Source organism: Laceyella sacchari (assembly GCF_004343255.1).
Taxonomy (GTDB): domain Bacteria; phylum Bacillota; class Bacilli; order Thermoactinomycetales; family Thermoactinomycetaceae; genus Laceyella; species Laceyella sacchari.
The window spans coordinates 172315-633687 of sequence record NZ_SMDD01000002.1; the positions used below are offsets into that span (position 1 = coordinate 172315).

Annotated in this window: 464 protein-coding genes, 4 tRNA genes, 1 rRNA gene, 1 other RNA gene, 3 pseudogenes, 1 CRISPR repeat array, 2 riboswitches and 1 other annotated feature (2 of these 477 cut by a window edge); of the genes and pseudogenes, 111 read left to right on the plus strand and 362 right to left on the minus strand. The window is 48.9% G+C overall.

What is annotated here, in order from left to right; genetic code table 11:
- Window positions 1-417, minus strand: the beginning of a protein-coding gene (locus tag EDC32_RS07920) for a glycoside hydrolase family 15 protein (RefSeq protein WP_132221252.1). The gene continues 1545 nt to the left of window position 1, outside the view; 417 of the gene's 1962 nt are visible here — the first part of the coding sequence; the start codon lies at window positions 415-417; its stop codon lies beyond the left edge, outside the window.
- A gap of 145 nt (window positions 418-562) precedes the next feature.
- Window positions 563-1603, minus strand: coding sequence for a LacI family DNA-binding transcriptional regulator (locus EDC32_RS07925; RefSeq protein WP_132221254.1), 1041 nt, complete (start codon window positions 1601-1603; stop codon window positions 563-565).
- A 461-nt stretch (window positions 1604-2064) separates the two neighbouring features.
- On the opposite strand from EDC32_RS07925, the gene EDC32_RS07930 reads away from it, so the two are divergent.
- The 4 genes from EDC32_RS07930 (at window position 2065) to EDC32_RS07945 (ending at window position 5573) form a co-directional block, all read left to right on the plus strand.
- The gene (locus tag EDC32_RS07930) at window positions 2065-3315 is read left to right on the plus strand and encodes an extracellular solute-binding protein (RefSeq protein WP_132221255.1); all 1251 of its coding nucleotides are present in this window, start codon (window positions 2065-2067) and stop codon (window positions 3313-3315) included.
- Between the two features lie 114 nt (window positions 3316-3429).
- A complete protein-coding gene (locus tag EDC32_RS07935; RefSeq protein WP_246026894.1) occupies window positions 3430-4350 on the plus strand; it encodes a carbohydrate ABC transporter permease in 921 nt (306 codons plus the stop codon).
- A gap of 1 nt (window position 4351) precedes the next feature.
- Window positions 4352-5179: a carbohydrate ABC transporter permease gene (locus EDC32_RS07940; RefSeq protein WP_132221257.1), complete on the plus strand. Its 828-nt coding sequence runs from the start codon at window positions 4352-4354 to the stop codon at window positions 5177-5179.
- A gap of 172 nt (window positions 5180-5351) precedes the next feature.
- A complete protein-coding gene (locus EDC32_RS07945; protein ID WP_022737127.1) occupies window positions 5352-5573 on the plus strand; it encodes a hypothetical protein in 222 nt (73 codons plus the stop codon).
- Window positions 5574-5640: 67 nt separating this feature from the next.
- Here EDC32_RS07945 and EDC32_RS07950 read toward each other — a convergent pair whose 3' ends face one another.
- From EDC32_RS07950 to EDC32_RS07965, 4 genes are all read right to left on the minus strand, one after another.
- On the minus strand, window positions 5641-6495 hold the full coding sequence (locus EDC32_RS07950) for an undecaprenyl-diphosphate phosphatase (RefSeq protein WP_425460166.1): 855 nt from the start codon (window positions 6493-6495) through the stop codon (window positions 5641-5643).
- Between the two features lie 317 nt (window positions 6496-6812).
- Window positions 6813-7733: an N-acetylmuramic acid 6-phosphate etherase gene (gene murQ / locus EDC32_RS07955; RefSeq protein ID WP_132221261.1), complete on the minus strand. Its 921-nt coding sequence runs from the start codon at window positions 7731-7733 to the stop codon at window positions 6813-6815.
- Window positions 7734-7776: 43 nt separating this feature from the next.
- Window positions 7777-9057 (minus strand): (Fe-S)-binding protein, encoded by a 1281-nt coding sequence (locus EDC32_RS07960; protein WP_132222012.1) that lies wholly within the window; start codon window positions 9055-9057, stop codon window positions 7777-7779.
- 47 nt (window positions 9058-9104) lie between these two features.
- Entirely contained in the window at window positions 9105-10541 is a 1437-nt protein-coding gene (locus tag EDC32_RS07965) for an FAD-linked oxidase C-terminal domain-containing protein (protein WP_054096224.1), read from the minus strand.
- Between the two features lie 309 nt (window positions 10542-10850).
- Here EDC32_RS07965 and EDC32_RS07970 point away from each other — a divergent pair, with 309 nt between their 5' ends.
- Window positions 10851-11471, plus strand: coding sequence for a LysE/ArgO family amino acid transporter (locus EDC32_RS07970; protein WP_132221263.1), 621 nt, complete (start codon window positions 10851-10853; stop codon window positions 11469-11471).
- Window positions 11472-11516: 45 nt separating this feature from the next.
- On the opposite strand, the gene EDC32_RS16640 is transcribed toward EDC32_RS07970, so the two are convergent.
- Both EDC32_RS16640 and EDC32_RS16645 read right to left on the minus strand, forming a co-directional pair.
- Window positions 11517-11753 carry an SH3 domain-containing protein gene (locus EDC32_RS16640; RefSeq protein ID WP_246026914.1) on the minus strand — a complete coding sequence of 79 codons (237 nt, stop codon included), beginning with the start codon at window positions 11751-11753 and terminating at the stop codon, window positions 11517-11519.
- 153 nt (window positions 11754-11906) lie between these two features.
- A pseudogene (locus tag EDC32_RS16645) lies at window positions 11907-12287 on the minus strand (M23 family metallopeptidase); the annotation flags it as partial.
- Window positions 12288-12631: 344 nt separating this feature from the next.
- Here EDC32_RS16645 and EDC32_RS07980 point away from each other — a divergent pair.
- A complete protein-coding gene (locus EDC32_RS07980; RefSeq protein ID WP_029071930.1) occupies window positions 12632-13057 on the plus strand; it encodes an RrF2 family transcriptional regulator in 426 nt (141 codons plus the stop codon).
- A gap of 171 nt (window positions 13058-13228) precedes the next feature.
- Window positions 13229-13546 carry a thioredoxin gene (gene trxA, locus EDC32_RS07985; RefSeq protein ID WP_132221267.1) on the plus strand — a complete coding sequence of 106 codons (318 nt, stop codon included), beginning with the start codon at window positions 13229-13231 and terminating at the stop codon, window positions 13544-13546.
- A 378-nt stretch (window positions 13547-13924) separates the two neighbouring features.
- Here trxA and EDC32_RS07990 read toward each other — a convergent pair whose 3' ends face one another.
- From EDC32_RS07990 to EDC32_RS08025, 8 genes are all read right to left on the minus strand, one after another.
- Complete coding sequence (locus EDC32_RS07990; protein ID WP_246026895.1) at window positions 13925-14692, minus strand: CAP domain-containing protein; 768 nt, start codon at window positions 14690-14692, stop codon at window positions 13925-13927.
- 243 nt (window positions 14693-14935) lie between these two features.
- A complete protein-coding gene (locus EDC32_RS07995; protein WP_022737137.1) occupies window positions 14936-15208 on the minus strand; it encodes a hypothetical protein in 273 nt (90 codons plus the stop codon).
- 91 nt (window positions 15209-15299) lie between these two features.
- A complete protein-coding gene (locus EDC32_RS08000) occupies window positions 15300-15932 on the minus strand; it encodes a response regulator transcription factor (protein ID WP_022737138.1) in 633 nt (210 codons plus the stop codon).
- Window positions 15929-16993: a HAMP domain-containing sensor histidine kinase gene (locus EDC32_RS08005; protein ID WP_132221271.1), complete on the minus strand. Its 1065-nt coding sequence runs from the start codon at window positions 16991-16993 to the stop codon at window positions 15929-15931. Before EDC32_RS08005 ends, EDC32_RS08000 begins: the two co-directional genes overlap by 4 nt.
- A complete protein-coding gene (gene liaF / locus EDC32_RS08010) occupies window positions 16990-17700 on the minus strand; it encodes a cell wall-active antibiotics response protein LiaF (protein ID WP_132221273.1) in 711 nt (236 codons plus the stop codon). The genes EDC32_RS08005 and liaF overlap by 4 nt, the downstream gene beginning before the upstream one ends.
- Before the next feature lie 183 nt (window positions 17701-17883).
- Window positions 17884-18171 (minus strand): hypothetical protein, encoded by a 288-nt coding sequence (locus EDC32_RS08015; protein WP_132221275.1) that lies wholly within the window; start codon window positions 18169-18171, stop codon window positions 17884-17886.
- 165 nt (window positions 18172-18336) lie between these two features.
- Window positions 18337-18978, minus strand: a complete 642-nt coding sequence (locus EDC32_RS08020) for a PspA/IM30 family protein (protein ID WP_132221277.1) — start codon at window positions 18976-18978, stop codon at window positions 18337-18339.
- Between the two features lie 33 nt (window positions 18979-19011).
- Window positions 19012-19389 carry a hypothetical protein gene (locus EDC32_RS08025; RefSeq protein WP_132221279.1) on the minus strand — a complete coding sequence of 126 codons (378 nt, stop codon included), beginning with the start codon at window positions 19387-19389 and terminating at the stop codon, window positions 19012-19014.
- A 285-nt stretch (window positions 19390-19674) separates the two neighbouring features.
- Between EDC32_RS08025 and EDC32_RS08030 the strand changes: the two genes are divergently transcribed.
- The 8 genes from EDC32_RS08030 (at window position 19675) to EDC32_RS08065 (ending at window position 29041) form a co-directional block, all read left to right on the plus strand.
- Entirely contained in the window at window positions 19675-20760 is a 1086-nt protein-coding gene (locus tag EDC32_RS08030; RefSeq protein ID WP_132221281.1) for a nitric oxide synthase oxygenase, read from the plus strand.
- Between the two features lie 492 nt (window positions 20761-21252).
- Window positions 21253-21948: an iron-containing redox enzyme family protein gene (locus tag EDC32_RS08035; RefSeq protein ID WP_022737145.1), complete on the plus strand. Its 696-nt coding sequence runs from the start codon at window positions 21253-21255 to the stop codon at window positions 21946-21948.
- Between the two features lie 78 nt (window positions 21949-22026).
- Window positions 22027-23262, plus strand: coding sequence for an ATP-grasp domain-containing protein (locus EDC32_RS08040; RefSeq protein ID WP_158283286.1), 1236 nt, complete (start codon window positions 22027-22029; stop codon window positions 23260-23262).
- Between the two features lie 9 nt (window positions 23263-23271).
- Window positions 23272-24486 (plus strand): ATP-grasp domain-containing protein, encoded by a 1215-nt coding sequence (locus EDC32_RS08045; protein WP_132221285.1) that lies wholly within the window; start codon window positions 23272-23274, stop codon window positions 24484-24486.
- Between the two features lie 22 nt (window positions 24487-24508).
- A complete protein-coding gene (locus EDC32_RS08050; protein ID WP_132221287.1) occupies window positions 24509-25762 on the plus strand; it encodes an MFS transporter in 1254 nt (417 codons plus the stop codon).
- Between the two features lie 668 nt (window positions 25763-26430).
- Window positions 26431-26985 (plus strand): DJ-1/PfpI family protein, encoded by a 555-nt coding sequence (locus EDC32_RS08055; protein ID WP_022737150.1) that lies wholly within the window; start codon window positions 26431-26433, stop codon window positions 26983-26985.
- A 341-nt stretch (window positions 26986-27326) separates the two neighbouring features.
- Entirely contained in the window at window positions 27327-28490 is a 1164-nt protein-coding gene (locus tag EDC32_RS08060; RefSeq protein ID WP_132221289.1) for a S8 family peptidase, read from the plus strand.
- A gap of 209 nt (window positions 28491-28699) precedes the next feature.
- Window positions 28700-29041: a hypothetical protein gene (locus tag EDC32_RS08065; RefSeq protein ID WP_132221291.1), complete on the plus strand. Its 342-nt coding sequence runs from the start codon at window positions 28700-28702 to the stop codon at window positions 29039-29041.
- Window positions 29042-29138: 97 nt separating this feature from the next.
- On the opposite strand, the gene EDC32_RS08070 is transcribed toward EDC32_RS08065, so the two are convergent.
- The 15 genes from EDC32_RS08070 to EDC32_RS08140 form a co-directional block, all read right to left on the minus strand.
- Window positions 29139-29771 (minus strand): DedA family protein, encoded by a 633-nt coding sequence (locus EDC32_RS08070; RefSeq protein ID WP_132221293.1) that lies wholly within the window; start codon window positions 29769-29771, stop codon window positions 29139-29141.
- An 889-nt stretch (window positions 29772-30660) separates the two neighbouring features.
- Entirely contained in the window at window positions 30661-31026 is a 366-nt protein-coding gene (locus EDC32_RS08075) for a beta/gamma crystallin-related protein (RefSeq protein WP_132221295.1), read from the minus strand.
- A 1109-nt stretch (window positions 31027-32135) separates the two neighbouring features.
- Window positions 32136-32591, minus strand: coding sequence for a hypothetical protein (locus EDC32_RS08080; RefSeq protein WP_132221297.1), 456 nt, complete (start codon window positions 32589-32591; stop codon window positions 32136-32138).
- 323 nt (window positions 32592-32914) lie between these two features.
- Window positions 32915-33607, minus strand: a complete 693-nt coding sequence (locus EDC32_RS08085; RefSeq protein WP_132221299.1) for a hypothetical protein — start codon at window positions 33605-33607, stop codon at window positions 32915-32917.
- Window positions 33595-35082: a hypothetical protein gene (locus EDC32_RS08090; RefSeq protein ID WP_132221301.1), complete on the minus strand. Its 1488-nt coding sequence runs from the start codon at window positions 35080-35082 to the stop codon at window positions 33595-33597. The genes EDC32_RS08085 and EDC32_RS08090 overlap by 13 nt, the downstream gene beginning before the upstream one ends.
- 391 nt (window positions 35083-35473) lie before the next feature.
- A complete protein-coding gene (locus tag EDC32_RS08095) occupies window positions 35474-35866 on the minus strand; it encodes a hypothetical protein (RefSeq protein WP_132221303.1) in 393 nt (130 codons plus the stop codon).
- 81 nt (window positions 35867-35947) lie between these two features.
- Window positions 35948-36382, minus strand: coding sequence for a hypothetical protein (locus tag EDC32_RS08100; protein ID WP_132221305.1), 435 nt, complete (start codon window positions 36380-36382; stop codon window positions 35948-35950).
- 67 nt (window positions 36383-36449) lie between these two features.
- Window positions 36450-36782: a hypothetical protein gene (locus EDC32_RS08105; protein WP_132221307.1), complete on the minus strand. Its 333-nt coding sequence runs from the start codon at window positions 36780-36782 to the stop codon at window positions 36450-36452.
- 73 nt (window positions 36783-36855) lie between these two features.
- On the minus strand, window positions 36856-37416 hold the full coding sequence (locus EDC32_RS08110) for a hypothetical protein (RefSeq protein ID WP_022737166.1): 561 nt from the start codon (window positions 37414-37416) through the stop codon (window positions 36856-36858).
- Window positions 37417-37426: 10 nt separating this feature from the next.
- Window positions 37427-38575, minus strand: a complete 1149-nt coding sequence (locus EDC32_RS08115; RefSeq protein ID WP_132221309.1) for an EndoU domain-containing protein — start codon at window positions 38573-38575, stop codon at window positions 37427-37429.
- Window positions 38576-39335: 760 nt separating this feature from the next.
- Window positions 39336-39896 carry an imm11 family protein gene (locus tag EDC32_RS08120; RefSeq protein ID WP_132221311.1) on the minus strand — a complete coding sequence of 187 codons (561 nt, stop codon included), beginning with the start codon at window positions 39894-39896 and terminating at the stop codon, window positions 39336-39338.
- A gap of 52 nt (window positions 39897-39948) precedes the next feature.
- Complete coding sequence (locus EDC32_RS08125; RefSeq protein ID WP_246026896.1) at window positions 39949-41058, minus strand: AHH domain-containing protein; 1110 nt, start codon at window positions 41056-41058, stop codon at window positions 39949-39951.
- Between the two features lie 192 nt (window positions 41059-41250).
- The gene (locus tag EDC32_RS08130) at window positions 41251-41505 is read right to left on the minus strand and encodes a hypothetical protein (protein WP_132221313.1); all 255 of its coding nucleotides are present in this window, start codon (window positions 41503-41505) and stop codon (window positions 41251-41253) included.
- Between the two features lie 256 nt (window positions 41506-41761).
- A complete protein-coding gene (locus EDC32_RS08135; RefSeq protein ID WP_246026897.1) occupies window positions 41762-42676 on the minus strand; it encodes an ABC transporter ATP-binding protein in 915 nt (304 codons plus the stop codon).
- A 4-nt stretch (window positions 42677-42680) separates the two neighbouring features.
- Window positions 42681-43379 (minus strand): ABC transporter permease, encoded by a 699-nt coding sequence (locus EDC32_RS08140; RefSeq protein ID WP_132221315.1) that lies wholly within the window; start codon window positions 43377-43379, stop codon window positions 42681-42683.
- A 605-nt stretch (window positions 43380-43984) separates the two neighbouring features.
- Here EDC32_RS08140 and EDC32_RS08145 point away from each other — a divergent pair.
- Entirely contained in the window at window positions 43985-44464 is a 480-nt protein-coding gene (locus EDC32_RS08145; RefSeq protein ID WP_132221317.1) for an HIT family protein, read from the plus strand.
- A gap of 255 nt (window positions 44465-44719) precedes the next feature.
- Here the strand turns inward: EDC32_RS08145 and EDC32_RS08150 are convergent, their stop codons facing one another.
- The 15 genes from EDC32_RS08150 to EDC32_RS08220 are packed head-to-tail and all read right to left on the minus strand — an operon-like array spanning window position 44720 to window position 56197.
- On the minus strand, window positions 44720-45499 hold the full coding sequence (locus EDC32_RS08150; protein ID WP_132221319.1) for an alpha/beta fold hydrolase: 780 nt from the start codon (window positions 45497-45499) through the stop codon (window positions 44720-44722).
- Between the two features lie 17 nt (window positions 45500-45516).
- Entirely contained in the window at window positions 45517-46830 is a 1314-nt protein-coding gene (locus EDC32_RS08155; protein ID WP_211341910.1) for a salicylate synthase, read from the minus strand.
- A gap of 2 nt (window positions 46831-46832) precedes the next feature.
- Window positions 46833-47297 (minus strand): SRPBCC family protein, encoded by a 465-nt coding sequence (locus EDC32_RS08160; protein WP_158283287.1) that lies wholly within the window; start codon window positions 47295-47297, stop codon window positions 46833-46835.
- Window positions 47298-47307: 10 nt separating this feature from the next.
- On the minus strand, window positions 47308-48135 hold the full coding sequence (locus EDC32_RS08165) for a cyclase family protein (protein WP_132221323.1): 828 nt from the start codon (window positions 48133-48135) through the stop codon (window positions 47308-47310).
- Window positions 48119-48436, minus strand: a complete 318-nt coding sequence (locus tag EDC32_RS08170) for a carboxymuconolactone decarboxylase family protein (protein ID WP_022737180.1) — start codon at window positions 48434-48436, stop codon at window positions 48119-48121. The genes EDC32_RS08165 and EDC32_RS08170 overlap by 17 nt, the downstream gene beginning before the upstream one ends.
- Window positions 48429-48818, minus strand: coding sequence for a cupin domain-containing protein (locus EDC32_RS08175; protein ID WP_132221325.1), 390 nt, complete (start codon window positions 48816-48818; stop codon window positions 48429-48431). Before EDC32_RS08175 ends, EDC32_RS08170 begins: the two co-directional genes overlap by 8 nt.
- Window positions 48815-50365, minus strand: a complete 1551-nt coding sequence (locus EDC32_RS08180) for a benzoate-CoA ligase family protein (protein WP_132221327.1) — start codon at window positions 50363-50365, stop codon at window positions 48815-48817. Before EDC32_RS08180 ends, EDC32_RS08175 begins: the two co-directional genes overlap by 4 nt.
- 37 nt (window positions 50366-50402) lie before the next feature.
- Window positions 50403-50774: a holo-ACP synthase gene (locus EDC32_RS08185; RefSeq protein WP_022737183.1), complete on the minus strand. Its 372-nt coding sequence runs from the start codon at window positions 50772-50774 to the stop codon at window positions 50403-50405.
- Between the two features lie 2 nt (window positions 50775-50776).
- A complete protein-coding gene (locus EDC32_RS08190) occupies window positions 50777-51400 on the minus strand; it encodes a class I SAM-dependent methyltransferase (protein ID WP_022737184.1) in 624 nt (207 codons plus the stop codon).
- Between the two features lie 3 nt (window positions 51401-51403).
- Entirely contained in the window at window positions 51404-51649 is a 246-nt protein-coding gene (locus EDC32_RS08195; RefSeq protein WP_022737185.1) for an acyl carrier protein, read from the minus strand.
- 10 nt (window positions 51650-51659) lie between these two features.
- Window positions 51660-52877 (minus strand): beta-ketoacyl-[acyl-carrier-protein] synthase family protein, encoded by a 1218-nt coding sequence (locus EDC32_RS08200; protein ID WP_158283288.1) that lies wholly within the window; start codon window positions 52875-52877, stop codon window positions 51660-51662.
- Complete coding sequence (locus EDC32_RS08205; RefSeq protein WP_132221331.1) at window positions 52870-54144, minus strand: beta-ketoacyl-[acyl-carrier-protein] synthase family protein; 1275 nt, start codon at window positions 54142-54144, stop codon at window positions 52870-52872. The genes EDC32_RS08200 and EDC32_RS08205 overlap by 8 nt, the downstream gene beginning before the upstream one ends.
- A 33-nt stretch (window positions 54145-54177) precedes the next feature.
- The gene (locus EDC32_RS08210) at window positions 54178-54804 is read right to left on the minus strand and encodes a ferritin-like domain-containing protein (RefSeq protein ID WP_022737188.1); all 627 of its coding nucleotides are present in this window, start codon (window positions 54802-54804) and stop codon (window positions 54178-54180) included.
- Between the two features lie 4 nt (window positions 54805-54808).
- A complete protein-coding gene (locus EDC32_RS08215; protein WP_132221333.1) occupies window positions 54809-55642 on the minus strand; it encodes a class I SAM-dependent methyltransferase in 834 nt (277 codons plus the stop codon).
- Between the two features lie 33 nt (window positions 55643-55675).
- The gene (locus EDC32_RS08220) at window positions 55676-56197 is read right to left on the minus strand and encodes a cupin domain-containing protein (protein ID WP_132221335.1); all 522 of its coding nucleotides are present in this window, start codon (window positions 56195-56197) and stop codon (window positions 55676-55678) included.
- A 223-nt stretch (window positions 56198-56420) separates the two neighbouring features.
- On the opposite strand from EDC32_RS08220, the gene EDC32_RS08225 reads away from it, so the two are divergent.
- Together EDC32_RS08225 and EDC32_RS08230 are read left to right on the plus strand one after the other, a co-directional pair.
- Window positions 56421-58025: an MDR family MFS transporter gene (locus tag EDC32_RS08225; RefSeq protein WP_132221337.1), complete on the plus strand. Its 1605-nt coding sequence runs from the start codon at window positions 56421-56423 to the stop codon at window positions 58023-58025.
- 184 nt (window positions 58026-58209) lie between these two features.
- A complete protein-coding gene (locus tag EDC32_RS08230; RefSeq protein WP_132221339.1) occupies window positions 58210-58617 on the plus strand; it encodes a YjdF family protein in 408 nt (135 codons plus the stop codon).
- A gap of 235 nt (window positions 58618-58852) precedes the next feature.
- Here EDC32_RS08230 and EDC32_RS08235 read toward each other — a convergent pair whose 3' ends face one another.
- The 5 genes from EDC32_RS08235 to EDC32_RS08250 form a co-directional block, all read right to left on the minus strand.
- Window positions 58853-59083: a hypothetical protein gene (locus tag EDC32_RS08235; protein ID WP_132221341.1), complete on the minus strand. Its 231-nt coding sequence runs from the start codon at window positions 59081-59083 to the stop codon at window positions 58853-58855.
- 1618 nt (window positions 59084-60701) lie between these two features.
- Complete coding sequence (locus EDC32_RS08240; protein ID WP_132221342.1) at window positions 60702-61073, minus strand: type II toxin-antitoxin system RelE family toxin; 372 nt, start codon at window positions 61071-61073, stop codon at window positions 60702-60704.
- Window positions 61073-61450 (minus strand): hypothetical protein, encoded by a 378-nt coding sequence (locus tag EDC32_RS08245; protein WP_132221344.1) that lies wholly within the window; start codon window positions 61448-61450, stop codon window positions 61073-61075. The genes EDC32_RS08240 and EDC32_RS08245 overlap by 1 nt, the downstream gene beginning before the upstream one ends.
- A 122-nt stretch (window positions 61451-61572) precedes the next feature.
- Window positions 61573-61698, minus strand: coding sequence for a hypothetical protein (locus EDC32_RS16730; protein WP_281275219.1), 126 nt, complete (start codon window positions 61696-61698; stop codon window positions 61573-61575).
- A gap of 394 nt (window positions 61699-62092) precedes the next feature.
- A complete protein-coding gene (locus EDC32_RS08250; protein ID WP_132221346.1) occupies window positions 62093-62485 on the minus strand; it encodes a hypothetical protein in 393 nt (130 codons plus the stop codon).
- Between the two features lie 178 nt (window positions 62486-62663).
- Between EDC32_RS08250 and EDC32_RS08255 the strand changes: the two genes are divergently transcribed.
- The 3 genes from EDC32_RS08255 (at window position 62664) to EDC32_RS08265 (ending at window position 65220) form a co-directional block, all read left to right on the plus strand.
- Window positions 62664-63311, plus strand: coding sequence for a hypothetical protein (locus EDC32_RS08255; protein ID WP_132221348.1), 648 nt, complete (start codon window positions 62664-62666; stop codon window positions 63309-63311).
- A gap of 938 nt (window positions 63312-64249) precedes the next feature.
- Complete coding sequence (locus EDC32_RS08260; protein ID WP_106343015.1) at window positions 64250-64843, plus strand: recombinase family protein; 594 nt, start codon at window positions 64250-64252, stop codon at window positions 64841-64843.
- Window positions 64843-65220: a GIY-YIG nuclease family protein gene (locus tag EDC32_RS08265; protein WP_106343014.1), complete on the plus strand. Its 378-nt coding sequence runs from the start codon at window positions 64843-64845 to the stop codon at window positions 65218-65220. Before EDC32_RS08260 ends, EDC32_RS08265 begins: the two co-directional genes overlap by 1 nt.
- Window positions 65221-66171: 951 nt before the next feature.
- Here the strand turns inward: EDC32_RS08265 and EDC32_RS08270 are convergent.
- The 12 genes from EDC32_RS08270 to EDC32_RS08320 form a co-directional block, all read right to left on the minus strand.
- On the minus strand, window positions 66172-66561 hold the full coding sequence (locus EDC32_RS08270) for an HNH endonuclease (RefSeq protein ID WP_106343013.1): 390 nt from the start codon (window positions 66559-66561) through the stop codon (window positions 66172-66174).
- A gap of 123 nt (window positions 66562-66684) precedes the next feature.
- Window positions 66685-67260 carry a hypothetical protein gene (locus EDC32_RS08275; RefSeq protein ID WP_132221350.1) on the minus strand — a complete coding sequence of 192 codons (576 nt, stop codon included), beginning with the start codon at window positions 67258-67260 and terminating at the stop codon, window positions 66685-66687.
- Window positions 67261-67276: 16 nt separating this feature from the next.
- On the minus strand, window positions 67277-68074 hold the full coding sequence (locus EDC32_RS08280) for a hypothetical protein (protein WP_132221352.1): 798 nt from the start codon (window positions 68072-68074) through the stop codon (window positions 67277-67279).
- A 26-nt stretch (window positions 68075-68100) separates the two neighbouring features.
- Window positions 68101-68460 carry a hypothetical protein gene (locus tag EDC32_RS08285; protein WP_132221354.1) on the minus strand — a complete coding sequence of 120 codons (360 nt, stop codon included), beginning with the start codon at window positions 68458-68460 and terminating at the stop codon, window positions 68101-68103.
- A complete protein-coding gene (locus EDC32_RS16355; RefSeq protein ID WP_158283289.1) occupies window positions 68457-68624 on the minus strand; it encodes a hypothetical protein in 168 nt (55 codons plus the stop codon). Before EDC32_RS16355 ends, EDC32_RS08285 begins: the two co-directional genes overlap by 4 nt.
- A 71-nt stretch (window positions 68625-68695) precedes the next feature.
- Window positions 68696-68896, minus strand: a complete 201-nt coding sequence (locus tag EDC32_RS08290; RefSeq protein WP_106343009.1) for a hypothetical protein — start codon at window positions 68894-68896, stop codon at window positions 68696-68698.
- Window positions 68893-69150 carry a helix-turn-helix domain-containing protein gene (locus tag EDC32_RS08295; RefSeq protein WP_132221356.1) on the minus strand — a complete coding sequence of 86 codons (258 nt, stop codon included), beginning with the start codon at window positions 69148-69150 and terminating at the stop codon, window positions 68893-68895. Before EDC32_RS08295 ends, EDC32_RS08290 begins: the two co-directional genes overlap by 4 nt.
- 15 nt (window positions 69151-69165) lie before the next feature.
- On the minus strand, window positions 69166-70065 hold the full coding sequence (locus tag EDC32_RS08300; RefSeq protein ID WP_132221358.1) for a hypothetical protein: 900 nt from the start codon (window positions 70063-70065) through the stop codon (window positions 69166-69168).
- Between the two features lie 1458 nt (window positions 70066-71523).
- Window positions 71524-72573, minus strand: coding sequence for a hypothetical protein (locus EDC32_RS08305; protein WP_132221360.1), 1050 nt, complete (start codon window positions 72571-72573; stop codon window positions 71524-71526).
- A 50-nt stretch (window positions 72574-72623) separates the two neighbouring features.
- Window positions 72624-73418, minus strand: a complete 795-nt coding sequence (locus EDC32_RS08310; RefSeq protein WP_132221362.1) for a helix-turn-helix domain-containing protein — start codon at window positions 73416-73418, stop codon at window positions 72624-72626.
- Between the two features lie 166 nt (window positions 73419-73584).
- Window positions 73585-74607: a tyrosine-type recombinase/integrase gene (locus EDC32_RS08315; protein ID WP_132221364.1), complete on the minus strand. Its 1023-nt coding sequence runs from the start codon at window positions 74605-74607 to the stop codon at window positions 73585-73587.
- A gap of 139 nt (window positions 74608-74746) precedes the next feature.
- Window positions 74747-74822, minus strand: a tRNA-Ala gene (locus EDC32_RS08320).
- A gap of 249 nt (window positions 74823-75071) precedes the next feature.
- Here EDC32_RS08320 and EDC32_RS08325 point away from each other — a divergent pair.
- On the plus strand, window positions 75072-75851 hold the full coding sequence (locus EDC32_RS08325) for a 2OG-Fe dioxygenase family protein (RefSeq protein ID WP_132221366.1): 780 nt from the start codon (window positions 75072-75074) through the stop codon (window positions 75849-75851).
- Between the two features lie 81 nt (window positions 75852-75932).
- Here EDC32_RS08325 and EDC32_RS08330 read toward each other — a convergent pair whose 3' ends face one another.
- From EDC32_RS08330 to EDC32_RS08345, 4 genes are all read right to left on the minus strand, one after another.
- Window positions 75933-77033 (minus strand): hypothetical protein, encoded by a 1101-nt coding sequence (locus tag EDC32_RS08330; protein WP_132221368.1) that lies wholly within the window; start codon window positions 77031-77033, stop codon window positions 75933-75935.
- Window positions 77034-77054: 21 nt separating this feature from the next.
- A complete protein-coding gene (locus EDC32_RS08335; protein WP_132221370.1) occupies window positions 77055-78335 on the minus strand; it encodes a hypothetical protein in 1281 nt (426 codons plus the stop codon).
- Window positions 78336-78567: 232 nt separating this feature from the next.
- Window positions 78568-79452, minus strand: coding sequence for a phosphate/phosphite/phosphonate ABC transporter substrate-binding protein (locus EDC32_RS08340; RefSeq protein ID WP_132221372.1), 885 nt, complete (start codon window positions 79450-79452; stop codon window positions 78568-78570).
- A gap of 430 nt (window positions 79453-79882) precedes the next feature.
- Complete coding sequence (locus EDC32_RS08345; protein WP_132221374.1) at window positions 79883-80761, minus strand: hypothetical protein; 879 nt, start codon at window positions 80759-80761, stop codon at window positions 79883-79885.
- Between the two features lie 588 nt (window positions 80762-81349).
- Here EDC32_RS08345 and EDC32_RS08350 point away from each other — a divergent pair.
- From EDC32_RS08350 to EDC32_RS08370, 5 genes are all read left to right on the plus strand, one after another.
- Window positions 81350-81955, plus strand: coding sequence for a hypothetical protein (locus EDC32_RS08350; RefSeq protein WP_132221376.1), 606 nt, complete (start codon window positions 81350-81352; stop codon window positions 81953-81955).
- Window positions 81956-82056: 101 nt separating this feature from the next.
- Complete coding sequence (locus EDC32_RS08355; protein ID WP_132221378.1) at window positions 82057-82668, plus strand: hypothetical protein; 612 nt, start codon at window positions 82057-82059, stop codon at window positions 82666-82668.
- 590 nt (window positions 82669-83258) lie between these two features.
- Window positions 83259-83507 (plus strand): hypothetical protein, encoded by a 249-nt coding sequence (locus tag EDC32_RS08360; protein ID WP_106342995.1) that lies wholly within the window; start codon window positions 83259-83261, stop codon window positions 83505-83507.
- A 163-nt stretch (window positions 83508-83670) separates the two neighbouring features.
- The gene (locus EDC32_RS08365) at window positions 83671-84279 is read left to right on the plus strand and encodes a hypothetical protein (RefSeq protein WP_106342994.1); all 609 of its coding nucleotides are present in this window, start codon (window positions 83671-83673) and stop codon (window positions 84277-84279) included.
- Window positions 84280-84690: 411 nt separating this feature from the next.
- Window positions 84691-85329, plus strand: coding sequence for a hypothetical protein (locus EDC32_RS08370; protein WP_132221380.1), 639 nt, complete (start codon window positions 84691-84693; stop codon window positions 85327-85329).
- A gap of 205 nt (window positions 85330-85534) precedes the next feature.
- On the opposite strand, the gene EDC32_RS08375 is transcribed toward EDC32_RS08370, so the two are convergent.
- The 4 genes from EDC32_RS08375 to glpT all read right to left on the minus strand — a co-directional run bounded on the left by EDC32_RS08375 (window position 85535) and on the right by glpT (window position 89160).
- Window positions 85535-86086, minus strand: a complete 552-nt coding sequence (locus EDC32_RS08375) for a hypothetical protein (RefSeq protein WP_022738003.1) — start codon at window positions 86084-86086, stop codon at window positions 85535-85537.
- A gap of 111 nt (window positions 86087-86197) precedes the next feature.
- Window positions 86198-86371: a hypothetical protein gene (locus EDC32_RS16360; protein ID WP_158283290.1), complete on the minus strand. Its 174-nt coding sequence runs from the start codon at window positions 86369-86371 to the stop codon at window positions 86198-86200.
- Window positions 86372-86850: 479 nt separating this feature from the next.
- On the minus strand, window positions 86851-87771 hold the full coding sequence (locus tag EDC32_RS08380; protein ID WP_132221382.1) for a glycerophosphodiester phosphodiesterase: 921 nt from the start codon (window positions 87769-87771) through the stop codon (window positions 86851-86853).
- Window positions 87772-87810: 39 nt separating this feature from the next.
- Window positions 87811-89160, minus strand: a complete 1350-nt coding sequence (glpT, locus tag EDC32_RS08385) for a glycerol-3-phosphate transporter (RefSeq protein WP_132221384.1) — start codon at window positions 89158-89160, stop codon at window positions 87811-87813.
- A gap of 374 nt (window positions 89161-89534) precedes the next feature.
- Here glpT and EDC32_RS08390 point away from each other — a divergent pair, with 374 nt between their 5' ends.
- Entirely contained in the window at window positions 89535-90065 is a 531-nt protein-coding gene (locus tag EDC32_RS08390) for a DinB family protein (RefSeq protein WP_246026898.1), read from the plus strand.
- A 146-nt stretch (window positions 90066-90211) separates the two neighbouring features.
- On the opposite strand, the gene EDC32_RS08395 is transcribed toward EDC32_RS08390, so the two are convergent.
- The 3 genes from EDC32_RS08395 to EDC32_RS08405 all read right to left on the minus strand — a co-directional run bounded on the left by EDC32_RS08395 (window position 90212) and on the right by EDC32_RS08405 (window position 91967).
- Complete coding sequence (locus EDC32_RS08395) at window positions 90212-90466, minus strand: hypothetical protein (RefSeq protein WP_211341911.1); 255 nt, start codon at window positions 90464-90466, stop codon at window positions 90212-90214.
- Window positions 90467-90656: 190 nt separating this feature from the next.
- Window positions 90657-91274 (minus strand): PH domain-containing protein, encoded by a 618-nt coding sequence (locus EDC32_RS08400; protein ID WP_132221388.1) that lies wholly within the window; start codon window positions 91272-91274, stop codon window positions 90657-90659.
- Window positions 91275-91460: 186 nt separating this feature from the next.
- Window positions 91461-91967, minus strand: a complete 507-nt coding sequence (locus EDC32_RS08405) for a TlpA family protein disulfide reductase (protein WP_158283291.1) — start codon at window positions 91965-91967, stop codon at window positions 91461-91463.
- 277 nt (window positions 91968-92244) lie between these two features.
- Here EDC32_RS08405 and EDC32_RS08410 point away from each other — a divergent pair, with 277 nt between their 5' ends.
- Window positions 92245-93549 carry a helix-turn-helix transcriptional regulator gene (locus EDC32_RS08410; protein WP_132221392.1) on the plus strand — a complete coding sequence of 435 codons (1305 nt, stop codon included), beginning with the start codon at window positions 92245-92247 and terminating at the stop codon, window positions 93547-93549.
- Window positions 93550-93602: 53 nt separating this feature from the next.
- Here the strand turns inward: EDC32_RS08410 and EDC32_RS16365 are convergent, their stop codons facing one another.
- On the minus strand, window positions 93603-93752 hold the full coding sequence (locus tag EDC32_RS16365; RefSeq protein WP_158283292.1) for a hypothetical protein: 150 nt from the start codon (window positions 93750-93752) through the stop codon (window positions 93603-93605).
- Between the two features lie 530 nt (window positions 93753-94282).
- Here EDC32_RS16365 and EDC32_RS08415 point away from each other — a divergent pair.
- Complete coding sequence (locus EDC32_RS08415) at window positions 94283-94963, plus strand: Crp/Fnr family transcriptional regulator (RefSeq protein WP_132221394.1); 681 nt, start codon at window positions 94283-94285, stop codon at window positions 94961-94963.
- 43 nt (window positions 94964-95006) lie between these two features.
- Here EDC32_RS08415 and EDC32_RS08420 read toward each other — a convergent pair whose 3' ends face one another.
- The 7 genes from EDC32_RS08420 to EDC32_RS08450 all read right to left on the minus strand — a co-directional run bounded on the left by EDC32_RS08420 (window position 95007) and on the right by EDC32_RS08450 (window position 104033).
- Window positions 95007-96704 carry a YndJ family protein gene (locus EDC32_RS08420; protein WP_158283293.1) on the minus strand — a complete coding sequence of 566 codons (1698 nt, stop codon included), beginning with the start codon at window positions 96702-96704 and terminating at the stop codon, window positions 95007-95009.
- 247 nt (window positions 96705-96951) lie between these two features.
- A complete protein-coding gene (locus tag EDC32_RS08425; RefSeq protein ID WP_132221398.1) occupies window positions 96952-97338 on the minus strand; it encodes a VOC family protein in 387 nt (128 codons plus the stop codon).
- Window positions 97339-97440: 102 nt separating this feature from the next.
- Window positions 97441-97932 carry a BslA/BslB family hydrophobin gene (locus tag EDC32_RS08430; RefSeq protein WP_132221400.1) on the minus strand — a complete coding sequence of 164 codons (492 nt, stop codon included), beginning with the start codon at window positions 97930-97932 and terminating at the stop codon, window positions 97441-97443.
- A gap of 213 nt (window positions 97933-98145) precedes the next feature.
- Window positions 98146-100287: a tetratricopeptide repeat protein gene (locus tag EDC32_RS08435; protein ID WP_132221402.1), complete on the minus strand. Its 2142-nt coding sequence runs from the start codon at window positions 100285-100287 to the stop codon at window positions 98146-98148.
- Between the two features lie 13 nt (window positions 100288-100300).
- On the minus strand, window positions 100301-102067 hold the full coding sequence (locus EDC32_RS08440) for an HSP90 family protein (RefSeq protein ID WP_132221404.1): 1767 nt from the start codon (window positions 102065-102067) through the stop codon (window positions 100301-100303).
- 148 nt (window positions 102068-102215) lie between these two features.
- Window positions 102216-103271, minus strand: coding sequence for a hypothetical protein (locus EDC32_RS08445; protein WP_132221406.1), 1056 nt, complete (start codon window positions 103269-103271; stop codon window positions 102216-102218).
- 324 nt (window positions 103272-103595) lie between these two features.
- On the minus strand, window positions 103596-104033 hold the full coding sequence (locus EDC32_RS08450; RefSeq protein ID WP_132221408.1) for a GNAT family N-acetyltransferase: 438 nt from the start codon (window positions 104031-104033) through the stop codon (window positions 103596-103598).
- A gap of 161 nt (window positions 104034-104194) precedes the next feature.
- On the opposite strand from EDC32_RS08450, the gene EDC32_RS08455 reads away from it, so the two are divergent.
- From EDC32_RS08455 to EDC32_RS08465, 3 genes are all read left to right on the plus strand, one after another.
- On the plus strand, window positions 104195-104443 hold the full coding sequence (locus tag EDC32_RS08455; protein ID WP_132221410.1) for a hypothetical protein: 249 nt from the start codon (window positions 104195-104197) through the stop codon (window positions 104441-104443).
- A gap of 253 nt (window positions 104444-104696) precedes the next feature.
- The gene (locus EDC32_RS08460) at window positions 104697-106229 is read left to right on the plus strand and encodes an MDR family MFS transporter (RefSeq protein WP_132221412.1); all 1533 of its coding nucleotides are present in this window, start codon (window positions 104697-104699) and stop codon (window positions 106227-106229) included.
- Window positions 106230-106312: 83 nt separating this feature from the next.
- Entirely contained in the window at window positions 106313-106510 is a 198-nt protein-coding gene (locus EDC32_RS08465) for a hypothetical protein (protein ID WP_132221414.1), read from the plus strand.
- A 47-nt stretch (window positions 106511-106557) separates the two neighbouring features.
- On the opposite strand, the gene EDC32_RS08470 is transcribed toward EDC32_RS08465, so the two are convergent.
- Window positions 106558-107907 carry an alanine/glycine:cation symporter family protein gene (locus EDC32_RS08470; protein WP_132221416.1) on the minus strand — a complete coding sequence of 450 codons (1350 nt, stop codon included), beginning with the start codon at window positions 107905-107907 and terminating at the stop codon, window positions 106558-106560.
- Between the two features lie 394 nt (window positions 107908-108301).
- Here EDC32_RS08470 and EDC32_RS08475 point away from each other — a divergent pair, with 394 nt between their 5' ends.
- From EDC32_RS08475 to EDC32_RS08480, 3 genes are all read left to right on the plus strand, one after another.
- On the plus strand, window positions 108302-109873 hold the full coding sequence (locus tag EDC32_RS08475; RefSeq protein WP_132221418.1) for an esterase/lipase family protein: 1572 nt from the start codon (window positions 108302-108304) through the stop codon (window positions 109871-109873).
- Window positions 109874-109952: 79 nt separating this feature from the next.
- Window positions 109953-110084: a hypothetical protein gene (locus tag EDC32_RS16735; RefSeq protein WP_281275220.1), complete on the plus strand. Its 132-nt coding sequence runs from the start codon at window positions 109953-109955 to the stop codon at window positions 110082-110084.
- Between the two features lie 252 nt (window positions 110085-110336).
- Window positions 110337-110771, plus strand: a complete 435-nt coding sequence (locus EDC32_RS08480) for a hypothetical protein (protein WP_132221420.1) — start codon at window positions 110337-110339, stop codon at window positions 110769-110771.
- Between the two features lie 57 nt (window positions 110772-110828).
- Here EDC32_RS08480 and EDC32_RS08485 read toward each other — a convergent pair whose 3' ends face one another.
- Complete coding sequence (locus EDC32_RS08485) at window positions 110829-111671, minus strand: LPXTG cell wall anchor domain-containing protein (RefSeq protein ID WP_246026899.1); 843 nt, start codon at window positions 111669-111671, stop codon at window positions 110829-110831.
- Window positions 111672-112543: 872 nt separating this feature from the next.
- Here EDC32_RS08485 and EDC32_RS08490 point away from each other — a divergent pair.
- Window positions 112544-113653 carry a DNA cytosine methyltransferase gene (locus tag EDC32_RS08490; protein WP_132221422.1) on the plus strand — a complete coding sequence of 370 codons (1110 nt, stop codon included), beginning with the start codon at window positions 112544-112546 and terminating at the stop codon, window positions 113651-113653.
- A gap of 12 nt (window positions 113654-113665) precedes the next feature.
- Here the strand turns inward: EDC32_RS08490 and EDC32_RS08495 are convergent, their stop codons facing one another.
- The 4 genes from EDC32_RS08495 to EDC32_RS08510 all read right to left on the minus strand — a co-directional run bounded on the left by EDC32_RS08495 (window position 113666) and on the right by EDC32_RS08510 (window position 117572).
- Window positions 113666-115291, minus strand: a complete 1626-nt coding sequence (locus EDC32_RS08495; RefSeq protein ID WP_132221424.1) for a restriction endonuclease — start codon at window positions 115289-115291, stop codon at window positions 113666-113668.
- A gap of 418 nt (window positions 115292-115709) precedes the next feature.
- The gene (locus tag EDC32_RS08500) at window positions 115710-116024 is read right to left on the minus strand and encodes a DMT family transporter (RefSeq protein ID WP_132221426.1); all 315 of its coding nucleotides are present in this window, start codon (window positions 116022-116024) and stop codon (window positions 115710-115712) included.
- 5 nt (window positions 116025-116029) lie between these two features.
- Window positions 116030-116398: a DMT family transporter gene (locus EDC32_RS08505; RefSeq protein ID WP_132221428.1), complete on the minus strand. Its 369-nt coding sequence runs from the start codon at window positions 116396-116398 to the stop codon at window positions 116030-116032.
- A 211-nt stretch (window positions 116399-116609) separates the two neighbouring features.
- On the minus strand, window positions 116610-117572 hold the full coding sequence (locus tag EDC32_RS08510; RefSeq protein ID WP_102993477.1) for a class I SAM-dependent methyltransferase: 963 nt from the start codon (window positions 117570-117572) through the stop codon (window positions 116610-116612).
- Between the two features lie 303 nt (window positions 117573-117875).
- Here EDC32_RS08510 and EDC32_RS08515 point away from each other — a divergent pair, with 303 nt between their 5' ends.
- Entirely contained in the window at window positions 117876-118442 is a 567-nt protein-coding gene (locus tag EDC32_RS08515) for an NAD(P)H-dependent oxidoreductase (RefSeq protein WP_132221430.1), read from the plus strand.
- A gap of 136 nt (window positions 118443-118578) precedes the next feature.
- Here the strand turns inward: EDC32_RS08515 and hutI are convergent, their stop codons facing one another.
- The 6 genes from hutI to EDC32_RS08545 all read right to left on the minus strand — a co-directional run bounded on the left by hutI (window position 118579) and on the right by EDC32_RS08545 (window position 126605).
- Complete coding sequence (gene hutI / locus EDC32_RS08520) at window positions 118579-119865, minus strand: imidazolonepropionase (protein ID WP_106342971.1); 1287 nt, start codon at window positions 119863-119865, stop codon at window positions 118579-118581.
- Between the two features lie 56 nt (window positions 119866-119921).
- Entirely contained in the window at window positions 119922-121586 is a 1665-nt protein-coding gene (gene hutU / locus EDC32_RS08525; RefSeq protein ID WP_022737966.1) for a urocanate hydratase, read from the minus strand.
- A gap of 90 nt (window positions 121587-121676) precedes the next feature.
- Window positions 121677-122651, minus strand: coding sequence for an agmatinase family protein (locus EDC32_RS08530; RefSeq protein ID WP_132221432.1), 975 nt, complete (start codon window positions 122649-122651; stop codon window positions 121677-121679).
- A gap of 36 nt (window positions 122652-122687) precedes the next feature.
- The gene (gene hutH / locus EDC32_RS08535) at window positions 122688-124214 is read right to left on the minus strand and encodes a histidine ammonia-lyase (protein WP_211341919.1); all 1527 of its coding nucleotides are present in this window, start codon (window positions 124212-124214) and stop codon (window positions 122688-122690) included.
- Between the two features lie 327 nt (window positions 124215-124541).
- Window positions 124542-125375 carry a phosphoenolpyruvate hydrolase family protein gene (locus EDC32_RS08540; protein WP_132221434.1) on the minus strand — a complete coding sequence of 278 codons (834 nt, stop codon included), beginning with the start codon at window positions 125373-125375 and terminating at the stop codon, window positions 124542-124544.
- A gap of 12 nt (window positions 125376-125387) precedes the next feature.
- Entirely contained in the window at window positions 125388-126605 is a 1218-nt protein-coding gene (locus tag EDC32_RS08545) for a Tm-1-like ATP-binding domain-containing protein (protein ID WP_132221436.1), read from the minus strand.
- Between the two features lie 289 nt (window positions 126606-126894).
- Here EDC32_RS08545 and EDC32_RS08550 point away from each other — a divergent pair, with 289 nt between their 5' ends.
- Window positions 126895-128382 (plus strand): DUF4153 domain-containing protein, encoded by a 1488-nt coding sequence (locus tag EDC32_RS08550; RefSeq protein WP_158283295.1) that lies wholly within the window; start codon window positions 126895-126897, stop codon window positions 128380-128382.
- A 97-nt stretch (window positions 128383-128479) separates the two neighbouring features.
- On the opposite strand, the gene EDC32_RS08555 is transcribed toward EDC32_RS08550, so the two are convergent.
- The 11 genes from EDC32_RS08555 to EDC32_RS08600 form a co-directional block, all read right to left on the minus strand.
- On the minus strand, window positions 128480-129160 hold the full coding sequence (locus EDC32_RS08555; RefSeq protein ID WP_246026916.1) for an EcsC family protein: 681 nt from the start codon (window positions 129158-129160) through the stop codon (window positions 128480-128482).
- A gap of 123 nt (window positions 129161-129283) precedes the next feature.
- The gene (locus tag EDC32_RS08560) at window positions 129284-129742 is read right to left on the minus strand and encodes a hypothetical protein (RefSeq protein WP_132221442.1); all 459 of its coding nucleotides are present in this window, start codon (window positions 129740-129742) and stop codon (window positions 129284-129286) included.
- A gap of 665 nt (window positions 129743-130407) precedes the next feature.
- The gene (locus tag EDC32_RS08565; protein WP_132221444.1) at window positions 130408-131019 is read right to left on the minus strand and encodes a pentapeptide repeat-containing protein; all 612 of its coding nucleotides are present in this window, start codon (window positions 131017-131019) and stop codon (window positions 130408-130410) included.
- Window positions 130983-131573 (minus strand): imm11 family protein, encoded by a 591-nt coding sequence (locus EDC32_RS08570; RefSeq protein ID WP_132221446.1) that lies wholly within the window; start codon window positions 131571-131573, stop codon window positions 130983-130985. Before EDC32_RS08570 ends, EDC32_RS08565 begins: the two co-directional genes overlap by 37 nt.
- A 165-nt stretch (window positions 131574-131738) precedes the next feature.
- Complete coding sequence (locus tag EDC32_RS08575; protein WP_132221448.1) at window positions 131739-131990, minus strand: DUF7660 family protein; 252 nt, start codon at window positions 131988-131990, stop codon at window positions 131739-131741.
- On the minus strand, window positions 131953-132465 hold the full coding sequence (locus tag EDC32_RS08580; RefSeq protein ID WP_132221450.1) for a hypothetical protein: 513 nt from the start codon (window positions 132463-132465) through the stop codon (window positions 131953-131955). Before EDC32_RS08580 ends, EDC32_RS08575 begins: the two co-directional genes overlap by 38 nt.
- A 16-nt stretch (window positions 132466-132481) precedes the next feature.
- The gene (locus EDC32_RS16850) at window positions 132482-132622 is read right to left on the minus strand and encodes an HNH endonuclease (RefSeq protein WP_132222024.1); all 141 of its coding nucleotides are present in this window, start codon (window positions 132620-132622) and stop codon (window positions 132482-132484) included.
- Window positions 132623-132785: 163 nt separating this feature from the next.
- On the minus strand, window positions 132786-133328 hold the full coding sequence (locus tag EDC32_RS08590; protein ID WP_132221452.1) for a class IV adenylate cyclase: 543 nt from the start codon (window positions 133326-133328) through the stop codon (window positions 132786-132788).
- A 17-nt stretch (window positions 133329-133345) separates the two neighbouring features.
- On the minus strand, window positions 133346-134401 hold the full coding sequence (locus EDC32_RS08595) for a radical SAM protein (RefSeq protein ID WP_211341912.1): 1056 nt from the start codon (window positions 134399-134401) through the stop codon (window positions 133346-133348).
- Between the two features lie 122 nt (window positions 134402-134523).
- Complete coding sequence (locus EDC32_RS16855) at window positions 134524-134808, minus strand: VVA0879 family protein (RefSeq protein ID WP_106341684.1); 285 nt, start codon at window positions 134806-134808, stop codon at window positions 134524-134526.
- A 732-nt stretch (window positions 134809-135540) separates the two neighbouring features.
- The gene (locus EDC32_RS08600; protein WP_158283296.1) at window positions 135541-135873 is read right to left on the minus strand and encodes a hypothetical protein; all 333 of its coding nucleotides are present in this window, start codon (window positions 135871-135873) and stop codon (window positions 135541-135543) included.
- Window positions 135874-136482: 609 nt separating this feature from the next.
- Here EDC32_RS08600 and EDC32_RS16860 point away from each other — a divergent pair.
- Together EDC32_RS16860 and EDC32_RS08610 are read left to right on the plus strand one after the other, a co-directional pair.
- Window positions 136483-136704 (plus strand): annotated as a pseudogene (locus tag EDC32_RS16860) (tetratricopeptide repeat protein); the annotation flags it as partial.
- 96 nt (window positions 136705-136800) lie between these two features.
- Complete coding sequence (locus EDC32_RS08610; protein ID WP_132221458.1) at window positions 136801-137526, plus strand: tetratricopeptide repeat protein; 726 nt, start codon at window positions 136801-136803, stop codon at window positions 137524-137526.
- Window positions 137527-138019: 493 nt separating this feature from the next.
- Here EDC32_RS08610 and EDC32_RS16865 read toward each other — a convergent pair whose 3' ends face one another.
- From EDC32_RS16865 to rpoN, 15 genes are all read right to left on the minus strand, one after another.
- Window positions 138020-138271, minus strand: a complete 252-nt coding sequence (locus EDC32_RS16865) for an N-acetylmuramoyl-L-alanine amidase (RefSeq protein WP_484140791.1) — start codon at window positions 138269-138271, stop codon at window positions 138020-138022.
- Window positions 138272-138734: 463 nt separating this feature from the next.
- Window positions 138735-138810: transfer RNA gene (locus EDC32_RS08620), tRNA-Thr, on the minus strand.
- A gap of 13 nt (window positions 138811-138823) precedes the next feature.
- Window positions 138824-139188: a transfer-messenger RNA gene (ssrA, locus tag EDC32_RS08625) on the minus strand.
- A 90-nt stretch (window positions 139189-139278) separates the two neighbouring features.
- Window positions 139279-139746: an SsrA-binding protein SmpB gene (gene smpB, locus EDC32_RS08630; RefSeq protein WP_022737568.1), complete on the minus strand. Its 468-nt coding sequence runs from the start codon at window positions 139744-139746 to the stop codon at window positions 139279-139281.
- A 141-nt stretch (window positions 139747-139887) separates the two neighbouring features.
- Window positions 139888-142224, minus strand: a complete 2337-nt coding sequence (rnr, locus tag EDC32_RS08635; protein ID WP_132222026.1) for a ribonuclease R — start codon at window positions 142222-142224, stop codon at window positions 139888-139890.
- A gap of 61 nt (window positions 142225-142285) precedes the next feature.
- Window positions 142286-143032 (minus strand): alpha/beta hydrolase, encoded by a 747-nt coding sequence (locus EDC32_RS08640; protein WP_132221462.1) that lies wholly within the window; start codon window positions 143030-143032, stop codon window positions 142286-142288.
- A 294-nt stretch (window positions 143033-143326) separates the two neighbouring features.
- Window positions 143327-143441 (minus strand): 5S ribosomal RNA (gene rrf, locus EDC32_RS08645).
- A 106-nt stretch (window positions 143442-143547) separates the two neighbouring features.
- Window positions 143548-143781 (minus strand): preprotein translocase subunit SecG, encoded by a 234-nt coding sequence (secG, locus tag EDC32_RS08650; RefSeq protein WP_022737565.1) that lies wholly within the window; start codon window positions 143779-143781, stop codon window positions 143548-143550.
- Between the two features lie 185 nt (window positions 143782-143966).
- Complete coding sequence (gene eno, locus EDC32_RS08655) at window positions 143967-145253, minus strand: phosphopyruvate hydratase (protein ID WP_132221464.1); 1287 nt, start codon at window positions 145251-145253, stop codon at window positions 143967-143969.
- Between the two features lie 42 nt (window positions 145254-145295).
- Window positions 145296-146837: a 2,3-bisphosphoglycerate-independent phosphoglycerate mutase gene (gene gpmI, locus EDC32_RS08660; RefSeq protein ID WP_132221466.1), complete on the minus strand. Its 1542-nt coding sequence runs from the start codon at window positions 146835-146837 to the stop codon at window positions 145296-145298.
- Between the two features lie 2 nt (window positions 146838-146839).
- On the minus strand, window positions 146840-147601 hold the full coding sequence (tpiA, locus tag EDC32_RS08665; RefSeq protein WP_132221468.1) for a triose-phosphate isomerase: 762 nt from the start codon (window positions 147599-147601) through the stop codon (window positions 146840-146842).
- Between the two features lie 16 nt (window positions 147602-147617).
- Entirely contained in the window at window positions 147618-148802 is a 1185-nt protein-coding gene (locus EDC32_RS08670; RefSeq protein WP_132221470.1) for a phosphoglycerate kinase, read from the minus strand.
- A 142-nt stretch (window positions 148803-148944) separates the two neighbouring features.
- Window positions 148945-149955, minus strand: coding sequence for a type I glyceraldehyde-3-phosphate dehydrogenase (gap, locus tag EDC32_RS08675; protein WP_132221472.1), 1011 nt, complete (start codon window positions 149953-149955; stop codon window positions 148945-148947).
- 55 nt (window positions 149956-150010) lie between these two features.
- Window positions 150011-151048 (minus strand): sugar-binding transcriptional regulator, encoded by a 1038-nt coding sequence (locus EDC32_RS08680; protein WP_132221474.1) that lies wholly within the window; start codon window positions 151046-151048, stop codon window positions 150011-150013.
- 147 nt (window positions 151049-151195) lie between these two features.
- Window positions 151196-152551 carry an RNA polymerase factor sigma-54 gene (rpoN, locus tag EDC32_RS08685; protein WP_158283297.1) on the minus strand — a complete coding sequence of 452 codons (1356 nt, stop codon included), beginning with the start codon at window positions 152549-152551 and terminating at the stop codon, window positions 151196-151198.
- A gap of 217 nt (window positions 152552-152768) precedes the next feature.
- Here rpoN and EDC32_RS08690 point away from each other — a divergent pair.
- The 5 genes from EDC32_RS08690 (at window position 152769) to clpP (ending at window position 156624) form a co-directional block, all read left to right on the plus strand.
- Window positions 152769-152843, plus strand: a tRNA-Arg gene (locus tag EDC32_RS08690).
- A gap of 402 nt (window positions 152844-153245) precedes the next feature.
- Entirely contained in the window at window positions 153246-154058 is an 813-nt protein-coding gene (locus tag EDC32_RS08695; RefSeq protein WP_132221478.1) for an ABC transporter substrate-binding protein, read from the plus strand.
- Between the two features lie 2 nt (window positions 154059-154060).
- The gene (locus tag EDC32_RS08700; protein ID WP_132222028.1) at window positions 154061-154720 is read left to right on the plus strand and encodes an amino acid ABC transporter permease; all 660 of its coding nucleotides are present in this window, start codon (window positions 154061-154063) and stop codon (window positions 154718-154720) included.
- Window positions 154717-155442 (plus strand): amino acid ABC transporter ATP-binding protein, encoded by a 726-nt coding sequence (locus EDC32_RS08705; protein WP_132221480.1) that lies wholly within the window; start codon window positions 154717-154719, stop codon window positions 155440-155442. Before EDC32_RS08700 ends, EDC32_RS08705 begins: the two co-directional genes overlap by 4 nt.
- Window positions 155443-156033: 591 nt before the next feature.
- Window positions 156034-156624, plus strand: a complete 591-nt coding sequence (clpP, locus tag EDC32_RS08710) for an ATP-dependent Clp endopeptidase proteolytic subunit ClpP (protein ID WP_102993510.1) — start codon at window positions 156034-156036, stop codon at window positions 156622-156624.
- Between the two features lie 239 nt (window positions 156625-156863).
- Here clpP and EDC32_RS08715 read toward each other — a convergent pair whose 3' ends face one another.
- From EDC32_RS08715 to EDC32_RS08805, 20 genes are all read right to left on the minus strand, one after another.
- Window positions 156864-157220 carry a hypothetical protein gene (locus tag EDC32_RS08715; RefSeq protein ID WP_132221482.1) on the minus strand — a complete coding sequence of 119 codons (357 nt, stop codon included), beginning with the start codon at window positions 157218-157220 and terminating at the stop codon, window positions 156864-156866.
- Window positions 157221-157297: 77 nt separating this feature from the next.
- Window positions 157298-157966: a hypothetical protein gene (locus EDC32_RS08720; protein ID WP_132221484.1), complete on the minus strand. Its 669-nt coding sequence runs from the start codon at window positions 157964-157966 to the stop codon at window positions 157298-157300.
- A gap of 337 nt (window positions 157967-158303) precedes the next feature.
- Window positions 158304-158561, minus strand: a complete 258-nt coding sequence (locus tag EDC32_RS08725; RefSeq protein WP_022737547.1) for an HPr family phosphocarrier protein — start codon at window positions 158559-158561, stop codon at window positions 158304-158306.
- A 22-nt stretch (window positions 158562-158583) separates the two neighbouring features.
- Entirely contained in the window at window positions 158584-159522 is a 939-nt protein-coding gene (gene whiA, locus EDC32_RS08730) for a DNA-binding protein WhiA (RefSeq protein WP_132221486.1), read from the minus strand.
- 14 nt (window positions 159523-159536) lie between these two features.
- The gene (locus EDC32_RS08735; RefSeq protein ID WP_132221488.1) at window positions 159537-160541 is read right to left on the minus strand and encodes a gluconeogenesis factor YvcK family protein; all 1005 of its coding nucleotides are present in this window, start codon (window positions 160539-160541) and stop codon (window positions 159537-159539) included.
- A gap of 2 nt (window positions 160542-160543) precedes the next feature.
- Window positions 160544-161425, minus strand: a complete 882-nt coding sequence (rapZ, locus tag EDC32_RS08740; protein ID WP_132221490.1) for an RNase adapter RapZ — start codon at window positions 161423-161425, stop codon at window positions 160544-160546.
- Between the two features lie 41 nt (window positions 161426-161466).
- Window positions 161467-162417, minus strand: coding sequence for an ROK family glucokinase (locus EDC32_RS08745; RefSeq protein WP_132221492.1), 951 nt, complete (start codon window positions 162415-162417; stop codon window positions 161467-161469).
- 280 nt (window positions 162418-162697) lie between these two features.
- Entirely contained in the window at window positions 162698-163021 is a 324-nt protein-coding gene (locus tag EDC32_RS08750) for a thioredoxin family protein (RefSeq protein WP_132221494.1), read from the minus strand.
- A 13-nt stretch (window positions 163022-163034) separates the two neighbouring features.
- Window positions 163035-164666 carry a tetratricopeptide repeat protein gene (locus EDC32_RS08755; protein WP_158283298.1) on the minus strand — a complete coding sequence of 544 codons (1632 nt, stop codon included), beginning with the start codon at window positions 164664-164666 and terminating at the stop codon, window positions 163035-163037.
- Between the two features lie 372 nt (window positions 164667-165038).
- A complete protein-coding gene (locus EDC32_RS08760; RefSeq protein ID WP_132221498.1) occupies window positions 165039-165623 on the minus strand; it encodes a hypothetical protein in 585 nt (194 codons plus the stop codon).
- Between the two features lie 56 nt (window positions 165624-165679).
- Window positions 165680-165856 carry a hypothetical protein gene (locus tag EDC32_RS16370; RefSeq protein WP_158283299.1) on the minus strand — a complete coding sequence of 59 codons (177 nt, stop codon included), beginning with the start codon at window positions 165854-165856 and terminating at the stop codon, window positions 165680-165682.
- On the minus strand, window positions 165837-166457 hold the full coding sequence (gene hisIE / locus EDC32_RS08765; protein ID WP_246026900.1) for a bifunctional phosphoribosyl-AMP cyclohydrolase/phosphoribosyl-ATP diphosphatase HisIE: 621 nt from the start codon (window positions 166455-166457) through the stop codon (window positions 165837-165839). Before hisIE ends, EDC32_RS16370 begins: the two co-directional genes overlap by 20 nt.
- A complete protein-coding gene (gene hisF / locus EDC32_RS08770; protein ID WP_132221500.1) occupies window positions 166451-167212 on the minus strand; it encodes an imidazole glycerol phosphate synthase subunit HisF in 762 nt (253 codons plus the stop codon). Before hisF ends, hisIE begins: the two co-directional genes overlap by 7 nt.
- A 7-nt stretch (window positions 167213-167219) precedes the next feature.
- Entirely contained in the window at window positions 167220-167954 is a 735-nt protein-coding gene (gene hisA, locus EDC32_RS08775; protein ID WP_054095763.1) for a 1-(5-phosphoribosyl)-5-[(5-phosphoribosylamino)methylideneamino]imidazole-4-carboxamide isomerase, read from the minus strand.
- Entirely contained in the window at window positions 167955-168572 is a 618-nt protein-coding gene (gene hisH, locus EDC32_RS08780) for an imidazole glycerol phosphate synthase subunit HisH (protein ID WP_211341913.1), read from the minus strand.
- Window positions 168572-169171 carry an imidazoleglycerol-phosphate dehydratase HisB gene (hisB, locus tag EDC32_RS08785; RefSeq protein ID WP_132221504.1) on the minus strand — a complete coding sequence of 200 codons (600 nt, stop codon included), beginning with the start codon at window positions 169169-169171 and terminating at the stop codon, window positions 168572-168574. The genes hisH and hisB overlap by 1 nt, the downstream gene beginning before the upstream one ends.
- A complete protein-coding gene (hisD, locus tag EDC32_RS08790) occupies window positions 169164-170453 on the minus strand; it encodes a histidinol dehydrogenase (RefSeq protein ID WP_132221506.1) in 1290 nt (429 codons plus the stop codon). Before hisD ends, hisB begins: the two co-directional genes overlap by 8 nt.
- Window positions 170450-171082, minus strand: coding sequence for an ATP phosphoribosyltransferase (gene hisG, locus EDC32_RS08795; RefSeq protein ID WP_132221508.1), 633 nt, complete (start codon window positions 171080-171082; stop codon window positions 170450-170452). Before hisG ends, hisD begins: the two co-directional genes overlap by 4 nt.
- The gene (hisZ, locus tag EDC32_RS08800) at window positions 171060-172256 is read right to left on the minus strand and encodes an ATP phosphoribosyltransferase regulatory subunit (protein ID WP_132221510.1); all 1197 of its coding nucleotides are present in this window, start codon (window positions 172254-172256) and stop codon (window positions 171060-171062) included. Before hisZ ends, hisG begins: the two co-directional genes overlap by 23 nt.
- 94 nt (window positions 172257-172350) lie before the next feature.
- Window positions 172351-172914 carry a non-canonical purine NTP pyrophosphatase gene (locus tag EDC32_RS08805; RefSeq protein WP_132221512.1) on the minus strand — a complete coding sequence of 188 codons (564 nt, stop codon included), beginning with the start codon at window positions 172912-172914 and terminating at the stop codon, window positions 172351-172353.
- A gap of 440 nt (window positions 172915-173354) precedes the next feature.
- Here EDC32_RS08805 and EDC32_RS08810 point away from each other — a divergent pair, with 440 nt between their 5' ends.
- Together EDC32_RS08810 and EDC32_RS08815 are read left to right on the plus strand one after the other, a co-directional pair.
- Window positions 173355-173699: an EthD family reductase gene (locus EDC32_RS08810; RefSeq protein ID WP_132221514.1), complete on the plus strand. Its 345-nt coding sequence runs from the start codon at window positions 173355-173357 to the stop codon at window positions 173697-173699.
- Window positions 173700-173817: 118 nt separating this feature from the next.
- Entirely contained in the window at window positions 173818-174903 is a 1086-nt protein-coding gene (locus tag EDC32_RS08815) for a quinone-dependent dihydroorotate dehydrogenase (protein WP_132222032.1), read from the plus strand.
- Between the two features lie 34 nt (window positions 174904-174937).
- Here EDC32_RS08815 and hfq read toward each other — a convergent pair whose 3' ends face one another.
- Entirely contained in the window at window positions 174938-175174 is a 237-nt protein-coding gene (hfq, locus tag EDC32_RS08820; RefSeq protein ID WP_211341914.1) for an RNA chaperone Hfq, read from the minus strand.
- A 150-nt stretch (window positions 175175-175324) separates the two neighbouring features.
- On the opposite strand from hfq, the gene EDC32_RS08825 reads away from it, so the two are divergent.
- Entirely contained in the window at window positions 175325-175654 is a 330-nt protein-coding gene (locus tag EDC32_RS08825; RefSeq protein WP_132221515.1) for a YolD-like family protein, read from the plus strand.
- 54 nt (window positions 175655-175708) lie between these two features.
- Here the strand turns inward: EDC32_RS08825 and EDC32_RS08830 are convergent, their stop codons facing one another.
- The 7 genes from EDC32_RS08830 to EDC32_RS08860 all read right to left on the minus strand — a co-directional run bounded on the left by EDC32_RS08830 (window position 175709) and on the right by EDC32_RS08860 (window position 185558).
- On the minus strand, window positions 175709-179218 hold the full coding sequence (locus EDC32_RS08830; protein ID WP_158283300.1) for an efflux RND transporter permease subunit: 3510 nt from the start codon (window positions 179216-179218) through the stop codon (window positions 175709-175711).
- 330 nt (window positions 179219-179548) lie between these two features.
- Entirely contained in the window at window positions 179549-180046 is a 498-nt protein-coding gene (locus tag EDC32_RS08835; RefSeq protein WP_132221519.1) for an acyltransferase, read from the minus strand.
- Between the two features lie 5 nt (window positions 180047-180051).
- On the minus strand, window positions 180052-180702 hold the full coding sequence (gene ppaX, locus EDC32_RS08840; protein ID WP_132221521.1) for a pyrophosphatase PpaX: 651 nt from the start codon (window positions 180700-180702) through the stop codon (window positions 180052-180054).
- A gap of 72 nt (window positions 180703-180774) precedes the next feature.
- Entirely contained in the window at window positions 180775-181785 is a 1011-nt protein-coding gene (gene lgt, locus EDC32_RS08845; protein WP_132221523.1) for a prolipoprotein diacylglyceryl transferase, read from the minus strand.
- A gap of 554 nt (window positions 181786-182339) precedes the next feature.
- A complete protein-coding gene (gene hprK, locus EDC32_RS08850; RefSeq protein WP_022737521.1) occupies window positions 182340-183275 on the minus strand; it encodes an HPr(Ser) kinase/phosphatase in 936 nt (311 codons plus the stop codon).
- 69 nt (window positions 183276-183344) lie between these two features.
- Entirely contained in the window at window positions 183345-184454 is a 1110-nt protein-coding gene (locus tag EDC32_RS08855; RefSeq protein WP_132221525.1) for an ABC transporter ATP-binding protein, read from the minus strand.
- 129 nt (window positions 184455-184583) lie between these two features.
- Window positions 184584-185558 (minus strand): PucR family transcriptional regulator, encoded by a 975-nt coding sequence (locus EDC32_RS08860; RefSeq protein WP_158283301.1) that lies wholly within the window; start codon window positions 185556-185558, stop codon window positions 184584-184586.
- A gap of 215 nt (window positions 185559-185773) precedes the next feature.
- Between EDC32_RS08860 and EDC32_RS08865 the strand changes: the two genes are divergently transcribed.
- Complete coding sequence (locus EDC32_RS08865) at window positions 185774-186403, plus strand: class D sortase (RefSeq protein ID WP_132221529.1); 630 nt, start codon at window positions 185774-185776, stop codon at window positions 186401-186403.
- 119 nt (window positions 186404-186522) lie between these two features.
- Here EDC32_RS08865 and EDC32_RS08870 read toward each other — a convergent pair whose 3' ends face one another.
- The 17 genes from EDC32_RS08870 to EDC32_RS08950 form a co-directional block, all read right to left on the minus strand.
- Window positions 186523-186858: a phage holin family protein gene (locus tag EDC32_RS08870; protein ID WP_132221531.1), complete on the minus strand. Its 336-nt coding sequence runs from the start codon at window positions 186856-186858 to the stop codon at window positions 186523-186525.
- Between the two features lie 281 nt (window positions 186859-187139).
- Entirely contained in the window at window positions 187140-187931 is a 792-nt protein-coding gene (locus tag EDC32_RS08875; protein WP_158283302.1) for a TIGR03943 family putative permease subunit, read from the minus strand.
- A 19-nt stretch (window positions 187932-187950) separates the two neighbouring features.
- Complete coding sequence (locus tag EDC32_RS08880; RefSeq protein WP_132221535.1) at window positions 187951-189021, minus strand: permease; 1071 nt, start codon at window positions 189019-189021, stop codon at window positions 187951-187953.
- Window positions 189022-189309: 288 nt separating this feature from the next.
- A complete protein-coding gene (locus EDC32_RS08885) occupies window positions 189310-189510 on the minus strand; it encodes an alpha/beta-type small acid-soluble spore protein (RefSeq protein ID WP_022737514.1) in 201 nt (66 codons plus the stop codon).
- A gap of 118 nt (window positions 189511-189628) precedes the next feature.
- Entirely contained in the window at window positions 189629-192508 is a 2880-nt protein-coding gene (gene uvrA / locus EDC32_RS08890; protein ID WP_132221537.1) for an excinuclease ABC subunit UvrA, read from the minus strand.
- A gap of 6 nt (window positions 192509-192514) precedes the next feature.
- On the minus strand, window positions 192515-194494 hold the full coding sequence (gene uvrB / locus EDC32_RS08895; RefSeq protein WP_132221539.1) for an excinuclease ABC subunit UvrB: 1980 nt from the start codon (window positions 194492-194494) through the stop codon (window positions 192515-192517).
- A 195-nt stretch (window positions 194495-194689) separates the two neighbouring features.
- Window positions 194690-195832, minus strand: a complete 1143-nt coding sequence (locus EDC32_RS08900; RefSeq protein ID WP_158283303.1) for a PDZ domain-containing protein — start codon at window positions 195830-195832, stop codon at window positions 194690-194692.
- 77 nt (window positions 195833-195909) lie between these two features.
- Complete coding sequence (locus tag EDC32_RS08905; protein ID WP_132221543.1) at window positions 195910-197373, minus strand: S41 family peptidase; 1464 nt, start codon at window positions 197371-197373, stop codon at window positions 195910-195912.
- Between the two features lie 101 nt (window positions 197374-197474).
- On the minus strand, window positions 197475-198560 hold the full coding sequence (locus EDC32_RS08910) for a peptidoglycan DD-metalloendopeptidase family protein (RefSeq protein WP_132221545.1): 1086 nt from the start codon (window positions 198558-198560) through the stop codon (window positions 197475-197477).
- A 222-nt stretch (window positions 198561-198782) separates the two neighbouring features.
- Window positions 198783-199865: a peptidoglycan DD-metalloendopeptidase family protein gene (locus EDC32_RS08915; protein ID WP_132221547.1), complete on the minus strand. Its 1083-nt coding sequence runs from the start codon at window positions 199863-199865 to the stop codon at window positions 198783-198785.
- Between the two features lie 151 nt (window positions 199866-200016).
- Window positions 200017-201075 carry a murein hydrolase activator EnvC family protein gene (locus EDC32_RS08920; protein ID WP_132221549.1) on the minus strand — a complete coding sequence of 353 codons (1059 nt, stop codon included), beginning with the start codon at window positions 201073-201075 and terminating at the stop codon, window positions 200017-200019.
- Between the two features lie 33 nt (window positions 201076-201108).
- A complete protein-coding gene (locus EDC32_RS08925; RefSeq protein ID WP_132221551.1) occupies window positions 201109-202260 on the minus strand; it encodes a murein hydrolase activator EnvC family protein in 1152 nt (383 codons plus the stop codon).
- 36 nt (window positions 202261-202296) lie between these two features.
- Window positions 202297-203196 (minus strand): permease-like cell division protein FtsX, encoded by a 900-nt coding sequence (gene ftsX, locus EDC32_RS08930; RefSeq protein ID WP_158283304.1) that lies wholly within the window; start codon window positions 203194-203196, stop codon window positions 202297-202299.
- Window positions 203186-203872, minus strand: coding sequence for a cell division ATP-binding protein FtsE (gene ftsE / locus EDC32_RS08935; protein WP_022737502.1), 687 nt, complete (start codon window positions 203870-203872; stop codon window positions 203186-203188). The genes ftsX and ftsE overlap by 11 nt, the downstream gene beginning before the upstream one ends.
- Window positions 203873-204115: 243 nt before the next feature.
- Window positions 204116-205546, minus strand: a complete 1431-nt coding sequence (argH, locus tag EDC32_RS08940) for an argininosuccinate lyase (RefSeq protein WP_132221555.1) — start codon at window positions 205544-205546, stop codon at window positions 204116-204118.
- On the minus strand, window positions 205482-206747 hold the full coding sequence (locus EDC32_RS08945; protein ID WP_132221557.1) for an argininosuccinate synthase: 1266 nt from the start codon (window positions 206745-206747) through the stop codon (window positions 205482-205484). The genes argH and EDC32_RS08945 overlap by 65 nt, the downstream gene beginning before the upstream one ends.
- A 15-nt stretch (window positions 206748-206762) precedes the next feature.
- Complete coding sequence (locus EDC32_RS08950; RefSeq protein WP_132221559.1) at window positions 206763-207098, minus strand: hypothetical protein; 336 nt, start codon at window positions 207096-207098, stop codon at window positions 206763-206765.
- Window positions 207099-207270: 172 nt separating this feature from the next.
- Here EDC32_RS08950 and corA point away from each other — a divergent pair, with 172 nt between their 5' ends.
- Window positions 207271-208230, plus strand: a complete 960-nt coding sequence (gene corA, locus EDC32_RS08955) for a magnesium/cobalt transporter CorA (RefSeq protein ID WP_132221561.1) — start codon at window positions 207271-207273, stop codon at window positions 208228-208230.
- A gap of 7 nt (window positions 208231-208237) precedes the next feature.
- A complete protein-coding gene (locus EDC32_RS08960; RefSeq protein WP_132221563.1) occupies window positions 208238-209116 on the plus strand; it encodes a polysaccharide deacetylase family protein in 879 nt (292 codons plus the stop codon).
- A 72-nt stretch (window positions 209117-209188) separates the two neighbouring features.
- On the opposite strand, the gene EDC32_RS08965 is transcribed toward EDC32_RS08960, so the two are convergent.
- From EDC32_RS08965 to EDC32_RS16375, 36 genes are all read right to left on the minus strand, one after another.
- Window positions 209189-209623, minus strand: a complete 435-nt coding sequence (locus EDC32_RS08965; protein WP_132221565.1) for a DUF350 domain-containing protein — start codon at window positions 209621-209623, stop codon at window positions 209189-209191.
- Window positions 209624-210886, minus strand: a complete 1263-nt coding sequence (locus tag EDC32_RS08970) for a glutathionylspermidine synthase family protein (RefSeq protein WP_132221567.1) — start codon at window positions 210884-210886, stop codon at window positions 209624-209626.
- A 1-nt stretch (window position 210887) separates the two neighbouring features.
- Entirely contained in the window at window positions 210888-211172 is a 285-nt protein-coding gene (locus EDC32_RS08975) for a hypothetical protein (RefSeq protein ID WP_132221569.1), read from the minus strand.
- An 8-nt stretch (window positions 211173-211180) separates the two neighbouring features.
- A complete protein-coding gene (locus tag EDC32_RS08980) occupies window positions 211181-211636 on the minus strand; it encodes a hypothetical protein (protein ID WP_132221571.1) in 456 nt (151 codons plus the stop codon).
- Window positions 211637-211757: 121 nt separating this feature from the next.
- Window positions 211758-212420 (minus strand): TerC family protein, encoded by a 663-nt coding sequence (locus tag EDC32_RS08985; RefSeq protein WP_132222036.1) that lies wholly within the window; start codon window positions 212418-212420, stop codon window positions 211758-211760.
- Window positions 212421-212914: 494 nt separating this feature from the next.
- Complete coding sequence (locus tag EDC32_RS08990) at window positions 212915-213121, minus strand: hypothetical protein (RefSeq protein ID WP_132221573.1); 207 nt, start codon at window positions 213119-213121, stop codon at window positions 212915-212917.
- A gap of 34 nt (window positions 213122-213155) precedes the next feature.
- On the minus strand, window positions 213156-213965 hold the full coding sequence (locus tag EDC32_RS08995) for an HK97 family phage prohead protease (protein ID WP_132221575.1): 810 nt from the start codon (window positions 213963-213965) through the stop codon (window positions 213156-213158).
- 43 nt (window positions 213966-214008) lie between these two features.
- Window positions 214009-215076 carry a phage major capsid protein gene (locus EDC32_RS09000; protein WP_132221577.1) on the minus strand — a complete coding sequence of 356 codons (1068 nt, stop codon included), beginning with the start codon at window positions 215074-215076 and terminating at the stop codon, window positions 214009-214011.
- 165 nt (window positions 215077-215241) lie between these two features.
- Window positions 215242-215943, minus strand: a complete 702-nt coding sequence (locus tag EDC32_RS09005) for a peptidoglycan recognition protein family protein (RefSeq protein WP_132221579.1) — start codon at window positions 215941-215943, stop codon at window positions 215242-215244.
- Between the two features lie 49 nt (window positions 215944-215992).
- The gene (locus tag EDC32_RS09010) at window positions 215993-216532 is read right to left on the minus strand and encodes a phage holin family protein (RefSeq protein WP_246026901.1); all 540 of its coding nucleotides are present in this window, start codon (window positions 216530-216532) and stop codon (window positions 215993-215995) included.
- Between the two features lie 24 nt (window positions 216533-216556).
- Window positions 216557-219067 carry a glycosyl hydrolase family 18 protein gene (locus EDC32_RS09015; RefSeq protein ID WP_132221581.1) on the minus strand — a complete coding sequence of 837 codons (2511 nt, stop codon included), beginning with the start codon at window positions 219065-219067 and terminating at the stop codon, window positions 216557-216559.
- On the minus strand, window positions 219064-219708 hold the full coding sequence (locus tag EDC32_RS09020) for a hypothetical protein (protein WP_132221583.1): 645 nt from the start codon (window positions 219706-219708) through the stop codon (window positions 219064-219066). Before EDC32_RS09020 ends, EDC32_RS09015 begins: the two co-directional genes overlap by 4 nt.
- Before the next feature lie 5 nt (window positions 219709-219713).
- Complete coding sequence (locus tag EDC32_RS09025; protein ID WP_132221585.1) at window positions 219714-219908, minus strand: hypothetical protein; 195 nt, start codon at window positions 219906-219908, stop codon at window positions 219714-219716.
- 55 nt (window positions 219909-219963) lie between these two features.
- Window positions 219964-221433, minus strand: coding sequence for a phage tail spike protein (locus EDC32_RS09030; RefSeq protein WP_132221587.1), 1470 nt, complete (start codon window positions 221431-221433; stop codon window positions 219964-219966).
- A gap of 36 nt (window positions 221434-221469) precedes the next feature.
- Window positions 221470-222510: a hypothetical protein gene (locus tag EDC32_RS09035; RefSeq protein WP_132221589.1), complete on the minus strand. Its 1041-nt coding sequence runs from the start codon at window positions 222508-222510 to the stop codon at window positions 221470-221472.
- 72 nt (window positions 222511-222582) lie between these two features.
- Window positions 222583-223347, minus strand: coding sequence for a distal tail protein Dit (locus EDC32_RS09040; RefSeq protein ID WP_132221591.1), 765 nt, complete (start codon window positions 223345-223347; stop codon window positions 222583-222585).
- Window positions 223344-225077: a phage tail family protein gene (locus EDC32_RS09045; RefSeq protein ID WP_132221593.1), complete on the minus strand. Its 1734-nt coding sequence runs from the start codon at window positions 225075-225077 to the stop codon at window positions 223344-223346. Before EDC32_RS09045 ends, EDC32_RS09040 begins: the two co-directional genes overlap by 4 nt.
- Before the next feature lie 20 nt (window positions 225078-225097).
- Window positions 225098-225340 carry a hypothetical protein gene (locus EDC32_RS09050; RefSeq protein WP_132221595.1) on the minus strand — a complete coding sequence of 81 codons (243 nt, stop codon included), beginning with the start codon at window positions 225338-225340 and terminating at the stop codon, window positions 225098-225100.
- Window positions 225341-225411: 71 nt separating this feature from the next.
- A complete protein-coding gene (locus EDC32_RS09055; protein ID WP_211341915.1) occupies window positions 225412-225813 on the minus strand; it encodes a GTA-gp10 family protein in 402 nt (133 codons plus the stop codon).
- A 117-nt stretch (window positions 225814-225930) separates the two neighbouring features.
- Window positions 225931-226323 (minus strand): phage tail tube protein, encoded by a 393-nt coding sequence (locus tag EDC32_RS09060; RefSeq protein WP_132221599.1) that lies wholly within the window; start codon window positions 226321-226323, stop codon window positions 225931-225933.
- Between the two features lie 52 nt (window positions 226324-226375).
- Window positions 226376-226861 carry a hypothetical protein gene (locus EDC32_RS09065; protein WP_158283306.1) on the minus strand — a complete coding sequence of 162 codons (486 nt, stop codon included), beginning with the start codon at window positions 226859-226861 and terminating at the stop codon, window positions 226376-226378.
- A 74-nt stretch (window positions 226862-226935) separates the two neighbouring features.
- A complete protein-coding gene (locus EDC32_RS09070) occupies window positions 226936-227538 on the minus strand; it encodes a hypothetical protein (RefSeq protein ID WP_132221603.1) in 603 nt (200 codons plus the stop codon).
- A 151-nt stretch (window positions 227539-227689) separates the two neighbouring features.
- Window positions 227690-228094 carry a hypothetical protein gene (locus EDC32_RS09075; RefSeq protein ID WP_132221605.1) on the minus strand — a complete coding sequence of 135 codons (405 nt, stop codon included), beginning with the start codon at window positions 228092-228094 and terminating at the stop codon, window positions 227690-227692.
- Between the two features lie 12 nt (window positions 228095-228106).
- Window positions 228107-228436, minus strand: coding sequence for a hypothetical protein (locus tag EDC32_RS09080; RefSeq protein WP_132221607.1), 330 nt, complete (start codon window positions 228434-228436; stop codon window positions 228107-228109).
- On the minus strand, window positions 228433-228900 hold the full coding sequence (locus tag EDC32_RS09085; RefSeq protein WP_158283307.1) for a head-tail connector protein: 468 nt from the start codon (window positions 228898-228900) through the stop codon (window positions 228433-228435). The genes EDC32_RS09080 and EDC32_RS09085 overlap by 4 nt, the downstream gene beginning before the upstream one ends.
- Before the next feature lie 2 nt (window positions 228901-228902).
- A complete protein-coding gene (locus EDC32_RS09090; protein ID WP_132221611.1) occupies window positions 228903-229271 on the minus strand; it encodes a hypothetical protein in 369 nt (122 codons plus the stop codon).
- 238 nt (window positions 229272-229509) lie between these two features.
- Window positions 229510-229989, minus strand: a complete 480-nt coding sequence (locus EDC32_RS09095; protein WP_132221613.1) for a hypothetical protein — start codon at window positions 229987-229989, stop codon at window positions 229510-229512.
- A gap of 112 nt (window positions 229990-230101) precedes the next feature.
- A complete protein-coding gene (locus EDC32_RS09100; RefSeq protein WP_132221615.1) occupies window positions 230102-230578 on the minus strand; it encodes a hypothetical protein in 477 nt (158 codons plus the stop codon).
- 58 nt (window positions 230579-230636) lie between these two features.
- Window positions 230637-231110 carry a hypothetical protein gene (locus EDC32_RS09105; protein ID WP_132221617.1) on the minus strand — a complete coding sequence of 158 codons (474 nt, stop codon included), beginning with the start codon at window positions 231108-231110 and terminating at the stop codon, window positions 230637-230639.
- A gap of 31 nt (window positions 231111-231141) precedes the next feature.
- A complete protein-coding gene (locus tag EDC32_RS16650) occupies window positions 231142-232914 on the minus strand; it encodes an HNH endonuclease (RefSeq protein ID WP_246026902.1) in 1773 nt (590 codons plus the stop codon).
- A gap of 13 nt (window positions 232915-232927) precedes the next feature.
- Window positions 232928-234229, minus strand: a complete 1302-nt coding sequence (locus EDC32_RS09115; protein WP_132221619.1) for a phage portal protein — start codon at window positions 234227-234229, stop codon at window positions 232928-232930.
- Between the two features lie 16 nt (window positions 234230-234245).
- Window positions 234246-235520: a terminase large subunit domain-containing protein gene (locus EDC32_RS09120; protein ID WP_132221621.1), complete on the minus strand. Its 1275-nt coding sequence runs from the start codon at window positions 235518-235520 to the stop codon at window positions 234246-234248.
- Between the two features lie 3 nt (window positions 235521-235523).
- Window positions 235524-235952: a hypothetical protein gene (locus EDC32_RS09125; protein WP_132221623.1), complete on the minus strand. Its 429-nt coding sequence runs from the start codon at window positions 235950-235952 to the stop codon at window positions 235524-235526.
- A 296-nt stretch (window positions 235953-236248) separates the two neighbouring features.
- Entirely contained in the window at window positions 236249-236701 is a 453-nt protein-coding gene (locus EDC32_RS09130) for an ArpU family phage packaging/lysis transcriptional regulator (RefSeq protein WP_132221625.1), read from the minus strand.
- A gap of 137 nt (window positions 236702-236838) precedes the next feature.
- Window positions 236839-237117 carry a helix-turn-helix domain-containing protein gene (locus EDC32_RS09135; RefSeq protein WP_132221627.1) on the minus strand — a complete coding sequence of 93 codons (279 nt, stop codon included), beginning with the start codon at window positions 237115-237117 and terminating at the stop codon, window positions 236839-236841.
- Window positions 237118-237194: 77 nt separating this feature from the next.
- The gene (locus EDC32_RS16375; protein ID WP_211341916.1) at window positions 237195-237350 is read right to left on the minus strand and encodes a hypothetical protein; all 156 of its coding nucleotides are present in this window, start codon (window positions 237348-237350) and stop codon (window positions 237195-237197) included.
- A 240-nt stretch (window positions 237351-237590) separates the two neighbouring features.
- On the opposite strand from EDC32_RS16375, the gene EDC32_RS09140 reads away from it, so the two are divergent.
- Window positions 237591-237950 (plus strand): helix-turn-helix domain-containing protein, encoded by a 360-nt coding sequence (locus tag EDC32_RS09140; protein ID WP_029071984.1) that lies wholly within the window; start codon window positions 237591-237593, stop codon window positions 237948-237950.
- A gap of 56 nt (window positions 237951-238006) precedes the next feature.
- Here the strand turns inward: EDC32_RS09140 and EDC32_RS09145 are convergent, their stop codons facing one another.
- Window positions 238007-238195 (minus strand): hypothetical protein, encoded by a 189-nt coding sequence (locus EDC32_RS09145; protein ID WP_132221629.1) that lies wholly within the window; start codon window positions 238193-238195, stop codon window positions 238007-238009.
- A 363-nt stretch (window positions 238196-238558) separates the two neighbouring features.
- On the opposite strand from EDC32_RS09145, the gene EDC32_RS09150 reads away from it, so the two are divergent.
- Entirely contained in the window at window positions 238559-238930 is a 372-nt protein-coding gene (locus EDC32_RS09150) for a helix-turn-helix domain-containing protein (protein WP_132221631.1), read from the plus strand.
- Between the two features lie 28 nt (window positions 238931-238958).
- Here the strand turns inward: EDC32_RS09150 and EDC32_RS09155 are convergent, their stop codons facing one another.
- The 27 genes from EDC32_RS09155 to EDC32_RS09285 form a co-directional block, all read right to left on the minus strand.
- Window positions 238959-239147, minus strand: coding sequence for a hypothetical protein (locus tag EDC32_RS09155; protein ID WP_132221633.1), 189 nt, complete (start codon window positions 239145-239147; stop codon window positions 238959-238961).
- A 396-nt stretch (window positions 239148-239543) separates the two neighbouring features.
- The gene (locus tag EDC32_RS09160) at window positions 239544-239750 is read right to left on the minus strand and encodes a hypothetical protein (RefSeq protein WP_132221635.1); all 207 of its coding nucleotides are present in this window, start codon (window positions 239748-239750) and stop codon (window positions 239544-239546) included.
- A gap of 390 nt (window positions 239751-240140) precedes the next feature.
- The gene (locus EDC32_RS09165) at window positions 240141-240734 is read right to left on the minus strand and encodes a hypothetical protein (RefSeq protein ID WP_132221637.1); all 594 of its coding nucleotides are present in this window, start codon (window positions 240732-240734) and stop codon (window positions 240141-240143) included.
- A 71-nt stretch (window positions 240735-240805) separates the two neighbouring features.
- Entirely contained in the window at window positions 240806-241396 is a 591-nt protein-coding gene (locus tag EDC32_RS09170; RefSeq protein WP_132221639.1) for a hypothetical protein, read from the minus strand.
- Window positions 241393-242391: a type IV pilus biogenesis protein PilM gene (pilM, locus tag EDC32_RS09175; RefSeq protein ID WP_132221641.1), complete on the minus strand. Its 999-nt coding sequence runs from the start codon at window positions 242389-242391 to the stop codon at window positions 241393-241395. Before pilM ends, EDC32_RS09170 begins: the two co-directional genes overlap by 4 nt.
- A 279-nt stretch (window positions 242392-242670) precedes the next feature.
- The gene (gene argF / locus EDC32_RS09180) at window positions 242671-243624 is read right to left on the minus strand and encodes an ornithine carbamoyltransferase (protein WP_132221643.1); all 954 of its coding nucleotides are present in this window, start codon (window positions 243622-243624) and stop codon (window positions 242671-242673) included.
- 110 nt (window positions 243625-243734) lie between these two features.
- Window positions 243735-244919: an acetylornithine transaminase gene (locus EDC32_RS09185; RefSeq protein WP_132221645.1), complete on the minus strand. Its 1185-nt coding sequence runs from the start codon at window positions 244917-244919 to the stop codon at window positions 243735-243737.
- The gene (argB, locus tag EDC32_RS09190) at window positions 244888-245685 is read right to left on the minus strand and encodes an acetylglutamate kinase (RefSeq protein ID WP_158283309.1); all 798 of its coding nucleotides are present in this window, start codon (window positions 245683-245685) and stop codon (window positions 244888-244890) included. Before argB ends, EDC32_RS09185 begins: the two co-directional genes overlap by 32 nt.
- Before the next feature lie 16 nt (window positions 245686-245701).
- The gene (argJ, locus tag EDC32_RS09195; RefSeq protein WP_132221649.1) at window positions 245702-246937 is read right to left on the minus strand and encodes a bifunctional glutamate N-acetyltransferase/amino-acid acetyltransferase ArgJ; all 1236 of its coding nucleotides are present in this window, start codon (window positions 246935-246937) and stop codon (window positions 245702-245704) included.
- 16 nt (window positions 246938-246953) lie between these two features.
- Window positions 246954-247985, minus strand: coding sequence for an N-acetyl-gamma-glutamyl-phosphate reductase (gene argC / locus EDC32_RS09200; RefSeq protein ID WP_132221651.1), 1032 nt, complete (start codon window positions 247983-247985; stop codon window positions 246954-246956).
- A 171-nt stretch (window positions 247986-248156) separates the two neighbouring features.
- A complete protein-coding gene (locus EDC32_RS09205) occupies window positions 248157-248501 on the minus strand; it encodes a c-type cytochrome (RefSeq protein ID WP_132221653.1) in 345 nt (114 codons plus the stop codon).
- Between the two features lie 16 nt (window positions 248502-248517).
- Complete coding sequence (locus tag EDC32_RS09210) at window positions 248518-249276, minus strand: hypothetical protein (RefSeq protein WP_132221655.1); 759 nt, start codon at window positions 249274-249276, stop codon at window positions 248518-248520.
- A 223-nt stretch (window positions 249277-249499) separates the two neighbouring features.
- Window positions 249500-250288 (minus strand): enoyl-CoA hydratase-related protein, encoded by a 789-nt coding sequence (locus EDC32_RS09215; RefSeq protein ID WP_132221657.1) that lies wholly within the window; start codon window positions 250286-250288, stop codon window positions 249500-249502.
- A gap of 142 nt (window positions 250289-250430) precedes the next feature.
- A protein-coding gene (gene prfB, locus EDC32_RS09220) for a peptide chain release factor 2 (protein ID WP_132221659.1) occupies window positions 250431-251544 on the minus strand; the annotation gives its coding sequence in 2 pieces (ribosomal slippage) (window positions 250431-251471 and window positions 251473-251544; 1113 coding nt in all).
- A 107-nt stretch (window positions 251545-251651) separates the two neighbouring features.
- On the minus strand, window positions 251652-254177 hold the full coding sequence (gene secA, locus EDC32_RS09225; RefSeq protein WP_132221661.1) for a preprotein translocase subunit SecA: 2526 nt from the start codon (window positions 254175-254177) through the stop codon (window positions 251652-251654).
- Between the two features lie 161 nt (window positions 254178-254338).
- Window positions 254339-255562 (minus strand): glycosyltransferase family 4 protein, encoded by a 1224-nt coding sequence (locus EDC32_RS09230; RefSeq protein ID WP_158283311.1) that lies wholly within the window; start codon window positions 255560-255562, stop codon window positions 254339-254341.
- A 457-nt stretch (window positions 255563-256019) separates the two neighbouring features.
- Window positions 256020-257090 carry a non-hydrolyzing UDP-N-acetylglucosamine 2-epimerase gene (gene wecB, locus EDC32_RS09235; protein ID WP_132221665.1) on the minus strand — a complete coding sequence of 357 codons (1071 nt, stop codon included), beginning with the start codon at window positions 257088-257090 and terminating at the stop codon, window positions 256020-256022.
- Window positions 257091-257325: 235 nt separating this feature from the next.
- Window positions 257326-257883 carry a ribosome hibernation-promoting factor, HPF/YfiA family gene (gene hpf, locus EDC32_RS09240; RefSeq protein ID WP_102993599.1) on the minus strand — a complete coding sequence of 186 codons (558 nt, stop codon included), beginning with the start codon at window positions 257881-257883 and terminating at the stop codon, window positions 257326-257328.
- A gap of 238 nt (window positions 257884-258121) precedes the next feature.
- On the minus strand, window positions 258122-258319 hold the full coding sequence (gene cspD, locus EDC32_RS09245; RefSeq protein WP_029071979.1) for a cold-shock protein CspD: 198 nt from the start codon (window positions 258317-258319) through the stop codon (window positions 258122-258124).
- Window positions 258320-258523: 204 nt separating this feature from the next.
- The gene (locus EDC32_RS09250) at window positions 258524-259246 is read right to left on the minus strand and encodes an amino acid ABC transporter ATP-binding protein (protein WP_132221667.1); all 723 of its coding nucleotides are present in this window, start codon (window positions 259244-259246) and stop codon (window positions 258524-258526) included.
- Between the two features lie 5 nt (window positions 259247-259251).
- The gene (locus EDC32_RS09255; protein ID WP_022737440.1) at window positions 259252-259938 is read right to left on the minus strand and encodes an amino acid ABC transporter permease; all 687 of its coding nucleotides are present in this window, start codon (window positions 259936-259938) and stop codon (window positions 259252-259254) included.
- A gap of 242 nt (window positions 259939-260180) precedes the next feature.
- On the minus strand, window positions 260181-260954 hold the full coding sequence (locus EDC32_RS09260; RefSeq protein WP_158283312.1) for a basic amino acid ABC transporter substrate-binding protein: 774 nt from the start codon (window positions 260952-260954) through the stop codon (window positions 260181-260183).
- A gap of 313 nt (window positions 260955-261267) precedes the next feature.
- Window positions 261268-261543 (minus strand): HU family DNA-binding protein, encoded by a 276-nt coding sequence (locus EDC32_RS09265; RefSeq protein WP_022737438.1) that lies wholly within the window; start codon window positions 261541-261543, stop codon window positions 261268-261270.
- An 84-nt stretch (window positions 261544-261627) separates the two neighbouring features.
- On the minus strand, window positions 261628-262356 hold the full coding sequence (locus EDC32_RS09270; RefSeq protein WP_132221671.1) for a ComFC family protein: 729 nt from the start codon (window positions 262354-262356) through the stop codon (window positions 261628-261630).
- Window positions 262353-264050, minus strand: a complete 1698-nt coding sequence (locus tag EDC32_RS09275; protein ID WP_158283313.1) for an ATP-dependent helicase ComFA — start codon at window positions 264048-264050, stop codon at window positions 262353-262355. Before EDC32_RS09275 ends, EDC32_RS09270 begins: the two co-directional genes overlap by 4 nt.
- A gap of 188 nt (window positions 264051-264238) precedes the next feature.
- On the minus strand, window positions 264239-264670 hold the full coding sequence (locus tag EDC32_RS09280; RefSeq protein WP_022737435.1) for a glycosyltransferase family protein: 432 nt from the start codon (window positions 264668-264670) through the stop codon (window positions 264239-264241).
- Between the two features lie 70 nt (window positions 264671-264740).
- A complete protein-coding gene (locus EDC32_RS09285) occupies window positions 264741-265484 on the minus strand; it encodes a response regulator transcription factor (RefSeq protein WP_022737434.1) in 744 nt (247 codons plus the stop codon).
- 469 nt (window positions 265485-265953) lie between these two features.
- Here EDC32_RS09285 and EDC32_RS09290 point away from each other — a divergent pair, with 469 nt between their 5' ends.
- A complete protein-coding gene (locus tag EDC32_RS09290) occupies window positions 265954-266835 on the plus strand; it encodes a metallophosphoesterase (RefSeq protein ID WP_132221675.1) in 882 nt (293 codons plus the stop codon).
- A gap of 54 nt (window positions 266836-266889) precedes the next feature.
- Here EDC32_RS09290 and metK read toward each other — a convergent pair whose 3' ends face one another.
- The gene (gene metK, locus EDC32_RS09295) at window positions 266890-268095 is read right to left on the minus strand and encodes a methionine adenosyltransferase (protein ID WP_132221677.1); all 1206 of its coding nucleotides are present in this window, start codon (window positions 268093-268095) and stop codon (window positions 266890-266892) included.
- A gap of 322 nt (window positions 268096-268417) precedes the next feature.
- On the minus strand, window positions 268418-270136 hold the full coding sequence (locus EDC32_RS09300; protein ID WP_158283314.1) for a S8 family peptidase: 1719 nt from the start codon (window positions 270134-270136) through the stop codon (window positions 268418-268420).
- Here EDC32_RS09300 and EDC32_RS09305 point away from each other — a divergent pair.
- The 4 genes from EDC32_RS09305 to EDC32_RS09320 all read left to right on the plus strand — a co-directional run bounded on the left by EDC32_RS09305 (window position 270084) and on the right by EDC32_RS09320 (window position 274350).
- Window positions 270084-271181 carry an LCP family protein gene (locus tag EDC32_RS09305; protein WP_132221681.1) on the plus strand — a complete coding sequence of 366 codons (1098 nt, stop codon included), beginning with the start codon at window positions 270084-270086 and terminating at the stop codon, window positions 271179-271181. The two genes, EDC32_RS09300 and EDC32_RS09305, sit on opposite strands and share 53 nt — an antisense overlap.
- A gap of 205 nt (window positions 271182-271386) precedes the next feature.
- Window positions 271387-272415: an LCP family protein gene (locus tag EDC32_RS09310; RefSeq protein WP_132221683.1), complete on the plus strand. Its 1029-nt coding sequence runs from the start codon at window positions 271387-271389 to the stop codon at window positions 272413-272415.
- Between the two features lie 170 nt (window positions 272416-272585).
- Entirely contained in the window at window positions 272586-273620 is a 1035-nt protein-coding gene (locus EDC32_RS09315) for an LCP family protein (RefSeq protein ID WP_132221685.1), read from the plus strand.
- A gap of 100 nt (window positions 273621-273720) precedes the next feature.
- Window positions 273721-274350, plus strand: coding sequence for a YigZ family protein (locus tag EDC32_RS09320; protein WP_035952298.1), 630 nt, complete (start codon window positions 273721-273723; stop codon window positions 274348-274350).
- A 91-nt stretch (window positions 274351-274441) separates the two neighbouring features.
- On the opposite strand, the gene EDC32_RS09325 is transcribed toward EDC32_RS09320, so the two are convergent.
- The 5 genes from EDC32_RS09325 to EDC32_RS09345 form a co-directional block, all read right to left on the minus strand.
- On the minus strand, window positions 274442-275233 hold the full coding sequence (locus EDC32_RS09325; RefSeq protein ID WP_132222042.1) for a MetQ/NlpA family ABC transporter substrate-binding protein: 792 nt from the start codon (window positions 275231-275233) through the stop codon (window positions 274442-274444).
- Window positions 275234-275360: 127 nt separating this feature from the next.
- Window positions 275361-276017 (minus strand): methionine ABC transporter permease, encoded by a 657-nt coding sequence (locus tag EDC32_RS09330; RefSeq protein ID WP_022737425.1) that lies wholly within the window; start codon window positions 276015-276017, stop codon window positions 275361-275363.
- Window positions 276011-276976, minus strand: coding sequence for a methionine ABC transporter ATP-binding protein (locus EDC32_RS09335; protein WP_132221687.1), 966 nt, complete (start codon window positions 276974-276976; stop codon window positions 276011-276013). Before EDC32_RS09335 ends, EDC32_RS09330 begins: the two co-directional genes overlap by 7 nt.
- Window positions 276977-277065: 89 nt before the next feature.
- Window positions 277066-277172, minus strand: a riboswitch (SAM riboswitch).
- Window positions 277173-277686: 514 nt separating this feature from the next.
- Window positions 277687-278331, minus strand: a complete 645-nt coding sequence (locus EDC32_RS09340) for a sugar transferase (RefSeq protein ID WP_022737422.1) — start codon at window positions 278329-278331, stop codon at window positions 277687-277689.
- Window positions 278332-278551: 220 nt separating this feature from the next.
- A complete protein-coding gene (locus EDC32_RS09345; protein WP_132221689.1) occupies window positions 278552-279490 on the minus strand; it encodes an NAD-dependent epimerase/dehydratase family protein in 939 nt (312 codons plus the stop codon).
- Window positions 279491-279760: 270 nt separating this feature from the next.
- Here EDC32_RS09345 and EDC32_RS09350 point away from each other — a divergent pair, with 270 nt between their 5' ends.
- A complete protein-coding gene (locus EDC32_RS09350) occupies window positions 279761-280669 on the plus strand; it encodes an LCP family glycopolymer transferase (protein ID WP_158283315.1) in 909 nt (302 codons plus the stop codon).
- A gap of 59 nt (window positions 280670-280728) precedes the next feature.
- Here EDC32_RS09350 and EDC32_RS09355 read toward each other — a convergent pair whose 3' ends face one another.
- The 8 genes from EDC32_RS09355 to EDC32_RS09390 all read right to left on the minus strand — a co-directional run bounded on the left by EDC32_RS09355 (window position 280729) and on the right by EDC32_RS09390 (window position 290665).
- The gene (locus tag EDC32_RS09355) at window positions 280729-281856 is read right to left on the minus strand and encodes a glycosyltransferase family 4 protein (protein ID WP_132221693.1); all 1128 of its coding nucleotides are present in this window, start codon (window positions 281854-281856) and stop codon (window positions 280729-280731) included.
- A gap of 237 nt (window positions 281857-282093) precedes the next feature.
- The gene (locus EDC32_RS09360; protein ID WP_132221695.1) at window positions 282094-283488 is read right to left on the minus strand and encodes an O-antigen ligase family protein; all 1395 of its coding nucleotides are present in this window, start codon (window positions 283486-283488) and stop codon (window positions 282094-282096) included.
- A gap of 6 nt (window positions 283489-283494) precedes the next feature.
- Window positions 283495-284961, minus strand: coding sequence for a lipopolysaccharide biosynthesis protein (locus tag EDC32_RS09365; RefSeq protein ID WP_022737417.1), 1467 nt, complete (start codon window positions 284959-284961; stop codon window positions 283495-283497).
- Window positions 284962-284984: 23 nt separating this feature from the next.
- A complete protein-coding gene (locus tag EDC32_RS09370; RefSeq protein WP_022737416.1) occupies window positions 284985-285731 on the minus strand; it encodes an acyltransferase in 747 nt (248 codons plus the stop codon).
- A 13-nt stretch (window positions 285732-285744) separates the two neighbouring features.
- Window positions 285745-287061 carry a nucleotide sugar dehydrogenase gene (locus EDC32_RS09375; RefSeq protein WP_132221697.1) on the minus strand — a complete coding sequence of 439 codons (1317 nt, stop codon included), beginning with the start codon at window positions 287059-287061 and terminating at the stop codon, window positions 285745-285747.
- A gap of 19 nt (window positions 287062-287080) precedes the next feature.
- Complete coding sequence (locus tag EDC32_RS09380) at window positions 287081-288190, minus strand: DegT/DnrJ/EryC1/StrS family aminotransferase (RefSeq protein ID WP_102993624.1); 1110 nt, start codon at window positions 288188-288190, stop codon at window positions 287081-287083.
- A 36-nt stretch (window positions 288191-288226) separates the two neighbouring features.
- Entirely contained in the window at window positions 288227-289255 is a 1029-nt protein-coding gene (locus EDC32_RS09385; protein WP_132221699.1) for a Gfo/Idh/MocA family protein, read from the minus strand.
- A 192-nt stretch (window positions 289256-289447) separates the two neighbouring features.
- Window positions 289448-290665, minus strand: coding sequence for a glycosyltransferase family 4 protein (locus EDC32_RS09390; RefSeq protein WP_158283316.1), 1218 nt, complete (start codon window positions 290663-290665; stop codon window positions 289448-289450).
- 113 nt (window positions 290666-290778) lie between these two features.
- On the opposite strand from EDC32_RS09390, the gene EDC32_RS16740 reads away from it, so the two are divergent.
- Entirely contained in the window at window positions 290779-290910 is a 132-nt protein-coding gene (locus EDC32_RS16740) for a hypothetical protein (protein WP_022737411.1), read from the plus strand.
- A gap of 55 nt (window positions 290911-290965) precedes the next feature.
- Here the strand turns inward: EDC32_RS16740 and fabZ are convergent, their stop codons facing one another.
- The 6 genes from fabZ to EDC32_RS09420 form a co-directional block, all read right to left on the minus strand.
- Window positions 290966-291391 (minus strand): 3-hydroxyacyl-ACP dehydratase FabZ, encoded by a 426-nt coding sequence (fabZ, locus tag EDC32_RS09395; protein WP_054095791.1) that lies wholly within the window; start codon window positions 291389-291391, stop codon window positions 290966-290968.
- A gap of 234 nt (window positions 291392-291625) precedes the next feature.
- A complete protein-coding gene (locus EDC32_RS09400; RefSeq protein WP_054095792.1) occupies window positions 291626-292960 on the minus strand; it encodes an NAD-dependent malic enzyme in 1335 nt (444 codons plus the stop codon).
- An 83-nt stretch (window positions 292961-293043) separates the two neighbouring features.
- Window positions 293044-293559: a CDP-alcohol phosphatidyltransferase family protein gene (locus EDC32_RS09405; RefSeq protein ID WP_022737409.1), complete on the minus strand. Its 516-nt coding sequence runs from the start codon at window positions 293557-293559 to the stop codon at window positions 293044-293046.
- A 63-nt stretch (window positions 293560-293622) separates the two neighbouring features.
- Window positions 293623-294441, minus strand: a complete 819-nt coding sequence (locus EDC32_RS09410) for a DNA-directed RNA polymerase subunit beta (protein WP_158283317.1) — start codon at window positions 294439-294441, stop codon at window positions 293623-293625.
- A gap of 259 nt (window positions 294442-294700) precedes the next feature.
- Window positions 294701-294985, minus strand: a complete 285-nt coding sequence (gene spoIIID / locus EDC32_RS09415) for a sporulation transcriptional regulator SpoIIID (RefSeq protein WP_022737407.1) — start codon at window positions 294983-294985, stop codon at window positions 294701-294703.
- A 216-nt stretch (window positions 294986-295201) separates the two neighbouring features.
- Complete coding sequence (locus EDC32_RS09420) at window positions 295202-295891, minus strand: M23 family metallopeptidase (protein WP_132221705.1); 690 nt, start codon at window positions 295889-295891, stop codon at window positions 295202-295204.
- Between the two features lie 150 nt (window positions 295892-296041).
- Between EDC32_RS09420 and splB the strand changes: the two genes are divergently transcribed.
- Entirely contained in the window at window positions 296042-297064 is a 1023-nt protein-coding gene (gene splB, locus EDC32_RS09425) for a spore photoproduct lyase (protein ID WP_132221707.1), read from the plus strand.
- A gap of 36 nt (window positions 297065-297100) precedes the next feature.
- Here splB and spoIID read toward each other — a convergent pair whose 3' ends face one another.
- The 36 genes and pseudogenes from spoIID to prfA form a co-directional block, all read right to left on the minus strand.
- Window positions 297101-298132: a stage II sporulation protein D gene (spoIID, locus tag EDC32_RS09430; protein ID WP_132221709.1), complete on the minus strand. Its 1032-nt coding sequence runs from the start codon at window positions 298130-298132 to the stop codon at window positions 297101-297103.
- 245 nt (window positions 298133-298377) lie between these two features.
- Window positions 298378-299679, minus strand: coding sequence for a UDP-N-acetylglucosamine 1-carboxyvinyltransferase (murA, locus tag EDC32_RS09435; RefSeq protein WP_132221711.1), 1302 nt, complete (start codon window positions 299677-299679; stop codon window positions 298378-298380).
- A 19-nt stretch (window positions 299680-299698) separates the two neighbouring features.
- A complete protein-coding gene (locus EDC32_RS09440) occupies window positions 299699-300430 on the minus strand; it encodes a YwmB family TATA-box binding protein (RefSeq protein ID WP_158283318.1) in 732 nt (243 codons plus the stop codon).
- A gap of 71 nt (window positions 300431-300501) precedes the next feature.
- Window positions 300502-300744, minus strand: a complete 243-nt coding sequence (locus EDC32_RS09445; protein ID WP_022737401.1) for a DUF1146 family protein — start codon at window positions 300742-300744, stop codon at window positions 300502-300504.
- Between the two features lie 150 nt (window positions 300745-300894).
- Window positions 300895-302412: an NADH-quinone oxidoreductase subunit N gene (locus EDC32_RS09450; RefSeq protein WP_246026904.1), complete on the minus strand. Its 1518-nt coding sequence runs from the start codon at window positions 302410-302412 to the stop codon at window positions 300895-300897.
- A gap of 4 nt (window positions 302413-302416) precedes the next feature.
- Window positions 302417-303958 carry a complex I subunit 4 family protein gene (locus EDC32_RS09455; protein WP_132221715.1) on the minus strand — a complete coding sequence of 514 codons (1542 nt, stop codon included), beginning with the start codon at window positions 303956-303958 and terminating at the stop codon, window positions 302417-302419.
- Window positions 303955-305805 (minus strand): NADH-quinone oxidoreductase subunit L, encoded by a 1851-nt coding sequence (nuoL, locus tag EDC32_RS09460; RefSeq protein ID WP_132221717.1) that lies wholly within the window; start codon window positions 305803-305805, stop codon window positions 303955-303957. Before nuoL ends, EDC32_RS09455 begins: the two co-directional genes overlap by 4 nt.
- A 77-nt stretch (window positions 305806-305882) precedes the next feature.
- Window positions 305883-306194, minus strand: a complete 312-nt coding sequence (gene nuoK / locus EDC32_RS09465) for an NADH-quinone oxidoreductase subunit NuoK (RefSeq protein WP_022737397.1) — start codon at window positions 306192-306194, stop codon at window positions 305883-305885.
- Window positions 306191-306700, minus strand: a complete 510-nt coding sequence (locus tag EDC32_RS09470) for an NADH-quinone oxidoreductase subunit J (RefSeq protein WP_132221719.1) — start codon at window positions 306698-306700, stop codon at window positions 306191-306193. The genes nuoK and EDC32_RS09470 overlap by 4 nt, the downstream gene beginning before the upstream one ends.
- Entirely contained in the window at window positions 306697-307149 is a 453-nt protein-coding gene (gene nuoI / locus EDC32_RS09475; RefSeq protein WP_132221721.1) for an NADH-quinone oxidoreductase subunit NuoI, read from the minus strand. Before nuoI ends, EDC32_RS09470 begins: the two co-directional genes overlap by 4 nt.
- 18 nt (window positions 307150-307167) lie before the next feature.
- Window positions 307168-308142, minus strand: a complete 975-nt coding sequence (gene nuoH / locus EDC32_RS09480) for an NADH-quinone oxidoreductase subunit NuoH (protein WP_102993639.1) — start codon at window positions 308140-308142, stop codon at window positions 307168-307170.
- The gene (locus EDC32_RS09485; RefSeq protein ID WP_132221723.1) at window positions 308142-309242 is read right to left on the minus strand and encodes an NADH-quinone oxidoreductase subunit D; all 1101 of its coding nucleotides are present in this window, start codon (window positions 309240-309242) and stop codon (window positions 308142-308144) included. The genes nuoH and EDC32_RS09485 overlap by 1 nt, the downstream gene beginning before the upstream one ends.
- 3 nt (window positions 309243-309245) lie before the next feature.
- Complete coding sequence (locus EDC32_RS09490; RefSeq protein WP_132221725.1) at window positions 309246-309962, minus strand: NADH-quinone oxidoreductase subunit C; 717 nt, start codon at window positions 309960-309962, stop codon at window positions 309246-309248.
- Window positions 309959-310477 (minus strand): NuoB/complex I 20 kDa subunit family protein, encoded by a 519-nt coding sequence (locus EDC32_RS09495; protein ID WP_022737391.1) that lies wholly within the window; start codon window positions 310475-310477, stop codon window positions 309959-309961. Before EDC32_RS09495 ends, EDC32_RS09490 begins: the two co-directional genes overlap by 4 nt.
- Window positions 310468-310842 carry an NADH-quinone oxidoreductase subunit A gene (locus EDC32_RS09500; protein WP_022737390.1) on the minus strand — a complete coding sequence of 125 codons (375 nt, stop codon included), beginning with the start codon at window positions 310840-310842 and terminating at the stop codon, window positions 310468-310470. The genes EDC32_RS09495 and EDC32_RS09500 overlap by 10 nt, the downstream gene beginning before the upstream one ends.
- Window positions 310843-311642: 800 nt before the next feature.
- Window positions 311643-311888, minus strand: a pseudogene (gene atpC / locus EDC32_RS09505) (ATP synthase F1 subunit epsilon); the annotation flags it as partial.
- A gap of 154 nt (window positions 311889-312042) precedes the next feature.
- The gene (atpD, locus tag EDC32_RS09510; RefSeq protein WP_022737388.1) at window positions 312043-313443 is read right to left on the minus strand and encodes a F0F1 ATP synthase subunit beta; all 1401 of its coding nucleotides are present in this window, start codon (window positions 313441-313443) and stop codon (window positions 312043-312045) included.
- An 87-nt stretch (window positions 313444-313530) separates the two neighbouring features.
- Window positions 313531-314403, minus strand: a complete 873-nt coding sequence (gene atpG, locus EDC32_RS09515; RefSeq protein ID WP_132221727.1) for an ATP synthase F1 subunit gamma — start codon at window positions 314401-314403, stop codon at window positions 313531-313533.
- 100 nt (window positions 314404-314503) lie between these two features.
- The gene (gene atpA / locus EDC32_RS09520; RefSeq protein ID WP_132221729.1) at window positions 314504-316018 is read right to left on the minus strand and encodes a F0F1 ATP synthase subunit alpha; all 1515 of its coding nucleotides are present in this window, start codon (window positions 316016-316018) and stop codon (window positions 314504-314506) included.
- Between the two features lie 33 nt (window positions 316019-316051).
- The gene (locus EDC32_RS09525; RefSeq protein ID WP_132221731.1) at window positions 316052-316597 is read right to left on the minus strand and encodes a F0F1 ATP synthase subunit delta; all 546 of its coding nucleotides are present in this window, start codon (window positions 316595-316597) and stop codon (window positions 316052-316054) included.
- Complete coding sequence (atpF, locus tag EDC32_RS09530) at window positions 316594-317082, minus strand: F0F1 ATP synthase subunit B (protein ID WP_246026905.1); 489 nt, start codon at window positions 317080-317082, stop codon at window positions 316594-316596. The genes EDC32_RS09525 and atpF overlap by 4 nt, the downstream gene beginning before the upstream one ends.
- 119 nt (window positions 317083-317201) lie before the next feature.
- On the minus strand, window positions 317202-317429 hold the full coding sequence (gene atpE, locus EDC32_RS09535) for a F0F1 ATP synthase subunit C (protein ID WP_022737383.1): 228 nt from the start codon (window positions 317427-317429) through the stop codon (window positions 317202-317204).
- A gap of 44 nt (window positions 317430-317473) precedes the next feature.
- Entirely contained in the window at window positions 317474-318253 is a 780-nt protein-coding gene (gene atpB / locus EDC32_RS09540; protein WP_132221733.1) for a F0F1 ATP synthase subunit A, read from the minus strand.
- Between the two features lie 10 nt (window positions 318254-318263).
- Window positions 318264-318659 carry an ATP synthase subunit I gene (locus EDC32_RS09545; RefSeq protein ID WP_132221735.1) on the minus strand — a complete coding sequence of 132 codons (396 nt, stop codon included), beginning with the start codon at window positions 318657-318659 and terminating at the stop codon, window positions 318264-318266.
- 7 nt (window positions 318660-318666) lie between these two features.
- Entirely contained in the window at window positions 318667-318882 is a 216-nt protein-coding gene (locus EDC32_RS09550; protein ID WP_022737380.1) for an AtpZ/AtpI family protein, read from the minus strand.
- A 443-nt stretch (window positions 318883-319325) separates the two neighbouring features.
- Window positions 319326-319955 carry a uracil phosphoribosyltransferase gene (upp, locus tag EDC32_RS09555; RefSeq protein WP_106341797.1) on the minus strand — a complete coding sequence of 210 codons (630 nt, stop codon included), beginning with the start codon at window positions 319953-319955 and terminating at the stop codon, window positions 319326-319328.
- 223 nt (window positions 319956-320178) lie between these two features.
- Window positions 320179-321420, minus strand: a complete 1242-nt coding sequence (locus tag EDC32_RS09560) for a serine hydroxymethyltransferase (RefSeq protein ID WP_132221737.1) — start codon at window positions 321418-321420, stop codon at window positions 320179-320181.
- Window positions 321421-321484: 64 nt separating this feature from the next.
- Window positions 321485-322045: a TIGR01440 family protein gene (locus EDC32_RS09565; RefSeq protein WP_132222048.1), complete on the minus strand. Its 561-nt coding sequence runs from the start codon at window positions 322043-322045 to the stop codon at window positions 321485-321487.
- 5 nt (window positions 322046-322050) lie between these two features.
- Window positions 322051-322500, minus strand: a complete 450-nt coding sequence (gene rpiB / locus EDC32_RS09570; protein WP_022737376.1) for a ribose 5-phosphate isomerase B — start codon at window positions 322498-322500, stop codon at window positions 322051-322053.
- A gap of 85 nt (window positions 322501-322585) precedes the next feature.
- On the minus strand, window positions 322586-323233 hold the full coding sequence (locus EDC32_RS09575; protein WP_132221739.1) for a low molecular weight protein arginine phosphatase: 648 nt from the start codon (window positions 323231-323233) through the stop codon (window positions 322586-322588).
- 201 nt (window positions 323234-323434) lie between these two features.
- On the minus strand, window positions 323435-323998 hold the full coding sequence (locus EDC32_RS09580) for a manganese efflux pump MntP (RefSeq protein WP_132221741.1): 564 nt from the start codon (window positions 323996-323998) through the stop codon (window positions 323435-323437).
- Between the two features lie 152 nt (window positions 323999-324150).
- The gene (locus EDC32_RS09585; protein WP_132222050.1) at window positions 324151-325209 is read right to left on the minus strand and encodes an L-threonylcarbamoyladenylate synthase; all 1059 of its coding nucleotides are present in this window, start codon (window positions 325207-325209) and stop codon (window positions 324151-324153) included.
- A 104-nt stretch (window positions 325210-325313) separates the two neighbouring features.
- Window positions 325314-325778 (minus strand): GNAT family N-acetyltransferase, encoded by a 465-nt coding sequence (locus tag EDC32_RS09590; protein WP_022737372.1) that lies wholly within the window; start codon window positions 325776-325778, stop codon window positions 325314-325316.
- Window positions 325779-325894: 116 nt separating this feature from the next.
- Complete coding sequence (gene spoIIR, locus EDC32_RS09595; protein WP_132221743.1) at window positions 325895-326527, minus strand: stage II sporulation protein R; 633 nt, start codon at window positions 326525-326527, stop codon at window positions 325895-325897.
- Window positions 326528-326601: 74 nt separating this feature from the next.
- The gene (gene prmC / locus EDC32_RS09600; RefSeq protein ID WP_132221745.1) at window positions 326602-327483 is read right to left on the minus strand and encodes a peptide chain release factor N(5)-glutamine methyltransferase; all 882 of its coding nucleotides are present in this window, start codon (window positions 327481-327483) and stop codon (window positions 326602-326604) included.
- A 26-nt stretch (window positions 327484-327509) separates the two neighbouring features.
- A complete protein-coding gene (gene prfA / locus EDC32_RS09605; protein ID WP_132221747.1) occupies window positions 327510-328580 on the minus strand; it encodes a peptide chain release factor 1 in 1071 nt (356 codons plus the stop codon).
- Between the two features lie 223 nt (window positions 328581-328803).
- Here prfA and EDC32_RS09610 point away from each other — a divergent pair, with 223 nt between their 5' ends.
- Window positions 328804-329856, plus strand: coding sequence for a CPBP family intramembrane glutamic endopeptidase (locus EDC32_RS09610; protein ID WP_132221749.1), 1053 nt, complete (start codon window positions 328804-328806; stop codon window positions 329854-329856).
- Between the two features lie 55 nt (window positions 329857-329911).
- Here the strand turns inward: EDC32_RS09610 and EDC32_RS09615 are convergent, their stop codons facing one another.
- The 10 genes from EDC32_RS09615 to EDC32_RS09660 form a co-directional block, all read right to left on the minus strand.
- Window positions 329912-330502 carry a thymidine kinase gene (locus EDC32_RS09615; RefSeq protein ID WP_281275224.1) on the minus strand — a complete coding sequence of 197 codons (591 nt, stop codon included), beginning with the start codon at window positions 330500-330502 and terminating at the stop codon, window positions 329912-329914.
- 184 nt (window positions 330503-330686) lie between these two features.
- Window positions 330687-330887, minus strand: coding sequence for a 50S ribosomal protein L31 (gene rpmE, locus EDC32_RS09620; RefSeq protein WP_029071962.1), 201 nt, complete (start codon window positions 330885-330887; stop codon window positions 330687-330689).
- A 160-nt stretch (window positions 330888-331047) separates the two neighbouring features.
- A complete protein-coding gene (locus EDC32_RS09625) occupies window positions 331048-332025 on the minus strand; it encodes a peptidoglycan DD-metalloendopeptidase family protein (RefSeq protein ID WP_132221751.1) in 978 nt (325 codons plus the stop codon).
- A gap of 97 nt (window positions 332026-332122) precedes the next feature.
- A complete protein-coding gene (rho, locus tag EDC32_RS09630) occupies window positions 332123-333394 on the minus strand; it encodes a transcription termination factor Rho (RefSeq protein WP_022737364.1) in 1272 nt (423 codons plus the stop codon).
- 64 nt (window positions 333395-333458) lie between these two features.
- Window positions 333459-334421, minus strand: a complete 963-nt coding sequence (glpX, locus tag EDC32_RS09635; protein ID WP_132222054.1) for a class II fructose-bisphosphatase — start codon at window positions 334419-334421, stop codon at window positions 333459-333461.
- Window positions 334422-335168: 747 nt separating this feature from the next.
- A complete protein-coding gene (gene fsa, locus EDC32_RS09640; RefSeq protein WP_132221753.1) occupies window positions 335169-335822 on the minus strand; it encodes a fructose-6-phosphate aldolase in 654 nt (217 codons plus the stop codon).
- Window positions 335823-335896: 74 nt separating this feature from the next.
- The gene (gene fba / locus EDC32_RS09645; RefSeq protein WP_022737361.1) at window positions 335897-336751 is read right to left on the minus strand and encodes a class II fructose-1,6-bisphosphate aldolase; all 855 of its coding nucleotides are present in this window, start codon (window positions 336749-336751) and stop codon (window positions 335897-335899) included.
- 80 nt (window positions 336752-336831) lie between these two features.
- Window positions 336832-337656 carry a 3-keto-5-aminohexanoate cleavage enzyme gene (gene kce, locus EDC32_RS09650; RefSeq protein WP_022737360.1) on the minus strand — a complete coding sequence of 275 codons (825 nt, stop codon included), beginning with the start codon at window positions 337654-337656 and terminating at the stop codon, window positions 336832-336834.
- A gap of 33 nt (window positions 337657-337689) precedes the next feature.
- Window positions 337690-338067: a 3-aminobutyryl-CoA ammonia lyase gene (gene kal, locus EDC32_RS09655; protein ID WP_022737359.1), complete on the minus strand. Its 378-nt coding sequence runs from the start codon at window positions 338065-338067 to the stop codon at window positions 337690-337692.
- A gap of 26 nt (window positions 338068-338093) precedes the next feature.
- Entirely contained in the window at window positions 338094-338459 is a 366-nt protein-coding gene (locus tag EDC32_RS09660) for a response regulator (RefSeq protein ID WP_132221755.1), read from the minus strand.
- Between the two features lie 360 nt (window positions 338460-338819).
- On the opposite strand from EDC32_RS09660, the gene EDC32_RS09665 reads away from it, so the two are divergent.
- The 4 genes from EDC32_RS09665 (at window position 338820) to EDC32_RS09680 (ending at window position 343055) form a co-directional block, all read left to right on the plus strand.
- Window positions 338820-339260 carry an SRPBCC family protein gene (locus tag EDC32_RS09665; RefSeq protein WP_132221757.1) on the plus strand — a complete coding sequence of 147 codons (441 nt, stop codon included), beginning with the start codon at window positions 338820-338822 and terminating at the stop codon, window positions 339258-339260.
- A gap of 356 nt (window positions 339261-339616) precedes the next feature.
- A complete protein-coding gene (locus EDC32_RS09670) occupies window positions 339617-340534 on the plus strand; it encodes a PIG-L deacetylase family protein (RefSeq protein WP_158283319.1) in 918 nt (305 codons plus the stop codon).
- Window positions 340535-340752: 218 nt separating this feature from the next.
- Entirely contained in the window at window positions 340753-341679 is a 927-nt protein-coding gene (locus EDC32_RS09675; protein ID WP_158283320.1) for a PIG-L deacetylase family protein, read from the plus strand.
- A 278-nt stretch (window positions 341680-341957) separates the two neighbouring features.
- Window positions 341958-343055 carry a hypothetical protein gene (locus EDC32_RS09680; protein WP_132221763.1) on the plus strand — a complete coding sequence of 366 codons (1098 nt, stop codon included), beginning with the start codon at window positions 341958-341960 and terminating at the stop codon, window positions 343053-343055.
- A 96-nt stretch (window positions 343056-343151) separates the two neighbouring features.
- Here the strand turns inward: EDC32_RS09680 and EDC32_RS09685 are convergent, their stop codons facing one another.
- Both EDC32_RS09685 and EDC32_RS09690 read right to left on the minus strand, forming a co-directional pair.
- Window positions 343152-343655, minus strand: a complete 504-nt coding sequence (locus EDC32_RS09685; protein ID WP_132221765.1) for a GNAT family N-acetyltransferase — start codon at window positions 343653-343655, stop codon at window positions 343152-343154.
- A gap of 96 nt (window positions 343656-343751) precedes the next feature.
- Window positions 343752-344069, minus strand: coding sequence for a cytochrome C oxidase subunit IV family protein (locus EDC32_RS09690; RefSeq protein ID WP_132221767.1), 318 nt, complete (start codon window positions 344067-344069; stop codon window positions 343752-343754).
- 214 nt (window positions 344070-344283) lie between these two features.
- Window positions 344284-344422: riboswitch (FMN riboswitch) on the plus strand.
- A 181-nt stretch (window positions 344423-344603) separates the two neighbouring features.
- Here EDC32_RS09690 and EDC32_RS09695 point away from each other — a divergent pair.
- Window positions 344604-345179: an ECF transporter S component gene (locus EDC32_RS09695; RefSeq protein ID WP_132221769.1), complete on the plus strand. Its 576-nt coding sequence runs from the start codon at window positions 344604-344606 to the stop codon at window positions 345177-345179.
- Between the two features lie 84 nt (window positions 345180-345263).
- Here the strand turns inward: EDC32_RS09695 and EDC32_RS09700 are convergent, their stop codons facing one another.
- The 10 genes from EDC32_RS09700 to EDC32_RS09745 form a co-directional block, all read right to left on the minus strand.
- Entirely contained in the window at window positions 345264-346883 is a 1620-nt protein-coding gene (locus EDC32_RS09700; RefSeq protein WP_022737349.1) for a CTP synthase, read from the minus strand.
- 264 nt (window positions 346884-347147) lie between these two features.
- Entirely contained in the window at window positions 347148-347624 is a 477-nt protein-coding gene (gene rpoE / locus EDC32_RS09705; RefSeq protein WP_246026906.1) for a DNA-directed RNA polymerase subunit delta, read from the minus strand.
- 233 nt (window positions 347625-347857) lie between these two features.
- The gene (icmF, locus tag EDC32_RS09710; protein WP_132221771.1) at window positions 347858-351112 is read right to left on the minus strand and encodes a fused isobutyryl-CoA mutase/GTPase IcmF; all 3255 of its coding nucleotides are present in this window, start codon (window positions 351110-351112) and stop codon (window positions 347858-347860) included.
- A complete protein-coding gene (locus EDC32_RS09715) occupies window positions 351087-351749 on the minus strand; it encodes a TetR/AcrR family transcriptional regulator (protein ID WP_022737346.1) in 663 nt (220 codons plus the stop codon). The genes icmF and EDC32_RS09715 overlap by 26 nt, the downstream gene beginning before the upstream one ends.
- Window positions 351712-352686 carry a methylmalonyl Co-A mutase-associated GTPase MeaB gene (meaB, locus tag EDC32_RS09720; protein WP_022737345.1) on the minus strand — a complete coding sequence of 325 codons (975 nt, stop codon included), beginning with the start codon at window positions 352684-352686 and terminating at the stop codon, window positions 351712-351714. Before meaB ends, EDC32_RS09715 begins: the two co-directional genes overlap by 38 nt.
- 15 nt (window positions 352687-352701) lie before the next feature.
- On the minus strand, window positions 352702-353841 hold the full coding sequence (locus EDC32_RS09725) for an acyl-CoA dehydrogenase (protein ID WP_022737344.1): 1140 nt from the start codon (window positions 353839-353841) through the stop codon (window positions 352702-352704).
- A gap of 168 nt (window positions 353842-354009) precedes the next feature.
- Complete coding sequence (locus EDC32_RS09730) at window positions 354010-355152, minus strand: acyl-CoA dehydrogenase (RefSeq protein WP_132221773.1); 1143 nt, start codon at window positions 355150-355152, stop codon at window positions 354010-354012.
- A 28-nt stretch (window positions 355153-355180) separates the two neighbouring features.
- Window positions 355181-356035, minus strand: coding sequence for a 3-hydroxybutyryl-CoA dehydrogenase (locus tag EDC32_RS09735; RefSeq protein ID WP_132221775.1), 855 nt, complete (start codon window positions 356033-356035; stop codon window positions 355181-355183).
- 16 nt (window positions 356036-356051) lie between these two features.
- On the minus strand, window positions 356052-357233 hold the full coding sequence (locus EDC32_RS09740; protein ID WP_132221777.1) for an acetyl-CoA C-acetyltransferase: 1182 nt from the start codon (window positions 357231-357233) through the stop codon (window positions 356052-356054).
- Between the two features lie 273 nt (window positions 357234-357506).
- Window positions 357507-359585: a (Fe-S)-binding protein gene (locus EDC32_RS09745; RefSeq protein ID WP_132221779.1), complete on the minus strand. Its 2079-nt coding sequence runs from the start codon at window positions 359583-359585 to the stop codon at window positions 357507-357509.
- 636 nt (window positions 359586-360221) lie between these two features.
- Here EDC32_RS09745 and EDC32_RS09750 point away from each other — a divergent pair.
- Genes EDC32_RS09750 through EDC32_RS09760 form a run of 3 tightly spaced genes read left to right on the plus strand, consistent with a single transcriptional unit; the run spans window position 360222 to window position 361678 of the window.
- Window positions 360222-361016 (plus strand): ParM/StbA family protein, encoded by a 795-nt coding sequence (locus tag EDC32_RS09750; protein ID WP_102993676.1) that lies wholly within the window; start codon window positions 360222-360224, stop codon window positions 361014-361016.
- A complete protein-coding gene (locus EDC32_RS09755; RefSeq protein WP_102993677.1) occupies window positions 361013-361297 on the plus strand; it encodes a hypothetical protein in 285 nt (94 codons plus the stop codon). The genes EDC32_RS09750 and EDC32_RS09755 overlap by 4 nt, the downstream gene beginning before the upstream one ends.
- Window positions 361298-361321: 24 nt before the next feature.
- Window positions 361322-361678, plus strand: coding sequence for a hypothetical protein (locus EDC32_RS09760; protein WP_132221781.1), 357 nt, complete (start codon window positions 361322-361324; stop codon window positions 361676-361678).
- 54 nt (window positions 361679-361732) lie between these two features.
- On the opposite strand, the gene kamE is transcribed toward EDC32_RS09760, so the two are convergent.
- The 12 genes from kamE to speE form a co-directional block, all read right to left on the minus strand.
- Window positions 361733-362497, minus strand: coding sequence for a lysine 5,6-aminomutase subunit beta (gene kamE / locus EDC32_RS09765; RefSeq protein ID WP_132221783.1), 765 nt, complete (start codon window positions 362495-362497; stop codon window positions 361733-361735).
- Window positions 362472-364076, minus strand: coding sequence for a lysine 5,6-aminomutase subunit alpha (gene kamD, locus EDC32_RS09770; RefSeq protein ID WP_132221785.1), 1605 nt, complete (start codon window positions 364074-364076; stop codon window positions 362472-362474). The genes kamE and kamD overlap by 26 nt, the downstream gene beginning before the upstream one ends.
- Entirely contained in the window at window positions 364045-365688 is a 1644-nt protein-coding gene (gene kamC / locus EDC32_RS09775) for a lysine 5,6-aminomutase reactivase ATPase KamC (RefSeq protein WP_158283321.1), read from the minus strand. The genes kamD and kamC overlap by 32 nt, the downstream gene beginning before the upstream one ends.
- On the minus strand, window positions 365672-366697 hold the full coding sequence (kamB, locus tag EDC32_RS09780; protein WP_132221789.1) for a lysine 5,6-aminomutase reactivase subunit KamB: 1026 nt from the start codon (window positions 366695-366697) through the stop codon (window positions 365672-365674). Before kamB ends, kamC begins: the two co-directional genes overlap by 17 nt.
- 21 nt (window positions 366698-366718) lie before the next feature.
- A complete protein-coding gene (gene kamA, locus EDC32_RS09785; RefSeq protein ID WP_132221791.1) occupies window positions 366719-367990 on the minus strand; it encodes a lysine 2,3-aminomutase in 1272 nt (423 codons plus the stop codon).
- Window positions 367991-368053: 63 nt separating this feature from the next.
- Complete coding sequence (kdd, locus tag EDC32_RS09790; RefSeq protein WP_132221793.1) at window positions 368054-369103, minus strand: L-erythro-3,5-diaminohexanoate dehydrogenase; 1050 nt, start codon at window positions 369101-369103, stop codon at window positions 368054-368056.
- Between the two features lie 309 nt (window positions 369104-369412).
- Complete coding sequence (locus tag EDC32_RS09795; protein WP_342774500.1) at window positions 369413-370819, minus strand: sigma-54 interaction domain-containing protein; 1407 nt, start codon at window positions 370817-370819, stop codon at window positions 369413-369415.
- A gap of 136 nt (window positions 370820-370955) precedes the next feature.
- Window positions 370956-372428: a protein kinase domain-containing protein gene (locus tag EDC32_RS09800; RefSeq protein WP_132221795.1), complete on the minus strand. Its 1473-nt coding sequence runs from the start codon at window positions 372426-372428 to the stop codon at window positions 370956-370958.
- Window positions 372429-372698: 270 nt separating this feature from the next.
- Complete coding sequence (gene argS / locus EDC32_RS09805) at window positions 372699-374369, minus strand: arginine--tRNA ligase (protein ID WP_132221797.1); 1671 nt, start codon at window positions 374367-374369, stop codon at window positions 372699-372701.
- 1 nt (window position 374370) lies between these two features.
- A complete protein-coding gene (locus EDC32_RS09810) occupies window positions 374371-374787 on the minus strand; it encodes a YwiB family protein (RefSeq protein WP_246026921.1) in 417 nt (138 codons plus the stop codon).
- 131 nt (window positions 374788-374918) lie between these two features.
- Window positions 374919-375791 (minus strand): agmatinase, encoded by an 873-nt coding sequence (speB, locus tag EDC32_RS09815; protein ID WP_132221801.1) that lies wholly within the window; start codon window positions 375789-375791, stop codon window positions 374919-374921.
- A gap of 3 nt (window positions 375792-375794) precedes the next feature.
- The gene (gene speE / locus EDC32_RS09820) at window positions 375795-376634 is read right to left on the minus strand and encodes a polyamine aminopropyltransferase (RefSeq protein ID WP_029071957.1); all 840 of its coding nucleotides are present in this window, start codon (window positions 376632-376634) and stop codon (window positions 375795-375797) included.
- Window positions 376635-376842: 208 nt separating this feature from the next.
- On the opposite strand from speE, the gene EDC32_RS09825 reads away from it, so the two are divergent.
- On the plus strand, window positions 376843-378879 hold the full coding sequence (locus EDC32_RS09825; RefSeq protein ID WP_132221803.1) for a transglycosylase domain-containing protein: 2037 nt from the start codon (window positions 376843-376845) through the stop codon (window positions 378877-378879).
- 128 nt (window positions 378880-379007) lie between these two features.
- Here the strand turns inward: EDC32_RS09825 and EDC32_RS09830 are convergent, their stop codons facing one another.
- The 3 genes from EDC32_RS09830 to EDC32_RS09840 form a co-directional block, all read right to left on the minus strand.
- A complete protein-coding gene (locus EDC32_RS09830; protein WP_054095810.1) occupies window positions 379008-379232 on the minus strand; it encodes a hypothetical protein in 225 nt (74 codons plus the stop codon).
- Window positions 379233-379428: 196 nt separating this feature from the next.
- Window positions 379429-379923 (minus strand): YwhD family protein, encoded by a 495-nt coding sequence (locus EDC32_RS09835; protein WP_132221805.1) that lies wholly within the window; start codon window positions 379921-379923, stop codon window positions 379429-379431.
- A 191-nt stretch (window positions 379924-380114) separates the two neighbouring features.
- Window positions 380115-382205 (minus strand): ATP-binding protein, encoded by a 2091-nt coding sequence (locus tag EDC32_RS09840; RefSeq protein WP_158283323.1) that lies wholly within the window; start codon window positions 382203-382205, stop codon window positions 380115-380117.
- 244 nt (window positions 382206-382449) lie between these two features.
- Here EDC32_RS09840 and EDC32_RS09845 point away from each other — a divergent pair, with 244 nt between their 5' ends.
- Window positions 382450-383832 (plus strand): PTS transporter subunit EIIC, encoded by a 1383-nt coding sequence (locus tag EDC32_RS09845; RefSeq protein ID WP_132221809.1) that lies wholly within the window; start codon window positions 382450-382452, stop codon window positions 383830-383832.
- Here EDC32_RS09845 and EDC32_RS09850 read toward each other — a convergent pair.
- The 3 genes from EDC32_RS09850 to EDC32_RS09860 all read right to left on the minus strand — a co-directional run bounded on the left by EDC32_RS09850 (window position 383793) and on the right by EDC32_RS09860 (window position 385726).
- Window positions 383793-383993 carry a hypothetical protein gene (locus tag EDC32_RS09850; RefSeq protein ID WP_132221811.1) on the minus strand — a complete coding sequence of 67 codons (201 nt, stop codon included), beginning with the start codon at window positions 383991-383993 and terminating at the stop codon, window positions 383793-383795. The two genes, EDC32_RS09845 and EDC32_RS09850, sit on opposite strands and share 40 nt — an antisense overlap.
- A gap of 168 nt (window positions 383994-384161) precedes the next feature.
- Window positions 384162-384752, minus strand: coding sequence for a hypothetical protein (locus EDC32_RS09855; protein ID WP_132221813.1), 591 nt, complete (start codon window positions 384750-384752; stop codon window positions 384162-384164).
- Window positions 384753-384964: 212 nt separating this feature from the next.
- Window positions 384965-385726, minus strand: coding sequence for a YheC/YheD family protein (locus EDC32_RS09860; protein WP_132221815.1), 762 nt, complete (start codon window positions 385724-385726; stop codon window positions 384965-384967).
- Window positions 385727-385915: 189 nt separating this feature from the next.
- Between EDC32_RS09860 and yycF the strand changes: the two genes are divergently transcribed.
- From yycF to EDC32_RS09885, 5 genes are read left to right on the plus strand one after another with little or no spacing between them, the layout of a single operon-like run.
- Window positions 385916-386632 (plus strand): response regulator YycF, encoded by a 717-nt coding sequence (yycF, locus tag EDC32_RS09865; RefSeq protein WP_132221817.1) that lies wholly within the window; start codon window positions 385916-385918, stop codon window positions 386630-386632.
- A 17-nt stretch (window positions 386633-386649) separates the two neighbouring features.
- Window positions 386650-388452 (plus strand): ATP-binding protein, encoded by a 1803-nt coding sequence (locus tag EDC32_RS09870; protein ID WP_132221819.1) that lies wholly within the window; start codon window positions 386650-386652, stop codon window positions 388450-388452.
- Between the two features lie 10 nt (window positions 388453-388462).
- Window positions 388463-389860, plus strand: a complete 1398-nt coding sequence (locus tag EDC32_RS09875; protein ID WP_132221821.1) for a YycH family regulatory protein — start codon at window positions 388463-388465, stop codon at window positions 389858-389860.
- A gap of 13 nt (window positions 389861-389873) precedes the next feature.
- Window positions 389874-390650 (plus strand): two-component system regulatory protein YycI, encoded by a 777-nt coding sequence (gene yycI / locus EDC32_RS09880; protein WP_132221823.1) that lies wholly within the window; start codon window positions 389874-389876, stop codon window positions 390648-390650.
- Window positions 390647-391444 (plus strand): MBL fold metallo-hydrolase, encoded by a 798-nt coding sequence (locus EDC32_RS09885; RefSeq protein WP_132221825.1) that lies wholly within the window; start codon window positions 390647-390649, stop codon window positions 391442-391444. The genes yycI and EDC32_RS09885 overlap by 4 nt, the downstream gene beginning before the upstream one ends.
- A gap of 29 nt (window positions 391445-391473) precedes the next feature.
- On the opposite strand, the gene EDC32_RS09890 is transcribed toward EDC32_RS09885, so the two are convergent.
- Window positions 391474-391695: a hypothetical protein gene (locus EDC32_RS09890; RefSeq protein WP_022737311.1), complete on the minus strand. Its 222-nt coding sequence runs from the start codon at window positions 391693-391695 to the stop codon at window positions 391474-391476.
- A 335-nt stretch (window positions 391696-392030) separates the two neighbouring features.
- Between EDC32_RS09890 and EDC32_RS09895 the strand changes: the two genes are divergently transcribed.
- From EDC32_RS09895 to rlmH, 3 genes are all read left to right on the plus strand, one after another.
- On the plus strand, window positions 392031-393212 hold the full coding sequence (locus EDC32_RS09895; protein WP_132221826.1) for a S1C family serine protease: 1182 nt from the start codon (window positions 392031-392033) through the stop codon (window positions 393210-393212).
- 119 nt (window positions 393213-393331) lie between these two features.
- Window positions 393332-393544, plus strand: a complete 213-nt coding sequence (locus EDC32_RS09900; protein WP_132221828.1) for a CxxH/CxxC protein — start codon at window positions 393332-393334, stop codon at window positions 393542-393544.
- The gene (gene rlmH, locus EDC32_RS09905; RefSeq protein WP_132221830.1) at window positions 393541-394020 is read left to right on the plus strand and encodes a 23S rRNA (pseudouridine(1915)-N(3))-methyltransferase RlmH; all 480 of its coding nucleotides are present in this window, start codon (window positions 393541-393543) and stop codon (window positions 394018-394020) included. Before EDC32_RS09900 ends, rlmH begins: the two co-directional genes overlap by 4 nt.
- A 197-nt stretch (window positions 394021-394217) precedes the next feature.
- Here rlmH and EDC32_RS09910 read toward each other — a convergent pair whose 3' ends face one another.
- The 12 genes from EDC32_RS09910 to EDC32_RS09960 all read right to left on the minus strand — a co-directional run bounded on the left by EDC32_RS09910 (window position 394218) and on the right by EDC32_RS09960 (window position 403777).
- The gene (locus EDC32_RS09910) at window positions 394218-395504 is read right to left on the minus strand and encodes an adenylosuccinate synthase (RefSeq protein ID WP_022737307.1); all 1287 of its coding nucleotides are present in this window, start codon (window positions 395502-395504) and stop codon (window positions 394218-394220) included.
- Window positions 395505-395624: 120 nt separating this feature from the next.
- On the minus strand, window positions 395625-396974 hold the full coding sequence (gene dnaB, locus EDC32_RS09915) for a replicative DNA helicase (protein ID WP_132221832.1): 1350 nt from the start codon (window positions 396972-396974) through the stop codon (window positions 395625-395627).
- Window positions 396975-397121: 147 nt separating this feature from the next.
- On the minus strand, window positions 397122-397568 hold the full coding sequence (rplI, locus tag EDC32_RS09920) for a 50S ribosomal protein L9 (RefSeq protein WP_022737305.1): 447 nt from the start codon (window positions 397566-397568) through the stop codon (window positions 397122-397124).
- Complete coding sequence (locus tag EDC32_RS09925; RefSeq protein WP_132221834.1) at window positions 397565-399529, minus strand: DHH family phosphoesterase; 1965 nt, start codon at window positions 399527-399529, stop codon at window positions 397565-397567. Before EDC32_RS09925 ends, rplI begins: the two co-directional genes overlap by 4 nt.
- A 131-nt stretch (window positions 399530-399660) precedes the next feature.
- Window positions 399661-400566: a DUF2232 domain-containing protein gene (locus EDC32_RS09930; protein WP_158283324.1), complete on the minus strand. Its 906-nt coding sequence runs from the start codon at window positions 400564-400566 to the stop codon at window positions 399661-399663.
- An 8-nt stretch (window positions 400567-400574) separates the two neighbouring features.
- Window positions 400575-400886 (minus strand): MazG-like family protein, encoded by a 312-nt coding sequence (locus tag EDC32_RS09935; protein WP_022737302.1) that lies wholly within the window; start codon window positions 400884-400886, stop codon window positions 400575-400577.
- 113 nt (window positions 400887-400999) lie between these two features.
- The gene (rpsR, locus tag EDC32_RS09940) at window positions 401000-401227 is read right to left on the minus strand and encodes a 30S ribosomal protein S18 (RefSeq protein ID WP_132221838.1); all 228 of its coding nucleotides are present in this window, start codon (window positions 401225-401227) and stop codon (window positions 401000-401002) included.
- Window positions 401228-401268: 41 nt separating this feature from the next.
- On the minus strand, window positions 401269-401745 hold the full coding sequence (gene ssb, locus EDC32_RS09945; protein ID WP_022737300.1) for a single-stranded DNA-binding protein: 477 nt from the start codon (window positions 401743-401745) through the stop codon (window positions 401269-401271).
- A 50-nt stretch (window positions 401746-401795) separates the two neighbouring features.
- A complete protein-coding gene (gene rpsF, locus EDC32_RS09950) occupies window positions 401796-402086 on the minus strand; it encodes a 30S ribosomal protein S6 (protein WP_132221840.1) in 291 nt (96 codons plus the stop codon).
- Between the two features lie 189 nt (window positions 402087-402275).
- Window positions 402276-403376 carry a redox-regulated ATPase YchF gene (gene ychF / locus EDC32_RS09955; protein ID WP_022737298.1) on the minus strand — a complete coding sequence of 367 codons (1101 nt, stop codon included), beginning with the start codon at window positions 403374-403376 and terminating at the stop codon, window positions 402276-402278.
- 29 nt (window positions 403377-403405) lie between these two features.
- Complete coding sequence (locus EDC32_RS16745) at window positions 403406-403528, minus strand: hypothetical protein (RefSeq protein ID WP_259436048.1); 123 nt, start codon at window positions 403526-403528, stop codon at window positions 403406-403408.
- Window positions 403529-403564: 36 nt separating this feature from the next.
- Window positions 403565-403777, minus strand: coding sequence for a DUF951 domain-containing protein (locus tag EDC32_RS09960; RefSeq protein WP_022737297.1), 213 nt, complete (start codon window positions 403775-403777; stop codon window positions 403565-403567).
- A gap of 272 nt (window positions 403778-404049) precedes the next feature.
- Between EDC32_RS09960 and yyaC the strand changes: the two genes are divergently transcribed.
- Window positions 404050-404640: a spore protease YyaC gene (gene yyaC, locus EDC32_RS09965; protein ID WP_132221842.1), complete on the plus strand. Its 591-nt coding sequence runs from the start codon at window positions 404050-404052 to the stop codon at window positions 404638-404640.
- Between the two features lie 68 nt (window positions 404641-404708).
- Here the strand turns inward: yyaC and EDC32_RS09970 are convergent, their stop codons facing one another.
- From EDC32_RS09970 to noc, 7 genes are all read right to left on the minus strand, one after another.
- On the minus strand, window positions 404709-405845 hold the full coding sequence (locus EDC32_RS09970; protein WP_132221844.1) for an aminotransferase class V-fold PLP-dependent enzyme: 1137 nt from the start codon (window positions 405843-405845) through the stop codon (window positions 404709-404711).
- Window positions 405846-405862: 17 nt separating this feature from the next.
- Complete coding sequence (locus EDC32_RS09975) at window positions 405863-406720, minus strand: ParB/RepB/Spo0J family partition protein (protein ID WP_132221846.1); 858 nt, start codon at window positions 406718-406720, stop codon at window positions 405863-405865.
- Window positions 406713-407471: a ParA family protein gene (locus EDC32_RS09980; protein ID WP_132221848.1), complete on the minus strand. Its 759-nt coding sequence runs from the start codon at window positions 407469-407471 to the stop codon at window positions 406713-406715. Before EDC32_RS09980 ends, EDC32_RS09975 begins: the two co-directional genes overlap by 8 nt.
- 15 nt (window positions 407472-407486) lie before the next feature.
- Entirely contained in the window at window positions 407487-408848 is a 1362-nt protein-coding gene (locus EDC32_RS09985; RefSeq protein WP_132221850.1) for a reverse transcriptase family protein, read from the minus strand.
- Between the two features lie 522 nt (window positions 408849-409370).
- Window positions 409371-409475, minus strand: a complete 105-nt coding sequence (locus tag EDC32_RS16655) for an AAA family ATPase (protein WP_246026907.1) — start codon at window positions 409473-409475, stop codon at window positions 409371-409373.
- 77 nt (window positions 409476-409552) lie between these two features.
- Window positions 409553-409732, minus strand: a complete 180-nt coding sequence (locus EDC32_RS09990) for a hypothetical protein (RefSeq protein ID WP_132221852.1) — start codon at window positions 409730-409732, stop codon at window positions 409553-409555.
- Window positions 409733-409963: 231 nt separating this feature from the next.
- Window positions 409964-410797, minus strand: a complete 834-nt coding sequence (noc, locus tag EDC32_RS09995; RefSeq protein ID WP_181352819.1) for a nucleoid occlusion protein — start codon at window positions 410795-410797, stop codon at window positions 409964-409966.
- A gap of 329 nt (window positions 410798-411126) precedes the next feature.
- Between noc and EDC32_RS10000 the strand changes: the two genes are divergently transcribed.
- Window positions 411127-412326, plus strand: a complete 1200-nt coding sequence (locus EDC32_RS10000; protein WP_132221854.1) for a ParM/StbA family protein — start codon at window positions 411127-411129, stop codon at window positions 412324-412326.
- Window positions 412327-412488: 162 nt separating this feature from the next.
- The gene (locus EDC32_RS10005) at window positions 412489-413955 is read left to right on the plus strand and encodes a hypothetical protein (protein WP_132221856.1); all 1467 of its coding nucleotides are present in this window, start codon (window positions 412489-412491) and stop codon (window positions 413953-413955) included.
- Between the two features lie 68 nt (window positions 413956-414023).
- Here EDC32_RS10005 and rsmG read toward each other — a convergent pair whose 3' ends face one another.
- The 9 genes from rsmG to EDC32_RS10050 form a co-directional block, all read right to left on the minus strand.
- Window positions 414024-414746 (minus strand): 16S rRNA (guanine(527)-N(7))-methyltransferase RsmG, encoded by a 723-nt coding sequence (rsmG, locus tag EDC32_RS10010; RefSeq protein ID WP_022737286.1) that lies wholly within the window; start codon window positions 414744-414746, stop codon window positions 414024-414026.
- 80 nt (window positions 414747-414826) lie between these two features.
- Window positions 414827-416722 (minus strand): tRNA uridine-5-carboxymethylaminomethyl(34) synthesis enzyme MnmG, encoded by a 1896-nt coding sequence (gene mnmG, locus EDC32_RS10015; protein WP_132221858.1) that lies wholly within the window; start codon window positions 416720-416722, stop codon window positions 414827-414829.
- A gap of 17 nt (window positions 416723-416739) precedes the next feature.
- On the minus strand, window positions 416740-418116 hold the full coding sequence (gene mnmE / locus EDC32_RS10020) for a tRNA uridine-5-carboxymethylaminomethyl(34) synthesis GTPase MnmE (RefSeq protein ID WP_132221860.1): 1377 nt from the start codon (window positions 418114-418116) through the stop codon (window positions 416740-416742).
- Between the two features lie 204 nt (window positions 418117-418320).
- Window positions 418321-418947, minus strand: a complete 627-nt coding sequence (gene jag, locus EDC32_RS10025; RefSeq protein WP_246026922.1) for an RNA-binding cell elongation regulator Jag/EloR — start codon at window positions 418945-418947, stop codon at window positions 418321-418323.
- Between the two features lie 5 nt (window positions 418948-418952).
- Entirely contained in the window at window positions 418953-419669 is a 717-nt protein-coding gene (locus EDC32_RS10030; protein WP_132222060.1) for a YidC/Oxa1 family membrane protein insertase, read from the minus strand.
- A 77-nt stretch (window positions 419670-419746) separates the two neighbouring features.
- On the minus strand, window positions 419747-419998 hold the full coding sequence (gene yidD / locus EDC32_RS10035; RefSeq protein ID WP_132221864.1) for a membrane protein insertion efficiency factor YidD: 252 nt from the start codon (window positions 419996-419998) through the stop codon (window positions 419747-419749).
- 13 nt (window positions 419999-420011) lie between these two features.
- Window positions 420012-420377, minus strand: coding sequence for a ribonuclease P protein component (rnpA, locus tag EDC32_RS10040; RefSeq protein WP_022737280.1), 366 nt, complete (start codon window positions 420375-420377; stop codon window positions 420012-420014).
- A gap of 119 nt (window positions 420378-420496) precedes the next feature.
- Window positions 420497-420631, minus strand: a complete 135-nt coding sequence (gene rpmH / locus EDC32_RS10045; RefSeq protein ID WP_083464932.1) for a 50S ribosomal protein L34 — start codon at window positions 420629-420631, stop codon at window positions 420497-420499.
- A 311-nt stretch (window positions 420632-420942) separates the two neighbouring features.
- On the minus strand, window positions 420943-421182 hold the full coding sequence (locus EDC32_RS10050) for a hypothetical protein (RefSeq protein ID WP_132221866.1): 240 nt from the start codon (window positions 421180-421182) through the stop codon (window positions 420943-420945).
- A gap of 48 nt (window positions 421183-421230) precedes the next feature.
- Between EDC32_RS10050 and dnaA the strand changes: the two genes are divergently transcribed.
- The 7 genes from dnaA to gyrA all read left to right on the plus strand — a co-directional run bounded on the left by dnaA (window position 421231) and on the right by gyrA (window position 430152).
- Window positions 421231-422580, plus strand: coding sequence for a chromosomal replication initiator protein DnaA (gene dnaA / locus EDC32_RS10055; RefSeq protein WP_029071952.1), 1350 nt, complete (start codon window positions 421231-421233; stop codon window positions 422578-422580).
- Window positions 422581-422929: 349 nt separating this feature from the next.
- Window positions 422930-424063 (plus strand): DNA polymerase III subunit beta, encoded by a 1134-nt coding sequence (gene dnaN / locus EDC32_RS10060; protein ID WP_132221868.1) that lies wholly within the window; start codon window positions 422930-422932, stop codon window positions 424061-424063.
- 23 nt (window positions 424064-424086) lie between these two features.
- Window positions 424087-424302 carry a S4 domain-containing protein YaaA gene (gene yaaA, locus EDC32_RS10065; protein ID WP_022737277.1) on the plus strand — a complete coding sequence of 72 codons (216 nt, stop codon included), beginning with the start codon at window positions 424087-424089 and terminating at the stop codon, window positions 424300-424302.
- A gap of 14 nt (window positions 424303-424316) precedes the next feature.
- On the plus strand, window positions 424317-425438 hold the full coding sequence (gene recF, locus EDC32_RS10070; RefSeq protein ID WP_022737276.1) for a DNA replication/repair protein RecF: 1122 nt from the start codon (window positions 424317-424319) through the stop codon (window positions 425436-425438).
- A 1-nt stretch (window position 425439) separates the two neighbouring features.
- Window positions 425440-425694, plus strand: coding sequence for an extracellular matrix regulator RemB (remB, locus tag EDC32_RS10075; RefSeq protein ID WP_022737275.1), 255 nt, complete (start codon window positions 425440-425442; stop codon window positions 425692-425694).
- A 50-nt stretch (window positions 425695-425744) separates the two neighbouring features.
- Entirely contained in the window at window positions 425745-427658 is a 1914-nt protein-coding gene (gene gyrB, locus EDC32_RS10080; protein WP_132221870.1) for a DNA topoisomerase (ATP-hydrolyzing) subunit B, read from the plus strand.
- A 31-nt stretch (window positions 427659-427689) separates the two neighbouring features.
- A complete protein-coding gene (gene gyrA, locus EDC32_RS10085) occupies window positions 427690-430152 on the plus strand; it encodes a DNA gyrase subunit A (protein ID WP_132221872.1) in 2463 nt (820 codons plus the stop codon).
- Window positions 430153-430167: 15 nt separating this feature from the next.
- Here the strand turns inward: gyrA and EDC32_RS10090 are convergent, their stop codons facing one another.
- A complete protein-coding gene (locus EDC32_RS10090; protein WP_158283325.1) occupies window positions 430168-431232 on the minus strand; it encodes a YaaC family protein in 1065 nt (354 codons plus the stop codon).
- 397 nt (window positions 431233-431629) lie between these two features.
- On the opposite strand from EDC32_RS10090, the gene guaB reads away from it, so the two are divergent.
- The 10 genes from guaB (at window position 431630) to EDC32_RS10140 (ending at window position 440370) form a co-directional block, all read left to right on the plus strand.
- Entirely contained in the window at window positions 431630-433087 is a 1458-nt protein-coding gene (gene guaB / locus EDC32_RS10095; protein ID WP_132221876.1) for an IMP dehydrogenase, read from the plus strand.
- A 286-nt stretch (window positions 433088-433373) separates the two neighbouring features.
- Window positions 433374-434615, plus strand: coding sequence for a D-alanyl-D-alanine carboxypeptidase family protein (locus tag EDC32_RS10100; RefSeq protein WP_132221878.1), 1242 nt, complete (start codon window positions 433374-433376; stop codon window positions 434613-434615).
- A gap of 96 nt (window positions 434616-434711) precedes the next feature.
- Window positions 434712-435602: a pyridoxal 5'-phosphate synthase lyase subunit PdxS gene (gene pdxS / locus EDC32_RS10105; RefSeq protein WP_022737269.1), complete on the plus strand. Its 891-nt coding sequence runs from the start codon at window positions 434712-434714 to the stop codon at window positions 435600-435602.
- Window positions 435603-435615: 13 nt separating this feature from the next.
- Window positions 435616-436206: a pyridoxal 5'-phosphate synthase glutaminase subunit PdxT gene (pdxT, locus tag EDC32_RS10110; protein ID WP_132221880.1), complete on the plus strand. Its 591-nt coding sequence runs from the start codon at window positions 435616-435618 to the stop codon at window positions 436204-436206.
- A 32-nt stretch (window positions 436207-436238) separates the two neighbouring features.
- Window positions 436239-436467, plus strand: a binding site (T-box leader).
- 46 nt (window positions 436468-436513) lie between these two features.
- Entirely contained in the window at window positions 436514-437794 is a 1281-nt protein-coding gene (gene serS / locus EDC32_RS10115; protein WP_132221882.1) for a serine--tRNA ligase, read from the plus strand.
- A 114-nt stretch (window positions 437795-437908) separates the two neighbouring features.
- Window positions 437909-437998: transfer RNA gene (locus EDC32_RS10120), tRNA-Ser, on the plus strand.
- Between the two features lie 313 nt (window positions 437999-438311).
- A complete protein-coding gene (locus EDC32_RS10125) occupies window positions 438312-438512 on the plus strand; it encodes a zinc ribbon domain-containing protein (RefSeq protein WP_132221884.1) in 201 nt (66 codons plus the stop codon).
- Window positions 438513-438690: 178 nt separating this feature from the next.
- Window positions 438691-439131 (plus strand): hypothetical protein, encoded by a 441-nt coding sequence (locus EDC32_RS10130; RefSeq protein WP_132221886.1) that lies wholly within the window; start codon window positions 438691-438693, stop codon window positions 439129-439131.
- A 242-nt stretch (window positions 439132-439373) separates the two neighbouring features.
- Window positions 439374-439886, plus strand: coding sequence for a hypothetical protein (locus EDC32_RS10135; RefSeq protein ID WP_132221888.1), 513 nt, complete (start codon window positions 439374-439376; stop codon window positions 439884-439886).
- A 61-nt stretch (window positions 439887-439947) separates the two neighbouring features.
- Window positions 439948-440370 carry a hypothetical protein gene (locus tag EDC32_RS10140; protein WP_132221890.1) on the plus strand — a complete coding sequence of 141 codons (423 nt, stop codon included), beginning with the start codon at window positions 439948-439950 and terminating at the stop codon, window positions 440368-440370.
- Between the two features lie 535 nt (window positions 440371-440905).
- Here EDC32_RS10140 and EDC32_RS10145 read toward each other — a convergent pair.
- Window positions 440906-441232, minus strand: coding sequence for a hypothetical protein (locus EDC32_RS10145; protein WP_132221892.1), 327 nt, complete (start codon window positions 441230-441232; stop codon window positions 440906-440908).
- A 250-nt stretch (window positions 441233-441482) separates the two neighbouring features.
- Here EDC32_RS10145 and cas12b point away from each other — a divergent pair, with 250 nt between their 5' ends.
- The 4 genes from cas12b (at window position 441483) to EDC32_RS10165 (ending at window position 449344) form a co-directional block, all read left to right on the plus strand.
- Window positions 441483-444755 carry a type V CRISPR-associated protein Cas12b gene (cas12b, locus tag EDC32_RS10150; protein ID WP_132221894.1) on the plus strand — a complete coding sequence of 1091 codons (3273 nt, stop codon included), beginning with the start codon at window positions 441483-441485 and terminating at the stop codon, window positions 444753-444755.
- Window positions 444756-444794: 39 nt separating this feature from the next.
- Window positions 444795-446441, plus strand: coding sequence for a CRISPR-associated endonuclease Cas4g/Cas1g (cas4g/cas1g, locus tag EDC32_RS10155; RefSeq protein ID WP_132221896.1), 1647 nt, complete (start codon window positions 444795-444797; stop codon window positions 446439-446441).
- Window positions 446442-446449: 8 nt separating this feature from the next.
- On the plus strand, window positions 446450-446743 hold the full coding sequence (gene cas2 / locus EDC32_RS10160) for a CRISPR-associated endonuclease Cas2 (RefSeq protein ID WP_132221898.1): 294 nt from the start codon (window positions 446450-446452) through the stop codon (window positions 446741-446743).
- Between the two features lie 378 nt (window positions 446744-447121).
- Window positions 447122-447808: a CRISPR direct-repeat array (repeat unit 36 nt; unit sequence CTTTAAGTGATTAGATGAATTAAATGTGATTAGCAC).
- A gap of 216 nt (window positions 447809-448024) precedes the next feature.
- Window positions 448025-449344, plus strand: coding sequence for a PepSY-associated TM helix domain-containing protein (locus EDC32_RS10165; protein ID WP_246026909.1), 1320 nt, complete (start codon window positions 448025-448027; stop codon window positions 449342-449344).
- Between the two features lie 108 nt (window positions 449345-449452).
- Here the strand turns inward: EDC32_RS10165 and EDC32_RS10170 are convergent, their stop codons facing one another.
- Window positions 449453-449677, minus strand: a complete 225-nt coding sequence (locus tag EDC32_RS10170; protein ID WP_132221902.1) for a hypothetical protein — start codon at window positions 449675-449677, stop codon at window positions 449453-449455.
- 373 nt (window positions 449678-450050) lie between these two features.
- Here EDC32_RS10170 and EDC32_RS10175 point away from each other — a divergent pair, with 373 nt between their 5' ends.
- From EDC32_RS10175 to EDC32_RS10185, 3 genes are all read left to right on the plus strand, one after another.
- Complete coding sequence (locus tag EDC32_RS10175; protein WP_132221904.1) at window positions 450051-452270, plus strand: immune inhibitor A domain-containing protein; 2220 nt, start codon at window positions 450051-450053, stop codon at window positions 452268-452270.
- A gap of 176 nt (window positions 452271-452446) precedes the next feature.
- Entirely contained in the window at window positions 452447-453130 is a 684-nt protein-coding gene (locus EDC32_RS10180) for a winged helix-turn-helix domain-containing protein (protein WP_132221906.1), read from the plus strand.
- A gap of 373 nt (window positions 453131-453503) precedes the next feature.
- Window positions 453504-454040 (plus strand): NAD(P)H-dependent oxidoreductase, encoded by a 537-nt coding sequence (locus EDC32_RS10185; protein WP_022738604.1) that lies wholly within the window; start codon window positions 453504-453506, stop codon window positions 454038-454040.
- Between the two features lie 98 nt (window positions 454041-454138).
- Here EDC32_RS10185 and EDC32_RS10190 read toward each other — a convergent pair whose 3' ends face one another.
- The 3 genes from EDC32_RS10190 to EDC32_RS10200 all read right to left on the minus strand — a co-directional run bounded on the left by EDC32_RS10190 (window position 454139) and on the right by EDC32_RS10200 (window position 456750).
- Window positions 454139-454552 (minus strand): phage holin family protein, encoded by a 414-nt coding sequence (locus EDC32_RS10190; RefSeq protein WP_132221908.1) that lies wholly within the window; start codon window positions 454550-454552, stop codon window positions 454139-454141.
- A gap of 85 nt (window positions 454553-454637) precedes the next feature.
- Window positions 454638-456095, minus strand: coding sequence for a sensor histidine kinase (locus EDC32_RS10195; protein ID WP_158283326.1), 1458 nt, complete (start codon window positions 456093-456095; stop codon window positions 454638-454640).
- Window positions 456088-456750 (minus strand): response regulator transcription factor, encoded by a 663-nt coding sequence (locus EDC32_RS10200; protein WP_022738600.1) that lies wholly within the window; start codon window positions 456748-456750, stop codon window positions 456088-456090. Before EDC32_RS10200 ends, EDC32_RS10195 begins: the two co-directional genes overlap by 8 nt.
- A gap of 172 nt (window positions 456751-456922) precedes the next feature.
- Here EDC32_RS10200 and asnB point away from each other — a divergent pair, with 172 nt between their 5' ends.
- Window positions 456923-458770: an asparagine synthase (glutamine-hydrolyzing) gene (gene asnB, locus EDC32_RS10205; protein ID WP_132221912.1), complete on the plus strand. Its 1848-nt coding sequence runs from the start codon at window positions 456923-456925 to the stop codon at window positions 458768-458770.
- A 35-nt stretch (window positions 458771-458805) separates the two neighbouring features.
- Here the strand turns inward: asnB and EDC32_RS10210 are convergent, their stop codons facing one another.
- Window positions 458806-459696 carry a sporulation protein gene (locus EDC32_RS10210; RefSeq protein ID WP_246026926.1) on the minus strand — a complete coding sequence of 297 codons (891 nt, stop codon included), beginning with the start codon at window positions 459694-459696 and terminating at the stop codon, window positions 458806-458808.
- Window positions 459697-460216: 520 nt separating this feature from the next.
- On the opposite strand from EDC32_RS10210, the gene EDC32_RS10215 reads away from it, so the two are divergent.
- Both EDC32_RS10215 and EDC32_RS10220 read left to right on the plus strand, forming a co-directional pair.
- On the plus strand, window positions 460217-460819 hold the full coding sequence (locus EDC32_RS10215; protein WP_132221916.1) for a TetR/AcrR family transcriptional regulator: 603 nt from the start codon (window positions 460217-460219) through the stop codon (window positions 460817-460819).
- 94 nt (window positions 460820-460913) lie between these two features.
- Window positions 460914-461373 carry the start of a YhgE/Pip domain-containing protein gene (locus tag EDC32_RS10220; RefSeq protein ID WP_158283327.1) on the plus strand. Its footprint extends 1565 nt past the window's final position, so 460 of the gene's 2025 nt are visible here — the first part of the coding sequence; it begins with the start codon at window positions 460914-460916; the stop codon falls past the right edge of the window.

The following is a 461373-nucleotide window of genomic DNA, read 5'->3' on the forward strand; positions in this document are numbered from 1 at the left end:
ATGCTCGGCGATCTGTAGAGAAGCGTACACGAAAAACGAAAGGGACAAGGGCTCTTTTCCTGTATTGGTCAACGTGACATGACGTACGAGCAAATCTTTATCCGGCACCGCGAAGTCGGTGGTCACCACCATCAAAGGAACATCTCGTCCTGTCGCCTGCGTGCGCAGGATGTTGGTTCCTGGCAAATAGGTTTGCTCATGACTCCACGCTTGTTCATTCTCCAGCCAGCTCGTCGCTGACTGCATTCCGTCCACCAATACCCCCATTTTCATGGTTTCCACATGTTGTGGCATATCCACATGCGGCCACCACAACCGATGCATTTCGCCGCGGGCGTCCAAAGCGGCCAACATGGAAGAATTACCGATCACAGCATCGTTGAGATAAGGTTTACGGGTGATGGGCGATCTGTTCATGGATGATGCTCCTTTCGATCCAATCGAGATGAGATTTTGGTTGCCGGCGGAGCGGCATGCGAGGATCATCTCTCCCCGATACGCCCCGCCATCCTTGCGGCGAATGAGGCACAACGTTGGCACCGACGGCTTGCATCGGCAAAAATCAAAGCGCATCGTCAGCGTGGGGTAAAAATCTGACCGATTGGCGGATCACCAACCGATGCGGCACGGTTACATTTGGTTCAGGCACTTTTTCCCCTTGCAATATCCGGATCAAGTGGCGCGCTGTCTGATAGCCCAGATGGTAGATACCGATATCTACTGTGGTCATCGGTGGATTGCTCAATTCCGACAACACGATGTTGTTAAAGCCGACAACAGACACATCCTCAGGAATCTGATAACCGGCTCCCACCAATTCACGAATCATGCCAAAGGCGACCACATCATCCGACACCACAAACGCAGTGGGTCGGTCAGGCGCGTTCATCACCATGGAGACAGCGTGAAATCCGTTTTTGGGCAAAATGTCTGATGCAATCACCCATTCGTCCCTAAGTGGCAATTTCGCCTGGGATAACGCTTTTTGATAACCAGCCAAGCGGTCGCCCGACACGACCAACTCCGGCGGGCCGCTGACAAACCCGATGCGACGGTGCCCCTGGTTGATCAAATGAAACGTCGCATCAAAAGCCGCGGCGATGTTATCATTGTTCACCGCCGGCACGTCAGGATGCTCAAGAGAGCGCCCCAACACCACAAACGGAAAGTCCAACGCGAGCAATTTTTCTATTACGGGGTCCGCTTTGCGGGGTTTGATCAGGATCATCCCATCCACCTGACGCCCCAACACCATGCGGGTAACCGTTTCCATTTCTTCTTTCGGATTATTGGCCGAAGACATCAACAAGTCATATTGTTTTTGATTCGCGCAAGCCAGCATGCCCCGCAACACTTCAGAGAAAAAGGGGTTGGCAAACAGCTCTTCGGCCGAACGCGGCAACACGAGCCCCAACGTTTTGGTGCTTTTGGAGACCAGCTTCTTCGCTGTCATGTTGGGATGGTAGCCGAGCGTTTCCATCGCTTGCCGCACTTTTTCGGCGGTGGCCTTGCTGATGCGCGGATGATTAGAAATGACGCGGGAAACAGTAGAAGGGGATACCCCCGCCAACCGCGCCACATCTTTAATGGTTACAGAAGGCATCGCTTTCTCTCCAAATTTGTGCAAACGTTTGTATATCCTATCCTAGCGGAAAGACCGAAAATTGTAAACCTCCCCTTTTTCAAAGCACAAAAACATTGTGATTCCGATTAAAATAACACATTTCTCACAAGATATCGTTAATATAACGAAGAAATATACAGAAAACAGACGATATTCAAAGATAATCTCTATATATCGCATTTCATGGCTGATTTTAGCTATATTTAATCGCGTGCAAACGCTTTCCAACTCCCTCTTTTTGGTGTAGGATTAGTCATACAGGAGAACCGCCTCAACACGTCTTTTTGCGAAAACGTTTGCACTAATGTTGAAATGTTGGGCAGCCATTATTATCGATCCTCTTTTACCCTTGTACCCTGCCTTCATCAAGCAAACGGCATGGGCTGAGTAACCTCCCGGACATTTCAACAGTACATCCACAGAAAGGGGCTAACAGGTACATGAAAAAATTTTTGCGCACCTTTGCTTCCGTCGCGCTCGCGGGTTCGTTACTGGTCGGTTGTAGCCCTTCTGCCACCGAACAGTCATCCGGACCGGTCACCATCACTTTCTGGAACACGATGAATACAGAAGAGACAGAAACATTGAAAGAAATTATCGCCAATTTTGAAAAAGAGCACAAAGACATTAAAGTCAAAATGGAAAACGTGCCATTCGCCGAAGGGCAGAACAAATTTAAAACCGCAGCCCAAGCGGGCAAAGGCCCTGACGTCCTTCGTTCTGAAATCGCTTGGACACCGGAATTCGCGGCATTGGGCCTGCTGGAACCCCTCGATAATTATTTCAAAGACCAAGACGACTTTTTGGATAATGCCCTCAAATACAGCAAGTGGAATGGAAAAACCTGGAGCGTACCCCAAGTGACCGATGCGCTCGGCCTGCTCTACAACAAAAAGCTGCTGGCTGAAAAAGGATTTAAGGAACCACCCAAAACCATGGACGAATTTTACCAAGTGGCTAAAGCCTTATCCGACCCGGCCAAAGACAAGTGGGGATTCTATTACCGCCAGTCGGACGCTTACTGGTTTCAACCCTTCATGTGGGCCTTTGGCGGTGGGTTAATCACGGAGAATAAGGAAATTCAAGTCAACAACGCCGGATCGGTCAAAGGATTGGAATTTTTGCTCAAACTGCGGGATGACAAAGTGATGCCCGACGAGTTTAGCGCGGCCAACGATTACAACAACCTGCAACAAGCGTTCAAAACCGGGCGCGCTGCAATGGTCTTCCAAGGTCCTTGGGCCACGTCAGATCTCTTGCAAGGTGAGCAATTCAAAGATCCAAACAACCTGGGCATCGCCCCGATCCCAGCCGGCCCGGAAGGCAAAACCGGATCTCCGGTCGGAGGGAACGGCTTCGTCATCTATGCCGGTTCCAAACACAAAGAAGCTTCCTACAAATTTATCGCTTACTTGACCAATGCGGAAAACCAAGCCAAGTTCGCCTCCAAAAACGGACTGATCCCGACCCGCAAATCAGCGTTTGAGCTGAAAGAAGTGAAGGAAAATCGCTTGGTCAACGACTGGCGCCCCGTCCTCGACAAAGCGACCAACCGCCCAGTCATCCCGGAAGGCGGCCAGATCTACACCACATTTAATCCGGAAATCCAAGCTGCCTTCAAAAAAGAAAAAACACCAAAACAAGCGTTGGATGCAGTGGCCGAATCTTGGAAAAAGTTGCTTAATAAATAATCTTCCGCCCGCATTCATTCCGCTGGCGGGCCCTAGGGAAGAGGAGCGGACAGCCCTCTTCCCTCTTCACACTCTTTGCGCAAAAGCGCCAATGATGGAAGGAGGCGGGCTAAAGTGAGTACCCGTAATAATGCGTGGATTGCATATGTCTTCTTAGCACCTGTGTTTATCGTCATGACCTTGCTCGTTTTTATTCCGCTGGCACAAGGCATCTCGTACAGCTTTACCAACATGAACCAATACAACATGGGCAACCAATTTCTGCCGCCAAGCTATGAATGGATCGGCTTAAAAAACTACAGCGACCTCTTCGGCACTATCTTCCAACCCAAATCCGTCTTCCGTGACGTTTTGGTACAAACAGCGATCTGGACTTTCGTCAACGTGTTTTTCCACTTCACCTTGGGCTTGTTCCTGGCTTTGCTGCTCAACCGCAAAATCAAAGGCAGGGGCATCTACCGGATGTTGCTCATGGTTCCTTGGGCAGTGCCTTCCTTTGTTGGCGCTTTCGCTTGGCAATGGATGTACAACGACAAATACGGCCTGTTTAATTTAGTATTGAAAAACCTGGGCCTCCCTGCCGTCCCCTGGTTAGGAGACAGCTTCTGGGCGATGTTTTCGGCCATTTTGGTCAATGTTTGGATCGGCATTCCGTTCATGATGGTCACCCTCTTGGGCGGCTTGCAGAGCATCCCGGAGTCGCTCTATGAGGCAGCACGCATCGATGGCGCCACCTGGTGGCAACAGCTGAAAAACATCACGTTGCCCCTGCTGAAACCCGTTGCCACTACAGCCACCACACTTGGGATCATCTGGACATTCAACATGTTTAACATCATTTATCTGATTACGGGCGGCGGTCCGGTTCACTCCACCGAAATCTTGGTGACCTACGCGTACCGAGAAGCGTTCCGCAATTGGAATTTGGGAGTCGCTTCAACTTACGGGGTTGTGATCCTGAGCGTGCTCATCGTCTTCACGCTCTTTTATCGACGAGTGTTAAAAGCCAATGCCAACGAGGGGGTGTATTACTGAGATGCGCCAATCAAACGGATGGGTACACCTGATTTTGATTATTTCCTGCTTTCTCGCCGTCTTTCCGGTTCTCTGGATCTTGGCGACCAGTTTCAAACCGGAAGCGGAGGTCTTTTCCAGCTCGATTCAATGGATTCCCGAAACCTTTACCTTGGACAACTACAAGACGGTCTTAACCCGTTCGGATGGCATCTTCCTAACCTGGTTTAAGAATAGCGTCCTGATCGCCCTGTTTACCACCTTGGTCGGCTTGGTCTTGTCGACGACGGCGGCTTACGCCATTTCGCGCTATAAATTCCGCGGGCGAAGCAGCGTGGAACTCAGCGTGTTGATTACGCAGATGTTCCCTGGCGCGCTACTGATCATCCCGCTCTATCTGATCATCAACAAATTGGGTTTGCTAAACAGTTACTTTGGTATTATCTTGGCTTACTCCACGGTTTCAGTGCCTTTTTGCATCATGAACTTGAAAAGCTTTTTCGACACCATCCCTTATGAGCTGGAAGAAGCAGCTCGAGTAGACGGGCTGTCCCACTTGGGTACCTTTGTGCGGATCGTCCTGCCGCTCTCCTTGCCCGGTCTGGCTGTGACGGCATTTTATTCCTTCATCACCGCCTGGAATGAATTTTTGATCGCCATCACCTTAATGAATGAAGAAACGATGTACACCTTGCCGATTGGCTTGCAACAGTTTGTCAATCAATTCAACACCGACTACCACCTGATGGCGGCCGCCGCAATCCTAATCACGTTGCCGGTCTTGTGCTTCTTCCTGTTTGCGCAACGCTACTTGATCTCCGGTATGACTGCCGGTGGCACCAAAGGATGATTTTCAGCCCAAGGCAAGACCTGCTAACGAAGAGTTGAATGGTAAATCCAGCCTTCCTAAAACCCCAACCATTGGGGTTCTTTTTTTCGTCCTTCCTTCTTCTCAGATATAGCCAAGCACCAACAAACGCCCCCAGAATAGAATAATCATAAATCCATGGGAGGTGCCTATCATGACTCAAAATCAGCCCTATGCACATGAATATGAAGAGCAGCATGCGCCTTATGCGTTTGAGGAGGATTTGATGACGCACAACGCTTGGCCGACACCCGATGCCCAGACGCAACAATTTTACCCGTTCTTCTTCCCCTTTCCGTTTCCGCGTCCCTTTCCGTTTTTCATCGCTCCTTTCTATCCATATCGGAGACCTTATCGAAGATATAGATATTGGTAAGATCGACCCCATACAAAAACCACCCCAAGCCTGGCAACCAGGCATCTGAGGTGGTTTTTCGGTATGGTCAAGATACGACCAAGAACAAGATCAACGCCAGCACGATGCGGTAAATAGCAAACGGCACCAGCTTGATTTTGTTAATCAGCTTCAGGAAGTAACGGATTGACAGAAGGGCAAAGATAAAGGCACTTGCAAAGCCGACGATGAAAAACGGCAATGCATCCATTGTGAAGTGCTCCCAGTTTTTGAGCAAGGATACGGTGCTAGCACCCAACATGATCGGTACAGCCATGATGAAGGTGAAGTCCGAGGCCGCACGGTGGCTCAAGCCCATCAACACCCCACCGGAAATGGTCGATCCAGAACGGGAAAAGCCCGGCCACAACACGGCAACGCATTGGAACAACCCGATCCCAATCGCATGCTTGTATGTAATCTGATCCACCGTCTCCACTTTGGGTCGAGCCGGACGGAACCAGTCTGCGGCAATCATCAAAATAGCGCCGCCGATCAAGGAGTAGATAACCAGATTAACAGTAAAGAATTCCTCAATTTTATCTTCAAACAACAGCCCCAAGATGCCAGCCGGCAACAGACCGACAATCACTTGGGTCAATTTGAGGCGGCTGCCTTCTCCATCCTTCTTCTTGCCCAGTCCCAGCAAGTCGATAAAGCGGTCTTTCATCACGACGACCACAGCCAGAACCGAACCCAACTGGATACAGACTTTGAATGTTACCGCCACGTCATGTCCAAATATCTCTTTCGATTTCAACCACAGATCATCGACAATAATCATGTGTCCCGTGGACGAAACCGGGGCAAACTCTGTCAATCCTTCAACAAGCCCCAAGATGATGGCTACAATAATGTCCCACAAGTTCAATTCCTCACCTTTCCTGACACGATGTGTGTGCATTATTCTGTTTCAATTTAAACCTATTCTGATTATAACAGTGTTGTACGAAGGAAGTTGGTTCAATTTATTGAACCTATAGAGACAAACTTACGATCTAAATCGAGTGGATGCAGCAGTCGCAGGAAGGCGCGAAAAACCCAAGAACGACAGGCACTTGACTTTACCGGAGGTTGTTGGTAACACACGCTACTCATCAACGGCTTGATTCTTATGTATGCTGATTATGCCGTATTAATGAACACATTCTGTCTCACCTTCCCCACAAAAAATGCGAACCTGTGAATCCATCGGCGTGTAAAGCCATTTTCGACGACGAATCATCGCGCCAGCGAAAGCGCCTGGCGCACATTGCCATTTGCTCGCTCCAGCAACCTGACTGCCCTTTCGTATGTAGTTTCCGCCTTGATCATGACAATCGCCGTTTTCACTTCATGACGTGCTTGCTCCAATGATTCTTCCGCCCGCTCACGGGAAACACCGGTCACGGTGCGAATGATTTCGATGGCCCGCTCCTTCAGTTTGCGGTTGCTGATGCTCACATCCACCATTAAGTTTTCGTATACTTTGCCCAGCTTTACCATGGTGGCGGTGGAAATCATATTGAGAACCATCTTCTGAGCCGTTCCCGCCTTCATCCGGGTGGAGCCGGTCAACACCTCCGGCCCCACAACCACTTCAATTGCCTGATCGGCCTCCTGACTGATACGAGCCCGCTCATTGCAGGAAAGAGCGACCGTACGAGCACCCATGCGGCGGGCATACTTCAGCGCGCCGATCACATACGGCGTACGTCCGCTGGCAGCAATCCCCACCACTGTATCCCGATGGGTGAGGCCGATTTCACGCAAATCCCGCTCGCCCCATTCCTCATTGTCTTCGGCCCCTTCCACCGCTTGGACAAAGGCTTTTTCACCGCCTGCCATCAATCCCAGCACCGTTTCAGGACTCGTGCTAAACGTAGGCGGGCATTCCACTGCATCCAAGACACCCAACCGCCCGCTGGTTCCGGCTCCCACATAGATCAGCCGCCCGCCCAGGCTCAACGACTTCACTGCATACTCCACAGCTACTTGGACATCGGGCAACACCTTTTGAACCGCCAACGCCACTTTTTGATCTTCTTCATTAATGATGCGCAAAATCTCCAACGTGTCGGCGGAATCCAACCGCATAGACTTTTCATTCCGCGACTCTGTCGTCAACGTGCTTAACCGCTCATTGATTTGCTTCAATCTCATCCACCCTCCCATGCGTAATCCGTTCCCATCTCATCCCACATCCTCACAAGGCGCGGTCTAACAGATCCATGAGATGTACCGCTTCCACCTTTCCGGTTAGCCCCGCCCGGATGATACCCTGCCTCATCTGTAACAAACACCCGGGATTGGAAGTTGCAATGAAGTGCGCATCCGTTTTCTTCACCGCTTCCATTTTTGCATCCAATATCTCCATCGATTGGGCAAAATGCGTGATGTTATAAATGCCCGCCGATCCGCAACACTGATCCGCCTGTTCCAACTCCACCACTTCCACTCCGGGAATGAGGTTAAGCAATTGGCGCGGTTGGCCACGCACCCCCTGACCATGGGCAAGGTGACAAGAATCTTGGTAAGTGACCCGCGCGCTAAGCTCTTTAGTGAAAGAAAGCGGTGGCAATGACGCCAACCATTCGCTGGCATCCCGCACCTTGTCCGCAAACGCTTTGGCACGCTTTTGCCAACCCGGATCATCCTCAAACCAATGAGGATACTCCTTGAGCGCCGCCCCGCAACCGCCGGCGCTGTTGACGATGAAGTCTACTTGGCTTTGTTCAAACGCTTCAATATTCCGCTTCGCCAACTCCACCGCCCACGCCTTCTCCCCAGCATGAGCATGGAGCGCCCCGCAACAAGTCTGGCCGCTGACAAACACCACCTCACACCCAGCCTTAGCCAACAAACGCGCTGTCGCTTGATTGGTCTCAAAAAACAAGACATCCATCACGCATCCGGTAAAATAACCAACGGTATACAAGCTCTCCCCTTCCGCCCGCATCCGTCGTTGGCGCTTACTGCGAATAAATGGTGAGGCCACCGGTTCCACCGCCTGTTGCATTTCCGCCAGTGCCCGTGGCAACACCCGGGCCAAACCGGTGCGCGTAGCCAGTTTTTGCAATCCCAGCGTTTGTACCGTCCACAACACCGTACCCAAGGCGTTCATCCGGTTTGGGTGGGGAAAAAGGTGTTCAAACACCAACCTCCGCAACAAGGAGGACTTGGCCGTCTTTTTGTTCTGATCTTCCACCACCTCACGCGCCGTTTCGAGCAAACTGCCATAAGAGACGCCCGCTGGACAAGCTGTCTCACAGGCGCGGCAACCCAGGCAAGCGTACATGTTTTTGGCAAACTCTGCATCAGTTGGCAATTGAGCTTGCGCTACCCCTTTCATTAAAGCAATCCGTCCGCGAGGGCTGTGCGATTCCAAACCCGTCTGCCGATACGTTGGGCAAGCGGGCAGGCAAAAGCCGCATTGCATGCAGTTCATGATTTCATCCAATTTGATTTTTCCCGTAGCTGCAGGCATCGCCTTATCCTGGCCGACTGCCGGATCACACGCTTTATCCGTTTGGTTCATTGTTTGATCACCACCCGACGGCGGTCACTGTTGGCAAACATTTTGCCCGGATTCATGATGTGATTGGGATCAAACGCTTCTTTGATCGCTTTCATCAAGGCGATGCCCCCTTCTCCCACTTGCAATGGCAGATAATCCCGTTTCGCCAGCCCAATCCCATGTTCGCCAGAGATCGTCCCGCCCAATCGCAGCGCAGCCAGGAAGATTTCCTCAAAGGCCTGTTCCACACGTGCCAGCTCTTCTTTGTTCCGTTCATCCGTCAGACAAGTGGGATGCAAGTTGCCATCCCCAGCATGGCCAAACGTGCAAATCTGCACATCATATTTTTCCGCGATCCGCTCAATCTCTGCAACCATCTCCGCCAAACGGGAACGGGGCACCGTGGCATCCTCCAGGATGGTGGTAGGCCGCAAACGGGACAATGCCGACAAAGCTGTGCGCCGGGCCGCCAGCAGGTTGGCACCCTCTTCAGGCGTCTGGGCCACCCGTACTTGCACCGCCCCTTCTTCCTTGGCGATTTCTGCGATCCGCTCTATATCTCGCTCTACCCATTCTTCCGGACCATCCTGCTCGATGAGCAACATCGCCTTCATTTCCGTCGGCAAACCCAGCTTCGCAAATTCATCCACTACCTGCATCGTGGCCTGATCGAGAAACTCCATCGTCGCCGGGATGATTTTGGCAGCGATCACCCGCTCGACCGTCCGCGCGGCGTCGCCTAGGCTGGCGTAATAAGCTGCCATGGTCCGTTTCGCTTCCGGCAATGGAAGCAATTTGAGCGTTAACTGTGTGATGACGGCCAAGGTACCCTCCGATCCGGCCAATAGGCGCGTCATATCATATCCGGCCACATCTTTGACGTTTTTACCGCCAGAGCGCAACACTTCGCCCGACGGCAAAACATATTCCAACCCCATCAGGTAGTCCTTGGTGACCCCATATTTTAATCCTCTCATCCCTCCCGCGCACTGAGCCACATTTCCACCCACCGTGGAGATGCGCATACTGCCCGGATCAGGCGGATAAAACAAGCCTTCCGCTTCCACCGCCTGGTGGAGATCAGCCGTCACCACACCCGGTTCCACCGTCACTGTCAGATTCTCGCGATCAATCTCCACGATCCGGTTAAACCGTTGCATATTCAGCACAATCCCTCCCGCCGTCGGAACCGTGCCCGCCGCCAAGTTGGTACCCGAACCGCGCGTCGTGACAGGGATCCGGTGTTCATTGGCGATCTTCAGGATGTTCGATACCTCTTCAGTGGTTTGCGGCATAATCACCGCGTCCGGCATCGCCTGGAAAATCGGTGTGGCATCATATGAGTAAACAAATCTTTCATTCAAGCTGTCCAAAAACCGCTCTTCACCAACGACCGCAACCAAGCGCCGCTTTACATCCGGAGCCAGCTTCCCTTCAAGTCTGTCCGCATTCATCCCAAACCCCTCCTCGCGCATAAAATGAGATGGATTGCTTCCTCACCCTAAGTTATTCCTCTGCCCCCGCGCAAACTCCTGGAACGAAGATGCGCCGGCGCCCGAAGCACTTGAGCCCCTGTTGGCCATGCCCCCTTGAAAACAAGCTGTCACACCCAAGTCAACCTAAAAAATTTTTATTTAACATGCCATTTCATATAAAATAAATATTATATCTATTCGGTCTATCTATCCCTTTGGTTTTAATAACACCCACCACAACGCCCGGAAACGAGCCCTGTCTAACTTAACCAAGTGGAGGTGCCAACGATGATGCAAGCTCTGATCCATGGCGCGCTTCTCGCCTTTGGCCTCATTTTACCCTTGGGCGCGCAAAATGTGTTCGTATTCAACCAAGGTGCTACCCAAACGCATTTTCGTCAGGCCTTACCCGTCATCTTGACGGCGTCGTTGTGCGATACCTTGCTCATCACCTTGGCGGTATTGGGTGTCTCCGTTCTCATCCTTACAGTCAGCTGGTTGCAAATCGTTTTATTCTCGATCGGCATCCTGTTCTTACTCTACATGGGTTGGTCCATCTGGCAGGCAGAAACAGGCCCGGCAGAGAGACATGCAGAGCAGATGTCGACCAAGCAACAGATTTCCTTTGCCGCTTCTGTATCCTTATTAAATCCCCATGCGATCTTGGACACGATCGGGGTGATCGGCACCAGTTCCATCCAATATCAAGGAATGGAAAAATGGGCTTTTAGCCTCGCCTGTATCTCCGTTTCCTGGCTGTGGTTTTTCGGATTGGGCCTGTGTGGAAGGTGGGTTGGCCAACTGGATGCGTCAGGCAGGGCGCTCGGCTTCATCAACAAGATTTCCGCCTTGATCATTTGGGGCGTAGCTGCCTATATGATCCTTCACCTCGCCAACTCAAATTGGTGACAAAGCAAAGCGCCAATCCGTGGATTGGCGCTTTAACTTCACCCTTTAACTACAAGTGGGAGCCACTTGCCCATCTGAACCGGTGTAAACATACGTATCGGAAACATAGCCCGTGCCAATGTAATCCCACAAGTTACTGGTGCCATATGTTCCCGTCACGGTCTCTCCCCGTTTTTGGCACTTGATCGTAACTTTTTGCCCATCAGCCACAGATCCAACAATGGCATAACTGGTTCCCGGGCCGGAACGCACATTGACCGAAGCGCCGCTGGTCGTGTTCACCGTGCCAGTGACTCCGCCAGAGCTACAACTGTTCTTGCTGGTGTAATTTTTGGTGCCAAAGTATAAGATTTGCGACCCGTTCCACACAATTTTTTGCGGGGACCCGTTCAGGCGCTGTTCATAGTGCAAGTGCGGCCCCGTTGATCCCCCCGTTGAACCGACCGTTCCGATTTTTTGTCCTTTTGACACCGATTGTCCAACACTGACGCTGAACGAGTTGAGATGCGCGTACAGGGTCGTCCATCCGCTTCCGTGATCAATCACCACGTACTTGCCGTAACTGGTCGATCCCAAATCGCGCACGGTGGTCACCTTGCCCGCGGCAGACGCGACAACCGGGTCGCCCAAGTCATTGGCCCGATTCAAATCAACCGAGTTCTGAGGATTATGATTGGTACGCGTCTGTCCTTCCCAAACTTGGCCACAAGGGAACGGCATTTGAAAAGCTGGAGCGGCGAGAGCGCTTTGCGGAAAAAATGTAACAACAACCGACAATAGCAGGGTCAACAATGAAAAACGCACGATGTGGTTCATCACAGCATCTCCTCCAAACGATGTTTGCCAAACCCACTTTCCCTGGTCGGGAAAGGATTTGTCATTCTTGCTGTTCGCGAAATGCCCTAAACAATTGTGTCCTTTTTCGCCACCATTTGCTCTCCTGTTACGAATAAACCGTCCCTACTTTTCTTTTGCCTCATCTCCTCCTTTGTTGGCACAAGATAAAGAGAAAACGCATATATAATTATTCAAAAGAAACATAATTTCCTCTATTGAAACACGAAAAAATCGAATTAAATTTGTGAATTTTTCTACCATCCTCATTTGACATAGCTAAATGTAACTGTTATGATTACATTTACCCGAGGAGGATGGCTGCATTGAACAGTGAATTTCACATCGCCGTACACAGTCTGGTCTTTTTGGCCTATCTGCCCTCGCGCATGGCATCCAGTGAATTGCTCGCTTCCAATATTTGCACCAATCCCGTGCGGATCAGGAAAGTGATGAACCTGTTAAAATCAGCTGGCTTGGTTGACGTGCAAAAAGGAACAGGCGGCGGATACATTTTGCGTGGCAATCCCCGCCAGATCACATTGGGATCGATCTACCGCCTGACATCCGCAGGCTCTCTGGTCTCTGACTGGCGCTCCGGCGACCCGACCATGGATTGCATCGTTGCCTCGCAAATCGGCCAAGTGATGAGTCACATTTTCGAAGGCGCAGAGGAGCAATTTGAACGCCATTTGGATCAGTACACCATCCAGGACCTACTCAACCAAATGCAAATGAATAAAAGAAAGTAGGGGGCGTGTCTAGGTAGCACATATTCCACTTTTCCATGTGATTACTTGGTTTGCCAGACACGCTCTGGACCCCTCATTTACTTTGCAATCATTTGTGGGTTTGCGGCTCTTTGTTTCGGGTAAAGTGTAACTGATATAGTTACAATTAAACTAAAAGGGAAGTGACACCTGATGTCCGTAATCAACATTAATGATGCTACGTTTGAACAAACTTTGAAAAGCGCCCCCTTGGTGCTCGTCGACTTCTGGGCTCCGTGGTGCGGCCCATGCAGAGCTTTGGCCCCGATCTTGGATGAATTGGCGGCCGAATTACAAGGCCAAGTCGTCATCGCCAAGCTGAATGTAGATGAAAATCCGCAAACAGCTGCCAACTTCGGCATTAGAAGCATTCCGGCCCTGAAACTGTTCAAAAATGGCACCGAAGTAGATTCACGTGTCGGTTTGCAACCGCTGAAAGAGCTGAAAAATCTGATTCTCCAACATCAATAACATCCCTTTCAAGACCGGCAACACCTCCCCGATCAGGCTGTTGCCGGTCTTTTCGCTATGTTGTAGCACCAGTATATAAAACCAATTCTTTTTTTATAGTAAAAATACCGATTCAAAATGGTATAATAACAGTAAATACCTAGGAATCTCATCACGCTTTCCCATTTCGCATCGCACTATCACCCATGCTAGTTTTCTTTGCCTATCACGTTGAAGGAGGGAGCGCGCATGGTCCGCCCACAATTGTCCAAATGTTCAAAATGCGGCAAAGACGAGTGCGAGTGCTGACTGGGTAACCTTCTAAAAAGCCAAACGACAGCCCAACAGGGGCTGTCGTTTGCTATTGTATCTATCGTATATCATGAACACCCACTTGGATTATTTAGCGATAAATTGCTGAGTCCAATAGCATCCGTAAGAACCGCCTTTGACATATCCGACACCAATATGCGTGTAATCCGGATTCAAGATGTTGGCGCGGTGTCCATCGGAATTCATCCAGCTCTCCATCACTTTCTCGGCGGTGGTTTGCCCGGCAGCGATATTTTCTCCCGCCATCCGGTATTTCACTCCAAACTGCTTCAACATATCAAACGGCGAACCGTAAGTGGGCGAATCATGGCTGAAGTAATTATTTTCTTTCATGTCTTCTGATTTTTTCCGAGCGACGCGAGATACGCTTTCGCTGATCTCCAATTTGTGCAATCCCCGTTGTTGCCGCTCTTTGTTAACCAGTGCAACAACTTCTTTTTCAATTTCCAACATCGCGGACTGGGATTTGTCAGGGATGGATTGGTTTGACTTGTCATCAGCTTGATTCGTTGTTCGATTATTTGTACTCTTCTCCCGGTCAGTACTTTCTTCTCTCTTTTCCTGTTTGGACGAAGATGGTGCGGATGGCTTGGCTTCTTCTTTTATCTCTGGTTTTGTTTGCTTCTCAACTGGTTCACTTGGTTTCTCCGCTTTTTCCGGGGAAGGCGGTTCCTCCATGGCCACTGTCACATCATTGGTTTCCGCTACCGGCTCAGCTTCTGGAACCGGCTTGGCAACGGACTTGGTCTCTGTCTCGGTTGACTTCGCTTCTGGCGCACAGCCTGTTAGCGCAACTAACACAGCTAAACCCAGAGCGGACATGGCTAGGCGCATCATTGACCTCCTAAAGCAAAATATTCTTATATGAATGAGTATAGCTCAAACAACAAAGTGACAACGATGTGAAATGTGCAATTTCATTGAAAGATGGAAAACCAAATCAAGGCGATTCCATGTTGACATCCATGCATCGCAAAAGAGCTACTCTGAACCTCGCCAACCTCTCCCACTCTCTTGTTAAAAAAACAGCACAGGTCCAATCTCGACTCTGTGCTGGCTGGGCTGTACCAAACGCCCTCATGATTGCTTCCGCTCTTCAATTTGACGCAACAACATCTGCGCCTTGAAATAATACAAATTTCGCCGCACTTGCCCCGCATCCGGGTTTTCCGAAGACTCCCCCACGTTTGGGTCAATTTGTTTCAATTGGTGACAAATCAAATTCAAGGCGATCTTTTGCCGTTGGAGGGTGAGCCACTTTGGCTTCTCCCCTTCTTGGTTTAACTTGGCTTCAATCCGCTCCAACTCCCGATTCACTTGCTGCAAAAAAAGGTCCTCACCGATAATCATCATGTGTCTCCCTTGCGATGTTTTTGTCCTATATATATTAACCTTTTATTGATGCAAAGTGAATGCGAAAAAAGACCGGATCTAATATCCCTTAGGGCACCAAGCGATTGCGGTGGGCGTAGATAGCCGCTTGGGTGCGGTCTTCCACTTCCAGCTTAGAAAAAATGTGGGTGACGTGGGTTTTCACCGTTTTCACGGTGATGTGGAGCAAATCGGCAATCTCTTGGTTCGTCTTCCCTTCTGCAATCAAGCGGAGCACCTCTATTTCCCGAGCAGTCAGGGACTCATGCGGTTTGCTTTCTTCCGCGCGCCGCATTTTGGACAGCATCTTGCCAGTCACTTTGGCCTCCAAGACCGGTTCCCCCTTCATCGCCGCCCTCACCGCCTCGGCGATTTCATGCGCCTTGGATGTTTTTAACAAATAACTAAAAGCACCAGCCTCAAGCACAGGATACAACTTGTCATCATCAATAAAGCTGGTCAGGACAATAATCTTCGGATTCTCCATCACGCGGCAGATCTCCTTGGTAGCCTCGATTCCATCCATCACATCCATGACCAGATCCATCAAAATAACATCTGGCTGGGTCTCTTGTGCCAACCGAACGGCCTCAAGGCCATTGGCTGCTTCCGCGACAATCGTGATGTCCGGCATGACCGACAAATAGGAAGCCAAACCCATCCGCACCATCTCATGGTCATCCACGATCATGACTCGAATCACGCTTTCTCCCCCTCTCCATCAACCACAATGGGCACTTTCACTTCGATTTGCGTCCCTTTGCCCGGCACGGAAATTACTTCAGCGATGCCCCCGATTTCACTGGCTCGCTCCTGAATAGACTGCAAACCATAAGAAGAGGCCTTCACTTTGGACATATCGAAGCCTACGCCGTTGTCAATCATCCGCAAATGGACATGGCGTCCCCGGAACACCAAACGCACAGTGACTGACGTCGCTTGTGCGTGGCGAAACACATTGGACAGCCCTTCTTGCACAATCCGAAACAAATGATCCTCTACTCCTTTGGGCAAACGAGGCAAATCCCCTACTTCCCAATGCAACGAAGCGGAATGCTTGGCGCCAAACTCCTCAAGCAATTCCGCCAAACCCTCTTTCAGCCCTTTACCCTCCAGCGTTACCGGGCGCAATTGCAACAACAGCGCGCGCATCTCATTTTGGGCGATCCCGGCCATTTTCTCAATCATCGCAATTTGCTTGCCTACTGAATTCTCCGCTTCAGGCAAGGTTTCTTTCATCGCCGAAGCCATCAATGAGATGGCAAACAGCTGTTGACTGACAGCGTCATGCAACTCCCGTGCCAGCCTTTGCCGCTCTTCGGAGATAACCGCTTGTTTCTGAGCTTCTACCCATTCTGCTTTCTCCGTAGATAATTTTTGCAATGAGGCGACTTGCTTTTCAATCCGTTCTGCCATCTGATTCAACCGGGTTCCCACCAAGCCGATTTCATCCTCTCCAAGATCGGGCAGGCGATAGGAGAAATTACCTCGCTCAAAGCGCAGAATGGCCTCAATCAAGCGGGACAATCTCCGTTTGATCGCATACCCGTAGAGAAAGCCGGCACAAGCACCCCCAAGCAGAACCAAAGCAAACGCCACCAACAAAACAGGCACTTTCGACAATTTGGTTGTCCACAGTGTCTCCCAACTTAAGCGATAGGCATTGAGAAACACGGTCAGCAACAAGAAAGCCAAAACGGCGCAAACCCAGATGGTATACTGTGTCATGCGCCAGTGAATGTTGGTCGGACGGTTTCCGTTCATAATTGCCTCACGCCCACGTCCCCTACCAACAGGGAAATGCTTATTTTCACTTTCCGCCTGGCTTGCTCATACCCTTTGGTCTCCAACATGATTTGGCGGTTAACGCCCCCTTGGTGGTGGCCTAGGATATCCAGATAACCGGCGCTAACGGTCGCGGCAACAGACACATCGAGGTCATCCGGGACATAAATGTCCACATCACCGATAAGTCCGCTGATCACAATCGCACTTTCCCCTTCGGGAATGATCGCTTTTGACAAATCCAATTTGATATCGTTAACCATAGCGGACCGATTGAGATCAACCAAGTCATAACGCAGATTCATCAAGTGCAGGGTCCCCGCCATTGCATTGGGGGAGCCGGATTTCTTTACGATCAAATCTGCTGGCGGCACATGGGCACCTCCATCTATTTCCGGCGTCTTCTCTTGGCTACGGCCAGTGAACAGGCGGTAGCCGAAAAAGACCAGCAGGATGGAGAAGGCAATCCATCCCCACTCCACTTCAGCAAGGTGACTGATAAATACAATCGCGGATAAAAGCAAAAAGCCATAACCCCATTTGCGGCGGTGATTGCGCAATAAAATAACCCCGATAATAAATAAAGCCAATGAACCAACAAAAGACCAATCAGTCAACCCCCATAAAATCAAGGCCCCAGCACCTAAGATAATCCATCCCGCCAACCTGTTTTGAAACAGGCGCACAATGCTCCCCCCTTCATTCCCACATGGCCGGGTGCTCAATACACACGGATCTTGCCGCTCAGATTCTCCTGCATAATGGCATGCCTCCCCTATTCGTTGGTCGTCCTTCCATCCAATTTATTTTCAGGGATCATATCCTTCTATTATGGACGAAGAGCCCCGGCATTGAAAACAGGGCAACGGTCAATCCCGGATCATGCGCCATCCCCAATACAAGCATGCCGCGCCAAAGCAAAAGCCGATTAAAAAGGGGACCCCGGGCAAAAACAGAAGAATACCGAAAAGAAAAGTAAACAGTCCCACCCGTTTTTCCTCCGTCGATTCCGCTCTTTTCATCAAGCTGACGCCAATAACGATCACGGCCCCAGCAAGCAAAGAGCCCGCTATGCCATCGGGGATGCCATTTATGAACGCCAGCGCCCCAAGAATCATAAAAAACAAGCCAGCCTGCTTTTTTTTGTCCCGCTTCATCTTTCCCCACCTTTATCAATTATGTTCCCATTGGCCTAAGACCTCTTCTCGGTACAACGACTCTAAAACCACCTCATGCCCGAGCCCTGACCAGGCAATCCAACAGCCAACGCACAAAAGACTCCGGATTCGGACGGAGTCTTTTGTGCGCATGCCCTCTTGTCCTTATGAACTCCCTTCAGCCGGATTCAGAGCGATCTGTGCGGCGGATGACGGTTCCGGAATCAGCTTCGCCTTCGTGGGATTCTCACCAGCTAGCTCCTGTGTCTTCATCTCCATTTCCGCAATGCGCTCTTCAATGCGCTGGAACTCTTTCAGTAAGGTGTCAGAAGTGGTGAAATGAAGCATGGCTTGAACGCGCTGATTCGCTTTAGCCATCTCAGCGCGGGCCACCAATTCATTTTTCTTGTCTTTCAGATCAAGATATTTTTTCTCCAGTTGGCTCACTCGATGCCGCAAGGCTTCTGTCTGCGTGGTAGATTTTTGCTCATATCCTTCGTATTCTTTCACTTTTTCTAGATAGTATTCTTCTTCCGCCAAGGCTCTGTTTGCCAACTCTTCTTCTCCCGCTTCTTTGGCGATTCTGGCTTGTTCTGCACGTTTTTCAGCCAGCTTGCTCGCATCACTTGCTTGCCGGCGGTATTTTTCAGTCAGCAACTGTTGTTTGGCAAGCATCGCTTTACCCGCGGAAATTTCCTTTTCAATGTTGCGCAGATGTCGTTTAAGCATTGCTTCTGGCTTGTCCGCATCATTGATGATTTCATGGTAAGTCGCCACCAAGTAATCCCAAATTCGTTGCCAAGACATAAGCCATTCCCCCTCATGATATTTGATTTCATACTATTGTTTGTTTTGTTTATCCATAAACGCACTCCAATCGGCATCAAAAGAAGTATCGTTTGTCGGCGTTCTTGGCGCGGTCACCTTCTCCAAAGAGATGGGTAGACCCCCGTTGAACACCTTCCATCCCAGATAAAAGAGCACTCCGCCAATCAATAAACCGACCACCGAGGGGAACCATCTGAATAACAATAGCGCAGCTGCCCCCATTACTAATACGGCTACTACCTTTTGCCCTTCAGTGGTTGCCCGTTTCCACCGTTTCAATCCGTATACCATGAGAGCACCCGTCAACAACAAGACGAGCAAGCCGCCAATGTCATCGAGGCAAATGGCGATCCCGATGAGTAACAACAACCCTCCAAACAATTTTTTCATCTGTTTCCCTCCCTTGCACCTGCTCGACTCCATCATACCGAAGCGTCCTTGTTCACAACACGACCCTGAGTGCTATTTTGGACTACGACTTGAGTCGGAGGGGCACTTGCGACCATAGCGCGATTCCCTCTCAATCCTTCTATGCACCATTTGCTTTGCCAAAACAAACCGGCTCTTTTTTATCACCAATAGAAACTGATATGATGGACATGCCATTTCATATCTCGATGAAGTAACCGATTGCTTAAACCTACATTGTTTATTCAGGAGGACGCTCATTTTCATATGAACAACGCGCTACATCATGCGGCAGAACAATTCATCCAGACTTGCCACCAGGAACTGGGCAAACCATCAACCGAAACACAGGCGAGACTGAAAGAAGTGAAACGGCACATTGACCAGTTCGGCTATTATGAGCACACAGACGAAGAACTGGTGCATGGCGCCAAGATGGCCTGGCGCAATGCCAATCGTTGCATCGGCCGCCTGTTCTGGAATCGCTTAAACGTGATCGACGCCCGTCATCTCCAAAAAGAGGCGGATGTGTTTCAAGCCTTGCTCAATCACATTGAAATAAGCACCAACGGTGGTGAAATCATCCCCACCATCACTATCTTCCAACCAGAGATGGCTCAAGTCGCCCCAGTGCGGATCTGGAACCATCAACTCATCCGCTATGCGGGATATGACACCCCCTCCGGCATCGTCGGGGACCCATCATCCCTGGCTTTCACTCGCGCTTGCCAATCCTTGGGTTGGCGCGGAGCTGGCACGCATTTCGACCCGTTGCCTCTCGTCGTCCAACTGAACGGGCAAACGCCGCGGTGGCTGCCGATACCGCAAGAACTCATCTTAGAAGTGCCGATCCTTCATCCGCACCATGACTTATTTGGCGGGTTGGAGGTCAAATGGTACGCCGTGCCAATCATCGCGGACATGCGTTTGGAAATCGGCGGGATCAACTACCCGGCAGCTCCGTTTAACGGCTGGTACATGGGCACAGAAATCGGAGCGCGAAATCTGGCAGATGAAACGCGTTACAACTTGCTTCCGCGCATCGCGGCCAACCTTGGTTTGGACACGCGTTCCAACGCCTCCTTATGGAAAGACCGGGCCTTGGTCGAGTTGAACATCGCCGTGTTGCACTCCTACAAACACCACGGGGTGACCATCGTAGATCACCACACAGCCGCCCAACAGTTTAAAACCTTTGAAAAAAACGAAGCAAAAGCTGAACGGGACTTGACCGGAGACTGGACTTGGCTGATCCCTCCCCTGTCGCCCGCGGCAACCCACATTTTCCACCAAACTTACGAAAACGCGATTGTGTCACCCAATTTTTTCTATCAACAGCCGCCTTATCACTAATAAGGCGGTTTAATCTTGTTATCTAAGAAAACCTTGAACCACACACGGGGCAGGTGTATGATCGAAAGTAAAATTTTAAATTTATATTCCAAAGCAGACGAACATGAGCACTTCCGTTCACAGTCCGTCATCTGCAAATGATCCGTTATTAAAAAACATAAAATCAATAAATAACAACAATAACTTCCCAACCATTCCAAAGCGTGTCTGATAAATAGACCAGCGGCTCCAAAACCTTATTTTCATTCGCTTCACACATTGCGAGGCACTCCTCAAGAAAAGGTTTCCTCCCCCCGCTTCTTCCTCACACATCTTGATTTGCCAGACACATCCTAGCAACACTCAATCAATTCATAATAAAAATAATGAATGTACATATAATTAAATTTTATATATAACTGATTCGACTAAATTTATTGAATATTTTATTGTCGGGTGATATATTGTACTTGTGAATTCAAATATCACGAAAAGAAGGGTGGATGCCAAACCATGGCCGTAACAACGGGTATTCCGACAAGAGAAGAAATGGAAAGCATTGCTAAGGAAGAAATGGAGAAGTTGTTTGAGACTGTTCCGATGACCAAAGAGTTTCACGCCGGACAAGCTATTGATCGGGAATATTACAAACGTCATCTGATGGAAACGATCATTCGGATCGGACTGAACAATGAAGTCGACTCCTATTGCTTGTACAAAATCGGCTACAGCGACAACAAACTAGCGCAACTCCTCTCCACTTACCTCGCGGAAGAATTCGGCCATGACAACCTGTTCCTATCCGACCTGGAGAAATTCGGCGTGACCAGGGAAGAAGTAAAAAACACTCCCCCGCTCTTTTCTACCCAATTGCTGATCGGCTACATGTACTATTCCATCGACAAAGACGGCCCCATGCCCACCATGGTGTGGAACTGGTTCGTCGAATGGTATTCCGACCAATATAACATGAACATCGCCAAAAAAGCCGCTGACGAATACGGCACAGAATATGTGAAGGGCTCCATGGCCCACCTGGGCGTGGATGAGCATGAAGATCACGTCGGGCTCATGTATCAAACCGTCGAGCGGGTGATGAAAACCCCAGAAGACGGCGAGAAAGCAAAAGATTATCTGCGTAAATTCATCCACCTCATCAGCATGTACTTCCAAGAGTTATATGACACAACGATTGGTCAAAACGCTTAAAGCAAACCCAAGGGAGAAAATGTTCTTCATTTTCTCCCTTCTATATAATCCCCACATATTGAAAGGATGAGAAAGGCAATGAACGTGGTAATATTAGAGCCTGTTTCTTCGGGATGGAAGCTGATTCCCAAAGCGAAAGAGTTGAACCACACCGTGATTGTTCTGACCTATGACCAAGGGGAACGGATCATTCCCGCCGAGTTTCTGCGGCTGGCCGACCGGATTGAGCGCGTTGACACAAACGACGACCAGGCAGTGATAGATCTAGCTCGGAAACTGGATAAAGAACTGGGTATCGATGCGGTTATACCCGGATTTGAGTATTATGTCCCCCTGAGTAACCGGATTAACCATTTGTTGGGCAACGCGGGATTAAAGCCTGAAGTGGTCAATCACGTGCGATACAAGGATTTGATGCGAACAGCCCTTGCCGATGCTGGAGTGCGTGTCCCTCGCTACCGCTTGGTGACTGACGCAGAGGAGCTCGAAGCAGCGGCGGCGTATGTCGGTTTCCCCCTGGTCGCCAAACCGGTTGACTGCTCGGGAAGCTTCAACGTGCGAAAAGCGAACAACCACTCGGAATTGGAAGAAGCTTACCGGCGCATCTCGGAAATGGCGGTTAACGATTTGGAACAGACAGCGCGGGGGGATGTGCTGCTTGAAGAATATTTGCAAGGGCCGGAATACAGTGTGGAAGGCTTGGTAGATGGGGAAATGATTCACTATTTCAGCATCACCGAAAAACTGCTGGGCCCGGAGCCTTACTTTGTGGAAGTGGGCCATATTGTCAGCGCCCCCTTGGACGCAGAAGCTGAAGAAACCATCCATCATTACGTAGGCCAAGTCATCAAAGCACTCGGCATCAACATGGGCCCATTCCATGCTGAAATCCGCCTGACATCAACAGGGCCCGTCTTGATCGAAATCGGGGTGCGCTTGGCTGGAGATTACATCTGCGATTTGATTTATCATGCCAAAGGAATCGACCTGTACAAGTTGATGATAGACAGTTACTTGGGCAGCCCTTTGTCATTGCCGGAGCAAACTTCCCAGCGGGTAGCGGGAGTCCGCTTCTTCGTTCGCGAAAATCTCAAACGCTATGACACGGTAGAAGGATTGGAGCAACTTCGCGCCCTTGACGGTCTCATTGACTGCAACCTCACCATCCCCACAGGTCAGGAGATTCCAGAAGCGAACAGTTTCATGGGCAGAATCGGATATTTTGCCGTGGTTGGTGACGACTATGATCGCCTGAAAGAAACTTTGTTGCAAGGCGACCGCCAAATCAAGTTTAAGCAGCTCACCAAAAAATAGGAGGAGCCGATGAAAGCGGAAAACATCGTGGTGATCAACCGTTGGGATGACGACTTCGCCGCATATGATCGCTTGATAGACCATCAGCAACACCGCATCTTCTACATTGTGAATAAAGCCGGTGCTGAGGGCATCCGCCATATTAAACAACATACAAAAACGTATATGGTGGACGATCTCGAAGATATAAACCAATTGATGGGTCCCATGCAGGCGATTAGCGATGAACATGGACAAATTGACCGGCTCTTAGCCCTGTCGGAGTTTGATTTGATCCAAGCGGCCGAATTGCGTTCACGCTTTCGTATCCCCGGTGTGGACAGGGAGCAAGTCAAACTGTTTCGCGACAAGGTGAGCATGAAGGAGCGGCTGCTCACCAAAGGGTTGTCCGTTCCCCGCTTCCTTGACTTGCGCGACAGTGAAGATGCCATCCGTTTCGCTGCGGAAGTGGGTTACCCGCTGATTCTCAAACCCCGGACGGGCGCCGCGAGCCAAGGGGTGTATAAGGTCGACACGGAAGCAGACCTCCACTGCCTTCTTCAAGCGATCGACATCACCGATTACGAGTGTGAGGAGTATGTGAACGGCCCCATCTATCATGTGGACGGTGTGATTCATCAACAACAGTTGCTATTCGTCCGACCCTCCCGCTATATCCACACCTGTCTGGATTTCAACCATGGCCAGCCGCTTGGGTCAGTCATGTTGCCTCCGGGCGAACAAAACGACACCATCACGCAGTTTACCAAACAAGTACTTCAAACCTTGGGTCTGGAGCGTGGCATTTTCCATTTGGAGATCATTATGCGGCACGATTCCGAGCCGGTCTTTCTGGAGATCGGGGCCAGAATTGGTGGAGGAGAAATTCCTTTTTTGATTAAAGACCTCTACGGGCTGGACTTGGTCAAAGAATGGGTGGATCTCGAGCTGGACCAGTTTAAGGGCTTGCATATCAAAAACTCGTCTTGGTACGGAGGCTTCCTCATGGTACCGGAACCGACCGAAACCCCTTGCGAAGTGGTAGAGCGAACAGATCTGATTCAAACCATCGGTACCTTGTACAAACAGATCCTGCCTGAACCCGGCCAGATCTTGGATGGGAACGGCGGCTATCTGAAGATCGGTGGCCGCTTCCGATACAAGTCCCTGGATCCCATGCAAATTGAGCGGGATATTGCCATGACCATCGAGAAATACAAATTGATTACCCGTTTATGCGACTAGAAAATGAGAAGGTGGTTCATGCATGTCTCGTCTAAAAGTGTTTAAAAACAGACATTTCAACTTCTTCTTTTTAGCCACGCTCGTCGGGCTACTCGGCGAAGGGATGTTTACTTTGGCCACACTCGTCATCATGACCAAAACAACTGGCTCAGTCATTGCAATCGGCTATATGCTCATCCTGCAATTAACGCCATCCCTGTTTCTCTCTCCCTTCGCTGGCGTATTAATCGACCGGATCAACAACGCCAACATCGCCATTTGGTGCAACCTACTCCGCTTCCTGTGCATCGGTGCCTTGCCATTGCTCACCTATCTGGGCGCATTCAACATGCCCCTGTTTTATCTGTCTGTCTTCTTAAATTATATCGCTTGGTATATTCTGGCTCCGACCACAGAAAGCATGTTGAAAAAAATACTGAAAGAAGATGAATACGTTTACGGCGTATCGCTCACCGAATCGGCTTGGCAAGTGGGGCTGCTGTCAGCGGCACTGTTCGCAGGACTGTTTATGAAAATGTGGGGCGTCGATGTGACGCTGATCATCACCGCGGCCACTTACCTGCTTGGCGTCGCTCTCTTCATGCCGTTGAAAGGAGTCTACGCCGACCGCCCACAAGCAGCTTCGCTTTCCTTGACGGCCTATTTCAACGACATGAAGGAAGGCTGGGATTATCTAGTCAACCACAAAAAAATGTTTTACTTCAGCTTGGCTTCCGCCATCTCCCTCCCATACTTGATGACCATGAATGTACTGATCTCTCCATTCAACTACAACCTTATCAACGGCAATGAACTCACGCTGGGAGTCATCGATTCAGCAGCGGGAATTGGCAGCTTGATTTCCGCCGCCATCTGTATCATCTTGGCCAACAGCAAACGCTTACCTGGTTTGTTGCTGGGGTCGATTCTGTTCACCGCATTGTCCACCTACCTGTTTGCCGCATCACCAAATACATTGTGGGCTTTTTTCTATTACTTGCTACTGGGCCTGTTTGTGGGAAATACGAAAGTCTTGTCCAAATCGCTCGTGTTCACTTATGTCCATCCTGATTATGTCGGACGTACTATGACAGCTATTTCCATGCTCAGCCTTTTGTTGGCGATCGTCAGTTGTTGGGCGGTGAGTTACATTGGGGAAATCGACTTGAAATTGGCTTACTACGCATTGGCTGGCACATTGGTGTTTCCCCTCATCTGCACGTGGTTGGGCAAAAGACGAGTGGAATCGGACAGCCTTGTTCACACACAACAAAGAAAGGCGGTATCCAATGATTAAGACGAGAGGCAACACGCTTGTTCTCTGTTGATCACAACCATGGCAAAGGAAGGTTAATAAGCATAGCAAACCTCAATAAGGCCGTCTTTTGGCGGCCTTCAGAGCCGGTGCTCCTTCTCCAGTCCGCATCCGCCCACCGGCAGACAAGGCTGATTATTCACCATGTGTCAGATGGACAGCATCTTTTCCTCCAAACAGCGGTCCTTCAAGCCCTGAAAAAGACAAGACATGGAGCCCACTTGTATTCCCCTTTCCGGCTCGCGCGTTCAACCTACATCGAGAGATAACATCTAGAGCGTGTCTAGCCATTTTTCAAATTGACGGATAGCGGCCCATTTATCAGACACGCACTCTAGAGGGCAGAGGATGTGAATCGATTGATTTACTCTTGTAAAAAGCATTTATTACAAGCGGTAAAACAGTATCTGGTCCCCCATGTCAATCAAATGAACAACATGACTCGCCCCTGTTTCATGTGCAAATCCAGGGCCGATTACACTGTTTATATCTTTTCCATCCACAAGAAGCACACAAAACGCGGACAGACGGAACCACTTTTCGGCCATGGGGCCAAACAGCTAAAAAAAGACGTTTCATCCTTGCGCCGAGAGTGAAAAAAATGAGGGGAAAATCATCTCCCACAACCAAATGCAAAAGGGGGACCAGCCATGTCCAAAAAAATATTGATTGTCGCCGGTGACGCTGTCGAAGCGTTGGAAGTTTACTATCCGTACTACCGGTGTCTGGAACAAGGCTATGAAACAGATATTGCCGCACCAACCAAGAAAACCATTCACACTGTGGTACACGATTTTGAAGCTTGGGAAACCTACACCGAGAAAAAGGGGTATGGTTTGGCGGCCACCCTCTCCTTCGCAGAGGTTGACCCCAACCAGTATGACGGACTCATCATTCCAGGCGGGCGAGCTCCCGAATACATCCGCCTCCATCCCGATTACGGTCGGATTTTGCGTCCGTTTTTTGAAAACAACAAACCGATCATGGTTGTTTGCCATGGGGGAATCTCCCTCGCTCCAGTTAAAGACCTGATCCAAGGTCGATCCATGACCGCTTATACCGCCTGCAAGCCCGATATCGAAGCTTTAGGCGCTACCTATGTAGAAAACCATGTACACGTGGACGGCAATCTCATCTCCGGCCATGCTTGGAACAACTTGCCCGATTTGATGCGTGAATTCATCCAACAGGTGGAAAAGCGCTGAACACACTATCGGATCAGCACCATATCAGACACCTGAGCAGCATCAACAACAAGGGAACCCATCGGTTCCCTTTTCTTATATATCCAGCAGATTTATTTTTGAATTCTAACCCAACTCGCCCGCATATCTTGTAAAAAACCTCACTCCAAAATGGAAATAATTGAAAAAATAAAGCAATACAAAGCAACATATAACATTTTAAATAATAAAATAAATTCCTTGTACATTAAATTATATGAAATAACTTCCACAAAACCACATAATTACCGACACACTTTTGTAACAAAATTTGATTATTTTCATTTTGTAGAATATTAATCCGATAACGAAAGGATGAGCCGATGTTTAAGCATCCATTTGCTGTGGTCACCGCTTTGGCCCTGAGCACCATGATGGTCATATCGCCCGCCATTCCCCAAGCTCATGCAGTCGCCCAAGACCAAAAGCCGCAAGAAATCATCGTTAAGTTCAAACCTGGCACGTCTTCAACCAAAGCCGCTTCCATTCATGCGACTGCCAAAGGTCAAGTAGCCTCCAAACATGCCAAATTGGGGTACCAAGTGATCAAACTGAACAAAGGGCAAAGTGTCCAAGAAGCCATCAATGCCTATAAAAAGAACCCCAACGTCGAATATGTTGAACCCAACGGCGAAGTGCATGCCACCTTCATCCCAAACGATCCCAAATACTCTCAACAATACGCTCCGCAAAAAGTGGGGGCGGAAGCTGCTTGGGATGTAACAAAGGGTTCTAACCAAGTAAAAGTGGCCATTGTTGACACCGGCGTGGATTACAATCATCCGGATCTGGCCGGCAAAGTGGAAAAAGGGAAAGACTTCATTGACAATGACAACGATCCCATGGACGAAAACAGCCACGGCACCCATTGCGCCGGGATCGCCGCTGCCAAAACCAACAATGGTGAAGGGATTGCCGGTATGGCTCCTGAAGTAACCATCTTGGCAGAGCGCGTCTTGGATGCCAACGGTTCCGGCACATGGGATTCAGTGGCCAATGGCATTACCCATGCCGCTGCCGCCGGCGCGCAAGTCATCAGCTTAAGCTTGGGTGGACCGCAAAGCTCCCAAACCCTAGAAAATGCGGTTAAGTACGCGGCCAGCAAAGGCGCCGTGATTGTGGCTGCGGCTGGTAATGAATCAACCAGCGCCCCCAGCTACCCTGGCCGGTATGATGAAGCGATCGCTGTTGCCGCCACAGACCAAAACGACAAAAAAGCTTCTTTCTCCAACTACGGTGACTGGGTTGACGTAGCAGCTCCAGGAGTCAATATTCTCTCCACCGTACCTGGTGGTGGTTATGCAGCGATGTCCGGCACCTCCATGGCTACCCCGTTGGTCGCCGGTGAAGCCGCATTGCTCGCATCCCAAGGCAAAAGCGCCAGTGAAATTCGTCAAGCCATCGAAGGAACCGCGGACAAAATTTCCGGTACGGGCACTTATTGGGCTCACGGCCGCATCAACGCCGCTAACGCTGTAAAACAATAAGTACGGAAACAGACATTCACAAGCTAGAGTTTGGTATCGCCTTCCTAACCAAACCACTTGAACGATAACGAAAAACAACTCCTCCAAACACGTGATCCAAGCAAAACAGCGGGTTTCCTTCTACCCGCTGTTTTGCATTTGCTTAGTCCAAACATTAGCAATTTATGCTATGATATCTTTTATACCTTTGATGAAGGAGGAACAAGTGCATGATCGTTTGGAAAGGATGGGGTATTTTAATCCTTCCTATTGTGGCATTGTGTGTAGCTCCATTACAATTCCTTACCGTCGAATGGCTGAATTTTCCTGAACAATCCTTGCCGGCAAACCTCGCCCTCATCGTGGGCTTTTTCCTATCCGCCATCATAATTTGGTTTTTGGGAAAACGATTGAACAGCAAAACGGCTGAACGGGTGTTTGTGGACAAGGAGTCAGGACAAGAATTCAAATTAGGTCCCCAACATTCGTTTTTCTACATCCGCATGGAATATTGGGCCTTCATTCTTCCCGTCATCGCGGTAATCATCTTTATCGCCAGACTGGTGGGCTAAAGTAACTTCTAAGCCGGAACGGATGGTTCCGGCATCCCCTCCAATTCCCGGCAACCTTTTTCATTGCCATGCCCCCTTCATTTGCTTGTACTGCCATTTACTCCGTCCGGTTGTCCACCTGTTTGGAAGGATTGAAACGGTTTCCCCATTTGACCAGCGCAAATACCGCCACGGCAATCCCCAAAACGATGAACAAGTATTTCAAATATTTTTCAACCAACAAAAAAACTTCCTCCCACTGTTCACCAAAAACGTATCCAATAGCAAAAAACGCCATCACCCACATCAGAGCTCCCGGATACGCATACAAAGCAAACGTACGGTACGGAATGCGGATAATCCCTACAAAATAACCGATAAACTGGCGAATCCCAGGCACAAAGTAACTGATAAGTAACAACTTATTCCCGTATTTACGATAAGATTGCCGCGTTTTCTCCAAGCTTTCCGGCTTTATAAACAGCCATTTCCCATAGCGCTCAACCAATGGCGCCCCCAGCTTATAACCAAGTGCATAAGTGGCGGTCATCCCCAAAACTGCCCCGGCATAGGCGGCTCCGATGGCCGGCAACCACGACAGCACCCCTTTGAAAGACAAAAAACCGGTGTAAGTCAATGTCGTATTGCCCGGAGGAATCGGCAAAGCAATCGCATCCAGAGGCAACCCGATCAACAGAACCCAGTAACCATAGTCTGCGAACAATTGTTCAATCAATTCCATAAACTTCATTTCAAGTAGCGCTCCTTAATGATGACTGACTGGCATCGTTTATTGTTTTCATTTATTTCGGAGTAAAGATTCCGCACATAGATCACAACCGACAATCTTCTTCCGGGTTCGCTGAATATGGGCAAACCTTTTTATCGCTTTTGGTGAAGTAGACTCCAACCAGGCCTATTTCTAACTGGAATCACTACAAAAGTCCCGTTCCCTCCTCATTAAATACATATAATAAATAAATTCATACTAAAAAACGCAAATGTTACATAAAAAATCAAAAAAACCTATTCTAGGGTGTGTCCGGCAACTCAAGTTGGTGGAAAAGAAGCGGCGGAAAAGCCTTTTCTCAAGGAGCGCCGATGCGCAAGTGAAGCGAATGAGAAAATGGTTTAGGAGCCGCTGGCCTTTTCACACCTTAGCACCCGAACTGATCCGGTTGTCCCGTTATTTTAAAACAGTCATTTATCCTGCCAAACCATAATACCCAAAAGTGGAGAATTAAACACTTTTCCTTTTTATGAATTTTTTCCCCCGATATTATGTTCTTCGAGCAAATTAACAGTTTTCAAGCAATGCGGTTATTTCCCATTCAGTTTAACATCAGCTTCATCCATTTCAACTTCCACTTAAAGACAATGAAATGAGACCAGAGAACTTATAAGTGAGCCCATGACAAAAGGTTCTTACTCTTATACACAAAAGAGCAAGAACCTTCTGTCAAATAAGGAGGAGGAACCTTATTCTGCTTAGAGCATGTCTGGTGAATTAAACAAGTGGGTAGAAACGGCGAACACCCCTTTTTCTCCACATGCACCTCATCATATGTGAGGTGGACGGGGAACCGTTTAGGGAACCACACTGCTATTTTCATCAGACACGCACCAGAAAACCACTTTTTTTAGTCAGCACGCAAAGAAGAGATCATATCATTGAAGCCCCAGCTGCCCAAGTCAGGACTGCTTTGGCAGAGTCTGAGTGAACGTCCGCCCCAATAAGCATGCTCAAACACTCTTACGCATCCACCGGAAACCTTGAGAGAAGAGGCTATATCATTAAACCCGCCAAGCCCGCTGTAACCTGCACTGTCAACGCACGCACTCCAAGTGCGACCACCATAATTAATATGCTCATACAATGTGACATTGACACAAGCCTTCGTATTGGCCTCATCAGTTGCCTCTGCAGCGCTCACGGTACTGAACCCAAGGGAAAACACCGTCACCACAGCCATGCAAACCGCTAACCATTTTCCGAATATTTTCATGATTGATTCCTCCTATCACACTTATGTTAATGGTCAAAAGAGGAAAACAAACCAAGTAAACCCTCCTCCTTAATCCAAATTTTATAAAATACAGAACATTATTTCAATGTGTTCTAAAACACATCGCTTAGTTGATCGACAAAATATTTAATCTTATAAAAATATTTCATTGCATTTATTAAATAATTAACCTACTCCTTTATCTACTCATCCCACTTCACTTATATCAGTAAACGGCAAATTCTTCTTATAAAAACACCCAACCATTGAACTGTCCCTTCGTATCGTTCAAGGATTGGGTTTGTTGCTCTATGATTCTGTCCGCTCCATACCTCTGTTGCATTTCACTTTTTGGCTTCAACAACTTCTTTTAGGGTGTGTCTGGCACATCAAGTTGGTGGGGAAGAAGCGGCAAAAAACAATTTTCTTGAGGAGCGCCAATTATCGAACTTGGATCAATTCTAAACAGTTTGGGGTAATTAAGGAAGGATTGGACAGATCAAATAGAAAGGTGATATAGAGTGTCTAACATAGCAAAAGCCTTACTCATCGTGGTCAGCATCATAGTGTTGATAGTGGGGAGCATTTTATTCGGCTTTGAGTATTTATGGGACAATTCATTCCAGCTCGAATAATAGTTACAGGCCACTTGATCTGGCCTGTTTTCTTCATTCAACATATCAATGATAGTTGGCGAGTAAGAACACCCAAAAACAATCTTTTCCTTTCTTTAGACAAAGGCACCTTTCTTCTCTAAACCTATCAAACTATCAATAATTAAGACAAGAAATCTAGGTGTTATGGATAACGTTTTTTTGTAAAAAAATAAGTAAGAAAAGCAACAGAGGATACAAGAAATACATCGTTAATAAATACTTTAAAATCTCCATTATTCGAAAAAAACTGAGCGTATAAGTAAACGGCATTAATAGAAAAGTAAATGTACAATGACTTCAATAAAACACCTCCTAATAAATACAATATTATTAATTATATGATAATAATAACCTAACCTAAAATAAAATAACCCTTAAAATTTGGTCAAGCGTGACCGCGCCGAATTACTAAAAACCCGGTCCTCTTTCGGATTCAACTAAAATCTACCGACCTCATTCTTCATTGAGCTTTTCTTTCATTCGTTTCATCTTCTTTTGAAAAAGATTATAAATATAATCACCTTTTCTACGGTCGACACTTGCTGTAACTTCTGTTAATGGACAAATTGGTGGAACTGATTCGTTTTCAATCACGATGACTGGTAGCTCATAAAACACATTATCTGGTTCATCTAAATAAAGCTTCCACTTTCCCTTCAACTTTTTACGATATACCTCCCCAACATATCGTGCCAATGAATCCAACATCGTCTTCTCACTATCTTTTAGTATATCTCCTACAGTAGCATAGTTTACCAATATCCAGCTTTCGAGTCGCAATAATGAGTCAGGACTGTAATTAAGTTGTAGCTCCTTCGGCAGCTTTTCAATTAATTCATCTAATCTATCTTCCATTTCCATTAGCCAATATTGAAATAAGTCTTTTTTTGCTTCATGATCACTTTTCATCTGCCATGATGCTTCCTTTCTCAATTTCGACTACAGATTTATCAAGTGGGCAAACCAGAGAGAACTCATTTTCAATCCCTCTCATTCCCTCTTAACCAGTCACTCATACTGCTAGAGAACGTGCCTTCTGTTGCCTTCATTGCTCCCAAGATCCCACGTATTTAATAGTTTTTTTCAATAAAATGCCCCCACCACTTATTGCCTTCCATTTAATAGAGCGTGCCTGATGAATAAACCAGCGACCGCAAAATACGGTCCCACTGACCAGCGGGCCCTCATTGAAGAAAATCCGCCAGTTTTATTCGCCAGACACGCCCCAGATTTCAGCCTATGATACGACCCTTCTCATCAATTGGAATTACCTCTCCGTCAATATCTCTAGCATTATCCAATCGATAGCCGTTAATGAGGCAAAATTCATTTGCATCATCTATAATCGGTTCAACTCCAAGAGCAGCTTCTATTTCATAAAGCGCTTTTTCCAGCCTCGGTGCATTCCATTTATAGATTTCTTGTTGAGGCTCCCCTGCCAACGTATTTGGTAACCAAGCCGTGCTATACGTTATTACATCAACTACTAATGCTTCAGTAAACCTCGCTTCTATACTTACCACATTCTTGAATCCCTGCTTCACACCGTCCTGATTTATAAGCTTTCCTTCACCAATAATCTGAATAAAACAAGGATATACGTAACCGGTGGCTCCTTGTTCCTTCTTCAACCAATCCAAAAAATACGTTGCTAACTCATTCTCATTGTAACTAGGATAGTCTATTAAAATGTCTCCCTTTTGAATCAGTTGCCACTTTACTTGTTCTCCTACTTTCTCATTAAACAACCAACGATTCGACAAAAGGATCTTTGAAGGAGATAATAATTCATACCGTTTCAATATTGAAATACATTTCTCACACATGTCTATAAGTGATCTCATCCGTCCAGGTTCAACAAAAGTTTCTATCTTCGTCCTATCCTCAAACCACCAATGAGCAATGGGTCTATCTAAAATAACCATGACTTAGTCACCCCATCCGAGAAAGTGATATTTAGTTTCATACCCAAACCTCGATGTTCCTTGGCTATTTTTTCCAAACCTTGAAGTCTATTCTGCGCTTGAAATTCATCCCACGTTCCATCTTTGACGCGAATCTCAATAATTTTGTTATTAGCTGGTGCATTTACTAGCTGCTTAGCTGCACTAGTAATGTTAGAATTAACTTTCTTATTTGATTGTACTGTTTTTAACTGATAAACATTATTTAACGACCCGTCGGGGAGCTCTTCTCCAACATCAATATCATAATGTGGTTCACCGTCTCGGGATTTTTTCTCAAAAAAGAGCTTGCCTTTACTATTTTTTTGCAATCTTTCACCCACCTGAAACGCTTGAAGAACAGAATCATGCATGTCAGGTCTTTTCAACTGCAACAATAGATCCCCATATCCTTCTACCTCCGTAAAATCACCCCTTTTTATATATTCCTCAATTTCTTTACCCACGTTGGACTTACTTAGCCGACTTTTAATTAAGCTAGCATCTTGGGAGTTTATTTTCAGTTTAGAAAGCTGGTCCTCAACCTTACTTCCACCATTCGAAGCAAACTTCTGCAACCAAGCACCAAACGGTGTATCTCCAACCGTTTTCGGAGTAGAAGTCGTCCCATCCTTAAAAACAGAAACGGCCGTTAACGGAATATCATTGATTTTGGATACAACAGCAGGACCAATGAGTTTTCCTCCGTATTGAGCAACCCCCAAACCAGCAAACCCAATCGCAACACTTAATAATCCGGCAAGTCCTGCTTTCTTCCAGTCCACCTTCCCATCACGCATATAATCGAAGGATGCACTGTCCGCCACTCCGGCCACACCACCTGATCCGACGAACGGAAGCCATTTGCCTAGCCACGGAGGAGCCATTGTTGCGATTCTCCCCCCAATCAACCGAAAGGCAAGCGCACCGGCCCCTAATCCAATCAAACCGGCGATTCCCCCAATTAACGCCTCTTGGGCTATGATAGAAACATCCTTATCAGCCATCCAAGCACCAAATCCGCTAACCGCCATTCCCATCACGATCGAAGTGCCTACAAGGGGGTTGGTACTTAGTAAAAACAGTCCCAGCCCCAGACACAGCAGCGCTAAAATCAATGACAACTGCTTTTGCAGCCATTTCAATAGTTGATCAATAAAACCGGTCGATTCTTGCACCGGGGCTTTAGGAATTTCCGCCTTCGGCACTTCAACCTTATTTTCCGGTATCTTCACTTTAGGTATCTCAATTGGATCACTCGGTATCTCTACTTTTGGTATCTCAATGGGGTCATTGCTCGGAATCGTTGGTAATTCAATGCCATCTGCAAGTAATATCTGCTCTGATTTTGAGGCCATCCATGGATGGGTCTGCGCAAATGTTAAATGGGGTATATATAAATTTATGACAAATAGTAGAAATAGAATAGTAGCTATCTTCCACTTGTCCTTAAACAACAATATTCCTCCTTCGCCCTAAACTACCTTCATTTCTGAAAGCGATGATTTGGTTCAACAACATGGCAAGAGCACCTCCACAGGCGATTACAATGATATATTCCCACATTGGTGACTCTTTACAACTTACTGATTCGTACCTTACCTCAAAACTTAGCTGCAATTTATTTCAAAGAAATAGGTAAGAAAACACATATTTAATCAAAAAGGGGTCCGTTCGCAACCAGATTAACTGTCCTAAAGTTGGTGCATCTTAATGGTTACTAACCATCCGTTTATGAAACTCCCTTATATAAAAATAATAAGGGCTTCAAATGTAAGAAGCCCCGATCAACTTAATTCATCCACTGAAGATCCAAGTTGTTCTCTTTAATCGTTGCACCAATTAAGCTTACTTTTTTTCAATCATATCACTAAAATACTCATCAATATCAAAATCGGGTGGATATTTCGGTCCCAATGTACGCATCCATTCTTCTACAAACACTTTTTGAATCTGTTTTTTGTTTTCTTTCTTCCCACGAATAATGACATAATCATAATCAGGAGTATGAAAATCTATATGGTACAACAAGAAAATGTTTTTATCCTCAGGATGAGAAATGACCAAATTCGTAAATCGATCTTCGGATTCCCAAGCTTCCTCAAACTTTTTTTCAACCTGATTTCGATCATATGGGATCTCTAGGACAGACAAAATACGATCCAATTGATTATCGAGCGCCGTAATTTCATAGATAGGCCAATTTTGTTCAAATTGGCAGTAGCCCGTTAGTTCACCCAAATTAATTACCTCATTTCAATCCCAACCAATTGGATAGCTTTTGATATCCGTAAGCATAACCATTTTACTCAACTACATGAGCTATTCCTTATCCCCCATCACTAGTAGCAAATTATAACGTTCAATAAATTTGGGAACCCAATCGCACTCTGGATGATGGAGTACATTCCTAAAAACAGGTGGTTGCTGCCCAGTAACATAATCAGATATGAAGCCGGAGTTCCACGCCTCTAAAAAAACTTCTTTAACCTTTTCTACATGCTCACTTCCAAAACGAAGAACAATACCATCAAACTCACCTTCAGCTAGTAATTGCACCAAAATAAACGTATTGGTGTCTTTGTTTATATCTTGAATAACATACACATCAGTCTTATCTCTGTTAAACCATTTCTCCTTAAAATCTTCTTCGTCATAGGGTAAACCCAATATGTTGGCCAGCTCTCTTAAAAAATCCGGATTTAAGTCAAGTGATGGCATAGAAAATTGAAATTGAACATGGTCATTGCTACCCACTTATTTCACTACTTTCACGAATAACTTTGAATTACTAACCCAGTATCCCTTCTTTTGGTGCGGTTTCTTAAGTATCCTCTTTTAAAATTCGATCTTCCGTATCCATCATTTCTTTCGCATCCATAATCAACTTAGTTAAATTCAAATTAGGATACTTCTTATCCAATCTTTCCAAGCATTTGATATACGCTACACTTTGCAATTTGTAAGCGACATCTTCAAATACTTCACTTATCCATTCTATTTCTTCTTCAGAGCAAGTTTCCAATAATTTAATTGTTTGAAGTTCATTCATACTTAATAATTCCGTTAATTTATCCCAATACATATAGGCACTCAGATCATTTGGATGCAACGTTGATCTTATTTTTATAATCTGTCTAACTTGCTTTTCAAGCATACTTATGACTCCTACAGCCGCTGTCCTACATCAGGAATAATAGTGCCTATTTTTCCGTTTGTCCTTATAACTACTAATCTCTTATCTGATTTATCTTTGCTGTTAATCTTTGAATTCGCCTAGAAAAGATCAGCTCTTGATTAATTTGCTCTAACTCCTTAATATATTGAAAACTTTTTTTTAGTATCTCTTCTTTTAAATCCTTATATGCTATTTTTTCATTTATAAATTCATATCCCTGGTATGGTAATGAAGTCGTAACCACAGCATCACGAATATCTAAGGTGTTTTTTGAATGAACAAAGATTGCTCCAGCATAGATATAATCACTTTTATCCAACTTTTTAAACTCAATAAAAACATCGGGGGTCTCTATATCTCTTACTGCGACATAATCATGCTTTTCAAGTAATTTTACTGCTTGAAGAAAATGGTCAAACCAGATCGTAATTAAATCGAAACCTTCTTCACCTGGGCGTAATTCATTTTCATGGTATGTTGTATTACAATAAAATTTGTCATTGAAGCGGATCATAAAAAAGCCCTCAATTTCTCCCCAACGATCAAAACTATCTCTATCAAGTGTTTTTAGTTCATCTATATCTTCTATAATTCTATACTTTACCTCTACCATGATACATCTCCTAACGTCCAAAATAACTAAGGTTTAGTTTATGCGACCCATACGCTGTTGCAAATTGTCCATCAGAATGAATGAAGATAGTAATTTGTTCACCATCTGAATTAAATATATATTCACCTGTAATCCCCTTCTGAATAGCTTCATTATACCCTTTCTCTACCTCTGAAATAATTTTTTCTGTGCTCCACTTCGGATTAAAAAATGAGTTTTTTTCCAATTTAGCCTTTAATACATCATCTGATAAGTATGGAACTTGTTTACTAAAATTGAATACAATATGCTTACTAAAATGTTTGATATCGCTTTTGCTTAAAGAAACATAACTAGTTTTCTTAGGCGTCCCCTTACTCCCACCATTCGAAGCAAACTTCTGCAACCAAGCACCAAACGGTGTATCTCCAACAGTTTTCGAATTAGGAACTTTTCCTACTCCGGGTGCTTCAAGAACTTCCAAAGTGGGAATGGGAAGTTTATTAATCTTAGCCACAATCGGGCCTGCATGTTTTTCTATCGTAGCCGTGGCTTTATTAATGAGTGGCTGCACAAGTGGATAAGCACCCGAAGCAAAACCGACCAATGTAGCTCCGGCCAGCCCTGAGAGAATAGCTCGTTTCCAATTCAGCTCTTTCCCTCTTAACCAGTCATCTACGCCACTGGTGATAGCCCCTTCTGTTGCCGCCATGGCACCCATTTTGCTAAAGAGTCCGCTGGCCATGCGTTGGACTAAAGCAGGAGCTTTACCAAGAATCTGCCTCCCACCACTGATAATAGGACCTAGAAAACGCGATCCTGTTATAGCGGCTCCAAGCCCTGGCGCAAACTTCGCCAAACCGGAAAAGAGCGCACTCGCTGCTCCACCACCAATGGCTCCAGCCGCTCCACCAATAGCCGCTCCCAACAGCACCGTCTTATCCACTTTACCGCCATTTAGTAACGCCCCGAAGCCAAGTGAAAGACCCCAGTTCGCCAACAGCATGAGCCCCAAAAGTTCCATCCCAGGAATAAGTAGAAGGCCCACTCCAGCAATAATCACCCCAGCTGAAGCAACCACTTCTTTATTTTCCTTCACCCATTGCCATGCACTGTCAAAAGCGTTGGTTGAGTTATTCCACAGTGACTGAGTGACTTCCCCCAGATCTTTGTTTTTCACGCTTTCCCATGCATCAGAAACACTTTTCTTCAACTTGCTTTTTAATGATTGATAGCCTGATGTTGGATCATTTACCCACTGTGGTCGTCCAAAAAGATCGTCTTTCCGTTACTTCTTGATTTAGTAACAGTGCTAAAGCAACTCCACATGCGATAACAACAACGTATTCCATCGTTGGCGATCCTTTGCGAATCTGAAGCACCTTCACTCATTCCGCTTATTCCTCCGATTTGAGTGGAGAAATGGAAAATCCTTCACTTGATCCGGTCATCGATGGTAAGTAATAACCTTGACCACATTTTGACCACATAAATCAACGGGGCCAACCACACCGTCCTAAAGCGCGTTTCCCCTTGGCGCTCTAGTGCTTTCTAGTGCATTATACTTCCCTTAAGTGTGTGATCAAAATGTGGTCAAACGGCCTTTTTCAGCTCATTTCCATTTTCCAGGAACAGAAAAAACCGCGAAATCTCGCGGTTTGTCTTTGGTGGAGCATAGCGAGCTCGAACCGCTGACCTCTACACTGCCAGTGTGTCTTCGCCCCAGAATCCTATTAAATTCTAATGTACTTGAGTTGAAACGTCCGCAGAAACTCGGGATTCTTCGCAGTTCCGTATCTACTCTAATTCACTCTAGTTACCATTAGTGTGTGGTCAAAATGTGGTCAAGCTGGAGATATCTCCCGATTACTGGAAAAAGGGCGCATATAAGCTTTATCTCGCCAATTTTTATTGAACATAGTTCGAACAAAGATTAGGGATTAATTTTCTGAATCCCAAACTTCATTAAACTGAAATCCAACCAACCCATTAGACTCAACAGCTTCTTTAAACTCATTAGAAACAAACACCATCGAGCGAATCCGGCCATCTAAGAAAATACGAAAAATGTGTTCACCTTTAACCTTTTCCTTAATAAACGCATACTTTTCAAATCCTACTCTAAGCCCAGAACTCAATTGTCTGATAACTGCACGATTGTAATCAATTGCATCAATTGCATTCATAACATGAATAGCAAAATAATTTTTTTCTGGATGGGCAAGTGGCAATACCTCTACTTTATCCTTCAAAAAATCTTGGGTTACATCAAGGGCTCTCTCACTGAAAACAGGTGTAGCTGAATGACCCCAAAACTGTGGACAATCGCTAGACTCCCCTTCTTCCAATGTATAAATTTTAACTTCTTCCCAGACATCTTCTAAAGGAGTAATGGAATTAAACCTTTCCTTAAAATATTTTTCATAATCTTGATCGAAATTCACTAGCTGTATTGTTTCAAAACGTTCATCCAAAGACGCCTTTAACTCCCATATTTTCACGTTCGTTCCTCCATTACTAATGTTAAAAACAGTATAACACTTTTTTTGAGCATCAATTCAATGACAACGATCCATTTAAAAGCTTAGCCCGTATGTCATTCAACTCATCTACAGCATCAGCAGTTGTCCCACCAGCATCTCTTACTTCTCTCAAACGATTAGTGACATATTCAATATATGCGCGAGAGTGATTTCCTCTATGCAATGACTCGCTCCCAACATACTTTCCTTGTGGATGCTTACTGTCAACGTAAGGCAAAAACACTCCATTCGCTGCAGAGTTTTCGTTTATGCCAAATTCCCTCATCAGCTGTTGAGCTTCTCGCGCTCTCGGATCATTCCAAGGGATAATATGATGCGCGGCATTAGGATATGGAGGAGTTTCGACACCTGCCTTCTTGAGCTCTTCTCGTAATATAACGGAAGCTTGTGTTCCTTCCTTATAATCCCCTGCTAACTGAGTACGGTTACTAACTAGGGTAGAATATCCCTGAGCCGAATTTACTTTTGCTCCAATGCTATTATTTGTTTTACTGCTTCCGCCGCCTCGATCCACTTGGGCATACAAACACTCAATAAAATTCCCGTTACCGAATTTAATCAGCGCAAAAAATCGTGGAGTCTGCTGATAACCAAAGCATTTGTCTACATTTTGCATAGTCGGCTTGATCTTAGCCACAACCGGGCCTGCCTGTTTTTCAATCGTAGCCGTAGCTTTATTAATGAGTGGTTGCACAAGTGGATAAGCACCCGAAGCAAAACCGACCAATGTAGCTCCGGCCAAACCTGAGAGAATAGCTCGTTTCCAATTCAGCTCTTTACCTCTTAACCAATCATCTACGCCACTGGTGATAGCCCCTTCTGTTGCCGCCATGGCACCCATTTTGCTAAAGAGTCCGCTGGCCATGCGTTGGACAAAAGCGGGAGCTTTACCAAGAATCTGCTTCCCACCACTGATAATAGGACCAAGAAAACGCGATCCTGTTATAGCGGCTCCAAGCCCTGGCGCAAACTTCGCCAAACCGGAAAAGAGCGCACTCGCTGCTCCACCACCAATGGCTCCAGCCGCTCCACCAATAGCCGCTCCCAACAGCACCGTTTTGTCTACTTTGCCATCATTAAGTAACGCCCCAAAGCCAAGTGAAAGACCCCAGTTCGCCAACAGCATGAGCCCCAACGGCTCCAATCCTGGAATGAGTAAGAGCCCGACTCCAGCAATGATCACCCCAGCTGAAGCAACTACTCTTTATTTTCCTTCACCCATTGCCATACGCTATCTAGAGCATTGGCAGTGTTATTCCATAAAGACTGGGCGCCTTCCCCCAACTCGATGTTTTTTATATTTTCCCAGTTTTCAGACAATCATTTTTTGAACATGATAACCAGATGCAAGATCGTTTATCCATTCTGGCCTTCTAAAAAAATCGTTTTTTCTTTCGTCAAGTGATTGTTCTTTAGAATCTTCATCCACTGAGACAACCATGCTTTGTCCTGTGATCACTTGCATGATCTTATCTTTCAGTGCTCCTTGCACCTCTGCAAAGGCCATCACTTGGTTTAACAATAAAGCCAACGCAACTCCACAGGCGATGACCACCACATATTCCATTGTTGGCGACCCTTTGCGACTTTAGTCCCCTGGCCATTCTACTTAAGAATTTTTTCAATAAGCGTTCACTTTCCAAATGATTTGATACAATCCTATTTTACGTCAATAGGAAATGAGAGGAAATATTTTAAACAAAACGCTTCATATATGCTGGTAGCTTTCCCTGAATATATTTTCTTAAAACAACAAAAACCGCGAGATGTCGCGGCTAGACTTTGGCAGAGTATAGTAGACTTCTAAATGAATGATCATCGATTTATTGTGTTGCTTTAGATTCCAAAAATATTTTTTCTAATGAAACTTCTTCAAATTGGACACGGTAAATAGAAATTCCTTCCCTTACAGCGATGGAAATGATTTCAGGAAAAACCTGATCTGAATCAATCTTTAAATGAAAACCAGACTCAGTTGATTTTGCAAAGATTCCTCGTTGTTTAAGACTTTGAATAAACGAATCTTTAGCGTTCGCTTCTTGTTTAGTAACCAAATATACATGAATAGAAGCTTGATTCTTTTCTCTCAATTCCCTTAAAGTCCCCATTTGAGTAATCGTTCCATTTTGCATGATTGCCACGCGATGGCATATCTTCTCAACTTCTTCTAGGTTATGTGATGTCATAAATATGGTTTTACCTTGTTGTGACAAAGAAAATATGAGTTCTCTAATTTCGATCGCTGACTCTGGATCAAGTGTTGAAGTCGGTTCATCAAGAAAAATGATTTCTGGATTACCAATTAGCGCTTGAGCGATTCCTAATTTTTTCTTCATTCCTAGCGAGTAAGAATGCACCTTTTTTTTCTCATGGCCTTGTAGCCCAACTCGTTCTAATAGTTGATACAAGTCTTGTTTCTTTAATTTTACTCTCTTTAACTCTCCAAAAAGTGTTAAATGATCCAAGGAAGAGTAAGCCGGATAAAAATTGGAGCTATCTGGTAGTACACCGACCTTTTGATAAATAACAGAGGGGTTCTCCAACACATCCTGTCCAAATAAAAAAACCTTTCCCGATGTTGGGCGAACAATCCCTGTAATCATATTTATTGTCGTACTTTTTCCAGCACCGTTTTTCCCCAGATAACCAAATATTTCGCCTTTTCCTACTTGGAAAGTAACATTGTTCACAACTGCCCTTTTTCCGTACATCTTAGTCAAATTTTCTACTTTAATCACCGTGTTATAAATCCTTTCTCGCAAAAATTATTGTTGCAACGAAAACCAGTAACAAGCTGATCAACAGCGGTAGAAGTATCCAATAACCTTTTAAAAGAAGATAGTAATATGGAGTAAGATACCGCAAAATCCCCCAAATCACCCCGTTTTTAGCAAGGGATAACACACCAACAACGGGATAGAGAATACTTGTAATAATCCCTACTAATAATGTATATGAAGGTCGGTAAATAATTGTAGACAACAATATCGTCCAACTGATCACAAAAGACACAAAGCAAACTAAACTCCCTAATAGATGAATGTCGATGGTTTTAGAAACAAAAGCAATTGGGATATACGACAGACATAAAATCGTGCTCCAAAAGAGAACGATACCCAAGTATTTCCCTAAGATAATGGAGGAACGACTAGACTTGGTCACCAAAAAACGAATTGTCTGGGTTTCGATCTCTTTATTCACGATGTCATGAGAAAGGAGACATACAAATAAGAACCCCAGCCCGATTACCAAAAATCTTAATCCTGCTGCATAAGGCGATCCCATTTCAATTTGAGACAATCCATCCGAAGACAGATGGTTAAGGTTTTCACCAACAACATCAGCAATAAAGTAAGAAAACCCAATAAACACAACTAATATAAAAACGGATTTAAGACCACGAAACAAAGCGAAAAATTCCTTTTTACATATCGCTAACATATAAAACGACATCTCCATTCAATTTTTCTTTTTTTTGTTATACCCAACTATTCCGTAAAATTATCTCAAAGCACATAAATGATTTAAAACCCTTCTAGGACTTGTTATCATAATATCTCTGACCTTAAATTCCTTTTTTCACCTCGATTTCCCCTAGAACGATATACCCAATCCCTATAAGTAGTGTAATAACGCTTGAGATTTGCAACTCACTCCCTAATAATTCAAGAAAATAAGGGAAATTCGAACCTACTTCTACTCTTGTGTTTAAAAATTGCAGCAGCAATGTAACGAGTGGCAAATAAGATTGAAGAGATCAAACAAAAGATGGCTCCGGTTAAAATCCTGTACACACAAAAAGCCTCCTACCAATCATTAATGAAAGAACTAAACTTCTTAACGAACTAAACATTACTAATACATTAGTTTCATCTCTTTTATAATACATACGAATCGTTACAAAAACTTTTCTAAAATATAAATTTATTTAATATGACTCTTACTCTTTGGTAAATAATCTGGATTTCATATAAATCTAAAATCTCATAAAGATCTTGCTCCAGGTCACCGTGCTAACTGATCTTTAAAACAGGGGTGAGTAATATTTGAACGACCGTAAGATTACTGTTCATTGTTTAAGCTGTGCCATTGTAGAAGGAACCGTACAGCCAAATGGTGGCACAATCTATGAAACAAAGTTTTTTCATGCTCATCAAGATGTTGCATACCCTGCTCGAGGTCTTGTAATTTTAGCTTCAAAAAGGCATGTGAAGTGTCTAGATGAACTTACCGAAGAGGAACTAAATGATTATATTCATACGCTTCATCTGATACGTAAAGCACAACGCAAAGTTTTAGGGATTGAACAAGTCTACTATTTCTATTTCTATAATGAAGATACTACACACCATTTCCATACATGGATGGTTCCCCGATATGATTGGATGGATCAGTTTGGGAGATCAATCGAATCAGTTCGGCCTGTACTTCTGCATGCAAGACAAAAAAGAAATGATCAAGATGAAATCAAAAAAATAATAGAAGCCATCCATGCGCTAAAAAACTATTTATCTACTTCAAATTAGAAATGAAGTGGTTATTCTATCACCCTTTCCTTACCTCTTTTCAGTCGTCTCCTCTCATCGATTTAACAATCTCTTCTATTCGGCTGCTATGCATTGCACAAGCATGATCGATTCATTTCCATTCCAGTTGGGCTTATCAAATTGCCAAATCATCAACAAATCAAATACCCCCACCGCTTCCACACACACGGCAGGGGCATATGCCAACCGTAAATTCCTTTTCCTCGGCTTTGCTGATTGTAACTGGTTTGAAAATCAACACTCAGGAACAGCATGATAAAACCGATGGATCTCGTGTGCGACTGACTGTGGCTGTTCCACTTGCACATAATGCCCCGCGTTGGGTATTCCCACGTGCTTGGCACAGTTTAAGCCTTTAGCCAAGTTGCGTGAATGGCGAGGTGAAATAATCACATCTTCATTCGCTGAAATAACCAAAGCCGGACAGGGAATCCTTGACAACTCTCCTTGTAGGTCAATTTGACTCACGCCGGAAAAATCCTGGCTCGCCGCATCCGTTCGTAAGCGCAAATATTCATTCAGTACAAGCGATTGCTTTTCTTCCGGTACCCCCGGAAAAAAACTCCCTTTCAATGATTCCAAATCCCACTCTCCTGACAATGCTTGCTTTACGAAGTCAGGATGTAATCTGATTTTGGCTGAGGTGCATAACAGGATTAATCGGTTTACGTTCGCGGGAAATTGCAAAGCAAACTGTAAACCGATCAGACCGCCAATGGAGTGCCCCACATACGTGACAGGTCGTTTCACCGACAAGGCATCTAAGAACCGATCAATAAATGCTGCCACGTCTGGAATGGTTTTGCATATTGTCCCACCCGTCAATCCATGTCCGGGCAAATCCAAGGCAATGATCGGCATGTCCATCTCCGGCTCCAAAAAAAGAGGATGCCAGTGGCGGACACTGCCTCCGCCACCATGAATGAAAAGGCACACATCCTCTGAATGATCGATTTCCTCGATGTTTCTTACTTCATAGTACGTGCGAATGCCGCCAACATCAATCCATGCCATTCTCACACGCCACTCCTTCACTCATGTTTCAGCACCAAAGTGGACAGCATGGTGTTCATTTTGTTAACCGTCTCCATGTATTCATTCTCAGGATTCGATTCTCCCATGATACCGGCACCCGCTTGAAACGAAATGACATCGCCGTATTGGAAAACAGAACGTATCGCAATCGCCAAATCCGCTCTATCGCTTGAATCAATCCACCCTACCGCTCCGGCATAGATGCCTCTCGGCTCCTCTTCCAACTGCGAAATCCATTCCAGCGCGGAAGCTTTGTCGATTCCCGACACGGTGATGCCGGGCAACAAGGCTTTTAACGCATCCCAGGATGTCCGATCCGCTTTGAGCGTCCCTCCAACCCGTGACGAAAGATGCTGAACACAACGGTATCGTTTCACTTGCATGAAATCCAGCACCCGAACCGTATCTGGCTCGCACACACTCCGAATCTCATCCTGCGCCAACCAGATAGACAATGCGTGTTCTTTCACCTCTTTTGCATCGGTGAATAACTCATCGTGCAATTGTCGATCCCGTTCAGGTGAGTCCCCGCGCGGACGTGTCCCAGCAAGTGGATTGGTCAGCACAAATCTCTCATGATCGACGGCCATGAGGATCTCAGGGCTAAAACCCACCACTTTTGTACCTCCCAGTTTAAGACAATACGAACGCACGCTGTTGTTGACGTTTGACCCCTCTGCATAAGTGAGAACGGGATCAAGTTGATCATGTACCTTGACTGAACGGGATAGGATCGCCTTATGAAGCTTTCGTTGCTGGATCTTGTCAATGAGACATTGGACTTTTTGTTGATAGTTTTCGCGGTCAGCATAGTCCAGTTTCAGCGGATACCGCTCATAGGTCGGCAAGTCAACCTCCGACTCCAATATTTTGATCAATTCATCCTGCTGGGTGACCGACTTTACATAAACCCCGCTTTGGGTGAAACGAAGCTCGAACTCCGGCACGATCATGCACAAGATTGGCTCCGCACTGGATTTGGAATAGTTATAGTAATATTTGCAAACATCAAACCCCACATAACCATATGCCGTCCACTGCTCCAAAGGAAGCGTGTGCAAAAACCTCTCTGCTTGTTTGAGCGGATCCTTCGCCGGTTCTTCTGTAGTGTCACCAGCATATTGAAAGCGAACCATGTCTTGTTGCACTTCGACTTTGGCCACCACATTGCCGACAAGCCGAACCTCACCATTTCCTTCATATAATAGATAATCAGTCACAAAATCACTTGTTGCCAGTTGGTGCAGGACTTTTAATGGTTCTTTCGCTCCTGCCACAAATGTCTCTTCATACATTGGGGTTTTCTTCAACCTTATCCCTCCACATTTCCCGGCCATGATTCTACTTTTTCTTTCACGGCGCTCATTTGGATCTTGGTATTTTGATTGAGGAAATGGGTCATTTTCTCTTCACTGATTGGACATCCTGGATCCACTTCAAATTCTTGCATCCATGTCATTTTCACTTGATTGGGGCTTAAGACCTCATAAGACCACCGAATATTCATATATTTAAACGGAAACTTAGGGTCCAATCTTTCCGCGATCGCTTGTTTATTCTCCTTGTCGATGATGCGCCGGGACACCCATGTGCGGGAAGGCCGCTCCCCTTCCGGATATGTTGTCAGTTGAAAAAGCACTTCGTTTCCGTTTTTCTCCAACACCTTTGCTTCCTTGTATTCCGTAAATAATTTCGTCCAAAGTTCAATATCGTTGGTCAAGTCAAACGTAGTATCAAAATCGCGTTCTACGATAATCGAGTTTTCAATGCGTGGCATTTTGCTCCTCCTATTCATTCACAATACCGACAGCTCTCACCCAACTCGCATCAAGCCCTTTCACACGCAATGGAAAGCATGCGACATGGAAGCCTGACGGAGGCAACTGATCCAAATTGGTCAACCGTTCGATTTGGATATACTCCCGTTCGCGCCCATAAAAGTGTGCCGGCCACAATACTTCTGGGTTTTTGGTACGCCAAAATTCCTCGAGCATCACGCCAAATGGCCGGTCAAAACCATAACTATCAATCCCCATCACTTTAACTCCCTGGTCGGCAAGCCATTGTGTAGCTTCGCGGCTCATCCCCGGGGCATGCGTAAAGTATTCCCGCTTTCCCCAGAGTCGGTCCGTGCCTGTCCACAATAAGACAATGTCATAAGGTTGAATCACATGATTCGCTTCTTTCAAAGCATGTTGTATGTCGGCAACCGTTATGAGCTCCCCAGGTCCCTTAAAGCGCAGATCCAAGCGGACTCCGGGTGCATAAAACCATTCCAGGGGAATTTCATCAATCGATTTTGCGGGCTTGCCTTCACACTTGGAACCATAGTGGATGGGCGCATCCACATGGGTGCCCATATGTGTCGGAATCGTAACCACATCCATCGTCAAAAATTCCTGATCTGGAAAATCGGAGGGCTTAATCTTGCGCGATCCTTTCATATAGCGAAAGAATTGCGCAATTCGTTTCGTTAGCGGCAATTTGTTATTCCATGCCGCTTGTCGACAAAAATGCCGAGCTCCCCGCTTATGATCGAGCCGCTTTACAGCCACTTTCATCGGTTCGGAAGGTGAATTTTCCACCAACACACTTAAATCAATCAGCTTGCTCACCATGACCCTCCCACTGCCGAATCGCTTCCAAGGCACGTTCCACCGCCAAGGTCACATTGGAGACCCCCACCGCCGGCATTGCCAACAAAATGGCCGCAATAATCTCTTCTTTGGTCGCTCCGTGTTGCAATGCCCGTTCGACATGTGTGTCAATCGCCCGTAACCCGCGGTTTGCCGTAAAAATGCCGATCAAAATCAATTCGTTGGTTTTTTCATCCATGGGAGAGTATTGCTTGATTTCCTTCGTCAGGTTAAAAAAACCATCCGCCACATTGGGTGCTTCCTGAATAATGTTACGCATGTCCGTTCCCTCCCATATTTCTATGACCCGCTTGTGCGGTTGGAGCCAGAGGAGCAGTGGCAAACACTACTTTGATTTGTTCGTCCCCCGTGTTCTCTATGGAATGAGGCACACCTTTCGGCACAATCAAAGCCTCTCCTGCAGAGAATTCAATCGATTCTACTCCCTCCAGGTAAAGAACCCCTTTCCCTTGCAACACATAAAAACATTCTTCCCCATAATCATGAACATGCTTTTTGACGGTGGTTCCCACAGGAACTGTTGCCGTCCCCATAATCAATTGCGTAGCGTCAACCGTTTTGGGTGACATCATGACCCTCACTTCGCCACCTTTGTCGACGAGTGGTTTCACTTCCATTTCCGCCACTTTATACTTTCTCAAATCGGCATCTCCTTTCCCCGTGTAGCAGTCAGCCTTTTTCTGTCTATTTTGCCTGTGGAGGTTCGCGGAAGTTTCTCAATCACATACACCCGTTGCGGAACCTTGTAAGCTGGCAGTTTTGAGCGCAAGACTTTTCGCAGTTCTTGCTCCAGATGAGTGTTTTTCCCGTCATTTGCTTTTGGGCACACATACGCCGCAACCATCACCATCCCCCGCTCATCTTGTTCCGGTATGACGGCGGCATCCAACAAATCAGCATACCGCAAAAGCGCATCCTCGATTTCGAAAGGGATGATCCATTGCCCATTCACTTTAAAGCAATCATCATTCCGACCGACAAAATAATAATATCCGTCCTCATCCTTATAATAACGGTCCCCCGTCCGCATGGACTCTCCACAGATCGCCTCTCGCGTCTCACGATGACGATTCCAGTAACCCTGCATTAAACTCTCTCCCGTCACTACAAGATCACCTACATGACCTGGTGGAAGCTCATTTCCTTCAGAATCCAGCAATTTGATCTCATAACCATCCACCGGTTTGCCTGTACTTCCAGGCCTACAGTCACCAGGAGTGTTGGAAAGGAAAATGTGCAACAACTCCGTCGTCCCGATCCCCTCGCAGATTTCTTTGCCATATCGTTCTTTCCACTTGCGCCAAATGGTTGGGGGCAATTGCTCCGCTGCCGAAATAAACAAGCGAACAGAATCATCATGCAGTGGCGCGATGTCGTCGACTGCCAGGATGCTGGCGTAGATAAACGGCAGGCCGAAAAATACTGTTGGCCGATAACGGTGAATGTCATCGATCACGTCAAACACGTTCTCCGCATCTGACAAAACAACGGAAGCCCCGACGTACAATGGAAAATACAACGAATTCCCCAAACCATAAGCAAATGGCATGTTGGCAACCGAATAAATAACATCCTGCTCTGTCAGATGAATGGTGTTTTTCGCATAAGTTTCCGCACAAACCACCATGTCGTGATGAAGGTGGATCACCCCTTTGGGACGCCCTGTGCTGCCGGAAGTATATAGCCAGAATGCAACATCATCCCGTGACGTATTTGCCGCTTCCGTCTCCTCAACATAGTGTGACAAACGGGACTCAAGCGGAATAACGTCATCCACCAAAAGCACTTCCTTCAAAAAAGGACTGTCTTTCCGGGACAAACCGTCATATAAGGATTTGGTGGTGATCAATAATTTCGCCCTGGCATCCGTCAGCATGTATTCAACATCACTTACCTTGCAGGAAACATTGATCGCCACCGGGACTGCCCCAATCCAAATTGCGCCCCAAAATGCGTAAACAAATGCCGGGCAGTCGGGCAAATAGATGCAAATGCGATTCTCCCAATCAATTTGCAAATCTTTCAGCAAGCTTGCCATTTTTCGCACATTGGCATAGAGTTCGGCATATGAGATCGTTTGGTCCTTATAATAAATTGCCGTTTTGTCGGCTAGGTTTGTTAGATTCTTCTCCAAAAAATACGACGCAACATTAAATTGCGGAGAAATCTGATCATAAATGCTCTTCATCGATATCCCCTTAGCATCCTGTTATGATAAGGGCATGTCAGCCCTCGGCGATCAGGTGAACAAGAACATGGTCGTCAAAGGAACTCCAGCATCCCATAATGTTTTTGATATTATTCTCATTAGCGATCTGAAGGGCTTCATTATGCAGACGAACAAAGACACGGCTCATTTCAATATGGATTTCAATGTCAGTCCATTCGATAGTGGCAAACCCTGTTCCCAATGCTTTTGCTGTTGCCTCTTTAGCGGAAAAGCAAACCGCATAGCTCAAACCTGATAAATCCGATTTGCACTGCTCCAGTTCATACGGTGTGAAAATCATCTGCAATACTTCGTCATCATATTCCTGGATCAGATGAGCTATGCGATCCACCCTTTCGATATCCACACCAATTCCTTTAACAGACATCTTTACTCAGATTTGAACCATAACGAGAACCAGCCCAATGGAAATTGGCGTTGTTCCGTGGAGAATGAGAGAACCCGCTCCAAATGTTCGAGATAAAAATGAGGAGCAAAGGTATCAATTAACTCTTTGCTGGAGATTCGTCGTGGCTGCGGGCCTCCGGGAATTTTGTCCGAAAACGAACGCAAGACGAATAATCCACCAGGCTTGAGAACACGCAATACTTCCTTCACATATTGCCCCCGTTCTTCATCGGTGAGATGGTGAAAACACCCTTGATCGCAAAATACATCAAACTCCCCATCTCCAACGGGAAGATTCAGCGCGTCGGCCACGTGAAAGTCCACATTCACGCCATAAACATCCGCCAACTTCCGTGCGGTTTCGATTGCCGATTCCGAAATGTCGACTGCTGTCACTTCCATGTCCCGTACAGCGAGAAAAACCGCTTCTGTACCGATGCCACAACCCACTTCAATCACTTTGGAATGCGGTTTGATCGTTTGATCCCATACCAGTTTGATCAATTCCGGCGAAGCTGTGCCGGCTGTCCACTCATGACGGCTGGGCAGCTTTTCACTGTATGCTTTCGTGAAATAGGAACGAACATCTGGAACAGTTGGACGCATCTTTTACGTCGCCTCCCCATTTTTTTTGTCCAATTCAGACTTGACCAGGTCGCAAATATCTTTGACTGTTTTATCTTCTCTGGCGGCAATTTTCACTTGCACACCAAATTGCTTCTTTAATTCAAGTGAAAGTTGCACCGTTTCTGTGGAATCCAAGGCCAAATCTTGACGCAAATAGGCATTCTCATGCACCTCTTCAGCCGGGATGCCTAAAGCAACGATCATCTCCTTAAACTTTTCATAAACCATATAAATCCCCCTATTGATCTTGATCAGTAAAGGATCGAATTATGATCGACACATTGACGCCTTCCCTTGCCCGTGATTGCACCAAGGCATGAGATACCTGACGCACCAACGGTTCCTGCACAATCTCTACGGAGTCACTGGTCAAAGGCTTCTTAAGGTTGATTGTGGGCGGCACCACACCCGTTTCCATCGCCAGCAATGCACAAGCTAGTTCCGTCGCTCCACTTGCCCCATATAAATGCCCATACATTGACTTGGGCACCGTTACCTGCGTTTGGTCAAACACTTCCTCTAAGCTTTCCAGCTCCACGCGGTCACTTGTGCGACACCCAGAACCTTCCGCAAACACGATATCGATATCGTCGGGAGTCAATTCTGCTTGACTTAAAGCCTTCCTTATTCCTTTTTGCATTGCCAGCCCCTGTTCCGGATTGTGATCGGTGGTCATCGAGGTAGCAATCACTTCTCCGTATATGCGTGCATTACGCGCCCGTGCGTGTTCCAACTCTTCAAGAATCAAAATGGTGCTTCCCTCTCCCAACACAATCCCGTTACTCTCCTGATCAAATGGCTGATAAGCATCTTCAGGTGTCTTGGCGGCTGCCAAATCGCCTGTTTCGTAATAACATGTCATGCCAAAAGGAGTAAGCGGCGCTTCCGTCCCTCCGGTAAGAACGAGATCGTTATATCCCATTTGAATGGAACGAACACCAAAATAAATGCCACACGCACCACTCGCGCGATCACAGACAAAGCTTTTGCTATACCCTTTGATTCCATGGCGTATCGTGATAAACCCTTGTGGCGCGGTGGGGAACCAAGCGGTCGCTTGCCAAGGATTCACATATGAAGCCCCTTGCTTGTACAATTCGTAAAAACCGCGTTCGCATATATCCCAACCTCCCGCGTTGTTCCCCAGGAAGACTCCCACCCGATACAAATCCTCCTGTTGCAAGTCCACATCCCCATCAGCAAGTGACAACTGCGCTGCTGCCAACGCGTAATGGGTAAAAAGGTCTGTCTTTACCTTAAACCTGCGTGGGATAAAATCGTCTGCTTGAAAATCAGTAATTTCACCGGCAACTTGCACCGGAAATTGGGATGCGTCAAAGCGAGTGATCTGTCTGAGCGCCGACTCTCCACGACTGACCTTGTTCCAAAATTCCTCTTTGCCAATCCCAGACGGATTGACAATCCCCATTCCAGTAATAACCACCCGCTTAAGCACGTTGGGTACCTCCATATTTTCGAAAAATCGCGGTCGAATGAATACCGCCAAAGCCGCTTGCGGTCACCATTGCCGTGTTAACGGGCAAACTTCTCGCTTCATTGGGTACATAATCCAAATCGCATTCCGGATCAGGAAACTCGTAATGGGCCGTTGGGTGCACCACCGAATGATTAATGGACATCAAAGCTGAGATCACACCCATCAAGCTGGCAGAAGACAACGAATGACCAATCATCGATTTGGTGGAACTGATTGGCACCTTATAAGCGTGTTCCCCCAAAACGCGCTTGAAGGCATTGGTCTCAAACACATCATTTTGTGGAGTTGAACTTCCATGCGCATTGATATAATCAATTTCTTCCGGCTTTACACCACCCATGTGCATTGCGGCGCTTATCACGTCACTCATCGACTGGCCATCCGCTTTCAAATCGGTCATATGAAAAGCGTTGCTCACGCTGTAATAGCTAACCACCTCGCCATAAATGCGGGCTCCTCTGGCAAGCGCGTGTTGCTCTTCTTCCAAAACCAGAAAAGCGGCCCCTTCACCAATGACAAATCCGGCGCGTTTGGCATCAAAAGGCCTTGAAGCCTTTTTGGCTTCACACTCGGCGACAGACAAAGAACCGATAATATCCAAGGTGGCGTATGTCAAATCAACCAAAGGTGCTTCAGACGCCCCTGCCAGCATGACCTTGGTCTCACCAGACCGGATCAACTCATAACTGAGCCCCAACGCATCCAAGCCCGCCGTGCAACCAGTGGACAAGGAAGTGCACGGGCCTTGAAGCGAATATTTTTTAGCCAACAGTGCAGCGGGATAGTTAAACATTCCGGAGTTATAAAATATCTCTCCCACCTGCTGGTATTCCAACATTTGTTCATCGTTGTCACTCAACCTTTTAAACATATCTGCTACCGTTTGTGTGCCGCCAATCGCTGAAGAGAAAATAATCCCTCTCTCATCAGCCTCTGCCACAGAAGGAGCGAGTGAGGCATCTTCCATCGCAAGCTGTCCAGCAGCTAAACCAAATTGCACAAACCGATCTTGAGCAGAAAAATCTATATCATCCCAATATTCGATGAATTTATCTTGGTCAAATTCCTGTAGCCGTGCCAATACTTTGCTGTTAATATCCATCGATTCCATCTCGGCGTCCCGGACGATATAGGATTCTCCCGCGACCAACTGCTCCCAAAATCGCTCTTTGCCAACCCCGTTTGGGGCTATGACTCCGATCCCTGTCACTACAACTCTATTCATAAATCATCCCCAAGTCTGTATAAATAAATTTGCCTAAATTTGGACGAACACTTCTCTCGCTTGGCGCATCAACTTCATTGCTTCACGCGTAGCCTTCAACGCGCGCTCTTGCAGCTCTGGCGTCGTGCAATATTTCTTTAACAAGGTACACCCAAACGAAACATGGAAGTGCTCATCTTTGGCCACTTTTTCCACTGTATTCCGGATGGACTCTGGAAAACGATCCAAAGCAAACTCCATAAAACCAAGAGCGGCACTTTCCGATGCGATGTTATGCGCTGCCAACCGTTCAACCAAATGATCCAACCCTGGATAATACTCTTCCATCAAATAGCGCCATTCTTTAGGCGGAGTGAATGCATCTGGATCAGTGTACTCCTGCAAATACTTGCGCAACCACACATAATGATTTGCTTCATCACGGATCTGATGCGCAAAATTGACGAACGCATCGGGTTCTTTCGTTGTCTTCAGCCAATCGGCAATAAAATACGTTGCCGCTTTTTCATAGTAGACCGCAAAATTCAACCAATGTTTGATCACAAATTCCGGCAACTCGGCCTGCTCATCTAAACCTTCAAGTCTGATCTGTCTCTTCTTCTCTTCCTGATCATCCATTACTTCCTTCAGGAGCTGATCCACGAACAAAGCACTGTCCATCTTGTCAATTCCTTTCTACTGTAGCTTTGAGAAAATACGTGTTATCGCGGCTCATGAGAATCTCACCAAAATATTTTTGTTCCAAATCTTCTCTCGGTATCAATTGAACGGCATGATAGCCCATTTCCTTAAGGCGAGTTCTCAATTCTTCCATATCAAAAAAGCCAATCCACGGTTCTCCGATCTTTTCCAAAAAGGCAAGATTTTTTTCAACACCCACACTGACGGGCTTGTCCCCTTCAAAAAATGACTTGATGTTGATCAAATCGGCATAAAAGGCAAACTGTTTAAAGTTCGCGGCAAACGCGTCCATCACTTGATAAACGGCTTCTTTGGCAAAATAATAAGTGGCTCCTTCCCAGACAACGGTCGTGGGCTCGTTAAAGTCCACCCCATTATCCCGCAAAGAATCCATCAATTCCTTGGGCGGCCGGTTCAAGTCAAACCCGACAAATTTGACATCGGAGACATCAATCTCCGCTTGCGTAAATACGTTTCGGCAGAATGCTTGTGAATAGGGATGATCGACACTAAAGAAATGTTTTCCTTTCCATTCCGGCAAAGACGTTGCCCGCAAATCAAAACCGGCGCTCAACACAATGAGTTGGGTATGATGCTTGGCTTGGTCGATCAAGGCATCACGAAAATACAGGCTCCGCAACACTACACTACGCGAGAACATGCCGCGGGACCCACGATCCAAAATCTCACAGTTTTTCTCAGCATCGGGCAACAACAAAGCTATTTTTTGTGAATATGGGTCCTTTAGCAAATCTGCATTTGCGGCTCTAACGGCACAAACGGCTTCCATGGTTAAACTTTTTGATTTTAGACTCACACCAACACCCGCCCGCAATAAATATATGAATATTTACAATTCGACAGGGACACGTTCCGGCACCGTTCCAGTTGTATAAAAGAAACGAATGGCTTTCATGCGCTTTTCTTCAGTCAGTTCAAACCATTGCCATACTCCTTCAGGCACTTGGATAAACTCCCCTGCCTCCACCGTGACTTTAAATTTTGTTCCGTCATGACCGAGATAACCAAACTTCGCACTTCCATCCACAAAATACCAAAACTCATTTTCAAAGTGAAAATGAATGGGAGCAAATTTACTTAGTATAAAATCTAAATGCTCAAATTCAGGATAAAAACAGACCACATCAGACCGATATCCTGTTAATGATGAAAATTTATCTATTTCCTCAGGAAAAAGATCAATTAGGCCAGAGCGTTGCTCATCCGTCAACGTCTGCAGCTTCGCTAATTCCTTTGCTTGGTCGGGCAGCTCAACTTTCCCAAACTGAATGCCAAACCTCTCCAAAAAAAGCGTTATCTTTTCATGATCTTGGGTCTCTACTTCTTCATTAAAAACAAAGAGATTAGCCATTTTTTCCCCTCCTTGTCAATTAATGATCTGAATAATTCAGATTATAATCAATATACATTTATTTTGACAATACTTTATTCAAATTTATTTTAAAAATTATGTTAAACCTGTTTTCGATAGGCAACCGCTAAAACGGACCTGAATTTTTATAAAAAAATTTAATCATCATTTAGTTTGAAATGGTATAATATAATAATATATTGTGCAGGAAGGAGTTGTTATAATGGAGTATCTAAGTCAGCGCAAAAAACTAATTGTAATGCTGGCGATTATGTCCGCTTTGTTTTTTGCCTCACTCAATCAAACTATCATCGGCACCGCTTTACCAACCATTGTGGCCCAATTAGGCGGAGCAGATTATTTTGACTGGGTGTTTACCATCAATATGTTGGCTTCTGCCATCACCGTCATAATCGTTGGTAAACTGTCGGACATTTATGGCCGGAGAAGTTTTTTGCTGTATGGCTTGGGGGTATTGATTCTTGGGTGCGTTTTGTGCGGCACCGCCAAAACCATGTTTCAATTGATCCTTTACAGGGGAGTACAAGGTATAGGTGAAGGCATGGTCATGTCAACAGTCTTCACTTCAGTTGGTGACTTGTTCGCACCGCGGGAACGGGGAAAATGGCAAGGTATGCTAGGCGCTACATTTGGTCTGACAAGCATATTGGGCCCCTCCATCGGCGGATTTATCGTCCACCATTGGAGCTGGCCATGGATTTTCTGGGTTTTCCTTCCCGTTGGGATCATTTCGCTTTTTCTGATTTTGTCCTTGTATCCCAAAACCGACTTTCATCAACGGGAAGCTGTTGACTATTGGGGCGCATTTGCCTTGATCGCCATGATGCTGCCTATGATGTTTGCGTTATCATTTGGCGGTAAAGCATATGCCTGGACCTCTCCGTTGATATTGTCATTACTGGGAATGACCATCCTTTCATTCTCTGTCTTTCTCATCATCGAGAGCAAAGTGGAAAATCCAATGGTTCCACTCAAGCTGTTCAAAAACAGCATTTTCACTTTGTCCAATATCGTCTCATTCGGGATTGGGATCGGGATGTTCGGCACGATTATGTACATTCCGTTCTTGGCCCAAGGTGTACTGGGAACCGATTCTTCCAAAACGGGCATGATCATGATGTCCTTGATCATCAGCATGATGGTCTTTAGCACCATCAGCGGCCAGATTGTGAGCAAGACAGGGAAGTACAAAGTACTGTCTATATTCGGGTTGGTAACGATGACCGGAGCATCTTATTTGCTCTATCTCAGTGATCCAAGCACAACACCGCTGACGCTGGTTTCCAAACTTGTCCTGTTTGGAATCGGATTGGGTATTTGCTTCCCGATCTTTAGTTTGACCGCACAAAATGCTTTGGAACATCGCTATCTGGGAGTAGCCACATCAACCAACCAGCTATTCCGCCAATTAGGGGGAACCGTGGGCGTTGCGATTATGGGTACCATCATGTCAACGCAACTTAACGAAAAATTGACCCATATCCCACTTTTAGATAAAATAACAAATAGCCACGTGCAATTAGATGGTTCCCATTACGAATCAAATTTGAAAGCCCTGTTGGATCCGCAGAAGCTAGGAGAAATCCGTGCGCACCTGCCATCCGCTCAAATGGCCCAATTCGATCATCTGGTGATGGAGCTTCGCCATACCATCGACGAAGCGATTGGTGGGATTTTCCTTTTTATCATGCTTTCACTTTTGGTTTGTGTCGTTTTATCCTTTTTTATCAAGGAAATCGAGTTGCGAACAGTCAACACACCTGAATCTGCTGAAAACACCGAAACTAATTCAACCTCTACTGCATGAGGTAACATATCAGTTGTTACGCTTCCAATCTATTAATTCTAATTCATAAAAGGAATGAAAAATCACATAACTGGTTGGTAGTCCAGTTACATTAGGAGTTGACTCCTAATGCAGTATCCTTGCCCCCTCGGGCTCGTCCATCATTCCTTTCACATTCACAATTTTTTTAGAGGGGGAACCTGAAATGAAGCTAACCGTTTATCATGACGGTCAATTTTGGGTTGGAGTTATTGAAGAAACCGTCGACAGCAAATTACGTGCAGGCCAAGTTATTTTTGGATCAGAGCCGAAAGACACTGAAATTCTCGATTTTGTCAACAAGAAATTGCTGTCGTACATCGAAAAACGCAGATTCCAAGTAGAAATAGAAAAGAAAGAGAAAAAAGTCAACCCCAAACGCCTCGCTCGCCAAGTGGCCAAAGAGATGCAACAAAAAGGGGTCTCCAACTATGCCCATGAGGCAATGCAATTGGAACTGCAAGAGCGCAAAAAAGAACGAAAAATAATAAGCAAAGAGGAGAAAGAAGCATTGGCTAGGAAAAAAAGAGAAATGAAAATTGCCAAGAGAAAAGCAAAACATAAAGGTCGATAGATTTTTAATCTGTCTGCCTTTATGTACGTCCCCCCAGTATTCTCAATATGCCTATTTATCCTCCAACTGTTGTTCTCCAAAACAACAAATGATCATCTGTGTTTTCCTCCATTTTCACCTTTACATACCACGAATGACCAGCTTCCCCATGCATTCACTCCCATTAAAACCCATCCCATATAGCTTGATTAAGCTCATATGTCCATGACAAAGAGTATCCCTACGCATTCAGTTCTCATTTGATCCCCTTTTTCAATTCCATTTCTCCCATAATGATGTAACTAACCCCAATTAGTAAAGCAATAAAACTTGCGATTTTCAACTCATCCCCTATAAAGTCAAGGAATATGGGAAAATTGGAACCCACTGAAACTTTAGTATTTAAAATGGCAGCGGCAATATAGCGAGTTGTAAATAAAATTGAGGATATCAGACAAAAAATCGCTCCTGTTAAAATCCTGTACATACGAAAACCTCCTAACGATGATTATTGATGAAACATCAAGTTAACCAAACCATTTTAATAATTGCTTCTTAGACAATATTAATTAGTTCCATCTATAATAAAATCTCATTTAAATATATATACGAATCGTTACAAAATTTTTTAGAATAATCAATTATCTCATCGAAGAATATGAACATACTTCTACTCATCTGTTTAAAATCGCAGAATTACTGTAACATATTTTCATCAATAGAAATTCATGGAAATATCTTCCCCATAAAGATACTCTTTGTTTTACTTCCACTCAGATCTGTCTACAATGATTGCAAAATGTTTTTGCTCATAATTATCCACTTAGAAAAGCTTAGATATAATGTAAAAAATGTTTGATTTCCCTAAAATATAATCCAATTGCATATACCATTCAATGATCCCAAATATTTACCTACTTAAGTGCAAGTCCACAAGATACAGTCAAATTTCAACGATAAATAACATTATTATTTTCGCAAAATTTTAGAAACGATTATATATTATATTGAGAATGCTGAAGAGCTCCAAGATGGCTTAGTAACAGATAAAGCCATTATTGATAAGTATATAAAACTGGCTCAGCCTGAGAAAAAGAAATTTGAAGAAAATTTCCCTAACAGTGTCAAAAACAATAATATTATAACGGCATACTTTAATAATAAACAAGGAAAAAGTTTTTTTGGAGTTCAATTTGATCCGAATACAATTAAAATCAAAAATACAATTTCATTGATATTCATATCAAAAGAAAATAATAAAGCTGAAGTGTTTACAACTTTAAACGGAGTAAAAACTTCTCACTACAATATGGAAAATAGCAAAGTAATCAGTGGATGGATTCTTAATAATGGGAAAAACTAGATACTGTTAAATTCTATAAGGATATAGAACAACAAAATTCTATTACAACTAGAGTTACACCTTGTATGAAGAAATGTATATTAAATGCCGGAGTTCGAGAAGCCGTACACGTCGCAATTGCAATTGCCTGTGGTACCGCATGCAAAGTCTGGGCAACTTGCCTTATTTGCCTAACATTTTATGCCGGGGTATATGGAGGCAAAGTTACGGCATGTGCCAAAAAGTGCCCAAAACCCAAAAGCACGATAGGATTATCTTGCACAGTAAATGGTTGAATATTAAACACCATAAATGAAGAGTGCAATAATTGAATTCGTGAGGTGAAAACATTTTGAGAAAACTTTTATTCAGGAATAAAAAGAAAGAATATCCATCTAGCAAACACCTATGGCGGGCTTATTAAGTTATGTTCTGGATACTATTCGTAATCATCTACACTAGGGCTAAATTTTTCGGTCAAAATCTCGGGGACTTATGGGATTTAGCGATTTACGCAGCCGTGATGTTATTAACAATTTCTTTTTTAAATACATATTCCCCAAAAAAATAACACTCTTTTGCTAAAAACAGATAGCCAGAATGTGGTCTAACGACCAATTTTGGCTTATTTAGTTTTCCATAGAATGACCTCTTCATTCCTTCATTTAAATAGATTTAAAATACTACAAGTTGAGAAGATCGTAGAAGCTCGTTCCGCACAGTGCCAAATCTACTCCGGGCCACTGTGCTTATTGATCTTCACCTATTCCATCTGTTGCTCAAAAGATTGCAATCGTCTTGCTGCCAAACGATAAACCTTTTCCTTATCCCTCGGACCAATCGCAATGATCTCCATGCGTATCATTTCGTCATTAACCACCGGACGATACACAATACGTAAAGCCATATTCTTAGGTTTTATTTTGGTATAGCCTTTAAGCTCATCTCTCAATGGTTCACCGATCCCCTGGGGTTTTATTAACGGCCCTCTCATTCCCCTTTTAATAATCAAAGCGATAATTTTTTCTTGTCGGTTTTTATCATAGCTGCTTAAATCATTGAGTGACTCTTTTGTAAAATGAACTTCGACTCGATATGGTTTTAATAATTCATTTATTTGTTGAGCTATCCTCATCAGTCTTCCTCTTCCACCTCATCAACCAACTTCATAATATAATTCAAATCCAGTTGGTTGTCTTGAATTACTTGAGCAAGAGGAATGTCGGCGATTGTCTCTTTTCTCTCTAAGGCAATTTCCTCAATAGCGTGATCCAACGCCCAATCAACAGCTTCTTTATATGCCAAAAGTTCCTCAAAATACTTCAGATCAGCAATAACCGCTTTTCCAGGCTTCTTTACATTTTGAATTACATACACATCTGTACTTTTCTCTTGGGAATAGGAATCAAGAATCTCGGTCAATTTTTTACTTCGGGTTAATTGAGTGACAGATAAAACTCGATCATTAAGGAACCTTAGAATATCTGTAGTTACACGTCTCTTGGCTGCCATAGCCAACCCCATCCTTTGCCATCACCTTTTCATGTTTTTATTATATGCACCATACATTATTATTATACCTTTTAAATGTGTTTTCGTAAACACATTTAACAACACAATATAACGTTTTTGAATTACATCACCACAGGCAAGATATCATTGTCTATCTGATGTAGCTCAATATTAGAACGGCTTACTGTGCTCAGCTCTTTTACCTCTTCATTGTTTAACTCAATTAAAAAGTAGCCAATTTTGGTCACATTTCATCTCCTTAAAACAGCAAAAAAACGCGAAATCTCGCGGTTTATTTTTTGGTGGGTGGAGCATAGCGGGCTCGAACCGCTGACCTCTACACTGCCAGTGTGTCTTCGCCCAATAATTCGAGTGAATTCTAATGTACTTGAGTTGAAAAGTCCGCAGAAACTCGGGATTCTTCGCAGTTCCGTATCTACTCTAGTTCACTCTAGTTACCATTAGTGTGTGGTCAAAATGTGGTCAAGCGGAGATCACGCCTAATTACTGGTAAAAATGAGCCCATTTCGGCTTCATCCCGCCATTTTTTATTGAACATTTCTTGAACTTACAGATGGTTTAATCGAAAAAGGCAAAGGGTTTTCCCTCTGCCTTGTCATCATTAACCAATAACCCTTCAGTCTATTCCCAATTTAATTGGTCAGTGAGTTTTCCTGTTTTATAGAAGTGTTCAAATGCCTTTATTACCGCTGGCAATCCAACAAGATGTTCCTCAAAAAAATCGCCCAATCTATCATCGATGATTAAAGAATGTATTTCATCAGGGTCTCCCTCGGGATTTAATAAGATTGTTGAATCAGCGTCTAAATCAAAAAATGACACATGGTAAAGCTTCTCTTCTTTCTCTTCAATATAATTTCCACCACCTGCTGTGAGTGAACCGATACCCTTAGTCTCTAAATACAAAAAAGAATACCCTGGTTCCCCCAAGCGATTTAATTCCTTGTACACATCTTCCCACGTTGGTTCTTCAACTATTTTTTTATCATTGCCAAATATCAACTTCTTGCTCATCTCAATCCGCCTCTTTCCACGTCGTTCTACGCATACCAGGTCTAGGTCTATAAACGATACCATTTGGATTATCGGGTGTAACAACTATCAATTCGTCTAAACCCACTTCTTCCATTAGGTTCTGAACTCCTTTAAACTGATCACCACAAGAATCACATAGAGGTCGATCAACAACCAAATGCTGCTATCATTACAGGAATTGTTGGCATGGTCCACGCTTATTGGAACTATTGGGGTACAAGCTTATTTCAATTTTCGATCTCAACGAATGACGATACGAGATGAGATATTTAGAAAAAGAGTTGAAGTATATCAGGAGTTATTAGTTCTACTAAATGAGATTACAAGTGAATTATTCAAGTTCTTTTTACATAAGCCGGTTCAACCAACCACAATGATACATATTCAACAGTTAAGAGATCAGTTATCAAAGGTTTATACAAGAAATCGTTTTTTCTTATCTGAACTGATAGAACAAAAAATCAATGACCTTTTGGCAATATTAGCTTGGCTCCGTTTAACAGATGAGTATGACTATTTTATTGAATTGATTATTGAAAAAGCAAAAGAAAGTTTCTCTTCTTTAAAACGGAACGAAATTAATAAATTGGTCATTATAAATAAAAAAAGAAGTTTCTTTTCTCTAAAACAGAACGAGAAATTTGAAGAATGTTATCCTTTATATCATCTGGATGGAAAAATTATTAATACAGTTAACTTTGTAGTTGCCATCTATCACTTATTAATACGCCCAATTACCACTCAAATATGGAAGGAAATAGGTATACGTTCGATAAAAAAGGAGTTAAGTCAACTAGATCGTTAAGTCTCTCGATCAGAACCTCTTGTAGACGGTTTTGCCGGAACACAGGTATGGTTGCAATCTTGTTTGCAACCATACGCTGTCTTAATCCTTTCTAAGTGTAATGCGCATCATTTGGTATGACTACGACCTTGACCACATTCATCATAGAGGCCAAATCACATTCATGAAGTGGCATTTTCTCTTGGTACTCTAATGCCTTCTATCGCATTCTACTTACCTTAAGTGAGTGGTCAAAATGTGGTCAAATGGCCTTTTTCAGCCCCATTCCATTTTCCGGGAACAGCAAAAAACCGCGAAATCTCGCGGCTTATCTTTGGTGGAGCATAGCGGGCTCGAACCGCTGACCTCTACACTGCCAGTGTCGGCGGCGGTAATCACCCGTTAACGCATCCGTTATGTTAACGCTCTAGACACGTTATTTACGCTTAGTTTCTACCTATTATAAGCGGTGAATGGGCGGGCTGTCAACGGTGAATGAAACGATAACACTAAACGGAAAAATAGACGGAACCCTGCCGTTAAGAGAACGGAAGCGTGGCGCGTAAGGGTCGAGGTTCCGAAAATTTGCCGCAAAATTTTTTACTGTAGGACATCGAAAAAAGAACGGGCGTTTTCTACGGTAGATTCCGTAACCGTCCGGGTTTCTGAGATTGTAGAGGAGTTTTGACGGTCAGGCCGCATATATCCACAGAGAGTAGCCCCGGGGTTTTTGGAACGATATCTAAAACCGATTCATTAACGACTGAACGGCGCGCAATACGCATTAATTATCGTTTAATTAACCGTTAATCATCGCTTGCATTAGCGCTTTCGATGGTGTCGACTATCAATAGTCTATCAATTGGGCGTACCCACTTGACAGTATGATTGACTATCGATAGTATAATACTTGACAGTCTATCAAATACACCTATCAAAAATGGAAGGGGAAACGGATTATGATTTACGGTTATGCGCGGGTATCTACGAAAGACCAAAGTTTAGACGTCCAAGTCGAACAACTGCGAGCATACGGCGTAGACGACGTGGTAATGGAGAAGGTGAGCGGCAGGAGCGTAGACCACCGGACAGGTTTTAAATCGCTACTGGGTAGGGTTAAAAAAGGGGATACCATCGTTGTCACGAAATTAGACCGCTTTGCTCGCTCGACGAAAGACGCGCTAGAGACTATCGAATACTTAAACGATAAGGGCGTAGGCTTAGTCATCCTTAACTTTGGCGGAATGAACGTAGACACGACGACGCCTACCGGAAAACTAATGATAACGATGTTTTCCGCTGTCGCTGAATTCGAGTTAGGCATTATTAAGGAACGACAACGCGAAGGCATCGCTAAAGCCAAAGAACGCGGCGTATACAAAGGACGGCCTAAACGCTATACCGCTAATCATGCCGGATTGGCACACGCTTTAGAGCTTTACCAGAACCGAGACACGAACGGGCTAACCGTTAAGAAGATAGCGGAGATAACGAATATTTCGGAGGCAACTATTTACCGTGAAGCTCGGAAGTTACGGAAGGGGTGCCTATAATGAATATTAATTTTGATAGGATTATACCTGTTGAAGACGTATTACATCCGGGTTTTGCTTATTGGTTAAGAAAACATGATTTAAGCCATTCAATCAGCGGCCTATATTTCTTTTACAATGACACGGGAAACCTACTTTATATAGGATGGTCAAGCGACCTTACAAAACGGGTTCGCACTCATTTGAAGGGTAACGCTAATACAAAACGCTTCATCGCAGAAGTCGCGGAAGTCCGCCTATTATTCGCTGATTCTTTTGACGCATTCCGCGAGCAGTACCCCGAATGTTGCGAAGGTGTAGATATCGAATATTACCTTATTGAAAAAATGAGTCCAAAATACAACGATGCACGACCGAGGCCAAAGGTGCACCCTTAAAATTACCATAAAATAGGCGGTGCAAACCCGTTGAAAATAGCGGCTTTTCGGCATCGCCTTTTTAATAACGCTTCTTATTTCGTCTGTACGCTATCGAATTTAGCGGGCAGGTACTCTAGGTATCCTCGCATATAAACAACGCTTAGAATATATAGCGCTGGACATCCGCTATTTACCAACCCCCTAGGATTTCCGGCCGTCCATCCGCCGGGTGCCCGAGGCTGGTATTTACGTCGTTTGTCGGTATCATCTGACGGTATCCTAACGGTGTTTATCGCTGTCTATATAGGTATCATGGCCGTATCTCATCCGCTAAACCCGAACGATTTTTAGCCAGGCATCCGTTGGTCAATGCCTTAAATCCGAACAATTAGACGGACTGCAACCGTAAACCCCTAGAATTCACGAAAACATAACGTTAGCTCACGAAAGATACCGAAATATAGCGTTTTCTAATAACTTACAGTTTACCGTACCGTTATTGCGTTTGCTTTAACGATAATAATTGACCCGTCGGTCAAATAATCGGTGTTATCTTAGTTTGCGATACAAACCGTTTATAGTCATCCCCTACCGATATCTTCCGCACTCTTCTGGTTCTCTTCCGGTCTGATAACGAATGATAACGGTAGAGAAGAGGAGGTATTAACGTCCCCGCCTGCTTTCTTCGTATAGGCGGCGAAACTCGTCGCGTAAGACTTCAAATGGCGGCAGGTGGCGCCAGTTTTCACCGTTTAAGATTCCGTATTAATAAGCGCTAACTTTGCTAATTGACGTAACCGGAACGCCCGCCGCCTCGAATTCGTCCCATTTAGCGGCATAGTCCGGGTCAGCATCTTTTAACTGGCTGAATACCCCGCTTAATTTGTTAAACAACGTACCCGAATTAGTCGCGAAGTGGCACTCCGTTGCGGTAGCGGTAACAAGCGCCTCCCCGGTTGGTTTGGCGCTTTAATCTTCGTCGCTATTAGAGCGGAAAATTCGCCCAAGCACCGGGCTTAGTTCCGCCGGACGTTTCGCCGCGTTATGGTTCGGGTTTACACAGTGCTTATTCCCGCAAGTACTAGTTAAGCGGTACCCGTCCGGTATCTGACCGTTATACAACTCGTAAATATATCTATGGACGTAGACAACCCGCCCACCGCGTCTTATTTGAGGTTTTGCAAGTTTCGGGTTATGCCCGCAAAAAATCCAATGACCGTCTTTATCTATCTCGACTTCTATAGGTTTAGCATTGAAATGCGGTGTACCCCGTTCCGGGATAACGATTCTATTTCCGGGTGAGGAACCCGTAATTGTATCGTGATAATTGATATTTGCGTGTTTGCGTTCTTCTCTCATGCGCCGCACCTCCGCTTAATAATCCCTTCGCTAACGTCCCAATAAATACCGCGCCGCCTACAATCAAAATTTCCATATTTCCCATCTCTCCTACGCCTTTATTCGCGTCTGTTTTATTAGAGTTTACTTACCGAAGAACTTAAAGAGTTTCGCCCATCCGCTGGAACCGTGTACCGAATTCCGGGGCGGTAACTTCATCGGAGGGTTACCCATCGGTTTATTCGTTGGTATTACGCTACGTCTAGCCCCGACGCCCCCACGCTCTACGACGCGCGAACCGCCTTCATTCATCCCTAGCGCCTTTTCTGCCGCTTGTCGTCCGATGTCATATAACGCCTTTTTAACGTTGCTAGACGGCATATAAGCGCGTGGGTTCAGGGTCACTGGGTCTACGTAAGCAGGGCGGGCGTCTAGCTTCAATTCACGCCACAACCGTTCAACCGCGTCTTTTAGTTCTTCTTCGCTGTCTCCCGTAATTCGTTCCGCCCAATATTCCCGTTGTTCATCAGGTATGTTATACTCGTTCATCAGGTCATTTTTTACCTTATCTAGCCATTTCGTTTTGAAGGGCGCGAGCCGTTCAAGCTCCGCCCGTAGTTTCTCAATCTCGACTTGCGCGTTCATGTGTTCTTTCCGCAGTGCGGTGTATTGTTCTATTTCGATAAATCCGCGCTCCGCGTTATCATTCCGGTCTGTCATCCGTTAGCACCTCCGTTTAGAAGTTAAAGCGGCTTGCGTCGTTGCGTTTTACGGCCATCTTATATAAGCGGTAGTTGGTAAGCGGGTCATTCTGTTTAATCGCCGCCAATTGACGAAGTTTTAAATCGTATTCATTTTGCTTATGCGCGGATTTCAACTCCGCATGAATTTTACCGAGCTTCTCTTTAATCCGTGTCTTGCTGTTCCCTGCGGCTCCTTCTGTCAAAGCGGCGGCAATCCGACCAAAGCGACGCAGAAGGGTTAACCGCTCGTTGTCGTCCATCGCGGATACCTTAATAGCGAGCAAATCCGCTAATCCTTCTTTGTCGTCCGTGTATTGCGCTTCTGCAATGAGGTTATCGGCGTAGGCGTTAACAGTTTCCGACGCTTTGAACGGTACGGAAAGCGATTCCCGCGCAAGCTCCCGCTGAAGTTTCGTAAGTTCTTCCGTGTATTTCTGTTTTAATGCGTTCATATCTTCTTCGAGAATCGCCTCAAGCTGTCGGAGTTGAAAGCGGCGCTCCGCCTCGTTGTCCGCGTAACGCTCGTGGTGTTTGATTTCGTCGTATTGCTTTTTGAATTGGTTCAAGCGGTTATCGATAGTAACGGAAATCGCTTCGAGTGCAGGGAAGGAAACGCTAGAGGCTTTGCCCTCTTTAATTAACGCTTCCGCGCGATGTTGTTCTACCGTATAGATATTTCCGCGTTCGTAACGTCTTCCGTCTTGTGCCGTCGTGCTTTCCGTTACGAAAACGGATTGCTCAACCATTTTCTCTCCGGTTTCTTGGTTAACGTGAATCGTTTGGCTTTTCATAAATATCTACCTCCGAAAATTTGTTATTAGAGTACTAGCCCCGTTTCCGGGTCGTTGTTGATTAACTCAGCGTCTTTAATGGTAACGCCGTATTCTTGCAGTCGTTGACGTGTGATTTTCGTTAGTGGGAAGTTGTTCCTACGCTGTGAAAAATCCTTATGAAGCGGAATAAAATTCGTCTTAAGGCTGATATACTTGCCGCCGTGTTCCGCTACAACCTTCGCCGCCTTGTCTAGCGTCGAGTGACAAATCCCCGATTTATGCATGTAGAGCGATTCAAAGGTTATAATGTCTATCTCATTACCTTCCGCGTCGGTAATAAGCGCAACAGCTTTCAGCCCTCCGTCACGGATAAGGCGTAAATCGATAATGTATTCTTTACTCATCGTTTATCGCTCCCTTTGTTTTCTTGTAAGCGCGCTTCCAGATACGCAATGTAATACTTCAAATCGGCTATCTTCTGTTTCTCGCGGGCTAGCCGCTTCTTCACGATTTCGTTTAACTCGGCTTGTGTAAATAGTCGTTGTTCCGGCTCCTTACCGTTTTCCATGCGTCATACCTCCCGTTTAATCGGTTTCGTTGTATTTAAAAAAGGCTCCCGGTGTTTAATCGGAAAGCCTTTTAACTCATGCTTTGTTCTAGATACTGCGCGACTAACGGAGAGTGTCCATATCTTTCCTTCTTATGCTCCGCTGTAATTACTTCGCGCTGTTCCTCTGCCGTTGGCATCATCCAATGAGAGATACCATATTCTTCAAATAGGCGCTTACGCTCTTCGCGTGATAGTTCCCAATACTCTTTAGGACTCGTCGGAATTCTCATTCTCCGTCCCCTTCCGTTACAGCGTCGTATACTAGTGATTGCATGGCTCGCAGTTGTAAGATTATTTCATCCGTGAGATTATACGTTTCACAAATCCGCGTAGACATGCGATACGGAACGCCGCGCGGGGCACCGTAATATTTATAGAAGTGCGCCCGACTGTACCCGGCCTTTTCCGCAAATTCTTGCTTACTAACTCCTAAAATTCCGATTAACGTATCTATGTCTTTTTTCGTCAATTTCACAGTAACCATCGATTTCAGCCTCCCTTATTTATTGCGCTTCTTGCGTCGAAGCTCTAAACGTTTTGCAAGGTCGAACAGCTTATACAGACCGTCATTTTTATCGATATTTCCGCGTAGAATAACGAGAGGGTTAATCGCCCACATTTCGCGGGAACCAGTGCGGGTCTGCATCAATACGAAGTCATCGCCTAGTTTCAGCCCGCGCAGGACGGAACCAATTTTCTTTTCATGGTAGTCAAGCGCTTCGGCTAATTCTTTCAGCGTCATTGGTTCCAGCTTGTCGCGGTCTTCTTCCTGCGGTTTTTTGCAAATTGTGTTAGTTTTTAAGTGGACATACGGAAGCAGTTTATAAATAATCGCTAATTGCTTTAATCCTTTGTTAGAAGCGCCGTGCGTCTCGAACAGTTCCCGCATGATATCGACAAATAGTCGAGTAAAAATCAGGTTTTGGCGAATAAGGTGGTCAGCGCTACCTTTCGTGAAGTGGTTTAAATCGATATGGTACGCCTCGCCGTCAAAAGTTAACACGCCGCTTTCTAGCGCTTCTTGTTTAAACCGATAAAACACCGCTCTAGAACAGCGAAGCAAATTCATCATATCGGCATCGGTCATTACGCCGCGTTTACCGTACATGATACGGGTATCATCGTGTTTTAAATATGTCGCTAGATACATCAATCTAACTAACGTCGGGGCGCTCACCTTTTCTTTTAATGCGCTGTGAAATGCCATAAATACGAACCCTCCTAACAGTTCGTTAAATTCGCCTTGTTCGTCGCGGCGTTTAGCGTATTTAACCTGATTCTCCGTATAGTTCGGTGATAATTTGACCATGTAAGTTACGTCTTCGCCTGTTTCAGGGTCGATAACGCGATAGTTTTGGATTTTTTGAAGCAGTTTTCGGTTAATATCTCTACGTTTCATCGCTTACACCTCGTTTGAGTTTTTTACGGGTCGCCGCCCGTTACTGCGAAATTAAAAATCATTTATGTCACCCCTCTTTAAAACGTTCACTATACAGTACTGGATAGTGCGCCGTTTCGCACAGCTTCGGGGTAACTTTTTTCATTAAAAAAGCGCCGAACCGGAATTAACGGAATCGGCGTGCAAAAATCTCAGTATCAAATATCGACTGTTAGACGCGGTAACTTTTTCGATACCATACACGCCCTTTCGTGCAGTGCCCGAACCTCAATAGTGGCGCGGGTTTCGGGAATCGTAAAAATGAAGGTAACTTTTTCGAGACTAAACGGGCTTTTTAAGGTAACTTTTTCGAGACACCCTAAAATCACGGAACCGCAACGGTGGCGCGGGATTCAGCGAATTTTGCCCGCTAGAATCTCTCTTAATCTTTAGGGGTAACTTTTTCCGCTCAGCCGGGTGGTTGGTTAGGCGGTTTTACTTACCGTTAATAAATATGTTTATTAGGAGTAGTTAAGCGAGCCGTAAGGCGAGCTTACCCCCGCTAGGGGGTTATATCTTCTAAGAAGATAACTATAAGGGCTTCGCCCTGCCATCCTTCGCTACGCTTCGGCTGGCTACTAACTTCTTATCTTTCCGGTATATCTTTGTTTAAAAGATACCGCTCAATAGATACCGATAGCCGCGCCTTCCGCTTTCATAACGCTATCTAACGCTATCTATCACTTTTAGCGGTATAGTATGTCGGTATAGCGCAAAAGAAAAAGCGCAGGCCACGCGGCCTACGCCTTCATAACGTATGAAATACCTTATTGACGCTTCCTAACGGTTCCCCGCTCGGTGTTGCGCTGGATAATGAAGCGTTACACGGATACAAGTAAGCGATAAACGAGTAAAAAACGATTAAGATTATTTGTGATACGGGTTAACCCCGCTCACCTCGAAAAAATACCTCTCTAATACGACAAAAAGCGTTTGAGCCGATTTTAAAACCCCTGCCTGATATTTGTCAAAAAGTGTTCACATTTAAACCGTCTATCTTGCGGAAAAATACTCTCTCATACCTACATACGCATTTTGGGTCAGAATGCAAGGGCGGAACCGAAAAAAGTTAAATTTTTTTCGTAGCCCCGCCCGTTTGCGTGCCGCTGTTAACCCCGCTTAAGTGCGCGGGTAACGAACATACGCGCCTTAGTACGTATAACCGCGCTTGTGAACTCTTCACCGTCACCCTTCCGAGGGTCGAATTTAGCGCAATACTTTCGTAGTTCCCGCTGTAGGTAGTTTTCTAGCGCCTCTGCGTCTAGCGCCGAATACTTCCGGCTCATCTCGCTGATGGCCGATTTAATAGCGTCCTGCGCGTTGCTGAATACTTGCGCTTGTTTCTCTGTTAACATTTAAATCACCCTTTCGGTAATGGAAATGTATTTATAGTAAGGCGTGGTGTGCGCCATTTACTCGTTATCCGGCTAATCCGAGTTCCTCTTCTAGTTGTTTCTTCGCGTTGCCTGCCTTCCACTCGGAACAGCCCGCCAGCTTCGCCAATCCGCGACGGGTCGGAACTTTTCCCGTTCTCTTGTATTCGTGTACCGCCCACTCATACGGCGTGGTAGGTTTGTCGGTTTGGTCGGTCTCCTCGGTTCCATCCGCTTGGGCGGTTTCGTCGTTTTGGGTGGTTTGGGTGGCACCCGTTGGCTGGTCGGTTGGTTGGTCGGTTACCTCCTCCGGTTGTTCAGGTTGGGTGGTTCCTCCTGGTTGATTGGTCGGTTGGTTGTTATTCGTTGGTCGGTTGGTTGCTTCCGCTTGGGTGGTTGGTAGCGGTTGGGCGGATTCTTCCGACTTGGCGACGTCTTGGGCGGTCTCATCCGCTTGATTGGTTTGGGCGGTATCCGCTACTTGGGCGGTTTCATCCGGTTGGTCGGCTTTGCCGTTGTCTTCTGGCTGGTCGGTTGGTTGGTCGATTCCATCCGTTTGGGCGGTTGGTTGTTCCGGTTGATTGTTCGGTTGGTCGGCCTGTTCCCGTTGGGTGGTTGGATGGTTTGGGCGGTCTGGTTGCTCCGGTTGGTTGTGGTGGTCTGGGCGGTCGGTTGGGTTTTTTGGCTGGTCGTTTTCCGCCTTCTTCTCCGGTTCCTGTTCCGCGTTCTCGTCCGCCTTCTTCGTGGCGTTAGTCATAATCGCTTCCATAATCAAAACGGCGGAGACTATAGAGCTTCCGAGCAACCACCCGTCAATTCCGTATTTATATGTGGCGGCGATATTAGCCCAGCCAACAAGCGCGACGCCTTGAATAAATCCCAGGTATGCGGGAGTTCCTGGCTTATACCCGCGTAGACGTGCCGCCGCTAGATTGATTCCCCCGACAATGAACATTGTTTCGCTCATAATGGTAGCAACCCACGCCTGTCTAGACGTGTACCCTACGCCAACGAATAAATCGTGAGTATGATGCAGACTCAACCAAGTAGCGCACCCCAGAACTAACAAGGCCGATAGAGCGTTTAACAGTTTCATATTATCTCCTCCATATCCACTGTTAAGCGTATTTGTTTTAGTCCGCCATATCAGGCGTAATATTCACATCCGGTCATAGTCTCTTCATAGAGAGCGTCTAAACAGTTGCGCAAAACTCCGTTATAATAGCCCGTCAAAGAGCGTACTTTTCCTTTCTTGAATGCCTTAAATGCTTCTCTTAACGCATACAATCCTATGTCGGTTAGCTCGTTAATGTCGTAACCAGAGCGTAACCATTTAATATTCATCAGAAACACGCCGTAAATTTTGTATAACAATTTTTTATCTCCTGTACGATTGAGTACTAGACTTTTGAATCGGTTGTACGGGTTTTTTCTAGAAAAACGTTTATTAAACTTCTCTATGATGCTTTTAGAAATTACTGCTTCGTCGTCATTTTCGACGGTCTTATCGCTTGTCTCGCTTGGCTGTTCCGGTTCTTCCCGTTGTGACAAATGCGCTGTGTCACTAGTAGAATATGGCAATAGAATATATAAATTCGAGCCGTAGCCGCCCGCTTTTTCTCGTAATACGTTCTTCTTCGCAATAATGCGCAATTCGATGAGTCGGTCAATCGCGCGGATAACCGTCCGGCGACTGATTCCGATACTTTCGGCTAAAGTGTCATGTTTAATGAACGCGGTACCGCAGAATTTGACCGCGTAGCGTGCTAGTAGCTTATAAACGGCGATAGCGTTTTTATTAAGTAGATGCGTTTTATGGTACAAGTGCTTGGCGACGGTTCCGTTTAAGTGTTCAACGTTTTTGAATAGCGAGTATTTCTTCGCGAGTTGCGCGTAGTTATTAGCGGTTTTATTAGCGGTTTTGTTTGCGGTTTTGCTCATGCTGTCGGCTCCCCTTTACCGAGAGCCCCGACTAACACACGATTATTAGTGTAGCGGTATTGAAGCATATCCCGCCCACTTGCTATAATAAAAACCTCTTTAATGTGTTTTGTGTCGTTGTGTGTCGTCGGGCTTATGCTCGGCGCTTTTTTTTATGTCTGAATGGCTAAACTCGGATATTTTGTATAGGCGAAAACTTGGCGTGTGTCTTCGATATGTCCGCGTCGGTCATCTGTACATATCGCCGAACCATTGAGATGGAAGAATGACCTAGAATCTTCTGCAATGACATTACGTCGCCGTTATTCAGAAGGTATTGCGTCGCAAAGCTATGACGTAGAACGTGCGGCGATACTTTCCGCGTAATCCCCGCTTCTTCCGCGTACCTCTTTAATCGCTTGCGGAATATCTCCCGTTCTAGCGGATTCCCGTAGACCGTGCAGAACAGATAAACGCAATCTATTTCCTTTACCTCGGCTATTAGCTCTTTTAGTAACCGCCCGGTCTTGAGGCTGAACGGTACGAACCGGAATTTACCGCTCTTAGCGTTCTCGGCTTTAACGGTAATGTTTTGTGTCTTAAAGTCGATATCATCAGCGGTAAGCGCGAGTGCCTCACTGATTCTCAACCCGGTGTCTAGTAGTAGAACGATTAGAACGTAATCCCGAAATCCAGCGAATCGCTTAGTATCAGGAATGCGTACCAGCCGCTTTATTTCATCCATCGTTAGCGCCTCTACCGCGTCCACGGGTTCTTTAACGAGCTTGACAGCATGGAAAGGGTTGTCATCGGTGTATTTTTCGGATTTTAGGAAGTTAAAGAAATCGCGCAAATGTTTCAAATGCGTGTTAACCGTGGAAGGCGATAAACCCGCCGTTTTATAGTCGTCATCGACAAATTGGTTATTTTCGTGTTTTACGTGGTTATACCGTAGATAGGAAATGAACTCCCGAACGGTCTGAACGCTTAACGCCCGCAAGGGTACATCTTGATGTCCGTTGTCTTCGACGAACTGTAAGAACTTGTTAACGGCTAGCCGCTTGTTAGTTAACGTGCCTTTCGCGGTGCCCTCCGCTTGTTTGGCGTAAATGTACATTTCGGATAGTTCCGGTAGGCTTGCTAACGTTTCATTAGAACGACTTAACGCCCGCTCTAGCTTCGCGCGGCCGCGTCTTCCGTTTTTCGGCAATAAAAAAACCCCCTTAACACGCGCAAATAACGTGTCAAGAGGGTTAATGTCGGCACAAAAAAGTGTACCGCTACCCTACCGAGTGAATGAACGTTAACACTCCGGTAAAATAACGGTACACCAACGCTTTTAAACCGTGTGGTGGAGCATAGCGGGCTCGAACCGCTGACCTCTACACTGCCAGTGTAGCGCTCTCCCAGCTGAGCTAATGCCCCGTGTTCAATTGACTACAATAGTTATTGTATCCAGATGGAACACCAATGTCAACAACAAAATATCCATTCCGGAAAAGTTATTTTCTTTTACTATTGAAATATATTATCCACCTGAGTCGAGTTACAATCCCACCTCGGTTTCTTCCTTTCATCACAGCAGGCCCCTCGATCATCCCAAGATTCAGACTTTGCAAAATTCCCCTCTGCATCTATGCGGCATGGTATGATGCTTACAGGAGGTTTGTCGACATGGAAAAGTTACTCACTCAATCTAAACCATTACAAGAAAACGGGTTCATTCGTTTCGACCTTAAACAATTGTGGTCATATCCGACACTGGGAGAAGAGTTGTCACAATTGCAACAGGCGTTCGCCGATCTGCCGCCTGATCCTTATGCACCGAATCACACACGTTTCCGCCGCTATTCTCGGGCTATTATCTTGCCGTGGGATGGCACTTTTTACTGGCTACCAAACCATGTCCGGGAAGATGGCGTGGAAGTCTGCGAATATTTTCAAGGGACCTTCAATGCCGAACATGTGGATACCTACCGGGCATTCGCGCCGCTGTCTGAAGCCACAAAGGCAAATCCCCTGTTACATAACATCATCCTCCATGATTATGAGCAAACGTTTTGGGATACGCGCGAATTGGTGATGCCCATTCATGTCGGTGTGCATTTGGTCAATTTTCTTGTGAAACCGGGCGAAGAAGCATTCGCATCCCCCAACCACATCCATCAGGACGGCGAGCCGTTCACATTTGCTCATCTGATCACATACCGCAATGTGAAGGGTGGCCTTAATGCCATTGCCCATCCTGACTGTACTGGCAAGCAGTTGGATGAGGTTCCGGAACATCTGATTCACACGCGATTCACGTTGACCGAACCCCTGGACTCTTACGGCGTTTGCGACAGGATGGTCAGCCACTATGTCAGCCCTGTCACTTGCGGCCCCAACGGCAACATCGCTGAGCGCGGCATGTTGCTGATCGATTATACGCCGACGGTGATTGCAATCACATAAGATAGCGTAATTGAATGGAGAAAAAAGTTCCATTAGCAAACGATAAAAAAGCCCACGGCAGGTTGTTCCGTGGGCTTTTTACTAATAGAGCAAATCTTCCAGATTGAATTCGTCTGATTTTTTCTTTTGCAATTCTTGCTTGTGCCACTTTGCATCGGCGACGGCCACTTTGTTTAATTGCATCGTATCATTATAGCTGAGCACCGCCACATGCTCTCCCAATTGGTAATAAGATTGCTTCACTTCTCTTTTGACCGGATTGCCAAACACCTTATTCACTCCGGCAATTTTCCAATGATTATCTTTTTGCTCCACTTCGATTCGTGTCAGTCTGTCTTCATGGAAAGTTAATCTGATCGCTCGATTCTTGTATTCATAACCGATGCGTTTGATTTTCTGCTCTTTATCTTGCTCTTCATACACCAAGTCCTTGCCGCAGGTGGTCAGCACCTGGTCATAAGAAGCACCCAAAGCGCCACAACCATATGCCGGCAAATCCCCAGCCTGCATGTATTGCTTCAGCTTTTGCGCTGCGGATTCCCCACCAGCCAAGGGCAGCTCTTTATCCGGGCTCGCTTTGTATTCCTTTTGCAACGCCGGAACGGATTTGTTCTCTCCCTTTGGTCTGATGTTGCTTCCTTCCAAGCGGATGGTGCGCAACAACCGCTTGTCTGGATCATACACGAAGGTCACTTTGTTCTTGCCCACAGGATAGGCATATTCGCTCACTTCATCATTAAGTCCATTGTGTTTTGTGTCATTGAACTCTTTTTTTACCTTATTGAAAGTCACCTGTGAGAAAGCAGGATCAGTCACTTCCATCTCCGTCAACACTTCATTGGTGAAGAAATACGTCACCGACCGACCTGCTTCCCCTTTGATCCGCACTTCATGTCTCAATTCAAACGGGGCAGTCGTCGATTGCGAACGCAATTGATACACATAGTTGGGGCACTCTTTCATCACTTCATCCAAGTGATCCCCCAGTGCGCCGCAATCGCCGTAGATCAATTCATTCTTCTGCGCCAATCGTTTTGTCTTCACCTCTACCGGCTCATTACCGGCAATCTGCATCACCCATTGGTTGGTTTGATCCTCGAACGCAATCAGAATTATACTCAAGATCCCCGGGATCAACAGCACGCCAAAGACCGCGGACAACCATTTCTTTTTTTTCGACATGATCATTTCCCTCCCTTGCCATTAACGATAGGTTTGTTTCTCTTTAAACTCCCTTTTGATATAGCCAAAATTCGGCTCAAACATATCAGCTCGGCGCAACCAGATGTCTTGGCACTTGTTTTCGCTGAAAGAGAACGTAATCTCTTTCCCATCTATCTTGTATGTAAGATAAAGGGATTTGCTATCTAAGAACGTACTTTCTTTCTCCTGCATCGGCTTACCAAACACTTGCTTCACTTGTTCTGGGGTGATAGCGAGCGAAGGTCTCTCCACCGTTTTAAAATTTTTCTCAGAATAAGAGAAAGTGTTCACAGAAATGGAAGCCAATACTCCACGATAAAACTTGGTCTTGATCTCTCTGTTTTTAAAGGCCCAATTCACATATTGAGTTTCTTCTCCCATGTCGTAACCCTTTGCAGATACGAGGGCGCCACACTTCTTGTATACCTCTGCCAAACTGCTTCCCAACGGGCCACAGTCGTAATTGATCATGTCCCCTTTGTCAAAGGCGGCCTTCAGCTTGAGCACCGCATCCATGCCGCCACTCGCTTCTTTGTGAGCAGGTGCCCGATGAACTCGGTTATAAGGATCATACTTCTTGACATAAGGGTATTGTTTGGGATCTTCTAACTCGATTTGTAACAACTTTTTGTTATCCTTGCGAACAGTAAATTTTAATTCTTGTCCGCCTTCCATGTTGTATGTGTATGTTTGCGTTTTTATTTTCTCTTTGCCCTCTGTTTTCTCAAATTCAAACGGCTTATTATTTGTTACGCCAAACGTGCGCTGGATATCGTCCAACGTCGTCGACTGAAACATGTTGTCAAGCACAGAGATCCGTTTCAATCTCTCATTATTAAAATCAAGTAAAATGATATGATGATCGCCTTTTTGATAGCCCAGAGTTTGAGTTATCGCATCAGAGAGGAGCGTTCTTCTACTCAATGCAGGTTCACCACAGTTGTCCACCACACCGCGCACGGTAGAGCCTAACACACCGCAATCGTAATGGATCAAGTTCCCATCTTTAACCAATCGTTTCAATTGATCCATCTCGGTTTCTTTCGCCTGTTCTATTCCCAACAGATCCCATACCCATTCTTTTGCTTTTCCCTCGTATGCCGTCAATACGATCGACATCACCGTAGGAATGAGAATCACCCCGAACAAAAACGAGAAAAAGCGCTTCAAACGCTTGCGCTTCGGCTTGTCCCGATTTACCGGCTTGTACTCCAGTGCATCTTCAACCTTCTCTTGCATCAAATCATCATTGATATCATCCGACACAAAGCGACGGCCCATCATACTCACTCCTTTTCCATGTTTCTCCTGACATTCCTTCATTTTAGCAGAAAACCAAACTAAAAACAGTTGCAAAAATTAAAATAAAAAATGAAAAGACACTCTTTCCTTATTGGATGAGTGCCTATGTTCCGGTCACGTCCCACCAGTAAACCATTTGGGGACGTTTCTATGGGATAAGCGCATAGAACAAGGCGACAAGACCATATTCCCGCTTGCCGCCTTACTAAAACTATCGATTTAACGTATAGCCTGCGTCAATCAAAAACATCGCATCACGTACGGACTGATACATCCCGCGATCCGCCTTAACATATTTGGCCAATCCCAAATCCTCCACCGCATCCGGTTCGCGGGCGTGAGCCGTAAGCAAGGCTTCGGTCAACTTCGCCCGCAACTGGGCATCCATCTCCGGGTGGGCAGCGATGGGTGAGCCAGGAATTAACTCTGATTTCCAAAGAATGGTCAAATCATCTGGGCTGATCTCTCCGCTTTTCAACATTTGCTCATAGGATTGATTGTCCAGCGCCCCTGCCACAGCCCGGCCGCTCTTCACCGCTTTCGCCACCGCGTCATGACTTCCCATGAACCGTGCTTCACTGAAGAATTGGTGCGACTGGATATGCAATAATTGAAAGTAGGCATTGGGCATCAAAAAGCCGGATGTGGATGTGCGATCCACGAATGCAAACGGCTTGTCCCGCAAGTCTGCGATCGAAGTGATGCCATTGCCCCGGCGGGTGACAATCAAGCTACGGTATCCACTTCCCGTTTTTGGATATGATTCCATCACCAAAGGAACGGCGCCGATTTCTTTCTCCGCTTTCACAAAAGAATAAGCACCAAACAGGGCGAAATCAATCTTCCGTTCCTTCATTGCCGCAATCACGTCGTCATAATTGTTCGGCATATACAATTCAATGTCAACGCTCAGCTCTTTCTCCAAATAAGCAATAAGGCTTTCATAACGCTCGCGCATCTCCGCAGAATCCCCCTTGGGTACTACGCCCATGCGCAAAGTGACATCACTCTTGGCACCCGCCAACGAGCTGCAACCTGCTAACACAATTAATAAAATCAAACCGGATAATAACCAGATAAGTCCTTGACGTTTCATACCTTCCGCCTCCCGCAGTTACAGGGGTCATCATATCCCTTGAACCAGTGTAAGGGAAGATCCCCAAAAACACACGAACAAAATCCCCCTTCTATTCCGTTTATTACCATTTTCGAGCACTTCAAAAAAGCCTCGGGACTTGACTGACCAGTCAAATCAAGCGATGGCGCAAATAAAGGATTTTTTTTGAAATGATATGGGTATATGCCTAGGAGACCGCCTAATGAATAAAAACAGCTGAAGAAGCCACGTTCAAAAACCTTTTCATCACTTCAAAGCCTGAAAAGGCTCATTGGGTACAAGGTTTACTACTGGTGGTCGTAGATTGTAAACTATACACCTCCTTCCCATTTATGATATAAGATTCTTCTCTCAATTTACCTTTTCTGCTTCTTTCTACATGTCCACTACACTTGTTACCAGATGTACATCAATCAAAAGAAGTTACTATCGGCTTTCCTTTTTGCTCGGCCACAGCGATCGTTCTGTCAGTGGACACATCATTATTGATTATCCATTTTTGTTGATCCTTATCATAATAAAGGTGAATCTCTCGCACTGGATCTCCATCGAAAGAATCGGAGGGATCGCGGAATGTTTGCATCATTTCGACAATGACAGAAAACTCTTCATTTCCGCTGTATGTAGCGTTCACTTTCCCATCCAAATAGATCTTGGTGCCTTTAATATCTATGCGTAACCCTGGGTCGGCGTTCTCGATTTTCAACCGCAGCTTGTCCATTTCATACGCTTCCCAGTCAACATTCTTCATCAGGGAAGGATCACGCCGATTAATGGCATCTTCTTTTTGCTTGGCATAGGTGTTTATCACTTGCACCAAGGTGTGGGCAACTTCCTTCGAGTTTACCCATTGTTCATGTTGTTGCGCACGTTTGTCTTCCTCTATAAAATAATCGCTTGCTACACCAAGGATGCTAAACACTTGCACACATCCTCCCACATTCAAAAACAAGAGAAAAACAAGGCCCCACTTAAACAATTTGTCATGTGTTTGATACTTGAAGACCATCCGCCCGATTAAGGTTCCCAATGCCCCACCGAGCAGAGACCATAAAAACAGACGCCCTCCGGAAGGTCGGAAATAGGCAAAAGTTCTCAACCGTTCTTCTTCTTCAATTGATTCTTGATTCCGCTCCCGCCCCACCAGGAGGAAACAGTACACATTAATAAAGATGACATATAATACAGGGATGACATAGAAAAACACAGTCGGTCCCATTCCATTGAAAAAGAAAAAAAACAATACCAGCGGAAAGATGATCGAAACAACACAGATGGCTAAAAACATAAATAGACATCCATGAAAACGTGATACACCTGGATCTCGTGACATCATGCTATCCTCCACTCCCACTGCATCTTTGTATCAAGATACATTTAACAACCGTTGTATTGCAAAGAAAATCTATGCATGCAATACTGATTGTTATAAAAACAAATATATTATAACTGATTTTGTCATTCTAACATGAATTTATTCGTATGCTTAGCCTTTTCTATCTCCACAATCTAATGAACAGCCCACCTTCATTAATTCCTCTCCATTCTTTTTCGCACAATAATTTACTTTTTTCCAAAAAACGATCACAATATATAAACACGTTGAACTTTATTCAAAATAATTATAAATTGTATATGTTATATAATTAACAATTTCAAATGCGTAGAGAACATATGACTTGAGTGCCTGGGGTACATTCAAGGATGACCTGGCAAAAACCACTGTGTCCTTTATTCGTGCTTTCAATAAAAATGTTCAGGTGTATTACGAAAAAGAGCTCATTCTCAAGTTTGCCTTGGTCGAAAAAAACGGGAACTAATATATATACTAATGAGACAATCGTCAATGAAACCTTACAGAAAGATGTGATGAAAAATGGTACGACGTGTCTGGCGGTATGACTATGGACTTGGAACGATTTATGCCGAGTTGGACAAAAGCAAAACCTCGATGATGGATCTAATTCAGAAAGCATTCGCTATTGCAGATGACTTCGGATATATCAGTCGAGTCGAAATCACCACTGAATCAATTGGCGAAGATGCATTTGTTGAACAATATAATGTACAAGGAACAGGAGCATTTAAACCAATCGATCAGTTACATATCACAACTAAAGCCCCAACTGAAGAATTCATTGCATTTATAGAAAAACATCCTGATGTTAGAAAGCTTAATTTCTCATTAAGTACAACCGGAGTAGATGATCATGGTCGCACTGTTCTTATAGGTGGAGCCGTAAATCTGACTATCTATCTTGAACCTGACGAAGAGTGGGGCATGAACATCTTTATCAATACAGATATTTTCATCCCCTTGTTTTGGATCAAAGATGCCCGCACAGAAGCAATGGCCGAAACTAACGCTCCTGTCCTGAAACGATTACTTGAAAATTGCTTAACCCGCTTCCCTGTCACCGAATGGGAGTGGTTAGACACCTTGTATTACACAGAAACATATCTTAATCAATCCGTTAAGTAAACTACTATCAACAGCGAGGCAAACATGTATCAACTAATAAGTTATACACTGCACATCGTGAAGATGATACAGCGACCCTATACAGAAAGGTGTGATGAAAATTGGCAATACGTATCTGGCGTTATAACTATGGTCTTGGAACAATCTATGCCGAGCTGGACAAAAGCAAAACCTCGATGATGGACATAATCAAGAATGCATTCGCCATAGCGGAAGATTTTGGATTTATCAGTCGAGTCGAAATAGCTACTGAATCAATCGGTGAAGATGCATTTGTTGAACAATATAATGTGCAAGGAACAGGAGCGTTTAAACCAATCGATCAGTTACATATCACTACCAAAGCCCCGACTGAAGAGTTTTTAACCTTTATAAAAAAACACCCTGATGTCAATGAACTTTGCTTCTCATTAAGCACAACAGGAATAAACGATAAGGGCCAGACTGTTCTAATAGGCGGAGCCGTGGATCTAATCATTTATCTCAACCCCGACGAAGAGTGGGGGATGAACATATTTATCAATACAGATATTTTCGTCCCTTTGTCTCGGGTAAAAGATTCTTGTACTGAAGCAATGGCAGAAACAAATGCCCCTGTCCTGAAACGATTGCTTGAAAACTGCTTAACACTCTTTCCTGTCACCGAGTGGGAGTGGCTTGACACCCTATATTATACGGAAACGTATCTTAACCTTTCCGTAAAGAACAAGTAACCTACTATCTAATAGCAAGACGAACATCTATTGACACCTAAGCTACCTGTTTATCGAGATGCTGCACAGACCAAACTTGATTGGGAAGCTCACAGAGTAGCCTCTTTTGAAGACAGAATGCAGGCGCTCAGACCTTATCTTACAGGCTACGCGGAAGAAAAATTCATTAACTTTAGAAATAATTCTTCTAGCAAAAAAATGAAGCAGCTTGGCTGGGAACGGTCGGTGAGATCGAGTTCCTAGAGCGTCAAGTTTTTGAAAATAAACAGATCGTTGAAGTATTAGAAGACGACCGTGATATACACATTTATCCAGATACCAAAATTTCAAACCCTGTTTTTCTAATTGAACAAGAAATATATGAAGTGAAAGGGATCAATAACATTTCAGGGAAAAAAGTGCAATCACTGGTCAATTGGAAAAAGCCAATACAAAAATAAAAAGCTCCGGCTATGATACGCCTACTTATACTGATGATCAACAGCCACAGGGCATCGCATCGCTGCAATTTATCGGGAAAGAGCTAAAGTTGTCGCTTCGACCTTTACCAAAGCAAACCGGAAGCCGAGCGCAACCGGATTGAGCAGGAAATGCAAGAGCAGAAGAAAAAGAAAACCGCTCCAGTAAAAGAAAGAACAACAGAAGACACTTCAGATGGATGGAATTCGCTGAGTGATGTTATTGATGAAATCACTGAGCTTGATTTGACTGCAATGGAATCTAAGCAAGAGAAAGAAGCGGAGTCCATCGAAGCGGCTTTGGCCGAAATTAAGCGCGAGTTGGATGATTTGGATAAGTCTGGATTATTTGCAGTGGACAACAACCAATCTGCAGGTTAATAACACCAAAGGCAGGAACAACCATGTCTGTTATGGTTTCCTGTCTCCGAGCGTAAAAAGCTCTTTAAGGAAACTTTTGTCGATTTCTACATCATCTGAAATATTCACAAAAACATATTTTAGATTATAATTGAATTATTAAATTAAAAAGGTGTGATGAAAATTGGCAATACGTGTATGGCGTTATAACTACGGACTTGGAACGATTTATGCCGAGTTGGACAAAAGCAAAACCTCGATAATGGATCTGATTCAAAAAGTATTCAGTGTAGCAGAAGACTTCGGATATATCAATCGAGTTGAAGTAACCACCGAATCAATCGGTGATGACGCTTTTGTTGAAACCTATAATTTACAAGGGGTAGAACCATTTGAACAACCAATTGAAAAGTTGAATATTACTACCAAAACACCGACAAAAGAACTCATTGCGTTTGTAGAAAAAAATCACGATGTCAGCAGGCTTTACTTCTCCTTATGCACCACCGGTATAAATGAATATGGAAACACCGTTCTTTTGGGACGTGCCGTACAACTAGTCCTCTTTCTTGAACCTGACGAGGAGTGGTGGATTAATATCCATATTAATACTGACATTTTCGTTCCATTCTTTTGGGAAAAAAATGACTGCACAGAAGCAATGGCACAAAAAAACGCCCCCATCCTGAAGCAATTGCTTGAGAATTGCTTAACCCGCTTCCCTGTCACCGAGTGGGAGTGGCTTGACCCTCTGCCTTATATGGAAGAATATCTCAAACTATCCGTTAAGTAATCTACTATCAACAGCGAGGCGAACATCTATTGACATCTAAGCTACCTGTTTATCGAGACGCTACACAGACCAAACTTGATTGGGAAGCCCACAGAACAGCCTCTTTTGAAAACAGAATGCAGGCGCTCAGACAATAATCTTGATTTGAAACAATTGGCGAAACCGACTTATTGGAGCAAAATGCTATTGAAAACAAACAGATGTTAAAATGTTAGAAGATAACCGTAACGAAAAATTTTGTCCTAGAGTCAATGTTTCAAACCCAGACATGGATTAGGTATTATTCTTGGCTAACAGTTATTAACTTGACAACATGTTAATCCAACTGATCAAGGTTAGCTTGCTTAAAAATCACATCGTTTTAAAATCATATGAATATAGTAAATATCAATGATATAGGAGCCGATCCAAATGGAAAGACTCTATCATCGGCATGATCCCTCTATAGCAGGAGCAATCTATGTTGAAATAGACAAACACAAAACAACAAACTTAGATCTCATTCATAAAATATTCTTGGCCGCTCAATCATTTGGATATGTAAGTTATATAGAAATGGTTACAGTTTCTGCTGGTGGCGATGCATTTAGAAAATCCTTCAATGTACAAGAGACACGAACTTTGGCCTCGCACAATCAAATGAAAGTAACCACATCACATCCAACCGAAGATCTGGTTTCCTTTATAGAGCAAAATGGCGATATCACCGAAATGCACATTGATTTGGGAACTACTTGTTATAATGACAATTTCGAATGGGAAGTATTTGGAGAAGCCATCACACTCTCATTCTATACCGAGGCTGACGGAGAAGATTGGGGGCTATATATCAAGGTAAACACAGATATCTTTGTACCATTCCGCTGGATCCGTGATAAACGAACAGAGGAAATGGCACGAATGAACGCACCCAAACTAAAACAACTCATCCAAGAAATTATCAGTCTTTTGCCCATAACCCAATGGGAATGGGAAGAGTATAAAGATTTTGTGATAGCGTATTTAGAAGGAAACATGTTTGCATCAGACAATAAAATATCTCACCTTTAAAACATGCCAAAATTAACAGGATGATTAGTTACGATAGCATTAACTGAAACCATAGCAAAAGAAAGTAATCAACCACAACTAATCCAATACTTAAAGAGTCAGCAAGGAAAAAATTAACATTGTGATGCCGACCAAAAAAAACCTTCTAACAAGCTTGTGAGAAGAGTTTTTTTGGATTATAAAACAAAATAGCCCCGTTTCGGGGTTATGTATGGGCAGGAACCAGATGTGTTTTAGCAAAGTCTTTGACGCTGTCAAAGTCGCCATAACGAATCTCTAGGGTCTTGTCCGTTTTTTTGTCAGTTAGATACAGTGGGTGTTTCACTGCTTCTTTGTGGGTGTATGTTTTCCAAAGCCAATTGATCTCATCTACGACAAATGCTTTGTGAGAAGAAAAGTAAAAGCCAGCCCAAACAACGCCTACGCCGTTCTCAACCTCGTCGATTGGATATTCACCGACCAACTCCTCAATTTCCCGCATGTGTGCATAGTACTGCACGGATCGTTCAGGAAATCCAAGGGCGATACCGAGATGATAATGGTATGCACCAGAGTAGGCTTGTACACCGTCCATTCTGTTTTTAAAGTCATTCATCAAGGTGTCATTTTGAAAGAACAGACAGCTGCGCGGCTCATGCGGTAGAACGTGTGTAATGTGTGGATACTCTTTTAATTGGCTGTAAGTTTGATGGGTGTTCAATTCTAACACAGCCGGTTTGTAGCCGTCTAAAAAGGCTTGGTACCAACGCTTTTTCATGGGGACTACTCTCCTTATTGGTATCAATAAAAAGCCAGTCCCAAATATGAGACTGGTTCAAGTATACGTCAAACATTAGACTGTCATCAACCTATTTTTTAAATAATCAGATTAATCAGGCTCGACGACAACTTCACAGCGGGAGCATTTCCACTCCCCGTTGCTCCATGACAGTTTGTCGTCTTTGCCACATGACCAGCAGGCACTAGGTTTTGGTGCCCTGAATTTTTTTGCAATACGGCCTTCGATACACATACCTTTTAGAACAAACCATTTTCCGCGCATCGTCATACCCCCCTCGGTTATTTAACCAGAATAGATAGTGTGGGTAGAGAACGTATGTTGCGGCTACAGTTTTATTATAGTACCTATAACCATAATATTAAATATTTTTAAAAAATTATATAAATAATCTTGATTTTTCTTGTGTAACTCGTATTCTTTGTCCAAGAAATTATCAGTCTTTTGCCCGTAACCCAATGGGAATGGGAAGAGTATAAAGATTTTGTGATAGCGTATTTAGAAGGAAACATGTTTGCATCAGATAGTAAAAAATCTCACCCTTAAAACATGCCGAAATTAATAGGATGATTAGTTACGATAGCATTAACTGAAACCATAGCAAAAGAAAGTAATCAACCACAACTAATCCAATACGTAAAGAGTCAGCAAGGAAAAAATTAACATTGTGATGCCGACCAAAAAAAACTCTTCTCACAAGCTTGTGAGAAGAGTTTTTTTCACCGTCCTGGATCTTCCGGCAGCTAGTTGCAATTCTTTTTTAAAAGGTCGGTCAAGCGGTCGGCGTAGTTGGTGAACATGCCGGTCGCGCCCCAATCGAGCATGCGCTTCATATCCGGTTTTTCGTTGACGGTGTAAGGGTGGAACAGCAAGCCACTCTTGCGCACCTTTTGGACGTACGCGCGGTCAATGCGGTCGAAGTTGGCACCAACCCCGATGGCGTAGGTTTTGATCTCATCCAGTTCACGTTTCGTGATGTGGCCTTGTTCGTTTTCATACCACAGCAGGGTAACCAAGGGGATCTCTGGGTTCAGAGCATGGATTTTTTTCAAGCTTTCTGGGCTGAAAGATTGGATGATCACCTTTCCACGCTTGGCGTGCTTGCCAATGAGCCGATGAGCTTCCAAGGTCTTCAGCAATTTTTCTTCCATGCCCGGGTAGATTTCCGGCGCTTTGGTTTCGATGTAGTAATTGGCACTGTGGCCAAAATGGTGAAGCACTTCATCAAGCGTCGGTACTTTTAATCCTTTGTAGTCCGGCTTCGCTTTATCCGGATATGCTTCGTTGAACCATGATCCGGCATCCAACCGCTTGATTTCAGCCAAGGTGTGATCTTTTACCAGTCCGGTGCCGTTCGTGGTCCGATCCAGCGTTTCATCGTGCATTGCGATGAGGTGGCCGTCTTTGGTCATCTGCAAATCGATTTCAATGTAGTCCGCTTTCATCTTTTTCGCCAGCTGATAAGCGACGATGGTATGTTCAGGCGCATGGCCGGAAGCCCCCCGATGGGCCACATTCAGGATCCGGTCGGGTGACAAAAGATCCTTGTGTCCTTTGCCCGCCAGAGCTGCATCTGGTGCGGCAAAAGCGCTGGTCACCCCGACTGCAAAGCTGAGTCCAAATGCGGCAATGGTCATGGCTACACGTTTCATTGACTTTTTCATTAGCTGTTCCCCCATTGATGTCAGTAGTCAAATGACGGTTTAAACCGTTTTTTGCTCAGATTTGCCTGTGTTCCATGTCAGAGCCAAGAAAAAGATGGCTAAGACACAAGAAGCAATCAACAGTGTAAACATTCCATCCCAACCAAAGCCGTCAACGACATAACCAACAATGGCGCTGGCGAAAGCGGTTCCGAAGAGATACCCGAAAAATCCGGTCAAGCCAGCCGCGGTTCCGGCAGCTTTTTTGGGCACCAAGTCCAATGCGTGCAAACCGATCATCATAACCGGACCATAAATCAAGAACCCGATCGCGACCAGGGCAATGTTATCCAACAAGGGATTGCCTGCCGGATTCAGCCAGTAGATCAATACGGCGATCAATACGCCAGCCATAAATATGACACTAGCCGGTGCGCGCCGCCCTTTGAACAGCTTGTCGCTCATCCATCCGCTCAACAGCATGCCTGGAATGCCAGCATATTCATACAGGAAGTACGCCCATCTGGAACCTTCTGGAGAAAAGCCCTTCGCTTCCGTGAGATAGGTGGGTGCCCAGTCGATGACACCATAGCGCACAAAATACACAAAAATATTGGCGAGGGCGATATACCACAAGAACTTGTTGTTCAATACATATTTGAACAGAATTTCCTTCATGGTCAAATCCTTGTCGTAATCTTCGTTTTCGCTTCCTTGCGGATAGTCGTTTTTGTATTCTTCAATCGGCGGCAAGCCTACCGACTGCGGCGTGTCGCGTACTGTCAGCAAGATGAACAGGGCGATCACCAGCGCAATCATCGCCGGGAAGAAGAACACGCTTTTCCAGGTGGCGAAGATCGCGATGCCCAGTGTCATCAATGGAGCCACCAGACCGCCCCCAATATTATGGGCGATGTTCCACAAAGACATTTTTGTGCCCCGTTCACTGATGGAAAACCAATGCACAACCGTTTTTCCGCTAGGGGGCCATCCCATGCCTTGCGCCCAGCCGTTTAAAAACATCAGCACAAACATCACTGTGATGCTGGATGTAATCGCGGGAATCAAACCGAACGCCATGTTGATAAGGGCTGATAAAATAAGGCCCGTCGCCAGGAAATACCTGGGGTTACTTCGGTCGGAAACGATCCCCATCAAAAATTTGCTGATACCATATGCGATGGAAATAGCTGACAGCACCAACCCCAACTCACCTTTGGAGAAGCCTTCCCGCACCAAATCGGGAATGGCCAAGGAAAAGTTTTTTCGCACCAAATAATAGCCAGCATAACCAATAAAAATGCCCAAAAACACTTGTAGCCGAAGCCTACGATAAGTCGAATCAATCTTGTCCGCTGGCAACCTCTCAATATGAGGGGCTGGCTTGAACAATGTCAAAAGCCAATTCATCGGCAATTCCCTCCTATAATAATTGTTGGGATGAAAAAAGAGACCACAAATACAACCCTTTTGCAACGTCGCAAAAAGTTGACATTAGTGGTCTCCTATCCTCATCACCATTATTAACTTGCCAATACAGAAACGATCTAAGCGCTTCCAACTTTCTTTTATGTTAAGTGATTTTATGTCAAGAATGCAACAATTTTTTTACCGTCGGCCAATCCAATGATTTCCGATGGCTTGGCCGCATGCATATGGATTGGTCAATTAAAACTAATTCATCAAGGTAGGCCAAGCGTTTCAGGTAATGGACACAATTGCTCATCGTGAAGCGGATTACGATTGTTATAATGAAGGCAACTAAGACCAAGGGAGACAATCAGATGGAAACGAAGGAAATTCTGGAGAAATATGAAGAACTAGCCGGCTACTACATGGACGAATTGGACAAATACTCATGGGAATTGTTTACCCTGAAGCCATCAGCAACAGAATGGTCACTCGGTGAGATGTACAATCACCTCATCGAAACGGGCTTTTTACAATTGGCATCACTCCAAGCCTGCGCCACGGCACCGGAAAACCGCAAATTAAAAAAAACGTGGGTAGGCAAATGGGTGTATATGACAGGTGCTATTCCCCCGATTAAAGCCAAAGTGCCACCATCGGCCGAACACACCTCCCAGCAGCCCCGCTCCCGAGAAGAACTTCGACAAAAGCTGGAGCAATTGTCAGCACAAATGAAAGCAATCGCCCCCACCATTGACTCCATCTCGCCTGATCGCAAGGTAAAACACCCGTATTTCGGCAATATCAACGCCCAAGAATGGTATCATCACATCGTGATGCATTTCGCCCACCATTTGCGGCAAAAGAAACGGCTGGACGAGTTTATCGCCGCTCACGAGGCGTAAGGCTCGCTATTTTTTGCGCCCAAGCAAAAAACTCCCATCCGAACCATAGATGGAAAAAAGGGAAATGCCACACAGCTAGAGTGCGTGGCACTTCCCGTCATATACCGGCGAAAGCGCGCCTTCCCATTGGTATGCCAATCAAACGGTCACCCCCGGTTTGTCACCAACGCCATCGTCAAACCGAAGACCGACAACATCAAAAAGACATACAGAACCTTTTGCGCGAGTGAAAAGTCAGACAGTTTGCGCGGAAACAAAGCGGCAAGCTTCGTCCAGACCACCATCGCGAATCCGACTCCCAAGAGATGCGCAAAAAACGCTTGTTTCAGCAGCAGAGCCAAGACAAAAGCCAGAAACAGGAGCCCCACTCCCCACATCCGACTCCTCGGATCATCCACCATCGTCCGCTCCCTTCACAGTTCATCCGCTCTTGCAAACGCTTTCGATTAGGAACTTTTATATTTATTTTCGCGCATCTAGTGCTTCATTTCAATCGTTATCTTATGTTCCTCGCCCCAAGTCGGCCCCTTTGTTCACCTAAAAAAAACCCGTGATCGAGCATTCGATGCACGGGCGGACAAGAATCCATTATCAGTTGTTGATGTAACGATCAAACACAAAACCGAAATCTGTCACCATGTAACGACTTCTTGTGCTGGCGAGCCAATCAAACGCGATTTGGTTCAATTCCTTAAATTGTTGGCTGAGCATGCCTTCTGTACTTCTGATTTGGCTCAGGGTGTTGGAGGCCATCTCGATGCTCTTTCTGGACAAGCCCAGCAATGCTTCGCTGTCCGCCTGCACCATGGAGATGCGAACGAGTGATTTGTACAAGTCTTTCAACTCATTAATATGTTTTTTATGTACATCGATCGAGTACTCCACGTTTTTGCCGAGCATAAACTTGATCTCCGCGTCCATATCCATCACGCCAGCAGTTTCCAAGGTAACATTGGAGATGCGATAGTTGCAGTAGTCGTACCGGTACAGTGTGCGTTTTTTGCTCGATGCGCTGGTTCCATCCAGGTGAATCAACGCTCTGTTGGTGAAGCAATACTCATCGGCCTTCGACTTGATGAGGAAGTAGATCCGCTCATTATCTTCATGCATCACATAATCGTCGGTATCTACCTTGTTATAATCTTCCGGCTTAATTACAATCCCCACATCGCTCAGGCCAAGTACATCAGATGCCACTTTTCCTAACATGTTACCATTCCCTTCCTTTGTGTCATGCGATTTTTTAAAAGCTATGAAATCATGACTTTGACACCTATTATACTATTATCTCATCTTCTTACGACATAGATTTATCCGTTATGAAACGAAACAAAACCTATTGAAAAAAGATAGTTATCCTTCTTTGCCACACCCGTTCATCTCTGTCTCTGGATTCTACTTGACCTGCGCACGCAACCATGCTTCTGTATCGGCCGGACGCACACCTTTAACAATCCGCTCGATTTTCCCGTCCCGATTAATAAAATAAGTGGTCGGAATCACTTGAATTTGATACTGGTTTGATACACGGTCTTGTGTATCCATTACCACAGGAAACCGAATCCCATAATCTTTGGCAAAGAATTGGGCTGATTTTACATCATCCCGTTTCGTCCAATTGACAAACACAAACTCCACTTGCGAACCGTACTTTCGATGCCACTCCACCAACAGCGGGGCCTCCTTATGGCAAGGATCGCACCACGTGGCGAAAAAACTGATAATCGCTGGTTTGCCTTTGGCATGGCTGTATACGTATTTTTGACCGTCAGTGGTCTCAAGCGTAAAAGCGGGTGCCGGGTCCCCTGGGCCGAGTTCTGATGAGCCTGGCAATCCCTTCTGCAAGATGGCGATGCCAACCAAAATCAAGAGTAAAGCCCCTATGAAAATTGATTTCTTCATTGTCTCCATTCTCCTATCGTGTCCAGCCTATCCATTTTCTAATATAGAAGAAATCTCATCCAAGAGAAAGATAACCATTCAGCGGTGGCGCCCCTCCCCTTGACGTACCCGCCCCTCATAGTAAATATCGTGTTTTAATCACGATCAATCATGTGGAAAAGATGATCATCATAAGTAGCGAATGCATTTCCATCATTCCACTTAATAATGTTTATTGGTACAATATTTTGGTATATTAAAATTAAAGAATTGACTAACAGAGTAGGTGGCCGTGGCCATGCATATCGGAGAAAAAATAAGACAGCTTCGCATGATGAAGAATATGCGACAGAGTGAATTGGTCGAGGGCATTTGTTCAGTTGCTTATCTCAGCCGCATCGAAAATGGCAAAACCAAACCATCCGCCCCATTTATCCGCGCCGTATGCCAGAAGCTCGGCATTGTTCCCGATGACATCTGCGACGATGATTCCAACAAAAAAAAGCAACGGATTGCCAACATCATCAACCAGTACAAAAAAACGCGCATTCTTAATGAAACGGATGAATACCTGCTGAAAATCGCTCTGTTTGAATCGCACCTGCTGGACACACGAATCAACATTTACACGATATTGATCCGGCACTATCTGACAGACAACCGCATCAGTGAAGCGCAACAAGTGTTTCAATTGTCCAAGAAATCGGTTCCCGACGAGGTTCCACCCGACTTGTCCATCGAATTTTTCTACTACTATCTCAACTGCGGCAACATCTTTTTCAGCACGCAAGATTACATCAAAGCGACTCATTATTACGAGCTGGCTGAGCGCTTGTCTAACCGTGTTGGAGAAAAAGATTTGGCGATCCTGTTTTATAATCTCAGCCTTGTTAAACAGCATCTGTCGCAGGACAAAACAATCTGCCTGCACTATTCGCAAAAAAGCTTAGATATACATAAAAAGCTGGGCAATGAAGTGGATCAGGCCAAAGTGCTGATTACCAAAGCAACGCAATACAACTTGAACCATCAATACAACCGAGCGATCAAGTGTTTGGATGAGGCGTTGGAAATCGTGTTAAAAACCGAAAACGTCAACTTCCTCGGCATGATTGAATACAATTACGGCCGCGCATACCAATCAAAAGGGGAAATTGACACCGCCATCAAACACTATGAGACATGCCTCCAGCTACGTAGTAAAATCGGCGCGGAACAACCGAAAGTGCACACATACCGGGAATTGATTCTCATCTACATGGAACGCAAAGATTTGGGGAAAGTGGACCAATATTTGAAAGAGGGCCTGCGAATCGCGGAAACCTATCAACAATGGTACCACTATGTCGAGTTTCACATGTTTAAAGCGCTATTGTACAAATCGCACTTTCAAGAACAGCTGTATGAAAAAGAAACACAGAGGCTGATTGATATGGCTGTCGAAAAGAACCAGCTAAACTTGGCAAAAAAAATGGCCCACGATTTGGGGCGACATTACTACGAGAAAAATGCTTACAAAAAGGCGGCCGATTTTTACGATATGGCTCTGCGATTTGAGGCCCTATTGCACGCACCCACCACCTTGGCAGACAGCGAAAGCTGATCCATTTCAGGTTCAGTTTTCGCTGTCACCATATGGGGTGCCATCTCTCTGCATCAATCTTCAGACGGCATACCGCCTGGAGGAGGTTGATCGCCTTTAGTGGTCACATCACCCGTCCCTGGTTTTTGCGGCTTTTTGTTTTTGAGGATTTCCTTGCTTTCCCTCTTTTTGCCGCCAACGGTCGGCATCGGCTGCTTTTCCATCGAAACCTCTCCTTTCTCATGGTACTTTGTCTGATGAATAGATGCGCGGCATCCCCCTTAGGTTTCAAAACCGTGCCCCTTTTCGGATCACTTGTCTACGGCGCTCGTCAAACAGAAAATTCCCTTTTTATATCGTTTTTTTGAAATAAGTGGGTTATAATGGCGAAAAAATCTGATCACTGCCTTCTTGCTACGCCGCTCAAGTGCATCTTCAAACCGCTTTTCTATTCATATAAAAATTAAATCATTTTCATCATCTGAAATCTAGTTAATCCGACTGGTTAAATGACAGGAATTCATAGCTGTTTTAAACGACAATTTAACCATCTCATTTAACCATTTTTGCCGATCTTTGCTCACTCAAACGATGCCACAACCTCAGAACAACGATATTTCATCAAAACAGCTTCGTTAAATTAAGGTTCATATGACGTAAATATATCCAGATTTAACTCATTGCACTAAACTTTGCGTCCTTTTTATAATAAAAACGCAATCTCCTCTCAGCTTTTTTTCGCGGAGGCATAGGCGTGGAGAAAACCATACAAACATTCTTGAGTCAATGCCCCAACGAACAGTGGATTGAACATCACCCCGTCCAAATGGAACCCGAAAAGGTGTATATAATCCAAGCCGGTTATGGCACCTTGTGGGAAACCAAAGAGGATGGCAACCATGTCTTGTTGGATGTCTTGCAGGAAGGAAGCATATTTGAGGTACCGTTCATCCCAGATCGGACCTGTGAGTTTCGCCCCCACAGCCCCGTCCAGGTCTCCATCTGTGATTGGCGGGAGGTTCTCCACTCTCCCATCGCCGCTTCCGTTATCGCTGAATTGCGAAAATATTGGACCCGCGTACAAACTTTGCAAATGATCAAACATAACAAATTTGTGGAGGATCGACTCATCCAATTTCTTTTCTTCCTTGCTCAGCCATTCCCATCCAAGACCACCGAGCATCAGCTTGCCCTGCCCTTTCCCATCACGCATGAAGAGCTGGCTGCCGCCATCCTCTCCACTCGCGCCACCATCACCCGCTGCCTGAGCCAATTGCGGCGCGAGTGCAAAATTGATTATTTCCAAAAGCAAGGAAAACGTTACATTCTGTTAACCAATCGCTTTATTCATTCACTCATGTCTACCCAGCCGGAAATTTGTTTGGCGAAACTTACCCCATCTACTGACATAAGTAAGGCAAAGCGCATCTCTTAACGCTTTGTCTATTTTTTTTAAAACAACCTCAGGACGGAGCAACCTAAGGATTCCCCTGGGTAGCCTCCTCACGGATCAACTGATAGTGGATGTGAAGAAACCGCCATTTCCATATCCACATCTCATGCTCAGCTTTCATCTTGCCTTCGTCATCCACCCAGACATGAAACCGTTCATGCAAAGGTAAAACCACCAAACCCCAGTGCGAGGCCCAGTAAAGCCCCTGATCACCCGGCTTCCCTCCTTGCATGCTCGTCAGAACCAACCCATCGCTTTTCCCTTTCGCCCCCGCACCATGCTCCAGCCGCAACACGCCGGTCAAGTTGCCACCGGGAAACGGCAAGGCAATGTTCATATATGTCTCCTCTGCCAAGGTATGAATGGAATAAACCGCTACAAATACCGTTCGGCCCGTTCCAGCATACGTGCGAATCCAAGCGCGGGGTGCCACCCTTCCGTCGCACGCTTCTTTCACTGCCGCCAGTCTACTGTTCATTTCCGTTACTTTTTCTCCAGCTGAAGGGAGATGACATTGCCCGATGCGGCCAGTTAATCGACTAAACCATGCGGAAAAAAGCCGGAATCCTTTTTGCCACTCTATTTTCGCCTCCAGTCGGTAGACCAAGGTATCCTCATAAAAAGATCGAATCGAAGGATGAACGGCATCCGGATCAAAATCAGGCCGGGCGAAAACAGCAAAATTATCTACCAACCCTCGCACGCAGCGCGTTTCATCATCCCATCCCAAGCGGGTCAAGATGTCGGCACCAATCCGACCCTTTGCCGCAAGCAAACTATGCGGAATCACGGACGGCAATCCGCGCGCTGGAGGCAAACTCGCACACCAAGCCCACGCTCCGGCCGTCACAAAGCCAAACGCGTTGGCAATCCCATGGAGGAGAACCATTTCCTCAATGGTGAAAAAAGAAAACTGCATCATCCGCCCCAAGCTATATATGACAGACAAAGCCATTGTTCCCCATATAGTTACGGAAGACAGTAGAAACAAGGCCCGAATCCATCCGAGCTGTTCCCGCTTCCATACCACGGGGAGAAGCAGTGCGGTATAAAGTAGCATGGCTCCGACAAACCAAACGACTGCGACAAACTCCAGTACGGTGGAGAAAGTGATGCCCATGGCCACCAATATCGGACCGGTGATCACTCCTATGGACATTAACCGGTACCGAAGAGGAAATTTGACGCGCCAGTCCACTGCGCGGCCTAATAAGCCGACAAAGATTGGCACCACAAAAGCGGAATAATGAAAATGGATGCCAGTCAAAGCTACAATCTCTTCACTGAAATGAAGGACAGGCATCCCAAAGCGACTTGCCGTCAACCATCCCCCACCGATCGCCAAGTAGAGCAAACCGCAATCTATCGCCAACTCTTCCCATGCATGGCGGTTTCGCTCAAGCAGGCGTTTGCAGCCGTACACCGCCACTACCACGGTGAAGACGAGCCACGGCACAGAGAGAATCCCGGCAAGATTACCCTTGGGCAAAAGAAATGAAGCCGCCCCCAGTCCTGCACACCACGGATAACTGCGCCAACACCATTGGTACACACGATCAATCTGTCCCAAACGGTTCTTCGTTTCGGTCAGGCAGAGCGTCAATGGCACGGTCACACCGATCGCCCACAGCAATAATTGCTCCACCAGATCATTTGTGAAAAATATCACAAACACAACCATAACCAAAGCCGGCAATACCCGTTTCATCGCTGGTTTACTCATGGTTTCACTCATTTCTTCTGCGAAGTCATCAGTTGTTTTGCTCCCTCTTCATTATACAATGAGCACAGCAAATGCCACTAGGGTGTATCCGGCTAATCAAGTTGGTATGGCAGAAACTTTTTCTCGAGGAGCACTGATGCACAAGTGAAGCGAATAAAAAATAGTTTTGCGCCGCTGGCCTATTCGTCAGACACACTCAAGCTTGATGACTAAAAAACACCATGCCGGAAAGCATGGTGTTCTGTCGTCACTTCTTCGGTTCAAAAAATTCGATCCACTCCCCATCAGGGCCGTGTACAAAGAAATAGCGACCAACAGGCAGGGTGGTAATCTCCTCGTCTTGAAAAGAGACATTTAGTTGCTTCAATCGTTTCCATTCCTCTTCGATATCATCCACAGTAAATGCAAGGTGGTGGACTTTGCCTTCCTCCGGCAACGCTTTCGAATATCCCTGAATCAGTTCCACCTGCGTCTCCTCTGCCCCCGGGAAACCGAGAAACGCCAATTCCAATCCCCCGGCAGGCACCGTCATGCGGCGGATCAATTCCATCCCCACCACCTGTTGATAAAAAGCCAGTGAAGCATCCATATCTTTTACCATCACGCCGACATGTTCAATTTTGCGAATGGCCACGCTTTCGCCTCCTCACTTGATCGAACCATCCGTTGTCATTCATTTTAAATGATCGGCGCAATAGAAAACACCCCCGACCGCATCAGACCGGGGATGATGCACTTAATTTCTCAACTCCAGCACCGCTTCGGCCGTATTGTAAATGCCGATGCCAATGCCCCAATACTCCGCTCTAAACTTATACTGTCCCGCCGGGGGCAACTTTTTCCCAACCAACCGCAACTCAAATGTGCGCATCGCCCCTATATCTACGCCAAACGGCAGAGCCACCGTTTGCCCCCCATTTTGAATATAGTCCGCCGTCAATGGTTGACCATTGATCAGATCTCCGGCAACTGCGGAAAACCCTTTAGGCAAATGAAACTTCGCCCGCCCATAAGCTAATACGACATCCGGCTTGTATGTGATCACCACATCGGACACCGCTTCCTGCTTGTTTATGCTTGACTCTAGCCTCACTGTCAATGCCTTTCCTTGAGCCGCTTGCCACTTGGACGGAACCTCCGCATCTGCTGGCGCCGGCGGATTCGTCCATCCCACCAACATCCACGACAAGCCCACGATCACCGACAGCCATACCATTCTCAAACGCATTGTACATCTCCCCTTTGTTCATATATGTATCAACTTGATTTATCAGACAAACTCCAAGCAGATATGAATGAGTCATCAGTACATTCACGCTGTTAATTCTCCATTTTTCCCGAATCCCCTTTTTATTCAAAAAATACTGAAATCAAGAATCGAAGACCAAATGAAAACGGCCGGCCTCCCTTATGGGTGACCAGCCTCCGGCAGATACGACATTTATGCTTTTCCCAATTCATCCAGCAAGGCTTGCGCTTTTTCATGACCAGTGAGAGCCGCTTTGCGTAACCATTCTATTGCCTCGCCCTCATGGGTGGCCAAATCGGGATAATCCAGCAGATAGCAACTTAGCAAAAACATGGCTTCCGGCAATTCGGTGGCAGCTGCCTTCCGCAACCAATCAAACCCTTCTTCCCAGCGAAATGCGACCCCATCTCCTTGCAACAGCCGCCCGGCCAGCTCTAACATGGCGCCTTCCTCGCCTACCATGGCTGCCCGGCGCAACAATACTTCACCCTCCAAACTGCTCTTGGCGAGGCCATCACCTTCAAGTAACCGGTAACCCAGTTCATGCATCGCAGGTCCATACTCGGTTTCCGAGGCCCGTTTCAACCACTGCTTCCCTTCTTCGGGGTGCGCGGTAAGCACATGGCCCGTGATCAAGCGGCTTCCCAACTGATGCATGGCAGGAGGATACCCTTCTTCCGCTGATCGGCGGAGCCAGTGTTCCCCTTCTTCCTGTCGGTGCGGAAATAGATTGCCTTCCAACAAAAGCGTACCCAACACCTGCATCGCCACTGCATGGCCCGCTTCGGCAGCGCGTTGGAGCCAGAACTCGCTTTGATCAAGCTCCTGCGGTCCTCCCAGGCCATCAAGCAAACACAGCCCATATTGGAACATGCCGCTCAGCGCACCTGCTTCCGCCGACTTGCGCAACCAGTCTCTTCCTTCTTCTGGATTCGCAGGCAAGCCTACACCGAACAACAACCGGTAGCCCAGTTGATTCATCGCCTGGGGATCTCCCGCCTGCGCAGTTTGCCGCAATAACGCAGCTCCCTCTTCAGCTACTTGTCGCTCAAACAATTGCTCCGCCAACACATGAGCCGCATCCAATCTGCCAGCCTCAGCCGCCCGGCGCAACCAAGCGATCCCTTCCTGTTGCTCTTCCGGGCCGCCTTCGAGCAAGGATAGTGCAAGTCGGAACATCGCTTCCGGATCATGGGCTTCCACGCCCCGCATCAGTGCCTCCCAAGCAGCTCGTGCCTTCGCTTCCCCCTCTTCCTGGCCCGCCTTTTGTTCCATCTGCCAAGCGCGCACCCGTCCGGCGAGCAATGTCACTTCCCGCAGTTCTTCCCTGATGCGGTCACTGTAGTGGGTGGTGCCGTTGCGTTCGTCAAATTGGCGTGCCAGCATCTGCGTTTGCTCCTGCAACCATGTTTCTGTCACATATTCGGGAATATGAAGTACTTGCTTTTCCCGATCATCCAAATAAGCGAACAGCACAGAAGCCGCCAAGAAATATTCAAACTTGGAATGGGGGTCTGCTGAAGCCAACGCTTCTGGCAATCCCTTCTCCAAACAAGAAATAGCCCGTGCGCGGTCGACAATCGTCAGATACTTTAAATGTTTTGCTTGCGAGGAGATATAACCTGGCTGGTCATGAATTAAGCGGTAGCCCCGTTCGTGGAACATGGCCGCTTCTTCCAGCCGACCTTCCTGTAACAAGGGGAGCAGAAAATTGGCAAAAGTGATATGTGGAACGGATTGTCTACAACTCAATTGTCCGGTCACAATCGGCCGTACCCGCTCATACGCTTCCGCAAACTGATCACGGCTCAACAAATAATCCAGTTGAAGATCAAGCTCACACGCCACACAGTCGGATATTGTGTCGCGAGGTACTGCCAGCCACCGTTCATACTCTCGTTCGGCCTCTTCCCAGTCTCCTCTTCTCCAGGCAAAAACAAATTTGGTCTGATGATAAAACCGCTCATTGTAACCCAGTGCTGTATACCTTTGCTTCAGATCTTCCAGCATCGATTCCATTTGCTCCAGACTGATCGTCGGAAACCGGTCCAGCTTTTCCACAATCCATTTATACTGCCACATGACAGCCAGGCTGTTATACGCCTCAGGCTGTTTATCATAGTGAGCCAAGCACCAACCAAACGTCGTAAATGCCTTGTCCGCTCTGCCAGCATACACCGTCGCCTTCGTCAGCTCCATGCGGGCTGAAAACCCAAGTTCCGTCTGTTGGTAGGTGTCGGCCAACCTTACCGCTTCTTCCAGCAGGGCGATTTTCGCTTCGCCGTCAGGCAAATCCTTTGCTCGCTTCATCAACGAGTCAAATTGTTCTTTCATCACTTGTTCCCTCCTAAGCGTCTAAGCCTCGTTCAATGAAACGAACCAACCCGCTATTCAGCAGGCTCATCTCTTGCGACTTCAAGGGATAATGGCCCATCAGCAACGCCTGCACATAAAGCGTTTCCACAATTAACTGGCACAGCTCAGGATCTTGCACTCGAATCACTTTTTGAATGATCTCATTTTCAAAGTTAAAACATAGTTGAGCATAATCTTGGCCGACCTGATTAGTCGTCACCCGCTCAATGATCGAAGCGAACAGTGGATTGGCCTCTTCTTGAGTTTGCTCGGCCATACGTAAAAACAACCCTTCTTCGCTTGTCGTGTACAACGCCGGCAGATCATGGGGATAGAACTTCTTAATCTCCGCTTTGCACCGGTAAGGCAACAACACCGCATTGGCCAATCGGATGAAAGAATAGGCTAGCTCTCGCTCTTCAATGGATAATTCGGTAAATCCTTGCGTAAATGCCGCAGAATCGATTCGTTCCACATGGGTGTCTGGAAACACGCGACTCAGCTTTTCAATTAACTCCAGATCGTACATGTATCCCCCGTTAATCACGCAACGCGATTGGGCTTTGGCCACTTTGCTGATCTGCCGAAACTCGTCCACGCCCGGCGTATAGCAGATCGTTGGCGTCAAGCGGCGGATCTCTCCCATCGTCATCGTGCCCAGTGACGTTTCAAAGGGGAGCCAGTCGATGAACAGCGCATACAATTCATCATCCTCCAACGCCAGCAGTTTCAGTGAGGAATAATGAACGCGAATAATCTCCCCAAGTAGCGGCGATTTCCGTTCTGCCAATTGCCGGAGATAACGATTGATGCAATCGCCCAGCTCTTTTTTCACCAGCTCCAAGAGGGCGTCATCATAAAACTCTTCACGCGAGGCCGTCGGCTTCAAATGATTCACATTCAGCACACAGGTAACAAAGAAGGACCAGTCCGGCAAAATCTTCTCCACCGTCTCCGACAATAGCATCTGTTTCACATAAACGCGGTGTTTTCGCTTAGCATTGACAGTGACCGAATGCGGCAGAATGTAAGCAATGCCTTGTGCATCACCGAGCGGTGAATGTAGAGGAATTGCATCGATAAAGTCGACATGCCACTTTTCTTTGCCATACACCAATGCATCGATGGAGCTCATCTCCCACGGAGCTTGATCGGCTGTGAGCCGTATCGCTTTCTCCCCGTAGAAGAAAATCGGGTACGGCAAAAACTCTCCATAATACTTGGCAAACTCTTGTACCCTCTCTGGTGCAAAATAACGCTCAAATCCCTCTTTGCTTTGAATATAAATGCGGGTGCCCGGGGACATCGTCTGCGCCAATTTGCGAATCTGATAGCTTCCGTCCGGGCGTCCCCGCCACTCGATCGTTTCTTCGCTTTTGATAGAACGCGTGATTACCACGATTTCCTCACTGACGATAAAACAGGACAGAAGCCCCACCCCAAACCGGCCGATGAAATCCGTCTCATACTCCGACCGCTTTGACGTCTGTCCAATCTGAGCCAAAAAACGGTGCACTTCCTCTTCTGTGAGGCCGACTCCATTGTCCTCCACATACAAGGTGGGCGCCATTCCCTCGGCGGTAAACACTTCCATACCCACTTTTCCATCATGATCCGGCTCAATCTGTTTGCGGGCGGTGATGGCATCCACTGCATTTTGCAACAGCTCGCGGACAAAAACCTGGGGTGTACTGTATAAGTGATTGGACAACAGATCAATCATGCCTTTAAGATTCACTTTAAAGTGGAAATCGCTCATCTTTTCTCACCTGACTAATATAAAGATTATTGCTCTTCACCATTTTATATAGAAAAAAACACGGTGAGTAGAAAAAAAACTGACTGGTCAATAAAAAGATCGTCACTGCCTGATATTCACCCAGCCACCCCTAAAAAAGAAAGAAAGGTTATAAATCAGAGATGCGGTAAATGATCTCTTCTAAATCAGTCGGAAGGGATTCCCTAGTGTAATTCGTCCACCAGTTGATAAAAAGTTGATCAGAAGGCGACGATTCATGCCCATAATGAAGAAAATAATTAAGGATATTCTGCCAAGCTTCAGCTGGACCTTTGCCCCCGTGGTAAAAGATGAGCGCTGCTGCGGCATCCCGTTGCCAATCCCGGGATGGATGAAAACTGAGCCAATCATGCACCAACTGTTCATGCTCCGGCGACCAGTGCCGCAAATGCCCAAATGCGTAAAGAGCGAGCGACTGCTGATATTCCCAAGGAGACCTTTCGATGATGTCCATCAAGGCCCGGTGCGCCAGCGGATGATCCTTCCCAACTTTCCCCAACAAGGTGATCACCTGATCTTGAACCGCCAATTCCTCATGGTTCAAATAAGGGAGATATAAAATCATCCCTTCCCGAAGCACCTGGCCGGCCTTGCCGTAAACAATCGCCTCATCATCAACGAAGCGAGTCAACAACACACCGATGATCTCTTTTTGCATATCCGGATAAGGATATTCTTCCGCCAGCAAGCGAAGCAGATAGCGGAGTGCATAGGGAAGTGCTTGACAGTAACCCCCTTGGTGGCGCACATGATCGACAAGGCGGCTCAATCCCCGTTCTCGGAGCCGTTCATCTTCCGCACACATCGCCTTCAAATGGATCGGCACATCCTCCGCCGTGCCAAACACATGATGCAATGTACCCCAATCCAGCTCATCCCATCCACTGAGCAGCGCTTCCGCTACCGGATTGCAAAAAAGAGGATGATCATGCAACACTTTAAGCGCTTTCTTGCGCACTTCCAGCAAATCGCCTGCATATTCGGCATCAATTCCCAACCAATACAAAATTAATGCGGTCGTCCGCCGCACCTCTGCGTCCGCATGGTCCAACCACTCGCCACACTTTAGAGACAATTCGTCAATCCACTCTCTCCGCCTCTCTTCGGAAACCTCAGCCTCCACTTCTGATGCAATCTGTTTTAATTCATGGAGCAATGCTGTCATAGGTATCTATGATTCTCCTTTACTTTAAGTCTGTCGTTCTCGCCTTAGGATTGCAATGCACTTTCCTATCGGCTTACAGCCAGAGACATTCATCCCAGCCCGTCAAATCATGACGTCGGGTGCATGATATATGAGATATTTCTTAGAATTTTACATAACACGCCCATCATTTCACATCACACTAACGCACGTCAATGGATTGCCGCCACTTTTCTGGGAATCCATCCCATCTAATTGTTTTCAAACAGCACAGACTCTTAAAACTCCAGAAAAAACGGTTCAGGCGCCTTTCCATCCTTGCACCTGAACCGCTTTTAAGACCGCTTATTTTCCTATATGCAAAACCATATGACATAAATCCACATAACTCTCTCCCACATTCAGTCCTTGCTCTTCCCTACCGAATTCCGCAAACCCCTTTGATCGGTACAAGGCGTGTGCGGTGGAATCCGCTGCCACTTTCAGTTGAATCTGTTCTACATCTGTCTCTGCCCTCACCCGGTCAATCACCTGCGACAGCAACTGCTTGGCTATCCCCTTTCCCCGGTGCGTCGGTTCCACATATACAGCCATGATACGGGACTTATGGCTGATCTTCAATCGTGCTTCCCGATACCATCCAATAACACCCACCAGGTTTCCTTTCTCATCCAAAGGCTTTCGGAACCTCTTGCAACGCCCGCAGTCGCACGTCGCGATATGCTTTGGTGTCTGTCTCTCGCAATAATCTTGATGACCACATTCCCATCCCCATTGACACATCCTTATATATATAAAGATTATTGTATCAATATTGACTGTAACGGATAGTTACTTTATATTAGATTAAAATCCTACTATTCTTATTGAATTTACCGAAAAAGATCCGTTATGCCACAACTGATCCTGTCCTGCGTTCATTTGGACAAAAGGGAGGGAGCCTGATGAGTTACATCAATTTGAAAGAACGGTATTTCTTGGCCCAAAAATTGATGAGATCGTTGAACCACGCCGGACAAGAGCGGTCATTGATCACATCCATCTTGAATAAATTTAGCAACCCTGACATCATTCTAACCACAGAGGAAGCCCACTATCTGCATGTGCAAATCAACGCCTATCTCGATGAAGCCATGGAGCGCCGGGATGATTATCACATAGAATTTCTTAACCATTTACGGGAAAAAATATAAAATGCGCCGGGAGTACGCCCCCGGCTTGGTCATACCTTTTTTCTTTTTTAAAGAGAAGAACTCAAAAACAAGTGACACTCATCAGGTCAATCCTTAACGAATATAATGGATACATAACCATCTATGGCAGGTGATGCCCCGACCTTCGCCGCTCTTGGCAAGCTACCATTGCAGCAATTTGACTTGCTGAATCCGCAAACCAACTATAAAATATACTCATCAATATATTATTGGTTAAAAAGGAGCTAAACAAATGGTTTCCAAAGAAAGTAATCTCCGTCTGGTCGTCGTCGGCTTACTGTTGGCGATTTTGATGTCGGCGATGGACAATACCATCGTCGCCACTGCCATGGGCACCATCGTGGCGGATCTCGGCGGGCTGGACAAATTCGTCTGGGTCACTTCCGCCTATATGGTCACAGTGATGGCCGGCATGCCGATCTTCGGCAAACTGTCCGATATGTACGGCCGCAAGCGATTCTTCATCTTGGGCTTGTCTCTGTTTTTGCTAGGATCGATCTTGTGTGGTACAGCGCAAAGCATCGTTCAGCTCAGCATCTACCGCGCAATCCAAGGAATTGGTGGCGGCGCATTGATGCCCATCGCTTTCACTATCGTATTTGACATCTTCCCGCCTGAAAAACGGGGGAAAATGACTGGACTCTTGGGCGCCGTTTTTGGTACTTCAAGCGTCTTCGGCCCGCTTTTGGGTGCATACATCACTGAATACATCAGTTGGCAGTGGATTTTTTACGTTAATGTACCGCTCGGTTTAATTTCTCTGTTTCTTATTCTCGCCTATTATAAGGAATCAACCGAACACAGAGAGCAGAAAATCGACTGGTGGGGCGCGATTACGCTGGTGGTGGCCGTCGTCAGCCTGATGTTCGCCCTGGAATTGGGAGGCAAGGAATTCGCATGGGATTCCACACAAATCATCGGGTTGTTCGCCTGCTTTGCGATCTTCTTCCTGTTGTTCATCTTTGCAGAAAGAAAAGCATCTGATCCAATTATCTCTTTTTGGATGTTTAAGCGCCGCTTGTTCGCCACATCGCAAGTAATCGCATTTTTGTACGGCGCCACGTTTGTGATCTTAACCGTGTTCATCCCGATTTTTGTGCAAGCCGTGTACGGCGGATCGGCCACCAACGCTGGCTTGATTCTGACTCCGATGATGTTGGGGTCAGTGTTTGGTAGCGGAGTCGCTGGGGTATTCCAAACCAAAATCCGCTTCCGCACCCTGATGATCCTATCAGTCATCGCCTATCTGGCGGGCATGTTCCTTTTGAGCACAATGACTCCTGACACAACGCGCTGGTTGTTGACTGCCTACATGATTCTGGTCGGCTTCGGCGTCGGTTTTTCGTTCTCTCTCCTGCCGACAGCCACCGTTCACAATATGGAGCCCCGCTTCCGCGGATCGGCCAACTCGACCAACTCGTTCTTCCGATCGCTGGGCATGACTCTGGGCATTACCATATTCGGGACCATCCAAAATAAAGTCTTTACCAATCAGTTAGCAGATGCTTTTAAAGGCATGCATGGCCCGGCCGCCTTCAATCCGGCCCAACTCAATGACGCGCGTTCCATTTTTGAATCGAGCGAGCGGGCGCAGATTCCGCCCATGGTCTTGGACAAAATCGTAGATGCGATGTCTTCCTCAATTACCTATACCTTTTTACTGGCTTTGATTCCCATCGCCATCTCAGCCATTGCCATCGCCTTGATGGGCAATAGCAAAGTGGAACCAACGGAACAACCTTCGGTCCAACCAAGCGAAGCCTAAAAATCGAAAAGGCGGGCACAAGTGTTTAAGTATGGTATGCTAAATAAGAGTAAACCTATCAATTATCAAAGGAGCTTATCGCAATGATGACTACAGCTGCGATCATCCTGTGCGGGTTGCTGTGCCTCATCGCCTTTTTCGTCACTTTTCGTTTGGGAGCGACCCAGTCCAATCAGAATAACGAAGCATATACCCAAAGCAGAAAGAAAAGCATTATCTTACTGTCAATGATCTATCTGGTCGCCACCATCATCGGCATCTTGTTCGTCTATCTCTTATGATGGGGTGGCATAGGCGAGTCCCAACAGAGGCTCGCCTTTTCCTTTTTTTATGCTTTGGAACGTGTCCGCTCTTCTTTCAATATCTCCCGGAAACGCTTGGTTTCTGCTACGACAATCCCCGATAGCCCCAATAAACCAATCAAGTTGGGAATGGCCATCAGCCCATTAAAAATATCGGCGATCGACCAAACCAACCCCAGATTCATGACCGCCCCAACCAACACCGATAAGGTGTAAACCACACGATACCCCTTGATCGATTTGGAGCCAAACAAATACTCAAAGCATTTTTCCCCATAGTAACACCAACCGAGCACAGTCGAATAAGCGAAGAAGATTAACCCGATCGTAACGATCCAACCGCCGGGACCTGGCAACAGCTGATTAAATGTCTCCGTCGTTAACGCCGCCCCCGTCAAATCGCCAGTATATAAACCGCCCATCACCAGCCCAATACCTGTAATCGAACAGACGACAATGGTATCGAGAAACGTCCCCGTCATCGACACCAGCGCTTGCCGCCCCGGGTGATCGGTGATAGCTGCTGCTGCGGCAATGGGAGCCGAACCCATCCCCGCTTCATTGGAGAACACCCCTCGGGCCACTCCGTAACGAATCACCGTCCCAATCGCGCCTCCTGCCATCGCTTGCCCCGTAAAAGCGTCGGTTATGATCAATGAGATTGCCGCCGGCAACTTCTCCAGGTTCAACAAGATAATGGCTAAGCCGCCAACCACATACATCACGGCCATCATCGGAACCATGTAACTGGAGACGCGCCCGATGCTTTTAATGCCGCCAATCGTCACTACCGCCGTCACCACTGTTAACACAATGCCTGTGATCCAAGGGTCAATCCCAAAGCTGGATTGGACGGATGCGGCGACGGAGTTGGATTGTACCGTGCTACCGATTCCAAAGGCGGCAATGGCGCCAAACAAAGCAAACAATACCGCCAGCCACTTCCAGCCCAAGCCCCGTTCGATATAGTACATTGGCCCACCGGCCATCTCTCCGCGTTCGTTGACGATCCGATATTTCACTGCCAAGATCGCTTCCGCATACTTGGTGGCCATACCCACGATCGCAGTGATCCACATCCAAAAGACTGCTCCCGGACCTCCGGCCACCACCGCCGTTGCCACCCCGGCTATGTTACCGGTACCGATGGTCGCCGCCAACGCAGTCATTAATGACTGGAAGTGGGAGATGTCTCCGGCCGAAGAACGATCCTGATTTTTTGAAAAGGCTAATTTCAACGCATAAGGGAGTTGAGAAAATTGCAAAAACGATAACCGAAAAGTCAATATAATGCCCGTTCCCACCAGCAACACCAACAACGGCGGGCCCCAAACGAAGGTGCTGATCTCCCCTAATATGTCCGTTATCTTCTGCATTTCTTACGCCTCCTTTTTCAATCGGCAGAGCATCTTCCATAACCTTTTTTATTAATAGTTATTAAGACATTTTATCAATTTACAAAAGAATAACACGATAAATAACAATTATCAATCATTTGTAACAATTAACCTTTTACAAAAAACATACCTTCCTCATAGTAGCACCGATTTTAGGCAATCCGGACACGCCAAGAGCTAAATAGTACTCTCCTATGTTCCACCCATCAACACTTATATGGGAATGCCAACTGTTGAAAGATCGCGCATCATCTATGGAATATCTATAGAATCATTCACCAAAACAAGAATAATATGAATATTAACAATAAATTATCTATCTGTTATAATACAGTTACATTCAATATCTTTCAAATAAGGAGGGATTGCGCACATGCGAAAAACTTGGGCTGTCGGCTGTCTCATCCTGTTACTTTTAGTCTCCATGATTGTCCCGCAAGCGACATCACACGGCGGTTCCATTTTTCCAATCGTAATCGGTATTCCCGGTGTTCCTGGAACCGTTTACATCGGTGACGCTCCATCCCAACCCGATCCCGCCAAACCAGTCATTGTGTTCGTTCAAGGCTTGTTTAACGCCTCCAGCATCTGGCACACTGGGAACGACATGTATCAGCGCGCACGGGAGGCTGATTTTGAAACCGCTTTCGTCGAGTTGCATGATGCTGGTGGTGATCCCCGTAGCAATTGGAACAACGGCAAGATGCTTGCCGAACAGTTACAGAAAATCGCCGACCATTTCCCAGGCAAAAAGTTGGTCATGGTCTGTTACAGCAAAGGAGGCATCGACACGCAAACCGCACTGGTTCACTATGGCAAACACCCTTTGGTGTCCAATGTGATCACCATCGGCTCACCCCATTATGGCAGTCCGCTAGCTGACTTGGCTTACAGCGATTGGGTCTGGTGGCTGTCATCCCTGCTCGGCACAAGAAACGAAGCCGTATACAGTCTGCAAACCGGCGTTATGGAATCTTTCCGCACCCAGACCGACAGTCGCCCGGAAATAAATGAAAACGCTTACCTCACCGTTGCTGGTAACAGCTGGGGCTCTTTCCTATCCCCGACTTGGTTTGGCGGACTTTACATGCTGGAAGACAGTGATGGCGTCGTGCCCTTGCGCAGCACCAAGCTCCCCTACGGCAACCATATAAAAACAGGAAATTGGGATCATCTCTCCATTTATCAAGGGAAAGAGACCTTTGATGTGATCCGTCCCTATCTAACCTCCACCCGGCAAACCGCTTCCGCCAATAACACGATAGAAAGCGCTTCCCCACTCCTTGCAGAAAACAATGTCTACCTCACCGGAGGAGAACAGGAAGGCACTTTGGAGGAATCTCTTGTAATTGAGCCTGGAACGGAAAGCGTCGCGCTCAACTGGATGAGCAATCACCCACTTAGCCGCATAGAACTCATCCGCCCTGACGGCCAAGTTCAACCAACTTTGTTCAATGTGACGCAAGACCAACAAACCCTCTTCAAAGGCGCTTGGCAACATATCGCTCAGCTGAATAAACCGATGGCAGGCACTTGGAAAGTCCGCACCTCCACCGACCGCAAAAGCGCCTACGCCTTGATCGCTACCTTCAACTCTCCGTTGTCAGCCCAACTCACTTTGCAACAAAAAAGCCTCCATACTCCGGAATATCTTGTCGCTGCAACCAATAAAGGGAAAAACCGCAACCTGATTAAGGAAATCAAAGCAGAAGCACAAATCCAATATATTCCCGATCCAAGCACAAACCCCAAACAAGAACGAATCATCCTCCGCAAACGCGGCCCCATCGATTCCCGCGCTATTCAGATTCCGGTGACATCATCTGGCACCTACAACCTGACTATCAATATCCGCGGAACCACTACAAGCGGTGCGCCCTTTGCCCGCACCATTGTCAAATCAATAGCAGTGGACAAGCAAGGCCGCATCTACGGCCGTCCGTAGCAGAATAATAAATGAAATTATAACTATCCCCTTCAATGTATGTATGGAAGGGGATAGTTATTTATATGGAGATGAGGGTGTGTCTGACAAAATTAAGTTGGTGGGAAAAAAGCGGCGGAAAAAACCTTTTCTCAAAGAGCGCCTCGCCACGCGTGAAGCGAATGAGAAAATGGTTTTGAAGCCGCTGGCATATTCATCAGGCACGCCCTAGCTCGTTTAACCCATCAATATAAAATATTCAACTTTAATTTAGTACCATAAAGGTTTTGTTTATCTTCGCTTTAGCGGGTATATTGCTGTATGCCTGCTTCGAATTATCTACTCTTCGGAAGAAGTTTGTTTAAAGAAATGGTACTTCCGCAGGGCGATTGCAGTTATCGCTATTCATCTGATTCTCTTTTTCACACTCACAACTGTCGTATCCGAGACACAAGCATGGCTGTATACCTGTCTGAGCTTCATAGTGGTGTTGGGGACGGTAGCAGGAATTTTTGTTTTCATTGTAAAAAAGCTGAACGGACTCCCGGCTTCTCCTAAAGATACAGAGTATGAGCAGCGATTCGCGCAACTCGGTGTACCTTTTACCGACATTCCCAAATATCAAGCAAATCGGGTATACAAATCAGAACAACTCGCCCTCTTTGAAGTGGTCATCCACACAAACGTGGACGAAATCCAGGCCAAACAAGTACTTGCTGATTGTCTGATGAAATTTCAACCCCTGCATGACAATCTCATTGTCAAAATCGCAGACAAGGCGGGAGCAACCCATGTAGGCGGCTATCTGTCCTATACTTGCAATCTGTCTCCAGTCGAATCATGGAACATACAGCTCCCCTCTTTGGAACAAAACGCACCCTTGTTGTTTTTCGACAACCGTATTTTTCATACTGAATAAAGTGTTTCACAACCATACAAAAAGGATGGGTAATCTCTCCCATCCTTTTGTCATTTATTATTCAGCCACGCGACGGTTGCGAATCATCAGCGCTGCGCCACCCGCCAACAGAGCGAGACCAGCTACTGCACCCACTGGGTAAGAAGTAGCGGTTTTCGGCAATTTGCCGCCTTTGATTTGCTTCACGCCCTCTTTACCTTGTTTTGGGTTTGGCTTGGTGTTTGGTTTGTCAGGATTTGGTTTAACCGTGCTGTCACCTTTGTTTCCATCTTCTTCAACAATCAAGGACTCAAAACCCAAGCCGAATTGGCAAGCTTTTCCGTCGATGGTTCCTTCAAAAGCAACAAAGATATCATTTTCGCCAGCATTCAGTTTTGTGATGTCCAAAACATATTCAAAGTTTACACTGTTACCTTTCACTTCAGCTTCAATCTGTGGAACGTCGGCGTCTGCCGAACCAGCTGCAATGTACCAGGTACCTTTAGCGGTTTTGCCATTCAGTTTTGCAATAATCTTTACTTTGTTGTTACCCAAGTCTTTGATATCAACAATCGTAATGTCATGGAAGTCAGCTTCATCCGGTTCTGCTTTGCACTCATCAGCCGGTTGTTTTGGCTCTTCCGGCTTTTGTGGTTGCCCCGGATTCGTTGCTGGCGGTGTGGCCGTGTCGTTGTTGTTGTCTTTACCTTCGTTACCTGTAGCTGGCTTGGTGTCTTCACCCGCTGGTTTTTCACCGGTTTGTTTATCATCAGTCGTGGCCGGTTTTTGTTCCGTTTCCGGTGCGGAAGTGGTCACGTCCGTAGCCGGTTTGGTTTCTGCATTCTCTTCTGCAAATGCGGCCAGTGGCATGCTGGCCAGTGCCAACGCAATAGCTGCTGATGCAATAGAAATCTTTTTCATATCTATTACTCTCCTTTAACAATTAAAAAATACAATATGTTTATGTTGTTGTATAAATTAATTCGCTACTTAATCGCGCATTTATGGTTCAAATTTTTTGGCTAATTTGTGTCAGAATAGAATGAAGTTATATAACAAAAATCGGTTTGATAAATAATATTTATCTGTCAAAGCGAAATACCAATGATCTCCTATTATCAGTATCATCATCAGAATTTCCCCGCCGATGGATATGTAACTTTTGGCTTTGATAAATGGAAATACACTAAATAGAGTTGGGGCAACTAATAAAAAAAGCCAACTCAAAAAAGTCGGCTTCCAAACTCGAAACATTGAAGAAACAATTAAAGTACAATGCATCAAATGTCGCTCTCTTTTCCACCCAAACCCCATCGTTAGTAACACGGCAACATTCGCTCATCACACACCAGATAATCGGCCAACAACGCGCGACTAACTGAATAAACCCTGCCATCTTGGGTCGGGTCCCCCATTCACCAACTGCCGGGCAAAAGAGGCAACATCCACTTCATCGTTCACGGAATAACCGGAAAACACTCGGTTCCATAAAACAGTCAGTCCATTTAAGGTGAAATGTTCATATGTGCGTATTTCCAAGACGGGTGGTTCCTTTTTGATTTAAAAATAAATCTCAAATATATCCACATTTTTAGAACACAAAAACTGATAAACTACAATTGTTGAGTATGGTATTAAAAGAAAATTTCTATCCAAAAAATGGTTTATATTTGACTGTAATTGATCGAAAAATGGATAGATCAAATGTTCGATTATTGATATAATTGTCACTACCAACTGATAACACCTTGTGCGGCTTGCATTAATTCTTTTCACTTTACGGGGGTAGCAATATGATTTTTAGAAAGGGCGAACTATTTAATGGGCCTGGTGGGTTTGCCTTAGGTTCGAGTTGGGCACTTGTTAAAGGGAAAAATGAAACATTTAGTGTTACTCATGAATGGTCTAACGATATATGTGAAGACGCATGTGAGACATATAAAAAAAACATATGCCCAGATCGGCCAGAAACCGTATTTACCAAAGATGTTCGTCTCTTAGATATTGAAAAATTACCTGAAATCGACGCATTTATTTTTGGATTCCCTTGCAATGATTTTAGCATTGTCGGCGAGAAAAAGGGGTTTAATGGTGATTATGGCCCTCTTTATTCTTATGGAATAAAAGTATTAAAACACTTTAAGCCAAAATGGTTTATCGCTGAAAATGTTGGTGGTCTTCAAAGCGCAAATGATGGTTTAGCATTCACTACTATTTTAAAAGAAATGGTTGAAGCTGGTTACAAAATCACTCCACATTTATATAACTTTGCAGACTATGGAGTTCCACAAACAAGACAGCGGATTATCATTGTCGGCTTTAGAAATGATCTTAATATTGACTTTAAAGTACCTAAACCTACCCATGGTCCTAATGGTAATCAACCATATAGAACTGCGTATGATGCTCTGATGAACCCACCCATTCAGAAAGATGCTCCAAACCACGAGTTCACAAAACACACAAATAAAGTGATACAGTTCTTAAAACACATACCTCCTGGAGAAAATGCTTGGTACGAAGGTATACCTGAACATCTAAGACTTAATGTCAAGGGTGCAAGAATGAGCCAGATTTATAGACGACTACATCCAGACCAACCAGCTTATACTGTTACCGGCAGTGGTGGAGGTGGCACTCATATGTATCATTGGGAGGAACCCAGAGCATTAACGAATAGGGAAAGAGCCCGACTGCAAACCTTTCCTGACTCTTTCGTTTTTTACGGAGGAAAAGAAAAAGTTAGACAACAAATTGGAATGGCAGTTCCACCAGAAGGGGCTAAAATAATTGTTGAAGCTGTTTTAAAAGCGTATGCAGGCATATGGTATCCTTCTGTTGAAGCTAAATGGGATATCGATGAAATTGTTTATCAAGATAAACTTAACTTAGTAACTACTTGATGTTTGGACCCCTTATAATGGGGTCCTTTTCAATTCAGCCAATAATTGCCCAAAAGTCAAATACCCAATATTATTTATGGATTTTAGAAATAATGATATGCGTTCCTCTTTAGGTATTTTCTCTTCAATACAATAGTCAAGAAATGCAAGCAAAACAGGTGCACTCATTATTATTCCCTTAATTTCACGATCAGGAATAAATCTTTTTGCCAAATTACAAATCTTTTCTAAATTTTTTACCCCACCGAAGTTTGAAGCTGTTACATACCCAAAGAAATTTACATTCCTACCTTCATACCCTTCATAGTTAGGAATATACTCAGCTCCCATATGAGATGCTAAATTAGCTGAAAGGGTAAACCTTTCTTTATAGTTTTTTGCATCTATAAGTCCACATTGATTATCTCCATATTTTAATATAATTTCTATTTCTGTTCCTGTATTATTAATAGGCTTTGGACGCATCTCTACATCAAATCCAATTGCTTTGAAAATATTACCTGTTTTATCCTCAAAAGCTAGATTATCCTTTTCATTTAAATATGATTCGACAAAATCAGCGCTTATTGTTTCGACAAGATTCTCCTTAATTTCAAAAGAAATTCTCTCAGCTTCATGAGGCGGGATATAATCACTTAATATATGTTTAATTTCTTCTACTGACAAAATTGATGGATTAGGAATTGTTGACATAATACTTTTTATCATATTCTGCAATTTCTTCTTATTAGTTGCAGGTTTAATTGTCCCTAAACGATTAGCTTTGTAGCTGTTCACATCAAGTCCGTTATTTTCAGCCATTCTTTGAAGAGATATTAGGTACCTTGTATTAAATGGATATCTCTCATCATATTTATTTATTTCTTCTGTAACTTTTTTACTATATGACGGATTAATCTTTAAATCTCCACCTCGAACGTATTCCGCTAAACCCGTATAATCACAAATCAGCATAAAGGTATGTGCCACATCAGAATGAGCCTTCTCAAAGTCTCTCGCTCCCTTATCTGATCTCTCTCTATGATCAAATTCTTCCGCAATTTGTTGTTTGATTTTTTTCTTTTCTAATTCATTTAATCCTCGATATTTTAAGATCTCGTTCGTAATCTTAGACAGTTCGTTATCCTGTTTTGCTGTTAAAACAAAATAAGTAATTTCTTCTTTTGTAAGATAAAAATCTAATTCTTTTTGATTCGCTAATTTGATAAGAAATCTGGCAGGCCTAATTTTAAAACCATCTTGATACTTAGGTTTAAATCCTGATTCTAAAAAATATGCATTTGGTATTTGCAATGTAAGAATTTGTTTCTTTGTGTTTTCGAATACCTTTTCCCCTCTAATTAAACTCAATCCCGATTTAGTAGGAACTAAATACCCATCTTCATTAATGTAGCAGTAAGCAAATGTCCTTAGCATAGCAGCCCATGTTCTACCACCAGACCCATCATTACTGATATTATCCCTCTTAATACCATAAGCTACCAATGCCCTTTCATAATTAGTATGTGCTTTTCTATTTCGCGCCCATTTAATTGTAAAATCACTAGTTGCTTCCTTCAAAGCTAGCAACGCATCTCGATGAAATTTGGGATCCCGTTCAGGTCTAGTAATAAACCATATTCTTCTTTGTTTATTCATTTTAACCATTTTATCACCTTTTTTAAGTAACATAGTCCCACAAACGCTTAATATAAAAACACCAGATTATTATATAAGAGTCACTATGACACAAATTTAAAAATCTCAAAATTTAAACCACATTAAACATATATACTTTATAACGATATTTTAACAACTGAATTTTATCATAAATTGACCATTAAATGTGATTCTATTAGATACTGGTGCACATTTAATTATATTCATATATCTTGCCCCAAAAAGAGAATATAAATATTGCTCAAAAAACAAAGAAAAGGATCAAGCTGGGTTAATTAATTTAAAACGAATTATAATTAATAACGCGAAAATTTCAACCATAACCCATGCCTAACATATATGGCTCTTACTCCTTTGATGTAAGAGCCATATTTTCTTTTATACTCCCCCCCCTACCCTATTGCACCAACTTCAACCCCATCACCGAAAACACAATTCCCAAGATGCAGGCCAGCCGGATCCAGCTCTTTGACTCTTTGAAAAACAACATCCCTACGACGGTAGAGCCTAATGTGCCGATGCCGGTCCAGACGGCGTAGGCAACGGAGAGAGGGATTTCTTTCATCGCCGTGGACAAGAGGCTGAAGCTGGCGATGAACCCACCGATAAGAATGACGTTGTTGAGTAAATTATCTTTTTCAGATACGCGTTTGAGACCGATGACACCGACGACTTCGAACAGTCCGGCAATAATGAGGTAAACCCAAGCCATGTCCCTCACTCCTTTCCTTTGGTATCGCTGGTTAGTTTGAGGCCGATGATGCTGGCGATCAGCACCAAGGTCAGCACGATTTGCAACCCGCTCATGGGCTGGCGCAAGTACAGGGCATCAACGATAATAAGTCCGACCGTACCAATCCCCGTAAAGGCGGCGTAAGTGGTTCCGATGGGAAGCGCTTTGAGGGCGCGGACCAGTAGCTCGAAACTGATGATCATCAAGACGATCAATATCCCGCTGATGCCTCCTGTTTTAAGCCCTGTGGCCCACGCGATTTCCAACAATCCTCCTAAAAGGACATACAACCAAGCCCGCTGTATGCTAATCGGCTTTTCGTTTTTCTTTTTGGCGGTATCTTCCGCACTCATCTCCTTCGTCTCCTTCCGTGATGTCACATGAAATCTTTCTTTAGTTCCAATCCATTCATACCCAAACCACCCGATCTTGCAAACATGGTTCGGTCAAAATATAAAAAAGCCTGTCCTCAATGGTATGTGAGAACCGACTTTTTCCGTTCTTATGGCAAATTTAACCCAACCTTCATTTACCGGTTAGGGGCTAGTAAGAGCATGACCGTTCCTACCGATTGCGCCGCACGGACACCGCATACCAGCGTGAACCATGCAACTCTTCCGTCTCCTCCTGTGCGAAGGGGAAAGGGTCCAGCGGACGGCGGATAACCGTGTAGTCATCACCGCTGTCGGTCAGGATATCTTCGACGAAGGGCAGACCCGGGGCGTAGATGAAGCTGCCTCCCACTTGGAGAGAACGCAGGATTTCCATGTATTTCTGCGCATAGCTGGCATAATCCCCGTCTTTCCTGATGTGATGATGCCAAAAGTGGTTGGAGAAGGCCATGTTAGAGATAATCGTACCCCATTTGTCTGGCACAAAGTGAAAATCAAGCCAGTTGGCGGCGTAAATAAACGGGTTCTCCTCCTGATCTAAGCGCTCCAATCCATAGGCGTCAATGCCTCGCTCCCTGAGGGCGCTAACCAGCAGCGCCTGGGCTCCACAACCGATGTCAAGCACCGGTTCCCGGAGGTTAGCTGGCTCAATCTGCAATAATTCTAATTGGAATGAAGCATCGTATTCAGCACAGGGAACCCGCCGCACCAGCACCTGGTCCCCCTCCAGCTGAAAGGCGTGAAGGCCGTTGGACTCCAACAACCATTGGCTCACCTTGAGCGCTTGCTGGTTGAACACTTGCGTCAACCGGGCAGAGCTGACCTTTCCCTGCTGGCAAAGATCGGCCAATTCCAGCAAAAATGAACGCATCATCCGTTCCAGCCGGCGGATATCGCGTTGGCGGAAGTTGAGATATTGATTGGTGGCGAGCAAGGACGCCATCGTGAAGCGGGCGAAGTCGGCGGCCTGCCGGCTCAGCTGTTCTCCGTCGGCACAGATCGCCGCCAATTCCACTTTATATCGCTCCTGTTCGGCGATGAAAGCGGGGACAAGTGTCGGCGGTGGAACCAAGAGGAGGCCTTTGTCACCATGCTTTGTAAACAAACCGTGCTGTTGCCATAACGATCTTAACATGAGCTAACGTCCCTTTCTCCTTGAACGCATACGCCTGCGCGGCAGTATGACACGGCTTCGAGCCAGTTGGCACAATTATACAGCCATAGCGCTTCCGATTCAATTTCCACCAGCGCCAGCACCCGGAAAGTGGACTCTTTTCTCCACCTTTTTCGCGAGTCGCGAGGAAGGATTGCCTAGGCGGATGATTCCCCTAAAAATATGATTAATATTAACATTTTATATCAAAAAACCATTGCGTTTTGTGATTATATAAGTATAGAAAGTATATTCCAACTCCAAAGAGATACACAGGGGGAAACCATGAAGATTTTAGTGTTAATCGCCCATCCCGACCTTCGTCACTCAAGAGTGAATCGCTATTGGGAACAGTACTTGCGGCAGCATCCGGATATCACTGTGCACAACTTATACGCCGCTTATCCTAACGGTATCATCGACCATGTTCGGGAAAGAGAAATGCTGTTTAATCATGATCGAATTGTATTCCAATTTCCTTTGTATTGGTTTAGCGCACCCGCCTTGTTGAAAAAATGGCAAGATGAAGTGTTGGCCTCACTATGGTCGGAAACGGAAGGCAAACAATTGTCCGGCAAAGACCTCATTTTGGCTATCTCCACTGGCGCGCCCCAATCGTCTTATGGGCCAGATGGGTTCAATCATTTCACATTGGAAGAATTGATGCGTCCATATCAAGCGATGGCTAACATGAATGGGTTGAATTTCCTGCCGATGTTCAGTTTTTATCATGCACTCCAAGCAACCGATACAGAAATCTTTCTCAGTGCGCAAGAATATGTGAAGCATATCACCAACCCTCATCTGAAACCGCTTCATCCCCGATCCACAGTCACCGCCTCAGCCGATTGACGGCCATCCCTCCCATAAGCCATTCGCGGAAGAATGCTATTGCTTCCCGCCCCTGCGGGAGTGATCAAAAAACGGGAAGGACCGGTAAACGCGTCCTTCCCGTAAGACTTATTGGCAAATTAAATGGCTCCCACCATCAGTCAGCCGTCAACCGGCCACCAGCGACAACCACCTTTCCGTTTTTGACTACCGTGTCTACATGGTTTACCCCAAAATGATAAGGCAGATAAGCCAAATTGTGGGCGTCATAAATCACCAAGTCGGCTTGCTTGCCCACTTCCAAGCTACCAACCGTATCCGCCCGGCCAATAGCATGGGCCGCGTTGATGGTCATCGCCGTCAACACTTCTTCTGGAGTCATTCCCAAGTTGAGGCAACCGAGCGTCATCACCAACTGCAAAGATTCGGTGGGGGAACTTCCCGGATTATAGTCGGTGGACAAGGCTACTGGCACACCCATGTCGATCATCGCCCGCGCCCGGGCATGGGAGGTCAAACGCAGATTAAATGAGGTGGCGGGCAGGCAGACGGCGATCACTCCCGCATCGCGCATCGCTTCCAAGCCTTCGTCCGTGGCCGCCAACAGATGTTCCGCCGAGATGCAACCCAGCTCGCCAGCCAGTTGCGCCCCGCCCATCGGTTCGATTTCATCTGCATGGATCTTGAGGCCAAACCCGTTCGCTTTAGCAGCCGACAATATACGGCGGGATTCCTCCACCGAAAAAACGCCATGCTCGCAAAACACATCGCAGAATTCTGCCAAGCCTTGCCGCTTCACTTCGGGTAACATTTCGTGAATAACGAGATCCACATACTCCGCCGAGCGTCCCTTATATTCCTCTGGCACAGCGTGCGCTCCCATAAACGTAGACACCACATCTACCGGGTGGGTCTCATCCAGCCGTTTGGCTACCCGCAATTGCTTGAGTTCATCCTCCAACCGCAATCCATAACCGCTTTTGACTTCAACCGTCGTCGCTCCATAAAGAAGCATCTGGTCTAAGCTTTTTTTAGCTTTTTCATATAAGGCTTCTTCTGATGCGGTGCGGGTGGCCCGAACCGTGCTCAAAATCCCGCCGCCCTGAGCTAAAATCTCGAGATAAGGTACCCCTTTTAACTTGAGTGACAATTCATGTTCCCGTGACCCACCATGCACCAAGTGAGTGTGGGGGTCGATCAGTCCTGGTGTGACCAACCGGCCTTGGACATCCAGCTCTTGTTTCACCGCCATGCCCGCAATTTGCGCACGAACCTCTTCTTCTTGGCCCACGGCAAAAATTTTCCCGTCCCGAATGGCAACCGCCCCGTGTTCTACAACGCCCACGTCATCCATATCACGTCCGGTGCGCGGCTCATCCTTCCCCCGCATGGTCACCAAAACGCCAATGTGATGCACCAGCAAATCGATTGCTTTGTTTTCCATCGGACCACTCCTTTTCCAAATGGCCGCGGACCCGAATCCAGGCCCGCTGTGTTCGGTTAAATCCCCAGCATGGGTACGCGGATTCCCCGCTCTTTGGCCGTTTTCACCGCCAATTCATATCCGGCATCCGCATGGCGGATCACACCCATGCCCGGATCGGTATTCAGCACGCGTGACAGACGTTCTTCCGCTTCTTTGGAACCATCAGCCACAACAACCATGCCCGCATGCAAAGAGTAACCCATGCCCACACCACCACCATGATGCACCGATACCCAGCTAGCGCCGGAAGCAGTGTTGACAAGCGCATTTAGGATCGCCCAGTCAGCCACGACATCGCTACCGTCTTTCATTCCTTCCGTCTCACGGTTGGGCGAGGCGACGGAACCGCAATCCAGATGGTCGCGGCCAATTACAATCGGTGCGGAAATCTCCCCTGTGCGCACCATTTCGTTGATAGCCAAACCCATCTTGACGCGTTCACCGTAGCCCAGCCAGCAGATTCGCGCCGGCAATCCCTGGAATGCCACTTTTTCTCTGGCCAACTTAATCCAGCGACACAGGTGTTCATTTTCCGGGAACAGCTTCAATACCAACTCATCTGTTTTATGAATGTCTTTCGGGTCACCGGAGAGCGCCGCCCAGCGGAATGGTCCTTTCCCTTCACAGAAGAGAGGACGGATGTAGGCGGGCACGAAGCCGGGGAAATTGAAAGCGTCTTTCACCCCTTCATCAAAGGCCACTTGCCGGATGTTATTGCCGTAATCGAAGACGACGGCCCCCATTTTTTGCAAGTCGAGCATGGCCTGGACATGAACGGCCATCGATTGTTTAGACAACTTCACATAGGTAGCCGGGTCGTCACGACGCAATGCTGCCGCGGCGTCAAGTGAGTAACCAGCCGGCACATAGCCATTTAGCGGATCATGAGCCGAGGTTTGATCGGTCACAAAGTCAGGCACCACTCCCCGTTGGACAAATGCAGGTAACACCTCCGCCGCATTCCCGACCAAGCCGATGGACAACGGCTTGCCTTCCTCCTTGGCCGCTTGCGCCAGCGTCAACGCTTCATCCAGATCGTGAACCATCACATCGCAATAGCGAGTATCAATACGGCGTTGAATGCGGGCCGGGTCCACCTCCACCCCGATTACTACTCCGCCATTCATGGTAACAGCCAATGGTTGTGCACCGCCCATACCACCGAGCCCGGCGGTCAGCGTCAAAGTGCCTTTCAGCGTCCCGCCGGCATGCTGACGCGCAGCTTCGGCGAATGTCTCATAGGTGCCTTGCAAAATGCCTTGCGTTCCGATGTAAATCCAGCTTCCAGCCGTCATTTGCCCGTACATCATCAACCCTTTTTTATCCATCTCATGAAACGTCTCCCAATTGGCATAAGCGGGGACGAGCACAGAGTTGGAAAGAAGAACGCGCGGCGCCAAAGGATGCGTTTTGAAAATGCCCACTGGTTTCCCCGATTGGATCAGCAACGTTTCATCCGCCTCTAGGTCGGTCAAGCATTCCACGATTTTATCAAAGCACTCCCAGTTTCGGGCCGCCTTGCCGATTCCGCCATAAACAACGAGGTCTTCGGGGCGTTCCGCTACTTCGGGGTCTAAGTTGTTCATCAACATTCGCAACACCGCTTCTTGTTGCCATCCTTTGGTATTCAGCTGCGTGCCGCGGGGAGCGCGGACGATTCTTTTTGTTTTTTTACTCATTTATCATCTCTCCCATCATTGGTTTTGAGTTGAATTGAACACATACCTGGTTGCTCGGAGACCGGCTCGTCATTCCCTTTTGCCGTCCATTTATCTGCCCATCCGTTTCGCATATCCTGCGAGGAAGGTTAATATCGTGTGCAATGTCATGCGCACAGTGGCCCGGCGCGCATCATGTACCGGATCGACGCAGACGATGTCAAACCCTTGCACTTTTGGATGTACACCCAACAGGTACACAGCCTCTAATAACTGCCACGAAGTCATGCCTGCCGCCACCATTGCGGGCACTCCCGGTGCATACGCCTGATCCAACACATCCATGTCCACCGTGACATAAATAGCTTCGGTGCCATTGCCAGCCACCGCTAATGCCTGCTCCACCAGCGGGACAATGCCTTCTTTGGCCACTTGGGAGGCCGTGAATTGGGTAATTCCTTTAGACAAGGCATACTCCCGGTAAGGCTTGGAGTTGGCGAAGCTGTGCAGCCCGATTTGGGCGATGTGGGTACCCTCGACTGTCCCCGACTCAATCAGCCCGCGGATCGGGGTTCCGTTGGACGGGCCACCGTCTTCCAGATTTCTTACATCCATATGGGAATCCAGTTGCACGATGCCTACTTTGCCCGAATATCGGGTCTTAAAGGCTTTGACCGACGGGCAGGTGATGGAATGGTCTCCGCCCGCGATAATGGGAAACATCCGCGGCATTGCCTGATAAATCTCCGTCAAGCCTTGCTCAATGTTGCTGTGACACCGCAGGAGATCGGTCACATGCATCTGGATATCTCCCAGATCATGTGCCCGTAGCACCTGCAAATCCACATCATGGTCGATGTCATAGGTTGTCATGGCGGGGAATAATTCCCGGAGCGCATTGGGTGTCATGGAAGCTCCCGACACACTGATCGACGTTTTGGACAGGGGCACCCCGATAAATCCCACTTCCACATCCGTTTGTCCGTCCCACGGCGTTAACCAGTGAGCCACTTTGGTTTCATGCCGGTCACGCCAGTTGGTGCGACGGACGAGCTCTGGCGGATTTAACAACGCGAATCGTTTCATCAGCATCACCTCTTTCATGGATTACACTCAAATCCTTTAAAACAGTGGGCCGGACACCGCTTCCACGGCTTGCAACCATTCGCCTTCCAGGAGGGCTGTCGCCACGCTTTCAATCTCTTGGCTGGTGGAACGGTCTGCCGCCACCGGTGGCACGATGGTGCGCAACCGGTCATACAAAGCCCGCGTGGCAGGAGCCAATCCTTCGGCACCCACAAAGTCGGCCGCTTCTGCGGCGCAGATCAACTCAATGGCCAACACTTTGGCCACATTATCCACCACCTGAGCGGCATGCCGGGCGGCGGTGGTTCCCATCGACACATGATCTTCTTGGTTAGCCGATGAAGGAATCGAGTCCACACTAGCCGGATGGGCAAGAACTTTGTTTTCCGACACGAGCGAAGCGCTTACATATTGCAAAATCATCAGTCCCGACTGGGTTCCCGGCTGATGGCTCAAAAATGCGGGTAACCCGCCAGACAAGGAAGGATTGACCAGGCGCTCTGTGCGACGCTCAGAAATATTGGCCAATTCGCTTAACCCGATTTTCAAGAAGTCCATTGCCAAAGCAATCGGCTGGCCATGAAAATTGCCGCCTGATATCACTTTGCCTTCTTCCACAAACAACAGGGGATTGTCGGTTGCAGCGTTGATTTCAATCGCGATTTTCTCCTTCACATACCCCAACGCTTGCCGTGTCGCCCCGTGCACCTGCGGCAAACAGCGTAGCGAATACGCATCTTGTACCCGCAATTCCCCTTGCCGGGTGACCAGCTTGCTCCCCCGCAACAAAGTCCGCAAATTTCTCGCCACACCGCTCTGCTCCGGATAAGGGCGCACCCGATGCACTTCATCCGCAAACGCATCGGGGATTCCCCTCAGGCATTCCACAGTCAGCGCGGCAATAACATCAGCCACTTTGGCCAACCTTTCCGCTTTGGCCAAAGCTAGCGCGCCAATCGAGGTCATCGCCTGGGTGCCGTTGATCAAGGCCAACCCTTCCTTGGCCTTCAGGGTAATCGGTTTCAAGCCCGCCTTGGCCAACGCTTCGGCGCCCGGCAAACGTTCGCCCTCATAAAACGCCTCCCCTTCTCCCATCAACACCAACGCCAAGTGTGACAAAGGTGCCAAGTCACCACTCGCTCCCAGCGATCCTTGCTCAGGAATCACCGGATGAACTCCCCGGTTAAGGCAATCGACCAACAATTGCAACGTTTCTAAACAAATGCCCGAGTGCCCTTTGGCCAGCGCGTTTGCTCGCAACATCATCAGCGCCCTGACCGTTGGTTCTGGCAGAGGCTTTCCCACCGCGCAGGCATGGCTGCGAATCAAATTGACCTGCAATGCCACCGCATCATCCGCAGAAATGCGCACATCGCTAAACTTGCCAAAGCCAGTGGTCACCCCATATACCACCTTGCCTGCACGGACCCATTCTTCTACCATCCGCCGGCAAGCGATTACCCGCTTGATTGCCTCATCACCCAAAACGACGGGAACCCGGTTGATTGCTACCGCGGCCACATCCTCCGCTGTAATCCGATTCCCATCCAGCTCTATTCCCATCAATTGCCCAACAGGTTTTGTTCGCTCGGCATACATCGCTGCCCCACCCTTTCCTCTTTCTTCGCTTTACCAAACTAAAAGGGACTGCGCAGAAGTTACTCACTTCCACACAGTCCCTTTTTCAAGAGGGGTATATGCGATTGTATTGTTGGCGTTTTGCTAACCTTCATCGCAACCACTCGCTTTATTGGTTTCAGATAATTTTATTACGTTATATTATTCTCACATAACAAACTTCTATTTGTCAACTATGTGAAAACGATCTCCTTCAACCACAAAAACAACAAAGGAATGACCCTGGCCGGATCATTCCTTTTGCCATGTTGCTCACACTTTCACCAAAGACTTAAAGCTTTCCACCTGAGCACGAATCCCAACCTCCACAGGCAACCGCTCCATGCTGGAAGCCCCGAAGAAGCCGTCAATTCCCTTCGTGAGCGAGAGGATTGTGCGCACATCTTCCGGCTCGGCGATGGGGCCGCCATGGCACAACACCAACACATGGGGATTAACTGCTTTAGCCGCGTCATGGATCCGTTGAATGCGCTCAGCAGACTGCTCCAAAGTCAATGCCGTTTCCGCACCAATGGAGCCTTTGGTGGTCAAACCCATATGGGCCACCAGCACATCAGCACCCGCTTCTGCCATGGCCACTGCTTCTCGCTCATTGAACACATACGGGCAGGTTAGCATGTCCAATTCATGAGCCAAGCGGATCATTTCCACTTCCAGATCGAAACCCATGCCGGTTTCCTCTAGGTTTTGGCGGAACGTGCCGTCGATCAAACCCACGGTGGGAAAATTTTGTACACCGTCAAATCCCATTTCTTTCAGTTCTTTTAAGAATACAGGCATCAGTCGGAATGGGTCCGTTCCACACACTCCTGCCAGCACAGGAGTATCTTTTACCACTGGCAAAACCTCGCTCGCCATCTCCACCACAATCCCATTGGCATCCCCATATGGCAACAGGCCGGCCAGTGAACCGCGGCCCGCCATCCGGTAACGGCCTGAGTTATAGATGATGATCAGATCCGCACCGCCTTGTTCCGCAAATTTCGCGGATATGCCCGTGCCCGCTCCACAACCGATAACCGGGGATCCTTGGCTTACCGTCTCACGCAACCGGCGGAGAGATTCATCTCTTGATATGAATGGCATGTTTCTCAGCTCCTATTCTTCTTCGTTTCTCAGCATTTCCAATAATTTATCCGTCACCGCTTTGGCGAATTGCGGATCATTGATGTTGCAATCCAGTTCGTAGACCGGGATATCCTTGCGGATGTGCTCCTTGATGGCGTCAAACAATGCCTGATTCGCTTCCGGCCACCAAAAGGGTTTGCCGGGCGCATCCAACTCGGACAAACCTTGCAAAGGCAAGAAAATAGCCAATTCCCCTTTGGACCGGTTGGCTTTTTCAGCCAATATCCGCCCCAAGATGGCGTTTTCTTCTGGTGTGGTTCGCATCAACGTGATATTGTCATTCCAACTGTACAGCAAGCGGTCGCGGTATTTCCCCGGAACAGTGGACATGCCCCAGAAGTTGACCATATCCAAGCATCCGGGAGCAATCACTTGGGGCAACGCCCATTTGCCCGCGGCATCCAAGCGGGAGGGGCCCGCCGACAGAACTCCACCAACCAATTCATCCGCCAGCTCCGTCGTCGTCACTTCCAACACTCCGGTGATATACCCTTGGTCAATCAATGACTCCATGGTTTTGCCACCGGTACCTGTCGCATGAAACACCAGCACTTCATAACCGTTCTCTTCCAGTTGCTTTGTGCACTGATTTACCAATACAGTCGTGTTACCAAACATCGACGCCGAGATAAGCGGCTTGGTTTTAATCTTCGGCACTTGCGTTTCCACCATGCCGACCACCGTTCCCACCGCATTGGAATAAATCTTGGCGCTGATACGGTTCAGCCCAGCTATATCCAAAATCGATGGGATCATGACGATGTCACTGATGCCCACATAAGGCTGTGTGTCCCCCGAAGCCACCGTGCTGACCATCACCTTGGGCACCCCTACGGGCAACACGCGCAAGCCTGACGTGCCGATCATGGTTCCGTTTGAACCACCCATGGATAACCCGCCATCGATCAATCCCTGATCAAACAACTCTTTTACCACACGGGCAATCCCTTTGGTCATGACCGTCATGGCCAAAGACTTATCTTTTACTTTTCTCAGCTCAGCCAAGGACATGCCACCGGCTTCCGCCACCCGCTCTGCGGGAACATCCGGTTCAAACAAAGGCTCCCCTAGCACCCCAGTGTTGATGGTAAGAGCGTAATGGCCGCGCTTCTCAATCTCCTGTTTCACAAATGCATAATCAGGCCCTTTGGTATCCAATGCACCAATCAGTGCAATCGTTTTACCCATAACAACCTCCTCGACAATCAAATGATTTTTTTGTCATGCTTATTTATGTATTAAATCAAAAGATATATTTCTGTAGAATTAGTCAAATCTCCTTCAAATAAAGAAAAACAATCCCTTCCCGCCAGTTCATTCCATCTTTTCTTGGAAACTCCTCATCGTGATCAATCACACCTTAGCACTTTCTTAATAATCAGGCTGACGGTTGCCAATATAAATAAAACTTTGCAAAAGAATTCAAATATGAAATGATATGTATAAAAAAAGAAAACACAGAGAAAGGGAGTTCATTATGGGGGTTTCAGACACAAATCAAGTCACTAAAGAAAGCAAGCTATTGTTATGGTGTTTCGCCCTTGGCCTGCTGTATGACTTCATGTTCTTTGACACCACCTTTGCCGGGATCGCTTACCCGATCTTCATCGTAGCGGTCTACGGCGTGTTCGCTTGGCTGTTCCATTCTCAAGGTCGTCTCAAACCGTCGTTTACCTTCCCATGGCTACTGGTCGCTTTGATTCTATTGCTGAGCCTTACCTTTGTCCTGTTTTCCAATCCGGCATTTCTGGTGTTGAACTTTTTCCTCGTTCCCCTGCTGTTTGTCGCCCATACAATGCTGGTGACCGGCACCCACAAACGCCCTTGGCACCACATCGGATTTCTGATAGAAATGGCCGAACGGGTCACCATCCACACCCTCAGCAACTTGTTAAAACCCTTTTCCTCAATGGTTCGATCTCGATTCATGCCAAGTAGTGTGGCCATCAAAGTCGGTTTGGGAATTGCTATCACTTGCCCCTTGTTATTGGTGGTCATTGTGCTACTCTCCTCTGCCGACAGCATCTTTCTGAAATACGTGATTGAAATACCCAAACAACTATTGGATATCGATTTCGGCGAAATTCCCGCTCACATCATTCTCACCACCTTCATCACCTTGATTTTGTTCGCTTATTTCTGGAGCCTGCTCCACCCTACCAAAGAAAATGAACCAACGGGGGCAAGCGAAGAAAAAAACCGGAAACCCAAAAAATTGGACAGTGTCATTTCCGTCACCATCCTTACTATGCTCAACCTGGTGTACGTCATTTTCACCGCAATCCAAATCACTTTCTTGTTTGGCGGGGCAGAATCTGCTTTGCCCGCGGGAGTAACCTATTCGGAGTACGCCCGCCAAGGATTCGGCGAGATGTTGATTGTCAGCTTCATCAATATCGGCGTGTTGCTGTTGTTGCTTCACTTTGCCTCACAACAGAAAAAAGGCTTATACCGGGCCGTCCAAGTTTTGCTCACCATTCTCACGGTATGTAGTCTGTTCATCCTGTTCTCCGCCTTCACCCGGTTAACCATGTATGAACAAGCCTACGGTTTCACTCTGTTGCGCTTGTTGCCCCAAGCCTTTATGATTTTGCTTTTATCCCTGTTTGCCGTCTCATTGGTGCGAGTCTGGAAAAGCAATGTCTCCCTGTACAAAAGCTACACCATCATCACCTTGGTGTGGCTGGTCACCCTCAACTACGCCAACCTGGATCTAATCATCGCCAAAAGCAACATTCAGCGGTACCAGCAAACAGGTGAGATTGATCTGGAATATATCGGCAGCCTCTCTTATGATGTAGCGCCGGAACTGGCCAAACTGCAACAAGACCCCAAGATTGGCGACAAGGCGGTAGCTGAGCTGAAGAAAATGAAGTCCCGCTTGAAATTTGAGACCAAGCCCGAGTGGCAAACATTTAGTTTTTCCCGGCATCGGGCCGAACAGATCGTCAAAAATATCCACTGACCATACACAAAAACGAGTCTGCTTCTACATGGCAGACTCGCTTTTCATTGATTGTGGCAAGGCGGTTGAATCTCTCGTAGAAGAGGCCGCTCCATGACTAGCGGGGCAAAGGCAAAATCCTCATCCGGTAAGCATTCATGGCTGCACGTCCCAACTCATCGAGAAACTGGTAATTGGCGGCGGCACCCACCACTGCGCCCAATCCCGGCACCAATTGCAACATCTTGGCCAGATCGATGTGATCACGATAGGTTTGTTGGAACTTCTGCCAATCCAGCTGGTTTAAGTAATCCGCATGGGACGGATAAGCTCGGATCGTCTCTTGCCAATTTTTCATCTTATGAAACGTCTCGATGCGTACCTCCCCACTTGAAAACGCCAGCTGGAAGATGTGCAGAATATACAGCCGCTCACGATAATCTTTCACATCAAACCCGTACAAGCTGGCTGCATCAAACAAAAACTTCATCTTGATCGAGAGTAACATCGGGAAATCGGCCAATCCCAATAACAAACCGCCCATTCCCGTCCCGGCTCCTTCCACCGTCGCTGTGTATTTGTACATCTTGATCTTTTCCAGTACTTGTTTTTCCTTTTCCTCTAAGGAATCGGCGGTGGCAGCTGATTTGGTCGTCCACTCCGAACCGACAAGCACCGTTCGCACCAGGTGCTTGATGCTTTCAGTTATTACATCATGCACCTTTTGCGGAATCTTCTCATTGATTTTATCCTGGATTGACTTGGCCGCCCATTGCAACACCGTTGGAGACTTCTGCATTTCTGCCTGCCAAGCAATGCATTCTTGGCGTGCACGTTGTTCGTAATCCAATCAGCTTCACCCTTCGTATGTAATCTGGTATGTGCGACAGTGATATATACCCGGTTGCCGAGAAGCTGATGCTCATTCCTTTTTGTTCCAAAGCCCATCCATGTGTTCCATTGCGTCAAATATCAAGGAATAAACAAATGCCAAAGCCAAAAGCCCATACAGAGAAAAAGTGATATCTTCAATTATCACATCTAATACATACATATGAAACAAAACAAGAAAGAAACCTGCAGCAGCACCCAAACCGTCTTTTACCTTTTCCCTTTCAGCGAATAGAAATTGTATTACCAATTCCAATACAAAGCCCACCGTCATCGATGGAATGAAATAAAACAACACCCCCACTCCAAACAAAATCAGACCGGTGGTCGATTGGACTTTAATGCCGAGTGTGACAACGTTTTTGAGCAAAGAGAGAATCCCCATATTGATCAGTACAGGAATACTCAGAATAACTAAGACTAAAACACCTAATAAAGCGAAAACAATCACATTGCCCCATAAGCCAAGCTTCTCTTTTTTTCCTTTCACAGAAATCCCCCATTACGCGATCAATGAAGAAAGACGGCAAAACCGCCGTCTTCTTGTTATTTCCTTTATTCATTCCCTCGCAAACGGGGGATGGACAAAACATTTTTTTACTTCTTTGGTTCTTTATTTATCTCTCCCGTGTAATCATATCTTAACAATAAACGCACTCCGAACTTATCAACGACCAGGATATTACTCCATAATCAATACCCAATTTTCACGCATTCATTAGGGACTATCGCTCCTAATTTCTGATCAATCTCTCGTAAAGTTGTTTGTTCAAATTCCCCTTCATCATTCAAAAAATGACCCTCGTACTGCAAATAACATATCTTACAAGCACACTCAATATCTCAATAAAACCTTCAAGACTAGATACTATTTCTCCAAAGTTACGGTGAAGTATATTTTCTTAACTAATTAAGCACAAGAACACATAAAAAAGAAAGTAGCCGCCTCTCGACGACTATAACTTATTCATTCTTCATATAGAGTACTAGCAACGTTATCAAAAGCAACTTTTAATTCTTCAACACTTTTATACCGATAGCCACGCTTTATCGCGCAAAATAAAACTCTTCTTATTAGATTAAATAAAAATGTTCAACTTCAAAACGCAATCTATTCCTATCTCTTTTAATAAATTCAGTAACTCCTCAAATATGTTACCCATCTTTGACTCTGTTGATGAACCATTGTCTGGCCTTTTCACCTTCTAGAAGTATCGGACATTCTGGTGTACCAATATTAATGCTTTTTATATTGGCCTCTTCTATCCCTTTAATTCCTGTTAATTTTGCTCCTTTTAGTAAAACTCCTTCAAAATATGATCCACTTACATCCACGTTTTGCAGTGTCGCTTCGCGGAAATCAGAATGATCAAAAAGACTATTAACTAAAACAGCATTCGTCAAATCCACTTTGATAAATATTGTTTCAATACAATCACTTTTAGCAAACCTTGCATTTTGGGCATTAGCATTAGTAAAGTCTACATAAGACACATCGGCTTTATAAAAATCGGCATTCTTCAAGTTGGTTGATCTGAATGTGGAAGAACACATTAGTGACGCGAACATATCTTTATTACTCAAATTCATACCATCAAATATACATGCAGTCATATAAGCTTGATCTAATGGATATTCTGTTAAGTCTATACCTCGAAAGTCTATTTCATCCACGCTTAACTTTTCACCTTTTTCTCCAATTGTTTCAATCCATATCCGATGTAACACCATTAGATCAACAATTTTTTCTTTATTAACCCTTCCCATTCTTTGCCCTTCTCCGAATCCCATACTTCTTTAAATTGAAATCCAACTAACCCATTAGACTCAACCATTTCCTTAAACTCGTCAGAAACAAACACCTTCCACTGCACTCGGTCATCCAAAAATATGCGAAAAATATGCTCATCTACTATTTTTTCTTGAATGAACTCATATTTTTCAAAGCCGACACGAAGCCCTGTATCCAACTGTCTAACAATCGCTTGATTATAATCAATCGCATTGATTGCGTTTATCACATGTATTCCAAAAAAACTCTTTTCACAATGATGAAGTGGTAACGCCTCTGCCTTACCTTTTAAAAAATCACTCAAAACATGAACAGCTTTTTCACTGAAAATTGGAATAGGGCCATCCCAAAAATGAGGACAATCACTTTCTTCACCTTCATCGATTGTACATATTTCTACAAAGCCCCATCTATCTGCGAGAGGAATAGTCTGGATCAGTAGATCATTCCATTTATAATCTCGATCAAAATCGGTGTAGCCTAATGTTTCAAAGGCTTTCAGCGAGCCTTCTAATTGCCATACTTTCATGAACATCCCACCATTATAGTTTCCAAACTACAATAGCCCTTCCATTAACAGCTTTTCTACTTTAAGAGCTTACTTAAGCTTGATCACTCGCTTAAGTCTAATACAAATGAGATGATTTATTTGAAGATTAGCTTGAAACTCACTACCTTCAAACCTAGTAATCAATTATTCATAACGACTTCCTGTATATAAAATAGTAGCAACAAAGTGCCAATCAACACTTTCTGCAAGATCTTCTGGATCAGTAAAAAGTCCATCTACATCCTCAACCCACGCAGCAATACCACGAAGGTAATCTTCAATATTCGTGTTTGCCCATTCATTAGCATTTTGTTTTAAATCTTGGATCAAATAGGAAATAAACTTTATAAAGTCCTCCCTATTCTCGATCCTTTCTAACAGATCTTGAATCTCCAAAATTACTCCTCCTACTTGATGGATCAATCCAACTTTCTTTAATCAAGTCATATGTTTCCCCTGAATTGGGATAAAACAGATAATAAGGTATCTTTGATGATTTCCCTCCTGTTTCATTAAAGCACTCTTGGAAAAAGGGAACCAAATAATCCTTTGTAAATGCGTCGATTTCTTCAACCACATCTAGCTCTTTCAATATTTCTTTACGGTTCAATTTAGATAAGGAACTAAATTCAAATCCACCCAAGTCTGAATCGTGCTCCACATAGGCATTCTCCATAAGTTGTTCTTCCCACCCCGCCATCGCTGATACATCAACACTAAAATCTCCTCTGTGTCCTCGCACTTCCAATACAACAAATCGGGTATCAGCATGATACGGATACTGTTGCAAAAGAAAACGAAAGTGCTCAATGGTTTCCTCTTTTGAATCATGTATTGATTCAATGACCAGTTGTTTCATCTTTTCATCCACCTGTTATCCCTCCTCCTTAACGAACATGCCCTCCCCAAGTGGGTCGTCCATCAGTATGTCTTAATAGCCCGTGAATTTTCGATTGAACCAATTGCATTTTACCTTTATTTTGACGATGATTCCATGTATATCTAACCGGGTATTCTCCACTTTCTATTCATCAGTGAGAGGGAAACTTTATTCCAAAATGAGGAACTTGATAGAAGCGTGGGAATGGATCTCAAGATTCATCTTGCTCGTGATGGAAAAAGCCATCCTCTTGCTTTTACTATCCCCCCTAGAGCTATATGCCGGTTGTATTCACCTCAAACTAACTTGATTCAATCCTGATCTTGAAAGCGAAGCTCCTTAATACTATTCAGATCGATTCCATATCGAGCATAGGTCTTGATAGTGTTTTCTCCCGTCAGTTGAACTTCATCGAAGCCAAGTAAGGATGCTACTTGTATCACATGATCACGAGAATCTCCTTCAATCTCTAGATACGGAGGAATCAGCGGCCATTGATCAATCTCAAGCCGAGCGCCATTGAGTGTAAAGCTGGTACGACGATTTTCCTGATAGCTCTTTGGTTGATAGCCCAATTGATTGAGTAGCTTATTTGTCAATTCAAAGTCATCCACAGTAATCTCCACCTCATGAGTCCCATCAATCCCATCATGAACAATTTTCTTAACTGTGAGTGTAATTTCTTTCCCTGAATCACGTAGCCGAATCCATTTGCTCTTATCTCCCGGTACAATATCGTAAACATAACGCCGCATGAACGCCTCGCCGACCTTCCGTCCTCCACAAGCATTGATTTTATCCACAATCTCATCTAAATTAACGTTAATAACTTTGGCTTCATACTCAATTGTCAAGGTTACTTCCTCCTTTTTCATAAACCCTTAATGAGAGCATCATATTCCGCTTCACGAAATTCTACGATTTCATTACACAGTTCACTGACAACAAAGTCTTCTACTGGCATACATAGATCCATACGTTGAATACAAACCCCAACCTGATACCTCCCGCTTTGATCCCGATAGAGCCTTACGCCATAATATCCTTCTTGACAGTCAGTGTCATTATTAAAGCGACATCCCACACAGGTTTTGGGCAAACGTATAGGTCGTATTTGTTTGAAGAAGATCATACGTCCAGATGGTAATCGATATGCTATCTTACTGCCTGATACCCCGGATGTAATATACTTCGCAACAGGCACTGCCTTTAGCTCGGTTAGAATTTGGTGAATTGCATCAATGGAGCATTTACCCTCATCTAGGGAGTTAAGTAGACGCACAGACAATTCAGGTGCATATTCCTCTAGAAGCCGTCGAACGCGTGGAGAGTGCTTATAATCAGGCACTACAATGTTTGCACTAACCTTTATCCCATGATTAATTGCAATCTGAACTGACTTTTGTAATGCTTTAATTTTACGTTCAGCAAGCTTCCGATTTTGGTACTTCTTATTCTGTACCTGCACAAGCTCTTCAGGAGTTGTGCCAAAGATGGAAAAGTTTACCCGATCAAGTCCTGCATCTGCGCAAGCCGAAAGGACACGTTCTCCATTTTCACCGTTAGAAGTCATACATACGCGATATCCGCTTTCCGTAGCCATTCTAATGATCTCTGGCAACAGGGGGTGAAGAGTTGGTTCTCCTCCGGTAAGGTGTAACTCTTCTACATTTAGAGTCTCACGAAGCAAAGATATTGTTTGAGCAAATTCTTTATCAGGCAACACTGTAACTGGTAGAAACCTTACCCCATTTGTAGTCGAATAGATCGACACCCGACCCGATGAACCTGCTTTTGTCCAATTGCCCACTTCACGGGTTAGATTATCAATCGTGACAGGTGTCCCCTCATTGTGGCAAAAGCTGCAAGTCATTCCACAAGCATCAATGATTTTAACACGCAGTGTACTAGTTTTATCCACATACACCGGAATGTAAGATTCTATTATGGGAATCCACCTCACTATATAATACAGATGGATGCACATTTATTCAATTCTAAATTATCGGTATAATGATGATGCACATCCACCCGTTTGTTTACATTCTTCTAAACAAAATGGAATACCTTACGTTCACTTCCATCTTGCAATACAATGATCCGTATCTTATCAAGCAAACACTCTCCATTATCCACTGAAAATTCACAACCCAAGTTATCCACGTACCGTCCCAAACAATCTTGATATGCTCTTGTTGCATCAAGTCCAAGAGTTACAAAGTCTTCGATAGACTGAAGGTGACCGCAATTGGGACATTCAAATGTTACCTTCTTCAAATTACGATACCTATCTAGCATCTCCCTGTACCATTCTTCATCAGTTTGTCTGATCATAAAACCACACCGCTTATCTTCAATGATTATTGATTACTTCGTCGACTCCGTGTTGGAATCTTAAATCGATGTAACCACATAAAAATTGTTGTTGAGCTTGTCTCATAAATTTGGACAATCTTTCTCATACTTAATTGCCTGTCCTGCCGCGCAGCCTTTTTGGCATTCCTAATAGAACAAATATTCTTTGAACAGTGGATACACTAACATAAAGCTCACTCGCAATTTGATTAAGCGTCATTCTATCTTTCCAGTGCCAATGATATAAGAGTTGATTTAAATCACCCTCTATTAAATGCCCTACAGCATGGTGAGTTTGCGCCCATTCAACTCGAGGTAATATCCTTCATTGCATTCACCCACACATTCCTTCGACAGAGAGAGATTGGATACTCGGCCTCTGTTCAAGTATCCAATCATGTGTTATACTGCTTTTCCGTTACCCCTTCACTTACCTAACCACTTTCTTTTAAACAGTCCCAACCGATCGTCCCAACATTTTACCCTCTTACTATCGTCTCTTGTGACCTGATATACCTATAAAAAGCGATCAACTTTTTTTCTGCCTTTTATTTTTTTGTTGTTCCTCTCAGAATATGATCACATGTAACCGGTTTGTTAATTCATCGTGCCAATAGCGGATCTCTACTGCCTCCATTAATTAGGAACTCCTTTCTGGCAATTCCATTTATGCTATAATGGAGATAATCTACTTACTTGTGTGGGCCATTTTTATATGGCTCTTTTTTTCTTGTCTGCAAAGATGTCGTATGATCTCCCTGTTATCAGCCAAATCCCATTCATCATATCAGCTTCGATAACATCAATAAGCGGAATCTGAATTTCCACTCCATCCTGGCAAAGCAATTGGGCAATTCGCATTCGCCGCCGTGGATTTGGACTCCGGTCAACGTAGCAAGTGACAGAAACCTTGTCTTCCGGCTGAAGATCTGCGATAAAATTTTCGTATTTTTTAACAACAAGATCTGAGCGACGATCCAAATCTAGCAGGAATGGTTGAACTTGATTTGCGTTGCCTTCAACTTGGAGTTTCAACACTTCCAATCACCTCTTCGGGGTTATTTTTGGTTGTATACGCAGTATAAAACAAGGTAAAAAATCATGCAAATCAATAAATTTTAACTATCTTAACCGTTTGCTTAGGTTAATTCTTCCCTTTAAATTCAGTTTAGACCAAACAATTCAGTTGAATTAAACCTAAACCAAGAATAGTTTTACCAAAAAAAGTCATCTTCTCCAGTGAGGCGAGTTGATAAATTCAGAAAAATAAATTATCATTTCGCTAATAGGAGGGTTGCTATGTGGTATCTAGATGATCGAAAGTAGCTTGGTAAAATCCTTCGAGAACGAAGAATTGAGCTTGGACTTAAACAAAAAGACTTAGTTGACGATCTTTTAACATCTGCGACAATTAGCAATATCGAGCTAGGAAAGAAAAAAGTAGGGATACAAAAAATTTCCTACTACTGCCAAAAGCTAAACTGGAAACTAGAAAAAATTCCACAATACATAGAAGAAACTAAAAAGAAAGAACTCGACTATATTTCCAAACTAAAGTTAAGCCTGAAGTCAATTGAAAATGACATTTTTTGTGTAAGCCCTGACTTTGCAATAAAAAGACTCAAGAAATTAGACCTTCCAAACGATCCATATATCCATGCAACCGTCGAATATTTAAAGGGAAAATGCTTTTATAAAAAAGGGAGATGGGATAAGTCTAAAGAACATTACAATGAGTGTATTCGCCTCTTTGATGAACATAAGGAGCTTTCCAAGTCTAATCTGAAATCAGCCTGCTTTTATGGACTAGCGAGAGTTTGCTATCGCAAAAACAATCTTGAGCAAGCGTTAAAACTTCTTCAAAAAGGACTAACTGCTTTTAAAGAAGAAGGAGAAAGAAATTACTACAAACATTACCTTCTCATAAGTGAAGCAATATATTTAAGTAAATTAGGCTTTACAAATGCCGCTATGAAAGCACTAGAAAGAATGTGGACTTACTTATCTGAGATGGACACTGAAACCCAATTAACTATGTATAGTCTTCAAGCGATTCTTCACAACGAACTTAAGAATCATGATGAAGCAATATTATGTATCAATAAAGCTATTGATATGGCTCAACGTTCTAAACACTTCGACCATTGTTTTGAGCTTTGGACGACACTCGGCGTTTCTTATAAGAACTTAGGCGATTTTGATTCAGCAAAAACCTGCTTCAACACAGCATACCGATTTAAAAATAAGCTTCGAGACAAGTATTTGCTACCAGCATATAACTACACAGAATTAGGGAAACTCTACAAACAGTTAAACAATATGGAACTTGCTGAAAAATACCTAACCTCTGCAGTTAAATTAAGTAAAAAAGTAAATAATGGACTTAAACAATTGGAGGCCCAAGTTGCTTTAGGTGAATGTTTTTTTCAGCAGAACAAAATAACTGAGGCTATTCAACAATTTGATGAAGCTGGTAAAATAGCCGAAAGGCATTTTACTAAAAAAGAAAAAGATATTATGCTAAAATTAGCACAGTGCTATGAGAAAAGGGACACAGTAAAATACAACAAATATCTTTCCCGTTTTTATGAGCTCAGTATAAAATCCCAGAATGGAGGTGAATTAACTATGCACCAAAGCTATTCCAATAATACACATGCTGAAAGGGAATTCCAGCCAGAGCCCCCCGATGACTAAATGCTATACACAATTATTTATGTAAAGAAGAACCCATCTAAAAATAAATGGGTTCTTCTTTTTTGGGAAAGTTGTTAAATCCGTTTGATGCTAACTTCTTTTCTGTTGTTTTTGACCGCCTTTTCAACTCTTCGCCACATAAGCCGTATCAAAAAACTCCTTCCCAACCACCATCACTCTGTACATCGGCTTCGGCTTGTTCACTTTTTCTTAGCAAAAACTATTCCCTTAACGATGGCCCATGCCAGCCCATCCAAGAATCGACGATCACGCAACATCTTGTTTTCCTTCAGATTGTCGATGAGTTCTCCGGCAAAACGGCACTCATTTTGGTATCACGGAGAACAGCGATCCGGGAACGAGCTGCCTGACTATCAACTTTTGCCGGGTTCCCATGTGGCCCAAAACCGTAGCCTTTGAGATAAAGCAGTACCTTGTTGATTGCTTTTTGGATTTGCTTGATCCGAGCCGGTGCATTTTGGGCCACAAAGGACTAAAAGCCACCGCCACCAGCATTGCAATGCAGAGACAGGAAAAAATTAGAATTTTTATTATTCGCATAAGCGATTCGTTTGCGGAGTCCTTCAGGCGGCCCCGGATATGAGGATGAGGTATTTTTGTTACGCGGGAATATAACTGCCACCCCTTTATAGTCATTGAACTTTTCTCCAACTAATTCTGCCATTTGCAACGCTACAAGCGGAGTTAATAACGCCCTCCCACAGTTGCCACTCTTCAGGGCCAATATTGACGTGCAGCGCGTCTAAAAATACCTTTACAAAAGCGAATAACAACCCATACCTTGGGGTCACGTAATTTAGGTAACATGCGGTTCATCCTGAACAACTCCTCACCTTATTTTTGAAGCATCAAAAAAAGCGCGGAAATCGCGCAACGGTTGGGCCATTCAGATACCCGTATCACAATGGAAATTTATAGCCATGTACTTACCAACATGCAACAGGAAGCTGTGGATTGGTTTGAAAGAATAAGGACAATAAAATTAGTAAGTTATACCCCCTGAAACTAAGGGGGGCTACTTCGTCCGTTTCATTTTCAAGTAACTAATGTTAATCTATATCCTCTGATTTCAACAAAGAATATAAGAGTTGCTCGGCTAGATTTTTATAATATGGCTGCGGTGCAACCCGCCATATTTCATGAGCAATTTTAAACACAAAAAAAGCCCGACTTCTCGGGCTTAGGTTTGGTGCTGATGACAGGATTCGAACCTGCGACCCCTTCATTACGAGTGAAGTGCTCTACCAGCTGAGCTACATCAGCATATTGTATTGGTTGGTGGAGGCGAGCGGAGTCGAACCGCTGTCCGAAGACATCGCCACGCCAGCTTCTCCGAGCGCAGTCACTGTACTGAGTTTTCGCCTCGATAACTGCCCAGTGACAGGCGTTTACCAGAGACTAGCCACTTGAGATTCGCTTTCTGACCAGTGGCCGATCAGGCAGCTAGCCCACTAAGGTATGAGACCCGACAGCTCCACATGGGCGATGGAGAAGCGGATCCTGGTCGCTTAATTAAGCAGCCAGAGCAAAGTTTTCGTTTTTGCCAGTTACATTTGGCATTTGCGTGTTTAACGAGAGTCGCAACCCCTCGGCTCGCTACTGACGCTCGAACTATCCCCGTCGAATCCCAAGAACGCCCCCGGAATTCAACTGTTTGTCGAGCGAATATGTCGATCACAGTTTTAGATTATAGCAGGGTTCCATGCATTATGCAAGAGGTTATTTCATTTTTTATCGCATGTTTTGTTCTTTCAAGCGCCGTTGAATCATCCGATCCGTTTCGCGCTTGGCTTCGGTCGCCCGCTTATCATAGAGCTTCTTCCCGCGCGCCAGTCCAAGCTGGATTTTGGCGAAGCCGTTTTTCAGATGCACGTCGAGCGGAACCAAGGTCAACCCTTTGATCTTGGTAATACCCAGCAATTTGTCAATCTCACGCTTGTGCATGAGCAGTTTGCGGGTGCGGGTAGGGTCGACGTTGAAGCGGTTGCCTTTGTCGAAGGGGCTGATATGCATGCCAACGATAAAAACTTCCCCTTTGTCGATCCGGGCATAACTGTCTTTGAGTTGCACTTTGCCTTGGCGGATCGATTTGATCTCCGTCCCGGTGAGAACGATGCCGGCTTCGAATTGTTCTTCGATATGGTAATCATGAAATGCCTTTTTATTTTTGGCAATGATTTTGGATGATTTGCTTCCCATCGTTTTCACCTCAGCCCTCAAAAGTCGTGCAACTTATATTTTATCAAGAAGATTGGGAAAGAGTCAATGCTTGAAGGCCACGGAAAAGCACAGCGAGAAAAGGAAAAAGCCCGCAAGCTTGGCTTTTTCCTTCACGTGTTGTCATTTCTTCTTGCTCTTGTTGCGATAGGTTTTCTTCTTTTTCTTTTTCCCTTTTTTCTTGCTGTCTCCGTTTTTCTTGGCAGCAGTATCTTCCCATTTTACTTCATAGAATTTGCCTTTTTTGCCTTTGGCGGAGCGAGCGGCGTCAGCATCTTTGTTGCGCTTAAATTTTTTCTTCTTTCCTTTGGCTGGACGTTCGAAACGCTCATCGGAGAAGTGCTCCAAGAGTTCGAAGTCCACTTTGCGTTCGTCGATGTTAACACCGCTGACCTTGATGCGCACGCGATCTCCGATCCGGAAGATGCGTCCGGTCCGTTCACCGATCAGGCAGTAATGGGATTCATCGTAACGGTAATAATCGTCTGTCAGGAAGCTGACGTGGATCAATCCTTCAATCGTGTTCTCCAACTCCACGAAGATCCCAAATGAGGTGACGCTGGAGATGATGCCTTCATACTCTTCCCCGATTTTATCCATCATGAACTCAGCCGCTTTGAGATCGTTGGTCTCCCGCTCGGCGTCGACAGCGACCCGCTCGCGGATGGAGGATTGTTGGGCTGCGTCGGTCAAATAGGCGTTTAATTCGTCAATTCGCTCGACGGTTAACGCCCCTTTCTCCACGATTTCGCGGATGACACGATGAATCAACAGGTCGGGATAACGGCGGATGGGCGATGTGAAGTGCGAATAGAAGGGCGCCGCCAGGCCAAAGTGCCCCACGTTTTCTGTCGCATACTTGGCTTGCTTCATCGAACGCAACAAAACGGTGCTGATCACATGCTCTTCCGGCTTTCCGGATATTTTTTCCAGCAAACTCTGCAAGGCATGTGGGCGGACTTGATCCGGCTTGCCTTTTACCGAGTAACCGAAGCTGGTAATGAACTCATAGAAATTCTTCAATTTCTCAGCATCGGGATTCTCGTGAATCCGATAAACAAACGGCACTTGCAGATTGAAATAATGTTCCGCCACTGTCTCATTGGCTTTGAGCATGAACTCTTCAATCAGTTGCTCGGCAATGGTGCGGGGCCGTTTCACCACATCCACCGGCTTACCTTTTTCATCGACAATGATTTTGGCTTCGGTGAAATTAAAGTCAATCGCTCCCCGACTTAGGCGCCGCTTGCGCAGAAGCATCGCCAAGTCAGCCATCAGGCGGAAATCATCGACAAGCGGCCGGTAACGCTCGATCAATTCCGGATCTTCGTCGACGACAATCTTCTTGACGTCGGAATAAGTCATCCGCTCGTTGGTTTTGATGACGCTGGGGTAGATTTCGTAGTCGACTACATCACCTGTGGGGTCAATTTCCATGTCACAGGTCATGGTCAGGCGATCCACTTGTGGGTTCAAACTACAGATGCCGTTGGAAAGGCGCTTGGGCAACATCGGAATCACCCGGTCAACGAGGTAGACACTGCATCCCCGCTCATATGCTTCCCGATCCAGTGCAGACCCTTCCCGGACATAGTAGCTGACATCGGCGATATGGACGCCTAAACGCACATTGCCATTGGGCAACCGCTCTACTGACACAGCATCGTCCAAGTCTTTGGCGTCTTCGCCGTCAATGGTCACCATGTTTCGCCCGCGCAGATCGCGCCGCCCCTTCAGGTCTTCTTCGCTGATCGTTTCCGGTATGGCCTCCGCTTCAGCGATCACTGCTTCCGGGAACGCTTCCGGCAATCCGTGCTTGCGGATGATGGACACAATGTCAACGCCAGGATCATTGCGGTGACCTAAAATCTCGATGATCTCCCCCTCGGCCGAATGACGTCCTGTGATATGGTGTAGTTTCACTACAACTTTCTGGCCATCACGGGCATCCATCTGAAATTCAGGAGCAATGAAGATATCGGCGGCAATGCGTTTGTCGTCCGGAATCACGAAGCCAAAGTGCGAGGACAACCGAGAAAACGTCCCGACGATTTTGTCCCTTTTCCGCTTCAGGACACGGACGATCTCTCCTTCCGGACGGCGACTCTCTGTCTTGCTCTTGTGAATTCGCGCCAAAACCAAATCGCCGTCCATCGCGCCGTTCATATCATTGAGATGGATGTAAATATCCTGTTTACCGGGTGTATCCGGGATGACAAAGCCAAATCCCTTGGAACTCCCCTGCAAGGTGCCGCGGATCAGGTTAAATCGCTCCGGCACACCGTACCGCTGCGTGCGCGTACGGACGATTTTTCCATCTGCCTCCATGGCCTCCAAGAGCTCGGCAAATGCCTCCCGCTCCTCTTCCGCCACCTGGAATTGGTCGATCAATTCAGCCAAGGTGAGCGGTTTGTACGCTTGTTCCAACATAAACTGCCGAATCTGTTGTTCAGTCAACATCACTTCATCCGCCCCTGGGGCCCACCAAGGACCCAAAGGCAGACTGCCACCTCACTTTCGTCTAGGACGATCGTTCCAAAATAAATTGCTCTATTTCTTTAAACAACTCATTGCGCTCGCGATCCACGGTGATGATGTGTGTGGATCTCTCATACCACGAAATCTCTTTATCCGTTGATGAGATATGCTCGTAGATATAATCGGCGCTTTTCTCCAAAATTAATTCGTCCTTGCCCGCCTGCACGATCAGCGCCGGCACCTTCACATCTGCCAACATGCTTTTGACATGGCGGATCAATCGCGTCAGTTCAGCCACGCATCTCACCGGCGTCCGGTCATATGGACACAGATGCGCCTCGATATGTGGGTCGCGATGACTGGACCGTTTTTTATAACGATAAAAAGGAGCCACCACCCGAGCCAAGAACGCACGCCGATCCCGAATATAGATAGGAGCGCACATCGGAATCACGCCGTCCACAGGCTTTTGCGCCGCCAACGCCAACGACAGGCAACCACCCATCGATAATCCCGCCACATATAATTTCTCAAGCGGCTCCGCCCGCATCCTGTCATACGCGTCTACAGCACTTTGCCACCAATCGCGCCAACCGGTCTGCTCCATCTCTTCCGGACTGGTGCCATGGCCGGCCAAAAGCGGGGCATGGACAGTGTAACCCCGGTCTTTAAAATATTGCCCCATCGGCCTCAATTCTGAGGGAGTTCCGGTAAACCCATGTATCAGTAGAATGCCCGTTTTTCCTCCTGGATAAAAAAAAGGTTCTGGAGATCTTTGTACAGTCTTCATTGACGTTCCCCACCGTTCGATTTGCATGAATGTTTCTAGATCATCTTAACGATAGCACACCGCCGCCAATTTGCAACACTACGTTTCCCGTTTATGGTTACGGGCACGCCCTCATTATAAAAATTACCCATTTTTCGCAGGGAATAACGGTTCATTCACATTTCACCCTCCCACTTGGCCCAAACACCAAGCTGTTGCCAAACAAAAAAAGCTTCAGGGCCTATCACAGCACCCTGAAGCTTTAGTCCAGTTATAAAAAATAAAAAAGCCACTCACACTGAGCGGCTTTCTGTGGCCTGGCAACGACCTACTCTCCCAGGGCTCATGCCCAAGTACCATCGGCGCTGGAGGGCTTAACTTCCGTGTTCGGTATGGGAACGGGTGGATCCCCTCCGCCATCATCACCAGACATCTTACATTGATTATAATATCAGGCATCTACGAAAAATGCAAGAGGTTTTTATAAAAATTTCTCCCAAAACAAACAGCCGACCAAAAACATCGGCTGTATTGCTTCATTTTATGAAATATCCAACCACCAGCGCCATCACCATGAACAGGAAAGCCAGCACAGCCGTCGCTTTGCCAAGGAAAGCATCAAGACCACGCGCTTTCGCTTTTCCCATCACATGTTCCGCCCCACCGGCAATGGTTCCGGACAATCCCGCGCTCTTACCCGATTGGAGCAATACAGCAATGATGAGAATCACGCTGATGACAGCAAGGACAATTTTTGCTGCGAGTTCCACAAGCGTCCCTCCTTGCTTCTATTCCACTGCATTGACTTTAACACATTTGTCGCTTGTTTTCAATGAAAAACAAACAGTACCCATCGATCAAATCGCCTCTTTTAAAATAAATAGAAGGTCCTCATCGCAATACACGATGAGAACCTTCTTTCTTATCTCAATCTGCCAAACGGCTTCTCTTCTTATTAGCCGCGCAGGTTGTAGAATGCGGTGCGGCCAGGATATTGAGCGGTGTGACCCAATTGGTCTTCAATGCGAAGCAATTGGTTGTATTTAGCCACCCGGTCAGTGCGGGATGGTGCACCGGTTTTGATTTGTCCAGCGCCGGTCGCCACAGCGATGTCGGCGATGGTGGTGTCTTCGGACTCACCCGAACGGTGGGAGATGACAGCGGTGTAACCAGCACGTTTTGCCATCTCGATAGCGTCAAACGTTTCGGTCAGGGTACCGATTTGGTTCACTTTAACCAGGATGGAGTTACCTACGCCTTTTTCGATCCCTTCAGCCAAGCGCTCGGTGTTGGTTACGAACAGGTCGTCACCGACAAGTTGCACTTTTTTGCCCAGGCGTTCGGTCAATTGCTTCCAGCCTTCCCAATCATCTTCAGCCAGACCGTCTTCGATGGAGATGATCGGATATTTGTTGGTCAGTTCTTCGTAGAAATCGATCATTTCAGCGGATGTGCGGGTGATGCCTTCGCCTGCGAAGTGGTAAGCCCCATCTTTGTAGATCTCAGTAGAAGCCACGTCGAGAGCGAGCATAACGTCAACGCCCGGTTTGTAACCCGCTTTTTCAATTGCTTCCACGATGGTGGACAGGGCTTCTTCATTGGACTTCAGGTTTGGCGCAAAACCACCTTCGTCACCTACGCCAGTGCTGTAACCTTTCGCTTTCAATACCGATTTGAGGTTGTGGAAGATTTCTGCGCCCATGCGGATCGCTTCACGCATGTTTTCAGCGCCAACGGGCATCACCATGAATTCTTGGATATCCACGTTGTTGTCGGCATGTGCGCCACCGTTAAGGATGTTCATCATCGGCACCGGCATCGCTTTGGCGTTAAATCCGCCCAAGTAGAGATAAAGCGGCATTCCCAAAGCATCAGCAGCTGCGTGCGCTACCGCCATGGAGACACCCAAAATCGCGTTGGCACCCAGGTTGCCTTTGTTCGGCGTGCCGTCAAGTTGAATGAGGGCATGGTCAATCGCTACTTGATCCAGTGCATCCATCCCTTCAATGTGAGGAGCGATCACATCATTCACGTTTTGCACGGCTTTGAGCACACCTTTGCCCAGATAACGCTCTTTGTCGCCGTCGCGCAATTCCACTGCTTCATACGCACCGGTGGAAGCGCCGGATGGCACAATGGCGCGGCCGATGGCACCAGATTCAAGTACCACTTCCACTTCTACAGTCGGATTCCCACGGGAATCCAGCACTTCGCGAGCATATACATCCATAATGGTCGTCATGGAACATTCCTTCTTTCCTCAAGATGTGATTGAATCGTTGTCTTACGAACGGCTGAGCAACGTGTTACCAGTCATTTCTTCAGGTTTTTCCAATCCCAGCAAGTCAAGCATGGTCGGCGCAATATCCGCCAGGATGCCGCCTTCTCTCAAAGTGACGCCTTGCTTGGTCACGATGAACGGTACCGGGAAGGTGGTGTGTGCCGTATGCGGACGACCGTTCTCATCGATGACCATGTCCGCGTTGCCGTGGTCAGCGGTAATCACGGCGACGCCACCTTTAGAGATCACCAGGTCAACAATGCGCCCCAAGCATTCATCCACTGCTTCCACCGCTTTAATGGTAGGCTCCAGCTTACCCGAATGGCCGACCATATCCGGGTTGGCAAAGTTGAGGATGATGGTGTCATACTTTTCAGCTTCGATTTCTTTGAGAAGCGCTTCCGTCACTTCGTAAGCGCTCATCTCCGGTTTGAGGTCATAGGTAGCAACTTTGGGGGAATTGATCAGGATGCGCTCTTCCCCTGGAAACTTCTCTTCCCGCCCGCCGTTGAAAAAGAAGGTGACGTGAGGATATTTTTCCGTTTCAGCGATGCGCAACTGCTTCAATCCTTGTTGCGACACGACTTCCCCGTAGGTGTTGTCCAAGTCGGTAGGCTTGTACGCCACATATCCGTCCACTGTCTCGCTAAATTTGGTCAGGCAGACATAATACAGATGCTGCGGCCGTTTCGGACCCCGGTCAAATCCGCGGAAATCATCGTTGGTAAAGGCCAGCGAAATCTGGATCGCCCGGTCGGGACGGAAGTTGTAAAAAATGACCGCATCATTGTCTTTGATCGTACCCACCGGCTGATTGTGCTCATCGACAATCACCGTCGGCATCACAAATTCATCATAGACCGACTGCTCATAAGAGGCTTGCACCGCCTCCACAGGATCGCGATATGTAGGCCCTTCGCCATAAACCATCGCCCGGTAGGACTTTTCTGTACGCTCCCAGCGCTTGTCACGGTCCATTGCATAATAACGGCCTTGGACAGTGGCGATTTGGCCAACGCCCACTTCATCCAGTTTGTCCTGCAGTTGTTTGATGTAGGTAACGGCACTGTCCGGTGCTACGTCACGCCCGTCCAAGAAGGCGTGGACGTAAACGCGCTCCACTTGTTCTTTCGCCGCTAAATCCAGCAAGGCGAACAAATGGCGGATATGGCTGTGCACGCCACCATCGGACAACAGTCCATAAAGGTGGAGGGCGGAGCCATGTTCTTTGACATGCTTTATCGCACCCAAGAAGGTTTCGTTCTGAAAGAACTCTCCATCTTCAATGGATTTGGTCACGCGGGTAAGGTCTTGATAAACCACCCGACCGGCCCCGATGTTAAGATGTCCCACTTCTGAATTCCCCATTTGCCCTTCCGGCAAACCCACTGCGTTACCGCTGGCGGTCAGCGTCGTGTGGGGATACGTATTCCAGTATCGGTCAAAGTTGGGCTTGTTTGCTTGGGCCACGGCATTGCCTTCCGTTTCCCCACGCAGGGCAAACCCGTCCAAGATGCACAACAGAACTGGTTTTGGTCTGCTCATCTTTATTCACCTGCACTTGCTGCTTGTACGAGCTGAATGAACGAATCCGCTTTGAGGGCGGCTCCGCCCACCAACGCGCCGTCGATGTTGGGCTCTGCCATGAAGGAGCGGATATTTTCCGGTTTTACACTGCCTCCGTATTGAATCCGCACTTCATTGGCCACCTGTTGATCATAAAGGTCAGCCACGGTTTTACGGATGAAAGCACACACTTCTTCAGCATCCGCCGCTGTTGATGCTTTGCCCGTACCAATGGCCCAGACGGGTTCATAAGCGATGATCGTTCGCTTCATCTCCGCCGAAGACAGCCCCGAAAAAGCCGCTTTCACCTGCGTTTGCACCACTTCTTTGGTTTGATCAGCTTCGCGCTCAGAAAGTGTCTCACCCACGCAAACGATCGGGGTCAATCCGCCATCCAGTGCTGCCCGTGTCTTTTTGTTTACTGTCTCATCCGTTTCCGCGAAATAGGCGCGCCGTTCAGAGTGACCAATAATCACATATTGGACGCCGGCCGCTTTCAACATCGGCACACTCACTTCACCAGTGTATGCCCCTTGTTCTTCCCAATGGACATTTTGCGCACCGATGCCGATATCTGTCCCTTGGGTCGCTTCGGCCAATGCCGGCAGAGCGAGATAGGGAGCACACAACACCGCTTCCACATCAGCAGGCAACGTGGTCCGTTTCACTTCTTCAACAAAGGAAAGGGCCTCCGCCGCCGTCTTGTGCATTTTCCAGTTACCCGCAATGACAGGAGTACGCATGCGGTTTCCTCCTCACTTATTTATCATCCAAAGCCGCTACACCCGGCAGCACTTTGCCCTCCAGGAATTCCAGCGAAGCCCCACCGCCAGTGGAGATATGATCCACCCGATCGGCCATGCCCGCTTGGGCAATTGCTGCCGCGGAATCCCCGCCGCCGATGATCGTGTACGCCGTAGATTCGGCCAACGCTTGAGCGACTGCATTCGTCCCTTTAGCAAACTGTTCAAATTCAAACACACCCATCGGTCCGTTCCAAATCACCAATTGGGACGCTTTCACCACATCAGCAAACAATTCCCTGGTTTTCGGCCCGATATCCACTGCTTCCAAATCCTCAGGGATTTGATCGATAGACACGGTTTTCACTATGGAAGGATTGGGACCAAACTCGTCGATGACGACGGCATCGATTGGCAAGTACAACCGAACACCTTTCTGTTCAGCTTGCGCAATGAACTGCTTTGCCAACTCCACTTTGTCCTCTTCCAACAGAGATTTGCCGATCCCTTGGCCTTGCGCATGGATAAAGGTGTAAGACAATCCGCCACCAATGATCAGATTGTCCACTTTGTCGAGCAAGTTTTCAATCACACCGATTTTGTCCTTCACTTTCGCCCCACCGATGATAGCGGTGAAAGGACGTTTCGGATTGGCAAGCGCCGTTCCGAGAGCTTCCAACTCTTTTTGCAACAGCAGACCGGCAACGGCCGGAAGATGCTCTGCGATACCTGCCGTGGATGCATGCGCGCGGTGAGCGGCACCAAATGCATCATTCACGTACAGGTCAGCCAGGTTGGCAAAGGCTTTTGCCAGCTCGGGATCGTTCTTCTCTTCACCCGGTTCAAAACGGACGTTTTCCAGCAACAGCACTTCGCCGTCAGCAAGCCCGGACACACGGGCTTCCACCTCGGCTCCAACCACTTCATCCACTTTGGCCACTGGTTTGCCCAATAGTTCTGACAAACGCGCCGCCACTGGCGTGAGCCGCATTTCTTCAACCACTTTCCCTTTGGGACGCCCCAAATGGCTAGCCAGGATGACTTTAGCCCCTTGCTCCACCAATGTCTGGATGGTGGGCAATGCGGCGCGAATCCGTGTATCGTCAGTGATTTGCCCATTCTCCATCGGCACATTGAAATCTACCCGACAAAACACACGTTTACCACGAACATCAACATCTTTGACCGACTTTTTATGCATGGCCCTTCCTCCTTATGTTCAACACAGGCGCTTCATCTAATCAACCCGCGCCTGTGAGCATGAGAAAGAGGAGAAAAGCTCTCCTCTTTTATACTCATGGTTACCCGAGAAATAGGATAACACATTTTACATTAGTATAACATTATAGGCCTTTGCTTGCGATATAGCTTGCAAGATCGACAACACGGTTGGAATAACCCCATTCGTTGTCATACCAAGAAACGACTTTCACCATATTGCCTTCCATTACCATGGTGGACAAGGCGTCGATAGTGGAGGAATGAGGATCCCCATTGTAGTCGATCGATACGAGCGGCTCTTCGGTGTAATTGAGGATGCCTTTCAACTCGCCTTCAGCCGCCTCTTTCAGAACAGCATTCACTTCTTCAACCGTTACTTCTTTTTCCAGCTCAGCAACCAAGTCAACAACAGACACGTTTTTGGTCGGCACACGCATTGCAAAACCGTTCAGCTTGCCTTTCAGCTCCGGCAACACCAGAGAAACCGCCTTAGCCGCACCGGTGGTGGTAGGGATGATGGACTCGCCAGCTGCACGTGCACGACGCAAGTCTTTGTGCGGCAAGTCAAGGATTTGTTGGTCGTTGGTGTAAGCGTGAACGGTTGTCATCAGACCACGCACAATACCAAACTTCTCATGCAACACTTTGGCGAACGGAGCCAAGCAGTTGGTGGTGCAAGAAGCGTTAGATACAACATGATGTTTGGAAGCATCGTATTGCTCGTGGTTTACACCCATCACAATGGTAATGTCCTCGTTGGAGGCCGGTGCGGAGATGATCACTTTTTTAGCTCCGCCGTTCATATGCTTCGCCGCATCTTCACGTTTGGTGAAACGGCCGGTCGATTCAACCACGATGTCTACACCATAATCAGCCCATTTGATTTGGCCTGGATCACGTTCAGCCAACACTTTTACTTCGCGACCATCTACGGTAAAGCCATCCTCCGTTGCAATCACAGTAGCGTCCAGCTTGCCGTGAACCGAGTCATATTTCAACAGATGGGCAAGAGTTTTGGAGTCAGTCAAGTCATTTACTGCTACGATCTCCAATTCGGGATGATTAAGCATTGCCCGAAACACATTGCGGCCGATACGGCCGAAACCATTGATGCCCACTTTCACTTTTGCCATGATTAAAATCCTCCTCTTAATCTCTTGTTGTATTATCACCGATTGAATGCGCCATTCATTCCTGATGGACAATCGCATTATTCAGGATAGCTCTCGCCGCCCCTTCATCTGTGATGAGCGTATCCTGGGAAACCAGCGAACAGACAGCCACGATCGCCTCCGCCTTGCTGGCGCCCCCGGCGACGGCAATTTTCTGTTCAACGCGCTCCAATCCTTCCAAATCCAATCCCAAAGTGCGAACGCGATGCACAATCTGGCCGTCCCGGTCAAAATAGTAGCCGAACGATTCCCCGACTGCCTTTCCTGCCTCCAGCTTGGCAAGAACCTCTGCCGAAGATTTCCGGCGGATGGCCATCGTTTTGGCGTCTCCAATCCCGTGTACTACCATGCGCGCTGATCGGAGCAGATCCAACACTTCCCTGATGTGGGGCTCCTTCTGCAAGGTTTGATAAGCTTCATCGCTGAGCTCATCGGGGATGTGCAACATGCGGTATGTTCCGCCAGTACGCTTGGCCATCAGCGAGGCGATGTAGTTGGCTTCCAATTCTACCGCCTCCCCCACACCACCGCGCGTCGGCACAAAGGTTGTTTGTTTGAACGCCGACGTCGGCATCATCATCTCAGCCACCGCCAGCATGGTGGTTCCACCTGATACGGCGACGATCTGCTCCGGCGCAGCCTGTTGTTTCAAGAATCGGGCGCCCGCTCTGCCCATTTCCTTTTTCACCCAATCAGAGGTATCCGCGTCCCCTGGCACAATCACCACATGTTTCACACCCAGAAACGCTTTTAACTCCGCTTCCAACTGGTTCAAACCAAACAACTCTTTCATCAGCGGCTCCATCTCGGACAAAAGATCGATGCCTTCTTGGGTCAACTGCATCCCGGCAGAACCGACCGCCACCAATCCCTGCGCCCGCAGAAAATCCACTTCCGCCCGCAACACTCGCTCAGTCGTTTGCAACTCAACCGTCAGGCTTCTCCGTCCTACTGGTTGCATCAACTGGATATGACGCAAGATGTCATATCTTTTCTGCATGGTTTGTAACAGATCAGGCAATAATTGCTTTTGTAAGTTTAAGATCTTTTCCATCGGATCCCCCATCGTAGGACACATTATGTCCCGCATAAGACAAAAGTGTCCCGATCCGTTCAAAAAAAATCCCCGTATCGGGATCACTTTCATTTTATCCTAAATAAAGTTTCTTTGACAAGTTCGTCAGCCCGTTTTATTGAAAATTCACAGAAAACGCTTACGTCCCGTTGAAGAGGCAATCCCCAGCTCTTCGCGATATTTGGCGATGGTTCTTCTGGAGATGCGGATTCCTTCCAATTTCAACAAATCGGCTATTTTCTGGTCGGACAGCGGTTGTTTCTTATCTTCCCCTTCTACCAAGATCTTAATCTTTTTCTGTACCGTTTTTTGCGACATGCCTTCACCTGAATGCGTAGAAAGGCCTGACGGGAAGAAGTAGCGAAAAGGATACAACCCCCGGGGAGTTTGAATGTATTTATGTTGGGTTGCCCGGCTGACCGTCGATTCATGTAACCCTACATCTTCAGCGATCTGCTTTAACGTCAGCGGCCGCAGATAATCCACCCCGTGATCCAAAAAGGCTTTCTGTTTTGACACGATCGCTTCTGCGACTCGAATGATGGTGTCCCGGCGCTGCTCAATCCCCTTGATCAACCACATGGCCGACTGCACCCAATTTTTCAGATATTGGGCCACATCTTCATCCAACCGTTCCCGTTGTTTGATCAACCGCTGATAGGCGGCGTTGATGGTCAAGCGGGGAGCCTCCCCTTCTTCAAGTAGTACCACATACTCGCCATCCACTTTCTCCACCACCACATCGGGAGCCACATACCGCGGAGGTTCCGATGCATATGCCGCCCCTGGGCGTGGATGGCAGGATTTGATTTCATCCACCGCCGCCTGAACGGTAGGTACATCCACCCCCAAAGCTTGGGCGATTTTGCGCCATTTGCCGTCCGCCACGTCTTCTAAATGGCTTCGTGCGATGCGAATTGCCAGCTCATTAGGCGTGTCACGGTGGCGCAATTGAATTTCGAGGCACTCTCCCAAATTTCTGGCCCCCACACCGATCGGGTCCATTTCCTGAATGATGGATAAACATTTCTCCGCCAATTTCTCACTTATCTGAAAGCGCTTACATATCTCTACTAGCTCCAGATCAAGATAGCCTCTTTCGTCCAAACTGTATATCATGTATTCGCAAATGCTCCGTTCTTGCTTGGGAAGACGCATCTCTCGCAACTGCATCATCAGCTCATCGGCAAGCGTTCCGGTTTGGGCCCGCGCATAATCCCTCGCATCTGTCCGTTCTTCTCGGCTGTAACCCTTACGTCTGGGCTCTGGATGCTCCGTCAGATGCTTCAGCCACTTCTCCAATTCGGCAAGTGCGGCATCCTCCAGTTCCAAAACCGGATTCTCTGCAAACTGTTCTTCCAAGTACGTTTGCAAATCCGCCGCGGAATATTGCAACAGCTGAATAACTTGGCGCAATTCCGGTGTCATCACCAATTTCATACGTTGCTCTTGCACCAAGCTAAAACCCATTTGTAAAGCCATTCTCCCCTCCCACCTCCGCTGCCGTGTAAGATCAGGGCAAGTGTGAACCTCCATGCCAGTTCATATTAATTTCATTTTATCATAATCCTAGTGCCAGCTTTGGATTCTTTTTTTTCCAACAACTTTTCCACTTGAGAATCGCATATTTTTCACTTTTTACTTGCACACGGATATTGAACATGCTATAATCTTTTTTGTCGGATTGCTATATTGACTTGCGCCTATAGCTCAGGGGATAGAGCACTGGTCTCCGGAACCAGGTGCCCAGGTTCGAATCCTGGTAGGCGCGCCATACTAAAGACCGTTCCTCTTGTGAGGGGCGGTTTTTTCGTTTTATCGCCATGTTTCCTTACATTTCATATCTCGTTCATGCTGATGAACATTAACTTTCCGTGGCTACATCAACCCAATGGCCGTAATTGGAAAACCAAGTGCGCTGATCGTCGGAATCCCAATAAAGTGCCCGGCACAGGCACTGACTGGACACATGAGCGTGTCAATGCCAATCGCGCAATCTCGTATTCACATCCCGTACAGAGCAACCATGCCGACTGGCGCCACAAAAAGGCACAGACGGCTTTTTCATTGCCCACGCAGAAATCTTCCGTTTCATCAGCGCTGACAAAGGGTAACTGTTTTCAAACCGGGAAACCTCGCTCCTGGTGGCTCAATCATCGAAACAAAGGAGGGTTTTATGTTTCGCAACTGCTTCATCTATTTTTTTCTGACGTGTTTCTGTTTTATTCCCATCGGCTGTTCCCCCGCCAAGCCCGCCGATCAATTAACACTGGAAAAGGGGACCTTCTCCTTTGCAATGAGTGGCTTGTACAAACCGTTCAGTTACAGAGACTTTCGGCAAAACGGAAAAATCAGCGGATTTGATGTGGAGATCGGCTATGCGTTGGCCAAAGAAATGGGTTTGAAACCACGCCCCGTCACCACGCCTTGGGAAACCATTATCGCCGGACTGGAAGCACGCAAATACGATGCGATTTTAGGCAGCATGGCGATCACAAAAAAGCGCGACCAAGCGGTGGACTTCACGGACCCTTACTACCGGTCGGGAGCGCAGGTCTTCGTTAAAAAAGGGAATCGCAGCATCACGTCAATCAAAGATCTGAAAAACAAGACCATCGGTGTAGTGAAAGCGAGCACCTTCAAAGATGTGGCGTTGACTCACTCCTCATCGATCGTGGAATATACCAGCGATATCACGGCTTTGCAAGACTTGCCGACGGGACGCATCGATGCCGTCATCACCGATCAAGCGGTGGGGCTGTACGCCATGAAGCAAATGAAATTCCCTATTCAAACGGTTGGAGAACCCCTGACGCTAGACAACATGGCCATAGCCGTGCACTCTGGAGACGAACGCTTGCGACAAAGGCTGAACCAAGCACTGGCTCAGATCATTGCCAATGGAACGTATGAAAAAATCAGCCACAAATATTTTAATCGGAATATTTTGTCATCTAACGCCGAAAAGGAGGCCATTTCTAAACCATGACTTTGTTGGAAATTTTCCAAACCACCTTCATCGGCTTCAACAAGGCCGCTTGGCAGACGGTATTGCTCACTTTTTGGTCATTGCTGGTCGGAACGGCGATCGGCCTTGTGTTCGCTTTTTGCAAAATATCAAGCAACAAGTTATTAAACGGCCTCGCCCAATTGTACATCACCGTCATTCGCGGCACTCCCCTGATCGTCCAGATTTTTGCCATCTACTTCGGGCTGGCCGAGTTTATTGTCTTGGACTCGTTTACCGCAGGGGTCTTCGCGTTGGCCATCCACGCTGGCGCCTACATCGCTGAGATTTTTCGCGGTGCCATCCAAGCGGTTGACAGCGGCCAAATGGAAGCGGCTCGCTCTCTCGGCATGAGTTACTCGCTGGCCATGCGCCGCATTATTTTGCCCCAAGCTTTCCGCCGATCCATTCCCCCTTTAGGCAATCAGTTTATCATCGGCTTGAAGGACTCCTCACTCGTTGCTTATATCGGCGGCACCGAACTTTGGTCAGCCGGTCTGGGAGCTGCTGCCGACAATTTCAAGCAATTTGAGACGTACTTTATTAACGGATTGTATTATTTGGCACTCATTCTTTTGTTTACTGGTCTGCTACGGCAACTGGAGCGGCGCCTTCAGGTGGAAGAAAAGGGGGCACAAGGATGATTTCCATCAAAAGATTAGACAAATGGTATCACTCCCTGCACGTCTTGCGTGATATCAACTTGCAGGTGGATGAAGGAGAAGTGGTCGTCTTAATCGGCGCCAGCGGATCGGGCAAAAGCACCCTGCTCCGATGTCTCAATCGGTTGGAGCGCGCCGATCGGGGGGAGATTCACATCCTGGGCCGGGAGATCAACCAGACAGACAAAGACTTGGATCAGCTTCGGCAACAAGTCGGTATGGTGTTTCAACATTTTCATTTGTTTCCGCATATGACGGTGATCGAAAATGTGATAGAAGCCCCCATCCACGTGAAGAAGATGAACCGGCGCGCTGCGGAGCGTTTGGCGACAGAAATCTTGCAGAAAGTGGGACTGGCTGATAAAATGCACAACTATCCCCATTCGCTGTCCGGTGGGCAAAAACAACGGGTGGCTATCGCCCGCGCCTTAGCTATGCAACCACGAATCATGCTGTTTGACGAGCCTACTTCCGCTTTGGACCCCGAATTGGTGGGGGAAGTGCTTGCCGTCATGAAAGAGCTAGCTCAAGACGGCATGACGATGGTTGTGGTCACGCATGAAATGGGCTTCGCTCGCGAAGTGGCCGATAAAGTGGTTTATATGGACGAAGGGCGCATCATTGAACAAGGCACACCAGAACAGATATTTGACGCGCCCCAAGAAGAACGAACCCGGCGCTTCGTAAGCCAGGTCTACAAATGAGAAAGCCTGTAAGCCATCTGCCGCACCAATGTATATGGGTTACAGACTTTTTCCTTTTACTCGCACCAAGGAGAAATAACGAGAAGAATACGCCACATCTCGGATGAGGCCGCTTTCACAAATCGTCCGCACAATCGAACAATGGTGTTCAAATATAATTTGTAATCAATGTGATAAAATATCTCAATGTATCCAACAAAAATCACATCATCAGGAGAGAATCATCAATGGCAAGTTGGATGAAAAAATTTGGTTTGGCCTGTGCGGCCTTATTATTACTGATCCCGATCGGCGTGTCAATGGAATGGTATTTTATCTCGTTATTTTTGCCTTAATCATCCAATGATCTCCATAAAAATACAATCAATGATTTATTATTGAAAGAGCGGATGCTTTCCTTACTTGGAGGTAATCCGCTTTTTTTATGCGTGTGTCACCCACTCCTCTGCCGTGGAGATGACGCCATGTAAAAATCGGCCCCCTCTCATTTGACCTTTTTTGACCAATAGAGTATGATAAGGTTACACACCAATTTGCGAAAGAAAGAAAGGGGGAAGGGGGCTGTTCTGCTAAAACAGTCACCCACAACAAATGAACCTAGTCCCTATTGTAGTAGAGCAATCCAATCGTGGTGAACGTTCATATGATATTTACTCCCGCTTGCTCAAAGACCGGATCATCCTCCTCGGTAGCCCTGTGACCGATGAAGTGGCTAACCTGATTGTGGCTCAATTGCTGTTTTTGGCTGCCGAAGACCCGGAAAAAGATATTTCCCTGTACATCAATTCGCCGGGTGGTTCGATTACAGCCGGGATGGCCATTTATGATACCATGCAGCTCATCCAACCTGACGTTTCCACCATCTGCGTCGGTATGGCGGCTTCCATGGGCGCTTTCTTGTTAGCCGCCGGTGCCAAAGGCAAGCGGTTCGCACTGCCCAACAGCGAAGTGATGATCCATCAACCGCTCGGTGGAGCAGAAGGACAGGCTTCGGATATTGAAATTCGCGCCAAACGCATCATCCGCATGCGTGACAACCTCAACCGTCAACTGGCCGAATTCACAGGCCAACCATTGGAGAAAATCGAGCGTGACACAGACCGTGACAACTTCATGAGTGCGCAAGAAGCGCTCGAATATGGATTGGTTGACAAAATCTTGACTTCTACCAACCAACGGTAAAAAGTGCCTGTGGGGATTCTCCTCCCCCAGGCTTTTTTTCGTTTATGATAAAGTGGACACTAAAAATGAAAGGGAGATGCCTGATGCAAAACCGTCACGACCGCGCTTTGTTCTGGGTATGCATGGTGATTGCCGCCATTATGGGCTTGTCCTTCCTCAGCAAGCTTTTCCACTGATTGATCCAATCAGCCTAAAAAAGCACCTGATTCCCGAGAGAGATCAGGTGTTGATTTTCTTTGTCACGGGGTTTGTAGCCAATTTTCCGGAGCAATGACTTTCACATGGACAGGGGTAACCGGTGAACCCATGTTCACCTTGTGGTAAACCCGATTTGCCAATATTCGGTACTGTTCCGGACGCCATCCCTTGTCCGGCAAAACCATCAAGATCACTTTGCGTCCATCGTACTCCATGCGTACATCGCGAACGCCCGGGACGTTCATCGCGATTTGCTTGAATTTGCTTTCCTGGAAACTGACGTAGCTGTATGAATGGCTATCTTTATCAAGTCCAGTGCGCTCCGTCGGCTTTTCAAACCGTTGGCATCCTGTCAGCACCAGCACAACCATGCACAAAAAGATCCAAGCTTTCCTCATGTGCTCACCTCCAGCCTTAGTGTTTGACTTGGTGAGCCGTTTATGCAAAAAAAGCCGCAGCTTTGCGCCGCGACTTTCTACACCCGGTTGATTGGACCATAATCCTCTGGCAGTAGCATTTGTTCCGTTAGTACGAGCACCCAGATGAAAATGAATACGAACACCGCCGACAGCGCCGGTTGGCCGAGCAAAACGGCCCCACTCCCTCCGATCATGACCAACAACAGTCCGATCAATAGCACGGGCCATCGCAATTTGCGCCATACCAAGATCCCCGAGATGAGAAGCGGTACCAGAACCAATGCGCTTGCGCATGGAATTTGGGGTTGCACCGGCGCATAACGCAACAAGCCGCGTTCAACCACCGGCTCCATGTCAACCCACAAGATCTCCATAAAGATGCCCATCACCGTCACCACAAAGGTATATAAGTGATACAGCACCTGTACGAGCAGACTCTCAGTCCACTCCAGCCGCAAACGGCGCACAATATCTAACGCAACAAACACCAATGTTGGTGTGAGCAAGACATGGAACAAGGAACGAACCAAACTCAGGCCTTCCAACATATCACCTTCGCCAATCCAATTGCCGAGCGCCAAGATGGCGTTATCGTAGATCATCGCCAGTGTGATAAACATCAGCCAGTAGGTTCCCCAATAGGCCGACTCGCGAATAAAACGAAAACTCCAAATAAAAAGTGCAATATAGGCAACCGTAAGAATCGGATACAGAAAAACGTCCATAATTTCCTCCAATGGAACGTACATTCTTAAATTGTACTTTTTTCCTCTTCTGTTACTTCCATCTTATAAAAAAAGGCTCCCCCGTGACCGCACCAATTGTGACATGATTGATACGGTTTGGGCATAGGCGCGTCTGTCTTTATCGGCCCAATCGGAAGAAAAGAGCCAATCATCGGCTCTGAAGGCGTTATAGGCAAAGCAAAGCGGCCCATTGCTTCGTTGCTATCCACTTTGTGGACGTCGCAACAGGCCATTTCATTCACAGGCCGTCCCCACCGGCATGTGCGGACGACCTTTCAAGCATGGATGGCGTTCCCTTTGGAAGGCACGCTCGTGTTCACTCTGACTTGCCGACCATTTCCGCCAGCACTTTTACCGCTTCTTCCTCATCGGAACCGTCCGCGATGATCGTGATTTCCGTACCCCGGGACACCGCCAAGCTCATGATCCCCATAATGCTCTTCGCATTCACTTTCTTCGTACCTTTCACCACGAATACATCGGAGGCAAATTTGTTCGCTTCTTGCACAAACAGCGCCGCAGGGCGGGCGTGTAATCCCGTTTCCAATTGCACTACTACTTTTTTCTCTACCATCATACATTCCTCCTATGGTTGCTCATTCCGCCTCGCGCAATTTGTGAGCCAGCTCATCCAACTTGCGCAAACGGTGGTTGATCGCTGATTTGCTCACTTTCCCACTCGGAAGAAGCTGCCCCAATTCAGCCAAGTTCACATCGGGATACTTCAACCTCGTCTCCGCCACTTCCTTCAAACGGTCGGGCAAATGATCCAGTCCCAGTACCTCTTCAATCAGGCGGATATTCTCAATCTGGCGCATGGCCGCTTGAATCGTTTTGTTTAGATTGGCGGTCTCACAATTGACTATGCGATTGACTGAGTTCCGCATATCCTTCCAAATCCTTGCGTCTTCAAAACGCAAGAGTGACGGGTAGGCTCCAATAATATTAAGGAATTCCCCAATCTTTTCCCCTTCTTTGATATAAACGACAAAACCTTTTTTTCGTTCAATGGTTTTGGCGTGCAACTGGAAATCATTCATCAACTGGCATAATGCTTCACTATGATCATAATACGTGGACACAATCTCCAGATGGTATGAGGCGCTGTCCGGATTGTTTACCGATCCCGCCGCCAAAAAAGCACCTCGCAAATACGCCCGCTTGCAACACGGTTCCGTGAACAGGTCCGGTGAAATCCCCGTCACCCGTTCCCACGATCCTTGTTTGAAAATGCAGAGATCAGACAATATCTCGTCTGTACGGGTCGATAAGCGAATCAGATACACATTGTTCTTTTTGAGGCGCACTTTTTTGCGGACGAGCACTTCGGGCTGCAACTGATACAATTTTTTGATCAAAGAGAAGACATATCTCGCTGTCGATGGGTTCTCAGTGATGAGGTCAAGCACCAACGCTTTCTGCTTGACGTGCACAGAACCATTCATTCTGATTAAGGCTGACAGCTCGGCACGCTTACAGCAATCATCTGATTCCAGTTGAGTCAATTCCTTTTTTATGGTGGAAGTAAACGACATACAGCATCCCTTCTTTATCCGCTTTGCCGCTGAGCCATGCGTTCGCGAATCAAACGAAGGATATGAGCACTGATTCGGTCTGCATCATGACGCAAAACAGACTGGTATAAAAGTAAATTATCGGCGACGGCATGGCAACCCAATTTGTTGATCCGTTCAATATCGGGTATTACCATGCGCTGTTTCTTTTTGGCGTACTGCCGTTGAATCTTAAGCGGCGGCACCTCGTTGTTGATGATGGCGACATCAAACAAGCGCTCGCCGACATGATCATAAATTGCCCGCAAATGATCGCTGGCCATAAAGCCATCCGTTTCCCCTGGTTGGGTCATGACATTGCACACATATACCTTGCACGCTTGGGAAGCGCGGATCGCTTCGCTCACATCCTTTACCAAGAGGTTGGGCAATATGCTGGTGTAAAGGCTTCCCGGCCCTGCGATGATGCCATCCGCCTCTTCGATCGCCCGCAACACGCCGTCCGAAGGTTTGGGGTCCTGCGGATTTAAAAATACCCGGCGTATGCGTTTGCCCGTTTTGGGAATTTGCGACTCGCCTTTAACAATCGTTCCATCCGTCATCTCTGCCATCAGGACAACATCCTGCTCGCTAGCTGGCAATACTTGTCCTCGCACAGCCAACACGCGACTCATCGCATTGACCGCTTTGGTGAAATCACCAGTGATCTCGGTCATCGCTGCCAACATCAAATTCCCTAATGCGTGCCCTTTTAATCCTTCTCCATTTTCAAACCGGTATTGCAACACACTTTCCAACAGAGGTTCCGTCTGGGCCAGGGCGACGAGCACATTCCGAATGTCGCCGGGAGGGGGCATATGCAAATCGTTGCGCAAACGCCCGGAACTCCCCCCATCATCAGCGACCGTCACCACGGCAGTGATATCGATGGGTAATTTCTTCAAACCTCGCAAGATGACAGAGAGGCCCGTTCCCCCTCCAATGCATACAACTTTGGGGCGGGTGAACGATTCCCCATTGAAATTCTGTTTGCTCGCCACGCTTATCCGCCTTTCTCGATGTCTCGATGGGCTACCCGGCAATGAACTTGCTCTTTAAATTTCCTGCAGAACGCTTCAGCCAATGCCACAGACCGGTGCTTCCCTCCCGTGCAACCGATCCCAACGACCAATTGTTGCTTGCCTTCGCGTTGGTACTGCGGAATCAAAAACTGAAACAAATCCTCCATTTTCTCCATGAATTGTTTAGTTTCAGCCCACTTCATGACGTATTCTGCTACAGCGGCGTCCTTGCCGGTTTGTGGACGCAATGCATCCACATAGTGGGGGTTGGGGAGAAAACGCACATCAAACACCAAATCGGCGTCGATCGGGATTCCATGCTTAAAACCGAACGACATAAAGGTGACCGCCATGTTGTTCGATTCCATGTGCAACAGGCGTCTCGCAATCTTTTCTTTTAATTCGGCCGGTTTGAGCCGGCTGGTGTCTATAATCTGATGCGCCCTGCCCTTCAGCTCTTCCAACAGCTTGCGCTCCTGGAGAATGCCTTCGAGTGGCGTGCCGTTGTGTGAGAGCGGATGGCGGCGCCTCGTCTCCTTATACCTGCGCACCAAAGTCTGGTCATCTGCATCCAAAAACAAAATCTGATGCTGAATGCCATGCCATTGTTCAAGTTGGTTCAACGCTTCAAACAAGGAGGAAAAGAATTCCCTCCCTCTTAAATCGATCACCAAGGCCACCCGGTTCAAATTCCCTTGGGACTGCTCCAACAACTCCGCAAACTTGGGTAATAAGACAGGCGGCAAATTGTCAACGCAGAAAAACCCATTATCCTCTAAACTTTGCATCGCGACGGATTTACCCGCCCCGGACATCCCGGTGATGACAATAAGCTTTCCTTCTTTGCTTTTATTCACAGCCATCACCTCTAATTCCATCTCAACTCGTTATCATCTATTATACCTTATTTTCGCTCGCGTGCTAAAAGTCCGGCGGCCCCAATGTAACCGGCCCGGTTCCCCAATTGAGCCAACACCACATCCACCCCTTGTCGGGCATTGGGTTGCGTCCGCTTAACATACGCTTCGCGAAGCGGCTGTAACAGCGCTTCTCCGGCATAGGATACCCCGCCTCCGATGATAAAGCGCGCCGGGTTTAACACCACGGACAAAGCTGACATCGCCTGCGCCAAAGCATCAATCGCTCGTTTTTTCACTTCCAGCGCCACCGTATCCCCGGCCGCCGCCGCCGCAAAAATTTCTTTGGTTCCGACTTTCTCCACATCCACCAACACGGTGCTCCGTCCGGCCGCGATCGCTTCCTTGGCCATACGCACCATTCCCGTGGCGGAAGAGAAGGTTTCCAAGCATCCCCGCATGCCACAATTGCACGGATGTCCTTCAGGATCGATGGTCATGTGCCCCACTTCCCCAGCAAAGCCGTATCTGCCATGCAACAATTGGCCATCCAGAATGAGGCCGCCACCTACTCCGGTGCCCAAGGTAATACACACCACATCATCCACGCCGGCACCAGCTCCACACCATGCTTCACCCAGAGCAGCCACATTGGCGTCATTGTCAATTTTAACCGGAATCTGCCAGGCTTCTTCGAGCAACCGGCGAATCGGCACTTCTTCATGCCAGCCGAGATTGGTCAGTTGCTTGACAACCCCCGCCTTCACATCCAAAAATCCAGGCAGGCCAACACCCACTCCCGCGACATCAGCCCAGCGGAGCCCCGCTTCCTTAGCCAATTCGCGCGCATGGGTAACCATCCGGCCGATGACACCGTCAACGCCCTCTTGCGCAAGCGTGGGTTTTTCCATTTCCAACACCGTGTGGCCCTGACTGTCCACCAGACCCATCTTCATACTTGTCCCACCGAGGTCAATGCCAATCCATCGTTTCCCCATTGCTGACACCTCAATTGTTGTTCGAAAATAACCTATTTTAACATTGATTGCGTAATATCTCAACAAAAATTGAATCCGTTTACACCTTTAACGATAAGAATAACACAAAAATCGGGGAGCCGCACCCGCGGACTTCTCGACACAAAAAAAGCCGCTGACATCGCCCAGGTCAACGGCTTCAACGCAGTAATCCCTTTATATTCAAGGGGGCTTTTTGCTCTTTTAGCTTAATACATGCATATGTGTTCTGTGTGTTTGTTTATTTAATGGTTGGTTAAAATTATTTTCCATCGATATAGTCTTGCAAGAACGCCTCGATTTGTTCTTTCGTTTTGGCAAAGCGGCTCGGCAACCGCCCCACTTCTTTGCCGCCCTCAAACACGATGAAAGTCGGAATGCCTTTCACGCCGTATTCTTCAGCAACCTCGCGCGCTTCATCCACATCGATTTCGGCAAAAGTCATGTGGTCGGCAAATTTCTGTGCCAATTCGGGCATGTCCGGCGCAACCCGCTTGCAATCCACGCACCAGTCTGCACTAAACTCAACCACTTTCTTGCCTTCTGTGATAAAGTCAGCAAAGCTTTCTTGGTTTAACTTTTGCATCCCTTGTTCCTCCTTAATCAAAGCAACGTTGCGCCAATGGACCCAGCAACTTTACGTAACGGGACACGGATGAAAGCGAGACTTGATACTTCTCAGCCACTTCTTTCTGCGTAATCCGAACGCCCAAGTGCTTAGACACCAAGTACTCCAGCGCAGCAGCCCAACCTTCGGCTTTTCGCAACTGCCGCCACTGTTCTTCATGCTCATCCCGCACCAGCATCCACAATCGTTCCACAGCTTGTTTCATTTCGGCAGATGCATCGGCCATGTGGGACAAGCAGCATGCCAAGATCTGCCGGCCCGCCTCTGCTCGTGGGGACTCGTCCCCTTTCAGCCGCAACAAAATCGTCTCTGCCAATTTCTTCAGCTCCGGCTCCAGGCCTTCTTGTCGTATGAACTGCTCCAACAATCGCGACACTTCTTCGTCAGCGATCCAACCAAGCAGATTCAGCACCTGACGCTTGGTTTCAAAGTCGCCACGACTCAAGGCCCAGAAAAAAGAAGAACGGATCAGCGGATTCCCTTTCCACTGTTCCAGCAACGCTTGATCAGAAGCTAAGTCTTGCAAGCGCAAGTACTGTTCCTCAAACGGCAGTTGATAATGATATTGGAGTTTGGGCAATGGCTCCTGATCAAGCAACTCTTGGGCATGGATAAGATGAAAAGCAGGCACATCCTCATCCGGGGCTATCTTAACCGCGCGGCGCCAGTAACTTAAAGCCCGCGTCGGGTTCCCGTTGTTCCAGGCAGCCACCGCGGCATAATGGTATAAGCTGACTGTCTGCACGTCATCATATTTCACCAAGCGCGCAAACAGCTCATAAGCCACGGCGTGTTCGCCCAAAATCCCCAGCGTGGTCGCCAGCTTGCAGGCGTGTTCTTGATTCAGGGGAATCAGCTTCTTCAACATGTCGATAATCAACGTACTGATTTCCGTCTCCCCCATATGGTGGGACAAGACTGCCAAATTGCACAGGGCGTGCAGATTGTTGGGGTCCATCTCCAGCACTTCGTTGATGGCCGCCAAGGCCTGCTCCATCTCCCCGATATAATAATACGCCAGAGCCAAGTTGTTGCGAGCTGCCAAGAAATCTGGATACTCCTCTAACATATCCTCCATCATTTGAATCGCCTGCAAAAAACGCCCCTGTTCGAGATGTTGGCGGGCTTCTTCATGTTGTTGCACATAAATCGGCTGATGGGGTGGCAACGGCTCCCGAGGTGGACGCCCCAATTCCTGCGCCAACATCACCAACATTTCTTCCGCCTCCTCCGCAAATTCCCCATCGGGGTCATGCTGGAGGTATTCGAGCAAATAATCTTCGGCCAACTCCAAATCTCCCATGTTGGCCGCATTATTCGCCATATAAAACAGGCATTCATGCAGGTCAGGCGCAACCGTGTTAAGGACATGCTCCAACACTTCATTCGACTCTTCAAAGCGGCCCAACTCTGACAAAATCCCCGCCAAATTGCAGTGGTTAATCGGATTTTCCGGTTCTTTCTCCATCGCCAGACGGAAATACTTGACTGCACGATCGTACCGATGGCGATCCAGCGAACGCACCGCCCGCTCAAAAAAGAATCCGGCATCCATATTCAAACGAACAACTTTTTTATTTAAGCCAACGTGTGTTTTTTTCATATTTTCCCTCCAACCAGCACTTCTGTCAAAGCTGGTGGTCTGACGCCTGCGCCAGAGCATCGCTATTTGGCGCAAAACGGGTGCGCCGGGACAATCTCTTGGGTTCAGGAACATTATAACCCAAGTCGACGGCAAATACGACGGAAACGTTCATCCTTCGCCAAAGAACCCCGTTTAATCGGTGTTTGGCGTTACCTTTTGAACCACTTTTCGCCCACTGTCTCGACGTGATAAACCCAAGCCCTTTTTAGCGTCGGAAAACATGTCAGCGGCTCCAAAACCATCCCTCTTTTGCCTCGTTTGCCTCTTAGCGCCCATCAGGAAAGGTTTTTTCGCCGCTTCGATCGGTCAGCTTGATACATCAAACATCCTTTACTCATCTTTTACCACTTTTACCACATTGTCAGCGTTTTCAGGCTTGTATCCTTTAATTCGGCCTACCTGCTCCCACACTCTCATCCCCACATACTCCCCATCATCAAACCATTGCCCCAACAGGTTCAAGGTATACGGTGTGTAGAGAGAATCGCGGAAAATGACGCGTAAGTAAAAGCCGCTTTTGTCATGTAGTCCATAATCTTTGAGCATCATTACCAAATCAGTCAATGATATTTTACAAATGAGGAAATTTCCCGGCGGCAAGGATTGCGGAATATCACTTTCCATAAATGTCTGCGGCAAAGGCACGCGAATGGAACCATGATCATTCTCAAAAATGATCAGACTGTGCACATTCATGACGTAGATGGAGATCGGCTTCTGATTGACCGCCCGCACCACAAGGTACTCCTTCTCTTCTTCAATCAAGGTCCAAACTAATTCCAATGAAGGCCTAATCGCATCACGCGCTTCTCTGGTTTGTTGCAAAGCCACCCATACAGCCGCCACGGTGGCTATCGCTCCAGCCCATTGCCCGATTGCTCCCCACATTTCCCAATTGAGATACCACGGTTCCATCCCTAGCCCCCCTCACATCCCATCAATAAATTATAAAAAAAACATTATTCATAAAATTATTTTATCACATCTTTCATCCCACTTGGTCTTTTTGTCACATCCTGTTCACATCTATCGCCTTTTTCTTGGCCGATTCTGCGGTTGATTTCATAAAAAAAGCCACTCCTTGCAAAGAGTGGCAATTCATTCATAAACGATCCGCGCCGCCAGGCCTCATTTTCCGTGCCGTTCACGCAATTCCGCCAGAACATCGCCAAACGGCAAATCTTTTTCTCGCAACAAAACAAGCAAATGATACAGTAAGTCGGCGGCTTCATATCGCAACTCTGCCTGCCCTTCATTCTTGGCGGCAATGATCACCTCCGCCGCCTCCTCACCCACTTTTTTCAGAATTTTATCGATCCCTTTATCAAACAAATAAGTCGTATAAGAGCCTTCCGGACGTTCCTGCTGTCGCTCGGCGATCACTGTTTCCAACTGGGTGAGAATCGATTCGGGCTCCGGCTTGTCCGCTTCTCCCTTGAAACAACTGACGCTTCCCGTGTGGCAGGCCGGCCCATTCGGTTCTACTTGAACCAACAGCGCATCTTGATCGCAATCGCTACTTACCGCGATCACTTTTTGCGTATGTCCGGATGTGGCGCCTTTATGCCACAGCACTTGCCGTGACCGGCTGAAAAACCATGTTTCTCCGGTCTCAAGCGTCTTCTCCAACGACTCCCTGCTCATGTAAGCCAAGGTGAGCACCTGCTTAGTGCGTCCATCCTGCACGATCGCCGGAATTAATCCGTCCGCGCCAAATTTCAACTCGCTCGGATCCACATTGACTAACACCGCACCTCCACCCCTTTCTCCACAAGCGCCTGTTTTACTTCACCGATTGTGAGTTCCCGGAAGTGGAAAACGGAAGCAGCCAATGCCGCAGCTGCATCGGTTTTGACAAACACTTCTACGAAATGAGCGGTTTCCCCCGCTCCGCCGGATGCGATTACGGGAACGTTGACCGCTTGGCAAATTTGATCCAACAGAGGCACGTCAAACCCGTTTTTATGTCCATCCCGATCCATGCTGGTGAGCAAGATTTCCCCTGCCCCGCGAGCAACCGCTTCTTGAGCCCAATCCACCGCGCGCATATCGGTCTTCTGTCTCCCGCCGTGGGTATATACCACCCAATCCCGCCACTCGTCATCATATTTGGCGTCGATTGCCACGACGATGCACTGGTTTCCAAAGCGGGCTGCCCCTTCAGTGATTAAATCTGGGTTTAAGACAGCAGACGTATTGATAGACACCTTGTCCGCGCCAGCTCGCAACAGGGCAGTCATCTCTTCCACGCTACTGATCCCGCCCCCAACGGTAAACGGGATCGTCAATTCCGCCGCCGCCCGTTCAACCACATGGAGCATCGTCTTGCGCCCTTCGACGGTGGCGGAGATATCAAGAAACACCAATTCATCAGCCTGTTCCCGATCATACTGCGCCGCCAACGCTACCGGATCCCCCGCATCTCGCAGATGATTGAAGGAAACCCCTTTGACCACACGGCCGTCTTTCACGTCCAAACATGGAATGATCCGTTTCGTCAGCATTTTCGCCTTAACCCCCTCGTGTCACGCGGAACGCCTCCGCCAATGGGATTGCCCCCGTATAAATCGCTTTGCCGACGATCGCTCCGGCAACCCCTTCCGCTTCGTACTCTCTCAATTCGTTCAGCTCCGCCAATGAACGAACGCCGCCGGAAGCAATGACCGCTTTGCCTGTGGCCCGAGCCAATTCTCGCACCGCAGTGAGATTGGTACCCGACAGCATGCCATCCCGTTCAATGTCTGTGAAGATGAACGTCTCCGCTCCATGCTCTGCCATCTCTTGCGCCAATTCAGCCGCTGTCACCGTCTGGGTTCGCAACCAACCATGGGTGGCGATCATGCCTCCGCGTGCGTCCAGCCCAACCGCAATCTTGGAACCCATACGCCGCAGAGAGGCTTTGACAAACGCCGGTTGCTCGATCGCCGCCGATCCGATCACAACCCGGGCGACCCCGGCAGCGAGCAATCGCTCCAAGCTGGCTTCATCCCGAATGCCGCCACCCACTTGCACTGGGATGGGGGATTGCTTTACCAACTCCTGAATGAGCGGAAAGTTGACCAATTCTCCGGTTCTGGCCGCATCGAGATCCACCACGTGCACCCATGTTGCCCCTGCATCGACAAAGCGCTTCAGCACATCCAGCGGATCATGCCCGTATACGGTTTCTTGCGCATAATCCCCTTGAATCAGGCGGACGCATTTCCCGCCCCGAATGTCGATGGCTGGATAGATGGTAAAAGCCATTTACACTTGCACCCCCTGATTGGCGATTCGGGCGAACCGATCCAACAACCCCAACCCGAGCTTGCCGCTTTTCTCCGGATGAAACTGCATACCGTAAATCTGGTTGCGGTTGATAATCGCCGTGACGGGTTGGTGATAATCGGTAGTGGCGATCACATCCTCCGGGTTGGCCGCCTTGACATGGAAAGAATGGACAAAATACACATGCCCTTCTTCCAATCCGCGGAACAGGGGATGGGGAAACTTAAACGACAGCCAGTTCCAGCCCATGTGAGGAATCCGATAATCACCGGTGAACTTAACCACGTGACCCGGCAACAAATTTAACCCTTGATGCAAACCATGCTCATCACTGCTTGTGAACAACAGTTGCATGCCCAGGCAAATCCCCAGCAATGGCTTGCCCCCCAACGCCGCTTTTTTGATGGCGGCAACTAAGCCGCGCGCCTCCAATTCGCGCATCGCATCGCCAAACGCGCCTACTCCGGGCAAAATCACGCCAGATGCGCGTTCGATTTCCTCCGTGTCGGAGGTGATGATGCAGGTATGCCCCAGCCGCTCCAATGCTTTGGACACACTATGCAAATTCCCCATCCCGTAATCAATGATGGCAATCATCATAAGACCCCTTTCGTCGATGGCACCCCTTGGACGCGCGGATCATAGCTGGACGCTTCATCCAAGGCCCGGCCAAACGCCTTAAAGCACGCCTCGATCATATGGTGCGTGTTCCGGCCGTAGTGAACGATCACATGTAACGTCATCCGCGCTTCCAGTGCCAACTTCCAAAAAAACTCATGCACCAATTCAGTGTCAAACTCCCCCACGCGCGCTTGTGGGAATTCCCCACGAAAAACAAAGTGCGGACGGTCGGACAAATCAATCACCACTTGTGCCAAGGCTTCGTCCATTGGCACATACACCGCACCATAGCGCTTGATTCCACACTTATCAGCGAGTGCTTTCCTGATGGCCCGCCCTAAGCAAATACCGATGTCCTCCACCGTGTGATGGGCGTCGATTTCCAAATCACCGCGCGCATTCACTTCCAAGTCCATTTGCCCATGTTTTGCGAGCAACGTCAACATGTGTTCTAAAAATGGAACCCCTGTATCCAATTTGACATGTCCCTGACCGTCCAAGTTGCATGTCAGGGCAATGTCCGTCTCAGCCGTTGTCCGGGTGACCGTCGCCGCCCGTGCTTGCCGTTCACTCATCTGCCTTTCGCCCCTCTCGTTCCAACCTCACTCGGATCGCCGCGGCATGGGCTCCCAATCCTTCCGCTTCAGCCAATGCCATTGCCTGCGGGCCGTCCCGCAGAAGCGCTTCTTTGCCATAACAGAGCAAACTGGATTTCTTGAGGAAGTGATCCACACCCAGCGGAGAGAAGAACCGAGCTGTTCCCGCCGTCGGCAACACATGATTGGGTCCAGCCACATAATCTCCGAGCGGTTCAGTGCTGTAAGGGCCGAGGAAAACCGCTCCGGCATGCCGAATCCGCCCCAATAGGCTCCATGGGTCAGCCACCATCAACTCCAGATGCTCCGGAGCCAGCTGGTTGCTTAGTTCGGCCGCTTCCTGCAAGTCGCTGACAACAGCGATCGCACCATACCTCTCCAGTGCCGTTTGCGCAATCCGGCCCCGTTCCAACTGCTTGCATTGACGCGCCACCTCGGTTTGCACGTTGGCAGCCAAATCATCAGAAGTGGTTATCAAAATGGCAGAGGAATCCTCCCCATGCTCCGCTTGCGACAGCAGATCGGCCGCCACAAACACAGGATCTGCCGTCTCATCGGCAATCACCACGATCTCACTTGGCCCGGCGACGCTGTCGATGTCTACTTCCCCAAAGACCAGTTGCTTAGCCAGTGCGACAAAGCGGTTACCCGGCCCCACGATCTTATCCACTTTTGGTACCGATGCTGTTCCGTAGGCCAAAGCGGCCACCGATTGAGCCCCGCCCACTTTTACGACCCGGTTTACACCGGCAACCGTGGCCGCGGCCAATGTAGCGGCCGGTATCGAGCCATCCGGTTGCGGCGGAGTCACCATGATGACTTCCTTCACCCCCGCAACCACAGCTGGAATCACATTCATCAGCACCGTGGAGGGGTAAACCGCCCGACCACCCGGAACATAGACACCTACGCGTTCCAATGGGTGAACCCGTTGCCCCAATATCGTGCCATCTGCTTCTTCCATGATCCACGAATCAGTCAGTTGTTTTTCATGAAAACGGCGAATGCGCTCGGCGGCGTGGCGAAGCGCGGTCTTCAGCTTCGGCTCCACCGCCTGTACAGCCTCGGCCAGCTCTGCTTCTTCCACATGAAGCGAATCCAACTTCACGCCGTCAAATTGTTTGGTGAACGCCACCAGTGCCTGATCCCCTTCTTCCTTAACGCGGGTAATGATCTTCCGCACCGTTGCAACCTCTTCATCGCTAAATTCCGCCCGTTTCCGCTTTCTTAAAAGCGCCTCGCGCCCCACTATTTCTATCATGCAGACACCTCCCCTGCCACAGCTTTGCCCAACCGCTCAGCCAACGTTTGAATCGCATCCCGCTTCAAACGGTAACTCACTTGATTGGCGATAAGCCGCGCCGTAACCTCCGTGATCCGTTCCAGCTCAACCAAGCCGTTCTCTCTCAACGTTTTGCCCGTCGACACGATATCGACGATCCGCTCTGCCAACCCCGTCAGCGGCGCTAATTCGACCGAACCATTAAGGAAGATCACCTCTACCTGTTGCCCCCGCTCTTTAAAATATCGTTCGGCAATGCGAGGATATTTCGTCGCCACTCGTGGGTAAAGCCCCGGCTCAGCACCCGGTTTGCCCGCTACTGACAATCGGCAGGGGCTGATGCGCAAATCGAGGAGCTCATACACTTCCCGGGCAGCTTCGAGCAAAACATCTTTTCCCACGATCCCCAAGTCGGCCACACCGTATTCCACATAAGTTGGCACATCCATCGGTTTGGCCAAGAAAAGGGTGAACCCTTGTTCAGGCAAAGCAAATACCAACTTGCGCGAAGATGTGAACCATTCGCTGGGAAACGCATAGCCCCCTTTTGCAAACAACGGAATCAACTCTTCCAACACCCGCCCTTTAGGCAGAGCAATCGTCAACACGTCGCACGCCCCCCTTCTCATCCAATAGCAGGACTTGCTCCGCTTTCCGCTGCATCCGCTCCTCGTCCCGTTTGCTTTGCCACACTTCGGCAATCACTCGTTTTCCTTCGTTGCGCAGTTTTTCCGCAAGGGCCATAGCCTGGCGCATCGCGGCGGGAGGATACAAAACACCCACGCACTTCGTTTCAGAAGCTTCCAACTTGCCGCTGGCCATCAACCGGTCCAACGTAATAGCGAATCCCGTCGCGGGCATCGGCTTGGAAAAACGCTCATACAATCTGTCATACCGTCCACCGCTAAACAACGGAAATGCCTGCCCGCTCCCCATGCCCTCAAAATAAACGCCGGAATAATACCCCAGGTTCCCGACCAAGCAAGGGTCAAACACCAAACACTCGCCAAAGCCGTAGGCTTCCAGACACGCGCGGCACGCTTCCAGATAAGCGACTGCTTGCAAAACGGTTTGGCTTCGGGTTCGCTTGGCCAGTTCCTTCATCCCTTCGGAACCTTTATCCACATGCAGAAGAAAAAGGATATCCTGCTTAGCCAGTTGCGGAAGTGGACTGTTGTTCACGATTTCCTGAAACCCGACCAAGTCCCGCTCCCCCAACTTTTCTTTCAATTGTTCCAATACCGACTCGTCAGATATCCGCTCTCGCAAGAAACCGTCCAGCAGGGCAGTGTGACCGAACGCCAATTGGAAATCCTCCACTTCGCATGCCCGCATACAGTCGAGGGCCAGCGCCATCACCTCGGCATCGGCTGCCGGCCCTTCCAAACCTACCAACTCCACGCCCGATTGAAACCATTCCGCTTGCCGTCCGGCTTCCACTTCTTGGGCTCGGAACACGCGGGCATGGTAACACAAGCGCAGGGGCAATGGCTCATCTTTAAGCAAGCTGGCCGCCATCCGCGCGATGGGAGCAGTCTGGTCAGGACACAACACCAATGCATGGCCTTCCCGATCCAAACACTTGAACATGCGCGATTCCGAAATCGCACTCGCGCGGCCAACCGTCTCAAAAAACTCCAGTGTCGGGGTACATACTTCCTCATAACCCCATGCGGAAAACCGGGCATGCACTCGTTCTTCAAACCGCCGCTTCCGCGCTGCCAGCTTCGGAGGCAAGTCCCGGAATCCCATGGGCTTTTCAAACTCTCGCGGTTTTTCCATCAGTCTCTCCTTCACGCTTCATCTTATTATCACGTTACCAAACTAAAGTGTTTTCGTTATTATAACATGAAGGTGAATGTCTGACCACTGTTATTTACGGTAATTTTTTCAACCACTCCGCCATCTTTTCCATCGCCTTGCGCCGGTAAGAATAACGGAGCCTCTCTTCCAATGGCACGTCATGTAATACGCGCGTATCCCCGTCAGGGATGAAGATACGATCAAACGGAATGGCCCGGTTGGGTATCATCTCATCATCAATCTGGTCACAGATCCGCCCGTGCGTCTTGGCCGTGAATATGGCCGTCTGTCCCTTGCAAGCGACGGCGACTGCCCCTTCAAACCAAGCATCCCGTACTTCTCCTTCCAAAAGCTTGCGGATTCCTTTATAACCGATACGATCAAACACGCGCTTGGTCAACACGCCTGGAAACGAATCGAACGCGGCGAAGAAGATGCCCGCATCATCTACCATCACCGTGTCATATCCCTGCTCCAACACCTGCTTCAACTTGTATTCCGCCACCTCCGCCATCGTCCCCACATCTGGTTCGTGCAGAACAATTGGCAGGCTTTCCACTTCGATCCCCATGGGCACCAAAACATCCATCGCTTCTTTTAATTTGGCTTCGTTCTGTGTTGCGAATAAAATTTTCAAGATCGTTCCCCCTAGCTGTTATCTCTTGAAGAGTCCTTGTAGAAATGATTTATTGATATTCTATCACGGATGATATTAAGCCATTAAATGGCAGGAAGCGAAGATGACCGTGGGTAAGAGTTGCAGATACGACGTCCACCACCATTTGCAAGAGGCACATAGTCAATCCGCCTTGATTTCTATATCAACGCTTTCACCCAAAATGACATGCGCCACCAGGGCTGTCAATCCCATAAACACTCGATTACACGTGGCCAAGCGGGATTGAAACCGGTTACTACTTTCAAAATTTAGACAACCTCTTGAAATCTATATGACAGTTTACACTTTTTACCCATAAATATATACTGGATGATAAAATAAAAATATTCATATATACACAGAACTTATCTGTTTATATTTTCCTTATACTTTTCCAATAACGAAAGAGGGATCCCATCATGTATAAAACCGTTGGTTTATACAAGCGAATGGATAATGAAGATGAATTTTATGACTATTACACCAATGTCGTCGTACCTCAGTTGCTCAACATTCCCGGTGTCCTGAAAGTGGAAGTGACTCGTCTTCACTCCACACGAGTCAGCGGCGACTCGAATTACTTCTTGATGGGTGAGACTTATTTTGCCAACTATGAGTCGTTCCAACGCACCCTGACCACTCCGGAAGGAAAAGCCGCACTCGCCACCGCGTTAAAGGAGTCATCAGAGTTTTTGACAGCGTACGTTGGGCAAGAAGAATCCTTCAAAACCAACATCTTTACCAAACCGCATTACATCAAATAAACCCAAGCCGGCTATGTGGATAGCCGGCTTTCTTTTTGGGGGAAAATTGCTATAATGGTGTGTTGGTTAGAGAAATCTCGTCCTATGCGCGGATATCGGAAAGGAAGTTATCAGTATGATTTACTCTGCACTTCGCCGAATGCTGTTCAAGATGGACCCGGAAACGGCCCATGAAATGACGATCAAAGGGTTGCAGTTGTTGCAAAGCACACCCCCCGTTCGCCATCTGTACCAGAAGAGCATGACCGTGGCTGATCCCCGCCTTCAAACTACTTGCCTTGGCACAACTTTCCCCAATCCAGTCGGACTCGCAGCCGGCTTTGACAAACACGCCACCGTTTACCCCGGCCTAGCGGCGCTCGGCTTCGGTTTTGTCGAGGTAGGCACCTTGACCCCCCGTCCCCAAAGCGGCAACCCCAAACCTCGCCTGTTTCGCCTTCCTGAAGACCAAGCTGTCATCAACCGCATGGGTTTCAACAACCATGGTGTAGAACAGGCTAAACGCACATTTGAAACATTGACGCGCCCTTCCATCCCCATCGGCATCAATCTGGGCAAAAACAAAGACACGCCCAATGAAGAAGCGGCCTCCGATTACCAGAAGGGACTGGAAGCCCTCTATCTCCATGGCGATTACTTTGTCATTAACATCAGTTCCCCCAACACCGTTGGTTTGCGTGATCTGCAACATGCTACCGCCTTAAAAGAACTTCTGTCCGCAGTGATCGGCAAACGGGAACAGCTTGCGGCTGAGCATGGAACAACTCGCCCGGTGTTATTAAAGATCGCTCCTGACTTGACCGAAGAGCAAGTGGAAGAAATCGTCAACGCCGCCCTCCAACTCGGCATTGACGGCATCATCGCGACTAACACCACATTGGCCCGGGATGGCCTCACTGCCAACCACCGCAATGAAACGGGCGGACTCAGCGGGAAGCCACTCACCTCCCGGTCCACTGCGTTTATTCACCATGTCTACCAGCTTACCCAAGGCAGAGTGCCAATCATTGGCGTAGGTGGCATTTTCACCGGCCAAGACGCTCTTGATAAGATCAAGGCCGGCGCCAACTTGGTACAAGTATACACAGGCATGATCTATCGTGGCCCTTCCATTGCCAAATGGATCAACCAAGAGCTATTGCGCTTGCTGGAACAAGAGGGATTCAACAGTGTGAAGGAAGCTGTCGGTTCGGCGCATCGGTAAAAAAGCGGAGCCCATATGGGACTCCGCTTTTTTCTTACCAATCCAGCTGCAAAGGCACTGCGGTCTGCACAGTGCTGACCATCTTTTTAAAGATCAAAAATTCGCTCCCATCCACTTCGATGGAAACCGTAAACTTATCAAACTTCCGAATCCGCCCTTGATACTGAAAGCCATTTACCAAAAACAGGGTTACCGGCAATTGTTTGTCCATCACTTCCTGCAAAAACAAGTCCTGCACATTGTTCATCGATTCACCCCATTTTTCAGTCACTGTTTTCTTCCCATTTCCCCTTTAATCGCGAAAAATCCTCCCCCTGTTGCACATGATTTCGCACCTCATGAACCATTTACTGAAATTCCTCTCTTGAAATACGAACATATATTCTTATATCATCAAAAACAAAGGACGGTGAGATCAACCATGCATGCGATTCATTTTCACCGGTGGTATGAACACCATCGGACCCAATCCGCCTTTACGCAACCGACTAAGCACATTGACGACACACTCCCCTCATACCAGCCACCCCCACTTACAAAGGAACAGCGCGAGTATATGGGTTTTCTGTTAGAAGAAGCATATGATTTGGAACGGCCTGTCCTGGTCACCTATAGCGGTCGTTTTTCTCCATTGCAGTTTTTTGGGCGGGTCGCCAAAATCCAGCCTTTTGAAGAATGGTTTATCATCGCCAATGGTGAATGGAAAAAACGGATCACCTTCTCCCAATTGATCAATGTCGATTGGCTGTGATACAACATCATCCCCTGACAACCGTTTGCCAGGGGATGATGTTTTTGTTTTGATTTATGCCTCCTTTTCCTTTTTGCCGCCAAACCGCGCTTGTAGCCCTGCGAACAGCTGATACACGATCGGCACGATAAACAGCGTCAACAGCGTCGACGATAGCAATCCGCCGATCACCACCACTGCCAGACCTTGCGACAACAATGTTCCTTCTCCATAACCCAATCCAAGTGGCAGGAGCGCGCACACGGTCGCCAAGGCAGTCATCAAGATAGGCCGGAGCCGGGTACCTGCTGCTTCCAGCAAAGCCTCTGTGATCTCCCAGCCTTCTTTGCGTTTCTGCATGACGCGGTCAATCAAGACGATGGCATTGGTCACTACGATACCAATCAGCATCAACGCCCCGATCATCGCCGACACGCTAATCGGCTGATCCGCCACATAAAGACCAACCAAACCGCCAATCACCGCAAACGGTAGGGAGAACAGAATGGTGAAAGGCGCCGTCGCCTCGCCAAATGCGATCAACATAACCAAGTAGACGGCGAAAATGGCGACAATCATCGCGACTCCCAACTGGGCGAAGCTTTTATTCATCTCTTCGGTGTCACCGCCCAATTTGATGGCAACGCCGGACGGCTTCTTCATTTTGGAGATGATGTCCATCACTTCTCGGGACACTGCTCCGGTATCTTTGACCGTCACATCCCCCGTGACAGAGGCATACAATTGGCCGTCTTCTTTTTGAATGCTCACCGGCCCCTTTTCTACCTTCAAGGTGGCGATTTCATCCAAACGGATCATATCTCCCGTCTGCGACAAAATTTCCACCTTTTTCAGTTGCTCAACCGAGGCGAGCCCTTCTTTTTCCAAGCCTAATTTCACTTCCTGCGCTTCGTTGCCTCGCTCGATCTCCATCACTTTGTCCGCCTGGAGCAAGCCGCGTACCGACATGGCCACTTGTTGGGCCACCAGTCCTTTTTTGGCCGCTTTGGCCTCATCTACTTGCAGAGTGACGATTTCTTTTTGAGCACTTAAGTTGTTGGACACATTGGTCAGCCCGTCAACGTTTTTCAGCTTTGCGGTCAATTCATCGGTCACCCGCTTGACGTCTGCCATGTTGTCACCGCGAACGCTGGCGTTAATCCCGCCGCCATGCACGCCCATGCTGCTCATCTCGGTTACGTTGATTTCAGCCTTATGCTCCTCTGCCAACGGCTTCACTTGGTTGCGTACATCAGCCAAGAACGGTTCCATGTTGGTGTTATCATCCAAGATCACAACCATCGTGCCCCGATTGGCACTGCCAATGCTGCCATCGGCGCCCAATTGGCCAGCCATGCTACCGACCGTCGTGGAGATGACTCCCACTTCTTTGTGCTTCCGCAACAATTGCTCGATCTGCTTGCTTAATTTGTCAGTTTGTTGCAACTCTGTGCCCGACGGTAACTCTACTGTTACACGCAATGCCTTATCCTTTTCCGCTGGCAAAAACGACGTTCCCACCAACGGAATTAAGAAGAGACTTGCCACCAGCAACACGGTTGACAGACTCATCACGATTGCTTTATGGTTTAGGGCCCACGCCAACGACTTCCGGTACCAGTGGGCCATCCGGCTTTCCGCCCGTTTGTGGCGCATCGGGGTACCGCGGAGCAGCATCAGCTTGGACAGCACGGGCACAACCGTAACTGCCACTACCAATGAGCACAACAATGAAAAAGCCACAGTCAACGCAAAGGGGTAAAACACTTCACCGACAATGCCGGTCACAAAGCCGAGCGGAATGAATACCGCCACAGTGGTCAAGGTGGACGACGTGATGGCCGAGCCCACTTCTTTGGTCGCTACCTGAATAATGTTCACACTGCGATCCGCATTGTGCATCAGGTGGCGGTGGATGTTCTCAATCACGACAATGCTGTCATCCACGACCCGCCCGATCGCAACCGCCATTCCACCCAATGTCATGATATTGAGCGTGATATCTGCCTGTTTCAACAAGATCAACGTCGCCAACACAGACACTGGGATGGAGACGATGGAAATCAGGGTCATGCGGAAATCACGCAAGAAGATCAAAATGATGACTGAAGCAAACAACGCACCCAAAAGCCCTTCGCGCACCATGGAATGAATGGAGGCTTTAACACTTTTGGACTGGTCATACAAGGTGATAACCTTCAGCTCAGGGTGTTCTTTGGTGAGTTGCCCCAACTTGGCGAAGATCTCGTCGGCCACTTCCACAATGTTGGCATCCTGATCTTTGATGATATCGATGTTGACAGAAGGCTTGCCATTGGTGCGGGTGATCAAGGTTTGCTCAGCAGCCGACTCGGTGATGGAGGCAATGTCTCCCAACTTCACCGTCTTGATCTCTGCTTCGGCGAGCTTCGGTTGCTTTGGCTTGCCAGCTGAGCGCGGGGTAGACGCCTGGCCTTTAGGCATCTTCATGCCCGGCACTTTCTTGCTGGACGGGCCCTTCACTTTGGAGAGTTGTTGCGAAAGCTGGGTAAGCCCGGTTTTCACCCCATTGATCGCACCATACAACTGGCCGACTTTTTTCATGTCTGGTTCTGGCTTGCTCATCTCATTGTTCAAGGCGATCTGCAAGCCGATCAGCTTGGCCACCAAATCAGCCTGGGTCGCTTGCGCCCGTGACAGGCCCGCAACCCCTTGCCCTAATCCATTTACCGCTTGGCCAATCCCGTTGACCGCATTGCCCAAGCCTCCGACAGCTTGGCCAAGTGCGCCCATCTGTTGGCCCATCGTCTGAAAACCTTGGCCGATTTGGTCAAACGCTTGTTGCATGCCTTCCATCTGGTTAGGCGGAACAGTCAGTTCATAATTTCGCAACTGATCCACACTCGTAATTTTCTGATCGATACGTACCGGCAATTCAATACCGTCTGTGCTTAAATCACCCAACGGCAACGACATGTTGGCACTTTGCAAAGCTTGTTGGACGGCTTGAGCGGAGAGGTTGTATTTCTTTAGTTGCTCCGGTTTCAAGCGGATGTATACCGCTTTGGGCCCTTCCCCTTTTACTTGCACTTCCCCCACCCCATTTACTCCATCCAGGGCGGGTTTCACTTTGTCATTGATCAACTGTTCCAATTGTGCAGCCGTCTTGTCCTTGCTGGAAACGGACAAGCTGACCACAGGGGTCGTGTTAAACCCGAAACGGTTGAACACGGTGTCTTGCACATCTTCGGGCAAGCGAACTTTGCTGATGAGACTTTTCATCTCTTGTTCCGCTTTGTCCAAATCTGCGTCAAAATCAAACTGAGCGACAATCACCGAGGTGCTGTCTGCGGTGATGGAATTCAGCTTTTGCAAGCCTTTCATCCCCCGAACCGCCTTCTCGATCGGATCGGTCACCTTTTTAGATATGTCTTCTGGCGAAGCGCCAGGATAAGGCGTAATCGCCACTACCACCGGAAAACTGATATCCGGCATGGATTCCATCTTCAATTGTGTCGCTGTATAAAGTCCTCCGCCAGATATAAGAAGGGTCAAAATCAAAACGGCGGCGACATTGCGAACAGAAAATCGTGTCAGCCAGTTCACTTGGATCCTCCTTTGCACCAAGGTATACATGATGAGCTAAACCCTGAACGTTGATGCGTTCAATGTTTGTTTCCGCTTTCGAAACCGGCCTTAAATCACCCCAATATTACCGAACAGTATATATTGAGTCAATTTCTGATTTGTGAATATTCCCCGGGAAATGGCCTATCCGTCACAATCTGGTCACACTTCCAACAGCACTTTTGTCCGCTCCCAAAAACCATTTGCTCCTAGTGTCTGCCATCTGAGGGCGGTTCACTCTTTTTCCATGCTAGAAACGCAAAAAAGGCATCTGATATTAACAATCAGATGCCTGTGGCGGATACCGTATCATTTGCCTTCAGTGACCCGCTCGCGTATGATCCGCGCCGGGTTTCCGGCTACGAGCGCATGAGGCGGCACATCTTTGGTAACCACCGATCCCGCTCCCACCATCGCGTGATCGCCGATTGTGACACCGGGCAAAATGGTGCTGTTGGCGCCAATCATCACATGGTCGCCAATAACCACGTCACCTAGTCGGTATTCGTGGATCAAGTATTCATGCGTCAGAATGGTTGTGTTATACCCGATGATGGTATTTTTACCGATACGAATTTTTTCAGGATACAGCACATCCATCGTGGCCATCAGCGCCACGGCCGTCTGCTCCCCGATCTCCATCCGCAAGCAGGTGCGATACAGCCACCGTTTCATCGATAAAAAGGGAACATAACGAGCAATCAAGATGATTAAGGTATTCCAAAACACTTTCCAAAAGGGAATCGTTTGATAGAGTTGCCATAATGCATTACTTCCTTGAACCGGGAAGCGCTCTGTTTTTCTCATCTCCATCATCCCCTGGCCGATTGGATCTGGACAATGTCAAGCAGTTGACGCATATCATCGATAAAATACGCAGGAGCCAGCCGTTTCAACTCATCGGCGTGCAAACTCCAAGCCACCCCTGCCGCAGCCACACCAGCTCTTTCAGCGGCCATGAGGTCATAGCGGCTGTCACCTACCATCAATGCCTGTTCGGCAGTGGCTTGCAGCTTGTCTAGTGCGAGAAGGATCATGTCCGGTTCCGGTTTGCCCCGTTTCACGTCATCCACGGTAACAACAACGGACATCAAGTGATCCAGCCCCATCCGTTTCAAGCCCATGTCCACAACCAGGCGACGCTTGTTGGACACGACAGCTAAAACGACTCCCGCTTCATGCAACTGAGTTAACACTTCGCACACATGGGGAAACGATGCCACCAGCTCATCGTGTTTGGCCACATTATAGGCATGGTACGTTTTGACCATCTCTTCGGCTTGAGAAGGGTCAAACCGACGCATTTGGTCAAGCAACGGCTCACCCATGCATGCCAGCACATCCTGCTCGGTATACTTTCCCGGGCAATGTGTTTCAAGCGTGTGCATAAATGAAGAAAGAATTAAGTTGTTGGTGTCAATCAGCGTTCCGTCCAAATCGAACAATATCACTCTGTATTTCACATTCTCACCTCATTTTTGGCATGAAAGAAGGAGATGGAAGACACCTCTTCCGATCTCCCAATGGTGCTGGCTTTATGCTTTTGCCTGGCCTTCTTTCTCCTCCGCTTGCGCATTGGTTTTCGTTTCCGCCTCTGATGCCGATGGTTCATTTTCGGCGGAAGCTTGTGCGCTGGATGTGGCTGGCGCCTCTAAGGTCGCTTCATCCCGATAAAAGACCGTGGCTCTTCCCGTGGCCCGGCGCCAAACGATGAGAAAAGCGCCTACCAAGACTAAGATTAAGCTCACCAGCTGGGCGATCCGCACGTTCCCTCCATTCATCACCCCCGGGTCAAACATGAGCGACATCGGAGACCATAACAGCTCCATCACCGACACTAACCAGTCAGGGCCGGTAAAGGTTAAGCTGTCGGTACGCAATCCTTCGATGAAAAAGCGCCCGAGCGAGTACCAGATCATATAGCTAAACAGCACTTCACCGCGGCGTGGGTTGAAATGCCTGATCAACAACAACAAGCCGAACCCGACCAGATTCCACATCGATTCATATAAGAACGTCGGATGATAGTAAGCCCCTTGAATGTTCATTTGCTCGATAATCCAATCCGGCAAATGCAAGCCTTCCAAAAAGGCCCGGCTCACCTCGCCACCGTGGGCCTCTTGGTTGATAAAGTTGCCCCATCGTCCGATCGCTTGGCCCAAAAGCACGCTAGGAATCACAATGTCGGCCAACTGCAAGAAATCGATGTTTTTTTTCTTCACAAATATGTATCCGACGAGAAAAGCGGCAATCAAGCCTCCGTGAATAGCCAGCCCGCCTTTCCAAACAGCCACGATGTCCTCAGGATGCATGGCATAGTATTCCCACTCAAACAAAACATAATATAGGCGGGCACCGACAATCGCTGAAGGCAGTATCCACAGCATCATATCAAGGATCGTGTCACTGTCCAGCCCGCGCCTCTCGCCTTCGCGAACAGCCAGGATCAAACCCAGCAACGCAGCTGTTCCCATGATGACACCGTACCAATGCACTTGAAATGGACCCAGCTTAAACGCAACCGGATCAATGACTGCTTGCCACATGGTTTGCACACTCCTTTCTTCCCTTCGCATCCACTATCCCTTGTATTTTATCGCAAACGATTCAGATAGGAAAAGGGATTAAGAGCAATCAGGAAAAACCCGCCTCTTCATCCCCGTAATTTGTTTTTTCATCCATATTTTAACATCTTATCCATAGACACAAAATGTCTGATTTATTAAAATAGGTTACACACGCCGCGGAGGTATTTATTTTGCATCCGACATATTTCTCTGATAATAAAATAAACGAACGCTACGATTGCTTAGAATGTAACAAGCTGGCAAGCGTAAGCGTCAAAAATGGGAAAGGGACATGCCTCACACCGGGATGCTTACAGGACACACCGATCCAGTTCGTCTATTTTCCACACTGGCCCAAGCCCAAAGCAAGCCGCCAAGGCCGCCCTTTTTTCCCATTTATGAACGACTTCGATCCATGATCAATGACTTGCTACGGAGCCGTCGCGAAAAGAGTCTTGTGGGGATGCCCATAACTTGCGGCGGCTTCGGATGCCAAGTTCCACCCTCCAAAGCCTAAGCTTGCCCCCTGTTCCTCAATCGATCTCGTCCCCTTCATCGATCACTTCTCCCAGCTTTTGCACAAACTGTTGTGCCGCGTGATAGCCCAGTCGCTTCAGTCGGAAATTCATCGCCGCCACTTCAATGATGACAGCCAAGTTCCGCCCTGGACGCACGGGGACGATCAACTTGGGAAGCTCCGTGTCGATAATGCGAACTTTCTCCTCATCCAAGCCCAGTCGGTCATACTGCCTTTTTTCTTGCCACGCTTCCAAATGAATCGTCAGCGATATCCGCTTTTTATCTCTGACCGCACCAGCCCCGAACAAAGTCATCACATTGATAATGCCCAAGCCGCGGATTTCCAGCAGATAGCGAATCAAATCAGGGGCGTGCCCCACCAAGCTGCCTTCCTCCGTTTGGGTAATTTCCACCGCGTCATCCGCCACCAAGCGGTGCCCGCGCTTCACCAGCTCCAAAGCGGTTTCGCTTTTCCCGATGCCGCTGGAGCCGGTGATTAACACGCCAATCCCGTAAATGTCAACCAACACCCCGTGCATGGTGGTGGTGGGAGCAAGCAACTTTTCCAGATAGTTGGTCAGCTTGCTCGCAAAACGGGTGGTCGCCATCTCGGTTCTGAGAATCGGAACTTTTTTCTCTTGGGCCGCTTGAACCAACTCCGAAGGCACGTCATAGTTCCGCGTCAAAATAAAACAGGGAATCTCCGGATGGCACAATCGGTCAAAGCGCTCTTGTCGTTCCGCTTTCGTCAACCCTTCAATGAAGGACAATTCCGTTTTCCCAAGCAGCTGCAAGCGCTCAACGGGGTGGAACGTGAAAAAGCCGGCCAATTCCAAGCCCGGGCGGTACAAGTCCGCGACCGTGACCCGGCGCCGGTCCAATTGATCCCAACCAGAGACCACTTCCAAGTCGAATTGTTGAACGATGCTTTTAATCGTCACTTTGCTCATCTGGCACTCTCCTACCGTCACATATGCGACAGAGCGACTGTCATCCAGCCGCTCTTGTCTTTATTACCACTACAGTACCGTTTTTTCTGTTTCTTTGTCAAAGATGTGTGCCTTGTTCATATCGAGCGCCAAAGTTACTTGCGCTTCCGGCACGTACTGGGTGCGGGCATTGACGCGGGCAGTCAGCCACTTGTCGCCCAAGCCGCTGACATACAGGTACATTTCCGCACCCATGTTTTCGGCTACTTCCACCTTGGCGGTGAAACGGCTATCCGGCGACGCCTCGATGAAGACCGGTTCGTCGTGAACGGCTTCCGGGCGAATGCCGAAAATCACCTCTTTGCCTACATACCCCTGTTCACGCAAACCATGAGCACGACCAGCCGGAATTTTCACTTTTGCGCCCTCTGTTTGGAAATAAAGCTCGCCGTCTTCTTCTTTGAGAACCCCTTCGACGAAATTCATGGCCGGTGACCCGATGAAACCGGCAACAAACATGTTCGCCGGGTTGTTGTAAATCTCGGTGGGCGTGTCCACTTGTTGGATCACTCCATCTTTCATCACTACGATGCGGTCGCCCATCGTCATCGCTTCGGTTTGGTCATGGGTGACGTAGATGATGGTGGTTTCAAGGCGCTGATGCAATTTGCTGATCTCTGTGCGCATTTGCACGCGCAACTTGGCGTCTAGGTTGGATAACGGCTCATCCATCAAAAACACTTGCGGTTCGCGGACTATCGCCCGCCCAAGTGCAACGCGTTGGCGCTGTCCACCGGAAAGTTGCTTGGGCTTGCGGTCAAGCAGATGCTCGATATCAAGAATCTTAGCCGCTTCCCGTACCCGCTTTTCAATCTCATCTTTTTTAAACTTGCGCAACTTCAATCCGAACGCCATGTTTTCATAAACGGTCATGTGTGGATACAACGCATAACTCTGGAACACCATGGCAATGTCACGGTCTTTCGGTGCCACATCGTTTACCAAGCGATCGCCGATGTACAATTCCCCTTCCGAAATCTCCTCCAGTCCCGCAATCATGCGCAGAGTCGTCGATTTTCCGCAACCCGACGGTCCCACCAACACCAAGAATTCCTTATCTTTAATTTCAAGATTAAAGTCTTTCACCACCAAATTGTTCCCATATCTTTTATACACATGGTTTAGACACACTTTCGCCATGGTTATACACCCTCCCGAAGCATGATCTAATGCATGTCCGCCTTGTTCTTCGGACATCTCTCAGCTTCATTCTATGACAGGTTGGGCGATGAATCATTGTGCAAAGGTCACAAAAAGCGCTGTATGGTTTCACCTTTCACCTTCCTGATGGTTCAAAAGCAACAGTACCACCTTGAGCAGCATCGCATCCGCAAACCGCCGCACATCGAGTCCCGTTTCCTGTTTCACCCGATCAAACCGGTACAAAAGGGTGTTGCGGTGCACATACAGATGGCGAGCCGTTTCACTGATATTTAGATTCAACCGCAAAAAGGCCTCAATCGTCTTGCGCATTTCCTCTTCGCGCAACAAAGCCAAGCCCGGCATCTCTGCCAAAAAGGTTTTGGCCGCCTGATCGTCCAATTGCGTTAACAGTCGTTCCAACCGCGGTTTCCATGTCACCCAGACGGCTTTTTCCATGCCGAATGAACGCACCGCTTCCCGCACCTGTGCCATGCGCTGCCACATGCCGGGAAGTTGTTCCCAAGAAATAATCGGCGGAGCAAGCACCATGCTCGCGGTTAACCCCAACTCATCGGCTAGCGCCTCCTGCAATCCAGATGCTGCTTCGAGCAACATCTCTTCTGCTTCCAAAGTGAACTTCTCCTTACCGATCCACTCCCGCAACGGGACGAACAGCAACCAGTCACACTCGTTGAGGCCCACCAACCACGGGGAACTCCCGGCAAAGTATGTATTCAACAGCACAGTCAGATCTTCTTTGGAAAAAAAAGGACGCCCTTGTTCAAATACCAACAGCGCCGGCATCCGCCCGCCGGGAAGGTGATGGTTAAGATGCGCCGGTACCGGTGCCGGCGGCCCACCATCCAACATGCCTTTGATCCATTCCTCCAACCCCAGGCGCTTCGCTGGTTTCATTTCTTCACTCAGCAACCACTCGATCAACGCTTGTTCCCGTTTGGTCAATGCCAAGTCAAAGGTAATCCACTCTCCTGAAGAAAGTTGGAATGCCGTCTCCCCCGGTGCAAGACGCGATGGCTCCACACGATTAGCTTGGACGCCAAGAATCCGTTCAATCCGCCTCACCCTTTCCCACGCATGCATCGCTGTCACTCCTTTGTCCGCCCTTTTGTCCGACAATGTTAGGATATCGTTTTTGGTGGAGATGGGAAAGCGGGGCAAAACGCCCATGCCATCACAACAACCGCACAGACACAAAACGTCCTTGTCCTACGAATAGATATAGTGAAGGAATCGCATGAACCAACGCGAACCCTTTTATACATCAGGTTCATGCACCGCACAAAGGAGTGATAAACATGGCCAAGAAAGCGGCTTGGCTCTTGATGATCGCTGGAGCGCTGATTTTAGGGTACAACGCTTTTCATTGGTGGAACGAGATCAGCATCGCCGTGGTCGATCCCGAGTTGGCCATGTCCATATCAGATGACTGGAACGAAACCGCCAGGGCGCCGGCCCTGCCGCAGGGCAAGAAAGATAACAGCGCACAAGTCGCCAATGGTGTCAAAGTGGGAGAGTTGGTTATCCCCAAAATGGGAGCCATCTTGCCCATCGTCCAGGGAACGGATGATCAATCCCTTAAAAAAGGGGTTGGTCTCTATGAAGGCTACGGCACAGTTAACCCCGGCGAGACGGGACATGTGGTTCTATCCGGACACCGTGATACAGTATTTCGCGGATTGGGGGACCTGAAGGCCGGGGATAAGCTGTATATCCGGTACAACGGAAACATCTTTACTTATCAGTTTCGCAAACACTGGATCACCCATGCTGACGACCGGACGGTGATCGTACCTATACCGCGGCCCGTGTTGACATTGACTACCTGTTACCCGTTTGATTACATCGGGGACGCCCCCGACCGTTACATCATTCGCGCAGAATTGATTGAAATTAAGCCTGACAAGGCAAACGCATCATCTGCATAAAAAGGAGTGCTTCCATTGGCAGAAGCACTCCTTTTTCGATGCCATATTCATTAAAATAATGAGTAGGCATCTGTCAGGGATGTGTCTGGTACATCTTGTCACGCAATGTCTAACACACCCTAATCGACAAACTTATCAGCCACCCAAGTCACCACAGCCACCAGCAAAGCGCCCAAGAACGCGGGCACAAAGCCGCTGACCTCTAAACCGTCCACCAACACCCCAGTCAACCAGAACATAATCGCATTGATCACCAAGGAAAACAAGCCCAATGTCAGCAGGTTGATCGGCAAGGTTAACAACATCACTAACGGGCGCACAATCAAGTTGATCAGCCCCAACACCAAGGCGGCCATGAATGCCGTTCCCCAACTATCCACCTCAATCCCGGGAATCCATTTCGCCGCGGCGACCACTGCGACTGCGCTGGCCAAAAAACGCACCAATAAACCCATTTGTCCCATCTCCCTGTCTTTTTTCAATTCATCGCTACATATATTACAGGTTCTGAATCAGATTTGTACACCTTAGCAATAGCATACCACCTCAGCAAGTTCTGAAACCTGTTTCTACATGGAATGAAACCGCTTGGCACTAAAACGTGCCCCAGGCGAAACTCATAGAGAAATGAGCCTGCTGTGTTCTTGTTTGAGACAGGGAGCAGGATGTGCAATCAGAACAAAAAAGCGGCGCCGGGTGGTAATTGCTTTCCCTTCGCCGCTCATCGACCTACGCTCTAATATGTAAAATAGATATACGGATCTTTCAGTGGTTTGACCTTCTCTACCGCCTCTAATTTAATTACCGGCATGTCAACGCCATCATATATTCCCACATCCAGCGAACCGGTTACTTCCACCCAATCGTTGTCTTTGAGAGTAGCGGTCTCTGTTCCCTCAGCCAAAAACCCGATCACAATCGCATCCGCCGTACAACAGGTAACTGAAAAGCGCCCTACTACCAACTGATCCTTTTTCATCGTTTCATCGCGGTAAACAAACCCTTTGAGCTTGATCTTCTTCCCTTTGAATTGTTGAGGATAAAAGTTTAGCGTATTGTAGTAATCGGCATACGTTTCCTGCGATAGATGGATCACGGGCTCTCGTTGCAACTGCGGAATAAATTTTTTGTAGGGGTCTTCCGGCACCGCCAAAGGATCGGCGTTGGTATCTGATGTAGCCGCTGGGGCGGATTTCTTTTGTTGCTGTTCATTCACGCTTTTAGCCGATATATAGCTCACCCCTTTTTTGCTCGCGATGGATGCATCCAACGCTTTTGGAGGGATCAAGAGATACATCGCCAGCGGCAACAACAACATCACGTACCCCCATGCGCTGATCCGATGCAACTCGCTCCCCTTCATGTTCCACAGCTGAACCAATCCCAGCAACACCAGAATCAAGACGCTGGCAACGATCAACCATGTAAACCGTGGATTGACAAACAACGACAGTTCACCGGATACGATGAGTTGCACCAGCAAAACAGCCAATCCCAAGCAAACCCCCACACGCAACCAAGCTTTCAACACCATTCCCCCCTTTATATCAGAACAAAATCCACAGTGTGAGCAGGGTAACCAACGTGGTGCAACCGACGAAGAAGAATACTACCGACCGTTTGAAACCACCCGCCATCATCAACACATTTTTTATGTCCACCATCGGTCCGAACACCAAAAAGCCCAACAGCGGCCCCTGACCCAGCACTGAACGGAAAGAAGCCGCCAAGAAAGCGTCTGCCGAAGAGCAGATCGACAAGCTGAACGCCAACGCCATCATCAGGAGTAAGGCCAAACCGTCGAATTGGGCCAACTGTTTGATCGCGGCTACACCGACAAAGGTTTGAAAGCCCGTAGCAATCAATGCGCCCAAACAAAAGTATTTGCCCATGTCAATAAATTCAAACACCGAGTGGGACAAGGCGTGCATCAGTCGGCTTTGCCCTTCATGCGAGTGATTAGCGCAATGAGACCCATGCTCGTGGTCATGGTCGTGGGCTCCGCCACAACAACCTTCCTGCGTCCGTTGTCCCCCCGTTTCCTCTTTCAACACAGGTCTGTTTTTGTAAAACAGGTAAAACATGATCCCCATGAAAATGGCGATACCAGCTCCCAAACCAATGCGTTTCCAAACCATCTCCCATGAATTGCCAAACGCCATATAAGTAGATACGATGGTGATCGGATTCACAATCGGCACGGCAAGCAAAAAGGTGAACGCGACATAGCTGGGAAGTCCCTTTTGTACCAATCGCCGAGCCACGGGCACGATACCGCACTCACAAATCGGCAAAAACAGGCCGAAACTGGCGGCCAATGGAATTGACAGCACCGGATGCTTGGGCAAAAAACGCCACAAAGTCTCCTGTTTCACATAAACGTGTACAAAACTGGACAACAAAGTGCCAAACAGGATGAATGGCAAGCCTTCAATAAACAGGCTGAGGAAAATGGCAGTGAAATTGTGCATCTCACTTGACAGCCCGCTGCTCCACTCGCGCGTGACCTCGGTGAATGGGGCAAGCAAGGGGACGCCCGTGGTCACAAAGAAGAAGATCAGCCCCAAGACTAGCACCCCTGTCAATTCAGGGTAATAATTTTTGAGAATCCGACCCATCTTCGTCCTCCTAAATATGTTTTATTCCTAATTAGAATAAGAAAAAAGTTGTTTATCATTAACTAATTACCAAATCCAATAGGGAATTCATCCCATAATCATGCATCTTACCAGCTTGTCTCTATTGAATAACTATAATCTAATCTATGCAACCAAATAGGAATGATTCCTATATTGGTCATATTGGCATTGTATGGCTTCATGGAGCCAACTGTCAATCCGACCGCTTCTTAAGATTTTGCGAACAATCATCAAAAGCTCTCTCACACAACAAAAAAACGCGGGGGATTATTCCCCCGCGTTTTTCTGCTTCAACATCTGCGAAGCCATAGCAACAAGACGTTTTGTCATTTCACCGCCTACAGAACCGTTCGCACGGGCGGTTGCGTCCGCACCCAGCTCAACACCAAACTCGTTCGCAATCTCCCGCTTCATCTGATCAAGTGAAGCGCTCGCGCCTGGAACCAACAGTTTGTTGTTTCTCGCCATGTCCCGTCACTCCCTTGTCTGTAGGATATGAAAGACGTCTTGCCTATTATCTAGCATGCTTCGTCCTCCATCGCTCTATGCCGGAAATAAGCGGAAACACATGATATCCGTGCTTGCGTCACGTCGTCGCCGGAGTTGGTTGCTCCTGTGCAGCCAACCGTTTGGCCATCCGCGCTTTGTCCCGTTCCATCACTGGCGCCAAAAATTGGCCTGTATAGGAGCCCTTCACTTGAATTACTTCCTCAGGAGTACCTTTGGCTACAATCGTTCCGCCGCCGGTGCCCCCTTCAGGCCCCAAGTCGATTAAGTAATCAGCTGTTTTGATCACATCTAAGTTGTGTTCAATGACGACCACCGTATCCCCGTTTGCGGTCAACCGGCCAAGCACTTTTAACAAACGCGCGATATCGTCAATGTGGAGGCCGGTCGTCGGCTCATCCAAAATGTATAATGTCCGCCCTGTGCTTCGTTTGTACAGCTCCGAAGCCAATTTCACGCGCTGCGCTTCCCCACCGGACAAGGTGGTTGCTGGTTGGCCCAACTTCATGTAACTAAGCCCGACATCGTACAGGGTTTGGATTTTCCGCTTGATGCGCGGGATGTTTTGGAAAAAGTCGAGCGCTTCTTCCACCGTCATCTCCAATACATCGGAAATGTTTTTGCCTTTGTACTTGATCTCCAGGGTATCGCGGTTGTAGCGTTTGCCTTTGCATTCTTCACAAGGCACATAAACATCAGGCAAGAAGTGCATCTCAATCTTGATGATGCCATCCCCGCGGCACGCTTCGCACCGCCCCCCCTTGACGTTAAAACTGAAGCGCCCCTTCTGGTAACCGCGCACTTTGGCTTCTTGAGTTGAAGCGAACACTTCACGGATATCATCAAACACGCCGGTGTAAGTAGCCGGGTTACTACGCGGCGTCCGGCCAATGGGCGACTGGTCGATGTTAATCACTTTGTCGATGTGCTCGATGCCTTCGATTTTGCGGTGTTTGCCTGGCACCGCTTTGGCTTTGTTCACCTCGCGCGCCACCGCCTTGAGCAAAATCTCATTGACCAGCGTACTCTTGCCGGAGCCGGACACCCCGGTCACACAAGTGAACACGCCCAGCGGAAACTTGACGTCGATGTTTTTCAGGTTGTTTTCTTTGGCCCCTTTGATGGTGATCCACTTGTCGCCCGGCTTGGTTCGTTGTTCCGGCACGGGAATAAAGTTGCGCCCACTCAGATACCGCCCGGTTAATGAGTTTTCATCAGCCATCACCTCAGCGGGCGTTCCGGCCGACACCACACGCCCGCCATGCGCTCCGGCACCTGGCCCGATGTCAATGATGTAGTCACAAGCCAGCATGGTATCTTCATCATGCTCCACCACGATCAGCGTGTTGCCAAGATCGCGCATTTTTTTTAGTGTTGCAATGAGACGGTTGTTATCGCGCTGATGCAAGCCGATGCTGGGCTCATCCAAGATATACAAGACACCCATCAAGCTGGAACCGATTTGCGTCGCCAGACGAATCCGTTGGGCTTCCCCGCCGGACAAGGTTCCCGCCGAGCGGCTCAATGAAAGGTAATCCAAGCCGACATTGACGAGGAATCCCAGCCGCTCCTTGATCTCTTTCAACACTTGGCGGGCGATCTGCATCTCTTTCTCCGACAATTCCAGTGTTGAAAAAAATTCATGGGCTTCCTTGATTGATAGATTGGTCACATAATCGATGTTTTTTCCGCCAACGGTCACACTGAGAATCTCTTTTTTGAGCCGCGCCCCTTTGCATGTCGGGCAAGGTTTGTTGCTCATGTAGTTTTCTAGGTGTTCGCGCATGAGCTCAGAGCTGGTCTCTCGGTAACGACGGTTGAGATGGGGGATGATCCCCTCAAACAACGCTTGCGATTCTCGAGTAAAGCCGTTTTCATTCGTGTACTTAAAAGGGAAACGCTCTTTCGATCCATGCAGGATAATTGCTTTGTCCTTTTTGTCCAACTCCGCAAACGGAATATTCATATCAATGCCGAAGTGGCGGCAAGCAGCTTCCAATAACTGTGGATAATAACTGCTCGTTCCCGAAGACCAAGGCTCGATCGCCCCTTCGGACAACGACAACTGTGGATTGGGGATGACCAGATCGGGATCGATCTCCATGCGCGACCCCAGCCCATCACATGTCGGGCAGGCGCCGAACGGGCTGTTAAAGGAAAACATCCGCGGTGACAGTTCATCAATGCTAAAACCGCATTCCGGGCAGGCGAGGTTTTGACTGAACAACAACTCTTCTCCGCCAATCACGTCTATCAGCACTTCGCCTCCGCTCAAGGAAAGGGCTGTTTCCAAGGAGTCGGTCAAACGCGCCTGCACTCCCTCCTTTACCACCACCCGATCGACAACTACTTCAATCGTATGCTTTTTATTCTTCTCCAACCGAATCTCTTCGGACAAATCGCGAATCTCCCCGTCGACTCGCACCCGCACATAACCTTGGCGGGCAACATCCTCCAATAACTTGACATGTTCTCCTTTACGCCCTTTTACCAGCGGTGCCATGATCTGAATCCGCGTCCGCTCTGGCAAGGCCATGATGCGGTCAGCCATCTGCGGCACCGTTTGCGAGGTAATACGGATGCCGTGCTCAGGACAGTGCGCATGGCCGACCCGAGCAAACAGCAGGCGCAGGTAATCGTAAATCTCGGTCACGGTACCCACGGTAGAACGCGGATTGCGGCTGGTCGTCTTTTGATCGATTGAAATGGCGGGGGATAAACCTTCAATCGCATCCACATCGGGTTTGTCCATCTGTCCTAAGAATTGTCGGGCATACGCGGACAACGACTCCACATACCGCCGTTGCCCTTCGGCGTAGATGGTGTCAAAAGCGAGCGACGATTTGCCCGATCCGCTCAGTCCCGTCACCACCACGAATTTGTCTCGCGGAATGGTGATATCTATGTTTTTCAAGTTGTGAACCCGCGCTCCGCGAATCACAATATTTTCTTGTGCCATAATCACTTAACCCTCCGCTTTAAGCTCCAAGATGAGGTCGCGCAATTCGGCCGCTCGTTCGAAATTGAGCTCCTTGGCAGCTTGCTTCATTTCTTTCTCCATCTGCTCGATCAGCTTCAGTCGCTCACCCTTGGACAATTTCTTCATTTCCTTGCCCACTTGGTATTCTGCTTGGTCTTCAGCCACTTTGGTCGCTTCAATGACATCATGCACCTTTTTCCGAATCGTCTGCGGCGTAATGCCGTGCTCCTCGTTGTACTTCATCTGAATCTCGCGCCGACGTTCGGTTTCCTCTATTGCTCGCCGCATGGAGTCTGTGATCTTATCAGCATACATGATCACTTCCCCTCTGGCATTTCGCGCCGCCCGGCCAATCGTCTGGATCAGGGAGCGTTCTGAGCGCAGGAACCCTTCTTTGTCGGCGTCCAAAATGGCAACCAATGAAACTTCTGGCAAGTCCAACCCTTCTCTTAACAGGTTGATCCCGATTAGCACATCAAATTCACCCAAACGCAAATCGCGCAGAATTTGCATCCGCTCAATCGTCTTGATGTCTGAATGTAAATAACGCACCTTGATCCCAATTTCTTTGAGATAATCGGTCAAGTCCTCTGCCATCTTCTTGGTCAAGGTAGTTACCAACACCCTCTCATCTCGGGCAATTCGCTTGTTAATCTCTCCGATCAGGTGGTCGATTTGCCCCTGAATCGGATGGATGTGAATCACAGGGTCAAGTAAACCGGTCGGACGGATGATCTGCTCGACCACTGTGGGGCATTTTTCCAGTTCATACGGCCCTGGAGTCGCCGAAACAAATACGATCTGGTTGATTTTCTCTTCAAACTCGGCAAACTTGAGCGGGCGGTTATCCTTCGCCGACGGCAATCGGAATCCGTGCTCCACCAACATGTTTTTGCGCGCTTGGTCCCCATTGTACATTCCGTTGATCTGTGGGATAGTCACATGTGATTCGTCTACGATAATCAAATAATCATCAGGAAAGAAATCCAACAAAGTGTAAGGGGCTTCCCCCGGTTGTTTACCCACTAGGTGTCGTGAATAGTTTTCAATTCCGGAACAAAAACCTACTTCACGTATCATTTCCATATCATAACGCGTTCGTTGCTCAAGACGCTGTGCTTCCAGCAGTTTGCCCGCATCCCGCAACTCTTTAAGCCGTTCTTCCAATTCAGCCTCAATCGAAGTGAGAGCCCGCTCCAATTGGGCTTGTCTCGTCACATAGTGGGAAGCCGGAAAAATGGCGACATGCTCCCGATCACCGAGGATTTCCCCCGTCAGCACGTCGATTTCGCGAATCCGTTCAATCTCGTCTCCAAAAAATTCGACCCGTACCGCCTGTTCACTGCGAGAGGCTGGGAAGATTTCAACTACATCGCCGCGCACGCGAAACGTGCCGCGCGTGAAATTAATGTCATTCCGCTCGTACTGGATATCGACCAGTTTACGCAATACTTCATTCCGCTCTTTTTCCATCCCCACCCGAAGCGACAACACCATTTCCTTGTATTCGGTCGGCGAACCCAAACCGTAGATACAAGAAACACTGGACACAATGATCACATCAGAACGCTCAAACAATGCACTCGTGGCCGAGTGGCGCAGCTTGTCGATCTCATCGTTGATGGAAGCATCCTTTTCAATATACGTATCAGTGGCCGGGATATAGGCCTCCGGTTGATAATAGTCATAATAACTTACAAAATACTCGACGGCGTTGTGGGGGAAAAACTCCTTTAACTCCCCGCACAATTGCGCCGCCAAGGTTTTATTATGTGCAATCACCAGCGTCGGTTTGTTCACTCGGTTAATGGTTTGTGCGATGGTGAATGTCTTTCCTGTTCCGGTGGCCCCCAACAATGTTTGGTACCGCTCACCCTGTTCAATCCCCTGCACCAGCTTTTGTATCGCTTGTGGCTGGTCACCTTGCGGTTGAAACTCCGAAACCAGTTGAAATCTCTTCTCCATCCTCGCATTCACCTCTTTTCTCACTTAAAGGGTATTATACCATAAACCATTTCGACCGGGGAACATCCGTTCCTTTCTCGCTTTATGTCACTTTTGTGTATCTCCAGCATTGCCTGAAACACATAAAATAAGAACCTCGCTCATCAGAGGTTCTTATGTGGATTGGCAAATCTGCCGGCCTTTTGTGATATCTGGTTATTGCGACGCTGTCGTCCCTGACCGCACCGCCGTCGTTTGCGGTATGCTCAGCCCAGCGCTGGATGAACCGATGATCCCCAGATGGCGCGGGTCATCCTCATACAGGGCTTTTTGCATAATATGCCGATCGTCTTGCTCGTCCAACACTTCCAGCTTGCAAAAAGCCGCTTTCTCTGTCACTTGCAAAAGTGCGGCCATGGTAGGGACACTTTTGCCGTTGACACGGTGTACCACGTCCCCCGGCTTGATACCCATCTGTTGGGCCGGGCTTCCCGGCATCACGGCAATAACCTTGATCCCGTTGCCATCTGAAACATAATACGGTCTAAGCCGCTTTACACGGAGGCGGTTGCATATGGCGATCCCTTCATGTCCTGCGATGGAAAAGGCCGCTGCCGCCCACACCCCCATCGGCCACACTTCCGCCAGAGTGATTAGCCCTGCCAAAATCAAGGTATAGCCCAACGTCATTGTTGAGGCCAACCGCTTTTCCCGCTCCAACGGCTTGTCATAATTAAGGCAACCAAATCCGAGCAACAGGGGAACAGGAGCCAACCCCAATACCAACGGAAACGGCCAAATCCTGTGAAATTGAAGGGCGGGCTTTCCTTTCACCAAGACGGGTCGGGCCCCTTGGCTGCCATCCAGCCGAATCAACAGCCATTCAGCCAGATGCGCCAGGCAGACGATCCAAAGCCAATCCAACACACGCACTTCCAACAAACTGCGCACGTAAGGTTGCCATGTCACAGGCAATTCCGCGACCGGTGCGAAGGTCACCCCGCATTGTAACAAAGCAACCAAGCCCGCCGAGTAGGCGATACACGCCCACCTGGCGCGCATGATGGCAAGTAGCGCGGTACAGGCCCAAATCCAGGCAAGATCGGTGGGACGGATCACCCATTGACCCCACAGCGAGCAGAGAGAAAACCCTGCGCCCAACAACAGCCCCATCACCCATGCCCTTAGCGCCAGGGGAAAAGGCGGCGTCAAGCGGGTCGCAAACCGTTTGCGCTCATACCGCGCCAGCCCCGCCGTATGCTTCACCAAAAAGATCAGCGCCAGCCAACTCCCCGGATGGATCACCAACTGCCCCCACGCACTTGTCCATTGCCAAACCGAAGACCAGACTGCATCCACAAGCATTCCTCCAAAATAAAAAGTAACCCCAAACCGGTAATATCTGGGGTTACTTCTACAATGACACTGCAAATCCTTTATTTCGCTTTTTTCTTTAACAATTCAACAGCCACTTGCAACTGGACATCGTTTTTTGGATCGCTCACAAAGTCGATGAAAGCGGCTTGCACCGCCTCGGCGGTAGTCTGGTCGAGTTTGCCTGTCTGCGGAAGCCCTTTGGTTTTCTGGAACGCCTTCAGCGACTGTTCGGTTCGTTCGTCAAAATACCCATCTTGGCGACCGGGGTTGTAGCCAAGCGCATCCAAGATGGTTTGCATGCTTTTGATTTCCGTAGAGTTTTGATCACGGCCAAGCGGCTTCTCCACATGGAATGGCGTAACATGCATGTAAGCGGGCAATGGGACCTTCACATCAGGCTTGATCCCTTTGGTGCCGCCTTGTTGATGCACCCAATTCCCCTTCGGTGTCAACCATTTGGCAATGGTCAGCTTAATGTTGCTGCCATCATGGAAATCTCTCGTCGTCTGGACGGTTCCTTTGCCGAACGTAGTTTCGCCCACCAACGGATATCCGCCCGCTTCTTGCAACGCAGCAGCCAGGATTTCGGAGGCGCTCGCACTTCCTTTGTCAATTAGAACCGTGATGGGATACGGCTTCGCTTCATCCAATTTGGACGTGTACTTCTCGCGTTTGCCGTTTTTGTCTTCCGTCATCATCACTGTTTTTTTGCCTGGAACCAACAGATCGCACATTTCCAGCACCACGGGCAACAAGCCACCGGGATTGCCTCGCACATCGATGACAAGCCCCTTCATGCCTTCCCCTTCCAGCCTCTTCAAGCCGCTAGCGAAATCCTTGGCTGTGTTCTCGGAAAACTGGGAGACGGTGATGCGTCCGATTTTGTCTGGCAGCATCGTCGCCTCAACGGTTTGCAGGGAAATCTCATCCCTGATAATGGTGATGTGAAGCACTTCCTTCACGCCCGGCCGGACAATTTCCAGCTTGGCCTTGCTTCCCTTGGGACCGCGAATTTTGCTCACGGCCGTATTCACATCCATACCCTCTAGGCTGATTCCGTTCACTTTCAGTACCTGGTCGTTCGGCCGGATGCCCGCTTTTTCAGCAGGAGATCCCTTAATTGGGGAAATAATGGTCAAACGGCCGTTTTTCATGGACACTTCGGCACCGATGCCAGTAAATGAAGACTGCAAGTCTTCTTTGAATTGACTCGATTGTTGGGGGGTCATATATGATGAGTAAGGGTCACCCAATGAACTGACCATCCCCTGAATCGCTCCATCGATCAGCTTCTGATCGTTGATCTCGTGGACATAATTCCCTTTAATTGTACTGTACGCCTGACGCAGCTTATCCACATGTTCTTCAAACGACGCATCTTGCGAAAAATTGCCGGAGAGTAGCGTTCCCGCTTCCCACTGGTCGATCAGGCCACCCTCGCCCACAATCAGGGCTGTGCCGAGACTGCTGAATATCACCGCGACAATTGCGATAATCGCTACGGTTCTTCCTTTAAATACCACGGATACACCACCTTTTGGCCACTCGCCCGAAGGAGAAACTTGTACACTCTCCAATCTATGATACACATTAACAAATTAGTCGTCCAATCGTGCTTTGCCCACTACCGTATAAAATTTAATGGGTTATAAGTCGGGGGGCGCTCACCATAGCCGATGCGAACCTCAAAGTGCAAGTGCGGCCCGCTGCCAAGCCCATAGTCCCCAATCGAAGAAATTTGATCCCCCCGATGCACTTCTTGGCCCGGCTCAACTTTCACTTGGCTCGGTCTACTGTGTGCATATTGTGTGAAGAATGGTTTGCCATTGTACTGGCCGTGATAGATGGTTATTAGCCAACCATAACCGGAAGACGGACGGCTGGACACCACCACTCCATCCGCTGCTGCATAAATAGGCTTGCCGAACCCGCCGCCAAAATCTACCCCGGCGTGGAAGCGGTAATAGTGGAGCACTGGATGCAGGCGCATGCCGTAATTGGATGTCTTGGGCCCTGGAGTCGGTTTGGAGAGCGGCCCGGTATATGGGAAGCGCAACTTCCCTTTCTTCCAATCGTCCAAGTTGATCTCAAGGATCGCGTCCTGATTGGCATCTTCCCAATCATGAATCGCCTTTAAATCCCCGTTGATCTTCTTGGTTGCTTCAGTCAACTGCTCTAATTTGCTTTTCATCTGATTTTGCTTGTCCTCAATTTGATTCACAAGCGCCAAGTACTCTTTGTTTGCTTCTTTCGCCACTTCATAGGCCTCTTTGTATTTCATCACTTTCGCAAAATCGGATTTCACCAAGATTCGCACCATTCCAAACCGATGCAAAAAGTCATTGAACGAGTCTGCAGACAAGAGAATCGACATGTACTTGTTCTCTCCCCGTTCATACATACGGCGGATCAATTTGTGGTACTCCCTTTTCTTCACTTCAAGATCTTGTTTGGCCTTCAGGTACGCCTTCTGTTGTGGCGCAAACTTTTTGGACAGCCGACTGATCTCTTCATTCAGGTCATTGATCTCTTTCTGCAGGCGTCGCATCTCATCTGTCATCTTGCTTTGATCTTGTAACAAGCGCCCCTTTTTCTCCCGTTGCTTCTGCACTTCCTCACGGGTTACTTCCGCATTTGCCGATTGAGGGGCTATGCACGCCGTCGCCAATAACGCGATCGAAAGCAAGGCGGCTATTCGCTTGGCATTCATACGCTGTCCTCCCTTGGTGTCAACCCATCTTTTCTAAGACGTGTCTGATGAATAGGCCAGCGGCTCCAAAAACCTTTTCTCATTCGCATCACTTATGCATCGGCGCTCCTCGAGAAAAGGTTTTTCGCCGCTTCTTCTCTACACAATTTGATTTGCCAGACACATCCTAAACGAAATGACCAACTCGCTAACTATCATCGTCATCCTTAAACACAGCTGGCATCAGTATTTGATGTAATTGTCGGGATTATAGGCCGGCGGGCGTTCACCTTGACCGATGCGCACTTCGAAGTGCAAGTGGGGACCCGTGGAACGGCCGTTGTTTCCAACAGAAGTGATCTGTTCCCCTCGATGCACTTCTTGTCCTAATTGTACTTTTACTTGTCCCGGAAAACTATGTGCATATTGTGTGAAGAAAGGTTTGCCATTGTACTGTCCGTGGTATATGGTAATCAGCCATCCATAACCAGAAGAAGGTCGGCTGGCCACAACCACCCCGTCGGCCGCCGCTCGCACCGGTGTGCCCAACGGTCCGGCAAAGTCGATCCCTTCATGCTTTTTGTACTTCCCTAGCACCGGGTGGAACCTTCCGCCAAAACCGGAAGTCTTTCTCGTGTTAGTCGGTCTGGAGAGCGGCCCGGTGTATGGGAAGCGCAACTTCCCGCTCTTCCAATCGTCTAAGTTGATCTGCAAAATCTCATCTTCGTTTGCTTCTTCCCAATCCTGGATCGCTGCCAAATTGCTGTCGATCTTTTTCATCAACTCCAAGAGTTTCTCGTTTTTGGCATTGATCTCATCTTGTTTCTTCTGGATCTCGCTGACCAGCTTATCATATACGCCTGTTTCCTTCTTCACCATTTTCAGGCGTTCCTGGTATCTCTCCACTGTTGCAAAATCCGCTTTGGCCATGATGCGCACGATCTCAAACCGGTGCAGAAAATCGTTAAAGGAACGGGCAGACAATAACATCGCCATGTATTGGTTTTCACCTTGTTGATACAGCCGAGTAATCAGCTTCTTATACTCATCCCACGCTTTGTCCCGCTGATCTTGTGCTTCTTTCAACCGTTTTTGTTGCGGAGCGAATTTAACATCCAGTTTTTTCTTCTCTTCCGTCATTTTGGCAATTTCTTGTTTATATTTATTGATTTCTTCGGTATATTTGCTTTTGCTTTCCAACAACTCTCCCTTTTTCTCGCGTTGCTGTTGCACTTGCTCTCGCGTAATCTCCGCTCCCGCTTGTAGCGGCATGGCGGTCGCAATGAGAGAAGTCGTGAGCGCCACTGCAACCAGCTTTTTCCTCATTTGTTTGTAGCCCCCTCAGTTATTGCTCTATTCATCATTTCCCCGTCAAGGTTTGGACAAATTTGCCCTGTAAACGGCAAGTCGATCTAACCATTCCTCGTGGGAATCATTAGATCGACCGCCAACCCTTTATCTTATCACTCTTCACCCGTCAATAATACTTCATCGGATTAACAGGTGTGCCGTTTTTGTGCGTTTCAAAATGCAAATGCGGTCCAGTGGAACGGCCATTGTTCCCAACTGAAGCGATCCGTTGCCCTTTCCGCACCCGTTCACCTACGCTAACGGTCACGGTGCTGGGATACATATGGGCATATAAGGTTTTCAATCCGTTGCCGTGATCGATCACCACATAATATCCATAGCCGCCGGGATCAGATTTGGTCAGCACCACTTCGCCATTGTCCGCCGCCAAAATCGGAGAGCCGATGCTGTTACCGATATCGATCCCCTCATGCATACGCCCGCTCCGATAACCGAAGGGCGAAGTAACAGTGCCACCCGGTTGCGGCCAAGCCAACTTGCCCGTGCCGTAGCTGGTGCCGGACGCCTTGGCCGCGCGAACAGCGCGGTTTTTGCGTTCTATCGCTTCTTTGGTCACTGCTTCGTCGTGTTTCAGCTGTTTCAGCTTAGATGCGTGCTGATTGTACACGGCGGTGTAATTGGCCAATTCCGCCTGGGCCTTCTTGAGATAAGGCTCTTTCTCTTTTTTCTTTTGCTCAATGGTCTGAATTTGCTTCTCTATGTCGCTCTGCACTTTTTTATAACCGTCCAACACGTTTTTTTCCCGTTTCAGCACGATACGCACCAACTCGAACCGGGCCAAGAAATCGTTAAAGCTGTCTGCGTTCAGCATGAATGCAAGGTAATGGGATTGACCCTGCTGGTACATCCGCGCAACAACCGTGTTGAACTTTTCCTGCTTTTGCTTCAATTCCTGCTGGCTCTTCTGAAGATCTGCTTTGTGTTTCGCTATCTGGTCGTCAATCGAACCGATTTCCTTTTCAATTTGGTCCACTTTCTCTTTGGCCGCACTTAATTCCGATTGGGCGGCATCCACTTTTTTCTCCGCTTGCTGCTTTTCTTGTTGAATCTGTTTCAGCTTGTTCGCGTCTGACGTGGTGCCTTCCGCCCAGACCCCGGAAGGCCAAATCGCTTGGAAAATCAAGGTGGCCACCGCCAGGGGACCGATCCCCAAAGATCGTATCATATCCCGATGCTCCCCTCCTTTGTCGCTCTCCCTTTAGCGGAAATACTTCATTGGATCGACAGGGTTGCTATGCTCATGCACTTCAAAATGCAAGTGCGGGCCGGTCGACCAGCCGTTGCTGCCCACAGCCGCAATTTCTTGCCCTTGCTTCACCTGATCGCCCACTCGCACTTTGACAGTGCTAGCGTACATGTGCGCATACAGCGTGGACAGTCCGTTGCCGTGGTAAATCACCACAATGTAGCCATATCCGTTGGAAGGGCGGGCCGCAATCACCTCACCAGGTGCCGCAGCCATGATCGGGGTGCCCATCGGAGCTCCGATGTCAATGCCCTCATGCATGCGGGTTGTTTGCCGAATCGGATGATAACGCGAGCCAAAAGGAGAAGTAAGCACTCCCCCGCGAACCGGCCACAACAGGCCATCTTTGGCGTGCGTGTTGGCCGATACGTATTGCCGCTGTTCGCGCTTTTTGGCCTGGCGTTCGGCATCGGCCACCAAACGGTTTAACTCGCGTTTGGCCGCTTGGTTTTTCTCTTCCAACTCTTGCAAGCTGGAATCGATCGATGCAATCAATTCCTTATGTTCATCCATTCGGGCCAGCAATTCATCATACGACCGTTTAACTTCTTGATTCTGCACTTCCAGCCGTTTATGCTCTCGATTCAAGGCGGCTTGGACTTGGCTCCGTCTGCGCCGCTCTTGATTGTACTTGTTCAGCAATTGGCGATCGGAGCGGTTGATCATCGTGATCATATCAATCCGCTCCAGGAAATCACCGAATGATGCGGACTTTAACAGCATCTCCAGATAAAACATGTTCCCCTGCAAATAGACGGTACGTAGGCGATTTTGGTAGGTTTGCCGCTTCTGACTCATCAATTGTTCAATCTCGTCTAGCTGTCGCTGGCCTTCTTTGATCCGTTCTTCGGTCTCAAACGATTGTTGCTCCAGCCGGTTCAGTTCTTTCTCTTTCGCGTCGATTTCAGCCAAAATCGCCTGTTCGTCTTGCTTGGCCAACTGCTTCTTTTTCTCTAATTTCTGGATCTCCTTGTCATTCTTCTTGATGTCTTGTCTACGCTGTTCAATGCTTGAGGAAGTGGGATTCGCCAAACCGATTCCCTGGGGCATTAAAGAAAAAACGAGTGCCACAAGCAAGGTTCCAACCAGGATTTTCCGTTTCACGTTTCTCCTCCTTACGCCCGGTCGTCCCACTGACGGTCAGACCCTCAAGAAACGACGAACAGAGATCAAGCTTCCCGTGGTTCCAATCGCCGCGCCCAGCGCAAAGATGCTCAATGCCACATATGTCCCCAGCGACAACAGCGGCATCATTTTCAAAACGGAAGAAGCTTCCCCTGCGCCCAAGGTGGTGTAAGCTACTTGGTACAAGGTCAACACGATCACGGTAGGCACAATCGCGCCAACGATCCCGATAAATGCCCCTTCAATAAAGAACGGCCAACGGATGAACCAGTTGCTGGCTCCCACCAAACGCTGAATCTCGATTTCACGCTTCCGGGCGATGATCGTCAGCTTAATTGTGTTTGAAATCAAAAATGCGGCCAACACCGCCAAACCCAAACCGAATACCAACACAATGTTACGGGTGAAACTGGACAGGCTGACCAGCTTGTCCGTCACTTGGTCACCGGAAGTGGTTTCTGCTACCCCCCGGAGCCCTTTCACCTTCTCTTCAATCTGTTTAATGGTGTCAGGATTTTGCGGTTCGATTTCAATAACGTCCGGCAATGGGTTGTCCTTGTCGAAGCCTTCAAACAGCTTCTCGGCATCATCGTCACCCCAGTCGGCCTTGAACCGTCTCAATCCCTCTTCTTTGGGCACAAGCTTCGCCGTTTTCACACCACTGATCCCTTGGACCTGTTTCAGCAGCTCTTCTTGTCCCTGATTGGTGATCGATTCTTCCAGAGAAGCGCGAACCACCAATTGTTTGTTCAACTCTGTCACCATGTAACGCACGTTAAAAGCGAAAATCAAGAAGATACCAAAGATGAACAACGTCACCGCCACGGCGCTGATCGCGGCAAAGCTCATCCAGGTATTCCGTTTCACGCCCCTGTAAGCTTCCCGCATGTGGCGAAATAAAGTCTCAATCTTCATAGCCGTACTCACCTCCCAACTCATCACGCACGATGACCCCTTGCTCGATAGCGATGACGCGTTGTCTCATCGTGTTCACGATCTCTTTATTGTGCGTCGCCATCACAATGGTTGTACCGCGTTGGTTAATCTCTTCGAGCAGGTACATAATATCCCAGGAGTTCTCCGGGTCCAAGTTACCCGTGGGCTCGTCCGCAATGATGAAGCTGGGGTTGTTGACGATCGCCCGGGCAATCGCCACCCGTTGTTGCTCACCGCCGGACAATTGCGACGGCAACGCGTGCATCCGGTCGGACAATCCTACCAGCTCCAGCACTTCTTCCACGCGCGGTTTGATTTTACGGCGTGGCATTTCAATTGCTTCCATCGCAAACGCGACATTCTCAAATGCCGTCATATGCGGCAACAACTTAAAGTCTTGGAAGACGACGCCGATTTTGCGGCGAACATGGGGAATCTTCCAGTCACGAACCCTTTTGACATTGACGCCGTTGATCAATACGACGCCGTGTGTCGGCTTCTCTTCCCTGTACATCAGTTTGATGAAGCTACTTTTTCCCGCGCCACTCGGCCCCACAATATAGACAAACTCGCCGTAGTCGATGCGCACATCGATGCCGCGGAGAGCTTCTACGCCATTGGGATAAACCTTCCACACATCATGCATTTCAATCACGAAACTCACCCCAGGAACACATATTTTTCTCTTATTATTAGTCTCTCAATCTATTAAACTCCTGCATTGCTTAATAGTATCAAAAAATGAGAATACATTCATTAGGCATCCAAAAAAACTAGAAATCGCCTTATTTCCCCAGATAAACTCTTACTTATTATAACATCATCTATTAGGCAAGCCAGGTTAATATTTTTCAAAATCAAATTTTATTCAAAAAGCCAAAAAACCCCAGAACCTGTGTCATGGGGTTTTTGATGCTGTAAATTCCCAAATGCTGTTAATCCATTGGTTGATATTGTCATGTTTTTCCTTCTTTTGGCTTAGGGTGGACAACACTTGTTCTTTCGCCGTGCCTCCGGCGCTCCGACGTGCTTCCACTACTTGCTCACATCCCAGCCGCTCATACACGTCCTCTCCGATCAGCGGCGAAAATGATTGGCACTCGGACAAGGTGCAGTCAGCAAGCCCTTTCCCTTCGCGAATACAATGCAAGACCATTCGGCCGACCACTTCATGCGCCTGCCGAAAGGGCAATCCCCGCTCCACCAGGTAATCGGCCAGATCCGTAGCATTGGCGAACCCTTGCTCAGCGCTTTGCCGCATCCGCCGGGCGTTAACTTTCATCGTTTCCAATATCGGTGCCATCAGTTTGAGGCAACCGGTCAAGGTAGTGATTGTGTCGAACACGCCTTCCTTGTCTTCCTGCAAATCTTTGTTGTAAGTGAGCGGCAAAGCTTTAAGCGTAGTCAACAGACCTATCAGGTGTCCAAACACCCGGCCGGACTTTCCGCGGATCAACTCCGGAATATCGGGATTCTTCTTTTGCGGCATCATGCTGCTGCCGGTGCAAAACGCGTCATCCAATTCCACAAAATTAAATTCCTCGCTACTCCACAAGATCAATTCTTCAGCAAGCCGCGACAAATGCACCATGATAATCGACGCAATCGAGAGAAATTCAAGCAAATAGTCACGGTCACTCACCGCATCCATGCTGTTATCATAAATGCCGTCAAAGCCCAGCCGCTCAGCAACCCATTCCCGGTCGATGGGGAACGTGGTGCCCGCGATGGCCCCTGCCCCTAAGGGACAGAGATTGACGCGCTTGTAACTGTCTATCAGTCGCTCCATATCCCGTTCAAACATGGAGGCGTAAGCGAGGAGATGGTGGCTGAACCGCACCGGTTGCGCCCGTTGCAAGTGTGTGTATCCCGGCAGGATGACGTCGATTTGCTGCGATGCCTGTTTGAGTAGCACGCCATGGAGCTCATGGATTAAGCGGACCAATTCCACTGTCTGCATGCGAATATACAGATGCATATCCAATGCCACTTGGTCATTGCGGCTCCGCCCCGTGTGCAACTTCCCGCCCACCGGTCCAATCTCGTCCGTCAGCATTTTTTCGATGTTCATATGAATATCTTCTTGCTCGATGGTGAATACGCAACGGCCTTCCCGCACCTTTGCCAAGATCTGCTTCAACCCCTGCTCGATCTGAGCCACTTCATCGGAGGACAAAATTCCGCATTTCCCCAACATCGCCACATGAGCCAAGCTTCCTTGGATGTCGACTTCCGCCAACACTTGATCGAAAGCGATGGAGGCGTTAAATTCCTCCACCCACCGATGCGTCGACTTGGCGAATCTTCCGCTCCACAGTTTGCTGCTCATGAGTGCCCTCCCCTCTATGCACGCTTGCATAAATATTCGTTGGTAAACCCCACAGCTTAATGAAACCCACGGCAGCTGTATGGTCAAACAGATCATCCTTGGAGTAAGTTGCCAGCTTCTCATCATACAGCGAGCTGGGGCTGGTGCGTCCGAGAACAGTTACCTGACCCTTGAACAGCGCAAGGCGCACTTTTCCGTTGACATGCTGTTGCGTCTCTTCGATGAACGCATCAAGCGCCTGCTTGAGCGGTGAAAACCACAGCCCGTCATATGTCAATTCAGACCACTTTTGCTCTACAATCGGCTTAAAGCGGGTGATATCCCGGGTGTGGGTGAGGAATTCCAACTCTTTGTGGGCGGTCAACAAAGTGATCGTAGCCGGGCATTCATATACTTCACGGGATTTGATTCCCACCAAGCGGTTTTCCACATGGTCGATCCGTCCCACCCCATGCGCGCCGGCCAATTGGTTCAACTTGGCAATCATCTCATGGAAAGGCATCGCCACGCCGTTCAGCTCCGTCGGCACCCCTTTTTCAAAGGTGAGTTCGATCACAGCAGGTTCATCCGGCGTGTCGGCGAGCGCCTTCGTCCACTCAAATGCCGCTTCTGGAGGCGCGTTCCACGGATCTTCCAACACTCCGCATTCACAGCTGCGTCCCCATAAGTTCTGGTCAACGCTAAATGGATTGTCTAAGTTGGCCGACACAGGAATGTTATGGCGCTCGGCGTACGCGATTTCCTCATCACGGGACATGCCCCACTCCCGCACGGGCGCGATCACCTGCAAGTTGGGATTCAACGCGGCAACGGCTACATCGAAGCGGACTTGGTCATTCCCTTTGCCGGTACAACCATGCGCAACAGCGACGGCGCCACGTGCTTCTGCCACTTCCACCAGCTTCTCCGCGATCAAGGGACGAGACAGCGCCGTTGCCAGCGGGTATTTCCCCTCGTACATCGCGTTAGCTTTTAAGGCCGGCTTCAAGAAACGCTCGGCAAATTCTTCCCGCACATCCAACACGATGGACTCAATGGCACCAACCTTGAGCGCCTTTTCCCGGACAAACGACAAATCCTTGCCTTCCCCTACATCGAGCGCCACCGTAATCACATCATATCCATACGTTTCCCCAAGCCATTTGATAGCTACCGATGTATCTAAACCGCCTGAATAGGCCAATACCACTTTTGGTTTCATTCGTGCCCTCTCCTTTTATAAAAATTCATTATCATGAATTATTATACATATCATGCGTAAAAAGTCCACCCATGCCTCCCGATGGTAAACATTGGCCGAGATGAAAAAACCGGCGCCATACAAGGTGGAGCCGCCAAAATAAAAAAATTTACAATGGATAAAGCGTGTATAATTAAACGCTTGTTTATGCAGAGGCGTGGTTGCAAACGATATTGACACGCCCTGGCCCACATCAACGCCAAAAGGGCCTTTCGCATCGGGATCATCCGCGCAGCTCCACAACTTCGGCCAGATGATAACGACCATGATAGCAACAATTTTTATGTCAATCTGACGAAACTTCCCGGTCATCCTTTCCGTTATGCACCGCTGAATATTATCATTAGCTATACGTTCTATTTCTTTGGTAAATCATATAACTCGTATCCAGCCTCATTTCATTGCAGAACACTGATAAACAAGGGTTATAATTTCACTCTTGCTTCTCGTTACAAACCATCCATACCCGACAGGGGGGACTCGCATGATCCGCACATTGGCATACACCCAAGAAGGCCGCATAATTGAAAACCTGCCGATCGAGGAAGTGCAGGCCCTTGATCCCGCTTGGTATTGGATCGACTTTCACGCCCCAACCATGCAGGAAGCCACTTACCTGGAAAAGTTGGGTTTTCACCCGTTGGCGATCAAAGATTGCCTCCATTATCTGCAACGCCCCAAGTTCGATTACTATGACACCTATACTTTTTATGTGTTGCAAGTCTTGAACAACAAAACGTGGAAGCCGGAAGAGATTGACCTTTTTGCCAGTCACCGCTACATCGTCACCTTCCACTACCAAGCGCATGAGGAAATCGACGAGGTCTGGGAACGGGTCAAAACCGACGCCGCGATCCAATCCAAAGGGACTCCCTTCATCATGGTGAAAATCATCGACAAAATCGTCGATTACTATTTTCCCATCGCCCAAGGGTTGGAAGACCAAATCACCGTATTGGAAGAGAAAACGCGCAGGCCGCACGCGAGGCTACACACCTTGATGAGAGAAGTGTTTAAAATTCGCGGCGAACTGTTGGCATTGCGCCACACCATCTGGCCCATGCGCGACCTTTTGTACCGCATCCTCAATTCAGAGCGCCTAAATCTTTCAATTGAAGAGCGTCGCCAGTACAAATCCATCCACGACCATCTGGAACGGCTTAGCCAGATGGTGGAATCAAGCCGGGATATGACAGCCGACATCCGCGACAATTATCTTTCGCTCAATTCCTACCGGATGAATTCCATAATGATGACCCTCACCGTCATCACGGTAATCTTCATGCCGCTGACGTTTATCGCTGGCATCTACGGCATGAACTTCGAGCATATGCCGGAATTGAAATGGCGTTACGGTTATTTCTTCGTACTGGGCCTGATGGGTTTTATCGGCGTCGCCATGTATAAGTGGTTCCGCAAGAAAGGCTGGTTTGAAAAGGAGTAGTCAGCCCATGCAATCGTCAATCAAATCACTGACCGCAATCATTTCTTTATGTCTGGCAACAACCGCGTGCTCCGGAACCCAGGTCACTACCGATCACTCCCAAGCACGCCCCACTACCCAATCGACTGCCGCTCCAACCGCAAAGCCATCGACCAACACAGCCGCATTGCCCTCAGTAGAGGAGATCAAACAGCGGGTGCAAACCAAATTTGAAGGCCAAAAGCCCCAAAAATGGGGAGAACACCTTCCCGGCGTCATCGATCGCCTACCCACCCAAGAAAAACTGATCGCCCTGACTTTCGACGCCTGTGGCGGACAGCACGGTAGCGGCTATGATGCATCGCTGATCCAATACTTGGAGCGCGAACAAATTCCGGCCACGCTCTTTATCAACAGCCGCTGGATTGAACGCAATAAACAGATTTTCTTGCGCTTGGCGCGGCAGCCGCTGTTTGAAATCGAAAACCACGGCACGGTTCACCGCCCCCTTTCCGTCAATGGGCGCGCCGTCTACGGCATCCGCGGCACGGCAAACGTGAACGAAGCGTTGGAAGAAGTGCTGGGCAATGACCGCAAAATCATGGAGTTGACCGGAAAGAAGCCAAAGTTTTTCCGTTCAGGTACCGCCTATTATGATGATGTTGCGGTCAAAATCATCCATGAAACGGGGGAACGCCCCGTCAACTTCGATATAATCGGCGATGCGGGTGCCACCTTCTCCGCTCGCCAAGTGAAACAAGCTTTGCTTACAGCTAAGCCCGGCTCCATCGTCATCCTCCATTTCAATCAGCCGCAAGGAGAGACCGCTGAAGGGTTGAAACAGGCGATCCCTCTGCTGCGAAAACAAGGATACCGCTTTGTAAAGCTGGAGGATGTGTTGAAATGAAAAAGGCATGGATCTTTTGATCCATGCCTTCGTTTGTTCACATTGGAGCCAGAACCAATACTCCCTCGCCCCTTAATAACTGATCAACGCGGCCATCACCAAACCCACTCCAACGCTTAAGCGCGATGCAAAAATGGCGACGGGCACATTCCCCTTGGGGATCTCTTTGACCACACTAAACGGGGCCAGTAAGTTAAACAAGTAAAACATGATAATTTGAAACACGATTCCCACAGAACCCCAGATCAATAAGTCGACCACACTCACCGAGTGGAATATCGCCGAAGCCACCACCAACATCAATCCGAGCATCTTGCCGCTCAAATCATGAGCTGCGGCAGCCGCGGCATTTTTTTTGGCGGGATCATCTGTGTTCGCGCCCTGCCGAATCAATTCCACTTCCTTGTAAGGTGTCGCCCATAAAAAGGCGATAAACCCCACAATGACCAGCGGAATCGTCACGGCCAAGTATAATGCAAAATTCTGGAACAATGCGATTTGACTCATCTATTTTCCCCTCTCTCCCAACAGACCGACTGGCAAATAATAGGAGCGGTCGCCGGTGATGTGCTTGTCCACCCGTGCAACAATCGCCGAGGCTTGACCACCGATCAAAAACGAGCTCCACAACAACTCCCCAGTAAACGGACCACGCCATGTCTCCACTTCCACTCGCTCCATCTCGGCCAATTCTTGATAAATCATCATCTGCTCCCAATACAACGTTTCCTTGTCATGGGCGATAATCGCGCCATTGCGGTCATACAGGGTAACGGCCCCGCCTTCCCGACCGAAAATCGGCTTCCGCACATATGCCCGTTTGCCATGAAACGGATTATCCATATAGGTGGGCAACATGTAGCGTTGAATGCACGCCCGTTCCTCCGCTGTGTAAAACAACTGTGAGTCGCTCAAGTTCCATATCAGCGCTTGCATGGCTTTGGTTTGCGACAGCAGCGCGTGGGGTGGATTGATTAACGCCAAGTGCTTGTCAGCGACCAATCGCAACAAATGTTTTCCTGTCGGATAACCTTGTTCATCCTCGTCATCGGCCAAAATCTCCAACGCATGTAGCCGATACAAGACATCCACCGGGGCAAGCCCGCTCCCATCCGGCGCATACAGGCGACTCCCCTTGACCGCCAGCTCCGACAGCGGGACAAATGCGGCCTCCAACCCGGATTCCCGAAGCAAATACTTGGTTGTCCCCGCGTCTTCCTCGTGCCAGTCCAACGCGCTGAACACCACCCGTTCGGTAGCGTATCCGCTCTGCCGGTACCGTTCCACAAGTTCTTGGAAAACCGGGCGGAAACGGCGGTGTTCGCCTCGGTTGGGATCAGTGGCGCCAAAGGCCTTACACACCAATCCGTTTACATAAAAAGCTTCCACTATACAGGTGGGAGTGTCACTGTTAAATTCGAGCATCTTCAATCCTTGCGGCGTATGAGCAAAGTCAAAACGACCGATGGCAGTGGGTACCGACGAATTGAGGGACAAGCGTACAGCTCCCCAAGCCGCTTCAGGGATACCCAGCTCCCTTAACAGGGCATCAGACCCTTCCTGAACAATGCGGGCCGTTTTCGCGAAAATCTGGCCTAAGCGCTCTGTGGCAAATGCCAGCTCTTGGCGAAACGCTTCGCTAATGGGATGGACAGTGGCCAACGCATATTCAGATTGATTATCTTTATCCCAATCCCATGTAAAAATTCCGGCTTCCCGAATCGGAGCATAAATTTCCGCCCGGCGCCGCCCATAATCGTCATGTCGCATCTTATCCGCTGGAGCCTCCCGATTTCCGGCCAATCCCTTTTTTGAAATCGACGTCGTTCTCGGTAACCAGGCGGCTATCCGGTTTGATGTAGGCGAAGCGCTTCCCTTTTTTTACCACATAATTATCTGGATCATAGTAGCTGCCATCATCATCGCAACGCCGATCCCAATTGTCGTCAAAACACAGCTCAATATCGTCATCTCCGCACCCCGCCAAGGGCACGGCAACCATCGCGGCGGTAAACAGCTTCACCAACCGTTGGCTTTTCCCTTGTTGCTCTCCCATTTTTCCCCTCACTCTTCCGTTGTTGGCTTGGCGTAAATCACATACACTTTTCGGTTTTCATCCACTTCCGTCGATGTCTTTTCCCATTCTTGATCGCCAATCATCAGATAATCACTCAATAAGTGCAATAACGCTTCTTGTGAATCATAGAAACGAAGCCGGCGAACCAAGGGATAATCATCCATCCCCTCGCGGAAATGGCGTACCTCCATACAAATCCCTTCCCAGTCCGGCATAAAGACGGGGCCGGATGGATTTTCATCCTCATCGGGGCTTTCAATTACATATACCACATACAGATCCCCTTCAATCGCGGTGGATGTTTTCTCGTAGACACGGGTTCCCTTGACCAAGTAGTCGCAAGCAAACCGCATCAACACTTCTCCATACAACAAGGACGAATAACCGAAAAGGCTGGGAAACCCCTGTTTTTCATCACACAGCCGATATTCCAATCTGACCATGGTGCTCCCCCAACTCTCCTCCCATTCTCACATCTGACTCGGTTCGCACACCAGCAATGGTCCTTCTATCAACGACAGGCACGCAACTTTGACGGACAGCTAAGAGCTAAGCTCGATCCTTTCAGCTTTGCGCACCCGCTTTGCTCTGTCTTTGTTTAAACCAGCGACCAAGCAAGAGCACCGCGGCAATCAGCAGAATGATGAATCCGTATTTAATAGAGGGTTCTTCAAAGTACGCCTTGATCAACTTCTCATCGACAATCATTTTGGCGGCGGTAAACGCCAAAACTCCCGAACCAATATATATGATCCATGGGTATTTGTCCATCAGCTTGAGGAAGACGGTGCTACCCCAGACCACAATCGGCACGCTGATGATAAGTCCTAGCACGACCAGTAAAAAGTCGCCATGAGCTGCGCCTGCAACTGCCAACACATTGTCCAAACCCATCACCGCATCGGCGATGATAATTGTGCGGATCGCCGCCCACATGCTATCAGCTGCTTTTACATCATGCTCTTTCTCCTCAATCAACAGCTTAAACGCAATCCAAGTCAAAATAATCCCGCCGATCAAAAGCAAGCCAGGTATTTTCAGCAACCAGACGACCGCCAGCGTCGCCAATATCCGGATCACAACCGCCCCGAGTGTTCCCCAGATAATCACCTGTTTTTGTTTGTCCTTGGGCAAATTGCGTGCGGCCAACCCGATCACAATCGCATTATCACCCGCCAACACCAAGTCAATGATCACAATCGATAGCAACGCTGTAAAAAATTCCATCATGTTTGATCATACACCCCCGAAAATAGTATCCTTCCACATTGGCAAAATACACAAAAAGACCTTTACTTTTCCAAACCCAAAATCACGCTTGGAAAAGTAAAGGTCTTGCCAACAACGGTTACGTTGCCAACAAAGCCGGGGCATATGCCCGTAATGACGACTTTGCTGTACCAGCTACTCCCCTTTATTCTAAACGAGAAAGTATTCCATTGGCGAACTACCCTTCTATCATAGTCAACAGCATATTCTCCGTCAATGGATAGAGCTGACAATGTTTCCAGAACCCATGATGAATTTCGTAAGTTTCACTTCTTTTTTCACATAATATCATACTTACGCCACAAAGTCGCCTCTTATGTAACGGCAAACGAAAAATAAGACGTATATGAGAAGAACGATGAGAAAATAAAAAAAGCTCCCGTAAACCGGGAGCGGTCATTCCGTTTGGCAAAAAGCCAGCGCAGATGCCTGAGTCGTGTTCCTTAAAAACCCTAAGCCATCGACGTTTTATTTTGTTTGAGCGTCCCCGGCTCTAGAGCCGTTTGATTGATCATGCATACACTCACACCCGCGCCAGTCACCTTGACCGCGCGGCTCCAGTTCAAAGCACGGTAAGCGATGTTCTTGGCGTAGGTGTTTACATCAAACCTTTCGCTCACTGGTTCTTCCAACTGGACAGTCAACACAATCTTATTCATGGTGATTCCTCCCTTTTTCTGCTGGGACGCCGCTTTATCCCCTTCTGAAAGCACAAGGTGAGTCCACTTTGACAGACACCCCTGTCCGTTTGGCATAGTGCTTGATCACACGCAGGCGCTGGTTCAACTCCCCCATCTCCCCCTCCAGCTCAAACGCGAAAGACGCGCGGTTTTGCTCTTTTATGCCAAACAGATAATGAAGGAACCGTCCGGTGTTGGCTCCTGTCACAAACACACGCATGCGCAACGTTTCACTGGCGGAGAATGAAGAGAGTTGCCGGCGCACGTTACCCGCTTCCGAAATCCGCAGGGATTTAAATGAAATGGGCGTTCCGTACTCCAAAGCGGAGTCCGCGTCGGTACCCCATGCGTTCCGAGCGCCCTTTTGCACTTGAAAGGCAGCATGCGGGTTGGCGGGGACACTGACGACGCTGATTTCCACCAAATCGATTTTTTCAATGAGATGGCGATGAGGAGCCAATTGCCGGCGGTGAAAATAACCGCCAATGGAAAACGATCTTAACGTGCCTAGCTCGATTTGTTTGCGAATCCCCTCAAGGTGGGGGTCGGGGGATCGGTTCACTTGGGCTACAACGTACAATCCGCGCTGATCCAGATGCGCTTCCAGCACTTGGCCTATCGGTTTTTTATGGTCGTGATAAGCCAGCAGGATCGGATTTTTCATGTACTGCTCTATGCTGTCGTCAAACGCTTTCGGATCGATCGTATCCCCATGGCGGTCTCGCTCATGAAAGGTACTGGCATACCCCTCCAGCAGAAGCGCGCCTTCTTCGGCGTCCTTGGCTTTACGGATGCGATGAATGACGGGAAATGGTCGACTCATGGGAACCTCCTTTCCAAAAGGAAGCGTGGGGCCGCATCCGGCTTCACGCTTTCTTCAACAGTGCCTTGACGACCCCATCGGCAAACCCACCGCTCTTGTGCGGATAGGCGATGGCAGTACGTACCGTCGCTTCAATCTTGTTTTTGTCACCCTCCAGCGGGAAGACCCGTATCGTTACATTTCGGCGCTGGGACAGCAAGACCGAAGCCCGGTTCGCCAAGATGATCGGATAAGTGGGGGTTGTTCCGTCGACAGCGTCCAACGTGGTGAGTGGCGCTACGCTCATACCGTAAAATTTGCCCAGCTCTCCGCTGATGATCGTGGCGCTTGGACCATACATGTCTTGCGTCTTCACTTCCCCGGCTTGAACCAGATTCCAATACAATTCAGGATGGAGATACATGACAATATTGGCCGGGTCCAAATTGTACGGGGCTCCCATCGCCGATAACAAACTCATCACAGTCTGCGCGGCGTTAGCCGGGGTCAAACTCCCTTCTGGCACGGCAGCAGTCTTGTCGGCAGCGTTGGCTAGCAAGCCATGGGTGGCATCATCCAGGAACAGCATTTTCTCTTCCGCCCGCATCAAATTGACCGCCAGTTGATTTTTCAGAAATGCCATCATTTCCGGGATGTTTTCCTCTTCAAATTCGGTTGTCGCTTCCGCCGTAATCATTAATTTGCGGTGGTTGAAAACAACCTTGCCGTAGTGGTCACTCACCGGCTGGGACGCCACCGTCTCCCCTTCCGATCCAATCAGCGAAGCGGTAAAATCACTGGCCACTACCGGTAGCTCAAACGGATCCTTGGGAGCATTAAAGATTTGGTGGTAATTGCGCACTTTGGACTGCTGACGGATTTTGTCTATGATTTGCGCGCCCAACGATTCCGGCTCCCACTGTGTCTCCGGCAAATCCCCAGCCGCTTTCGCCTCGATCATTTTCAGATCGGACAAGGAGATTTCCTCACTGTAGCTTTTGCAGTGGAGAATCGCGTCCAGCAATTGCTCATCGGCCGGGGATAAAGCAGCATACTTGCCCGAATCAATGTGGATCTGCGGGGTTCCTCCAGCGTAATAACTACGGGTGATTCCGAATGGATAAGTAGACATCTCGCTCACTCCTTAAATGATGTTGGTTGGCCTGCAATGCGCAGACCCTGCTTAAACAGATATAAACAACACGGTTAAATTTATATAAATATTCTCCTATACGTTTATTTTACGACGGATCAAACGCTCAGGGTAGAGACAATCCCTTCACACCCTTGGCCCCGCTTATGAGAACAGCGCTCCCCATGTTTGCGGACCGACGATGCCATCCACAGCCAGACCGCGGGATTTTTGGAAAGCCTGCACCGCACGTTTGGTCACCGGGCCGTAGATTCCATCTGCCGGCACACCCAATCTCACTTGAACTTGTTTGATATCATCCCCTCGCATCATCGGGCGAGTAACCTTCAACAAACGGCGCAGGCCACTTCCCGCTGCCGGCGACGCAGAACCCCCTTGTCTTACCCGGGCAATAAATGATGACCATTGCTTAAGAAGATTTGCCGGACAATTTTTTCCGGACCAGTGCTTATGAGGAACCACCCGGCTGATTGGAATCTTGTACTTATCCATGAGCATTTTGACAAGCTTGATGGCATTTTCTTGTGCACGGCCAAAATCCCCATCGGCGTTCACGCAGATTTCGATGCCGATGGATTTTCGGTTGCCGGGGCCATTCCTCCCGTCCCCGGCATGCCACGCCACCTCATTTTCGGGAATATGTTGGATGATCCGTTGGTCGTCAACGGTAAAATGCCATGACGCAGTTCGGGTATTCCCTCTTGCCAACAGGCGGGCATGGGCTTGTGCATCCGCCCCTTTGGCGGTATTAGCCGTTTCATGGATCGTGATGTACTCCGGTTTCATGGTGATGCGGGGGCGAATATGTTGATGGGCCACCGGAATCCATTGTTGTTGAATGTTCATCTTTTCAACCTCCATTTCACTTAGGGTTTGTGTTCGTCACCATGGATGCCTATTGTTTCTTGTCCGTTTTTTCTTGCAACACCTGAATCGCCTTTTCAATGGGACCAGGAAGTTGCAAGCCCATCCGGCCTGCGTTTTCGGTAATACTCAAGCATTCATTGGCTGCATAAAAAAAGACCGCCCCATCCCGGAGCAAGTCCTCAGTCCCCAGCAACACATCCAGCAGATGGCACATGGCGATCACCCAGATCATGCCAAACTTCCGCAAAATGCCTTTGCTGCCGATCTGACTCGAAAGCTTCTTCTCATAAAATCCGGCCAGCAGGCCCGTCACAAAGTCAATGCACACCAAAATGCCCAACACGATCAAACCCGTGGACCATCCTCCAAAAATATAAGAGGCTGCGGCACCCGTCATTGCGACCGTTGTTTTGATCGTCACACTCTCCTGCGCCATTTGTTTGAGCATCTCTTTCACATCGCACCACCTTTTCTTTCTATTTACTGCCCACAATCCACCCGACAGTGGGCACATGGCGGAAAATGATTGTTTCTCGTTGTCCATCAGCGATTGTTTCCCTTGCCGCATAGCCGGGACTTCGCCTCTTTGCCTTTAACCATCCACTTGATCCACCAGCATGTGCCAAAGTTGCGGGTCTTCTTGCCCCACAGACCATAACCCGATGCCACGGGCTTTGAACTCATATGCGGCGATATCCCCCTGCCGCAAAATGGTCTCAGCAAAGGGGAACACGGCGATGCTAAATCCATCGTCATCCCCCAAATAAATGCGGGATAGCCAGATCCCCTGGTCCCTCATCCGGACTTTCACTGGATAATCCCCTTCTGTCAAAGTAAACGGAGCCGAGTGAAGATAATCCCAGTCCTTGATAATCTGCTTGTCCATCCCGTCTGGCGGTTCCAGGCGGGTATCCAGCTCGTCGCCACTTTCCAAATAAAAAAAGCCCCATTTCTCATCCCATGTGATCCCTGACCGGGGAATGCGGCCCAATGTCTGCTCTGTACCATCGGGCAGGATGATATCCATCGCTTCTTGCGGATAATGCCAGTGGGAATCAGCCCCGACCAACAAATCACAAGACATCGCAACATCTGATTGCACCCCCCACGCGCCGGCTCCCACTTCCGTAGCCAAGGTATGGCGGATGACCGGGATATCATTGAGGAGGCAGATCACTTCCCGTCCACGTACTTTCATCCGCAATCGGTAATACGTGTTGAGGTCGAGGGGGCCACCTGGCCATTGGGTTGCCAGGAGCGTACCTCCCTGATGCAATTCATACCGGCCACCTTTGTAGTTCATATTGAGGCAAAACCAGAGATCTTTAAACAACACACCCGCCATTCCCTCTTTCTCCACGCGCAGATTGGCATCCACCGTGACATTGGTGAAGCGGGAGGTGTTGAGCGTGAATTTGCCGGAGCCGGACACCCAGGCATACTGGCGGGGGGCGGGATCATTTTTGTCTTTATTCACCTTCCACGCACCTGAATGAATGATGTACTTATCGGAAGGGAGCTGATCTTGCCAATCGCGAAAATCATCATAAAAGATGAGCGCCGGTTCCGGCGACCGCCTGACCGCCTCCAAGGTCAGCTTAAACTTGTTTTCATAAGGCCAGGCCGCCATCCCATTCCGGTCGCGGAATTTGCGGGGCATCAGCGTAAAGGTGGCTTCCCCCGCTTCACGGTTCTCCCGAAACTGCCGGCATACGCGAAAGCCGTAGAAGATGGTGCCATATTGACTTCCTGCGCCCAATACTTCAAACACATGCTCTCCCGGCATCAATGTCAACCGTGCCACCTTGGTCCAATGCACTTGGCGATGATAAGGATAATGTTGGGGCACCTCACCGATCACCTGAGGAATCCCGTCGATTGTCACCGCCAACTTCTGTTGATCAAACCACGGATACTCCACTTGCGCTACGACATCATAGACGCCCTCCTCAGGAACATGAAATGTCCATTTGGCGTAGCCTTCCGTTTCCCCAGCGGCGGGCTTACGCGGAGACACGTAGGCGTCGGTTCGGATCATCGCACCCCGCACCACATCCGCGTCGGCCACTGTCTGGTCAGACACTGCCCCATCAAAGGAAACGACTTGATCCTTGCCATAAGCGGTCAAAAAGGAGCGATCCCCAAACCAGCCCTTATTCAAGTTTGTCGTATCAGCGTCTTCACCAGCATCCACATAATCATAGATGTGCAAGAAGAGTTGGTGCACGGCATCCTGCTCATCAAAATACGAGAAAAACGGGATATAGGCTTGCGTTTCAGCCCCACCCCGGTATGAATCGGTATGCGAAAGCTCCCCGATCATCCACCGCAAAAAATCGGGAAATCCGCCCCCGAAACCGCGATAAGGCTGCGAAGCCGTTTTCGGGTATTTGCTGATCTCCCACCGGTAACCGTATGCCGCCACCCCCATGTAGACCTGCATCGGATCAAACGCGCTGACAGCATAACGGATTACGCTCCGCTGCCAATCCAACGGCGCAGTAGAGCCTGGCGCGGAGCCGGCCCATGCAAATCCATAAGTCATGATCTGCGCTGTGTCGCAACGGTCTTTTAACCGCCCGTAGTCACACCACTTCTCAGGCCCGATGGTTTCATGCGCTGCGACCATCGGCGGTAGATCGAGATGGAGAAACCGGTTGGCTGTACGGCTTTTTATTTCGGCAAACAAGCGGTCGTACAGCTGGTAGATGTTGTCCACTTGGTCATTGGGCAACCGCTCAAAGTCGGCATCCAGCCCATCCACCCACGCATATTGGTTTAGAATGCGGTGGACTTCCTGAATGAACCGATCCTGTGCCCCCTGCTGATTGGACACCACCGGATTGATTCTGGATGGAACCCCGTCGTTCTTAACCGTCAGCAACCAGCGGATGTGCGGCCATTTCTCATGAATTTGCCGGGCGCGTGCCATCGCCTCTTCCAGATCGCTGATCGCCCCGGTCAACGAGCCGTCCGCTTGTATGTCAAACCAAAACAGGCAGACCGCAGAAAATTTGTTGCCGAACCTCTCCACCACTTCCAGCTGTTCGCTCGTACGGACCCACGACAAAAACTCCCGATGGCGTGTTCGCAAAGAACTCACAAACGCTCACCTCCTCTTCCCTTCAGCCACATGTCCACCTCACATACCAACTGTCCCGCCCCGCGCTCCGCACCCCGTTCATCGTCTAGCTCTACTTGATAAATGCCAAACCCGGCGGGACAGGTGTGGAAATTGCCACTGTATTCATGTGTTATCTGCTCGTTGATTTCCACGCGGCGCTTGGTCGCGCTCAGCGTAACCTGATCGCCAGCGCTGAGCGGAGGCGATACGATCAGTTGCCGTTGCCCGTGTTGATGGGCAAAACGGATTCCTTCCCGCGGCGTATTCCGGGTCAGCACAAGGTGGAAATCCACGCCACCAGTCACCCGCTTGGCCAGGTCTTTCTCCCTGCCAACCTCTTCCCGATTGGGGACAGCAATCTTCCGTTTCCCGCGAATCACCCCGTTGTAATGCTTGCGGCGAATTACCGTGCCCGCTCCGTCCCGCTCTCTTTGCAAAAACTCTTTGTTGGCGGGAACATAGCCAGTTGCAGCCCGACCGATTTGCAGCATCAAATCGGTCAGCCAAGCCGTTCCTTCGCAATCATTCATCACAAAGCGATAATCGATTCGGGTCACCTTCCGGTTGGGCGTCACTTGAAAGGTGAAAAAATACCGGGTCCAAAACTCTTTTTTATCCATCCACATCACCCGTCAAATGACCATTGAATTTCTGAAGCATGCCCTGTCCATACGGTGGCGATGGAACCGCCTTGCAACATTACATCCGTGATTTGAATCCTGCCAGTCACATCAGAAACGACCAGCCGCAGGTCGATCTTCTTCACATTCTTGCCGCTGTCTGACGTAAAACTTTTTTGAAACGGTTGAAATGAAGACATGTTGATCACCACCTTCACCTGTCTAAGGGTTTGCGCCACCCGCATCTTGTCTCATTCAGGCCAATGGGAAAAACTTCGTCTCCGATTGCCCGTCATCATAATGAAGCACCACTTCGACGCCCACTTTGCCATTCGGCCCTTTTTTGAGATTCTCCGTCGCCGCCTGCATGCTCACGGTGTAGCTGTCCCGGTGGGAAGGTTCCACCGTTTGGGTCAGTGTCTTCTCCACACCGAGCTGCCCTTGGCACATGAACGATGCATTCCCCGAATAACCCCGTGTTGCATCAATTTCCCATCCGTTGTTCACCCAGTAGGCAAACCCGTCGTCAGCTCTGGAATTGAGCAGATAGTTAAACACCATCAGTTCCAGCATTTCAGTCCGCTCGACAGAATCTTCCGATTGCAGGAACCCCGCTTGCGCGACCCCTTTCAATAAGTCTGTTAAGGTGGGAGCCGCCGATTCCAATTCCAACACGGTGTTCCACGGGGCCAACACATCATACTGCCAACGGGCAATGTGCGTTTTTGCATCCATCCCCAACTCTTCATCATAGACGCGGACGATGTCCCCAATGCGGAAAGCTTCATGTTCCAGTCCAGACAACATGGACAGATCGCTGGCTTTAACCCGGTAAGACAGCCGCGGCTTGCTCAGCTTGTCCAAGATTTCCTGCGCTTTCTCCTTCAATTGATAAGGATTGGTGAAGCGGTCATCTTTAAATGTGCGCGTGCGAATCTGTCGGGAATATTGGAAGTTCTCCACATACTCTTTGCCGTCATTGGCGTCTTTGATGGTCAAGTTTCCTTTTCCGTATGGGTACAGCCTGGTGATCAGATCGGTCGTATCATAATCAGCCTCAATCTCATCCATGTTCTTACGGTAGATGATGGCAATACCAGGATCGCGGAATCCGCCCTCTTTCACATGATCTACCGTCATGGTCAGCGGGTTGAAGCGGATGGAGCCTCCCCATAAGTCGGCCACCTCCCGCAACGCAGTCAAACGGTTGGTCAGCCCTTCATCAACGGACATGCTGCGCACGGTGCCGATATCGCACCGGCCCACTCGCCATTCTGTGCCCGTAAGGATATCGCGAATCACTTGATAGGGCGTCGCATCCGGCCACTGGTTTATGGCCATCGGTTCGGTATACTGCAAGTCATACCAGATGGCCTCGGCGTAGACTTGCGTTTCCCTCTTGCCCGATCCCTTGCGGGAATGATGAACCCGGCGAATCACATACAGCCGTTGCCCCAGCTGAATGTAGTTTTCGTTCTCCAAATAAACACGCTTTGCATCCTCATACGGGATGGATAAATCAACCGTCTCTTCACCGTTGATTTCCTCCGTGATCACCAATTCGGTCAGATGATCCAGCACCGCCAGGCGCCTGCGCTGTTGATCCAATACAAGGATGGGCGTTTGCGCCAGCTTGTGGTACGGTTGCTCATCGGCCGCCAGAGGCTGGTTGTAGATCACTCCGTCCAGATTGTAACGCCCGTTTCCCAACCGGTTATATTTCACTTGTCCCACCCCTTTCAAAAGCACGCTACGCTGCCATCACGGCTTTCTTCTGATCCATGGCGACCCGTAAGCGTTGCGTTCCAGATATTGCGGGCCATCGCCTACCGCTGGGAATGTCTCTGGAAACGCACCATTGCCAAAGTCAAGCGCATAGCGGATGCCGCCCACGCCCGCCCCTAATCCATTGTTGTTATTGATGTTGTCGGAACCAAGCGGTGGAGCCGACGGCACAGGATTGATACCAGCCGGGCTCAAGCCGTGGAAAGAAAGAGCCGCATTGCAAAAACGACCGATCCAGTAACTCCCCGCTTGCAACGTGACCGGCCCCGTAGTGAACGCAGCCTCTTTCCAGCCGGTGGTCGAACAATCCACCGCACCGGTTTGTGCGATCAGCGTGCCCGGATACCCATTGTTATCCGTATAAACGGCAAACGAAGTTAATCCGCCCGACACGGCAGCTGACACTTGCCCTCCCATCATGTCGCAGATGATGGTTTCATGCGCTACAAACGGAAAGATGTCAATGCTGTTTGCCAGCACCGCCACCCCTGTCGCGTTGTTTTGCGGGGATATGCCATGGGAGCGGTATGTGCCTGGATAATGCTTCACCAGATAAGCGAGGAAACTGTTTCCTCCGCCACCTCCCCCATTCTGTTCTAACGCTTCCACTCTCGCTTCAAGCGCGGCATGCTGGCTATCCATCTGTTCCATCTTGGCGGACTGGTTGGTGATGTGAGTATAATCGGCCGTGATCACATCGCTTGCCTGTTGTTGAACATGGAAAACCACCGCACCATATTCCGCCTGCAACTCATATTCGGATGGGCTGACAATTTGGCCATTCCGCTTGATGACTGGCTCCGGATCATAAAGCCAATTGTTGTCGGGCCCCTCATAGATGCGGTACCTCAAACCCGGGTCCGGCATATCCGTGTACGGCAACAGCTGAACACCCGTTTTTGGGTCCGTCTTCATCCCCAAGACGTCTTCCATATTATTAACAGCATGTTGAATCCCATTGAGATGGGCAGAGAGAATTTCCACACTTCCCAGTTTTTTAAAGGGTGTTTTAGCCACTGACTCTCGCCTCCTTTATTCTGATACAAACACGGCGGAGCGGGATTCCCCCCGCCCGTCCCCATTTGCATGTTAATACCAACAACTACGGCACGTAATCTTCACCTGGGCAATCGTCGCCGCTCCCAGCGGACTCACCTGCAACTGATTCTCCTTGCCCGGGAGGGTTAAGGGGAAGGTTAGTGAGTCAAAGGCATTGAGCGCGCTTTGTTTGGTACCATCTGTTTTCAATAGGTAAGCCGTTTTCAGACGGGAATCGATCATCAATCGCTCACCAAAACCAAGCCGTCCTTTATATGTCATCATGCTGCCATTCAGTCCCACTTCAAATCCCACATCCAACCCGCTGCTTTCCCCAGTGATTTCGATCAGCGGCTGCGATGGCGCCGTCCCCTTGCGCTGAAACGACAACACCCCCGACTCGCTAGTAAACACATCATCTTCCACAGCATAAGCCAAGGGATCAGCAGCAAGGAATGTGAGCGTTGCCTGCCCTGTCAGAGCCATCTCCTCCAACTCCGTCTGATCGGTCAGCCGTGCGGTGTAGGCTTTGTCCGGTTCATCATCAAACGTAAGCATTCCCGTCCGGTCGCCGTTCCTTAGCCAATCGGCCACGGCCCGCACGCGATCCCGAATTTCCCGCAAGGATTGCCCCGTCAACAGCACCTCAACAGATATGTGGAGCGCGTCCACCTCATTCCCCATGTCATACACGCCCGCCTTACCGGGGACTTTCACCGTTTTCGCGGCGATTCCGGGAGATATGGGGCGCTTGACATCCAACACCCGCAATCCGTGCTGCTCACTATGAATGCCTGCAAACGTGAACCCCATCATACTCTCCCCCCAAATGATCTCGCTTGGCGCTGGTGAAGTCTCCACAACTCTTGGCTGATCAGGCGGATATCTTGGTCATTTCTGACATGCATCTGCTCCACATTGATCATAAACCCGTTGCCGCCGCCCACGCCCGACATCTTGCTGGTGATTCCCTCTGCCAGAGCGCTGAACGTTTTATTGGACAGGGGCAGAACCGCTTCACTGTACCGCCCTTCTCCGACCACGGCCATGGTAGGGCTGGTCACAATCCCCCCTTTGGCCAAACCTGGCAACGAGAGGGTTGGCAACTTGGCACCAGTCAAACTGTTGATCTTGGACACGACACTGTTAAACCCATTGATAAATGGGCGTACAATATCCAACGCTTTGTTGATCCACTTTTTAATGCTGCCAAAAATCCCTTCCCAGATGGACGACGCTTTGGACTTCAAGCTTTCCCATGCGCCAGTGATCGCGGACGTGACCCCGTTCCAGATCGAGCTGGCCGTGTTTTTCACGCCGTTCCAGATGTTAGACAGCCAACCTTTGACAGTGTTCCAAACGGACATCGTGATCGATTTGATCCGATCCCACACGGATGTGATCGTGGACACCAACCGATTCCATATTGGGGCGAAGAACCCGACAATCGCATTCCACACCGAGGACAGGAACGAGCTAATGGCGTTCCAAACAAGGATGACGCCTTCTTTCACTTTGTTCCAAATGGATGTAAATGTGTTCAGCACCCAATTGAGATAACCGGTGAACAGATTGACGATCGCTTGCCAGATTGTCGTAAAGAAAGCCACAATCCCATTCCACACCGATTTGACCGTGTCGTCGATCAATGCCCAGATCTCTTGGAAAAATACCACCAAGAGCCAGAACGGGAGCGTGAGTACCGTGAGGATGGTCGTGCCCCACTCCTGGAAAAACGAGATAATGCCATTCCAAATGGTCGTGGTAAACGCGACGATTTGATCCCAGTAAGTGACGATCAAGCCGACCAACCACCCGATCGGCCCGGTGATCACCGCCAAGATGGTCATTCCCCACTCTGAGAAAAACGTGGTGATGCCGTTCCAAATCGTTTTAATGGTTTCCACGATGCCGTTAAAAATGGTCGTCGCACCCGTCCACAGCCAATTCCAGGCTGCTTGTAACCAACCGGACACCGTGTCCCAGTTCTGCCAGATCAGATACGCCACCGCCGCTACCGCCGCCCCGGCAACCATCCAGGGCAACAAAGGAGCCATCGCGCTCCAAGCAGCGATGGCCATTGCTTTCAGTGTTGCTGTCAAGCCGATGAAGGAGGGTATCAATGCTCCCAAGATAGCCCCGGCAACCGCAACGATGGCCACCTTCGTCTCCTGAGAAAAGGTCTTCTCAAATCCTTCCACCATGCCAAACTTGGACATGTTTGCCACCAGACGCTCAATCGCCTCCGCAATGGTTTCCAAAGCGGGACCGATGGTTTTATCAATCGTGAATTGGCTTAACTCGCCAAATGCCTCACTCAGTTGCTCTCCTTGAGTGGAAGCGGAAATCATCGAGTCAACTACGCCCAAAGCACCCGATTTGATCGAGCTGAACAAGGTTTTTGACGTCTTTTTGGCTGCTTCCAGATTTAACATCATGTTGCGGGTGCTCTGTGTGACTTGTTGTGTTGCCATCGCCAATTGCTGTCCGAGCTGGCTGAAGTCGGCAGTCACTTGAATATACGCTTGTCCCAACTGCTGTGCCATCGAATGCCTCCTTTCTCAGTCTATTGTTCAGAAGAAGAACGCACCGGAATCACGTCCGGGCCGATCTTCTTCACGATCTCGTCAAACCGCCGTCGCCGTTCTTCTTCAGAAAGCACCGGTCCACTTCGCTTCGCCCTGGCAAGCGGTTTGTATAAATCAGTCGGTTTGATCCGCTTTTTGGAGTGCGGCTGTATCGTCGCAGCGGTCATTGCCGCCCAAAACTGGCGAAGCTGATCCTGCCGCCAAAAGTAGCCCTCATACAACTCGCGCAGTTCGGCCGGAGTAAGTCGCCAAAACTCATCATGCGACAGGCCGATGCAAATCGCATCCCGCCTTATTTGATGCCAGTCCCAGACATCGGCTCCGTCATCGGTGCTACTTTTTTTGGGCCGGACTTTTTTTGCGCTTCCAGCTCCCTGATCTGCTCCTCCGTCATCATCGATGTGGCGAACGCTTCACCAACAGCCATGAAAATTTCATTCATGTCCCCTTGTGACATCACTTCTCCCGCCTCGGTCAAGGACAGCCCATGATGCTTCAGCAACCCGGCCCAAGCCAGGGCCCGCATGAACTTGATGGAGATGCGAGACGTGTCCTGCATCTGTTCACTGATTTTGGGCACAGTCAATCCTGTCGCTTCTTCCAGTTCCGCCAAGGCGTTGAAATCAAAATGGACAGTGTAGGTTTGTCCGCCGGCGACAAATGAGCGTTGGCCTTTCACTTTGTTTGCCATCATCACATCATCCTTTTCATCGTAATCAGCCGGGCGAACCCGTTGTTTCCTTTAAAATGGATTGGCCCGGCCAGGTGTTATCTCCACATCCTACAACCGAATCACACAGCGTCCCGATCCTCAGCCCGCCGGCGTCCACTCGCCGTTCATCTTGAGTTCCACCGAGATGGTGGAGACGTCATCATCAGGAAATTCCGTAGACATAGATTCGATCAGACATTCCACATCTTCCACATTGACCCCGTTTTCCTGGCGGCGTACCATGATGGCCGTCCGGTTTTTAAAGGCATTTTTCAAGGCCAGATAACCGGCATCGTCCTTCACATATAACCCCTCCAGCGAGATGCTGCCTTCCTTTTTGCCGTACACATATTGTTGAGTTGTCATTCCTTTATGGCCCGCTTCAATCAGGTTTACCGACTCCTCGATGGACAGTCCGGTCTGTTCCCCCACCGCGATCCAGTTGGTTCCTTCTTTCACCATGAGCAATACTGTGCTTCCGTTGGTTGCCATCTTTCATTCCCCCCAGGTTTTGTCTTGTTGTAAATTCGCGCCCACGCATCGTTCAATCGGTAACCGAGCCAGAAACCTCGCTGTCCACGATGGTCGGCGGCTCCGTTGTGAATGGACCGTTTGCTTTCAACTCCACGGAAACGGTGGAGACATCATCGTCTGGATACTCGAAACTGATGCTCTCCACCACCACTTCTGCGTATTCAACGTCAGAAGTGGACGCTCCATCAAACACAGCCCGCTTGACATACGCTTTCTTCCTGTTTTTGTAGCTGTTTTTCAGCACGAGCAATCCCTTTTGGTCTTTATCGGTCGGCGTGAAAGCCAAGGCCTCGATGGAAAGAGTAGCTTCCCCTTTGCCGTACACATACTGCTGATTAACAACGGTCTTATGCCCCGCTTCAACCAAGTTGACGGATTGCTCTTGGGATAGCGAGGTCTGTTCACCAACCAAGATGTATTTATCGGTGAATAGACCTTCTCCATCATGGTCTTTGTCATATACGAAAATCAAAACAGAACTCCCATTCATACCCATATCAATGCCTCCCCAAAATAAAAAACGCATCCCGCAAGGAGAGCGTCTTCCGTATGTTGGCAATGCAGCCTGAACTACTTGAACTCTTGGATGGTGAACTGGAGCGTGACAACCATCACGTCGATTTTCTGCGTCAGCAACTTGGCTTGTTCACCAGGAATGTAAATCGGTCCGTTGCAGGTCACCATGACGGATTGCCACTTGGTATAGTTGAGCGGATCATCCGGATCAGGGATCACCAGCGGCTGGCGGTGAAAGAGTTCATACACCCTTTCTGCGATGGCTTCCACCTCTTTAAATGTGCCGTCTGGTGTGGCGTTGTCCAAATCCTGACGGTAAAAACAGCGGATATCTTTGGTAATCGTCCGCGCTTTTTTCGTTTTGCTGGACGCCGCGCTATCCGACGTGTCGGTGACATGACCGGTGGTTACGATAAACCCTCTTAAATCCCGGTATTCAGGATGACTTGACGTAATCTCCGAAAAATCCAGCTCATACGTGTAGATCGCCGGGCTCAGGTTGGAAACCCATTTGCCCTCAGACGGGTCCCAATACGTTCCCCCGGCTCCTACCCAAGAGAGCAAACCATCCTTGTTGGGAACGCCATTGGTGTAGGTACCCACCAATTTGGTGTCCTCTTTGAGCTTGTTGTAAACGGCATCCGTGATTACGCTCACTGTTATCACCCCCTTTCCCAGTAGGGCGTGTCTGGTGAATCAAGTTGGTAGGGAAGAAGCGGTCGAAAAACCTCTTCTCGAGGAGCACCGCACAAGTGAAGCAAATGAAAAAAAGACTTAGCAGCCGCTGGCCTATTCAGACATGCTCTCGTCAGATCTTTTTGCCGATCAAAATCTTAGCGATTTGCTTCCCCTCTTCACTGAGCGTCGGCCGCAGATAAGGGCGAGGCGCTTGTTTCACATGTCTCCCGGCGGAGTCCGTCCCCACAAACCCGAATTCCAGCCGAAGCGCGTACGGAGTGTCGGCTGACAAATACCCGTGCACGACTCCCTTTTTTACTTCCACGCCCGACTTGATCGACCGGATCAGTTGTCCTGTCACCTTTTTGGGGGATTCCCCCGCTTTCGAAGGGCTCGTTCCACTTGCGTTAGAACGGCTGAGCCTTTTTTTGCACTTGGCAGCGGCGTGGTCCATGGCCGCCTCCATCCGTTCCCGCAATTGGCTTTGTACCATCTCTTCATACGATTTGCTGTTGATGTCAACCCGGATCGGCATCTCACTCCCCCCCTATACCTGCCCCAAATAGGTGCATGTAAAGCGGTACTCCTCCCGCTTGGCATCCACATTGATCACGGCTTTAATCAAGTAATTGTGCTTGTCGTCAATTCGCAAAATATTGCCGGCCACCGGTTCAAATTGGGTTTGCGGGTCAGGACCAAATGTAAAATAACGGCTCCGAATCTCATAAATGGTATCCTGCCACCGCACATAGCCGTCCCCTTCCTCTTTCCAGTTCAGGGTACGGATTTCACACCAATAATGGCCCGGATGGCGCAGCTGGCTATCCGCAGTGAGGACCACCATCTTATGGCGGAGCTTTCCAGCATTCACACTCATCGCACTCCGCCCCGATTCTCATAAAGATACGCAACCAACTCCAAGCATTCATGCTTCAAATCCACAGGAATCATAGGGATATCCATGGATGGAGGCGGATTTTGGAAATCGGTCCAATACCCCGCTTTGTACGAAACGGAGATGTTGTCCACACCTGCGGGCCAAGCTCCATGCAAAATGCCGGTGTGCTTCTCCACCCGATAGGCACTGGGAGGCACCTCCGCCCCATACACCGTGACCGAAGAGATGGATACAACAGGATAGGCACGGAGAAACAACTTGCCATCCCCCGTGCCACTGTACGTTTCCACTGTTTCCCGGTACGTAAGGCCCCGACCGTGCTTCTGCTCCACTTCTGCCGTTGCCGCCGCGATCAAATGCTGGAGCACCTTATCTTCTAATTGGGACATCAAATCCAATTTCAAATATTCCTTCACTTCTTGCAAAGTGACAAGCGCTGGCACCTTCATGCACCTCCTTGCGAATCGGTTTCCATCAGCAGATAGACATCAAATTGAAAGTCAGCCGACACATTGGTTAAAGCCACTTTGATGAAGTTGGCCCCCAGCTGGTCTTTGCGCACAAAAATCTCTGATTGTGGGATCAGAGCCAAGTTCTCCGTCTGACCGCAAATGAATTGTTCATTGTAATAAACAATCGGAGTGTTCTGAGCCGGATCGACAGTGGATTGGGAAATGAACGCCGCATACCTCCCTCCTTCTTTGGGCCCGATCAACAACCGCAGCCGGCTCGCGTGACGCACATCGATCCAGTCGGTATAAACCGTCTCCCCCTGCTCAGCGGTCAGCGTAAATTTGGTCAGCGTCTCAGCCATGAAAGTCACCTCCAGCGGAAAAAGATAGGCGCAACCCTCCGCTTTTGCGGAGAACTGCGCCATATGGTGCCAAGCCATCCGCCCCGCCGCAACCATAAGCAGTATTAGCGGGGCGCAAGGCCATTTATCCTTGTACTAAGAATAACACGTTGACCGGGTTTCGGGTTCCCAACAATGCTTCACAATGGATTCGCAGGAGGGTCAGCGGAGATTCATCTCTGAACCGCTCAGCCAAGAGCTATGTGATGACATTTCCCGTTTGCAGATGGTAGTACCCTTTTTCTAAGGATTGATGAAACGTCATCAAGCAAGGGAAGGTGAACGATTGACCGCCCACCTCCCGCAACCGCACCCCCAACCAATACGCTAATAGCTGCAACAATGCGGCCATGTAGCCGTTGCCATCACCGCCTCCCATTTTCTCTGCCAAGTTGAGACCGAAGTCAACATTCACCGATGCCAACGGCCCATACACCGGGCGATTGCCTACAAAACAGAGCGGTACATCGCCCAAGTGCTTATCTTTAGGCCGGACATCAACTACGCATCCGAAATCGTGCGCTTTTCCATGGAAAAGGATTACTCTCGTTTCCACCGCATACCGATGGGTGAAAAGCCTTTTCAACACAGCATCTACCTTATCTTGTTGTGCGGCGAGTGCGGCACAGACAGCTGCATGCTCATTCGCGGACAAGAAACCGACCGCAAGTAGGCTCACACCGACTCCCCCTCTCCCTTAGCATCAACGCCCTGGCAAAAGAAAAAAACCAGCCCTGTCGAGCTGGCTGTCCGGCATCATGACTTTTCTCCTTGCGCGCGTCTTGAGGAAATCAAGCACGTTCCCTTGTACCCGTGGATAAATTATAGTAATACGGATCATCCCCTTCAAAATACATGCAGATGGGATACGGAAAGGCGTCATACCCTTCCACCTCTTTGATCAACTTGCTCAGCCATTTGACCAACAGCTTCTCTCCAACAAAAAGATATGCATCCAACAGCCCTTCGTCTAACAGCGCATCCATATCAAAGTCACCAATATAAACGGACCCTCCGGCCACGCCTTCCACACGGATGATGTTCTTTCCCCGATCTTCTTCAAACATGGGTGCCCGATCTAAAGGATCGGTGTAGGGATACGCCTCGAAGCCAATTCCGTACTTATCCGTCACCGCTTCCAACATGACCAATTGGGTTTCTTCTAAATAAGGAAAAGCGAAAATCCGTTTAATCATCTGAATAATCGCTTCCCGTTCCTTTTCAAATGTATCCAAGATCTTATATTGGTCTTCTGCCGGAACTTTCAAGTTAGTCTCTCCTTCATTGATTTAAACACGTGGCGAAGCAACTTCACGGCCTGTTTTGCTACACATACTTCCCAGCCTGCAAGTGATAAACATCGTCCGCTCCTTCAAAGCCGATAAAACAAGGAATGGGGAAAGATTCCCCGCCTAACTCCTTAAACCGTTCACTCAGCCATTTGGCACATAAATCTTCAGCCGCCACCAAAAAATCATCTAAATGTTCCCACAAAAAAACTTGCCTTTCTTGTTTGTCAGGAATCAATTCTTCCACATACTTTTCAAAGTCAAAACCAGCTGCACCAAAGTCTTCTTCGCCATGTAACGGGTGGGGTCGGAGAGATTCATCTGCCGGCCTCGCATCAAAGCCCAATCCAAACTCAAACGTTTCCCCAGAAAAATAAATGGATTGAACCCCTTCTGGAAAAGGATATGACAAGATCTTTTTAAGTATCTGGTCTACTTCTTCCTTATTCTCCTCAAATGCCTTGATGATGATTTGTTTTTCCATTTGCTTCAATTTTTTACTCGAATACATGCGTATCGCCTCCTTGGCTTTCTGTTTCCAACTACTCATTTTTGGCTCTTTTCTGCTGTCTTTTGTTGTCGCGTATCCCTCCCCATCTTTTTTCGCCGCCCACATGATCCACTTCTGAATGGACAATCGATTTGACCAACTGCATTTTACCTTCCTCTTGATGATGGTGCCAAGTGTAGCCCAATGGATCATTCGCTTTATTGACCCAAGCCTCATTTGCATCAAACAATATTTTTTTATACTTTTCGTTATTTTTTATTTTCTGATATAAATCATCGGATCCTTTTCCTCTAGCTATATCATCGATTTGTTGTTTTGTTATTCCCAACTGTTTGACAAGGTCCTCGTTCTTATTGAAAAAACTCTCTGTTTTCGCCCTTAATTTCTTATGATTTCCATATCTGATGACATCCAAAGCCGTTTGATTGATTTTATTTTTCAGCTTTGGATCTCTTTTCATTTCTAGCGCAAGTTCCATTCGCAGAAAATAGAATTGCTGTGTCTCTTCCAATTGCCAGTGCCTCATGGGCAGATATGTTTCATAATCTGACCATTTATCAAATTGAGGATAAATATAGTCTTCAAACTTGACTTTTTCAATTTTACCGTTCACTTTTATTTCTCTTTCTGTGTTTTTATAAACAAAACGCTGTCGACTTTTAGGTGTAAAATCAAATTCTGTCCCATCGAGAATAATTAACTTTTCTGTAATCCCGTTGGCATCAACAATCAATTCACCTGTTCTCGGGTGTAAATTGGGTATTTGCCCATGGCTAAACCTACTTAATGGGTTGCTACTCTGTTTTTTTACCTTTTCAATGACCTCATTCCCTCTTTTTACACCTGGTATGATAATGCAATCGCAATGAGGATGAAGTGGTGGCACCATGATGTCATCGTGTATGTTCATCTCTTTTTGCCCTACTTTAAGCACTTCTCCTTTTCTAGCAAACTTGACACCTGTCTTGATGTTAACTCCACTTAATTTTCCGCAAAAAGGACAATTTTCGCCGATCGTTTTCCATTGCTTGTAAAACAACCCACTCTGTTCGCTAGTGAACAGAACGACTAGATTTCTCACTCGAGTCATTTCATTTGAAACGATAGTTGATATACGATCACTATTATACCACTCAACCATTTTGTCCCTATACTTTCCTTCATCCACTTGTTCTTTTATCGATTCATTCGTTAGGATTACTATTCGCTTTAAATAATCTTTTAGCATTTCATCCGCCAAATAAACAAAACCTCTGCCATCCCATTCACCACTGTCAAATCTTACGAATCTCTCGTTATTTTTCTTGGGGTCATTACTTCTTAGCTTTTCTTTAAGTATTCTTTCTGTTTCTGAACCGATATTTTCCACACGACTTTTCAGATGGGATTTAAGGAGAGCGGACAGCTCATGCCTTTTATCATTTACCACTTTGTATATTTGCGCTTTGGCCTTTTCTATTTTCGTCGGTTTCCCCACCGCTTTCGCAATGGCTGTATTTAATTCCGTAAAGTATTTCTTTAGCGCCTGAGCCAACTTTTCACTCTCTTTCTGCAACTCTTCCTGGTCATTCTTCCGTACGGCTCGAATTTTTTCGATAAAATCATGAAACTCTGCTTCATCTTCTTTCTGTTCATCTGAAGCTGCTTTGGTGAACATGTGGCTAACCCATTTGGTCGCAAACAACTCAAACTTATATTTTGAACCAAAAAAAGGATCGGGCTGCAAGCCCAATCCCACACGCGCTTCATTCAAATTGATCTCATGATTGTTCCATGCTGCAATAATCGGATCCTTGACAGCCAACCCCTTCACCCCATTAAGATGTGGTTTTCTTTTCATTTACATAAGTGTCTGAGTCATATACAGAAACGGATTTCCCTTCCAACGACTTCCCTTCCAACTGAAACGTATACAAATCCCCCAACAGCTCATCCTGTTCCAGCCCAAGTTGCGTTCGCGCCTCGTCCAGTTTCATGATCCCGGCGGTGAAAGCTCCCTGAATCCGCTCGAACTTGGCATTCACATTCTCTTGCAAGGCTTGAATCTTGCTGAGGTCAAACCGGGCGACGACCCCTTCGTGGGCCAGCAATTGGGAAGTCAGCTTGCTCTCAATTCGTCTCAAGGCGGGAATGATGGTCTCATCCCACAAGTGACGACGCGCTTCGCTGTAATTGCTGTATTTGCCGCCGTATTTGATCCCCACCCAACTTGGCAACAACACCGGGTCAACCCCAAAGGCACCGCAGATGCGGGTTTCGGTCATGCTGCGCAACGCCTCAAACTCCATCTCCTGAAACGACAAACCGATCTGCTCATACTTAAGGCCCTGACCCAAAACCGCCGGCTTAAAGCGGTTCTTTCCGCGTGAGCCGCGAAACCAATCCATCCAACGCTCACGGGTGCGTTCCACTTCTTCTTCGCGCATCTTTTGATCGGTAGACAAGATGCCGTAGGGCACTGCCGCATTGTTGAAAAAGGTACGGGTGAAGTCCGTCGCCTGGTTGTCGATGTTTAATTCCCTCAGCACCCGCGCGAGGGGAGATAAGCCCTCCACTTCATTCAACGGGTCCGGAAATTTGAGATGGATGATTTGATGCGGCAAAAATTTAAACTGCTTGCCATTCAAGGAGTATTGGTAATAACGAATCTTGTTGTTCTCGTCAAAAGCTGGTACAACCATGTCCGGGCGTAACACATCCAGCTCCGTTACCGGGCCAAATTGGGCGTTTTTATCACGATGCAATAAAATATAAGCATTGCCTGAGGTGTTGAGGTAGGTGTGGACCAATTCCCACAGCTCATAGGTGGACAAATAGGAATTGGGACGATTGATCAGCTGTTTCAGCCAATGGTCCGGCATCTCGACATGGCCCATCTCTGATGGCTGGTACACTTTCAGCTCCGCTTCTGGCGCAGATGTGGCGATCATAATGATGCAGGCGGAAGCAATGCTGTTCTTGCGGTATCCTTCATCGGTCAATCGGCTCAAATCGTAATGTTGATTAGTGCGAACTTGTGTCCAAGTCGTCATATAGGACGGCACAGAAGACGCTTTTCCTTCGAGCCGATCCGCTTGTTTCTCCATAAACCGCTTGATGCGGGTTTCCAAGTCGTACATACGACTCACCTCCACATTAGATAAAAAGCTGTATAGGTTGATGTTCTTTGAGTCCCCAGCAGGCCAGTGCCAACGACATCACACAGTCGTCATGACCCCCAGGGGGATGGGAATAAGAGAGATGGCCAGTCGGGGTGAGGTGAAATTGGAATGTGGACAGCTCATGAAGCAAATCCGGCAATTCGGGGAAGGTGATCGCCCGTTCCGCGATTAAAAGCGTGAGGTGCTGAATCAGTTGCTTTTTGGATATCGAGGTAAAAACGAACCCTTCCACATCGATCCCCCGGTCATACACACTCTCGCAAATCGCATCCCCCACCCCCGTTGAATCCATCCACACTTTGGCGTGGTTATACCTCCGAACCAATGCTTCCAAGCGGTCAATCTGCGACTTCCAATCCACTTGGTTGAACCGTTCAAACGCAACCACATGCCTCCGGTTTACATCGATCACGGTGATAACGGAGTAATCGACGTGCTTGGCAATATCAAACCCGATCACATATTCACCTTGCTCCCGCGGCTCCTCCAGTTCCCCCTCAACACAATGGCGGATGCCCCGGAACACGCCGGCGGATTCCTCCAAGAATTCAGCGTCAAACTCTTGCCTTACCACATCGGCTGGCAAGCTCTTTTTCACTTCCTCCAGCTCCGATGCCGGCAGGTGCGGATTGCTAGCGCTGGGGAACCGAAATGATTCATAATCAGGGAAATCGCGGTCCAAGCCACGCATGTACAAATCAAAAAACCAATTCCGTCCTTTGGGAGTGGAGATAAACACCGCCTTGCCCTTCCGATCGGCCAGTGCCGGGCGCAAAGCTTCTTCCCACGCCTCCCGCTTAATCATGGCCGCCTCGTCGACCACCAAAAAAGAAACGCCCTCCCCCCGGAGAGCGTCAACATTCTCAGCCGACCGAAACTCCAAGATCGAGCCGTTTTCCAACTCAATCCGCATGCAGCTTTTTAAGTCGTGCACAACAAAGTCGCGTATAGCTTGGCTGATAATCCGATACGCGATCCAAGCCTGACGGTAGTAAGGGGCCACCCACCAACACAATGCGTGTTCGTTCTCCACGGCGAACTTCATTATCTCCATCGAGCAGGCCAGCGTTTTCCCCCACCGCCTGCCGCAAGTGGCAATGCGAAAACGGGCAGGGCTTTGATGCAACACTTGTTGTTTGGGATGGGCTTGGTAACCTGCAATTATCTCTTCGCACTCTGGTTCGTCTTGCACAAAGAGCTGGTATTCCTCATGCACATACCCGTCCGGGGCAAATAAATCCCTATGCATGCCTTACTCCTCCTCTGCCGCCGATGGGCTCAACTGCACCTTGATCTGTTTCTTCTTTGCTTGCACCTGTGTCTGCCGCTCCTGCATGAGAAGATCCAAATAATCCTGCCGGCCCCAGCGTTTGGGGAAACGCCGCTCCAGACGCCAGGCGGCAGCTTGCCATTTCCCGTCACGGGCCGCCTGTTCGATCAACGCCAAATCTCGCATTTCCGCTTCCGCCAGCGCTTGTTCCACAGCAAGGGCAAACTCCCGATATTGTCCGGATTTTTGTCGTGCCCCTCTGCGGAGCCAATTGTACAGCGTCTGTTTGGAAATGCCCGCGTAGGCGGCAGCCGTCTCAATATAATTCCCCCCGCGAATCATCATAACGATCTTCTCCTGCAACGCAGGGGTCAACTTCGTTGGCCGTCCGGCTTTTGATCGATCAGTCATTGTATACCACCTTCTTTCTATTCCTGCCCTTTCTACCCATCATACTTGCGAACAGCTTGCGCCGCCGCGCATGAAAAAAGCCCCGATCTACCTGATCGGAGCTTTCCATTTCATCTCTCTGTCGGTGGAGGCTGCTTAAGGGACACGATCCCTTGTATTAAAGATAGCACAAGCCTTCCCACCAAGGGTGCCAACGATGGTTCAAACATGATTCACTTTTTAGCGCATGGCGGCGTTGCTCACAAGCACACCCGTGCAACCTGCATGAAAAAAGGGAGGTTGCCCCTCCCTGTTTTTCACATGATGTTTAATGCGACTGCCAGCTTTTTCAACGCCGATTTTTTTAAGCGTTGATAAGTCGATTTGGAAAAACCAAGCTTGTCATAAATATAACTGTCAAAATGTCGCATCGGATTGAAGTATTTTTCCTCAATAATGGCCTTTTCCTCCATGTTCAAAACTTCCAGCGCCCGCTCCACTTGTCGAAGCTTCATTTGCTTCGCCGCCCGCAACAGCGCATACTTCTCGGTGGATGACTGGTATTCTGAATAACCTTTGCTTGTCCGATGTTCATAAGAAGAAGTCATGGAAGGTAAAAGGTTGGACAACCCTTCCTGCTCCAATTCCCGCTCATTCTCCAACGAAATCTTGAGCAAGGGATACTCGTACAACATTTTCTCTAAGCATTTCAACACCTTTTTCCACTCCATCTGTTCGGTATGGGCAGGCATATCAACCATTTTTCGCATAGAAACGCACCTCACCTCATTATTGTGCTCGCAGGCTGACTCCACGGTGATAAACAAAACAGCAAATCACGAATATATTTTCTCCCCACAGGAGAATAGATGAGCAAAAAAAGAGCGCTTGTTTGCTATGATCTCCCTTATGGTTCCAATATCTTTTTTATACACACGAACTCAGTGAAATGCGGATGATCGTTTACCTTCTTGATCAACTTTTTCTTAAGCAACACAGCCAGGTTCTTATTGACCGTTTCCCGGCTCACCCCCAGTTTCATAGCCACTTCCCGTTGGTTAAAATGACGCCTTCCCTCTTGCTCCTGCTCCAACGATTTGATCCAAATCAACAAACAAAGTTGAAAGCAATTAATATCCCATTCTTTGCATTGTTGCATGATGTGCGGCGAGATCATCACGTTCATTTCTTGCCCTCCTGTTAAATGAAGTGAAACTCGGCGGCAACTGCCCCATCTTTCCTGCTCTTCGGTATCCATCGCCGTTACCGCTCTTTCCACATAAACTGGTTTAGCTCTTCACTGAAAACCAAATCGACGGCCTGTCCATTTTCTTGGCCAATTCCGCAAAAGGCACACCTTTCACCGTGTTCACGGGCGTAACGCGTTAAACTGCTTTGATCCAAATAAAATGTCATCATTTATTCCTTCACTGCGCCAACATTCAATCACATGGATAATTATACAATAATTTTCTCCTGAAAGGAGATATGAAAGCCGTCTGATTTTTCACTTTGTTTATTATCAATTATTTTATCTCCTATTTGATTATACTAAATGAAGAATATATAATAGAATAAAAACAAACCGGAGAGAAGAGAAGCCACCGATGGTTTCTCACCCCATGTACATTCAAACTACCCTAGACGGAGGAGATCACAATGACCTTAGGCGAGCGCTTGCGCCTGCTCAGGGAATCAAGGAAATTGAGCCAGATCGAACTGGCCCAAGCTTTGGGCATTCCCAATCAATCCATATCCAATTATGAACGAGATTATCGCAAACCCCCCTTTGACCTCATCCAGAAATTCGCCGATTACTATGAGGTATCCATGGACTACCTGCTCGGGAGGGAAGAATACCTTTATGACTCGGGAAAAGTAAAAGATGTTAAAGCTTTTTTAGCTGATGGGATCTTCGTATACGATCACATCACCCTTGATGAAGAAGACATTGCCTTCCTGAAACAATCTTTTGAGTTCATCATCAAAAAAAAGCTAAAACAGTCAGAGGGGAAATAAAGCAAACCGAAACAACATATCCAGTGGGCCCGCCTATTGGTTGTGTTGTTTCCCCCTTATTCGGCCCTCTCCTCAGCCAACGCTTTGACGGTCGCGATGAATTCATCCGTTTTCCCTTTTGAACCCAACGCCTCAATCCGGCTGGACAACGTCTTCAAGTTCACATACTCGCCCACCAGCTCCTCATCATAACACACTGCCAAGTAAGACAATACGTCATATAATGTGCCTTGTGCTTTCCCCATGCCGCCATCCTCCCTTTTTCTATAAGTGGCGTTCTGCTTTTATACTAATCCGAACTTGTCCTGCCAAGGTGCCAAATATGTGCCAAATCAACCTCACCAGCTGGTTGCGACATCAAACTGCCTTTACCCAGCCTGTTCGCATCAGCCACACTATTTTGCACTAAATGCAAATATTTAATTTAAGTATATTTGCATTTAGTGCAAATGTAAATACAAAAACGAAAAAAACAACGACCTTTTTTTGCATAATAAGCAAAAATACCGATTTACATATACCAATTACGGCTAAGGGATGATACAATGAATTGTAGATAGTGCAAATATAAACTAGATAGTGCATGACATAATACCGGGGTGTTAAGCATGAGTATGTTAGGAGAACGATTGAGGGAATTAAGAAAAAAACACAAAAAAACACAAGGTGACATTGCTAATCACCTGGATGTAGACACTGCTACCATCTCGAGATGGGAACGGAACCAGTACGAGCCGGATACCAGCCAGCTCAAACAGCTGGCTGCTCACTTCTCCGTCTCCGTGGATTACCTGTTGGGTCACACTGACAGCCCCTCCCTAGACTTCCGTTCTCAGTCGCACATCGACCTACGCGAGGTGCGACAGGCCTTGGCCGAAAAACCCCTCACTTGGGGAGGGAAGGCGATTCCAGAAGCAGATCAAACCCAGATAAGGGAAATCCTCATCGCCATATTGGATCGATTAATCGGCAACAAATAGAAAAACCAAAACTTCTTCCACATTCTGTTCAGGTCAACCCGCGCATTCTCTGCTGAATGCGGGCCAATTCGTCGATTTCCTTTTGCGTTAAGAGTTTTGTCTCCAGCAATAACTCACACAGGCGCTCAACATCCACGCCCGGATCATCGTTTGGGACTCCGCTGTGGCAGTGGGTTGTTTTTGCATTGGCATTGCTGTCTTCAAGATGACCTACCATTTGTGATCACTCCCAAGCTGAATAAGCTAGCACATGCTACTAAACCCTGACAACACTTTGATTTCATCGCTGATTTATCGTGACAAGCTCATCTTTCCAACGTCATCTCTATCCGCAATCATTGATTGGGATCATCCGCGCCCAGGGGCCTTATGCATACATAGGCCCCTCTTCTTCTGCTCTCCTGTTTGGACAGAAGAGTTGGTTATTATTCATTATATACGAACATATGTTCACATTCAAATACTGTCTGCCCCACTTGTTGCACCATCTTATTCGCATCAAAAACAAAGCCCGCCTGCATTTCCAAGCCGACACTTGAACAATGCAGGCGGGCTGGTCATCCCGTCCACTCAAGTCGGCGCCGACCGACAATCCTCCACGATCCTGGTAAACTCAACCTGATCCGTCTTTCTCCTCCTCACGTTCGCGCCGCGCCAGCGCTGTCCCAAATCGGAGCACAGCAAACATCACCACAATCACCACCAGCCCGATGATCATCACATACCCGGGAAACGGCATCGGTTTGGGTAGTTGCATCCCCAGCCCATAAGCGAGTGCAGCCATCACCAGCCCTAGCGCGGTCCAACCCATCCATTTCATGTTGACGGCTCCCCTTTCCACTGTTCTCCCACATTCCTCCCCTGATTGCAAAAGACGTGGATTCTATCATACTTCTGAGAAAACATGCTAATTAAACTAGTTATCTATCCTATTCGTAAAATGGTTCGTTTTTTTGACAAGGGAAACCCGAATCGAACCATGCCAAGGAACAGGAAACACTGGTCCAATCAGTACCGTATTTTAAACAACCTCTCCCCATCGGCCGTTGCCTTGATCTAAACTAAATCAATTCTTGTCCAGCACCGATCCTTGTATTTACCCACATTCATTCTAAGTACTACCTTCTATCTTTTTCAGTGTTCCATCCGTAGCCCCCTTTTCCTTCCATATAGATAAAACCCCTCATCTTTCCTTTGATGAGGGGTTTCGCTATTTTAGATGTTGCTTTACTCTTTCATCCTGATATGAATACAGTGCCAGATAAACGACGCCTGACTCGGCTTTGGTGTCATCCGTCCATTGATAATTCCACCCAACGACAGTAGCAAGGCGTTCCCCTTGTTGCAGTTGGTGCAACAAGTTGGTGAAATGGTTCTGGGTGGCTTGAACCTCCAGCTTAATCCAGATTGGCCGCAGTTCTTCGGACGAAACGATACCTAATTGTTCGTTTACCACATCCGTATCAGGCGGAATCATCGCCGAGCCCTTCGCTTGGGCGGGAGACTTGAACAGCTCGCTGATATCATCGAGCAGCTCTATTTTTTTCCAGGATGCGCCCGCCGTATTGACGGCTTGTTCCAACTGGACCATATAATCCGGCTGGTTTTGCATGACGGGGACCTTTTTTTCCAATCCGGCCAACTCCGCCTGTGAAGGTTCAATCGGCAACTGGTAAGTGGAAGCGGTGTATTTTTCATACCGCTTCAAATTTCTCGTCAGACGTTCGCCTTCTTGTTTCAGTTGCTGGTACTCAAGATAGTCCGGTTGCAATTGATGGTAAGCCAGCCCGAGTAAGCCGACCAACCCCAGGCACCAGAGAAAGCTTAATGTTTTCCCCGACTTCCAGCGTTTTGGGGGGATGGGTTGCCGGATGGTCAGTCACCTCCTTGCGATGGCGGAACACTTTCTTTTTCCTTTTGCAGAGTGAAATGAAACCGCACAATGACATGATTTTTGTCCGCTTCTTTTTTCACTTTGGCCTCGGCACATTGATCGCCGACACAATCGATCCAGCCTTCGCTGAAATGTTCGTTCTCTTCCTTCGCCAGCTTGCTCACAAAGTCGGACGCTTCTTGTATGGAGGGAAACAAAGCCCAACCATCCAATCGATTGCCCAGCCCTTGCAACTGAAACAGCCGAGCACCCGCGGGCATCGTAGTCACAATGGCTTCCGCCGCTTCTTTCCAAGCTTGGCGTTTCTCCTCAGCACGTTCAATGGTGTCGCGATAGGTGAAAAATGCTTGGTACTTGTCGTAAAACTTCTGTTCTTTGCTTTCTTCCAGCATCGCTTCGTTGACAGCGCGCCGCTTTTCAATCACGACGTCTTCTAAGCGAGCCACCTTCTTCTCCAGCACCCGATCGAAGTATAAAACACCACCGATCCCAGCGCCCACGACCAACAAAATCAAAGCCAGCCACCAGAAAAAAAAGCGGCGGGACAGCGGTTGGGGTGGCAAAAAATTCATCGTCCCATCCCCTCCTTCTCGCCTACCATCAAGCCGAGCGGGACAGCAAGCGAGCTTCCCACAAAGCGTAACGCTTTCTCTTTCAGCGCTTCGGACATGACTAGCTCCGCCGCTGGGGCTTGGGTGACTTTGGCCAATTGGTTCTGCTCTAGCCATTGTTCCAATAAAAACATGTCCAATCCCTCGCCCGCCAGGACCCATTCCGCTTGCGGACACGCAAACATCCGCTGCTTCTTCTCATCCATCAGTCCGTACAGCTTGGCCAGCAATGCTTCCCCATACGCATTGATCTCTTCCTCACTCTCTAACAGAGGGTGAAGCGGGTTGGGGTGCGGCCGATCTTCTCCCTCCATATAATCCGCCACCGGCAGGGAAAACACTTGGGTGTCGATCAATTGATTGTCGCTGAAAAAGCTCGCTTCCACACCCAGTTTGGAAATTTGCAAAATCAGCGACTGCGGGGCGGTGAGTCCACGATAAGCATTGGTCCAGCGATAGAGGCAGAAAGGAGCGATGTCGATCTGCACCGGATCCAAGCCACAAAAACGGAAGCATCGTACCAATGCATCCCTGTACGAGCGGGACATCAGAGCCAACATGATCTCTTGGCGATCCCCATCCGCCCACACATGATCGATGAGCTGATAGTCAAACACCGGATCGGGAAACGGAAGCTCCAACAGAGGAATCAGTTGCTCTTTGATGTAGGTGCGGTATTGCCGTTTCCGCATTTCCGGCACCATCAACCTTTTGAAAATCACTTCCCGGCAATTGATGCCGATTCGGACACGCTCCGTGTGCAATCGCCGCCCCAGCAAGGCCTCCTGTATGGTTTGGATCAATTCTTCACGTTCCAGGAAGTACGGCTCTCTGGCCCAAATGCTAGGCAAAGGATGAACCACCATCTGTTGTAGTTCCATGGATTTTCTTCGTTTTTTCACTTCCACCAGTTTGAAAAAAGAGGCGGAGAGCTCTATTCCTATTTGATAAGACATCACGCTTAACTCCTTTGCTCTCAACCAGATGCTGGCTCATCATCACGATCTGTTCGATATCTTCATTATATTAAACCAGATCATGAAAAGAGTGACGAAATAGAAAACTATGCTTCGTTTCACCCTTCATTTCTTTCGATGAATTTTCCCCATTTTTGTCTTGATCAATCCTCTGGTTACCCACTCGCCACAAAGAAAAAAGCCGGCCAATTGGCCAGCGGGATTATACGTATATCAGCCTCAGGCTCCGTTTTTGAAGCGTCCGACCGGGACTTACGATCATGATAACAACAAACCGAGCAACAAGGCCTGTTGTGCGTGCAGGCGGTTTTCCGCTTGCTGGAATACCACCGATTGCGGACCGTCGATCACGTCGGCGCTTACTTCCAAGCCGCGATAAGCAGGCAAGCAGTGCATAAAAATCGCATCCGGTTTCGCGTGGCTCATCAGCTCCTGGTTGACCTGGTACCCAGCAAATGCCTGCGCCCGTTGCTCCTTCTCCTCTTCTTGCCCCATGCTCGCCCACACGTCCGTGTACACAGCATCGGCGTCTTTGACCGCTTGCACCGGATCATAACTGAAAGAGAAGGTAGAACCAGTGACGCGGGCGATGGCCTCCGCTTCTTGCCAGATCGCCGGACTGGGTTCATAGCCTTTTGGCGTGGATATGGACAGATGCATACCGGTCAGCGCCGCGATGTGCATCAACGAATGCAAGACATTGTTGCCATCTCCCACATAGCAACAAATACGGCCGGCCAACTCCCCTTTGCACTCAGCCAGGGTCATGATGTCCGCCAAAGCCTGGCAGGGATGCTCCCGCTCCGTTAACCCGTTGATCACTGGAACGTCCGCCGCTTCTGCCAATTGGGTAACCAAGTCGTGGCTATGGGTGCGGATCAAAATCGCATCCACATACCGCGACAGCACGCGGGCCGTATCCTCAATCGTCTCTCCCCGCCCCAATTGCAACTCATGTCGATGGAGATTCAGCGCGTGACCACCCAATTGGGCCATGCCCACTTCAAACGAAATGCGCGTCCGGGTCGACGGCTTATCAAAGATCATACCCAAATTTTTTCCTTGCAACGGGGCTTTCTTCACCCACTCCGCTTTGTCAGCCTTCAATTGCAGGGCATGCTGCAAAAACGCTTTCGCCTCCTCCGGCCCCCAATTGGCCAAACCGATAAAATCCTTGTCTGTCCATCCCGTCGCCAAAGGCGCTTCGATCATGTTTCCTCAGCCCTTTCGATTTCATTCTTCACCGGCCCATGTCCACAAACGCTCCCCAGAAGCGGCCATGGAAAAACGGTTTCAGCCGCCAACGGTGTATCCGGCATGCGCTAGTCGGCTGGAACCGGAGCCGTCCATTCCCATTCCTGCACTACTTCTTTAATCAATGAAACAGCACGCACAATCTGGCCGTGCGTTACCACCAAGGGCGGCAACAAGCGCAAGACATTCTCCCCGGCCACCAGCGTAACCAATCCTTGCTCCAACAGCGACTTCACCACCGGGCCGGCCGAAGTGTTCAGCTCGATGCCTAACATCAGCCCTTCGCCGCGGATTTCCTGTACGCTTGTCAGTCCACGCAACTCTTTCTCCAACAATTGTCTAAGCCATGTGCCTTTATCCCGTATTTCAGCCATCATGGATGGTTGTGACAACTCTTCCAACACCGTTCTAGCCACCGCCATCGCCAAACGACCGCCACCGAATGTCGTCCCATGCGATCCAGGCCCCAATACTTCTTTCCAAGTTGCTTTGGCCAGCATTGCCCCTACAGGAAAGCCGTTGCCCAATCCCTTGGCCAAAGTGACCACATCTGGCTCAATCCCGTACTTTTGATAGGCAAACCAATGCCCTGTGCGGCCCATGCCGGTTTGCACCTCATCAATCATCAACAAGATGTTTTTCTCCCGACACCAAGCCGCCAATGCTTGGACAAACTCTGGATCAGCCGGCCGAACGCCTCCTTCTCCTTGCACCAATTCCAAAAGCACCGCCGCCGTCGTCGCTCCTGTAGCTTGCTTGACCGCTTGAATGTCCCCGTACGGCAAAATGCGAAATCCCGCCGGCAATGGGGAAAAACCATCCTTCACTTTGTCTTGTCCGGTCGCCGTCAACGTCGCCAAAGTCCGTCCGTGGAAAGAACGCTGAAAGGTGATGATTTCCGGCTCCTGAATGATTTTCACCATCTTGGCCCAACGGCGGGCGAACTTAATCGCCGCTTCATTGGCTTCCGCCCCACTGTTGGCGAAAAAGACGGCACCCAACCCACTCATCTTGCACAAGAGGTTCGCCACTTCCTGTTGCAAGGGACTGGCAAACAAGTTGGATGTGTGCCAGATTCCTTGCGCCTGAGTGATGAGGGCTTGCTCGACTCGCGGGTGTCGGTGACCTAAGTTCACCACGCCAATCCCAGAGGCAAAGTCGAGATATTCCTTGCCGGACTCATCTACCAACACGGCGCCAGCTCCATCAACGAAGTGAATATCATGCTGGAGATACGTCGGAAACAATCCCATGGTCGATCACCTCTTGATTGACGATGCGGGTGCCCGCACCCTGTTTAAACCCATTGGCATGAGCGCCATTCACAATACGAACTTCGGGAATCCCTTGCGCCAGCGATTGCAAAGCCGACCTTGCTTTCGGAATCATGCCTCCCGTGATCGCTCCGTCCGCAATCCCCTGTTCTATGGCCGCAGGGTTGGCTTCCTGGAGCAATTGGCCGCTAATTTGGATACCATCAACGTCACTTAACAAAATCAGCTGGTCGGCACACATAGCAACCGCAATCGCTGCCGCAGCCTCATCCGCGTTGATGTTGTACACTTGACCTTCTCCATCCACTCCCAAAGAGGCGATGACCGGCATCCAACCTTGCTTAAGTACATGATCGAGCGCCTCCACATTCACATCGGTGACACGGCCGACATACCCCAACTCAGGGGCCGCGGGTTCCGCCTTCAACAACTCTAAATCCACCCCGCTTATGCCGATGGCCGCCACTTGATGGTTGATCAGTTGCGTCACCAATTGCTTGTTTACATGTCCGGACAAAGCCATCTGCACCAGCGACAACGTCTCTTCATCGGTCACGCGCCGCCCCTCGACGAACACAGGCTTTTTCCCTTGCTTTTCCATCAATCGCGATATCATCGGGCCGCCACCATGAACGATGACTACTTGTGTTCCTGCGCGCCATGCATCAAAACATTGGGCAAAAAACGCCGGATGAATCCGTTCCAGAACACTGCCTCCCACTTTCAGCACAATCAGCTGTTCCATCAGCCTCTCCTTCCCGTTACGTGCGGTAGCTGGCATTGATACGCACGTATTCATATGTCAAATCGCATCCCCACGCCGTCGCCGTGGCCTGGCCCCGATGCAGATTGACGCGGATGATTACTTTCTCCCGGTTCAGCTCCGCGCGCGCCTGCTCTTCATCAAATGGCAACGGCATGCCTCCCCCAATCACTTGTACATGTCCCAGGTAAACATCGATTGATTCCGGTCGCAAAGAAGGCTCGCCGTAACCAGCCGCGCACACGATTCGCCCCCAATTGGGGTCGGCGCCGAACACCGCCGTCTTCACCAGGCTGGAACCCACCACCGTTTTGGCGATGTTTTGCGCTTCCTGTTCGTTGATCGCCCCTTCAACCACCACTTCGATCAAGCGCGTCGCCCCTTCTCCGTCACGGGCGATCATCTTGGCTAACTCTTGGCAGACATACTGAAAAGCTTGTTGGAATTTAAACCAATCAGCATGGTGCATGTCGAGGGGGGCATGCCCGGCTTCTCCGCTTGCCATCACCAAAACCATATCGTTGGTGCTCGTATCCCCATCAACTGTGATCATGTTGAAGGTCTGATCAGTGGTCTTCCACAGCAAAGATTGGAGAATCTCCGGTTCAATCACCGCATCGGTAGTGATAAACGCCAACATGGTGGCCATATTGGGCTTAATCATGCCGGAGCCTTTGGCCACCCCTGCAATGGTCACCGGTTTGCCCTCAATCTCCACGCTCACTTCCACTTGCTTCGTACATGTGTCTGTCGTTAAGATCGCTTCCGCAAACGAAGTGTCTGGCGCTGTTAACTTCGGTACCAACGCTTCAATGCCCTGAATCACCTTGTTCATCGGCATCAATACCCCAATAACACCGGTCGAAGCTACTGCTACCATGCTCTGCGGACAGGCAAGCTCTTCGGCCAGCTTCGCCCGCATCGCATAGGCATCCATCATCCCTTGCCGTCCAGTGCAGGCATTGGCATTGCCGCTGTTGACGACCACACCACGCAATTTCCCGGATACTCCCAAACTATCCTGGGTTACTTGGATCGGCGCCGCCTGAAAGGCATTCACTGTATAAACAGCGGCAGCCGTCGCTTCCCGTTCACATACGATCGCTCCCAAATCGGGCCGCTTGCGCTTGATGCCCACATGCATCCCTGCTGCTTTAAACCCTTTGGGCGAAGTAATGCACGCATCCTTTTGCACTGTGAATGCAGGTGACAAAACCCCTGATTCTTTCCCCATCTTCACTCCCCCTTTTCTATGGAAACAGCGGCGACTGCATTAATCCGGCTGTGGCAGCCCAACCCATCCGCAGATTAGCGTTTTGAACCGCTTGCCCCGCTGCGCCTTTCATCAGATTGTCGATCACAGCCAAGACCGTGATCCACCCCGTCCGTTCATCCACATGGATTCCAATATCGCAAAAGTTGCTGCCTTGCACCGCTTTGGTTGACGGCCAGCCAGACTCCACGATACGAACAAATGGTGCGTCCTCATACACTTCCCTATACATGTGGAGCACCTCTGTTGTCGTATATTTATGCAACATAGGTGCATAGAGACTAACCAAGATCCCCCGGTTCATCGGCACCAAATGCGGAACAAACCGTACCCGCACGTCTGCGCCCGCAAGCCGTTCAGCCGCCTGCTCAATCTCAGGGATATGCTGGTGTCCGTCCACTTTGTATGGGCGTAGATTCTCATTCACTTCACTAAAAAGCAATGACTGATCCACCTTGCGCCCTGCGCCAGTCACACCTGACTTGGCATCGATCACCAAAGCCCGGTGGTCAATCATCCGATGCTGAAGCAGGGGAAGCAAACCCAGCAACGTCGCCGTCGGATAACAACCGGGATTGGCGATCAGATCAGCGGTACGAATCTCTTCTGCAAACCATTCCGGAAGTCCGTACACCGCTTCAGCAAGCCACTTGTCCGGTGCCGCTTTTCGGTTGTACCAAGCCTCATAACTTCGTCCGTCTTTCAGGCGGAAATCCCCCGACAGGTCAATAACCAACTTCCCTTTCTCTCGCAACTGAGGGCTTAATTCTCCACTCACACCGGGCGGTGTCGCCAAAAACACCAGCTCTGCCTCCTGGCCAATCTGTGCGATATCAAGCTCCTGAAAAGTGTAAGCGAGGTGTCGCAAATGTGGATAAGCCCGGGACAATGCATCCCCCGCCTGTGAAGTGGAAATCAGCATCGCCAGTTCCAAATGCGGATGCCCTTCGATCAGCCGAATCAATTCAGCCCCACCATACCCCGTCGAACCGATTACCGCTGTTTTCATCACTAGCCTCCCCATCACTTGTCACATACCATTGGATCGTTTTGCATCATTATACATCTATATTTATTTTTATTCAATGCATTGCATAAAAAAAGCGATAGATCACACAGACTTGTGCGTCTACCGCTCTTCACTGCCATGTTCTTTTTGGTCATCCCAATGGATGAAGCCTCACTTTTTCTCTGCCAGCCATGCCGCCAATTTCTCTTGATCCTGGCTGGAGATATGTCCTTGCGAAGGCATGTTGCCCTTGCCTTTTTGCATGATTTCCACAATCTGCTCTTTCTTCAGTTTGGCACCGATTTTCTCCAAGCTCGGTCCAAACCCGCCTTGGAGATTGCCTCCGTGGCAGGATGCACAGTTGTTTGCATAGATTTTGTCCGCTGTCAAGTTGGCTTGCGCCTCTTTGGACTGAGTCGACTCTTGTTTGGCGCCATTACCGCCGCAACCGGATACCACGAGGGCGATTGCGCTCACTCCCGCAAGAAGAATCATCCGCTGTTTGCTCGGCATCATATGTGATCACCTCTGCCTATTTTTTAAACCAGTTGCGCCCGCCTTTCGCTTGCGAGCGGGACAAGGTGGGCTTTTGCTCCTCTTTCTGTTCATCTTCCCCGACATACATCTGCGTGTCGATCAAGCTGGCTTTTGGAATCTGCGAAGTTTCCCGATTCTCGTCCGACGCTTTTAACAAACTGCGCTTGTACAAAAGCCGGCTCTTGGCCGCGTCGGTATTTTCTTCGGCGGCTGTCTCATTTTCAACAACCGGCATCTCGCGCGATGTTTTTCTGGTCCGTTTGCGCACGGCAAGCGTTTTGTCCCCTTCGCTATCCAGCGTTTTCTCCGCTTCTTGCGCTTGGGTTTGATCCACATCGTCAGCTTGTTTCTTGTCGCGCGATTTGAAGAGGTTGGAACGCGTGCGGCCAGAACGCTTAGACTCAGAAACAGTCTCTTTTTCACCCTGTGAATCGTTTACTTCCTTATTTAACTCTCCACTCTGTATATCATCACGATAAATAATTTCTTGATCCTCATATGGTAACGTCTTCTGCCCTTCTTTGGGTCTTTCTCGGTGAATTCGCTGTTTCTTGCGGCGTTCCCGCTCCAAGGTTGTCCGACGTACTTTTTCCACGCTGATTTTTATGTTATCGCTCGACATGCTTCCGTCCGGAAACATTTTTTCGAGCTCCTCCACTTCTTGCTTTCTTTTTTTCCCGACGATGACGCTCACGATGATGATCACTGCCACCACCAAGACGACGGCGCCCCCGCCAATCATAATCATATCCATCACTCAACCTCCTTTGTCCCCATGAAAGCTCCCATTAGGGCGTGTCTGATGAATAAGCCGGCAGCTCCAAAACCATTTTCTCTTTCGCTTCACGCATTGCTGGGCAAGCAAGCTACCTGAGAAAAGATTTTTCCACCGCTTCTTCCTCACCAATTTATTTACCGGTTACACCTTAATGAATGGAACGTAAAAGACCGGCGATGTAAGCCGGCCACGGCGAAGCTTATTTTCCTGTAAAACGGGGCTCCCGCTTGTTAAGGAACGCGTACATCCCCTCTTTGCGGTCGTCTGTGTCAAACGTCAACCCAAAATAAGAAGCTTCTAATCTGAGTCCGGACGGAAGATCGATGTCGACCCCATGATGAATGGCTTTTTTGATGTATTTGAGAGCGATGGGCGCTTTCTTCGCCAATGTTTCAGCCAAACGCTTCGCTTCCTCCAGCAGCGCCTCTGGTGGCACCACTTTTTGCACCAGTCCGCAACGAGCCGCTTCATCTGCAGTCAGCATGATCCCCGTCATACAGAGGTATTTCGCCATCTGCCTGCCGACTAAACGGCTGAGCCGTTGCGTCCCCCCATAACCGGGAATGACGCCCAGATTGATTTCTGGCTGGCCGAATTTGGCCTTTTCACTGGCCAACAGAATGTCCCCGCACATCGCCAATTCCATGCCACCGCCAAGGGCAAACCCGTTGATCGCCATGATAACTGGCTTATCCAGCTCTTCCAACCGGGCAAATACCCTTTGACCGAGGAGCGCCGTCCGCTCCGCCTCCTCACTGCTTTTGATCTGGTTCAATTCGGTAATGTCGGCACCCGCCACAAATGCCTTGTCTCCCGCACCGGTAATGATCAACACGCGCACCGCGTCATTGTGCTCCACCCAATCGATTGCGGCATCCAACTCCATCAACACTTCTCGGCTCAACGCATTCAACACTTTTGGGCGGGACAGGGTAAGCTGAGCCCATCCTTCCCCTTGATCACACACAATATGCTTCCAGTTGGTCACGTTGGTTCCCCTCCATCTCAAACGGTGATGTCTTAACCTTATGCCGTTGGGAGCTGATTGACACGGTAGCCCATGGCATGATACCGCGCCGTTTGCCTCACATCTTGACAACCCATTCTAGGCGTGTGCCGTTTTTTCCTTCTTACCCCTTTTTGTTCATCATCTGGCGCAGGTATGCTTCGATGAACGCATTGATTTCTCCATCCATCACTGCCTGCACATTGCCGACTTCCGTTTGCGTGCGGTGGTCTTTAACCAAGCTGTAAGGGTGGAAGACGTATGAACGGATCTGGTTCCCCCAGCCAATCTCCGTCTGTTCCCCTTTCAGTGCTTGCATCTCTTTCTGTTGCTCTTCCAACTTGCGCTCATAGAGACGGGCCTTCAGGATTTTCATCGCTTTTTCCCGGTTCTTGATTTGGGAGCGCTCGGATTGGCACGTCACGACAACCCCGGTGGGAATGTGCGTGATGCGGACCGCCGAATCAGTGGTGTTCACGTGCTGTCCACCCGCGCCACTGGAGCGATAAGTATCAATTTTCAACTCGTCAGGACGCACCTCGATCTCCACATCATTATCAATTTCAGGCATCACATTGCAGGACACGAAGGAAGTGTGTCTGCGGCCCGAAGCGTCAAATGGCGAGATGCGCACAAGCCGGTGCACCCCTTTTTCCGCCTTGAGGTAACCATAGGCGTTAACCCCTTTGATCAGAAGCGTCACGCTTTTGACACCCGCTTCCTCCCCAGGCAGGTAGTCCAACGTTTCCACTTTGTAACCGCTCCGTTCAGCCCAACGGGTGTACATGCGCAAAAGCATTTCCGCCCAGTCTTGCGATTCGGTCCCCCCTGCACCGGGATGGAGTTCCAGAATGGCCGAGTTGCGGTCGTACGGCTCGCTCAGCATCAGCGCCAGCTCAAACGCATCAATCTCTTTGGACAACGAGCGCACCGATTTGGCCAACTCCTCCTGCAAGCCGGCGTCTTCGCCTTCCTCGTTCATCAGTTCGAGCATCACCTGACACTCTTCTTGACTCTCTTCCAACCCGGTCATCACTTCAATCTGATCTTTGAGATGTTTCATCTCATCGATCACTTTTTGCGCCTCATCTTGATTGTCCCAGAAAGTAGGCGAAGCCATTTGCTCCTCCAGTTCACTCAAGCGCGCTTTTTTTTGATCGAGGTCAAAGAGACCCCCTGATGTCCGCCAAACGCTTGGCTGTAGTCGCTAGCTGTTGTTTAATTTCACTCATTTCCATTTTTCATGTCACCTCGACTGACTATTTATGCCTATTATATCGCCAAACCTCTCACTTTAAAAAGGCAGGGAGGGACTCCCTACCTTTCGTTGCCCGACAGTCACGACTTATCCATTTTTCAAGCAACAGTTTTTGTACTTTTTGCCGCTTCCGCAAGGGCATGGGTCATTGCGTCCCACTTTATCCGCCCGGCGAATCGGCTCCTTCTTCGGCGCATCCGCTTCCTGCTCGGAGCTGCCGGAAACGGCGGTCGGATTGACAGCGACTTCTTCGCGCTCCAACTCTTCTTCTTCTGCGATGACCGATTTCATCACATACTTGACGATCTCTTCTTGGATTTCTTGTATCATCGCCTCAAACATGGCGAAGCCTTCAAACTGGTAAGCGCGAAGCGGATTGTCTTGCCCGTACGCGCGCAAGTGGATCCCTTGACGCAATTGTTCCATCGCGTCGATGTGATCCATCCACTTCCGGTCAACAGCGCGCAGAATCACTACTTTGGAAAACTCCTGCAAGCGCTCGTTCCCCAGTTCCTCCTGGCGTTCTTGGTAGTATTTCTTCACTTCTTCAAAGATGTCGTCCACCATCTCCGACGGTTCTTTGCCTTCCAAATCTTCTTCTGTCAGGCGACCTTCGGGCAGTAGATTATTGTTGGCATACTCCACAATCGCCTCAAGATCCCATTCCTCTTCCAAGTCCTCGGAGGTGTGGACTTGCACGATGTTCTCAATCGCCGCTTTGGCCATGTTGAGCACGACATCCTTGAGGTCGTCGCTTTCCAACACTTCACGACGTTGCTTATAAATCACTTCCCGCTGTTGATTTAAAACATCGTCATACTGAAGCACCCAACGACGAGCATCAAAGTTGTTGGCCTCCACCTTGCGTTGCGCATTGGCCACCGCACGGGAGAACATTTTGCCTTCGATGGGCTGGTCTTCAGGCAGCCCCAACCGCTCCAGCATGTTTTCGAGGTTTTCTCCACCAAAGCGGCGCATCAGATCATCTGACAAGGAAAGGTAAAACTGGGAGGAACCCGGATCGCCTTGGCGTCCCGAACGACCACGCAACTGGTTGTCAATCCGCCGGCTCTCATGCCGCTCGGTTCCGATGATGTGCAAACCACCCAGCTCGGCTACACCTTCTCCCAGCACGATGTCCGTTCCGCGACCAGCCATGTTGGTGGCAATGGTCACCGCCCCACGCTGTCCGGCTTGCGCCACAATCTCCGCTTCTCGAGCGTGGTTTTTCGCATTTAACACCTCATGCGGGATGCCACGTCTCTTCAGCAACCGGGACAGACGCTCCGATTTTTCGATCGAGACAGTACCTACCAGCACAGGTTGCCCTTTGGCGTGGCGTTGGGCAATCTCTTCCACCACTGCGTTAAACTTGGCCTCTTCCGTTTTGTATAGCACATCCGACAAGTCTTCACGCAATTGCGGGCGGTTGGTCGGTATCTGATAAACATCCATGTTGTAAATTTTGCGGAACTCTTCTTCTTCCGTCTTTGCCGTACCGGTCATCCCAGACAACTTTTTGTACAGGCGGAAGTAATTTTGCAGGGTGACGGTGGCCAGCGTCATGCTTTCACGCTGCACTTGTAACCCTTCTTTTGCTTCAATCGCCTGGTGCAACCCATCGCTGTAGCGGCGGCCATACATCAAACGGCCTGTAAATTCATCCACGATCACGACGCCATCTTCATTCACTACATAATCTTCGTCGCGCTTCATGATGGCATGGGCTTTCAATGCTTGTTGAATGTGATGGTTTAACGTAACGTGCTTCATGTCGTACAAGTTGTCAACGCCGAGGAAGTTCTCCACTTTTTTCACGCCATCTTCCGTCAGCGATACCTGTTTGGTCTTGATATCAATCGTGTAATCATCGTTTTCTTTCAAGCGACGCACGATGTTGTCGGCGGTGTAATACAAGTCGGTCGCCTTGTTGGCTTGCCCACTGATAATGAGCGGCGTCCGCGCTTCGTCGATCAAGATGCTATCCACCTCGTCGATGATCGCGAAGTTCAACTCACGCTGGGTCAATTGTTCCTTGTACAACACCATGTTATCCCGCAGATAGTCAAAACCAAACTCATTGTTCGTACCGAAGGTGATATCTGCTTGATAAGCGGCCCGCTTTTCCTCCGGCGACATCATCGGCAGATTTAAGCCCACAGTCAACCCCAGGAATTCAAAAACCTGGCCCATCCACTCTTTGTCCCGTTTGGCCAGATAATCGTTGACAGTAACGATGTGGACACCCTTGCCTTCCAACGCGTTCAAATACGCAGGCAAAGTGGACACGAGGGTTTTCCCTTCCCCCGTTTTCATCTCGGCGATGTCCCCTTGGTGAAGCACCATCCCCCCCACGAGCTGCACGCGGAAATGGCGCATATTCAACACGCGTTTCGCCGCTTCCCGCACCACGGCAAACGCCTCTGGCAGAAGGTCGTCCAGCGTCTCCCCTTTTTCCAGTCGGGCCCGGAACTCATCCGTTTTTCCTCTTAATTCCGCATCGCTCAATGCTTGAAACTCTGCTTCCAGCGAGTCGATATGATCCGCGATGCTGAAAAATTTCTTCAATTGCCGTTCGTGTGGATCGAATAATTTCTTAAGGGTACCTAACACCTTATCATCTCCTACTTAGAGTTGGTTTTTTTATGATCTAACGCATTTTCGGCACCGACATTGTCAAAAGGCTACTCATTTCAGTTTATCAAATTTATGCACCTTTTTCACTTGCGCCGTGATAAAAAAGGAGGCGGACCGCTGTTGGGGCCGCCTTACCCCTATTTGCGATTGACCAACTCTTTCAGGATATTGTAGAAACGATGGGCCAATTTTTTGCGGTCCCCTTCGCGGTCAATGTACTCTCGTCCACGCCGCTTGATTTCTTCCCGCTCTTGGTCGCTGAATGAGCGCACGCGTTCAATCGCCTCAGCCAGCCCTTGTGGATTTTCTGCCCCTGCAAAAACCCCGACTTGGTTTTTCTCGACGATCTCACGTACTTCCCCGTCAACCGTGGAGATGATCGGCAAGCCGATAAACGTGTAATCAAATAATTTGTTGGGCCGAGCCCCACGGAACACCTCATTGTCAGCCAAGGAAATGATCCCACAATCAGCCGCATAGGTGTAGTCAAAAATCTCGGACTTGGGCACCGGATCGAGCAAATGAATGTTATCCAATCCTTCTTCTTGCTTGATCTGTTGCAATTTTTCCTTCTCAGGCCCGTCCCCGATTAAGACGATCGCCGTATCCGGCTTTAAGTGCCGCCCTGCTTTCACCACATACTCCAATGCGTTGGCCGGGCCGTGCGCTCCGGTGTAAATAGCTACAAATTGGTCCTCGGTCACGCCCATCTTACGCCGAAAAGCGGTTCGCTTCTCCGGATTTGGCTGCCAAGAACTAACCACAATCCCGTTGGGGATCAAGTCGATTTTGTTCGGGTCGATTCCCTTGTCAGCGATAAACGTGCGTTGATGCTCTGTCAAAACGATGATCTTGTCCGCGTTCCGATACAAGAACGATTCCATCCAAGTGAGCAACTTGACTACATGTTTGTTGTTTAAACCGCCCATCTTGATCAGGGAGTCTGGCCACAAGTCGCGCACTTCCAGCACAAACGGGCAACCTTTCAGCTTAGCCAGCATCCAGCCCGCAAAAGCCGTGAACAAATGGGGCGAAGAAGCGATCAATACATCCGGCTTTTTCTTCAACAAACCAGCTAAAAAGAAGACAACCGCAAAGCTTCCCATGTTGATGATGCGGCGAAAATCGTTCTGTTTGTGAGGAAAAGACCAAAGCCAATTCAACTTCAGCCCTTTCACCTTCTCGATTCCCTCTTTTTCAGCCTCGGTGATAAATGTGCGGCGCGGATGAACGAATTTGGACAAAAACAGGGTTACTTCTGCCTCTTCCTCTTGCGCCCATTCGCGCGCCAGTTCATAATGACGCGTAATTCCCGCAATATTCGGGGGAACGGCATAATGATTGGCTAACCAGATACGCAACTTCTTCACGTCTCCTTATATCCATTCCGATTTATGATCACTGTCATGTTTTCGTACAACCGATTTTCTCCATTATAGCTGAATCTATCTCAAGCCCCTCATCGAGGCGGTTGCTACAGCCAAAAAGCGTCCTGGCCTTTCCATCTGGGGCTTGTACGCTTGGCTCGAAAACATAAAAACCGTGTATATTGTAATATTATTGTCACTATGTTACAGCATCGTAATAGAAACTAGTGACACTGTAACATAAATGGTCTCGGTTTGGGTATCCCTTTTGAAAAATAGTCAAGTTTGACATTGGCGTGACAGGTATGAGGCATGCAGGGTTCCGTCGTGCCACTCATAAGCGTCTTCCCCGCTTCATGACATGATTTCCCGCTTGGAAATGGGCATACCTCAAGTAATTCAACAAAAAACCGGCCCCTTCCCTCTTGTGGAAAGAGCCGGTTCGCCTCGCTTATTTGCCCAAGTCTTTTTGCAGTTGATCCATGATCTTCTCTGCCGCGCGCCCATCGCCAAACACTTCATGCACTTGGGAGAAATCGACTTCAAATCCGTTGACTGCTTCCAAGATGCGGGTTTGATCTGCACCCACCAAGACATTGGTGCCCAGTTCGACTGTCTCGGTCCATTCTGTTTCGTCGCGCATGGTGATGCAAGGCACTTTGGCGAAGAACGCTTCTTTTTGCACCCCGCCGGAATCGGTCAAGATTTTCTTGGCGTTTACTTCCAATTGCAGCATATCCAGATAGCCGATTGGCTCAATCAGCTTCACATTTGGATTGGTGATTTCCAAGCCGAGCGGCGCCAGCTTGCCTTTGGTACGAGGATGGAGCGGCAATACCGCCGGCATCGGCAATTCGTTGATGGCACCGATGATTTGGCTGAGGCGGGCCGGATCATCAGTGTTTTCTGCACGATGCAAAGTGATCAGCACATAACTCCCAGCTTCCAGACCTAAGTCGGACAGGATCGTCGATTTTTCATCGGCCAGGCGGCTGTTGTAACGAACTGCATCCAGCATCACATCGCCGGTCAAGTGAACGCCTTTGGTGATGCCTTCCGTGCGCAGGTGGTTCACCGCCGTCTGCGTGGGGCAGAACAGCCATTCAGACACATGGTCTGTCAACACGCGGTTAATCTCTTCCGGCATCCGCCGGTTGAAACTGCGCAGGCCCGCCTCCACATGGGCGACGGGAATATGCAGTTTGCTTGCTGCAAGCGCGCCCGCCAAGGTGGAGTTGGTGTCGCCATATACCAACACGCAATCCGGCTTCTCTTTTACGATAACTTCTTCCACTTTGGCCAGCATCTCCCCCGTTTGGGCCCCGTGTGATTTGGACCCGACGTGGAGATGGTATTCCGGCACAGGAATGTGCAACTCTTCAAAGAAAACGTCTGACATCGATTTATCATAATGTTGCCCGGTATGTACCAGCACCTCTTGCGCGCGTTCGCGAATGACGCGCGATACGGGAGCCGCCTTGATGAATTGCGGTCTCGCCCCCACAACAGTCAACACTTTCATGTAATTGAAACCTCCTGCATCTCACCAGTCGGAATAGAGAGAATCTTTGTCTGTCCTTTGCTATCATAACACAGGTCGGGTACTTTTCTACAATCGCCACGCCCTCTTATCAAAATAAAAACAGCAACGAGCCCTCCAAAACGATGGGGTCACCACCGCATTGGCAGTTGATCCACTCCCTTGGTTCAAGCGCGCAAAGTAAAAACCCCCCGCCTTCATAGCGGGGGCTTTCTTATCACTCAGGTTCGATCAACCCGTATTTCCCATCTTTCCTTTTGTAAATCACATTCACTTGGTTGGATGCGGCGTTGGTGAACACGAAGAAGTTGTGTCCAAGCATGTCCATTTGAAGCATTGCTTCTTCCGCATCCATCGGCTTGAACTCGAAACGCTTTGTTCGCACGAGATCAAGTTCTTCCTCATCTTGCACCGCCACGGGAGCCGCTTCCATCTCCCGCGCATGCTCTTTGTAACCACTGCGGAAGCTTACATCCTGGCGTGCTTTGCGGTTAATCCGCGTTTTATACTTGCGGATCTGCCGCTCAAGCTTTTCAACCACTAAGTCGACGGATGCGTACATGTCCTCGCTGGATTCTTCAGCACGGACAATCACCCCAGGGAAGGGAATCGTCACTTCCACCCGATGCTGATCTTTGATCACAGCCAAAACGGCGTGGGCTTCAGTCTCGCCGACATCCTCAAAATACCTTTCGAGGCGGCTCAGCTTCCGCTCCACAAATTCATGCAACGCATCTGTTACTTCAAGGTTATGACCACGGATGACATATCTCATAGAGAAATCCTCCTTCCGCTTTGTACTACTTCTATTCCCCGAATTTGATAAAATCCCTCCTCTTTTTTTAAAAAAATACAGAAGAAAATTAAGGAAATCTTAAATAAACACACATAGAATTGTAATATTATTCAAAAATAGCAACTCGCGCTGGGCTTGAGCTTTCTTTTTTTCGGAAATTAAAAAGCCCCCCAGAGCAAGCTCTAGGGAGCGGGAAATTCGTTGTTTCCAAAGCGAATTACTTTTTCACAACGTTTGCAGCCTGTGGTCCACGGGAACCCTCTACGATTTCAAATTCAACTTCTTGACCTTCTTCCAGCGACTTGAAGCCTTCCATTTGAATAGCGGTGTAGTGTACGAATACGTCTTCGCCACCCTCACGCTCGATGAAGCCATAGCCTTTTTCCGCGTTAAACCACTTGACTTTGCCTTGCATAAAACACAATCCCTTCTCAAATCGTAGTCGTCGCATAAAGAACGCACTCTTATGCCACTTAACTATACCATTTGTCTAAAAATACTGTCAAGGTAGTACTTTAAGCCTACAAACGGGCGCCACCTTTTCTCAAATGAGCGCCGATAGTCAGATAAAGCAAATTGAAAATGACATGGGAACGTAGGCCCTTAGTCAGCATAGGCATCACAACACTTTACTCAAAAAGGTCTTCAAGCGTTCGTGTTTAGGCCGGGAGAAGATCTCGGACGGCGAACCTTCCTCAACAATTCGGCCATCATCCATAAAGATGACCCGGTCGCTCACTTCACGGGCGAATCCCATCTCATGGGTGACGACGACCATCGTCATCCCTTCCTCGGCCAATTGTTTCATCACGTCCAACACTTCTTTGACCATCTCCGGGTCCAAAGCAGAGGTCGGCTCGTCAAACAGCATCAACTTAGGTTCCATTGCCAACGCCCTGGCGATGGCAACCCGCTGCTTCTGCCCGCCCGACAACTCGCCGGGAAAAGCTTCGGCCTTGGACCGCAATCCCACTTTATCCAACAGCGCCAACGCTTTGGCCTCAGCTTGCTCTTTCGGCCATTTGCGCACATGAATCGGCGCCAACGTGATGTTGTCCAACACGTTTTTATGCGGAAACAATTCAAACTGCTGAAACACCATCCCCACTTCTGTGCGAACGCGGTTGATATCCGTCTTGGGGTCCGTCAGGTCAAACCCGCCGACCACGACACGACCTGAACTCACTCGCTCCAACAGATTAAGACAACGCAGAAAAGTGCTTTTGCCGGAACCGCTGGGCCCAATCACACAAACCACTTCTGATTCTCCGATTTGTACATGGATGTCTTTGAGCACATGATGATCGCCAAACCGCTTATTGAGATTTTCTACTTGGATCATTTGTCTCACCCTTTCCGTCCGTTTGGATCTAACCGTCTTTCCATATAGCCCACCAGACGGGATAACACCAGGGTCAGCACCAAGTACACCAAAGCCGCGGTAATGTAAGGGGGCCATCTTACAAACGTGTTCTTGGCCGTGGCGAACGCCGCATATGTGATGTCGTTGACGGCGATGACCGTGACCAGGGAGCTATCTTTGAGCAAAGCGATAAACTCATTGCCTAACGGCGGCAACATGCGTTTAAAAGCCTGGGGGAGAACAACCAGCTTCATCGCTTGCCGATAAGTCATCCCAAGCGAGCGCGCCGCTTCCATCTGTCCTTTGTCAATCGATTGAATGCCACCCCGGAAGATTTCGGCAATGTACGCCCCAGCATTTAGCGACAGTGCGATAAAACTGGAAGTCGCAGCGTCAGGCGCAGGGAGGCCGAGCAGATCTTGGAACAACGCCGGCAATACGGCAAAATGAATAGCCAAAATTTGGAGCAAAAGCGGTGTCCCCCGGAAGAGATCCACATAGGCGACCGCCGGCAGACGCAACCACGCTTTGTCCGATAATCTCATCAATCCCAATATAAGTCCGATGAACAAGCCCGCTGCGACCGCCACCACGGTTAGTTGAATGGTCATCCAAAGACCACGGATGAACAACTCCTGGTATTCTACGATGACAGACCAATTCCACTCCATAGTTATCCACAACCCCCTTCACTTGAACTCATCTCTTTTCAGTTATTAACAGACTTATCCACATTATCCACAACGTCCACAGGCAGTTTTCCACACAATTTGTAAACAAGTTATCCACAAAAACAAGGGTTGCGCATAGGAGCAACTGAAGTGACCGTCACACGGGTGCGAAAACGATGATTTGTCCCCGTTCTCCCTCCGCTCAATGCTTGTCCCCCGTAGTAAAATTGGCTTTGCGCCGTTTACTTGTGGTCACCAAAATATTTTTGATAGATTTTGTCATACTCGCCGTTCTCTTTTACTTTTTTCAAGCCTTCATTCAGCTTGTTCAGCATATCTTTGTTGCCCTTTTTCACGGCCATTCCGTATTGTTCAACCGGCAAGGAAGTATCCTCCACAATGTTGAATTTGCCTTCGCCCAATTTTTTATTGAACTCCACCACCACAGCACTATCGACTACCACAGCATCCAAGCGACCGATCTGCAAATCATTAATGGCCGAAGGCGTTTCGTCGTAAGCCTTGATTCCTTCATACGTCTTGCCAAACACTCCTTGGACAACTGCTTCTCCCGTAGTGGCTGCCTGCACCCCGATCTTCTTCCCTTTCAATTCATTCAGCGTCTTGATATTTGAATTTTTCGGCACCAGGATATATTGCTTGGCGTCAAAATAAGGCGTTGTAAAATCAACGGTTTGTTTGCGGTCATCAGTAATCGTAATCGCCGCCACACCGACATCCACTTTGTCCCGGCTGAGCCCTTCAAAAATAGCGTCAAATCCCATATGAGTGATTTGCACTTCCATTCCCACGGCTTTGCCAATGGCGTGAATCAGTTCAGCATCAAATCCGCTGATTTCCCCATTTCCCTCTTGAAATTCAAACGGAGGAAACTCGGCATTGGTACCAACCTGAATCACATTGTCTGCTTTCGTTTGCGACTGCCCCCCGCAACCGGTTAGCAAACCGGACAGAATCACTGCCAACGCCGCGAACAGCATCCCTTTTTTTCTCATCGCCATCTCTCCTTTTTTAATAATGAATATCTAATCATTGCAAAATATCGTGCCCCAACAAGTCGTTTGAATGGATTTATTATACATTTGAATGGTTATTTATGCAATAACAATACTTTTCCATTCATGTTCACACCTTCACAAAAACCCTTTTTGCATGACCATTTTCCTGTTTCTGTATATCTGCAACCCGTCTCTCACCCTCTCTTATAAGTATGCAAAACACCCATTCGCCCCAATTGCTTTGGCCCCTTCTCCCTACAAACAACAAACACCCCGGCCAAGTGTACTCTTGGCCAGGGTGTTGTTTTCATTACTGGTTTACCAGTTCTTTTAATTGCTTGCCTGGTTTAAAGGCTGGGACTTTGCTAGCTTCAATCGTAATTTCTTCTCCCGTTTGGGGATTGCGGCCTGTCCGCGCTGCCCGTTCACGCACTTCAAAATTACCGAAGCCGATCAGGGTCACCTTCTCACCTCCGCTCAGCGCTTCAGAAATCGTTTGAAAAACGCTGTCAATGATCAGGCCCGCCTCTTTCTTTGTTTTTCCCGTGCTTTCCGCTACACGTTCAATCAATTCCGTTTTGTTCATGTTCAACTCTCCTTTAATTTAGGTACTGTCTATGAAAATGCCTATCATAAGGTGTTGACGAGTTTGATCGTTTCTATACCTCTTTTATCTAGCAAACGTCACGGAACAGACTTTTTTCACGCCAGCCTGCCGCAACGGTTTCGCACACTCTCGCACGGTCGCCCCCGTCGTGTACACATCATCGACAATGAGAACAACCTGATTGGCCAATTGCCTCTTCCACGCTCCGTCCGCGAGGATCACACTTCCTCCCAGCGCTGACAAACGTTCTTCGCGCGTCCGCTTGCTCTGGTAAGCTGTATCCTTGTTTCGTACAAGCAAAGGGCACACGGGCAACCTCAATCTCCGTCCCACTTCATCCGCCAGCTTCTCCGCTTGATTAAATCCCCGCTGAATCAATCGCTCTTCATGAAGAGGCACAAACGTGACGAGTGAAATGTTTTCTCTGGCGTAATGCACCCGCGCCACTTCAGCCATCCACCGTCCCATCGGCGTCGCCAAGCCCTCTTTGCCGCGATATTTGAAGAGCCGCACCCACGCCGCCACTTGTTGGGTGTAGGCAACGGGGCTTCGATTCATCACCCTTTCCTCTTCAGCGATCCGAACGCAATCAAAACAGACGTCCGCCGATGGCGCTTTATCAAACCCGCGGCCGCACACTTGGCAGATTGGCTCCCTGATTGGCTGCAACGCTTCCAAGCAAACTGGACAAAAGCGCTTTTCCGGAGGCGCGAATAAACGAGCCTGCATCGGAGTGCCGCAAAACCAACAAGCGGATGAAGGCGGAAACAGAAACGACCACCACTCCTTCAATGTGAATACGCCTCTTTTTGGAGAAATCCTTCTTTTGCCGCCCAATGATTTAGCTGCTTGATCTCTTTCAGCGCCTTGATCTGAGCCTCGGTTCGTTCTTCCGCCACAAACCACACCTCACCCTCTTGATAGTCAGCCCGTCGCCCCACCCGGCCCGCAATTTGCACTAAACCTGCTCGGTCGAATACAGGATGGTCGGCGCCTAACACAAGTACATGCACGCGCGGTACAGTAACCCCACGCTCCAAAATGGTCGTGGTAACCAGCCATTTGCGGCTGCCATCCCTAAACCGTGCCACCTCTTCTTCCCGGTCGGGCTGCGCGGCGTAAACACCGGCGATCTCTTCCTGCGGCCAGCCCTGGCCGATCAACCACGTCACTACAACCTTCACATCCTGCACGCGGGGCACGAACAACATCGCTTGTCCAGATCGCGCCTCCACCTGTTTCAAAAATTGCTTCACAACAGGGATTGGCCGATACCGCCTCAGCTTGCGCCACAATCCCCACACCACCGCCAACCGGGGTTCGGGGAGGGGGAAGCCATGGTGACGTGCTGGCAAAACGACACATGGCAACCGCCCTTGTTTCGCTAAACTTTGCCATCCAGCCGGTGGCGTCGCCGTCAACAGCACTTGTTTGCCCGATGGGGCCAAGGCTCGGTGAAGCCCCTGTTCCAGCGCATGGTTGCCGTACAACGGAAACGCATCAACTTCATCGACGACCATCCATTCAAACGCCTGTGCAAATCGCCACATCTGATGCGCCGTGGCGACAACCACTTCCCCGGTGAGCCAAGCATCCGCCGAACCGCCATGCAACGCCAAGACACGAACCCGATTGAACGCTGGCCTGATGCGCGGTGCCAGTTCAAGCACCACGTCTTTTCTCGGGGTCACCCATGCCACTTTCTTTCCTGCCCGCAAAGCTTCTTCCAACAACGGGAACATCATCTCCGTCTTGCCTGCTCCCGTCACCGCCCAGACAAGAACCTGCCGCGCCGAGCCGCACAAGTGCCCTCTCAACTCTGTCACCGCCCGCCGTTGAGCTACAGTGAGCGAATGTCGGGTCGCACCAACCTGCACTTCAGGCAATGACGAAACGGCGCCTGAAGCCCGCCCCGGTGTCTTTGTAAACAGAAAAAAAGGCGTACAGGTTCGAGAACGGCCCATAATCAGGCACGTTTCACAGACGACACAATGTTCTTGGCAACTGGCGCAAGCTCGCACTACCAATGTGCCCCCACCTGCTCCACACCGTTCGCATCGCCAATGCCAAGCTGGCCGGGCGCTGTCAACTCCCGGCCTCATATCGCATTCCCCTTCCAATATCAGCCATTGCAACACGCGCAGCAATCTTTCTGAAGCATCTGTTTGCCCATGTTTGAACAACAACGCTTCAATCTCTTCCAACAGTAGCGCCCTGCCTGTCAAAAGCGGTATCCACTTCTGTCCGGTCTGTTTCACTTCATCCCAATCCCTGTCAGTAAGCGCCGGCAGTGGTGCCAGCCCCGTTTTCATATGGTGCGGCAGGCTTCGTTTGCGGATGAAGGCGGCGGCCAACCCAACCGAACGGGTTGCGCCTAACCAAGTGATCTGCCGGCCCCGCTCCCGCCAATGCCGCTCATCTACTTCAAGGGCTAGACTCATTCGCCACTCCTCGTCTCCTGCCACCTGATAAAGGGCAATCTTCATCAGAACCTCCTTCGATCGACATAATTTACCATTATTTTGCAATAAACGGACCATTTCCTTTTTTGCGCATTAAAAAACAGGCCGTATCGGCCTGTACGCAGGTGATCCGTATGACACGAAAATAATTCAACTCTCCCGTCTCTTGTCCTTTATACCAACCATCGCTCTGGCAAAGCTACTGTCATGCTTCACGCTAAATTGCGTTCCGATTCATTGTCCCCATTGGCTTCCATTTTGCGCAAATCAAGCACCACCAGTTTTTCCTTGCCCTGTTCCTGTGCCTGCAACCACTTTGAAATGGCCTCATCTGTCTGGTGCTCCTCATCTATGTGCAAAACTTCCAGATGAGGAAAACGATGTATCAACCGTTCGAGGATCGCCTTGGTATCATCTGTGGAGCCTGTGTCGATGCAAGTGATTTTGCCCGGTTTGCCTTTGGCATCCTTCCAACCATGATATGACCGGATCATCCATTCAACCGCTTGCTGGCTGTTTTCCGTGATGAGCACAAGATGGACAGCCTTGTTATGATAAGTGTTTCCATAAAAGTTGGGAATCGTTTTGACCAAAAAAATGACAGCGAAACAAAGGGCTGCACTCCATAGAACCCAATGTTCCATCACATCGCCCCTCCTCTTCTGATCATTCTATGCGAGAAAGGCAGGGTTTGTGTGCATACCTACGACTAGGCTAAATCAGTTGTACCCATCCATACTTCAAGGCAAGCAACACAGCTTGTGTGCGATCCTGGACGTTTAATTTATAAAGGATGTTGCTAACATGGTTTTTTACTGTTTTTTCACTGATATACAAATGTTCACTGATCGCTCGATTATTTTTTCCCTGTGACATCAACCTCAAAACTTCCATTTCCCTATATGTCAACACTTCTTGCCATGAGAGTGGAGGAAGCGAAGCGTAGTGATAATACATCGCCCCCTCCATCCGGCTAAGGCGACGCAGTTCATTCACTAACCGTCCCATCATGATCGGATGGATGTAAACGCCTCCATGAGCGATAACGCGAATCGCTTCTATCAAGGAAGCCATCTTTAGATCCTTCAATAGATATCCTGACGCCCCGGAGCGAATCGTTTCTAGCGCATACGGATCCGCGCGTTCAGACAAGATAAGGATTTTTGTGTGAGGAGCCATTTGACTCAGACGGTACGTCGTTTCCACCCCGTCAACACGGGGCAAATGCAAGTCCAACACCACGAGATGGGGTGCCGTGGTTCCACAGATCAAGGGGACATCGTAGCCATCCATGCATTCCCCAACCAACACCATGTCTTTCTCCTTTTCCACCGCTTGCTTCAATGCTTGGCGGTACTCCGCATCCGCGTCGGCAATAAATACGCGGATCGGCAATGACAGTTCTGTCTCGGGGCGATTCCCGTTGCCATGTCCAGTCTGTGGCTTCCTCTCTTGCAAAGGGCTCACTCCCTTCTCATAATATTCGCTCTTATTTAAATTTTATCACGAAAAGATGAAACTAGAAACTGCAAAGAAACCCGGATCAAACACAAACAAAGGAATTCGCGGATATAACCGCTAACCCTTGCTTTCAATAAACAAATGGAAATTCGACCTTTCTGCCAACCTCTTGTTGTTTTTACAAAAAAACAGCTGGAATGCTGGCAATTGCGACATGCATTTGACGTCAGAGCTACTAGGTGTCAGCACAGGCCTTTCACCGATTGCATTTTTCAGCGCCATGTTATACTTTTAGCCTAGATGTAATTATTCTGAAAAGGTGAGCAATCGTCAACCCTTACTGACAAAATTACCCGTCAAAACCTTTCCCTTATTTATTTATCTTCATGCACCCTCCGCCCCGAAAAATAATTTTCCATCCAGACTCAAAACTTGAAGCCTCTTATGCAGACAGGAGTGAATCCCCATGACCTCTCATCATGTACCTACCGTTTCTGCTGAACCGCGCATCCACCGACGAAAATTCCTCAAGCTGTCCCTTGCCCTTGGTGCGCTCTGTCTCGGCGCGCCGCTTTATGCTGGCATCATTGAAGTAAGCTGGCTGGAAACAACTCGCCTCACTCTTCGCTCGCCGCGCCTGCCCACTTCATTTGACGGGATGCGGATTGTACACATCAGCGATCTGCATTTTGGTCACCACTTCGATCTCTCCCAGTTGGACGTCATCATCGGGCGTGTAGAAGCACTTAAGCCAGATCTGCTCTGTTTCACTGGCGATCTGATCGACGATCAGCTTTTAATCACGGAAGCTAAGAGCATCTCCCGCCGATTTCAACAATGCAACCCGCCGCTCGGCAAGTTTGCTGTACTGGGAAACCATGATTACTTTGGAGACGTGGCGTTGGTCAAACAAGCCCTAAGCGATGGGGGCTTTCATGTGTTGATCAATCAAGTCTACCCACTGGTCAAAGGCACGGATACCCTCTACCTGTCCGGATTGGATGACCATATGGAAGGGCAACCCGACTTGGAAGCGGTGCTGGCCCAATTGCCAAATGACCCCCATGCCTTCCACCTCCTCTTGGCCCATGAGCCTGACTCAGCAGCAACCCATCGCACAGCTCCCATCGATTTGCAATTGTCCGGGCACAGCCATGGCGGGCAAATCCGTTTGCCTTTTTTGGGAGCACCGATCACTCCTCCTGGAGGCCGACGTTATCCGGCAGGTCTCTACCGGCTTAATGAGCGATTTACCTTGTACACCAACCGCGGAATCGGCACCACCATCCTCCCCTTGCGGTTCTTGTGCCGGCCGGAGATCACCGTCCTTGAATTAAAAAGGGGATAACAAAGCAAACGAAAAAGCCCAATGTCAAAATGACATTGGGCTTTTCAATTCGCCTTACAGCACAGCTGCAGCGTCAGCTTTCAACGCTTCCGCTTTATCCGTTTTCTCCCATGGCAGCTCCACATCAGTGCGGCCGAAATGACCGTAAGCAGCCGTTTGGCGATAGATCGGACGGCGCAAATCGAGTTGGCGAATAATTCCGGCTGGACGCAGATCAAAGTGCTTTTTCACCAGCTCCACCAATACCTCTTCGCTCAGTTTACCTGTGCCAAAGGTTTCAACGCGGATGGAAACAGGGCGGGCAACGCCGATCGCGTAAGCCAATTGCACTTCGCACTTATCAGCCAAACCGGCAGCCACGATGTTTTTGGCAACGTAACGCGCTGCATACGCGCCGGAACGGTCCACTTTGGTCGGGTCTTTTCCGGAGAAGGCCCCACCGCCGTGGCGAGCGTATCCACCATATGTGTCAACGATGATTTTGCGGCCGGTCAAACCAGCATCTCCTTGCGGCCCACCGATAACAAACCGACCGGTGGGGTTGATGAAGAATTTAGTCGCTTCGTCCATCATGTCCGCCGGCACGATTGGATTGATCACATGGGTTTGGATATCTTGTTTAATTTGATCCAAGCTGATGTCTTCCGCATGTTGTGTTGATACCACAACCGTGTCAATGCGCACGGGCTTGTCGTCTTCATACTCCACCGACACTTGGGTTTTTCCGTCCGGGCGCAGGTACGGCAGGGTGCCGTTCACACGGACTTCATGCAGGCGGCGAGCCAATTTATGTGCCAAAGAGATTGGCAATGGCATCAGTTCGTCTGTTTCATTGCAGGCGAAACCAAACATAAGACCTTGGTCGCCGGCGCCAATCGCTTCGATTTCGTCTTCGGTCATGGACCCTTCACGTTTTTCCAGCGCTTGGTCAACCCCTTGCGCAATGTCAGGGGATTGCTCGTCAATCGAGGTCAGCACCGCGCAAGTATCCGCGTCAAATCCGAATTTGGCACGGGTGTAACCGATATCGCGGATCGTTTGACGAACCAGCTTTGGAATGTCCACATAGCAAGATGTGGAGATTTCACCCGCTACCAACACCAAACCGGTGGTCACGGATGTTTCGCATGCCACGCGGGCATTTGGGTCTTTTTCTAGAATTGCATCCAGAATGGAGTCGGAGATTTGGTCACAGATTTTATCCGGATGACCTACGGTTACCGACTCAGAAGTAAATATGCTGCGTTTTTTCTCTGCCATTGGTTTTCCCCCTTCGCGCAATCAGTCGCAAATAAAAAACCCTTTCCATCGAGGAAAGGTGCTGTGTTCTCCTTTTGATAACATCCTCGAGACTTTGTGGAGCAAGTCTTCTGCCTTCATCTTCATCTGGTTATAAGGAGACGAGTTCTACATCATCAATAGAATAACCTAAAGACCCTGCAATTACAACTAAGATCTATGGGAAAACAACACTTTTATATGCATCACGTCGCCCCTTCCCGAGCAAGGTGTATACAGGCCATGTTCATGGTGCCGGGCAAGCGGCATCACGACCTGCGGTTGAGCGACCTATTAATCTTTTTTATTTTTGTGGCGTGTACCGGATCACCACATGGTAGGGACGATCCGCTATATTGCCATCGTAATCGCTAATGCAAATCCGGTATCTTCCCGGACCCACCCGAACCCGAATTTCTTCCTGCTCCCCTTCGTCTCCCTGGTCTTCTTGCACATCTATACGCCCCGCAAAAGGATGTTGCAACACGGGGTCGAACCGCGGAGTCAAAGGCCGCACTTCGAGTGTGAGTCGACCTGGCTCGGCGATCCGCAATTCCAACCAATCCCGGTCGTTATGCCGATCCATGGTACCCTCAATGATTTGAATTCCCGGTCTGACAGAAATTACCGCTGCTTGGTCGGCATCATCGTTGGGCTCCATCGCATCGGGGCCGAGGAGATCTTGGCTGGTCAAGCGATAATGCGCCTCCCTTTTATCCAGCCCTTCCACTCTGAGCTGCACATGGCCCACTTCCACCGGAAATCGCACGTTTCCTTGCCTTGAGATTCGCGTGCGGCAGAGCGTACGCCCCCGCTCATCATACGCTTCTAGCAACAACTCGGGAGCAGGCCCTTGCACAGACACTTGCAGTTCCAACCATCCTTTTTGATGGATTTGTTGCTCAAATAGGTCCGGATCGCCGCGCCGGCTCACTCCGTACACTTCTAAGCCACTCGCGATGGGCTTAGCTTCCTCCTTGCGGTCATTTGGCTCATAGGGATCTGGATGCAATGTCCCGCGAATCGCTTGAGCGGCATCTACCTGCCCGTAGCCCATCTGCTCATCCCAACGCCAAGCGGAAGAAGTAGGCCGGCGGGCGGTCTGCATCAAGTGCCGCCTCACCTCTGCCGGTGTGTATTCGGGATGCAATTGCCATACCAAGGCGGCGACAGCAGCCACTTGCGGAGCAGCAAATGAGGTTCCATTCTGCATGAGCGGATTTTCTTCAGGTGTCAAGCGAATATTTTCCCCCGGTGCGACCAAATCAATTCCCGGCCCCCAATTGGACGTGGGGTCGTGCCGGCCGTCCTGGGTAACGGCCCCTACCGCTAGCACGGTGGGATAAGCCGCTGGAAAGTACAACGGGTGATCAAATGCCAAGCGCCCCTGTTCATCATACTTGGCGTTGCCCACCGCCGCTACGATCAACACACCTTTCCGCTCCGCCTCGGCGACAGCCTCTGCCAACGCTGGGTGGTGACGCCAACTTCCTTGAGCCAACACGATAATTCGGGCCTTACGTGAGATCGCCTCTCGGATGCCGGCAATGGTGCGGCTCATTTGGCCATCATTGCCATCTTCCATCACTTTGACCGGCATGATCCGACCTTGCCCCATGGGCGTTCGCCATTGCCCCGCTCCCCACACGGAAGCGATGACTCCTGCCACTTTCGTTCCATGACCCATCCGGTCGTGAGGTGGTTCATCGGGAAAACGAAGATTAACTCCAGGTACCAAATAGGGTTGCAACAGGGGATGCTGCAAGTCGACTCCTGTGTCCACGACCGCTACCACCAGCGGGTCCGTCCCCAACGAATCACTTCGCCGCATGAACGCTTGCCATGCCTCCGGCGCTTTAATCTGCTCCAGAAACGGAAGCCGAAACGCATCGGGTTCTTGCGCTGGCAACGGCTCTGGCTGACCTGCCTGCTCCCGCGCCCGTTCTGATCCGTCAGATGAAACAGAGCCCATGACAAATACAATCGCAAAGATCGATCTCGCAAGCATTCGGACAAATGTCATCGCTCTCACCATTGACCGTGTCAAACAAAAACGGCGCAAAAAATGGACATTCCGTATCATTTCCATCGTCACTGTCCTCGTGTTAGGATTCGGGCTGTACTTTGGTTCGCAAATTTGGGGCGTATTCGCCAACGGTGGCAAAGATCTCAAAAAGTCCGACCTGCGCGAAAAAGAAGTCGAAATCAAAAACGAACCATTCACTGTGCTTTTGCTCGGAACCGACCAGCGGACGACACGTCCCAATGATTGGCGGGCTGATGTCATGATCGTGGCTGCCATCAATCCCAAAACCAAAACGGCTAAAGTCGTAAGCGTTCCACGCGACACCTATATCACCATCCCCAACTCCGGTGGTGTAAAAACGAAAATCAACGCGGCTGCATACTATGGTCGCCAATCCGGTGTGGGCGATGTGGAAAACGTTCGCAAAACCCTGGAAGAATTGCTTCATGTGCCAATCGACTACTACGCACGCATCAATTTCCAAGGGTTTGAAGACATTGTGGATGCATTAGGCGGCATTCAAGTGACTCCCAAGTTCAAATTCACCCAAGCGATGATCGGTGGAGGCTACGCCAAGTTCTATCCAGGAAACACTTACAACCTCAATGGAAAAAAAGCACTGGCTTACGTGCGGGAACGGCATGAAGACCCCCGGGGCGATCTGGGGCGCAATGAACGGCAACGGGAAGTCGTCGCCCAACTGATCGACAAACTGGCCAGTTTCGACGGGGTAACCAAGTTTAGCGAAGTGTCGAAAGCGGTTGGCAAAAACTTTGAATACAGCTTTGATATCACCGATTTCCCAGCTCTGGTGAAGATTTACCAAGGGATTCCGAAACAGAACATCGAAACCATACAAATAAAAGTATTTGACGATAAAGTCCCTGGTTCCGGCGCAGTGTTGCGCATTCCTGAAGAAGAGAAACAACGGATCAGACAACTACTGCAAACGCAATTGGAGTACAAGCCCAAAGAAGGGCAATTGAATAATGAGAACAGTGACGTTGACGGCACAACAGACAGCGGGAGCGATGGCAACTAGGGAGGCCATCACTCCCTTTTCTTTTCCATCCATATGCGGACAGCAACACAAATAGACGAAGCACGTTTACAAACTACAAAACAAAGGGAATGATAACGATACAAAGGCTTTTAATCCCGGCAGATTAGGCGCAATATTCCGCCTTCTTTTATCACATCCGAAAAACCCCCGGCTTCAGCAAATACCGCAAAGAGAGGTATGTGCCATGAACAAAGTGGATCAGCGCCGCGCCCTGCGCAAACGGCGCAAAAAATGGTTCAAATATTTGACCGTAACAGTCATCCTGTTGGTGTTGGGCTTCGGCATTTACTATGGATCCCTGCTGTGGGGCGCCTTGGCCGACAGCAGCAATCGCTTGGATACCTCAGCCTTGCGGGACCAAGAAGTAAAAATCAAAGAAGACCCGTTTACCGTCTTATTGATCGGCACCGATCAACGCACTACCCGGCCCAATGATTTTCGGACTGATGTGCTGATGCTGGCCGCGATCAATCCGAAGACACAATCGATCCTGTTGGTTAGCATTCCCCGGGACGTCTATATGACCATCCCCAATTCCAATGGTGTGAAAACACGCATCAACGCCGCCCCCTTCTACGGTAGGCAATCGGGGGTGGGTGTGGTCGAAAACACGCGGGAGGCTGTGCAAAATCTGCTTCACATTCCCGTCGATTATTATGCGATGATCAATTTTCAAGGGTTTGAAGACATTGTCGACTCCTTAGGTGGAATCGATGTCAACGTGAAGCAATCTTTCTCACAAGCGATGATCGGTGGAGGCAAAGCGGTCTTCCGGCCGGGAATGATGCACTTAAATGGCAAACAGGCCCTCGCCTATGTACGCAATCGCAAAGATGTCGCCGGAGGGGATTTTGCCCGCAATGAACGTCAGCAAGAAGTCATCGGCCTGTTGCTGGACAAATTGGTCAGTTTTGATGGCATCAGTCAATTTTCAAAGATCACATCCGCGCTCGGCAATAACTTCCAACATGGGTTTCGGTTGGACGATATCCCCGCCTTGATCAAAGTGTATCGTGAGATACCCAAACAAAACATCCGTAGCATCCACATCAAAGTGGTCGACATCAAAGTTGGTGGCGCGGATATGCTTGACATCCCACAGTCTGAAAAGAAGCGAATCCGCAAATTGCTCCAGCAACAATTGGAATATCAACCGAAAGCGGAATGGCTCGACCAAACCGATGATAACCTCGCATCTGATGCAACAAATTAATCACAAGAATGTCAAATTTCTTCAACGCCCTGTCCATTGCGCCTGTAAAGAATTTTACTATAATCGAGTTATAATCTTTCCCCGTATCTAAATTCTCAGTATGCATTTTTATATATAAAATCTAAATACTAAAGTTACCAAGACTAATTCATTCATGTAAGGAGCAGACAATGTCATTTGATAAACAAACAACACCTCCCCACAACAACCGCAAGCGCCTAATTCAGCGCATCGCCATCCTTCTTCTGCTTATTGTGGTCGGTGTCGGAATATATTTTGGCACCCAACTCTGGGGCGTCTTCGCCAAAACCGGAAAATCATTAAAAAAATCCACTTGGCGGACGGAAAAAGTGGTCCTCGAGGAAAAAGACCCCTTCACTGTGTTGTTGATCGGTACGGACCAGCGTAGCACCGACCCTAACAATTGGCGTTCCGATGTCTTGATCTTGGCCGCTGTCAACCCTAAAACCAATTCCATCAAATTAATTAGTATTCCCCGGGATTTCTATGTCAAGATCGCTAATACGAATGTAAGAACGAAAATTAACGCCGCCGCAGCTTACGGTCGGATGAAAGGGATCGGCGAAGTAGAAAATATCAGACAAACGATAGAAAACATTTTCCATGTTCCCATTGATTATTATGCTAAAGTAAACTTCAAAGGCTTTGAAGATCTTGTTGATGCTTTAGGCGGCGTTGATGTCAATGTGAAAAAGCCATTCAAACAACGTGCGATCGGCGGAAAAATGATTGTTTTTGAACCAGGACCGCGCCATTTGAACGGCCCTGAAGCCTTAGCCTATGTGCGCAACCGTAAATCATTTGCTGAAGGGGATTTTGCCCGTAATGAACGCCAACGGGAGGTTATCTCGCAACTAATTGACAAAATGACCAGCATCGACGGAGTTACCAAGTTCAACCAAGTTACCAAGGCCGTGGGTAATAACTTTGACCATAGCTTCCATTTCAAAGAGATCCCTTCTCTGATTAAAACATATCAGCAAATTCCCAAAGAAAGAATTGAAACCGTCACCTTTGAAGCCTATCCTAAAATGTATGCCCGCTCCGGTTCGGTCGTCATCATTCCCAAAACGGAAATTCAACGGCTTAGCCAAATTCTGCATCAACAATTGGAGTACAAGCCTGATGATGACATGATTAATAAGACCGAAGGGGAAGAGATCGAATCCCCTGCTAATCGTTGATAAAAAGAAAGCGATGGCCGGCCATCCCGGAACCATCGCTTTCTCTTTGGCCTCTATGCCCAATTCCCCTATAATAAGGTGGAAGGGTGTGAAACGAACGATGAAACCAGACAGCTATCTAACCATAGCCCCTTATGGGGAAACAGAAATTATCATCCAAAAATCTCGCTTCATTTGCCGTGCTAAACATGTGGCAACTGAAGCGGAAGCCGTCCAATTCGTACAGGAAATCTCCAAAAAGCATTGGGATGCGACCCATAATTGCTACGCTTATCACATCACCGAAACCACGCAGAAATCCTCCGATGACGGAGAGCCTGCCGGAACGGCGGGAAGGCCTATCCTTGAAGTGATCCACGCCAAGCAGTGTCTGTACACTGCCGTCGTCGTCACCCGCTATTTTGGTGGAATCAAGCTGGGCGCAGGCGGATTGGTGCGCGCTTACAGCCAAGGAGCCGCGGCGGCGATTGAAGCGGCTGGGCTCGTCAAACGGATGATGCATCAACAAGTGATAATCACATTTGATTATTCTTTCATGGGCAAAATGGAACATGAATTGCATCGAACCGGTTATCTATTGGAGACGCCGTCCTTTGCCGACAAAGTGAGTTGGGCCGTTTGGACACCACTGGGCGAAGAACAAAAACTGATTGAGCAAGTAACCAACTGGACCCACGGCCAGGCGGTGCTATCGCTCGGTGAAGCCGAATATAAAGATGTGCCCCTTTAAAGGCATCTAGATGGGAACATCATCGCGGCTTCCGCTACTGATTAAACAATGAAGAGCCACACCCTGTAAATGGGGTGTGGCTCTTGCAACTTTAAAACGCCGGCACGACAGACCCGTTATACTTTTTGAGGATAAAGTCTTTTACCTTTTGCGAAGTGAGTACCTTCACCAATTTTTGAACGCGTGGATCATTTTCATTGCCTTTTTTCACGGCCAATACGTTGACGTACGGAGAATCTTTTCCTTCAATAAACAGAGCATCTTTCAACGGATTCAGTTTTGCTTGCAAGGCATAATTGGTGTTGATCACTGCGAAATCGACTTGATCCAGCATACGTGGCAACGTCGCAGCTTCCAGCAGCTTAAATTGCAGGTTTTTTGGATTTTCTTTGATGTTTTTCAGCGTTTTGTCACCTTGACGGTTGTCCAGCTTAATCAAATTGTTTTGATCCAACAGCAGCAAAACACGTGTGATTTCACTGGTTGCGTTAGGCAGAGCGACTGTGGCTCCGTTTTTCAGTTCACTGATGTTTTTGATTTTGTTGGAATACGCCCCCATCGGCTCAATGTGAACCCCAGCCACTTTCACCAAGTGATACCCTTTTTCTTTGTTGGTGGCTTCCATCCAAGGAATGTGTTGAAAGAAATTGGCGTCGATCTGCCCTTCTTCCACACTTTTATTCGGCAACACATAATCTTGGAACGCTTGGATCTTCAACTCCACTCCCTGCTTTTCCAATTCCGGCTGAACAAACTTCAGAATTTCCTCATGTGGAATGGGCGACGCCCCCACCGTCAACACTGCTGATTCATCTTTCTTTCCGCAACCCACGCCAAACGCGGCCACCAATGCGACCAAACCTGCCGCAATCCATCTTTTCATTTTCATCATTGCCATCCTCCCATGCATCAACTTATTTAATAAAATCGATCGGATTAGACGGATTATGTCACGTCTATTTGCCCTGACACGGGGAATTCCCGCTTCAATTCCGGCTCTTACCCTCCATTCACCGTTTGTCCAACCGACGAACCAACCAATCCCCTACCATTTGAATGAGCTGTACCATCACAACCAACAGCAAGCCGCAAATATACAACATGCCATCATTGAACGATTGGAAACCGTACCTAAACGCAGCATCTCCCAAACCACCTCCGCCAACAATCCCTGCCATCGCCGAAAAGCTGATCAAGGATACGCAAGTGACGGTTAATCCGGAGACAATGGCCGGCATCGCTTCTGGCAACAGCACTTTCCAGATAATGTGCAAACGGGAAGTCCCCATCGCTTGCGCCGCTTCAATCACCCCACGGTCAATTTCCCTTAAAGCGGTCTCCACCATTCTGGCGTAAAACGGTGCCGCACCAGCGATCAAAGGCACAGTTGCTGCTGTGGGTCCGAGCGTGGTTCCCACCAAAAACTCCGCGACAGGAAATAAGAAAAGGACAAGGACAATAAACGGTACAGCGCGGAAGATATTCACAATCGTGCCCAATGTTCGTTGCACCCATACATTCTCCCAAAAATAACCGCGATCCGAGACGGTAAGCATCACACCCAGAGGAATTCCCAGAAGCGCGGTGAACAAAGTGGATATGCTCACCATATACAAGGTTTCCCCCAGCGCGACGGACACTTGATTCCAATCAATGCCGGTCAACATGCCCGTTCACCTCCATTCAACACTTGGCGCACGGCCAGCACTTGCTCCTCTGTCCCATCAACTCTGACGCGCAAGCGGTCATCCTGTTCTCCCGCAATGGCTCCGCTGACAACACTGAACCGAATTCCATGCTTTTTAGCCAATGTCACCAACTTATCTGCATCAGCAAGCGGCAATTCAACCACTTCCCCTGATGTGTCATCGTCTTGGATACTAGGCTGCAGCTCTTTGACAAACTGTTTGGTCAACGCCTGTTGTGGTTGGCTAAAGATGGAGGAGACCATGCCCGTTTCCACGACCCGGCCGTTTTCCATCACTGCCATCTTGTTGCAAATCTGCCGTACCACACTCATTTCATGCGTGATTAATACCAAGGTGATCCCCATCTCCCGATGAATCTCCTTGAGCAGTTGCAAAATGGATGCCGTGGTTTCTGGATCTAGCGCTGATGTCGCTTCATCGCACAAAAGGATATCCGGCTCATTGGCCAAAGCCCGTGCAATGCCGACCCGCTGTTTTTGTCCTCCGCTCAACTGGGAAGGGTAAGCGTCAGCACGTTCAGCTAGTCCTACCCGCTCCAAAAGCTGATCGACTCGCTTGCGAATCTGCTCTTTCGGCAACCCTGCCACTTCTAGCGGAAAAGCCACATTTTCGCGAACCGTTCGCGACCAAAGCAAATGAAAGTGCTGAAAGATCATGCCGATCTTCTGCCGTGCCTGGCGCAATTCTCTCTCTTTCAGACGGGAAATTTCTTTCCCATCCACGATGACTTCACCCTTTGTCGGCATCTCCAGCCCGTTGATCAGCCGCAACAGTGTCGATTTGCCCGCACCGCTATAACCTACGATGCCGAAGATGTCACCTCGGTTGATCGTCAACGTCACCCCGTCCAGCGCAGTCACGACCGAGCCCCCATCGCGCGCCGGATAGGTTTTGATGACTTCTTTAATCTGAATCATTGAGGTTTCACCACCTTTATTATGCAATAAAAAAATCCCTCTGCTCTGAAGATGGCAAGAAGGGATACGTCTATTATTGACACACCTTTCTCTCATCTGTCAGAACGAATCTGCAGGAATTGGCACCTTTCTGATGGTTGTCAGATGGTTGCCGAGGGTTCAACGGGCCTGGTCCCTACCCCTCTCTTGATAAGAGAATGTTGCTGTATTCAATTATTAACATATCAACTATTGAGTTATAAATTATCACAATAAAAGACATTATGTCAATCGTTATTTATGACTGGAAAATCTTAACCATCCACACGGGAGCGATATCCCCTTCCAATGTTACAGGAAACGTTTTCGGTTCACACATTTATCACATTTTTACCACGAGATTACATTTAGATAACAATACGGCTACTCCCCACTAAATCAGGGGCCGCTGGCGTATAATAAAGACAGATCCTCAAATTGAACTGCTGGAGGTGCCCAACATGGAATACACGGTTGTCGGAAAATCGTTTTGGTTTGGTGTGTTGAACGCGACATGTTTAAGTATCCCATTGTGGCTTCTCTTGTACTTCGGCCTAAAGTTGATTTTCTAAATGAGGCAACATCGTTGGCGCACCATTAACAAACTGATTACACCCTGGAAAACCAGGCTGATGGGTATATAAAAACGGGTGGCTTTTGCTTTGATTTAGCAAAAGCCACCCGTTTTCTCATTAGCGCGCCCCATTTCCGGAGATCACGATCCAAACGGTTTTGAGCAAAATGTGAAAATCCATCTTGAACGATTGATTTCTGATGTACTCCAAGTCCAGTTCCAACTTTTCAGCAGGGGTCGCCTCATATCCACCGTTCACCTGAGCCCAACCTGTCAATCCCGGTTTCACCATCAACCGTTTCTTAAATCCCGGAATCTCTTTGTCAAATTGCTCCGTGAACATCGGTCGCTCCGGACGCGGGCCGATCAAACTCATATCCCCGCGCAGGATGTTGATCAACTGCGGCAGTTCGTCAATCCGGGTTTTGCGGATGAACTGGCCTACACGAGTGACGCGCGGATCATTCTTGGCAGCCCACTGCGGACCGTTTTTCTCTGCATCCGTACGCATCGAGCGCAATTTGAAGATGTTAAACGTTTTGCCGTTTAAACCGACCCGCTCCTGTTTGTAGAAGATGGGACCTGGTGATTCCAATTTGATCGCGATTGCCGTCAAAATCAGCACCGGTAGAGTGAAGAGCAATAACCCAATGGAAAATACGATTTCAAACCCGCGCTTAAATGCCAAATAGAAAGAGGCGGGTGTTTTCATTTCTCCGGAGAATGCGCGCGAATTGCTCTCGTAGGCTACTTTTGAACTCATCCGCAAACCACTCCTGCTGTGTATAGTATCAAATCACAATTATTTTCGGCTATCGACTAACTTTACAAAAATGACAGTAACATTACAGCAATGTTTCAAACCGATTACTGTTACCAAGTATACTGTAATCTTTCCACGTTGACAATAGCCGAATTGTGAAAAATGAAATCTTCATGGCCCGTTCTTTCAAGCATGGGGTGTGCGGGTTCGTTATTAGTGTTTACTGTTCCTTGCCCATTTTACGATATTCCTCTTGGTAATATGCGTAAGTTTTGGCCAATCCTTCCCTGAGGCTCACTCGCGGCTCCCAATCGAGCACCCGACGCACTTTTTCATTATTAAAATAGCTGTGCTTGATGTCTCCCGCCCGATCCGGACCGTAGTTCACCTCATGCTTCACACCTGCGATTTCATCAAAGAGGCGAACCACTTCATTTAAAGACGTGCTAACCCCAGTTCCCACATTTAACACTTCGCCGTCCCCGCGCTCAATCGCACTGAGGTTGGCTCGAGCGATATCCTCGACATAAATGTAGTCACGGGTCTGCTCACCATCACCAAAGATGGTAAGCGGTTCACGGCCCAGCACCTTGTCGATGAAGATGGAGATCACGCCCCCCTCACCACGCGGATCTTGGCGCAAACCGTAAACATTGGCATAGCGCAAAACGGTGTAATTCAAGCCGTACAGATGATGGTACACCGACAGGTAATGCTCCACCGTATATTTGGAAACGCCATATCCGGACAAGGGGCCGATCGGATGGCGCTCATCCACAGGAAGGTAAGCAGGCGTGCCGTACACTGCGGCCGAAGAAGCGTAGACCACTTTCTTTACACCAGCCTTACGGCAACCCTCCAACAAATTGATGGAGCCTAAGATATTGATGTTGGCATCCAGAGACGGATTGTCCACAGAGGTATTCACATGGATTTGCGCCGCTTGGTGAATAACCACCTCAGGCCGCTCCTGCTCCATTACTGCATGCAAATCAGGACTGGTAATATCTACGTTGTAAAAGACGGCATCCGGGTTGACTTGACTCTCTTTTCCGGAAGAAAGATTGTCCACAATCACTACCTGATCTCCGCGCGCAATCAACTGATCGACAATATGGGAGCCAATAAACCCGGCCCCGCCGGTCACTAACACTTTCATTGGATGAACCCCTCTCTCATAGACGCGATGACTTGTTTTCTTTTTGAACCTACTGCGAATCCATTCTGCAAAGCAAAAGAGGCGGTGGCGGATTTGGTCGTCAAGCGCTTGCAAAAAGCTAAATCAAGCCAAGCGGATTCCTCTGATCTCCGCCATGAAGATGCCCCTTATGCCTATCTTATCAAGTTAAGCCGCAACATATTTGAACAAATGTATGAAACATCATATAATGATACCTATCCAAATGTTGGAAACGGAAGGGGCGTCCTTGTGATACGATGGTTGTTGCGCTTGCTTTGCACTTTACTGCTGGCAATCATGGGGGGCGTCGTGTACTTTGGTTACCACATCTGGTCGGCAGCGGAACGGGTGTATGAACCAACTTCCTTGTCCAAATCGGCGTTGCGTTCCCATGCGGTGGACATCGCCAAAGATCCTGTTGCCCTGTTGCTTGTGGGGGTGGATGAACGCCGGGGGGATCAAGGACGAGCCGATTCAATCATTGTGGCTACGATCAACCCTCATCAAAAAAACATCATGCTAACCCACATCCCCCGCGACACGCTGGTGGACATCCCTGGAAGGATCAAACGGGACAAAATCAACCACAGTTACGCCTACGGTGGCATTGACTTGACAAGGAAAACAGTGGAGCAGTTTCTCCATATACCGATAGATGGCTACGTCAAGGTAAACATGCAAGGGCTGAAAGACATCGTGAATAAATTGGGAGGCGTTGAAGTGAAAGTCCCCATGTCGTTTCGCTTTGGCGGACACCAGTTCAAGCAGGGAATCATGCGATTGAATGGGGATCAGTCCCTCGCCTTCGCCCGCATGCGCAAAAGTGACCCCCGTGGAGACTTTGGCAGGATGAAACGGCAACAGGAGCTGATTCGCGGCATCATCCATCAAAGCACTTCCCTCCATTCCCTCACTCAGTTGGCTGATGTCTTGGAACACCTCAGCACCAATGTCAAAACAGACATTACCCCGGTTCACATCCTGAAGTTGCAACGACTTTACGCCAATCTGCCCTCAGAGCAATTCCGCTCCTGCGAAATCAATGGGAAAAACACCAAAATTAACGGCGTGTACTATTTTCAAGTGAGCAAACAGGAACAACAGCGCATTCACCGCCAACTGGCAGAGCACATCGACTGGCAACCCGTCGGGCAGTAAAACGCGCGTAAGCAAGAAGGAACCCCCGTCTATGCGTAGACAGGGGTTCCTTGCTTCGTTCAACTTGATGTGACTGTTTGCGTACCCAGCAATCCGGCATACAGGGCCAATAGTTTCCGTTCTTCCACATGCCAGTTATACACTTCTTCATGTGCCTTGCGGCCATCTTCACTCATCTGCTTGCGCAATTGCTCGTCCTTCAAAATGGTTGTCACTTTCTCCGCCATCTCTTTCGGATTGAGTGCGTCAACGGTGAATCCGCAACCGCTTTTCTCTACAATCTCACGCCACATGGGAAAATCGGTCGCGATCAGCGGCAAGCCGGCAGCCATGTATTCAAACATTTTAATCGGCAGGGATTCCCGATAGTTCTCGATAGGATGCAGGCACACCAATCCCACTTTGCCCTTGCCCAACCACTGCTTCACATCCTCAAAGGGCACACGTCCGTGCAAGGTAACCCGCTTTTCTTTGAGCATTGCTTCGTCCTGATCTTCCGGCCGAATATGTTGCAGGGGACCAATAATGTGCAATTCCGCTTGCAATTCTGGTGGGATGTAATCCATCATCTCAATCATTTCACGATAACCGCGCAGATAAGAAACCCCGCCCACATACAAAATCTTGTTGCCCTCGTCCTCCGCCTTCTCCACGGCGGGCATCGGCAACGGATAATTTTTAATCACTTCCGTCCGTTTGGCACTTGCAAACTGGCGCGCAATGGACTCCGTCGCCGTCACCACCGCCGACAACTTGCGGGCCAACCCCTTTTCCACCTTGTGAACGAGCTTGGACAAAGGTCCGCGCACACCTGCGGGAATCCATGGCTTGGTATGGATTTGTTTTGGCAAGTCCTCATGTGAGTCATAAATGACGGGACACCCTGTCCGCCAGGCGATCAATACGCCCCATGGCAACAGCTCCGGATCATGGAAGTGAAAGATATCGGCCCCGCTCTTCAGCGCCCGCCGATAAAGCACCCAACCGTTCATAAGCCGCTTCCACTTCTTATTCACCCGCTTGACGCCGACAATCCGCACACCATGCTCCAGCCGCTCCTCAAAATCGGCCACGGCATGCAACTCCACATGATATCCCTCCTCCGCGAGGGACTTGGCTTGTTTATGATAAATACGCGAATCGTCGTATGGATGAACCGAACTGAATATCATTACTTTTGCCGCCACTAAAAGGTACTCCTTTCATTTACGCCAATATCCACGAATCAACCATCTCTTTTCTCTAAATTACATAGTACAAAAAAACGTTGCAAATGAATATGTTCTCAATGATCTTTTCCTCAGTTCGTCACTTTCGGTCAGACGGGATGTCAATAAAATGTAGTATTTATCAGGTCTTTCCCATTCATGCAAAAAAGGTGCCTCTCTGTGAAGAAAGGCACCTTTAACCGATTCCTGCCTGATCTAAACGGATTCTTTCGTTTCTGCTTTCTTCGCTTCCCCGAGCGCAATCACAGCCAGTCCTATCCCATAGGTGATCCACATCGGAGTAAAATGAATGGCTGAACTGGGCGCCATCCCACCGAAGAAATATCCGGTCAATGCGGCCATCGTGGAGTACGCGGCCCAGCGCAACATCGGGCTTAACGATGGCGAATGCTTGCGGTTGGCAAGCTTCCACAAGCGCCACAACATCCAAAAATAGAGGGACATATAGAGCACAAAGATCAACACGCCAAAGTTAACCAACACCTCGCCCCACCAGTTGTGCAGGTTGACTTTGTTCACCTTGACGCCGTATTTAGCCATCCACGGCTCCACATTGCCCGCTCCGATGCCCATGTAATGGCTTTGTTGCAAGAATTTAAAGCCGTTGATCAACAGCCATTTACGAACCCCCGCGCTTTCACCCGTCTCCATTTTTTCAATGCCCGTATCTCCATCTTCCACGTGCCAAGCGCTGTTCTTAATATCCTGCAAAAATCCAAGTGTGCTGGACAGCTTCGTTTTTGCCGCATTTCGTGCTTCTTCTGACAAGAAAATCGCGCTCAAGCCATTGGCCAAGATGACCGCCGCCACAATAGCGGCCACAGCTTTGGCGATATTTTTCTTAGTCAGCTTCTCCCTTTCAACTGCAAACGGCAGTCCAATAATCAACATCAAAGAAGCGAGCGGCAAAGCAAACGCGGTGTTACTGCGCGAACCCGTAGCGATCAATATATAGATCGTCAACACACCGGTAATATAGATAAACCATTTATGCTTTTTCTGCAGATCAAGCATAAACAAAGCTGTTGTCAAAAACGGCAAGCCCAGCGTGATGCAGGTAGCCAAGTCATTTTGATTGGTAAACACCGACGTAACCGATGCAGACGTTGTTTTAAAGAAAGCTGAGGGAGGCAAATGAATCAACGTAATTGACTCAAACACGGCATAAAAAATAATCGCCGCAAACACCCAAAACAACACCCGCTTCGCTTTCCACAGCTTTTCTTCCGATTGCAGGAAAAAAGGAAACGACAGCGTGAGCGGCAACATAAACGCCATGTAGAACAAATACTTTAGCGCTGCCCCCATGCTCATCACCCAAGACAGGGAGAGGAGCCCGTACACAAACCAAAAGGCGAAAAACGCCGCATAATAGCGGACGGGATACATATAAGATGTTTCCAAATTCTTCTGCGTCACCAGCCGCAAGATAATCCCGCCGGCGAGCAACACATATGCGATGCGGAAGAATGTTAAATTAAATCCTTCAGTCAAAGGAATCCCCAGCGTTGGTCCCAAGAGCGCAAAAGCGATCATCAAATAAAACAGGGTGTCTAATCGCTTTTGCCTCGGAATCAACATTTCACTCACTTCTTTTCACCCTTTCCCACCCAATTTCGGCAATAAACGGCCGATCTGTCGGAATGAACGAACCGAAAATAATCCCGTCGCAAAGACCGCGGCCACCGTGACGCCAAGCGCGATCAAATAATACGCCCACGCGTTCGGCAACTCATTGCTCTGCACCCAAGTCACACCAATCATGGCGGCCAAGAAAATCGTCAAATATATTAACATCGCGCGGAAACGGAAATCAACCGGATATTCTTTCTGGTTTTGTGTGTAGACATAGATGATCACAATCAGATATGCCACGACGGTCATGCTGACTGCTCCCCAAATCCGGAACAGGGGGATCAAAAGCAAACAGCCGACCACATAGACCACCGCCGCGATCATGAATCCCCGCGAGATGATTTTGGTCTTCTTCTTGATCAACAGCCCCACACCAAAAACAGTATGCAACACATTGAATAGTGTACCCAACGACAGCGCCCAAACATAGAGGTAACCACTGCCAAGTCCCGGTTTTCCGGTGGTGAACAATTGATATATCGGTTCCATGACAAAAGCGAGCAACATGACGGCCAATGTTCCCACTACCAAGAGCCCTCTGCCGACCAAACCATACAGCTGAGGCGCATCTTCTCTGTCTTTGATCGACATCGAAAAAGGACGCCAAGCCAATTGAAATGGCGATGTCACCAGTACAATGATGCTTGCGAGCCGCATCATGGCTTCATAGATCGCTGCATCATTTATCGAAGACATATGGTACAACATGGGTCTGGAAATGGAACTCATCGCCCAGAATGCCATCAATGTGGGCAAAAGTGGGGCACCGTATTTGATCAGATCAGATAAGTGCTTTCGGGAGAATTTTAATACTAGCTCTTTGCGGAATATAATGAGAAGCAACACGGCCACAGCCGTCTGCCCGACGAGCTGTCCGTAAAAAATCCCCATAACACCGTCCTTTTGGACGATCACAAAATAAAGACTCAGCAAATTGGAACCAATCACATAGGCCATGCTAAAAATATTGAACAACCATACGCGACCGGCATAGCGAGCGTAACCGAGCAAATGTTGAATGATGATTGCGCCAACCGTCGCCAAAAACGCCACGGCCAATAAATAGGTATAATCGCCACTATGATCATATACCACTTCAGCTAACGGTGCACCAAAAAAATAGGCAAAAGCCGTAAAAATCAAACACATGGTCACACTGAAAGCAATGGCGTTGAACAAATACGTTCTGCGCTCTTGCACCGACTTGGCGTCAAAATAGTAAAAGGCCATCGCCGTATCCGTCCCCAGCACACACAAATAGGTTAGAATCAGCGTAAATGTATTGGTTTGGCCCCAATCAGCAAACTGTCCGTTCGTCAAATATTTGATATAAAAGGGGACAAGCATGGCCGAAACCAGCTTGTTCCCCATCGTTGCAACAGCAAACGCGGCAGAGTCTGAGAAGAGTCGTTTAATGAGCTGTTTCATCGTCATACACCTTCTAACCGGTGTTACTCTTGATTTTCCAACAGTTCGCGATCCGGAACATCACGCAGCACGCGGGCAGGTACGCCAACGTACAGCTTTTTGGGTTCCGTGTCTTTGTTTACCAGCGCTCCGGCCGCGATGAAACTTTCTTCAGCGACGGTAACCCCCGGCAACAAGATCGAACCGCCGCCCACGCGCGCCCCGCGCTTGACCAACGGACCCCGGACAAACTTGAAGCGCTCTTTGGTGCGCCCCATGAAGTTGTCATTGGTAGTGGTCACAGTCGGTGCGATGAACACCCGCTCTTCCAGCGTGGTGTATGCCGTGATATATGCATTGGTTTGAATTTTGGTGAACGAACCGATCTCAACTTGATTCTCCACCGCCACGCCCCGGCCGATTACCACGCAATCACCGATGGTGCATTTCTCTCGCACCGATGCTTGGTCGCCAATCATCACTTCCCGACCAAACGTGCTACCGCGGTACAGCACCGTGTTAGCCCCGATCGTCGTCCCGTCCCCGATGGTCAGCGGCGCCAAGGAGGCATCCACTTTCACTGTGGATGATTTGGCTGGTCTCGGCCAACGTCCCAATACACAGTTATCTGAAATAAATACGTCCGATCCGATAACAGTTCCTGCATGAATGGTCACATTATTGCCAATCGTCACGTTATCGCCTAAAACTACGCCTTCTTCAATAACAGAAAAGTAGCCGATGGAGACGTTTGTCCCCATCCGCACAGATTCATGCACCACATTTTTCATGAAAAACCCGCCTTTATAGTTTTTCGTAATCCGCTTCGATTTTTTGTACACCTTTCATCGCATTACGAGTGTCGAAGATCACTTTGGCTTTGCTTGCGATCGCTTCGTAGTCAAATGCTGTGTGGTCGGTGGTGATCAGCACAATGTCTGCGGAAGTGAGCAGTTCATCAGTCAATGGCACCGTTTCGTACTCTTTGCCGTCCACACGGAAGTTTTTGATGTGCGGGTCGACCGTGACGAAATCAGCATTGTATTTTTCCAGGAGTTTTACAATTTCCATCACTGGCGATTCGCGGTAATCATCGATGTCTTTCTTGTAAGCGACGCCCAACACCGCTACTTTGGCTCCGTTCAATGCTTTGCCGTAACGGTTGAGGATTTTCATGATGCGGTCGACAACAAAATCGGGCATCTCGTTGTTAATCTCCCCAGCCACTTCAATCAAGCGGGTGTGATAGTTGTATTCACGCGCTTTCCAGGTGAGATAGAACGGGTCGATCGGAATGCAGTGCCCACCCAAACCAGGGCCCGGGTAAAACGCCATAAAACCGTAAGGCTTGGTTTTGGCAGCGTCGATCACTTCCCAGATGTCGATACCCATTTTGTTGCACAAGATAGCCATTTCGTTTGCCAATCCAATGTTGATGTTGCGGAACGTGTTTTCCAGGATTTTTTCCATTTCCGCCACTTTGGGGCTCGACACAACATGTACTTCGCCTTCCAGCACCGAGCGGTACAATGCAGCCGCCACATTGGTACACTCCGGCGTAACCCCACCCACCACTTTGGGGGTGTTTTTGGTGTTGAACACTTTGTTGCCTGGGTCAACGCGCTCTGGAGAGTACGCAAGGAAGAAATCTTGACCCACCTTCAGGCCTGTCTCTTCCAAGATTGGTTGCACAATTTCTTCCGTCGTGCCTGGATAGGTTGTGCTCTCCAGCACGACCAGCATGTTTGGATGCAGGTATTTGGCGATGCTCTTTGCGGAAGATTCCACATAAGAGACGTTGGGTTGTTGGTATTTATCCAGCGGAGTCGGCACGCAGATGGCTACCGCGTCCACATCCGCTATCAAGGAGTAATCGGTGGTCGCTTGGAGCTGACTGTTATTCACAATTTCTTTCAGCTCTTCGTCAACGACGTCACCAATGTAGTTGATCCCTTGATTCACTTGTTCTACGCGGTTCGGCAAAATGTCAAAGCCGATCACTTTGTAACCCGCTTTTGCTTTCTCAACGGCCAGCGGCAAGCCAACGTAACCCAGGCCCACTACACCGATGACTGCCGTTTTATCTTGGATTTTGGTAAGTAATGTTTTTCCGCTCACGATTCATTCCATCCTTTGCCCATTAGTTGTTTGCATAGTATTCCTTAATGGTATCAACGATCATATGAATGGTTTCTGTTTCCAACTCTGCGTACAACGGCAAAGCAAACGTGCGGTTGGACATGTATTCGGATACTGGCAGGCTGCCTTTCTCATATCCCAATGGCTTATACACATCTTGTTGATGAAGCGGTACCGGATAGTAAACGCCAGTGGAGATGCCTTTTTCTTTCAGATAAGCCATCAACTGATCACGGTCATCCGCTTGCACGATATACAGGTGGTAGATGTGCTTACGATCTTCAGCCGCATACGGGGTGACGAGCGGAGTATCTTTCAGCAACTCATTGTACAGGGCCGCGCGCTCACGTCGTCCGTTGTTCCAATCATCGAGGTGGCGCAGTTTGATCCGCAACATAGCTGCTTGCATCTCATCCAAACGGCTGTTGTAACCAATCATGCTGTGATAGTATTTGGGGTTGCTACCATGTACGCGCAAGATGCGGATTTTTTGGGCCAGTTCATCGTCATTGGTCACAACCATACCGCCATCTCCGTAGCCACCCAGGTTTTTGGTTGGGAAGAAGGAATAGGTAGCCGCATGGCCCAGCGTTCCGATTTTGCGTCCTTTGTATTCCGAACCCAAGGCTTGCGCTGAGTCCTCCAGCACGAACAAGTTGTGCGCTTCAGCCAGTGCCATAATCTCATCCATGTTGGCTGGCTGACCGAAGATGTGCACCGGAATGATCGCTTTTGTCTTGTCAGTAATTTTCGCTTCGATTTGTTTAACATCAATGTTGTATGTTTTCTCATCGATATCTACAAATACAGGGGTCGCACCCAGCTGGGAAACCACTTCCGCAGTGGCGAAGAAGGTGAATGGCGTCGTGATCACTTCATCACCAGCACCCACGCCCGCCGCGTCCAGCGCCAACAACAGAGCATCTGTTCCGTTAGCCACGCCGATGGCATGTTTCACTCCCACATAACGGGCCACTTCTTCTTCGAACGCCTTCACTTCCGGCCCCATGATGTACTGCCCGTTATCCAACACCTTGGCCACCGCTTGCAAAAGCTCTTCGCGAATCGGTGCCATTTGCGCTTTAAGGTCCAACAGAGGAATCTTTTTCATGATCATCATGCTCCTTGTTTCGTAAGTGTTGTGAGTTTAACCGCGTTTCTTCAGGTCGTCCATTTTCACCGGCTTGCCAGACTCGGCGGCCTCTTGGCACGCGATAACGAGGCTGAGCGCTTGCCGCCCGGCTTCCCCGTCCACAATCGGCGCGCGGTCTTCACGGATGGCATCGCACATGTCCTGAATGATGCATTGATGACCTGGGATGCCGAATGGATCTTGCTCCACACGTTGTTTGACTTGTTCCGCTTCTTCTTCATTCAGGTCCGCAAACGACCAATGCTTAATCCAGTTTGCCGTCGGTCCCCCGATGATGGCCGTTCCGCGTTCACCAAAGATCGCTAACGACTCTTCCAAGTTTTTGGGATAAATGGTAACAGCCGCTTCCAATACGCCCAACGCCCCGTTTTTAAAGCGGATCACGGACACGGATGTATCTTCAGCCTCAATGTCGCGAATTCGCGTTGCGGCGTAAGAGGAAACCTCATCTACTTCACCCATCATCCACAACAAGAGGTCCATATTGTGAATCGCTTGGTTCATCAGGACGCCGCCATCCATCGCTTTGGTGCCGCGCCATGGCGCTTGGTCATAGTATGCCTGGTTTCGGTTCCAACGCACTGTCGCGTTAGCGTGTCCGATTTTGCCAAAGGCTCCGCTGTCCAATTGCCGGCGGAGTTCCACCACAGCGGGGCGAAAACGGTTTGGATGCACCACAGCCATCTTGACTCCGTTTTTCTCGCAGGCTTCGATCATGGCGTCCGCATCTTCCAAAGTCAAAGCCATCGGCTTCTCGACGATGACATGCTTTTTGGCCTCCGCCACTTGCAAGGTCAGTTTGGCGTGAAGGCCGCTCGGCGTGCAAATCGCCACCACGTCGACATCCGATTTCAGCATGTCGGCGAGGTCGGTATAAGCGGTAACCCCTTCCCGGGCAAACTCTTTCAAACGCTCTTCATTGGTGTCGCAAATCGCTACCAATTGAGCGTCTTCCACCGCGTCAATCGCGGCAACGTGCTTCTTGGCGATATGGCCGCAGCCCACAATTCCAAAGCGTATCACAAATCTCCCTCATTTCTATTCAAGTTCATCTATCAAACATCTTATTACAATTAATGTTTTATTTAATTCACATAGGTATGTTACAGGAACATTACAAACCTATCACCAACTGTAACATAGTTGAAATTTTTTGGGTATCCCCGCATCTAAAAAGTCATAAAGTTTTACGTTCTCCCGCTTGGCAACGCAGTCTCAGGGATTGACGTCCCAGCTCTGTTTCTCTTCCAACACGCGCGCATACACCGCTTTGGTGTTCTCTGCGTTCTGTTCCCATGTTAATTTCCGTGACGCCTCTAATGCTTGTTTGCCCATGGTGTCTATGAACGATTCATCTTCAATGAGAATTTTGCGTAGCGCGCGAGTGATACTGTCCACATCTTGTGACTGGGCCAACAACCCTGTGCGCCCGTCTTGCAGGATTTCCCGAATGCCGCCGACATCGGTGGCAACCATCGCCCGCCCGCATCCCATCGTTTCCAATAAAATCGAAGGCAAGCCTTCACTCAAGCTGGTTAACGCCACCACATCCGCACTGTTGATCCACACCGGGATCTCCTCGTACGGCTTTCGACCTAAAAAGGTGACGCGTCCCTGCAATCCCAACTGCTCCACTTGTCGTTCCAATTCTGCGCGAAGTGGCCCTTCACCGATCAGATTCAAGCTCACTTCTTCACATTCAGCGGCAATTGTTCCAAACGCCTCCAACAGATAAGGAATCCCTTTCACCTGATACAGGTTGCCGACAAACAACACCTGCTTTCCAGACAACGGCAAACCCAATGTTTTTCGCGCAGCGCCTTTCTCCATCGGCTGGAATCGGCTAGGGTCAAATCCGTTGTAGATGGTAGCCACCTTCGCATCCGGAACCATCCGGATCACTTCTTGCCGCGCCCGTTCACTCACCGTGATGACAAAATCATTGCCACGGAGCGCCTGCTCGGTCCGCTCATACACACGCCGGCTCCGTTTGGGATAAAGCATCACGTCCGATCCGTGAACAGTGCTTACCACCGGCACGCCAAACGCTTGTTTCAGCAGACTTCCCGCATAACCATCGGGATAAATGGTGTGGCAATGGATCAACTCAAACGGAAACTCTTCATAAATGGATGGCAAAACCTTCCGCAACGCATTTACATATAGGTTGCCGTATTGAGAAAAGAAAAACCCACCCGGAAACATCCGTGTCGGGACATAGTAGACGGGAATGTCATCCAACTCCGTGCGCGCGGGCAATTGGCGGTAACCTCGCCATTTGCGATAAAGCGGAAAGTGCGGAATCGGCACAACTACACGCACATCCATTCCCGCCTGTTTCAACGCCTTTGTTTGATTGTGCACAAAAATGCCAGCCATTGGATTAACTTGATTTGGATACATGTGGGAAACCACCAGTACGCGGGTGCCCATCGTGATCACATCCTTTGCAGCGTGGGTAGGATTTTTTTCCTGCCAAACAACGCAGATAGATTGCACGAAAACGGTCGATAATAAGGACATCCATCATTCAGGAGAGATCTTTTATGAGAAGACAAAAAATGGCCAGTGACGCTTATAATTCCATGTTGGGCATTTTTAACGGGTTGCTGATCAGCTTGCCCGTATGGGGAGTGCTTTATTTTCTGTGGCGCATGTTGCACCTATGGAGTTGGTAGGTAACACGAGGCGGAAGGTCCCGCTCATGGGGACCTTCCGCCGCTATGTATTCGCTTATGAGATGGCGAACATCAATTCCCCTTCCGCCACTACTTTGTCTCCCACGCGCGCAATGCCTTTGCCTTTGCCCATGCTACCTCTTAAGCGGATCATTTCCACTTCAAGAGTGAGCGTGTCGCCCGGCTTCACTTGCTCGCGGAAACGGACTTTGTCAATGCCCGCGAAAAAGGCCAATTTCCCTTTGTTTTCTTCTAAGCCAAGCACGATGACCGCACCTACCTGCGCCAAGGCTTCGATGATCAACACACCCGGCATGACTGGGTAATCCGGGAAATGTCCTTGGAAAAAAGGTTCGTTCACTGTCACGTTTTTGATTCCCACCGCGCGCTTGCCCGGCTCCCACTCCACGATGCGATCCACCAATAAGAATGGGTAACGGTGGGGAATAATCTCTTGAATCTGTTTCACATCACATTTCATGGTTTGCTTCTCCCTTCACTATTCCGGTGACCATTTGTCCTCATTATAGCGAAACGTATGGTAAAAAACTATGTTGACATAAGAACGAAATCAGGACGGATTCATGACAATCCCTAGCCACTGCCAGATTGCGGTGTTTCCCGCTCATATATGTAAAACAGCCGCAACAGGGCTTGTCCCCCGCAACGGCTGCACATTCACAATGATTCCATGCACGATTGCCAAGAAAGATTATTACAGGACAGGTTCCATCTCCATCTCTCGTTCAGCCACTCGCTCCACGGCACGGGCTACTTCCACATGCACCTTGGGATCAAGCGGATGGGGAACCAATTCTCCGGATGCGGTGCAATCGGCGATCGCCTGCGCAGCGGCCACCAACATGGAGTGGGTAATTTCTTTCGCTCCGGCATTTAGCACTCCGCGGAAAATACCCGGGAAGCCCAACACGTTGTTGACGGAACGCCCATCTGCTGCAAAGGCGGCTCCCGCTTTAACCGCTTCTGCTGGTGTGATTTCCGGTTTCGGGTTGGACAGAGCCAGAATCACTTGCCCCTTGCGAACCATCTCCGGCTTGATCAAGCCTGGCACCCCTGTCGTGGCAATAATGATGTCACAATGCTCCATCAACTCCTCGATGGATTGAAGCGCTGTGCCACCGTAACGTCGCAACCGCTCTAGCGCCGCCTCTTGACGGTCAACACCGCACATCTCTTTGACACCGTAGGCCATAAACATCCGGCAAATCGCCAGCCCAGCTGCACCCAAGCCGATCTGTCCCACGACGGCATCTTTCAAGTCAACACCCGTTGAGCGGCAAGCAGAGATCACCGCAGCCAGTGTCACCACTGCCGTACCATGTTGGTCGTCATGCATGACAGGAATCGGCAACTCCTCTTTAAGCCGTTCTTCAATTTCAAAGCAATGCGGCGAGCCGATGTCTTCCAACAGAATCCCGCCGAATCCTTGATAAATTTTTTTAATGGTGTTCACCACTTCATCCGGATCGCTGGTATTTAACAGGATCGGAATCCCGCTGATGCCCGCAAATCGGTCAAACAAAGCCGCTTTTCCTTCCATGACCGGCATGCCGGCCAATGAACCGATATTCCCCAAGCCCAAGATCGCGGTTCCATCGGTGACGATGGCCACCGTGTTGCCGATGCTTGTATAATAACGGGCCTTATCCGGATCATCCTGAATCACCCGGCACACATCCGCCACTCCCGGCGTGTACACGCGACGCAAATCGGCGAGCGAACGAATATCCATCCGGCTTTTCATCTGGATTTTTCCGCCTTCATGGGCACGAAGTACGTCATCAGACACGGCATGGACGTAGATTCCGTTTTCCAATGATTGAATCGATTGAATCACTGCATCTAATTGCTCTTTGCTCTCACAATGAACGGTAATGTCCCGGACAGTGGACAAGGGGCCGACTTTAATGGTGGTAATGTCCCCGATATCCCCGCCAGCCATTCCGATAGCAGTTGCCACTTTCCCAAGATTCCCCGGTTTGGACGGGGTTTCCACAATAATGGTTCGTATGATGTTTCGTACTGTCATCTGCGCACCCCCTAAATGTTAATCATACAAAATCTCAATTAATAAAAAAAGAATCGGTCTATTTTTACCGATTCTTTCCGCACTCATTCGCGAGGTACCACCCGCAATTGGAACAGATAGATTAATGACGTGATATAGGACAAGATAATAACAGACCAGAGGAAGACATGCGCTTGGGTATAATCCAGCATGAGCATAAATAAAGCAAGATAAAACAGCACCGTCGTCAGTTTGCCGAAAAAATTCGCTGGCAATGTCTTTTTTCCTTGAAGGTGAAAGATCGCCGAGTAGACGATCATCGCCACATCCCGCAAGAATATGGCTGCGGCCTCACCCAGGCTGATTTTGCCTGAAATGAGCAAGGACAAAAAGACCGCCAGCATCATCAGCTTATCCGCAAGAGGGTCCAACATGATCCCCAGCTGGGTGATTTGTTGCGTCTTGCGTGCCAAGTAACCGTCCACCACATCCGTCAAACCTGCGAGAAGGATGATCCCAAGTGCCCAATACATGCGCCCAGCCATATCGGAGAAGTACACGGCCAAATACAGCGGTATCAAAAAAAACCGCGCCAAGGTTAATAAATTGGGCAAATTCAATTCTGGGTCCCTCCTCACGCCATCAGATAAATGCAAAATCCCCGCCCCACACTTGCAAACGGGTTACGTTTTAAAGATCAATTTGTAGATATGCTGCCACATATCCATATCAAAAACGTCGCCAGCCGGTTGTTTGCCGATCACCGCGTGACCTACAATCAACCCGATAATCAAGGCCGCCAGCAACGAAACAGGCAACCAAACGATTTTTACAACTTTCTTCCAAGCCGGACGCGCGTCGGCCTCATCCTGTCCCTTAACCTCTTCTGTATATTTCCCACGTTTCTCCTCTTTTGAAACATGTTCCGTCGATTTGGAAGCAGCCTCTTGGCCTGATTCATCGGCCTTGGCAATGTCTTCGGAGAAATCAACGGTATAGGCGGGTTGTTTATACTGAATCTCTGGCTCTTTATCGGCTTCGTCAACCGGAGTCAAGGAGTATTCTTTAAAATCGATGGGAGTCAGTGTGTCTTCTAGAGAAAGGTTGCGTTCAGCTTGATTGGGGGCCGGGGATTGGTCGGCCTGAACCGGTTCGTCCAATGCAGATTGACCTTCTTGCCCAGCGGCAACAGATTTTTGAGCAAGCGGAAGAACCGATGATTGTTTATTGTCCGGACTCTGATAGTCTTGTTCTCTGTCGACGGCACCGCTCTTATCCAAATTAAGATGGGTGTCTTGCACCAATTCATCTTCTTTGCTCCACTTCAGCATCCCCACTGGCAAGGTGTCTTTTTTGGCGCTTTTGGTGAGTTTTGGGCTTTCTTGCTCTTTGGGTTCTGGCTGCTGAGTTGCTTCGGTCAACGAGCTTTTTGCCTCTTCCTGCTGTGCGGGATGAACTTGATCCCGCTTGTTGTTGTCTTGGTTTTTATCTGCGTAACTCATCTGCATTCCTCTCCAAAGGCTTACTTCTCCAATTTGTTTGAAAAAAAAGCTCGTCCAATATAAAAGGCTTTAGTTATGTCTGTCACTATTCATAATTGAATATATCGTAACTATGAACATAAGTCTATACTTACACCGTATAGACGCGGGTCTGTTTCGTTTACAAAAAATAGCACCGGAAGAAGGGTGTAAACGGGGTGTGTATCACTTATACAAAGGATATTATGTCATGCTACCGGTGCCACAACCCGAATAAAATTTAAACTTTCATTGAAACTTCTTGGCATTCTGGTTGCGATCGCCGCTTGTACTTAATTTTTGTCGCTTCCCCTCCTCTTATGTGTCTGATCGACTTATGGTATTCCAGTATCTCTTTCACCTGGTTGGCCAATTCGGGATTGATCTCAGGCAAGCGCTCCGTTAAATCTTTATGGACTGTGCTTTTTGACACGCCGAACTCTTTGGCGATCGTCCTTACAGTGTTTCGTGTTTCCACAAAATAATTACCGATTTTAATGGTACGCTCCTTTATATAATCATGCACCCGCCCCGCGCCCCCTTTCGTCATGATTTGCTACATTATATTGGAAGGCACGTTCGGTTATTCTTTGCAAACAAGCCTGGACAAGAATAAACAAGCTTTTTTTTTGGATAAACTATGACAAGATCGCGAAGCCGCGCATAATCCTGTCATGGACAAATGGAATTGCCCACAACGAGTAAAAAGGCACTCTCCATCAAGAAGAGTGCCTGTCTCGGATTATTGTTTCGTTTGCGGCAAATATTGGGCCGGATTGACTGCCTGTTGGTCGCGTCCGCGAACCTCAAAGTGCAAGTGAACGCCAGCTTCTTTTTCAAACAAGTTGCGTCCGGCCTTGCCGATCACTTGGCCCTTTTTCACTATTTGCCCTTGTTTGACCCGAATGTCGTCCAAACTTTGGTAAACAGTGGAAATACCGCTTTCATGCTTAATTTCTATTTGATGACCCAACACGGGATGTTCTTCGACGCGGATGACTTTTCCTTCCAGCGCCGCTACTACTTCAAAGCTTTTTCCATCTTTGCGAGCGAAGTCGATTCCAGCATGGGGCCAGAAAGCATTGGCGTAATCAACCAAAGCTGCTTCCCGATCTTTGTTGGATTTGGCTTCATCATAAAAATCCATGGTTTTGACAGCGCCTGAATTTTTGGCCGTAGGCAACACCATATCATCATCGGTTGGGTTGGTCGGCATTTTTTCTTTTGGCAAGGAGGCGGGGATCGGCTTGTTCGTCTCCGTCACGCGGCTCCCATGCTCTTGGTACAGCCAAGCAATGGTTAGAATCAGTGCTGCCGTCACTAGATAAATTGCCGGGAAAAACCACTTCTTCGCAAAAAGTTTTTTCCACTTCAACCGTTTTTGGGCTTGTTCAAGAGATGTCACTGTTTTATTTGGTTCCTCAGGTCTCATGCTTGTATCACCTCAGGTACCATTCTCGACGGTTTATTTCCTTTTTATACCCAAGTTGGTAAATGTTTCGTCAATTTATAGGCGTCAAACGCGCATGCAAATCTTCGCGCACCGGACCCGCTTTAGACGAAAGAAGAAAGGAATGGTATCATGAAACCTTTCATGCCAGATCTCGTATACTTTGAACCCGACGCACTCAAATACCCGTTGGGCCAGGAATTGCACGAGAAGTTCAGCGCACTCGGCACCCCCGTCAAAATCACCCCGTCCCACAATCGCATCACCGACCTTCCCGGATCAACCGAGCTGGAAAAATACCGCATCGCCAAACGCACCTTGGTTGTTGGTATCCGCAAAACGCTGAAGTTTGAACCCTCCAAGCCGTCTGCGGAGTACGCAATCCCCCTGGCTACCGGATGCATGGGCCATTGCCATTATTGTTATCTGCAAACCACCCTTGGCAATCGCCCATATATCCGGGTCTACGTCAATTTGGACGAGATTTTCGCCCAAGCGCAAAAATACATCGACGAACGGGCACCGGAGATCACCCGCTTTGAAGCGGCCTGCACCTCAGATCCGGTGGGGATTGAGCATTTGACCGGATCGCTGAAAAAAGCCATTGAATTTATGGCTACCCAACCCATGGGCCGACTGCGCTTCGTTACCAAATTCGCTCACGTCGACTCCCTGTTAGATGCAGATCACCGCGGCCATACCCGGTTTCGCTTCAGCGTAAATGCCGACTATGTGATCAACCAAATGGAACCGGCCACCTCGCCGCTTTCCGACCGCATCGAAGCGGCTAAGAAAGTAGCTGCAGCCGGTTATCCACTCGGTTTTATTATCGCACCGATCATGATCTTCGACGGTTGGGAGGAACAATATGCCTCCCTGATCCGCCGGTTGGCAGAAGCCCTGCCTCCCGACCTGCCGGACTTAACTTTTGAATTGATTACCCACCGCTACACCGCGACCGCCAAACGCATCATCGAAGAGCGATATCCCAAAACAAAGCTGGCAATGAACGAGGAAGAACGCAAAAAGAAATGGGGACGATACGGACGAGTGAAATATGTGTATCCCGATGAACCCATGCGCGAAATAAAAGAAAAAATCCCCGCATGGTTGAAAACTTCTTTTCCGAACGCCGAAATCAGTTACATCACTTGATCGGCCAGAGCAGCAACCGCCTGTGCTTGGCGATGCTCAGTCCAAGCGCAGGCGGTTGATTTCCACCCCTTGGTAGTAATGCTTGATAATCTCATCCACCGACTTGCCCTGCGCGGCCATCAGGTTGGCGCCCCACTGGCTCATCCCTACGCCGTGCCCGTAACCTTTTGTGGTGATGATGACTTGACCATCCTTCATCTGCAATTGGAAGTCAGACGAAGGTAGGTTTAATGCTTCTCGCACTTCTCTGCCTTTAAACACTTCCCCGCCAATCCGTACCCGCTCAATCCTCGCACCTTGCGTCCGGCTGAGGACGGCAAACGACTGGTTGCTTGTGGTTTGCAATGCGGCAACAGCCAACCGTTTGCCGGTCGCTTGTTCCAGCTTGCTTAAAAACACATCCGGCTTCATGCTGACGCGGTTGATATACTTGGGTGACAATTGATCCCAGGAAGAGTCCACACTGCGCAAATAGGGGTACTTCTCCTTGAAATATTCTTCGGAGTTCTCCGTGCGGCCGTTGCTGGTGGAAAAAAAGGCCGCGTAGATCGGCTTGCCGCCGTAGGTGATAATCTGCCCCGCTGTGGCATGTACAGCTTCGGCCACTCTCCGTTTATTGTTGGGATAGTTGTAGCCCCATTTTTTGCGCAACACAGCGTCTGTCTCATACGCTTGGTGCTGTACCGTATCTGTCACATGGGCTCCGCTGGCTTTTTCACCCCATTCTTTGGCATCCAGCACTTGCCCTTTCATCAATCGGCCCACGATGTAGGTGCGTGCCGCCAATGCTTGGGCTTTTAAAGCTTCCGAATGGAATTGTGCCGGCATTTCGGCCGCCACCACCCCTTCAATATACGATTCCAAAGGTAGCTGAATCACTCGTTTTTCTTTGCTTAAATAAACACGAACCTGAAGCGAGTTTTGACTCGCCAGATCCGCCCCTTCCTTCCCCAGCTTGTCCCCCGCATCTGCTGTATCCGCTCCCACCCATGACACCAGCAGCGCGGGAATTCCCATGATCACGAGCAACAATCCTGCTATGCCGATGAGTATCCCTCTTGAACCCATAACCGTCATCCTTTCTCCCGTGATCTCTTGCCACGAGCCTGCAGCAATGAAAAATGCGTTTCTAGATCTCCCGCTCCAACAAGACTACGCTACCAATCTATGAAACAAAAACGGCTCTTTAGAACGAGATAACAGAAAACGATCGAAAAAGAAGCGGACACAAGCAACCATCCAGTAGAAACACCAGCTTCCACGGAAAACAAAACAAGCGGCATCCTTTGGGATGCCGCTTGTGCTGGCTTATCTTATGCAAATGTCTTTTGATGCACTGGACTTTCTTCCTCTTCCTCTACTTTCACGCGAGTGATATTTGCACCCAGCGCACGCAGTTTGCCTACAATATCGACATAGCCGCGGTCAACATGGTGCAACTCGGTCAATTCAGTCGTCCCTTCAGCCACCAAGCCAGCCAAGATCAGTGAAGCTCCCGCGCGCAAGTCGGTCGCTTTCACTTGGGCACCTGACAAGGGGTGACCCCCTTCAATGATCGCCGTGCGGCCGTCAATTTTGATCCGGGCATTCATCCGTTTAAATTCTTCCACGTGCATAAACCGGTTTTCAAACACCGTTTCCGTCAACAGGCTATTGCCGTCCGCAGTCAATAAGAGGGCCATCATCTGTGACTGAATGTCTGTTGGGAATCCGGGGTATGGCAACGTCTTCACATCCACCGGCTTCAATTTTCCTTCCGCGCGGACATGAATGCCATTCTCCCCATCCAGCACATGTACGCCCATTTCACGCAACTTGGCAATCAGTGGCACCAAGTGGTCGGAGATGGCTCCTTCCACAAACACTTCCCCGCGCGTAATCGCCGCCGCCACCATGTAGGTGCCCGCTTCAATCCGGTCAGGAATGACCGTGTATTCCGTTCCGCGCAAGAAGTCAACCCCATCAATGCGGATTTCGTCCGTTCCGGCGCCGCGCACCTTAGCGCCCATCGCATTGAGGAAGTTGGCCAAATCAACGATCTCCGGTTCACACGCTGCATTCTCAATCACTGTGCGACCTTCCGCCAAAGCGGCCGCCATCATGATGTTTTGCGTCGCTCCCACGCTCGGGAAATCAAGATAGATCGTCGCACCTCTCAACCGGTCGGTAACACGCCCTTCGATGTAGCCATGTCCCGTTTCAAACTGCACACCCATCGCCTCAAACCCTTTTAAATGCAGGTCGATCGGCCGGCTACCGATGGCACAACCGCCAGGCAGAGGAATGCGGGCATGCTTTTTCCGTGCCAACAAGGGCCCCATCACCAACACCGAAGCTCTCATTTTGCGCATCAATTCATAAGGCGCCTCCGTGGAGGCCACCTTCTCCGCGTTGATGGTGACTTGATCTTCTTTCAATTCGACTTTCACACCCAAGCACTTCATCATTTGGGTGATCGTTTTCACGTCCTCCAACATCGGGACGTCCAAAATGGTGATATCCCCACGTGAAGCCAGCAAAGATGCTGCGATCAGCGGAAGCACCGCGTTTTTCGCCCCATGCACCTTCACTCTACCTTTTAAGCGCGCTCCACCTTGAACAATGATCTTTTCCAAAACTCTTCCCCCCATTATTCTAGTATTCTATGGTTATGATGGGCGTTCCGATTGTCAGGACAACCGCGGGCCTTTCCGAATCCATCCGTGCGGCCACTTGCAGGTTCATCGAGCCGCGGCCCGTTTCAATACCCTCGGGCAACACGGGGGAGCGTGCGGAAAGGCTCACAGTGCGGTCTGTCCGCATCCCTTCCACTTCCCTCGCTCCCAACAGAGTCAGCACCTTTTGCGCATATTGCGCTAGCCCGGTCGTCACATGCAATGTTCTGCCTCGGATCGAAAAATGATAATCGGCAATAATTCCATATGATTGCAACAGTCTTGTACAACGTCTCTTCAGTGCTTGAAAGGATTGCGTCGGAACCCCTCGTCCCATCAATTGAAGTGACACGTATGGGGTAACATATTTATCTCCAAGTCTATCATGAATTACAATGAATTTGATTACTGTATTTCCATAGCGTTGATCGACAGCCGTGTATTTTACCCCATCTCGGCCGACGGTCTTGTGCACGTTCCCCGTACCTAGCCCATGCGATAAACGCTGTACCCAGTCTTCCAACTGCTGCGCTTGTATGGCTTGACGCAAGCGTCCCCCATGGTGCAGCATGAAAACTTCAGGTTGAACGTTCAGGGTGTGCAAAGCCGCTAGCAACCGCTGTTCTGGTTCGATCGGTTGCATCTGGGCCCCTTGCAACAACAGCGATAGCACAATGAGCAAGCCCCATTCGATACGGCGCAAATTTTTCATTTTCAACCTCTCCCACGAATTGGCATTATTTCCATTTTTCGCATTCGTGGCAAAGATTATACCTTCCGCTTCTATCGCAACAGGGTGCCCACCAACCGTGACCATCCGAGATAGTCGATCACAAACGATGCCAAACCGTGCCCCAGCACAATCGAAACCACTGAAAGCAACAGTCTGGCCTGCATCACCCGGTTGGGGCGAATGAGGACATCCCAACGGACTCCCGTCAGAATCCACCAGCAAAACACGATGCTACCGAGGGAGATGAGGATGTTCACCAATGATTCCATCGCCAGTTGCCCCACTCCATTCATTTTATGCACACCCCCAATCGCAGGTTCTGCACATGGTATCATGGTACAAAAAAACGTCCTGAATAGCAAAGAATTTTTTATTACAAGTCATCAACATTAAACCCCCCGCTCGCTTTTGGCAAACGGGGGGTTTCTTTTGCGGCCGCACCGTCACTGGGGTGCGCCGTTGGAGGCGATGGACAACACCGAAGTCCAATCCAATTCACCGATAAACGTCAAGAGCGGTTCGGGGAACAAACCCAAGCCGATCGTCCCACCCACTCCCAACAAGATTGCGATCGTAGCCAACCATGGCACCGGCACTTTTTGATCGGAGTAGGGAGGGCGAAAATACATTTGGCGTACAATACCAAAGTAATAGTAGTACGACACAATGGTCGTCAAGATCATCACCGCTGCCAACCATTCCTGATTGTTAAACAGCGTGCTGGTAATCAAATAAAACTTCCCGAAAAACCCAGCGGTCAACGGTAGCCCCGCCAAAGAAATCAGAAACAGGGTCATGGCTGCCGCCAACCACGGCGAACGGCGGGACAATCCTGCAAACGCGCTAATGCCTCCATGCCCCCGATCTTTGGTAACGAATTCGATCACTACAAATGCCCCAAAGGTCATAAACAGATACGCGACCAAATAGAACAGCATACTAGGGAACAGGTCAAAAGGCACCAAGCCAATCGTTGCAAACGGTACAACGAGGTAGCCAGCTTGGGCAATGCTGGAATAGGCCATTAACCGTTTGGCATTGGTCTGCCTCAAAGCAATCGTGTTACCCAAAATCATTGACAAAGCAGCAACGATCATCAACATCCACGAAACCACTTCCAGCCAGCTCGCGTCGGACATCAACGGGCTGTAAGCTACAAGGAGCACCCGGATGATAAAAGCGAATGCAGCGGTTTTGGACACGATGGCCAAAAAGGCGGCAATTGGCGTGGATGCCCCTTGGTACACATCGGGCGCCCACATATGAAATGGCGCAAAGGCAACCTTAAAACCAAATCCCACCATCATCAAGAAGAGGGACAAGTAAATAAACAAGTGCCCTGAACCGCCCATCCCTTCGGCGAAACGCTGGCTGATTTCAAACAGGTTCGTGCTACCTGCAAGGCCGTAGGCAAACGACATCCCATACAGGATGAACGCGCTGGAAACTCCCCCGAGCACCACGTATTTCCAAGCCGCTTCATTGGCTTCCCCCCGCTCTTTGCGGATGCCCACCAAGATGTAGGAGGAAAGGCTCAGGAGTTCCAATCCCACAAACAACGTGATCAAATCAGCGGAGGAAACCATCACCATTGCCCCAAGCAAGGCAGTAAGGAGCAAATAGTAGTATTCTCCTTCCCGCGACTTCCACTCTTCCTTCCCCGACGCCAGGGAAAACAGAAAGACCCCAGCGGTTCCAGCCAGCAAAATCGCTTTGAACATCAAGCTAAATGAATCAATGCGATAAGTATCAGCCAAAATCTGATATGGCTCATGCCCGAACGCCATCGCCACGAACACGCCAGCCAGCACGACCGCCGCTAAGCCGAACCAGCCAATCACTTTGCGCGAACGCGATTCCTTCAGCAACAAATCAATAATGGAAAGGAGGGCGGCGGCAGAGACAATCACCAACTCGGGCGCCATCACCCTCAGATCAAAATCGAGCAATATTTGTTCCACGCCTCTACCCTCCTATTCCCGCTAAAATAACTTCCAGTGTCTGTTCCATCGGATAGGCAAGCACAGCCGGATAAACTCCGATGACTACGATTAATAACACCAATGTAAACAGGGAGCCGACTTCCCATCCTTTGACGTCGGCCATGTCGCCAAAGCGCTCCTTGAGCGGACCAAAAGTGGTTTTTAAGCAAGCGCGCAACGTATACGCCGCCGCCAGCACCAATCCTAGTGCCCCCACTGCGGCCACAACAGGACGTTCTTGAAACAATCCCAAGAAAGCCATGAATTCACTGATGAATCCTGACAATCCCGGTAACCCCAACAAAGCCATCCCCCCGAACAAAAGCAAACCCGACAGGATCGGCATCGGCTTGGCAAGGCCTCCGAGTTCGTTAAGCTCCGTCGTTTTGGTCCGTTCATACAGGCTACCGACGATGAAAAAGAGCAAGGCCGAAATCAACCCATGGGACACCGATTGGAACACTGCCCCCTTCAAGCCGGCCTCATTCATCGCCGCCAAACCGAACAGAATGATGCCCATGTGGCTAACACTGGAATAAGCCAGCACCCGTTTCAGCTCCGTCTCCACAAAGGCCAAAACGGCTCCATACAGGATATTCACCAATCCCAATACGGCCAACACCGTTGCCACCTGATCCATCAATCCGGGAAAGAAGCCGACGCCAAAGCGAATCAGCCCGTAGGCGCCCATTTTCAATAATACGCCAGAATGGATCATCACCACTGGAGTAGGAGCCTCGACATGCACCCGCAACATCCAGGAGTGGAAAGGGAACATCGGAAGCTTGATTGCGAACGCCACGATCAGCGAAATAAAAATCAACCAAACCAAGCTTACCTGTTGCGGTTCCAACAGATGGAGCTGTTTAACCAGCTCGCCTGCCTGTTGCTGAATGGTTGCATAATCCAGTGAACCCGATACCAAGAGCAAACCGATCATGGCAAACAGCAGAAAGCCAGAGCCTAGCCCGTTGTAGAGCAAGAAGTGGTTAGCTGCTTTCTCCCGTCCCAGGAAGCCCCAGATACCGATCAAGAAAAATGCCGCAATCAACGTCACTTCAAAGAAGATAAAGAACAAGAAGAAGTTGGCGGACAGAAACACCCCGTTCATCCCGACAAGCAACAGCAACAACAACGTGTAATAAGCTTTGGTACGCTGTTTCACATACACGGAAGCAATGGCAGCCAATGTGGCAACCAGGCAGGTCAGTACCACCAGCGGCATCGACAGGCCATCTACTCCCATGCTGTAATTGAACACAAGCTTGGTCGCCGGAGCTTGCCGATTGATCAAGCCCAGCGGAATGTCAAACCACGGTATCGACTGTGCCCATTGTAGCCCTTGCTTCAATGGGTCAAACCGCCCAAACATCACCAACGCCAGCACCAATGACGGCAAGGTTCCCGCAATTCCCACAATGCGATGGGCGCGTGATTTGTCTTGTGGCAAGAAAAGCAAAACAACGAGGCCGATCAAGGGCGCGAAAGTGATGAGTGTCGGCAGTGCGTTTAACCATTGGGTCATTGGAACAACCTCCCCGCTGTCAAGCCGACGAATAATAGGACAAGTCCGATCACGCTAATCAAGGCATACGTTTGCGCCTGACCTGTCTGCAACCGGGAACCAAGGCCGCCGATCGCCGACATAAACCAGCCGCTCAAGTGGACAAGACCACCGATCACAAATCGATCCCAGCCGTTGAGCACCCAGCCGAACCCTTTGAGCGGCCAGACAACCAACACTTGGTAGAACTCATCCACATAATATTTGCGCAACACCAGCCGATGAAGCCATGGTACGGCTTTTGCCCACTTGGCGGCATCCCATTTGCGCACCCCGTACATCATCGTTGCCAAGCCTATTCCCAAGACAGACACCAAAATGGCCACCACCGGCAACCAGAGCGGGACTCCCGTCTTAGCCGATCCAGGCGCCAGCCAATGGTCAAACCAGTGTCCGGGCAGATTGGCCAAACCGCTTGCCGTCGCCATAACCGCCAGCACAGCGAGTGGCGCCATCATCACGGTAGGCACGGCTTTGGTCTGGGCCTGGCCGCGACTTTCACCCGCAAAAGCAAGGAAAAAGAGGCGGAACATGTAAAACGCAGTGAAGAACGCCGCCAGCAAGCCGATGGCAAACAAATCCATTCTTCCTGCCTGATAAACGGCCGCCAGAATTTCATCTTTGGAGAAAAATCCGGCAAACGGAGGAATCCCTGCAATCGACAGACAGCCGATCAAAAACCACACACCCAGCCAGCGATGGGTTTTCCACAATCCCCCCATCTGGCGGAGATCCTGTTGATGGCCAAACGCGGTGATGACCGCCCCAGCCGCCAAAAACAACAGTGCTTTAAAGAATGCATGTGTGGTCAAATGAAACACGCCTGCCGTATAACCCGCCGAGCCGAGCGCCAGCATCATGTAGCCCAACTGGCTCACCGTGGAGTAAGCCAACACGCGTTTGATATCGGTTTGCGCAATCCCGATGGTAGCGGCAAACAGTGCTGTAAATCCGCCAACATAAGCCACTACGTCCATGGCTAAGTCCGACGCCGCAAACAGAAAAAAGAGATTGGCTACCAAGTACACACCTGCAGCCACCATCGTCGCGGCGTGGATCAGCGCACTGACCGGTGTAGGGCCCTCCATCGCATCGGGCAACCAGGTATGGAGTGGGAATTGGCCCGATTTGCCCACAGCACCGACAAAAATCAAAATGGCGACCAATGACAGCCAGCCTGCGTTCAGTTGTCCGCTGCTCACCGCCTTCGCCAGCGCATCCACTTCAAAACTGCCCACACGCCAGAAAATCAGACAGATGGCGATAAACAAGCCGATGTCTCCGATCCGCGTAACAATGAACGCCTTTTTGGCAGCCTTTTTGGCCTCCGGTTTCATATACCAAAAGCCGACCAACAAGAATGAACAAACCCCGACCAATTCCCAGAAAACATAAATCTGCAACAGATTGGCCGACATCACTAAGCCAAGCATCGAACAAGTAAACAAGGACAAATAGGCGTAAAAGACATGAAACCGCGCATCAGCATGCATGTAACCGTAGGAGTAGATCTGAACCAATAAGCTGACACTGGTCACGATCAACAGCATCAATACTTGCAAAGGTCCCAACGTCACGGACAACTGCACCATCTGGTCTTCGATGGATAACCAAGGGAACTGCCATGCCAACGGCGGCCCTCCCATCGCGCTGTTCCATACCAGGGGCAGCGTCAACAGAAAGGAGAGCCCGGTCGCCACGATCCCCATTCCCGCTATGACGGGTTTCGACCATTTCTTGCCCATGAGCAGAAACAGAAAGGCGAGAAAAGGAAAGAGGGGAATCAGCAAAGCAACATTTGTGCCCATATTGAATCCTTCCTTCTTTTGTTCTGATAGAGAACGTATTTTGCATTCTTACCGTGCAAACGGCGTATTTCGGACAATCAGCCTTTCATCGAATTGTAACGGTCCGCTTCAGCCGTTTCGCGGTTGCGGTACAATGCGATAAGAATGGCGAGACCAACAGCGGCTTCCGCGGCCGCCACAGTGATGGTAAACAAGGTGAAAACTTGACCGGTTACTCCCGGGAACAATCCGTATTTGGAAAAAGCGACGAGATTGATGTTTGCCGCGTTGAGCATCAATTCGATCGAAAAGAGCACCAGCACGGCATTGCGCTTGGTAAGCACGCCATATAAGCCAATGACGAAGAGAATTGCTGCTAAAGCCAAGTAAGAAGTAAGTGTAAGCGTCATTTTTTCCCCTCCCTCTTGGCCAAGATTACGGCCCCCACCAAAGCCACCAGCAGCAGCACCGATGTCAATTCAAACGGGATGACGTATTGTTTAAACACACTTTCCCCCAATTGCCCCACGGTGGCCGCTACCTTTTGGGACGGGCTGAGCAGTGGAGATCGGTAAATAACCCAAATGAGCAAACCGAACAACGCCCCAGTCGCGCAAAAACTGATGATGCTGTGCCAGGAGCTAATGGATGGTTGCTCTTCCTCTTTATGCTTGGTCAGCATGATGCCGAACAGCATGAGAATCGAAACCGCACCCGTATATATGAGAATCTGGATAACCGCCAGAAACTCCGCTTCCAGCAACAAGTAGATCCCCGCAATACTGAAAAAAGTAAATGCCAGCGACAAAGCCATGTGAATGACGCGAGTAGCATTAATCATGAAAACGGCTCCGCAGATTGCCATGACTGACAGGATGAAAAACGCGATGAACTCGCCGGAAAACTGAAAACTCATTTTGCTTTTCCCCCTGCTTTCGGCATAAGATTGGTGCTGTTTTCCGAACGGATGTGGGTGTTGTTGTTGTGGAGCCAGTTTAAATCCTTAAACAACTCATCCCGGCTGTACACCGCCAATTCGAAGTTGTTTGTCATCACAATCGCTTCCGTCGGGCACACTTCTGTACACAAATCGCACAAGATGCAAATTTCAAAATTGATGTCGTAGGTATCGATGACTTTGCCCTTTTGTTCCGGATCTGGATGCTTCTTGCCCGTCAACGTGATGCAATCCGTCGGGCAGATGCGCGCACATTGGTTGCAGACAATGCATTTTTCAGGATCAAAATGCTGAATTCCGCGAAAGCGATCTGGCATGACCAGCGGCTCATCCGGATACTTGTAGGTGACTTTGGGTTTGGTCATATTTTTTAGGGTAATGCCCAACCCTTTAACCAGTCCTAACATCGCCAATCACCTTCCCGTTCAATAGAATTTCCCCAAAAAGGGGACTTCTTTTAACAGCGCCGTCACCAGGATGTTTAACAGTGCCAGCGGCAATAACACTTTCCAAGCAAATTGCATCAGCTGGTCGACACGAATCCGCGGAAACGTCCCTCTCAACCAGATGAGGAAGAATACGATAAACCCGAATTTCAAAACAAACCACACGATCGGTGGGATAAAAGTAAGGCCGAACGGTGCATTCCAGCCACCCAAATAAAGCACAGTGGTCAAAGAAGCCATCGCAAACATATACACATATTCCGTCAACATGAAGAAGGCGAAGCGGAATCCCGAATATTCCACATGATAACCGGCCACCAACTCCGACTCCGCTTCCGGGAGGTCAAACGGGGTTCGGTTCAATTCCGAGATGGACGCGATCAAAAAGACGACGAACCCGATCGCCTGCGGGAAGATGAACCAGACCTCTTTTTGCGCCTCCACAATCTCGTTCAGGTTGAGCGATCCCACCGTCATGATGATGCCCACCACCGACATCACCAGCGGAATCTCATAACTGATCATTTGCGCCGCAGAACGCATCCCGCCTAAAAGCGCGTATTTGTTATTTGAAGACCAACCGCCGACCAAGATCGCAATGATGGTCACGCTGGACAAGGCCAGATAATACAAAAGTCCCACCGCAAAATCGGCAAATTGGATAGTATCGGTAAAAGGAATCACCGCCAGGATGGCAAACGCCGGAATAAACGCCAGCGCGGGGGCGAGCTTAAACAGGGCCAAGTCCGCCTTTTTCGGTGTAACATCCTCTTTGAGAAGCAGTTTGAGCACGTCAGCGACGGTCTGCAACAGCCCCCACGGCCCCACACGATTTGGCCCGATGCGGCCTTGTATCCATCCAAGCACTTTCCGCTCAAAAAAGATTGCGTATGTAACAAACCCCAACACGATCAAGAGCAAGATCACCGGACCCAACACCAGCCACGGATTCATCAGCCGTCCACCTCCCCAAGCACGATGTCGATCCCGCCTAAGATGGCGACCAAGTTGGAGATGTTTTGGCCCTTTAACAACTCAGGCAAAATCTGCAAATTGTAAAACGAAGGGCGTCGGAACTTCAGGCGCCAAGGCTTATCCTTGCCTTTGCTGACAATATGGCAACCCAACTCTCCCCGCGGCGACTCAATCCCCACGTAAACCTCACCTTCCGGTACCCGAAGCACACGTGGTACCTTGCCCATAATCTTACCCTCAGCGGGAAATGCGTTCACCGCCTGTTGCAAGATATTGAGCGACTCCACCACCTCATTCATGCGGCACATGTACTTCTCATACAAGTCACCCGTTTTGCCCACAGGCACATTAAATGTAAACCGATCATAGATCGAATACGGCTGTTTTTTGCGAAGGTCCCAATCGACCCCCGTCACCCGCAAATTGGCTCCGGACAATCCGTAATCCAATGCCATCTTGCGGTCATAAACGCCGACTCCTTTGGTGCGCTGCTTGAAGATCTCATTGCCGGAAATCAACCCATGGTACTCCACCATCTGTTTTTGCATGTATTCAACAAAGCTTCCCACTTTGTCAATCCATCCAGGGGGAGCATCCCATTTCACACCGCCCACGCGCATGTAGTTGTAGGTGAGCCGCGCTCCGCACAATTCATTAAACAAATCCAAAATCTGTTCGCGGTCGCGGAATGCGTATAAAAACGGGCTTAGCGCTCCGATGTCCAACAGGTAGGTTCCCATCCAGACCAAATGGCTGGCAATGCGGTTCAGTTCCATCACAATCACGCGCAAAAACTCCGCTCGCTCAGGAACTTCCAACCCCATCAACCGTTCGGTCGCATGCACAATTGCATAGTTGTTGGTCATCGCCGACACATAATCGAGACGGTCAGTATACGGAATGATTTGCGTATAATTTAGATCCTCAGCCAACTTTTCCGTTCCACGGTGCAAATAACCGATCACCGGCTCCGCGTCCACAATCGATTCCCCATCGATTTTAACCACCAAGCGCAGCACTCCGTGCGTACTCGGGTGTTGCGGGCCGACGTTCAATAACATCTCTTCTGTTCGAAGCAAAGGTTACACCTCCTTATCCAGTGGTTCATAATCTTTGCGAAGTGGATGGCCAACCCAATCGTCCGGGAGCAAGATGCGCCGCAAATCGGAATGACCGGTGAAATGTATCCCCATCAAGTCATACGCCTCACGCTCATTCCAACCCGCCGCGGCCCACACATCAGAGACGGTCGGCAACACCGCTTCCTCCCTGTCCACCTTGACGCGAACAGCCACTTGATGTTGGTGTGCAAACGATACCAGCTGATAACACACTTCCAGATGCGTCTCATAATCCACACTGGAGAGATTGCGCATGTAATCAAACGCCAGCGACTTGTCTTCTTTCAAGAATCGGGCAACTTTGCTCCAATGTGCCCGGTCGATTACCAAAGTGGGGATATGCCCGCTGGGGCGGTTAATATATGCTTCCACCACCGCTTCCGGATGGCAACCTTCCTTGATTCGGGCGACAAATTGTTCCAACAGCGGTTGCATTGGAGAGGGCTCCTCCGGCTTCTTTTCTTCCGCTTTCTTGGCTGCCGGACGAGGTCTGGCGCCGGACGCCGGTCGGGCTCGCCCTGTCGGAGTTGCTTTGGCTTTTCCTTGGGCCTCTTCTCCGGTCTTCCCTCCAGCTGCGGGAGTCCCTTGATCCGCGTTGGCTTCGGTCCCCTTTGCTTCCGTCTCGTTCATGCCTTGGCCGGTTTCCGGTTTGTTGTTTTTATCCCCTTGTTCGCTCATTGACTGGTCACCCTCTTCCCATGCTTGGCCTCATAGCGAATTTTCTCCTGCAATTTGTGGATGCCGTAGATCAATGCCGCCGGATTGGGTGGGCAACCGGGGATGTATACGTCCACAGGCACGATCTGATCGACTCCCTTCACCACAGCGTAAGATTTGACGTAAGGTCCACCCGCCGTCGCGCAGGAACCCATGGCGATCACCCATTTGGGCTCAGGCATCTGGTCATAAAGCCGGCGCAACAAGGGGGCCATCTTTTTGGTGACAGTTCCCGCTACAATCATCACATCCGACTGACGGGGTGAAGCGCGGAAAAACACGCCAAAACGGTCTAGATCATAGTGCGAACCGCCTGTACCCATCATCTCGATCGCACAGCATGCAAGTCCAAATGTCAGCGGCCACATGGAGTTGGAGCGCGCCCAAGCCTTTACCTGCTCCAAGCTGGTGAACAAGACGTTTCTTTCCAACTCCTGTTGCTCAAACGGCGTCATCTGTTCAAAATTTACTCCCATTCCAACACCTTCTTTTTCCAAGCGTAAGCCAAACCCAGCACCAGGAAGAAAATGAAGATCAACATTTCCACAAGAATAAACAGTCCCACATCCGAGCGAAGGGCATCATAACTGACCGCCCACGGATACAGGAAAACAGCTTCCACATCAAATATCACAAACAGCAACGCAAACAAGTAGTACCGGACGTTAAACTGAACCCAGCTGTCACCCTTGGGATCCACACCGCTCTCATATGTGATCGCCTTATCAGGGGTGGGATTGTGCGGACGAAGCACGCGTCCCAGCGACAAGGCCACAATCGGCAACGCGATGCCGATCAAAAGGAAGATAGCGAGTTGCAGGTGGGTGGGATCAAGCGCCATATTTATCCCTCCTAGCAGAAAATGAAGGAGACGGATCTGTCATCCGTCTGTAAAAACGCTTACATCAATCAAATTCGGGCAGGGGATTCCTCCTAAAAAGCGCCCCGCGAACACTTCCCTCACTTCGAGGTTCCCCACGGGCCTGACAACCCCTCAGGGAAGCCTGCCACAGCATGTGATTCCCTTCTGCCACAGCGCAAAAAAAGGGGGGGCACCCACCCTGCTCCAAAAAAAGCAATCGCGCCTAACAAATCAAACAAACTTCACTCTGGACACCTTCTATCGCACGCTTGGAGAAGATGCCCGTGGGCGCAACACCTCATCCCATTCTCTTTACTTGCCCATCGGTACTCATTGGGAAATGATGTTTTCGCCGCCTCTCATGCGTCAATCGGACTTGTCAGACACGCCACAGTGTCAGGCGCATTCATATATAAAACTTAAAGAGATACATAAAAAATAGCCCGTTTCTATTGTTTGATTATACAACACTTTCCTAATTGTGAGAAGGTTGACGAAAACGACGAAAAATTGTCCCATTTTCTACATTGACGAAATGCCGTTCCTCGCTTGGGCCTGGTCACTCCTAACATAAGCAAATATTCCCTCATTTATGCCGAAAGAAAAGCAGAATGGACAGCAACGCCTTGCCTTGGCACCCTCTTTACATTCATCATTACCTCAACAACGTCCACGCTTCCCCCTATGTTTTCAGGGTAAAAAAAAGAGGACTTTAGCTTCACTAAAATCCCCTCCAATAGCACAGCGACTTTTATTAAGCGCTACGCCAATTATACGCCGGCCGACTTAGCTAAGATCGTCACTTTGTCAGGGCGCACTTCAATAAATCCGCCACTGACAGAAATGACCTCTTCCGAACCGTCTTTTTTAATGCGCACCGTATCCCCTTTGAGCGGGCTGACAAAGGGGGCGTGTTTTGGGAGAATCCCAACATCCCCATTCGCAGCACGGGTGATGACCATTTCTACTTGTTCTGAGTAGACGACCTTTTCAGGTGTCACAATGTCCAACTGAATTTTGCTCATGTGGGCGTCCTGCTACTCCCTCGGGTGTCATCTTGGCATCAGCCAAGCGACGCACCCCGTAGCAGTGATTCACCTCCCCATCTCGAGTTGAGGCTAGCTAAGAAAACTGCCTGGCAGAAACCCGATTCCTCTCCGCCAGGCAGAATGTTATGGTTTAACGGGTGTAACCCATCGATTTCGCTTTTTCGATCGCGTCGTCAATGGTTCCCACCATGTAGAACGCATCTTCTGGCAGATCGTCGTGTTTGCCTTCCAACAGCTCTTTGAAGCTGCGAACCGTTTCTTTCACAGGCACATACACACCTGGTTGGCCGGTGAATTGCTCAGCCACGTGGAAGTTTTGAGAAAGGAATTTCTCTACTTTCCGCGCACGGGCTACCAGTTGTTTGTCTTCATCAGACAACTCATCCATACCCAAGATCGCGATGATGTCTTGGAGTTCTTGGTAGCGTTGCAGGATTTGCTGTACGCCGCGAGCTACACGGTAATGCTCTTCCCCGACTACGTCTGGGGTCAGAATACGAGAAGTGGATGCCAATGGGTCTACCGCCGGATAGATCCCTTTTTGGGTCAGACGGCGCTCCAAGTTGGTGGTCGCATCCAAGTGAGCGAAGGTGGTCGCCGGAGCCGGATCGGTATAGTCGTCCGCCGGTACATAAATCGCTTGAACCGATGTGATCGAACCGGTTTTGGTTGATGTAATCCGCTCTTGCAATTGACCCATTTCCGTAGCCAAGGTCGGTTGGTAACCTACCGCGGAAGGCATGCGGCCCAACAGCGCAGACACCTCAGAACCTGCTTGTGTAAAGCGGAAAATGTTATCTACGAACAACAGCACGTCTTGCCCTTCGCTGTCACGGAAATGCTCAGCCATGGTCAAGCCAGTCAAAGCCACGCGCATCCGCGCACCCGGCGGCTCGTTCATCTGACCGAAGACCATCACCGTTTTGTTGATTACACCAGAATCTTTCATCTCATGGTACAGGTCGTTCCCTTCACGGGTACGCTCCCCTACCCCTGCGAATACAGACAAACCGCCGTGCTCTTGAGCAACGTTGTTGATCAATTCTTGGATAAGTACGGTTTTCCCTACACCCGCACCACCAAACAGACCAATCTTACCACCTTTTGCATATGGGCAAAGCAAGTCAACGACTTTAATACCCGTTTCCAACATTTCCGCTTGGGTGGATTGATCCTCAAAGCTCGGTGCCGGACGGTGAATAGGCAGGTATTCGTCTGAAACGACCGGACCCGCTTCGTCGATCGGTTCACCCAATACGTTGAATACACGTCCCAATCCCGGACGGCCTACCGGAACGCTGATCGGCTTACCTGTATCAACCGCTTCCATGCCGCGAACCAATCCGTCGGTGGAAGCCATCGCTACTGTACGAACAATATTGTCACCCAAGTGAATGGCAGCTTCTAACACCAGTTCACTTCCATCGTTACGTCTAACTTTAATCGCGTTATAAATCTCAGGCAATTGGCCGCTTTCAAATTGCACGTCCACAACCGGGCCCATTACCTGAAGCACACGTCCAGTGCTCATCTCGTTCCCTCCTTAAACTGCATTTACATCTATCAAAACGGGATGGCCAACCCGCTAATCGTTGTTTCGTTCAACTCATCGCTTCTTCTATTCCAGCGCAGCCGCCCCACCGACGATCTCCGCAATCTCTTGCGTAATTGCCGCTTGCCGTGCCCGGTTGAATTGCAACTTCAGCGATTCGATCATTTCCGTAGCATTGTCGGTCGCATTGCTCATCGCGTTCATCCGAGCAGCGTGTTCACTCGCTTTACCATCTAAAAGAGCGCTATAGATAAGTGCTTCTGCATAACTTGGAAGCAGAGTGGACAATACCTCTTCTTGGGATGGCTCATACTCGTAAATGGTTTTTCCAGTTTGGCTGGATCCCGCCAAGTCATCCCCAGCCAGCGGCAACAAGCGTTTTTCCGTCGGACGCTGAACCACTGGGTTAACAAACTCATTGTACAAGAGGTACAGCTCATCAAACTTCTCTTCTGCATAGAAACGAACGGCTTGCTCCGCAATTTCTTTCACATCGGCAAACGTTGGCGAATCGGGCAAGCCTGTCACTTCATTGATGACAGGGTAATTGCGTTTGCGTAGGAAATCGCGTCCTTTGCGCCCGATCACAAAGATCACGTACTCATCTTTGCTTTGGTGGCGCTTGTTCAGAGCAGACACCAGCATACGCAACAGGTTGGAGTTGTAGCCGCCAGCTTGGCCGCGATCCGAAGTGATGATCAGATAACCGGTTTTTTTGATCGGACGGGAAACGAGCATCGGGTGGTTGGCATTTGCCGTATTTTGAGCGATGTTGATGATCACATCGCGCAACTTCTCCGCATATGGTCGCGCCGCCTGCGCTTGCTCCTGTGCGCGGCGAAGTTTGGCCGCAGATACCAGTTTCAACGCTTTGGTCGTCTTTCTGATATCCTCTTTAGCTTTAATGCTCCGCTTAATGTCCCGCATCGATTGTCCCATGTGTTCACCGCCTTTCTGTTGCCGATCGTTCGTCGAGCCGCCGCTTTCTTACACGTGAGCGGCTCAACCGAGCGCCGGCAGTGAAAACTTGTCTTCCTGCTTAATTAGATGCCACAAAATTTTTTTTGAACGCAGCAATCGCTTCGAGCAGTTTCTTCTCGTTGTCTTCCTTCAGCTCTTTCTTATCAACGATGTCTTTCAGCACATCTTGATGGTTCGCATCAAGGAAAGCGTGGAACTCCGCTTCGAAACGGCGAACGTCTTCAACCGCGATCTCATCCAAATGGCCTTTGGTTACCAGGTAGAGAGAGACTACTTGTTTCTCAACGGACAGCGGTTCATGCTCACCTTGTTTCAAGATTTCTACAACGCGTTTCCCGCGCTCCAGCTTCGCCATGGTCGCTTTATCCAAGTCAGAACCGAATTGCGCAAACGCCGCCAACTCGTAGTATTGGGACAAGTCCAGCCGCAATGTACCGGACACTTTTTTCATCGCTTTGATTTGTGCAGATCCACCTACGCGGGATACGGAAGTACCTACGTTTACCGCCGGGCGCACACCGGAGTGGAACAGGTTGGACTCCAAGAAGATTTGTCCGTCGGTGATGGAGATCACGTTCGTTGGAATATAAGCGGAGATGTCACCCGCTTGGGTTTCAATGAACGGCAGGGCTGTCAACGATCCGCCACCGCGCTCATCGGAAAGTTTCGCTGCACGCTCCAAAAGGCGGGAGTGCAGGTAGAATACATCCCCGGGATACGCTTCACGGCCTGGCGGACGACGGAGCAACAAAGACAGCTCACGGTATGCAGCCGCTTGTTTGGACAAGTCATCGTATACGCAGAGTACATGTCCGCCGTTGTACATGAAGTATTCACCCATCGCACATCCGGCATACGGAGCCAAGAACAACAACGGAGCCGGGTCAGATGCGCCAGCCACAACGACGATGGTGTACTCAAGAGCACCAAAACGACGCAACTTCTCTACCACTTGCGCGACGGTAGAAGCCTTTTGGCCGATCGCCACGTAAACACAGACCATGTCCTTGCCTTTTTGGTTGATGATGGTATCAAGCGCCACCGAGGTTTTACCGGTTTGGCGGTCGCCGATGATCAGCTCGCGCTGACCGCGACCGATCGGAACCATGGAGTCAATCGCTTTGATCCCGGTTTGCAACGGCTCATGTACCGATTTACGGTCAATAACGCCAGGTGCTTCCGACTCGATCGGACGGAATTCAGTCGTTTCGATCGGACCTTTACCATCCAGTGGCTGTCCGAGCGGGTTTACAACGCGACCCAACAGTGCTTTACCTACTGGTACTTCCATCAGGCGACCCGTGCGTTTCACTTGGTCTCCTTCACGAATATCTTGATATGGGCCCAAGATAACGATACCTACGTGGTTTTCTTCCAAGTTCAGCGTCATACCCATCACACCATTGCTGAACTCAACCAGCTCACCAGCCATGGCATTTTGCAGGCCGTGCGCGCGGGCAATACCGTCCCCGACATTGATAACGGTGCCTACATCGGTCACTTCGACTTCGGCACGGTAATTTTTGATCTGCTCTTTAATAAGGGAGCTGATCTCTTCCGGTTTAATGCTCATAATGGTTCACCCCAATCTTTCCGTCTGTATGTTCTATCCGATTCTGCCCAGCTTCAACCCATCCTGAAAACGGGCCAACTTCGTCTTCAGGCTTCCGTCAAACAACCGGTCGCCCACTTGCACGATCACACCGCCCAGGATGTCGGAATCCACTTTTTCGGTAATTTTAATCTTCTTGCCAATAATCGGTTCAAACGCTTGAACGATCTCCGCCTTATTCTCCTCGGTGAGGGGGAACGCGGTCGTCACTTGCGCTTCAGCAATCCCTCTCGCTTCGTTGGCCAACTCATTAAACGCTTGCGCCAGGTCGAACACGATGTTCTCGCGGCGACGGTCAGCCAATACGTACAAGAGGTTCTTCGTGTATTGGTTCACATCCGCGAACAGTTTGTCAAACACTTCACGCTTCTGGGCGGAGGAAGTGGAAGGATGGCCTACCCACGCCACCAGCTCAGGGGAAGCGTTAAATGTTGCCGTCACTTTTTTTAAATCTCGCTCCACGCCATCCAAGCATTTCTGTTCTGCGGCGACCTCAAACAATGCTTTGGCGTATCGCTTCGCTACTACCGAGCTGGTCATTGCACTCTGCCTACCTGCTCGAGATAACGACCCACCAGCTCAGCTTGGGCTTTGCTATCCAGTTCTTTCTCGATCAACTTGGATGCGAGCTGAACGGACAGGGCACCCACTTCATCGCGCAAACTGGCAAGCGCTTTTTCTTTCTCGCGTTGAATTTCATTGGTCGCCTCTTTGATCATGCTCTCAGCGCGCTCTTGCGCTTTGGCGATGATCTCTTCCGCTTCACGCTCTTTTTGCGCTTTGGCGCGTTCGATGATCTCTTTCGCCTCTAGGCGGGCTTTTTCCAGCGCTTCGCGTTGCTCTTTGATGAGATCCTCCGCTTCTTTGCGGCTTTTCTCAGCAGCCTTGATCTGGCCGTCAATGTGCTCTTGACGTTGCCTCATGGTGTTCAGCATTGGACGAAGAGCGTATTTGGAAACGAGCAGCATTAAAATGATAAATGCGATAAGCTGGAATACCATCGTACCCCATTCAATACTTAACACTTGATTCACTCCCTTCAGACTTGCGGGAACTTGTGTATGCAAATTACGAATAAAAGGCTTAATCATAAGCAGACGGGGAATAGAAAAACATATTCCCCGTCATTGCATTGGTGAAGACATTAGCCGATGATGCCGAGTACAGCCATGATGCCGAAAGCAACTGCGATAATTGGCAACGCCTCTACCAAAGCGATCCCGATGAAGGTTTGGGTGAACAGCATACCACGAACTTCAGGTTGACGAGCAATCCCTTCCAGATAGCGTCCAAACACCCAAGCGTTACCAAATGCACCCGCGATAGCGGCAAAAGACAACATGATAGCACCAGCAATAATCGTCAAATCCATAATAAAATCCTCCTTAAAAATTAAATCAATTTTTGAATCGTTGATTAATGGTCGTCAGCCAACTTTTGTGACATGTATACAATGGCCAACACTGTAAATACGTACGCTTGCACCGTTCCGACAAAGACCGAGTACGCCAACCATACGATCAGCGGTGCTCCGGTCAAGAACCCGCCTTTGAGCAACACGATGATCAGAATCTCACCGGCAAAGATGTTCGCCCATAGACGCAAGCCGTGTGTGACGGGCTTAGCGACTTCATCGATGATGTGGAGCGGGAACATCCAAGAGAATGGTTGGAAATAATGGGATGCGTACTTCTTGGGTGACTTTCTGATCCCCAGGAAGTGAGCGACAATCGTGATTGCTAAAGCCATCGCGATCGGCACGTTGATGTCAGCAGTCGGTGATTTCCACCAAGCGTAGGCATTATGATGCTCCGCTTCCTTGCCCGCTTCACCATGATGCTCTCCCGCTGCTTCAATTCCCAGGAAAGGTATGGGTTCATGGTGTTCGGTCACCACGTTAAACATGAGTCCCATCTGATTCGCGATAAAAATGAACAAAAAGAGCGTGAAAGCAAAGCCATAAAAGCGTTCGCTTGTTTTGGCATCCATGTTGGAACGGACAATACCCTGGGTGAACTCAATGATCATTTCCACAAAGTTTTGCATACCCGTCGGAACCATTGCCAAGCGGCGAGTGGCCAACATGGCGATGAGGAATACCAGGATGCAACAAATCGTCGTGGTGATCATCACAGTCACGTCCAGCTTTACTTGCAAACCCATTAAGTCAAACACTAGCTTTGGTGTTTTTTCCATGTATCCAGCTTCACCCCTTTCCTGACGTGGTTCGGAGTTTTCGAACCTCCCAAAACTCCAATACAATGATGAGTATATAGCAGATTGGCAACCCCACGACAATCGTGCGGACATCAAAATGCATCGGATATTTGAAAGCGACGAGTATCGCAAGGGCAACCATGAGATAACGATTGATCATGCCTGTTCCTCTATGTCTGGTGGAACCAGTCGCTAAAGTCGTCTCTCCTGCCTGGCGCACTTTACGCGCCATATACAAGACGTTATACAGACTGACCAACAAGCCAAGGCCTGCTCCAGCGACCATTTTCTTATACGGAGTAAGTAACCATAGGACTAAGAGTAACGCGAGGAATCCGGCTGTGAGGATCACCACTCGTCGGCGAATGGTATGCAATGGATCCATGAGGAGTTCATTCCTTCACAAATGCTTTCAAAGTGAAAAAAGCAGTGATAAAACCGCTTCCAAGCCCGACCAACACACCTGCGAGGAGCAAAAATGGTTTGGTGCCCCACAAGGCATCCAATTTGTTCCCCACCCAAGCCCCGCCCACAGTCAACAACACGATCTCCGTGCCAATTGAACTGACCAACGCGGCAATGCGCCACAGATTCGTGTCATTTTTCATGAAAAACCCCCATATGTAGGAAGGATTTCAGAAAAGGGCAGACAGCTTCCGGTTGCTTGGAATTCGTTCGGAGAATCTTAGGAAAACTTCCCTTTCCCCTGCCTATAGTAACGAAGCCTCATCCTTTTTGTCAACGTTTTCTCAAAAACATATGTGACAAAAAAGTCGTTTTTTTGAAAAACGGCTTTCTGTTACTGCATTTTTATGGGTTTTGACGCCATCATAGAACAAGTCATTCACCATTTCACTATTGACATATGAACAGACGTTGTTCTCAACATCGCGTCATAAACAACGAGATCCGATTGCAGATTCCCATGCTAGAGCGATCCAACAGGTCAAATGGATAGATGCGGCTTCAACCCCCTTAAGGTCGCTCATGCGCGGGGGCACAGGCAAACGCATGTTGCGAGTTGACCGCGGGCCCCGGCGCCGCCTTGTTATTATTTGGTGCCGAACAGCCGATCTCCTGCATCACCCAATCCTGGGATGATATAACTTTTTTCGTCCAGCTTCTCATCAATGGCTGCCACATAAATGTCTACATCCGGATGATCTTTTTGCACTCTGTCCACACCTTCCGGCGCCGCGATCAGGCACATCAGCTTGATCTGTTTCGCGCCCATTTCCTTCAGGATGCGAATCCCGGCCGATGCCGATCCCCCCGTAGCCAGCATCGGGTCGATCACGATCAGTTCCCGTTCACCGATATCGGATGGCATTTTTGAATAGTACTGCACTGGCTCCAATGTCTCCGGATCGCGGTACAGGCCGAGATGCCCCACTTTGGCAGCTGGAATCAATTTCAAAATGCCGTCTACCATCCCCAATCCTGCACGCAGAATCGGCACTAGCCCCAGCTTTTTCCCTTCCAAGACTTTGCACTTCGCCTTGGCTACTGGTGTTTCCACTTCCACTTCTCTAAGCGGCATATCCCTTGTGATCTCATAAGCCATCAGTGCGGAAACTTCATCCACCAACTCGCGGAATTCTTTGGTTCCGGTGTGCTTGTCCCGAATAAATGTGAGCTTGTGCTGGATAAGTGGATGATCGAATACATAAACATTCCCCATGTTAGCGCCCTTCTTTCTGTCTTGAATGTCTTCGAATTTTGTTCCCATGATAGTTAACCATAAGGTTCCCCGCGAGACAACCTTTTCTTAGATTATTATTGCCACATGTTGGGTTAAATTTCCCACGGTGCAAAAAAAGCCCTGGAAGAGGGTGCGCTACGCCACCTGTCTACACACACGAAAACCCCGAGAGCACTTGGCTCCCAGGGCTGCTCCGCTTTTTTTATTTGTTCGGGTACAGAGGATATGCACCTGTCAATTTGGCTACACGTTGTTTTGCTTCTTCATGCTTCGCTTGGTCTTCGGGGTGTTTCAAGGTCAGCGCGATGATCGCGGCAATCTCTTCCATCGCTTCCACACCCATGCCACGGCTGGTGACCGCCGCCGTCCCGATGCGGATTCCGCTGGTGACAAACGGTTTTTCCGGATCGAATGGAATCGCGTTTTTATTGCAGGTGATGCCCACTTCATCCAAGAGGTGCTCCGCTTTTTTCCCGGTCAAGCCCAAGTTGCGGACATCGATGAGCACCAGGTGGTTGTCGGTACCGCCAGAAATGAGTTCCAGGCCATGCCCTCTGAGCGATTCAGCCAAGCGTTCAGCGTTGTCCACCACCGCTTGGGAATAAGACTTGAACTCATCGGACAACGCTTCGCCGAGGGCGACAGCTTTTGCGGCGATGATATGCATGAGTGGCCCGCCTTGGACACCGGGGAAGATCGATTTGTCGATCGCTTTGGCAAATTCTTCCTTACAAAGGATCATCCCGCCGCGCGGACCGCGCAATGTCTTATGGGTGGTGGTGGTCACAAAGTCAGCATACGGCACAGGGTTTGGGTGATGGCCCGTCGCCACGAGGCCGGCGATGTGAGCCATATCCACCATCAACCGCGCCCCCACTTCGTCAGCAATCTCTCTGAAGCGGGCAAAATCGATTTGACGCGGATAGGCACTTGCCCCGGCTACAATCAGCTTCGGTTTGTGCTCAAGTGCCATCTGGCGCACTTCTTCATAGTTGATTCGATGCGTCTCTTTATCAACGCCGTATGCAACAAATTTATACAGCTGGCCGGAGAAGTTGACCGGGCTGCCATGGGTCAAATGGCCGCCGTGCGCCAAGTTCATGCCCAATACGGTATCACCTGGTTCCAACACCGCAAAGTACACAGCCATATTGGCTTGCGCCCCTGAATGAGGCTGCACATTGGCATGATCGGCACCAAACAGTTGTTTCGCCCGTTCCCGCGCCAGATCTTCCACCACATCCACATGTTCGCAACCGCCGTAATAACGTTTGCCAGGATATCCTTCCGCATATTTATTGGTCAATACCGTTCCCATCGCTTCCATTACCGCTTCAGAAACGAAATTTTCAGAAGTGATGAGTTCGATTTTGTCCCGTTGGCGGCGCAACTCGTTGGTAATTGCCTCAGCCACTTGTGGGTCTTTCCGCTTTAACTGTTCCATTCAACCTGCCCCCTCGAATAAAAAACTTAACATTCCAATCCTCATTTTAACAGATCTTTCGGTTTTAAGGAGACACTTTTTCAATTTCCCGTACATAAACTGCCCGTGCGCCACCAATTAGCTTTGGACGGGTTTTGGCCATGGTCACATGCGCGCCGCCGATCGTTTTCCGCCCAGGGCGAACCGGCACAGCCACCGGCTTGAGATGCATGCCAATGAGCGTGTCACCGATGTCGATCCCAGCATCAGCTTGAATCGATTCCACCAACACCGCGTCAGCTAAATGCCGAAAAGCATAAGAAGCCATCGCGCCACCTGCGTGGCGGACAGGTACCGCCATCACTTCCTGCCAACCGAACCGCTCTGCCACTGCTCGCTCGACGACAAGTGCTCGGTTCAGGTGTTCGCAACATTGAAAAGCCAAATGAAAACCGACTTCTTGTTGCACCTCCCGCATGCCGGCAAACAAAGCCGCGGCTATCTCGTCACTCCCTTGCGAACCGATCCGATGCCCGGCCACTTCGCTCGTGCTCACTCCCAGGACCATCACATGCTTGTCCGTCAAACCGGCAGCCGCCACCAGCTCGCGCATGGCATCTTTCATTTCTGCCGACAGCCGTTCCATTCCGTTCACGACTGGAGAGCCCCTTCCAATTCGTGGATCTTTTGCACGCGGCGGGCATGCCGATCCCCTTGGAATTCAGAAGTTAGCCACACTCGCACAATCGAGCGGGCCAAATCGGGGCCAACAACGCGCTCCCCAAGGGCCAAAATGTTGGCGTTGTTGTGTTCGCGGCTCATGCGAGCGGAAAATTCATCACTCACCACTGCACAGCGAATGCCTTTGACTTTGTTAGCGGCAATGGACATGCCAATGCCGGTTCCGCAGATCAGGATACCCAAGTCATATTCACCGCTAGCCACCTTTTCCGCGACCGGACGTGCATAATCTGGATAATCGACAGAAGTCGCACAGTCACAGCCAACATCGCTGTAATGGATGCCCATTTCATCCAGCAAATCCTTGATTTCTTGCTTCAACCGAAGGCCGCCGTGGTCGGAGCCAAGTAGTATACGCATGTTTATTCCTCCTTTGGAAACATCCATCCCCAGTATAACGCAGTGCTTCCCCTGTTGGCGCTTTGAATTGGGCGTTCCTATCCGGTCATTCCCTCCATTTGGCCACGATCGCCTCGATCGCCGCCTCGATCTCCCCGGCGCATGCCCGGTATTCTTCTACCGATCCACCATAGGGGTCGGCGATGTCCTGCTGTAATGCCATCTGTTTCAATTCCCGCAATAACCGTTCTTCCTCAGCCAGCAGCGGGCCCACTTCTTTCATCCACGCTTCTTCTGCTTCTTTTGGCCAAGGCTCGTCCGCTTTGAGTGAAAACCTGCTTTGTACCGCCGCCCGATGGCTTTCCATCTCCGCATATAACCGATCCAACGCTTGATGTACCGAAACCTGCTCTGAACCACCGAAAGCGTATTCTTTTAACGTGAAAATTTTATCCACGCTCTCGGGGAAATCGTGGATGATAAACGATTTGTGCTGTGCGGTCATCGTCAAGATCACATCAGCCCACGCCACCAACTCCTTGCACAGCGGGGTTGATGCATGGCAATGAGCGATCCCCTTCTCTTCCAACACCTGGGTCGCCTGCTCCGACGCCGCAGCTCCGTCCAACGCCGATATCCCAGCCGATTTCACATCCACATCCAGCCGCTCCCGCTCAACCCACTTCCGCAACAGCGCTTCGGCCATCGGGCTTCGGCAAGTGTTTCCGGTACAGACAAACAACACCTTACGCACATTTATTCACCTCGCTTCCACCTGTTCTCGCACGCCCGGGGGCAATCGGACATCTCATTTCGGCCGTCGCGCCAGCGCATTTGCAACTTTGCGTCCCGCGTCTCTTTGCCGACGAGACTAGTGGATAAACTTATTTTAATTAAAAATAAACATCCTTATCATCTACTTTACTCAAAGGAATATTTTGGGGCAATAGGGGGCTTATATCATAAATTTGCATCCCAAGTAGATCAGCATCATTCCGCCAATCACCTCTCCATAGGTGCCAATCCATCCTCCCATGAATCTCCCCAGTACCAGCCCGGTCCCGGTCATGGCAAAGCTGAACAAACCAAACAACAACAAGGTCAACCATATATCCGCATCGAACAGCCCCAGACTGAGGCCAGCCGACAAAGAATCTAAACTTACGCTGAGCGAAAAAAGCAGGATACTTCCCCATGAGGAGATGCGAGAGCGCTCATCCTCTTCCTCGCCCCTGATCACATGCCACAGCATAGATAGGCCCAAAAAGCACAACATTCCGCCACCCACCATGACTGCGACATCTTTCATCACTTTGCCCAGCAACTGCCCAATCGCCATGCCGATGAGCGGCATCAACACATGAAAAAAACCGACGGATGCGCTCAACTTGGAAATGGTACCAACCGCGGGCCGTTTCATGCCCATGCCGACGCCAAATGAAAACGCATCTGTCCCCATCGCAAGGGCGATCATGGAGAGTGTGAACAGTTGCCCCCATTCCACAGTCGTCAGCGGCATATCCGCACCTCCCGTCCAAGTCCTCGTCTCATGGTATGCCCTCGTCCAAGAAAAAAGAACTGTCGAGATGACGGACTCAACGCACCTCCAACGACCGTGGCCTTTGCCCCTTAAGAATTGACAAAAAGCCAGACGGCTCAACCATCTGGCTTTTACTTGCACAAATCGAGTGTTTTCCCTGCCGCCGCTTTGGCCAAGCGGTTCATTACGGACCGGTATATCCCCTCCTCAGGGAAAGTCTCGGCGAAGATCACATCTACCTGCTGCTCATCAAACTCCCGCAATGCATGGTACAATCCGCGAGCCACGCTGAGCGGGTCCCGGCGCCATCCACAGCGAACAATCACATCCGCCGTAACAAGGTCGCTGTGTTCCTCGGTCACCAACAGCCCCACCCGGTACCCTTGATCCTGCTGACGGCTGATTTCACGTTGTAGCGCCTCTTTCACTTCAGCCCAAGGCTCCCGCACCAACCACACGTCCCCTTCCGGCGCATAATGGCGATATTTCATCCCTGGGGAGCGCGGAGACTCATCGTCACGAACCAAGCCGGGGTCCACCTCCACTGTGCCGACTGCCGCTTGCAACTGCTCCAACGTCACCCCGCCCGGGCGCAACAGGACAGGCACTTCCCCGGTCACATCGACAACCGTTGACTCCAAGCCGTACCCGGTCGCACCTCCGTCAAGAATCAGGGCTACTTTTCCCCGCAGGTCATCCCACACATGCAGAGCTTCCGTGGGGCTGGGGCGCCCTGAGCGGTTGGCACTGGGAGCCGCAACGGGAATTCCCGTTTCCAACAGCAACGCCTGAGCAAGTGGATGATCCGGCACCCGCACTGCAACAGTGGGCAAACCGGCAGTCACATTGGACGCCAAATTGCCTCTGTGTCGAAAAACCATCGTCAGCGGGCCGGGCCAAAACCGGCGGGCCAATTCAGCAGCGATGGGCGGAACGGATTCCACCCAGTCACCCACCTGCTCCACCGCTCCCAAGTGAATGATAAGCGGATTGTCTGAGGGGCGCCCTTTGGCTTTGTAAATGCCGGACACCGCATCCGCGGAGGTGGCGATCGCTCCCAATCCGTAAACCGTTTCTGTTGGAAAAGCGACCAATCCCCCTCGCTTGAGGATGTTGGCCGCCTCCTGAATCTCTACCCTACCGCGCAATTCCGCGATTCCCTTTCCCTCATCAACAACCACCCGGCTCAAGCGTGTCTCTATCCATTCCACAATCCATTCTCCTTTTCCTCATCCGCTGTCACATCTGTCCACCTATCTTAACACAATAGAGAAAAGAATTCAGACACCAGCCGTCATTGCTGATGGGAAGGGACGCAGCAGAACACCATTGCCGTTCCTTGGTTCCGTGACCGTTCCACATGTTCAGATTCCCGGATATCCACCGGCAATTCGTCAAATGCAATTTCCGAAAAACCCAATTGGGTGAAAAATTCCTGGGAAGCGCCCGCTAACAGGTACACATGCGACAAGCGCAGTTTGCTCGCATAGGACAGAAGGATTTGGATCATGTTCATGCCCACTTTGGTGTTCCACGGCGCCCGCTCCAACACAAACGAACGCAACAACCCATACTGTCCGTGGACCTCCATGCCTACCGCCCCGGCCAATTGCGGTGTCTCTCCCTCATCCGCGGGCATTTCCACCACAAAAAAATGATCGATATGCTCATCAATTCCTTTATCATTGAGTCCGGCTTCCCTCAACAATTTGCGCACTTGAAAGACGTCTCGCTCAATGGCCCGTCGTATCACGAACATACAACCTTGCCCCCTGTCTCGCTTGTCCTACAATATGACGGTATGACAGGGAGCAAACGCGTAGAACAAAAATCAGCAAGCAAAGCGCTCTATGCAGAGATATCTTCTTTCTACGCTTATTTTTTCAACAGTTTATCCAACAGGAAAAACCGCACTTGGATTTTCTCTTCTTTGGGTTGTGCTGGCTGGGTCGGTTCTAGCGAGGCGGACAACGACTCCGGGGGTGGCTCCACCGCGTCACCGTTGCTCATGTCGATAAAGCATAAAGGCGGAAACAGCACACACCACCAATTTTCCCCTTCTCCTCGCCCGATTGTTACGCGCAACGCTTCATAATTGCCAGCCGGATATATCTTTTCTCCATACAGCTTGGTCGGGAACGGCACGCGCCCAAAATCAACTTTAACCGGATAATCAAATCCATGTCGGGCGACAGTGTGTTCGGCCAATGCCTGAAAACGGGGCAGACGGGATCGAATCAACTGCCGAGCTTCTTCGATGTCGTCCGGTTGCTCAGCCCAAGTCTCAATCTCTTTTACCAGTTCATCCCGTACTTTGCGCTTCAACCACTGATCTTGCAACTGGTCGCTGTTAGCCAAAATGCGTAACCGTATCGCTTGTTCCGGAATCCCCTTTTCCGGATGATCCGGCGCCTTACGACCGGAGACCACTGCGGACGATTCCGCACGAACAAAAGAACACAAGATAAAACCGCTCAACAAAAATAAAAAAATAGTCCGTTTGCACATCTAAAATCCTCCCCCTTGTCCTTACCCAAAGTATGGACAGGGGGACAACCCGTTTATACATGTTTTTGTAATTTTCACCCTACTGTAGAACGCCACCCGACGACGATGCGATCTAGTCCAGCCAAATCTTGTTTTACCGTCACTTCTTGGCAGACACTGGCCAAAAGCTCTGCCACTGCGCGCCCCTGGTCAGCCCCGATCTCAAAGCAGATCAGCTTCGGACCCGCTTTCACCGAAGCGAGGGCGCTCACCATCCGACGATAGGGTGAGAGGCCATCTTCGCCACCGTCCAAGGCAAGGTACGGTTCAAAGTCGCGCACTTGCCGCTCCAGCTCATAAACCGTCTGAGACGGAATATACGGCGGATTAGAGACGAGAATATCGATATCGGATAGTCCTGCCCCCAGCGGCGCCAATAAGTCGCCCTGAAGCCAGCAGATTTGCTCTCTGACCCCATACCTTTTAGCATTCATCTGCGCCACTTCCAGCGCAGAGACAGATAAGTCGATCGCCGTCAATTGCCATTGCGGCTTCTCCAGCGCCAAGGTCACTGCGATCGCACCACTGCCCGTCCCCACATCAACCACGCGTAACTCATCCTCGGCAAAGCGCCGCTCGGCCTCATCAATCACCGCTTCAATCAGCAATTCGGTTTCCGGCCGGGGGATAAGTACAGCCGGACTAACCTGGAACACCCTTCCGTAAAACTCCTGGTCACCCACAATGTATTGCAACGGCTCCCCGGACGCCCGCCGCCTGAGCCATTCCTCCAGCTTTGTTGCCAAGTCCGTCGGAAACGGGTCAGACAAACGCATGAAGAATTGTGTTCGATCCAAGCCTACCAGGCGCCGAATCAGCAATTCCGCCTCAAAATTTGCATTTTCTTCTGCCCCGTTGTCCTGCAAAAAAGAAGAAGCCCGGCGATAGGCTTCTCTCAGCGTATATTCCCTATGCATCCCACCGACTCCTTTGGTTCACTCGCTCACTGCGCCTCTTTGCTGAGCAGTTTCGTCTGTTCATGCAAAATCAGGGAATCGATCACTTCCTGCAAGTCACCATCCAAAATCAAATCTAGCTTGTGCAGGGTCAAGCCGATGCGGTGATCCGTCACTCTGCTTTGCGGGTAGTTGTACGTGCGAATCCGCTCACTCCGGTCCCCGGTTCCAACCGCACTACGACGAGCGTCGGCCAGCTTGGCGTTCTCTTCCTGTTGCTTGAGGTCGTACAGCCGAGCCCGCAATACCCGCATCGCTTTTTCCTTGTTGCTGTTCTGCGATTTCTCATCTTGGCAGGATACGACGATGCCCGTCGGAATATGCGTGATCCGCACTGCCGATTGTGTGGTGTTCACGCTTTGGCCACCTGGGCCGCTCGAACAGAAGGTGTCAATCCGCAAATCTTTATCGTGGATTTCGATTTCCACCTCTTCCGCTTCCGGCAACACCGCCACCGTTGCCGTGGAGGTGTGAATCCGACCGCCTGATTCCGTTTCCGGCACGCGCTGCACACGGTGGGCGCCGCTTTCATACTTCAACCGGCTGTAAGCGCCACGTCCCTGGATCGAGAAGACCACTTCCTTAAATCCGCCCAATCCCGTCGCATTGGCTTCCAACAGCTCCACTTTCCAACCTTGGCGTTCGGCGTAACGGGTGTACATCCGGTACAAGTTTGCCGCAAACAACGCCGCCTCTTCTCCGCCGGCCGCACCACGGATCTCGACAATGACGTTTTTCTCGTCGTTGGGGTCCTTTGGCAACAGGAGGATCTTGATCCGTTCTTCCAACGCTTCTTTGCTCGCCGTCAATTCTTCGATCTCCGCCTTCACCAATTCGCGCATCTCATCATCCAGCTTTTCTTCCAACATCGCCTTTGCGTCGCGCAATTGTTCAACCACATTTTTATATTCCAGATACGCTTGATTTTTCTCTTCCAATCCCGATTGTTCCTTGGAATATTCCCGCAATTTCTTGCTATCGCTGATAACTTCGGGATCGCATAGCAAGCGGCTCAGTTCTTCATATCGCTGATGAATCGCCTCTAAACGATCTAACACAGTTCTCACTCCCACATATCATAAAATCGCCGACCCGTTGGAATTTGGATGCGCTTTCCCACCCAACGCCAACGCCAACGCCCATGCAAATCCGACTCTATAAACACGTTATTTGATTGTACCACATCCCGCACCTTTTTTGGAAGAAACCAAAGACACCGTTCCAATGATAATGTTATGATGATAGAAAATGACAGAAAAATTAAAGGGAGAACACTGATACATGTACGAAGCACTTTCTGCAATCATTGAAAACCTGACCGTGTTTGGCCCGATCATCATCTTGTTCTATTTGGTCAATCTCGCCGAGCGTTCGCGCACACCAGAGCATCCGCGCGAAGGAAAAGAGTTCGCCTTGGTTCTTTATATGTTGATGGCTCTCAGTTTTGCCATCGTTTTTTTGCTTGGCCTCATCGCCCACTTCCAAGGCGAGCAGCTGGCACATACCCTCCAAGGCATTTATTCTAAACGCCTCACCAATCACTTTGCTGGCCAGCACGCAGCCATCGGAATGAGCTTGTGGATTCCGTCCTTGATAGGCATGCTTGTCTTCATCCCGTCGTTGCGCCGGTTCTTGGCCGGAAAGCTCCTGCCGATCGACCCTGCTCATCGTGTACATACGATGGCGCTATCTTTCAGCATGGTGGTCTGGGTCCAACTCTTCGTCACCGTTGCCATTGGACTCGGCCTTATCAATGACGCCACCGCGCCAAATGTGGCCGCGTCCTATACGTTTGCCTCCATCTGGTCGCAAAACATATTATTCGCCTTACTCGCCTTTATCGGAACAGGGTGGTTGACCCGCCGCGATGGGAAAGAAGTGCTGGAGCGCCTTGGTATGCGCCCTCTCACATTGAAACAAGTCCTTGCCGGGATCGGCATTGGCGCTGCGCTCACCCTGTTTCCAGCCTTGATGACATGGGTGGAAACCCTACTTGGTCCGATCGTAGACCAAAATGCAAACGATCTGACCACCAAGTTGCTGGGTCCCTTGTTCGATTCCATCCCCGGTGTGCTCACACTCGGATTGGCGGCCGCTTTGGGTGAAGAACTCATCTTCCGCGGAGCACTTTTGCCCCGCTTTGGCATCGTCTACACCAGCGTATTGTTCGCTTTGGTACACACTAACTACGGGCTCAGCCTGTCCACCCTGATGATTTTCTTCGTGGCGCTGGTGTTGGCGTATGCTCGCCTACGCGTCAACACTACGTTGAGCATGGTCATCCATGCAACCTACAACATCACCCTCGGCCTGCTCTATATGCTGGCTGGATAAGGGCCAAACGGCAAAAAATCTCAACACGCGCATAGCTGTGTTGAGATTTTTTTATTCAGCGGACAACCAGTTCATGGCAATGGCGACAGCGCGCTTCATACTGCTCGGAAGCCCCCACTTGGATGACGGGATCATTTACGGCGGCGGGCCGGCCGTCAATCAAACGTTGGGTCCGGCTGGCCGGAGCCCCGCATTTCACACAGATCGCTTGCAACTTAGTCACATACTCGGCAACGGAAAGCAAGAGGGGGGTAGGGCCAAATGGCTTTCCGCGGAAGTCCTGATCCAGTCCCGCACAGATTACGCGTTTCCCTTGATCGGCCAAATCCTGGCAGACTTCTACAATCTCCGGTTCAAAAAATTGCACTTCGTCGATAGCCACCACATCTACTTCCGATGTGATCAGCGACATGAGTTCCGTTGCGTTGCTAACCGGATGGGCATCGGCAATCAAACCATTGTGTGAAGCAATCGCTTCAGTGTGATAGCGGTCATCGATGGCCGGCTTAAATGCCATCACCTGCAACTTGGCGATTTTGGCGCGTCGAATCCGGCGGATCAACTCTTCACTCTTCCCGGAAAACATCCCACCGCAGATAATCTCGATCCAGCCCTGGCGCTTGATGTAAAGCCGTTCGCTTTTCACTATCGTTCCTCCCGTCCGTATTCGTTACAAATTGTCATTTTAACCGATCTTGACGAAAACGGATAGTTACAAGTTTTCCCGCACAAAAAAATCCAGGATGTCCCTGGATCAACTTTCTACGCAACAAAAAAGGCAAGCTTCCAACGATCGGCTTGCCTGGCAGGTTTTAACGCCAACAATCTCATTATTTGAGGTTGTATTTCTTTTTGAAACGGTCTACGCGACCACCCGCGTTTACCATTTTTTGTTTACCGGTAAAGAAAGGATGGCACTCGGAGCAAACGTCCACTCTCAAGTTCTCAACGGTAGATCCGGTTTCAAATGTATTTCCACATGCACAGGTAACAGTCGTCAATTTGTATGCCGGATGAACTCCTGCTTTCATGCTTTTCACCTCTTTTCCTAGCCATTCCATCTGTGACTCACTCCCCGCAAAATGCAGAGAAGTTATTCGCACGATTTCTAGAAAATCACTGCAACATTATAGCATGGTTAACAGCAGGAAGCAAGGCGATGTCTGTCCACAAAAAATAAATGAATGCCAATTATCTCAATAGCCGCAATGGGTTAATCGCTTTATCTCCTTTGCGCACTTCAAAGTGCAAGTGATACCCGGTTGCCCTGCCGGTCATCCCCATAAAGCCCAAAACCTGCCCCGTCGCGACCTGCTCGCCTTTGCTAACTGTAATCCGGCTCAAGTGCGCATAGTACGTGACCCAGCCTCCGCCATGATCCACGACCACTAAATTCCCATATCCGTTCACATACCCCGCTTGGACAACCTGTCCACTAAGCGCTGCGTGAATCTCCGCCTTTTCTTTCGCCGGGCTCCAGATATCGATTCCTTTATGTTGCCGCCCATTACGCCAACCAAAATTACTGGTGACCTGACCGGCTACAGGCCAACGAAAGATAAACTCCCCACTCGATTGCCGCGTTGGTGTTGTCGCCAATCGCGCCGCATTTCCGCGTTTTTCCTTGACCTTCTTCGGCGGGAGGGCCATCCGCACCGGAACGGCGATCAATTGGCCAATATATGTCAGTTCGGTGTTGGCCAGTTCCGGGTTGAGATAACGGATCAGCTCCGGCACTGTCTTAAACTCTTTGGCCAACCGCGCGACGGAATCGCTCTGTTTAAGGCGAATCCATTTTTTGGTCAGCGGAATCGTCAGCTTTTGCCCTACACGCAATTGGTCGGGATCGGGTAACCGATTGACTTGGGCAATCTCTTGATAATCCAAGCCAAATAGCTGGCCGATCTCCATCAGGGTGTCTCCTTGCTTCACCTCGTAAACCAATGGCTTTGTCTCCACCCTGGCGGCCAGATTTCCTTCGGCCACAGCCATGACCGGATTGAGATATTGAAAGATCGCTTCCTCGGCTATCTGTTTCTGCTCAGGTTCCCCATCCGCTCCCTCCAGCATCTCCGCGGAGACAACCGGATGTCTGTCTGTACCGAACATCCATGAGGCCGATGTGGTAACAGCGAGGGAAGAAGCCAACAATGCGCGTTTGGAAGACATGTCAGCACCTCACAAAAAGATGAAAGTGTCGGGTATACATTCACCCGGTTTCATCTTATGTGAGGCACTCGCTCGATATGTCAGTAAAATGTACCGCTCATGATACGGGAGTGGTTTGGCGGGGGGATTTCAACTCAAGGGAGTCTAAGAATTCCTCATTGGTTTTGGCTTGTTTCAGCCGTTTGACAAGCGCCTCCGTGGAATCCGGCGCATCGTTAAGCGATTTCCTCAGCGCCCACAATTTTTCCAACTCCGTCTTGCTCAAGAGCAAATCTTCGCGGCGCGTGCCGGATCTACGAATGTCGATCGCAGGAAAGATGCGGCGTTCTGCCAACTTGCGATCCAAATGCAATTCCAGATTGCCTGTCCCTTTGAACTCTTCATAGATGACATCATCCATCCGGGAACCAGTCTCGACTAAAGCCGTCGCCAAAATTGTCAAACTTCCGCCTTCCTCCACATTGCGGGCAGCTCCAAAGAACCGCTTGGGACGATGGAGCGCAGCGGGATCAATCCCCCCGGACAATGTGCGCCCGCTCGGCGGGATAACCAAATTGTAAGCGCGGGCCAACCGTGTGACACTATCCAGCAAAATCACGACATCTTTTTTGTGCTCTACCAGCCGTTGCGCCCGTTCTAACACCAACTCAGCCACTTTGATATGGTTTTCGGGCAACTCATCAAACGTGGAGCTCACCACTTCCGCTTTGACGGAGCGTTGCATGTCAGTCACTTCTTCGGGCCGCTCATCAATCAGCAACACAAATAGCTCAATATCCGGATAATTCTCTGTAATGCTGTTAGCGATTTCTTTGAGCAACATCGTTTTCCCTGCTTTGGGCTGGGCTACGATCAAACCGCGTTGCCCCAATCCCACCGGGGCGATCAAGTCCATCATTCGCGTCGATATCCGCTCCGGCGTCGTCTCCAATACCAAGCGTTGCTCTGGATAAAGAGGCGTCAACGCCGCAAAGTGCAGTCGCTCGGCGGCGACATTCGGATCTTCGCCATTAACCGCCTCCACATGCAACAAACCAAAATAACGCTCATTTTCCTTCGGCGGACGCACTTTTCCCGATACCAAGTCGCCTGAGCGCAGGTCAAAGCGACGGATCTGGGAAGCGGAAATATAAATGTCTTCCGACGAGGGCAGGAAGTTGATCGGCCGCAAAAAACCGTACCCTTCCGGCAGGACATCGAGCACGCCTTCCATGAACATCAACCCGTCTTGCTCCGCCTTTGCTTTTAATATCGCGAAAATCAGTTCTTTCTTTTTCAGCTGTGAATAATAAGGAATTTGATATTCTTTTGCCAGTTTGTACAAGTCGACCAACCGGCGATTCTCCAATTCGCTCAAGGTGAGCTCCATGGGTACCATCACCACTCGATTCTAGTTTCATCCCTCCTCCGCCAAACAGAGAGGAAGAAGGGTATTATAAAACAAGGTTTGGTTTTTTCTCAAGTCGATGGGTACCTTCCATAAAACGCACGGTTCCTGTTTTGGCGCGCATTACAACGGAATGCGTTTTCGCCAAGTTCCCTTGATAACGGACACCTTTCAACAATTCGCCATCAGTCACCCCAGTCGCCGCAAAGATGGCATCGTCGCCTTTGACGAGATCGTCCATGCGCAACACTTTGTTTGGATCGGAAATGCCCATCTTCAGGCAACGCTGAACTTGTTCCTCGTTTTCCGGCATCAGGCGCCCGAGAATCTCCCCACCCAAGCACTTAAGAGCCACAGCTGCCAACACACCTTCCGGGGCTCCACCAGAGCCAAATAGAATGTCCACGCCCGTATCTGGGAAGCCCGTATGAATGGCCGCTGCCACATCTCCGTCTGGAATCAGCTTAATCCGTGCTCCGGCGTTCCGTATTTCCTCGATCAGTTTGGCATGGCGCGGACGATCCAGCACCACGGCAACCAAATCATCCATGTCTTTGCCCGCCGCGCGTGCCACCGCTTTCAAGTTGTCAACCACAGGTGCATCAAGATCAACCAAACCAACGGCTTTCGGCCCTACCGCGATTTTGTCCATGTACATGTCAGGCGCATGCAACAAACACCCACGATCAGCCACCGCAACGACGGAGAGAGCATTCCACAACCCTTTGGCTACAATGTTCGTTCCTTCAAGCGGATCTACAGCGACATCCAATTCCGGCATGTACCCCAAACCGAGACGCTCCCCGATATACAACATGGGCGCTTCATCCATCTCCCCTTCACCGATGACAACCGTGCCGCGCATCGGAATGGTGTCAAACACCTTGCGCATCGCTTCCGTGGCCGCCCCGTCAGCTTCATCTTTCTTCCCGAATCCCATCCACCGCGCTGAAGCGATCGCCGCTGCTTCTGTTACGCGAACCAATTCCATTGTCAAACTTCGTTCCATCATTGCCATGTGTAATCCCCTCGCATCTTCATTTAGTATGTCACATGTATAGGATTAGAGTATCACATTTTACCCGACAGGTCATACTCCATCCACAGCCTATCCGTGCATATGCAGGCTGGGTCGCGAGTTGGTTCGGTTGTCACAAACAAGGTTCCACCGTATGAAAACAATAAGTGGCAAAAGAAAGAAAAAAGACAGGATGAAGGATAATTTCTCCCTGTGACAATCAAACGCACGGCATGCAACCCACGTGGCAGATACACGCTGAAAAGGGAAAGTGGCAATGATTGACAGCGGCGCACCCGCGTCAACTTCGATTGAGAGGAGATAGTTCGCAGGAGAACGATGGAACAATTCAGAATGAAGGGCAGGTTGTATGGAGACAGACGGAAAACAAAACATTCTCTCCAGTAACCGGTAACGTTTTATTCTTTCAACAGTACCCCCAACTACTTTACTTTAGCAGAAAAAAGAAGAGAGATGTTGATGAACATTTGTTTCACTTGTGAATCTACAGTGTACACAAAACATCTTCGCCTTGCATGCGCGAAATCCTTTTCCAAGAAAAACATGTTTCTTTTTTCAATTCAACCCATCTTTAACCATGGTATGCCCAATCGCCCCCCTATCCAAACACCCCATGGAAGCCCCGGAGCGATTGGGCTGACTTTTAAGCGCGCCAAAGACGGCCGCTCTGGGCAAAAGTGGCCGCAAGCGGGAATCCCTTTCCCGCCTTCCGCATGCTCATTTGCCCTTCTTCATCGCGCTTTTCCAGTCGGCTTCAAACTTTTCAATCCCTTGATCCGTCAGGGGATGGCGAACGATCTGCTCCAGCACTTTGTAAGGCACTGTCGCAATATGGCTGCCAGCCAGAGCCGCCTGGGTCACATGCATAGGGTGACGAATGCTGGCCGCAATGATTTCGGTGTCGATGCGATGCGTATCAAAAATCGCGGATACTTGTTCAATCAACTGCATGCCGTCTTGGCTGATATCATCCAAGCGTCCCACAAACGGACTTACAAACGTAGCCCCGGCACGTGCTGCCATCAACGCTTGGTTGGCGGAAAAGATAAGCGTGACATTGGTTTTGATGCCTTTCTTAGAGAAATGGTGAACCGCCTTCAACCCTTCAATGGTCATGGGGATCTTGATGGTGATCTTTTCAGAAAGGCGAGCGAGTTTCTCCCCCTCCTCAATCATGCCCCGGGCCTCGCGGCTCATCACTTCGGCGCTCACCGGCCCATCCACAATGGTCAAGATTTCGGACAGCACTTCTTCAAATACACGGCCGGACTTGGCTACCAAGCTGGGATTGGTCGTCACCCCGGCCAATAATCCCCATTCGTTCACTTGGCGAATCTCATCTACGATGGCGGTATCCAAGAAAAACTTCATGTCTCCATCCCCTTCGTTAACAACTGAATGATTGGGCAAAAGCCCGGGCCAACTGTATCTGGCCCAGGGCGAAATTAAGCTTTGCCGGAGCTTCCAAACAGGCGCATTTTGCCTTTAACCACTTCTTTAATCGCTTCACGGGACGGTCCCAAGTATTTGCGCGGATCGATCATGTCCGGATTTTTGTCAAGCAGTTCCCGGATCACTTGCACTTGGGCTACTTGGTTTTCCGTGTTCACATTGATTTTGCCCACACCGAGGGAAACAGCCTTCTTGATCGATTCATCCGGTACACCCGAACCGCCGTGCAACACGATGGGCGCATCGATGTTTTTGGCCACTTTCTCGATGATGTCGTAACGGATTTTTGGCTCGCCTTTGTACATACCGTGAGCTGTACCAACAGCAATCGCCATCGCGTCTACGCGGGTTTCTTCCCAGAAGCGGATGGCTTGTTCCGGATTGGCCAGGGTCGCATCCTCTTCTGCCACATCCAGATCGTCTTCCACTCCTCCGATGGTACCCAATTCCCCTTCTACAGAAACACCGACGGCATGGGCGGCTTCGACCACTTTTTTGGTCAAACGGATATTTTCTTCAAATGGATAGTGTGATCCGTCAAACATTACGGAGGAGAAACCAGCCCGGATACACTTCATAACCATCTCAAAGCTGCTGCCGTGGTCAAGGTGCAATGCAATCGGCAGTCCGGATTCCTCAGCAGCCACTTTCGCCAAGGCGACAATGTTGTTCAACCCAACATAACGAATGGCGCCTTCACTTGCACCGAAAATAAGCGGAGAGCGCTCCTCTTTGGCAGCCTCAGTGATCGCCTGGAAATATTCCAGGTTGTTCACGTTAAACTGCCCCACCGCAAATCCTTCTTTTTTTGCTTGAGGTAAAAAATGATTCATTGATACAAGCGGCATGTGAAAGCCTCCTTCAAATAGATAAACTTATTGTGTCATTTCGACATTATAACACTACGAATTCGAATTGGGTAATCGCATCAATAAAAGTTATTGCGGGTGAGGTGTAAGATCTGCCGCGCTTCTTGCGGTGTGGCGACTGGTCTTCCCAATTCCGTTGCCAGCCGGACGACCCGTTCCACCAATTGGGTATTGGTGGCCAGCTCCCCTTTTCTGTAATAAATATTATCCTCCAAACCCACGCGGACATGCCCGCCCCACAGGATGCCAAGTGTTGCCATCGGCAATTGCGCGCGGCCCACTCCGGCTACGCTCCATGTCGCTCCTTCCGGCAACTGGCGCATCAAGTGCAGCAGGTTTTCCGGCGTCGCGGGGATGGCCCCAGGCACACCCATCACAAAATCGAAGTGGAGATGCCCTGTAAAAAAGCCGCGTTCTACCAAACGAAGCGCATTAGCCACCATGCCCACATCAAAAATTTCAAACTCGGGCCGGACGCCGTATCGCTCAAACTCCTCCGCAAACAATTGAAGTTGCTCCGGCGAATTCATAAATACCTCATTCCCAAAATTGACCGTGCCCGTGGTGAGCGTAGCCATCTCAGGCCGAAGCGACAATGGTTGCAACCTCTCTTTCGACGACATGCCCACTGCCCCACCAGTGGATACTTGGATAATGGCATCTGTATGCCGTTCGATTCCCTCTATCACTTCACGGTAAATCTCTTTATCTTGTGTTGGCCGTCCCTCCGCATCCCGCACATGCAGGTGAATGATCGAGGCGCCGGCCTGGCATGCTTCCACCGCCGCCTGCACAATCTCATCCGGTGTCACCGGCAAATGAGGCGTATCCTCTTTGGTCACTTCTGCTCCGACCAAAGCCGCTGTGATGACTAACTTTTTCATGATGTATCCCCCTCCCAACACAAAAAAACCAGCCTATCGTCCTTTTGGTACCACACACGTGCCGGAAGCACGGGCAACCAAAAGAGGCTGTTCAAGTACGCGTGCTGCGTACGGACGGGCAGGATCTGTTCCTGCTTCAATCACCTTGTACGCCTCAAATATCATTTTCCGACTGGTATTGCCGACTTTCTCCAAACGGCCAACCGCTTCAACAAAGTCGCCTGCATACAGCGGCGCCAGAAATTCAACCATATCGTAAGCCACAAACAACCCTTCATCCCCATCATGCCTGATTAATATCTCCGTGGCCGCATCGCCAAACAGCGACATGATTTTGGCACCATCCACCAAATTTCCGCCATAGTGCGCGTCCGCTTGGCTGAGGCGCAAGCGGATCTTCGATTCAATCATGCTGTCTCCCTCTCTCCGCATTGAATTCATGAAGCCAAATGACGGATTACTTCTGAACGCAATTCTTCAATGTCAAACGGTTTGGTGAAATGGGTCAGCGCTCCAAGACGGCTCGCCTCCGCCACCATATCCAACTCTCCATACGCCGTCATCATGATCACTTTAGCCTTGGCATCAAACTTGCGCAATCGGCGCAACAACTCCAATCCATCCATTCCTGGCATTTTCATGTCCAGCAGGATGAGGTCTGGCTTTTCCATCTGAATAATCTCCAATGCTTGCTTGCCGTTGGACGCTTGATAGAAGAGGATTTGATCTTTTGAAAACACTTCTTTCAACAGCAGGCGGATGCCATATTGGTCGTCGACCACCAACACTTTTTTATTATTCATGCGCGACGATCCCCTCCCTTCAGCTCGGCTTTTCTCTAACTGGATTTTATGCGGGCGTTTTTGCGGTGCTAACCCGTTTACTCATTTGCTTCACACGTGACAAGGCACTTACATGAAAAAGGTTTTTCCGCGATTTGTCAGACACGCCCTGGGTCTATTAGTTTATCTTAGTGAATATGTATGACTATTATTTTTTATCTGCAACGCTATTTCCTGCAAAGAAGCAAAAAAACATGAAAATCGGTTTCAATCATTTCGGTTTTCTATCAAATCTGGAACATGTTACTCTATTCATAGTTGGCAAGCGTGCTGACGACATCGCTCGCGCCGCACCCTTGGCACTGACAAAGGAGGAAAGCCATGCAATTTACCTATCAAATTCAATTTAACGCACCCATTGAAGAGGTTTTTCATTGGCTGGTGGACCCTCAAAAACAACAAGAGTGGAAAACCGAGCTACTGGAGACCAAATGGCTGGAGCTTTACAATCCGGAGAATCCGGTTGGCATTCGGTTCACCCAAACCGTGCGCCAAGGCAAAAACACCTTGGAGCTTGATGGGGAAGTGATTGAATATTATCGTCCGAACATATACGGGGTGAAAATAAATAAAGGTTCTCTCTCTGAAGAAATCATTTATCGACTGGAACCTCTGACATCCAAGCAATGCCGACTACACTTCAAGTGCACAGTCCAATCCCGGACAGCGGTGTCAAAACCAAAGGAATGGTTTGCCTTCCTGCCTTCCCGCTTTCATCATGTCAAACAGTTGCAACGTCTAAAGCAACAAATAGAACAATAAGTCAACCTCCTACATCCACCGCCGAACGCAGGCAACGGTCCCCAAGTACTGAACGGCGACACCCCTGCGCCTTCACCCATACCCGTTGCCGAAGTTCGGCTTTTGCATCCCCGCTGGCCCAAGCACCACGCCAACCAGCTTCCCCTATGTGACCTTCATCCGCCTCTTTTAAATCTTACGCGTGATTTATCATTTTTCATGACAATAAACCTCTTTATTGTCATTATCTTGTCATCACTAAACGACTCAGAATGTATTATGATTGAGTAGATATCATTTCCCAAAGACATTCCCTCTTTCCTATAAAAACCACCTGTTATCATCACATATAAAATTAGATATAAAGGACGATGGGCATGAAGTTGTGTAAACGCAAAAACATTTTACGACTTTCACTATTCGCTGCCTTCTCCATTCTTACCCTGTCCTTGTTGGGCTGTTCTTTGGTGTCCATCGTGTCCGCAGAAAACAAGCCACAAAAAATCTTGGACACCAGCACGCCAAAACCAAAACCAGTCGCTATCTATTTTGTACCACACGCAGATGACGAATTGCTCTCCATGGGAGCAGACATTGTCAACCACCAACGCATGGGTTATGACATCCAGATGGTATTGGCAAGCCCCGGTGAGCATAGTGGAGCCCGGTTCGTGGTCAACGGCTTCCGGGAAATGTGGGAAGGGAAAAAGAAGGTGAAGCATCCCGTCTTCTGCCATTGGCACAACACGTATCACAGTGCTGATGAACTAAGAGATCCAGATCATTATTTGGATACAAAAGAGTTTGGCGATGCGAGAATCCGCGAATTTTATGAAGTTGCCCGCCGCTTGGGCGTCCCTAAAGAAAACACCCACACCTATGAATTAGTCAACGGCAAATTTACCGAAGAAGGGCTTCGTGCCATTTACGATGAATTCATCGCCCGGTATCCGCATGCGATTTTCCGCACCATGAGTCCATACGATTATCACCCCGATCATGCCATGATGGGCAAAGTGCTTATGAAGTATGAAAAAGAAGGGAAAATCGATCCCACGGATACGGCTTATTTTCTATCCATTTATAAAACTCGGTTCACCAAGTACGGCAAGTTGCCTGTTGAGTTGATAAAGGTAGGACCGATGGGAAAAGAAGAAACAAAGCGTCTGCAACATGCTGCGGAAGTGTATAGCCTGTGGGAGCCGCTGAAAGGGTGGCTGGCGCTGGGTTACCATAGCGTTCCACAACAATTCGACTCTTACTTTAGAGATAAATCAATGATCATGCATTATTGATCTACGAGGGTCTCCTACAGAGGGGGACTCTTTTTTCTTGCACGCAAGAATCTGAGAACCGAAAGCGGGTGTATCACCGTCTTCACGGTCTTTTCACTGCTAAACGGACGAGCGTATTTACATTCGGGCCGCTATTCCCATTTTCCTTAAAATGGATTATGATGAAAAGTAACGAATCTTCAAAATTCGACATTGGTTAGCGAAAAAGGAAGATGGGCATGAAACGAGCTGCTGGAGTGAAACAAAAGAGCAGGGTTATCTTCTGGTTAACCCTCATTCTGATCAATCTCGCCATGGTTGGTTTCTTTTTGGGCAAAATCGTGGCCGCACAAAGCCACCCCATCCCTCGCTCCGCTCCCGTGAACCAGCCAAAACCGCGCCCGGTAGCCATTTATTTTGTGCCCCATGCCGATGACGAAATCTTGTCCATGTCACCAGATATCGTCAATCGGCAACGGATGGGTTACGAAGTTCACTTGGTGTTGATGAGCGGTGGCGAACACAGCGGAGCCCGCTTCGTAATCAACGGCTTCCGTGAAGTGGCAAAAAAAGGAAAAGTGGTTAAAATCCCCGTCTATTGCGTTTGGCACAACACGTATCACAGCGCTCTTGACGTCAATGACCCCGACGGCTACTACAGCCCAAAGGATCTAGCCCGCGACCGGGTGAGGGAGTTTTACGCAGCGGCGGAGCGACTGGGCATTCCCCGCGACCGCGTACATGTGCGCAGTCTGGTCAACGGACGCTTTACAGAACGCGCTGTGCGCCAAGTGTATGATTACTTTTTGTCCCGCTATCCCCACGCCATTTTCAGAACGATGAGCCGGTATGATTATCACCGTGACCATGCGTTTTTGGGACAAATCATGCGGAAATATGAATTGGAAGGGAAAATGAAGCCCACGGACACCGTTTATTTCCTGTCCATATACAAGTCCCGTTTCACCAAACGCCGCCCACCTGTGGAAACCGTACAACTTAAAGTGATCGACCCCCGAGATCGCAACAAAATCCTGGAAGCCGCCCGGATTTATCTGCGTTGGGAACCCAGCCACGGTTGGCATGCGTTGGGGCTACACAGCGTTCCTCACCAGTTTGAGTCATTCATGAAGAATATCCGCGTGGAAGCCCATTTTGACAGCTAGGCATACCCAGCGATCATGTACGGCGGCTTCTTCGTCAACAAATCACATTTATACTAGTCAAAGTGATTAGCCCGTCACACCCCAAATGGGAGCGGAAGCGGTTGGAAAACGGACGGCGTTTCCGTCGCTAGATCCTGGCAAGCAGACGCTTGCTTTTTTTATTGGCAATATCTAGCGCCCAATTCCCTCTTTTTATTCTATAAAAATGTGTTTCTACTCCTATCAAATATAGAACCAATCTCATAAATTATAGTATCACTATTGAAAGGAGTAGAAATATGGCTACTTTCTTTGAAGCTACCTCGCAAAAAAATAAGCTTTCTAAGTTAGTGTTAAGCCACAGTGAAGTGCACGGGATTGGTGTGGGATATGCCAACCCACGAAAACCGTCCCAAGGAGCTGGCACCATTGTTTATGTGGAGAGAAACATTTCTTCAAAGCGGCTAGCCACTTTGAAAGCTACCATGGAACGAACCGTGGGTACCGCATCCAACGTTCCGATCCGTTTCATCAAAAGTGGAGGATTCTACACAGACAAATTGGTTGCAGCCCAACCAATCTATCAAACCCGATTGCGTCCGGTCCCCGGGGGAGTCAGCGTGGGCACGGCCACTGCCGGCACCGGCACGGCGGGAGTGATTACCGTCAACTACCCCAATCCGTCGCGCCTGTATGTGCTGAGCAACGCCCATGTGCTCAATCCGACCAATGACACCTCTTTTCATGAAGTGATTCAGCCGGGCCGATCGGATGGCGGGCAACCAGGAACGGATCGCATCGGCAGAACATACCAATCGGTAATTATCAGTACGACGTCTGTCAATTACTTGGACGCTTCCATCGCCATAGCCGACCAAAACAGCCTGTTGGATCCCCGTTATCTGTTGGGCAACACAGGACAACGAATTGTGTTGTCAGGTCATTTCGTCAGCTACCCTGTGGGCTTGCGTCTCAGGAAGACTGGGCGTACATCGGGATACGGCACAGGAACTGTAGAGTCCATCAACGCCACAACGCGTATCCAATATCCGTTCGGGATCGGCACGTTTGAAAACCAAACCATCGTTCAAGGGGATGGCGTCGTGGGAGGCCCCGGTGATTCCGGGTCCGTCTGGATTGGGCGAGGTTTCAATGGTTCCGATTACGCCGCCGCTGTTCACTACTCGTCCACTTCCAACATGACCCGTTCGTTGTGCTTCCCCATTCAATACGCCATGCAGACGTTCGGGTTGAGAATTGCCATCCCAGCTACCTCTTCCGCCAGACCGGAAGCTGGCTCCCTCAAAGTTGCCCCGAGAAAAAGCTTTGCTTATACGCAACCCCTTACTCAGAGGGAATTGGAACAAATCAATGTGGTCAGAGCGAAAAGAAGATAACACCCGTCAGCCCGCCCACGGGGGAGTAATCGTGTGGGCGGGCTTTTTTGTTTGGATGCACAAAACAACCTTCACAAGGAGGAAGGTTGCCGGTGTTTAGTCCAATTGCTTCTCAAACGCCATGTGCGGATCGTCGCTCCCTCTAAGGTAAATGATCCCCTTTTGCTCATAATCATTTACCTTGTAGAGCCGCATCGCTTTTTCATTCTTGATCTGCGTGTCCAATCGTATGCTGGTGTACCCGTGCTCCTTGGCAAACCGTTCGATCTCCTCCATCAATATGCGGGATACTCCCTTTCCTTGGATGGCCGGGTTGACGCACAGTCGATGCACCACCAAAAAACGTCCAGATTGATCTGACCAAGAAACCTTTTCATAGGCATCCTCATATTCCTGATCCAATACGACGACAGCCGCCACCCGATCTTCATCGAGCAGGGTGTAAAGATTTCTCTTCTGAATGTCGTCCTTAACCAGTTCTTCGCTGGGATAATCATCCGCCCATTGGCTAATGCCTTGCTCATTCATCTTGCGTGTCGCATGCCGGTAAATCTCCAAGATCTCATCGAACTGATCCAAATGTGCATGTACTAACCGCATGTTGCATCTTGCCTCCCTCGCTTCAACCCGCAGAATCTATCTCTAGGGTTCCACCAGGGAGAAAGAACATACCAGACATGCTCCCCTCTCCGGGCATTACATCAACACCATGCCGACGGCGGACACGACCGCGATCACCAACCCTACCCCCATGAACACAATCACAATGCCATACCCTTTTTGATCTAGGTGCATGAATGTGAAGAGTTGTAGCACTACCTGAATTGAAGCCGAAATGATCAGCACCCAAAAAATGGCCGTTTTGGATTCAACCAGTCCTCCGCCGACTACGACGAAGGCAATCGCCGTGAACAAAATCATCCATATAAACGAGAGGACATAGCGCCATGCCGTTTCCGGCTTTTCCTTCGGTTTCACCGGCCGCTGGGTTTGCTGCTGCAATTGCGGTTCCATTCCAACCACCTCGCCTTTCCACCTTTTTATTTCATTATAATGAATTTTCTAACCATAAGCGATAGATATAGTCACCCATCGGGATACCCTGGTCTTTTCCCGCCATCCTCCCTAATCGCTTGATAGATGCAAACGTATTTAACAGAATCCCCTTCCCGATCGTGTTGGAGTCATTTATAATATAAAAATGAGGAATACAAGACAATAACATAGGGATATCCTTCGGGGCAGGGTGAAATTCCCGACCGGCGGTGATGGGAACGGCGTTTCCCTAAGCCCGTGACCCGCTTACAAGCGGTGGATTCGGTGTGATTCCGAAGCCGACAGTATAGTCTGGATGGGAGAAGGATGATGACGCGTACGAAAATCAAGGTACACGACCCAGGGTGGAGTCTGCCCTTTTACAAAAATGGGTTGTTTGCACCTTTCTTTCTGATACCCCGAAGATGGCCACACCATCTTTCGGGGTTTCTTAGCTTTTTCAGGCCTTCGTACCCGTTGTCATCAGAAGCACAAACGAGGGAGCGTGTTCTGATGCAACGATCGCAAGCACTGACAAAAATGATCTTTTTATCTTTGATGGCGGGCATCGCATTTATCTTGCAAAAACTTGAATTTCCGTTGCCCGGCTTTCCAACGTTTTTAAAAATTGATTTCAGCGAAGTTCCTGCCTTGATCGCAGGACTTCTCTATGGGCCGTTGGCCGGGGTGTTGGTGGAGTTCTTCAAGAACTTCCTACACTTCCTCTTCAGCGGCAGTGAAACCGGCATTATCCCTGTCGGTCAATTGTCTAATTTCCTCGCCGGCAGCGTCTTTGTCGCTGTCACTTCCATCATTGGTCGCAAAGTGGGAGAACTGAAAGGGCTCATATACGGTTTGGCCACCGCCACGGTGATCAGCGCAGTCGTCATGACTTCGGCCAATTGGTATGTCTTCTTCCCGCTATACAGCAAACTGATCCATTGGACAGTGACCGGTTCACAAAAATTCGCCTTAATCATGTATGGTATTGCCCCGTTTAACTTACTTAAAGGCGTACTTGTGACCGCGATTTTCATCCCGCTTTATTTGAAATTACAACCGCATCTGAAACGGCGCTTAAGTTTCTGAACAGCGCCTTTGACCATAGAAAAACCCAGTCAAACAGGGAACATCCCGCGTGACTGGGTTTTTGTTGCCGTTTGGCAGTTGAAATTAGGCATTCACATGTTCTTTCAGTTTCGCGTTTAGCGCAGCCGTCACAAACCCGCGGAAAAGCGGTTGCGGACGGTTAGGACGAGAGATGAACTCAGGATGGAATTGGGCTGCGACAAACCAAGGGTGATGAATGTACTCCACAATTTCCACCAACCGGCCGTCTGGCGAGGTGCCGGAGAAGCGGTAACCCACTTTTTCCATCTCCTCGCGATACTCGTTGTTAAACTCATACCGATGGCGATGGCGCTCGTACACCAGATCCGTACCATACGCTTGGTGAGCTACGCTACCTGGCATAAGCTTACACGGATAGAGGCCGAGTCGCATGGTGCCGCCTTTTTCTTCAATCTCTTTTTGCTCAGGGAGAATGTCGATAATCGGATAAGGGGTGGACGGATCAATTTCCGAACTATTGGCTCCCTCCAGCCCAAGCACATGACGGGCACCCTCGACGCAAGCCATCTGCATGCCTAGGCAAATGCCCAAGAACGGAATGTTGTTTTCGCGAGCGTAGCGAGTAGCAGCAATTTTCCCTTCGATGCCGCGGTCGCCGAATCCACCCGGCACCAGAATCCCGTTCACATCCCCCAACAGCTGAGCGGCATTCTCATCGGTCACTTCTTCAGCATTGATCCACTTGACCTCAATATCGGTGTCGCGCTCAAACCCGGCATGGCGCAATGCTTCCACCACGCTCATATATGCGTCGTGCAAAGCGACGTATTTACCAACGATGGCAATGCGGGTGGTATGCGCCAAATTTTTCACTTTATTGACCAGCTTGATCCAATCTGTCATATCTGCTTGGCCGCATTCCAAGCCAAGGTGGTCGACCACAATTTGGTCAAATCCTTGTTCTTGCGCCATCAAAGGCACTTCATACAATGTTTCCGCATCGCACATTTCAATCACGGCTTCACGGTCAATGTCGCAGAACAGAGCGATCTTCTGTTTGATTTCTTCAGCCAACGGATATTCGGTGCGGCAGACGATGACATTAGGCTGAATCCCGATGCTGCGCAATTCTTTGACCGAGTGTTGCGTCGGTTTGGTTTTCAATTCGCCGCTGGCTCTCATCAGCGGCACCAACGTGCAATGGATGTACATGACGTTTTCACGGCCCACATCACTTTTAATCTGGCGAATCGCTTCTAAGAACGGCAAGCTTTCGATGTCGCCAACGGTACCACCGATCTCAGTGATGACCACATCGGCACCTGTTTCGCGCGCCGCCCGGAAAACGCGATCCTTGATTTCGTTGGTGATGTGCGGAATCACTTGTACCGTCCCACCCAGATAATCACCGCGGCGCTCTTTGTTGATGACGGCAGAATAGATTTTCCCTGTCGTAACATTGCTGTTTTTACTCAGGTTGATATCAATAAAACGCTCATAGTGGCCGAGGTCGAGGTCGGTCTCCGCACCGTCGTCGGTCACAAACACTTCGCCGTGTTGGTATGGGCTCATCGTGCCCGGGTCGACGTTGATATATGGATCAAATTTTTGAATCGTCACTTTGAGCCCCCGGTTTTTCAACAATCTTCCCAATGCGGAAGCCGTGATACCTTTGCCAAGGGAGGATGCCACGCCTCCGGTCACAAAAATGTATTTTGCCATGTTTTATCTTCCTCCTGTATCTAAGGATGCCCCTATTCGCTGAAAGCATTTCAAAATCTCGCGTTCAGGCCCGCAACCATTTTTCTCAATCGCTTCACTTGTTTACGAGGCACTCACTGAAAAAAGGTTGGTTGCCTGTCGTAGCGGTTGAAAATACTGCACAAAATAGAAAAGAGCGCCCCCGAATGCAGGGGCGCTCTTCTCATTTCCGTTCATAATGAGCCCAAAAAATAATTTATCTCACGTACCTTTATTTGTCAAGGATTAAAGCTCGTCTTCCTCGTCGTCTTCCACGTCTTCGTCAGGCAATCCATCCTCATCACCGTCAAAAGACGTGTCTTTGTCGGCATAAGGCACATCGATATCATCCAATTCATCCAGGCCGGCATTTCCGTAATCCTCGTCATCTGCATCAAACAAATCTTCATCCAAATCTTCGTCTAAATAGTCGTCTTTTACGTTCATGGCCACAGCGGAATCGGTTGCCTGCTCTGTCGAATACCATTCCCTCAAGCCCCAAGTGCCTCTGCCCACACAAACGAAGCGTCCGTCAATGTTGATTTCCGTATACAATTGCGCGATATATTGTTCAACTTCCTCTTGGGTAAATTCCTTTTTCTTCGCAACTTCCGCCATGATGTCTCTATATTGCATCGCGTCGCCTCTTTGCTTGAGCAGGTCGTACGCTAGATCAACCATCGACGTTTCTTTGATCTTTTCTAAAGCGAGGTTGTCATTCAACCTGGACACATCCTTCCCTCAGGGCGAAGTCCACAAAATCCCTATGTTTCTCGTACAACTATTTTATCCAAAAAACGGTTGAAGTCAACCAATCTTCCTAAAAAACATCCCTACGCATGGAAAAAGCCCGGCATCCATCAAAGAATGCCGGGCGCAAACAAATAGGCTTGCGCGGCTCTCCATGTCGAGCCCTGAGCTCTTGCGCCCACAGGGCTGAAAGCAAAGGAATCGATCTACATGTTTCGCCGATATTGACCGCCCACCTCATACAAGGCGTGGGTAATTTGCCCAAGGCTCGCCACTTTCACCGTTTCCATCAATTCCGCGAACAAGTTGCCACCGCTTCGAGCCACTTCCTTCAACCGTTCCAGCGCTTCCGGCGCCTCATTGCGGTGCGCCTGTTGAAACGCCCTCAGCCGGTCGATTTGCGCTTGCTTCTCTTCCGGTGTAGCCCGGGTTAATTCGATCTCTACCGTTTCTGCCGGCGGATTGGGATTTTCAAAAGTGTTCACACCGATAATCGGCAATTCGCCCGAGTGCTTTTTCATTTCATAATACAACGATTCCTCTTGAATCTTGCCGCGCTGGTACTGCGTTTCCATCGCTCCAAGCACGCCGCCCCGATCGCTGATCCGCTCAAATTCCTTTAATACCGCTTCTTCCACCAGATCAGTCAATTCATCAATGATAAAGGAGCCTTGCAACGGATTTTCATTTTTAGCCAATCCCAATTCCCGGTTGATGATCAATTGGATCGCCATGGCTCTGCGCACCGATTCTTCGGTTGGCGTAGTAATCGCTTCGTCATAAGCGTTGGTGTGGAGCGAATTGCACTGGTCATATATAGCCATCAACGCTTGCAATGTGGTACGAATATCATTGAAATCGATCTCCTGGGCGTGCAGTGAACGGCCGGACGTTTGGATATGATACTTCAGCTTTTGGCTGCGCTCATTGCCCTTATAGAGATGCTTCATCACGATCGCCCACACCCGACGGGCAACACGGCCAATCACGGAATATTCGGCATCCAACCCGTTGCTGAAAAAGAAGGACAAGTTGGGGGCGAATTGGTCGATCTTCATCCCCCGGCTTAAATAATACTCCACATACGTGAAGGCATTGGCCAAGGTGAACGCCAACTGGGTAATGGGATTGGCGCCCGCTTCAGCGATATGGTAACCGCTGATACTGACCGAATAATAATTACGAATTCCATGCTCAATAAAATACTCCTGAATGTCCCCCATCATCTTCAAGGCAAACTCAGTCGAAAAAATGCAGGTGTTTTGCCCTTGGTCTTCTTTCAAAATATCGGCTTGCACCGTTCCCCGCACACTGCGTAGCGTCTCTGCTTTGATTTGCTCTCTTTCTTCCGCTGTCGGTTCCCGGCCTTCCCGTTCCCGGAATCGATCCACTTGTTGGGCAATGGCGGTGTTAAAATACATCGCCAAGATGATGGGCGCGGGCCCGTTGATCGTCATCGAAACACTGGTGTTGGGCGCGCACAAATCAAAGCCAGCATACAGCTTTTTCATATCTTCCAGCGTGCAAATGCTCACCCCGGATTCCCCGATTTTCCCGTAGATGTCGGGCCGTTCAGCAGGGTCCTCTCCATACAGGGTCACGCTGTCGAACGCGGTAGACAAGCGTTTGGCTGTATCATTTTTAGATAAGTAATGGAAGCGCTTGTTGGTGCGCTCAGGTGTTCCTTCTCCCGCAAATTGCCGCTTCGGGTCCTCATCGGCCCGCTTAAACGGAAACACACCCGCAGTGAAGGGGAAGTGACCTGGCAAGTTCTCTTTGCGGAACCACCGCAACAAGTCGCCCCAATCCTTTAGCTTAGGCAGGGCCACTTTGGGGATGCGCGAACCGGCCAATGTTTCCGTGAAGAGGGGCACCCGCATCTCCCGATCCCGCACTTTGGTGATAAACACGTCTTGCCGATACGCTTCTTGTACTTTTGGCCAATCCGCCAACGCCTTTTTGCTCTCTGGCGCCAACCGCTCTTCGATTTCCTTGATTTTGGCCGAAAGCCGCTTATTGAGATCATCATCGTCCGCAAGCAACGTTTTGGTTCCTTCCAGCTGGTACAATTGGGTGGCCAGCCGAGCCTGCTCCTCGGATTCCGCATGGTATTTGCGAACGGTGGCCGCAATCTCACGCAGATAGTGCGTCCGCTCCGGCGGAATGATGGCATGCCCCTTGGTCACATCATCCTCGTTGCGATCCCACGTCGTTTGCCATGCGAGCGAACATTTCTCATTGATTTTTTCAATCAGTGCCCGGTAAAACCGGTTTGTCCCCGGATCATGGAACCGGCTAGCCATGGTGCCATAGACAGGAATCGCTTCATCCGGCGCGTCAAACAGCCCGTGATTGCGACGGAATTGTTTTTTGACGTCGCGCAACGCGTCTTCCGAACCTTTGCGGTCAAACTTATTAATGGCGACCAGGTCAGCGTAATCCAACATCTCAATCTTCTCCAGCTGGGAGGGGGCACCGAATTCGGAGGTCATCACATACAAGGACACATCGCTGATCCCTACCACATCCGCGTTGCCTTGCCCAATTCCGCTGGTTTCAACGATGATCAAATCATATGCGGCCCGTTTCAACACAGTAATGGCATCCCGGATGCCGGCACTCAACTCCGAACGCGTTCTCCTTGTGGCCAAGCTCCGCATATAAACGCGCGGATGGTGAACCGCGTTCATGCGGATACGGTCACCCAGCAAGGCGCCTCCCGTCTTTTGCTTGGAGGGGTCCACCGAGAGTACCGCCACTTTTTTATCAGTGAAGTCCTCCACAAAGCGCCGTACCAATTCATCGGTCAAAGAGCTTTTCCCCGCTCCCCCTGTGCCGGTGATCCCCACCACAGGAATCACTTTGTCCACCGGTGGTTGGAGGCGCAATTCATCCAGCGCCTGGCGGAGATGATCGAGCCCTCCATCCGCCTCAGCCACTTCCTCCGCCGCTGTGATGAGACGCGCAATCGCTTGCGTGTTCCCTTCAGAAAGGGCATCCATTTCCCATGTGATCTCACCAACCGTCGGAAAGTCGGTTTCGCGCACCATGGTATTGATAATCCCCTGCAATCCCAACTGGCGGCCATCGTGCGGGGAAAAGATTCGCGAGACGCCATACGCCTCCAACTCTTTTATTTCCTGGGGAATAATGACGCCCCCGCCTCCCCCGAACACCTTGATGTGTCCTGCACCCCGCTGCCTTAACAAATCGACCATATATTTAAAAAACTCCATATGGCCTCCTTGGTAAGACGATACCGCGATGCCTTGGACATCCTCTTGGATTGCCGCTTCCACAATCTCATCTACGGAACGGTTGTGACCCAGATGGATTACTTCCACCCCTGATGCCTGCAACAGGCGACGAAACAAGTTGATGGAAGCGTCATGCCCGTCAAACAGACTGGCTGCCGTCACAAATCGCACCGCATGTTTAGGTCGAATCACTTCTGTTTCCATCCCGCTTCCCTCCATTGGTAAACTCACCCAGCAACAATGCCATCTGCCGATCCATGTACTCCTGCACGTCATAGTGCTTACCGAGCGACCAGTGGCGGAATGTCCACATCTGTCCCATCACCATGATGTTATGTGCCATCAATTTAATAGAAGATGGGTCGATGCCGATCGTTCCGTCCTGCATCCCTTTTTGCAAAATCCGTTCAAAAAGTCCTGTGATTTCCTCTTCTTTGCTCAATACATACTTCATCTTGTCGTTCGGCAAGGACTTGGTCTCTTGGTAGATCAACAGCACCAACGGACGCATTTCATCCATCACGCGAAACAGCTGTTTCAACCCTTTGCGCAGGGATTCCATCCCCGAATCAGACTCGGTCACCACTTCCAACAAACGCTTTTCCAAATCGGAGTGGATGTCTTCGCAAACGAGATATAGCACATCTTCTTTGCTTTGAATATATTCATACATCGTGCCGATCGACAGACCGCACTCCCGCGCGATTTCCCTCGTCGTGGTCTTGTGAAATCCCTTTTTCACAAACAGCCGAACCGCCCCTTCGATGATCTGCCGCCGCCGCTCCGCGATCAGGCGCTGATCCTTAATCATCGACGGGATCAGCTTGGAATTGCGTTTCAATTCGTAATTCCTCCTTTAGCCAACGGCGCGCCACCTCATGCGGGCTGATGCGTTGATCCAATGCGTCCTGGATATCCCGCCGGAAGCGGGGCGCCTGTTGTTTGGCCTTGAAACGTTCCCGCCAAGCGGAAAAAACCAAGTCGCTCACTTCTTTTTCAATACGCGCTCTCCGCTTCTGCACCAATAAGCCATGCGCCCGCAGATGGGCATAGTGTCGTTCCGCCGCTTCCCACCAATCCTCCAACCCTTTCTCCTCTGTCGCCAACGTTTCAATGATCGGCGGGTGCCATGGGGCGTCATGCTTGGATAAAGCCAACAAATCTTGTATCTCCTGCTTTAAGCGCGATACCCCGGGAAGATCAGCCTTGTTGATAACAAACAGATCGGCGATTTCCATGATTCCCGCTTTAAACACCTGCACCACATCGCCCGCCGTCGGGTTTAACACCAGTGTGACGGTATCAGCCAGATGCATAATGTCCCACTCCGCCTGACCTACACCCACAGTCTCGATCAAGATAACATCATACCCTGCCGCGTCCAGCACACGGACTGCCTCTGAGGTGGCTTGGGCCAAACCGCCCCATCCTCCCCGGCTTCCCATGCTGCGGATGAAAACTCCCTCATCCAACGCGTGTTCCGTCATCCGCACCCGGTCCCCCAAGATGGCCCCACCAGTGAAGGGGCTGGTCGGATCGACCGCCAACACCCCCACTGTTTTTCCCATGTGGCGCAACAGGCGGATCAAGGCGGCGATGAGAGTGCTTTTGCCAGCGCCCGGTGAACCGGTGACGCCGATCAATTGGGCATTGCCTGTATGGGGATACAATGCGTCCAACCACTTTTCTTTCTCGGGGTCCCCATTCTCCATCCGGCTAATCAGGCGGGCGATCTGCCGTTTGTTTCCCTCCTTGATCTGTGTCAGCCATGTCTCCATCGCCGTTCCTCCCGCTTATTTCAATAAATAATTGGCTATGACGACACGTTGGATTTCGTTGGTTCCTTCATAGATTTGCGTAATCTTGGCGTCGCGCATCATCCGCTCGACCGGATACTCCCTGGTGTACCCATATCCACCGAAGATTTGCACTGCTTCGGTGGTCACTTGCATCGCGATATCCCCCGCATACAATTTAGCCATGGCCGAAGCCTTGCCATAAGGAAGCCCCTCGGACTCGCACCAAGCCGCTTGATACGTCAGCAAACGCGCCGCTTCAATCTGCGTGGCCATATCCGCCAGCTTAAATTGGATGGCTTGCAGTTTGCTTAGCGGTTGCCCGAATTGCTTGCGCTCTTTGGCGTAATCACGAGCCGCGTCAAAGGCGCCTTGGGCGATACCAACCGCTTGAGCAGCGATGCCGTTGCGCCCACCGTCCAGCGTCATCATGGCGATTTTGAAACCTTGCCCCTCTTCTCCCAACCGCTGGCTGGCCGGGATGCGGCAATCTTCAAAAATGATTTCTGTGGTCGGTGACGACCGGATACCCAGCTTTTTCTCCTTTTTGCCGATGGAAAACCCAGGCGTACCCTTCTCTACGATGAAGGCAGTGATGCCCTTGTGCTTTTTGGACGGATCAGTCACTGCAAACACGACATAGATTTCTGCTTCTCCACCATTGGTGATAAAGATTTTGTTTCCGTTAAGGATATAGTCATCACCGTCGCGTACCGCTGTCGTTTTCATCCCGGCGGCATCAGAGCCGGAGCCAGGCTCGGTCAACCCGTACGCGCCCAATTTGCTTCCTTCAGCAAGCGGTTTCAAAAACCGTTCTTTTTGCTCGTCAGTGCCAAACTTGTAGATGGGCCAGCTTGCCAGGGAGATGTGCGCCGACAATGTCACACCGATCGATCCACACACGCGGGACAATTCTTCCACGGCAATCACATAGCTGAGATAGTCAGCCCCGGCACCACCCCACTGCTCTGGAAATGGAATTCCGGTCAAGCCCAACTCACCCATCTTGTCAAAAATAGACCGGTCAAACCGCTCTTCCTCATCCCGCTCCCCTGCACTTGGTGCCACTTCTTGCAAAGCGAATTCGCGCACCATTTTGCGCATCATTTCATGCTCTTCTGACAATCGAAACTGCATATTTTGCCCTCCTGATCTCTGTTATAAGGGCGCGTCCGCAAAAAAACTATGCGAAAGAAGCCACAACCTGTTTGGACACGCCCGGATGGTGGATGCTACATGTGATAGCGCTCCTAATTCCCTTCCTATTCGCTTCCATATCCATGAGCAAGGATTTCTACAATTCTATCAGGACGAAAGCACTTCATTGGCAATAACAAGCCGCTGAATCTCATTGGCTCCTTCATAGATTTGTGTCACCTTCGCGTCACGGAACAGCCGTTCCACTGGATATTCCCGCGTATATCCATATCCACCAAACACTTGCACCGCCTCTGTGGTCACGCGCATGGCCACATCTGAGGCGAACATTTTAGCCATCGACGCTTCTTTCTTGCAGTTGGACCCTTCTTCCCGCAACACAGCCGCGCGGTAAGTGAGCAAGCGAGCAGCCTCAATCTCAGTAGCCATGTCAGCCAGCTTAAACTGAATCGCTTGCAGGCGGCTGATCGTGTTGCCGAATTGTTTGCGCTCCTTGGCGTACTGAAGCGCGGCTTGATATGCCGCTGTCGCAATTCCCAGCGCTTGCGCAGCGATACCGATCCGGCCGCCAGCCAAATTGGACAATGCCACTTCATAGCCTTGCCCCTCTGCACCCAACCGCTGCGTAACCGGCACTTCCATCTCTTCAAAAATCAAGGAACTGGTATTGGACCCGCCCATCCCCATCTTCTTCTCTTTCTTCCCAATGGTGAGACCTGGGGTGTCCTTCTCCACGATAAATGCCGAAATGCCTTTGGTTCCTTTGTCAGGGTCGGTTACCGCAAACACCACATATACATCCGCTTCTCCCGCATTGGTGATGAACACCTTATTCCCTGACAGCACATACCGATCCCCGACGCGGCGGGCTTGTGTGCGAATGCGCGCGGCATCCGATCCGGCCTGTGGCTCAGTTAGCGCAAACGCCCCCAAGTATTCCCCCCGGGCCATCCGTGGGACATAGGTTTGCTTTTGTTCTTCTGTGCCGTATTTTAAAATCGGCATCGTTCCCACAGATGTGTGCACAGCCAATATGACGCCAACCGTAGCGCTAATCTTGGATATTTCCTCCAAAGCCAAAATGTAAGACAAAAAGTCAGCTCCCGCTCCACCATAAGCTTCAGGGATGGGGATGCCCATCAGCCCAACCTCTCCCATGCGCCGGATCACTTCCCGCGGAAACTGATCTCCTTCATCCATGGATTCCAAATAAGGAGTAATCTCTTTCTCTGCAAAGTCACGCACCATTCTGCGCATCATTTCTTGTTCTTCCGTTAACAGAAAGTGCATCCCTCTCCACTCCTCCTGTTGCCTCGCCTTAGCTGTATGAATAAAAGCCCCGACCGCTCTTACGGCCCAGCCAACCCGCCTTCACATATTTTCTGAGCAACGGGCAGGGGCGGTATTTGCTGTCGCCAAACCCTTCATAAAGCGTTTCCATGATGTACAAGCAGGTGTCCAAGCCGATGAAATCGGCCAACGTCAACGGCCCCATGGGATGATTCATGCCCAATTTCATCACTTCATCGATCGCTTCTGGCGTAGCCACGCCTTCATAGACGGCGAAAATCGCTTCATTGATCATGGGCATCAAGATACGGTTGGACACAAAGCCAGGATAATCATTCACTTCCACAGGCGTCTTGCCCATCCGTTCCGCTGCCGCCATTACCGCTTGGAATGTCTCCTCACTTGTAGCCAATCCGCGAATCACTTCTACCAGCTTCATCACCGGCACGGGGTTCATAAAGTGCATACCGATCACTTGCTCCGGGCGACGGGTGGCCGCGGCAATCTCTGTGATAGGCAGGGACGAGGTATTGCTGGCCAAAATCGTATGACTCGGACAGTACTCATCCAAGCGCGTGAAAATCTCGGCTTTCACCTCCATTTTTTCCACCACGGCCTCAATGACCAAGTCGGCATCCTTACCTGCCACAGCCAGATCCGTGGTGGGCGTGATCCGTCCCAAAATGGCTTCCCGCTCCTCCGCCGACAGTTTGCCCTTCTCCACACTGCGCGACAACAAGCTGCCGATCCGCTCCAAACCGGCTTGCACACGTTCTTCTGTCGTATCAAGCAAAACCACTTGATATCCGGCTTGCGCAGCCACTTGGGCGATACCGCCGCCCATCTGGCCAGCGCCGATCACACTTACACGTTGCAATTCCATCTCCACTCGCTCCTTTCTATCCATCCACTCTTACCAAAATGGCATCCCCTTGCGCAGCCCCACTGCAAATAGCCGCTACACCCAAGCCGCCACCGCGACGCTTTAATTCATGGATCAACGTCAATAGAATACGGGCTCCGCTCGCTCCCACCGGATGACCCAAAGCAACCGCGCCACCATTCACATTTACCTTCTCCTCGCTGACTCCCAACAACTTCATGTTGGCCAAAGCGACGGCCGCAAACGCCTCATTGATCTCGTACAAATCGATCTGATCCGCGGTCAAGCCGTGTTTTTTGAGCAATTTTTTCACAGCGTAAGCAGGGGTGATGGGGAAATCTTTGGCTTCCATGGCAACAGCGGCATGCCCCACGATTGTGGCCAGTGGTGGGACTCCGAGCTCAGCGGCCCGTTTGGATGAAGCGACGACAAGTGCGGCCGCCCCATCATTCACTCCCGGCGCGTTTCCGGCAGTGATGGTTCCGTTGGTGTCGTACACCGGCTTCAGTTTGGACAGTTTCTCCAAGCTGGTATCAGGCCTGATCGATTCATCCTGATCCACCACCACTTCTTGCCGTTTCGCCTTTACTGTCACCGGCACGATCTCTTCCGCAAACCATCCTGCTTCGACAGCAGCTTGCGCTTTTTGGTGGCTCCGCAGTGCCCAAGCGTCTTGTTCTTCGCGAGACACCTCTTGTTCCTTCGCCGTCCGACTTCCATGCACGATCATGTGCACACCGTGAAAAGCGCACCATAGCCCATCATGGATCATCAAATCCGTTAACTCCCCATGACCCATGCGCTCACCGAACCGCGCGCCCTTCAGCATGTATGGAGCTTGGCTCATGCTCTCCATCCCACCGGCGACGATCACATCTGCGTCCCCCGCCCGGATGATTTGGTCGCCGAGTGTGACACTACGCAAGCCGGAAGCACAGACTTTGTTGATCGTCTCCGTACCCACTTCCCAAGACAAACCCGCATGGCGCGCCGCTTGCCGGGAAGGGATCTGTCCTGCTCCCCCTTGCAAAACCATACCCATGATTACTTCTTCCACCGCTTCATCAGGAATCCCCGCCTTCGTCAACGCACCTCTGATGGCAACGCCACCCAACTCCGCCGCAGTCACTCCTTGCAATGCTCCGCCAAACTTGCCAAACGGCGTACGCGCCCCTCCTAAAATCACGGTTTCTGCCATGATCGGCACCCCCCAAAGGTTGATTTTCATTCTATCGAGCGTTCGTTCGGCACTTCGGCACAATGAAAACGCCTTCATTTTCAGATTACCTCAACCATTCTGTTTTAACAATAGTTAATCGAATTCTTCTATTCAAATAACATATTTAATTCTGTTTCGATGCATAGTTGCGCGCTCTTTTCCACTGTGGTTTTGCACATAAAAAAGGCTGTCGCTTTAATTCCGACAGCCTTTTCTAAAGCGTGTCTCACTCAGACATGCTTTTGTTATTTCTTAGTGAACCCCGTCCGCCACCTCAGCTTCTGAATCAAACTCCAGCGACAAGGCCAAGATTTCGACCACATCCATTGTTTTCACTTGGTCTTCCACTTCTTTGGCCTTGGTACCATCCGACAGCATGGTGAGACAGTAAGGACAAGCACTGCCGATCACCGTCGGATTTACTTGCAACGCTTGTTCCGTACGCGCAACGTTCACCCGCACCCCTTCTGTTTCTTCCATCCACATCATCCCGCCACCGGCGCCACAACACATGCCGTTTTCGCGATTGCGTTCCATCTCGACCACTTCCACGCCTGGAATCTGGCTCAGGATGTAGCGGGGCGCGCTGAATACACCGTTGTAACGGCCCAAATAACAGGAATCATGGTAGGTGATCCGCTCTTTCACCTCTTTGGTCGGCTTGATGCGCCCTTCTTTGATTAAATCAGCCAACACTTCCGTGTGATGATACACTTCCGCCGTCAAGCCCAAATCAGGATACTCATTTTTAAATGTGTTGTAAGCATGAGGGTCGATGGTAATGATCTTCTTCACTTGATGCTTTTCAAACAAAGCGATGTTATCAGCGGCCAATTGTTGGAACAAGAACTCGTTGCCCATCCGTCTGGCCGTGTCCCCGGAGTTTTTCTCTTTGTTGCCCAAAATCGCAAACTTGACGCCTGCGTGATGCAATACCTTCACTAACGCCCGGCTGATTTTCTGGCTGCGGTTGTCAAACGATCCCATCGAACCGACGAAGAAGAGATATTCAAATTCTTTTTCTTCTTTGACCGTGGGCACTTTCACTTCTGCGTCTGCCGTCCATTTGTCGCGATCCTTGCGGTTGATACCCCAGGGGTTACCTTGGCGCTCGATATTGGAGAACGTCCGGGAAGCTTCGGCGTTCATCTTCCCTTCCGTCATCACCAAGTAGCGACGCATATCGATAATTTTGTCTACGTGTTCATTCATCACCGGGCAGGCATCCTCACAGTTGCGGCAGGTGGTACAAGCCCACAGCTCCTTTTCTGTGATGACATCGCCGATCAAGCTTACCGGATACTCACCCTGACCTGCCAACCGCAACGAAGCTTGGTTTGCCTCGGCGAAGGCGAAGTTGGGCACCCACGGCGTTTTGGAAGTGATTGCCGCCCCTTTCATGGTCAAGTGGTCACGCATCTTAACCATCAAATCCATCGGAGACAACATCTTCCCTGTTCCTGCTGCGGGGCAGACATTGGTACAGCGCCCGCATTCTACGCAGGCATACAAATCAATCAATTGCTTCTGATTGAAATCTTCAATCTTTCCTACGCCGTACTCTTCAACCGTTTCATCTTCAAAATCGACCAAAGACAACTTCGCTGGTGGTTGTTGCCGCTTGAGGAAGACGTTGAGCGGAGCGACCAGCAAATGAAAGTGTTTTGACTGGGGAACATAAACCAAAAAGGAAAACAAAACCAAAGCATGAATCCACCAGAATACATAAAACAGCACTTGGCCGGCGTCTGCACTCATCCAACCGAGAAATGGGCTAGCTAGCACGGAAGAAATCGGCGTATCCCATGACGAACCATGCCCTAACCAAACTTTCTCAAAGGCCGCCGACAAGAGGATGGAAGCCATCAAGCTCGTCAGGAAAATAATGACCAAGCCGGATTTCAACCCGCGCTTCAATCGCGGCAATTTCTCAATGTAACGACGGTAGTAAGCGTATAGCGTCGCCAGCAGTACGAGGAAGGTAGTGATTTCCTGGATCAAGGTAAACACCGGATAAGCGGGCAGTGGAAGATGTTTGCCAGGCACCAATCCTTTGATGAAGAGATCAATCGCCCCAAATTGGATCACAATGAATCCATAAAACATCACCACGTGCATGATGCCGCTTTTGGTATCTTTCAACAACTTCTTCTGTCCAAAGACATTGATCCACACTTCGTCGAGCGCTTTTTTGACATCCAAGGAAAAGTCAGCGGGCTTCCCCAAGCGGACGTACATATACCGCCGATAAACCACACTGCCGAAAAGATAAAAAGCATAACCCGCAACGGCAATAAACAAAACCAGATTGACCACTTCAAACAGCGACATTGTCCTCTCCCCTTCCACATCATCTTTATGAATGATTGAATTCGCTTTCATACTATTTCGCTAACATTCTAACATAAAATGAGTGGTTGTTCATTCATTTGTCATTGTATTTTTTATATAGAGAAAATATTTCCTTACGGGAATTTTGGTTCGATTGTTGTGATATGAGTATAGCTTGCTTGTCAAATATGTGACAATGCCTGAAAGATAGGTTTTTCACTTTTTGCTCACTTTTTATCCACTTTCTATTCACTCTTTTTCCTGTTTTCTCCCTTTGCAAGCTTCTTACGCCCAAGTGATAAGCCAATGATTCCAAGTCCTCACCTTGATTTGTGAACAAATTGAAAACAAAGGTGTCTTTCACTGCATTCTTCTTGTTCATATTTTGGACAAAAAGGACGATGTATGTCGTTCACAAATTATTTTACGCGCAAACCCTCCTATTTCTCTTATAATATGACTATAGTCAGGACGACAGTCCTGATCTCCCGCCCCATTGCTGACAATAGTCATGACTATGGTGCACAACACTTCTCAGATTGAAGACGACAGTCCGTACAAGAGTACACAAGAAATATATTTTAAAGACAATTGTCCTGACTGTCGTCAACACAACCCAGAAAGGTGGCCCAGAAAATGTTAGTGGCGGTAGATGCTGGACGCGCATATGTGAAAACCATTGTGGGAACCCGTAGGTTCACATTTCCTTCCAAAGTGTCAAAAGCAAGGCAGCGTAACTTTATCCAGACACTAGAGGATGATATGGAGATCCGATATCAAGGAAAGGATTATTTTATTGGACAATTGGCTGAACGGGAGGGTTCGTTCACGCGTCAGATGATGACGGAAAGCAAAGTGAACATAGAGACCGTTCTGTTGATTTTGACAGCATTGTTCCAAGCAGGAGCACTAGGAGACGTCAAGCTGGTTACCGGTGTGCCGATCAATATGTACAGAGATGACGAACGGGCAAGGTTGCGAGCCAAGCTAGAGGGAGAGCATGAAGTGATCCTGAATGGTACATATCGCAAGATCAACATTAAAAAAGCAGCGATTACGATTGAGGGGGGAGCGGCCTATTGGATTCACCGCCGGATGGGGACGGTGCGGATCGTAGACCCCGGAGCCCGCACGACCAATTACGCAACATTTAAAGACGGGATTTTCATCGACCGGGAAAGCGGAACGATCCCCAAAGGTTGGGACAATGTGCGGGAAGCCGATCCGGAAGAGATGGCGGCCATGCTGGTGGGCCATCTGGGAGGCATGTGGGAGCCGACCGACGTGGTCGAATTGATCGGCGGCAAAGCACAAGATCTGCTGGAACCCTTCAAACGCGTGGGCTTCATCTATTCCACCACATTTGAAGATCCGCAGTTTGCCAATGCGATAGGGTACTACGCGTTAGGAAAGGAGACCCTTGGTGAATGAGCGGATACAAGAAGCGGGAACGGCGGCAAGTCTCGTTTAACACCGAAGATGCGGTGGAACTGGAGTTGTTGAGATTTATTGACCGCAAGGACATCAACTTTTCGGGGTTGGTGAAGAATCTGCTATTCGCCTACTGCATGGGACAGCTGAAAGCAGATGAACTCTCCGCTTCTCCGTTGTTGCAGGCTGGCGGAAGCAACAACCCCCTTCCTACTCCAAAAGCGGAACGTTCCTCTTCCTTTCAACAAATCAAGGCGAGCGGCATGCCCTTTGATTTTTGATACCAACTTCAGGAGTGAAATGCAGTGAATAAACCGTATTCCTTTAGCGTGCCTTATGATGTAGCGGAGAAATTAACCCCCAAGGAACGCTTTGTGTACTATGAATTGTGCCGCTTAGCCGCGACCGAACCGACAAAAGACACCACATTTGGCGTCACCTTGGAACCGGGAAGCCTCATCACTTCCCATTACCGCTTATCAAAAATATTGGATTACGCTTATTCTCAGACAGCGATTATCATCGAACACCTGGCCTACAAAGATCTGGTTGAAATTACTCCCATTGCGCGAGGCGGCTTCCAGTCTTATTATCTCATCCGCGTTAAAAGCATGGACCAAGGGACGAAGGTGCGGCCAGAAGATCGACTTTTTCCATTCTGATCCAAACATCGCAAAACGGTTTTCTCCACTGAACATGGAGAAAACCGTTTTTTATCACCGACGGGTGTCCTTGCGCGCCCGCTCCCTCCGCGCAATCTCCTGCACAAAGTAGGAAGCCACATGCGGCGCCAAAGTTCCTGGCCCAAATCCAGCATCAAATCCCAACTCTAACGCCAATTCATGATGAATACGCGGGCCGCCACAGATCAAAACAAACCGCTCCCGCAATCCTTCCGCTTCCAGCAATTCCACCAGTTGTGTCAAGTTGGTCACATGCACCCCTTTTTGGGTGACCACTTGTGAGACCAGCAACACATCCGCCTGCAATTCCAACGCTTTGCTGATCAATTCCTCATTCTCTACCTGGCTCCCTAAATTGTATGCCTCGATTTCAGGATACCGTTCCAAGCCATACTCCCCGTTGTACCCTTTCATGTTCATGATCGCATCGATGCCCACGGTATGAGCGTCGGTGCCTGTGCAAGCGCCGATCACCACCAGCTTGCGCCCGATTTGCTCGCGGATAAACTGGTTGATCTCATAAAAGTCCATCACTTTACTTGTCACTTTGGGCACTTGAATCCGGCTGTAATCAACATCCACCCTACATTTGCCGTAAACAATGAAAAAGGTGTACCCTTCACCCAAGTCTTTCATGTGATACACTTGCGGTTCATCGATTGCCATCTTGGTGACCAATTGCCGCGCCGCCTCCCGGGCTTCTTCTCCCGCCGGAACGGGCAGCGTGAAACTGAGTTGAATCACCCCGTCATTCATGGTGTCCCCATAAGGTTTAACTCTGGTAAAGTCCACACTCATTCCCGTTTCCCTCCCGCTCCGGCAATCCCAATCTTCTGCGGAGTTCCTCCTCCAACGGATTGTAATAATCAACTTCTTTTTCCACCACGCCGCGCAAACCCTTGCCGCCAACCCGCGACCTTTTCACATCGGCAAACACGCCCTCCTCCAAAGCCGCGAACAACCCGCTTTCGCACACTTGCTGAAGCAAGTCCCCTGCCCGCTTCAGCACCTCAGACGCCCGCTGTTCGATCCGTCCCCCTGGACGGAACAACAGCTCTTCACCCAGATGGCGTCCATTGTTGAAAATGTATTGCGCGCTCTCCAAAGCCAATTGGCGGTCATGCATGTGCGGAGTGTGCATCGCTTCCGTCATCATCCCCAATAATTGAATCCCCTGCCCCGTCAGGATGCTTACCAGATTAAACAAAGCATCCTGTACATGCCCTTTAAAAATGTTACCGGTCATATGCTTGGTTGGCGGCATGTATTTAAGCGGGGCGTCAGGGAAGAGCTCGCGCGCCAATTGTGCTTGGGCGATCTCCAGCAGCAATCCATCCTCCAAGTCGGGGTTCATCTCAAATGCATGCCCCAATCCCATCTGTTCAGGCGGCAGTCCGGACAAGAGAGCTAGCTGTTCATTAATGAATTGAGAGGCTGTCACTGTATGGGCCGCTTCAACTGCGTCTGCCGTGGTCAAATAATTGTCTTCCCCGGTATTGATGATAATCCCGGCATAGCTGTTGATCATACGGGAAAACGCTTGGTCGATCAGGGTGCGTTGCATGTTGATGTCACGGAAAAGAATGCCGTACAGCGCATCATTTAGCATCACATCCAGCCGTTCAAGCGCTCCCATCGCCGCAATCTCCGGCATGCACAACCCCGAACAATAGTTGCACAGCCGAATATACCGTCCCACTTCCTCACCTACTTCATCCAGTGCCCGCCGCATGATCCGGAAATTCTCCTGTGTAGCAAACGTTCCCCCAAATCCCTCACGGGTTGCCCCGTACGGCACATAATCCAACAAGCTTTGCCCTGTGCTCCGGATCACGGCGATAATATCGGCCCCTTGCCGCGCCGCTGTTTTCGCCTGCACTACATCTTCATAAATGTCTCCGGTAGCGACGATCACATAGAGATAAGGCTGCCGCCCTTCGCCGATGCGCTCAATCCACTCTTCCCGTTCCCGCCGCCGCGCTTGGATCAAGTCCAGTGCCTCACGGGCCAATCGCTCTCCTTCACGCTGAATCTCCTCACGTGGAAGAGGGGGCACTTGCAACAAATGGAGTTCCCCCCGCGCCACTTTCTCCGCCACTTCCTGCGCAGAGAGACGATGTGCCAACATCGCCTGAATCACCCAAAACGCCGCCCCGGAAGCGATCTTCCCTTCAGTCAGCAGCTGTTCGACGATCACATTGGGGAGCGGCACACCCTCATGGTCAATGCCGTCAATCCCCAACAACCGCAGCACAGTCCGCTCCACCGCCACTGTTGTGCGGGTGGAGATATATTGGTCCACATCTGCTGCAATCACTCGCGCCGCTTCCCGGGCCCGATCGATATCAGCCTGATTCAGCCGCAGTTTTCCCTTCATCTTCCCCACTCCCCAATCGTCGTTCCGCATCCGCCACAATCTCTTCCGGCAACCCCAAGAGCAGGGCTAAGTGGAGGGCGTCGGTACCAAGCTCTTCCTCCCGTTGCACCGGAATCAGTCGATAATCCATATGGCGGTGCAACCGCTCCCGCCACGTTCCTTCACTCCCTAGCCATTCCCGCTCTAAATCCATCCATGACAAGCCGGCCACTCGGTAACGGCGGATGCCGGGCAACTGATTCACCTCATGATAATGCGTCACATGCACGGCCCAATCATTCCCATCGCTTAACCGGCTGGTAATCGCTTGCGCCAAGGCCGCCCCTTCCCGTGGATTGGTTCCTCTGCCGATCTCATCCAACAAAAGCAAGCCCTCTCCCGGTTGGCTCAACCATTCTGTCAAACGCACCACTTCCGCCCCAAAGCGGCTTAAGCCTTGCTTTGTAGACTGCCCGTCACCCAGCGTGCTGGCAATCCAATGCATCAAGGGCAACCGGCAAGCGGTGGCAGGCACAAACAATCCATAATGAGCCAAGACAGCAATCAGCCCCACCGTTTTTAAGGCGACGGTCTTGCCACCCATGTTAGGCCCAGTGATTACTGTGACACCACGGCCCACTTCCAGATCAATCGGCGTCACGCTTCTCCCTTCCGCCGCCATGTCTTGCGCGATGCCTGGATGGATGGCTCCCTCAAGGATGAACCGGTCTCCATCCCACACTGGCCGCACACCGGCCCACTTCTTTCCTGCATGATAGCGGGACCATTGCAAATCGAAGTGTGTCACCTGCTGCATCCAGTATCGCAAACGGGAATACACGCGCCTGAATTCTTCGGTCAACCGGACGCATACCGCCTGTTCCCGCTCTTCCACTTGCTCTTGCAACCTCGCCATCTCTTGACCAACAACTTCTGGCAAACGAAATGTGACATCATATGCCGTTTCTGCCTCGCACACGACCCGCCGGTCCCGGCGCAACGCTTCTTCCAAAGGCGTGTGGCGCGGAATCGTCCAAGTTCCCAAGCGGTTCCGGCGGATCCCATACGTATCCTCGATCTCCCGCTTGCATTGTTCCACGCGCTCCCGCTCCTTGATTTCCATGCGGCGCCATTGTTGCCGCAAGCGGCGCAAATCATCATCATACGCATCATCAATCCAAAAAGCGGCTGTCCGATTGGTACCCGGATTAAGTCGCGCCAAGCACTGTTCCACAAGCGGAACATCTTCTTCCGGCATCAGGGAAACGACGGAACACCGATGCTCCTGTATAAGGTGATGCAGTTGGCCCAATTGCCACAAAAATTGTTTCATGTGGAACCAATCAGTCAGCCCCAACACCTCATCCGCACCCAATTTGTCCAATTGGTTTTCGATGTCCGGCATCTTCTCCAAACAACGCGAAACAAGTGCTTGGCAACGGGGATGGGTCGCCAGCCATTTGTTGATTTCATCCTGTTCACGAAGCACTTGTTCCCACTCGTGCTCTTCACCCGGACGAAAAGGGCGCGCCCGCCGTTTGGCCCGCTTGCCCATCGGCGTGAGAGGTTGCCACAAGTTCCAACAATACGCTACATCCAACTCCGACCATGTCGTTTCATCGCAATAGATCACGATCCCCTCCTTCCTCCAAGGGATCACGCCATACATCAAAAACCGGCACTGGCTTACACAGCTCGGCCACACGCGCCTTCAGTTCTTGCGGCGGGAACACATGGCCTTCTGGCGACACAGGATTGACCGCCACTCCGCGCAACACCGCTGACCGCACCGTTTCAATGGACCCGCCCCGCTCAAAATAACGCCGCAAAAGAACGGGATCAGTAAAGATACGGGTCCAATCAGATACAATCAATCGCGGGTGGCATCCTTGCTGCATCATGTGGCGCAACATGCGATCTGTCAATGCACCCGACAACGCCACCGCCTCCGCCTCCAGGACTTCGGTGGTCAGGGCTTCCTGCTCCATCAAGGTCGATGCCGCACAAGATTGCCATTTACCTTCCCGCTTGCGATACACCCCACGGTGAACCAACAAGGGAGTAAGCGCCTCACGGTCGGATTCTGGACAGACGGGTAATGAAAAGAGGCGCAACCACTCTGCTGTCTTAGACACCAATGCGCTCATCGACGTGCCCAGGCTGGCACCCACCACCAAAATCACGGAGTCGGTAACCCAAGGGCTAGCCGCCATGCGCCGGTCATAAGCGCCGTCCACCACAATCCTTCGTGCTCCGGCTCGTTGCAAGCCTTCGATCACCCGATGCGCCTCTTCCCGCGTATGGACGCCAGCCAGCTTCACTTGGGTTGGCCGCGTTGTTTGCGCGATCCACACCTCTCCCAACGTGGTCGTAATCCCGGTTCCTTCCCAAACCGCAAAATGACCGGGATTTTGATCAATGATCGCACCCGTCGTCGCCACCCAGACTCCTTCAGGAACATACAGTTGCGGCTTCGGCCTTCCGCTCCACGCATCCCGTTCCTCCCCGTCAATGCCGATGCTGCACACCCCCAGGGGGCCACACAGGGACCACTGTTCCATAAAAGCGCTTAGAACCGTGGTTTTCCCTGCGTTTTTCGCCACACCGACAATTGCGGTTTTCTCACATGTTTTCTCTTTCACCCGCCACCACAACCCTCTTGCTCATCTTTTTCCCAGTGCTTCCCCCTGTTTCCGCCGTAGCTCGCGGGTCAATTGTTTGGGCTCCAAATTGATCCGCTGGTCACTCAACAGCGCAGCTACACCCAATTGATCCCCGGCCTGCCGGCAATACTCACAATTCTCTGAGTCGTGCGGATGGTAATGCTCCGGCTCCGGATAACTGGTGATAACCCCTTCAAAGTTGCGCAACACCGTTTTAGATGGTGTCTGTGCGATGATGTAGTTGGGACTGAGCGGGATTTTGCCGCCGCCTCCTGGTGCGTCCACCACAAACGTAGGAATGGCGTATCCTGAAGTGTGGCCGCGCAAATACTCGATGATCTCCAACCCTTTGGACACGGGAGTCCGGAAATGGCCAATCCCTTCCGAAAGGTCACATTGATAGATATAATAAGGCCTTACGCGCGTTTTAACCAATTCATGCATCAGTTTTTTCATCACATGGGGGCAATCATTGATTCCGGCCAGAATGACAGATTGATTCCCGACCGGCACACCCGCATCAGCCAACATCTCACATGCCCGGCGCGCTTCTGGCGTCAACTCTTTGGGGTGGTTGAAATGCGTGTTAAGCCAGACCGGATGGTATTTCTTCAAAATGGCACACAATTCTTTCGTTATGCGTTGCGGAAACACAACGGGTGCCCTTGTGCCGATCCGGATGATTTCCACATGGGGGATTTCCCGCAGGTTTTTCAGCAGATATTCCAAGATCCGGTCATTGACCAACAAACCGTCCCCTCCGGAGAGTAGCACATCGCGGACAGTCGGCGTATTGCGGATGTATTCGATGCAAGCGTCCATCTGCTTTTTGGGGACACCCATCCCGATTTGGCCCGAAAAGCGGCGGCGTGTACAATAACGGCAATACATGGAGCATTGGTTGGTGATCAAAAAGAGAACGCGGTCAGGGTAGCGATGGGTCAGCCCTTTCACCGGGGAATCCGTGTCTTCCAACAACGGATCGGCCATGTCGTACGATGTGCGATACAACTCGGAAGAAATGGGCACCGATTGCATCCGGATCGGATCTTTGGGGTCGTCTGGATCCATGAGCAAGGCGTAATAGGGAGTGATATTGAGCGGAATCGTCTCTTTAGAGATGTCCACTCCTTTGATTTCTTCCGGCGTCAGATTAATCACTTTGCTCAGGTCATCATAATTGCGAATCGTGTGAGTCAATTGCCATAGCCAATCGTTCCACTGTTCTTCCGTCACATCTTTCCACAGTTCAATCTCGCGCCAATCACGCATCTGCTTCCATCCCCTTTCATTTATCCGTTCTCTCTCGCGTCACACACACCATCTGACAAGCGATCACCCTATCTGCGAAGAAAATCGTTGGCAAAACCAATCATAAAGCGCCGGACATTCCCTTAGGCTCTCCAACGCCAAGGCGGCATGTCCCGGAACATATCCATTGCCGATCATCATCTGTACGTCTTTTCCCACTCCTTCGGCTCCTAAGGCCGCCGTCGTGAACTGGACGGCCATGCTGAAAAACACCACCACGCCACCTTCTTGCGTCGCCAAGATCGCCGGCAACTCCGAGCGAGGCACATTGACGCAATTGATGGTCACATCAGCCAAGCGGCCCCGGGTAAGCGTGGATACCGTCTCCAGCACTTGCAAGGGGTCAGTCGCATCCAAACATACGACATGGTGAGCCAATCCCATCGCTTCGATGCGGCGGCACGCTTCAGGGTTTGCTTCCAAAGCAATCACACATCCCTGTTGCCCCGCTTTTTTCCAAGCTTGGTACAAAGACAACAAGCCTGACTTTCCGCCCGCTCCCATGATGACCACTGTATCGGTCGGTTGAACCAAACGAGCAGTTTGCGCCGGTGCGCCACATACATCAAGCGCGGCCAAAGCGACCGGCTCAGGCATGTCGGACGGCAACACGGCATATGGCGCGCTGGCGAACAACACCGCTTTGCCAGTCACTTTCAATTGCCCTGTTTCCAGTGATAGCTCTCTCACATCTTCCAACCATAACGGAGTCAGCGTCAAAGAAACCAACGAGGCGATTTTGGCGCCCGGGGCAAGCGTATGGTCAGGAAACGCCGAACCCACTTCCGCCACCGTACCGATCAACATTCCACCTGAACCGGTGACGGGGTTGTGCATCTTTCCCCGCTCTTTCACGATCTCAACAATGCGCCGTTTAATCCGTTCTGGATCGCCCTCTGCCTCGGTTTTCAACTGTTGAAATGAAGCCGAATCGATATTTAACCGCTCTACGTCAATCAGCAGTTCATTCTCCCAAATCTCAGGTGTGGCATCCAACTTCCAAGCCGGTTGGGGCAACACACCCGCCGGTTCCACTACCCGGTGCAAACCATAGTGGTGACCCTCTTTTCGCAAACCTTCTCCCCCTTCCGCCGGTTTCCATTCTCATATCATGCAATTTTCATGCCATTGAAGCAGAGCCCATATTTCCACGTTTCTTTCCACCTCCCCATAAAAAAACTGCCCAAATATGGGCAGTCAGCTTGTAACACAAGCAAAAACGGGCAACTCATCCAGGGCGTATCTGGCAAATCAAGAGGTAGATGCAACGGGAAAACCTTTTCCAAATAGCGCCTCGTCACACATGAAGCAAATGGAAAACGGTTTTAAAGCCGCTGGTCTATGCACCAGACACATCTGGTTCGTGCCCGTTATAAAAAAAAGTTAGCCGCGTTTTAGCTTTTTCAATTTGTACTGTAGCGTCTGGCGTGGAATGCCCAGCCGTTTGGCCGCTTGCAACACATTGCCGCCAGCTTCCTCCAATGCCTCACGAATCAGCCGTGCCTCCACGTCCCACAACATTTCGCGCAGGCAACCTCCACTCCCTTTCATCCGAATCACTTGGGTCGGTTCAATCGCCTGGAAATGGCGAGGGAGATGAACAAGCTGCAACTCCTCTTCCAATGCCAGGTTTAAAGCTCCTTCCACTGTATGCTCCAACTCCCGCACATTGCCTGGCCAATCATATCGAACAAACGCTTCCATCACTTCATCAGCGATGCGATTTACTGGTGAATGCCACTGCCCTTTTAGCTTTCTGAAGAAATAGTGGGTTAAGCAAGTGATATCTTCCGGCCGTTCGCGCAAGGGAGGGAGATGAATCCCTACCACATGAATTCGGTAATAAAGATCCTGGCGCAACCGCCCTTCCTTAATGCTTAACAAAGGGTCCTCGTTGGTGGCCACGATCACCCGAACATCAAACGAACGTAACTCGGTTCCGCCCACGCGCCGCACTTGCCCATCCTCCAACACCCGCAACAATTTGGCCTGCAAATCAATCGGCATCGCATGGATTTCATCCAAAAAGAGGGTTCCTCCATCTGCCAGCTCTACCAAGCCAGGACGGTCTTCCGCTCCGGTAAAAGCACCACGCGCCGTACCAAACAGGATGCCCTCCAACAGAGAAGCGGGAATAGCGGCGCAATTCTGAACGATAAATGGCTGATCGCGCCGCGGCGAATCACGGTGAATCGCTTGCACAAACAACTCCTTACCCGTACCCGTCTCCCCGATTACCAAGACAGGAGAATGCGTACGGGCGGCCCGTCGGGCTCGCTCAATCTCTCTGAGCATCAACGGGTTCTGAGTCACAATGTCATCAAAAGAGTAAAAACGTTTCACCTCCTGCTCGCGTGCCCCCCGCGGATGCCGTATGCGCTCCTGCAAATGAAGCACTTGATCCGACAATTCCTTCATGCGGGTCAGATCTTTGGATATCTCTGCCGCCCCGACCACTTTCCCTTTGGATCTAAGCGGAATCGTACGATTGATGGTTGTCACCCGCTTACCTTTGCGGTTCATGAACGTTTGCTCCCTCTCTTCCAGCGCTTGCCCCGTTTTCAGCACACTCAACAAGGTGCTACTCTTATGGGTCAAGGATGGAAACGCTTCCAACACATGCATGCCGATTACTTCATCCGCAGGCATGCCATCCAGTTGCGATGCGACTTTATTGTAGTAAATGGTGTTGCCCTCCACATTGACGATATGGACCCCTTCGTCCAAACATTCAAGAAATTCAACGATCATGTCCTGCTTTATCCCGGGGGTAATCATCAAATGAGACAACTCTCCTTTCCTCCGCTTCCGATCCGACTGCCGAAAAATGGTCACTGGTTGACAAAAATTCATCATATCCATTCTAACGAAGGACTCTGTTATTTGTCCAGAATCACCCCAATTCCATAAAAAAAGAAAAGATGCCTTAATCCTTGGCATCTTTTCGCACAAATTCGGGGAGTTCGCCTTTTAATTCTAACACTGCTTCCGCCGAGCCGATGCGCTTTTGCTTGCCTTTTACCCGCTTGGATTGGTACATTTCGATTTTGACAATTCCATTGATCGTCGTCTGCAACCAAGCCGCGGGAAAACGCACAGGAAAACGAACATCGGACCATTTTTCGTTTGGCGTTTTCTTGAACCGGACATACACGCCCGGGTCCACTAAGCGGGAATTGGTTTGGTCAACCACAAAAATATCATAATGAAACTCGCTGTCTAATTCATTATTCACTTTTAATGAAACAATATAATTGCCGTCTTTCCCAGTTACTTTTACATCACGGAAATATTCGCTTTGCTTACGAGACTCTTTGGGTATTTCTTTCCACCATTTATAATTCCTTTTGGTGTTGTCAGGCAATGCACCACTACTCTGTTTTTGGTTTTCCGCCTGTTGCTGTTTGGCCGGATCGGGAAGAGGTGCGGAATTCCCTTCCAAGTTGCCCAATTGAAACCCGATGAACACCAATGACACTGCCGCCAAGCCAGCAACCGCCCACCAACGTTTACCCCAATTGCGCGTGGCTGTCCTTCGCGGCTTGATGTCATACGTTTCCACATAGGCATCCACTTGCCGGATCGATGCCAATACCTCCTCCAGCGCCTCTTTCATCTGTCGCGCCGATTGATAGCGCTGTTCGGGGTCTTTGGCCAACGCTCTGTGAATCACCTCCGCCAATTGTTCTGGAATCTCGCTGTTAAGCGATTTGAGATCAGGCACAGGATCATGGATATGCTTCAATGCGATGGAGACGGAATTCCCGCCATTAAACGGCACTCGTCCCGTCAGCATTTCATACAAAACCACACCGAGCGAATATAAGTCGGAAGCGGCGCTCACTTTGGTACCGGACGCCTGTTCCGGAGAAAAATAATGAACCGATCCCATCACATACCCCGTCTGCGTGATCGCTGACACCCGGGGAAAGTAAGAGATACCAAAGTCGGTCACTTTATACTGGTTGCCCGGCGCCACCAAAATATTATGGGGCTTGATGTCGCGGTGAATGATTCCCTTTAGGTGGGCATGGTGAATTCCTTCACAAATCTGGATAGCGATTTCAATCGTTTCCTCTGCCCCAAATCGGCCTTTTTTCTTAATCATATCCATCAAGGTGGGGCCTTTGACATACTCCATAACCATAAAATATATCGAATCCTCACGCCCTACATCATACACATTGACGATATTGGCGTGTGACATGCTTGCCGCTGCTTTTGCCTCACGAATAAATCGGCGAACTGCATCTTGATCATGGCTGAAAGATTGGTTCATCACCTTGATCGCCACGTACCGGTCCAACAGCGAGTCTCTCCCTTTGTAGACGACAGCCATGCCGCCGCCACCGATGCGCTCAAGAACCTGGTACCTTCCAGCCAGCACTGTTCCTTCCATCGGACATTCTCCTTGTGTTCATTACGTTCATGTTTTCAGCGTAACCACTGTCCGGTTTGCTGTTTAATTAATTGCTTTTTCCTTTGGTTTCCCATCTACTAACAATCTTTCCTGCACTTCTATTATCAATCTAGAATCCCCTAATGGATGTTACATTTTTTTGAAAATGATAGAGAGGGAAAAAGGTGTCTGTCATCATCATATCAGTTTTTGCTCAAAAAAAATCCCCCATCACTCCCGGATGGAAATGATGAGGGTTGGATGAGTTGCTCACATCCGTTCCGGTGCCGACACGCCAATCAGGGATAACCCGTTTCGCAAGACTTGGCGCACACCCGCAAACAGGGCCAGCCGCGCCTGAGACAATTCTGCATCATCGGTGATCACGCGATGTTCGTTGTAATAGCTGTGGAATAAAGTCGCCAAATCATACAAATACCGCACAACCCGGTGTGGCGCCAACTGTTGGGCGCTGACAGCTACTTCTTCTGCAAACTCGCCCAGCTTCTGAATCAGATCCAATTCCTGCTCCAAGGTGAGACGCGCCAACACGTTCGCATCCCAGGAAGGCTCCATCCCCTTCTCCTCGGCCAAGCGGAATACGCTGGCGATCCGGGCCGACGCATATTGCACATAATACACGGGATTGGCATTGGACTGGGACACGGCCAAATCCATATCAAAATCAAGGTGCGCATCTGGGCTTCTCATCACAAAAAAGTAACGAGCTGCATCCACGCCTACTTCGTCCATCAATTCTTCCATGGTCACCGCTTTACCCGTACGCTTCGACATCTTAACCAGTTCGCCGCCTTGATAAAGCTTCACCATCTGGGTGATAACCACTTCCAACTGATCTGCATCATGCCCCAAGGAGTTGAGCGCCGCTTTCATCCGCGGTATATAGCCATGGTGATCGGCTCCCCAGATGTTGATCAATCGGTCATGGCCGCGCTTTAACTTGTCACGGTGATAGGCAATGTCCGGTGTGAGGTAAGTGAATGACCCATCTTGTTTAATCAAGACACGGTCTTTATCATCGCCAAATGCTGTCGAGCGGAGCCACAACGCCCCATCTGCCTCATAGGTATACCCTTTTTCTTTCAGTTCAGCAATCGTTTGCTCAATCGCGTCCGCTTCGTACAAGGACAGTTCGCTGAACCAAACATCAAATTTAACCCGGTATTTCTCCAAGTCGGCTTTGATCTTGGCCAACAGCTTTTGCTTGCCCACTTCTTTTACATAAGCCAAACGCTCTTCCCGCTCCATCTGCAAGAGTCGGTCCCCTTCCTCCTGAGCCAACTCTTTCGCGATGTCAATAATCTCCTGACCGCGGTAACCGTCTTCAGGGAAAGCCACATCTTGGCCCAACGCCTCCAAAACCCGCGCTTCCAACGAAAGGGCCAGCATATTCATCTGGTTACCGGCATCATTGATGTAATATTCTCTGGTTACGTCGTAACCGGCGGCTTCCAAGATGTTGCTGAGGGCGTCACCCACTGCGGAACCACGGGCATGTCCCAAATGCAGATGGCCGGTCGGGTTGGCGCTGCAAAACTCCACATTTACCTTCTCTCCCCGACCGGTGTTGGAATGGCCGTAAGCCGTCCCTTTTTCCTTAATTTCTTCCAACACGCGCACCAAGAAGGATCGGTCCATAAAAAAGTTGATAAAGCCGGGGCCAGCTATTTGCACATCGCGGATGTTGCCGGCACCGCGATCAAGCTCGTCCACGACTTGTGCCGCGATCTGGCGCGGGTTTCTGCGGGCGATGCGGGTTAATTGCATCGCGATGTTAGTTGCGAAGTCTCCGTGCGCTTTTTCCTTTGGCACTTCCAACAGAATCTCCGGCACGCTCTCTTCCGCTACCAGCCCGGTGCGGATGACTGCTTGCCTGATCTCTCGTTTCAATGTTTCCTTCATCTGTTCAAGCGGATTCATTTCACTCGTCCTCCATCCACTTCAAACTCAATTGGTATTTGCCCAACTCTTGCGTGCCCATCGTCAATTCGAATGAAAACGCAATCTCTCCCCCCGTCTCCACGCGACCGCGTCGGTAGGACAGGGTTTTCACTTCCATTTCGGTCTTGCCTGCCGGGGTGTGTACGATGCTCTCCACTTTTTTGCCCGGCCAATATGTTTGTCTGTATGATACAGGCCCTTGCCGTGAAATGGTGACATGGTCTTGATGAGATCGGACAGAGGTGAACACTTCTTCGACGGTTCCCTCATATTCTTTGTACTTCAGTGTCCATTCTCCATTCGCCTTGGCCTCAAACTTGCCGACCAAGTCTTGTTCAATCACTTCCGGCTCTTGTCCCGCTTCTTGCTGTATGACCGATTGGATGTGGATTTTCACTGGGATCAAAGCGCCAGCCTCCCCCAATTTTTTAATACTTGTATCTTAACACTGGTCGGGACTTTTTTGCCAGACGAATAAAAAAGCTTCCCTGCCCTGTGTGAGGGAGGGAAGAGTGTGGGACAATCGGTCTATTTGACAAACCCAAGCAGCATTTCCCGAATCAGCTTTGCCGCTACCACAGGGGTTTGTTCACTGTGGTCATAAGCCGGTGCCACTTCGACCAAATCAGCGCCGACCACATTCACTTCCGAACGGGCGATGGCGTGAATCGCCGCCAACATCTCTTTGGAAGTGATGCCACCAGGCTCCGGCGTTCCCGTACCCGGCGCATGAGCCGGATCGAGCGCGTCGATATCGATGGTCACATAGACGGGACGGCCAGCCAAGGATGGCAAACATTTTTCCAGCGGTTCAAGCACATCGAATGGATAAAAGTGAATACCCGCTTCTTTGACATAAGTTACTTCATCTTTAGTCATGGACCGAATCCCAAACTGATACACATTTTGCCCACCGATCAATTCAGCGATTTTGCGCAAAGGCGTGGCGTGGGAATACGGCTCCCCCTCATAATCCGTACGCAAATCGGCGTGAGCGTCGATATGGATCACCGCCAAGTCGGGGTAATCTTTATACACTTCCTGCACCACCGGCCAAGTGACCAAATGCTCTCCGCCCATCCCGATCGGCATTTTCTTCTTGTCCAAGACTTGACGGACGAAATCACCGATTTGCCGCAAGCTTTTCTCCGGATTGCCAAAAGCCAACGGAATGTCCCCAGCGTCGTAATAAACAATCTCGGTCAGTTCCCGTTCCAAATAATGGCTGTATTCTTCATGCACCAAGGAAGACTCCCGAATCCGCGCCGGTCCAAACCGCGATCCGGGACGGAAACTAACGGTCCAGTCCATGGGCATACCGTACAACACGGCTTGCGCCTGCTCCAAGTCATCACTTGCACCAATGAATACATTACCTGAGTATTTCTCATCAAATCGCATCAATTATTCCCCCTCTGGCTGGAGCAATTCCAGGACGAACGCCGGCAGCGAGAACAACGCTTTATGCAATTCTGGACGATAATAACGGGTGTCGAACCGATGTAGCTTGGTCTCGTCCACTGCCAGAGGATCATATTTTTTCGAGCCAATCGTAAAGCTCCACAATCCGCTGGGGTAGGTTGGAATGCTTGCCGTATACAGGCGGGTGATCGGGAAAGTACTGGAAATGTCACGGAAAACCTGGCGGATGAGATCCCGGTTGAACCAAGGGGATTCTGTCTGCGCAACCATGATTCCGTCATCTTTCAGCGCTTCATAAATTTCCTCATAGAAAGGCTTTTGGAACAATCCCACCGCAGGTCCGACCGGTTCCGTCGAATCGACCAAGATCACATCGTACTTCCCTTTGTTGTCCCGCACATGCTGAATCCCATCAGCAACTTGGATATCCACACGCGGATCGTCCAGCCCACCGGCGATCTTGGGAAAGAATTGTTTGGACGCTTCAATCACTTTGCCGTCGATTTCTGCCAACACAGCCTGCTCGACACTCGGGTAGCGCAAGATTTCCCGAATGGCACCTCCGTCTCCTCCGCCAACAACAAGCACACGCTTTGGATTGGGATGGGTATTCATCGCAACGTGGGTGATCATTTCATGGTAGACAAACTCATCGCGGTCGGTGGTCATGACCATGCCGTCCAGCACCAACATGTTTCCAAACTCGGCCGTTTCAATTACATCTAACGTTTGGAACTCTGATTTATCGTGATATAACGTCTTATTGATTTTCGTCGTGATTCCATGGTTCTTCGTTTGTTTTTCTGTGTACCAGAGATCCATTTCTCTCATTTCCATCATTGATTACTCCTTTCCTATGTACAACTCTAACTTACTAAGAATAATGCATGGGCGAATCAGTTACAATCATTTTCCTCAACCATAAGACCAACCTTTTTCTCAGGTATATTCTTCCTGCGACCTCCGCATAATATTCTTGCTTCTGTTTAAGTAGAGACGGAAGAAAACACCGGAAAAAGGAGCCGCAAACATGAGGGAACATCCACACGCCACTCCAAACGAATCAACGAAACTACTTTTCATCCTGAAGGGCTTGTCTTTGGGATACAAGTTATTAAAGAGCCTTATCATCACACTCGTGATTGGTGCTCTTTTATCCGGTTTGTTGCTTTTGTATCTGAAGTCGCGTCCATTGCCCGTCCCTAACTTTTTCTCAGCGTCCATACTTTATGACGATTCAGGGCAAGTGTTTGGACGCCTAGACGAAGGGGAAGCGCGCATCCCGGTTCGTTTGCGGGACTTGCCTCCTTCGCTCATCTCCGCCACTTTGGCTGCCGAAGATAAAGATTTTTACCGTCATCACGGTTTTTCGATAAAAGGCATTCTCCGGGCGATGGCCATCAACATCAAAAAAGGGCGCATCGAGCAGGGGGCCAGCACCATCACGCAACAATTGGCGCGCAATCTCTACTTGACCCATGACCGCACGTGGGCTCGCAAGATCAAAGAAGCGCTGTTAACCGCCCAGCTTGAACTCCACTACAGCAAAGACCAGATATTGGAGCTTTATTTAAACCAGATTTATTACGGACATGGCGCTTATGGCGTGGGACGAGCCGCCAAACTTTATTTCAACAAAAAAGCGGAGCAACTCACATTGGCAGAGTCTGCGTTTTTGGCGGGCATCCCCCGGGGCCCCTCTTACTATTCCCCATGGAACCATCTGGAGCGGGCCAAGCGCAGACAACGCCACATCTTGGACCTGATGGTGAAAAACGGGGCGATTTCCCTAGCAGAAGCCGAGCAAGCCAAACAACGCGTGCTTGCCATCGCCCCCCAAACGAAACCCAAACAACTAAAAGCCAATTACTTTCAGGATTATGTCATTTCAACGTTGGTGAACCAGTATGGATTGGATGAAGCTGTGGTGCGGCGAGGTGGTTTAAAAATCTACACCACGCTCAACACCCGCATGCAACAAGCAGCCGAACAAGCCTTGAGAAAACACACCGAACCCACTCCTGGATTGCAGGGGGCTTTGATCTCCGTCGATCCCCGGACAGGAGCCATTAAAGCGATGGTTGGAGGCAAAGATTATCTGACATCCCAGTACAACCGCGTGTTCGCCAAACGGCAACCTGGTTCGTCATTCAAACCGTTCCTGTACCTTAGCGCGTTGCAACAAGGTTTTACCCCGATCACACGCATTGAGAGCAAGCCTACTACATTCGTCTACCAAGGGGGCACTTACAAGCCATCCAATTATCGGGATCAGTACGCTTACCGTCCGATCACCATGAGGGAAGCGATTGCCCGCTCTGACAACATCTACGCTGTCAGCACACTGCTGTCTACCGGAATGGAACGGGAAATCGCCTTGGCCCGGAAACTCGGCATCAAAAGCCCGCTAAAACCAACCCCCTCATTGGCTTTGGGAAGTTACACTGTCTCGCCCTACGAAATGGCCGAATCGTACGCGACGATTGCCAACGGCGGCATCCACCGCCCCCTGATAGGCATCACAAAAGTGGTCGACCCTTTCAACCGAACCATCATCCAAGCGCAACAACCAGCGGAGCGGGTCGCCTCTGACGCCCACACCTTTGTCTTGACTCAGCTTTTGTCTAGCGTGTTTGAACCGGGCGGGACAGGCTATCGGGTTCGCCAACAATTCACCCACCCCGCCGCAGGCAAAACAGGAACGACCGACTGGGACGGTTGGCTGGCTGGATACACACCTGATTTGGTTACAGTCACTTGGGTCGGTTATGACCAAGGGAAACGGCTTCCCCACCATCAAGCCCGTTATTCGCAGTACATCTGGGCCGATTATATGAAGGAGGCAACCAAGCCGTTCCCAAGCCGCCGCTTCCCCGTTCCGGAAGGAGTGAAAGGCGTTTATATTGATGAAGAGACCGGCACACTGGCAACACCGCTGTGTGAACGAGTCCGGTTTGAGTATTTCGTCAGCGGTACCGAACCGAAAATCATCGCACCGCATCACCGTTTACCGGAGCGGGAGCCGTCACTTTGGGAACGGTTGGCTGACTGGTGGAATCGATTGTAGATCGTATCCGATGAAGATGGACAGCTACACATTGGCCCACACCCAGCGCTAGCATGGCGCGTGGGCCACAAAGTTGTCAATGAGCAAAAAAACCCCCCATGCCTTTCAAGGACATGGGGAGGTTTGCTTTAACATTCGTTACTGCCGCCGACGCGTCCCTCGCCGTCTGCAAATTCACCATCATTCAGCAACGTGATTTTGCCTGCTGCAGCCAACTCTTTCATCACTTCATACATGCTTTCTTTTTTCCCTTCAGGAAGGGACCGCACAAATTCGTTAATCTCTTGCTCGGATACATTGGCACGGAAATGCGTACCGCCATGCCTCGCAAAATGTTCATGGTTATTTGCCATCACTACCGCCTCCCTATCCTTTAGCTTGCGCAAAAGAGGCGAAAATTTACCATGCCATCACAAAAACAAAAAATGGCGGACAACTGTCCGCCATTTTTTGTGTCCTAGCAAAAGATTCCGAAACCACTACTTAGTGTACTCCTGCCCCATATGAGGCGGCAATAGCGAATGAAGTTTGTTCACATTTCGTTCAATTTTATGACGGAAGCTGCGCTTTTAACTCCGCCTTGCTGTTATTCCACATTTCTTCATTGTGTTTGATGAGTAACTCTTTCAACGCGGCCTTCTCCGTTTCACCCATTTCCGACAGCTTGACTCGCCGTTTCAGTGCATCATCCATGCGGTTCACATGAAAGGCGAGATTTTTCCAACCGATGCGTTTCTCCCGATGAATCCGCATCGGGCAAGCCGCGGCACCGGCATAATACGGGCCGTTTTCATCACGATCTACCGCTACCCACACGACCCAATATAAGGTGCCCCCAGGCACTTCATCTTCATTGCTGGTAAACTTCACACCACGCTCTACCGCGCTTTTGGCGTGAATCAAACCGAGATCGATCTTAGCCTGATCTCCTTCGATCAATATGGAAGAAAGATTGCTCAAGCTGATGGTGCCTGTGTGGTAAGCCCCGTGGGTGGTTGATTTGTTGCTTAGAATATTGAATTGCACATCTTTTTTGTTGCCCATATGCTTTTAGCAGTTACGAAAGCGCGTTTCCCCTTTCGTAACGCTTCACCTCCCTTTGCCGTTCGGGTTTGTCCCGTCCATCCGTCGGATCGGTTTTCCCCCTCCACTTATTTTACAAGATTCATCGCCGAAAATCCCGTTTTTGCAGAAGGGGGAAACGGGAAGGTGATCAGGGAGGGAAACGCCACCTGTTATCCGCCGGCCAAGCCTAACACCTCATTGCAGGGTGTGGACGCATCTGAAGCTTTCTGAGAGCCGGTTACTTCCCCGCGCACGTGTTTTTCCCGCTTTTGTTTGTCCTTGATCGGCTCCACTTTGGGAGCTTGCATCTTGCCCGGCTTCCGTTTCCGAGCGGCCTTCTCCGCCGTACGCTTCATCTCCTTGTTGTCCCTCTCCTGTTGATCTGCTTCCGCTATTTCTTGTTCTTCCGTTCCCTTTTTTTGTTCTGCCTCCGCAGACTCTTCCATTGGCTCGGGCACTGACTGTGGCTCCTCAAGTGAGGCCACCATATCTGCCCCCTCTTGGGCACCGACCAATGATCCTACTGTCGCTTTCTCCGGCTCTGCTTCAGGCGGGTATTCTTCAGATATCACCACTTCACCCAAGGTCTTTTGCTTCAGCGGCAATTGAATATTAAACGAGGTTCCCAAGCCCGGGGTGCTGGTAACGCACATGATTCCCCCATGATCTTCAATGATGCGGGAACAGATGGCCAATCCCATTCCCGTCCCTTCATCCTTGGTGGTGAAAAACGGTTCAAAAATGCGAGAATACAATTCCGGAGGAATGCCATTTCCGTTGTCCATTACCTGGATATGCACTTGCTCCTCGCTCTTTTGCCATGAGACTTGCACTGTCCCTTTTTCCGACAAAGCCTCCAACCCGTTTTGCACTAAATTGATCAGCACCTGTTTCAACTGCTCGGCATCCGCCTCCATCTCTACCGGTTGATCCGGCTGATGGCCAATCAGCTCATGTCCCATCAAGAGGGATTTTGGTTGCAGCAGGCTGAGTACATCATTCATCAGGCGATTCAGATTAAACCGGGTTACTTTCACCGGCTTGGCTTCACTCAAATTAAGAAACTGTTTCAACAAGTCGTTGATGCGATCAATCTCGGGCAAAATGATTGATTCCCATTTTTTTACCGCTTCCGACTCGACAGCGGAAATCTGGACAAACCCTCGAATCGATGTAAGCGGATTGCGAATTTCATGGGCCAGTCCGGCCGCCAACTGCCCGAGCGCCGATAGCTTCTCCAGCCTGAGACGGTGCTCCTCCTCCTTGTCGCGCCGTTGTCGTTGGGCGAGCATCAGGCGATCTTCCGCTTGTCGGATCAATTCCGCTCCTGTCTTCGCTTCCGTGGGATAGGAGGCTGACGCCATGCAGTAATTAAGCAACGGATGATTGGCCTTCACCTCGGCCAGGACAAACTCCACTGTTTCGATCAAACGCCGCAACACCGCGCCGTCCCCCATCAGCCCGATGGCAAACTGATCTCCGTCATAGCGGGCAATCCGCGCGGAAGGAGGCAAATGTCGCTTTAACAAGTTAGCGATCTGCACCAATAGCCGATCGCCTGTGTCGTTTCCATCCTTCATATTGATTTGCCGAAAATCGGTCAAATCAAAGCAAACCACATGATAGGACAGGGAGTGGGCGCATCGGGACAATCCACGGGTCACTTGCTCCTGAAACCCGTGAAAATTGTACAAGCCCGTCAGCGAATCGCGCAGATAGGTTTCTTCCAGCTCTTTCTGAAATTCTCTCAACCGTCGGTTGGACTCGTTTTTCTGTTCAATCAGGCGACGCGTTTTCTCTTTCTGTTTCTTCAATTCAAAGAACCGATCCCGCACTTGGTCGCTAATCCACGCAACCCAAACAAAAAGCAAGCCGTGGCTGACCAGCTCGATCGCCCGCAAATAACTCCATTCAGTATAAGCAGATATCAATATGTAAGTAATAAAAAAACTTATGGTTATAAGATAGTTTCTCTCATCAGATGCTCGAAATAATACATATCCTAATACAATTAAATATACCGTTAAAATAGGGATTGTCTGCGTAAACAAGTCAAGCAATGCAATCGTGGCGACAATGGATGCCATATAACCATAACGTGGAAAATGACTGACCCACTTCCGGTTCAGCACCAGCAGAAAACTGAGTAACGTTGTGATTAATCCCACACTAATCCAATGGAGGGACGGATGTAGGGAGAAGATTTGCTCAACAAAGTAATATAACCAACCTTTGCTCTCGGTCGCCTGTATATCTAACACGTCCAATACCCACCCCTTCATATCACAACTTTTATGCCATAATTCAACGCATTTTTACAAGACATGCCACTTTATTAGTTATTCTCTTCCACTGTAAAATGAAAAATCCTCCCAATCTTCCCTCTTTCGACATAAGATTTAATATTTCGATCACACCTTTGACGATTTTGTGAGGTTATGATAGGCTTATTTTCAGATAAATATATCTTCTAATTGTTTGCAAGCCAAACCCAGGAGGGACGCCATGAACCAAGCGGAAATCTCCCTGGCCGAGTCCATTCTTTCAGCAGTCGGCGGCACGGAGAATATTCAGAGTATTGCGCATTGCATGACTCGTCTGCGCCTGACCTTGCGCGATGAGTCTGCGCTCCAATTGGATCAATTGCGGTCGATACCAGGCGTGCTCGGCGTGGTGGAGCAAGCCGGAGAGTACCAAATCGTGTTGGGACCTGGGCTGGTTACGCGCGTGGCCACGCACTTGAGCAAATTGAGCGGCAAGACCTCCACAACGGTAACGGAAGAACACCAAGTGCAACGGCACAACACCGCCAAGCAACTGGTGCGCAAAATCGCCAACATCTTCATCCCATTGATTCCAGCCATTATTGCAGGCGGAATCATCATGGGCTTGACCAATGTGCTCATCCATTCCTTCCCCAGCCTCAAAGAAGGCAGCACAGTGATTCCGTTGTTACAGGCCATGAGCAAGGTCATTTTCGCATACCTGTCCGTCTTTGTCGGCATCAACACGGCCAAGGAGTTTGGCGGAACACCGGCGTTAGGCGGAATTGCGGGGGGCCTCTTCATTCTCCCCGATATCGAAAACATCCAGCTGTTCGGGGAAGCGCTGGTCCCTGGTCGCGGAGGGTTGATCGGCGTCCTGTTGGCAGCCTGGTTTATCGTCTGGCTTGAAAAAAGCATTCGTCCGTTCGTACCCAAAAGCATTGACATCATCGTCACTCCAACTGTGGCGGTTCTAATCACTGGCTTCTCCACGTATATCGCCTTGCAACCAATCAGCGGCTTCCTGTCTGAAGCGCTTACTGGTGGCATCCAGACGCTGTTAAACCAAGGCGGTTTGTTCGCCGGCGCAATCCTCTCTGGTTTCTTTCTGCCCTTGGTGATGCTGGGCTTGCATCAAGGACTTATTCCCATTCATATGGAGCTGTTAAACGCGACTGGTATCGACCCCTTGCAACCAATTCTCGCCATGGCTGGCGCCGGACAAGTAGGAGCGGTATTCGCTGTCTATCTCAAAACACGCAACACCACGTTGCGTAATGTGATCAAAGGCGCCTTACCTGTAGGCATTCTGGGCATCGGGGAACCACTGATCTATGGTGTCACCTTGCCCTTGGGTCGCCCATTTATCACAGCATGTTTGGGAGCTGCGGTCGGAGGCGCGTTTCAAGCAGTGTTCAAAGTGGCCTCCGTTGGTATCAGCGTGTCGGGGTTGCCGCTCACATTGCTGATCAAGCCGGATCAAATCATGCTATATCTGATCGGCATTGTGATCTCTTACGCGGCCGGCTTCTTCTTTACTTATTTCTTTGGCTTCAAAGAGGACATGGCCAAACACTTCTCGTCTCACAGTCCGGCATCGAACAAAGGGGTGTCTCTGCAATAAGTTGGCAACGCGCGCAAGCGGACGGTGGGCCACAGCTCTCCGCCCGCCTGCGCCTCGACGCAACCCACCCGCGCCTTCATAGGCGTTTTTTTCATGTTCATTTGGCCACCCAAGCGGCCCGCCGCCCAAATGAACATGAAAAGGAGCCCGCTTTGGATCAAGACACGGACTCCCTACTTATTCTAATTGAATAATTAAGTTTAACCACCGCACGTTTCTCCTCATTCTCATGATGTTCTTGATTCGCCGCGGGGATTGCTGGTCGCCCTTGGCCTTATTTATTCTTTCGCCCCGTTGTGCGACGTAACGGATAAGACCAAAGGCCCCCATTATCCGAGATAATTGACCAAATGGTTAAACCCCTTTGCCGCTTTGTCTTTGCCTTCCACTTCATTCTCCACCACATGCTTGTTCACCTTGTCCCAACCGTAAGGCTCTTCCATCGCGATGTGATCCCGCTTCAGCAAGGCAAACTTTTGCGCCTCTTCAGCATAAGGATGGTAGACACCTTGCGCTTCGTGCGCTTCCATCCCATAGGTGGATTGTCCAACTGCAGCCCGTGGTGGATAATGCATTTGCTCATTCAGCAGGGTGTGCACCACCGTCTCCTTCAGGATGTTTTTGATCTCCTCGCTACGGTAACCGCTTTCCAAGCTCTTGATCCATTGATAAACCGGGCCATCTTCCGGAGTGAACGTGACATTGCGCTGGGTCGGCACATACTCGCTCCGCTTCTGGATTTGCTCCTTCAACAGACGAGAGTCGCAGATCGATTGCAAGGGGAAATAGTTGTTGCGCAGATAGGACTGGATGCAGTACTTCACCAGCATCGGGAATTGGCCTTTCGGCAGGATTTCATACCAATAACGAACCAGACGATCCTTTTTTCCTAGATATACGCCAACGGTAATGGATGACATATAAATACACCTCCGGGATTGGTCAAAAAATTTTAAATACCTAGAATTAATATTAATGGTAACAGGTGAACTACGAAACCGTCAACGGGAATACTTTGTCGAATCCTGTTATATATGCTCGGAAACGAAAAAAACATGCTTAACGCATGTACAATCTATACGAAGGCAAAAAGCCAGGTTTTAAATTTTTATTTAATCAGGTAAAGGTATTGCTAGCTTTCAGCAGACATTTGATAGCGAATCTGATTGATTTGCTGATAAGCGGTCTTGTCTTTCAAACATTCAAACATCTTAATCACAGGGGCAGTATTCACTTCAAATATCCAAATCTTCCCGTTCTCATCCACGGTCAAATCAATGCCAAGTTCCTTTAAACCTGTAAAGCGTTTATTTAATGTTTTGGCTATTTCTTTGGAAACTGCATATATTTCTTTTTTTAATGTTTTTTCTTTTTTACCAACTGAATGCGAAATGCGTTTGATCACCTCGCTTGCATCCAGCGGGGTTCCTCCTCGACAATGATTGGTGACCAAGCCCCCCGGAGGAGCCAATTTGGCGCAAAAACCCGTGATTAACCAGTCATTTTGCGGTTTTTGCAGGTGAACGCGAAAATCGACATTTCTCTCGTCCACTTTCGCCATCTGAATCCCTTGTTGTGCCATGTAATTTCTTCCGGATATGATCTCCTGCTCAATCCATTTAAACGCCCTCTGTACTGGCAACTCTCTTCTGCCGTTCAGTGTTTGACATATTACTCCTCTTTTGGCAGGGGTTAGCTTGACCACCCCTTTCCCGCCGCCGCCAATGTCGGGTTTGAGAAAGACAAACCCATGGCGTTGCAACATGTTAATTACTTCCTTCCTACTGTACGCCTGACTTTCCGGGATGTAAGGCCTGATTCGATCATTTTCCCAAAGCACCGCCGTTTTCTTCAATTTGCTGGGGACCGACTGCATCCTTGGCATTTTTCTCATTTATCTACCATCCTTTCGCTCCCCTTACTATATTCACCTCCGCCAGATCGGGTCATCCTCCTTTCACCCAATTTTGCCTAATCCCCTCAACCGGGGATGGTAAAATAGTTTCATAGGCGGGCGATTGTTTTCCCAATGTTCTTGTGGGACAATGATTTTACGCTTTTTATGTCCAGGAGGGATCTGTACGTGAGCGCCAAAATCTACGTAGTGGAAGATGAACGGCCAATTGCCGATATTATTAAGTTCAATTTGGAGAAAGAAGGTTACCAAGTGGAATGCATCCATGATGGTGACGAAGCAATTCAAAAAGTGCTCAACGCGCCGCCGGATTTGATGTTACTGGACTTAATGTTACCCGGCGCCGATGGTATCGAAGTTTGTCGAAGAGTGCGACAGCACTTCCAATTTCCGATCATCATGCTGACCGCCAAAGACTCGGAATTGGACAAAGTGTTGGGATTGGAGATGGGCGCTGACGACTATGTAACCAAACCATTTAGCAACCGTGAACTCCTAGCGCGGATCAAAGCCAATTTGCGCCGCACTCAGTCGCAACGCCAAGAAGCGACGCGGGAGGAGCCTGCCAAAAACAATCTGGTCATCGGTGATTTGATAATCGACCCACACAGTTTCATCGTCAGCAAGCAAGATCGGGTTATCGACCTGACCCACCGCGAATTTGAATTGTTGCTCTACTTGTCCAAACATGTCAATCAAGTGCTGACCAGAGAACATCTCCTGCAATCCGTCTGGGGGTATGATTACTTCGGTGACGTGCGCACTGTCGATGTGACCATCCGCCGTCTGCGTGAAAAGATCGAAGACGATCCGAGCGCGCCTAAGTACATCATCACGCGGCGCGGCATCGGTTACACGATTCGCGATCCCCGCGCAGATCGGTGAATGGGTGGGTAAACGCAATGAAGAAATGGAAGCAATTGATGAACAGCGTGCAGTGGAAGCTGGTCGTGATCTACATTCTTTTAATCATCATGGCCATGCAATTGGTTGGCGTCTACTTCATCCGCCAACTAGAATCGGTTTTTATCAATGACCTGCGCGCCCAATTGAAAGAACAAGGATATGTGCTGTCCCTGATTGTCTCGCCTGAACTGGAAGCGAAAGCTGAAAATGACCGCGACCGTGCCAAGCGGTTGCGGGCCCGCCTGTTGCAAGCGGCGCCCAACACTAGCCAGAATTTCACCATCGTGCGCGTGATTGACCAGAACAACTGGGTGATCGCGTCCAATGAGCCGAACGAAAAAATATTTAAACTGCCCAACCGCCTCACTGATTTGATGGATAAGAAGCAACCGTTCGCCAAAGTGAAGGATGCGGAAGGAAACGACTACCAAGTATACGTGACCAAACTGCTGGATCGGCAACAGCGGGAGTTGGGCTCACTCTATTTGGAAGCCCCCTTGAAACCGACCTATGACCGCATCTATCGCATCAGCAAGATCTTAATCAAGATCGCAGCGGTAGCCCTGGCGGTGACCGGATTCTTAGTCATCATCTTGGCTCGCACCATCACCCTGCCGATCAAAGAGATTCGAGAACAAACGAAAGCGATGGCATCAGGTGACTTTGACCGCCAAGTGGCCGTAAAGAGTGAAGACGAGATCGGCCAATTGGCCATCTCCTTCAACGATCTGGCTGCTCATCTGCGAACAGCGATCAAGGAAAAGGAAGAGGAAACAGAGAAACTGGAATCCGTTCTGGCCAACATGAGCGACGGTGTGATCGCAACCGATTTGCAAGGGAAAATCATCGTGAAAAACATTCCTGCAGAAAAACTGTTGGATCGCCAAATCACGCTCGGTAGCTCGATCACAGAAGTGTTGTCCTTATCAGAGCCGTTAAAACTGCCGCTGAAGGAAGCCCGGCAAACTTTCGTCGAACACCACCATGCCGATGCGGAAACCCAGACGGTGCTGAAGATTAACTTTACGCCGATCAAGCTGAAGGGAAATGACTTGATCGGGATGGTGGCCGTACTCGAAGACGTCACTGAACAAGAGAAACTGGACCGGCAACGGAAAGATTTCGTCGCCAATGTGTCTCATGAACTGCGGACGCCTTTGACCACCATCAAAAGTTATATCGAAGCATTGGAAGACGGAGCGGTCGAAGATCCGGAGTTGGCTGTCCGCTTCCTCAAAGTGGCCCGCCAAGAAGCTGACCGCATGACGCGCCTGATTCAAGACTTGTTGCATCTCTCGCGCCTTGACGCTCGCAAATCGAAGTTTTACAAAAAACCGCTGGCGTTGACCGAGATATTGGAAGAAACCATGGATCGCTTCCGCTTCCAATGCCAGCAGAAACAGATTAGCTTCACGCTTTTCATTCATGGCTCCCTGCCCCGTGTGTACGCTGATCCGGATAAGCTGATGCAAGTATTGGACAATCTCGTGTCCAACGCCATCAAATACACCCCGGAAGGCGGTTCAGTGGCGATTGTCGCCAAGCGTAACTCGGACGGCATGGTGGAGGTAGGCATTGCCGACACCGGCATCGGCATTCCCAAGCAAGACTTGGGCCGGATTTTTGAGCGGTTTTATCGTGTGGACAAAGCCCGTTCGCGCAGTCTGGGGGGCACCGGACTGGGGTTGGCAATCGCCCAAGAAATTGTACATGCGCATGAAGGGACGATCGCGATTGACAGTATCTATCAAAAAGGCACTGTCGTCACCTTCACACTGCCCCCCGTCAGTCGGAGGTGAATAAGCCCAAGTGGAAGAAAAATGGGTTGAACACATCAAAACCGTCGTACTGATCTTACTCATCACCCTCAGCTTCTGTCTCACGGGATTTTTGTGGTTTTACTCGCCCGGATACCAACAGAAGCCGATCAACAACATGCCACCTCCTGTCTTGGCGAATGACAAAACATACAACGAAAAGAAATCCACCCAGTTTGTCGCCCCGTATCAATTGATCGTCAACCTGGGCGGCCGGGCGACATGGTTACATTCCGACAGTGAGGAATACCGCACGTTGGTAGAAAGCATCAAAAGCGCAGAAATCACCAAATTTGAGGCCGTAAACCAAGTCACACCCGAAGAATGGAAGAAGCGCCTGTTAGACGGGCCTTCACTCCAGTTGCAATTCCCCCGCGACATGCATTCGGAGACGGTGGATGCATTTTTCAAAACGTCGGTCTTGGAGAAATTCTCCCTGCATCAACCTGCCGACATCAGCCGCATCCTGCTCCATCTAAGCGGCGGTCAGCCCCAGCTTTGGCTGATCTCTGATGATGCCAAAACGATCTTGCAAGCGCAATTGCAACTGGACCCGACCCACTTGCAACAAACGATGGAACATGCTGTGCAACACGCGCAAGTGGAGCTAACGCCGGTGGTGGCCAACGGCAAAGCGCCTTGGGACAAAGCGAATGATAAACAGCCATGGTCACGCATCTTTTATCTGCCGACCGCATCAGCCAAGCTCCCGGTGTGGCGTTATAAAACGGAACAAATCAAGATTGATGACATCAAAGAGTATTTGCTGACATCAACCGACGTGGAGCCAATCGTCATCCATGATGAAAATCTTTACATGGCTCGGTCCCAACGGCTCGTTTATAATAAGAAGGGTTCATTGCAATACACTGAAGATGTTCCCACTTCTGAATCGACACATCCACTGGTTGAGAACCAGTTATACGACGTCAACAACTTTGTCAAGCGGCACCGCGGTTGGACAGGCGATTATTTGCTTGACCGTGTGGAACGGGTCAAAGATGAACGGGACACCAACCAACTTACTTTCCGCCGTATCATTGCGGGCCTACCCGTATACTGGAATCGGCAAGACGGGCAGATGATCTACCCCGATGTGTTGCAATTCCAAGCGGGGGCCAGCGGTGGAGAAGACGGGATCAAGCAGTACGCTCGGTCAACGGTGTACATGCTCGAGGGTGCCCGCGACGGCGAGGCGACGCTCCCCGGGCGGGACGAAGTGCTTCAGCAATTGAGCGAACGCAAACTCGCCTTGACCGCCATCCAACACATCTATCCCGGTTATGAGACAAACCATAACCTGAAAGATAAAACAGTCCAGTTCACCCCTGTCTGGGTGGTACTCACCACGGCTGGAGAACAGGTCTTCATCGGTTCGCCAACGTCATAGGGAGGAAATCTCCATGGATTGGAGTCGCGCCAAAACGATTTTGATTATCGCCTTCATCGTCTTAAATCTCTTTTTGGGACTGCAGTTAAACCAACTGGTAAAACAGCAGTCCGATTATGTGGAAACAGAAGAGATCTCGCTTGCACAATTAAAACAGATCGCCAAAAAGAGCCGCATCCAGTTTCCGGAAGAGCCGGACAACACACCAACGACACTGGCAGCGTATAAAGCTACCGTCACCCCGATCCGGCTGGCCGGATGGAAGAAAAATGAGCTGAATGGTTACAGCAAAACCTACGCCACTCCCCTCACCTTCCACAACGAGCGGGAGTTAAACCGGCTGTTGAGCATGGAAGTGCCTCGTTTCGGCGATTATGAGCTGATGGAAACCAGCCGAGACAAACGCATCTATATGCAGCATGTCAAAGGAAGACCCATACTGGATGCATTGTTGGAAGTGGAGTTGGCGGCTTCCTCGATCAAAGCCATCCATGTGGTACACTATGACTTGTCTCAATCGCCGACAGCAGAGGAGCTCATGACCTATCCAAGCGCGCTCTACCAGGTGATCACCAACCTGAACACAAAGGGTCCGGCTTCCATCACCAATCCCAAGCTCGGCTACCGTGCCGCCTATGGTGGTTCCAAAGAGGAATACATTCTCGTCCCTTATTGGCGGTTTGAATTCGGCAACAATTGGATTTACTTAAACGCCACCAAGCGCGAAGCCAAAGAAAAAATGGAAATCGTGCCCAAGCAATCTATTGAAAGCAAAGGAAAGACGCCATGAAGTTTAGTGTGTTGGCCAGCGGAAGCACTGGCAATTCCACTTATATTGAATCCGACAGCGTCAGGGTGTTGGTGGACGCGGGATTAAGCGGCAAACAGATTGAACAGCGCTTAGAGCAGATCAATGTGGACCCATCCACCCTGTCCGCCATTTTGGTAACGCATGAACATATCGACCATGTGCGAGGGCTCGGGGTCTTAGCCCGTCGCTATCAGATCCCCATCTATATGAATGAATCGACTTGGCGTCACCTGCCAAGCAGTGTGGGGGATATCCCCGAATCCTTGCAAAATGTCTTGGAAACGGGTGCGGCACTGGAATTGTCCGATCTGCGCGTCGAATCATTTGCAATCTCGCATGACGCTGCAGAACCGGTCGCCTACCACATCCAACACGGTGAGGACCTCCTCTCCATCGTTACTGACTTAGGTTATGTAAACCAACGGATCATCGACCGGGTGAGCGGTTCTCACACCATCGTCTGGGAGAGCAACCATGACGTCGAAATGTTGCGCATGGGAACGTATCCATGGAATGTGAAACGCCGCATTTTAGGCGACACCGGCCATCTCTCCAATGAAGATGCCGGGGTGGCGCTGACCGAGATTCTTAAAGGGATGGGTGAAAACATCTACCTGGCCCATTTGAGCCGGGACAACAACTTAAGCGAGTTGGCCCATCTGACCGTTAAAAACATTCTAGAAGAAACCGGCATGCAGGTAGGGCGTGATGTCCACCTGTGGCCTACGTATGACGACCGCCCCACCCCGCTAAGAGCGGTAAAGGACAAATAAAGGGAGTCCCATCATACATGGGACTCCCTTTATTCTTCGGTTGGCACCGTGATTTCCCTGTCCAGCCGCGTCGCCAACTCCGCCAACTCATCCGGTTCGATCAACCCTTTATCGACGAGGAGGTCGATTAAGGCCGATAAGAGCAAACCCTGTTGGTAAAATGCCAATTTCAGATCAGCCACCTGCGCGCCCAAATCAACTCCAGCAAACCGTTTTAACGTATTGACAGAGGGTCGCTTTCCCTGTTTCATTCTCTCATCTCCTAATCACTTGTATTAGTTATCTTCTATTATTCTCCTCATTTTTCCTATTCTTCAAACTTGTATCTGTGTATCATTCTCCTTGTGCCATTTTGACACAAGCAAAACAATGATTCTCCACATCAACTTCACACACCCGCTATAAAATAAATATGTACACAAAAGCCTGGATTCGCCCGTTTCGATCCAACTGTGTCAACAACCTTACGTTTCTTTGAAAACCAGACCACCCCACATAGGGATTTAGTATAATACATTTGAGTTGTTGAAATAATGAGAGCGAATCCACTCCCATACATATGGCCTGAATTTAAGGAGGGAATGCCATGGGTTTTTATGATGAACAGCCGGATTACAAACAGCCAAAGCGCTCCGCCAGTCCCATTTTCACTTCGGTCGTATCCGCGGTTATCGGGGGATTGATTGTATTGCTGTTAAGCCCATCCTTAACGCGCATGGGGCTTCTTCCATCCGCGGATGGCAACCTGCCGCAAACCACGGTGGGCAACAAGCAAGTGACCAGCGTCAAGGTGAACTCAGACATTACCAACGCTGTCAAAAAAGCGGCTCCAGCCGTGGTTGGGGTTATCAACTTAAAACGCTCATTTAATTTCTTTGAAACCGAAGAACTGCAACAGAGTTCCGGATCAGGTATTATTTTTGAGAAGATTGACGGCAAAGCGCGCATTATCACCAATTATCACGTCATTCAAGGTGGTAGCCGCTTTAAGGTGATCATTCCAAAGGGCAACGACAAAAACCAAGAAGTCGAAGCGCGATTACTGGGCGGAGATCAATTGACAGACTTGGCGGTATTGGAAATCAGCGACAAATATGTGACTGCCGTCGCCGACTTGGGCAACTCCGACCAACTCACTGCCGGAGAACCTGCTATCGCCATCGGCAACCCGTTGGGACTGGGCCAGTCAGTCACCACTGGTGTCATTAGCTCCCCCAAACGGGCGTTTAAAGTGGATGAGCAAACGACCACCGATGTCATCCAAACCGATGCTGCCATCAATCCCGGCAACAGCGGCGGCGCCCTGATCAACATCTCAGGCCAAGTGATTGGCATCAACACCCTCAAAATTGCCGAACAAGGGGTGGAAGGCCTCGGATTTGCCATCCCTATCAATGACGCACGCCCGATTGTTGAAAAATTGATCAAATACGGCAAGGTGTCGCGCCCGTACTTAGGAGTACAAATGGTCGATGTTGCCGATCTCACTCAAGAAGCTCGACAACAGCTCAACCTCCCCAACAACATCACTTCCGGAGTGGCGCTGTATGAGTTGGAGCCTGGCTCCCCTGCGGATCAAGCTGGCTTGGAACCGGGAGACGTCATCACCGCCCTCGATGGTCAAGCCGTCAAAGCGGGTTCGGATATCAGACAATACATGTACACCAAAAAAGCTGTCAATGACAAAATGGAAGTAACCTACTTCCGCGATGGCAAAAAACAAACTGCTACGATTACTTTGGGCGAAGCGCCAAGCAACTTGAGATAAAAACGTTCAAGCCCCGTTTGTAAAAACGGGGCTTTTCCTTTTCCCTGTCTTTTGATAAATTTGTGGATATTGTGGATAACCTATGAATAACTACTGTGCGGTAAGGAGTGAAACAGCAAATGGCTTCTGCCGATAAGAAAAAATGGTATGCATGCGACGAGCACGTCGACATTGCACTTGATGAAATTGTGGATATGTATGAACAAGCTCCCCTTATGGAACTGATGGATGACGAACCGAACAATCAAGCAACATGTTTTTGGTGCGGACAAACTCCCCGTTATGTGTTGCAACTCGCTAACCAAGAGGAGACATCGGAGGAAGGCGCATGAAAATCCAACTCATCACCGTGGGAAAGTTGAAAGAAAAATATTTAAAACAAGCATGCGATGAATATCTAAAAAGACTTACTCCCTATGCCAAAGTGGAAATCGTGGAAGTGAATGAAGAAAAGGCACAAGACCCTGTTCATGAAGCGGAAGTAGCGCTGATCAAACGCAAAGAAGGCGAGCGTATCTTAAAAGCCTTATCCCCCGACGCCTTCCTCATCGCTTTGGCCATTGAGGGCAAATCCCTCTCTTCTCCGGAGTTCGCCAACAAACTGGAGCGATTGGGTACCTACGGACAAAGCCATGTCGCTTTTGTCATCGGTGGTTCATACGGGATCGCACCAGAGGTGCTAAAACGGGCTGACCTGTTGCTGTCTTTTTCAGCCATGACCTTTCCCCATCAGCTGATCCGCATCTTCCTCCTGGAGCAAATCTACCGTGCCTTCAAAATCATCCGCGGCGAAACATACCATAAATAAGTTTTTCGTGGACTCGTCCCTAAATGTTAACGAGCGGTCTAAGGCTTCATCTTGTAAATAAGCCAGTGGCTCCAACCCCGTTTTCTCATTGTCTTTATGCGTGATGACACAAAATAAAAAACACACTGGCTGATGATGACTCCACAAGTCTCATCGCCAGTGTGTTTCTTTATTCGCCGAAGCCGGCGTCTATATGATTAAGCGTATACCGGACGCACTTGGATCGTTTGGTCACGATCCGGACCGACAGAGAAAATCGCCAGCGGAATCCCTGTCAACTGTGACACCCGTTCTACATAGTGCTGGGCTTCCAAAGGCAAGTCATGGAAGTTACGCACTCCCGTGATATCCTCTTTCCAACCCGGCAATTCTTCGTAGACCGGCTTGCATTTAGCCAAAATGTCGAGATTGGCAGGATAATTTTCGATGATTTGCCCTTCATATTCATAAGCGGTGCAGATTTTGACCGTGTCAATGCCGGTCAGCACGTCCAGCGAGTTGAGAGACAGTCCAGTGATGCCGCTCACACGACGTGCATGGCGTACTACCACACTGTCAAACCAACCCACGCGCCGTGGGCGGCCAGTGGTGGTACCGTACTCGCGTCCCACTTCTCTGATCTGATCGCCGATTTCATCAAACAACTCCGTGGGGAATGGGCCGTCACCAACACGGGTGGTATACGCTTTGGCTACACCCACCACTTGATGAATCTTGGTCGGGCCGACGCCAGAACCAATGCATACCCCACCAGCGACCGGGTTGGACGACGTAACGAAAGGATACGTCCCTTGGTCAATATCCAGCATCACGCCTTGGGCCCCTTCAAACAAGACCCGTTTTCCTTGGTCAATGGCATCGTTCAACACTACCGACGTGTCGACGACATAGTCGCGAATCCGATCCGCATAAGCCAAATAAGGCTCATAAATCTCTTCAAAGCTAAATCCTTCTTCTCCATAAAGCCGTTCCAAGATACGGTTTTTCTCCTCCAAGATCCGCGTCAGCTTCACCCGGAACAATTCCTTATCCAAGAGATCGCTGATGCGGATTCCCACCCGGGCCGCCTTATCCATATAGGCCGGGCCGATCCCTTTACCTGTCGTCCCGATTTTGCCGGAGCCCTTGCTCGCTTCTTCAGCTAAATCCAAACGCAAATGATAAGGCATAATCACATGGGCCCGATCAGAAATGCGCAAGTTGTCGGTGACAATCCCATGTTCATGCAGGTAGTCCAACTCCTTCACCAAGGCTTCCGGATTGACTACCATGCCGTTACCCAAGACGCACACTTTGTCACGATAGAAGATCCCAGACGGAATCATGTGCAGCTTGTAGCGGGTTCCACCAAACACAATGGTGTGTCCTGCGTTGTTCCCGCCTTGATAACGCGCAACAACCTCCGCCTTCTCTGCCAAGAAATCCGTGATCTTCCCTTTACCTTCATCTCCCCACTGGGTACCTACAACAACCACCGTGGACATCGTTTGTTCCCCCTCAGCGGTACAATTTCCGAACATCAAATTTAAGCACCGCTTCATTTTACCAATATTACCGCGTTGTTGTCAATAAAACACGAACATTAATCGGAATATTATAAACGATCATTCGTGTATAGCTGATTGCTTTATATCCAAGCTTAAAAATTTGTTGTAGTTCTTAAGGAAGAGCAATTCCACTTTGCCAACCGGTCCGCTCCGCTGTTTGCCAATAATGAGCTCAGCGATGTTTTTCTTCTCGGAATCCTCATTGTAATAATCATCCCGATATAAAAAGGCTACCACATCGGCATCTTGCTCGATCGAGCCCGATTCCCGCAAGTCCGATAACATCGGCCGTTTATCTTGCCGCTGTTCCACCGCCCGCGACAACTGCGACAATGCAATAACCGGCACATCGAATTCCCGCGCCATCAATTTCAACGACCGCGAGATTTCGGAAATTTCCTGTTGCCTGCTCTCGCCGCCGCGACCCGAAATCAACTGCAAGTAGTCGATCACAACCAATCCCAAGCCACGCTCCACTTTTAAGCGGCGCAATTTGGCGCGAATGTCATACACAGTCACTCCCGGCGAATCGTCAATAAAGATCGGCGCTTCGCTCAATGTACTCATCGCCATTGTTAGCTTTTCCCAATCTTCCTCATTTAAATTCCCCGTTCGGAAAGCTTGGGCGTCAATGTTCCCTTCCGATGCCAACATCCGTGACACCAACTGAGAAGCCCCCATCTCCAAACTGAAAATGGCCACGGTCTGTCCACTCCGCACTGCCGCGTTTTGTGCCAAGTTTAACGCAAAAGCCGTCTTTCCCATCGCTGGTCGGGCGGCCAGAATGATCAGCTCCGATCCCTTAAGGCCGGAAGTCATCCGATCCAGATCGACAAATCCGGTAGGAATCCCGCTGATGCCGCCTTTGTTAAAGTGCAACGCTTCAATCTGTTCATAAGACTCCATCAACGCGTCTTGAATCGGGATAAACCCACTGCCGCGGATGCGGCGCTGCGATACTTCCAAAATCCGCCGTTCCGCTTCATTGAGCAATTGATCCAATTCATCGTTGCCGCTATAACCGGACATTGCAATCTGGGATGCCGTCCTGATGAGTCGGCGCAGCACCGCTTTCTCCTCAACGATCTTGGCGTAATACTCGACATTGGCTGCGGTAGGCACGGCACTGGCCAGTTCGTTGAGATAGGTCACTCCCCCCACTTCTTCCAACAGCTTGCGGTCTTGCAACTCCGCTGTCAGGGTGACCAAATCAACGGGCTCTCCCTGTTCGCCCAATTCATTCATCACTTGAAACAGGCGTTGATGGGACTGGCGATAAAAATCATCTGGCTTTAAGCGCTCATTAACGGAAACCAATACGCCCGGCTCCAGCAAAATGGCACCCAACACAGCTTGTTCAGCTTCGTGATTGTGCGGAGGTAGACGATCAGCAAACAAGTCACTCATCGTTTCTCCCCCTTTGCTCCATAAAAAAGCTCTCCATGCGAGTGGAGGGCTATAAATCACTTCTTTGATGAAGAGAAGGCAGACCCGCCATCAGCCTAAGGCGAGCCCGCTTCCCGGTTCGCGCATGAATGCAGAATGCGCACCGTTTTATTCTTCCACCACTTGCACCGACAGCGTCGCCGACACTTTGGGGTGCAACTTCACGGGAACTTTGGTCACACCCAATGCGCGAATCGGCTCATCGAGCAGAATCTTTTTCTTGTCAATTTGCAATTGATGTTGCTGTTTCAGCGCTTGGCTGATTTGTTTGGAGGTAATGGAACCGAACACCCGACCACCTTGCCCGGTCTTGGTGGACAATTTCACCGTCAACGAGTCAATGCGCTGTCCCAATGCTTGCGCTTCTTTCAATTCCGCTTCTTTGCGTTTCTCTTCTAAGCGCTTTTGCTCTTTCAATGTGTTCATGTTACCATCAGTGGCAGGAATCGCCAATTTCCTTGGAATCAGAAAATTACGCGCGTAACCTTCGGAAACTTCTTTGACTTCCCCTTTTTTGCCTGTGCCTTTCACATCTTGTTGTAAAATGACTTTCATTTCTCCGGCCCTCCATCCAAATTCTCTTGCAACACTTGCATCAGGCGCGACTTGGCCTCGCCCAATGAACCGTTTTTCAATTGGCAAGCAGCGTTGGTCAAATGCCCTCCGCCCCCCAATTGTTCCATGATGACTTGAACATTGATTTCCCCTTGCGATCTCGCACTGATCGAGATCAATCCATCACCACGGCGGCCTATCACAAATGAGGCGCGGATGCCTTGCATATTCAACAAGGTGTCGGCCGCTTGCGCTATCAGCAACTGATCATACTCCGTCGTTTCGTCACCCATGGCGACAGCGATGTCCCCACGCACGACTTCTGTGGACTTGATAATTTCCGCCCGTTTGACGTACTGGTTCAAATCCTCTTTCAACAATGATTGCACCATCATAAGATCAGCACCATGCCTGCGTAAGAAAGATGCCGCCTCAAAGGTGCGTGAACCAGCCCGGAAGGCGAAATTCTTCGTATCTACCACAATCCCGGCCAATAAGGCCGTCGCTTCCAACGTATCCATGGACAACCGCTGATCTTGATATTGCAACAGCTCCGTCACCAATTCACTAGTGGAAGAGGCATAAGGCTCTAGATACACCAGCACCGGATCTTTCACAAAATCCTCGCCGCGGCGATGGTGGTCAATCACCACGATTTTGCGGGCCCGCTCCAACAAGCGAGCATCCATCGCTAACGACGGCTTGTGCGTATCGACCAAGATGAGAAGCGTATCCGGATCATCCACCAAGGACAGCGCCCGCTCGGGTTGGATCAACATCTCCCCCAATTGCGGGTGGCTACGCACAGCGGCCAGCAACCGTTCAATCGAAGCGTTCTCTTCGTCAAGCACAATATGCGCTTCACAATCATGAATCATAGCAAACTTGACAACGCCGATGGCTGCCCCCAACGCATCCATGTCCGGCTGCGTATGGCCCATGACAATCACGCGCTTGCTGTCTTGAATCAAATTGCTCATCGCGTGGGAGATCACTCGGGCGCGTACCCGCGTCCGTTTCTCAACCGCGTTAGTCTTGCCGCCAAAGAAAACAGTCTCTTCACCTTGTTTCACGGCAGCTTGATCCCCACCGCGAGCCAACGCGATATCTAATGCCGCCTGGGCGTTTTGCGTCCTTTCGACCAAGGTGTCCCCGACGCTTGCGATTCCAATGCTTAAGGTGATCGGAATCTTATTCTTCCTGGTCATCTCCCTGACCACGTCCAAAATTTCAAAACGGGATTTCATCAGCCGCTCCAGTGATTGTTGCGCCGCTACAAAAAACATTTTATCTGTATCAAGCCGTTTGAGGGTGATGTCATATTCCAATGCCCACTTGGAAATCGTCCCCGCCACATTGGACAGCAACAATGTGGCCTCTTGATCAGTCAAGCCTTGTCCGGCCTCATCAAAGTTATCCAGATGGATGAACCCGAAAATCGCGCGTTCGTTGTGTAGCTTTTGCCGCAAGCTCTCCAGCCGCGTGATGTCCCTAAAAAAATACACTCTCTCTTCGCGCTGATGGGTTACTTCATAGACGCGCCCTTCCAATTCAACCGTGCAAGGAACCGCCTCCTGTGCTTCTTTCAATTGCGGAAACACATCAACAACCGGCTCCCCAATCATTCGTTCACATTTGTCCACCATGCCTGCAATGAACGGATTGTGCCACTCAATTCGACCAGAACGGTCATACAGCAAGATGCCGACTGGCATCTCATCCATCGCCGTTTGCCCTGCATTTTTGACTCGATGGTTTAGCGTCAACACATATTCAGTGAAATCATGGCGAAAAGCCCGTTCCGCCTTGTACAAAACCCAGGCCAGCACGACAAAAAGTACAAGGCCCACCAAGCCATAAGCCCATTCGTATATGGAAAGCAATGCGATTAAGACCAGGCTAAAACACATGGCAAATATCATATGGTACCCATGCCATCTTTGTATAACAAACTTTGGCATCATTCTATCCCCTCAAACTGTCGACCCTGCATTTCATCTCACTCTTATTTTACCCCAGTTATAGGATAGAGCAACTCCCGCCCCTGCTGATCACACAGCCAAAACTTGGATTTCCGCCAACGTATCGGATCTCACTTTTTGGCCAGGCGTCCCCGCAAGTCAATTCCCGTATCAATGAACCCCAACAACATAAACAGCGGAGAAAGCGGAACGGCCAACACCAGCGCGAGTGCATGGCTCCCCCAGCCGACCCGACCGCGACGGCGTTGCAAAAGAAACAGCACAAACGAGCAACCCTGCAACACCATCAGGATTTGCATCAAATACAAGAATCCCAGAAGCCAATCACCACTCACTTCGTTATCTGGCTGCACAAGCGATGCGATCATCAGCAAGAGGTACGCGGTAAAAAAAATCCGGGGCAAGCGCCATTCATAAAACGGCGGCAAAGATTTCCGGGGAAATCCCGCACGATGCAGCAAGCGGGAAGCCACTAAAAACGTTGCAACCACCGACGGGACGATGAGCATAAACAGCAGGATCGGAAAAGCGACTGACAAAGACAACCCTGCATCTTGCAAAACAATCCCCTTTTCCCCCATCAGGCGCACCGTTTCCGCCCATTGCTGATCCCAAACCGTGGTCAACTGCGAATACAACCGGAAACCGACTTGGCCCACCAACAGGATGATCCAAGAACTAACCAACCCAGCCACCAAGCCGCCCAACACTACATCCGTCCCTGTCGCATCTTCCTTGCGAACCAAATGCCCCATGACGCTACCAGTCAACCAAGCGAACAGGAACAAACAAATAAAAAGGGGAACCGGATAAAAGAGAAGCCAAACAATCAACATGCCGAACGGAATCAGGGTTGCCGACCAAGGCCGCTTAGCCTTAAGCAGGAGGAATGGAAGGGGAAGAAGCCAAAGCGCAACAAACTGAAGAACAGGGATAAATAAAGAAACGAGAAGGAAGAGAAACCCTCCGCAAGCGAGAAGGCCATCCTTCCATCCCCCTTTAGACTGTTGAGACAAACCACTTGTCACCTCTTATTCACGTATTCTTCCAAAGAAGACAAATCACCGTACCATTGTTCCAATTGATGCCCTTCATGGATATGCTCGCGTAATTTTTGAATTACTGCCTGATCCAGTTCGCGAAACGAAAAACCCATCCGTCTCGCCATGACATACACCGAAATAACCAAACTGGACAAACTATCTATCATCATATGCTGATTGGCATGAAAAATTCCCCGAAATAGGTTGGCAATCTGATCAAGGATTTCGGTTTTTAACCATTCGATCACTTTCACGCTCTTAGCGAATTGCACTCCCCGTTCAGGCCGACTCATATGGTTGCACTCCTTCAAATGTAAACAAGTTTAGGAGATGCTTCCACATTCGTCCAACTTTTTCCTTCTTTTACATACGAAAAACAGGGGCGACGCACACCCCTGTTTGCCGATCAATCGTTGCTATATGGTAACAGAGCCATTTGACGTGCTCTTTTGATTGCACGGGTCAATTGGCGTTGGTACTTGGAGCTGGTACCCGTTACGCGACGCGGCAGAATTTTACCGCGCTCACTGATAAACTTGCGCAACAAGTCGGTGTCTTTGTAATCGATATAATCGATTTTGTTGACTGTGAAGTAGCAGACCTTGCGGCGCTTGTTTCCACGACGACGAGCCATGAGCAATTGCCTCCTTCCTTATTTAGCAAGTGGTTTACATGTCAGAAAGGCAGATCATCATCAGAGATGTCAATGGGCTGGCCATCATCAGCAAAGGGATCATCCATCGGTTTGCGGCCAACGTTTTTGTTGTTTCCTCCACCGTAGGAGTTGCCGCCAAATGAACCTCCGCCGAAATCGGAAACCGACTCGCTTCGGTTTTTCGGCTCCAAGAAACGGACGTCTTCCGCCACCACATCCGTGGTGTACACCGTGCGCCCTTCTTGGTTTTCATACTTGCCCGTCTGCAAACGGCCATCGACTCCAACCAAAGAGCCTTTTCGCAGGTAGTTGGCACAATTCTCAGCCAGTCCACGCCACGTGACGATGTTGATAAAGTCAGCTTCTCGTTCCCCTTGCTGGTTCGTGTAATTCCGGTTCACCGCGATGGAAAAGCGTGTGATCGCCACTCCGCTGGCTGTGTAACGCAACTCCGGATCACGGGTGAGCCGTCCGACTAAGATGACCCGATTTAACATTGATCCCCTCTCCCTTGCTAATGATCAACCTTCATCTATATCAATCGATCTTATTTTTCGTCGATGTTGATGATCAGGTGACGCAAAATGTTGTCATTAATGCGGATCACGTGATCAAGTTCGTCAACAACGCGCGCTTCGCCTTTGAATGTGTACACGGTGTACACACCTTCACGATGTTTATTGATCTCGTAAGCGAGACGGCGTTTGCCCATTTCGTCGACGTTGGTGATTTCACCGCCGTTTTCCGTAATGGTCGCTTGTACCTTATCACGGGTCACTTTTACGGTTTCCTCATCCACATCTGGACGTACGATGAACATGATTTCGTAGTTATGCATCCTCTACACCTCCTTTTGGACTTAAACGGCCCTGCTATGCGCCGCAGAGCAAGGAGTAATACGTTTGATACGTAGTACGATTAGTAATTGTAACAGAAAACGGAGAAGAAATCAATGAACCTTCCCAGCAAAAAACAGGTAAGGCGAAGAACTTGGGAAGTGGCAAAATGATTGTAGCTACTTCCGCTTCTACACGTTAAAGCGGAACGTCATGATGTCCCCATCTTTGACGACATAATCTTTCCCTTCCAAACGCAATAATCCCTTCTCGCGGGCAACCGCTTGGGACCCACAGGCGATCAGGTCTTCATACGCTGTAACCTCTGCGCGGATAAAGCCGCGTTCAAAGTCGGTGTGGATCACTGCGGCCGCTTGCGGTGCTTTGGTGCCCTCGCGAATGGTCCAAGCCCGTACTTCTTTCTCACCAGCGGTAAAATACGTAATTAAGCCGAGCAACTTGTAGGCAGCCGAGATCAAACGATCCAAGCCTGACTGCTCCAAGCCGAGCTCTTCTAAAAACATAGCGCGCTCTTCGCCTTCTAGCTCGGCGATTTCCGCTTCCACTTGGGCGCTGATCGGTACCACTTCCGCTCCTTCAGCGGCAGCGATTTCCTTCACTATCTGCACATAGGGATTTTCGTCGGGATTGGCGATATCCTGTTCACTCACATTGGCCGCATAGAGGACATTTTTCATCGTCAAAAGGTTCAGGCTCTTAATCAATTTGCGTTCTTCTTCATCCAACTCTACCATACGCGCCGGTTTCCCTTCGGCCAGAACCTGTTGCAACCGCTCCAGGATGGCATGCTCTTGCGCCGCCACTTTGTCCCCGCTCTTTTTCTGCTTTTTCACACGTTCCAACCGTTTTTCAACAGTTTCCAAGTCCGCCAGCACCAACTCTAAGCTGATGGTTTCTATATCCGCAGCCGGGTCCACTTTGCCCGCCACATGGGTGATGTTTTCATCTTCAAAGCAACGAACCACATGAATAATGGCGTCCACTTCACGGATGTGGGAGAGAAATTTGTTACCCAGCCCTTCCCCTCGGCTCGCCCCTTTTACCAGACCGGCGATGTCCACAAATTGAAAAGATGTGGGAACAGTCCGTTGCGGTTTGATTAATTCCGCCAACCGATCCAACCGTGGATCCGGCACATCGACAACCCCCACATTCGGGTCAATCGTGCAAAACGGGTAGTTGGCAGACTCCGCTCCTGCTTGGGTGATCGCATTAAACAGCGTGGATTTTCCTACGTTAGGTAAACCGACAATTCCAGTAGCTAACGCCATCTTTTGGCTCCTCCTCTAACGTCCGATTCTCACCGAACACCGTACTGATATTCGAATCCTTGTCCATTATAGCGAAAAGTGGGGCCGAGTGCCATCAGCGGGAAAACAGATGAATTGGCCAAGCGGATCATCACCTCGTGTACTCCGAACAAAAAAAGCGGCCTCTTTATTCATGAGGCCGCTCATCCTTATTCTTTTGCATCCTGTTCGCCCGCAGGCACCAATACGCGCTTCAATCTCTTTTCAAACCGGCTCCGCGGCAACAAGACGCTATGGTCGCATCCTGTGCATTTCATGCGGATATCGGCTCCCATACGAATGATTTTCCATGCGTTCGTTCCGCAAGGATGCGCCTTTTTCATTTCAACGACATCGCCAAGACCAAATTGCTTCATTTGCAATTCAGATCACTCTCTTTTCTGTGAATGCTACAATTATAGAAAGCCTCTGGTCAAAATTCAACCAGCTTGTATTTGATTCTTTCCCGCTATTAACTGCCGCAACTCCTGTTACACGACCAGACTGATATTTTCTATTATATGCTGTTTTTTAGAGACTGTTGGCTACACTGTTTGGTTCACTCTCCGATCTATTTTAATAATCTAGCAACCTATGTATATTTTCCCTCTCAAATCCGTATACTGTTACAGAATTGATTCTCGGAGGGTTGTCCATGAACGAATATGCCTCTGTCCGCCAAGCGCATAAAGCAACCTATCCTTTTCGGATTGAACATACACATCCTATGGCAGATGAGGAGTTTGCAAATCATCTGGCGTTTGCTTGCCGCTCTTTCGCCCCTTATCATGACATCGTTTGCGTCTGCGTCGGCACCGACCGTTCAACGGGTGATGCGCTGGGCCCTCTGGTTGGAAGTGCTTTGCGCAAAGATCCCCCACCCGGCCTGCTCATATACGGCACACTGGATGATCCGGTGCACGCACTCAATCTTGAAGAAACGTTAGAAAACATCTCATCCGCCCATCCCCATTCGCTGGTCATTGCCGTAGACGCTTGTCTTGGCCACTTTAAAAGCGTAGGCTCCATCCAGCTGGGTCTAGGGCCGTTAAAGCCTGGAGCCGGAGTAAACAAATCCTTGCCAGAAGTGGGAAACATCCATATCACCGGCATAGTCAACGTATCCGGATTCATGGAATATTTCGTCTTACAAAACACCCGGTTGAGCTTGGTCATGAACATGGCCGAAATCATCTCTACTTCCATTAAAAAAGCCTGCTTAAAGATGCCCACACTCTCGGCGTAATCCAAACGCTTGGTCAATAAACGCAGGCCGCCTGCTTATAGCAGACGGCCTTGGTTTCGTACACTGAATCATGACAGATAACACTGAATCTCAGCAATGGCCTTTAAAAACGATTCCATCTCGGCTGGGGTGTTGAAATAGCCGGGGCTCACCCGGATAGCCCCCGCCTCCGTGCCTAAGCTGCGATGCTTCAAAGCAGCGCAATGAAACCCAGCCCGGACAGCGATATCATAATGTTGGTCCAAGATCATCGCTACCTCTTGACCATCCAAACCATCTAGATTGAAAGAGAAAAGCGGCAACGAAGGCATTTCTTCAGTGGATAGCTGCACTCCATTCAGCCGTTTCAGTCCTTCCCACAACAAACGGGTCAGCTCCATTTCATGCTGATGAATGCACTCCACACCCGTCCGCAACACAAAATCCACGCCCGCCCCCAATCCGGCAAGACCGGGCGTGTTGAGTGTGCCGCTCTCAAAGCCGCTTGGCCAGTCTAGCGGTTGTTCCAGCTCCTCTGAGCGGCTCCCGGTTCCTCCGAACAAAAGCGGATATATGGAAACTCCTTCTGCCACATACAGCCCACCTGTGCCTTGTGGCCCATACAAACCTTTATGCCCTGGAAAAGCGAGCATATCAATGGGCCATTCATCAAGCCGATACGGCAGCAAGCCCGCCGTCTGCGAAGCATCCACCAAGTACAGGATCCCCTTGCTTCGAGCATACTGACCGATCTCCACAACCGGCATCACTTCTCCAGTCACATTGGAACCATGGGTAGTGATGATCATTTTTGTTTGTGGTGATACCGCCTGTTGGATTGCCGTGAGCCAATCTCCTGATGCAGAAGGTTCCACCACGCTGACCCGAACTCCTTTCGTCTGGGCGAGCGCGGTAACCGGGCGGGCAACAGCATTATGTTCCCATCCAGAAATAATCACATGGTCTTCCGACGAGAGCGTTCCTTGAATCGCTTGGTTAATGGCATGAGTCGCATGAAAACAAAAGAGAAAACGATTGGGGTCCTTCACGCCAAACAGACGTGCCAGTTTGGCTCTGGTTTTCGCGATGGTCTGCTCCGCCCTGCGCGCCAATTGGTGGCCTCCGCGTCCGGGATTGGCCCCATAGTCCGAAATAGCAGTCTTCGCCGCTTCCGCTACCTCTGGAGGTTTGGGCCAGGTCGAAGCCGCATTGTCCAAATAAATCACTTTCCTCTTCCCCCTGTTTATTCAATCACCCGCTCGCCATTTAACATTTCGATCAAGCGTTCCAACTCCCGTTCGGAGTAATATTCAATTTCGATTTTCCCTTTTTTCCGCCCATGTTTAATGCGTACTGGGGTGCTAAACACTTGTTGCAACACATCTTCATACCGCTTGATGAATGGATCGGCAGTTTTCTTTTTGCGCTCTTCCTTTTTGGGCATCACTTCATTTAACTTTTGCACCCATTCTTCCAACTGCCGAACACTGGGCTTCTCTTTGATCACTTTTTCCGCTAGCCGTTTCAGCATATCCCGATCTTTTACCCCCAGCAGGGTACGAGCATGTCCCATCGATAATGTTCCACGTGAAACATACTCTTGCACCTCCGCCGGCAATTGCAACAACCGCAAGAAATTGGCCACATGCGGACGGCTTTTTCCAACTCGTTCTGCCAGCTCCTCTTGCGTAATCCCCAAATGATTCATCAGTTTCTGATAGGCGAAGGCAACTTCGATTGGATTCAAATCTTCCCGCTGTATGTTTTCCACCAGCGCAATTTCCATCATCTGCTCATCAGTAAAATCTCTTACGACAATGGGAACAGTCTGCAATGCAGCCAGCTTAGCCGCGCGAAAACGACGCTCCCCAGCCACGATTTCATAACCCCGAATGCTCTTGCGGACAACCAAGGGTTGTACAATCCCATGTTGCTTAATCGATTCCATCAATTCCTGCAACGCTGCATCGTCAAAGTTCTTACGAGGTTGATACGGATTGGGGCGCAGCTCAGTGATCTCCGCCTCCGTCACCACATCTTCCTCATTCACGTCAACTTGCGAAAACAAGGCATCCAATCCTCGGCCCAGACGTTTACTCATTCTGCATCACCACTTCTCTCGCCAATTCATTGTAACATTCTGCCCCTCGCGAACGCGCATCATAGACGATAATCGGTTGCCCATGGCTGGGCGCCTCGCTCAATCGGATGTTGCGCGGAATCACTGTGTTGTACACTTTCGTCTGGAAGTATTTTTTCACTTCTTCCATCACCTGCGAAGACAGGTTGGTTCGGGCGTCATACATGGTCAGCAAAACACCTTCAATCTCCAACCCTTTGTTCAAATGCTTTTGCACAATGCGAATGGTATTAAGGAGTTGTCCCAACCCCTCCAACGCATAAAACTCACATTGAATCGGAATCAACACCGATTGGGCGGCACTCAGCGCATTCAGGGTGATAATCCCCAGTGAAGGGGGACAATCGATGAAGATGTAATCAAAACGGTGTTTCACGGTTTGTAAGGCGTTTTTCAATCGCTTCTCCCGCGAAATAACTTGCGACAGTTCAATTTCCACCCCGGCCAATTGAATCGTGGCCGGAATCAAAAAAAGATTTTCCAACAAAGTCGGCAGGATCGATTGCTCCGCTGGTGCTTCATCAATTAACACATCATAGATGCAGTGCTTGACATCCCCTTTGTTTATGCCCAGCCCACTTGTTGTGTTCCCTTGGGGGTCAATATCTACAATCAACACTTTTCTCCCTAGTGCCGCAATCGCTGCAGCCAAGTTCACTGACGTGGTTGTTTTGTAGGGTAGACAGACAGCGCCAGTTCCCTTATCCCAGATAAGGGCCGGTTTCTATCAGCCCCCCTCCGAACCGGACGTACACCTTTCGATGTATCCGGCTCTCCAGTTGTCCCTAAGCCGTTCTTCATATATAAGAGAACACTGACTGAGTGGTTCGTTAAAATAAGAGATCCACCCCATCTCCCCCTTTACCGCAAGAGTTTGTTTGCTCCCCGACTTGCGCGAACCGTATTTGCGCAACACTTGTTTTACCGATATCTTCTCTTTGCTGGCGATGGTTTTAAGCAGACTGCCATAGTGATAATAACGGAACTTGCCCAACTTGGCCCTTACATCTGCCGCATAGCGGTACGTTTGATATAATTCCTTCATCTCCCCGGCGTACAAGCTCACCAACTCCGGGACACTGAGGTGGAGCCGTCCTGGATGACGCACCGGCTTTCCTTCGCGGCGGAAAGGACGCGTAAGCTCTTGAATAGACACATGTGGCACCAAGGGAGTAAGTCGCCCTGGTTCTCTGCAATCCGGCGCAAGTTCATATGGGCCAAACCGCACCCGGTGCTTGTCTTGCACATGAACCAGCGTCAACGGCGTGAACGATTCAAACCCAAGTTCATTTTCCAGACAATCATGCAGGTGATCGCGAAGTGTTTGGGCCATCCGTTTCGATCCTTTGACACCTACAAACAAATATCGGTTCCATCGGATATAATGCATGTCTATTGGAGATGATGCTACTTGAACATATCGCCGCATGCACCGATCCAGCGCATGGAACAGCAACTGGCAAGGAAACAACAACCTTTCCTCATCGGCATGAACGACGATCGGTTCAGTGCGCTCGGTCATCTGCCAGCGATCGGCATTCAACATACGCCGAACCAGCTCCAACAACCGCCCATCCTCCAGCCGCTCCCGTAACAACTCCAGCAATAAAGCCTGTTGGTTTGGATTCCAATGAACAGGAAGTGCCCCTCCTACCAACCAATCCACGCCAATCGCTTCACGTATGGCCCGCAAAGCGCCTTCTATGGTAGGCATCGGGTAGACACCATGCGAACCATGCCAAAAATGCGGTTCAAAGATTGCGGAAATAAGTTGAATAACTGCCCCGCGCAACAAACGATCTTCCCATTTGGGCTGTCGCCCTGGCTCGTCCACCTTGCCAAAGTCATCGGGGGCAAATCGGTAGGTCTCCGTTCTCAATTGATGAATCATTTTTTCTATCATCGCTATGTAAGCCTGTCCGTGCGGTGCCAAATCAGCCTCCGTACCGGATGTTTCCTGCACCTGCGTAAGCGCATATCGATAGAAATCGGGATTAAACAAATTGCGGTAAAGTCGACGAAAGCGAAAGTGCGGCTGTTCCTTCGCTTTTTGGCTTAGCAATGATAGGATGACCTCGGCTCTCTGCATTACGCATACCTCCGGCACACTATCATTTGGACAACCTGCCCCCCTTCGCCACGTAGCAGGCTTTCCCTACCTCAGACTACTATGGGGGCTCCGTCACCATAGTGAAAACAGTGGGCTCTTCTTTAGACCCAGCCTCACCTTAGGTGATCTCCGTTTAGAACGATGAGTACAAGGGAGTGACTTAGGTTCCCGTTCGTCTCCTTTACGTATCGTCGATACGCCGAGGAAAGTTAGAGAGTGCCGAAGAGCGCGGGCAATGCTCCCGACAAACTTTCCTGTGCGCTTGCCCCTCTGGGCTGGCGCACCCCGGATGGTTAAGGCAAGGAAACTGGGTTTCAAGCAGTCTAGCCTTGACCATATCACTCCTTGGTCTTGCGCATCCACTTGACATCAGCCATGCAAGCCTTGCGCGTTACTGACAGGCGATGTTCCCTGATCGGTGTTTCCCCCTCAGGTAAGTCAGTCGACCATCGGGATCTCTCTCTAATCCCGAGCTTCCTTTGAAGCGATACTCACCGCCCCTTACGGACGCACGCCCACGCCTCCTTTTTGATTGGCAATTGCAATGATTTTGCCCATTGTTCCACCTCTTCTCCCAAACATCCGCTGGCATGTTCGAGGATTCATCGCCCCGCTCCATGAACTGGGGCTTTCCTGCCTATCGTTGTAGCGAGATTGGAGTAAAGCAAAGGTGCCGCATGCCGCTATTCCCCATCCCTAAACCGTTCAAGCTCTCCATTCTCAGGCCGTCCTGTTTCCTCATGAAACTTCAGCCTATTAAGCAGAAGGGGATGGCCAAACACCTTATCCCGGAAACAAACCAACCCTTTCCATTCAAGGCGTTTCAACCCATTTCCAGGCAAGCGACGCCGCTTCCATTCCATGCCGTTCTTCTCTTCATGCGGGGCGAAACCGGGATCGAGTTCCCTTTTCCCGCTTACAACGACGTTTCAAAGCTCTTGTAAAGAAAAAGAGGCGACCGCCTCCACAGACGTCTTGGCGAAACCATCCTGTCCAACCGTCTTTGAAGCTTTGTTGCCTCGCTTTTCATTCTTTTCTCCCTTTATTTTAATAATAGTCAAGTGAGAACGAAAGGAAAAAATCATGAAATCGTTTTAATCCCCCTGTTTCGGAATGCGGATAATCACCTCATAAAACTCATCATGCTCCTGTTCATCCGCCTGCACCAGCAAGCCGCTCTGCTTCACCATATCCACTGATTGCCGAATCGTATTGATGGCGATGCGTAAATCGCGAGACACTGACTTGCGCCGGCTTTTCTTCGTTTTCTCCGTGGAAGCCAGCAGTTTGCTGATTCGCTCTTCCGTCTGTTTCACATTCAAATCGTGTTCAATGATATCCGCCAACACCTGCAATTGCAGCGCCTCATCTTTGAGGGACAAGAGCGCCCGGGCATGCCGCTCGGTGATGGATCGCTTGAGCAAGGCCGTTTGCACCTCTTCAGGTAAATGCAACAGCCGCAATTTGTTCGCAATCGTTGATTGTCCTTTACCCAAGCGCTGTGCTAAACTTTCTTGTGTCAACTGATTCAATTCCAACAATCGTTGATACGCATGTGCTTCTTCGATTGCCGTTAGATTTTCCCGTTGCAAATTCTCAATCAAGGCGGCCGACGCCGCTTGGTTGTCAGTCATATTGCGAATGATCGCTGGGACGGTTTCCATGCCTAGCTTTCTAACTGCCCGCAGGCGCCGTTCACCCGCAATCAGTTCATAACCCCCGTGCCCGTTCCGTCGCACAACTATCGGCTGAATAACGCCATGCGAACGAATGGACTGGCACAATTCATCAATTCGATCTTCTTGGAAGACCGTTCGAGGTTGATACGGGCTTGGCTCAATGATTTCCACTGAAATGTGCTTCACTTGGTCCAGGCTTTTGTCCTCTTTATCCACCAAACCGAATAGTCGTGTGAACGGTTGTTTCATTGACACAGACACCACCTTACGGTTATCTCGAAGTAGCCCGATCTATTAATACCATTCGCTGGCAGTTACATTACACCCTGCCCGCTGGCCATTTCTCAAAAAATGTTCAGGAAATGTTCCACGTGGAACACGGCAACCCTTCTGGTGACAAATAGTTTCATTGCATGAATCGCGCGCAAATCTGTGTGATTTTCTTGTCAGTTTTTTGGCTGTTGCATAAATTGCACATCTTTGTAGATATTGGTCTGATTCTGTTGACCCTTCGCCTTCACAATTGATAGAATCGTGGGAAGAAGGGCATTTCATTCACTTGAGGAGGATATCTGAAAATGAGTGTACCTGTATACATAGGGAATGACCAAGGGTACTATGGCACCAAAGTCGTCACACGTGCCAACGGCAAGTTCTATAAGATGTTTATTCGGAACATGGTCGTTCCGAACCGCGTTGGGGAGATCACTTATAACAATGATCCACATAACATTATGTATCGTGAACGTGAAGGTGACCGTGAATGGTTCTGCGGTAAGCTGGCCATTGAACAAGCCGGCGATGATGAACTGTTCGACTCCCATAAGCGTCGGTTATTCAGCCCTACATGGTTCCGTGAGCAAGAATATCTGATCATGTTCCGCGTCAGCACGGGATTGATGTTGCAAGGAAGCACGGAACCGGTAGTGTCCGTCGCTCTGCCAACGGATAGCTATATTGATTATAAAGATGAGTTAAAACGCCGTCTCATCGGTAAACATTCTTTTGAAGTGAAACAAGGCAACCTGCCATGGCGCCGGATTGAGTTTGAAATCAAGCGTGAAAATCTCTTCGTAATCAGCCAGCCGATGGCCACCCTCTTCCACATCGCCTTGGATCGGGATGGCAAATTGTTGAATGAGGATCTGTTCATTCAAAAAGTGAGCATCAACGACTTAGGATTTGGTACTTCGGACATTGAAACACTGCACGGAGAAACCATCATCAAACGTCAAAGCTTCACTTCCCGCCATGCCATGCTCAACGTATATGAATTGTTGGCGAAACGCTTGCTGGACTTCACTCGCCAAGCTGATCCGGATTCCAACGGAAAAGAGTATCCCATCTGGAGTTTGCCTCGCGTCGTACGTTCCGGCGAGATCAGCTTCAAAGGGAAAGTGCATGACGTTAGCGCGATCGTCCAAGAATGCATCAAAGAAGTGGGTGAAGCGTTGGTCAACGAAGTTTGGAACCGTCTCGACTACGGGGATGACATCACCTACATCATCCTAACTGGTGGGGCTTCCATTCCGTTTAAAGCATTTTACCGTGAACGTTTCGGGGACAAGCTGATCTTCGCTGAAGATTACGGCATTGAAGCCCAATTCGCCAATGGTTTCGGGCTGTGCAAGTTTGCCCAATCCAAAGCTCGTGCAGTACCAACCAAAGACATGCTGGAAGCAGCAGCCACAATTCATCAAGAATTCCATGTACCTGACTCCTTCGCTGAAGCAGCTGCAGTCACCGAGAAAAAAGGCAGTAAATCGGTAAAAAAATGAAACAATACACAACCCCCAAGGAAACCCTTGGGGGAATGCTTTTAAAACCCATTTTTATAAAATAACCCTAGCGATTGCTTGAAAAAAAAGCGATAATAAAAACAGGAGAACTTGTCAGAGCGTAGGGATTCACCACCTGGCTACGAAAAAGGAGGGGGAGAAATGACACAACATGAATCCCAGTACGACTTGATCATCATCGGCACGGAACCTTCCGATCACGAAAGCGTCCGAAAATTGCAAGAGAGCGGAAAAACGGCTTATTACATCCAATTGACTCCCAACATGATTACCACCCTGGTAAGCCAATCGTTAACAAATAGGGAGTCAATTGACGAACCCTCCTCTGCTAGCGAACATGCAGATGCGGATCTCAAATTGACCTTGCACCAAACCACCTTACATACACCCACTGGGGAAACAACCACGCACACCATCCATGTCGCTAGGGGCGAGGTGAAACAAGAAGAAGAGGAGATATCCATCTCTTATTCTGAGGAAACGGCTTACCAGGAATCGGCGCATTACCAGACTCACCCCTTAGAGGAAGATACGGAACAGGCCGATGAGGAATGGGAAGTGCTGGAAGCACAAGAAGTTGAATATGCTAGTCCGTATAGCTTTTTTCAAGAAACCCCGCCCGCTTCAACTCGCAAAAAAGGATTACGACGGAAAAATCGGATTCCCTTTCAAGCGGAACAAGAAGAGAAAGAAGAACATACGGTTTATCCGGTGGAACGGATCGCTTTGGAAGATGACGAACCGGAGCGAGAACAGGAAACCTTCTCTTATTCGCCTTGGGGAGAACCCTCTTCCATGCCCAACTTGTTCACACCCTTGGCTTTTGAACCAGATGCCGCCCAACAACCTGACAATGACGAACCAAAAGAAGAGGAACCGATCCAACCTATTTATCGCGAACGGGATTTGAAACTACGGAAACGTCTTGCAGCGAACAAACGCATTCAATACATGGATCATGACGGGCAAGAACAACAAGACAATGGGCAGCAAGCCAACCAACAACCCATGAGCCCATTCTCATTTGAATCGCAGGCTCCCATGCATCACTCACCTTTCCGTGAATCATCCTCCTATCGGGAATCAATCTCTTACCAAGAGTCATCCTCTTTCCAAGAGGCAACTCAAGGGATTCAATATGAAGCGGAAGATACACAATCGCAACCATTGGAGCCATTTTCCTCTCGCAGGCGGAACCGCCAGAAAAAAGCCCGCTTCCAGCAGAAAATCGAGTCGCTCGTAGACCATCGGGCCAACAAAGCTCCCATGCAACAAAATACGGCCTCTTTTTGGGAAGAGCAACCGCAACAACAAACAAATCATCAATCTCCTTTTTTCGCCTTTGAGGACGGTCCATTATTTGAAAACACACAACCAACCATGCAACCATTTAGCCATGACTCTTCTCAAGACGAAGAGCCGGAAATGGATGCCAGCCTGAAACGGGATGACATTGAATTTGAAGATGCCTATGGCGGCTACAACTCTTGGGAAGAGTTCTTAACCCCCCATTCCGAAAACAGCCGCAAACGGCAAGAAATGGACAAAATAGAAAAAAGGAAGCTCGCTTTGCGCGGCCTCCACAGTTTAATCAACAATTTAGGGTAAAGCGAAAAGCCGAATGCGCACTCCACCATCATTGAGTCATTCGGCTTTTATTTTTTCTCTCAGGTTCGTCATACCAACGGCTGTTTTGTCGGTGTCCCCGCTTTGCGCGGATACGCCTTGGGCGTGTGATCTCTTTTCTGCATCATGATAAGATTGCGTGTCCCCATCGCTTCAGGGAGAACGAGCTCTTTGCGTTGGCATGTGGTTTTACCCAGCACATGTAATGCCCGTTTGGCCTCTTTCATCTCCTCTTCTGCCGACGGCCCTTTCATTGACACAAATGTTCCGCCCACTTTTACAAACGGCAAACAGTACTCCGCCAACACATTGAGGCGGGCGACGGCCCTGGCAGTAGCCATGTCATAAGCCTCTCGGAACCCTTTTTGTTTGGCTACCTCTTCCGCCCGGCCATGCACGCAAGTGACATGATCGAGTTCCAACAGATCCGCCACTTCCTGCAAGAACCCCACCCTTTTCTTTAATGAATCCAACAACGTCAGTTTCAGTTCCGGAAAAGCGATTTTTAGCGGAATCCCTGGAAATCCGGCTCCAGTACCTACATCGATCAACGAAGTCACTCGGCTTACATCCACCACTTGTGCCAAGGTGAGCGAATCATAAAAGTGTTTCACATACACCTCCCGCACATCCGTGATGGAGGTGAGATTCATCACTTCATTGATTTTGATCAAATGCTCATAATACAGCGCAAACTGTTGTAGCTGGCGTTCCGACAACAACAGGCCCCACGGCGCAACCTGTTCCCGGAGCCATTCGCCTAGCTCATGCATAAACGTCCTCCTTAAAAACCGACCGCCCGCTCGCGACCCGTTTTAAATTCCGTGCTAAGTGTTACTCATTCAGGCCCTGGTCATGAATCTTGCTTCAAATATGCTTTACCGCCTTGTTCAATATGAACCATCAATATGGAGATATCAGCAGGATTGACGCCGGAGATGCGGGACGCCTGGCCCAAGGAAAGAGGGCGCACTTTCTCCAACTTCTCGCGCGCTTCCGAGGAAATGCCAGCAATCTTGCTATAATCGACCCAAGCTGGAATCCGCTTCTCGTCCATTCGTTTCATCTTCTCCACTTGTTGCAAAGCTTTTTTAATGTAACCTTCATATTTCAATTGAATCTCCACTTGTTCTTCCACATCGGCCGGCAGCGGCTCAGGTGGCGGCGACATCTGCGCAATCTCCTTATACCCCAGCTCCGGACGCTTGATCAACGTCGCCAGCTCAACGGCATTATTGATTTCCGTCGTACCCATGGAAACCAAAATGGATTGCACTTCAGGCGTCGGACGCACTTTTGTTTCACGCAATCGCTCGATTTCCCGGGCAATTGCTTGTCGTTTGCTGTTGAAGCGGGCATAGCGCTCCTCGCTGATCAGCCCGATTTCATAGCCGATGTCGGTCAATCGCAAATCAGCGTTGTCATGGCGAAGCAGCAAGCGGTATTCAGCACGGGATGTGAGCAAGCGGTACGGCTCATTGGTTCCTTTGGTCACCAAGTCATCAATCAGCACACCGATATACGCCTGGGAACGGTCAAGGATTACCGGCTCTTTGCCTTGCACTTTACGTGCGGCGTTGATTCCGGCCATAATCCCTTGCGCCGCCGCTTCTTCATATCCCGACGTACCATTCAATTGGCCAGCGGTGAACAGATTTTCCACCCGTTTGGTTTCCAGCGAAGGCCACAATTGTGTAGGGACGATTGAATCATACTCAATCGCATACCCCGTGCGCATCATCTCTACTTTTTCCATCCCTTCAATCGTGCGCAGGATCGACAATTGGACATCTTCCGGCAAGCTGGTGGAGAGCCCTTGCACGTACATCTCCATCGTCTCCCTGCCCTCCGGCTCGATAAAGATCTGATGTCGTCCCTTGTCAGCGAAACGCACAATCTTATCTTCAATCGACGGGCAATAGCGCGGCCCCGTTCCTTCAATCACACCTGAATACATAGGCGCTCGGTGCAAATTGTCACGGATAAGTTGGTGCGTGCGCTCATTGGTATGGGTCAACCAACAAGGTAGCTGGTCAGTGATAAACTCGGTCGTCTCATATGAGAAAGCCCGCGGCTCCTTATCCCCCGGTTGCTCCTCCATTTTGCTCGTATCAATGGTATTTTTGTTCACACGCGGAGGCGTTCCCGTTTTGAAGCGCACCATGTCAAACCCCAGTTCCAAAAGATGATGCGCTAACTCAACCGCAGGCTGTTGATTGTTCGGCCCACTTTCATAAGAAAGATCCCCAATAATGACTTTTCCCCGCAGATACGTGCCAGTAGTCAATACGACCGCTTTGGCGTAATACTTCGCACCGGTGCGGGTTATTACCCCATGGCACACACCGTTGTCTACGATCAGCCGCTCCACCAATCCTTGATGCACTGTCAGATTAGGCGTCGTTTCCAAGGTTTTCTTCATTTCACGCTGGTACAACACCTTATCCGCCTGCGCCCGCAATGCGTACACAGCAGGGCCTTTACCCGTGTTTAACATGCGCATTTGGATATGGGTCTTATCAATCACCTTTCCCATTTCCCCACCTAGCGCATCGATTTCCCGCACCACATGCCCTTTCGCTGGTCCCCCGATGGACGGATTGCAAGGCATGTACGCAATCGTATCCAGGCTGATTGTCAACAACAAGGTGGAACACCCCATGCGGGCGGCAGCCAAAGCAGATTCGCATCCGGCATGGCCCGCTCCCACCACGACCACATCATAATGCCCAGCATCATAGGTCGTCATCTTTGTCACCCCATTTTCTATTTTCCTAAGCAGAACTGCGAAAATATTTGATCGATCAAATCCTCCGCCACGGCATCCCCAATCACTTCGCCCAAGTATTGCCAAGCATTCTTCAGGTCGATCTCCACCATATCCAGCGGCATCCCCGCTTCGATTCCCTGAATCACTTCATCCACGCTTTCCTTGGCTTGGTTTAGCAAGTGAATGTGCCGCGCGTTGCTCACATACGTTCCCTCTCCCATGTCCATCTTGCCCAAGTGGAAGAGTTGGGAAATCGCCTCTTCCAAATCTTCAATGCCCCGCTCTTCTTTCAACGAAGTGGTAATCAATGGCTTGTCGCCGATCAGCTGCTTGACCTCTTCCAAATCCAATTGGCCCGGCAAATCCATTTTATTGACAATAACCACTGCCGTATGGCGCTCAATCAGTTCCAACAGCCGCCGATCCTCCTCGGCAAGTGGTTCAGCAAAGTTAAGTACCAGCAACACCAAATCAGCTTGTTGCAATGCTTGACGCGAACGCTCTACCCCGATCTTCTCCACCACATCCTCCGTCTCGCGGATGCCGGCAGTGTCCAACAAACGCAAGGGAATCCCCCGCACATTCACATACTCTTCGATGACATCGCGAGTGGTGCCCGGTATATCCGTCACAATCGCCTTATTCTCTTGAGTCAGTGCATTCATCAACGAAGATTTCCCCACGTTGGGGCGTCCGATGATCGCTGTTTGAATTCCTTCGCGATAGATTTTTCCCTGTTTGGCGGTGGAGAGCAATTTCTCGATTTGGCCAGATATGTAACGGCATCGTTCCTCCAAAAATTGAGAGGTCATCTCTTCCGCATCATACTCGGGATAATCGACATTGACTGCCAAATGAGCCAACGTCTCCAGAATTTCGCTGCGCAGTTTGTTGATTAAGCGGGAAAGCCGCCCTTCTGCCTGAGACAGAGCGATTTTGGCCGCCCGATCTGTCTTGGACCGGATCAAGTCGATCACCGCCTCCGCTTGCGAAAGGTCGATCCGGCCATTCAAAAAGGCGCGTTTTGTGAATTCACCCGGTTCAGCCAACCGAGCACCGGCCGCAAATAACGCTTCCAATGTTTTTTGCACGGGAACCATCCCGCCGTGGCAACTCACTTCCACCACATCTTCACGGGTGAAGGTGCGCGGTGCACGCATCACCGTCACCAGCACTTCATCTATCCGTTCCTCTGTTCGTGGATGCACAACATGCCCATAATGCACCGTATGCGTCTCCACTTCAGCCAATTTCTTTTTCCCTTTATAGAGTTGGTCGACAATCGACACCGCCTCGGGACCACTCACCCGTATGACGGCGATCCCTCCCTCGCCCGCCGGTGTCGCGACCGCTGCGATTGTATCCGTCTCCATTGTGTCACCTCTAAGATTTTCCTAATAGTTAATCTTAGCATAGCCTGAAACGGCAAGCAAAACAGATTAGTAAACAAAAAAACTCCCCGATTTGGGGAGAGACGAGCTTTCGTAAACAGTGGCATGAGCCCGATGATTGCGCTTTTCGTTTTACGCGGCATCATGAGTGGAAAGCAGCTCTTATATCGATAAGCCCTTCGTGATTCAGCTTTGGCTGGTCCACTCAATGACCACACGGCGCTCAGGTTCGACGCCGATGCTCCGCGTGTCAATGCCCGCATGATTCTGGGCGATCAGATGCACCAGTTTCCGCTCATGCGCAGGCATCGGAGAAAGCTCCACAGAGCCTTTCTTTGCTTGCGCTTCCGCCACCGCCTTTTCGGTGACCCCCACCAAAAGGTCCAAGCGGCGTTTCCGATACCCGCCGGCATCCAATTGAAACCGAACCGGGGTTTCCGCCCCCCGGTTGGCCACCGTGTGCGTCAACAATTGCAAAGCCTCGATCGTTTGGCCCCTGCGTCCAATGAGCGGCCCTAACTCTTTCCCGACCAACTCCAACACCACGGCATCCTGCTCATCAAGTGGTGTGTGGACATGCACTTGCGCCTCCACTCCGAGCTTGGCGACCAACTCCGTCAGGAAGCGCACCCCTTTTTGGACGGGATCCTCCACAAGCGTGACTTCCACCACAGCTTGGCGCCGACCAATAATGCCAAGCAATCCTTTATTCGGTTCAGACAGCACCCGATAGGAAACCTGGTCGCGGGAAGTCTGTAATTGGGCGCAGGCCTGATCGAGCGCCTCTTCGATTGTTTCTGCTTCGACGGTCACTTTCGTCAACGAGCAGTCCCCTCCGATACATTGCCCTTCACTTTTTTCTTATTGAAGAAGATCAAATACTGGATAATCGTGAAAATGTTCCCATACACCCAGTACAGGGAGAGTGCCGATGGAAACTGATACGCCAATAAAAAGATCATGATCGGCATGATCCACAGCATCACCTTGGTTTGTGGATTATCCGCTGCACCGGTAGCAATAAATTGCAAATACGTAGTAAATGCCGCGAGCAGAGGCAAAATATAATAAGGGTCTGGTCTTCCCAATTCAAGATAGAGGAAATCAGATGTAAAGATATGCTCATTTCCCATGATCGCTTGGTAAAACGCGAACAAAATGGGGATTTGGATCAGCATGGGAAAACAACCCGCCATGGGATTGATATTGTGCTTTTGGAACAGCTTCATTGTCTCTTCCTGTAGCTTCTGCTGGTTGTTTTTATATTTCTCTCTGATCTTTACAATGTGCGGTTGCAACTCTTGCATCGCTTTGGAGCTTTGCTGCTGTTTCCATGTGAGCGGGAAAACGATCAAGCGCACAAGGAAGGTAACCACCAAGATCGACCAGCCATAGTTGCCGAGCAACACCTTAAACCAGTCCAACAGTTCAGACATGGGAATAACTAAGAACTTCTGCCACAAACTTGGATTTTCACGATCAATCTTATATTGTTGTTGATTTGGCGTACAGCCAGTCAGCATGACAACAGCCATCACAAATAACAACAGGATGGCGATGCTACGCTTATGTTTCAACACGGGAGTGCCCCCCTCATCTCTTCCATATTTTATTATTGGCCCGTCCGTTTCTCCGTCCGCTTCACGGATTTCTCTGGTACATAATCAAATCCGCCAGGATGAAAGGGATGACATTTGAGCAACCTTTTCAATGTGAGCCACCCCCCCACGAAAACACCGTGGCGCTGTATCGCGATCAGTGCATACTCGGAGCAGGTAGGCACAAAACGACAGGTAGGCTGCGGCTTCAAAGGTGAGATAAACCGACGATAAAATGTTATTAGGCCCAGGGCGAACGCTTTCATCCCGATCTCCTCTTTATTTTGAAAGTGGATGCGGCGGCTTCTTCGCAAAGGCTTTTCCTTTGTTCAGCACATGGTAAAGGCTTGACCTCACTTGATGGTAATCCATGTCCTTGGCGGGGTTGCGGGCGATAACCACGAAGTCGGTGTGCGGTTGCAAATGGGAAGTCCAAGCCCGCATCGCTTCTTTGATCAACCGCTTCACTCGGTTGCGCACTACTGCGTTTCCCACTTTTTTGCTGACGGAAACACCGATGCGCGGAAGCCCTTCATCCTTGCGTGCGTACATCACGACGACAAATTGGCGATTCGCCACCGAGTGTCCTGCTCGAAAAACCCTTGTAAAATCGTTTCGCCTCTTTAGACGATATTCCTGTTGCAAAGAGACGGCTCCTTCCCAAACAAAAGTACCAATCAATCACCATTATAGAGCAAAAGCGGGCGAATTAAACAGAGGGGATATAAGAAGATAGGAAAAAAGGCCACATCAGTGCGTGGCCATTAAGCGGATAATACTTTTCTTCCTTTTCTTCTGCGGCGCGCCAATACCTTGCGACCATTTTTGGTTGCCATGCGAGCACGGAAACCATGGACATTCTTGCGCTTGCGCTTGCTTGGTTGATAAGTGCGTTTCATATAGACGACCTGGTCTTATCAGCCCACTATCTGGTGAAACAACCATGTTGCTAACCAGATAGGGAATCCATCAACCAGGAACCCTCCCTTCTGTAACTTACTTGGATTACAAACCGATGGGCAATCTCTCTCATTATAGCCAGGTGAGCTGTGCCCTGTCAAGGAACGGGATTTGTTCACAACTAGTTATCCACATGTGGATATAGGGTTTTCTATCCACGCGTTATCCCGACATTATCCTCCATCTGTCCACAACATCCACACCTGTTAATAACTGTCGACGGAACTCCCTGTGGATTGTGGATAACTTATTATTTTTCATTGTAAATACTGGTATCTTTTGATATTCTTATTTTGTTTTCTTGTGGATAATTGTCGTTTGATGGTTCTTTATCCACACAATGTGGATAAGTCGATTTGTCTCTTTCCACAGCCTGTGAAAAAAAATATCCACAGCCTGTGAGTTGTGTTGATAACTGCCTCAAACGCTTATAAATACAGGGGAAAACCTGTGCATAAATGGTTTCATAAATCTGTTTCAGTTTGGACACGTCTCTGTCCATATTTTGTCAATAAACTGTCGCAAAGGAGGGGTTCAAGTGGCTCACATACAGGAATTATGGGCAAGAACACTTGAAGCTATACAAGACAAGATCAGCAAGCCCAGTTTCGAAACCTGGCTGAAGGCGACGGAAGCCGTCGATTTGGAGGCGGATATCCTCATTGTGTCCGCGCCGAACGATTTTGCGCGCGATTGGCTGGAGTCCCGGTATGCCGACCTCGTGCGGGACACCTTACGCGAAGTAACCGGCTCGTCACTCGGAGTCAAATTTGTCAGCCACACCGCCGAAAAAAACGACGATCAAGACGAGGCCCCGGCACAACGCGTTCCGGAAACGCCGGAAGAAGAAGCACCGGCCAAGTCACAACTGAATCCGCGCTATACGTTTGACACCTTCGTAATCGGGTCTGGCAACCGCTTCGCCCATGCCGCTTCCTTGGCGGTGGCGGAAGCGCCAGCCAAAGCTTATAACCCGCTCTTCATCTATGGGGGCGTCGGTTTGGGAAAAACCCACTTGATGCACGCCATCGGCCATTATGTGCTGGGACATTCAACATCAAGCCGTGTCGTCTACATCTCGTCCGAAAAATTCACCAATGAATTTATCAATTCGATTCGGGACAATAAGACGATTCAATTTCGAAACAAATACCGCTCCGTGGATATCTTGTTAATAGACGATATTCAATTTCTAGCGGGAAAAGAACAGACACAGGAAGAATTCTTTCACACGTTCAACGCCCTGCATGAAGCCAACAAACAAATCATCATTTCCAGCGACCGTCCGCCCAAAGAGATCCCCACGCTGGAAGACAGGCTGCGTTCCCGTTTTGAATGGGGCTTGATTACCGACGTGCAACCGCCTGATCTGGAAACCCGGATTGCGATATTGCGCAAGAAGGCAATAGCTGATAATTTAGATGTTCCGAGCGAAGTCCTCGCCTTTATCGCCGACCGCGTCGATACCAACATTCGCGAGCTGGAAGGGGCGCTCATCCGGGTCGTCGCTTACTCTGCGCTGATGAACCAGCCGGTTTCGCCGGAGTTGGCAGCCGAAGCGTTGAAAGACATCATGCCGCATTCGCGCCCCAAGGTAATCAGCATCCAGGACATCCAGCAGGAAGTGTGCAATTACTACCGGTTGCGTGTGGAGGAGTTAAAGAGCAAGAAGCGGACCAAGTCGGTCGCATTCCCGCGCCAAATCGCCATGTACCTCTGCCGTGAATTGACAGACCACTCCCTGCCCAAGATCGGGGAAGATTTTGGCGGACGCGACCACACCACAGTGATTCACGCCCATGAGAAGATCAGCCGCGTCCTAACTCAAGACCCACAGCTGGAACAGGCGATCAACGAGTTGACAAGCCGCATCAAACGCAGATCATAACCCTGGCAACCCGCTTGAGGGAATTATTCTTCTTATATAGAAATCCCGATGTCGAATTTTTTGTCTAACTTGTGAACGGCGTTTTTCTCTTTCTATTTTAAAGTGGAAGTCTTCACTTTTTGCACAGCCCTGTGAATGATGTGGACAACTAGGGACAGCCTATGCACACTTTTTCCACACCCGTGTATAGGCTGTTCATCTAGGTTTAACCCACTTATACACATTATCCACAGGCCCTAGTACTATTACTGCTGTTTTTAAAAAAAGATATATATGAAACAGGCACCTTGTTGATGACTCAATCCCCTTTCCTTTTTTATTTTGTTTTTACATACAAGGAGGATGAATGATGAAGTTCCGTGTGGCCAAAACAGCTCTGGTTGATGCCGTATCGCAAGTATCCAAAGCGGTATCTTCCAAGACAACCATTCCTATTTTGACTGGGATGAAAATTCAAGCCGATGAAGAGGGACTCGCTCTGACGGGGAGTAATTCCGATATCACTATTCAAGTACGCGTACCCAAGAAGAAAGATGATTTAGAACAAGTATTTGTGGAAAAAATGGGTAGTGTCGTTCTGCCCGGCCGCATTTTTGCCGATTTGGTGCGCAAACTCCCAGGCGATCAAGTTGAATGGGTGGTCAATGAGAAATTCCAAGCAACGATTCGCTCTGAAACAGCCGAATTCCATTTGAACGGATTTGATCCAGTAGAATATCCGCGGTTGCCGCACTTATCCACAGACCAGATGTTCAGCATTTCCGCAGACACGTTGAAGTCCTTGATCCGCCAAACCGGATTTGCGGTGGCAACCAATGAAGCGCGTGGAGTGTTGACAGGCGTGCTGTTTCAATTGGAGCGGGGCGTTCTTACCTGTGTGGCAACAGATAGCCATCGCCTGTCCAAGCAGCAGGCCAACGTGGAGGGTTCCGAGGATATCTCGCTCAGCAATGTGATCGTTCCCGGTAAAAGCCTGTCAGAGCTTGCCAAAACATTGGCCGATTACACCGGGGTTGTGGATATCATCGTCGCTGAAAATCAACTGCTTGCCAAAACTGATGGATTGGAATTTTATTCCAGGTTGTTGGAAGGGATGTATCCGGACACGAATCGTGTTATTCCGCAACATGGGGAGACGGAATTGATCTCTTCCACCAAAGAATTGTTACAATCCGTTGATCGTGCGTCGCTTATTAGTCGGGATGGACGGGATAATGTGATAAAATGGACGTTAAGAGACGGAAAAGTAGAAGTTAATTCCGCCGCTCAAGATATCGGAAGCGTTACGGAAGAAGTGGTCGCGAAAGTGAATGGACCAGAGCTGAGCATCTCTTTCAATGCGAGGTATATGATGGAGGCCCTCCGTTCGATAGAAAGCGACGAGATTCGCATCCAATTCACCGGACCGATGACGCCGTTTCTCATCCTGCCCACTGCCCGCGAGGATTCCTTGCACTTGATCGTTCCCATTCGCACCCGGTGACGGGCATAGGAGGGTTTGCCATTTTGAAAAAAATTCACATAGAAGGCTCTTATATTACACTGGGCCAATTGCTTAAAATGTTAGATATGATTGACAGTGGAGGACAGGCCAAGCACTTCCTCATGGATGTTGAAGTGAAAGTGAACGGTGAAGTGGAAACGAGAAGGGGAAGAAAGCTTTATCCACAAGATATTGTGGCAGTAGATGGTTTTGGTTCGGTGCAAGTGGTTCAAGACTAAGGGAGGAACCCCGCTTGCGTGTAGAAAGCTTGGAATGCAAACATTATCGTAATTTAAGCGATGTTTCTCTTTCCTGTCCGGAAGAGCTTCATCTGTTTGTGGGCCCCAACGCCCAAGGGAAGACCAATCTGCTTGAATCATTGTATTGTTTGGCGTTGGGGAAATCCCATCGTTCCCGTTCACACAAGGATCTCATCCAGTTTGGCCAACATCATGCAAACATCAAAGCGAGCGTAAAAAGAGGACAGCAGGGCGTGCGCCTCGAAGTAAAACTTTCCGAAAAAGGGAAAAAAGTGATTCGAAACGGCATTGAACAGCGAAAGCTGAGCCAATACATCGGCACGTTGCCCGCTGTCCTTTTTGCTCCAGAAGATCTCGCTATCGTCAAAGGAAGCCCGCAAATTCGGCGGCGCTTTTTAGATATGGAGATCGGGCAAGTCAGCCCCACTTATGTGCACAACCTGACCCAACTGAACAAGTTGTTGACACAACGCAATAGCTTGTTGAAACAGTTGGCGCAAAAAAGAAACGCTCAGTTTTCGTTGCTGGAGGTGTTGGATGAACAGTTTATCCACATCTCCGTTCAATTGTGGAAAAAACGCTTTCAGTTCCTCGCCTCTTTGCAAGAATGGGCCAAAGAGATCCACCGCGCGATCACCCGCCAGCAAGAAGAACTCCTGGTGGAGTACCGCTCTTCCTTGCCGATATCCGCTTTGCAAGATGAACAAGAATGGGGTAACCTACTGAAACAGGAATTGGAACAGAAGAGGGATAAAGAACTGATGCGCGGCAGCACGCTGGTCGGACCGCATCGGGATGACCTTTATTTGTCTGTAAACGGATTAAATTTGCATTTGTACGGCTCTCAAGGACAGCAGCGCACCGCCGCCTTGTCCCTGAAATTGGCTGAAATTGAACTCATCCGCCAAGAAACGGGCTATTATCCAATTTTATTATTAGATGATGTGTTGTCAGAGCTTGATGATTCACGAAAAACGCATTTGCTAGAGGCGATTCGCGGGAAAGTGCAAACATTTGTCACCACGACCGGCTTAGAGGGGATTGACCCCGAAACGATTGCGCGGGCCCGCATTTATCAGGTGCGGCAAGGGAGCATCACAGAACTGGGGGGATAAGGTGTTTATTCACCTGGGAGGCAGTCGCATGATACGCATTCGGGAGGTGGTGGCCATCTTGGATGCAGGCGCGACGGAACAAGCGCCCAATGAGGCGCATTTTGTACAATTGGCCAAAAAAGCGGGGAGGCTGGAACATATTTCCCCAGATGAGGTCAAGTCCTACGTGATCACCAAAGATCGCGTGTTCGCTTCACCCATCTCATCAACCACCTTGAAAAAAAGGGCGGATCAGAGCCAGAAGCCGTGGAAATGACCTGTGGTTGGATTTCAAGTAGTTCTGGATAAGGAAGCAGGTGACCAAACGTGTCCGTAAATAAAACCAATTATGATGAAACACAGATTCAGGTACTTGAAGGTTTAGAAGCTGTTCGGAGACGTCCCGGGATGTACATCGGTTCGACATCAAGCCGCGGATTGCACCACTTGGTGTGGGAAGTTGTGGACAACAGTATTGACGAGGCGTTGGCCGGTCGTTGCGACACGATCCAAGTGATCGTCAACGAAGATAACAGCGTGACCGTCATTGACAACGGAAGCGGTATTCCGGTCGGGATTCATCCCAAAATGGGCCGCCCGGCTGTAGAAGTGGTGTTGACCGTATTACATGCCGGTGGGAAATTCGACGGGGAAGGATATAAGTTCTCCGGCGGGTTGCACGGGGTGGGCGTATCCGTTGTTAACGCCCTGTCCGAATGGTTGCAAGTTGAAGTAAAGCGGGAAGGCAAAATCCATCGCCAGTCATATCGGCGTGGGGTGCCGGAACATGACTTGCAAATCGTCGGCGAAACGGAAGAAACCGGGACAACGGTGACATTTAAACCAGACCCCACCATATTTACCGAGACGACGGTTTATGATTTTGAGACGCTACAGTCCCGGCTTAGAGAATTGGCGTTTTTAAACCGGGGCATCAAAATTGTGTTGGAGGATAAACGCGGTGAAGGGAAACACGTCGTCTTCCAATATGAAGGCGGCATTCAATCTTATGTTGAACACTTGAACCGCAATCGGGAAGTGTTGCACGAACCACCGATTTATATTTCAGGCGAGAAAGAGTCGATTCAAGTGGAGATTGCTATGCAATACAATGATTCTTTCTCCTCCAACATCTACTCTTACGCCAACAATATCCACACTCATGAAGGTGGAACGCACGAGGCCGGTTTCAAATCGGCGTTGACAAGGGTCATCAACGATTATGCCCGCCGTAACAACTTGCTGAAAGATAACGACAGCAACTTAACTGGTGATGACGTGCGCGAAGGCTTGACCGCAATCATCAGTGTCAAGATTGCTGACCCGCAGTTCGAAGGACAGACCAAAACCAAATTGGGCAACAGTGAAGCAAGATCGGCGACAGAGCAACTGTTTACCGAACACTTCCAAACCTACCTGGAGGAGAATCCAGCGGTGGCGAAGAAAGTGATCGGCAAAGCGGTCATGGCTGCACGGGCCCGGGAAGCGGCCCGGAAAGCGCGCGAGTTGACCCGCCGGAAAAATGCCCTTGAAGTAAGCTCATTGCCAGGGAAATTGGCTGACTGTACCTCGCGGAACGCCGCTGAAAGCGAATTGTTCATCGTGGAGGGGGATTCTGCGGGAGGAACCGCAAAACAAGGGCGTGACCGGATGTTCCAAGCGATTTTGCCCCTGAGGGGGAAGGTGCTCAACGTAGAGAAGGCTCGGCTTGACAAAGCCTTGTCCAACGAAGAGATCCGCACCATTATCACCGCTTTGGGAACGGGAATTGGCGACGACTTCAATATCGAAAAAGCGCGCTATCATAAAATCGTCATCATGACGGACGCCGATGTCGACGGGGCGCACATCCGTACCCTTTTGTTGACATTCTTCTACCGCTACATGCGCCCGTTAATCGAACACGGCTACGTGTACATCGCACAGCCGCCATTATATAAAATCACGCAAGGTAAAACGATTCGTTACGCGTATAATGACCGGATGAAAGAAGAAATTCTCAAGGAAATTGAAGGAAAGAACGGGAAGATCGAAATCCAGCGGTACAAAGGGTTAGGCGAAATGAACGCAACCCAGCTGTGGGAAACGACGATGGACCCGGAATCAAGAACATTGTTGCAAGTGTCCCTCCAAGATGCGATCGATTCAGATTCGGTATTTGAGATGCTGATGGGCGACCGGGTTGAACCGCGGCGCGAGTTCATCCAGGAATACGCGAATCAGGCGAATCTCGATGTATAGAGCAGTGGGTAAGTAACGGGGAGATGAAAAGATGGCAGATATGCAAAGGATACAGAAAGTAAATATCAGCCAGGAAATGAAAACTTCGTTCCTGGATTATGCGATGAGCGTCATTGTCAGCCGTGCTCTTCCCGATGTGCGTGACGGATTAAAGCCTGTGCATCGGCGAATTCTTTACACGCTGTATGAGTTGGGAATGACCCCTGACAAGCCGTACAAAAAATCGTCCCGTGTCACCGGTAACGTAACTGCGCAATACCACCCTCACGGAGATGTGGCGGTGTATGATGCGATGGTGCGGATGGCCCAAGACTTTTCATACCGTTATCCGCTCGTTGACGGGCATGGGAACTTCGGGTCGATCGATGGCGACCCCCCGGCGGCCATGCGTTACACCGAGGCCAGAATGGCCCCGATCACCATGGAAATGCTACGGGACATTCAGAAAGACACCATTGATTTCGGGCCCAACTATGACGGACAGCAAGAAGAACCGCTTGTGTTGCCGTCGCGGTTTCCCAACTTGATTGTGAACGGAGCATCGGGGATTGCCGTGGGGATGGCAACCAATATTCCTCCCCATAACCTGCGGGAAGTGATTGACGGGATTTTGCTGCTCCTAGAAAATCCAGAAGCCACCGTGGACGACTTGATGAAGATCATCAAAGGTCCTGACTTCCCGACCGGGGGCATCATCCTTGGTTACGATGGCATAAGAAAGGCATACCGCACGGGTCGTGGCAGTATTCAGATCCGGGCCAAGACGCGCATTGAAGAAGCCGGCAACGGCAAGATGCGGATCATTATTGAAGAACTGCCGTATCAAGTCAACAAAGCTAAACTGGTTGAGAAAATCGCCGATTTGGTGCGCGACAAAAAAATTGAGGGCATCACCGATTTGCGCGATGAGTCTGACCGTAACGGGATGCGCGTGGTGGTGGAATTACGCCGTGACGTGAATCCGCGGGTGGTTCTCAACAACCTCTTTAAGCATACCAGCTTACAAACGAGCTTCGGCGTAAACACCCTGGCTCTTGTCGATGGCCAGCCGCGCGTGCTCAATCTGAAGGAAGTATTGCATTACTACATTTTGCATCAGGTTGAAGTTATTCGCAGACGCACGAAATTTGAACTCAATAAGGCGGAAGAACGGGCCCACATCTTAGAAGGATTGCGGATTGCGCTTGACCAGATCGATGCGGTCATCGCTCTGATCCGGTCGTCCGCCAATACGGCTGAAGCTCGCACCGGCTTGATGGAAACATTTGGCTTGAGCGAGAAACAAGCGCAAGCGATCTTGGATATGCGTTTGCACCGGTTGACCGGTTTGGAACGTGAAAAAATCGAAAGCGAATACCAGGAATTGCAGAAGCTGATCGCGGAGTTGAAGGCCATCTTGGCCGATGAAGGCAAAATCCGTGGGGTTCTGCGCAAAGAAATCATCGAAATCAAGGAAACTTACGGGGATGAGCGTCGCACCATGATCAAGGTGGACGTGGACAACATCGAAGAAGAGGATCTCATTCCGGAAGATGAAGTGGCGATTATGATGACCCATCGGGGATACATCAAGCGGATGCCGCTTTCCACCTATCGGGCTCAGCGCCGCGGTGGCAAAGGGATCACCGGCATGGGGACACGGGATGACGACTTTGTCCAACACATCTTTGTCACCCATTCCCACAATCATCTCCTTTTCTTTTCCAACAAAGGGAAAGTGTATCGCTTGAAAGCTTACGAAGTGCCTGAATTAGGACGGACAGCCAAAGGCACGGCGATCATCAACCTGATCCAAATCGATCAGGATGAGCGGATTCAAGCGATCATTCCAGTAAAAGAATTCGCCGCCAATCAGTATCTCTTCTTCGGCACCGCAGAAGGGGTGGTCAAGAAGACCGCTCTCAGCGAATTTGAAAACATTCGCCGCAATGGCTTGTTCGCGATCAATCTGCGCGACGGCGACGAATTGATTGGTGTCCGTTTGACTGACGGGAATCAGGAAGTCATCATGGGAACCAGAGGCGGTATGTCTATCCGTTTCCCTGAGATGGAAGTGCGGGAAATGGGACGTTCCGCCACCGGGGTGAAAGGGATCACCTTAGGTGAGGACGACCGGGTCATTGATATGGATATCGTCATCCCGGACAAAAACGTGATGATCGTTACTCGCAATGGCTATGGTAAGCGCACACCGATGGAAGAATACCGTGTGCAATCCCGTGGTGGCAAAGGTATCAAAACACTCAGCTTGACAGAGAAAAAAGGGGATGTCATCGGACACAAAGTGGTTTCCGACGATGAGGATCTCATGATAGTCACCCAGTCCGGCATTGTGATTCGCCTCAATGTGAACGAGATCTCTATCATGGGTCGCTATGCACAAGGCGTGAGACTGATTAAGCTGGATGATGATGAAGTGGCAGCGGTAGCCAAAGTGAACACCGATGATGATGATGGCGAGTTGGAAGCCGCCTCTGTGCCGACCGAAGAGTGAGCAGGGTGTGATCCCTCACTCGACACGTAAGACGGCTTTCTCCCCGGTGAAGATAGCTAGCATCAGCTGCGGGAATTTCCGTGGAACTAAATCAAGCAATTCATTGATGAGGATTTGCTCGGCATGTTGGTTGTCCAACATGATTTCTCCCCATAACGGCGGATCATACCGACACAACATGCTAAGAGAAAAGAGCAACATCAGGTGAGCCAAAAGCTCTGGGATCGGAGCGAGAGGGCGGCCATTTCCTAACCATAGGTAATGGTCGCCCTTTTTGTCTTCATAAAACCAAGGATGCTGGATATTCAGCCAGACGGATTCCGCAGTACAAAGGGTGGGGGAGCTTGGGTCAATCGTTACCCGCAGTGTCAGATGACCGGCAGTTTTACCGGATTCCACTGCGGAAAAGGGGATGGAACCCACGCGGTTCAATTTGTCCGCAAGGCGCTCCGCAGAGCAATGAAAGGAATCCTGTACTCGTTCGGGGATATGTAGGAGGATGTCATCGCCAGAATGCGAAAAAATCACAGGAATTAAGCTTTCCTGTCCAAAAAGGAACCGGTAGGTTGGTTGCAATTCCGCAATAAAACCAAACAGGTCTTTGGCCGTAAAACTTTCGCCCGTTTGTATAGGGAGATGAAGTGCTTCCGCGACGAGAGGGAATAGTCCTTCCCGTTGAATCCGAATGTCATCTTCAACAAAGCGAAAACCGCTCCGCTTTCTTTTGCGGGTGGACAGGCCATGGCGCAAAACCGTGGCGTTTTGGGGGTAATCAGGCATGCGGGTCAAGAGCCACGCTTTGAACATGCTCATCATGCCATAATAAAGCAGGATGGGGCGAGACCAAGGCTGATTACTACGGCCACTGTCTTGGATCAGGGCAACGGCCTGGTTCATGTATGAGGTGAAGGCGGGTACATTGCGGTAGGCCAGACGGTCGGGATGCTCTGCCTGTGCGCGGGAATAAACGTCCATCAGATAACGGCGAGCCGTTTCTTCGTTTTGGAAGGGCATGAAGGCTGACCACAACCAACGGTCGGGATTTTCAGTGCGGATGAGTTTGATTGACTGAATGTCCATGTGCATGTCACCTCCCTATCATGGGCTTTAGCTACGCTTATTGTAAGAAAAAAAGTTGCATGCTATAACTGAGTCAAAGTGTGGCCGGATGCGAAAGCTGAAGCACGAGGGTTCGCCCTTTAGAAAGCGAAACAGTGGACATAGGAAGCCAATGACTTATGGCAAAGTGGATATACTACTTCACAAGAAGATCACTGAACTGTAATTATTTCCTTGGAAATAAAAAAACAAGTATCCCACAAGTTATCCACAATATCGCCATAGTTATGCACAGTTCCTGTGGATAACTTCGGGAAGCTCGTGGAAAACCAATGTTTGTCGGGCGAATTCTTGACAGTATTGTGTAAGGCTTGTTAAACTTGCAAAAAAAACTCAGGGCCAAAGGGGATAGTGAGGTATGTGGGAAGAGAAATTTGCCAAAGAAGGATTCACATTTGACGATGTGTTGTTAGTTCCGGCCAAGTCTGAAGTTTTGCCGCGCGATGTCAGTGTGGCCACCAAGCTGGCGGACAAGGTACAGTTGAACATACCTTTGATCAGTGCGGGGATGGATACCGTCACCGAGTCAGCGATGGCCATTGCCATGGCGCGACAAGGTGGCATCGGAATCATTCATAAAAACATGAAAGTTGAAGAGCAGGCGGAAGAAGTGGATCGGGTTAAACGTTCCGAAAGCGGAGTGATTACCAACCCCTTTTATTTAACGCCTGAACATAAAGTGCATGAAGCGGAAGAATTGATGGCCAAATATCGCATTTCGGGCGTGCCGATCGTCGATGAACAACGTAAATTGGTTGGGATCCTCACTAACCGTGACCTGCGGTTTGTGCGTAATTTTTCCACCCCCATTTCTGAAGTGATGACGAAAGAAAATCTAGTCACCGCGCCTGTGGGGACAACACTTGCTGAAGCGGAAGTGATTTTGCAACAACATAAGATTGAAAAATTGCCGTTGGTTGACCATCAGGGCATCCTTAAAGGGCTTATTACGATTAAGGATATTGAAAAGGCAACCCTCTTCCCCAATTCAGCCAAAGACAGCCAAGGGCGCCTGTTGGTTGGGGCAGCGGTTGGCGTGTCCAAAGATACCATGCGTCGTGTTGCCGCATTGGTAGAAGCGGAAGTGGACTTGATCGTGGTAGATACAGCTCATGGCCATTCTGCAGGTGTGTTGGAAACGGTTCGCACATTGAGAGCGCAATACCCCGATCTTGTTATCGTCGCTGGAAACGTGGCTACTGGCGAAGGTACGCGCGACTTGATCGAAGCGGGTGCCAGTGTGGTGAAAGTAGGTATCGGCCCAGGATCGATCTGCACCACTCGTGTGGTTGCGGGAATCGGCGTGCCTCAAGTGACCGCAATCTATGATTGTGCCAACGTAGCCCGTCAGTATGGCGTTCCGATTATCGCTGATGGCGGAATCCGTTATTCTGGGGACATCGTCAAAGCGTTGGCCGCAGGTGCTGATGCGGTGATGTTGGGTAGTTTGTTTGCCGGTACGGAGGAATCTCCAGGAGAAACGGAAATCTTCCAAGGACGCCGCTTCAAAGTGTATCGCGGCATGGGCTCCATCGGTGCAATGCAAGCGGGAAGCAAGGATCGCTATTTCCAAGAAAACGAGCAAAAGCTGGTGCCTGAGGGCATTGAGGGACGTGTGCCATACAAAGGGCCATTGGCTGATACAGTCTATCAATTGGTCGGGGGAATCCGGGCTGGTATGGGATATTGCGGTGCTGCCACGCTGGTTGATCTGAAGGAGAAAAGCCAGTTTATCCGCATCACTTCAGCTTCCTTGCGCGAAAGCCATCCGCATGATGTACAAATCACCAAAGAAGCGCCAAACTACCACGTATAAACGGCGTTTTTGTGAACAAGCAGAACTTTTCTGCTTGTTCATTTCTTTTTGCTCTCCTTTTTTGATATATTTAATATCAGATTATCGTCCTTTTTGAACATAACTGTTAATTTATAAATTTAGTGAGTCGATCAGTCATGAAATGGAAAGGGATGCTGAACGACGGATCGTGGGTTCCTAATACAAACTGCAAAGCCTTGGTCCATCATTCAGCTTTCCATTTTCAACTTAAATATGGCGGATCGGCACGCTTGTTTTAAAATAATTTTGGGTGGGAGGACAAAAAATGAAATCCATGCGCATCGCGCGAATGATCGCGCTTTTTGTTTTGCTGTCCATATCCGCCCTTTTCTTCTCGCCGATCGCAGTGTCGGCGGAAGAATTGACCCCGGATATCAAAGCGAAGTCATATATTTTGCTGGATTTTGACTCGGGCGCCGTTCTGGGGGAGTTTAAGGCGGATGAAGAGAGGGCGCCAGCCAGCATGACCAAGATGATGTCGGCTTTTGTTGTGTTGGATAAAATCAACGAAGGCAAACTGAAGTGGGAAGATGTGGTTACCGTCAGCCAACGAGCTGCCAACATTGAAGAAGCCCAGATATTTCTTAAAGCAGGCCAAAAGGTGACGGTAAAAGAGTTGTTCACGGCGATGTTGGTCTACTCTGCCAATGATGCGACTGTGGCCCTTTCGGAACATGTGGGAGGGACGGAAGAAGGTTTCGTGGAGCTCATGAATCAAAAAGCGCAGGCTTTAGGCATGGTACATACGCATTATCGCTGCGCGTCTGGTTTGGACTTGCATTTGTATCCTGATCCACCTCAAGTGCCTGGTGACCATGTGATGTCAGCCCGAGATTCGGCCATTTTGGCGAGAGAATTGATCCGCACCTATCCGGAAGTGTTGCAAACCACCGCCATGACAGAGGCCACGTTCTTTGAAGGCACGGATCACGCTCTGAAAAAACCAAACTGGAACAAAATGCTGCCCGGGTTCAACCAATTTTATGAAGGCGTCGACGGATTGAAGACAGGACATACCAATCGTGCCGGATATTGCTTCACCGGGACGGCCGAACAAAGTGGTTACCGGTTGATTTCGGTTGTGATGGGTACCAGCAACGAACATGCACGTTTTGCGGAGACTAAAAAACTGTTTGATTATGGCTTTGGCTCCTTCCAACCAAAGGAATGGATCGCCAAGAATGGCAAGATTCAGGGCAAAGAAACGCTCGCCCTTCCTAATGGGGTGGAACGGACTGTTCCCGTGGTTGCCAATGACAAGCTGGTGATCCCTGCTCGTATTGGCGAAGAGGAAAATTACACCATCCAAGTGACATTTAAAAAGGGTGTCCAAGCCCCGCTCAACAAAGGGGATGTGGTTGGCGAGGCGAGATTGCTTTACAAAAATCAGCCTGTCAAAGGGGTAGCACCAATCCAAATGGTCGCCGCTGCACCAGTGGAACAAGCTAGTGAGTTCCGCCTGTTTTTCCGCAAAGCAGGAGATACGATCAAGGGCTGGTTTAACTAGGTTGTTTTCAAATGGCCATAATTCTTTATAATAAATGAGAGAGGAAAGGCAGATCACCTCTCGACCATTTTGATAAGGCTATAGGGGGCAACAAAGATGACAACTCGCCAGACAGGAACTGATCGGGTAAAACGCGGCATGGCCGAAATGCAAAAAGGCGGCGTAATTATGGACGTCGTCAACGCGGAGCAAGCGAAAATAGCGGAACAAGCCGGCGCTGTGGCAGTTATGGCGCTGGAGCGCGTTCCTTCAGATATCCGTGCGGCCGGCGGGGTGGCTCGCATGGCGGATCCAACGATCATCGAAGAAGTGATGAATGCGGTAACCATTCCCGTCATGGCGAAGGCGCGAATTGGTCATTTCGTGGAAGCGCGACTGTTGGAAGCGATGGGTGTGGACTACATTGACGAAAGTGAAGTGCTGACACCGGCAGATGACTTGTACCACATCGACAAATCGCAATTCACTGTGCCTTTTGTCTGCGGGGCGCGCGACTTGGGTGAAGCTTTGCGCCGTATTGGTGAAGGGGCTTCCATGATCCGCACCAAAGGGGAACCAGGTACGGGGAATATCGTGGAAGCGGTTCGCCATATGCGCATGATGCAAAGCCAGATCCGCAAAGTGAAAAGCATGTCTCGTGATGAGTTGATGGCAGAAGCTAAGCAATTGGGTGCGCCGTTTGAATTGCTGTTGCAAATTCACGAGACCGGCCGTCTGCCTGTGGTCAACTTTGCAGCCGGTGGGGTGGCAACTCCGGCTGACGCAGCATTGATGATGCAACTGGGCGCAGATGGCGTCTTTGTCGGTTCGGGTATCTTCAAATCGGAGAATCCGGAGAAATACGCGAAAGCCATTGTGCAGGCGACCACCCATTATGAAGACTTCGAGTTAATCGCAGAAGTGTCCAAAGGCTTGGGAGAACCGATGACCGGTCTGGAAATCTCCAAACTGAGCGCGGCTGAACGGATGCAAGAACGCGGTTGGTAGGAGGTTTCGAACGATGAAGATTGGTGTACTCGCTTTGCAAGGAGCAGTGCGGGAACATATCCGCTTGCTTGAATTGGCCGGGGCGGAAGCGGTGGCGGTCAAACGTGCCGATGAACTGGCCGACTTGGACGGATTGGTGATCCCAGGTGGGGAGTCGACCACGATCGGCAAGCTGATGCGGCAATATGGATTGCGGGAGCCGATCATGCAACTGCATGAGCAGGGGAAACCCATTTTCGGCACATGTGCAGGATTGATCATGATCGCCAAACGGGTGGAGAACCTAGAGGAACCCCATCTCGATTTGATGGACATCGATGTGAAGCGCAATGCCTTCGGGCGCCAGCGTGAAAGCTTTGAAGCAGACTTGGCGATCAAGGGCGTGGCTGATGTGTTTCCAGCCGTCTTTATCCGTGCCCCCTATATAGAAAAAGTGGGCGAGGGTGTGGAAGTGCTGTCGGTCATCGAAGACAAAATCGTGGCGGCGAGACAGGATCGCTTGCTTTGTGCGGCATTCCATCCTGAGTTGACGGATGATGTTCGCTTTCACGCCTATTTTGTTGAGATGGTGCGCGAATCGATGGTTACAAATGTGGCAAAATAGGATATAATAGAACAACACATTTTTATATGATGCGAACCGCAATGAAGAGGAATAGTAGCTGGAGGATGCCGGCTCAGAGAGGCGACGGTTGGTGGGAGTCGTTCCGGGTCGACAGCGAATCCACCCTCAGAGCGAGGTGCGACCGCGGGATCGTCCCGCCTAAGTGCTGACGGAGCGAGCCGATATCTCGTTAGAGCGGACTTGTAAGCGTGTGCGCTTATGGGTCAATAAGGGTGGCAACGCGGGCCTTCCGTCCCTTTTGTGGATGGAGGCCCTTTTTGTTTGATTCATGATAGGAGGTGCTTTGATGTTAGACATCAAGTTGTTGCGCGGCCAATTGGAAGAGGTCAAACAACGGTTGCAAACGCGGGGGGGCGACTTGTCCGGATTAGACGCGTTTATCGATCTCGACCAACGCCGCCGTGAACTGATTCAGCAAACTGAACAGTTGAAAAACCAGCGCAATGTCGTTTCCAAATTAATCGCGGAGAAAAAGAAGAACAAAGAAGACGCTCAAGAGCAAATTTTGGAGATGCGCCGCGTGGGGGACGAGATTAAGCGGTTGGACGAAGAACTGCGCCAGTTGGATGAGCGACTGGAAGGCTTGCTCTTGACTCTGCCCAACTTGCCGCATGAGAGCGTACCTGTGGGTGCTTCGGAAGAAGAAAATGTGGTGGTTCGCACTTGGGGTGAGGTGCCGCAAACGGATCATCAAGTGAAGCCTCATTGGGAAATCGCGGAGGAGCTGGACATTCTCGATTTTGAACGGGCGGCCAAAGTGGCTGGTTCACGGTTTGTTTTCTACAAAGGGTTGGGGGCACGATTAGAACGGGCTTTGATTAACTTTATGCTCGACTTGCACACCACCGAACATGGGTACACAGAGATGATCCCCCCTTATATCGTTAACCGGCAGGCCATGACGGGAACGGGGCAACTGCCCAAGTTTGAAGAAGATGCTTTCAAATTGGCCGACAATCAGGATTACTTCCTGATTCCGACGTCAGAAGTGCCAGTGACCAACTTCCATGCGGGAGAGATCATGAACGGTGATGACTTGCCCAAGTATTACACCGCGTATACGAGCTGTTTCCGTTCCGAGGCGGGTTCGGCGGGCCGAGACACCCGTGGTTTGATTCGTTTGCACCAATTTAACAAGGTAGAGATGATCAAGATCGTCCAACCGGAGTCCTCGTATGATGAATTGGAGAAGATGGTAGCCAATGCCGAAACGGTGTTGCAACGGTTGGAGCTTCCGTATCGTGTCATCACCTTGTGCACTGGCGATATGGGCTTCAGTGCTACCAAGACGTATGACTTGGAAGTGTGGATGCCGAGCAACGGCCAATACCGTGAAATCTCCTCCTGCAGCAACTGCGGTGACTTCCAGGCACGGCGCGCCAACATTCGCTTCCGCCGCGATGCCAAAGCGAAGCCGGAATTTGCGCATACCCTCAACGGCTCTGGCTTGGCGGTGGGACGTACTGTGGCTGCGATTCTTGAAAATCACCAACAGGCCGACGGCACCATCCGCATTCCCAAAGCGTTGCAACCGTACATGGGCGGGTTGGAAATTTTGGGAAAATAAGTGTTTAGGGGGCGGTTCCCTTGATAGCTCCGCTCCCTGAACACTTTGTTTTTTCATTTGACAATCGCAAAAAAATCTGTATAATTAATATCTGTAACTCACTTTCACCATCGTGGAGAGGTGGTCGAGTGGTTTAAGGCAGCGGTCTTGAAAACCGCCGATGTCGTGAGGCATCCGTGGGTTCGAATCCCACCCTCTCCGCCAAACCAAACAAGAAGTCGCCAAATGTTTTGGCGGCTTCTTGTTGTATATTGGGCATAACGTGAGAATCATTGTTCCGTTGTCATAGCAATAGAGGAATCCCCCTCGTTGTTAAGATACCGCTTTTGGTTGTTTACTTGGTGGCAGGAGCAAAGTTACTTGCAGCTTTTCACCATTTTTCCTCCCTCTTTTCTCTGTGGGTACGTGGGTACTACATGCACACCACCCCAATGTTACATAACCAATTCCCTAAGTAGCTAAGTTTGTTAAAAAACGGGTATATAACTAACAACTGAATGATGTGGGGGATCGAGCGATGAGAAATGGTTGTCCTAAATGCAATGGCAAAGAAGTATCTGTAGGGGAAATTGCCACGACAGGCACGGGATTAAGTCGTTTTTTCGATGTGCAACATAATGAGTTCAAAGTCGTATCATGTAAGCATTGTGGTTACTCCGAATTTTATCGCGCAAAAGGATCGACAACAAAGGATATTGTTGATTTGTTTTTTGGATAATGTTATAAGTGCTGTAGTTGTGAATGATAAAAAACAGCTATTCACTCTCCTTAGACAGAGGAGGAGTGAATATTTTATTGCTGATAGGATAAGAGGAAATTGAAAGAAAGAAAAAATACAACTGATAAAATAATATTATGTAAATTTATAATTTTTCATATATACCAGGAGATTAAACTTGAAGCGTAAAATAGTTAATTGGCTTGTGTTGTATGTCATGATTCTTTTGGTTGGATGTGGAGATCAACTTCCTGGAAAGGAAGCATCAGTACCAGATATACAGGTAAAGAATAAAGAGGTGCATTTGGAAGGGAAGACAATATGTTGGAACAGGGCTTGTCCGGGAGATCTTACCTTTTTGCCTCCAAGTGATAAATCGACAATAAAAGTAAAGCCAGATGAAGCCATAACAATTAACTTTAGCAAAAATCCGCAACCTAGCTCAATTAACCTATTTCAAGGTAGTTTAGGAGAGGTGAAAAAGTTAGACAGCGAAAGCGTTATAAATGCTCCTAGCCAAAAGGGAACGTATTATTACAATGTTGTTTCCTATTGGAATCGGAATAAAGGCCAAACATGGGGGATTGCGCAATACAGCTTCCGAATCATTGTTGAGTAATATAGATGTTAAAGGCGTTTTATGTTTGGATTGTACATTAGATTGAGTTTAAAGCGAGTATAGAGATTAGAATCTATACTCGTTTTTTTTCTACTTTTTGAAACAAGGCACCTATTATGTTTCCGATAAATTAAATAATAAAATTGACTACATTTTATTTTATAGTATACAATTCATACTGAACGTTCGGGAATTTTCTCCTCTAATCTCCTTTATTCCCATAAAGAGGGTGTTTTTCTAAGATGCAAAAAGGAAAGTTAATCCTCATTTTTACTATAACTGTAATTTCTGCGATATTGGCTGCTTGCAGTAACAATCAAATAGACATGGATTTAGGGAAGTTTGGGATCGTATATACCGATTCGCTGAAGGATGATAGCGAATTTTCCGTGATTGATGCCAACGGGACGACTAAATCATCGCAGCAGATAGATGTAACAGGGATTTACCAAATAGCCTCAGATGGGAGAGGTGGTTATTTCTTACCATCTGAACTTACTTCATCGCTAGTTCATATTGATCAAAAAGGGAAGATAACTAGATCTAAAAATTTCAATGTACATAATTACATCAATAATCAATATGGATATCAAGTAACATTATTTAATACCAATGTTGATATTAATACATTAGAAATTAAGTATAAAAATAAGATAAAAAGACTTAATCTCCCGAGCTTTGCTCGCATGGCTACATTTGATTCCAATCATGTATATGTTTTTTGGATACAGAGGCTAAGAGTTATATATATGTGATTGGATTGAGAACTGGGAAGATCATAAGAAAGATACCTGTAAAAAAAGCGGAGCAGATGATATGGACATTTTTCATGGTCAAATTGTAAGTCCTCCATCTGATGCAAACTTTTTGATCACCCTGGATCCAAAAAACTGGAAAGTGCAGTATCGGCCGTTGCCACATAATAACCCCGACCGAATGGTTGCAGATCATAACTATTTGTATGTATCTACAAAAGAAGGATACATCATGAAATTGAATCAAAATTATGAAGTGGAAAAGAGTACAAAAAGCAACCCTCTTATTTTAAATATGCTTGTAGACAAGGAAAACCTTTATGTTCTTTCTCAAATCCAATCGGATCAATACGCTGGATATATAATTACCTACGATAAAAATACATTGAGAATAAAACAAAAAATCAGCTTGCCCAATATTCGAGATACATTGGTGCAAAGTTTTATTTTGCTTGACCAGAAAGAAAGGAAAGAGCATAAGTAATGGACTTTGAGGAAATTGAGTTTGTAGATGTTGCGAAGGATTATGCGTCCAAATGCTAAATGATGTTGAATGCATGCAGACATTGATGGATGGATAGACACAAGAATAAAACTGCTATGATGATAAACCATGAGTAAATATGTTTTTTATTAGTCCAGATCCGGTAAATGAGTAAGGAGAGGATGGTTATAAGACACGCCAAGCCTAAAATGGCGGTGAACAAATAGAGCAGATACATCATAGTATGGACCTCCATCTTCATGGGAGTTTTGTCGCTTCACTCGTCCAACGCGTATGAAATTTGATAATTTGGACGAGTGAAGACAAGATAAGATTTTGCTTTTATGTTCATTTAAGCATGATTGGTATAGTTTTTTTGATTAATAAGTATATTGTGGCTTTTGTGTTTAGTTTCGAAACAGTTCGTCAGCTCAAATTATCAGGGTATAATATAAAATAAAGGTTCCAGCCTTGATGACCAAGGGGAACCTTTTATTTTCATGTAGAAAATGTGTTACCTGATATTCCAATGTTTTTAACATCTATCTATTTGATAATCAAATCCGTCATAATGCCTGCCTTTCTCATCGATAAGAGGGATAATTCTAATTTGGCCAAACGGTGATAGGAATTGTGTCTGTTTTTGAAGGAACGTACCTAATAAAATGAGTAATTGGGCGTGTTCGTTGAATTCTTTTTGCCAAATCGTTTCGTTGAAAAATGGGGACGATCGGTAACGAAGATGAGCTTCAATAAGTAAAGTGAGATTGTTGGTAATCTCTTCCCATTCTTTTTCGTGTGTCTTAAAATAAATTTGTTCTTGTGAGAGTAAAAAGTATTGATCATACAGACATTCATTCATTCTCATTCCTCATTTCATTCAAACTAACTTGTTAAAACACTCAATACACCACTTTTTTACACTTTGAAATAATTCGTTTACATTTATCCTCTCTTATTTCATTTTTCCCTATTCTGACTGTTTAATACAAACTGCATAAATAGAAATTGGTTGATAATCTCTTGGTTGGATTATTATGAATACATGTTCAAATGAGCAGTAGAAAGGATTAAAATGAGATGAAATATCCTAACTACTTGGGAGGTTTTTTATGTCCATTCGTTCATTTAAGCTAAAACTAAAGACGAAATCGGGTGTCAACGCAGAGCAACTTCGTAGAGGGTTATGGCGCACCCATCAATTAATCAACGATGGTATCGCTTATTATATGAACTGGCTGGTTTTACTTCGACAAGAAGACCTGTTCATTCGCAATAAAGAAACCAACGAAATTGAGAAACGGTCAAAGGAAGAAATCCAAGCCGTACTCTTGGAAAGAGTACATAAACAGCAACAGCGCAACCAATGGTCAGGAGAAGTGGATGAACAAACGTTATTACAAGCGCTACGCCAGTTATATGAAGAGATCGTCCCATCTGTCATTGGAAAAAGCGGAAATGCAAGTCTAAAGGCTCGTTTCTTTTTAGGTCCGCTCGTTGACCCAAACAACAAGACGACGAAAGATGTATCCAAGTCCGGGCCTACTCCCAAATGGAAAAAAATGAAGGATGCTGGTGATCCAAACTGGGTACAAGAGTACGAAAAATACATGGCTGAACGCCAAACATTAGTACGTCTTGAGGAAATGGGGCTTATTCCTCTATTTCCTATGTACACGGATGAAGTGGGTGACATTCATTGGCTACCTCAGGCTAGCGGATATACTCGTACCTGGGATCGGGATATGTTTCAACAAGCCATTGAACGATTACTTTCTTGGGAATCATGGAATCGGAGAGTAAGAGAACGGCGTGCACAATTTGAGAAGAAAACCCACGACTTTGCAAGCCGCTTTTCCGAATCGGATGTTCAATGGATGAATAAGTTGAGAGAATATGAAGCCCAACAAGAGAAAAGTCTTGAAGAAAATGCATTTGCCCCAAATGAACCGTACGCGCTAACCAAAAAAGCGCTTCGTGGTTGGGAGCGTGTTTACCATAGTTGGATGAGATTAGATTCGGCAGCAAGTGAAGAAGCATATTGGCAAGAGGTCGCAACTTGTCAAACCGCGATGAGAGGGGAATTTGGAGACCCAGCCATTTATCAATTTCTCGCCCAAAAAGAAAATCATGATATTTGGCGGGGTTATCCCGAGCGAGTCATTGATTTTGCAGAGCTTAATCACTTGCAGCGGGAATTGAGAAGAGCAAAAGAAGATGCAACCTTTACCCTACCAGACTCCGTGGATCATCCTTTGTGGGTACGCTATGAGGCACCAGGAGGAACGAATATACATGGTTATGACCTCGTTCAGGATACCAAACGAAACCTGACACTCATACTAGATAAGTTCATTCTGCCAGATGAAAATGGTTCATGGCATGAAGTGAAAAAAGTGCCTTTCTCACTTGCTAAATCAAAACAATTTCATCGTCAGGTCTGGTTACAAGAGGAACAAAAGCAAAAAAAGCGGGAAGTTGTGTTTTATGACTACAGTACGAATCTGCCTCATTTGGGAACCCTCGCAGGAGCCAAACTGCAATGGGACCGAAATTTCCTTAATAAACGCACACAACAGCAAATTGAAGAAACGGGTGAAATCGGGAAGGTATTCTTTAATATATCAGTTGATGTTCGGCCAGCAGTGGAAGTAAAAAATGGTCGACTGCAAAACGGACTGGGCAAGGCCTTAACCGTTCTAACGCATCCTGATGGAACCAAGATCGTAACAGGATGGAAAGCAGAGCAATTGGAGAAATGGGTGGGGGAATCCGGTCGTGTTTCAAGTTTAGGACTGGACTCGCTTTCAGAAGGGCTACGTGTGATGAGTATCGATCTTGGCCAGCGCACCAGTGCAACGGTCTCTGTTTTTGAAATTACCAAAGAAGCACCTGATAACCCCTACAAATTCTTCTATCAACTAGAGGGAACGGAAATGTTTGCAGTACATCAACGCAGTTTTCTCCTTGCACTTCCAGGTGAAAACCCACCTCAAAAAATTAAGCAGATGCGTGAGATACGTTGGAAAGAGCGAAACCGAATCAAGCAACAAGTCGATCAATTATCTGCGATTTTGAGACTGCATAAAAAAGTGAATGAGGACGAGCGAATACAGGCGATAGACAAGCTCTTACAGAAGGTAGCGTCTTGGCAGTTAAACGAAGAGATTGCAACTGCTTGGAATCAAGCCCTATCTCAACTTTACTCAAAAGCAAAAGAGAATGATTTGCAATGGAACCAAGCAATTAAAAATGCCCATCACCAGTTAGAACCGGTTGTTGGAAAGCAAATCAGCTTGTGGAGAAAAGACCTTTCAACTGGGCGTCAAGGCATTGCCGGCCTATCTTTATGGAGTATTGAGGAGTTGGAAGCAACTAAAAAACTTCTCACGCGCTGGAGTAAACGAAGTCGAGAACCCGGCGTCGTCAAACGGATTGAACGGTTTGAGACCTTTGCCAAACAGATACAACACCACATCAACCAAGTGAAAGAAAACCGCCTCAAACAATTGGCTAATTTGATCGTCATGACCGCGCTTGGTTACAAATATGATCAAGAGCAGAAAAAATGGATAGAAGTCTATCCAGCATGCCAAGTGGTTCTATTTGAAAATCTTCGCAGTTACCGCTTCTCCTTTGAGCGTTCACGACGGGAGAATAAGAAATTGATGGAATGGTCTCATCGTTCTATTCCAAAACTCGTTCAAATGCAAGGGGAATTGTTCGGTCTGCAAGTTGCCGACGTCTATGCCGCCTATTCCTCTCGATACCATGGGCGCACGGGGGCACCAGGCATTCGTTGTCATGCTTTAACAGAGGCAGACCTTCGCAATGAAACGAATATCATCCATGAATTAATAGAAGCCGGATTTATCAAAGAAGAGCATCGTCCATATCTTCAACAAGGGGATTTGGTTCCTTGGAGTGGAGGGGAACTGTTTGCCACCTTACAAAAACCTTATGATAACCCGAGAATCTTAACACTACACGCGGATATTAACGCAGCGCAAAATATTCAAAAGCGTTTTTGGCATCCTTCTATGTGGTTTCGCGTGAACTGCGAATCTGTTATGGAAGGGGAGATTGTCACCTATGTACCGAAAAATAAAACGGTACACAAAAAACAGGGCAAAACTTTTCGCTTTGTTAAAGTGGAAGGTTCAGATGTATATGAATGGGCGAAATGGTCAAAAAATAGGAATAAGAATACTTTTTCTTCCATCACTGAGAGAAAACCCCCTTCATCGATGATACTGTTTCGTGATCCAAGTGGAACATTTTTCAAAGAGCAAGAGTGGGTAGAACAAAAGACTTTCTGGGGAAAAGTTCAATCTATGATTCAAGCTTATATGAAAAAAACAATTGTTCAAAGGATGGAGGAATAATTGGAGGTTTAATGAGCATTGGAGCCCATACCCGTAAGGATGCTGAATGAAGTCCAATATTGTGAGCGTTTATTTTATCTCATGCATGTCCAAGGTCTTTTTGAAGAAAATGCAGATACCATTGAAGGATCAATGCAACATCGCAGGTCGGAAAAGCGATCTCGAGTCAAACAACAAGTTTCTGAAAACTTCTGGGATTTGACTCCTCAAAGTTTGCATCTAGGTGATCCTTCACTGAATTTGGTTGGAAAATTAGATGCCATATCACATGAAGATGGTACATGGGCGCCGATTGAGTGGAAACACTCATCGGCTCCAGATTCTTCGCATGTCTTCTATGTGGGTGGTTTTGCTTTGTCTGGTGTAGCTTGGCCAAATGATCAAATTCAATTATGTGCACAAGCATTATTACTTCAAGCTAATGGTTATGACTCAAATCATGGTTACCTTTACTATCGAGGTAATAAAAAACGTGTCCGCATCGACTTTACAGAAGGTCTGATTTCTGCGACGAAATACTGCATTGACCGAGCGCGAAATCTTCAATCATCGGAAATTCCTAAGCCTTTGGTTGACTCAAACAAATGCTTCCGTTGTTCCCTGAATTATTTGTGTTTGCCGGATGAAACCCATTATTTGATGGGATCAAACTCCAACATACGCCGGATAGTGCCTGACCGTGTAGACAGTGGTGTATTGTATGTATCAGAGCATGGGAGTAGATTAAGCAAAAGTGGTGAGTCTCTGATCATTAAGAATAAAAATGGAGAAGAGGTTGAAACAGTTCCTATTAAGGATTTGGTTCATGTCACCATCATGGGGAATGTTCAGTGTTCAACCCAGCTTCTTCATACCTTGATGTACAATGGTATTGCTGTTAGTTATTTGACCTCACACGGTAGACTAATCGGTGTGTCCAGTCCATTGTCAACAAAAAATATACAATTAAGAAGTAAGCAGTTTTTACGATTGCAACACCCAGAAACAGCATTGAAATTAGCACAATGGATTGTTCAAGCGAAGATTCACAATCAGCGAACGATTCTTCGTCGAAACGGCAAAGCTTCAAAAGAAGTACTCAGTCAATTGATGGATTTGAAAAAAAGAGCTTTGGTTACGAAGAACCTAGCCGAACTTCTTGGCATCGAGGGGTTGGCAAGCAAGTATTATTTCTCCGCTTTTCCGTCGATGTTAAAAAGCGGTTTAATTCAAGCGGAAGAGATTATGAATGGACGAAATCGCCGCCCACCCAAAGACCCCATTAATGCCATGCTATCTTTAGGTTATACTCTCTTGCTGAGGGATATGATTGCAGTTTGCGCTGGAGTTGGGTTGGATTCTCACTTTGGCTTTTTTCATCAAGAGGTCCCTGGACGTCCATCTTTAGCATTGGATTTAATGGAAACATTTCGTCCCATTATTGTGGATAGTGTTGTCATCAAAGCATGGAACACCAAGCAAATTCAATTAGAGGATTTCTACATAGGTGATGATAGTTGCTTATTGAAGAAAAGTGGGCGACAGGCGTTTTTTAGAGCATACGAACAAAGAATGAACGAGCTAATCACTCATCCGACTTTTGGGTATAAGGTTTCTTATCGTAGAATCCTTGATGTAGAAACTCGATTATTTTCACGGTTTTTAGAGGGTGAATTGCAAGAATACCGCCCTCTTATGACACGGTAGGTGAATACATGCGTCATTATTATCTTGTCTCCTATGATATATCGGATCAGAAGAGATGGAGAAAAATTTTCAAAATCATGAAAGGATATGGGGAACACGTACAGTATTCAGTCTTTCTTTGTCAGCTTTCCAATACGCAAAAAGCGGAATTAATTGCTAAACTTGATCCAGTCATTCATCAATTTCAGGATCAAATCATGTTGGTACACATTGGTCCTGTTACTTCAGAACAATTGGAAAAACGAATTTCAACAATTGGACGAAAATATATTGCAATGAATTTGAAAAACCTTGTGTACTAGCATTTGATTGTATTTTCTAAATGTGGTAACATTAAATTTGCCTAAAGGGCAAAGAATACTGTGCGTGTGCTAAGGATGGAAAAAATCCATTCAACCACAGGATTACATTATTTATCTAATCACTTAAATAAGAAGGTCTTGCATTATGCAAGGTCTTTTTATTTGAATAGAAGAAAGTGCTTAGAAGTAAAATAAGCTTGCGAGCGCCTAGTGATGACAAAAAAGGCTTATGATCCTCGTAACCCTTTAGTATCAAGATGTGTTCCAACACATTGGTCTATTTTATTAACATATAGATTCATAAAAAGTGTGTTCTAGAGGAAGTGCTCGAATTTGCAAGTGAAACTGCACGTAAGACAAAGGTTTTTAAGGAATACTCTTTAAGTGATTAGATGAATTAAATGTGATTAGCACTAACTAATGTTACTATGCTTTTCCCCTGATCTCCTTCCTTTAAGTGATTAGATGAATTAAATGTGATTAGCACGTGGCAAAGGCCGGAGCTACAAACATATTTCACCAGATCTTTAAGTGATTAGATGAATTAAATGTGATTAGCACTCTTTCTTCCGTTTCGTCCATACACTTCATCAAGTTGCTTTAAGTGATTAGATGAATTAAATGTGATTAGCACTTGGCGGGGCGAATCGATGTCATCACCTTTAAGTGATTAGATGAATTAAATGTGATTAGCACAAGAAGGCCCGGTTAGGGCTTACGACCACAAAAGCGAACTTTAAGTGATTAGATGAATTAAATGTGATTAGCACCGATGCCAGGCGCTACGGAGATGATTGGGGATCGGACTTTAAGTGATTAGATGAATTAAATGTGATTAGCACGACTCCTTAGTGAAACCATCAGAAGATTCTCCGATCTTTAAGTGATTAGATGAATTAAATGTGATTAGCACGCTGTAACCAAGGATAACCACGTAGCATCTGGATTGATTCACCTTTAAGTGATTAGATGAATTAAATGTGATTAGCACGATGCCCTCTGTCAACTCAGTTGTAGGCTCAGGACTGGCTTTAAGTGATTAGATGAATTAAATGTGATTAGCACATATTTGACTGGCTCCCTCTTCCACGAGTTGAAAGAAACTACTTTAAGTGATTAGATGAATTTTTCGTTTAGTTTCTACCCCTACTGAACGCGTTGCCGCTTATAGTCACTGGATAGACACAAATGATAGCTCCTTGGAGTCATGTGGGTGTTTTGGATACCGCTTTATAATCGAGTAGGCATTCCTGCATGATTGAGAAGACAGGAGGAGAATCAGTGTCTACCACAGTTCACAAACCTCAGCGGTTGACGCAGTTGATTTGGCGTTGGCATTTTTATGCGGGGATTATTTTCGCCCCGTTTATTGTGATGTTATCTATTACCGGCGCGGTGTATTTGTTTAAGCCGCAATTGGAGGATTGGCTTTATCGGGATGATTACTATATTCAGGAACCTCAGAAGCAAAACGGCAAGTTGACGCCATCCATGCAGGTGGAGGCGGTGCGTAAGGTATACCCCAATGGACAAATCACGAGCTATCGGCCAAGTGATGAGCCGAATCGGACAGCCGAAGTCGGGGTGATGGACAAGGGGCAGGCGATAACAGTGTTCGTCAATCCCTATTCGGGCCGTGTTGTCGGTGAGATCAAGGAAGAAGAGCGGTTGTTGGAGAAGGTCGAGATGTTGCACGGTGAGCTGATGATGGGGACGATGGGTGACCGGTTGGTGGAGCTGGCTGCCTGCTGGGCGATGATCCTGATCATCACAGGCCTGTATCTGTGGTGGCCCAAGGAAAAAACGATCCGCGGTGTGTTGGTTCCGCGTTTGACCAAAGGCGGGCGGATCTTCCGGCGCGATGCCCATGCCGTCACCGGCGTTTGGTTATCTGGATTTGCGATTTTGCTGATCTTGACGGGGTTGCCATGGTCTGGCGTGGCCGGGGATTTAATAAGCAAATTGGCGACGTCCACTCATACGGGATACCCAGCGTTTGCATTTGTAGGCGGACCCAAGCCGGAATCCGCCAAACCGACCAAACAAGTCGCCGATGTACCTTGGGCAGCGGAAAAGGTGCCCGTCCCAGAGTCATCCGGTGAGGCGACTCCCTTGTCCTTGGAACGAGTGATGGCGATTGCCAGAGCGAACCAAGTGGCCTCTGGTTACACGGTGTCGTTGTCAGCTGACAAACCAGAAGATGAAAAGGTGTTGCACATTGATCAGTACAGCGGGAAGGTGTTGGTTCATGTCGGGTTTTCCGATTATGGCTGGATGGCCAAAGCGATTTCCATCGGCATTGCCTTACATGAAGGCCGTTACTTTGGCTTGCCGAACCAAGTGATCGGGCTGGTGGTTTGTCTTGGCTTGGTAGCGGTGGCGATCAGCGGCCTGGTGATGTGGTGGAAACGGAGGCCGCGCGGCAAGTTGGGCGCACCTGCTCTGCCCAAGGACGCCAAGTTGACGAGGGGACTGACAGCTATTGTTATTGGCCTGGGGCTTCTGATGCCGCTGGCCGGATTGTCGTTGTTGGTTGTTTTCATGGTGGATAGACTGATTGTTAAAAGGTTGCCTGTTGTCCAACGGTGGTTGGATGCATAGGCTTGAACAATTTAGAAATTTTTTTGGCTTAAGGATGCCGCTTGCAAACAAGGCACCGCCTCCTGTATTTAAACGGGGGGCGGTGCCTTTTGTCGTGTGCTTCGCTGCTTACTTTACGAGCGACTTGATATTGCCATCATACAAGTGATAAGTTTGGCGTTTTCCACTTTTGCGATATTTTTTCGCACCTGATTCAAAGCTGACATAGAGCTGGTTGCCAACTTGCACCATTTCTTCTGACATGGAAAACATCATCACCGACGGACCATGTTTTCCATCGTTTCGTTGTGCATATTCATATGCCTTTTCTTGCGGAACTGAACGGTAGATCATTGGCCATTCTTAGAAGGGAACCTAATTTTGTTATAATTAGATTTTATTGTTTTTTCTTTAGCGCGTAGATGCGTAGATGGGTGAAAGGTTTCTTGGCGACGGCTACCTCCCCTTTACCCGAAAATTCCTTGCATTATGCGGAATCCCAACGCTTATAGCAAAGGTTTTATCGATATGCAAGCTGGTTGTTCACGTTTTGTTCATAAATAAAAAATAGGCTATTTTAATAATATTGTTTTCTTTTAACATAGTATTTAAATATAATGTAGTTAGAATTATTTACTTAATACTGTGACTGAGGGGTCTATTGCACTTTTTTAGAGAGGCTGGTTATGTAAGTAATTCACTAAAAAGTCCGGAAAGGGTGATTAGAGTGAAATTCAGCAAAACAATGGCTGGTGTGCTATCCTCCGCGTTGGTTATCAGCGGGTTTGCCGCCGCGCCGATGGCCTTGGCGAAGCCGACTGCACCAGGAACGCATGAAAAGCACATCGACTGGGCAAGTGTTGATGTTGAGCGTTTGTCCAACGCGCTGAAGGAACGGGGTGTCATCAGCAAAAAAGCTTCCGAGAAAGAAGTAGAAAAAGCGGTGGAAGCATATGTGAAGAACCGTGCTTTTGAAAGCGGTATCGACACCTCAACTGCTTTTGGTAAAAAAGCGAAAAAAGGGTTGGAAGGTGTTCAAAAGGAAAATTCCAAAAAGGCTAACCAAGGCAAAAGAGGAAAATTCGGCAAAAACGCTCATAAAGACAACATTGTGCTGGCGTTGGTCGAATTTCCGGACTATAAACATAACCGCCTGAAAGAAGAGCCTGGCTATCTCTATACCAAAGACTTCAATCCGGTCCATTATCAAAAAATGCTGTTTAATCAGCAAGGATACACAACGCCTGAAGGGCTTAAACTGACGACGATGGCCCAATTCTATTTGCAACAATCAGGCGGTACGTGGACCGTCGATGGGACGGTTACACCGTGGTTGGAATCCAAGCGGACGGCTAAAGAAAACGATGCCGACCCACGCGGTTTGGTTGTCGAAACCTTGACCCAAGTGGGCCAAGCTATTAAAGGGAACGAAGCAAAATATGACCAACGCGACCCCTATGACCTGGACCAAGACGGTAACGTGATGGAGCCGGACGGCATGCTGGACAATCTGATGCTGGTTCACGCCGGCGTGGGTGAAGAAGCTGGCGGCGGAGAGCTCGGGGAAGACGCGATCTGGTCTCACCGTTGGACGCTGAAACAACCGACACCAATCCCAGGAACTTCACTTAAAGCGTATGATTACATGATTCAACCGGAAGATGGTGCAGTTGGCGTATTTGCCCATGAATATGGGCATAATTTGGGCTTGCCGGACTTGTATGACACCACCAACACAGGTCTTGGTTCCCCGGTTGGCACATGGTCCTTGATGTCCGGTGGTTCCTGGAATGGTAAAGTGTCCGGTACCGAGCCTGTCGGATTTGACCCTTGGTCCAAGCTCTACTTGCAAACCACATTTGGCGGGAAATGGATCACCGCGAATGAAGTCAGCCTCAAAGACCTCACCAAGAAAGGCAAGGTTGTCAAGTTGAATGAAGCAGTCAACTTGAAGCCGGAAAACAAAGTGCTGAAAATTAATCTGCCCGATGTGGAGAAACAACCACCGACTCAGCCGGCAGGTGGCAAATTCGCTTATTTCTCCGACATGGGTGACAATCTCAACACCAGCATGGTTTCAAATGAAATTGATTTGACTGGTGCGAAACAAGCGGTGTTGCGTTTCGATTCTTGGAGACAAATCGAGGCTGGTTACGATTATCTGTATGTAAATGTCATCGATGTAGCAAACAACGAGAAGAAGACGGTCAAATCGTTTGACGACGACACCAATAAAGCTTGGGTCAAAGAAGAAATCGACTTATCTGCTTTTGTCAACAAAAAGATCAAAGTGGAATTCAACTATGTTACTGACGCCGGGTTGGCAATGGAAGGGTTCTATGTTGACAATATTGTGGTAGAAGCCGACGGCAAAACGGTCTTTGCCGATGATGCCGAAGGAACGCCGAAGTTTACCTTGTCCGGCTTCAGCCATTTCGATGGCAAAGGGAAGATGTACCCCAACTACTATCTGGTAGAATGGCGCACGCACAATGGAGTGGACAAAGGGTTGAAATACTTGCGCCGTGGCAACAGCTTCATCACAAGCGATCCCGGTATGCTCGTATGGTATGTGGATGGCCGTTACTTGGACAACAACACCAGCGCGCATGCAGGTTATGGCATGAATGGGCTGGTTGACGCTCACCAACGCGTTCACTACTGGAACAACGATCCGACCAAACCGGCTGGCGATCGCTACCAACTGGTAGATGCTGCTTTCGGTTTCAAGAAAACCTCCGACATCAACATTGAAAATTACGCGAGCTTCGGCTCTATGCATTACAAAGGATTGCCCGGGGTTTCCACCTTCTTTGACGGCAATGACTACTCCCTCAAAGGAGCGCCTGAAGTGGGCAAAATCTTGCCGAAGCACGGTGTGCAAATCGAGTTGAAGAAGGTAATTAAAAACGGAGAAGCTGCTCAGATCAAAATCTCCAAGAAATAAGAATGATCGACGCCCCGCTGGCTTTTTTAGCGGGGTGTTTTTTTGGACTTCCAATTGGGGTCATTTGCCAAAGTGCTAAAAATGTGAATATCGTATGCACAAATTATATTGCGTTCATGGTACATTTATTTTATAATCAGTAAATTTTATTGTTTTTCTATGGAGGAAGGAACAGGATGGAACCGCTAGCTTATCTTTATGTGAAAAAGGGGCTTCCTTTTCCTGTGGGAGCATGTGTTGCGCTTGACAAGGAAAGATACTCCTTGGGCAGAGCGAGTAAAGATGTCAAACCGGATTTGGCTTTTGTTCATCAATGCATCTCTCGGCTCCATGCATCGATTGACATCATAGAAGGGAAAGCGTTTATATGTGATCTAGGAAGCAAATTGGGGACGGAAGTGGGGACGGAGCGGTTGCGCCCACATCAGCCTTATCCGTTGAAAAATTATGACCTGATCCGTTTGGCGGGGGAAATGGTGCAATTGCAATTTGTCTATGCGTACGCGGAACAAACATTGGATTTGAACCTCGACGTGTCCGCTATGCAGGATACAGCCACTGACGCCTTCGCAATCGATATGCATAAACGCAGCTGTACGGTTTTTAACAAACCGATTTCGCTGTCGGAAAAAGAGTGGAATCTGCTCTTGCTGTTGTATGAACGCCGTTGCCAACTCGTATCCACTGAAGATCTTATCAAGGCCGTGTGGGCTGAACGGTCGCCACAAGCAAACGGAATCCCGGATGTCAGTTTGACCGAGGTGAATTCATTGATCTACCGCGTGCGCCAGAAATTAAAAAACGCGGTAAAGATCGAGAATGTGAGAGGAAAAGGGTATGTACTCAATCTGAAAGGGTAGCACAGCATAAGATGGACAGAGGACAGTCCACATGACTAGAGTGTGTCTGGCAAATCAATGGTGGGGAAGAAGCGGCGGAAAAACCTTTTCTCAAGGAGCACCGATGCACAAGTGAAGCGAAGGAGAAAATGGTTTTGAAGCTGCTGGTCTACTCATCAGACATGCCCTTGTGTGAGTACATAGCCAATCACAGGAAAACGCGGCATTTAAAAGCCGTTTTCGTCGTTCTGATGGGAGCGGCTTTGATTTGCCCCAATTTTGGTCGGATAAGAGGGAAAAGTTGAAAGCATGCAAGGAAAGTGTTCTATATTTGAATTGATTATTGTTAAAATAGATGAAAATGACCCTGATGGTGGCCAAAGGAGAAGGAGATATGAGAGTTTTAGTAATTGTAGCCCATCCCAACTTGGAAAACTCGCGCGTGAACAGCCGTTGGGTCAAGGAATTGAAAATGCATCAGCATTCGCGCTGGGTGACCATACATAACTTGTACAAGGAATATCCCGATTTCCGGATTGATGTGGAGCGTGAGCAAGCGTTGCTGATGGGGCATGATCGCATTGTGTTCCAATTTCCATTGCAATGGTACAGCACACCTGCGTTGCTCAAACAATGGCAAGATGATGTGTTGACATATGGTTGGGCGTACGGTACAAATGGCAACAAGTTGCACGGCAAAGAGTTGATCATTGCCTTTTCGGCCGGCGGCTCTGTGGATGCTTATCAAGCCAACGGGTTTAACCAGTTTACCATTGACGAATTTTTGCGTCCGTTGCAGCAAGTGGCTAAGCTGACGGGGCTGAAATTGCTTCCGTATTTCCGCTTTCATGGGGCGTTTCAAGTGAATGAAGAGCAATTGGAATTAAGCGCCAAATATTATGCGCAATATGTGTTTCACCAAAGCAATTAAATAATAGCGAGAGACGAAAGACACCTCTGTCAGCGTGGGTGAGGACTTGCTTTGACAGAGGTGTCTTTATGTGCGCAACATAACGAAACGGCCTGCGTTTACAGATGCACTTTCACTCCAAGACTGTGGGTGAATAGATCTACCGCGGTGACAATCAAGGTGCCTTGCAGTACGGAGGTAAACTGGTTCATCTCAAATCCTTCGAGAAACGCGGCGATTCCCCCCAGCATGAATAGATTGATGAAGAATACACACAGATTGAAGGTCCAAAAGAATGCCGACCATTTAAAACGAATGGAGCAGTCTTCCAGAAAAAAGGGCAGGAAAAGAAGCACGGTAAATCCACCTAATAGATAACCAATCAACCGGATTGCTGCTACGCCAAAAGCGATCCCCATTCCTTCCACCTCAATGCCTTGCGCCCACCAGTCGAGCGCGATGATGGCGAGTGTGCTGAGCAATAGCTGAAGGATCGCTTTGTTCGCATCCCAATAAGCTGTGATGGTCATCACCCTCCTGCCGTGAGATCGGTGCCCTGATAAATTCGCCAAAAGCGAGTAAAAATCTTGCTCGCGCTGGGCTCTTTTCGCCAAAGGATCAGGGCGTGTCAGGTGGAACGTGCTGTCCGTCGGAGGGAAAGCGAATCGAGAATAAGACTCCGTCGGCGGTGTTGGCCAGTTGATATGGGAAACGGTGTACTTCCAAGATCCGCTTCACGATGAACAACCCTAGCCCGCTTCCCCCGGTGCTACGATTCCGCGACTTTTCCAACCGGGTAAACGCTTGAAAGAGACGGTCGATTTCCGCTTCATCGATGTGCGACCCTGTGTTTTGCACTTTGAGTAGCAGGTGATCCCCCTCGTCGGTCAGGGAGATGGAGACACTGGCTTCCTCTGGTGCGTATTTCATGGCATTGTCGATCACATTGGAGACGGCTTTTTCCAACCAAGCCCGGTCTGCTTGGACTTGTAAAGAAGGTTGGATGTCGGTATGCAGTTGAATGCGTCGGTCGTTGCGGAAATAATCAAACCGTTTGATTACTCCTTCGATCATCTCGGACAAAGAGAAGGTTTCTTGCTTTAAGCTGAAGTCGACCATTTCCAGCTTGGATAATTCCAAAATCTCGTTTACCAGTTTCCTCAGCTCTTGCATGATCGCATATGAGCGTTGCAAATACTTGTCCCTGTCGCGGTACGCTCCAATTTTGTGGATCATGCCCTCCAATTGGCCCATGACCGCGGTGATCGGCGATTTTAGTTCATGGGAGATGGTCGCCAAAAATTCACGCCGTTTGGCTTCTTGTTCCCGTTCGCGTTGAATGTCCCCTTTTAGTTTGGCATTGGCCTTTGTCAGATCGGCCATGGCCGCTTCCAGATTGTGAGCCAATTCATTGAGGCTGCGGGAAAGCTCGCCGATTTCATCTTGTGCGCCTTCTACACATCGTTCACTGAAATCCAGCCGGGCCATGCGTTTGGCTACCCGATTGATGCTGAGCAGGGGTTGGGAGATGATTTTGGCGTAGAGAAATGCGCCTCCTAGTGAGACCAGCAAAATGATCAAGCCGACATAAGGCATGAACATGAAAATGGCGTCGGAGGCTTCCTCAATCGGTTGCATGGTGACGCTGATGAAAGCGATGTAGGTTCCGTCGGCAAAGGTAAGCGGCTTTTCAGTCGTGTAAACGCGGGCCGTTTCCGGATCACCGGTGTCCGATTCCTGGGGGATTCCCAGCGCTGAAGCGTCTGGAAGTTGCTTTAGTTGGATGTAGAGGGGGGGCCGGTACACCACGCGGCCTTCCAAGTCGGCCACCACCAACCCTGCGTTGTAGGTATGGGCGAATTGGTCCAACGTTTTTTGCGCGTTGGCGACCGGGATGGTGGCGGCTTCGATCTTCAACTCTCGGAATCCGTTTTCCAACCGGTTGATTTTGTATTGATAATAATAGGAAGGGAGCAGAAAGTAGAAAAGCGAAAAGATGAGCAAAGCGGACACACACAATAGTAAGCTGGTAATGAGAAAAATTTTCCCGGTAATGCCTTGACGTAATTTAGTCACCAATTTTATAACCGATCCCCTTTACCGTCTGAATGTACGAACTCCCCAATTTTTTGCGCAGATTTTTGATATGTGTGTCGACTACGCGGGGATCTCCGTAAAAATCAATGCCCCATACTTGGTTTAACAACATGTCGCGGCTTAACACTTTGCCCCGATTGCGCAACAGGGCGTGCAATATGTCAAATTCCTTGGCCGTCAAATCGGGCTTTTTCGAGCCTACCGTCACTGTATGTCCTTCAGTGTCCAACACCAAGCCGTTATAACTGAGCCGCTGAGATGGCTCGGTCCGGTGGGTGCGGCGCAACACGGCTTCTACGCGTTTAATAAGCACATTGAACGAAAACGGTTTGCTGACATAATCATCGACACCCAACTCAAATCCTTTAAGTTGGTCTGTCTCCTCCCCCAGCGCGGTGAGCATGATGATGGGCACATTGGATTGGTCACGAATCATCTTGCAAACGCTGTGCCCGTCCAGCTGGGGTAACATCACGTCTAGGATCACCAAGTCGACTGGCTTTTCTTTAAATATGCGAATGCCTTCCAGCCCGTCGCTGGCCACAGTAACATCATACGCCTGCGAGAGCAGAAACTCTTGAATCAGCTCTTGAATGTCAAGGTCATCTTCAATAACCAAGATTGAATAAGACATGTGCGGTTCACCTCATATTGCCATTATTATAATGCGTTTCCGTGAAGTTTGTGTGAAGCGGTGGGCTTTTCCAGGTTAAAACGGAGCGGCCGCAGACGATTTGAAGACACCTTTTGCAATACCTCACATAAGATGAAGAGTAGACATACGCCTAGAAAGGGTGGGGAGTCTGATGTGCGGTATCACAGGATGGGTTGATTTCCAGCGGGATTTGCGGAATTGCACCACGTTGCTGGAGAAGATGAATGAGACGCTTGAAGCGCGTGGTCCCGATGCGGAAGGGAAATGGGTCGAGGATCATGTCGCTTTGGGACACCGCCGGTTGATCGTCATCGACCCCGAGGGCGGAACACAACCGATGGAGAAGAAGTTGGCGGATCGCACCTATGTGATCACGTACAACGGTGAATTGTACAATATGGATGAGCTCCGGTTAAAGTTGCAGTCTCTCGGACACCGGTTACGTACTCGGTCGGACACGGAATTAATCCTCACGGCGTATATCCAGTGGGGGATGGAGTGTCCGCGCCATTTGAACGGGATTTTCGCCTTTGCCATCTGGGATGAGGCTGAGCAACGGTTGTTTGCGGCGCGCGATCGCATTGGCGTAAAACCATTTTTTTATTCGCAAGTGGGCGGTTCGTTTCTGTTTGCGTCCGAAGTAAAAGCGTTGTTGGCTCATCCAGACATTGAACCGGTCATTGGGGAGGAAGGGCTGGCAGAAATCCTGGTCATGGGGCCTGCGCGCACGCCAGGTGTCGGGGTGTTTCGGGATATCAAAGAATTACGACCGGGACATATGCTCTCTTTTGACCGAGATGGCTTGCGCATTCACCCATACTGGGAATTGGTGAGCGTCCACCACACCGATGATCTGGAAACGACGGCAGCCAAAGTGCGGGAACTGTTTGAGGATGCCGTCAAGCGGCAGTTGGTATCTGATGTGCCGATTGGTACCATGTTGTCTGGGGGACTGGATTCCAGTGCGATCTCCGCGTGCGCGGCCAAAACCTTCAGCGAAGAGGGAAGGGGGCAATTGTCCACCTTCTCTGTCGATTACGCGGACAATGACAAACATTTTCATGTTAATGAGTTTCAACCCAACTCCGATGCGCCGTGGGTACAATTGATGGCCGATGCGATTAAATCTGACCACCATGTGGTGATGTTGGATAATGAGGAACTGATAGAAAACCTGATTCAAGCCATGATCGCCCGCGATTTTCCCGGCATGGCCGACATTGATGCATCCCTTTATTTGTTTTCCAGAGAGATCAAAAAGAAGATGACAGTGGTGCTGTCTGGTGAGTGTGCGGATGAAGTGTTTGGCGGTTATCCGTGGTTCCACCGGGAAGAGATGATCAATGCTGACACGTTTCCATGGTCGCGCTTGGTTGATAAGCGGATTCCGTTTATTTCCCCGGAAATCGTGCAGCGGATTCAACCGTTGTCCTATGTGGAGTCGCGTTATCAGGAGGCATTGGCGGAAGTACCGCGTTTATCAGAGGAAAGCGCGACGGAAGCGCGAATGCGGGAAATGTTTTATTTAAATTTGACCCGCTGGATGCCCACCTTGCTTGACCGCAAAGACCGGATGAGCATGGCTTTCGGCTTGGAAGTACGGGTGCCGTTTTGCGACCATCATCTGGTGGAGTATGTTTGGAACATCCCATGGTCCATGAAAAGCTTGGGAAACCGGGAGAAAGGGTTGTTGCGTTATGCGTTGAAGGGCTTATTGCCCCCGGAAATCATCGAGCGCAAAAAAAGTCCTTATCCCAAGACGCATCACCCTGTTTATTTGCGCACCATGCAACAACGCGTGTTGCAATTGACGGAAGACGCGCAAGAACCGATGTTTCAATTGCTTGATCGGCAAGCAGTTCGTCAGTTTGCTGAACAGGACTTGAACCGCACGCATCTGCCGTGGTTTGGGCAATTGATGAATGTACCAGCTCTGTTGGCATACTGGTTGCAGTTGAATGAATGGTTAAAGCGGTATCGGGTCAAAGTGGATATTTAGTCCATAGCGAAACATAGCCACTTCTAGAAAAGTGGCTATGTTTTTTCTCCATTGCCGCCGAAGTGCAACCAGCTGTGATCCTGCAATCGGTCATGATTTACTTTGACATCGTCTTCAAACCAAGATCCAGAAGTGAGCCCGGCCGCAAATCCGCCGATGGCTCCCAGTTTGCTCCATTGCTTATGATCGCGGAAATAATATTTTTGACTGTCGCCCAGCCGATGAGGTTCGTTTATCATCTCTTGTACTGATTGACGCAGTCTTTGCAGAAGGATGACAGGGTCGTCCAATTGTTTAGAGGTAAAATGAACTTCTCGGCGTACCTGATGATTCCCCACCAAATCCACTTCCATTAACAACCCAATGCCGTCCTCTTCCATTTTGGCTGCGAATTGAAGGTGAGTAACTTCTTTGGCCAACGTGGAGGTGGGAGTGAATTCAAACTTTTGCAAATAACCATCAAAGGAACGGGAGCCGTATTTTTCTTGAAATCCCAGCTCCCTCAAAGCGACTTGTATTTGCTGCAGGGAGGGTGGAGGTAGGATGACGATGGCGTCATGGTCGGTTTGGTCGACGGCCTCGGCAATGTCCAACCGGGTGGCAAAAGAATACGAAATGGAATATCCGGACAAGAGCAAATTATTGGGCAAGGTGTATGTGAACGGAAATGTTTTTTTGGCGCCGGGATGAATTTCAAACGGTTCGCCGAATGAAAAACGTTGGATCAAATGGGTGGTGACTTGATCATGCTGTTGCATGTGGATAGCGAAGTCAATGTCCACTTTATTGATCTGTTGCGTTACAATGCCCCCTTGGATAACAAGAGAACCGGCAATCGTTTCACCCAGTGTGTACTCTTCTTTCCCCAATTTCAAGTCAACACGGGTGCCGCCTTTGCCTATTTTGGCGAGATAATCTTTAAACACCAATGAACACGGGCCTCCTCATGTGAATGTACTTATATTTTACCATGTTTTGAAAGGGTTTTCGCGATGAAGACGCGGATGTAGATGGGGAGATGTCATCCGCTCTGGCGGAATAATACCCTGGCTGGGCGGAAATTACGCTTCCAAGTTCAGCCATGGCGGGAAAAAACATTCCGTACGGACATTCGATTTTTTGTCACAAAAACGCGGCAGTGAGTGACACAAAAATAAGGTTGTTTGCGAATGATATAGTAGGTGCAACCATTGGCTACACCCTTCTCTATGACTTGGGAAAACATGGGCTATAGGCGCTTCATATGAGTTTCTCTGATAACCACCCCCCCGATGGGGGAGTGGTTTTTTTTTAAAAACATCCACTGTGTGTACAGGATGGATTGAATTGTCAGCAAGCGATGCTTTTTTTTGCACATAATAAACAAAGCACGTCTTAGTGTGTCAAAATCAAAGACAATCCCTTATACTTGAAAGATGGAGTATCGGGTAGATGGGGGAGTGAGGGATGCGTCACGAAAAAGTGGACATGATTTTCCAAGCCGCCGTGGAAGTGTTTGCCGAGAGTGGGTTTGATCAGGCTAAAATGGATGATATCGCCCAAATGGCCGGAGTGGCGAAGGGAACGATCTATTATCATTTTAAAAGCAAAGAAGAGCTGTTTGCTGGATTGATCAATGAAGGAATTGAAAAGCTGATCGAGTACGCCAATCGGCATATTGAGAGCGTTGAAGAGCCCGTGGCCAAAATTCAACATCTGATCAAAGCACATGTTCTTTTTTTCATCCATCATGCCAAATTGGCAAAGTTACTGTTAAATGAAGCGTTTGGTACCAAAGAGCGGCAACGCCATTTTCGTGGGAAGATACGGGAGTATATCACATTGATTGAAAAGGTGTTAATAGAAGGGAAAGAAAAAGGGGATTTTAATATTAATCACACATTGGAAACAGCCAGTGCTATTTTTGGAGCGGCCAGTGTGATCGTGTTGCAAAAGTTGTATCATGCAGAGGATCATGAGGTAGCGGAGATGGAAAAAGATTTGCCGGCCATTTTGGAAACGCTTGATGCGTTGTTGATCAAGGGTATTGTTGATGTAACAGAATTGTAACCACTTCTTCTCTTGCAACTATGCAGGAGAAGCGGTAAATTAAATTTTGTACTGACCAGTCAGTCTAATTTTTTTTATGGGAGGAGGATGCACGATGAAGTGGTTGAAGGAAAAGTTGGCCACAGGACAAATCGGCTTTCGAGACCTTCAGTCCTTATGGAGTCAAAAACCGATGCGGTTGGCACTCATGGGCATCCTTGCCATTCCATTGGTCTATAGTTTGATCTATCTCAAAGCGTTTTACGATCCTTATGAGAATATGCAATATCTGCCCGTAGCCGTTGTAAACGAAGACCGCGGTGTAGTCAAAGACGGAGAGCGGATTGATATTGGCGATGAGTTGCGGAAGAAGTTGAGCGAAGACTCCAAGGTGAAGTGGGAATTTGTGTCTCGGGATCAGATGATGAAAGGGTTCAGAGAGGAACGGTATTACATCGGCATTGTGATTCCGAAGGATTTATCCCAAAAAGCCGTGTCGCTCGACAGCCCCAAACCACTCAAAGGACAGTTGGAGTACTATGTGGATGAAAGCACCAACTACCTGTCCGGAAAAA

Coding starts and splice junctions, on each gene's coding strand:
- EDC32_RS07925 (WP_132221254.1), bottom strand. CDS start 1,603: ATGCCTTCTGTAACCATTAAAGATGTGGCGCGGTTGGCGGGGGTATCC.
- EDC32_RS07930 (WP_132221255.1), top strand. CDS start 2,065: ATGAAAAAATTTTTGCGCACCTTTGCTTCCGTCGCGCTCGCGGGTTCG.
- EDC32_RS07940 (WP_132221257.1), top strand. CDS start 4,352: ATGCGCCAATCAAACGGATGGGTACACCTGATTTTGATTATTTCCTGC.
- EDC32_RS07945 (WP_022737127.1), top strand. CDS start 5,352: ATGACTCAAAATCAGCCCTATGCACATGAATATGAAGAGCAGCATGCG.
- EDC32_RS07950 (WP_425460166.1), bottom strand. CDS start 6,495: ATGCACACACATCGTGTCAGGAAAGGTGAGGAATTGAACTTGTGGGAC.
- murQ (WP_132221261.1), bottom strand. CDS start 7,733: ATGAGATTGAAGCAAATCAATGAGCGGTTAAGCACGTTGACGACAGAG.
- EDC32_RS07960 (WP_132222012.1), bottom strand. CDS start 9,057: ATGCCTGCAGCTACGGGAAAAATCAAATTGGATGAAATCATGAACTGC.
- EDC32_RS07965 (WP_054096224.1), bottom strand. CDS start 10,541: ATGAATGCGGACAGACTTGAAGGGAAGCTGGCTCCGGATGTAAAGCGG.
- EDC32_RS07970 (WP_132221263.1), top strand. CDS start 10,851: ATGATGCAAGCTCTGATCCATGGCGCGCTTCTCGCCTTTGGCCTCATT.
- trxA (WP_132221267.1), top strand. CDS start 13,229: ATGTCCGTAATCAACATTAATGATGCTACGTTTGAACAAACTTTGAAA.
- EDC32_RS07990 (WP_246026895.1), bottom strand. CDS start 14,692: ATGCGCCTAGCCATGTCCGCTCTGGGTTTAGCTGTGTTAGTTGCGCTA.
- EDC32_RS07995 (WP_022737137.1), bottom strand. CDS start 15,208: ATGATTATCGGTGAGGACCTTTTTTTGCAGCAAGTGAATCGGGAGTTG.
- EDC32_RS08005 (WP_132221271.1), bottom strand. CDS start 16,993: ATGAACGGAAACCGTCCGACCAACATTCACTGGCGCATGACACAGTAT.
- EDC32_RS08015 (WP_132221275.1), bottom strand. CDS start 18,171: ATGAAGCGGGACAAAAAAAAGCAGGCTGGCTTGTTTTTTATGATTCTT.
- EDC32_RS08020 (WP_132221277.1), bottom strand. CDS start 18,978: ATGTCTTGGCAACGAATTTGGGATTACTTGGTGGCGACTTACCATGAA.
- EDC32_RS08025 (WP_132221279.1), bottom strand. CDS start 19,389: ATGAAAAAATTGTTTGGAGGGTTGTTGTTACTCATCGGGATCGCCATT.
- EDC32_RS08030 (WP_132221281.1), top strand. CDS start 19,675: ATGAACAACGCGCTACATCATGCGGCAGAACAATTCATCCAGACTTGC.
- EDC32_RS08035 (WP_022737145.1), top strand. CDS start 21,253: ATGGCCGTAACAACGGGTATTCCGACAAGAGAAGAAATGGAAAGCATT.
- EDC32_RS08040 (WP_158283286.1), top strand. CDS start 22,027: ATGAACGTGGTAATATTAGAGCCTGTTTCTTCGGGATGGAAGCTGATT.
- EDC32_RS08045 (WP_132221285.1), top strand. CDS start 23,272: ATGAAAGCGGAAAACATCGTGGTGATCAACCGTTGGGATGACGACTTC.
- EDC32_RS08050 (WP_132221287.1), top strand. CDS start 24,509: ATGTCTCGTCTAAAAGTGTTTAAAAACAGACATTTCAACTTCTTCTTT.
- EDC32_RS08055 (WP_022737150.1), top strand. CDS start 26,431: ATGTCCAAAAAAATATTGATTGTCGCCGGTGACGCTGTCGAAGCGTTG.
- EDC32_RS08060 (WP_132221289.1), top strand. CDS start 27,327: ATGTTTAAGCATCCATTTGCTGTGGTCACCGCTTTGGCCCTGAGCACC.
- EDC32_RS08065 (WP_132221291.1), top strand. CDS start 28,700: ATGATCGTTTGGAAAGGATGGGGTATTTTAATCCTTCCTATTGTGGCA.
- EDC32_RS08070 (WP_132221293.1), bottom strand. CDS start 29,771: ATGAAGTTTATGGAATTGATTGAACAATTGTTCGCAGACTATGGTTAC.
- EDC32_RS08075 (WP_132221295.1), bottom strand. CDS start 31,026: ATGAAAATATTCGGAAAATGGTTAGCGGTTTGCATGGCTGTGGTGACG.
- EDC32_RS08080 (WP_132221297.1), bottom strand. CDS start 32,591: ATGAAAAGTGATCATGAAGCAAAAAAAGACTTATTTCAATATTGGCTA.
- EDC32_RS08085 (WP_132221299.1), bottom strand. CDS start 33,607: ATGGTTATTTTAGATAGACCCATTGCTCATTGGTGGTTTGAGGATAGG.
- EDC32_RS08105 (WP_132221307.1), bottom strand. CDS start 36,782: ATGCTTGAAAAGCAAGTTAGACAGATTATAAAAATAAGATCAACGTTG.
- EDC32_RS08110 (WP_022737166.1), bottom strand. CDS start 37,416: ATGGTAGAGGTAAAGTATAGAATTATAGAAGATATAGATGAACTAAAA.
- EDC32_RS08130 (WP_132221313.1), bottom strand. CDS start 41,505: ATGGAATATGTGGTGGTCATCGCCTGTGGAGTTGCGTTGGCTTTATTG.
- EDC32_RS08140 (WP_132221315.1), bottom strand. CDS start 43,379: ATGTTAGCGATATGTAAAAAGGAATTTTTCGCTTTGTTTCGTGGTCTT.
- EDC32_RS08150 (WP_132221319.1), bottom strand. CDS start 45,499: ATGGCATGGATTGATGTTGGCGGCATTCGCACGTACTATGAAGTAAGA.
- EDC32_RS08160 (WP_158283287.1), bottom strand. CDS start 47,297: ATGCCACGCATTGAAAACTCGATTATCGTAGAACGCGATTTTGATACT.
- EDC32_RS08170 (WP_022737180.1), bottom strand. CDS start 48,436: ATGCGTAACATTATTCAGGAAGCACCCAATGTGGCGGATGGTTTTTTT.
- EDC32_RS08180 (WP_132221327.1), bottom strand. CDS start 50,365: ATGAAGAGCATTTATGATCAGATTTCTCCGCAATTTAATGTTGCGTCG.
- EDC32_RS08185 (WP_022737183.1), bottom strand. CDS start 50,774: ATGTCTGTTAAAGGAATTGGTGTGGATATCGAAAGGGTGGATCGCATA.
- EDC32_RS08190 (WP_022737184.1), bottom strand. CDS start 51,400: ATGCGTCCAACTGTTCCAGATGTTCGTTCCTATTTCACGAAAGCATAC.
- EDC32_RS08195 (WP_022737185.1), bottom strand. CDS start 51,649: ATGGTTTATGAAAAGTTTAAGGAGATGATCGTTGCTTTAGGCATCCCG.
- EDC32_RS08205 (WP_132221331.1), bottom strand. CDS start 54,144: ATGAATAGAGTTGTAGTGACAGGGATCGGAGTCATAGCCCCAAACGGG.
- EDC32_RS08210 (WP_022737188.1), bottom strand. CDS start 54,804: ATGGACAGTGCTTTGTTCGTGGATCAGCTCCTGAAGGAAGTAATGGAT.
- EDC32_RS08220 (WP_132221335.1), bottom strand. CDS start 56,197: ATGGCTAATCTCTTTGTTTTTAATGAAGAAGTAGAGACCCAAGATCAT.
- EDC32_RS08225 (WP_132221337.1), top strand. CDS start 56,421: ATGGAGTATCTAAGTCAGCGCAAAAAACTAATTGTAATGCTGGCGATT.
- EDC32_RS08230 (WP_132221339.1), top strand. CDS start 58,210: ATGAAGCTAACCGTTTATCATGACGGTCAATTTTGGGTTGGAGTTATT.
- EDC32_RS08235 (WP_132221341.1), bottom strand. CDS start 59,083: ATGTACAGGATTTTAACAGGAGCGATTTTTTGTCTGATATCCTCAATT.
- EDC32_RS08240 (WP_132221342.1), bottom strand. CDS start 61,073: ATGAGGATAGCTCAACAAATAAATGAATTATTAAAACCATATCGAGTC.
- EDC32_RS08245 (WP_132221344.1), bottom strand. CDS start 61,450: ATGGCAGCCAAGAGACGTGTAACTACAGATATTCTAAGGTTCCTTAAT.
- EDC32_RS08250 (WP_132221346.1), bottom strand. CDS start 62,485: ATGAGCAAGAAGTTGATATTTGGCAATGATAAAAAAATAGTTGAAGAA.
- EDC32_RS08255 (WP_132221348.1), top strand. CDS start 62,664: ATGCTGCTATCATTACAGGAATTGTTGGCATGGTCCACGCTTATTGGA.
- EDC32_RS08260 (WP_106343015.1), top strand. CDS start 64,250: ATGATTTACGGTTATGCGCGGGTATCTACGAAAGACCAAAGTTTAGAC.
- EDC32_RS08265 (WP_106343014.1), top strand. CDS start 64,843: ATGAATATTAATTTTGATAGGATTATACCTGTTGAAGACGTATTACAT.
- EDC32_RS08270 (WP_106343013.1), bottom strand. CDS start 66,561: ATGAGAGAAGAACGCAAACACGCAAATATCAATTATCACGATACAATT.
- EDC32_RS08275 (WP_132221350.1), bottom strand. CDS start 67,260: ATGACAGACCGGAATGATAACGCGGAGCGCGGATTTATCGAAATAGAA.
- EDC32_RS08280 (WP_132221352.1), bottom strand. CDS start 68,074: ATGAAAAGCCAAACGATTCACGTTAACCAAGAAACCGGAGAGAAAATG.
- EDC32_RS08285 (WP_132221354.1), bottom strand. CDS start 68,460: ATGAGTAAAGAATACATTATCGATTTACGCCTTATCCGTGACGGAGGG.
- EDC32_RS16355 (WP_158283289.1), bottom strand. CDS start 68,624: ATGGAAAACGGTAAGGAGCCGGAACAACGACTATTTACACAAGCCGAG.
- EDC32_RS08290 (WP_106343009.1), bottom strand. CDS start 68,896: ATGAGAATTCCGACGAGTCCTAAAGAGTATTGGGAACTATCACGCGAA.
- EDC32_RS08295 (WP_132221356.1), bottom strand. CDS start 69,150: ATGGTTACTGTGAAATTGACGAAAAAAGACATAGATACGTTAATCGGA.
- EDC32_RS08300 (WP_132221358.1), bottom strand. CDS start 70,065: ATGAAACGTAGAGATATTAACCGAAAACTGCTTCAAAAAATCCAAAAC.
- EDC32_RS08305 (WP_132221360.1), bottom strand. CDS start 72,573: ATGAAACTGTTAAACGCTCTATCGGCCTTGTTAGTTCTGGGGTGCGCT.
- EDC32_RS08310 (WP_132221362.1), bottom strand. CDS start 73,418: ATGAGCAAAACCGCAAACAAAACCGCTAATAAAACCGCTAATAACTAC.
- EDC32_RS08325 (WP_132221366.1), top strand. CDS start 75,072: ATGGAAAAGTTACTCACTCAATCTAAACCATTACAAGAAAACGGGTTC.
- EDC32_RS08330 (WP_132221368.1), bottom strand. CDS start 77,033: ATGTCGAAAAAAAAGAAATGGTTGTCCGCGGTCTTTGGCGTGCTGTTG.
- EDC32_RS08335 (WP_132221370.1), bottom strand. CDS start 78,335: ATGGGCCGTCGCTTTGTGTCGGATGATATCAATGATGATTTGATGCAA.
- EDC32_RS08340 (WP_132221372.1), bottom strand. CDS start 79,452: ATGAAACGTCAAGGACTTATCTGGTTATTATCCGGTTTGATTTTATTA.
- EDC32_RS08345 (WP_132221374.1), bottom strand. CDS start 80,761: ATGTTTTTAGCCATCTGTGTTGTTTCGATCATCTTTCCGCTGGTATTG.
- EDC32_RS08350 (WP_132221376.1), top strand. CDS start 81,350: ATGGTACGACGTGTCTGGCGGTATGACTATGGACTTGGAACGATTTAT.
- EDC32_RS08360 (WP_106342995.1), top strand. CDS start 83,259: ATGCAAGAGCAGAAGAAAAAGAAAACCGCTCCAGTAAAAGAAAGAACA.
- EDC32_RS08370 (WP_132221380.1), top strand. CDS start 84,691: ATGGAAAGACTCTATCATCGGCATGATCCCTCTATAGCAGGAGCAATC.
- EDC32_RS08375 (WP_022738003.1), bottom strand. CDS start 86,086: ATGAAAAAGCGTTGGTACCAAGCCTTTTTAGACGGCTACAAACCGGCT.
- EDC32_RS16360 (WP_158283290.1), bottom strand. CDS start 86,371: ATGCGCGGAAAATGGTTTGTTCTAAAAGGTATGTGTATCGAAGGCCGT.
- EDC32_RS08380 (WP_132221382.1), bottom strand. CDS start 87,771: ATGAAAAAGTCAATGAAACGTGTAGCCATGACCATTGCCGCATTTGGA.
- glpT (WP_132221384.1), bottom strand. CDS start 89,160: ATGAATTGGCTTTTGACATTGTTCAAGCCAGCCCCTCATATTGAGAGG.
- EDC32_RS08390 (WP_246026898.1), top strand. CDS start 89,535: ATGGAAACGAAGGAAATTCTGGAGAAATATGAAGAACTAGCCGGCTAC.
- EDC32_RS08395 (WP_211341911.1), bottom strand. CDS start 90,466: ATGGTGGATGATCCGAGGAGTCGGATGTGGGGAGTGGGGCTCCTGTTT.
- EDC32_RS08400 (WP_132221388.1), bottom strand. CDS start 91,274: ATGTTAGGAAAAGTGGCATCTGATGTACTTGGCCTGAGCGATGTGGGG.
- EDC32_RS08405 (WP_158283291.1), bottom strand. CDS start 91,967: ATGAAGAAATCAATTTTCATAGGGGCTTTACTCTTGATTTTGGTTGGC.
- EDC32_RS08410 (WP_132221392.1), top strand. CDS start 92,245: ATGCATATCGGAGAAAAAATAAGACAGCTTCGCATGATGAAGAATATG.
- EDC32_RS16365 (WP_158283292.1), bottom strand. CDS start 93,752: ATGGAAAAGCAGCCGATGCCGACCGTTGGCGGCAAAAAGAGGGAAAGC.
- EDC32_RS08420 (WP_158283293.1), bottom strand. CDS start 96,704: ATGAGTAAACCAGCGATGAAACGGGTATTGCCGGCTTTGGTTATGGTT.
- EDC32_RS08430 (WP_132221400.1), bottom strand. CDS start 97,932: ATGCGTTTGAGAATGGTATGGCTGTCGGTGATCGTGGGCTTGTCGTGG.
- EDC32_RS08435 (WP_132221402.1), bottom strand. CDS start 100,287: ATGAAAGAACAATTTGACTCGTTGATGAAGCGAGCAAAGGATTTGCCT.
- EDC32_RS08440 (WP_132221404.1), bottom strand. CDS start 102,067: ATGAGCGATTTCCACTTTAAAGTGAATCTTAAAGGCATGATTGATCTG.
- EDC32_RS08445 (WP_132221406.1), bottom strand. CDS start 103,271: ATGACAGCATTGCTCCATGAATTAAAACAGATTGCATCAGAAGTGGAG.
- EDC32_RS08450 (WP_132221408.1), bottom strand. CDS start 104,033: ATGTGTCAATGGGGATGGGAATGTGGTCATCAAGATTATTGCGAGAGA.
- EDC32_RS08455 (WP_132221410.1), top strand. CDS start 104,195: ATGAGTTACATCAATTTGAAAGAACGGTATTTCTTGGCCCAAAAATTG.
- EDC32_RS08460 (WP_132221412.1), top strand. CDS start 104,697: ATGGTTTCCAAAGAAAGTAATCTCCGTCTGGTCGTCGTCGGCTTACTG.
- EDC32_RS08465 (WP_132221414.1), top strand. CDS start 106,313: ATGATGACTACAGCTGCGATCATCCTGTGCGGGTTGCTGTGCCTCATC.
- EDC32_RS08470 (WP_132221416.1), bottom strand. CDS start 107,907: ATGCAGAAGATAACGGACATATTAGGGGAGATCAGCACCTTCGTTTGG.
- EDC32_RS08475 (WP_132221418.1), top strand. CDS start 108,302: ATGCGAAAAACTTGGGCTGTCGGCTGTCTCATCCTGTTACTTTTAGTC.
- EDC32_RS08485 (WP_246026899.1), bottom strand. CDS start 111,671: ATGAAAAAGATTTCTATTGCATCAGCAGCTATTGCGTTGGCACTGGCC.
- EDC32_RS08490 (WP_132221422.1), top strand. CDS start 112,544: ATGATTTTTAGAAAGGGCGAACTATTTAATGGGCCTGGTGGGTTTGCC.
- EDC32_RS08495 (WP_132221424.1), bottom strand. CDS start 115,291: ATGAATAAACAAAGAAGAATATGGTTTATTACTAGACCTGAACGGGAT.
- EDC32_RS08500 (WP_132221426.1), bottom strand. CDS start 116,024: ATGGCTTGGGTTTACCTCATTATTGCCGGACTGTTCGAAGTCGTCGGT.
- EDC32_RS08505 (WP_132221428.1), bottom strand. CDS start 116,398: ATGAGTGCGGAAGATACCGCCAAAAAGAAAAACGAAAAGCCGATTAGC.
- EDC32_RS08510 (WP_102993477.1), bottom strand. CDS start 117,572: ATGTTAAGATCGTTATGGCAACAGCACGGTTTGTTTACAAAGCATGGT.
- EDC32_RS08515 (WP_132221430.1), top strand. CDS start 117,876: ATGAAGATTTTAGTGTTAATCGCCCATCCCGACCTTCGTCACTCAAGA.
- hutI (WP_106342971.1), bottom strand. CDS start 119,865: ATGGAAAACAAAGCAATCGATTTGCTGGTGCATCACATTGGCGTTTTG.
- hutU (WP_022737966.1), bottom strand. CDS start 121,586: ATGAGTAAAAAAACAAAAAGAATCGTCCGCGCTCCCCGCGGCACGCAG.
- EDC32_RS08530 (WP_132221432.1), bottom strand. CDS start 122,651: ATGAAACGATTCGCGTTGTTAAATCCGCCAGAGCTCGTCCGTCGCACC.
- hutH (WP_211341919.1), bottom strand. CDS start 124,214: ATGGGAATAGAGCTGGATGGGAATCGGATTACAGCGGAGGATGTGGCC.
- EDC32_RS08540 (WP_132221434.1), bottom strand. CDS start 125,375: ATGCCATTCATATCAAGAGATGAATCTCTCCGCCGGTTGCGTGAGACG.
- EDC32_RS08545 (WP_132221436.1), bottom strand. CDS start 126,605: ATGGGTAAAACGATTGCACTGATTGGTGCATTGGATACCAAAGGGCCT.
- EDC32_RS08550 (WP_158283295.1), top strand. CDS start 126,895: ATGGGGGTTTCAGACACAAATCAAGTCACTAAAGAAAGCAAGCTATTG.
- EDC32_RS08555 (WP_246026916.1), bottom strand. CDS start 129,160: ATGCAGAAGTCTCCAACGGTGTTGCAATGGGCGGCCAAGTCAATCCAG.
- EDC32_RS08565 (WP_132221444.1), bottom strand. CDS start 131,019: ATGGGAAGGGTTAATAAAGAAAAAATTGTTGATCTAATGGTGTTACAT.
- EDC32_RS08570 (WP_132221446.1), bottom strand. CDS start 131,573: ATGAAAGTATGGCAATTAGAAGGCTCGCTGAAAGCCTTTGAAACATTA.
- EDC32_RS16855 (WP_106341684.1), bottom strand. CDS start 134,808: ATGATCAGACAAACTGATGAAGAATGGTACAGGGAGATGCTAGATAGG.
- EDC32_RS08610 (WP_132221458.1), top strand. CDS start 136,801: ATGAAAGCACTAGAAAGAATGTGGACTTACTTATCTGAGATGGACACT.
- smpB (WP_022737568.1), bottom strand. CDS start 139,746: ATGGGAAGCAAATCATCCAAAATCATTGCCAAAAATAAAAAGGCATTT.
- rnr (WP_132222026.1), bottom strand. CDS start 142,224: ATGTTGACTGAACAACAGATTCGGCAGTTTATGTTGGAACAAGCGTAC.
- EDC32_RS08640 (WP_132221462.1), bottom strand. CDS start 143,032: ATGAAGACTGTACAAAGATCTCCAGAACCTTTTTTTTATCCAGGAGGA.
- eno (WP_132221464.1), bottom strand. CDS start 145,253: ATGACGACCATTATGGATGTATATGCTCGCGAAGTGCTGGATTCCCGT.
- gpmI (WP_132221466.1), bottom strand. CDS start 146,837: ATGAGCAGACCAAAACCAGTTCTGTTGTGCATCTTGGACGGGTTTGCC.
- tpiA (WP_132221468.1), bottom strand. CDS start 147,601: ATGCGTACTCCTGTCATTGCGGGTAACTGGAAAATGCACAAGACGGCG.
- EDC32_RS08670 (WP_132221470.1), bottom strand. CDS start 148,802: ATGCATAAAAAGTCGGTCAAAGATGTTGATGTTCGTGGTAAACGTGTG.
- gap (WP_132221472.1), bottom strand. CDS start 149,955: ATGGCAAAAGTGAAAGTGGGCATCAATGGTTTCGGCCGTATCGGCCGC.
- EDC32_RS08680 (WP_132221474.1), bottom strand. CDS start 151,048: ATGGAAAAGATCTTAAACTTACAAAAGCAATTATTGCCTGATCTGTTA.
- rpoN (WP_158283297.1), bottom strand. CDS start 152,551: ATGGCTTTACAAATGGGTTTTAGCTTGGTGCAAGAGCAACGTATGAAA.
- EDC32_RS08695 (WP_132221478.1), top strand. CDS start 153,246: ATGTTTCGCAACTGCTTCATCTATTTTTTTCTGACGTGTTTCTGTTTT.
- EDC32_RS08705 (WP_132221480.1), top strand. CDS start 154,717: ATGATTTCCATCAAAAGATTAGACAAATGGTATCACTCCCTGCACGTC.
- clpP (WP_102993510.1), top strand. CDS start 156,034: ATGAACCTAGTCCCTATTGTAGTAGAGCAATCCAATCGTGGTGAACGT.
- EDC32_RS08715 (WP_132221482.1), bottom strand. CDS start 157,220: ATGAGGAAAGCTTGGATCTTTTTGTGCATGGTTGTGCTGGTGCTGACA.
- EDC32_RS08720 (WP_132221484.1), bottom strand. CDS start 157,966: ATGGACGTTTTTCTGTATCCGATTCTTACGGTTGCCTATATTGCACTT.
- EDC32_RS08725 (WP_022737547.1), bottom strand. CDS start 158,561: ATGGTAGAGAAAAAAGTAGTAGTGCAATTGGAAACGGGATTACACGCC.
- whiA (WP_132221486.1), bottom strand. CDS start 159,522: ATGTCGTTTACTTCCACCATAAAAAAGGAATTGACTCAACTGGAATCA.
- rapZ (WP_132221490.1), bottom strand. CDS start 161,425: ATGGCTGTGAATAAAAGCAAAGAAGGAAAGCTTATTGTCATCACCGGG.
- EDC32_RS08745 (WP_132221492.1), bottom strand. CDS start 162,417: ATGGGGAAACGATGGATTGGCATTGACCTCGGTGGGACAAGTATGAAG.
- EDC32_RS08750 (WP_132221494.1), bottom strand. CDS start 163,021: ATGCAAAAGTTAAACCAAGAAAGCTTTGCTGACTTTATCACAGAAGGC.
- EDC32_RS08755 (WP_158283298.1), bottom strand. CDS start 164,666: ATGAAAAAAACACACGTTGGCTTAAATAAAAAAGTTGTTCGTTTGAAT.
- EDC32_RS08760 (WP_132221498.1), bottom strand. CDS start 165,623: ATGGAACCGTGGTATCTCAATTGGGAAATGTGGGGAGCAATCGGGCAA.
- hisF (WP_132221500.1), bottom strand. CDS start 167,212: ATGCTGACGAAACGGATCATTCCATGTTTGGACGTGAAAGACGGCCGT.
- hisA (WP_054095763.1), bottom strand. CDS start 167,954: ATGGCTTTTACCATCTATCCAGCCATCGACATTCGGGGCGGGAAATGC.
- hisH (WP_211341913.1), bottom strand. CDS start 168,572: ATGATTGCCATCATTGATTACGGGATGGGGAATTTGCATAGTGTGTCC.
- hisB (WP_132221504.1), bottom strand. CDS start 169,171: ATGAGTGAACGGCAAGCACGGGCGGCGACGGTCACCCGGACAACGGCT.
- hisD (WP_132221506.1), bottom strand. CDS start 170,453: ATGATAGAAATAGTGGGGCGCGAGGCGCTTTTAAGAAAGCGGAAACGG.
- hisZ (WP_132221510.1), bottom strand. CDS start 172,256: ATGGAAAAACCGCGAGAGTTTGAAAAGCCCATGGGATTCCGGGACTTG.
- EDC32_RS08810 (WP_132221514.1), top strand. CDS start 173,355: ATGTATAAAACCGTTGGTTTATACAAGCGAATGGATAATGAAGATGAA.
- EDC32_RS08825 (WP_132221515.1), top strand. CDS start 175,325: ATGCATGCGATTCATTTTCACCGGTGGTATGAACACCATCGGACCCAA.
- EDC32_RS08835 (WP_132221519.1), bottom strand. CDS start 180,046: ATGAGAAAAACAGAGCGCTTCCCGGTTCAAGGAAGTAATGCATTATGG.
- lgt (WP_132221523.1), bottom strand. CDS start 181,785: ATGTGGCAAGCAGTCATTGATCCGGTTGCGTTTAAGCTGGGTCCATTT.
- hprK (WP_022737521.1), bottom strand. CDS start 183,275: ATGAGCAAAGTGACGATTAAAAGCATCGTTCAACAATTCGACTTGGAA.
- EDC32_RS08855 (WP_132221525.1), bottom strand. CDS start 184,454: ATGGCGAAAGTGTGTCTAAACCATGTGTATAAAAGATATGGGAACAAT.
- EDC32_RS08860 (WP_158283301.1), bottom strand. CDS start 185,558: ATGCATGCGTGGGAAAGGGTGAGGCGGATTGAACGGATTCTTGGCGTC.
- EDC32_RS08865 (WP_132221529.1), top strand. CDS start 185,774: ATGGCCAAGAAAGCGGCTTGGCTCTTGATGATCGCTGGAGCGCTGATT.
- EDC32_RS08870 (WP_132221531.1), bottom strand. CDS start 186,858: ATGGGTTTATTGGTGCGTTTTTTGGCCAGCGCAGTCGCAGTGGTCGCC.
- EDC32_RS08880 (WP_132221535.1), bottom strand. CDS start 189,021: ATGGGTCGGATTCTCAAAAATTATTACCCTGAATTGACAGGGGTGCTA.
- EDC32_RS08885 (WP_022737514.1), bottom strand. CDS start 189,510: ATGGCGAGAAACAACAAACTGTTGGTTCCAGGCGCGAGCGCTTCACTT.
- uvrA (WP_132221537.1), bottom strand. CDS start 192,508: ATGGCACAAGAAAATATTGTGATTCGCGGAGCGCGGGTTCACAACTTG.
- uvrB (WP_132221539.1), bottom strand. CDS start 194,494: ATGGAGAAGAGATTTCAACTGGTTTCGGAGTTTCAACCGCAAGGTGAC.
- EDC32_RS08910 (WP_132221545.1), bottom strand. CDS start 198,560: ATGAATGCCAAGCGAATAGCCGCCTTGCTTTCGATCGCGTTATTGGCG.
- EDC32_RS08915 (WP_132221547.1), bottom strand. CDS start 199,865: ATGAGGAAAAAGCTGGTTGCAGTGGCGCTCACGACTTCTCTCATTGCG.
- EDC32_RS08920 (WP_132221549.1), bottom strand. CDS start 201,075: ATGATACGATCTTTGGGGATCGGTCCCCTGGCGGTGGCCACCTTGATT.
- ftsX (WP_158283304.1), bottom strand. CDS start 203,196: ATGAAGATTGAGACTTTATTTCGCCACATGCGGGAAGCTTACAGGGGC.
- argH (WP_132221555.1), bottom strand. CDS start 205,546: ATGAGCAGCAAACTGTGGAGCGGAAGATTCGCCAAGTCGACGCATCGG.
- EDC32_RS08945 (WP_132221557.1), bottom strand. CDS start 206,747: ATGAAACCAAAAGTGGTATTGGCCTATTCAGGCGGTTTAGATACATCG.
- EDC32_RS08950 (WP_132221559.1), bottom strand. CDS start 207,098: ATGACCGGGAAGTTTCGTCAGATTGACATAAAAATTGTTGCTATCATG.
- corA (WP_132221561.1), top strand. CDS start 207,271: ATGATCCGCACATTGGCATACACCCAAGAAGGCCGCATAATTGAAAAC.
- EDC32_RS08960 (WP_132221563.1), top strand. CDS start 208,238: ATGCAATCGTCAATCAAATCACTGACCGCAATCATTTCTTTATGTCTG.
- EDC32_RS08965 (WP_132221565.1), bottom strand. CDS start 209,623: ATGAGTCAAATCGCATTGTTCCAGAATTTTGCATTATACTTGGCCGTG.
- EDC32_RS08970 (WP_132221567.1), bottom strand. CDS start 210,886: ATGCGACATGACGATTATGGGCGGCGCCGGGCGGAAATTTATGCTCCG.
- EDC32_RS08975 (WP_132221569.1), bottom strand. CDS start 211,172: ATGGGAGAGCAACAAGGGAAAAGCCAACGGTTGGTGAAGCTGTTTACC.
- EDC32_RS08980 (WP_132221571.1), bottom strand. CDS start 211,636: ATGGTCAGATTGGAATATCGGCTGTGTGATGAAAAACAGGGGTTTCCC.
- EDC32_RS08985 (WP_132222036.1), bottom strand. CDS start 212,420: ATGGAATTTTTTACAGCGTTGCTATCGATTGTGATCATTGACTTGGTG.
- EDC32_RS08990 (WP_132221573.1), bottom strand. CDS start 213,121: ATGAATAAGATTGTGTTGACTGTCCAGTTGGAAGAACCAGTGAGCGAA.
- EDC32_RS08995 (WP_132221575.1), bottom strand. CDS start 213,965: ATGAGTCGACCATTTCCCGTCATTCATCGCATCCGTAAAGCCAAGGAC.
- EDC32_RS09000 (WP_132221577.1), bottom strand. CDS start 215,076: ATGTCTACTTATCCATTCGGAATCACCCGTAGTTATTACGCTGGAGGA.
- EDC32_RS09005 (WP_132221579.1), bottom strand. CDS start 215,943: ATGAACATTCAACAACAATGGATTCCGGTGGCCCATCAACATATTCGC.
- EDC32_RS09010 (WP_246026901.1), bottom strand. CDS start 216,532: ATGCGGCAAGGGAAACAATCGCTGATGGACAACGAGAAACAATCATTT.
- EDC32_RS09020 (WP_132221583.1), bottom strand. CDS start 219,708: ATGGATAAAAAAGAGTTTTGGACCCGGTATTTTTTCACCTTTCAAGTG.
- EDC32_RS09025 (WP_132221585.1), bottom strand. CDS start 219,908: ATGTCTTCATTTCAACCGTTTCAAAAAAGTTTTACGTCAGACAGCGGC.
- EDC32_RS09040 (WP_132221591.1), bottom strand. CDS start 223,347: ATGATGGGGTTCACGTTTGCAGGCATTCATAGTGAGCAGCACGGATTG.
- EDC32_RS09045 (WP_132221593.1), bottom strand. CDS start 225,077: ATGGCACAGCAGTTGGGACAAGCGTATATTCAAGTGACTGCCGACTTC.
- EDC32_RS09055 (WP_211341915.1), bottom strand. CDS start 225,813: ATGATGGCAAACAAAGTGAAAGGCCAACGCTCATTTGTCGCCGGCGGA.
- EDC32_RS09060 (WP_132221599.1), bottom strand. CDS start 226,323: ATGGCAACCAACGGAAGCACAGTATTGCTCATGGTGAAAGAAGGAACC.
- EDC32_RS09065 (WP_158283306.1), bottom strand. CDS start 226,861: ATGGGTATGAATGGGAGTTCTGTTTTGATTTTCGTATATGACAAAGAC.
- EDC32_RS09075 (WP_132221605.1), bottom strand. CDS start 228,094: ATGCCGATCCGGGTTGACATCAACAGCAAATCGTATGAAGAGATGGTA.
- EDC32_RS09080 (WP_132221607.1), bottom strand. CDS start 228,436: ATGAGTGTGAATGCTGGAAAGCTCCGCCATAAGATGGTGGTCCTCACT.
- EDC32_RS09090 (WP_132221611.1), bottom strand. CDS start 229,271: ATGGCTGAGACGCTGACCAAATTTACGCTGACCGCTGAGCAGGGGGAG.
- EDC32_RS09105 (WP_132221617.1), bottom strand. CDS start 231,110: ATGTATTCGAGTAAAAAATTGAAGCAAATGGAAAAACAAATCATCATC.
- EDC32_RS09115 (WP_132221619.1), bottom strand. CDS start 234,229: ATGTACGACTTGGAAACCCGCATCAAGCGGTTTATGGAGAAACAAGCG.
- EDC32_RS09120 (WP_132221621.1), bottom strand. CDS start 235,520: ATGCATAGGGATTTATTTGCCCCGGACGGGTATGTGCATGAGGAATAC.
- EDC32_RS09125 (WP_132221623.1), bottom strand. CDS start 235,952: ATGACTGATCGATCAAAAGCCGGACGGCCAACGAAGTTGACCCCTGCG.
- EDC32_RS09130 (WP_132221625.1), bottom strand. CDS start 236,701: ATGCGAAAAATGGTTGATATGCCTGCCCATACCGAACAGATGGAGTGG.
- EDC32_RS09135 (WP_132221627.1), bottom strand. CDS start 237,117: ATGAACGTGATGATCTCGCCGCACATCATGCAACAATGCAAAGAATGG.
- EDC32_RS16375 (WP_211341916.1), bottom strand. CDS start 237,350: ATGATGACATTTTATTTGGATCAAAGCAGTTTAACGCGTTACGCCCGT.
- EDC32_RS09140 (WP_029071984.1), top strand. CDS start 237,591: ATGACCTTAGGCGAGCGCTTGCGCCTGCTCAGGGAATCAAGGAAATTG.
- EDC32_RS09145 (WP_132221629.1), bottom strand. CDS start 238,195: ATGGGGAAAGCACAAGGCACATTATATGACGTATTGTCTTACTTGGCA.
- EDC32_RS09150 (WP_132221631.1), top strand. CDS start 238,559: ATGAGTATGTTAGGAGAACGATTGAGGGAATTAAGAAAAAAACACAAA.
- EDC32_RS09155 (WP_132221633.1), bottom strand. CDS start 239,147: ATGGTAGGTCATCTTGAAGACAGCAATGCCAATGCAAAAACAACCCAC.
- EDC32_RS09160 (WP_132221635.1), bottom strand. CDS start 239,750: ATGAAATGGATGGGTTGGACCGCGCTAGGGCTGGTGATGGCTGCACTC.
- EDC32_RS09170 (WP_132221639.1), bottom strand. CDS start 241,396: ATGAATTTTTTGCCACCCCAACCGCTGTCCCGCCGCTTTTTTTTCTGG.
- pilM (WP_132221641.1), bottom strand. CDS start 242,391: ATGTCTTATCAAATAGGAATAGAGCTCTCCGCCTCTTTTTTCAAACTG.
- argF (WP_132221643.1), bottom strand. CDS start 243,624: ATGATCGAAGCGCCTTTGGCGACGGGATGGACAGACAAGGATTTTATC.
- EDC32_RS09185 (WP_132221645.1), bottom strand. CDS start 244,919: ATGGGATTGTTTCCGACGTATCTCCAGCATGATATTCACTTCGTTGAT.
- argB (WP_158283309.1), bottom strand. CDS start 245,685: ATGGAACAGCTGATTGTGCTGAAAGTGGGAGGCAGTGTTCTGGAACGG.
- argJ (WP_132221649.1), bottom strand. CDS start 246,937: ATGGGGAAAGAATCAGGGGTTTTGTCACCTGCATTCACAGTGCAAAAG.
- argC (WP_132221651.1), bottom strand. CDS start 247,985: ATGAAAACAGCGGTAATCGGTTCGACGGGGTATGGTGGGGCTGAATTG.
- EDC32_RS09205 (WP_132221653.1), bottom strand. CDS start 248,501: ATGATGCCGAGCAAACAGCGGATGATTCTTCTTGCGGGAGTGAGCGCA.
- EDC32_RS09210 (WP_132221655.1), bottom strand. CDS start 249,276: ATGGATATGATTATGATTGGCGGGGGCGCCGTCGTCTTGGTGGTGGCA.
- wecB (WP_132221665.1), bottom strand. CDS start 257,090: ATGAAAGTGTTGACTGTTGTGGGGGCGAGACCGCAATTCATCAAGGCG.
- hpf (WP_102993599.1), bottom strand. CDS start 257,883: ATGAGATATGTCATCCGTGGTCATAACCTTGAAGTAACAGATGCGTTG.
- cspD (WP_029071979.1), bottom strand. CDS start 258,319: ATGCAAGGCAAAGTCAAGTGGTTTAACGCGGAAAAAGGCTATGGCTTC.
- EDC32_RS09250 (WP_132221667.1), bottom strand. CDS start 259,246: ATGATCCAAGTAGAAAATCTCAATAAGCGGTTTGGCGATCATCATGTG.
- EDC32_RS09255 (WP_022737440.1), bottom strand. CDS start 259,938: ATGGAGTGGAATTGGTCTGTCATCGTAGAATACCAGGAGTTGTTCATC.
- EDC32_RS09260 (WP_158283312.1), bottom strand. CDS start 260,954: ATGAGAAAAAAAGGGATGCTGTTCGCGGCGTTGGCAGTGATTCTGTCC.
- EDC32_RS09265 (WP_022737438.1), bottom strand. CDS start 261,543: ATGAACAAAACGGAATTGATTGAACGTGTAGCGGAAAGCACGGGAAAA.
- EDC32_RS09275 (WP_158283313.1), bottom strand. CDS start 264,050: ATGAAGATTGCCCTTTATCAGGTGGCAGGAGACGAGGAGTGGCGAATG.
- EDC32_RS09280 (WP_022737435.1), bottom strand. CDS start 264,670: ATGGAACATTGGGTTCTATGGAGTGCAGCCCTTTGTTTCGCTGTCATT.
- EDC32_RS09290 (WP_132221675.1), top strand. CDS start 265,954: ATGACCTCTCATCATGTACCTACCGTTTCTGCTGAACCGCGCATCCAC.
- metK (WP_132221677.1), bottom strand. CDS start 268,095: ATGGCAGAGAAAAAACGCAGCATATTTACTTCTGAGTCGGTAACCGTA.
- EDC32_RS09305 (WP_132221681.1), top strand. CDS start 270,084: ATGACAAATACAATCGCAAAGATCGATCTCGCAAGCATTCGGACAAAT.
- EDC32_RS09300 (WP_158283314.1), bottom strand. CDS start 270,136: ATGACATTTGTCCGAATGCTTGCGAGATCGATCTTTGCGATTGTATTT.
- EDC32_RS09310 (WP_132221683.1), top strand. CDS start 271,387: ATGAACAAAGTGGATCAGCGCCGCGCCCTGCGCAAACGGCGCAAAAAA.
- EDC32_RS09315 (WP_132221685.1), top strand. CDS start 272,586: ATGTCATTTGATAAACAAACAACACCTCCCCACAACAACCGCAAGCGC.
- EDC32_RS09320 (WP_035952298.1), top strand. CDS start 273,721: ATGAAACCAGACAGCTATCTAACCATAGCCCCTTATGGGGAAACAGAA.
- EDC32_RS09325 (WP_132222042.1), bottom strand. CDS start 275,233: ATGAAAAGATGGATTGCGGCAGGTTTGGTCGCATTGGTGGCCGCGTTT.
- EDC32_RS09330 (WP_022737425.1), bottom strand. CDS start 276,017: ATGTTGACCGGCATTGATTGGAATCAAGTGTCCGTCGCGCTGGGGGAA.
- EDC32_RS09335 (WP_132221687.1), bottom strand. CDS start 276,976: ATGATTCAGATTAAAGAAGTCATCAAAACCTATCCGGCGCGCGATGGG.
- EDC32_RS09340 (WP_022737422.1), bottom strand. CDS start 278,331: ATGAGTTCAAAAGTAGCCTACGAGAGCAATTCGCGCGCATTCTCCGGA.
- EDC32_RS09345 (WP_132221689.1), bottom strand. CDS start 279,490: ATGAAAGTGTTAGTGACCGGCGGGGCCGGGTTTATTGGCTCCCATATT.
- EDC32_RS09365 (WP_022737417.1), bottom strand. CDS start 284,961: ATGAAACAGCTCATTAAACGACTCTTCTCAGACTCTGCCGCGTTTGCT.
- EDC32_RS09370 (WP_022737416.1), bottom strand. CDS start 285,731: ATGAAAAATGTGGTGCATGAATCTGTGCGGATGGGGACAAACGTCTCC.
- EDC32_RS09380 (WP_102993624.1), bottom strand. CDS start 288,190: ATGAAAAAGATTCCTCTGTTGGACCTTAAAGCGCAAATGGCACCGATT.
- EDC32_RS09390 (WP_158283316.1), bottom strand. CDS start 290,665: ATGGGCACCCGCGTACTGGTGGTTTCCCACATGTATCCAAATCAAGTT.
- EDC32_RS16740 (WP_022737411.1), top strand. CDS start 290,779: ATGAGAAGACAAAAAATGGCCAGTGACGCTTATAATTCCATGTTGGGC.
- fabZ (WP_054095791.1), bottom strand. CDS start 291,391: ATGAAATGTGATGTGAAACAGATTCAAGAGATTATTCCCCACCGTTAC.
- EDC32_RS09400 (WP_054095792.1), bottom strand. CDS start 292,960: ATGACAGTACGAAACATCATACGAACCATTATTGTGGAAACCCCGTCC.
- EDC32_RS09410 (WP_158283317.1), bottom strand. CDS start 294,441: ATGAGTTACGCAGATAAAAACCAAGACAACAACAAGCGGGATCAAGTT.
- EDC32_RS09420 (WP_132221705.1), bottom strand. CDS start 295,891: ATGAGACCTGAGGAACCAAATAAAACAGTGACATCTCTTGAACAAGCC.
- splB (WP_132221707.1), top strand. CDS start 296,042: ATGAAACCTTTCATGCCAGATCTCGTATACTTTGAACCCGACGCACTC.
- spoIID (WP_132221709.1), bottom strand. CDS start 298,132: ATGGGTTCAAGAGGGATACTCATCGGCATAGCAGGATTGTTGCTCGTG.
- EDC32_RS09440 (WP_158283318.1), bottom strand. CDS start 300,430: ATGAAAAATTTGCGCCGTATCGAATGGGGCTTGCTCATTGTGCTATCG.
- EDC32_RS09445 (WP_022737401.1), bottom strand. CDS start 300,744: ATGAATGGAGTGGGGCAACTGGCGATGGAATCATTGGTGAACATCCTC.
- EDC32_RS09455 (WP_132221715.1), bottom strand. CDS start 303,958: ATGACCCAATGGTTAAACGCACTGCCGACACTCATCACTTTCGCGCCC.
- nuoL (WP_132221717.1), bottom strand. CDS start 305,805: ATGGGCACAAATGTTGCTTTGCTGATTCCCCTCTTTCCTTTTCTCGCC.
- nuoK (WP_022737397.1), bottom strand. CDS start 306,194: ATGACGCTTACACTTACTTCTTACTTGGCTTTAGCAGCAATTCTCTTC.
- EDC32_RS09470 (WP_132221719.1), bottom strand. CDS start 306,700: ATGAGTTTTCAGTTTTCCGGCGAGTTCATCGCGTTTTTCATCCTGTCA.
- nuoI (WP_132221721.1), bottom strand. CDS start 307,149: ATGTTAGGACTGGTTAAAGGGTTGGGCATTACCCTAAAAAATATGACC.
- nuoH (WP_102993639.1), bottom strand. CDS start 308,142: ATGAATCCGTGGCTGGTGTTGGGTCCGGTGATCTTGCTCTTGATCGTG.
- EDC32_RS09490 (WP_132221725.1), bottom strand. CDS start 309,962: ATGAGCGAACAAGGGGATAAAAACAACAAACCGGAAACCGGCCAAGGC.
- EDC32_RS09495 (WP_022737391.1), bottom strand. CDS start 310,477: ATGGGAGTAAATTTTGAACAGATGACGCCGTTTGAGCAACAGGAGTTG.
- EDC32_RS09500 (WP_022737390.1), bottom strand. CDS start 310,842: ATGGCGCTTGATCCCACCCACCTGCAACTCGCTATCTTCCTTTTGATC.
- atpD (WP_022737388.1), bottom strand. CDS start 313,443: ATGAGCACTGGACGTGTGCTTCAGGTAATGGGCCCGGTTGTGGACGTG.
- atpG (WP_132221727.1), bottom strand. CDS start 314,403: ATGGGACAATCGATGCGGGACATTAAGCGGAGCATTAAAGCTAAAGAG.
- atpA (WP_132221729.1), bottom strand. CDS start 316,018: ATGAGCATTAAACCGGAAGAGATCAGCTCCCTTATTAAAGAGCAGATC.
- EDC32_RS09525 (WP_132221731.1), bottom strand. CDS start 316,597: ATGACCAGCTCGGTAGTAGCGAAGCGATACGCCAAAGCATTGTTTGAG.
- atpE (WP_022737383.1), bottom strand. CDS start 317,429: ATGGATTTGACGATTATTGCTGGTGCTATCATGTTGTCTTTTGCCGCT.
- atpB (WP_132221733.1), bottom strand. CDS start 318,253: ATGGAAAAAACACCAAAGCTAGTGTTTGACTTAATGGGTTTGCAAGTA.
- EDC32_RS09545 (WP_132221735.1), bottom strand. CDS start 318,659: ATGGATCCATTGCATACCATTCGCCGACGAGTGGTGATCCTCACAGCC.
- EDC32_RS09550 (WP_022737380.1), bottom strand. CDS start 318,882: ATGAAAAATGACACGAATCTGTGGCGCATTGCCGCGTTGGTCAGTTCA.
- upp (WP_106341797.1), bottom strand. CDS start 319,955: ATGGGGAATGTTTATGTATTCGATCATCCACTTATCCAGCACAAGCTC.
- EDC32_RS09560 (WP_132221737.1), bottom strand. CDS start 321,420: ATGGAACAGTTAAAGCGGAAAGACCCACAAGTGGCTGAGGCAATTACC.
- EDC32_RS09565 (WP_132222048.1), bottom strand. CDS start 322,045: ATGGAACGGCTGTCGGCAGAAATGAAAGATGCCATGCGCGAGCTGGTG.
- rpiB (WP_022737376.1), bottom strand. CDS start 322,500: ATGCGTATACTACTTGGCTCCGACCACGGCGGCCTTCGGTTGAAGCAA.
- EDC32_RS09580 (WP_132221741.1), bottom strand. CDS start 323,998: ATGCCGCTGACGACTGTGGAATGGGGGCAACTGTTCACACTCTCCATG.
- EDC32_RS09590 (WP_022737372.1), bottom strand. CDS start 325,778: ATGTTCGTGATACGACGGGCCATTGAGCGAGACGTCTTTCAAGTGCGC.
- spoIIR (WP_132221743.1), bottom strand. CDS start 326,527: ATGTGCAAACGGACTATTTTTTTATTTTTGTTGAGCGGTTTTATCTTG.
- prmC (WP_132221745.1), bottom strand. CDS start 327,483: ATGCATAGGGAATATACGCTGAGAGAAGCCTATCGCCGGGCTTCTTCT.
- EDC32_RS09610 (WP_132221749.1), top strand. CDS start 328,804: ATGTACGAAGCACTTTCTGCAATCATTGAAAACCTGACCGTGTTTGGC.
- rpmE (WP_029071962.1), bottom strand. CDS start 330,887: ATGAAAGCAGGAGTTCATCCGGCATACAAATTGACGACTGTTACCTGT.
- EDC32_RS09625 (WP_132221751.1), bottom strand. CDS start 332,025: ATGTCTTCCAAACGCGCATTGTTGGCTTCTTCCCTCGCTGTTACCACA.
- rho (WP_022737364.1), bottom strand. CDS start 333,394: ATGGAGCTCACCTTGAGCGAATTGGAGAATCGCCGGTTGGTCGACTTG.
- glpX (WP_132222054.1), bottom strand. CDS start 334,421: ATGGAACGAAGTTTGACAATGGAATTGGTTCGCGTAACAGAAGCAGCG.
- fsa (WP_132221753.1), bottom strand. CDS start 335,822: ATGAAGTTTTTCTTGGATACCGCCATCGTAGATGAGATTCGCCAAGTG.
- fba (WP_022737361.1), bottom strand. CDS start 336,751: ATGCCGCTTGTATCAATGAATCATTTTTTACCTCAAGCAAAAAAAGAA.
- kce (WP_022737360.1), bottom strand. CDS start 337,656: ATGAAAAAGTTAGTCATCACAGCGGCTTTGGTCGGAGCAGAAGTGACC.
- kal (WP_022737359.1), bottom strand. CDS start 338,067: ATGATTGAATCGAAGATCCGCTTGCGCCTCAGCCAAGCGGACGCGCAC.
- EDC32_RS09660 (WP_132221755.1), bottom strand. CDS start 338,459: ATGAATAATAAAAAAGTGTTGGTGGTCGACGACCAATATGGCATCCGC.
- EDC32_RS09665 (WP_132221757.1), top strand. CDS start 338,820: ATGCAATTTACCTATCAAATTCAATTTAACGCACCCATTGAAGAGGTT.
- EDC32_RS09670 (WP_158283319.1), top strand. CDS start 339,617: ATGAAGTTGTGTAAACGCAAAAACATTTTACGACTTTCACTATTCGCT.
- EDC32_RS09675 (WP_158283320.1), top strand. CDS start 340,753: ATGAAACGAGCTGCTGGAGTGAAACAAAAGAGCAGGGTTATCTTCTGG.
- EDC32_RS09680 (WP_132221763.1), top strand. CDS start 341,958: ATGGCTACTTTCTTTGAAGCTACCTCGCAAAAAAATAAGCTTTCTAAG.
- EDC32_RS09685 (WP_132221765.1), bottom strand. CDS start 343,655: ATGCGGTTAGTACATGCACATTTGGATCAGTTCGATGAGATCTTGGAG.
- EDC32_RS09690 (WP_132221767.1), bottom strand. CDS start 344,069: ATGGAACCGCAATTGCAGCAGCAAACCCAGCGGCCGGTGAAACCGAAG.
- EDC32_RS09695 (WP_132221769.1), top strand. CDS start 344,604: ATGCAACGATCGCAAGCACTGACAAAAATGATCTTTTTATCTTTGATG.
- EDC32_RS09700 (WP_022737349.1), bottom strand. CDS start 346,883: ATGGCAAAATACATTTTTGTGACCGGAGGCGTGGCATCCTCCCTTGGC.
- icmF (WP_132221771.1), bottom strand. CDS start 351,112: ATGGAAACAGAAGTGATTCGACCTAAACATGCGGTGCGATTTGTGACG.
- meaB (WP_022737345.1), bottom strand. CDS start 352,686: ATGGAGACATGGCTGACACAGATCAAGGAGGGAAACAAACGGCAGATC.
- EDC32_RS09725 (WP_022737344.1), bottom strand. CDS start 353,841: ATGCAGTTTCGATTGTCAGAAGAGCATGAAATGATGCGCAAAATGGTG.
- EDC32_RS09730 (WP_132221773.1), bottom strand. CDS start 355,152: ATGCACTTTCTGTTAACGGAAGAACAAGAAATGATGCGCAGAATGGTG.
- EDC32_RS09735 (WP_132221775.1), bottom strand. CDS start 356,035: ATGGAATTGCAACGTGTAAGTGTGATCGGCGCTGGCCAGATGGGCGGC.
- EDC32_RS09740 (WP_132221777.1), bottom strand. CDS start 357,233: ATGGCAGAAACCGTGATTTTAGGAGGGGCGCGTACGCCGTTTGGCAAG.
- EDC32_RS09745 (WP_132221779.1), bottom strand. CDS start 359,585: ATGTCGCTGTTTGAAGTGGTCAATCTGGTTTTGTTTATTGCCGTTGCG.
- EDC32_RS09750 (WP_102993676.1), top strand. CDS start 360,222: ATGTTAGTGGCGGTAGATGCTGGACGCGCATATGTGAAAACCATTGTG.
- EDC32_RS09755 (WP_102993677.1), top strand. CDS start 361,013: ATGAGCGGATACAAGAAGCGGGAACGGCGGCAAGTCTCGTTTAACACC.
- kamE (WP_132221783.1), bottom strand. CDS start 362,497: ATGAGTGTGGACTTTACCAGAGTTAAACCTTATGGGGACACCATGAAT.
- kamD (WP_132221785.1), bottom strand. CDS start 364,076: ATGAAGGGAAAACTGCGGCTGAATCAGGCTGATATCGATCGGGCCCGG.
- kamA (WP_132221791.1), bottom strand. CDS start 367,990: ATGCGTGATTGGCGCGAGATTGAACTGTGGAAAGATGTGACGGAAGAA.
- EDC32_RS09800 (WP_132221795.1), bottom strand. CDS start 372,428: ATGGAAGGAACAGTGCTGGCTGGAAGGTACCAGGTTCTTGAGCGCATC.
- argS (WP_132221797.1), bottom strand. CDS start 374,369: ATGAATCCGCTTGAACAGATGAAGGAAACATTGAAACGAGAGATCAGG.
- speB (WP_132221801.1), bottom strand. CDS start 375,791: ATGCGATTTGATGAGAAATACTCAGGTAATGTATTCATTGGTGCAAGT.
- speE (WP_029071957.1), bottom strand. CDS start 376,634: ATGGATCTCTGGTACACAGAAAAACAAACGAAGAACCATGGAATCACG.
- EDC32_RS09825 (WP_132221803.1), top strand. CDS start 376,843: ATGAGGGAACATCCACACGCCACTCCAAACGAATCAACGAAACTACTT.
- EDC32_RS09830 (WP_054095810.1), bottom strand. CDS start 379,232: ATGGCAAATAACCATGAACATTTTGCGAGGCATGGCGGTACGCATTTC.
- EDC32_RS09835 (WP_132221805.1), bottom strand. CDS start 379,923: ATGGGCAACAAAAAAGATGTGCAATTCAATATTCTAAGCAACAAATCA.
- EDC32_RS09845 (WP_132221809.1), top strand. CDS start 382,450: ATGAACCAAGCGGAAATCTCCCTGGCCGAGTCCATTCTTTCAGCAGTC.
- EDC32_RS09855 (WP_132221813.1), bottom strand. CDS start 384,752: ATGTCATCCATTACCGTTGGCGTATATCTAGGAAAAAAGGATCGTCTG.
- EDC32_RS09860 (WP_132221815.1), bottom strand. CDS start 385,726: ATGAGAAAAATGCCAAGGATGCAGTCGGTCCCCAGCAAATTGAAGAAA.
- EDC32_RS09870 (WP_132221819.1), top strand. CDS start 386,650: ATGAAGAAATGGAAGCAATTGATGAACAGCGTGCAGTGGAAGCTGGTC.
- yycI (WP_132221823.1), top strand. CDS start 389,874: ATGGATTGGAGTCGCGCCAAAACGATTTTGATTATCGCCTTCATCGTC.
- EDC32_RS09885 (WP_132221825.1), top strand. CDS start 390,647: ATGAAGTTTAGTGTGTTGGCCAGCGGAAGCACTGGCAATTCCACTTAT.
- EDC32_RS09890 (WP_022737311.1), bottom strand. CDS start 391,695: ATGAAACAGGGAAAGCGACCCTCTGTCAATACGTTAAAACGGTTTGCT.
- EDC32_RS09895 (WP_132221826.1), top strand. CDS start 392,031: ATGGGTTTTTATGATGAACAGCCGGATTACAAACAGCCAAAGCGCTCC.
- EDC32_RS09900 (WP_132221828.1), top strand. CDS start 393,332: ATGGCTTCTGCCGATAAGAAAAAATGGTATGCATGCGACGAGCACGTC.
- rlmH (WP_132221830.1), top strand. CDS start 393,541: ATGAAAATCCAACTCATCACCGTGGGAAAGTTGAAAGAAAAATATTTA.
- EDC32_RS09910 (WP_022737307.1), bottom strand. CDS start 395,504: ATGTCCACGGTGGTTGTTGTAGGTACCCAGTGGGGAGATGAAGGTAAA.
- dnaB (WP_132221832.1), bottom strand. CDS start 396,974: ATGAGTGACTTGTTTGCTGATCGTCTACCTCCGCACAATCACGAAGCT.
- rplI (WP_022737305.1), bottom strand. CDS start 397,568: ATGAAAGTCATTTTACAACAAGATGTGAAAGGCACAGGCAAAAAAGGG.
- EDC32_RS09925 (WP_132221834.1), bottom strand. CDS start 399,529: ATGCCAAAGTTTGTTATACAAAGATGGCATGGGTACCATATGATATTT.
- EDC32_RS09935 (WP_022737302.1), bottom strand. CDS start 400,886: ATGAGTCGGCCTGAACGGGGAGTGCAATTCGCTAAGAGCGTGAAAGTG.
- rpsR (WP_132221838.1), bottom strand. CDS start 401,227: ATGGCTCGTCGTCGTGGAAACAAGCGCCGCAAGGTCTGCTACTTCACA.
- ssb (WP_022737300.1), bottom strand. CDS start 401,745: ATGTTAAATCGGGTCATCTTAGTCGGACGGCTCACCCGTGATCCGGAG.
- rpsF (WP_132221840.1), bottom strand. CDS start 402,086: ATGCATAACTACGAAATCATGTTCATCGTACGTCCAGATGTGGATGAG.
- ychF (WP_022737298.1), bottom strand. CDS start 403,376: ATGGCGTTAGCTACTGGAATTGTCGGTTTACCTAACGTAGGAAAATCC.
- yyaC (WP_132221842.1), top strand. CDS start 404,050: ATGAACGAATATGCCTCTGTCCGCCAAGCGCATAAAGCAACCTATCCT.
- EDC32_RS09975 (WP_132221846.1), bottom strand. CDS start 406,720: ATGAGTAAACGTCTGGGCCGAGGATTGGATGCCTTGTTTTCGCAAGTT.
- EDC32_RS09985 (WP_132221850.1), bottom strand. CDS start 408,848: ATGCAGAGAGCCGAGGTCATCCTATCATTGCTAAGCCAAAAAGCGAAG.
- EDC32_RS16655 (WP_246026907.1), bottom strand. CDS start 409,475: ATGAATCCTCGAACATGCCAGCGGATGTTTGGGAGAAGAGGTGGAACA.
- EDC32_RS09990 (WP_132221852.1), bottom strand. CDS start 409,732: ATGGAATGGAAGCGGCGTCGCTTGCCTGGAAATGGGTTGAAACGCCTT.
- noc (WP_181352819.1), bottom strand. CDS start 410,797: ATGAAACAACCGTTCACACGACTATTCGGTTTGGTGGATAAAGAGGAC.
- EDC32_RS10000 (WP_132221854.1), top strand. CDS start 411,127: ATGAGTGTACCTGTATACATAGGGAATGACCAAGGGTACTATGGCACC.
- EDC32_RS10005 (WP_132221856.1), top strand. CDS start 412,489: ATGACACAACATGAATCCCAGTACGACTTGATCATCATCGGCACGGAA.
- rsmG (WP_022737286.1), bottom strand. CDS start 414,746: ATGCATGAGCTAGGCGAATGGCTCCGGGAACAGGTTGCGCCGTGGGGC.
- mnmG (WP_132221858.1), bottom strand. CDS start 416,722: ATGACGACCTATGATGCTGGGCATTATGATGTGGTCGTGGTGGGAGCG.
- mnmE (WP_132221860.1), bottom strand. CDS start 418,116: ATGGAGACGGATACAATCGCAGCGGTCGCGACACCGGCGGGCGAGGGA.
- EDC32_RS10030 (WP_132222060.1), bottom strand. CDS start 419,669: ATGGCTGTTGTCATGCTGACTGGCTGTACGCCAAATCAACAACAATAT.
- yidD (WP_132221864.1), bottom strand. CDS start 419,998: ATGAAAGCGTTCGCCCTGGGCCTAATAACATTTTATCGTCGGTTTATC.
- rpmH (WP_083464932.1), bottom strand. CDS start 420,631: ATGAAACGCACTTATCAACCAAGCAAGCGCAAGCGCAAGAATGTCCAT.
- dnaN (WP_132221868.1), top strand. CDS start 422,930: ATGAAGTTCCGTGTGGCCAAAACAGCTCTGGTTGATGCCGTATCGCAA.
- gyrA (WP_132221872.1), top strand. CDS start 427,690: ATGGCAGATATGCAAAGGATACAGAAAGTAAATATCAGCCAGGAAATG.
- EDC32_RS10090 (WP_158283325.1), bottom strand. CDS start 431,232: ATGGACATTCAGTCAATCAAACTCATCCGCACTGAAAATCCCGACCGT.
- guaB (WP_132221876.1), top strand. CDS start 431,630: ATGTGGGAAGAGAAATTTGCCAAAGAAGGATTCACATTTGACGATGTG.
- EDC32_RS10100 (WP_132221878.1), top strand. CDS start 433,374: ATGAAATCCATGCGCATCGCGCGAATGATCGCGCTTTTTGTTTTGCTG.
- pdxS (WP_022737269.1), top strand. CDS start 434,712: ATGACAACTCGCCAGACAGGAACTGATCGGGTAAAACGCGGCATGGCC.
- pdxT (WP_132221880.1), top strand. CDS start 435,616: ATGAAGATTGGTGTACTCGCTTTGCAAGGAGCAGTGCGGGAACATATC.
- serS (WP_132221882.1), top strand. CDS start 436,514: ATGTTAGACATCAAGTTGTTGCGCGGCCAATTGGAAGAGGTCAAACAA.
- EDC32_RS10125 (WP_132221884.1), top strand. CDS start 438,312: ATGAGAAATGGTTGTCCTAAATGCAATGGCAAAGAAGTATCTGTAGGG.
- EDC32_RS10135 (WP_132221888.1), top strand. CDS start 439,374: ATGCAAAAAGGAAAGTTAATCCTCATTTTTACTATAACTGTAATTTCT.
- EDC32_RS10140 (WP_132221890.1), top strand. CDS start 439,948: ATGGACATTTTTCATGGTCAAATTGTAAGTCCTCCATCTGATGCAAAC.
- EDC32_RS10145 (WP_132221892.1), bottom strand. CDS start 441,232: ATGAATGAATGTCTGTATGATCAATACTTTTTACTCTCACAAGAACAA.
- cas12b (WP_132221894.1), top strand. CDS start 441,483: ATGTCCATTCGTTCATTTAAGCTAAAACTAAAGACGAAATCGGGTGTC.
- cas4g/cas1g (WP_132221896.1), top strand. CDS start 444,795: ATGCTGAATGAAGTCCAATATTGTGAGCGTTTATTTTATCTCATGCAT.
- cas2 (WP_132221898.1), top strand. CDS start 446,450: ATGCGTCATTATTATCTTGTCTCCTATGATATATCGGATCAGAAGAGA.
- EDC32_RS10170 (WP_132221902.1), bottom strand. CDS start 449,677: ATGATCTACCGTTCAGTTCCGCAAGAAAAGGCATATGAATATGCACAA.
- EDC32_RS10180 (WP_132221906.1), top strand. CDS start 452,447: ATGGAACCGCTAGCTTATCTTTATGTGAAAAAGGGGCTTCCTTTTCCT.
- EDC32_RS10185 (WP_022738604.1), top strand. CDS start 453,504: ATGAGAGTTTTAGTAATTGTAGCCCATCCCAACTTGGAAAACTCGCGC.
- EDC32_RS10200 (WP_022738600.1), bottom strand. CDS start 456,750: ATGTCTTATTCAATCTTGGTTATTGAAGATGACCTTGACATTCAAGAG.
- asnB (WP_132221912.1), top strand. CDS start 456,923: ATGTGCGGTATCACAGGATGGGTTGATTTCCAGCGGGATTTGCGGAAT.
- EDC32_RS10215 (WP_132221916.1), top strand. CDS start 460,217: ATGCGTCACGAAAAAGTGGACATGATTTTCCAAGCCGCCGTGGAAGTG.